Source organism: Shewanella sp. HL-SH4, from assembly GCF_051164845.1.
Lineage (GTDB): Bacteria > Pseudomonadota > Gammaproteobacteria > Enterobacterales > Shewanellaceae > Shewanella > Shewanella glacialimarina.
Genome location: NZ_CP195037.1, coordinates 2,207,916 through 2,669,288 on the forward strand (window position 1 = coordinate 2,207,916; position 461,373 = coordinate 2,669,288).

At 42.6% G+C, this 461,373-nt stretch carries 351 protein-coding genes, 9 tRNA genes, 7 rRNA genes, 1 other RNA gene, 28 pseudogenes and 1 riboswitch (2 of these 397 running past the window's edge); of the genes and pseudogenes, 229 read left to right on the forward strand and 167 right to left on the reverse strand.

The genetic code is table 11. The features are described 5' to 3' along the window. A protein-coding gene (locus tag ACRWQL_RS10675; protein ID WP_434949862.1) for a hypothetical protein crosses the window boundary here: on the reverse strand, positions 1-125 show its 5' portion. It extends 58 nt beyond the left edge of the window; only the first 125 of its 183 coding nucleotides appear in the window; its start codon is at positions 123-125; its stop codon lies off the left edge, out of view. A 451-nt stretch (positions 126-576) separates the two neighbouring features. Here ACRWQL_RS10675 and ACRWQL_RS10680 point away from each other — a divergent pair, with 451 nt between their 5' ends. The 4 genes from ACRWQL_RS10680 to ACRWQL_RS10695 are packed head-to-tail and all read left to right on the forward strand — an operon-like array spanning position 577 to position 4,850. Further along, the gene (locus tag ACRWQL_RS10680; RefSeq protein ID WP_434949864.1) at positions 577-1,257 is read left to right on the forward strand and encodes a methylamine utilization protein; all 681 of its coding nucleotides are present in this window, start codon (positions 577-579) and stop codon (positions 1,255-1,257) included. Then, complete coding sequence (locus tag ACRWQL_RS10685; RefSeq protein WP_434949866.1) at positions 1,247-3,544, forward strand: EAL domain-containing protein; 2,298 nt, start codon at positions 1,247-1,249, stop codon at positions 3,542-3,544. The genes ACRWQL_RS10680 and ACRWQL_RS10685 overlap by 11 nt, the downstream gene beginning before the upstream one ends. Positions 3,545-3,567: 23 nt before the next feature. Beyond that, positions 3,568-4,419, forward strand: coding sequence for a DUF3034 family protein (locus tag ACRWQL_RS10690; RefSeq protein ID WP_434949868.1), 852 nt, complete (start codon positions 3,568-3,570; stop codon positions 4,417-4,419). Continuing rightward, positions 4,416-4,850, forward strand: coding sequence for a group I truncated hemoglobin (locus ACRWQL_RS10695; protein ID WP_434949869.1), 435 nt, complete (start codon positions 4,416-4,418; stop codon positions 4,848-4,850). The genes ACRWQL_RS10690 and ACRWQL_RS10695 overlap by 4 nt, the downstream gene beginning before the upstream one ends. Positions 4,851-4,872: 22 nt before the next feature. Here the strand turns inward: ACRWQL_RS10695 and ACRWQL_RS10700 are convergent, their stop codons facing one another. After that, positions 4,873-6,066, reverse strand: a complete 1,194-nt coding sequence (locus ACRWQL_RS10700) for an HD-GYP domain-containing protein (protein ID WP_434939455.1) — start codon at positions 6,064-6,066, stop codon at positions 4,873-4,875. 268 nt (positions 6,067-6,334) lie between these two features. Here ACRWQL_RS10700 and ACRWQL_RS10705 point away from each other — a divergent pair, with 268 nt between their 5' ends. Continuing rightward, complete coding sequence (locus ACRWQL_RS10705; RefSeq protein WP_434949871.1) at positions 6,335-7,693, forward strand: isochorismate synthase; 1,359 nt, start codon at positions 6,335-6,337, stop codon at positions 7,691-7,693. A gap of 104 nt (positions 7,694-7,797) precedes the next feature. Here ACRWQL_RS10705 and ACRWQL_RS10710 read toward each other — a convergent pair whose 3' ends face one another. Then, the gene (locus tag ACRWQL_RS10710; protein ID WP_434939453.1) at positions 7,798-9,405 is read right to left on the reverse strand and encodes an AbgT family transporter; all 1,608 of its coding nucleotides are present in this window, start codon (positions 9,403-9,405) and stop codon (positions 7,798-7,800) included. A gap of 533 nt (positions 9,406-9,938) precedes the next feature. On the opposite strand from ACRWQL_RS10710, the gene ACRWQL_RS10715 reads away from it, so the two are divergent. From ACRWQL_RS10715 to ACRWQL_RS10730, 4 genes are all read left to right on the forward strand, one after another. Then, complete coding sequence (locus ACRWQL_RS10715) at positions 9,939-10,457, forward strand: hypothetical protein (protein WP_434949873.1); 519 nt, start codon at positions 9,939-9,941, stop codon at positions 10,455-10,457. 5 nt (positions 10,458-10,462) lie between these two features. Further along, entirely contained in the window at positions 10,463-11,395 is a 933-nt protein-coding gene (locus tag ACRWQL_RS10720) for a lytic transglycosylase domain-containing protein (RefSeq protein ID WP_434949875.1), read from the forward strand. A gap of 117 nt (positions 11,396-11,512) precedes the next feature. After that, a complete protein-coding gene (locus ACRWQL_RS10725; RefSeq protein WP_434949877.1) occupies positions 11,513-12,910 on the forward strand; it encodes a M28 family peptidase in 1,398 nt (465 codons plus the stop codon). Positions 12,911-12,938: 28 nt separating this feature from the next. Further along, complete coding sequence (locus tag ACRWQL_RS10730) at positions 12,939-13,199, forward strand: hypothetical protein (RefSeq protein ID WP_434949879.1); 261 nt, start codon at positions 12,939-12,941, stop codon at positions 13,197-13,199. A 90-nt stretch (positions 13,200-13,289) separates the two neighbouring features. On the opposite strand, the gene ACRWQL_RS10735 is transcribed toward ACRWQL_RS10730, so the two are convergent. Next, the gene (locus ACRWQL_RS10735) at positions 13,290-14,132 is read right to left on the reverse strand and encodes a 23S rRNA (adenine(2030)-N(6))-methyltransferase RlmJ (RefSeq protein ID WP_434953363.1); all 843 of its coding nucleotides are present in this window, start codon (positions 14,130-14,132) and stop codon (positions 13,290-13,292) included. Between the two features lie 155 nt (positions 14,133-14,287). Between ACRWQL_RS10735 and ACRWQL_RS10740 the strand changes: the two genes are divergently transcribed. Continuing rightward, a complete protein-coding gene (locus ACRWQL_RS10740) occupies positions 14,288-15,046 on the forward strand; it encodes a class I SAM-dependent methyltransferase (RefSeq protein WP_434939450.1) in 759 nt (252 codons plus the stop codon). Between the two features lie 128 nt (positions 15,047-15,174). Here ACRWQL_RS10740 and ACRWQL_RS10745 read toward each other — a convergent pair whose 3' ends face one another. The 4 genes from ACRWQL_RS10745 to ACRWQL_RS10760 form a co-directional block, all read right to left on the reverse strand. Then, positions 15,175-15,390: a TIGR02450 family Trp-rich protein gene (locus ACRWQL_RS10745; RefSeq protein WP_226412539.1), complete on the reverse strand. Its 216-nt coding sequence runs from the start codon at positions 15,388-15,390 to the stop codon at positions 15,175-15,177. Next, a complete protein-coding gene (locus ACRWQL_RS10750) occupies positions 15,387-15,884 on the reverse strand; it encodes a DUF3429 domain-containing protein (protein WP_434949881.1) in 498 nt (165 codons plus the stop codon). Before ACRWQL_RS10750 ends, ACRWQL_RS10745 begins: the two co-directional genes overlap by 4 nt. A 189-nt stretch (positions 15,885-16,073) precedes the next feature. Then, positions 16,074-17,093, reverse strand: a complete 1,020-nt coding sequence (locus ACRWQL_RS10755; RefSeq protein ID WP_434953364.1) for a DUF4382 domain-containing protein — start codon at positions 17,091-17,093, stop codon at positions 16,074-16,076. A 568-nt stretch (positions 17,094-17,661) separates the two neighbouring features. Next, positions 17,662-18,222 carry a TetR/AcrR family transcriptional regulator gene (locus tag ACRWQL_RS10760; protein ID WP_434949883.1) on the reverse strand — a complete coding sequence of 187 codons (561 nt, stop codon included), beginning with the start codon at positions 18,220-18,222 and terminating at the stop codon, positions 17,662-17,664. 107 nt (positions 18,223-18,329) lie between these two features. Here ACRWQL_RS10760 and ACRWQL_RS10765 point away from each other — a divergent pair, with 107 nt between their 5' ends. Both ACRWQL_RS10765 and ACRWQL_RS10770 read left to right on the forward strand, forming a co-directional pair. Beyond that, positions 18,330-19,523: a nitroreductase family protein gene (locus ACRWQL_RS10765; RefSeq protein ID WP_434949885.1), complete on the forward strand. Its 1,194-nt coding sequence runs from the start codon at positions 18,330-18,332 to the stop codon at positions 19,521-19,523. A 165-nt stretch (positions 19,524-19,688) separates the two neighbouring features. After that, the gene (locus ACRWQL_RS10770) at positions 19,689-20,201 is read left to right on the forward strand and encodes a DUF2937 family protein (RefSeq protein ID WP_434930924.1); all 513 of its coding nucleotides are present in this window, start codon (positions 19,689-19,691) and stop codon (positions 20,199-20,201) included. Positions 20,202-20,402: 201 nt separating this feature from the next. Here ACRWQL_RS10770 and ACRWQL_RS10775 read toward each other — a convergent pair whose 3' ends face one another. Together ACRWQL_RS10775 and ACRWQL_RS10780 are read right to left on the reverse strand one after the other, a co-directional pair. Then, complete coding sequence (locus ACRWQL_RS10775) at positions 20,403-20,909, reverse strand: ACT domain-containing protein (protein ID WP_434949887.1); 507 nt, start codon at positions 20,907-20,909, stop codon at positions 20,403-20,405. 101 nt (positions 20,910-21,010) lie between these two features. Further along, positions 21,011-21,622 carry a HutD/Ves family protein gene (locus ACRWQL_RS10780; protein ID WP_434949889.1) on the reverse strand — a complete coding sequence of 204 codons (612 nt, stop codon included), beginning with the start codon at positions 21,620-21,622 and terminating at the stop codon, positions 21,011-21,013. A gap of 131 nt (positions 21,623-21,753) precedes the next feature. Between ACRWQL_RS10780 and ACRWQL_RS10785 the strand changes: the two genes are divergently transcribed. Further along, positions 21,754-23,787: an EAL domain-containing protein gene (locus ACRWQL_RS10785; RefSeq protein WP_434949891.1), complete on the forward strand. Its 2,034-nt coding sequence runs from the start codon at positions 21,754-21,756 to the stop codon at positions 23,785-23,787. Positions 23,788-23,893: 106 nt separating this feature from the next. Next, complete coding sequence (locus tag ACRWQL_RS10790; RefSeq protein ID WP_434949893.1) at positions 23,894-24,784, forward strand: dienelactone hydrolase family protein; 891 nt, start codon at positions 23,894-23,896, stop codon at positions 24,782-24,784. A gap of 195 nt (positions 24,785-24,979) precedes the next feature. Here ACRWQL_RS10790 and ACRWQL_RS10795 read toward each other — a convergent pair whose 3' ends face one another. The 3 genes from ACRWQL_RS10795 to putP are packed head-to-tail and all read right to left on the reverse strand — an operon-like array spanning position 24,980 to position 28,832. Continuing rightward, positions 24,980-26,227 (reverse strand): glutamate-5-semialdehyde dehydrogenase, encoded by a 1,248-nt coding sequence (locus tag ACRWQL_RS10795; RefSeq protein ID WP_434949894.1) that lies wholly within the window; start codon positions 26,225-26,227, stop codon positions 24,980-24,982. Next, positions 26,224-27,327, reverse strand: a complete 1,104-nt coding sequence (proB, locus tag ACRWQL_RS10800) for a glutamate 5-kinase (RefSeq protein WP_434949895.1) — start codon at positions 27,325-27,327, stop codon at positions 26,224-26,226. The genes ACRWQL_RS10795 and proB overlap by 4 nt, the downstream gene beginning before the upstream one ends. Positions 27,328-27,335: 8 nt before the next feature. Next, positions 27,336-28,832: a sodium/proline symporter PutP gene (putP, locus tag ACRWQL_RS10805; RefSeq protein ID WP_434949897.1), complete on the reverse strand. Its 1,497-nt coding sequence runs from the start codon at positions 28,830-28,832 to the stop codon at positions 27,336-27,338. A 362-nt stretch (positions 28,833-29,194) separates the two neighbouring features. Between putP and ACRWQL_RS10810 the strand changes: the two genes are divergently transcribed. Next, the gene (locus ACRWQL_RS10810) at positions 29,195-29,674 is read left to right on the forward strand and encodes a MarR family winged helix-turn-helix transcriptional regulator (protein ID WP_434949899.1); all 480 of its coding nucleotides are present in this window, start codon (positions 29,195-29,197) and stop codon (positions 29,672-29,674) included. Positions 29,675-29,735: 61 nt separating this feature from the next. On the opposite strand, the gene iadA is transcribed toward ACRWQL_RS10810, so the two are convergent. The 3 genes from iadA to ACRWQL_RS10825 all read right to left on the reverse strand — a co-directional run bounded on the left by iadA (position 29,736) and on the right by ACRWQL_RS10825 (position 35,020). Next, positions 29,736-30,899 (reverse strand): beta-aspartyl-peptidase, encoded by a 1,164-nt coding sequence (iadA, locus tag ACRWQL_RS10815; RefSeq protein ID WP_434927524.1) that lies wholly within the window; start codon positions 30,897-30,899, stop codon positions 29,736-29,738. Between the two features lie 8 nt (positions 30,900-30,907). Then, positions 30,908-32,356, reverse strand: coding sequence for a putative basic amino acid antiporter YfcC (yfcC, locus tag ACRWQL_RS10820; protein WP_434949901.1), 1,449 nt, complete (start codon positions 32,354-32,356; stop codon positions 30,908-30,910). Between the two features lie 72 nt (positions 32,357-32,428). Then, positions 32,429-35,020: a TonB-dependent receptor gene (locus ACRWQL_RS10825; RefSeq protein ID WP_434949903.1), complete on the reverse strand. Its 2,592-nt coding sequence runs from the start codon at positions 35,018-35,020 to the stop codon at positions 32,429-32,431. A 347-nt stretch (positions 35,021-35,367) separates the two neighbouring features. Here ACRWQL_RS10825 and ACRWQL_RS10830 point away from each other — a divergent pair, with 347 nt between their 5' ends. The 6 genes from ACRWQL_RS10830 (at position 35,368) to ACRWQL_RS10855 (ending at position 43,979) form a co-directional block, all read left to right on the forward strand. Further along, a complete protein-coding gene (locus tag ACRWQL_RS10830) occupies positions 35,368-37,095 on the forward strand; it encodes a cyanophycinase (RefSeq protein WP_434949905.1) in 1,728 nt (575 codons plus the stop codon). A 67-nt stretch (positions 37,096-37,162) separates the two neighbouring features. Beyond that, positions 37,163-37,915, forward strand: coding sequence for a PepSY domain-containing protein (locus ACRWQL_RS10835; RefSeq protein WP_434949907.1), 753 nt, complete (start codon positions 37,163-37,165; stop codon positions 37,913-37,915). Beyond that, positions 37,902-38,654 (forward strand): PepSY domain-containing protein, encoded by a 753-nt coding sequence (locus tag ACRWQL_RS10840; RefSeq protein WP_434949909.1) that lies wholly within the window; start codon positions 37,902-37,904, stop codon positions 38,652-38,654. The genes ACRWQL_RS10835 and ACRWQL_RS10840 overlap by 14 nt, the downstream gene beginning before the upstream one ends. Before the next feature lie 257 nt (positions 38,655-38,911). Beyond that, positions 38,912-39,349, forward strand: coding sequence for a hypothetical protein (locus ACRWQL_RS10845; protein ID WP_434949911.1), 438 nt, complete (start codon positions 38,912-38,914; stop codon positions 39,347-39,349). A 130-nt stretch (positions 39,350-39,479) separates the two neighbouring features. Further along, positions 39,480-40,832 carry an efflux RND transporter periplasmic adaptor subunit gene (locus ACRWQL_RS10850; RefSeq protein ID WP_434949913.1) on the forward strand — a complete coding sequence of 451 codons (1,353 nt, stop codon included), beginning with the start codon at positions 39,480-39,482 and terminating at the stop codon, positions 40,830-40,832. 12 nt (positions 40,833-40,844) lie between these two features. Then, the gene (locus ACRWQL_RS10855; RefSeq protein ID WP_434949915.1) at positions 40,845-43,979 is read left to right on the forward strand and encodes an efflux RND transporter permease subunit; all 3,135 of its coding nucleotides are present in this window, start codon (positions 40,845-40,847) and stop codon (positions 43,977-43,979) included. Between the two features lie 89 nt (positions 43,980-44,068). Here ACRWQL_RS10855 and ACRWQL_RS10860 read toward each other — a convergent pair whose 3' ends face one another. Then, entirely contained in the window at positions 44,069-45,052 is a 984-nt protein-coding gene (locus tag ACRWQL_RS10860) for a TerC family protein (protein ID WP_434939430.1), read from the reverse strand. 430 nt (positions 45,053-45,482) lie between these two features. Between ACRWQL_RS10860 and ACRWQL_RS10865 the strand changes: the two genes are divergently transcribed. Beyond that, entirely contained in the window at positions 45,483-47,951 is a 2,469-nt protein-coding gene (locus tag ACRWQL_RS10865; RefSeq protein WP_434949917.1) for an alpha/beta hydrolase family protein, read from the forward strand. Positions 47,952-48,072: 121 nt separating this feature from the next. Here the strand turns inward: ACRWQL_RS10865 and ACRWQL_RS10870 are convergent, their stop codons facing one another. After that, the gene (locus ACRWQL_RS10870) at positions 48,073-48,990 is read right to left on the reverse strand and encodes a LysR family transcriptional regulator (RefSeq protein ID WP_434949919.1); all 918 of its coding nucleotides are present in this window, start codon (positions 48,988-48,990) and stop codon (positions 48,073-48,075) included. Between the two features lie 171 nt (positions 48,991-49,161). Here ACRWQL_RS10870 and ACRWQL_RS10875 point away from each other — a divergent pair, with 171 nt between their 5' ends. After that, complete coding sequence (locus tag ACRWQL_RS10875) at positions 49,162-51,258, forward strand: alkyl/aryl-sulfatase (RefSeq protein ID WP_434949921.1); 2,097 nt, start codon at positions 49,162-49,164, stop codon at positions 51,256-51,258. Between the two features lie 59 nt (positions 51,259-51,317). Here the strand turns inward: ACRWQL_RS10875 and ACRWQL_RS10880 are convergent, their stop codons facing one another. Further along, positions 51,318-52,214 (reverse strand): LysR substrate-binding domain-containing protein, encoded by an 897-nt coding sequence (locus tag ACRWQL_RS10880; protein ID WP_434953365.1) that lies wholly within the window; start codon positions 52,212-52,214, stop codon positions 51,318-51,320. Positions 52,215-52,421: 207 nt separating this feature from the next. Between ACRWQL_RS10880 and ACRWQL_RS10885 the strand changes: the two genes are divergently transcribed. Then, complete coding sequence (locus ACRWQL_RS10885) at positions 52,422-53,390, forward strand: TDT family transporter (protein ID WP_434949923.1); 969 nt, start codon at positions 52,422-52,424, stop codon at positions 53,388-53,390. Positions 53,391-53,958: 568 nt separating this feature from the next. Here the strand turns inward: ACRWQL_RS10885 and ppiC are convergent. Continuing rightward, positions 53,959-54,237, reverse strand: coding sequence for a peptidylprolyl isomerase PpiC (gene ppiC / locus ACRWQL_RS10890; protein ID WP_226412588.1), 279 nt, complete (start codon positions 54,235-54,237; stop codon positions 53,959-53,961). Positions 54,238-54,565: 328 nt separating this feature from the next. Between ppiC and ACRWQL_RS10895 the strand changes: the two genes are divergently transcribed. The 7 genes from ACRWQL_RS10895 (at position 54,566) to ACRWQL_RS10925 (ending at position 60,348) form a co-directional block, all read left to right on the forward strand. Further along, positions 54,566-55,009 (forward strand): TlpA family protein disulfide reductase, encoded by a 444-nt coding sequence (locus ACRWQL_RS10895; protein WP_226415796.1) that lies wholly within the window; start codon positions 54,566-54,568, stop codon positions 55,007-55,009. A gap of 3 nt (positions 55,010-55,012) precedes the next feature. Continuing rightward, the gene (locus ACRWQL_RS10900; protein ID WP_434949925.1) at positions 55,013-55,252 is read left to right on the forward strand and encodes a DUF4266 domain-containing protein; all 240 of its coding nucleotides are present in this window, start codon (positions 55,013-55,015) and stop codon (positions 55,250-55,252) included. Then, positions 55,243-56,547 carry a DUF3570 domain-containing protein gene (locus tag ACRWQL_RS10905; protein ID WP_434949927.1) on the forward strand — a complete coding sequence of 435 codons (1,305 nt, stop codon included), beginning with the start codon at positions 55,243-55,245 and terminating at the stop codon, positions 56,545-56,547. Before ACRWQL_RS10900 ends, ACRWQL_RS10905 begins: the two co-directional genes overlap by 10 nt. Before the next feature lie 139 nt (positions 56,548-56,686). Further along, complete coding sequence (locus tag ACRWQL_RS10910; RefSeq protein ID WP_434949929.1) at positions 56,687-57,517, forward strand: FAD:protein FMN transferase; 831 nt, start codon at positions 56,687-56,689, stop codon at positions 57,515-57,517. Between the two features lie 26 nt (positions 57,518-57,543). After that, positions 57,544-58,203, forward strand: coding sequence for a response regulator transcription factor (locus ACRWQL_RS10915; RefSeq protein ID WP_434927510.1), 660 nt, complete (start codon positions 57,544-57,546; stop codon positions 58,201-58,203). Then, positions 58,203-59,648, forward strand: coding sequence for an ATP-binding protein (locus ACRWQL_RS10920; protein ID WP_434949931.1), 1,446 nt, complete (start codon positions 58,203-58,205; stop codon positions 59,646-59,648). The genes ACRWQL_RS10915 and ACRWQL_RS10920 overlap by 1 nt, the downstream gene beginning before the upstream one ends. Positions 59,649-59,874: 226 nt before the next feature. Further along, positions 59,875-60,348, forward strand: a complete 474-nt coding sequence (locus ACRWQL_RS10925) for a peroxiredoxin (RefSeq protein WP_434949933.1) — start codon at positions 59,875-59,877, stop codon at positions 60,346-60,348. A 103-nt stretch (positions 60,349-60,451) separates the two neighbouring features. Here ACRWQL_RS10925 and ACRWQL_RS10930 read toward each other — a convergent pair whose 3' ends face one another. The 5 genes from ACRWQL_RS10930 to ACRWQL_RS10950 form a co-directional block, all read right to left on the reverse strand. Next, on the reverse strand, positions 60,452-61,306 hold the full coding sequence (locus ACRWQL_RS10930; RefSeq protein ID WP_434949935.1) for a hypothetical protein: 855 nt from the start codon (positions 61,304-61,306) through the stop codon (positions 60,452-60,454). Between the two features lie 114 nt (positions 61,307-61,420). After that, entirely contained in the window at positions 61,421-62,755 is a 1,335-nt protein-coding gene (gene envZ / locus ACRWQL_RS10935; protein WP_434949937.1) for a two-component system sensor histidine kinase EnvZ, read from the reverse strand. A gap of 3 nt (positions 62,756-62,758) precedes the next feature. Then, positions 62,759-63,484, reverse strand: coding sequence for an osmolarity response regulator transcription factor OmpR (ompR, locus tag ACRWQL_RS10940; protein ID WP_434927506.1), 726 nt, complete (start codon positions 63,482-63,484; stop codon positions 62,759-62,761). Positions 63,485-63,729: 245 nt separating this feature from the next. Further along, on the reverse strand, positions 63,730-64,470 hold the full coding sequence (locus tag ACRWQL_RS10945) for a hypothetical protein (protein ID WP_434949938.1): 741 nt from the start codon (positions 64,468-64,470) through the stop codon (positions 63,730-63,732). Positions 64,471-64,589: 119 nt separating this feature from the next. After that, complete coding sequence (locus ACRWQL_RS10950; protein WP_434949940.1) at positions 64,590-65,342, reverse strand: putative porin; 753 nt, start codon at positions 65,340-65,342, stop codon at positions 64,590-64,592. 358 nt (positions 65,343-65,700) lie between these two features. Here ACRWQL_RS10950 and greB point away from each other — a divergent pair, with 358 nt between their 5' ends. Next, positions 65,701-66,180: a transcription elongation factor GreB gene (gene greB, locus ACRWQL_RS10955; protein ID WP_434949942.1), complete on the forward strand. Its 480-nt coding sequence runs from the start codon at positions 65,701-65,703 to the stop codon at positions 66,178-66,180. A gap of 158 nt (positions 66,181-66,338) precedes the next feature. Next, positions 66,339-68,387, forward strand: a complete 2,049-nt coding sequence (locus ACRWQL_RS10960) for a TonB-dependent receptor plug domain-containing protein (protein ID WP_434949944.1) — start codon at positions 66,339-66,341, stop codon at positions 68,385-68,387. Positions 68,388-68,509: 122 nt separating this feature from the next. On the opposite strand, the gene ACRWQL_RS10965 is transcribed toward ACRWQL_RS10960, so the two are convergent. Continuing rightward, positions 68,510-69,040, reverse strand: a complete 531-nt coding sequence (locus tag ACRWQL_RS10965) for a response regulator transcription factor (RefSeq protein ID WP_434949946.1) — start codon at positions 69,038-69,040, stop codon at positions 68,510-68,512. Further along, positions 69,033-70,313: a sensor histidine kinase gene (locus tag ACRWQL_RS10970; protein ID WP_434949948.1), complete on the reverse strand. Its 1,281-nt coding sequence runs from the start codon at positions 70,311-70,313 to the stop codon at positions 69,033-69,035. The genes ACRWQL_RS10965 and ACRWQL_RS10970 overlap by 8 nt, the downstream gene beginning before the upstream one ends. Before the next feature lie 281 nt (positions 70,314-70,594). Here ACRWQL_RS10970 and ACRWQL_RS10975 point away from each other — a divergent pair, with 281 nt between their 5' ends. Beyond that, positions 70,595-71,167, forward strand: a complete 573-nt coding sequence (locus tag ACRWQL_RS10975; protein WP_434930947.1) for a cytochrome b/b6 domain-containing protein — start codon at positions 70,595-70,597, stop codon at positions 71,165-71,167. A gap of 53 nt (positions 71,168-71,220) precedes the next feature. Here ACRWQL_RS10975 and ACRWQL_RS10980 read toward each other — a convergent pair whose 3' ends face one another. Then, positions 71,221-74,241, reverse strand: coding sequence for a bacteriohemerythrin (locus ACRWQL_RS10980; RefSeq protein ID WP_434949950.1), 3,021 nt, complete (start codon positions 74,239-74,241; stop codon positions 71,221-71,223). A gap of 203 nt (positions 74,242-74,444) precedes the next feature. Here ACRWQL_RS10980 and ACRWQL_RS10985 point away from each other — a divergent pair, with 203 nt between their 5' ends. The 5 genes from ACRWQL_RS10985 (at position 74,445) to ACRWQL_RS11005 (ending at position 83,192) form a co-directional block, all read left to right on the forward strand. Next, positions 74,445-76,808 carry a Tex family protein gene (locus tag ACRWQL_RS10985; protein ID WP_434949952.1) on the forward strand — a complete coding sequence of 788 codons (2,364 nt, stop codon included), beginning with the start codon at positions 74,445-74,447 and terminating at the stop codon, positions 76,806-76,808. A gap of 181 nt (positions 76,809-76,989) precedes the next feature. Beyond that, complete coding sequence (locus tag ACRWQL_RS10990; protein ID WP_434949954.1) at positions 76,990-78,657, forward strand: phosphoethanolamine transferase; 1,668 nt, start codon at positions 76,990-76,992, stop codon at positions 78,655-78,657. 92 nt (positions 78,658-78,749) lie between these two features. Next, the gene (locus ACRWQL_RS10995) at positions 78,750-79,424 is read left to right on the forward strand and encodes a response regulator transcription factor (protein WP_226412625.1); all 675 of its coding nucleotides are present in this window, start codon (positions 78,750-78,752) and stop codon (positions 79,422-79,424) included. Beyond that, on the forward strand, positions 79,424-80,887 hold the full coding sequence (locus tag ACRWQL_RS11000; RefSeq protein WP_434949955.1) for a sensor histidine kinase: 1,464 nt from the start codon (positions 79,424-79,426) through the stop codon (positions 80,885-80,887). The genes ACRWQL_RS10995 and ACRWQL_RS11000 overlap by 1 nt, the downstream gene beginning before the upstream one ends. A gap of 292 nt (positions 80,888-81,179) precedes the next feature. Next, positions 81,180-83,192 carry an LTA synthase family protein gene (locus tag ACRWQL_RS11005; protein ID WP_434949957.1) on the forward strand — a complete coding sequence of 671 codons (2,013 nt, stop codon included), beginning with the start codon at positions 81,180-81,182 and terminating at the stop codon, positions 83,190-83,192. 124 nt (positions 83,193-83,316) lie between these two features. Here the strand turns inward: ACRWQL_RS11005 and ACRWQL_RS11010 are convergent, their stop codons facing one another. Beyond that, a complete protein-coding gene (locus ACRWQL_RS11010; protein WP_434939387.1) occupies positions 83,317-83,817 on the reverse strand; it encodes a hypothetical protein in 501 nt (166 codons plus the stop codon). A gap of 94 nt (positions 83,818-83,911) precedes the next feature. Further along, positions 83,912-84,697, reverse strand: a complete 786-nt coding sequence (gene bioH, locus ACRWQL_RS11015; RefSeq protein ID WP_434949959.1) for a pimeloyl-ACP methyl ester esterase BioH — start codon at positions 84,695-84,697, stop codon at positions 83,912-83,914. Positions 84,698-84,727: 30 nt separating this feature from the next. Between bioH and ACRWQL_RS11020 the strand changes: the two genes are divergently transcribed. Both ACRWQL_RS11020 and nfuA read left to right on the forward strand, forming a co-directional pair. Then, positions 84,728-85,633: a ComF family protein gene (locus ACRWQL_RS11020; protein ID WP_434949961.1), complete on the forward strand. Its 906-nt coding sequence runs from the start codon at positions 84,728-84,730 to the stop codon at positions 85,631-85,633. Positions 85,634-85,915: 282 nt separating this feature from the next. After that, the gene (gene nfuA, locus ACRWQL_RS11025) at positions 85,916-86,494 is read left to right on the forward strand and encodes a Fe-S biogenesis protein NfuA (protein WP_434949963.1); all 579 of its coding nucleotides are present in this window, start codon (positions 85,916-85,918) and stop codon (positions 86,492-86,494) included. A gap of 52 nt (positions 86,495-86,546) precedes the next feature. Here nfuA and ACRWQL_RS11030 read toward each other — a convergent pair whose 3' ends face one another. Beyond that, on the reverse strand, positions 86,547-87,605 hold the full coding sequence (locus ACRWQL_RS11030; protein ID WP_434949965.1) for a PepSY-associated TM helix domain-containing protein: 1,059 nt from the start codon (positions 87,603-87,605) through the stop codon (positions 86,547-86,549). 648 nt (positions 87,606-88,253) lie between these two features. Between ACRWQL_RS11030 and ACRWQL_RS11035 the strand changes: the two genes are divergently transcribed. Then, entirely contained in the window at positions 88,254-90,233 is a 1,980-nt protein-coding gene (locus ACRWQL_RS11035) for a methyl-accepting chemotaxis protein (protein ID WP_434949967.1), read from the forward strand. A gap of 153 nt (positions 90,234-90,386) precedes the next feature. Here the strand turns inward: ACRWQL_RS11035 and menE are convergent, their stop codons facing one another. Genes menE through menD form a run of 4 tightly spaced genes read right to left on the reverse strand, consistent with a single transcriptional unit; the run spans position 90,387 to position 95,505 of the window. Next, the gene (gene menE, locus ACRWQL_RS11040; protein ID WP_434949969.1) at positions 90,387-91,883 is read right to left on the reverse strand and encodes an o-succinylbenzoate--CoA ligase; all 1,497 of its coding nucleotides are present in this window, start codon (positions 91,881-91,883) and stop codon (positions 90,387-90,389) included. An 8-nt stretch (positions 91,884-91,891) separates the two neighbouring features. After that, positions 91,892-92,917, reverse strand: a complete 1,026-nt coding sequence (gene menC / locus ACRWQL_RS11045; RefSeq protein WP_434949971.1) for an o-succinylbenzoate synthase — start codon at positions 92,915-92,917, stop codon at positions 91,892-91,894. Between the two features lie 9 nt (positions 92,918-92,926). Continuing rightward, positions 92,927-93,766, reverse strand: a complete 840-nt coding sequence (gene menH, locus ACRWQL_RS11050; RefSeq protein WP_434949973.1) for a 2-succinyl-6-hydroxy-2,4-cyclohexadiene-1-carboxylate synthase — start codon at positions 93,764-93,766, stop codon at positions 92,927-92,929. Next, a complete protein-coding gene (gene menD, locus ACRWQL_RS11055) occupies positions 93,766-95,505 on the reverse strand; it encodes a 2-succinyl-5-enolpyruvyl-6-hydroxy-3-cyclohexene-1-carboxylic-acid synthase (RefSeq protein ID WP_434949975.1) in 1,740 nt (579 codons plus the stop codon). Before menD ends, menH begins: the two co-directional genes overlap by 1 nt. Positions 95,506-95,981: 476 nt before the next feature. Here menD and ACRWQL_RS11060 point away from each other — a divergent pair, with 476 nt between their 5' ends. Beyond that, positions 95,982-96,812, forward strand: a complete 831-nt coding sequence (locus tag ACRWQL_RS11060) for an HDOD domain-containing protein (RefSeq protein WP_434949977.1) — start codon at positions 95,982-95,984, stop codon at positions 96,810-96,812. 154 nt (positions 96,813-96,966) lie between these two features. Here the strand turns inward: ACRWQL_RS11060 and ACRWQL_RS11065 are convergent, their stop codons facing one another. Then, positions 96,967-97,401 carry an Lrp/AsnC family transcriptional regulator gene (locus ACRWQL_RS11065; RefSeq protein WP_226412653.1) on the reverse strand — a complete coding sequence of 145 codons (435 nt, stop codon included), beginning with the start codon at positions 97,399-97,401 and terminating at the stop codon, positions 96,967-96,969. 141 nt (positions 97,402-97,542) lie between these two features. On the opposite strand from ACRWQL_RS11065, the gene yjeH reads away from it, so the two are divergent. Further along, positions 97,543-98,832 carry an L-methionine/branched-chain amino acid transporter gene (yjeH, locus tag ACRWQL_RS11070; RefSeq protein ID WP_434949979.1) on the forward strand — a complete coding sequence of 430 codons (1,290 nt, stop codon included), beginning with the start codon at positions 97,543-97,545 and terminating at the stop codon, positions 98,830-98,832. A 6-nt stretch (positions 98,833-98,838) separates the two neighbouring features. Here the strand turns inward: yjeH and ACRWQL_RS11075 are convergent, their stop codons facing one another. Further along, a complete protein-coding gene (locus ACRWQL_RS11075; protein ID WP_434927482.1) occupies positions 98,839-99,288 on the reverse strand; it encodes a TerB family tellurite resistance protein in 450 nt (149 codons plus the stop codon). Between the two features lie 158 nt (positions 99,289-99,446). Continuing rightward, complete coding sequence (locus ACRWQL_RS11080; RefSeq protein WP_434927481.1) at positions 99,447-99,980, reverse strand: DUF2780 domain-containing protein; 534 nt, start codon at positions 99,978-99,980, stop codon at positions 99,447-99,449. Positions 99,981-100,138: 158 nt separating this feature from the next. Between ACRWQL_RS11080 and ACRWQL_RS11085 the strand changes: the two genes are divergently transcribed. Then, positions 100,139-100,891 (forward strand): hypothetical protein, encoded by a 753-nt coding sequence (locus ACRWQL_RS11085; RefSeq protein WP_434927480.1) that lies wholly within the window; start codon positions 100,139-100,141, stop codon positions 100,889-100,891. 39 nt (positions 100,892-100,930) lie between these two features. Beyond that, a complete protein-coding gene (locus ACRWQL_RS11090) occupies positions 100,931-102,418 on the forward strand; it encodes a DUF4145 domain-containing protein (RefSeq protein WP_434949981.1) in 1,488 nt (495 codons plus the stop codon). A gap of 340 nt (positions 102,419-102,758) precedes the next feature. On the opposite strand, the gene ACRWQL_RS11095 is transcribed toward ACRWQL_RS11090, so the two are convergent. From ACRWQL_RS11095 to ACRWQL_RS11105, 3 genes are all read right to left on the reverse strand, one after another. Further along, the gene (locus tag ACRWQL_RS11095; protein WP_434953366.1) at positions 102,759-104,714 is read right to left on the reverse strand and encodes a methyl-accepting chemotaxis protein; all 1,956 of its coding nucleotides are present in this window, start codon (positions 104,712-104,714) and stop codon (positions 102,759-102,761) included. A 192-nt stretch (positions 104,715-104,906) separates the two neighbouring features. Continuing rightward, complete coding sequence (locus tag ACRWQL_RS11100) at positions 104,907-105,269, reverse strand: hypothetical protein (RefSeq protein ID WP_434927478.1); 363 nt, start codon at positions 105,267-105,269, stop codon at positions 104,907-104,909. A gap of 174 nt (positions 105,270-105,443) precedes the next feature. Further along, complete coding sequence (locus ACRWQL_RS11105) at positions 105,444-106,418, reverse strand: LysR substrate-binding domain-containing protein (RefSeq protein WP_434949983.1); 975 nt, start codon at positions 106,416-106,418, stop codon at positions 105,444-105,446. 158 nt (positions 106,419-106,576) lie between these two features. Here ACRWQL_RS11105 and ACRWQL_RS11110 point away from each other — a divergent pair, with 158 nt between their 5' ends. Then, entirely contained in the window at positions 106,577-107,776 is a 1,200-nt protein-coding gene (locus ACRWQL_RS11110) for a multidrug effflux MFS transporter (protein ID WP_226412669.1), read from the forward strand. Positions 107,777-107,862: 86 nt separating this feature from the next. On the opposite strand, the gene ACRWQL_RS11115 is transcribed toward ACRWQL_RS11110, so the two are convergent. Further along, positions 107,863-108,834 (reverse strand): putative porin, encoded by a 972-nt coding sequence (locus ACRWQL_RS11115; protein ID WP_434949985.1) that lies wholly within the window; start codon positions 108,832-108,834, stop codon positions 107,863-107,865. Between the two features lie 84 nt (positions 108,835-108,918). Between ACRWQL_RS11115 and ACRWQL_RS11120 the strand changes: the two genes are divergently transcribed. The 7 genes from ACRWQL_RS11120 (at position 108,919) to ACRWQL_RS11150 (ending at position 115,661) form a co-directional block, all read left to right on the forward strand. Next, positions 108,919-109,533 (forward strand): tRNA-uridine aminocarboxypropyltransferase, encoded by a 615-nt coding sequence (locus ACRWQL_RS11120; RefSeq protein ID WP_434949987.1) that lies wholly within the window; start codon positions 108,919-108,921, stop codon positions 109,531-109,533. Then, complete coding sequence (locus tag ACRWQL_RS11125; RefSeq protein ID WP_434949989.1) at positions 109,530-109,901, forward strand: hypothetical protein; 372 nt, start codon at positions 109,530-109,532, stop codon at positions 109,899-109,901. Before ACRWQL_RS11120 ends, ACRWQL_RS11125 begins: the two co-directional genes overlap by 4 nt. A 30-nt stretch (positions 109,902-109,931) precedes the next feature. Next, complete coding sequence (locus ACRWQL_RS11130; protein ID WP_434949991.1) at positions 109,932-110,621, forward strand: methyltransferase domain-containing protein; 690 nt, start codon at positions 109,932-109,934, stop codon at positions 110,619-110,621. A 171-nt stretch (positions 110,622-110,792) separates the two neighbouring features. Continuing rightward, positions 110,793-112,073 (forward strand): amidohydrolase, encoded by a 1,281-nt coding sequence (locus tag ACRWQL_RS11135; RefSeq protein WP_434953367.1) that lies wholly within the window; start codon positions 110,793-110,795, stop codon positions 112,071-112,073. 45 nt (positions 112,074-112,118) lie between these two features. Continuing rightward, positions 112,119-113,447: a M16 family metallopeptidase gene (locus ACRWQL_RS11140; protein ID WP_434949993.1), complete on the forward strand. Its 1,329-nt coding sequence runs from the start codon at positions 112,119-112,121 to the stop codon at positions 113,445-113,447. A gap of 5 nt (positions 113,448-113,452) precedes the next feature. Next, entirely contained in the window at positions 113,453-114,889 is a 1,437-nt protein-coding gene (locus ACRWQL_RS11145; RefSeq protein ID WP_434949995.1) for a M16 family metallopeptidase, read from the forward strand. 220 nt (positions 114,890-115,109) lie between these two features. After that, the gene (locus ACRWQL_RS11150; protein ID WP_434949997.1) at positions 115,110-115,661 is read left to right on the forward strand and encodes a hypothetical protein; all 552 of its coding nucleotides are present in this window, start codon (positions 115,110-115,112) and stop codon (positions 115,659-115,661) included. Positions 115,662-115,833: 172 nt separating this feature from the next. Here the strand turns inward: ACRWQL_RS11150 and ACRWQL_RS11155 are convergent, their stop codons facing one another. From ACRWQL_RS11155 to ACRWQL_RS11180, 6 genes are all read right to left on the reverse strand, one after another. After that, the gene (locus ACRWQL_RS11155; protein ID WP_434949999.1) at positions 115,834-116,166 is read right to left on the reverse strand and encodes a DUF2956 domain-containing protein; all 333 of its coding nucleotides are present in this window, start codon (positions 116,164-116,166) and stop codon (positions 115,834-115,836) included. Beyond that, positions 116,163-116,627 carry a tRNA (uridine(34)/cytosine(34)/5-carboxymethylaminomethyluridine(34)-2'-O)-methyltransferase TrmL gene (trmL, locus tag ACRWQL_RS11160; RefSeq protein WP_434927467.1) on the reverse strand — a complete coding sequence of 155 codons (465 nt, stop codon included), beginning with the start codon at positions 116,625-116,627 and terminating at the stop codon, positions 116,163-116,165. Before trmL ends, ACRWQL_RS11155 begins: the two co-directional genes overlap by 4 nt. A gap of 109 nt (positions 116,628-116,736) precedes the next feature. Next, positions 116,737-117,384 (reverse strand): hypothetical protein, encoded by a 648-nt coding sequence (locus tag ACRWQL_RS11165; RefSeq protein WP_434950001.1) that lies wholly within the window; start codon positions 117,382-117,384, stop codon positions 116,737-116,739. Between the two features lie 166 nt (positions 117,385-117,550). After that, positions 117,551-118,915 carry an ATP-binding protein gene (locus ACRWQL_RS11170; RefSeq protein WP_434950003.1) on the reverse strand — a complete coding sequence of 455 codons (1,365 nt, stop codon included), beginning with the start codon at positions 118,913-118,915 and terminating at the stop codon, positions 117,551-117,553. Next, a complete protein-coding gene (locus tag ACRWQL_RS11175; RefSeq protein WP_434950005.1) occupies positions 118,915-119,601 on the reverse strand; it encodes a response regulator in 687 nt (228 codons plus the stop codon). Before ACRWQL_RS11175 ends, ACRWQL_RS11170 begins: the two co-directional genes overlap by 1 nt. A gap of 93 nt (positions 119,602-119,694) precedes the next feature. Further along, a complete protein-coding gene (locus ACRWQL_RS11180) occupies positions 119,695-121,140 on the reverse strand; it encodes a cytochrome C biosynthesis protein (protein WP_434950007.1) in 1,446 nt (481 codons plus the stop codon). Between the two features lie 277 nt (positions 121,141-121,417). On the opposite strand from ACRWQL_RS11180, the gene ACRWQL_RS11185 reads away from it, so the two are divergent. Both ACRWQL_RS11185 and fieF read left to right on the forward strand, forming a co-directional pair. Continuing rightward, positions 121,418-121,909: a Spy/CpxP family protein refolding chaperone gene (locus ACRWQL_RS11185; protein ID WP_434950009.1), complete on the forward strand. Its 492-nt coding sequence runs from the start codon at positions 121,418-121,420 to the stop codon at positions 121,907-121,909. Between the two features lie 211 nt (positions 121,910-122,120). Then, complete coding sequence (fieF, locus tag ACRWQL_RS11190; RefSeq protein WP_434950011.1) at positions 122,121-122,990, forward strand: cation efflux pump FieF; 870 nt, start codon at positions 122,121-122,123, stop codon at positions 122,988-122,990. Positions 122,991-123,068: 78 nt separating this feature from the next. Here fieF and glnG read toward each other — a convergent pair whose 3' ends face one another. The 5 genes from glnG to typA all read right to left on the reverse strand — a co-directional run bounded on the left by glnG (position 123,069) and on the right by typA (position 128,651). Continuing rightward, positions 123,069-124,484, reverse strand: a complete 1,416-nt coding sequence (gene glnG, locus ACRWQL_RS11195; protein WP_434950013.1) for a nitrogen regulation protein NR(I) — start codon at positions 124,482-124,484, stop codon at positions 123,069-123,071. Between the two features lie 25 nt (positions 124,485-124,509). Further along, on the reverse strand, positions 124,510-125,553 hold the full coding sequence (gene glnL / locus ACRWQL_RS11200; RefSeq protein WP_226412701.1) for a nitrogen regulation protein NR(II): 1,044 nt from the start codon (positions 125,551-125,553) through the stop codon (positions 124,510-124,512). Between the two features lie 127 nt (positions 125,554-125,680). Beyond that, positions 125,681-126,223, reverse strand: a complete 543-nt coding sequence (locus ACRWQL_RS11205; RefSeq protein ID WP_434950014.1) for a DUF4124 domain-containing protein — start codon at positions 126,221-126,223, stop codon at positions 125,681-125,683. A gap of 118 nt (positions 126,224-126,341) precedes the next feature. Beyond that, positions 126,342-126,647, reverse strand: coding sequence for a pyrimidine/purine nucleoside phosphorylase (locus tag ACRWQL_RS11210; protein ID WP_434927460.1), 306 nt, complete (start codon positions 126,645-126,647; stop codon positions 126,342-126,344). 192 nt (positions 126,648-126,839) lie between these two features. Next, positions 126,840-128,651 (reverse strand): translational GTPase TypA, encoded by a 1,812-nt coding sequence (typA, locus tag ACRWQL_RS11215; RefSeq protein WP_434927459.1) that lies wholly within the window; start codon positions 128,649-128,651, stop codon positions 126,840-126,842. Positions 128,652-129,216: 565 nt separating this feature from the next. On the opposite strand from typA, the gene glnA reads away from it, so the two are divergent. The 4 genes from glnA to glpK all read left to right on the forward strand — a co-directional run bounded on the left by glnA (position 129,217) and on the right by glpK (position 134,701). Then, on the forward strand, positions 129,217-130,626 hold the full coding sequence (gene glnA, locus ACRWQL_RS11220) for a glutamate--ammonia ligase (RefSeq protein ID WP_434927458.1): 1,410 nt from the start codon (positions 129,217-129,219) through the stop codon (positions 130,624-130,626). 654 nt (positions 130,627-131,280) lie between these two features. Beyond that, positions 131,281-132,633: an outer membrane protein transport protein gene (locus ACRWQL_RS11225; RefSeq protein WP_434950016.1), complete on the forward strand. Its 1,353-nt coding sequence runs from the start codon at positions 131,281-131,283 to the stop codon at positions 132,631-132,633. 70 nt (positions 132,634-132,703) lie between these two features. Further along, on the forward strand, positions 132,704-133,132 hold the full coding sequence (locus ACRWQL_RS11230) for a nuclear transport factor 2 family protein (protein ID WP_434930982.1): 429 nt from the start codon (positions 132,704-132,706) through the stop codon (positions 133,130-133,132). A gap of 75 nt (positions 133,133-133,207) precedes the next feature. Beyond that, a complete protein-coding gene (glpK, locus tag ACRWQL_RS11235; protein ID WP_434950018.1) occupies positions 133,208-134,701 on the forward strand; it encodes a glycerol kinase GlpK in 1,494 nt (497 codons plus the stop codon). A 112-nt stretch (positions 134,702-134,813) separates the two neighbouring features. On the opposite strand, the gene ACRWQL_RS11240 is transcribed toward glpK, so the two are convergent. Next, positions 134,814-135,116 (reverse strand): hypothetical protein, encoded by a 303-nt coding sequence (locus ACRWQL_RS11240; RefSeq protein ID WP_434930985.1) that lies wholly within the window; start codon positions 135,114-135,116, stop codon positions 134,814-134,816. A gap of 706 nt (positions 135,117-135,822) precedes the next feature. On the opposite strand from ACRWQL_RS11240, the gene mraZ reads away from it, so the two are divergent. From mraZ to lpxC, 15 genes are all read left to right on the forward strand, one after another. Beyond that, the gene (gene mraZ, locus ACRWQL_RS11245) at positions 135,823-136,281 is read left to right on the forward strand and encodes a division/cell wall cluster transcriptional repressor MraZ (protein WP_434927453.1); all 459 of its coding nucleotides are present in this window, start codon (positions 135,823-135,825) and stop codon (positions 136,279-136,281) included. A 21-nt stretch (positions 136,282-136,302) separates the two neighbouring features. After that, entirely contained in the window at positions 136,303-137,244 is a 942-nt protein-coding gene (rsmH, locus tag ACRWQL_RS11250; protein ID WP_434950020.1) for a 16S rRNA (cytosine(1402)-N(4))-methyltransferase RsmH, read from the forward strand. An 11-nt stretch (positions 137,245-137,255) separates the two neighbouring features. After that, entirely contained in the window at positions 137,256-137,570 is a 315-nt protein-coding gene (ftsL, locus tag ACRWQL_RS11255; RefSeq protein ID WP_434927451.1) for a cell division protein FtsL, read from the forward strand. Positions 137,571-137,581: 11 nt separating this feature from the next. After that, a complete protein-coding gene (locus ACRWQL_RS11260; protein WP_434927450.1) occupies positions 137,582-139,318 on the forward strand; it encodes a penicillin-binding transpeptidase domain-containing protein in 1,737 nt (578 codons plus the stop codon). Further along, positions 139,315-140,844, forward strand: coding sequence for a UDP-N-acetylmuramoyl-L-alanyl-D-glutamate--2,6-diaminopimelate ligase (gene murE, locus ACRWQL_RS11265; protein WP_434950022.1), 1,530 nt, complete (start codon positions 139,315-139,317; stop codon positions 140,842-140,844). The genes ACRWQL_RS11260 and murE overlap by 4 nt, the downstream gene beginning before the upstream one ends. After that, a complete protein-coding gene (locus ACRWQL_RS11270) occupies positions 140,841-142,214 on the forward strand; it encodes a UDP-N-acetylmuramoyl-tripeptide--D-alanyl-D-alanine ligase (protein WP_434950024.1) in 1,374 nt (457 codons plus the stop codon). The genes murE and ACRWQL_RS11270 overlap by 4 nt, the downstream gene beginning before the upstream one ends. Further along, positions 142,215-143,297 carry a phospho-N-acetylmuramoyl-pentapeptide-transferase gene (gene mraY / locus ACRWQL_RS11275; RefSeq protein WP_434950025.1) on the forward strand — a complete coding sequence of 361 codons (1,083 nt, stop codon included), beginning with the start codon at positions 142,215-142,217 and terminating at the stop codon, positions 143,295-143,297. A 6-nt stretch (positions 143,298-143,303) separates the two neighbouring features. Then, positions 143,304-144,623, forward strand: a complete 1,320-nt coding sequence (gene murD, locus ACRWQL_RS11280) for a UDP-N-acetylmuramoyl-L-alanine--D-glutamate ligase (RefSeq protein WP_434950027.1) — start codon at positions 143,304-143,306, stop codon at positions 144,621-144,623. After that, on the forward strand, positions 144,613-145,824 hold the full coding sequence (gene ftsW, locus ACRWQL_RS11285; RefSeq protein ID WP_434927446.1) for a cell division protein FtsW: 1,212 nt from the start codon (positions 144,613-144,615) through the stop codon (positions 145,822-145,824). Before murD ends, ftsW begins: the two co-directional genes overlap by 11 nt. Positions 145,825-145,886: 62 nt before the next feature. Next, complete coding sequence (gene murG, locus ACRWQL_RS11290; RefSeq protein WP_434953368.1) at positions 145,887-146,951, forward strand: undecaprenyldiphospho-muramoylpentapeptide beta-N-acetylglucosaminyltransferase; 1,065 nt, start codon at positions 145,887-145,889, stop codon at positions 146,949-146,951. Between the two features lies 1 nt (position 146,952). Then, on the forward strand, positions 146,953-148,398 hold the full coding sequence (murC, locus tag ACRWQL_RS11295; protein ID WP_434939345.1) for a UDP-N-acetylmuramate--L-alanine ligase: 1,446 nt from the start codon (positions 146,953-146,955) through the stop codon (positions 148,396-148,398). Between the two features lie 132 nt (positions 148,399-148,530). Then, positions 148,531-149,301, forward strand: a complete 771-nt coding sequence (locus ACRWQL_RS11300) for a cell division protein FtsQ/DivIB (RefSeq protein WP_434927444.1) — start codon at positions 148,531-148,533, stop codon at positions 149,299-149,301. Beyond that, positions 149,298-150,533, forward strand: coding sequence for a cell division protein FtsA (gene ftsA / locus ACRWQL_RS11305; RefSeq protein ID WP_226412745.1), 1,236 nt, complete (start codon positions 149,298-149,300; stop codon positions 150,531-150,533). The genes ACRWQL_RS11300 and ftsA overlap by 4 nt, the downstream gene beginning before the upstream one ends. Before the next feature lie 26 nt (positions 150,534-150,559). Continuing rightward, positions 150,560-151,726 (forward strand): cell division protein FtsZ, encoded by a 1,167-nt coding sequence (gene ftsZ, locus ACRWQL_RS11310; protein WP_434927443.1) that lies wholly within the window; start codon positions 150,560-150,562, stop codon positions 151,724-151,726. Between the two features lie 244 nt (positions 151,727-151,970). Continuing rightward, on the forward strand, positions 151,971-152,891 hold the full coding sequence (lpxC, locus tag ACRWQL_RS11315; protein ID WP_434927442.1) for a UDP-3-O-acyl-N-acetylglucosamine deacetylase: 921 nt from the start codon (positions 151,971-151,973) through the stop codon (positions 152,889-152,891). Between the two features lie 5 nt (positions 152,892-152,896). On the opposite strand, the gene ACRWQL_RS11320 is transcribed toward lpxC, so the two are convergent. After that, the gene (locus ACRWQL_RS11320) at positions 152,897-153,346 is read right to left on the reverse strand and encodes a DUF721 domain-containing protein (protein ID WP_434927441.1); all 450 of its coding nucleotides are present in this window, start codon (positions 153,344-153,346) and stop codon (positions 152,897-152,899) included. Between the two features lie 27 nt (positions 153,347-153,373). Here ACRWQL_RS11320 and ACRWQL_RS11325 point away from each other — a divergent pair, with 27 nt between their 5' ends. The 11 genes and pseudogenes from ACRWQL_RS11325 (at position 153,374) to ACRWQL_RS11375 (ending at position 167,490) form a co-directional block, all read left to right on the forward strand. Further along, positions 153,374-154,273, forward strand: coding sequence for a M23 family metallopeptidase (locus tag ACRWQL_RS11325; RefSeq protein ID WP_434927440.1), 900 nt, complete (start codon positions 153,374-153,376; stop codon positions 154,271-154,273). A gap of 58 nt (positions 154,274-154,331) precedes the next feature. Continuing rightward, a complete protein-coding gene (secA, locus tag ACRWQL_RS11330; protein WP_434953369.1) occupies positions 154,332-157,055 on the forward strand; it encodes a preprotein translocase subunit SecA in 2,724 nt (907 codons plus the stop codon). 666 nt (positions 157,056-157,721) lie between these two features. Then, positions 157,722-159,266 (forward strand): 16S ribosomal RNA (locus tag ACRWQL_RS11335). Positions 159,267-159,355: 89 nt separating this feature from the next. Then, positions 159,356-159,432 (forward strand) — tRNA-Ile (locus ACRWQL_RS11340). Between the two features lie 145 nt (positions 159,433-159,577). Next, a tRNA-Ala gene (locus ACRWQL_RS11345) sits at positions 159,578-159,653 on the forward strand. A 362-nt stretch (positions 159,654-160,015) separates the two neighbouring features. Continuing rightward, a 23S ribosomal RNA gene (locus tag ACRWQL_RS11350) occupies positions 160,016-162,918 on the forward strand. 142 nt (positions 162,919-163,060) lie between these two features. After that, positions 163,061-163,176 (forward strand): 5S ribosomal RNA (rrf, locus tag ACRWQL_RS11355). The 16S, 23S and 5S rRNA genes sit together here with 2 tRNA genes alongside, the layout of an rRNA operon. Positions 163,177-163,394: 218 nt before the next feature. Beyond that, the gene (locus tag ACRWQL_RS11360) at positions 163,395-163,559 is read left to right on the forward strand and encodes a helix-turn-helix domain-containing protein (protein ID WP_434950029.1); all 165 of its coding nucleotides are present in this window, start codon (positions 163,395-163,397) and stop codon (positions 163,557-163,559) included. 132 nt (positions 163,560-163,691) lie between these two features. Continuing rightward, positions 163,692-163,874 carry a helix-turn-helix domain-containing protein gene (locus tag ACRWQL_RS11365; RefSeq protein WP_434950031.1) on the forward strand — a complete coding sequence of 61 codons (183 nt, stop codon included), beginning with the start codon at positions 163,692-163,694 and terminating at the stop codon, positions 163,872-163,874. A gap of 105 nt (positions 163,875-163,979) precedes the next feature. After that, positions 163,980-164,384 (forward strand): annotated as a pseudogene (locus ACRWQL_RS11370) (IS630 family transposase); the annotation flags it as partial. Positions 164,385-165,021: 637 nt separating this feature from the next. After that, positions 165,022-167,490 (forward strand): putative bifunctional diguanylate cyclase/phosphodiesterase, encoded by a 2,469-nt coding sequence (locus ACRWQL_RS11375; protein ID WP_434950033.1) that lies wholly within the window; start codon positions 165,022-165,024, stop codon positions 167,488-167,490. Here ACRWQL_RS11375 and ACRWQL_RS11380 read toward each other — a convergent pair. Next, positions 167,459-168,439: an alpha/beta fold hydrolase gene (locus ACRWQL_RS11380; RefSeq protein WP_434950035.1), complete on the reverse strand. Its 981-nt coding sequence runs from the start codon at positions 168,437-168,439 to the stop codon at positions 167,459-167,461. The two genes, ACRWQL_RS11375 and ACRWQL_RS11380, sit on opposite strands and share 32 nt — an antisense overlap. 88 nt (positions 168,440-168,527) lie before the next feature. Continuing rightward, positions 168,528-170,348, reverse strand: a complete 1,821-nt coding sequence (locus tag ACRWQL_RS11385; RefSeq protein WP_434950037.1) for a DUF885 domain-containing protein — start codon at positions 170,346-170,348, stop codon at positions 168,528-168,530. A 224-nt stretch (positions 170,349-170,572) separates the two neighbouring features. On the opposite strand from ACRWQL_RS11385, the gene add reads away from it, so the two are divergent. Further along, positions 170,573-171,568, forward strand: coding sequence for an adenosine deaminase (gene add / locus ACRWQL_RS11390; RefSeq protein ID WP_434950039.1), 996 nt, complete (start codon positions 170,573-170,575; stop codon positions 171,566-171,568). Between the two features lie 49 nt (positions 171,569-171,617). Here add and ACRWQL_RS11395 read toward each other — a convergent pair whose 3' ends face one another. From ACRWQL_RS11395 to ACRWQL_RS11410, 4 genes are all read right to left on the reverse strand, one after another. Further along, complete coding sequence (locus ACRWQL_RS11395; RefSeq protein WP_434950041.1) at positions 171,618-172,943, reverse strand: IS4 family transposase; 1,326 nt, start codon at positions 172,941-172,943, stop codon at positions 171,618-171,620. 140 nt (positions 172,944-173,083) lie between these two features. After that, entirely contained in the window at positions 173,084-174,424 is a 1,341-nt protein-coding gene (gene hemN / locus ACRWQL_RS11400) for an oxygen-independent coproporphyrinogen III oxidase (protein ID WP_434950043.1), read from the reverse strand. 189 nt (positions 174,425-174,613) lie between these two features. Further along, on the reverse strand, positions 174,614-175,399 hold the full coding sequence (locus ACRWQL_RS11405) for an NRDE family protein (protein WP_434950045.1): 786 nt from the start codon (positions 175,397-175,399) through the stop codon (positions 174,614-174,616). Between the two features lie 51 nt (positions 175,400-175,450). Continuing rightward, positions 175,451-177,007, reverse strand: a complete 1,557-nt coding sequence (locus ACRWQL_RS11410) for a metal transporter (protein ID WP_434950047.1) — start codon at positions 177,005-177,007, stop codon at positions 175,451-175,453. Positions 177,008-177,279: 272 nt separating this feature from the next. Between ACRWQL_RS11410 and ACRWQL_RS11415 the strand changes: the two genes are divergently transcribed. The 3 genes from ACRWQL_RS11415 to ACRWQL_RS11425 all read left to right on the forward strand — a co-directional run bounded on the left by ACRWQL_RS11415 (position 177,280) and on the right by ACRWQL_RS11425 (position 181,302). Continuing rightward, positions 177,280-177,876, forward strand: a complete 597-nt coding sequence (locus ACRWQL_RS11415) for a YhgN family NAAT transporter (protein ID WP_226412348.1) — start codon at positions 177,280-177,282, stop codon at positions 177,874-177,876. A 261-nt stretch (positions 177,877-178,137) separates the two neighbouring features. Further along, on the forward strand, positions 178,138-178,449 hold the full coding sequence (locus ACRWQL_RS11420; protein ID WP_434950049.1) for a hypothetical protein: 312 nt from the start codon (positions 178,138-178,140) through the stop codon (positions 178,447-178,449). 12 nt (positions 178,450-178,461) lie between these two features. Continuing rightward, positions 178,462-181,302, forward strand: coding sequence for an immune inhibitor A domain-containing protein (locus ACRWQL_RS11425; protein WP_434950051.1), 2,841 nt, complete (start codon positions 178,462-178,464; stop codon positions 181,300-181,302). 38 nt (positions 181,303-181,340) lie between these two features. Here ACRWQL_RS11425 and ACRWQL_RS11430 read toward each other — a convergent pair whose 3' ends face one another. After that, a complete protein-coding gene (locus tag ACRWQL_RS11430) occupies positions 181,341-181,916 on the reverse strand; it encodes a chorismate--pyruvate lyase family protein (protein ID WP_434950053.1) in 576 nt (191 codons plus the stop codon). 110 nt (positions 181,917-182,026) lie between these two features. Between ACRWQL_RS11430 and ACRWQL_RS11435 the strand changes: the two genes are divergently transcribed. Together ACRWQL_RS11435 and rlmF are read left to right on the forward strand one after the other, a co-directional pair. Then, positions 182,027-182,425: a flagellar basal body-associated protein FliL gene (locus tag ACRWQL_RS11435; protein ID WP_434950055.1), complete on the forward strand. Its 399-nt coding sequence runs from the start codon at positions 182,027-182,029 to the stop codon at positions 182,423-182,425. Continuing rightward, entirely contained in the window at positions 182,425-183,447 is a 1,023-nt protein-coding gene (gene rlmF, locus ACRWQL_RS11440) for a 23S rRNA (adenine(1618)-N(6))-methyltransferase RlmF (protein ID WP_434950057.1), read from the forward strand. The genes ACRWQL_RS11435 and rlmF overlap by 1 nt, the downstream gene beginning before the upstream one ends. Before the next feature lie 98 nt (positions 183,448-183,545). Here the strand turns inward: rlmF and ACRWQL_RS11445 are convergent, their stop codons facing one another. Continuing rightward, a complete protein-coding gene (locus ACRWQL_RS11445; RefSeq protein WP_434950059.1) occupies positions 183,546-184,394 on the reverse strand; it encodes a formate dehydrogenase accessory sulfurtransferase FdhD in 849 nt (282 codons plus the stop codon). A 380-nt stretch (positions 184,395-184,774) separates the two neighbouring features. On the opposite strand from ACRWQL_RS11445, the gene ACRWQL_RS11450 reads away from it, so the two are divergent. The 9 genes from ACRWQL_RS11450 (at position 184,775) to ACRWQL_RS11490 (ending at position 194,248) form a co-directional block, all read left to right on the forward strand. Continuing rightward, complete coding sequence (locus ACRWQL_RS11450) at positions 184,775-185,242, forward strand: DUF3305 domain-containing protein (RefSeq protein WP_434950061.1); 468 nt, start codon at positions 184,775-184,777, stop codon at positions 185,240-185,242. Continuing rightward, a complete protein-coding gene (locus ACRWQL_RS11455) occupies positions 185,239-185,859 on the forward strand; it encodes a DUF3306 domain-containing protein (protein WP_434950063.1) in 621 nt (206 codons plus the stop codon). Before ACRWQL_RS11450 ends, ACRWQL_RS11455 begins: the two co-directional genes overlap by 4 nt. Positions 185,860-185,953: 94 nt before the next feature. After that, positions 185,954-187,636, forward strand: coding sequence for a 4Fe-4S binding protein (locus ACRWQL_RS11460; protein WP_434950065.1), 1,683 nt, complete (start codon positions 185,954-185,956; stop codon positions 187,634-187,636). Positions 187,637-187,646: 10 nt separating this feature from the next. Then, positions 187,647-188,312: a TorD/DmsD family molecular chaperone gene (locus ACRWQL_RS11465; RefSeq protein ID WP_434950067.1), complete on the forward strand. Its 666-nt coding sequence runs from the start codon at positions 187,647-187,649 to the stop codon at positions 188,310-188,312. A gap of 75 nt (positions 188,313-188,387) precedes the next feature. Further along, positions 188,388-188,582, forward strand: a complete 195-nt coding sequence (locus ACRWQL_RS11470; protein ID WP_434950069.1) for a formate dehydrogenase — start codon at positions 188,388-188,390, stop codon at positions 188,580-188,582. Positions 188,583-188,600: 18 nt separating this feature from the next. Further along, positions 188,601-191,450: a formate dehydrogenase subunit alpha gene (locus ACRWQL_RS11475; protein WP_434950071.1), complete on the forward strand. Its 2,850-nt coding sequence runs from the start codon at positions 188,601-188,603 to the stop codon at positions 191,448-191,450. Positions 191,451-191,472: 22 nt separating this feature from the next. Further along, positions 191,473-192,069, forward strand: a complete 597-nt coding sequence (fdh3B, locus tag ACRWQL_RS11480) for a formate dehydrogenase FDH3 subunit beta (RefSeq protein WP_434950073.1) — start codon at positions 191,473-191,475, stop codon at positions 192,067-192,069. A gap of 47 nt (positions 192,070-192,116) precedes the next feature. After that, positions 192,117-193,130 (forward strand): formate dehydrogenase subunit gamma, encoded by a 1,014-nt coding sequence (locus ACRWQL_RS11485; protein WP_434950075.1) that lies wholly within the window; start codon positions 192,117-192,119, stop codon positions 193,128-193,130. Positions 193,131-193,381: 251 nt separating this feature from the next. After that, positions 193,382-194,248 carry a hypothetical protein gene (locus ACRWQL_RS11490; protein ID WP_434950076.1) on the forward strand — a complete coding sequence of 289 codons (867 nt, stop codon included), beginning with the start codon at positions 193,382-193,384 and terminating at the stop codon, positions 194,246-194,248. Between the two features lie 103 nt (positions 194,249-194,351). On the opposite strand, the gene ACRWQL_RS11495 is transcribed toward ACRWQL_RS11490, so the two are convergent. Then, complete coding sequence (locus ACRWQL_RS11495) at positions 194,352-195,515, reverse strand: iron-containing alcohol dehydrogenase (protein ID WP_434950078.1); 1,164 nt, start codon at positions 195,513-195,515, stop codon at positions 194,352-194,354. 278 nt (positions 195,516-195,793) lie between these two features. On the opposite strand from ACRWQL_RS11495, the gene ACRWQL_RS11500 reads away from it, so the two are divergent. Beyond that, positions 195,794-196,663 (forward strand): AraC family transcriptional regulator, encoded by an 870-nt coding sequence (locus ACRWQL_RS11500; RefSeq protein ID WP_434950080.1) that lies wholly within the window; start codon positions 195,794-195,796, stop codon positions 196,661-196,663. A 33-nt stretch (positions 196,664-196,696) separates the two neighbouring features. Continuing rightward, positions 196,697-197,020, forward strand: a complete 324-nt coding sequence (yqfB, locus tag ACRWQL_RS11505) for a N(4)-acetylcytidine aminohydrolase (protein WP_434950082.1) — start codon at positions 196,697-196,699, stop codon at positions 197,018-197,020. A 387-nt stretch (positions 197,021-197,407) separates the two neighbouring features. Here yqfB and ACRWQL_RS11510 read toward each other — a convergent pair whose 3' ends face one another. Next, a complete protein-coding gene (locus ACRWQL_RS11510; protein WP_434950084.1) occupies positions 197,408-198,688 on the reverse strand; it encodes a hypothetical protein in 1,281 nt (426 codons plus the stop codon). Between the two features lie 315 nt (positions 198,689-199,003). On the opposite strand from ACRWQL_RS11510, the gene ACRWQL_RS11515 reads away from it, so the two are divergent. The 9 genes from ACRWQL_RS11515 to ACRWQL_RS11555 all read left to right on the forward strand — a co-directional run bounded on the left by ACRWQL_RS11515 (position 199,004) and on the right by ACRWQL_RS11555 (position 208,499). Then, positions 199,004-199,144, forward strand: coding sequence for a hypothetical protein (locus ACRWQL_RS11515; protein WP_434927612.1), 141 nt, complete (start codon positions 199,004-199,006; stop codon positions 199,142-199,144). A gap of 344 nt (positions 199,145-199,488) precedes the next feature. Beyond that, the gene (locus ACRWQL_RS11520) at positions 199,489-199,683 is read left to right on the forward strand and encodes a hypothetical protein (RefSeq protein ID WP_434950086.1); all 195 of its coding nucleotides are present in this window, start codon (positions 199,489-199,491) and stop codon (positions 199,681-199,683) included. 8 nt (positions 199,684-199,691) lie between these two features. Further along, positions 199,692-200,354: a substrate-binding periplasmic protein gene (locus ACRWQL_RS11525; protein WP_434950087.1), complete on the forward strand. Its 663-nt coding sequence runs from the start codon at positions 199,692-199,694 to the stop codon at positions 200,352-200,354. Between the two features lie 489 nt (positions 200,355-200,843). Next, on the forward strand, positions 200,844-202,379 hold the full coding sequence (locus tag ACRWQL_RS11530) for a PKD domain-containing protein (protein WP_434950089.1): 1,536 nt from the start codon (positions 200,844-200,846) through the stop codon (positions 202,377-202,379). 353 nt (positions 202,380-202,732) lie between these two features. Next, entirely contained in the window at positions 202,733-204,070 is a 1,338-nt protein-coding gene (locus tag ACRWQL_RS11535; RefSeq protein WP_434927609.1) for a coproporphyrinogen III oxidase family protein, read from the forward strand. 130 nt (positions 204,071-204,200) lie between these two features. Next, the gene (locus tag ACRWQL_RS11540; RefSeq protein ID WP_434950091.1) at positions 204,201-206,180 is read left to right on the forward strand and encodes a hypothetical protein; all 1,980 of its coding nucleotides are present in this window, start codon (positions 204,201-204,203) and stop codon (positions 206,178-206,180) included. Between the two features lie 107 nt (positions 206,181-206,287). Beyond that, positions 206,288-207,133, forward strand: a complete 846-nt coding sequence (locus tag ACRWQL_RS11545) for a PfkB family carbohydrate kinase (RefSeq protein ID WP_434950093.1) — start codon at positions 206,288-206,290, stop codon at positions 207,131-207,133. A 271-nt stretch (positions 207,134-207,404) separates the two neighbouring features. Next, entirely contained in the window at positions 207,405-208,097 is a 693-nt protein-coding gene (locus tag ACRWQL_RS11550) for an MOSC domain-containing protein (RefSeq protein WP_434950095.1), read from the forward strand. Positions 208,098-208,115: 18 nt separating this feature from the next. Then, the gene (locus ACRWQL_RS11555) at positions 208,116-208,499 is read left to right on the forward strand and encodes a DUF4870 domain-containing protein (protein ID WP_434939508.1); all 384 of its coding nucleotides are present in this window, start codon (positions 208,116-208,118) and stop codon (positions 208,497-208,499) included. 74 nt (positions 208,500-208,573) lie between these two features. Here the strand turns inward: ACRWQL_RS11555 and ACRWQL_RS11560 are convergent, their stop codons facing one another. Further along, positions 208,574-210,490 (reverse strand): methyl-accepting chemotaxis protein, encoded by a 1,917-nt coding sequence (locus tag ACRWQL_RS11560; protein ID WP_434950097.1) that lies wholly within the window; start codon positions 210,488-210,490, stop codon positions 208,574-208,576. A 136-nt stretch (positions 210,491-210,626) separates the two neighbouring features. After that, a complete protein-coding gene (locus ACRWQL_RS11565; RefSeq protein WP_434950099.1) occupies positions 210,627-212,276 on the reverse strand; it encodes an electron transfer flavoprotein-ubiquinone oxidoreductase in 1,650 nt (549 codons plus the stop codon). Positions 212,277-212,516: 240 nt separating this feature from the next. Next, positions 212,517-212,650, forward strand: a riboswitch (molybdenum cofactor riboswitch). Between ACRWQL_RS11565 and moaA the strand changes: the two genes are divergently transcribed. The 13 genes and pseudogenes from moaA to ACRWQL_RS11630 all read left to right on the forward strand — a co-directional run bounded on the left by moaA (position 212,638) and on the right by ACRWQL_RS11630 (position 221,740). Further along, a complete protein-coding gene (gene moaA / locus ACRWQL_RS11570; RefSeq protein ID WP_226412403.1) occupies positions 212,638-213,618 on the forward strand; it encodes a GTP 3',8-cyclase MoaA in 981 nt (326 codons plus the stop codon). (Overlaps the previous riboswitch by 13 nt.) A 53-nt stretch (positions 213,619-213,671) precedes the next feature. Then, positions 213,672-214,148, forward strand: a complete 477-nt coding sequence (moaC, locus tag ACRWQL_RS11575; protein WP_434950101.1) for a cyclic pyranopterin monophosphate synthase MoaC — start codon at positions 213,672-213,674, stop codon at positions 214,146-214,148. 131 nt (positions 214,149-214,279) lie between these two features. After that, on the forward strand, positions 214,280-214,528 hold the full coding sequence (moaD, locus tag ACRWQL_RS11580; RefSeq protein ID WP_434950103.1) for a molybdopterin synthase sulfur carrier subunit: 249 nt from the start codon (positions 214,280-214,282) through the stop codon (positions 214,526-214,528). 1 nt (position 214,529) lies between these two features. After that, complete coding sequence (gene moaE, locus ACRWQL_RS11585) at positions 214,530-214,997, forward strand: molybdopterin synthase catalytic subunit MoaE (RefSeq protein WP_434950105.1); 468 nt, start codon at positions 214,530-214,532, stop codon at positions 214,995-214,997. A gap of 114 nt (positions 214,998-215,111) precedes the next feature. Beyond that, positions 215,112-215,909: a molybdate ABC transporter substrate-binding protein gene (gene modA / locus ACRWQL_RS11590; protein WP_434950107.1), complete on the forward strand. Its 798-nt coding sequence runs from the start codon at positions 215,112-215,114 to the stop codon at positions 215,907-215,909. A 1-nt stretch (position 215,910) separates the two neighbouring features. Continuing rightward, positions 215,911-216,591, forward strand: a complete 681-nt coding sequence (gene modB / locus ACRWQL_RS11595) for a molybdate ABC transporter permease subunit (RefSeq protein ID WP_434950108.1) — start codon at positions 215,911-215,913, stop codon at positions 216,589-216,591. Continuing rightward, a complete protein-coding gene (locus tag ACRWQL_RS11600) occupies positions 216,572-217,678 on the forward strand; it encodes an ABC transporter ATP-binding protein (protein ID WP_434950109.1) in 1,107 nt (368 codons plus the stop codon). The genes modB and ACRWQL_RS11600 overlap by 20 nt, the downstream gene beginning before the upstream one ends. Positions 217,679-217,848: 170 nt before the next feature. Next, positions 217,849-218,370, forward strand: a complete 522-nt coding sequence (locus tag ACRWQL_RS11605; protein ID WP_434927598.1) for a hypothetical protein — start codon at positions 217,849-217,851, stop codon at positions 218,368-218,370. A 14-nt stretch (positions 218,371-218,384) separates the two neighbouring features. Next, positions 218,385-219,061: pseudogene (locus ACRWQL_RS11610) on the forward strand (response regulator transcription factor). Positions 219,062-219,128: 67 nt separating this feature from the next. After that, entirely contained in the window at positions 219,129-220,370 is a 1,242-nt protein-coding gene (locus tag ACRWQL_RS11615; RefSeq protein WP_434928894.1) for a sensor histidine kinase, read from the forward strand. Between the two features lie 21 nt (positions 220,371-220,391). Further along, entirely contained in the window at positions 220,392-221,069 is a 678-nt protein-coding gene (locus ACRWQL_RS11620; protein WP_434953370.1) for a TIGR01621 family pseudouridine synthase, read from the forward strand. A gap of 124 nt (positions 221,070-221,193) precedes the next feature. Continuing rightward, positions 221,194-221,361: a YqaE/Pmp3 family membrane protein gene (locus ACRWQL_RS11625; protein WP_226412420.1), complete on the forward strand. Its 168-nt coding sequence runs from the start codon at positions 221,194-221,196 to the stop codon at positions 221,359-221,361. Positions 221,362-221,554: 193 nt separating this feature from the next. After that, on the forward strand, positions 221,555-221,740 hold the full coding sequence (locus tag ACRWQL_RS11630) for a DUF2986 domain-containing protein (protein ID WP_226412422.1): 186 nt from the start codon (positions 221,555-221,557) through the stop codon (positions 221,738-221,740). A 4-nt stretch (positions 221,741-221,744) separates the two neighbouring features. Here the strand turns inward: ACRWQL_RS11630 and moeB are convergent, their stop codons facing one another. Further along, positions 221,745-222,557: a molybdopterin-synthase adenylyltransferase MoeB gene (moeB, locus tag ACRWQL_RS11635; protein WP_434950111.1), complete on the reverse strand. Its 813-nt coding sequence runs from the start codon at positions 222,555-222,557 to the stop codon at positions 221,745-221,747. Positions 222,558-222,565: 8 nt separating this feature from the next. After that, positions 222,566-223,819 (reverse strand): molybdopterin molybdotransferase MoeA, encoded by a 1,254-nt coding sequence (moeA, locus tag ACRWQL_RS11640; protein WP_434950113.1) that lies wholly within the window; start codon positions 223,817-223,819, stop codon positions 222,566-222,568. 116 nt (positions 223,820-223,935) lie between these two features. On the opposite strand from moeA, the gene ACRWQL_RS11645 reads away from it, so the two are divergent. Next, the gene (locus tag ACRWQL_RS11645) at positions 223,936-224,211 is read left to right on the forward strand and encodes a GIY-YIG nuclease family protein (protein ID WP_434950115.1); all 276 of its coding nucleotides are present in this window, start codon (positions 223,936-223,938) and stop codon (positions 224,209-224,211) included. A gap of 84 nt (positions 224,212-224,295) precedes the next feature. Continuing rightward, positions 224,296-225,192 carry a substrate-binding periplasmic protein gene (locus tag ACRWQL_RS11650; protein WP_434950117.1) on the forward strand — a complete coding sequence of 299 codons (897 nt, stop codon included), beginning with the start codon at positions 224,296-224,298 and terminating at the stop codon, positions 225,190-225,192. A gap of 69 nt (positions 225,193-225,261) precedes the next feature. Here ACRWQL_RS11650 and ACRWQL_RS11655 read toward each other — a convergent pair whose 3' ends face one another. The 4 genes from ACRWQL_RS11655 to hslR form a co-directional block, all read right to left on the reverse strand. Next, entirely contained in the window at positions 225,262-227,082 is a 1,821-nt protein-coding gene (locus ACRWQL_RS11655) for a M14 family metallopeptidase (RefSeq protein ID WP_434950119.1), read from the reverse strand. Positions 227,083-227,391: 309 nt separating this feature from the next. Beyond that, a complete protein-coding gene (locus ACRWQL_RS11660) occupies positions 227,392-228,954 on the reverse strand; it encodes a phosphoenolpyruvate carboxykinase (protein WP_434953371.1) in 1,563 nt (520 codons plus the stop codon). 234 nt (positions 228,955-229,188) lie between these two features. Then, complete coding sequence (gene hslO / locus ACRWQL_RS11665) at positions 229,189-230,049, reverse strand: Hsp33 family molecular chaperone HslO (RefSeq protein ID WP_434927591.1); 861 nt, start codon at positions 230,047-230,049, stop codon at positions 229,189-229,191. Positions 230,050-230,097: 48 nt separating this feature from the next. Then, on the reverse strand, positions 230,098-230,496 hold the full coding sequence (gene hslR / locus ACRWQL_RS11670; RefSeq protein WP_226412436.1) for a ribosome-associated heat shock protein Hsp15: 399 nt from the start codon (positions 230,494-230,496) through the stop codon (positions 230,098-230,100). 253 nt (positions 230,497-230,749) lie between these two features. On the opposite strand from hslR, the gene gspC reads away from it, so the two are divergent. The 12 genes from gspC to ACRWQL_RS11730 are packed head-to-tail and all read left to right on the forward strand — an operon-like array spanning position 230,750 to position 242,290. After that, positions 230,750-231,664 (forward strand): type II secretion system protein GspC, encoded by a 915-nt coding sequence (gspC, locus tag ACRWQL_RS11675; protein WP_434950120.1) that lies wholly within the window; start codon positions 230,750-230,752, stop codon positions 231,662-231,664. A 26-nt stretch (positions 231,665-231,690) separates the two neighbouring features. Beyond that, positions 231,691-233,826: a type II secretion system secretin GspD gene (gspD, locus tag ACRWQL_RS11680; RefSeq protein ID WP_434927589.1), complete on the forward strand. Its 2,136-nt coding sequence runs from the start codon at positions 231,691-231,693 to the stop codon at positions 233,824-233,826. After that, positions 233,816-235,372, forward strand: coding sequence for a type II secretion system ATPase GspE (gene gspE, locus ACRWQL_RS11685; RefSeq protein ID WP_404829989.1), 1,557 nt, complete (start codon positions 233,816-233,818; stop codon positions 235,370-235,372). Before gspD ends, gspE begins: the two co-directional genes overlap by 11 nt. Positions 235,373-235,375: 3 nt before the next feature. Next, the gene (gene gspF, locus ACRWQL_RS11690) at positions 235,376-236,608 is read left to right on the forward strand and encodes a type II secretion system inner membrane protein GspF (protein ID WP_434930873.1); all 1,233 of its coding nucleotides are present in this window, start codon (positions 235,376-235,378) and stop codon (positions 236,606-236,608) included. A gap of 55 nt (positions 236,609-236,663) precedes the next feature. After that, positions 236,664-237,098 carry a type II secretion system major pseudopilin GspG gene (gspG, locus tag ACRWQL_RS11695; RefSeq protein WP_434927587.1) on the forward strand — a complete coding sequence of 145 codons (435 nt, stop codon included), beginning with the start codon at positions 236,664-236,666 and terminating at the stop codon, positions 237,096-237,098. 3 nt (positions 237,099-237,101) lie between these two features. Then, positions 237,102-237,680 (forward strand): type II secretion system minor pseudopilin GspH, encoded by a 579-nt coding sequence (gene gspH, locus ACRWQL_RS11700; protein WP_434927586.1) that lies wholly within the window; start codon positions 237,102-237,104, stop codon positions 237,678-237,680. Continuing rightward, positions 237,667-238,035 (forward strand): type II secretion system minor pseudopilin GspI, encoded by a 369-nt coding sequence (gene gspI, locus ACRWQL_RS11705; protein WP_434927585.1) that lies wholly within the window; start codon positions 237,667-237,669, stop codon positions 238,033-238,035. The genes gspH and gspI overlap by 14 nt, the downstream gene beginning before the upstream one ends. Beyond that, positions 238,016-238,786 (forward strand): type II secretion system minor pseudopilin GspJ, encoded by a 771-nt coding sequence (gene gspJ, locus ACRWQL_RS11710; RefSeq protein WP_434950122.1) that lies wholly within the window; start codon positions 238,016-238,018, stop codon positions 238,784-238,786. The genes gspI and gspJ overlap by 20 nt, the downstream gene beginning before the upstream one ends. Continuing rightward, on the forward strand, positions 238,786-239,775 hold the full coding sequence (gene gspK / locus ACRWQL_RS11715; RefSeq protein ID WP_434930877.1) for a type II secretion system minor pseudopilin GspK: 990 nt from the start codon (positions 238,786-238,788) through the stop codon (positions 239,773-239,775). Before gspJ ends, gspK begins: the two co-directional genes overlap by 1 nt. A gap of 48 nt (positions 239,776-239,823) precedes the next feature. Then, positions 239,824-241,041, forward strand: a complete 1,218-nt coding sequence (gene gspL / locus ACRWQL_RS11720; RefSeq protein WP_434950124.1) for a type II secretion system protein GspL — start codon at positions 239,824-239,826, stop codon at positions 241,039-241,041. Between the two features lies 1 nt (position 241,042). Beyond that, positions 241,043-241,519, forward strand: a complete 477-nt coding sequence (locus ACRWQL_RS11725; RefSeq protein WP_434930879.1) for a type II secretion system protein M — start codon at positions 241,043-241,045, stop codon at positions 241,517-241,519. 9 nt (positions 241,520-241,528) lie between these two features. After that, positions 241,529-242,290, forward strand: coding sequence for a type II secretion system protein N (locus ACRWQL_RS11730; protein WP_434950126.1), 762 nt, complete (start codon positions 241,529-241,531; stop codon positions 242,288-242,290). A 109-nt stretch (positions 242,291-242,399) separates the two neighbouring features. On the opposite strand, the gene yrfG is transcribed toward ACRWQL_RS11730, so the two are convergent. Next, a complete protein-coding gene (gene yrfG / locus ACRWQL_RS11735) occupies positions 242,400-243,074 on the reverse strand; it encodes a GMP/IMP nucleotidase (RefSeq protein ID WP_434950128.1) in 675 nt (224 codons plus the stop codon). A gap of 333 nt (positions 243,075-243,407) precedes the next feature. Between yrfG and ACRWQL_RS11740 the strand changes: the two genes are divergently transcribed. The 5 genes from ACRWQL_RS11740 to cysQ all read left to right on the forward strand — a co-directional run bounded on the left by ACRWQL_RS11740 (position 243,408) and on the right by cysQ (position 254,325). Continuing rightward, positions 243,408-243,902, forward strand: coding sequence for a GNAT family N-acetyltransferase (locus ACRWQL_RS11740; protein ID WP_434950130.1), 495 nt, complete (start codon positions 243,408-243,410; stop codon positions 243,900-243,902). Positions 243,903-244,151: 249 nt separating this feature from the next. Next, positions 244,152-244,727 carry a phage tail protein gene (locus tag ACRWQL_RS11745; RefSeq protein WP_434950132.1) on the forward strand — a complete coding sequence of 192 codons (576 nt, stop codon included), beginning with the start codon at positions 244,152-244,154 and terminating at the stop codon, positions 244,725-244,727. Positions 244,728-244,993: 266 nt separating this feature from the next. Beyond that, on the forward strand, positions 244,994-252,607 hold the full coding sequence (locus ACRWQL_RS11750) for an Ig-like domain-containing protein (protein ID WP_434950134.1): 7,614 nt from the start codon (positions 244,994-244,996) through the stop codon (positions 252,605-252,607). A 196-nt stretch (positions 252,608-252,803) separates the two neighbouring features. Continuing rightward, positions 252,804-253,352, forward strand: a complete 549-nt coding sequence (gene nudE / locus ACRWQL_RS11755) for an ADP compounds hydrolase NudE (protein WP_434950136.1) — start codon at positions 252,804-252,806, stop codon at positions 253,350-253,352. Positions 253,353-253,509: 157 nt separating this feature from the next. Beyond that, positions 253,510-254,325 (forward strand): 3'(2'),5'-bisphosphate nucleotidase CysQ, encoded by an 816-nt coding sequence (gene cysQ, locus ACRWQL_RS11760; protein WP_434950138.1) that lies wholly within the window; start codon positions 253,510-253,512, stop codon positions 254,323-254,325. 228 nt (positions 254,326-254,553) lie between these two features. Here cysQ and mnmH read toward each other — a convergent pair whose 3' ends face one another. The 3 genes from mnmH to ACRWQL_RS11775 all read right to left on the reverse strand — a co-directional run bounded on the left by mnmH (position 254,554) and on the right by ACRWQL_RS11775 (position 258,047). Beyond that, positions 254,554-255,654 carry a tRNA 2-selenouridine(34) synthase MnmH gene (gene mnmH / locus ACRWQL_RS11765; protein ID WP_434950140.1) on the reverse strand — a complete coding sequence of 367 codons (1,101 nt, stop codon included), beginning with the start codon at positions 255,652-255,654 and terminating at the stop codon, positions 254,554-254,556. Beyond that, positions 255,647-256,708 carry a selenide, water dikinase SelD gene (gene selD, locus ACRWQL_RS11770; RefSeq protein WP_434930885.1) on the reverse strand — a complete coding sequence of 354 codons (1,062 nt, stop codon included), beginning with the start codon at positions 256,706-256,708 and terminating at the stop codon, positions 255,647-255,649. The genes mnmH and selD overlap by 8 nt, the downstream gene beginning before the upstream one ends. A gap of 232 nt (positions 256,709-256,940) precedes the next feature. Next, positions 256,941-258,047, reverse strand: coding sequence for an acyl-CoA desaturase (locus ACRWQL_RS11775; RefSeq protein WP_434927572.1), 1,107 nt, complete (start codon positions 258,045-258,047; stop codon positions 256,941-256,943). Positions 258,048-258,213: 166 nt separating this feature from the next. On the opposite strand from ACRWQL_RS11775, the gene fabR reads away from it, so the two are divergent. Next, a complete protein-coding gene (fabR, locus tag ACRWQL_RS11780; protein WP_226412478.1) occupies positions 258,214-258,831 on the forward strand; it encodes an HTH-type transcriptional repressor FabR in 618 nt (205 codons plus the stop codon). A gap of 73 nt (positions 258,832-258,904) precedes the next feature. On the opposite strand, the gene trmA is transcribed toward fabR, so the two are convergent. Then, positions 258,905-260,002: a tRNA (uridine(54)-C5)-methyltransferase TrmA gene (gene trmA / locus ACRWQL_RS11785; protein ID WP_434950142.1), complete on the reverse strand. Its 1,098-nt coding sequence runs from the start codon at positions 260,000-260,002 to the stop codon at positions 258,905-258,907. An 85-nt stretch (positions 260,003-260,087) separates the two neighbouring features. Here trmA and murI point away from each other — a divergent pair, with 85 nt between their 5' ends. Continuing rightward, complete coding sequence (gene murI, locus ACRWQL_RS11790) at positions 260,088-260,861, forward strand: glutamate racemase (protein WP_434927569.1); 774 nt, start codon at positions 260,088-260,090, stop codon at positions 260,859-260,861. 19 nt (positions 260,862-260,880) lie between these two features. On the opposite strand, the gene ACRWQL_RS11795 is transcribed toward murI, so the two are convergent. Continuing rightward, entirely contained in the window at positions 260,881-261,336 is a 456-nt protein-coding gene (locus ACRWQL_RS11795; RefSeq protein WP_434950143.1) for an RNA recognition motif domain-containing protein, read from the reverse strand. Positions 261,337-262,035: 699 nt separating this feature from the next. On the opposite strand from ACRWQL_RS11795, the gene ACRWQL_RS11800 reads away from it, so the two are divergent. The 7 genes from ACRWQL_RS11800 (at position 262,036) to rrf (ACRWQL_RS11830) (ending at position 267,768) form a co-directional block, all read left to right on the forward strand. After that, a 16S ribosomal RNA gene (locus ACRWQL_RS11800) occupies positions 262,036-263,580 on the forward strand. A gap of 89 nt (positions 263,581-263,669) precedes the next feature. After that, a tRNA-Ile gene (locus ACRWQL_RS11805) sits at positions 263,670-263,746 on the forward strand. A 145-nt stretch (positions 263,747-263,891) separates the two neighbouring features. Continuing rightward, positions 263,892-263,967: transfer RNA gene (locus ACRWQL_RS11810), tRNA-Ala, on the forward strand. Positions 263,968-264,329: 362 nt separating this feature from the next. Then, a 23S ribosomal RNA gene (locus tag ACRWQL_RS11815) occupies positions 264,330-267,232 on the forward strand. Between the two features lie 142 nt (positions 267,233-267,374). Next, a 5S ribosomal RNA gene (gene rrf / locus ACRWQL_RS11820) occupies positions 267,375-267,490 on the forward strand. Between the two features lie 52 nt (positions 267,491-267,542). Continuing rightward, positions 267,543-267,618, forward strand: a tRNA-Thr gene (locus tag ACRWQL_RS11825). A gap of 34 nt (positions 267,619-267,652) precedes the next feature. Beyond that, positions 267,653-267,768: ribosomal RNA gene (rrf, locus tag ACRWQL_RS11830) — 5S ribosomal RNA — on the forward strand. Positions 267,769-268,271: 503 nt separating this feature from the next. Here the strand turns inward: rrf (ACRWQL_RS11830) and mutT are convergent. From mutT to nadC, 9 genes are all read right to left on the reverse strand, one after another. Beyond that, on the reverse strand, positions 268,272-268,670 hold the full coding sequence (gene mutT / locus ACRWQL_RS11835) for an 8-oxo-dGTP diphosphatase MutT (RefSeq protein WP_226412755.1): 399 nt from the start codon (positions 268,668-268,670) through the stop codon (positions 268,272-268,274). Between the two features lie 30 nt (positions 268,671-268,700). After that, on the reverse strand, positions 268,701-268,928 hold the full coding sequence (gene yacG, locus ACRWQL_RS11840; RefSeq protein ID WP_226412757.1) for a DNA gyrase inhibitor YacG: 228 nt from the start codon (positions 268,926-268,928) through the stop codon (positions 268,701-268,703). A gap of 53 nt (positions 268,929-268,981) precedes the next feature. After that, a complete protein-coding gene (gene zapD / locus ACRWQL_RS11845) occupies positions 268,982-269,716 on the reverse strand; it encodes a cell division protein ZapD (protein ID WP_434950145.1) in 735 nt (244 codons plus the stop codon). Next, entirely contained in the window at positions 269,709-270,326 is a 618-nt protein-coding gene (gene coaE / locus ACRWQL_RS11850) for a dephospho-CoA kinase (RefSeq protein WP_434950147.1), read from the reverse strand. The genes zapD and coaE overlap by 8 nt, the downstream gene beginning before the upstream one ends. A 27-nt stretch (positions 270,327-270,353) precedes the next feature. Further along, the gene (locus ACRWQL_RS11855; protein ID WP_434950149.1) at positions 270,354-271,283 is read right to left on the reverse strand and encodes a prepilin peptidase; all 930 of its coding nucleotides are present in this window, start codon (positions 271,281-271,283) and stop codon (positions 270,354-270,356) included. A gap of 32 nt (positions 271,284-271,315) precedes the next feature. Then, positions 271,316-272,584, reverse strand: a complete 1,269-nt coding sequence (locus tag ACRWQL_RS11860; protein WP_434927435.1) for a type II secretion system F family protein — start codon at positions 272,582-272,584, stop codon at positions 271,316-271,318. Between the two features lie 98 nt (positions 272,585-272,682). Further along, the gene (pilB, locus tag ACRWQL_RS11865) at positions 272,683-274,392 is read right to left on the reverse strand and encodes a type IV-A pilus assembly ATPase PilB (protein WP_434950151.1); all 1,710 of its coding nucleotides are present in this window, start codon (positions 274,390-274,392) and stop codon (positions 272,683-272,685) included. A gap of 114 nt (positions 274,393-274,506) precedes the next feature. After that, positions 274,507-274,920: a prepilin-type N-terminal cleavage/methylation domain-containing protein gene (locus ACRWQL_RS11870; protein WP_434927433.1), complete on the reverse strand. Its 414-nt coding sequence runs from the start codon at positions 274,918-274,920 to the stop codon at positions 274,507-274,509. A gap of 870 nt (positions 274,921-275,790) precedes the next feature. After that, a complete protein-coding gene (gene nadC, locus ACRWQL_RS11875) occupies positions 275,791-276,669 on the reverse strand; it encodes a carboxylating nicotinate-nucleotide diphosphorylase (protein ID WP_434950152.1) in 879 nt (292 codons plus the stop codon). Between the two features lie 283 nt (positions 276,670-276,952). Between nadC and ampD the strand changes: the two genes are divergently transcribed. From ampD to lpdA, 6 genes are all read left to right on the forward strand, one after another. Beyond that, positions 276,953-277,534: a 1,6-anhydro-N-acetylmuramyl-L-alanine amidase AmpD gene (gene ampD / locus ACRWQL_RS11880; protein WP_434950154.1), complete on the forward strand. Its 582-nt coding sequence runs from the start codon at positions 276,953-276,955 to the stop codon at positions 277,532-277,534. Positions 277,535-277,622: 88 nt separating this feature from the next. Beyond that, complete coding sequence (gene ampE, locus ACRWQL_RS11885) at positions 277,623-278,474, forward strand: beta-lactamase regulator AmpE (RefSeq protein WP_434950156.1); 852 nt, start codon at positions 277,623-277,625, stop codon at positions 278,472-278,474. A 204-nt stretch (positions 278,475-278,678) separates the two neighbouring features. Next, positions 278,679-279,431: a pyruvate dehydrogenase complex transcriptional repressor PdhR gene (gene pdhR, locus ACRWQL_RS11890; protein WP_226412775.1), complete on the forward strand. Its 753-nt coding sequence runs from the start codon at positions 278,679-278,681 to the stop codon at positions 279,429-279,431. 107 nt (positions 279,432-279,538) lie between these two features. Beyond that, entirely contained in the window at positions 279,539-282,199 is a 2,661-nt protein-coding gene (gene aceE, locus ACRWQL_RS11895) for a pyruvate dehydrogenase (acetyl-transferring), homodimeric type (protein WP_434950158.1), read from the forward strand. An 11-nt stretch (positions 282,200-282,210) separates the two neighbouring features. Beyond that, positions 282,211-284,091, forward strand: a complete 1,881-nt coding sequence (gene aceF / locus ACRWQL_RS11900; RefSeq protein WP_434950160.1) for a pyruvate dehydrogenase complex dihydrolipoyllysine-residue acetyltransferase — start codon at positions 282,211-282,213, stop codon at positions 284,089-284,091. Between the two features lie 292 nt (positions 284,092-284,383). Continuing rightward, on the forward strand, positions 284,384-285,814 hold the full coding sequence (gene lpdA / locus ACRWQL_RS11905; RefSeq protein ID WP_434927427.1) for a dihydrolipoyl dehydrogenase: 1,431 nt from the start codon (positions 284,384-284,386) through the stop codon (positions 285,812-285,814). Positions 285,815-285,864: 50 nt separating this feature from the next. Here the strand turns inward: lpdA and ACRWQL_RS11910 are convergent, their stop codons facing one another. After that, positions 285,865-287,190 carry an IS4 family transposase gene (locus tag ACRWQL_RS11910; protein WP_434950041.1) on the reverse strand — a complete coding sequence of 442 codons (1,326 nt, stop codon included), beginning with the start codon at positions 287,188-287,190 and terminating at the stop codon, positions 285,865-285,867. A gap of 459 nt (positions 287,191-287,649) precedes the next feature. Between ACRWQL_RS11910 and ACRWQL_RS11915 the strand changes: the two genes are divergently transcribed. Further along, positions 287,650-292,077, forward strand: coding sequence for an EAL domain-containing protein (locus ACRWQL_RS11915; protein ID WP_434950162.1), 4,428 nt, complete (start codon positions 287,650-287,652; stop codon positions 292,075-292,077). Positions 292,078-292,200: 123 nt separating this feature from the next. After that, positions 292,201-294,405 (forward strand): patatin-like phospholipase family protein, encoded by a 2,205-nt coding sequence (locus ACRWQL_RS11920; protein WP_434953372.1) that lies wholly within the window; start codon positions 292,201-292,203, stop codon positions 294,403-294,405. A gap of 56 nt (positions 294,406-294,461) precedes the next feature. On the opposite strand, the gene hxpB is transcribed toward ACRWQL_RS11920, so the two are convergent. Continuing rightward, positions 294,462-295,130 (reverse strand): hexitol phosphatase HxpB, encoded by a 669-nt coding sequence (gene hxpB / locus ACRWQL_RS11925; protein ID WP_434950164.1) that lies wholly within the window; start codon positions 295,128-295,130, stop codon positions 294,462-294,464. 399 nt (positions 295,131-295,529) lie between these two features. Between hxpB and acnB the strand changes: the two genes are divergently transcribed. Continuing rightward, positions 295,530-298,127: a bifunctional aconitate hydratase 2/2-methylisocitrate dehydratase gene (acnB, locus tag ACRWQL_RS11930; RefSeq protein WP_434950166.1), complete on the forward strand. Its 2,598-nt coding sequence runs from the start codon at positions 295,530-295,532 to the stop codon at positions 298,125-298,127. Between the two features lie 63 nt (positions 298,128-298,190). Here the strand turns inward: acnB and ACRWQL_RS11935 are convergent, their stop codons facing one another. The 6 genes from ACRWQL_RS11935 to gmk form a co-directional block, all read right to left on the reverse strand. After that, positions 298,191-298,676: a hypothetical protein gene (locus ACRWQL_RS11935; RefSeq protein ID WP_434950168.1), complete on the reverse strand. Its 486-nt coding sequence runs from the start codon at positions 298,674-298,676 to the stop codon at positions 298,191-298,193. A 1,069-nt stretch (positions 298,677-299,745) separates the two neighbouring features. Beyond that, positions 299,746-300,450, reverse strand: a complete 705-nt coding sequence (trmH, locus tag ACRWQL_RS11940; RefSeq protein ID WP_434950169.1) for a tRNA (guanosine(18)-2'-O)-methyltransferase TrmH — start codon at positions 300,448-300,450, stop codon at positions 299,746-299,748. Positions 300,451-300,546: 96 nt separating this feature from the next. Continuing rightward, positions 300,547-300,930, reverse strand: a complete 384-nt coding sequence (locus tag ACRWQL_RS11945) for a RidA family protein (protein WP_226412795.1) — start codon at positions 300,928-300,930, stop codon at positions 300,547-300,549. Positions 300,931-300,972: 42 nt separating this feature from the next. Next, positions 300,973-303,078 carry a bifunctional GTP diphosphokinase/guanosine-3',5'-bis pyrophosphate 3'-pyrophosphohydrolase gene (spoT, locus tag ACRWQL_RS11950; RefSeq protein ID WP_434927420.1) on the reverse strand — a complete coding sequence of 702 codons (2,106 nt, stop codon included), beginning with the start codon at positions 303,076-303,078 and terminating at the stop codon, positions 300,973-300,975. A 13-nt stretch (positions 303,079-303,091) separates the two neighbouring features. After that, complete coding sequence (gene rpoZ, locus ACRWQL_RS11955; protein ID WP_188735731.1) at positions 303,092-303,370, reverse strand: DNA-directed RNA polymerase subunit omega; 279 nt, start codon at positions 303,368-303,370, stop codon at positions 303,092-303,094. A 61-nt stretch (positions 303,371-303,431) separates the two neighbouring features. Next, positions 303,432-304,055, reverse strand: coding sequence for a guanylate kinase (gmk, locus tag ACRWQL_RS11960; RefSeq protein WP_434950171.1), 624 nt, complete (start codon positions 304,053-304,055; stop codon positions 303,432-303,434). Positions 304,056-304,240: 185 nt separating this feature from the next. On the opposite strand from gmk, the gene ACRWQL_RS11965 reads away from it, so the two are divergent. Genes ACRWQL_RS11965 through yjjG form a run of 3 tightly spaced genes read left to right on the forward strand, consistent with a single transcriptional unit; the run spans position 304,241 to position 307,399 of the window. Then, positions 304,241-305,554 carry a DUF805 domain-containing protein gene (locus ACRWQL_RS11965; RefSeq protein ID WP_434950173.1) on the forward strand — a complete coding sequence of 438 codons (1,314 nt, stop codon included), beginning with the start codon at positions 304,241-304,243 and terminating at the stop codon, positions 305,552-305,554. A 49-nt stretch (positions 305,555-305,603) separates the two neighbouring features. After that, positions 305,604-306,671: an aminoglycoside phosphotransferase family protein gene (locus ACRWQL_RS11970; protein WP_434950174.1), complete on the forward strand. Its 1,068-nt coding sequence runs from the start codon at positions 305,604-305,606 to the stop codon at positions 306,669-306,671. 44 nt (positions 306,672-306,715) lie between these two features. Next, entirely contained in the window at positions 306,716-307,399 is a 684-nt protein-coding gene (gene yjjG, locus ACRWQL_RS11975) for a pyrimidine 5'-nucleotidase (protein ID WP_434950176.1), read from the forward strand. Between the two features lie 83 nt (positions 307,400-307,482). Here yjjG and ACRWQL_RS11980 read toward each other — a convergent pair whose 3' ends face one another. Beyond that, positions 307,483-310,032 carry a penicillin-binding protein 1A gene (locus ACRWQL_RS11980; RefSeq protein ID WP_434950178.1) on the reverse strand — a complete coding sequence of 850 codons (2,550 nt, stop codon included), beginning with the start codon at positions 310,030-310,032 and terminating at the stop codon, positions 307,483-307,485. A 186-nt stretch (positions 310,033-310,218) separates the two neighbouring features. Here ACRWQL_RS11980 and ACRWQL_RS11985 point away from each other — a divergent pair, with 186 nt between their 5' ends. The 9 genes from ACRWQL_RS11985 to ACRWQL_RS12025 all read left to right on the forward strand — a co-directional run bounded on the left by ACRWQL_RS11985 (position 310,219) and on the right by ACRWQL_RS12025 (position 319,226). Beyond that, positions 310,219-311,298, forward strand: a complete 1,080-nt coding sequence (locus ACRWQL_RS11985; RefSeq protein ID WP_434939325.1) for a pilus assembly protein PilM — start codon at positions 310,219-310,221, stop codon at positions 311,296-311,298. Further along, positions 311,286-311,870, forward strand: coding sequence for a PilN domain-containing protein (locus ACRWQL_RS11990; RefSeq protein ID WP_226412816.1), 585 nt, complete (start codon positions 311,286-311,288; stop codon positions 311,868-311,870). Before ACRWQL_RS11985 ends, ACRWQL_RS11990 begins: the two co-directional genes overlap by 13 nt. Continuing rightward, positions 311,867-312,484: a type 4a pilus biogenesis protein PilO gene (locus ACRWQL_RS11995; protein ID WP_226412818.1), complete on the forward strand. Its 618-nt coding sequence runs from the start codon at positions 311,867-311,869 to the stop codon at positions 312,482-312,484. The genes ACRWQL_RS11990 and ACRWQL_RS11995 overlap by 4 nt, the downstream gene beginning before the upstream one ends. Then, positions 312,485-313,003, forward strand: coding sequence for a pilus assembly protein PilP (locus tag ACRWQL_RS12000; protein ID WP_434927413.1), 519 nt, complete (start codon positions 312,485-312,487; stop codon positions 313,001-313,003). 22 nt (positions 313,004-313,025) lie between these two features. Continuing rightward, positions 313,026-315,074 carry a type IV pilus secretin PilQ gene (locus ACRWQL_RS12005; protein ID WP_434950180.1) on the forward strand — a complete coding sequence of 683 codons (2,049 nt, stop codon included), beginning with the start codon at positions 313,026-313,028 and terminating at the stop codon, positions 315,072-315,074. 224 nt (positions 315,075-315,298) lie between these two features. Continuing rightward, positions 315,299-315,814 carry a shikimate kinase AroK gene (aroK, locus tag ACRWQL_RS12010; RefSeq protein WP_188842299.1) on the forward strand — a complete coding sequence of 172 codons (516 nt, stop codon included), beginning with the start codon at positions 315,299-315,301 and terminating at the stop codon, positions 315,812-315,814. 8 nt (positions 315,815-315,822) lie between these two features. Then, on the forward strand, positions 315,823-316,899 hold the full coding sequence (gene aroB / locus ACRWQL_RS12015; protein ID WP_434950182.1) for a 3-dehydroquinate synthase: 1,077 nt from the start codon (positions 315,823-315,825) through the stop codon (positions 316,897-316,899). A gap of 19 nt (positions 316,900-316,918) precedes the next feature. After that, complete coding sequence (locus tag ACRWQL_RS12020; protein WP_434950184.1) at positions 316,919-318,322, forward strand: AAA family ATPase; 1,404 nt, start codon at positions 316,919-316,921, stop codon at positions 318,320-318,322. A 61-nt stretch (positions 318,323-318,383) separates the two neighbouring features. Further along, positions 318,384-319,226, forward strand: a complete 843-nt coding sequence (locus ACRWQL_RS12025; RefSeq protein WP_434950186.1) for a Dam family site-specific DNA-(adenine-N6)-methyltransferase — start codon at positions 318,384-318,386, stop codon at positions 319,224-319,226. A gap of 10 nt (positions 319,227-319,236) precedes the next feature. Here the strand turns inward: ACRWQL_RS12025 and ACRWQL_RS12030 are convergent, their stop codons facing one another. Next, positions 319,237-319,416 carry a DUF2970 domain-containing protein gene (locus ACRWQL_RS12030; protein ID WP_434927408.1) on the reverse strand — a complete coding sequence of 60 codons (180 nt, stop codon included), beginning with the start codon at positions 319,414-319,416 and terminating at the stop codon, positions 319,237-319,239. A gap of 2 nt (positions 319,417-319,418) precedes the next feature. Then, entirely contained in the window at positions 319,419-319,784 is a 366-nt protein-coding gene (locus ACRWQL_RS12035) for a hypothetical protein (protein ID WP_434950188.1), read from the reverse strand. A gap of 386 nt (positions 319,785-320,170) precedes the next feature. Between ACRWQL_RS12035 and rpe the strand changes: the two genes are divergently transcribed. The 3 genes and pseudogenes from rpe (at position 320,171) to trpS (ending at position 322,593) form a co-directional block, all read left to right on the forward strand. Further along, positions 320,171-320,839, forward strand: coding sequence for a ribulose-phosphate 3-epimerase (gene rpe, locus ACRWQL_RS12040; RefSeq protein WP_226412835.1), 669 nt, complete (start codon positions 320,171-320,173; stop codon positions 320,837-320,839). Positions 320,840-320,881: 42 nt separating this feature from the next. Continuing rightward, positions 320,882-321,561, forward strand: a pseudogene (locus ACRWQL_RS12045) (phosphoglycolate phosphatase). Positions 321,562-321,594: 33 nt separating this feature from the next. After that, a complete protein-coding gene (gene trpS / locus ACRWQL_RS12050) occupies positions 321,595-322,593 on the forward strand; it encodes a tryptophan--tRNA ligase (protein ID WP_434927405.1) in 999 nt (332 codons plus the stop codon). Positions 322,594-322,664: 71 nt separating this feature from the next. Here trpS and ACRWQL_RS12055 read toward each other — a convergent pair whose 3' ends face one another. From ACRWQL_RS12055 to ACRWQL_RS12070, 4 genes are all read right to left on the reverse strand, one after another. Beyond that, positions 322,665-323,246, reverse strand: a complete 582-nt coding sequence (locus ACRWQL_RS12055) for a BON domain-containing protein (RefSeq protein ID WP_226412841.1) — start codon at positions 323,244-323,246, stop codon at positions 322,665-322,667. After that, positions 323,243-323,836, reverse strand: a complete 594-nt coding sequence (locus ACRWQL_RS12060; protein ID WP_434950190.1) for a phosphoheptose isomerase — start codon at positions 323,834-323,836, stop codon at positions 323,243-323,245. Before ACRWQL_RS12060 ends, ACRWQL_RS12055 begins: the two co-directional genes overlap by 4 nt. A gap of 113 nt (positions 323,837-323,949) precedes the next feature. Continuing rightward, entirely contained in the window at positions 323,950-324,276 is a 327-nt protein-coding gene (locus ACRWQL_RS12065) for a YraN family protein (protein WP_434927404.1), read from the reverse strand. Then, on the reverse strand, positions 324,273-326,099 hold the full coding sequence (locus ACRWQL_RS12070; protein ID WP_434950191.1) for a penicillin-binding protein activator: 1,827 nt from the start codon (positions 326,097-326,099) through the stop codon (positions 324,273-324,275). Before ACRWQL_RS12070 ends, ACRWQL_RS12065 begins: the two co-directional genes overlap by 4 nt. A gap of 89 nt (positions 326,100-326,188) precedes the next feature. Here ACRWQL_RS12070 and rsmI point away from each other — a divergent pair, with 89 nt between their 5' ends. The 5 genes from rsmI (at position 326,189) to ACRWQL_RS12095 (ending at position 335,526) form a co-directional block, all read left to right on the forward strand. Beyond that, complete coding sequence (gene rsmI, locus ACRWQL_RS12075; RefSeq protein ID WP_434927402.1) at positions 326,189-327,031, forward strand: 16S rRNA (cytidine(1402)-2'-O)-methyltransferase; 843 nt, start codon at positions 326,189-326,191, stop codon at positions 327,029-327,031. Positions 327,032-327,097: 66 nt separating this feature from the next. Then, positions 327,098-327,463, forward strand: an RNA gene (gene rnpB, locus ACRWQL_RS12080) — RNase P RNA component class A. A 324-nt stretch (positions 327,464-327,787) separates the two neighbouring features. Further along, positions 327,788-332,704, forward strand: coding sequence for a PAS domain S-box protein (locus ACRWQL_RS12085; protein WP_434950193.1), 4,917 nt, complete (start codon positions 327,788-327,790; stop codon positions 332,702-332,704). Beyond that, entirely contained in the window at positions 332,704-333,639 is a 936-nt protein-coding gene (locus tag ACRWQL_RS12090) for a diguanylate cyclase domain-containing protein (RefSeq protein ID WP_434939317.1), read from the forward strand. Before ACRWQL_RS12085 ends, ACRWQL_RS12090 begins: the two co-directional genes overlap by 1 nt. Before the next feature lie 420 nt (positions 333,640-334,059). Continuing rightward, positions 334,060-335,526, forward strand: a complete 1,467-nt coding sequence (locus ACRWQL_RS12095) for a carbon starvation CstA family protein (protein ID WP_226412855.1) — start codon at positions 334,060-334,062, stop codon at positions 335,524-335,526. A 53-nt stretch (positions 335,527-335,579) separates the two neighbouring features. Here the strand turns inward: ACRWQL_RS12095 and ACRWQL_RS12100 are convergent, their stop codons facing one another. From ACRWQL_RS12100 to ACRWQL_RS12110, 3 genes are all read right to left on the reverse strand, one after another. After that, positions 335,580-337,724 carry a TonB-dependent receptor gene (locus tag ACRWQL_RS12100; protein WP_434950195.1) on the reverse strand — a complete coding sequence of 715 codons (2,145 nt, stop codon included), beginning with the start codon at positions 337,722-337,724 and terminating at the stop codon, positions 335,580-335,582. A 133-nt stretch (positions 337,725-337,857) separates the two neighbouring features. Next, positions 337,858-339,531, reverse strand: a complete 1,674-nt coding sequence (locus ACRWQL_RS12105; protein ID WP_434950197.1) for a hypothetical protein — start codon at positions 339,529-339,531, stop codon at positions 337,858-337,860. Between the two features lie 312 nt (positions 339,532-339,843). Continuing rightward, a complete protein-coding gene (locus tag ACRWQL_RS12110; RefSeq protein WP_434927396.1) occupies positions 339,844-341,064 on the reverse strand; it encodes a threonine/serine ThrE exporter family protein in 1,221 nt (406 codons plus the stop codon). A 187-nt stretch (positions 341,065-341,251) separates the two neighbouring features. On the opposite strand from ACRWQL_RS12110, the gene ACRWQL_RS12115 reads away from it, so the two are divergent. From ACRWQL_RS12115 to ACRWQL_RS12135, 5 genes are all read left to right on the forward strand, one after another. Continuing rightward, positions 341,252-341,647 carry an MAPEG family protein gene (locus ACRWQL_RS12115; protein ID WP_434927395.1) on the forward strand — a complete coding sequence of 132 codons (396 nt, stop codon included), beginning with the start codon at positions 341,252-341,254 and terminating at the stop codon, positions 341,645-341,647. A 208-nt stretch (positions 341,648-341,855) separates the two neighbouring features. After that, entirely contained in the window at positions 341,856-344,183 is a 2,328-nt protein-coding gene (locus ACRWQL_RS12120) for a YgiQ family radical SAM protein (protein WP_434950199.1), read from the forward strand. 205 nt (positions 344,184-344,388) lie between these two features. Then, positions 344,389-344,982, forward strand: a complete 594-nt coding sequence (locus tag ACRWQL_RS12125; protein ID WP_434950201.1) for a hypothetical protein — start codon at positions 344,389-344,391, stop codon at positions 344,980-344,982. A 569-nt stretch (positions 344,983-345,551) separates the two neighbouring features. Beyond that, positions 345,552-346,070 (forward strand): hypothetical protein, encoded by a 519-nt coding sequence (locus tag ACRWQL_RS12130; RefSeq protein WP_434950203.1) that lies wholly within the window; start codon positions 345,552-345,554, stop codon positions 346,068-346,070. Positions 346,071-346,144: 74 nt separating this feature from the next. Further along, positions 346,145-346,510 (forward strand): hypothetical protein, encoded by a 366-nt coding sequence (locus ACRWQL_RS12135; RefSeq protein WP_434950205.1) that lies wholly within the window; start codon positions 346,145-346,147, stop codon positions 346,508-346,510. Positions 346,511-347,110: 600 nt separating this feature from the next. Here ACRWQL_RS12135 and ACRWQL_RS12140 read toward each other — a convergent pair. The 4 genes from ACRWQL_RS12140 to ACRWQL_RS12155 form a co-directional block, all read right to left on the reverse strand. Beyond that, positions 347,111-347,689: a YSC84-related protein gene (locus ACRWQL_RS12140; RefSeq protein ID WP_434939310.1), complete on the reverse strand. Its 579-nt coding sequence runs from the start codon at positions 347,687-347,689 to the stop codon at positions 347,111-347,113. A 138-nt stretch (positions 347,690-347,827) separates the two neighbouring features. Further along, positions 347,828-349,891, reverse strand: a complete 2,064-nt coding sequence (locus ACRWQL_RS12145) for a prolyl oligopeptidase family serine peptidase (RefSeq protein ID WP_434950206.1) — start codon at positions 349,889-349,891, stop codon at positions 347,828-347,830. A gap of 9 nt (positions 349,892-349,900) precedes the next feature. Next, entirely contained in the window at positions 349,901-350,809 is a 909-nt protein-coding gene (locus ACRWQL_RS12150; RefSeq protein WP_434939308.1) for a hypothetical protein, read from the reverse strand. A 69-nt stretch (positions 350,810-350,878) separates the two neighbouring features. Continuing rightward, positions 350,879-351,265, reverse strand: coding sequence for a nitrous oxide-stimulated promoter family protein (locus ACRWQL_RS12155; protein ID WP_434939307.1), 387 nt, complete (start codon positions 351,263-351,265; stop codon positions 350,879-350,881). Between the two features lie 321 nt (positions 351,266-351,586). On the opposite strand from ACRWQL_RS12155, the gene ACRWQL_RS12160 reads away from it, so the two are divergent. The 7 genes from ACRWQL_RS12160 (at position 351,587) to ACRWQL_RS12190 (ending at position 357,467) form a co-directional block, all read left to right on the forward strand. Continuing rightward, positions 351,587-352,390, forward strand: a complete 804-nt coding sequence (locus ACRWQL_RS12160) for a hypothetical protein (RefSeq protein ID WP_434950208.1) — start codon at positions 351,587-351,589, stop codon at positions 352,388-352,390. Between the two features lie 221 nt (positions 352,391-352,611). Beyond that, a complete protein-coding gene (locus tag ACRWQL_RS12165) occupies positions 352,612-352,947 on the forward strand; it encodes a hypothetical protein (protein WP_434939305.1) in 336 nt (111 codons plus the stop codon). Positions 352,948-353,008: 61 nt separating this feature from the next. Beyond that, the gene (locus tag ACRWQL_RS12170; protein ID WP_434950210.1) at positions 353,009-354,487 is read left to right on the forward strand and encodes a protein adenylyltransferase SelO; all 1,479 of its coding nucleotides are present in this window, start codon (positions 353,009-353,011) and stop codon (positions 354,485-354,487) included. A 12-nt stretch (positions 354,488-354,499) separates the two neighbouring features. Continuing rightward, positions 354,500-354,799, forward strand: a complete 300-nt coding sequence (locus ACRWQL_RS12175; protein WP_434927355.1) for a DUF3630 family protein — start codon at positions 354,500-354,502, stop codon at positions 354,797-354,799. A 43-nt stretch (positions 354,800-354,842) separates the two neighbouring features. Next, the gene (locus tag ACRWQL_RS12180) at positions 354,843-355,832 is read left to right on the forward strand and encodes a serine/threonine protein kinase (RefSeq protein WP_434927354.1); all 990 of its coding nucleotides are present in this window, start codon (positions 354,843-354,845) and stop codon (positions 355,830-355,832) included. A gap of 176 nt (positions 355,833-356,008) precedes the next feature. Further along, on the forward strand, positions 356,009-356,626 hold the full coding sequence (locus ACRWQL_RS12185) for a thiol:disulfide interchange protein DsbA/DsbL (RefSeq protein WP_434927353.1): 618 nt from the start codon (positions 356,009-356,011) through the stop codon (positions 356,624-356,626). A gap of 634 nt (positions 356,627-357,260) precedes the next feature. Then, positions 357,261-357,467 (forward strand): DUF1107 domain-containing protein, encoded by a 207-nt coding sequence (locus ACRWQL_RS12190; protein WP_226412891.1) that lies wholly within the window; start codon positions 357,261-357,263, stop codon positions 357,465-357,467. A 14-nt stretch (positions 357,468-357,481) separates the two neighbouring features. Here the strand turns inward: ACRWQL_RS12190 and ACRWQL_RS12195 are convergent, their stop codons facing one another. Continuing rightward, positions 357,482-357,682 (reverse strand): cell division protein ZapB, encoded by a 201-nt coding sequence (locus ACRWQL_RS12195; protein WP_226412893.1) that lies wholly within the window; start codon positions 357,680-357,682, stop codon positions 357,482-357,484. Positions 357,683-357,935: 253 nt separating this feature from the next. Between ACRWQL_RS12195 and ACRWQL_RS12200 the strand changes: the two genes are divergently transcribed. The 3 genes from ACRWQL_RS12200 (at position 357,936) to ACRWQL_RS12210 (ending at position 360,588) form a co-directional block, all read left to right on the forward strand. Further along, positions 357,936-358,286 carry a RidA family protein gene (locus tag ACRWQL_RS12200; protein WP_226412895.1) on the forward strand — a complete coding sequence of 117 codons (351 nt, stop codon included), beginning with the start codon at positions 357,936-357,938 and terminating at the stop codon, positions 358,284-358,286. 234 nt (positions 358,287-358,520) lie between these two features. Then, on the forward strand, positions 358,521-359,612 hold the full coding sequence (locus tag ACRWQL_RS12205) for a branched-chain amino acid aminotransferase (RefSeq protein ID WP_434931045.1): 1,092 nt from the start codon (positions 358,521-358,523) through the stop codon (positions 359,610-359,612). Positions 359,613-359,910: 298 nt separating this feature from the next. Then, positions 359,911-360,588: an SDR family NAD(P)-dependent oxidoreductase gene (locus ACRWQL_RS12210; RefSeq protein WP_434939303.1), complete on the forward strand. Its 678-nt coding sequence runs from the start codon at positions 359,911-359,913 to the stop codon at positions 360,586-360,588. Between the two features lie 30 nt (positions 360,589-360,618). Here ACRWQL_RS12210 and ACRWQL_RS12215 read toward each other — a convergent pair whose 3' ends face one another. The 3 genes from ACRWQL_RS12215 to exaC all read right to left on the reverse strand — a co-directional run bounded on the left by ACRWQL_RS12215 (position 360,619) and on the right by exaC (position 363,359). After that, positions 360,619-360,936, reverse strand: a complete 318-nt coding sequence (locus ACRWQL_RS12215) for a ribbon-helix-helix domain-containing protein (protein WP_434939302.1) — start codon at positions 360,934-360,936, stop codon at positions 360,619-360,621. 91 nt (positions 360,937-361,027) lie between these two features. After that, positions 361,028-361,591 carry a DJ-1/PfpI family protein gene (locus ACRWQL_RS12220; RefSeq protein ID WP_434939301.1) on the reverse strand — a complete coding sequence of 188 codons (564 nt, stop codon included), beginning with the start codon at positions 361,589-361,591 and terminating at the stop codon, positions 361,028-361,030. Between the two features lie 247 nt (positions 361,592-361,838). Further along, on the reverse strand, positions 361,839-363,359 hold the full coding sequence (exaC, locus tag ACRWQL_RS12225) for an acetaldehyde dehydrogenase ExaC (RefSeq protein ID WP_434931050.1): 1,521 nt from the start codon (positions 363,357-363,359) through the stop codon (positions 361,839-361,841). Between the two features lie 228 nt (positions 363,360-363,587). On the opposite strand from exaC, the gene ACRWQL_RS12230 reads away from it, so the two are divergent. Beyond that, positions 363,588-364,496, forward strand: a complete 909-nt coding sequence (locus ACRWQL_RS12230) for an AraC family transcriptional regulator (RefSeq protein ID WP_434939299.1) — start codon at positions 363,588-363,590, stop codon at positions 364,494-364,496. A gap of 26 nt (positions 364,497-364,522) precedes the next feature. Here the strand turns inward: ACRWQL_RS12230 and ACRWQL_RS12235 are convergent, their stop codons facing one another. Together ACRWQL_RS12235 and ACRWQL_RS12240 are read right to left on the reverse strand one after the other, a co-directional pair. Continuing rightward, positions 364,523-365,530 (reverse strand): phosphotransferase, encoded by a 1,008-nt coding sequence (locus ACRWQL_RS12235; RefSeq protein ID WP_434939298.1) that lies wholly within the window; start codon positions 365,528-365,530, stop codon positions 364,523-364,525. Between the two features lies 1 nt (position 365,531). Then, positions 365,532-366,167, reverse strand: coding sequence for a flavin reductase family protein (locus ACRWQL_RS12240; RefSeq protein WP_226412907.1), 636 nt, complete (start codon positions 366,165-366,167; stop codon positions 365,532-365,534). A gap of 128 nt (positions 366,168-366,295) precedes the next feature. On the opposite strand from ACRWQL_RS12240, the gene ACRWQL_RS12245 reads away from it, so the two are divergent. The 7 genes from ACRWQL_RS12245 to ACRWQL_RS12275 all read left to right on the forward strand — a co-directional run bounded on the left by ACRWQL_RS12245 (position 366,296) and on the right by ACRWQL_RS12275 (position 376,391). Continuing rightward, positions 366,296-367,738 (forward strand): MBL fold metallo-hydrolase RNA specificity domain-containing protein, encoded by a 1,443-nt coding sequence (locus ACRWQL_RS12245; protein ID WP_434950212.1) that lies wholly within the window; start codon positions 366,296-366,298, stop codon positions 367,736-367,738. A gap of 124 nt (positions 367,739-367,862) precedes the next feature. After that, entirely contained in the window at positions 367,863-369,218 is a 1,356-nt protein-coding gene (locus ACRWQL_RS12250; RefSeq protein WP_434939296.1) for a M20 metallopeptidase family protein, read from the forward strand. A 98-nt stretch (positions 369,219-369,316) separates the two neighbouring features. Beyond that, positions 369,317-369,814, forward strand: coding sequence for a peptidylprolyl isomerase (locus ACRWQL_RS12255; protein WP_434939295.1), 498 nt, complete (start codon positions 369,317-369,319; stop codon positions 369,812-369,814). A gap of 296 nt (positions 369,815-370,110) precedes the next feature. Beyond that, positions 370,111-370,902, forward strand: coding sequence for an EcsC family protein (locus ACRWQL_RS12260; protein WP_434939294.1), 792 nt, complete (start codon positions 370,111-370,113; stop codon positions 370,900-370,902). 123 nt (positions 370,903-371,025) lie between these two features. Continuing rightward, the gene (locus tag ACRWQL_RS12265) at positions 371,026-372,603 is read left to right on the forward strand and encodes an FG-GAP repeat domain-containing protein (RefSeq protein WP_434927338.1); all 1,578 of its coding nucleotides are present in this window, start codon (positions 371,026-371,028) and stop codon (positions 372,601-372,603) included. A gap of 325 nt (positions 372,604-372,928) precedes the next feature. Continuing rightward, positions 372,929-374,548, forward strand: coding sequence for a methyl-accepting chemotaxis protein (locus ACRWQL_RS12270; protein WP_434950214.1), 1,620 nt, complete (start codon positions 372,929-372,931; stop codon positions 374,546-374,548). Positions 374,549-374,732: 184 nt separating this feature from the next. Further along, positions 374,733-376,391, forward strand: a complete 1,659-nt coding sequence (locus tag ACRWQL_RS12275) for an amidohydrolase (protein ID WP_434950216.1) — start codon at positions 374,733-374,735, stop codon at positions 376,389-376,391. 90 nt (positions 376,392-376,481) lie between these two features. On the opposite strand, the gene ubiK is transcribed toward ACRWQL_RS12275, so the two are convergent. Beyond that, positions 376,482-376,730, reverse strand: coding sequence for a ubiquinone biosynthesis accessory factor UbiK (gene ubiK / locus ACRWQL_RS12280; protein WP_226412923.1), 249 nt, complete (start codon positions 376,728-376,730; stop codon positions 376,482-376,484). A gap of 142 nt (positions 376,731-376,872) precedes the next feature. Between ubiK and rep the strand changes: the two genes are divergently transcribed. Next, positions 376,873-378,885 (forward strand): DNA helicase Rep, encoded by a 2,013-nt coding sequence (gene rep / locus ACRWQL_RS12285; RefSeq protein ID WP_226412925.1) that lies wholly within the window; start codon positions 376,873-376,875, stop codon positions 378,883-378,885. Between the two features lie 85 nt (positions 378,886-378,970). On the opposite strand, the gene ACRWQL_RS12290 is transcribed toward rep, so the two are convergent. Beyond that, positions 378,971-381,565: a diguanylate cyclase domain-containing protein gene (locus ACRWQL_RS12290; protein WP_434950219.1), complete on the reverse strand. Its 2,595-nt coding sequence runs from the start codon at positions 381,563-381,565 to the stop codon at positions 378,971-378,973. 219 nt (positions 381,566-381,784) lie between these two features. Here ACRWQL_RS12290 and ACRWQL_RS12295 point away from each other — a divergent pair. From ACRWQL_RS12295 to ACRWQL_RS12315, 5 genes and pseudogenes are all read left to right on the forward strand, one after another. Further along, positions 381,785-381,861 (forward strand) — tRNA-Arg (locus ACRWQL_RS12295). 49 nt (positions 381,862-381,910) lie between these two features. Continuing rightward, positions 381,911-381,986, forward strand: a tRNA-His gene (locus tag ACRWQL_RS12300). Positions 381,987-382,012: 26 nt separating this feature from the next. After that, positions 382,013-382,089 (forward strand) — tRNA-Pro (locus ACRWQL_RS12305). A 72-nt stretch (positions 382,090-382,161) separates the two neighbouring features. Continuing rightward, a tRNA-Pro gene (locus tag ACRWQL_RS12310) sits at positions 382,162-382,238 on the forward strand. Between the two features lie 85 nt (positions 382,239-382,323). Beyond that, positions 382,324-382,416, forward strand: a pseudogene (locus ACRWQL_RS12315) (hypothetical protein); the annotation flags it as partial. 30 nt (positions 382,417-382,446) lie between these two features. On the opposite strand, the gene rimO reads toward ACRWQL_RS12315, so the two are convergent. From rimO to ACRWQL_RS12355, 8 genes are all read right to left on the reverse strand, one after another. Next, positions 382,447-383,874 carry a 30S ribosomal protein S12 methylthiotransferase RimO gene (gene rimO, locus ACRWQL_RS12320; protein WP_434950221.1) on the reverse strand — a complete coding sequence of 476 codons (1,428 nt, stop codon included), beginning with the start codon at positions 383,872-383,874 and terminating at the stop codon, positions 382,447-382,449. Positions 383,875-384,061: 187 nt separating this feature from the next. Next, positions 384,062-385,177, reverse strand: coding sequence for a PepSY-associated TM helix domain-containing protein (locus tag ACRWQL_RS12325; RefSeq protein ID WP_434950223.1), 1,116 nt, complete (start codon positions 385,175-385,177; stop codon positions 384,062-384,064). Positions 385,178-385,288: 111 nt separating this feature from the next. After that, positions 385,289-387,445: a TonB-dependent siderophore receptor gene (locus tag ACRWQL_RS12330; RefSeq protein ID WP_434950225.1), complete on the reverse strand. Its 2,157-nt coding sequence runs from the start codon at positions 387,443-387,445 to the stop codon at positions 385,289-385,291. 399 nt (positions 387,446-387,844) lie between these two features. After that, positions 387,845-389,587, reverse strand: coding sequence for a bifunctional UDP-sugar hydrolase/5'-nucleotidase UshA (ushA, locus tag ACRWQL_RS12335; protein WP_434950227.1), 1,743 nt, complete (start codon positions 389,585-389,587; stop codon positions 387,845-387,847). Positions 389,588-389,741: 154 nt separating this feature from the next. Next, positions 389,742-392,390, reverse strand: a complete 2,649-nt coding sequence (locus tag ACRWQL_RS12340; RefSeq protein ID WP_434950229.1) for an endonuclease — start codon at positions 392,388-392,390, stop codon at positions 389,742-389,744. A 74-nt stretch (positions 392,391-392,464) separates the two neighbouring features. After that, entirely contained in the window at positions 392,465-395,713 is a 3,249-nt protein-coding gene (locus ACRWQL_RS12345; RefSeq protein WP_434950231.1) for an ExeM/NucH family extracellular endonuclease, read from the reverse strand. Between the two features lie 33 nt (positions 395,714-395,746). Next, the gene (locus ACRWQL_RS12350) at positions 395,747-396,799 is read right to left on the reverse strand and encodes a porin (RefSeq protein ID WP_434927327.1); all 1,053 of its coding nucleotides are present in this window, start codon (positions 396,797-396,799) and stop codon (positions 395,747-395,749) included. Positions 396,800-397,420: 621 nt separating this feature from the next. Continuing rightward, positions 397,421-398,524, reverse strand: coding sequence for a phosphoribosylaminoimidazolesuccinocarboxamide synthase (locus ACRWQL_RS12355; RefSeq protein WP_434950233.1), 1,104 nt, complete (start codon positions 398,522-398,524; stop codon positions 397,421-397,423). Between the two features lie 237 nt (positions 398,525-398,761). Here ACRWQL_RS12355 and ACRWQL_RS12360 point away from each other — a divergent pair, with 237 nt between their 5' ends. Beyond that, positions 398,762-399,724, forward strand: coding sequence for a DMT family transporter (locus tag ACRWQL_RS12360; RefSeq protein WP_434950235.1), 963 nt, complete (start codon positions 398,762-398,764; stop codon positions 399,722-399,724). Between the two features lie 100 nt (positions 399,725-399,824). Here the strand turns inward: ACRWQL_RS12360 and ACRWQL_RS12365 are convergent, their stop codons facing one another. The 5 genes from ACRWQL_RS12365 to uvrA all read right to left on the reverse strand — a co-directional run bounded on the left by ACRWQL_RS12365 (position 399,825) and on the right by uvrA (position 407,692). Beyond that, the gene (locus ACRWQL_RS12365) at positions 399,825-400,394 is read right to left on the reverse strand and encodes a LemA family protein (protein WP_434950237.1); all 570 of its coding nucleotides are present in this window, start codon (positions 400,392-400,394) and stop codon (positions 399,825-399,827) included. 9 nt (positions 400,395-400,403) lie between these two features. Next, a complete protein-coding gene (locus tag ACRWQL_RS12370) occupies positions 400,404-401,426 on the reverse strand; it encodes a hypothetical protein (protein ID WP_434950239.1) in 1,023 nt (340 codons plus the stop codon). A gap of 236 nt (positions 401,427-401,662) precedes the next feature. Beyond that, complete coding sequence (locus ACRWQL_RS12375) at positions 401,663-403,534, reverse strand: DEAD/DEAH box helicase (protein WP_434927320.1); 1,872 nt, start codon at positions 403,532-403,534, stop codon at positions 401,663-401,665. 195 nt (positions 403,535-403,729) lie between these two features. Beyond that, positions 403,730-404,770 carry a M20/M25/M40 family metallo-hydrolase gene (locus ACRWQL_RS12380; protein WP_434950240.1) on the reverse strand — a complete coding sequence of 347 codons (1,041 nt, stop codon included), beginning with the start codon at positions 404,768-404,770 and terminating at the stop codon, positions 403,730-403,732. Between the two features lie 36 nt (positions 404,771-404,806). After that, the gene (gene uvrA, locus ACRWQL_RS12385) at positions 404,807-407,692 is read right to left on the reverse strand and encodes an excinuclease ABC subunit UvrA (RefSeq protein WP_434950242.1); all 2,886 of its coding nucleotides are present in this window, start codon (positions 407,690-407,692) and stop codon (positions 404,807-404,809) included. 287 nt (positions 407,693-407,979) lie between these two features. On the opposite strand from uvrA, the gene ACRWQL_RS12390 reads away from it, so the two are divergent. The 15 genes from ACRWQL_RS12390 (at position 407,980) to ACRWQL_RS12460 (ending at position 425,746) form a co-directional block, all read left to right on the forward strand. Beyond that, positions 407,980-409,347, forward strand: coding sequence for an MFS transporter (locus ACRWQL_RS12390; RefSeq protein ID WP_434927316.1), 1,368 nt, complete (start codon positions 407,980-407,982; stop codon positions 409,345-409,347). A gap of 54 nt (positions 409,348-409,401) precedes the next feature. Beyond that, positions 409,402-410,106 (forward strand): single-stranded DNA-binding protein, encoded by a 705-nt coding sequence (ssb, locus tag ACRWQL_RS12395; RefSeq protein WP_434931078.1) that lies wholly within the window; start codon positions 409,402-409,404, stop codon positions 410,104-410,106. Positions 410,107-410,247: 141 nt separating this feature from the next. Beyond that, on the forward strand, positions 410,248-411,543 hold the full coding sequence (locus tag ACRWQL_RS12400; protein WP_434950244.1) for a tyrosine-type recombinase/integrase: 1,296 nt from the start codon (positions 410,248-410,250) through the stop codon (positions 411,541-411,543). A 1-nt stretch (position 411,544) separates the two neighbouring features. Beyond that, positions 411,545-413,074 carry a site-specific integrase gene (locus ACRWQL_RS12405; protein WP_434950246.1) on the forward strand — a complete coding sequence of 510 codons (1,530 nt, stop codon included), beginning with the start codon at positions 411,545-411,547 and terminating at the stop codon, positions 413,072-413,074. After that, positions 413,075-415,165, forward strand: coding sequence for a hypothetical protein (locus ACRWQL_RS12410; RefSeq protein ID WP_434950248.1), 2,091 nt, complete (start codon positions 413,075-413,077; stop codon positions 415,163-415,165). It begins immediately after the preceding gene. Further along, positions 415,158-415,574: a hypothetical protein gene (locus ACRWQL_RS12415; protein WP_220776953.1), complete on the forward strand. Its 417-nt coding sequence runs from the start codon at positions 415,158-415,160 to the stop codon at positions 415,572-415,574. Before ACRWQL_RS12410 ends, ACRWQL_RS12415 begins: the two co-directional genes overlap by 8 nt. Next, a complete protein-coding gene (locus tag ACRWQL_RS12420; protein WP_434950250.1) occupies positions 415,571-415,999 on the forward strand; it encodes a hypothetical protein in 429 nt (142 codons plus the stop codon). The genes ACRWQL_RS12415 and ACRWQL_RS12420 overlap by 4 nt, the downstream gene beginning before the upstream one ends. After that, positions 415,996-418,227 (forward strand): AAA family ATPase, encoded by a 2,232-nt coding sequence (locus ACRWQL_RS12425; RefSeq protein WP_434950252.1) that lies wholly within the window; start codon positions 415,996-415,998, stop codon positions 418,225-418,227. Before ACRWQL_RS12420 ends, ACRWQL_RS12425 begins: the two co-directional genes overlap by 4 nt. 318 nt (positions 418,228-418,545) lie before the next feature. Continuing rightward, positions 418,546-420,120, forward strand: a complete 1,575-nt coding sequence (locus tag ACRWQL_RS12430) for a S1C family serine protease (RefSeq protein ID WP_434950254.1) — start codon at positions 418,546-418,548, stop codon at positions 420,118-420,120. Between the two features lie 21 nt (positions 420,121-420,141). Then, positions 420,142-420,588: a hypothetical protein gene (locus ACRWQL_RS12435; RefSeq protein ID WP_434950257.1), complete on the forward strand. Its 447-nt coding sequence runs from the start codon at positions 420,142-420,144 to the stop codon at positions 420,586-420,588. Positions 420,589-420,882: 294 nt separating this feature from the next. Further along, positions 420,883-421,893: a glycosyltransferase family 9 protein gene (locus ACRWQL_RS12440; protein WP_434950260.1), complete on the forward strand. Its 1,011-nt coding sequence runs from the start codon at positions 420,883-420,885 to the stop codon at positions 421,891-421,893. 57 nt (positions 421,894-421,950) lie between these two features. Next, the gene (gene rfaD, locus ACRWQL_RS12445) at positions 421,951-422,904 is read left to right on the forward strand and encodes an ADP-glyceromanno-heptose 6-epimerase (protein ID WP_434950265.1); all 954 of its coding nucleotides are present in this window, start codon (positions 421,951-421,953) and stop codon (positions 422,902-422,904) included. Between the two features lie 37 nt (positions 422,905-422,941). Then, the gene (locus ACRWQL_RS12450; RefSeq protein ID WP_434950268.1) at positions 422,942-423,787 is read left to right on the forward strand and encodes a glycosyltransferase; all 846 of its coding nucleotides are present in this window, start codon (positions 422,942-422,944) and stop codon (positions 423,785-423,787) included. Between the two features lie 67 nt (positions 423,788-423,854). Next, a complete protein-coding gene (locus ACRWQL_RS12455) occupies positions 423,855-424,631 on the forward strand; it encodes a glycosyltransferase family 25 protein (protein ID WP_434950270.1) in 777 nt (258 codons plus the stop codon). Between the two features lie 8 nt (positions 424,632-424,639). Then, positions 424,640-425,746 carry a glycosyltransferase family 9 protein gene (locus ACRWQL_RS12460; RefSeq protein ID WP_434950273.1) on the forward strand — a complete coding sequence of 369 codons (1,107 nt, stop codon included), beginning with the start codon at positions 424,640-424,642 and terminating at the stop codon, positions 425,744-425,746. Positions 425,747-425,821: 75 nt separating this feature from the next. Here the strand turns inward: ACRWQL_RS12460 and ACRWQL_RS12465 are convergent, their stop codons facing one another. Next, positions 425,822-426,565, reverse strand: coding sequence for a substrate-binding periplasmic protein (locus ACRWQL_RS12465; RefSeq protein WP_434950275.1), 744 nt, complete (start codon positions 426,563-426,565; stop codon positions 425,822-425,824). Between the two features lie 210 nt (positions 426,566-426,775). Between ACRWQL_RS12465 and ACRWQL_RS12470 the strand changes: the two genes are divergently transcribed. After that, the gene (locus ACRWQL_RS12470) at positions 426,776-427,777 is read left to right on the forward strand and encodes an NAD(P)H-quinone oxidoreductase (RefSeq protein WP_434950277.1); all 1,002 of its coding nucleotides are present in this window, start codon (positions 426,776-426,778) and stop codon (positions 427,775-427,777) included. A 371-nt stretch (positions 427,778-428,148) separates the two neighbouring features. Further along, a complete protein-coding gene (locus ACRWQL_RS12475; protein ID WP_226412971.1) occupies positions 428,149-428,580 on the forward strand; it encodes a hypothetical protein in 432 nt (143 codons plus the stop codon). 102 nt (positions 428,581-428,682) lie between these two features. On the opposite strand, the gene ACRWQL_RS12480 is transcribed toward ACRWQL_RS12475, so the two are convergent. From ACRWQL_RS12480 to hemC, 35 genes and pseudogenes are all read right to left on the reverse strand, one after another. Beyond that, a complete protein-coding gene (locus ACRWQL_RS12480; RefSeq protein ID WP_434950279.1) occupies positions 428,683-430,608 on the reverse strand; it encodes a bifunctional diguanylate cyclase/phosphodiesterase in 1,926 nt (641 codons plus the stop codon). A gap of 7 nt (positions 430,609-430,615) precedes the next feature. Beyond that, complete coding sequence (locus ACRWQL_RS12485; protein ID WP_434929151.1) at positions 430,616-431,296, reverse strand: transglutaminase-like cysteine peptidase; 681 nt, start codon at positions 431,294-431,296, stop codon at positions 430,616-430,618. A 67-nt stretch (positions 431,297-431,363) separates the two neighbouring features. Then, positions 431,364-431,969 (reverse strand): OmpA family protein, encoded by a 606-nt coding sequence (locus tag ACRWQL_RS12490; protein WP_434950282.1) that lies wholly within the window; start codon positions 431,967-431,969, stop codon positions 431,364-431,366. After that, complete coding sequence (locus ACRWQL_RS12495; protein ID WP_434953373.1) at positions 431,969-433,330, reverse strand: TolC family outer membrane protein; 1,362 nt, start codon at positions 433,328-433,330, stop codon at positions 431,969-431,971. Before ACRWQL_RS12495 ends, ACRWQL_RS12490 begins: the two co-directional genes overlap by 1 nt. A 74-nt stretch (positions 433,331-433,404) precedes the next feature. Further along, a complete protein-coding gene (locus ACRWQL_RS12500; RefSeq protein ID WP_434950284.1) occupies positions 433,405-434,787 on the reverse strand; it encodes an HlyD family type I secretion periplasmic adaptor subunit in 1,383 nt (460 codons plus the stop codon). Beyond that, complete coding sequence (locus ACRWQL_RS12505) at positions 434,784-436,961, reverse strand: type I secretion system permease/ATPase (protein WP_434950287.1); 2,178 nt, start codon at positions 436,959-436,961, stop codon at positions 434,784-434,786. The genes ACRWQL_RS12500 and ACRWQL_RS12505 overlap by 4 nt, the downstream gene beginning before the upstream one ends. A gap of 106 nt (positions 436,962-437,067) precedes the next feature. Continuing rightward, a complete protein-coding gene (locus ACRWQL_RS12510; protein ID WP_434953374.1) occupies positions 437,068-437,580 on the reverse strand; it encodes a type I secretion C-terminal target domain-containing protein in 513 nt (170 codons plus the stop codon). Continuing rightward, positions 437,560-437,721, reverse strand: a pseudogene (locus ACRWQL_RS12515) (hypothetical protein); the annotation flags it as partial. The pseudogene ACRWQL_RS12515 and the gene ACRWQL_RS12510, both read right to left, overlap by 21 nt. Positions 437,722-438,084: 363 nt before the next feature. Next, positions 438,085-438,789 (reverse strand): annotated as a pseudogene (locus ACRWQL_RS12520) (choice-of-anchor K domain-containing protein); the annotation flags it as partial. 195 nt (positions 438,790-438,984) lie between these two features. Then, positions 438,985-439,308 (reverse strand): annotated as a pseudogene (locus ACRWQL_RS12525) (VCBS domain-containing protein); the annotation flags it as partial. Between the two features lie 105 nt (positions 439,309-439,413). Continuing rightward, positions 439,414-443,640: pseudogene (locus tag ACRWQL_RS12530) on the reverse strand (beta strand repeat-containing protein); the annotation flags it as partial. Positions 443,641-443,646: 6 nt separating this feature from the next. Continuing rightward, positions 443,647-446,892: pseudogene (locus ACRWQL_RS12535) on the reverse strand (beta strand repeat-containing protein); the annotation flags it as partial. Continuing rightward, a pseudogene (locus ACRWQL_RS12540) lies at positions 446,887-447,216 on the reverse strand (cadherin-like domain-containing protein); the annotation flags it as partial. The pseudogenes ACRWQL_RS12540 and ACRWQL_RS12535, both read right to left, overlap by 6 nt. Next, positions 447,211-448,500: pseudogene (locus ACRWQL_RS12545) on the reverse strand (tandem-95 repeat protein); the annotation flags it as partial. The pseudogenes ACRWQL_RS12540 and ACRWQL_RS12545, both read right to left, overlap by 6 nt. Before the next feature lie 6 nt (positions 448,501-448,506). Further along, positions 448,507-450,444: pseudogene (locus ACRWQL_RS12550) on the reverse strand (beta strand repeat-containing protein); the annotation flags it as partial. Positions 450,445-450,450: 6 nt separating this feature from the next. Next, positions 450,451-451,752 (reverse strand): annotated as a pseudogene (locus ACRWQL_RS12555) (tandem-95 repeat protein); the annotation flags it as partial. Continuing rightward, positions 451,747-452,061, reverse strand: a pseudogene (locus tag ACRWQL_RS12560) (Ig-like domain-containing protein); the annotation flags it as partial. The pseudogenes ACRWQL_RS12555 and ACRWQL_RS12560, both read right to left, overlap by 6 nt. Next, positions 452,056-452,370: pseudogene (locus tag ACRWQL_RS12565) on the reverse strand (Ig-like domain-containing protein); the annotation flags it as partial. The pseudogenes ACRWQL_RS12565 and ACRWQL_RS12560, both read right to left, overlap by 6 nt. Further along, positions 452,365-452,679: pseudogene (locus ACRWQL_RS12570) on the reverse strand (Ig-like domain-containing protein); the annotation flags it as partial. The pseudogenes ACRWQL_RS12565 and ACRWQL_RS12570, both read right to left, overlap by 6 nt. Further along, positions 452,674-452,988 (reverse strand): annotated as a pseudogene (locus ACRWQL_RS12575) (Ig-like domain-containing protein); the annotation flags it as partial. The pseudogenes ACRWQL_RS12570 and ACRWQL_RS12575, both read right to left, overlap by 6 nt. Then, positions 452,983-453,297: pseudogene (locus ACRWQL_RS12580) on the reverse strand (Ig-like domain-containing protein); the annotation flags it as partial. The pseudogenes ACRWQL_RS12580 and ACRWQL_RS12575, both read right to left, overlap by 6 nt. Next, positions 453,292-453,915 (reverse strand): annotated as a pseudogene (locus ACRWQL_RS12585) (Ig-like domain-containing protein); the annotation flags it as partial. The pseudogenes ACRWQL_RS12585 and ACRWQL_RS12580, both read right to left, overlap by 6 nt. Next, positions 453,910-454,533: pseudogene (locus ACRWQL_RS12590) on the reverse strand (Ig-like domain-containing protein); the annotation flags it as partial. The pseudogenes ACRWQL_RS12590 and ACRWQL_RS12585, both read right to left, overlap by 6 nt. Beyond that, positions 454,528-454,830, reverse strand: a pseudogene (locus ACRWQL_RS12595) (Ig-like domain-containing protein); the annotation flags it as partial. The pseudogenes ACRWQL_RS12595 and ACRWQL_RS12590, both read right to left, overlap by 6 nt. Then, a pseudogene (locus ACRWQL_RS12600) lies at positions 454,828-455,139 on the reverse strand (Ig-like domain-containing protein); the annotation flags it as partial. The pseudogenes ACRWQL_RS12595 and ACRWQL_RS12600, both read right to left, overlap by 3 nt. Further along, positions 455,140-456,017 (reverse strand): annotated as a pseudogene (locus ACRWQL_RS12605) (Ig-like domain-containing protein); the annotation flags it as partial. 3 nt (positions 456,018-456,020) lie between these two features. Further along, a pseudogene (locus ACRWQL_RS12610) lies at positions 456,021-456,320 on the reverse strand (Ig-like domain-containing protein); the annotation flags it as partial. Between the two features lie 12 nt (positions 456,321-456,332). Next, positions 456,333-456,623: pseudogene (locus ACRWQL_RS12615) on the reverse strand (Ig-like domain-containing protein); the annotation flags it as partial. 12 nt (positions 456,624-456,635) lie between these two features. Then, positions 456,636-456,926: pseudogene (locus ACRWQL_RS12620) on the reverse strand (Ig-like domain-containing protein); the annotation flags it as partial. 12 nt (positions 456,927-456,938) lie between these two features. Next, positions 456,939-457,196 (reverse strand): annotated as a pseudogene (locus ACRWQL_RS12625) (Ig-like domain-containing protein); the annotation flags it as partial. 126 nt (positions 457,197-457,322) lie between these two features. Then, positions 457,323-457,559: pseudogene (locus tag ACRWQL_RS12630) on the reverse strand (hypothetical protein); the annotation flags it as partial. Positions 457,560-458,138: 579 nt separating this feature from the next. Next, positions 458,139-459,311, reverse strand: coding sequence for a heme biosynthesis HemY N-terminal domain-containing protein (locus ACRWQL_RS12635; RefSeq protein WP_434950290.1), 1,173 nt, complete (start codon positions 459,309-459,311; stop codon positions 458,139-458,141). Further along, positions 459,308-460,516, reverse strand: coding sequence for a uroporphyrinogen-III C-methyltransferase (locus ACRWQL_RS12640; RefSeq protein ID WP_434950292.1), 1,209 nt, complete (start codon positions 460,514-460,516; stop codon positions 459,308-459,310). The genes ACRWQL_RS12635 and ACRWQL_RS12640 overlap by 4 nt, the downstream gene beginning before the upstream one ends. A 77-nt stretch (positions 460,517-460,593) precedes the next feature. Next, positions 460,594-461,316 (reverse strand): uroporphyrinogen-III synthase, encoded by a 723-nt coding sequence (locus tag ACRWQL_RS12645; RefSeq protein WP_434950294.1) that lies wholly within the window; start codon positions 461,314-461,316, stop codon positions 460,594-460,596. Positions 461,317-461,326: 10 nt separating this feature from the next. Next, positions 461,327-461,373, reverse strand: partial view of a hydroxymethylbilane synthase gene (gene hemC, locus ACRWQL_RS12650; RefSeq protein WP_434950296.1) — the final stretch only. The gene runs 883 nt beyond the window's last position; only the last 47 of its 930 coding nucleotides appear in the window; its start codon lies beyond the right edge, outside the window; its stop codon occupies positions 461,327-461,329.

The following is a 461,373-nucleotide window of genomic DNA, read 5'->3' on the forward strand; positions in this document are numbered from 1 at the left end:
AATGCAATTAATTCGATTAATGCTCGTGTAAGTCCTGTGGTTTGTATTGATGCAATAACGGCGATAATGCATAAGGTAATAATCACAGCTGATTTAAGCCGACGTGATAACCAGAATTGTGTCATTTCCCCTCCAATATAATGATAAAAGCGGATTATATTATCGAGGTAATGACTTTGTTGGTGCCAATATCAATTTTAACTATCTCATAACTGATTGGTTACCATTTTGTCGTGACTGGGTTAGCTGAGTTAAACATGCTACTAAATGATGGGTCAAATACCGAGCGTCACCTCGGGGTAATTGTGCCAGACGATAGCAAGCACCGTAGATGTGGCCAGTTTTACTCGCATAGGCTTTTTAATGAATGTTTAAGTGTAATGTTTACGCACTTAACACTTGTTTACGGGAATTGATAAACCCAAACAGCGTAAATTATGTTATTAGTTATATTGGTAAGAAGTTGGTTATATTGATCATACTTAGTTACATAGTGAGCTGAGTAATATTATGCATTTATGCAAAGGGTTAAGCTAAACTTACTGCAAATGTGTCATCAACCAAGAAGAGATGTAAATGCTGATTTTTCGATTACGGGTGCTGATATTGTTAACCTTTTTTACCTTATCTGTTGGCGCGTCAGCGACTATCTTAGATGTTGATGTGAGTGACCTTCAAGGTGCTTCAATCAGTGATGCTGTGGTGGAGTTGATCCCTGAACATAGTATGTCAGCATCAACCATTAACAATCATGAAATGAAGCAGCAGAATCGAATATTCCAGCCTTTTGTACTGGCCGTTCAACAAGGCGATAAAGTCAATTTTCCTAACTTTGATCGTACCCGGCACCATGTGTATTCATTTTCAGCCGCAAAACCGTTTGAATTAAAGTTATATGTCGGAAAAGCAGAAGAGCCAATCGAATTTGAACAGCCAGGTATTGTGGCGATAGGCTGTAATATTCATGATTATATGCAGGCCTTTATTTATGTCGCCCAAAGTCCACTTTACGGTGTCAGCGATAATAAAGGTCGTGTGAGCTTTAATGATTTAACCCCAGGAAAATATAACGTTAACGTATGGCACCCGTGGCAGAAAACTTCCGTGGCAGTAGCACTAATGGTATTAACCGGCGAACCCCAAAAAACGCTAGAGCTACATCTTGATATAGAACATCAGGACAAGCCAACATCCCCCCCAGCAGGGTTTGCTGCAACCCGTCAGTCAACTCAAATTGAGTTAGCCAATGCGCAATAGTTTTCGACATAGATTGATTTTGGTCTTTTTAGTGGTACTGACAGTGGTGCAACTGTTAACGGCAGTATTTGTGTTGAATGCGACTCAAAATGCCAGTCGGCAACAGCAAATACAGCGATTAAGTGTCGGTATTAACGTTTTTAGCGATATTTTGGCTAACCGCAGTGAACAGTTGAATCAGAGTTTGTCATTATTGAGTGCTGACTTTGGCTTTAAACGTGCTGTTGCAACTAAAGAGCAAGAGACCATTTCTTCGGTTTTATCGAATCACGGTAAACGTATTAATGCTAATGCGGCCATATTACTTTCACCGCAGGGGCAGTTGTTATCGTCTAGTTTGACAGGTTTATCAGCCAACGATGTTGCTAGCTTATTTACCAAGCATAAAAGTGAAGATAACGACTTTGTGATGTTAAATGTTAATCACGCTAACTATCAATTTGTGTTTCAGCCAGTAAAAGCGCCAACATTAATTGCCTGGGTTGGTATGGGCTTTTTACTCGATGAAAATGTGGCTCAACAAGCTAAGGCGATGACAGGTATCGATGTGAGTTTTATTAACTCAACATCAATACCTGTTGAAATTATTTCTACTTTAGCACCAGAATTGATTCAACACTTAAGTGATATCTCATTCAGTTTTGCCGATGCTACCCTTCACCCACAAGAGCACTATCCTGATAACTATTTGTCCCAGGCTATTCAGTTAGATCCGCAAAGTGATGCGCAATGGGTCGTATTGCATCAGTCTAATCAGCGCTGGCAACTCAATTATCAGCAACTGCGTAACAACATGCTGCTGATATTTGCATTCACTTCTTTATTGGCCTTTATTGTGGCCATGTGGGTCACCAATGGATTAACTAAACCGATAGATGCTTTGGTTAATTTCGCTAAAAAAGTGGGCCAGGGTGAAAATCCTACTAAAATTTACGGCGCCCCTGCAGAATTGCAGGCTCTTGCAGATACCTTGTCCACAATGCGCAGTAATATTGAGCAGCGTGAACAAGACTTTTTATATCAATCAGAACACGACCCCTTAACGGGTTTGTTTAATCGTTTTGCCGCCGAAAAACACATCAAACATAAAATTATTGGCTTAACTGGTACCTTGTTATTGATTGATATTAAGCATTTCAGGCAAGTGAATGACATTATTGGTTTTGCTAATGGTGATCAGCTGTTAGTCAGTTTTTCTGAACGGTTAAGCCGCTTGTCTATCGATGTATCCCTTGTTGCAAGGTTAGACGGCGATGCCTTTTTATTGTTGTTACAACAACCGGCAAATAAAGCTGAGATTAGCCAGTATTTACATGGTGTGGTTATGCCATTTGATGTTGCAGGGTCAAAAATAACGTTATCAATTAGAACTGGCATTGTGCAGTTGAATGGCTTGTATCAACATATAGACACTCTCTTTAGACACCTTGAGATAGCCTTGAACGATGCCTGTGTTCAAGCCGATGATTCGTATGTTTATCAAGAAGGTGATGATGATAAATATCAACGCGAGTTGTCATTGGTGCGGGATTTACCGCAAGCATTAATTCAAGGACAATTGCATTTGGTATATCAGCCTAAGGTGAATATTCAACTTAATACTTGTCATGCTGTTGAAGCATTAATTCGCTGGCAGCATCCAGATTTGGGCTTTGTTCCTCCAGACGAATTTATCCTACTTGCCGAGAACTCAGGTAACATTTCGATTATTAGTGAATGGGTTATGGCTGAAGCTATCCGTCAGGCGCACATTTGGCATCAACAAGGGTTAGCTATTTCTGTGGCGATTAATTTATCGGCACATGACTTAATGGATGAGTCATTGCCAGCTCGATTAGCGCAGCAGTTACATGATGTTAATTTACCTATTAACGCGATAGCTATTGAAGTTACTGAAGGTGCGGTAATGACAGACACAGAAACTACCATTAAGGTGCTTAACCAATTTAAACAACACGGCTTTCATATTGCGATTGATGATTTTGGGACAGGTCACTCGTCATTAGCTTATTTAAAAATGTTACCCGTTAATGAAGTGAAAATAGATCGCAGTTTTATCAAAGACATTCATCATAACGCGACTGACCATATGATAGTTGAAACCAGCATTAAATTGATTAAAGGCCTGGCTTTGTCTGTGGTCGCCGAAGGTGTTGAAACCCCATTAGGGATTGATATTTTAAAGCAAATGGACTGTGATATTATCCAAGGCTATGTGTTTTCTAAGCCCATCAAAGCTGCTGAGTTGCAGGTTTGGGTGAGTGAATTTAATCGCACGACAGCTTAACTCTAATAGCGTGGGAATTTAACATGCAACGTATTTTACAGGCCATATCTGCCGCAACTTTATCTATCTGTGTGATTTTCATCCCCAATAGTTATGCTGAATCGAGCAGAATTATTGCCACGGGTGGCGCCAGTGAAATTGAGGGATCAGCTGGTGGCGGTATTGTTCCCTGGGCAGTGATTAACGGTTATGGCAGTAGTGGTGAGTGGGCGGCAACCGCAATGGCTACTCAGGTTGCAGTTGATGACTTTACCCTTAATGTTGTGGGCGCATCCGTCAGTTATGATAATCAATTTGAACTTAGCATAGCCAAACAAACATTTAGTTTAGATTCATTAGGTGGTGAACTTGGACAAGATATTTTAGGGATAAAATATAAACTTGCAGGCGAGTTACTTTATAGTTCCATGCCACAAATCAGTGTGGGTATGCAGTATAAAAAAGTTGACGATTTTGGTTTGCCCAGCGCGGTAGGTGCGCAAGATGATTCAGGTTTAGATATTTATTTAGCCTCTAGCAAGGTGATTTTAGATGCGATAGCGGGTCGTAATTTATTACTTAATGCTACGGTGCGAGCCACTAAGGCGAATCAAATTGGTTTACTGGGTTTTGGTAGTGTGAATTCAAATGACTATCAGTTGATGTTAGAGGGCTCGGTAGCTGTTTTATTACGCGATGATCTTGCCCTAGGTTACGAGTATCGCCAGAAACCCAATCAGTTGGATTTTGCTAAAGAAGACGACTGGCAAGATATTTTTTTAGCATGGTTTGTGAATAAACATTTTTCAGTAACAGCCGCTTATGCCGATTTAGGTGATATTGCGGGTTTTGAGCAACAAAAAGGCTGGTATCTCTCAGTTGAGGGGGCGTTATGAGACACATTGGTATTATGCTGATTAGCAGTGTTTTGTTAGTGATATGTTTAGGCTGTTCTATTACTAAACCATCTACAAACCTGCTTTACCAACGCCTTGGCGGTTATCACGGTCTTGAGTTAATTGCCGATGATTTTTTAAAGCTTATTTCACAAGATGAACGCATAGTTGATCACTTTCGTGAAACGGATATTAGTGTTTTCAGGCAAAGATTAGTCGAACATTTATGTGTTGTGTCCGGGGGCGGGTGTGACTACCAAGGCGAGAGCATGTTTAATGCGCATCAGGGGTTGAACATTAGCCAGGCTGACTTTGACGCTGTTGTCGGCCATTTAACCAAAGCAATGCAGCAGAACGATATTCCGATACAAACCCGCAATGCTTTACTCGCTAAGCTTGCCCCCATGTATGGGGACATTACTTACCATTAATATGATGTATTGATATCAAGAATTAATAAAATGGTGCAGGGTCTACATCTAGTGCGCTTGGGGAGATACCGCGTTCAATGTTAATGTCAGCTTTTAGCAAATCCACCATAGTGACATCGGTATAGCGTTTGTGTTTTAACGAGTAGAAACATTTCACTATAGGGTGTAATGCATCACGGTTTTTAGCTTCCCAGACGATACCGACACGTTCATCTGACAGTTGTACCAGTGATCCCACAGGATAAATCCCAATACAGCGGATAAACTCGTAAACCAATGATTGATCTAAGTGGAAGGGCGTTAAGCTGATTAAGATTTTAAATGCAGCAGCCGGACTCATGGCTTCTTTGTAACAACGTGCTGCAGTTAGCGCGTCAAAAATATCGACAATACAACTCATTCGCCCATGTATTGGAAGTTCATCCCCTTTCAAACCTTTCGGGTAGCCCCGGCCATCTAGCTTTTCGTGATGCATTAAGCATACGTCTTTACTGATCTGCGACAAACCCTTGGTGTCTTCCATAATTTCAACCGCATACACTTGATGCAGTTTCATATGCTCAAACTCTTCCGGTGTCAGTTTTCCGGGTTTATGCAAAATTTTATTATCGACTTTTACCTTGCCAATATCATGCAAAATACCACCAACAGCCATATGGCGCAGGGTGTCGATATCTAGTTTGAGGTGTTTACCGAAAGTCACTAATAGAAATGCGACATTGATTGAGTGTTCCAGCAAATAAGCATCTTTGGTCCGCAGCGCTGAAATACATTTAAAGGCGTCAGCATCATCCATCACAGATTCAATCATTTTATCGGCAACGGCTTCAAAAGGACCAACCTCAACGGCTTTACCTTCAAAGGTTTCAGATAATACTTTTTTGATTAACCCTTTCGCTTCATTGAGAAGTTTTTTGGCGTGAACTTGTTGCGCATCACGGCTAATAGTGGCTTTTCTTGCCAGTGGTTTACCAGGCACTTGCTGTGGAGGCACTTTTTTTAGACCGCAACTGTCTGATGAGCGGTCAATATCTACCCATACAAATTTAATATTGCTGTTAGCTAATTTTGTAATAGCGTCACGGCTTTTTATTTGGCCGGCATTGGCAATTTCTACAGTGCTGTTGTTATGATCGATAGCCGTCACAAACATACCGAGGTTTAGTTTGGCGACTGGAATTTTTACAGTGTTTGAAGATTCTATTGAATCACTCATTTGACAAGCGCCCTCAAGGTCAAAAATGCACTTAACAATTTATATAATAGTTAAAGTGATATTGGCCTGCTTAATGTTGAGCCTTCCTTGGGGTCAATGTTAAAAACCTTAAAGATTTACGTTACAGCATGCGCAATAGTTTACACCATCATTCTGCAATATTAGCATATTAATTAATTATAGATCACAGCGTGCAGAGTTGACGATTGACACTGAATCTTTGGTTGATTAACTTTATCTAAATTATCAGCATAAATAGGAGTCGGTATTGTCTGGTCACTTTTTTAGTTCACAATTTAATGACTTAAAGCAAAAACTTGTCCAAGTTATGCAGGCGCCTAATATCGTGCCGATTGTACAACTATCTGTAGAAGCACCAGCAGTTCCGTTATTATCTTGGTTGAGTGCACAAACTCAGTATCCACGTATCTATTGGCATGGCCGTGACAAGGCAGAAGAAGTTGCCGCTATTGGGATGTGTAAACAATTCTATTATCAAGACCAAGTGGATGATCATCAACTATCCGCAGACTACCAGGCACAGCGGAGTAAGGGCGCAAGCCAAGACTTACGTTACTACGGTGGGGTAGCATTTGACCGTACGGTTGACTGCTGGGCTGACTTTGGACGGGTTCGGTTTGTTCTGCCTCGTATAGAATTAAGACGAAGTGGTCATAAAATAAAAATCTTACTTAATTTAAACTTCGATGGCCAAGATCGAGAGTTAGAGTGCCAAAAAGCGCTTGATTTAATCTCTAAAATAGAGCGGCCTAAACCGCTTTCACCGCCTAATAAAACACAACTAATGAGTCGCAGTGACTTACCGAATCAAGAGCGGTGGCGCGAGTTAGTTGAGCAAGTGACTCAAGATAATTTTAATCAAACTACCCCTAAAGTTGTGCTGTCGCGACAAACACAAATTGATATAGCTGAGTCACTTGACCCCTGGACTGTACTGGCTTGCTGGCAGGGGCGTAATCCTAATAGCTTCCAGTTTGGGTTTCAATTTAGTCCTGAAAGGACATTTATATCATGTTCACCAGAACGGTTATATTTGCGTCGCCAAAATGAGTTATTTACAGAAGCCCTAGCAGGCACAACGACCCGAGGTTTAAATCAGGAAGAAGATGACTTTTTAGCGCAGCAGTTATTAGACGATGCTAAAAACAGTCATGAAAACCAGCTGGTTAGGCAGCATATCGTGGGTGAATTAAAACCACTTAGTCAGTATGTTGGCGCTGACGAGCAAGCTAAAATATTTAAATTAACCCATATTCAGCATTTACACCGCGCAATTCGAGCAGAGTTAAAAGCTGGGGTGAATGATTTTGACCTATTACGCGCGCTGCACCCAACTCCTGCGGTAGGAGGGTTGCCTCGCCACAGTGCACTGAACTTTATTCGTCAGCGTGAAGGTTACACCCGCGGTTGGTATGCCGGAGCTTGTGGCTATTTTAATCATTATGAATCTGAGTTTTCAGTCGCTATTCGCAGTGCATTGATTGAGCCACGTCGAATTACCTTATTTGCTGGCGCGGGCATAGTCGCAGGGTCCGACCCAGATGCAGAATGGCAAGAATTAGAGAATAAACTGGAGACGGTTTTATCGATATTAATCGATTTTTAATGGCTGTTTGAACGCGAGCGGATCACCCATTGATTTGCTCGCATCCAATAAAAAACGCATCTTACACAGATGCGTTTTTTATTATTGTGCCATGCTGTTATTTATTACGGCGTGTAATAAGTGGCAGCATTGGGGCCGACTGGAATGCCTAATACAAATACCCACAGGAAGAAGAACATAGTCCAGCCAATAAAGAACACGATACTGTAGGGCAGCATAGTGGCAATTAAAGTGCCGATCCCCAAATCTTTCTTATAACGGCAAGCTACCGCCAAAATAAGTCCAAAGTAGCTCATCATCGGAGTGATAAGGTTAGTGACTGAATCACCAATTCGATATGCCGCTTGGATGGTTTCAGGAGCATAACCAACGAGCATTAGCATGGGTACAAAAATTGGCGCAGTAACAGCCCATTGTGCCGAAGCACTGCCTAGCATAAGGTTGATCACGCCACACAGCATAATAAATAACACAAATACTAATGGTCCTGTTAAGCCAATGGTATTTAATGCCTGCGCACCACCTACAGCCAATACCGCACCTAAGTTTGTCCAATTAAAAAACGCCACAAACTGAGCAGCAAAAAAGACTAATACTATGTACATGCCCATAGTACTCATACTGTGTGACATGGCATTGATGACATCGACATCCTTCTTCATGGTGCCAACGACTTTACCGTACACTAAACCTGGAATAGCAAAGCCGATAAAGATAAATGCCACAATTCCTTTCAAGAAAGGTGAGCCAGCCACGAGTCCCGTTTCAGGGTGACGTAATGGCCCATTTTCAGGAATAATAGTCAATGCTAATAAAGCAGAAAATGCGACAGCAGCAAAGGCTGCCATTTTTAAGCCACGCTTTTCAATATCACTAACGTTCTCCATGGGTTGGTCATCTAAGTCGCCAGCTTCACTTGGGTCATATTTACCTAATTTAGGTTCAACAATTTTTTCAGTTACCAGGCCACCTAGCAAGGTAATCAAAAACGTGGAGGCAAACATAAAGTACCAGTTAACCTCAGGGCCAACAGTGTATTCAGGGTCGATCATTTGCGCTGCGGCTTCAGTAATACCTGACAATAGAGGGTCAACAGTACCCAATAAAAGATTGGCACTATAGCCGCCAGATACACCAGCAAAGGCCGCTGCTAGCCCCGCCAGAGGATGGCGGCCCAATGAATGGAATATCATTGCAGCCATAGGAATGAGGACAACATAGCCTAGCTCAGCCGCTGTGTTAGATATAATGCCTGCAAATACAATAGTGTAAGTGACTAAGCGCTTTGATGATCCCATTACTAATAAGCGCATTGCCGCTGATAACAAACCAGAACGTTCGGCAATACCTACGCCCAGTAATGCCACCAGTACCGTACCCAATGGTGTAAAACCGGTAAAGTTAGTCACTAAGCCTGACACAATACGTTGTAAGCCTTCTGCGCTGAGTAAGCTCACTACGTGAATTAAACCATCAGGACTTCTGCCTGAGGTGCCTTCTGGTCTAGGGTCAACAACCGACAATTCAAAGTAACCCGCAATACCGCTTATCACTACCACAGCGACACAGAACATGGCGAATAAAGTGATTGGGTGGGGTAATAAGTTACCGAGTCTTTCTACTATGTTTAAAAATCGTACAAAGGCACCGGACGAGGCTATGTCAGAGGCTGTTTGAGGCGATTTAGTCTTTGGTTGGTTTGATTGACTCATGTGGTTCCTTGATTTATTTAGGCTTTTTCCTCATCGCCATTAATACATTTGTGTATTGATGTGAGCATGGTCGTCAGGATAGTTGATATAGCTTTGCCAACTTATTAGCTTACAGGGGCAGAGTTAATTGAAAATTAATTTATATTTATGAGTTAATTAGGTTTGAGTAAAAATGACTGCTTTAACGGGTAAAAGTAAGCGTTTTATAGTGGATTTGTTGTATGATAAGAGAGTATTTATTGTGATGTGGGTTAAAAATTACTCACCGTAATTTATGTTTAAGTGGCTGATTTTAATGTTTTTGTATTTTATTTTTAAACTTGTCATTTAGCGTGGCTGTTTAATGACTTAATTCGTCACGATATTGAGTTAGATGCAATAAAATTGTTTGTTTTGTCAACCAAATGTTACTGTTAGCCATTGTGATGTAATAAATATAGTTGTGACTTCGCTGAGATTTAAGTGAAATATAAAGTAAATTATGCTTATTATGCTAGATAAGAATTAGAAAAATCATCATTAAGGAAAATATCATGCAAGCATTGCTGCTGAGTGTAAGCTTGGCTGTTATTCTCTGCTACCTATGGTACGCCAGTCTAGTCAAAAAACGTCAATCAGCGATTGATTCTCTGATTGTTTTGAATCAAAAAATTGATGCTCGCTTAGTTTTATTAAGCCAGTTATCTGATGTTAGTTTACAACATCAACCTTTGGATGAAGCGCAAGCTGATCAGTGGCAGCAGTTGCGCGCCCTAGCTGATAATAGCTTGTGGTCGCAGGGCATTGATGATCATTTACCGACTACTTTAGCTGTCTGGTCTGAAATGGATATGCTGCAGAAAGGCTTGTTTTCAGCTTTGCATGGCGATGCTCTTGATGAGCAGCGGGTGAATGAATATCTACAATTAGAATTAGATTATCAAAACGTGGCTGATTTTTATAATCAAACCGTGACTGAATTGAATCAAGGCGTTGGTATGTTTCCGGGGTCTATTGTTGCCAAGTTAGCCAAGGTATCGGTTATGCCCCAGCTCATACCTGATGTAGGTTAATCGAGTTGAGTGGCATATTGCAGTTAAGCAGTATAGAAAACCGGTTACAGCTAAAACGGTTACTGCACAGCATTGTGCTGACAAGCTTGGTTTTTTGTCCCGGGTTACTGGCCAATCAAACTGCGGAAAACAATACAAAAAAACCAGTAATAAAAGCGGTATATCAACCCAACCTTCAATCTACACCCGCAGATAAAGCGCATCTTAGTTTGTTTCCCGACCTAAATGAGCTCGCTGTTATTCCGCAAGGGGCAGAGGGTGCGGATAAATCTATTACATCAGCTCTGGTGCTAGACAATAGTTATCCACTCGCTAAACCTGATTTAAGCAAGCCTGCTAAAAAACAGCTTAAAGCCAGTTATTCAGAACACGGTATTTTATCCGACTTAGGTGTTGAAAAACGTAAAGTCTATCAATATGAAAAAGATGGTATTACCGCATTCAGTGACACTGAGCCAGACCATACTAACTACCGTGTGTTACTGTTTGAATGCTATGCATGCCGTCCTGATTCAACCATTGATTGGTATAAAACCCCATTATTCACCCAAGATTATGCCAGTTTTGTCGCCGTAGCTGCATCACGATATAAACTAGAGCCTGCACTCATCAGAGCTGTTATTCATGCCGAGTCAGCTTTTAGAAGTAATGTGGTGTCTAAAGCTGGTGCTATGGGGTTAATGCAATTAATGCCAGGCACGGCCAAAGACATGCAAGTGTTAGATGCCTTTCAAGCAGAGCAAAATATAAACGGTGGCAGTCGTTATTTGGCACTGTTATTAGCACGATTTAATGGTGACATAGACCTGGCTTGTGCGGCCTATAATTCAGGTCCATCAACGGTTACCCAATACAATGGTGTACCGCCATATCCTGAAACCCAAGCATACGTGCAGCGGGTAAAAATTTTATACAGCCGTTATCGTAAGGCCAGCTGAGTTGATTGACAAAACATAAGTTCAGCTAAACAAATGGCCATCAACGGCATTAATACAACAGAAAATACCAATAAATAACCCTGCCTAATCATATGGCTAAAATTTAAAGGAATGTTTATGACTTTTTCACCCGTTATTACCTCTTTATCGGTTGCCATTGCTGCCCTGTGCTTATCTTCCTCAGGTTATGCAAACGCTGCCGTACAAGCTCCTGCAATAAATGCGGCACCATCCCAAGAAGATGTGCGCTTATATGACATAGCTACCGCGCCACAGGCCAGCCGGCTAGAGCAAGATGTGCGAAAATTGGTTGGTTTTGGTACCCGTCATACCCTGTCTGAAACTCAATCGGATACCCAAGGCATAGGCGCGGCAAGGCGTTGGATTGAAGCCGAGTTTAATCGTATTTCAAAAGACTGTGGTGGCTGCTTAGAAGTCATAACCGTCAGTGACACTGTGCAAGGCAAACGCATTGCTAACTCTACTGAAGTGGTTAATGTCATCGCTATTCAGCGCGGTAAAACTGACCCTAAGCGTGTGGTGATGATGAGCGGCGATATCGATTCTCGAGTCACCGACGTATTAGATGCTACCTCAGTTTCACCGGGTGCCAATGACAATGCCTCAGGCGTTGCAGGTGCAATTGAAGCGGCTAGGGTGTTATCGCAATATCAATTTAACGGCACTATCGTCTATGCCGCCTTGTCAGGTGAAGAGCAGGGCCTATATGGCGGAGATATTTTAGCTAATTACGCTAAAAGTCAGGGCTGGCAAGTACAAGCGGTATTGAATAATGACATGATCGGTAATATTGCCGGTATTAATGGCGTGGTGAATAACTCTACTGTACGGGTGTTTTCTGAAGGAGTGCGTTTTGTTGAAACCACTGATGAAGCCAAAGAGCGCTACTTCAGTGGCGGCGAGAATGACTCTGCGTCACGCAATTTGGCGCGCAAGATTAAAGCGTTAGTTGATCAGTACATGACCAATTTAGATGTCATGTTAGTGTATCGGCTTGACCGTTTTGGCCGTGGTGGACATCATTTACCGTTCAACAAAGCGGGTTTCCCTGCCGTGCGGGTGATGGAAACCAACGAGCATTATGATCGTCAGCATCAAGATATTCGCACTGAAAATGGCATAAACTATGGTGATGTTATTGAAGGCGTCGACTTTGATTTTACTGCAAAATTAACCGCACTTAATGCCATTAGCTTAGCGTCAATGGCGTGGGCACCCGCGCCGCCATCAGGTGTCAGTATTAAAGGGCAAGTGTCTCCTAGCACCACACTCAATTGGGCTAAAACAGCGGATAAAGATGTGGTTGGATACCGGGTCTATTGGCGGTTAACCACAGTGCCAGAATGGAGCCATAGTCGTTATGTAGGCAATGTGAATGAATTTATGCTGAAAAATATGGTCATAGATAATTATCTATTCGGTGTGGCAAGTGTCGCAGCGAATGGTAATGTTAGCCCTGTGGTGTTTCCCGGGTCGGCAGGTAGGTTTTTTTAAACTGAAATTTTACAATTAAGGATTAAACATGAAAAAATGGATTTTAATTGTGAGTGTATTGTTATCTAGCTTACTACTGACAGCGTGTACCTCCAATTCAGGAGTTAATGCGGCTTGTGATTTTGTAGATGGTGCAACAGCTAGCAAAAGTCAGACTCAGCATAAAACGCCAGGTGAGCCAGATTACGAGAAAGAGGTTCCACAGGAATTTAATCCCTTTATGGGTGGTGCGACGGCAATAGTAGGATTTATTTTTCGACCATTATTTGGCGATGATGAATGCGATTAAATGCGTAAATATTGAATGCTTAAATAAAAAGCCCATGTAATTTGAATTACATGGGCTTTTTAATAAAGTGCTAAATCATAATATAGCCAACTATTCTGGCACTTCTTGCTTCACCACGGTTTTACCACCGCTATGGCCTAAACGACGCTCTAAGTAGTTAAGGGTTTCTTTTGCGGTCACATCTAATTGCCAAGGCGGATTAATAATCCATAACCCTGCCGCAGTCATACCAAATTCATTACTGTCAGGTTTAATTGCTTGCTCTACTCGTAGTTGATTTCTAATGCCGCTGTTTTTAAGTAAATTGAGCATAGATTCCGTTTGTTCACGCTTAACCACCGGATACCACAACATATACACCCCAGTCGAAAATCGCTTATGGGCTTTAATGATAGATTCCGCAACATCAATATAATCAGATTTAATCTCGTAGCTCGGGTCGATTAATATCACCCCACGGCGCTCTGGCGGTGGCACTGCAGCGATTAAACCTTGTAAACCGTCACCTTTAAGTACTTTTACTTGCCTATCTTTAACAAAATATTCAGCTAATAAATCGTGATCAGTACTGTGTAACTCGTGTAATAGCATCCGGTCTTTTTCACGTAACTCGGCATCGACAAAACTGGGCGAGCCAGGGTAAACCGTTAGCTGATCATATTCAGCGTTAAATACTTTAACGGCTTCGACGTAATCTGCTAATGCAGCGGGCAGATTGCTGGCCTCCCACAGTTTGGCCACACCTTCTAAGTATTCACCGGTCTTTTGAGCAAACTCATCGGTTAATGAATAAGCACCCGCACCAGCATGGGTATCAATATAGGCAAAAGGTTTATCTTTTTTCTGCATTAATTTAAGCACTTGCAGTAACATTGAATGCTTTAGTACATCGGCATAATTGCCAGCGTGATAACCGTGACGGTAACTTAACATGAGATATTCCAAAAAAAGTAGCAGCGTGGACTGCAAGATAATCACATTATAAGTTTTATCTTGGCTAATACCAATCAGCTTAAGCACGGTATAGGTATTCACTGCGGTAGCCTTTTGGCATAATAGACTTATTCACCCTAAATGTAGGCAATACAGTGACCGCGATTTATTTCAATCAACAATACCCAAGCCTTGTCGATATTTGCCAACGATGGTCACTGCACTATGAACCAAGCGCACCCTTTGAGCTGCGTTTCGAGCAAAATCAATTAACCTTACACAAACGTGACGAGCCAAAACTCGACGGCATTCTGGTCGATTTTGTTACGGGTGCCGTCGCCCATAGGCGTAAGTTTGGCGGTGGCCGTGGTCAGTCAATTGCTAAAGCCGTCGGCCTTAAGCAAGGTGTCACCCCAACCGTGGTAGACGGTACAGCAGGCTTAGGCCGTGATGCATTTGTACTGGCCAGTTTAGGCTGTAAGGTGATTATGGTTGAGCGTCATCCAGTGGTCGCAGCATTATTAGAAGATGGTTTACGCCGCGCCTATGAAGATGCTGAAATAGGCGATTGGATGACGGAGCGCATGAGCTTGTTTCATGGCTCGAGTATTACCGCATTAGCAGATGCAGCCAAAGCTAGCGGCACAGAAATTGATGTTGTCTACCTTGACCCTATGTACCCGCACCGTGAAAAGTCTGCCCAAGTGAAAAAAGAAATGCGCGTATTTCAAACCCTAGTGGGCGCAGACTTAGATGCCGACAGCTTACTCAAACCAGCAATATCAATAGCCACTAAACGCGTGGTAGTCAAACGCCCTGATTACGCCGAAGACTTAGATGGTGTTAAGCCCTCAATGGCCATTGAGACTAAGAAAAATAGATTTGATGTATATGTGAGATCGGCAATGAAATAGCGACTATTTAAGTGACCGCTAGAGTATTGGTTTATAAAGACATTCCTGTAGTTCTAATAGGTAACTCTTTGAAGATCATTTGCAATAACGCAGAAGACACAGTCAATTCCATGATGCTAATGCCAGATTTAACACCAGCCTTGGCGCCACTGGGAAGGCTGCTTTAAATCACGCCAATTAATCTCATATTCATTATTGTTGTAAACCGCTTGAATGACGCAGCGAATGACTTTTTTATCGTCATCAAATTCAACGGCGGTCACGGCAAAATGTTTTTCTCGATTCACTGGCGACGTTGCCGTCCATTTGCTCAAAAGCAGTGCTTTTGGATTGATTTGATTCATGCAACCACTCCTAAATGGCTCAATTGCGCCCACATTAATAAATGACACACCAATACCACCGAGGTTATTTTGGCCCGCATTTGTTGGTACTCTTTGCTTAATAACGCCCAACTTGGTAACCGCTTTTGCAGCAATAATAGCCAAACAAAACTGCCGGCTAACCACAGTAAGCTAAATTCAACACTAACCCACACCCCAAGTGGTAAAGGTAAAGTCACCAGCACGACAAGCCACGCCTGAGTGAGCGACTGGCTTCGAGCTGTCGACTCTTCTAACTGGTCAACGTTATTTTGCTGATGTTTTGCGCCTTGTTTTGTTTGAATATTGAGTGGAGCTTGCCACAAACTGCCTGCCACAAAGCTTAAAATGCTGACACTATAAATAACAAAAGCCTGCAGTATCCACGGTGTCTCGCTAAAAAAATAGCCGCCGGTTAAAATCAAAAAAGGTAATAAGCCTAAATAGCTTAGAGTCACATGATGGGTTGAGTGCATAGTTGATTCTGCTCATAAAAATTTGATCATTCAATACGTGCATATTACATAAGTCGATCAGCTTAAATTCAGCCACAACTTAGGCAGTGGCTGGGCAATGACAGCAAAACTACCCTAACTCAAAGGCATCCATTATGGATGCCTTGTATGTGATTCAACTTTATCTGGCATCAAACCAGTTAATTAATATTATGGACTAGTCGCCACAACAAAATCGCCATCGGCTACAGTGCCATTGGTTACTGTCACTGCTTGTATATCGGCTTGGATAAAGAAAGGTAGCCCAACATCGTCTGGGTTGTTATTGGCATCAGGATCATCATTTTGAGCGACACAGGTGTAACCCACACTGTAGCTACCAGCAACGATGAAACCAAATTCATAGCCTTGGCCAATGACTTGGTTACTTTGATCCATAATATCGTTCACTCTTGCAGCTGCAATAGGCGCAATTTTTGGCGCCACAACGGCATCACTTCTAAAATCGCTCATATTATCAAGCGCAGTTGCAGCGGAATATAAATAGGCAGCATGGCTAAAGATACTGCCACCGGCAGCAGCTTCGCACTGTGTCACAAGTTCTGATGGGATATTGCCTTTAATTGCGCCGACTTCTGCATTGTTATATAGCTGCACTGATGCTGGCTTTAGGGTCCAGTAGTCTTTATTTCCTTTAGGGTCTTGTAAGCCGCTATTTAAGTCAAATTCAGCAACAAAGCTGTTGGTACCGGCTGCAATAGTAAATTTCTTATTAAAAAATAAACGCCCAGTATCAGTATCGTCTGCACCAACACCGCCACAAGAGCCATTACTGTTGGTTGTTAACCCATGGAGATTATCATCCATGGTTTTAACATAAGAGCTATCGGCATTGGGCGTTTCACTTCTTTGCATGTAAATACACATTTGGTATTCGCCAACAGGAATACTTTGGCCGCTCACTAAGGTTTCAACTGCAGTACCTTGAAATTCGAGTAGATTGACTTGTTTTAATGCCCCATCGTCAGACACGTTAAATGAAATACTGCCAGTACTGCCTTTCAGTACCACTTGATTAAAAGCGATAGTCACATCTTTAGCGTCACTTGGGTTATCTGACACGCCTAAGCTAAACACTCCCATTTGCTCCGCTGGGGTGTCGTCACCGCCGCCACAGGCGACAAGTAAGCTTGATAGGGAGAGCGCTATCAGGGTTTTCGCTGTTTTCATCATGGACCTTCTTATAATTAGGGGGTGAGGTTGTCGTGTGGAACAGTATAACTGATCATAAAAGTTAACTTACTGTATCGAGTATTATTCTATTTGCAAGTGTCAATATTTTGAAATATGTCAATAACTTAGCTATATATTGCGGCGTAAAGATAGATAGTTTTTTATTGTTATTAAACTCATGGGGATAGAATTGTGTTTACCGCGTCTCGTTGGAACATCTATACATCGGCCTGCGGCAGGCAATAAGCAACCCATGAAGTATTGGGCTAAGTTAATCGACCAAACGTGGACTAATATCTATATAGTTTGCTGGACATAATTAAAGTCCAGTCGTTGGTTCAAGGCCAATTTTCATAAAAATACACTTTCTAATCCCATTTTGTCCAAAATCCTGTTAGTGCTGGTAACACATGGGCAGTCTTTTTATGACGGTATGTATAGCATCTTATGCGAATTAACTAATGTGAAACAAAGTTGCTCTTGCAAAAGCTACTGACTGGCTACAGGTAGAAATAGTCACTGACAATGTGCTTCGAAATGATATTAGTGTGCCCCATAGGATTATTTAAACTCCTCTGCCTTCAAGAAATAATCTTAAATGAGCCTCAACATTAAATGCTGGAATATCATCTCTTAGTCCAGATTGTTTAAACATCAGATAAGTCGCGATAGGGCCAATGAATGATGTCAGTGTCAGCATTGGGTGTTCATCTTTTAGGTGGCCTTGTTGCTGATGAAAACCGACGAGTTGGATCATTTTTTGAATATTACTGAGTAAATTGGTCATCGCCTCTTTGACTTCTGGGTGGCGGGGGCTTTCCTGCAAGGTACGAAAAACCACATCTCCATGGGCCTCAAAAGTTGCAACATAAGCCGTCGCTAGCGAGGATAGATCAGCGAGTAGTACTCCGGTCATTTTAATGTTAGCCAAAGGTGTGTCAGCTAACTGATGATCGACAGCTCTTGCGAATAGTCCCGCTTTACTATCGTAACGGCGAAATAGTGTGGCCTCGTTTATACCTGCTATCTTGGCAATTGCTTTTGTTGTTGTACCCACGTAACCATGGGTCATCCAGTCATGGATTACGGTTTCAAATAGTTTTACTTCATCAATTTTTTTTGGCATGTGCCCTCCAGCAGATCGGTGGCAGTATAAATTATGCGAGTACGTACTTGCAAAAAAGAATACCCCTGCCATAATGCAAGCGATCACTTGCATATAGAGGCGTAATCATGACAGCAGTAACCAGACCTAGAAAATCAGACATTATTTATAAAAGTCTTGGTGCCAATGAGCAGGCGATCATCGACAAAGTCGCTATTCCTTGGTTACGCAGGCTGCTTATTCACGCGGTTGCGCAAAAGATGAAACTGCAATTTACCGGTTGGTTACAGTATTTGATGCTAGTGCCTGCAACGCTGGGGCTATTTATATTTGTTGGGTTATTATATTTATTGGGTTTGAATACCCTTGCCAATGTGCTGTTGGTGTTACCACTGTTGTTGTTAACCATTATTGTGTTTGATGTGATTACATCTCGATTTCACATTCGTTTTCCTGAAGCACTACCAAAGCCAAGAACTGAGGATGTGTTTACCTTAATAAAACAGCGACGTTCATGTCGCTCTTACCAGATTCGCAAGTTAACCTCTGAGCATGCTCAGGGGTTGGCACAGTCGGTTAGCACGCATTTGAATGCACCCAAATTAGGTAATGTGCCTATTCGTTTAGAATGGGTGGAAGCACCTATCACCGTGTGGCCAGTTGTGAATGCTCGTCACTTTTTAGTGGCTATTGCGCCAGCAGAATACGATAGAAGTGCGATTTTAGATATTGGCCGAAGCTTGCAAAAAATCGTTATTGATGCGACTAAAATGGGACTGGGTACTTGTTGGATTGGTCCTGGGGCCGATCATGTCAGTGTCAAATCGCATCTTGGAGATCGTTTTAATGCAGATAAGGATGCCATTATTTGCCTGTGTGCGGTGGGTTACCCAAGCGGGTATATTCCTTTATTTATTCGCATATTCAACGCACAGTTTCATAAGCGTTTACCTTGGTCAGCGTTATTTTTTGCCGATACAGAAATGTCACAACCGCTTGATATGAAAATACAACCTTGGTCTGACTTTGCTGCTTGTTTTGAAAGCTGCCAATGGGCACCATCCTCTTATAATGGCCAAACCACTCGATGTGTAGCAAAGCAGATACCTGAGGGTTTTCAGGTTGATTTTTATGCCGTGACTTCATCGCGCTATTACGCCGCCGTAGCCATTGGTATTTGGTGCGGCAATTGGGAGATGGGTATCGATGCCTTAGAAATGAAAGGTCACTTTATTCAGCAAACAGAGCTAAACGGCAAAAGTGATCACGGCCATGAAAAACTGCCACACTATGATATTAGTTGGGTTAGCGATATTAGTTAGGTCAGTCGACAAACTAGCATATTGGCTTATTTGAATGAGCCAATATAACGACATCAGTGATTTATAATGGCTTGCTAGGCAAAATATATATCCACTTATTCCAGGTGCTTAGTGAGATAATCAGTGATATTGTGATGCTTTGTATTTGGCGACATTTTAGGCATTATGATTAAATATTTAATGGACTACCTGCGGATCATTTTATTTGTGTGTGGGGTATTAATTGGTATTCAGGTTCCCGGTTTTGTTGATCAATATGGGCAACGTCTTGAGGCGCATCAATTAGAAGCTAAATTGAGTTTGGCTGAATTTCAGCGCGATGCTGATCGCTTTTTTGGTGGCGACTTCAATAAGCTAATTAGCCACTATCGGCAAAACAATGATCCGGTTGTTAATGCTGGTGGTGAAAGTATTGAGTCTATTTATCAACGTTATGTGTTGTTAACCGAGGCGCTTACTCAGTTCCGCCTACACAGTTACAGCCCCTATCAACAGCTTATTCTGGCACCGCAACATGACATTCAAGTTGAGGTATGGAAAAACTATTCCCATGTGATTTTATTAAAGCCCGAGGCGATTGCTATTGGCATGTTGCTAGGGCTGTTATTTGCCGTGCTATGTGAATCTATATTATCGATTTTGTACTTGGGTTGCCGTAAGGTATTTGTGTCAACTTAACCTTTTGTTCTGAACTTACTGTGTCAAGATGACATGGTTAACTTACCTAGGCCTGACTTGGCCCGAGTGTTATGACTGTTCAACCCATATGATGCACTTCGGGCCGATGTTATTCGCCTGAAAAGTTTCTATTACTGACACCCGATTTCATCTCATAATCGATGCAATCACTATAGGTAGCACAACGTGTAGTGGGCAGTGTTAGTCCTCTATATTAATTCTAATATTGTCGGCTATTGTTTCAAGTTGAGTGATTAACAATGCTTGGGTAACGTTTTCTGGCAGCCTTAAGTTGAGCTTGGCGCTGTATACGGTTTTACCAATAGACGTGACTTGTACTCGGTTACTTTCTTGGTGTTCAACACTGGCTTCAAGTTCAGACAATATTTGATTTATATCGTGGGTTAATCCTGCTCGGTCATTACAGTCTAAGGTTAAGGTAAACTCGGTGCAAAGTGGTAGGTTTTCATGCTCGAATTCGGCATAAACGAAGGTTAGCTGAGGAAATTTTTGTGCTAAATGTTGTTTAAAAATCAATTCTTGTTCTGTACTTATCATAACCCGCATCATAGCCGTGAATTGACCGTCGAGCTTGATGACTTTAGTGGTTTCCCAACTGGCACCCATTTCGCGGCTGACCTGAGCTAAAGACTGTAAAAGGTTGGGTTGTAAAGCCCCTAGTACTGTAGTGATAAATTTATGTTTCATGTAAGCTCCCCTGTTTGTTGCGTCTTACTTCAGGTTACCGATAGTGCACAAACTAATCTGTGGTTAACGACACATTTTCATCAAATAAGCGCACTTTTGGGTTAACCTGCACACTTTAATAGTCGGGTGATGATAACGGGAGTTGCGTGTTTAAAACGCCAATGGCTAATAATATCGCTTGAAACTATTAACAAATCATATTGAGCGATTGAATGACTCTGAGTGGCTTCATCTTGGTACTCAGTATCTTTTAAAAATAACAGGATTAATTCGCCTTCACGCTGAATTGTGGATAAACAGTCGGTGGTTAATTGGCATTGGGTTACCTTAGCCTGATACGACCCTCTACGAACCATGACATTAAAATCTAACACCTGTGAACCAATCAGTTCACTGTTAATAGACCATTCGCCTTTAAAAGCATAAGGCCTACTTGTTTGGGTTAAGTCTATTGCAGGACGGCTAGCTGAAGGCTTGTTAGTCGCAGAGTTATCAGTAAAAGTTAGCCTTAACCCGTTACCTTCAAGTAGTGATAAGTGACGATCGATACCCTTAAATATTGAAAAAGGTCCATTGGTTTGTACTCTTGCCATGCTGATCCGTACATCAAAGTTATCTAGATCAGCATCTAGGGGCCAAATATAGCGCTGAAATGTACTGCCTAAGCCATTTTTCCACGGTGTTGCCTGGCATTGACTGAATTTGAATAGCATTTTAGTCGGCTTATGTTGCTTGAGTAGAGCTTCAAAATAGGCGTAAATCTTTGTCTGTACAAGTTGCTATTGAAATATAAGTAATCTGCGTTATTATCAATAAATCGCCATGTTAAATTTAAGTATTCTTATTGTTAACATCTCTTTTCGAATCTCGCCGATTTCAACGTTTAGCGAGCTTGAATCAAACCGTGCTTATCCTGTCTATGCGCGAAGGCTTTATTGCACTTATTCCTTTTTTTGTAATTTCTTCGTTAGCTTTTATGCTGATCGGATTACAGCCTTTATTGCCCGATTTTGCGGGTAAAATAGCTGTTTTTTCTGCTTTGTACACAAGTCACAGCTTAATTATGGCCATCTCACCTTTAGCAATTGTGATTTCGCTAAGTTACCACCTTTCTAAAAATTTAAGAGTTAACACTATAGTGGGCAGTATTTTGGCTTGCTTATGTTTTATTACCCACAGTAATTATCTGATTAAAAGTGATTCTGGCTATATGCTAAGCTCTGTTTGGCCTAACTTTTACTCCATAGTGATTCCACTGTTGGTGCCGTATTTAGTGCGTTTTTTTCTTGGTTTTAATGGATTGAAGCTAGTTAGAGCATCAGTGGCAAGCTCATTTTTAATGAAGCACTTAAATCTTATTCTGCCTTTCTTTTTAGTGTACCTCACGCTGTACTTAGTTTTACCGATTATGGATTTGTTGATTGGTGATTTGACTGCCAATTTGGTGACCTTTGTGACTGGATTGTCATTAGAGGTGCAAGGCTTTATTCGGTTGTTAATCATACATAGCCTTTGGTTTATCGGGGTGCATGGTGATAACACTTACTTAAGTCTTTTTTCAAATGCGCTGATGTCAGAATCTTTTGTTGCGGGCTTATCTTTAAACAGTTTTTACAACAACTTTGTTATTGTGGGGGGCTCAGGCTGTTTATTGTCTTTGGTGATTGCAACCTTGTGGCGTGGTCGTTCGTTACAAGAGTTAACGCTGATGAAAGTGTCTTTGCCTTTTAACATGTTTAACTTCTGTGAGCTAATCGTGTACGCATTGCCGATTGTGTTTAATCCGGTTTACTTAATTCCCTTTATTTTGGCGCCAGCGGTTAATTTTATTATTTCATATTGGGTACTTGGTTTAGGTTTCATTGAATTTACCTCTCAAGAAATATCTTGGATGACCCCGGTGTTTTTGAACAGCTGGTTAATCAGTGGTGACATTAAGGCTGTGCTATATCAGGCCTGTTTAATTGTGTTGAATGTGTTTATTTATCTGCCATTTGTGTTGTTTTCCAGCAGATTTGCCAATAATGCCAACTTAATAGAAAAACTCAGTCATAAATTAAAATTTACTGATATCCATCAATTAGATGCAGAAGCGCGATACAGCACTGAGCAGCGAGATTCAATTATTCATATTACAGAATTGAATCAAGTATTACACCAGATTGACAATGGTAAGTTGATTTTATATTACCAACCTAAAGTGGATATAAATCAGCGTAAGGTAATCGGCTTTGAGGCGCTGCTGAGACTGGAAAATAACCTGGGTGAAATTTCTGGCCCCTGGTTTATGGATATTCTTGAACGCAATAATTTAGTGTCGATGATCGATTTTTGGGTGGTTAATAGAATTAAACATGACCTCAAAAAGCTGGCAGAAAATAGTATTAGGCCTTTTGTGTCGATTAATCTTCACCCTTTGTCGTTATTAGAAGCCTCAATTATACAGGGATTAGATGAACTCAATCGTTTGTATCCACATCAGATACAGTTAGAGGTTTTAGAGTCTGGTTTTAAAGATGACAGTCCCCAGGCTTGGGCGAATTTAGCGCAATTACAGCGCAAAGGTTTTAGTGTTGCCATTGATGACTTTGGCCGAGGGTTTTCTAACTTATCACGTTTAATTAAGTTATCCCCTAATGATATAAAACTTGATCGCTCGATGTTATTGGCGACAGATTCTGCCGACGGGTTACTGTTATATAAGCATATGGCGGCTTTATGTTCCGAATTAGGTTATCAATTAGTTGCTGAGGGCGTTGAAACCGAGGCTGAATTAGCGATTGTACGACAAGCAGGAGTGTATTGTGTACAAGGTTGGTTTTTTGCTAAAGCTATGCCAATAAATGAAGCTATGGCGTATCAATTTCCGCCAGAGTGAGTATAAAACTAAACATAGAAATAAGCATAAGAAGTGACTATTTATCGATTGTTGAATGCCGTTAATATTACAACGGTCACGTTATATATGATCTAAGGGAGTTCAGATGTCAGAAACGTTAAAAAATACTATTCCACAACAAGCATTTGATTGGTATGACGAATATGCCCATGGGGGCATGGATCGTCGCATGTTCATCAAAAAGCTCGGTTCGCTAGTCGCGTTGGGATATTCCATGAGCGTGCTGACGTCAGCTTTACTGCCCAATTATGCTTTAGCAGAGCAGGTATCTTTTAATGACGCTGCTATTAAAGCCACTTATGAGATCTTTGATTCGCCGTTAGGGTATGGCAAAGGGCGCGGTTATTTAGTGACGCCGACAGATAAAACGGGTTTATTACCCGTGGTGCTGGTGGTACATGAAAACCGTGGCCTTAATCCTTATGTTGAAGACGTGGCTAGACGTTTAGCCAAAGCGGGCTTTGTTGCATTTGCCCCAGATGCTTTGTTTTCGTTAGGCGGATACCCTGGGAATGATGATGAAGGGCGGGCGATGCAAGCAACATTAGATCGCGCTAAAATTGAACATGACTTTGTTGCTGCGGGCAAGTTTTTAAAAGCTCATCTAAACAGTAATGGCAAGTTAGGCGCTGTTGGTTTCTGCTTTGGTGGTTATATTGTGAATTATCTCGCCGCTGTTGATGCTGAGCTTATTCAGGCGGGGGTGCCTTTTTATGGTACTCCAGCGCCCAAAGAGCTGCGCAAAAATATTAAGGCACCTTTAATGATGCAATTAGCTGAGCTGGATGAAAGAGTGAATCAGTCTTGGCCTGAGTATGAGCAAGATTTAAAAACTTTTGATGTACCTTATCAAATGCACATGTACAAAAATGCTAATCATGGTTTTCATAATGATTCTACTAGCCGTTATGATGAAGCTAATGCTGAGTTAGCATGGCAAAGAACATTGGCATTTTTTACTCAGCATTTAGCATAAGTGATTAATCATGTTTTCAAACTACATGTGAATAGCTGTCGGGTGCGAATACCTTTATTGACTAAGCCTAGTTTGAGCTATCGCTTTAATGTATAAAAAAGAGGCTCACATAATGTGAGCCTCTTTTTATTTAGCTATCCTAAGCTGAAGTTAACCAGCTTACTTTAGTGGTTTTCATTTGCTCAAAGCTAATGACTAACCTCTAACATGACCGTTACCAGACACTAAAAACTTTTCAGCGGTTAATGCTTCTAATCCCATAGGACCATAGGCATGTAGCTTAGTGGTGGCAATACCAATTTCGGCACCTAAACCTAGCTGACTACCATCAGAAAAGCGAGATGAGGCATTGACCATTACAACCGAGGCATCAACACTACGCTGAAAACGTTGAGCACGCTCAGGGTTTTCAGTACAAATGACTTCAGTGTGATGGCTGCCATTTTGATGAATATGATCTAAGGCCTTATCCATATTATCGACCACTTTAATCGCGATTTCTAAATCAAGATACTCTTGACCAAAATCTTCATCAGCCAATAAATTAGCTTGCTTAAAGAATGGCAGGCTGGTGGCACAGGCGTTGATGGTAACCTTATGTTCAGCTAGGTGCTTTGCCACTAACGGCATAAAGTCGTTAACAATTTGCTGGTGAACCACTAAGCCTTCTAGTGCATTACACACCCCAGTACGCTGGGTCTTGCCATTCAGCAAAATATTGATGGCTTTGTCAAAATCAGCATCTTTGTCAACGTACAGATGGCAAACACCTTTAAAGTGCTGAATAACCGGTACTTTACTGTTGTCTGTGACAAAGTTAATTAACCCTTCGCCGCCACGGGGAATGATCACGTCAATCAGGCCGCGTTGATCCATCAAATCCATTAGCAGTTGTCTGTCAGCATTAGGTACCACACTGATTAATGCTTCAGGTAAGCCGAACGAAGCTAAGGCTTTTTGTAAAATAGTCGCGATAGCTTTACTTGAATGAATCGCTTCTTTACCGCCGCGTAAAATAATGGCATTACCTGACTTGAAGCACAGGGCACCAGCATCTGCGGTCACATTGGGTCTTGCTTCATAAATCATACACACAACGCCTAAAGGCATGCGCATTTTACTGATTTTAAGGCCGTTAGGTTGCTCGCCGATATCACGTATTTTACCTACTGGATCCTCAAGCTTTACAATGTCTTCTATACCTTTAGCCATCAGCTCAATGCGATCTTCATTTAGCAATAAACGGTCAAGCATTGCACTGGCGACATTATCTTGCTTAGCGCCATCCATATCTAACTTATTGGCTTCAAGTATGGCGGGTGAACCTTTACGCAGTTCGGCGGCCATGACTAACAAAACCTTATTCTTTGTAGCTGTATCTAAATTTGCTAACACGCGTGCTGCTTGTGACGCCTGCTGTGACATAGTTGTCATTAAATTCATGTGTTCTCCAAAACGGTTAAATGCTCTTTTGCGATAATAGAATTGTCTTGAGAAAAATAGCCGTCGGTTGTTTTTATATCGTCTTGCTCTTGGGCGATATAATTTAATAAGCAACTACTGTAATTCGTCATGGCTTTAGCCACTCTAGTGCCATCATCTGTGGTGACTAAAATGGTGTCTCCTGCTGAAAACTGACCTTTCACTTCAATAATATTTTCGCGGGTCAACATATCTTCATTGTCACCAAACGCTGTGGTGGTGTCATTAATGATCACTTCGCCACGTTCGCGAACTGTGTGAGTCATCCAATGCACTGCGGGTGATAATGGCTCGTTGCTAGGTAAAAAGTGAGTACCAGGATTTTTACCTTCAAGTAACTGGTTAAAAGAGTTAACGTCAAAACCATTAATAATGAAGGTATCAATACCATGTGCGGTGGCTTTTTCTGCAGCCTCAATCTTAGTTTGCATACCACCTGTGCCTGTTGAGCTTACTGCTCCACCTGCCATGGCATATATTTCCGGTGTGATGACATCCACTTGCTGTAATAATTTTGCATCACTGTGGCTGTGTGGGTTTTTATCATAAAGCCCATCAACATCAGTGCACATAATTAAAGTATCAGCATTAATGGCCGCGGCAGCCATTGCGGCGAGATTATCATTATCGCCCACTTTCAACTCTTCAGAGGTGACAGTGTCATTTTCATTAATCACTGGCAGTACGTTATATTCGAGTAATGACTCGATAGTTTCTTTTATACTGACATAGCGCTCGCGGTTACATAAGTCGCCTTGAGTCAGTAATATTTGTGCCAGTGGCATATCAAGCAACTTAGCCCATATTGCCATCATGTCGTTTTGACCCGCGGCGGCCATGGCTTTCTTCAATGCTTTTGAAGGGTTCTCAACATTAAACCATTGACGACCCGCAGCAACAGAGCCTGAAGATACTAATATGACTTGCAGGCCTTGCTTACGGCAAGATTTAATAAAGTCGGCAATGTTTTTCAGGTATTTAGGACTGCAACCGTCACTGCCTGGGGCAATTAATGCACTGCCCACCTTGATAACGATCCGTTTGTTATTACTTAAAGACATACTTCCTCTTATGATGTGCTTTCAATCAATACTTGATTAACTTCTTTAAATTGGTCAGTTATTTTCTTTGAAGGCTTTTCGCTCCAAAGACTAACAAGCCATATGCTGAGTGCACTAATTAAAAACCCAGGTAGCATTTCATACACTAAGCTACTGAGTGTTGCGCCGCCTTCTAACACAGGCGCATAAATCCAAAATAATACTGTTGCTGCACCAGTGATAATTCCGGCTAGTGCACCACTATAAGTGACGCGTTCCCACAGCAGGCAGAACAAAATTAACGGACCAAATGCGGCACCAAACCCTGCCCATGCATTACTGACAATGCCAAGAATATTGCTAGAAGGTTGCAATGCCATGACTGCCGCTATTAGTGCAACGACAAATACGCATCCTCTGCCCACATTCACTAAGTGTTTTTGCGACAGCTTTTTTTTACTGTAAACACGGTAAATGTCTTCGGTGAGTGAACTTGATGACACTAAAAGCTGTGATGATATTGTGCTCATTACCGCGGCTAAAATAGCGGCTAATAAGAAACCACTAATTAGTGGGTGAAATAAGACGTTTGAAAAGAAAATAAATATGGTTTCAGGATCTTTTAAATCAACATTATATTTATTCACATACGCCACCCCAGTTAGCCCTGTTGCTAGCGCACCCACAATGGTAACCGTCATCCAACTCATGCCAATGCGTCTTGCCGTTTTGATATTCTTAACTGTATCAATTGCCATAAACCTAACAATAATGTGTGGTTGACCAAAGTAGCCTAGGCCCCATGCTAAGCTGGATAATAATGACAATACGGTCAGGCTTTCAAGACTTTGACTGAACGAGGGGATCTCTTCTAGTGAGTAAGCCATCATGGTTTCTGTGCTTTCAAAATAAGTAAAAGCCACCACGGGCACCATAACTAGCGCGATGAACATAATCACGCCCTGCACAAAGTCAGTCAGACTTACCGCAAGAAAACCACCTAATAAGGTATAAGCTACCACCACAAACATGGTAATGAAAACGCCTAGCTGATAGTCGAGCCCGAATGCTGATTCAAATAGTTTGCCGCCGCCAACTAAGCCTGCAGAGGTATAAAGCGTAAAGAAGATAATGACGACAATCGCAGATACCAGCTTAATAATGCCATCTTTTTTGTGAAAACGTTGGCCAAAGAAATCTGGCAAGGTTAACGCATCATTAGCGACTTCGGTGTATACACGTAACTTAGGGGCGACTAACTTATAATTTGCCCAGGCACCTACAACTAAGCCCACAGCAACCCAGATGGTGCTAAAACCAGAGACAAAAATAGCGCCGGGTAAACCCATCAGCATCCAGCCGCTCATGTCTGAGGCTCCAGCGGAAAGTGCGGTTACTTGAGGGCTGACTTTTCTGCCGCCCAACATGTAATCAGATAAGTTAGAAGTGGATTTTTTAGCGGCATAAATTCCGATGCCTAGCATTAACATAAAATATAACGTTAATGTGAAATAGGTATAATTCATTACTTTCCTGCGTTATTGTTTGAGTTCGACTTATATATTGTATACAAAGGGCTAAAAACATAAGTCGCAAGAATTAACCAGAAACAAAGGAGTTCCATTGAGTTCTTAGCGATTCTCTTAGGCTTTACTTTTGATTTGAAGATTTTTCTCATAAAATTATTGCGTTTCATATGATTCACCACGAATGATTAGAGTACGAACCATTATGATACGTTGTTAACGGGGAAGATCAACCCATGTTGGTAACTTTATGACAACTATTTCGTTTTAAAATAAACAAAATAGTCTGTTTATGAGTTATTCAGATTTTGATAGAATTGTAATTATTAGCGTTGAACAGATAGTTGGGGTGAATAAGTCCGATGAAAAAGTATGAAGAGTTACTGGTCTCTTTGCGGCAGGTAATCCGCGCGATTGATTTGTATTCAAAGAAGTTATCTAAAGAGACTGGCTTAACAAGCCCACAACTATTGGTCTTGCTGTCTATTGCGGAACATGACGGTGCTATGGTTAAAGAAGTGGCTAAAACCATTAACTTAAGCTCAGCAACCATTACCAGTATTGTCGATCGTTTAGAAAAGCGAGGGTTGGTGACGCGTACGCGTTCAACCACAGATAAGCGCAAGGTGGGGATCAGTTTAACTGATCAAGGCAAAGAGATAATTAAAGACTCTCCTAAGCCTTTGCAAGATCACTTCATTGCCCGCTTTGAGTCAATGCAAGAGTGGGAACAGTCGCAGATGTTGGCGACCATGCAACGAATTTCAAGCATGATGGATGCAGAAAAGTTAGATGCATCACCTGTTTTAGAAGTTGGGCAAATATATCAGCATGAGCATTAATAAGATTATAGAGCTAACAATTCAATGTTAAGTTAGCTCTATATAGCCGTTTTAATCATGATTAGAACGGTATACTAAGACGCGATATTCCCTCAGAAAAAACTAACTTACCTTTACTGTACACCGCTTCAATAGACAGTGTCTGAGCATTCAATAAATTAATATCGCCGTCCATATCAATAGCTACTCTGCCTTTGTGTGTCAGCCTTAATATATTTGCCGGTGACTCAGTTATTGAGGCTAAAGCAAGTTCAATAGGCACGTCGAATAGATTAACAGCATCAACCATAGCTTGATGTAGGCTACTAACTTGGCCCATCTGTAAATCAACTAGGTTACCTTTAGTATCAAATACCGGCAGACTAGCATTACCATCTGAGCTCATAGTTAGCTGGCTAATTGGAGTCTGTTTGTCTAGTGCTAATGCTAATGCTTTTGCAGCGGGAACTTCCCCCTGTTGAATAATTTGTGCCGTGGTGCTGGTGGTGAAGTCAATAAACCCACCCTTAAGGGCAAACTCAATCCCTGCCTCTAACAGCGCTTTGCTGCGGTTAATATGGGTTGGGTAGTACTGGGTAATGGGGATATCAAACTGACTAATCACCTGTTCAAGTAAATCGAGTTTACTGGGCTCATCCCCCACATGAATACTAACAATCCCGACTTTACCAGCCAGCATGCCAGCTACTCTTGCTTCTGATGTGAGTCGGGCCATTTCGTGTGAGGTTATTTGCGAGCTGCGATGATCAGCAATAGCCACTTCACCGACACCAATAAATTTATCGATCAGCATAATGTCATGCTTAACTGATTGGGTAATGGTGACCATAGGCAAGTGGTAGGAGCCGGTATAACAAAATACTGATAAACCTTGCTCTTCTAACGCATATGCTTTGGCGAGAAGATTTTCTAAACTGCGGGTTTGAGCATCAGTCCCCAGTACGCCTATCACAGTAGTTACGCCGCCTTTAATGGCATCGTTTATATGCATTTCAGGGGTGCGAGTCGTGTATCCGCCTTCGCCACCCCCACCGGTAATGTGCACCAGTGAGTCTACAAATCCTGGGGTTAATAGTCGTCCTGTTGCATCAATGACTGTAATGAATGAATTGGCGGTGAGTTCAATATTATCTTCAATGGCAATAATTTTACCGCCGCCCAACAGAACATCTTTTTTACCCAGGTACATTGGGGCATAAACTTGTGCATTTTTAAATAATTGCATGAAAACCCTTAGCTAAAATTGATGCTGACGGCAACAATCATAAACGTGATCGAAATGCTGACCAGCAGCAACATAAATCGCCATATAAATTTGGCCCAAACAAACCAATCTACTTTAGCGACACCAAGACAGCCAATCAGCGCGGCAGATGTTGGGATGATGATATTGGTTAAGCCGTCACCTAATTGAAAGGCTAATACGGCAATTTGACGGGGTAAGCCTAAAATATCAGACAATGGCGCCATAATCGGCATAGTTAACGCAGCTTGGCCAGAACCCGATGCGATGAAAAAGTTAAATATGGATTGAAATAAGTACATAAAAACCGCTGAAACGGTTTCAGGTAATTGTCCTAAAAATAGACCAGTATAGTGCAGCAGGGTGTTTAATACAGATGGAGTGTCCGCTTGATCGCCGCCTAATATAATCACGATACCCTTGGCCATGCCGACAATCATTGCCGCCGGCAATAATTCTTGTGCGCCTTTTTTAAAGGCATTGGCAACATCATTAACTTTAAGGCGTTTACTGAGAATGGCGATTAAACCTATCGCACAACCTAAGGTAAAAAACTGACTTGCCAGTTCGGGAATATAATAACCTCTGGCAATAACACCCCAAATAACCCAAACAATACCCAGCATAAAAGTGGTGAGAATAAGGCCATCGGTTAAATTGAATTTAACTTTTACCTGCGGCTCAGTTGAAATAACGTCTTCGCTAAAGCAGGGTGATAATTGAGGATGTCGTTTTATTTTTTGGGCGTAGTGCATAGTAAATGCAACACCGACAGAGGTAAAAATAAACCACATTATCACTCTAAACTCTAAGCCTGACATTAACGGAAGGTCAGCAATACCCTGAGCTATTGCAACACTAAAAGGGTTCATCCAAGATGCGGCAAAACCAATTTGAGTCGCCACATAAGTGACTAAAATTGTCACAATACCGTCGTAGCCTATGGCGCGCATTAAGGGTAACAGCACAATACAAAAGGCAATGGCTTCTTCGCCCATGCCAAATATCGCACCGCCTGCAGAAAATAATACAAATAGAATAGGAATAAAAGCCAGTTCAAACTTTTGGGTTTTAGCGATTAACGCCAAAATACCATTATCAACCGCTTTGGTTTGCATGATGATGCCAAAGGCGCCGCCAGTAATAATGATAAACATCATTACTCCAATGGCTGAGCCCCATTTGTCACCTGAAACCATGCCTTCAAAGGCAAAATTGAGAAAGCCAATTTCACCCTGTTCGGCAAATAAAGGCACACCCTGATAGTCGCTGGCAAACTGAAAGCTACCGGCAATTAATGCTGATTTATTGGTATCAGGATTGATAGCCACTTCAAAAAAACCTGCTGGGACAAAGTGGGTGGTAATTGCGGCAAATAACACAACAAAAAACAAGATGATGAAGGCATCTGGCATTTCTCGAGCTGTCTGTAACTTCATATTGTTATACTTTTTATTTTGGTGATAGAAAATGTAGGCCGTGCTATGCACGACCTACATGGCTTAAGTTATTTAAAACTTAAAAGTATAACGTACATTCCAGCGGCGTCCGAGCCAATCATGTACCGAGCTGGCATAGCCATTAGTAGGTGAAGAAGCATAGGGTGGCTCTTCATCGGTTAGGTTGCGGACCGATAACAATACAGTGTGATTTTCGTTAAGTTCATAGCCAATACTGGCGCTAAAGGTTAACCAATCTTCAACGGTTTCATTATCAAACTTAAAGTCACCGTCACCCATGGAGCTAATGTAATGACCTGAAATGTTGGCATTCCAGTTATCAACTTCCCAGTCTGTGCCTAAATCAATAACACGTTCAGGGCGCGCGGTTTCAGATGCACCACTGAGCTTGCCTAATAAGTCTTCAACAGGACTAGTCGGTGTCACTTTGCGTTCAAACGAGAAGGTTTCGGTGCCAGCTACATAGAACTTAAACTCACCTATTGTTTTGGTGTCTAAGCGATAGTTAACGTTATAATCTAAGCCGTCAGTACTTTGATTGCCAACGTTAAAATAACCTGTGCGTAAGAAGCTAATATCACCTCGTCCATCAACGACACAGCCAAAATTATCGCCTAATTCAGCAATACTACCGACCACGTTAGCAGGATCTTTAATACAGGCATCCAAAGTGGTATTCGCGTCAATATCAACAATGTCGTCATGCTCATAGCGCCAATAATCGACAGTCAATTGCAATTCATCGGTCGCATTCCAGGACATGCCCACATTAATCGCTTGCGACTTTTCTGCTTCTAAGCCTTTATTGCCTATGGTTTCTTGGTCAAACTCTAATTCGCCTAAATCGGCACCAGCTGTGCCACATAATGCGTTATAAGCTTCATCTGCACCGCAATTAATATATTGGCTGCCTAATGAAGTACCTGCCCCAAGTTGCGATAACGATGGCGCTCTAAACCCTGTACTCCAAGATGCTCGTAATACCAGCTCATCGATTGGGTTATAACGTAACGAAACTTTAGGGTTTACATCACCACCAAAATCACTGTAATGGTCGTAACGTAAGGCTGCTATTAAGTCGAGTGATTCAGCTAATGGAAAGTTAAACTCACCATAAGCAGCGTATTGGGTGCGATCTGCGGCGGCGTCGCTGGCGCCCAAGCCAATGATTTCATTATTAACGGCATTCACTGAAGGTTTATCAAAAATATCTTCTTTTCTGAACTCGCCACCAAATACTGAACTGACCGTACCCGCAGGCAGCTCAAATAAGTCTCCAGCGAAGTTAAAATCGAGTGATAAAACTTCAGACTCACCCTGACGCACGCCAGGATCTCGTAATGCCGCTATTTGGGCTGCACTGCTATCTTGACCTAAATTAAATGGATTAAAGCTATCGTTTGCCACCGCTGCATCTAGACGATTGGCATTCATATAGCCAGATACGTTTTTAATTTCATTGGTCGATTTTCCGTAGCTCAGTGCCGACTCAACACTCCAATCGGCAATATCCCCTCGAATACCGGCTAGCATACGATAGCTTTGGGTGTCATATTCTTGAATTCGACGTTCAGGAAAACGCGTTCTTACAGTGATAAAATCACTCACGCTGCCATCTAGCATATCGATATCTTGAACGTATTGAGGAACATTTACCGAATCACCGGCCACATAAGCCGTGTAGCCAGCTGGAGCTTCATAGGATGAGCCGTTATTTTGTTGAAACATGCCTTCAGCAAAAAATTCTAAACCACTATCAAGTCGATAGATATGATTCAGTGTAGCGCCTATGTTTTCATAATCAGGTTGAATGGCGCGTTGGATCACGTAGTCATAGTTACAACGACTACCGCTTTTTTGAGTGTCGTCACCGCACCAGTTTTCTGCGTAGTCATCACCGTCAATTGACATACGCGTATTAGACTCATATGTCACGTTAACCGGTCTATCACTGTTAAAAATTGGATTGCGCGTAGCATAGTCAACCACAATGGTTGTATTACTATTAGTGGTTTCAAACCCGCCCGCATAGGTCAGATTGGTTTTACTGGCATCGTGGTCTGAAGTGTCATTACCATATTGTGCACTTAATTCATGGCCGACAAAATCTTTACGTAGGATAAAGTTAATTACCCCAGCTATAGCGTCAGAACCATAAATCGATGAGGCGCCATCGGTTAACACATCAATCCGTTCGATTGCAGTAAGCGGGATGGAGTTAACGTTCACAAATGAGTCAGAACCGTTTGAAAATGAATCCACTGCAACACGTCGACCATTGACTAATACTAGGGTAGAGCTTGAACCTAGCCCTCGTAAACTGACCCCTGAAGCGCCAGCAGGAGCGCCATCTGCTCCTGCTACGCCGCCAGACTCAGAGAATGTTCCAGCGCTCGATGCCTGGGGTAAATCACGTAAAAACTCACTGACAGATCCATAGCCTTTTTTGGCTATTTCATCCTGGCTAAAACTTTGTAAAGGGTTAGCCCCTTCCATATCGACGCCTTTAAGGCGTGATCCCGTCACTTCAACCCGTTCTACGGTCTGTTCTGGTTGTGATTTTTCTAATTCGTTGGCAACGGCTAAGGCAACAGGTGATAACGCCATGCCAAACACGGCGCATAAAAGTACTGAACTTCTCATGGTAAGCTCCCGATAAATCTCTAATTGTAATTTTTAGACGTAGCTACACTGCGCGTGAGTCAATACGCTTGGCATTAATAAATGTTTGCAGGCAGTACAACGTCAATCAAATGATTGAGAGGGGAGTAAGACGGCTAGACAAAACTCCACCAAACACTAACGTGTTCAGTAGGTTATTCGTCCCACCATTCAGACAGATACCAATTACGGAAGTGGTATCTTTGGAAAAGAGTTGCTGAAAATATCATGTTATAAAAAATAATCTTTTGTTGTTGATATGTTAAGAGGCTATCCGTAATATGATACTTGAGTCAATACGTGGCAGACACTTTTTTTTGAGTGCAACCATGAAAATTATTTCTAAAATTAAATTATTTATATTTTTTAGCACCTTAGCTTTTAGCTCATTACTGCAATTATTGTTTGTTGGTAATGTATGGGCAAATCAAGACGTTTCACCAAAGCTAGAAAAACCATTATCGCCTGGGTTTGATTTGATGTTAGTTGGGGGCGGCTTAAAAACCTGTAGCTCACTTTCACCTCATTCCTGCGTCGACAGCATCACTTTTTCACCTAATGCCAAATTATCAATTCAATATCACTTCAGTCTTGATTGGCTTGAGCGAGCACTTAATCATTTTAGCTTGCAAACATTATCTTTAAATCAAACGAACAATCTGCGCAAAGCCAGTCGAAAAGCAGCAAAAAGCAGCGTTAATTTAAACCAGTTAAAAGATGCTGTGTATCAGGTTGATAAGCATTTATTGGATGAGTTAACCGATCAGCAATACTATGCTTTACTCGATTTATTAGAACAAGAACAACACTCTATTGATGGCCGCCCCTTGCAAGAACAAGTCAGGATTGATGCCACAACCAAGCCTTATGGTCCGGCTATTTATCGACTATTTACCTTGCAGGCTTTACTAAAAAAACAGCTAAAAAATCCCGATGCGACACGCCCATTAATTGGTATTGTAACCGCTTCTGCCCGAGACCCGTTTGAGTCCATTTCTTTCTACACCAGTGCTTTTGAACAAGCTGGCGCTGATGTTATTTGGCTGCCCTTAGATGCGGCTTTGCAAGCTGGTATACATCATGATCAATGCGAGAAATTACCAATGTTGCGTCAGCAACTACAAGGCAATTTTGATAAAGCTCGGCTTTATCCTGAACACACGCAATTACAACAACGCCTGTGTGAATCACCTGAAAAATTGTATAAGTTACTGAAAAGTATTGATGGCTTATTTTTAAATGGTGGCGATCAAAGTTTAACCTTAACAGCATGGTTAACGCCGGATAAAAAGCCGTCTAAAGCGTTAACTGTGATTAAAAATCGCTTGGCCAATAAACAAATCGTGATTGGCGGGACGAGTGCGGGCACTGCTGTAATGACAGCTAATAATATGATCACTGGCGGCACTAGTGACGGCGCAATTCAGCATGGTGTATTGAGTGCCACACCACCGAGTGAGCGATGCGAAATGAATCAGTGTGATGGGGATATCCCCGCAACGGCAGTGACCTATCGTGCAGAGGGTGGCTTGGGGTTATTTCCTTTTGGGATAATGGATACGCATTTTTCTGAGCGGGATCGCCAAATAAGATTGTTAATGCTAACCGCCTCCACTGATAGTGAAATGGGATTTGGTGTGGATGAAAATACCGCACTGTTAGTCAATATTGCTGATAAACATCTGTCGGTTATTGGTGAGCATGGTGTGTGGGTTATCGAACAAACTCAAGCCCGTAAAGATGATAATGGCAAATCGATATTTAAAGGGGTGTCTCATTATTTAACTTCAGGCAGCCAAGCCGATATTGATAACAAACAGCGTCTGGCTAATATTGAATTCGCCAATCGGGTGGTTTCAGTTAATATGGCTGCCAATTATCCAGCTTACCAACAGTGGGTTGTGCAAGCTTGCCGTGAGGGACGCTTATCGCGCAAACTTATCGATGATGTTGAACTTATCCTCCTCCCAAGCTCAACAACTGGGTGCCAATCAGTGCTAAACAATCAGCAAAGCTATCAAGGTATTAAGCTATTATTGCAGCAACAAGATGATTAATGATCACCTAGCTAAAACTGTTAAGGTAATAATATAAAAGTGTTTTAGCTCAAATACAGAGAAAGTCATGCATAAAACCGCAAGAACGCTTCATCAATGGTTGATGTTATTTTTAGGGCTGCAATTTGCGATATGGTCGGTCACGGGCGCTTATATGGTCTATATGGATATCGATTTTATCCATGGCGATGATTTGGTTATCACCCCGCAATCTAAAGTGCAGCCCGCCCAGATGAATTATTCACTGCAACAGCTCATTCAAGCTTATCCCCATATTGACAAGATCAGTGTCGATACCTTGTTAGGTGAAACTGTTTATAGGCTGACCTTAGCGGATGGCGAGCCCACTAAAAAATTAGTCATTAGCGCTAATAGCGGCCAAGTGTTATCACCATTATCAGAGTTAACGGCCGTATCAGTTGCGCAATACTTTTACACGGGCAAGGGCGATGTTGCCGAGGTGACGCTGATTACCGACAATCCCCCTTTTGAGTTAAGCCCACGCCATTTGCCAGCATGGCGAGTCAACTTTAATGATTTTGGTGCCCCGTCGCTTTATGTTTCGGCACAAACTGGCATCTTGGTGGGCAAGCGCCATGAGTTTTGGCGTTGGTTTGATTGGATGTTTAGGTTTCATATTATGGACTACAGCAGCGGTGAAGATATAGATAATATGCTGCTGTTTTGGGTCGCCTTGCTAGCCAGTGGTGGGGCACTGACTGGCATGGTGTTAGTGTATTCAGGGTGTTCAAAGGCCAGTTTACACGCCGTAAAAAAAGCCGCGTTCAACGCGTGGGAGTTGCCTAATGCGTTGGATTAGAAAATTGCACAAATGGGCGTCGGTCATTGTCGGGATTCAGTTTGTGCTGTGGTTAGCCAGTGGCCTGTATTTCAATTTGATGGATCACACCAAAGCGGCAGGGCTAAGCTATTTTAGTCAGGATATGGTTCAACATCAGCTTGATATGACTCAGTTGATTGAGCCTAAAGCTGTACTTGAACAACATAGTGATAGCATGGCGTTAGATACGGTATTTTTATTGGCTAAGCCCTATTATTTACTTAGCCATCAGCAAGGCTTGTATGCGCATTCTTATCATGAATACACCTTGGTCGATGCCTATAGCGGTGAGGTGGTCACTCTTGATGAAGAGCTGGTAACAAGGTTAGCGCAAGCGTCATATACAGGTGAGGGCAAGGTAGCCGAACTCAAATTACTCACCCCACCGATTAGCGATTTTCCAAAACAACAAAACCCCACATGGCAGGTCAACTTTACTGACGACATCGATACTCAAGTGTATGTTGAGGCGCAATCTGGGCGAATAGTCGGCCACAGTGATCAGCATAAAAAGTTAGCCGATATCTTTTTTATGCTGCATTTTATGGATTATTTTAATGAAGGTAGTTTTAATAATCTGCCTATGATGTTGATGGCCTTTTTCAGTTTGTGGTTAACCGTTACCGGGTGTTATTGGTGCATTGATTTACTTCGAAAAGGAAAATACCGCCGCAAGCGTGGTACTCGGTCAAAGCCCGCTGCGATAAAATTGTTATAGTTATTGCTAAATTAGGCATTTGTCACACAATGACAACAATAAAAAAGTTATCATCAGCATGAATTTAGCGTTATGCTATTGCCTTTATCGACTTGTTTGTTAGCTGAGCTAACGACCAAAGTTGTTTTAGATTGAAAGCATTTTATGGTTTACACGGTCAACTCTATTAGTTGATATTTTATGAGCCTATATTGAATAATCGCCATCGTAAGATGCTGTAAGATTTATTCAGTCCGGCATATTGGATTTTGAGTGCGATGCAAAAAACACTGAAAAACTACTGGCTAATTACTTTCACTTTGTTCGCACTTGTCGGACAAGGTTTGTTAGCTAATGGTAGTTCTATGGTGCCGATGGATCATCAACAATCCCATATGGTGAGTCAAACATTGAGTGATGGTTCAGATAATAATGTGCCTCTGACCTCAATGCAGCATGCCTCCGCTATGACAGATTGTCATGGCAATATGCTGCCTGATCAGAAATCGCAGCAAGCAGATAACAACAGCTGTTGTAATGGTGTAGGCGGTTGCAGTATCGATTGTAATCATTGCTTAACCATTACCTTTACCGCTGACTTAAGTGATATTCAGTTAGCTATTGCTAATGCTCCTGCTAATCCAGCCCCTATCGCGGTGGCTGTAAACAGTTTCTCTATCGACTTCCCGCCAGCTTTTAGACCTCCTATCGTCTAACGTAAACATCTTAGCTGCGCATTTATGGTATATCGCCCATGTTAGCAGCAAATTTTACTGTTTCTTTTTAAACGAGTTTTAACACTTACGAGTTTTAACACTTACGAGTGTTAAATAGTTCGAGGTCTATATGAAAATATCCCCCTGTAAAAGCGTATTTACGTTTGTTTTAATGCTAACCACAAGCTTGCTGATGCCATCAGTGACATTTGCTTCCGAGGATGAACATGCGGGGCATGATCATACTGCACAGCCAATGGATGCTGTAAATAGCACCACCACTGCTGACAAGGTTTTTAATCAACCACAGCCGGCACTACTACCGACTAAAAACAGCGCTAATGACGCGAACATCAAATATGTTTGTCCCATGCACCCGCATGTGGTGTCTGATGCTCCTGGTACCTGTCCAATTTGTGGCATGAACTTAGAAAAAGTCACCCTAGGTGAAGTGGGCGAGGAAGTGGTTGTTGGCGTTTCTGGGGGCATGCAGCAGGCGTTAGGCATGCGCAGTGAAACCGTTACCGAGGGCACCCTGTGGAAGCTAGTTAAAACCATAGGTACGGTAGAATACAATGAAAATATGATTGGTCATGTACATACCCGAGTGACTGGCTGGATAGAAACCCTTAAGGTGCATACGGTTGGCCAGCAAGTAAAAAAAGGCCAATTATTGTATGAGCTGTATTCACCTGAGCTGATAAATGCTCAAGATGATTACATGCAAGCCAGAGATTACCTTAAGCAGGATAAAAACCGTGGTGCGTTATTGTTGAAAAAAGCTCGCCTACGCCTTGAGTTATTAGGGGTAAGTTCGGCGTCGATTCAGCAATTAGAGCGCACCGGTGACACCCTTTATCGCGTGCCATTTTATGCCGAGCAAGATGGATTAATTAGCCGGCTTACAGTGCGTCATGGCATGTACGTGCAACCGGGTGATACCTTGTTTGAAATCGTTGATTTAAGCAGTGTGTGGGTGATTGCCGATGTATTTGAGAATGAACAAAGCTGGTTAAAACAAGGTCGCCCAGTTGAGGTGACGTCTGCGGCGCAAGGCCTGTTTGATATTGAATCCAGCATAGATTACATCTACCCAGAGTTAGACCCAGTGACACGGGCAATGCGGGTAAGAATTCGCTTAGATAACCCGAATCAGCAATTAAAACCAGGCACCTTAGTGGATGTAAAACTGTTTGGTGGTCCAAACCGCGGGGTTTTAGCCATTCCAACCGAGGCGTTAATTCTTACCGGGCGTGAAAACCGTGTTGTGGTGCAACGCAGTGATAACCAATTTGCTTCTGTACCCGTTAAAGTTGGCATGATTGCCCAGGGTAAAGCTGAAATCACCGAAGGCTTAAAGGCTGGCGATAAAGTGATTGTGTCGGGGCAATTCTTGCTTGATTCTGAAGCCAGTATTCAAGGTAGTTTGCAGCGATTAAGTGGCAGCAATAGTGCTGCGCTTGATCCACACGCAAATCATTAATCGGAGCTCACTATGTTAGAAAAAATAATTAGTGCGTCGATTAAGCAGCGCGCCATGGTGTTGTTAATGACCGTGGTTATCGCATTAATTGGCTATCAAGCCATGCGGATGACGCCTTTAGACGCTTTACCTGATTTATCTGATGTGCAGGTGATTGTAAAAACCTCATATCCAGGCCAAACACCGCAGTTAGTTGAAGACCAAATTACCTACCCATTGTCGACGGCGATGCTAGCCGTGCCTGGCGCGAAAACCGTGCGTGGCTTTTCGATGTTTGGCGATTCCTATGTGTACATTATTTTTGAGGATGGCACAGACATCTATTGGGCTAGATCACGGGTTTTAGAATATTTATCGCAAACACAAGGTCAATTACCGCCTAACGTCACCCCTTCATTAGGGCCTGACGCATCTGGCGTGGGCTGGGTATTTCAATACGCCCTTGTTGACCGTAAAGGTAAGCATGATTTAGCTCAGCTTCGATCACTGCAGGACTGGTTTTTAAAATTAGAATTGCAAAGCGTTGAAGGTGTTTCAGAGATCGCCACTATTGGCGGCATGGAGCAGGCGTATCAAATTATTGTCGACCCACACAAACTGGCGTTGTATCAAATTGACTTGATGACGGTCAGGAATGCGCTGGATAACTCGAACAGTTCTACCGGTGGCTCGGTGATTGAAATGGCCGAAGCTGAGTACATGATCAGCTCGTCGGGTTATCGCCAAACTCTAGAAGACTTTGCCGAAATCCCTTTAGGTATTGTGGCAGAGTCGGGCACGCCAGTATTGATGAAAGATGTGGCGCAACTGCGTACTGGCCCTGCGGCTCGAAGAGGTATTGCCGAGCTTGATGGTCAAGGCGAAGTCGTTGGTGGCATTGTGGTGATGCGTTACGGTGAAAATGCCCTAGCAACCATCAACAACGTTAAAACAAAATTAGCCGAAATTGAGAATGGTTTACCCGATGGTGTTGAGCTAGTGATTACCTATGATCGCTCGGAACTCATTTTAAACTCGGTTGATAACCTCAAGCGTAAAGTACTAGAAGAAATGCTGGTGGTCGGCTTTATTTGCCTTATTTTCTTACTGCATGCTCGCTCAACCTTAGTGGCGATCATTTCATTACCGATTTCAATTTTAGTCAGTTTTATTGTGATGAACATGATCGGTGTCAATGCCAACATTATGAGTTTAGGCGGGATTGCAATTGCGATTGGTGCAGTGGTGGACGCCGCCATTGTGATGGTCGAAAACCTCCATAAACACCTTGAGCATTATCGCGACCAACATGATGGCGAAGCGCCAACGGGTGAAGCCCATTGGGAGTTAGTGCGACAATCGTCGGTTGAAGTCGGGCCGGCACTGTTTTTTAGCTTATTGATTATTACCTTAAGCTTTGTGCCTGTGTTTGCACTTGAAGCGCAGGAAGGGCGATTATTTCATCCGTTAGCCTTTACTAAAACCTTTGCTATGGCAGCATCGGCTATTTTGGCCATTACCCTAATTCCGGTATTAATGGGTTATCTTGTGCGGGGCAAAATTCCCGCAGAAAAGAAAAACCCGCTAAGTCGCATATTAATTGCCATGTATGAACCGCTGTTACGCGTGGTACTGCGCTTTCCTAAAATGACTATATTAGTCGCTATTATGGCACTTGGCAGTGCGATATACCCTATGACTAAAATGGGCAGCGAGTTTATGCCGTCACTCGAAGAAGGCGATTTATTGTATATGCCTACCACCTTACCGAGTGTCAGTTCAGGCAAGGCGGCGGAAATATTGCAGCAAACCGATCGCCTGATTAAAACCATTCCTGAAGTGAAAAGGGTATTTGGTAAGGTTGGCCGCGCAATTACAGCGACCGATCCCGCACCGCTAACCATGCTTGAAACCACAATTATGTTGAATCCTCGTGATACCTGGCGTGAAGGTATGACACTGGAAGGCATTATTAGTGAACTGCAAAAAACCGTAAAAGTGCCCGGTATTACCAATGCATGGGTGCAGCCGATTAAAACCCGTATTGATATGTTATCCACTGGGGTAAGAACCCCCGTGGGAATAAAAATATCCGGGGCAGACATTAATGAGCTACAACGGATAGGTGCTGAAATTGAAGCTGTAGTGAGCAAGTTGCCAGGTACCACTTCTGCTTTTGCGCAGCGCACTAGTGGTGGCCGTTATATTGATATCGAACCCGATCTTAAAAATGCAGCCCGTTACGGTATGACCTTAAAAGATATTCAAGATGTGGTGCAAATGGCCATTGGTGGCATGCAAGTTGGCCAGTCGATACAAGGGCAAGAGCGCTATCCTATTATCATTCGCTACCCACGTGAGCTACGTGACAACATAGAAAAACTCAAAGACTTACCTGTACTTACCAAAACGGGTAAATATGTGCCTTTGGGTAATTTAGCCAGCATTACCATCAGTGATGGCGCGCCTATGTTAGCCAGTGAAAATGGCCGTTTAATCAGTTGGGTGTTTGTTGATTTGCAAGACATCTCCATTGGCGAATACATCAAAATGGCACGTATTGCGCTGGATGAACAAATCACTTTGCCGCCTCGTTACAGTTACAGCTTTGCTGGCCAATATGAGTACATGCAGCGGGTTGAGGCTAAAATGAAGTTAGTTATTCCATTGATGTTAATGGTGATTTTTATCCTGTTGATGATGACATTTAGCTCATTTATTCAAGCGTCGGTGATCATGTTAAGTCTACCATTCTCATTAGTGGGCAGTGCATGGCTATTGTATTTGCTCGACTTTAACTTCTCGGTTGCTGTGTCGGTCGGGATGATAGCCCTTGCAGGTGTTGCCGCTGAGTTTGGGGTAGTGATGCAGGTGTATTTGAATAACAGTATTAAAGATCGCCAAGCCGCAGGGCAATACAATCATCGCTCTGACTTAACCGAAGCGTTAATTCATGGTGCGGTAATGCGTATTCGCCCTAAAGCCATGACGGTAGCAACTATCTTCTTTGGTTTGCTGCCCATTATGTGGGGTAGCGGTACAGGTAATGAAGTGATGCAGAAAATCGCCGCGCCTATGGTCGGTGGTATGGTGACCGCACCGTTACTGTCATTGTTTGTTATTCCGGCGATATATTTACTGATATACGGTCGTAAGATGGCCAAGTAACGTCAGCTTGAGCTAAGAGATGAATAAAAAAGCCCTCAATATGATTGAGGGCTTTTTACTGTCACAGTAGAAAGGTTAAAACTGAACACCTAGGTTGGCGATTGATCTCGGGTTTTCCACAATGAATACAACACGCCTGCCAAAAGTAAACCAAAGGTCACACCTAAAGACAGCGCGGTCGGAATTTTAAAGTCGATTAAGCCGGTTTGGTTAAAATAAACCAGCCCGACTTTAACGCCGATAAATACCAATACCACAGATAAAGCGTATTTTAAGTAGTGGAATCGATGCACCATTGCCGCCAAGGCAAAATACAACGCACGTAGCCCTAAAATGGCGAAAATATTTGAGGTATAAATAATAAAGGGATCTTGCGTTATCGCAAAAATAGCCGGAATACTGTCTACCGCAAAGACCAAATCTGCTGTTTCAACTAAAATTAGCGCTAGAAACAATGGCGTAGCCCACCACCCTTTACTGAGTTGATGGTCTTCACCGCGCACCCAAAATTTTTGTTGGTGTAGCCCAGGTGTAAAGCGCATCTTGCTTCTCAGCCACTTGTAAAACTTATTATCTTCAAGACTGCTGTGTTCATCATCAGAGAACAGCATTTTGATACCGGTGAAAATAAGGAACAAGCCAAACAGCACCAATATGCCCTGGTATTTAGCCACTAGCACAGCGCCAAGACCAATCATGATAGCGCGCAGCACAATTACGCCTAATATGCCCCAGAATAACACTCGATGTTGGTATATCCGCGGAATGCCTAAGCTGCTAAAAATAAGCGCAATAACAAAAACGTTGTCCATTGAAAGCGACTTTTCAATTAAATAGCCCGTCAGGTATTCCATACCTGCGGTAGAACCTTTGTACCACCATAACCACGCACCAAACAGCAAGCCCATCGTAATGTAGAATGCCGACAGCTTAAGGCTTTCTGCGACAGATATTTCGTGCTGTTCTTTATGTAATACACCTAAATCAAAGGCTAATAAGCCAACGACAAAAGTAAAAAACATTGCCCATACCCAAACGGGGTACCCAATAAACAACGTTGTAAGCAATTCCATAAATTTCCTTAGTTATCGATAATCAGCGTGACAAAACACACTAATAAGAAGCCGATATAGTCACTCAATAAGCACTTTATCTATAAGCTAGTTATACCGGCTCGTTATTTTAAATCATCATTTTTAAAATTGGCTTAAGGTGAGCGGTTTAAAAAATGGTTTTTGTCGTTTAAACAGTGTTTTATACTGAAATTGACGTGATGATGTTGTCTTAAATGGCCAATGGCACCTTATGTTTGTCGCTTAGACAAGATGATTTAGGGCGGCATTAGGGTGGATTTACATCAACTTGCAAATCTATGTTTGGCTTATGCCCGAAAACAGATGCATTTTTAAGCCACTTTTGTCAAAATGTAACAATTACATGACTTAGTACACCTTATTTTTTCAACATTTCAGTTTATAAAAATAACCTAAAAAAGGACTTTCTATGAAAGCTTTTACACTGGTTTTGACCAGTTTAGCCTTAGCAGTTGCGGGCATGGCGCATGGCGTCGAAATCGATCTTAATCATATTCATCGCCTAGGCCCCGTTAACCAAAAAAGCGCTGCGCCATTGTCGAAAAGTGCTCATGCGGATGCGTTACGTGCCAATCTTGTGGCAAAATTAACCCAGCCCGATGCCACTAAACCCGTGTCAGTTTTTAATCAGCCATTAACTTGGCAGTCAGCGGTAGAAAAAGCGGAAGGCGAGGGCTGGTTAGCTTACCAACTCCCACTATCAACCCAGCGATTTACCCAGGGTACACTAAAGATAAAAGGGCTTGAAAACCCACAAGTGTATTTAAATGGGCAGCTCGTAAAATCCGCAGATGAAGTGCCGCTGGTGTTAGCCAATGGTGATTATCAACTCATTGTGTTAGCTGATGGCCAGCAAGCTGATGTGCCTTTCAGTTTAGATTGGCAGGGTAACAGTGATGTTGATGTTCTGAGTTTTGTAAAACAAGACACCCAGCGCGTGTCTGCGCAGCAGTTGTTTGATGCCAAAACGATTAGCAGCATGCAGTTATCGCCTAATGGTAAATACCTACTGCAATCAACGGTTGAATATTCCCCTAGTGAGGGCGACAAAGCCATTTCGGTTACCGAGCTACGTGATGTTGCTAGCAACCAAGTGCTTTACCGATGGCAAGACAGCTCGCCGCAAAGCAGCGCATTTTCATCAGATAGCAAGCAGTTAGCTTATGTGACTGGGCAGCAAATCGTGCTGTTAGATATCGCCGATTTATCTCTAAAAATGGTAGCGGATAAAATTGAAGATGTCTCTGGTTTACAGTGGTATGGCGATACCTTGTTATTTAGCTGGCAAAAAACCTTTAAAGCCGACGAAAAAGCCACCTCAAAGCGCTATCAAGCACTGGAAGATCGCTGGAGCTATTGGCGTAATAACAGCCAGATTTACCAGTTAGATCTGGCATCTGGCGCAATGAGACAACTTACTGACTCTAAACAAAGCAGCGACTTGTTAGACAGTGATGTCAGCTTAGGTAAGCTGTTATTGACACGTTCAGTGGTCGACTATGCCCAACCTGCTCATGGCCTGACGCAATTAGTTGAGTTGGATATTGCTAGCTTAACGGAAGTCATAATTGGCGAATACCGCACCTTTGGTAGTGCTTTGTACGGCGAGAATGGCATGTTTATTTTGGCCGGTCCTAATTTTATGGATGGCCTAGGCAAGCAAGACCCTGCTATGGAAGTTAATGACTATGACGGTCAATTATATTGGCGTGAAACTAAAAACGAACAAATCACAGCCCTAAGCAAAGAGTTTGATCCTGCTATTACTAGCATGACAGCGGTTGCGGGTAGAGACTTGATTTTATCCGTGATAGAGGGTGATTTTGCCCCATTGTATTTCTTTGATAAAAGCCAAAATAAGTTCAGTAAAATCGATACGGGCGTCGAAATGGTTAACAGCTTTGGTATTGCTACCGATCAAGCTTTACCTACCATTGTTTATGCCGGAACATCGGCAACTGTGCCGCAACAAGCATACGTGATGAATATAAAGTCAAACCGCAAAGTGATGCTGTTTGATAGCAAAGTCACTAGTTATGCCACCACACGTTTAGGCCAAATTGAAGATTTTGACTTTACCAATAAACAAGGTCAATTGATTGATGGCCGAGTGTATTTACCGGTCGATTATGATGCCACTAAAAAGTATCCGGCATTGGTTTATTACTACGGCGGCACCTCACCTGTTGGGCGTCACTTTACTGGACGCTGGCCATTTAATTTATGGGCGGCGCAAGGCTATGTGGTGTATGTATTACAGCCTAATGGCACAACGGGTTATGGGCAAGCATTCAGTGGCCGTCATGTTAATGCCTGGGGTAAACACAGTGCGGACGACATAATTGAGGGAACTCAAGCGTTCTTGCAGGCTTATACCGCCGTTGACCCTAAAAAAGTAGGTAATATGGGCGCGTCCTATGGCGGCTTTATGACCATGTATTTAGCGACTCAAACAGATATTTTTACAGCATCTATGTCTCACGCTGGGATCAGTAACCTATCTTCATACTGGGGACATGGCTGGTGGGGTTATGGTTACTCTGGTGTGGCGAGTCGAGGTAGTTTTCCATGGAATAACCGTGAGTTATATGTAGATCAAAGCCCGCTGTATCATGCTGATAAAATTACCACGCCATTATTACTAATCCACGGTGATGCCGACACCAATGTGCCAGTTGGCGAAAGTCATTACATGTATACCGCGCTTAAGTTATTAAACAAAGACGTAGAATTAGTCGAGTTTGCCGGTCAAGACCACCATATTAATGCGCGTAAGATACGTTTTGATTGGTGGGACACCACAATCGCATGGTTTGACTTACAGCTTAAAGGTGAACCAGAGTGGTGGAACACCCTTTATCCTGAAACCAAAAAATAGTCTGACTAAATAACCTCACCGTCACTTTTAACTCGAGTTAAGGTGAAATAAATTAGCCTCGCAATGCGAGGCTTTTTTTTGTTATTCAACAGTGAGCTGTTTATCGCTCATTGATTAAACATCATTGCGTTAGACCAATATGATGCCGGTATATTTCAGTGATGGTGTCCCGCAACCATTTATGCGCAGGATTATTACGCTGTCGTCTATGCCAAATTAACGATAATTGTATCGGTTTAATGTTAACCGGCATGTCAATAATTTGAATATTAAAAGCCTGCTGGTATTTATGGGCTAATGATTTGCTACAGGCGCCAATACAATCACTTTGAGCCACCAAAGAAATTAACGAGAGTAACGAGTTGCACTCAGCCACCACTTTTCGGGTAGACAGATTATTCTCCGCATAAAAATCAACAATCGAGGTATTTGCGCGGGTGAGATTGAGCTTAATGTGTTGCTCAGAAAAAAATTGTTCAGCACTAACACTACCATTAATGCGTGGATGATTATGGCGGCAAATTAATACAATTTCATCCGTGGCTAGGGGTTGGTAAATTAAGGTGTTATCGCGGCTATCAGTAATATCAATGGCGAGATCGGCTTGTTGGGAAAATAGTGCCTCATTGATTTGTGTTTCATTGGTATTTTGATCTTTAAAGGTGATTAACGGATTGCCTAGCTTTTGCAAATGCAAAGTATGCGGTAGCAATTGATCTGTGATGGATTCGAAGGCTAGAACAGTGAATTGCTGACGAGAACTTTTGCTATCAAATACCTTAGTATCTTCAACTAATCCTTCTAACACTTCAAGTGAAGGCAGTAGTTGCTCCATCAGTTGATGTGCGTATAGGGTGGCGATAATACCGCGCCCATTACGAATAAATAAGTCTTGGCCGCATAACTTTGATAACCGCTTAATCGAGCCACTGACCGCCGCTTGAGTCACGCCAAGCTGTTCAGCCGCAAGGGTGATCGACTGGTGATGGTATACCTGCGAAAACACTCTATAGAGATTCAAATCAATCTTGTTTGACATAAGTTTTCACCATGGCTGCGGGCGTTAATTCATAAGTATAACTTAATAATCAACCATAGTTACCTTTGTTTATCTAAATTGTTAACAGTTTATGATGAACGCAATTAAGTCAGCGAGCGCTTTGATTATTCGCTTGGCATCAAGTAGCAACCTCAATATGGGTGATTAATTATGAACAAGTCAGTTATTGCTTCAATCGTTATTTCAAGCTTGTCTTTTAGCTATTCAGCTGTGGCACATGACCACGCTGCTGGCCAGGATGAACATGCATTAACAACCTCATTTATGTATCAAGGTAAGCCCGCCACTCAGGCGACCAAAGCATACAATACTGAGTTTGCCAAGGGGTTAAAGTTTGACGATACTAAATCGTTTCAAGAAGGCCGTGCCAACTTGATTGCCCCGCTTGATGCAGCAACCGCAGCACTATTAGCCGATGCCTATGAATTTATCGGTGATAAAACACCAGATACCATTAATCCATCGCTTTATCGTCAGGCGCAGATGAATAATGAAGCCTATGGCTTGTATCAGGTGAACGATAACATTTTCCAAATTCGTGGTACTGACTTAGCCAACATGAGCTTAGTGCGTACCGATAATGGTTGGATTGTATTTGACCCGCTAACCACACGCGAATCAGCCAAAGCCTCGTTAGCCTTCGCCCTTAAAAACTTGCCTTTTGGTAATAATGATCCTGTTGTCGCTATGGTTTATTCGCACTCACATGCGGATCACTTTGGGGGTTCTCGTGGAATACAAGATATGTTTCCTAACGTAAAAGTGTACGGTTCAGCCAATATCACCAAAGAGATGGTTGATGAAAACGTACTAGCGGGTAATGCCATGTCTCGCCGCACGTCTTATCAATACGGTGCGACTATGGTGCCATCAGAAACCACTATTGTTGATGCCGCCTTATCAAACGGTATTGCTAAAGGCGAGATCACCTATGTGCTGCCACACCACGAAACAAACTTAAAGGGTAAATTCGAAACGGTAGTGATTGACGGCTTAGAAGTGGTGTTTATGGATGCATCAGGCACTGAAGCCGTATCAGAAGCCGTCGCTTATATCCCCAGCATGAAGACGATTTGGGCAGCGGAAGTGACCTACAAAGGCATGCACAATGTGTATACCTTACGCGGCGCTAAAGTTCGTGATGCGCTTAAGTGGTCGAAAGAAATCAATAACATGATCCAAGAATGGGGCGGTGAAGCAGACTTCTTATTCTCAGCGCACAGCTCACCAGTGTGGAGCAACAATGATATTAATGATTTCTTAAAACTTCAGCGTGACAACTATGGTTTTGTTCATAACCAGTCATTACGTTTGGCTAATAATGGCGTGGTATTGCAAGATATTGGTTGGGAAATCCAAAAAGTATTACCGCAATCAATTAAAGATGCATGGCACACCAATGGTTACCACGGGACTTACTCGCACAATGCACGCGCCGTATATAACATGTACTTGGGTTACTTTGACATGAACCCTGCTAACCTAAATCCATTACCAACAAAAGCGGAAGCGGCTAAGTTTGTTGAATACATGGGAGGTGAAAAAGCCGTGCTGAAGCATGCTAAAGCCGATTTTGCCAAGGGTGAATATAACTTTGTGGCAACAGCATTAAACAAAGTGGTTGTCAGTAACCCAAGTAACAACGATGCGCGTTCGCTACTGGCTGATACTTATGAACAGTTAGGTTATCAATCGGAAGGCGCAGGTTGGAGAAACGTGTACCTTTCAGGGGCACAGGAGCTGCGTATTGGTCGTCAAGCGGGTGCGCTTAAATCAGCATCAGCAGATATTATTGCTGAAATGCCAGTCGGGTCGTTACTGGATTACTTAGCGATTAAAGTGGATTCAATTAAAGCGCAAGAATATGCCTTTGAAGTTAACTTAGTCCTTCCAGACACCAAAGAAATCTTCGTGGTTGAGCTTTCGAACGGTAACTTAAGCAACGCTAAAATTGATAAAGTAAAAGACACAGCAACAGCGACTTTGACTATTAATCAATCTGACATCGTTAAGCTGAACCTTAAGCAAACAACGGTTAAAGACTTGCTTGCAAGTAAAGCGGCTAACATTAAAGGTGATGCATCTTTCTTAGAAACCTTAGCGAAAGTGATGACAGAGTTTGACCCCGCATTCGAGATTGTGCCATTACCGTCAGATAAAGTGATTGAAGCTAATCGTGCTATCTACATGCAAGATGTCGCCAAGCCAGCACACAATGACCGTCACCATGGTCATGATAGTAAGTAAATACTGATTAACTTACTCCGTAATAACAAACCGCTCATTGAGCGGTTTTTTTATGGGGTTCAGTTTGGTCCTGTAGCTTGCCATTGCTGACAAAAAGCCATAAAGCTTTTAAGCAGTGGGTTTTGATATTTGTCTTTATGGATTAAAAACCAAAAGCGGCGTGGCATGCTAATAGGCGGAGTCAGTTGGCTAACTCGACCACTTTTTATGGCATATTGTGCCGCCAAAGTGGATAAACAGCCTAATCCCAGCCCTGCTGAAACACTGCTAATCAATGCCTCAGTGGTGTTGATTTCGAAGGCGAGCTGCCAATGGTTAAGTTTCGGTGCCAGAGTATTAATAAAAACCTCGCGTGAGCCTGAGCCGGGCTCCCTTAACACCCAATCGCTATGTTCTAAGTCTGTTATTGTCAGCGTTTTTTGCTTAGCTAGTGGGTGATCGATGGCGCTAATAATGCACATTTCATCGTGACTGAAAGGGATTGAAATCAAATCTGGATGATGGGTTTGACTTTCGATAAGGGCAATATCTAGCTCAAAATCAACTAACTTTTGGCAAATAGTGGCAGAGTTTGAAATAAATAAGCTTTGCGATAAATGCTGATGTTGTTGCCGAAATTGGCTCAGTAAATACGGGCTAATATGATTGCCTATGGTATCGCTACTGCCCAGCCTGAGCTTGCCGTACAAGGCTGGATTATCGCTAAAAAGATGCGTGATCTGCAGGGCGCGATTAAGTAATTCATCTGCCAAGGGTAACAGCTGTTGCCCTTCTTGATTAAGAATAAGCCGATTGTTTACCCGATCAAATAATGGATGAGACAGTTGTTTTTCAAGTTCTGCCAACGCCATGCTGATAGCGGCTTTAGATAAGCAAAGCTGTTCTGCTGCAGCCGTTAAGGTTTTGTGTTGCGTAATTGCATGAAATACATTGAGCTGCTTCAAAGATATGTGCATGGCCATAGTGATACCATCCTCGCGTTTATCGTTATCATCAACGCCGCCATTGATGAACCTAGTGTTAATTTATTTTTATACTCTAGTATATCGTTCAGTATTTCTTAACGCACGTCATTAATAATTGGATATATATAAACAATTAGCAAGGGTAATATCTCATTAAGAAACACATTCGCGCGTTAATTGAAACAGTGAGAGGTCAGCATGATAAACATGGCTAAAGGTAAATTAATTACAGCGCCAACGCCTATGGCCGGCTTAGCTTTGGGGATTGCCAGTCTAGGCTGGTGTTGGGAAAACTTCGCCAATTTAGATGGTTATGGTCAACTGATAGGCGCGGCCATTGCCAGCGTGTTACTTCTGCTGTTAGCGATGAAGTTTGTCGTCTTGTCCGATACCTTAAAAGAGGATTTAGCCCATCCCGTGATTGGTAGTGTGGTCCCCACATTTGCCATGGCGACTATGGTAGTGTCTAACTCGGTAGGGCAGTTTTATTTACTCGCAGGCGATGCGTTATGGTTATTTGCCGTTGGCTTACATATCGTATTTTTAATAAGCTTTTTATATCACAGAGCGAAAGCATTCGAACTCCATCACATGGTGCCCAGTTGGTTTATACCGCCCGTAGGGATTATCGTTGCCGACGTGTCATTTTCGGGTACGCCACAATTAGCCTTAATTGCCCATATCGCCTTAATCTTTGGCATGGCGACGTATGCTGTGATGTTACCGCTGATGATCTATCGTTTGATGTTTAGCCATGAAGTGCCCGATGCGGCCAAACCAACTTTGGCTGTGTTAGCCGCCCCCGCCAGTTTGTCATTAGCAGGATATTTAACCGTATCGGCTACGCCATCACCTACCATTATCGCCTTACTATTTGGCATTGCAGTGTTGATGACCAGCGTTATCTATCTGGCATTTATTAAATTACTTACCCTGCCATTTAGCCCCGGCTACGCAGCGTTTACTTTCCCTATGGTGATAGGCTCTACTGCATTATTCAAAATGGTCACCTGGATGGAAACGACCAATATAGCAGTGGATTATATTGATCAAGTACGCCGATTAGCGCAGTTAGAACTAGTCATCGCAACCGTGGTAGTGGCCTATGTGGCAATACGATATCTGTATTTTTATCAGCCGTTTAGGGTGAAAACGATGGTTAGTTAATCAGTGTTTTTGGGATAGGTTTTCGATGAGCCATAGGGCTTAAAATATTTTTAGACAAAAGTGGCTTAGAAGGTTTTTTTGAAAAGGTTTACCAGCCCCACTAAAATAATGCCTCTAGTGAATAGGAATGTTTACCTGACCCCACTAAATTCGGTGTTTAAGACAGCCAACTCTGGTTCATTACTTTCAGTAATTTAGCCCACTTTATTACCAATGAAGTCAAATGGAAGAAATAGAATATTAGGTGTAAGCGCGGCTGTGACCGTCGATGGCAGGGATGCCATCGTTGAGCTTACAGGGACGTACTTGCAGCGTGTCACGGAAGTGCTTGCACATAAGGTGGCTATCTCACATCCATGTGATCGCGTCATTCGTATATCCAAACGGAGTTTGTAAATACGAAAAGGAACCTGCGGTCTGAATCTGCTGTGGGCGAAGCACTACTCGGTTGATTTGTTTAACATGGCCGACAAGCTTTAGCGCAACACTTAGTTAGCCCTGATCTGTTTTAGCGCAGCAATCAGTAAATCATGGTCGCTTACTCATACGCGAACTCTTATGTTCACTCTTAGGTCCGGTAAAGCACTTTTACCACATGCCAACCAAACTTTGTTTTAACTAAATGCGGCGTGATGAGCTCGCCACTAAAACAGACCTTATCAAATGGTGGTACCATTTGGCCTTGTTTAAATTCACCTAAACTGCCGCCTTTTTTACCCGATGGACAGCTAGAGTGTTGCTTTGCAAGCACATCAAATTTAGCGCCTTTTTTAAGTTTAGCCATAATGTCATCGGCCAACTCTTTGTGTTTGACCAAAATGTGTAATGCGCTAGCAGTGCGTGCCATGATGTGAACCTTTTATAAAATGTCGCTAATGACGGCATTATATCATTGCTTATGCCTGTTGCTAACCTTGCAAACTGAATGATATTTATCTGCTTAATTCGCCCGAATTAAGCATAATGATGCTGGCATATCACTTTATGCTACTGACTGATTTTACAAAATAAACACTTATCATTTTTCCTTAAGAAAGCCTTAAGATTGGCCCGATAGATTGCCAATATAGGGTTTATAAGGATTAATCATGCCAGCCATCCATAATCAAATTTCGTTACTGTCTTTTCGAAAAACCATCAATGCATTGTGCTTATGCTGTAGCGCTTTGTGGGTGATGACGTTTGCACATTCAAGCATTGCTGCGCCCGCATTAAATTATGCTGTGCAAAATGTTAAGGGTGAAACCGTTAACTTGTCGGAGTTTGCGGGCAAAGTGGTGTATGTCGACTTTTGGTCGTCCTGGTGTGGACCTTGCCGCAAATCTTTCCCTTGGATGAACGAGATGCACGCCAAATATGCTGCCAAAGGTTTAGCTGTGGTGGCGATTAATTTAGATGTTGAACCTGAGCTTGCTGCGCAGTTTTTAACAAAGTTACCCGCGAGTTTTCCTGTGCGTTATAACCCCGAAGGCGATGTGGCGAGATCATTTGATTTACAAGGCATGCCGAGCAGCTTTTTGTTCAATCGCCAGGGCGAATTAGTGCAAAAGCATGTGGGTTTTTATGATGATAAAAAAGCCCTGTATGAGCAAGAAATTCAACAGTTGTTGGTGGAGTAGTTTATGAAAAAAAATTTGATTAGATTCAATATTAAAGCTGGACTCGCTATTGTTATTTTAACCGGTTTATCGGCTTGCTCAACCTTAGGTGTTGAGCCCTGGGAAAAAGATCAACTTGCAAGAGCTGATATGGCTCTAGACAGTGAAAAGCTTGATATGGCCTTAGATGATCATATTTATTTTAGTAAAGAAGGCACCAGTGGTGGTCGCTCATTAGCGGGCGGAGGTTGCGGATGCAATTAACTCAAAAACGCAATATAGCTGGCGCCATAGCTATGGCGAGTTGCAGCTTAATTAACCCTAGTGCTCAAGCGACAGACCTTAATGACACCGTAAAATCAGACGATTGGAAAGTGGATGCCGCCATTATGTATTACGGCGAGCAAGATAGAGTGCAAGCCGCTGAAGTGATCGGCAATGTGCAGAAATCGTTTGGCGATAACTCATTATTAGACATGAAGCTGGTGGTGGACAGTTTAACGGGGGCATCGGCGTCAGGTGCGGTGGCGCAGGACAGTAGCCAAACCTTTACTCGCCCTTCTGGTAATGGTGAATATACCGTTACCCCTGGTGAAACGCCGCTTGATGACACTTTCCACGATACGCGCGTGCAATTAAGCGCGAACTGGATGGAAGTACTTAATCCAGATTGGACCTTAAACGTGGGCTTAAACGGCTCAACCGAATTTGACTATTTATCGTTAGGTTTAAATGCGGGCCTTGAGCGTAGCTTTAATAAAAACAACACAATCGTGGCGTTATCAGGGGCGTTTACCCAAGATACCATTGATGCCGTAGGTGGCAGACCTGTGGCGTTATCTGAAATGGCACTGAGATCTAAATATGATACTGAAGCCGCGTTTCAAGCTGCATTTGATGACACGCGTCAATCGGGTACCGATGACAAGCAAACGATTGACCTAATGCTTGGGGTAACCCAAAACATTAATCGCTTTTGGTTAATGCAAGCTAACTATGGTATTTCGAATGTGTCGGGTTACATGAGCGACCCATACAAGGTGTTATCTCAAGTGGATAACAGCGGTACCACACAGGCGTACCTATATGAGAATCGCCCTGAAGATCGCTTAAAACACAGTGTGTTTTTAATGACCAAAGGCGCGTTAGATTCTGGTGTAGTTGATTTTTCTTATCGCTACAGTACCGATGATTGGGATATTTCATCACATACCTTGGAAACCCATTATCGTTATTATTTGAGCCCGAGTATTTATGCTCAGATACACTTACGTTACTACCAACAACAAGCAGCAAACTTTTATCAGCCATTTTTGTTGGCGGATGAGCCGTTACCTGAATTTGCCAGCGCAGATTATCGTATTGGTGATATGACCGCGTATACGGTGGGATTAAAGTTTGGTCAACGGTTATCTGGCGGACATGAATTAAGCTACCGTTTAGAGTACTACCAGCAAAACCCAGAAAATAATGGCACTGAGTTGATTGGGCAGTTGAATCAATTTGAACAATTCCCTGCGGTGAAAGCGATTGTGGCACAAGTGAGTTATTCGTTTTAAGATGAACACATAATGTGTTTGTGGACTATGCGCTAATGAGCGGTGCCAATTTGAGTGCTAATCAGACTTATGATGCTAATCAAACCCTTCAGCGACTTTACAGAGTCGCAGTTGGGGCTTTTTAGGGTGTTTTCGCGCTATGGCAAGCCCTTGTGAGCTATTAATGGCAACAGATAACGCCGATATAGCCCAAGCTATGTTGGATATTGCCCATAAGGAAGCCATTCGCATTGAGCAAAAATATAGCCGTTTTTTAAGTCATAACCCCCTATGGCAGATAAATAATGCCCATGGTGCTGCTACCCCTATCGATACAGAAACCCTACAATTGCTAACGTTTGCCCAGCGATGCTACCAATTAAGTGATGGTGATTTTGACATCAGTGCAGGGCCATTAATGCGCTTATGGCGCTTTGATGGGCAGTCTTCGATACCGGATGACGCGACTATTACTCAGGCTAAAACAAATGTTAATTTTGCTAAGGTCTATTTTGATCAAGCTAATATTCAGATGCCGGCGGCAATGAACCTTGATTTTGGCGGTATTGGTAAAGAATATGCGGTTGATAAAGTGGCTCATTTATTAGCGGCTCAGTGGCCAGATATTTCGGTATTAGTGAATTTTGGCGGCGATATTCATTGTTTAGTTGAGAAATCACACTCCCCTTGGCAAGTTGGTATCGAAAACCCTAACGCCTTAGATAATGCCGCAGCGGTGCTTAGTATTAACCAGGGAGCGCTTGCCACCAGTGGTGACACGCGCCGTTTTATTGAAGTGAATGGCAAACGTTATGGGCATATTATTAGCCCAACAACGGGCTATCCAGTCGTTAATGCGCCCCGCTCTGTCACTGTACTAGGGCCTAATTGTGTCACCGCCGGAATGTTAGCCACCATGGCGATGTTACAGGGCGCGAATGCTGAGTTATTTTTAGAACAACAGTCAGTGAAATTTACAGTATTTAGATAATTGAGTGAATCAAAAAGGACAAGGTCATGCGGGTGCTACTGGTTGAAGACAATGCATTATTAGCGCAGGGAGTGTGCTTAAGTTTATCTAAGCTTGGTATGCAAGTGGATCATCTCTCAACATATCAACAAGCCTTAACGGCAGTGGATTATGAAGACTTTAGCGTGATTATTCTTGATTTAGGCTTACCAGACGGTGATGGCGCTGATTTACTTAAGCGTTGGCGCAAAAACGGGGTGTCTATTCCGACTATTGTGCTGACCGCGAATACCGATTTTGATATGCGCCTGGCTTGTTTAGATATGGGGGCCGATGATTACCTAAGTAAACCTTTTGACGTGAGAGAGTTAGCGGCAAGGTTGCGCGCTATTGTGAGGCGACAGCATGGCCTAGACCATAATCAATTTGAGTATGGTGCATTAAGTATCGACTTTTCTAAATGTGAAGTGCATTTTCGTGGTGAACTCGTTCATCTTTCACGACGAGAATATCAATTATTACTTGAGTTTGCTCAGTCCGCAGGGCGAGTGTTAACGCGCTCTCAACTTGAACAATTAACCTATGGCTGGGATGAGGTTGGCAGTAACTCTATCGAAGTGCATATTCATCATTTACGTAAGAAAATGGCTAACGAACTCATCAAAACAGTGCGCGGTATTGGTTATACCTTAGTTGAGGTTGTTTAATGTCGGTAAAATCGAATCGGGGTTTAAGCTCGCTGTACTCGCTGCGCATGCTAATGGGCGTTGCTATGGTAACGGCCATTATCATTACCGTGGCTATCACTAATTTACTCAGCCGAGATGATGCTAGTAGACAAATAGAAGAGTTATTTGATGCGCAAATGCTGCAAACAGCCAAAGTGCTGGAATTGTTTTATGTGAGTGAGTTTACCGACGTAAAAATTAAACAACTTATTCAACAGCCTATAAAACTGCATGTGCAACAAACCGATATTGAAACCTTTGCAGAGCAGTCGACCACAGCCAACTTGATGTATGAAAACAAAATGTCTTTTCAACTGTTGAGCGAGTCAGGGGAATTATTAGTTTATTCAGATAGCTCCGGTGAAAAATCACTAAGTCGTTTGGTTCAGGGGTATGAGTTACGCAACATTGATAATGCCTTGTGGCACGTGTTTAGCTATTTTTCCAAAACACATAGGATATGGATTGTTACTGCACAAAGTGAGGATGTTCGCGAAGAGTTGTTAGCTAAGATGATGTCGAATACCTGGACCGTGCCGTTCCTTGTGATGCCAGTCGTGTTGTTGGTGTTTCTATTGATTACTTATTACTTATTTAAACCAGTCAAAACCCTCGAAGCTAATTTACTGACGCGCGCGCCACAGGATTTATCGCCCATCAATATTGCTTTGCCTACTGAATTAATTCCGGTGCAGCGGGCTTTAAACGATTATATCCACCGTATATCACAGGCAATGCAGCGGGAAAGGCGTTTTAGTGCTGATGCCGCCCACGAGCTCAAAACCCCATTAGCTATTGTGAAGCTGCACCACAATGGTTTAAGGGATTTATATGGTGACACTGTTGAACAATTAGTCACTGAACCACAACAGGCGCAACTTCACTTAAGTGCGATTGAGCAAGGTGTGGATCGTATGAGCCATATGGTTGAACAGTTATTGCTCTTGTCCAGAGTCGATGCTATTGAGGCGCTTAATTTGCAACAGTGTAGAGTGAGTGACATCATTGAGGCATCGATAAACCAGCTTATTACTATTATCGCCGACTACGAATGGCAGATTGATATTTCTCCTTCTATTATTGCCACGGTTGATGAGTTTTATATGGAGTTAGTGTGTAAAAATTTGATAGAAAATTCCTGTAAGTATAGTCCTAAAGAGTCGATTATTAGTATTCAAGCCATTGAGCAAGATAACAAGATTATCTTAAAGTTTGCTGATTCAGGTAAGGGAATGAGTGAGACGCAAATCGCACGAGCAAAAGAGCGATTTTATCGGGTGGATGAAAATGACTCCCAAGGTGCTGGTTTGGGATTATCGATTTGCCAGCACATTATTAGTCTACATGGCGGTGAACTTCATTTGGCAGCCAACCAACCTAAAGGCTTGGTCGTCAGTATGTCATGGCCAAACGCAACACAATAGACAGCGCGGATAACCTAGTAGCCGAATAAATTAGTTTGGACTAATTTATCTCTACAGACGTACAATGAGGTTATTTGTTAGACTGCATGGCTGATCAAAATACGCGTTTGCAATGAGTTATTGCAATAAACTGTCATAATGTTCAGTCACAATCATCGAACCTTATTTTTATACAGCGGCTTTCTATCATGCCGCTGCAACTTCACTTCATCGTTAAGGAACAAACATGATCACTCAAGGACAAACTTTACCAGCGGGTACATTAGGTCAATTAACTAAAGACGGCATGGTAAACCATAACGTTACTGAGCTATTCGCGGATAAAAAAGTGGTTTTATTTGCCGTACCAGGTGCATTTACGCCAACGTGTTCAGAAGCACATTTACCGGGTTTTGTGGTATTAGCTGATCAGCTTAAAGCCAAGGGCGTTGATTTTATTGCCTGCGTGTCGGTTAACGATGCATTTGTGATGAAAGCCTGGGGCGAAGCGCAAAATGCATCAGAATTAATTATGCTTGCAGACGGTGATGCTAGCTTTACTAAAGCATTAGGTTTAGACATGGATACCGCAGGTTTTGGTGGTGTTCGTTCACAGCGCTATGCCATGGTTGTCGATAATGGTGTGGTGACAGTATTAAATGTTGAAGCGCCAAAAGCATTTGAAGTCAGTACTGCAGAAGCGGTATTAGCTGCCCTATAAGGTTTTCTTTCATCACTTTGACGTGATGATGAACTAAAAAAGCACACCATCATTACTTTGATTGGCGTGCTTTTTTTATGGTTACAAACAGTACGATGCAGGCTTAGAAGTAGTGAATATATTCCGCACCGACACGATACAACACATCATCAAAACCTATTAAATCTAACTCATAATCACGGCTGACATATTCGGTTGCGAAATGCAGTAAATTATTCTGGTTGCCTAACGGCACTATGACGCCAAATTTTAAGTGATCTACTTTATAAAATTGATTGTCGTCATAAGCCCACTCACCAGAGAAATGGCTGTAGGACGCAGTTATTTGTACGCCACTGTTGGTAAAGGCATACGCGTTATTCCATTCAACAAAGTAACCTAGACCAGAGCGACCAAGTACATCAACACCGTGGCCAAGTTCTTGGCGCGGCCAATCATCATCTTTTTCTTCTTCGCTGTAACCTGCGCCGAGTACAAAGCCAAGATCGTAATGGTTAACGTCAGTAAAACGACTATTTAAGCCTAAACCAGCAATGGCTAATATTTCCAATTCTTCTAGTTGCTGGCTATTGTAATGGCCTTCAACACGAGCGTGGGCACTGACGATATATTGCTGCTGATCACCAAAACTGGTAGAAGGACGATAATAATGGAACTGAGCATCCATAGAGTTACGATAGCGGTCGTCATCGTACTTTTCAGAGTCTTTTTCGTAGTAATAGGTTGCCCGTGCGCGAATGTAGTTTTCATCTAGCTTGAACCCATTATTGTAAAGGCGATCATCCCAAATGATTGAAAATCCAGCACCACGCGACATTGAGCTATATTCTGAGTCTGGATATGATTCAAGACCGACAATAACCGACGCAGCTAATGGCAAGGCCTTCTCTTTTGCCATAACGGATATACTGATATTGGCCAATAATAAACTACTGAGTACTGACACCATCAATTTCATAATCTGGATAACCTTTTTAATGTAAACCTAATGTGCTGCCTAAGATTAACATCTTGAGGGCACATATCCTTATAAAAAGGAGGGATTAAGCAGTACTTAAGTGTTAGCTTTTGATCATGTTTTGGGTAATAAAACCCGGGCAATTAATCCACCATTAGCACGATTTGCTAAGCTCACTTTACCGTTATGGCGGTCGATAATACGCTTAATGATTGCCAGGCCTAAGCCTGAACCTACGCTACCACGGGCACTGTCACCTTGGGTGAAAGGCTGGAAAAGTGTTTCTGCTGTAGCTTCATCAATACCTGGGCCGTCATCTTCTACTGAAAACCCGACAAACCGACCTTGTTGGAAGGATGATATTTTTACCCAGCCATTACCGTATCTAAAGGCATTTTCTACCAGGTTACTCAGTACCCGCTTAATCGCTACGGGGTGAATAAGAATTTCTGGACATTCGCTTAAGCTGGTTTCTAGTACACCGTTTCGATGACTTTCCTGTTGGCTTATCTCTTGAATTAGCTGATTAACTTGAAACAATTCACGAGCAACATCTTCATCATTGCGGATATAAGCAATAAATTGGGTGATGATGGCGTCCATGTCTTCTATATCACCGACAATGCCGTCTTTTAAATATTGGTCATCTTCCACCATCATTTCTGATGCAAGGCGAATCCTGGTTAAAGGAGTGCGTAAATCGTGAGATATTCCGGCCATCAGTAGGGCGCGGTCTTGTTCTAGTTGTTTCATGCTGTGCGCCATTTGATTAAACGCATGGGTCACTTCAACGATTTCCGTTGAACCACTTAAGGGTAAAGGGTCGGGGAATTGGCCTTTTGATACCGCAAAAGCGGCCTTTTGTAATCGTTTTAAGGGTTTGTTTTGTTTGCGAGCAAACAGCCAACCGCCAGCGACACTGAGTGCTCCGATAACCAGCAAATATAATGTCAGTGGCGATAAGTCAGATTCGTTAATGCTAGTCAGCGGCACTTTTATCCACAATTTAGGCGCTTGCGGTGGGCGGATCCAAACATTTAACGTCTCGCCTTGAGAAAAGCGCACTTCTGCTTCACCGCCTAAATAGCCTGACATTTGCTCAGATAAAAAACCATAGTAAGCGGCATTGTCTAAACCTGCTTTACGGGCTTGTTTTAGGTTGTAGACTGTCATGCCATCGTGACGAACTTTAGCATTAAGCGCGTCAACCATAGACAGGTGTTCACGACCAACGTCAACACCATCAACAAATAGAATATTGATTTGCCTAGCAATAAGCTGGTTAATTTGCTCATAACTGGGTTTAATAAAGTACACAGCAACTGACCAGTAAGACACCAGTTGATTGATCAGCAGCAAGCTACCAATCAATACCACGGTTTGACTAAAGGCGTTACGAGGTAAGAGGCGTTGCCACCACTTTAAGACTAATTTGGCAGGTTCTGGCACGGTTTACTTACGCGCCGAACCGTCAGGCACAAACACATAGCCTAAACCCCATACCGTTTGAATATAACGTGGGTTGGCAGCATCTTTCTCTATTAATCGGCGTAAACGCGATACTTGCACATCAATTGAACGCTCTAGGGCAGAATAATCCCGTCCACGGGCTAAATTCATGAGTTTGTCGCGCGATAGTGGCTCACGAGGGTGGGAAACCAATACTTTTAATACCGCAAATTCGCCACTAGTGAGCGCAATGCTTTCATCACCATGGAACATTTCGCGGGTGGCTAAATTCAGTGAAAACTCACCAAACTCAATCATTTCTTCTTGCTGTGCAGGGGCGCCGGGTACATCAGTAATTTGTCGGCGCATTACCGCTTTAATGCGGGCAAGTAATTCACGGGGATTAAATGGTTTAGGTAAGTAATCATCGGCGCCTAGTTCTAGGCCAATAATGCGATCGACTTCATCGCCTTTTGCGGTAAGCATCACAATCGGGATCGGGTTTTCTTGCTGACGCAAGCGGCGACAAATAGATAAGCCATCTTCACCAGGTAACATTAAATCTAATACGAGTAAGTGAAAGTTTTCACGCTCAAGTAGTCTATTCATTTGCTCTGCATTGGCAGCGCTGCGTACCTGGTAGCCTTGCTCCATTAAATAACGCTCTAACAACGAACGCAGTCGCATATCGTCATCAACAACGAGAATTTTAGATGTTTCTTGGCCCATGAAAATGTCCCTTTACCTTTAGCATTTTTAGTTAATATAACCAGTTTACCGTCTGGCTAATAGTGTCTTAAAAGTAACTTTAGCTTGAAGTCGCATTTTTATAACTATTTGTTATTAAATGCTATTGATTTTATTGGTTTTTAATTAATATCAATAAAAGTGTTAAAATTGTAACAAATCCCATTTTGTAGATGATTAACAAGGCTTTGTAAGCTAGGTATGCAAATTGTATTAAATGCTTATGTTTAAAATAATCTTCCCCACACAAACTCAGCGCTAATAGCTTGATCTGAACTGCTGTAAACTTGGGCGTAATAGCCGTTAGCAAAAATTACACAATAGCTGATATCAACCGCCAATTTATCAGGCCAATATCCAAAGGTGTGATGGCGCTCAAGTGCTTGGTATTGCTGACCGAGAATATCCACATCACCATACTCAGAGGATAACGTGAGTAGGGCATTTGCTGCGGACAGTGAGTAATGTATCGGTTGGGTTACAAGGTCGTGAGTGATCAAGTCGGTTTTGGTTATTTCTGGTAATTCTGCAGGCTGCGTGACTAAAGATTGTGCCGCTACAAACTGAGCTTGTAACGATTGTTGTCGGTAAAATACCAGCTCACTGGGAATAAACTGCAGTGCATCAGTCTGTTGCTTGATACGTCCCCAGTGGTGAAAGCTGCTATTTGGTTCATCAAGGTTAATAAAAATGTGGCTATAACTGGTATCAGGATTAATGTGCAGCAATGCCATTTGGTTTGCTGATTGATAAAGCCAGTCGCCTGTTATTGGCAGGTCATTATTGGGTAGAATACTACTTGGTAGGGCGCTGTTAGGTAGATCTCTGTTCGTTAGAGCGCTCGTTAGTAGGTTATTACTGTAGGCGAAACCGACAGTAAAACACATTGATATAGGCAACATAATGACAAGTGTAAATAGCGGTTTAGGTCGATATTTATCAAATAAGTCTTTTAGCATTGAGTACATATAATTCCCTTTATGTGTACAAATAGAAGGTTAAGTATAGTTGATAAAATGGCACATAAAAAAAGAGCCTCATAAAGAGACTCAATTTTAGGTATTCATAAAGTATGATTTAAGGTGAGTTAGAAGCGGCCTACAACACCCACACCTACATTATAACCATCAGCATCAGAATCAAGATCTTTTGATAAATCAAATGTAGCAGAGAATGCATCTGACATGCGTAACCAGTATGCGGTTTTAACCATAAAAGCATCATCAGAGCCAACATCCGCATAACCTAAACCCACAGACCAGGCTTTAGTCACATACCAATCTGCATTGATATTGATTAAGTCATCAGCATCTGTGTGAGTCCAAGATGCACCTAGGTCGATACCGGTTGTTGTTTCAAAATCAATAAAGCTACGCACTTCAGCACCGAACTGTGATTCAAAGTCATCACTGCCATCAATATAAAAAGCGGCTACTTTTGAGCTATCATTGAAAAAATAACCCCCATCCAGTTTGTAAACACTGCCACTATTATTGCCAAATTCTACACGTTGGAATTGACCACCAACGAACCATTTTGAATCAAACACATAAGTACCATCAAAACCTAAAGTGTCCACATCCGCAGCGTCAAATATAGAATAGTTAGCGCCAACGTTAGATTTTTGCGCTAAAAAGCCGTTAAGTGCATAAGGGCCGTTTGCTTGGTCAACAGGGCTAACATAGTAGCGATATTTTGCATTCCAAATACCGTCGCCAAATTCTTCAGAGTTAGCGTTATAGCTTAAGCCCGCTTCGTGTTGAAACGCAGCATCTTGTGCAGCTACAGCAGGTAAGCCTACAAAACCTAATAATAACGCTAGAGCAGTAACATTTTTCATCAATCATTCCTTTATTTGATTATTTTTCGCTAGGTAATTCAAGCAAGGTCGGGGGGAGATAGACTGAACATACAAGATGTTTAATCCACTATATTTTTCTTCCAAAACATCATGTTTGTGAAGTGTGCTTTCCTAGCGGCGCAAACCATAAAGCAAATGAGGTTAAAAATAAAATGAAACTTATAAATCAATAAAAAACTTAGACTTTTTATAAATGTCAATCCACTAAATAGAATGGGTTTTACTGTTGGCATTCTACTTTGTAATTAGTTTTATGTGCTATTCCGCTGCATTGAGCTAATCGTGATATATTGCGCTATTGAATTTTTTATCCTCTAACTGTGATTATAAAATTATTATGAGAACGGCGATTGTGACCCGTGAAGGGTTTGACAAACTAAAGCAAGAACTGCATTTTTTGTGGCGTGAAGAGCGACCAGAAATTACCAAAAAAGTGGCTTGGGCCGCTAGCTTGGGCGATAGAAGTGAAAATGCGGATTATCAGTACAACAAAAAGCGGCTACGTGAAATTGATTGGCGAGTAAGATATTTACGTAAAGCGATTGAAAACCTTAAAGTTGTCGACTATTCCCCTGAGCAAGAAGGCAAGGTGTTTTTTGGTGCTTGGGTAGAGATTGAAAACGATGATGGCCAACAACTGACACTGCGGGTGGTCGGTTATGATGAAATTTTTGGCCGCAAAAATTATATCTCAATAGATTCGCCTATGGCACGCGCCTTGTTAAAAAAAGAAGTTGATGATGAAGCGATAGTCAGCACACCTGATGGTGATAAGTGCTGGTATATTAATAAGATATTTTATCGACAAGCTGAATAAGCTCATTTGAAAAACATTATTTTCTCGCCTTCTTATCGTAAAGTTTGATAAATAGAACTCTAGACTGCGACACCTTGTCGCAGTTTCCGCTTTAGCTTTTGTCTCCCCCTATTGTCGCAGGCACAATTGCACTACAACTTATCTACAAAAACAACAACATGAATGTAAAGTTTTCAATATTAACCGCTGCAGTTTTGTCTGGGCTCTTTAACGGTCAATCTTTTGCTGATCAAATGGAAATTATCACCATTGAGCATATTGATAATTACGCTGTTGCTTCTGCTTCAGACAAGGCATTAGCCGCCAAAATTGATGTAAGCGATTTATTTAAGGTGTTACCCGGGGCATCTATTAATGGTAATGGCCCGTTAACGGGAATTGTGCAATACCGGGGTTTGTCTGGGGACAGAGTTAATACTCAAATTAATGGCGCTAAGCTGGCAGGAGCAGGTCCTAATGCTATGGATACGCCTTTAAGTTATGCCAGCTTGATTATGACTGAACGGGTAGATCTATATCGAGGTATCGCGCCTGTTGCTAGCGGTATTGATACCTTGGGCGGCACAGTTAACGTTGTAGAGTCTAGCGCCGAGTTTGATGTGGTGAATGGTAAAGCTGCCGGCCAGTATCAAGATAATGGGCAACGTGGTTACTTAGGGGCAAAAGCTAATTTGGCGAATAAAGACCATGCTTTATTGGTTTATGCTGATGCATTAAATGGCAATGAAGATGTTAAAACAGCTAGCGGCAAGCGTATTCACCCCACTGATTATAAAAAACAAATGTTGGGTGGCCAATACAAGTTTAATTTAAGTGACTCTGCCAGCCAGGACGCGTTTATTGGTGTGGGTTATCAACATCTTGAAACAACCGATGCGGGCACGCCAGCATTACCCATGGATATTGATTTTATTCGCACAGATCGTGTTAATGTTGAAGGTTTACAGCAATTAGCCGACTGGCAACTTGATTGGCACTTAGCCTATTCCGATGCGCGCCATGGGATGGACAATTTTAGTCAACGTAAGTTAATGCCAACCATGGGCGCGCGTTATAACAATGCTGATTCGACAAGTTTTGATGGTGCAGTAGCATTAAGTAAAGATAATTGGCAGCTAGGTGTGGATGTACAAATGGCCAACCATGACTCTGTGATTACTAATCCTACCCAGGCTATGTTCAGTGTCGATAACTTTAATGATGTAGAAGATAATCGCTACAGTGCTTTTGCCCAGTGGGACCAGAAAATCAACCATTGGCAAGTTAGCCTTGGTGCGCGTGTTAAACAATATCAAGCGAATGCGGGTGACGTACATCATTCAATGGCAGCCAATATGCCCGCTATTAATATGCTGATGACGCAGTTTAATCAAGCCGATAAAAGCCAATCGCAAACCGGCTTTGATGCTGTGGTGGATGCAAGATATGAAGTCAATAATGAGCTGTCTTGGATTGTAGGGCTGGCTCGCAAGCAATCTAGCGCCTCTTATCAGCAACGGTATTTGTGGGTACCTATGCAGTCTACCGGTGGTTTAGCTGATGGTAAAACCTACGTAGGACAAATCGATTTAGACCTTGAAACCGCTTATCAAATTGAACTGGGTAGTGAGTATCGCTGTGAAGGTTTATCTATTCTTCCGCGTATTTTTTACCATAGTATTGATGATTATATACAAGGTGTAAGCGCAACCAGTTCTACAGTGATAATGGCAGGAGCTATGGTGGGTGATAATCAGCCTATGCAGTTTGCCAATGTCGATGCAGATTTAATGGGAATGGATATCAACGCTGCGTATGCGTTTAACTCACTTTTTTCAATCGATATGGTAGCCAGTTATGTTGCGGGTGAACGTCGCGATATTGACGATAATTTATATCGTATTGCCCCAGCCAATATTAATGTCGGATTAAACTACGAATCACATTCCTGGTTTGCAAGATTAGAAACCTTAGCGGTAGCGGCACAAAATAAAGTGTCCCAAAGCCAATTAGAACAGCGCACGTCAGGTTATGCGGTGGTGAATATGCTAATGGGATATGAAGCTCAGTCTTGGTTAATAAAAGCCGGCGTCAATAATGTTTTTGATATTGAATATCAAGACCATTTGGCGGGATATAACCGGGTTATGGCAAGTGAAATTTCACCGGGTGAGCGTATGCCTGGGCTGGGTATGCAAGCATGGTTAGCGGGGGAATATCGCTTTTAATACTTAATCATTTCACTCGTTTGGTTGAGTACCACACTTTGTCGATGACGACCCACTTTCGCATCTCTGCCAAGAATGAAAGTGGGTATTTTTTTACTGCTTTTATTGGGCTTTAACCTAACTTACTGAGTTACAGGTTTTTTTAACAGTTTTCGCTGTAATGTGCGCCTATGCATGCCTAATTGTCTTGCTGTTTGCGACACATTACCATTATTAGCGTTCAGCACTTGTTGAATGTGTTCCCACTCTAAACGTTTGGGGTTAATGGGTTGGTCCACTATGGGATTTTGGTCAATTTCATACTGTTGTTTAGCAAGGGCTTTTAATAATGTTTGGGTGTCTACCGGTTTAGATAAATAGTTGTCAGCGCCTAAACGGATCGCTTCTACTGCGGTGGCAATACTGGCATACCCGGTAAGAAACACGATCGTCGATTTAGGTAATAACTGGCGTAAAGGATTGACTAAGTTAAGGCTATTGCTGTGCTCAAGTTTCATGTCGAGCAGAATATGGCTAGGTAAATGTAGCCTCGCCAATAACAAGCCTTGGCTAGCGTCATGGGCTACGACGCATTCAAAGCCGTGCTGTGTCATACGCCGATGAAGAATGTTAGCCAGCGTTGTGTCATCTTCAATAATCAGCAATTTATGCATAGGTTTCTGCCTGCAACAAATCTGGCGTTATCGCTAAACTTGGTGCTATGGGTAAGCGTACCTGTGCCAATGTGCCGCCCTGTGGATGATGGTGCAAGGTTAAACTTCCGCCCAGTTTTTCTAAGCTTGCGTGACTGAGTAATAAAGCCACCCCCATTCCTTTTGCGTCGCGAATGATGTTTTGCCCTATTTGGGCTATCAAGTCGGCGGAAATTCCTGCGCCGAAATCGCGAATGTTTAAGTGACACTGTTGGTTGTCGATTAACACTGATAGCTCGACTTGGTAATCAGCGTTATTTTCTTTGCTGGCTCTGGCTGCATTATCAATTAATGACATTAAAGCGGGTAACAGGCTGGTATCCATATTGATTATCGCATTTGTGTCGATATTCACTTTAGTGGTTAAGGTCACTTCAGGCATTAATAACAATACTTGTTGGGTTAATATTTCTAATAGTGAAGTTAGGGCAATATGGGATTGTTGATTGTCTCGTATTGACTGAGTTGCGGTGCGTAAATCCGTTAAGGTTAATTCACAGCGGCCTAAAGCATGTTCAATATCGGGCAGAATATGGAACATGGACTCACCTTCGTGCAGTTCATCGACTAATAAGCGCAAACTGGCTAATGGTGTGGCAAGTTGGTGAGCCATTTGTGCCGACGCAGTACCTAGTGCTAATAACTTTTCTTGGCGTAATTGAGCCTCTCGTAAAATGCCCAGTTCTGCTTCTTTTTGTCGAATTTTACGGGCGATAAAGGCAATGCTGGTGGTCACAATTAATGCTGATATTAAAAAGTTAAACCACATGCCCAAAAAGTGTGAACGCATATCCATTGTATGATCGCCCATATCGTGTTCTGGCATAACAAAAATCATCAAGCTGTAACTGGCGGTAGAGAGTAATGTTAATACCCAGGGCGCCCATTGAGGTAATGCCACAGCAGCTACGGCAATGGGTAATAATAACAATGAGATAAAGGCGTTGGTTGCGCCGCCAGTAAGGTATAACCAGGCGGCCAGTAATAGTGAGTCTATTATGAGTGATGCAAATATCAATAAGGTATTATGCAGGTAATATTTTTTGAAAAAGAAGCTTAAACCAACATAAATAGCTTCCACTGTGATCAACAGATAAATCATGCTCGGCGGCGACGATAAGCCAAACAAATCAGCGGCAAAAAAGGTTAACCCTATTTTGAGCAGTAAGTATACTAATCTGAGGTGGGTGTGATGGCTATTGCTCAGCCAGCTTTGTCGTTGAGGTGTTGGCAAAAATACAATCCTTTTAAGCCTAGTGATAAAAATGCACTCACTTATTGGGCAGATAAAAACGTTTTTAACTCGAACAAAATTCAACCAGCAAAGATCAACAGACCTAATAGATAAATATGCTGGGTGCGTCTCACATCATAATATTATTTTACGGTTTAATGAACTTATACCAATTTCATAAGCGTTACTTAAGTTTCGGTTATCACAATAATTAAAAATTATCGCTCACTGATATTTAATCATCAGTTTTTAGGCTTATTTATATTACTTCGAGGTTAATTATGAAAACATCACATGAGTTTCCGCTGGTTCACCGATTAATCCATTGGGGCTTAGCTTTTGCTATGCTGGTGATGTTGCTGACAATATTTTTGCGCTTGGGTTGGATGGAAAAAAATCATATGGCGGCGATTATTCAGCAGGGCTTAGCCAAAATTTCAGTGACTATTGATAGTAAGCAAGCGGTGAGTATTGCCAAGATGATCCGCGGTGAAATGTTCCAGTGGCATATTTACTTTGGGTATGCCGTTGGGGTGTTCTTATCGGCACGCTTTATTTATATGGCAAAATGTGGCTTGCATTATTTATCGCCCTTTAATCCGTTGGCAAGCATGCAACAAAAAATGCAAGCATGGGTTTATTGGTTATTTTATCTTGGGGTGAGCGCTTCGATGATAACGGGTTTATTACTTAAATTTGGCCCTGAGTCGATTGAAGAATTAGCCGAAACTGTGCATAAATTAGCCTTGTGGTACTTCATCCCGTTTATTGTGCTTCACTTAGCCGGTATTGTGTTTGCTGAAGCTGGACATGACAAAGGCATAGTATCGAAAATGATTGGGGGTAAGTCTTAAGTTTATTATTAGCCTAGCCTAACGGTTTACTTTAATGGTTAGGCTAAGCGAATTTATGACAAGACTAAATCACATTCCTGTATATTACTGATTAGTTGTTCAATTTCGCGAATGGGCATAGGTTTACTGAACAGATAACCTTGAAAATGAGAGCATCCTATATCGAGCAAATAGCGTTTTTGTTCGATGGTTTCAACCCCTTCTGCAATGACTGAAAATCCTAAGCTGTCAGCCATGGAGATGATGGTTTTCACAATTGATTGGTCGCTTTGATCGGTTAATAAGTCATCAACAAATGACCTATCAATTTTTAATTGTGACAAGGGTAGCTTCTTTAAATACTGTAAAGATGAGTAACCTGTACCGAAGTCGTCTAATGAAAACAGGATCCCCAGTCTGCCTAAGGCATTCATTTGAATGATGGTATTGTCGATATCATCGAGTAATAGTGACTCGGTTAATTCCATCTTTAGTTTAGTCACATCAATGTCGTAATGGTTAATCATTTTAATTACAGTATCGACAAAGTTTTTTTGACGGAATTGCTTGGAACTGACATTCACGGCAATGGTTAAATGCTTAGTATCACATTGTTGTTGCCATTGTTTTAGCTGTGCACAAGCGGTTTCTAATACCCATTGGCCTATTGGTAAAATTAATCCAGATTCTTCGGCGTAGGGAATAAATTCTACGGGGCCAACAATGCCTTTAGTTGGATGTTGCCAGCGTATTAATGCTTCTACACCCACAGGTTGCTGATTTTGGTTTACTTGTAGTTGATAGAAAAGTTTGAATTGGTGTTGTGTTACCGCCTGGTGCAGTTCAGCTTCTAATGCTGCACGCTTACTAATTGCTTCTTGCATTTTGGGGTCAAAAAAACGCACTGTATTTCTACCCGCTAGCTTAGCTTGGTACATGGCAATGTCAGCTTGCTTCATCACTTCTGAAGTGGTGGTTAAGTGATCCTTAAACAACACCACACCAATGCTGGTAGTGCAATTATAGTGAATGTCGTTGAGCTGAAATACGTCATTCATTCTGGTCAAAATAGTGGTGCAAATAGTGGTTGTTTTTGATGCCGCAATAATATCTTCTTCATCAAGCCCTTCTAATATAATGACAAATTCATCACCGCCTATTCTGGCCAGGGTATCTTCTTTTCGTATGCAGTCACTTAATCTGGTAGCAATTAATGTGAGCAATAGATCACCTACATCATGACCGTGGGTGTCATTAAGCATTTTAAAATGGTCGATGTCTAAAAACAGTACTGCATTATTTTTATGGAGTCGTTTATTGGAAATAATCACTCGATTTAATCTATCCAGTAATAGGCGCCGATTGGGTAGTTCAGTCAGTGGGTCGTAAAAGGCTAACTGTTGAATTTTTTGTTCATTATTTTTACGTATAGTCATGTCATTGATAGTGATAACGTAATTTGTAATACATTGATTCTCATTGCGGACTGCATCGATAAATAAATAAGCTGGAAAGGTAGAGCCATTTTTATGGTTATGCCATATCTCACCCTCCCAATTATCGGTTTCAACAACCTTATTCCAAATCTCATTATGAAAATTGTCATCGTACAGCGCAGCATTAAATAAGTTAGGTTGCTTGCCTATTAGCTCTTCTTCTGGATAGCCAGTAATCGTGCTAAAGGCCTTGTTTACTTGTAAAATTGCTCGATTAGTATCGGTAATGAAAATTCCTTCATTCGACTCGAATACCTTGGCCGCTAAACGAAGTTTTTGTTCCAACTGTTTACGCTCAGTAATATCAGATATGCCTGTGATGTAACCGACCACTTGCTGTTGTTGATCAAACTCGGGGACGTACTGAACTAATAATTCCTGTGTAAACAAGCATAAGTCATAGGTCACAGAAACTCCTGACAGCACCTTATCAATATGTTGACTAATTTCTTGGTAAATTATTTCCCCAAAGATGCTTTTCACCGGCTGACCCACAATGTCATCAGGCTTTAGGCCAAACAAGGCTGCATAAGATTGTGTCGCATAAATAAACTCTTGCTGTTTGTTGCATCTGGCAATATAAAAAGGCGAATTGTCATTAATAAATTGCAATTGTTGCTGCTGCTCGATCAGCTTTATCTCTGCGTTTTTAAATGCGGTAATGTCTTGGGAAAACCCCGATATTGTATGTGATTTACCATCAGGACTTGCGATACGTTTACCACGGCATTCTATCCATCGAGTTGTTCCATCACAGGGGCGAGTAATAGGGTATTGAATGTGATGTTCGATGCCCGTGTTATAACAGGACGTTATTGACTCAATTAAAGTGTGATGATATTTAACGGGGATCAACTGACAAAGCATTGCTAAACAAGGTTGTTGATCTTTTGATAACCCAAATAAGCTATACATTTGATCAGACCACTGCAACGGTGATTGTAAATCGACTAAATCCCAGTAGCCAACCTGAGCATAGTACATTGCTTCTTCAAAGCGTTTTTCGCTATTAACCAACTGTTGCTGAATGTCATGGTTCAGTCTTGTTTTACGCATCAGGTGCAAGGTGTTAGTTGATAAATTAGCATAGCTGGACAAAATCACATTGATAAGGCGTCGAGTTGACCCCTGCATTTGCTGTTGTGAATGGGCTTTAGCCTCTTTTAAAGGTACTCCCTGTTGCAGCATCATGACTAGGATTGCCATGTAGCGATCACTTTCTAAAATATGGGATGCTAACCATTGGGTGAGGAAAGATATCATTTGCTCGAGTAAAGCATCAGATGGCGTTGTAGTGAGTTGAGTTTGCAGGGTAATGACCTGCTGAACAAAATCATCATGGCCTAATTTGTGGTTTGTACTGAGTTGATGATTGGGCAAGTATTGATGCCAGATATCTTCTTCAGTTTTAAAGTGGTAAACAGTGTAATTAATTAGCTCTTGGAATACGGCATTCATATCTATCACTGAGGTACCAAATACCGCCTGATTCGCCAGGCGATTTAAAATGATGACTAATTTTTTATGCTGTTCATCGATTTTTGCTAATCCTGTGCAAAAATTTTCATTCCATGGAAAAATATCTATCGATTCAGTCACTATGCCACCAATTAAATTCTGGTATCTCTAAGTAATCAGTATAGTTGTACATTTTACACTTGTGGATGAATTTTAATTTTCCTGACAATTGTTGTGATCAATTTCTACGGTTTCGTAAAGTAAAAATCATGTTCAATATCTAATTTTATGCGGTTTGTGGTATGGTGAGGCAATTTTAAAATTTAAGCCTATAAACATCTGCTATGCATAATATTGCCCAAATAATTGCCCAAGAATTGAATGTTCGCCAACAACAGGTCGACGCCACTATTGCCTTGCTTAATGATGGTGCAACAGTGCCCTTTATTGCTCGTTACCGTAAAGAAGCTACCGGCGGATTAGATGATACTCAGTTACGGCAGCTTTACTCCCGTTTAGGGTATCTAACCGAGATGAGCGATCGACGTCAGGTGATTTTGTCTAGCATCAACGCACAGGGTAAGTTAACCCCAGCGTTAAAGTACGCAATCGATGAAGCCGACAGTAAGACCCGTCTTGAAGATTTATATTTGCCGTACAAACCTAAGCGCCGCACTAAAGGGCAAATAGCCATTGAAGCTGGCATAGAGCCGTTGGTCGATATATTGCTTGCCGATCGCAGCGCAGATGCTGACGCTAAAGCCGTCGAATTTATTAACTCTGAAGCCGGTTTTGCAGATGCGAAAGCCGTGTTGGATGGCGCACGTTTTATTTTGATGGAACGCTTTGCCGAAGATGCTGATCTGGTCCTTAAAATTCGTAACCATTTAGCCCAACAGGCTGTGTTTGAAAGCAAAGTGGTTAAAGGCAAAGAAAAAGAAGGCGCTAAGTTCCGCGATTACTTTGAACAAAGTGAAAGAATCACTAAAGTGCCATCACATCGCGCCTTAGCTATGCTTCGTGGCCGCAATGAAGGTATTTTAAGTTTAAGCATGAATGCCGACCCTGATACTGAAGCCAAACAAGGCAGTTACTGTGAAGTAATTATTGCCGACCATTTCAAGCTTAAACTCACCGATTCAAGTGTCGATCAATGGTTAAAAACCGTTGTTACCTCGACGTGGCGCATTAAAATTGCGTTACAAATGGAAACTGAATTTATTACTAAAATGCGTGAAAGCGCCGAAGAAGAAGCGATTAAAGTCTTTGCCCGCAACTTGGGTGATTTGCTTATGGCTTCGCCTGCGGGCGCAAAAGCGACTATGGGGCTAGACCCTGGTATTCGTACCGGTGTGAAGGTTGCTATTGTTGATAACACCGGCAAGTTAGTTGCCCATACAACGGTTTTCCCGCATGCGCCACAAAATCTGTGGGACAAATCAATAAAGACATTATCCAATCTGGTTGGTATGCATAAAGTGGACATTATCGCGATAGGTAATGGCACTGGCTCGCGTGAAACCGACAAGCTGGCAGGTGAGTTAATTGCGGCGGTAAAAGAAAGCCGTCCTACTCTAACTAAAGTTATGGTCAGTGAAGCGGGTGCTTCTATTTACTCGGCTTCCGAATTCGCCGCCAATGAATTTCCAGATTTAGATGTGTCTATTCGGGGCGCAGTGTCAATTGCGCGTCGTTTACAAGACCCATTAGCCGAGCTAGTTAAAATTGAACCTAAAGCCATTGGTGTAGGGCAATATCAACATGATGTTAGCCAAAGTCAGTTATCGCAATCGCTTGAAGCTGTGGTTGAAGACTGTGTGAACAGTGTGGGTGTTGATTTAAACATGGCCTCTGCGCCGTTATTGGCACAAGTGGCTGGGCTGAATAAAACCTTAGCGAAAAACGTGGTTGATTACCGTGATGAGCATGGCCAATTCACTAACCGTAAGCAATTATTGAAAGTGGCGCGTTTGGGGCCGAAAGCTTATGAGCAAGCCGCAGGATTTTTACGCATTCGCAATGGTGATAATCCACTTGATGGTTCAGCTGTGCATCCTGAAGCGTATTCAATTGTTGAGTCTATTGCCGCCGCGTCGAAGCATGATGTTGCCCAATTGATTGGTAATGGCGAGTTATTAAAAGGCGTGAAAGCTGAGCTGTTTGTCACTGAATCATTTGGTTTACCGACCATTACCGATATTTTGGCTGAGTTAGATAAACCCGGGCGAGATCCGCGTGGTGAGTTTAAAACCGCTAATTTTAAAGATGGCGTAGAAGAGCTTAAAGATCTTAAGGTTGAGATGATCCTTGAAGGCGTGGTGACCAATGTGACTAACTTTGGTGCCTTTGTTGATGTGGGTGTTCATCAGGATGGCTTAGTGCATATTTCTTCATTAACTGACAAGTTTGTTAGCGATCCGCATACCATAGTGAAAGCGGGTGACGTGGTTAAAGTTAAAGTGATGGAAGTGGATATTGAGCGTCGCCGAGTCAGCTTAAGCATGCGCCTTGATGAAATACCGCAACCGGCTAATACAGACGGCAAGCCACAATTTACGGGTCAGCCTGGCAAGGGTAAACCTGCTCATAATAAAGGCCAAAAACCTGCGCATGCTGGTAGAAATGTTACACCGCCAAAAGCTAAAGCGCCGGCTAATGCCGCTATGGGTAATGCGTTTGCGGATGCATTGGCTAAAATGAAAAAGTAATTTTACTGCAATATTTTACCTAAAAAGCGCTTATTTTTAAGCGCTTTTTTGTTTTTGTGCCTGTTATAAACTGAAGTTTCACTGGGCAAGTGAACATTCAGTATCTCTTAAGCGCTTCTTAAGTTTGGTTGTGGATGATGTATTTAGGTAATTAAGAATATTAAATAATAATAGGTAAAGCATGTCGACACTTTCTAAACTATTTTTACGTATTGGCTCTCCTCAATTACATGTCACTAGCGTTATTATTCTATTGTCAGTTTATTTTGCTGTTGTGTTAAATTACCCAATTAATCAACGTATTTATGAATTATCAACAGAAGGCCATCTGCTGTTTAAGCTGTCTCCTGCTGTGCTGTTAACCGGGCTATTCCTAATTATTTTCAGCATGCTTTCTATTTCCATTAAGTATGTTTTTAAGCCTTTTGTGACATTGTTATTAGTGTCGTCAGCCACGACCATGTTCGCTATGTTGTTTTATAACGTCATGTTTGACTATGGCATGATTGAAAATATTTTTGAGACTAATACTGGTGAGGCTTGGTCTTATGTGAGTTTACCCTCGGTGTTATTTGTCAGCACTTTGGGTATTTTTCCATCATTATTATTGTTACGAACTCGGGTTATTCGGGCCGACAGTATCTTAAAAGGTGTCTTGCAACGTATTGGATTAGTTGTTATTGGCTTAGCACTTGTTGGTGTTGTAGCGTTATTTTTTTACAAAGATTACGCTTCTGTAGGGCGTAATAATCATTACTTAAATAAAATGATTAACCCAGCACATATTTTTAATACCGTTAAGTACATCAATAATACCTATTTAACAGAGCCATTAGTTTACAAGGCGCGTGGCACAGATGCCCACTTAGATGCCAAGAAAAACCAAAAGCCAACCCTATTTGTCCTGGTAGTAGGCGAAACAGCTAGGGCGGAAAATATGGCTTATTATGGCTACTCTCGAAACACAAATCCTTTTACTCAGTCGCTGGATATGATCAGTGTTGCTAATGTATCTTCATGTGGCACGGCAACCGCGCATTCATTACCTTGTATGATGTCTGATATGAATCGGGATAATTTTAAGCGAAATCAGGCTAATGCCCAAGATAATGTGTTAGAGGTATTACAGCAAGCGGGCATTGAAGTGACTTGGTTTGAAAGTGATGGTGGTGACAAAGAGGTTGCTAGTCGCATTACTAAGAAAGAGGTCGCCATAAGTGATAATAATCCGCTTTGCGATGGTCTAACCTGTTTTGATGCGGTTTTAGTTGAACAACTGTCAGCTCATATCAAAGCAAGCGCGGTAAATGACCTAGGGTCTACTTTGCAAAATCAATTTATTGCTTTGCACACTATTGGTAGCCATGGCCCGACATATTGGAAGCGTTACCCGAAAGAGATGGAGGTGTTTACGCCCGCTTGTAATCGCAGTGATATTGAAAACTGTACCGATGAAGAAATCGTTAATGTGTATGACAATACGATACATTACACCGATTATATTTTGTCTCAGGTTGTTAGTGTATTAAAGCAGTATGAGTCTGAATATCAGGTTGCCATGTTGTATGTCTCTGATCACGGTGAGTCATTAGGTGAAAATGGTCTTTATCTGCATGGTACACCTTACGCGATAGCCCCAAGCCAACAAACTCATGTGCCTTGGCTGATGTGGTTGCCTGAAAGCTATACAGAAGCAAAAATGCTTGACCGGAAATGCATTGTTGAACAGGCCAGTAAAGGTGAACACTCACATGCCAATCTTTTTCATACCTTGTTGGGTTTATATGGCGTAGAGACCCATTTAAAAAATAGCCAACTTGATATTAGCCATGGCTGTAAAGTGATTTAAGCAATGTAGATATATGAATCGACAGAATGCTGGCGCTTGAGATGTCCAGTGGTATACCTATAAATGCGTTAATGGAATAAGCAGGAAGATAGATGAAAGTGTTGCTAATTGAAGATTCTGAAGCGCTTCGTCGGGGGATCAGAGTAGGACTGGATCATTTGGGTTATACGGTTGATGAAACTGGTGATGGTTCTGAAGGCCTCAGTATGGCGCTGACAAATCATTATGACTTTATTATTTTAGACTTAATGTTGCCCAATGTGGATGGTATTAGTTTACTTAAAAGTATTCGTAAACTGGGCAACCAAGCCAAGGTGATTATCTTATCGGCAAAATCATTAACTGAAGATCGCGTCGCCGGTTTACTCGCTGGGGCTGATGATTACCTCACCAAACCTTTTTCATTTGACGAACTTCAGGCTCGTTTGGTTACCTTGGGCCGCCGCGGTGATCTAACCTCACATTCGAAAAATATACGATTGGGTGAGTTACTGCTTGATGATAATCAAAAGGTATTAATTTATAAGCAGACAATCATAGAGTTAACTAAAAATGAATACAAAATTATCGAGTATTTATTTAACAACCCTAATCAAGTGCTTAATCCTGAACAAATAAGTGAAGCCGTTGTCGGCTCATTTAACCATTTATCTAAAAATACTATCGAAGCCCATTTGTCGGCCGTGCGTAAAAAAGCAAATCTAGTGGGAGCGACGTTACCGATAAAAAACAAACGCGGTTTTGGTTATTTTGTGGGTGAAGATTAATGACATCATTAGCTAATAACCTAGTTAATAGGATGACATGGGCGGTATTAATTATTGTGGTATTGGTATTTTTAGCCGTTGATATCATTATTGATAACTGGATTGATACCGAATTTGATAATGCATTAATCACCAAGTCGAACTACCTTAAAACCTTAATTAAAGTGTCGCCGGCAGGAGTCGAGTTTGATTTTGCGGGGGAGTTTATGCCTGAGTTTACTTTACCTGCCAAAGGGGAGTATTTTCAGCTGTGGCAAAATGGCGTTGTGTTCGAACGGTCTGAATCTTTAGCGCATTTTGCTCAAGCAAATCTAATAAAAGCCGATTTGGCTATCAATGGTCGTCAGTTTTTCGATGTGACCTTGCCAGATGGGCGTTCAGGAAGAGCAATGGTGTCTGTTTTTGAACCACAGGTGCCTGATAAATATCAAAGTGTCATCACTGAAAATATCGCTCCCATGGTATTAACTGTGGCGCTGTCAGAAGAAGAGTTAAATCATATTCTGATTATTATCGACTCCAGTCTAGCTGTGGGTTTATTGCTGGTGATTTTATTTATGCGTTGGGCCGTGGTGAAGTTAATTCATCGGGGGTTACAGCCATTGAATGATCTAAACCAGGCACTCAAAGATATCGACTTCCAACAAGCTGAATTAAAACTTCCTGCCCATTTTAAAGCGTTTATCGAAATTGAACCGATAAAAAATGAACTCAATAAATTTCTAAGAATCAATCACAAACATCTGCAGAATGAAAAACGGATCACCGCCGATATTGCCCACGAGCTTAAAACCCCGATCAGTGAGCTAATTAGTTTAAGTGAAATCTATATACGTTATCCCGACGACGAACGAATAGGCGTGAGCTACAAGCAAGATGTACTCAGCATAAGCTTAAAAATGAAAGATATAGTCAATAATTTATTATTACTGCAAAAGGCGTCTTCCGAAGGGTTGCAATTAAGCCAAACTTTGATTGATGTTGAAGCTTTTATTCAAAAAATCGTCGCTGAGTTAAATTCTTTGCGAAGCGGTTCGTTAGCCAGAGTGAACGTCATCAGTGAGTTAAATGGAGTCATGTGCCAAACAGATGCGTTTTCGCTTCATACTGTACTGTATAACTTGATTGATAATGCACTGTTTTACAGCCCGCAGCAGTCAAAGGTTGATATTCGTCTTACTAAGCAAAAACAACCTGTTCAGGGCAACAAATCAGCGATGATAGTGATCACCATTGAAAATGAGTTACTTAATAGTATCAGTGATGATGATTTAGACCGTTTGACGCTCCCTTTGTTTCAAACCGAAAAGTCACGTCAACACCAAAATAGGCATGGGCTGGGTTTAGCTATTGTGGATAATATAGCCCAGGTAAACCAATACGCTTTTTCGTTTGGCCTCGTTGACACAAATCGAATCGCATTTACCTTTGCATTGCCAGTGATGGGCGATATTAGTGGCTGACAAGAGACAATGGGTTAAGTAAATGTGAATTTTATTAGTTTACAGTGAACTAATATTTATATTGAGCGTCAAATTTGAATCGAAATAATCATAAACAATGAGTTTTATTTTATAAGCTGACTGTAATCATTGAACAATATCGCATTAATCATTATTTGACACATGTTAGTATTCTGTTAACGTGCACGTCGCTGATTGCCGGTGTTAAAACCGATTGCTGTTATGACACAAAGTATCGTGCCATAGACATAAAGTATCCTAAAAATAACAGAATAATATATTGGAGTCATTAATGGGGTTATTTTCCCTCAAGTCGAATGTCGACTACATCAGATCGTCTCGTTACCCCAAGCCACATAATATCTATAGCGCTATTTTGGTGTTTGCGCTGATCATTTTAGCTGTGACTACATTGAGCCGTATTGGCTTATCACTGTGGCAACTTGAACGAGTCAATGACGCTCAAGGATGGTCAGATATTATATTTCAGGGCATAAGGGTTGATTTTGCAACATTGTGCTGGTTGTTCGGTATTGCAGCGCTTGGTACTGCATTATTTGCAGGAAATCATGCAATAGGGCGCTTGTGGGCACTGATTTTAAAAGTCTGGCTAACTCTTGGCTTGTGGTTAATCGTGTTCTTAGAAATATCGACGCCGTCATTTATTCAAGAATACGGCTTCAGACCGAATCGTTTATATGTTGAATACCTTATTTACCCTAAAGAAGTGCTGTCGATGTTGTGGGCCGGTCGAAAGGCTGAACTGATATTCGCTTTTGTAGTGTCTACAGCAACATTATATGCAGGCTGGCGCTTGTCTGACTATTTTACCCGAAATGTACGTTCACCGCGGTGGTATTGGCGCCCTGTGATGGCCATTTTAGTTATTTGTGTCACTATTTTAGGAGCGCGTTCTTCTTTAGGTCATCGTCCATTAAACCCTTCTTTAGTCGCGTTTTCAGATGATCCTTTAGTTAACTCATTAGTATTGAACTCGGGTTACTCACTCACTTTCGCCATTAAACAAATGAGTAATGAAGAAGAGGCCTCAAAGGTATACGGCAAGTTAGATGATCAAAAGGTTATCGATATTATTCGCCGTCAAAGTGGTCGTTCAGCACAAGCATTTACGTCAACTGACTTGCCAAGTTTGACCTTTAACCAGGCAACTTATCAGGGTAAGCCTAAAAACCTAGTGATTATTTTGCAAGAAAGTTTAGGCGCTCGATTTGTTGGCAGTTTAGGCGGGTTACCGCTGACACCTAATATTGATGAGTTATCCTCACAAGGGTGGTTTTTTGAAAACCTTTACGCCACAGGAACCCGCTCAGTACGAGGAATTGAAGCTATTACCACAGGTTTTACTCCAACGCCCGCTCGTGCGGTAGTTAAGTTGGGTAAAAGCCAAACTAACTTTTTTACCATTGCAGAATTATTAAAGCGTAACGGTTATTCAACCCAATTTATTTATGGTGGCGAAAGTCATTTTGATAATATGCGCAGCTTTTTCCTGGGCAATGGCTTTAGTCAAATAATCGATCAAAATGACTACAAAAAACCTGCATTTGTCGCATCTTGGGGCGTGTCAGATGAGGACTTGTTGTTTAGAGCCCATGACGAGTTTACCGCTATGCATGAGCAAGGTAAGCCATTCTTTAGTTTAGTGTTTAGTTCTAGTAATCATGACCCATATGAGTTCCCTGATAACCGGATTGAACTGTATGAACAACCGCAATATACCATGCACAATGCCGTGAAGTATGCGGATTACGCAGTGGGCGAGTTTTTCAAAAAAGCCCAAAAAGCAGACTATTGGAAAGACACTTTATTTCTTGTGGTAGCTGATCACGATAGTCGTGTCGGCGGCGCTAACTTAGTGCCTATTTCACGTTTTCGTATCCCGGGACTGATTTTAGGGGGTGGGATTGAAGCCATGCGTGACCCTAGAGTGGTTAGCCAAATTGACATGGCGCCGACGTTATTGTCTATGATGGGGATTTCAGACAGTTACCCTATGTTAGGACGTGATTTAACCCAACAAGCGGCAGATTGGCCGGGTCGAGCCATGATGCAATATGATAAAAACTTTGCCTTAATGGAAGGCAATCAAGTGACTATATTACAGCCAGAACAAGCTGCTAAAAGCTTTGTATATGATTTTGGTGCAGAAACACTAACGTCACGTGAACTAGATACCGAACAAGCTGAAAATGCACTCGGAATTGCATTGTGGGGTAGCGCTGCCTATAACAATCATTGGTTTACTTTGCCGAAACAAACTCAAACAGAGCAGCAGTCGCGCTAGTTATTCAGTCGCGCTAGTTATTCAGTCGCGCTAGTTATTCAGTCGAGTTAGTTGCCATGCCGTGAAAGTGTCTAGGCGTGAGATAGGTTAAGACGATAGTAGGTATAAGACGTCAGAGGGCGTCTTATACCGTATCAGGGATACTCGCAAGATTGGTCGGCATGTTGTTTTGGCCATAATATTGGCTAACATGTTGCCTTACTTGCTGATAATACGCTGAGCTTTGCTTGGGCATTTCATCATTACGTACCGAAGACTTACTGCTTTGCGTTGTGCTTTGTTCAGCTTGGAGCGATTGTTTAATACGAATATCTTTACGCTGTATGGTTGGCGTGTTGTTTGCCACTATATTTAGCGGTTGTCCCTGTAAGCTTTTAGGTGCAACTAATTGTTGAACAATGGCTTCTCTTTGGTTTGCTGAACGCTGCTGTTGCTGTTTTTGTTCAACAATATTGTGCGCTTGAGTGCGTTCATTTTGTTGATTGTAAGCACGCTCAGGATGATTCTTTGTCGGTTGCTGCGGTGGGATAATGGGCGGCTTTTGTTGATTATCCACCCGTGCAGAATCCGTCGCAACATTAGAGGTTACTATCGAAACTTGCGGGTAATGGGAATTAATCAACATACTCAATAACCTCCGCTCGGGATAATCTATATCTGAAGTTAATTTGTTTTTATGGCGGTTAAATTATAGCCAATATTTAAGCGATGTTAAAGTACTAGCTGTTAATACCTTTAATCCAGTCACAAAGGTGTTCAATAAATAGGCTTGAATGTGAGATAAAAGGCGCATGGGATGCTTTGGCTAGGATAATGTCATCGATATTTTTAGCTTTTACTAGCATTTTAAGCCCACTTTTCGGCACTAAACTATCTGATTTGCCCCATATCCTCAACCAAGGTTGTTTGATAGCGTTTAATTGAGGGCGCAAGTCGACCTCTGCCAGCATAGTTAACCCCTGCAGCAAACTGTCCTCACAGGGTAAGGGCTTAGCCAGCACCAGATGTTTTATCATTTGAATATCTGCTTTTGCTGTTTCACTGCCCATGGCTTGAATAGCTAAAAAGCGCTCAATGGTTTTAGGCAGGTTTTTATGTAACTGCTGTGAAAACTGAGATAATACCTGCGGCGCAATGCCTGGCCAGGGTTGCGGCTTTTCATCGGGCTGCGCCATAAAACAAGGGGACGATGCGACTGTAATTAAGGCTTTTATTTTAGTTGGAAATGTTAATGCTACTTGAGTGGCAACTAACCCGCCTAATGACCAGCCTAACCAAATTGCATTATCGGGTAATTGTGTTGCTAGCGCTGCAACCCAGTCATCAATATCGCCCTCAATAGGGTCACTGTCACCAAAACCGGGCAAGTCGACATAATGCACTCTATACTCAGACAGGGCCTGTTTTAAGGGTTCAAACACCGCACTATTGACGCCCCAACCGTGAAGTAACACGATATCTTGGCCATTACCTAGGGTATTGATATACAGTTTGGGTTTTGGCAATTTTTTAACCTCTATTTAAAGGAATGAATAGTGAACTCACTTAATAAGCAAGGATGCACGCAGCTATACAATCATCAACCTAAGATTAAACTCCAAAGTCAGTCTGCTGTTGTCCCATTAGCCGCCTTACATGCTAAAGGCGTTAGGTTATTAACCCATTTTAGTCGTTATATTCGTCGCAGTTTACCTAACCGCTGTTTACTGTGCCAGCAAAGGATTGAGCAGCAAGGCTATGCGAAGTTATTTGACGGTCAAGTACTCACTGGGGTATGTCAGCATTGTTTAGTGAGTGGTTTATATCAAACCGAAGTGTGTTTGGGGTGTGCTAAACCGTTAGTGCAGTTACAAGAGTATTGCGGTCAGTGTATGGCTAGCTTGCCGATTAAAGTGATTGCGCCTTGCAGTTATCATCAAGGTTTAGGCCAACTGGTGAGTGCGATAAAATACCAGCGCCAAATAGCCGCTTTACAGGTACTGGCACAACAGCTGGCATACCGCATTCAACAACTTGTTAAACAAGGTTTAATTGAGTTACCCCAAGTGATTATTCCTGTGCCATTACACTCAAATCGTTTACGTCAACGGGGCTTTAACCAGGCGTGGTTAATTGCCAAACAACTTAGTGCGATGCTTGACCTGCCGTTAGATGATCAGTTTATTTTTCGACTTCAAGATACGCAGCCACAAGCGGGACTGAACGGAAAACAAAGACGTGACAACTGTCACCAAGCCTTTGCTTTGATGACATCACTGGAACCTGACTTAGCATCAGAATTAGTACCGAAGCAATCTTGCTACCAACATGTGGCGCTGGTTGATGACGTGGTCACAACCGGCACGACGATTAATGAGATAGCTGCATTACTAAAACAACACCACATAGCTAGTCAAGCATGGAGTTTAGCGCGTGCCGAGGCGCCTGAGTTACGCGGCTAAATTGATCAATATATTCGCTTGAATGCTAGGCATAACACCTTGCGTTGCAGGCTAATATAAAGAACAAAACAGTTTAACTCGAACAAACTTTGACTACGAAAACTCAACAACTCCTAGTGTCACTTTGATACTAGACTTCTATTATTACCCATTAATGCAGGTGATTTATTGTATTTTTTAATCATCAAACGATGAAGAGGGCTACAAAGAGAATGCAACACAGAGTATCATGGTGCTAATTCTCACTAATTTACTCAGGTATTACCTGACGGAGTAAGTTTTATGATCTCCATTTCCGAAGCAGCTCAGGCTCATTTTGTAAAATTATTAGCAGATCAAACCGAAGGTACGCATATTCGTGTATTCGTTATCAGCCCTGGTACCGCGCAAGCAGAATGTGGTGTGTCATATTGCCCACCAGATGCGGTAGAAGATGATGATATGGAATTACCGTTCAACGGATTTAAGGCTATGGTTGATGAGAAAAGTGTGCCTTTTCTTCAAGAGGCCACCATTGATTATATTACTGATCAAATGGGTTCGCAGTTAACCTTAAAAGCACCAAATGCCAAAATGCGTAAAGTGTCTGACGACGCGCCATTAAAAGAACGTATTGAATATGTTATTCAGTCGGAAATAAACCCACAGCTTGCTAGCCATGGCGGCAACATTATGTTGGTTGAAATTTCTGCTGAAGATGTCGCCGTATTACAATTTGGCGGTGGTTGTAATGGTTGCTCTCAAGTTGATATCACCTTAAAAGATGGTGTCGAGAAGCAATTACTTGACCTATTCCCAGGTGAACTTAAGGGTGTGCGTGATGTGACTGATCATCAACATGGTGATCACTCTTACGCTTAATCTTTGATTATTTTGATTTAAAACGCGCCTATAGGGCGCGTTTTTTGTTATATCAGGCTTTAGATTTAAATGTCCGTCGATAAAACGTTACTACACTAAACAATAAAATAAATGTACCAATTACAGATACGAAAGTAATGAATAGTACATAGCTAAAAGGCATATTCAGTGCATCATGGAGCGGTCTGACAAAGCTGGCTATTTGACCTGCAATCGGTCGGTCACTGTGCTTTAATGCGGACTGAATTTCACCTCGTTGGTAATTCATCGTAATGTTATCTGCTTGTCTTAACCACACACTATTGTGGCTATCAAAACGTATACTGTATTCTAAATCTTGTTCTGTAGCGTCTTGCGCCTCTGGTTGCCTTGGTTTACTTACCGCGACTAACAGTGATTCTGGCCAAAGCTTCTGAGCGGTATCTAGTTGGCTGTACCAGTCGTTTTTCTGGCTTTGCGGATAAGACACATTGGGTGCTTGCTGGTGTTGTAAATAATCCGTCCATAAGCCTTTGTAAGTGATCAAAAATCCACTTATACACAAAATAAATAACGGTAGTGAAATAAATAATCCTAGTTGAATATGGCTTTTCACTAAGCTGCTTGAACGGGTGTCTTTTGGCACACTGTGTTTAAACCTAAATCCACTGCGTACCCGCCACCATAAGTAAATCCCAATTAAGGTAATCACACCGCCAATGATTGCAGCCCATGCGTTGATATATTTGCCCACATCATCGAGTAAAAAATTTCTGTGTAACCAAAAAATTGTACTATAAAAAGGCACATTTTTAGATTCATGGATGGAGATTTCATTTAGATTATTATCTAACGCAATACTTTTTCCACGGGTCGCGGCTTCAATAAAAGGTGAGTGTTCGGTTGGAAAACGTACTGTACTCATTTCAGGATAACGCTCAAACACAGTTTGGGTTACCTGTGCTTTTTCTGCTGTGTTTAGCGGCACAAATTGCTGGCCTTTATTGTCTAGGCGATTAAGCATATCCATGCTGCCAAGATAGACCCCTGTGGTTAAGACTATGAGCATAGTAATGCTAATAAAAAATCCTACCCAGTTATGAAACCATTTTAAAGCTGATACCACTCTCATAAATAACGTTCTCAGTTTTGATCGTGAAAAAGTCACGACTATTTAGTATTGTGTTTAATTTATGCGAATGATAATTAATATCGTTTAATTCATCAATTAAAGAAGTGTAAAGATGCCAACTATACTCCTTGTGAATATCAATCAAAATCTGTTAAATTTGTATTTTATTTTACTTAAAATACTGTATTTAAAGGTCTTTAACCTATTGTGGTAGGTTTTTTAAAATGAGTAATGTATTTACCCTCACCTCGGGTTAAAGAGGTGAATATCACGCTAGGGTGGATATCGTTTGCTGTAAGAGAAGACTGCCCATGGTGTTGTCACGATAAATTAAGTATTGGTTAATAATTAATTGCTAATGTTTGTTGAAAAATGGTCTATCTAATCCGCGCTTTTTGTCATTTGTAAGGTATTTCTGCTAATTAACTCTATCTCATTCACTTTTGATATTTGCGCGTAATTCTTTTCACATCTATTGTTATAGTGTTTAAAACAGCGTTTAAAAAAGATTTTAAAACAGTGTATTAGTATTTTTTGTTTGTTTTATGCCATTTTGATGGTGAAAAAACTCCAATTAATATCGCAGTTTAATATTGAAGGGATACTCTACCTCACGCAATCATCACGGATGAACTTAAAGGTTATTAAATGAAACTTAAGCAAAAGCTATTGCTGGCTTTCTTGTCGATAGGCCTGATCCCAGCATGTATTATCAGTATTACCGTGCTCTACATCAGCAGCCAAACATTAACCCAACAAGCATTCAATCAGCTTGATTCGATTAAATACATCAAAAAAGAACAAATTGAGTCTTACTTTGCTGAACGGCAGGGAGATTTAAACTTACTGCAATATACCCTTTCTAAAAACTTAAACTTCAATGATGAAGCGCAATTATCCCGTAGTGCTGATGTGCAGCACGACTACCTGACGCAGTTTGTCAGCGCGTATCAGTATTATGATCTGTTTGTGATTAGCCCTTCGGGTAACATTTTATATACGGTTGCTAAAGAGTCAGATTACCAAACGAATTTAAATAACGGCAATTATAGAGACTCAAATTTGGGTGAGTTATTTCGCCAAACCATGAGTCGACAGAGTTACCAGATCACCGATTTTGCTCCCTATGCACCGAGTAATGGTGAGCCAGCGGCCTTTATCGCTCAGCCGATTATTGAAAATAATCAGGTGAAAGCCGTGATTGCTTTACAGCTGTCACTTGAGTCGATAAATGAAATCATGCAGCTACGGGCTGGTATGGGTGAGACAGGCGAAAGTTATCTTGTAGGGCCAGATTTGCGGATGCGTTCAGACTCTTTTCTTGATCCCACAGGACATTCAGTAAAAGCCAGTTTTAGTGGTAATGTCAAAAATAATGGCGTTGATACTGTTGCTGCTCATGCTGCATTAAAAGGGACGTCAGACACGCAAATAATCACTGATTACAATGGTAATCCGGTACTGTCCTCATATGCACAAATTAAAATTAATGATTTGTACTGGGCCTTGCTAGTTGAAATTGATGAAGCCGAAGCCATGGCTGCTGTGCATCATTTGCGCTGGGTTATTTTGCTTATTACCGTGCTTGCGGTGATAGGTATTTTGATGATTACCTATGTGATCACGCAATCAATTTTGCGTCCTTTGGGCGGAGAACCCAAAACAATGCAAGTGATTACCGAGCGCATAGCCAGTGGTGATCTTACCGTTAACTTTGAATCTAACGTTAAGTTGATTGGTGTATATGGTGCCATGCGTACTATGTCGACATATTTAAGACAAATCATCGGCAGCATTGTTGATGCCACATCGCAATTATCCGCCACAGCAGAGCAAACTAGCTCAACAAGCCATCAATCAAATATCAGTTTACAAGAACAACAGGCCAATATTCATAATGTGTCCGTAGCAATGCAAGAAATGGCGACTACGATTGCAGATGTTGCTATGAACGCTAGAAACGTAGCAGATTCAACCAGCCATGTATCTAATATTTCTGAGGCTGCTACTGACAGCATTGAACAGACTATTATCGTTATTTTATCCTTAAGTGACGAAGTCTCCAAGGCTACAAATGTGGTGCAAGAAATTGCTAAGCAGAGCCAAAGCATTGGGTCAGTGCTTGAGGTTATTCGATCGATAGCTGAGCAAACAAATTTACTGGCGTTGAATGCCGCGATTGAGGCCGCTAGAGCAGGGGAGCAGGGACGTGGTTTTGCCGTTGTTGCCGATGAAGTTAGACAATTAGCGTCGAAAACCCAGAACTCAACGGCAGATATTGAATTGATGATCCAAACTCTGCAAACCAAAACTAATCACGCAGTTACAGTAATGAAATACAGCGCAGAGCATGCTTTAGACACTGTAGAGAAGGCTCGTGATACCCAAAACTCGTTTAAAGAAACTACCGTAGAAATTGATCGAATCGCATTAAATGCGCAGCAAATTGCTGCTGCAGCTGTGCAGCAAGCCGATGCCGCTGAAGAAATTAATCAGTGTTTAGTGACGATTAATGATGTTGGCAGACAAAATGCTGAAGGAGCACAGCAAATTTCAGAGGCCAGCGCTGATTTAAGTCATTTAGTGAGGCAGTTAAATGGCATTACGCTGAAGTTTAAACTGCAATAGTCAATACCATAAGCATCCCCCGCATAGGGGGATGCGGAACCTTTATGGTTAATTGCTCTTTAGGATTCATCTAGGTATTCGTTATAGCGTACCTTAATTATACGGGTTGATACGACATCACCTAGTCAGGTTTTCATTTATGTACTTTTTCACCTAGCTATTTTTTAAGTTATGGACTGTGCTGATGACTGTGGCAATGATTTGCTTTCGATTAATTTTAAGGCCATTAATTGCGATATCTGGCCAGGCATAAAAGTGTCTGGGGCGCTTAAAACTAGCAAGCTGTCGCGTTACCATTTGAGCTAATTGTTGTTCTACTTTCGTTGGTACTTCAGCTTGCTTGTATTCAATAATCGCCGCGGGTAGTAAACCAAATTTGTCATCAGCAAGGCCAAAGACTATAGCGTTAACCACTAAAGGATGTTGCAGTAACACTGATTCAATTTCTTCTGGTTGGATATTCTCGCCACCACAGATAAACATGTTATCGACTCGACCTAATAATATCAGTTGGCCTTTTTCATTTAATTGGCCGCGATCCTGTGTGCAAAACCAGCCCTGTTGATCGACAGGTAAATGCAGCTGGTATTGTTGCTGTTGATTTATCTCTAGATAGCCTTGAAACAAACACTCACCCTTTACCCAAATAACCCCATCAACCAATTTTAACTGTCTATTAGGTAATGCACGGCCATGATGTTGCTGTAAATTAGCTTTGGCAGTGGTGATTTGCGAACTCATTTCTGTCATGCCATAGCTGGTATAAGTGTTCACTTTTTTCTGTGCTAATGATGCTATCAATGTAGCTTCGATAACCCCACCACCAAGTAATAAGGCTTTTAATCCGCTTAACGCCTGTGGCGCTTGCTGCAGAATTTGCAGCGCTTGTGTTGACACCATAGATACGTGGGTAACTGCTTCATCTTCAAGTTGCTGCGCCAATGTGATGTAGTTTGATTTAATCACAATACATGCACCAGCGAGGGCACAGCGATTAACTATTGCCAGACCACCAATGTGAAACAAGGGCAATGACAGTAACCAACGGTCGTTATTATGCAGCGGAATATAACGGCTTGAGCCCTGAGCACTGGCAATGTGATTGATTAACCCATGTACAGCCGCTTTGGGCGTGCCGCTAGAGCCCGATGTCAAAATGATATTAACCGGCTTGTGCGGGTTTACTTTTTGCACAGCATAAACGGGCTGACTATTGTCGAGTTGATGATCAGTCGTTACGTTTTGAGCTAAATCAATTAACGCTGGATGGCGCTCAAGCGATATTATTTCGCTTTGTTGCCAAATAAAATGGATCTGAAAACGGCCAAGTAGTTGCTCGATTTGGTTAACAGAAAAGTGGCCGTTGATGGGAAAAAATATGGCGCCAATTTCAACACATGCCCAATAAAGTGTCATGATGGCAAAGGTTTGCTGAGCTAAGTCGTGATTTGAGATTTTATTGGCGTTAACTGGTGTTGGGATAATGGTCGCAATAATAGTACCAGGCATTACCCCCTGTTGTAGCAAGTTAGCTGACAGCACAGAAATTTGTGCTGCCCAGTTTGCGTAAGTTATCGATGCTCCCTCAAGTAACACTGCAGTATTATCAGCGGACTGCCGCGCGGCTTGTTGAACTGGAGATAACATCATATCGCTGACTAGCCTTTAATCAGTTTGAGCTTATTAAGCTTTAATTGGCCATTTTCATCTAACAAACGCTGGCTAAATGCACTTAAGGTGTCAAGCCCTGGTGGATTATCAGGGGTGAGTGCCTGGCTAATAAGGGCTAAATCAGCAATACCGACATCAGACTCAAGGCTTGAGCTTAAAATACAACGCACACCTTGGTGTTCGGCCAGGCTGACAATCTCTTGCATCTTACTGAGTGAGCCCAGTAACATAGGTTTTAAAATAAACGCCCCTATGCCTGGTTGCTGTTGCAATAATTTATCGAAGTCTAAATCTGTGGTTAGCAAAAACTCATCTAATGCGTATTTAATGCCGAGTTGCTGATACATTTTCAAGTTGTCACTGGGTTGCTGGCAAGGCTCTTCAACGTATTCGATTTGTTTTTTAGGTAAACAGGCTAAAAAGTCGACCGCCTGATTGAGGGTAAAACCGCGATTAGCATCAAGACGTAGCGTTAAACTGGGTTTACGTGCTAACACCTGATGAACAAAAGCAATTTCACTGTCCATGTCGGTTTGTGCCACTTTGATTTTTACACTGTGTATATGGCTTAAATCAGCCAGCTTTTGATCAATTACCGTTATGGATAAACCTTGGTACAGCAAAGGGATATTTGCTTGATTAATGACTCTAACGGGGAACTGTTGCAGGCATTTGGCCGCTAATACACTTAAACCAAATTGCACAGAAGGCAATAAACTACGCTCTGCAGCCAGGGCGAGTTCAGTGATCTCTTGCCCTATTAACTGAGATTGAAGCTGGATCAGTTCAGCGCTAACTTGCGCGAGGGTTTCATGGCTAAATCCAGTCAATGGTAAACCTTCAATATCAATACCTGCAAGGGGAGATATTTCGGCAAAATATTGTTGGTTATCGTCCAGTGTCACGTTAACAATAATACCAATTCGATGATCAATGCGTTGTTTAGCAACAGGTAAAGGTACGGTTAAATCAATTTGAAATTGATACAATTCAAACGATGCGATCTTAGTCATAGGGCACTCTTATTTTTGTGGATCATCGCGAAGTAACAATAATAACCTGTCAGCGAACATTTGCGGTTGTATTGAATGAATATTGTGACCCACTCCTGCAATTATGCTCACATGAGGCTGTGATATAAATGTTTGTTCTACGCTAGAGGTTGGTATGTTTGCTTGGGCACTTTGTTGCAGTTGTTCTAGCCAATTACTGGTTATTTGCAGAAATTTTTTATCCTGCTCGCCAGTAATAAAGTAGCTAGGACACTTGAGTTGTTGCAACACGTCTCGACAGTCTTGCTGCCAACCTAATGAGGTTGCTTGGTAGCATGCATGAAGATGATGTGGATTGTTCGATTGGCGCTTACTGATTAGCCATTGGCGCTGCTCTAAGGTTAAGCCTGAGAATACCGCTTGTTGATACCATAAACTCAGAAATTGTTTCAAAGGAAGGGCGATAAGCCTATCTGACCAGCGTTTATCGCTTAGTATTCTTTGTTGTTTATCTAGTTCATTTTGCAAACCGGGATGGGCAGACTCTAGCACTAAACTCAGTAATGCTTGTGGCCTCTGTTTGGCGATATGCAAAGCTATGCGCCCACCTAGCGAATAACCGACTAAGTGAAAATTTTGATAGCCTAATTGAGTTACCGCCTCGAAAATATGTTCAGCAGCCTCTAATAATCCTGGGGTCGGTAAACGATATTGATTGCCGCCATGGCCAGGTAAATCGATACAAATGCAATGGTAATACTGGCTCATCTTGGCCATCAAAGGTTGCCAGTCTTCTTTTGCTCCCATAAAGCCATGTAGAAACACCATGGCAGCTAATTTAGGGTTGCCGTATCGATTAATCCAAGTCATTAATGCTGTTTAACCCATTGGCTAATTTGAGCGATTTGATTACTCGCTTGATCATGGCTGACATTCACTTCAATTACGCTGGCGCAATTAAAGTCCATAGCTTCGGTATAGGCTTGGGTAAACGACTCTAAATCATCGGCTTGACGGTAAGCTAAGCCAAACATTGCTGCGCCATAACCAAACTCTAATCCATGTGATAAACGATAAAATTCATCTCTGAGTTGTTCGGTTGGAACAGGTAATAAATTAAAAATATTACCACCGTCATTATTTAATACCACTAACACATACGCTGAGGTGATTTGCTTCAATAACGCCAAAGAATTTAAATCATGTAAGCAAGAAATGTCGCCTATTATCATAACCATAGGGAGTTTGTGACCGATAGCAACCCCTGCGCTGGTGGCTATCAGCCCATCAATACCAGAGGCGCCGCGATTAGTGTATATCTTAGGCAAAGCTGGGCCTATTGGGGCATACATATCATATAAACGGATCGGTAGGCTATTGCCAATAAATAAAATATTATCGGCAGTTTGTTGTTGGGCAATCCAGCGAATAACTTGTGCCTCACCAAATTGAGTTTGGTCAATGTGTTGGATAAATAATTCAGCTAGGGCTTCATTATGGTTAATGAGTTCTAGCGCCCAGTTGGCACTTGATGATCGTGGCCAGGCTAATTTACAAAATGCACTGATACTGGTTTGCCAAATCTGTTTGCTTTGATGGCTAGGGTCTAAACGATTTGAGCGAGGTAAAACTTGCCAATAACTATGCCAAAGTTGATTTGCCAAGTAGCTGATTAAGCGCTTGGAAATAAAGCGTCCACCAAACACCAAGACACGATCAGCTTGTTCTAATAGCTTGCTGGTTCTAGGGCAAAGCAGCAGTTGATCGACATTACCAATAACCCCTGAATGCTGTCTTAGCTGAGATTGGGCATCGGTTACTATCGGCCAGGCCAGTTTTTGAGCTATTTCGACAATTTGTTGCGGATTATCTTCAGGTGACAAGGTGCCCACCACGATAACGCCCTTACCATGGGCAAAGCGTTTTAAGCCATCTTCGCTGGGCAGCTTTGCGCCCATTGTTGGATGATAATAACTATATGGATGTTGATGGCTTAACCACTGACAAAGAGGTTTTAGATATTGTTGAATAACAATCGGCGCATTTTTAGCTTGCTTGGTTAGGGGGCTAAGTTCATTAGGGTAAAACGGCTCACGGTACATACAATTAATGTGTACTGGTTGGCTAGTTTGGCTAATCGCTTGATTTATAGTGGTTAACAGTGCACTTGCTGGTAAAGCTAAATCTGGCGTAGGTAGATTCACCTGAACTGCATAATGGCCAAAAATACCCGGCTGAGTAATCGCTTGATTGGCGCCACAGTCAATTAATTCTGGCGGGCGATCGCCTGATAATATAATTAATGGTACATGGGTTAACCATGCTTCTATTATTGCAGGGTATAAATTGGCAACGGCTGTACCAGAGGTGGTAATGATCGCCACTGCAGCGCAGCTTGCTTTGGCTAACCCCAGTGCCATAAAGCCTAGTCCGCGTTCGTCAAAATGAATATGGCGACTAATGCTGGTTTGTGATGCTGCGGCTAATGTTAAAGGTGTAGAGCGTGAACCTGGCGCCATGCATACGTGCTTAACCCCTAAGCGGCTAAGTTCTTCAAAAATTAATTGGCCCCACAAAATATTTAAATCGGCACTGGCCTGAGATTGCATATTAACAAACACCTGCAAAAAAGAGTCTATTTTAAGTGTAACCGTTCGTCATAGGGATATCTAAGATTTAGTTTTCATTTTTAACATGGCATTGAAAAATATCAGTGAAAATATTTACTAAAACCCCACAAGTAAATTTTTTGTTGTGCTAATGTTAGATATATGATTTATATAAAGCCAGATACTTAAACAATGTCAAACTGTTAAACAAGAAAAATCAAACATCAACAGGATAGCTTGATGTTAGCGATAGACTGATTCTTAAATTGCTTAGGCGATTGATAATGCAATTGCTTATGCAATCGGAGTCACACTAGCTCTTGCTTATGACGGTTACAACTTGGTTATAACAGGATAAAAACACAATAATCTCGCCTACCATAGTGAGTCGGTTAATTGGCTAAATATTACTGACCAATTAAGTGAACTCATCCCTTATCAAAAGAGGATATAGGTGAATCATCAGGAGAACATATATGCAGACTGCGGCGCTATTAAAAAGAGTTGATGAACTTCCTCGTTTACCTAAAGCGATCAGTGAATTACTCGAAGCGGTTAATAATGAAAATAGTTCAGTAAAAAGTATTTCATCAAAAGTAGCTCAAGATACATTGATCAGCGCGCGGGTACTTCGTTTAGCTAATTCTGCCCATTTTGGCCGCAGTCGAGAAGTGGGTTCGATTGATGAAGCTGTGATCCGCCTCGGAATGCAAACTTTACGAACCTTAGTCATTGCCTCTGCAGTGGTTGGTGCAATTCCTAAGGTAGACGGTATTGATTTAGCTGACTTTTGGGGCCAGACCTTTGAGGTTGCACTTTACAGCCAAGAATTAGCCAAACGCTGTAATGTACCGGCAGATGAAGCATTTACCTGTGGTATTTTACATCGTATTGGTGAGTTATTGGTGGCAACCATTGAACCTAGCTTAGCGGCACAAGTGCGTGCGGCGGTTGAGCAAGGTGGTAATGCGCAAGAGCTTGAAACCACATTGTTAGGTTTTGACTCTCCTTCAGTTGGCGCTCTGTTGGCTAAAAACTGGAAATTCACCCCTAGTTTAGTGGCTGGAATCGAGTTTCAACGTAATCCTATCGCGGCAGAACCTGCGTCAAAACTAGCGATTTTAATGTATTTGTCTCAAAATATTTATATGCATTGGGATGATGAACGTGAGGAAGAAATCTTTACTGCCTGGCTTGCTGCCCTAGTGAATAAAGCCGGTATTATTAAAATGGATATGTCAGGTTTAGCTGAGAAATTAGAAGAGTTACGCGGTAAAGGCTTAGAGATTGGTAAGCAATTAGTGTAAATCGATTTGTAGAGTCAAATTTTTCATATATTTAGCATCAAATCTTGCCATAAGACAGTACCAGCAACTTTTACTCGGTTGCTGGTTTTTTTATTTATAAATTAGTGCCTACACCTTGCTTGATTGAACCCGATTATGAGAACGCTTATTTAGCTTAATCCGAATTGAGATTATTTATCCATTCACTCATTACCACGTGGGTTTTGATTTTAATAATGTCAGTTTGTGCATCAATAAATTCACGAATTTCATGTAAGCGCTTCATTGAGTCTGCATGTACATAGACTAATAAGTCCATGTCACCGGTAATGCCCTGGCAGGTAATGACCTCAGGGATACTGTGAAAAACGTGAACCACATCTGCGCACCGCGGGCATTTATGCTGGATTTCAAAGTAAGCTGATACCCCTTGTTTTTGCGATTCGCTTAAAAGCACCTGGTAGCCGCGGATCACGCCGGTGTTTTCCAGTTTTTTAATCCTTTCGGTCACAGCACTTCGAGATAAATTGACTCTATCTGCAATAGTCGAAATACTTTGACGCGCATCTTGGCGTAACTCATTTATAATGGCTTTATCAAATTTGTCCACAGCTGATCCGTCATTTTGTTGGTTTTTTTGCTTTTCACCGTCATTTTGTGGGTTTAATCGAGCAGTTTGCGTTATATCGCCGACAGAATGAAAACCGATGTGACACTATAATAACCTAAAATAAGCCCAGTAGAATAACAAATGAATCAAATCACAGGAACCATAGGACGTTGGCAAGGCGCAGGCTTAATGGCCACCACTTTGCTGGGTACAGGGGTGTTTATATTACCGCAAATGACGATAGCAGTGGCGGACTCAGGAGCTTTATTAGGCTGGTTAATTCTGACTTTAGCCATTATTCCGGTAGCGTTAGTCTTTGGATTATTGGCGAGCCGTTTCCCCCACGCAGCTGGGCCAGCTTATTTTGTTGAGAAAGCATTTGGCCGAACTGCAGGCAGAACCATTGGGCTTATTTTTCTACTCGTTATTCCTATTGGTGCGCCTGCGGCAATTTTAATGACCTTTCAATTTATGAACGCATTAGTGCCACTGCACAATGGCTGGCAATTAGTCGCCGAACTATTTGTTGTGTTGATGTTGTTAGGCCTAAACATTCGCGGTATTCAGGTGTCAGCCAAGTTGCAGTTTGGATTAACTTTGGCGATTGTGGCTGTAGTGGCAATATTATTTGGCGCAAGTGGTCTCAACTCAGAGCAACTTGAGTCTTTTAACCAAACTAGCCATCCACAGGTGAGTACAGTCATGTTGGCAATGGGCATAGGTTTTTGGAGCTTTTTAGGTATTGAAGCTATGACCCATCTTGCTAGCGACTTTCGTCGCCCAGATAAGGACATGTTACCTGCCATTTTAATGGGTACAGTGTTAGTGGGTGTTATTTACTTAGCCTGTACATTTTTATTGTTAATGGTGCCGTCGGATAAAAGTGGCGTAGCGATGATAAGCGCGTTTGACTACCTACTGAGTGACAGCTTTTTACACGGTTATGGTGCTCAAATAATCGGTGTTTTAGGTATAGCCAGTGGTTTGGCAACGGTAAATGTTTATGCTGGAAGCGCTGCAAGATTACTGTGGAGCTTTAGCAAAGAAGGTATTTTACCTAAATACTTTGTGGTGCTAAATCGCCATGGTGTTCCGTTTAGGGCCTTGTTTGCCATTCTGGGCACTATGGCATTAGTGATTGTGCTGACCTTTTATTCTAATCAGGATTTAGAAAAACTGATTGCCTGGAGCAATGGAGTATTTGTGATTATCTATTTATTGGCGATGCTCTCAGCGGTTAAACTATTGAGTAAGCGTTATCTGCCTTTAGTGGCTGCTAGCTGCCTATTTTGTGTCGGCATTGGAATCGCCCTTGCTGACAACATGCTGTATGCAGTTTTGTTGGTCGTTGTTATAGCCCCATTCATGTGGTGGCAAAAAACACACTTACAAAGCAAGTCCATACAGGCTCCGGCTCACTTGCCGGAATAAGCTGAGCTAGCTTTGGGATATAGCGATATTACGCATTTGGATCAGTTCGCTGTGCTTGAGATGAAGTAAATCAGCACAGCGGCGAATAATTTGGTCTTCATGTTGCGATAGTTCACCATCGGCATAAGCTAATTGCCACATTGCCAGCAGTAATTGCTGCTTTTCATCAAGGCTGAACGCTTGATTCACTTCAGCGGTAAATTCAAATAACGAGGTTGCGTTACCTCTGATTAAGCTCGCTTCTTCAATTAGCTCTTTTGTTTGCTCGGCAGTGATATTCAATGCGTTAGCAAGCATGCTAGGTAACAGTGCTGCTTCATTGTCATCCAAGGTTTCATCTGCATAGACCACTTCGAGTAACAGTGTGGCTGCCGCCAGGTGCAATTGACGGGTTTTATCTTCAGGGCTGTCTGCCTGGGAGCGAGCTTGAATAAATTGTTTGAGTTTGGCAATCATCGTTGTTCCTCTTTATTTGGCCTCTTTCTAACAAAGACGCATCTTAATCAACATACATCCTAGCAAAGACAACAATGCCGAGCACAGTGCTCGGCATTAATTTATGTTTATATTTGTAAATGAGCAGATCAATTAGCTGACAAGGTTTGGCTAATGTTTTATAGCAGCGACCCTAAACCTTTCATAAGCAAATCAACTGTGCCTTCACCTGATTGTTGCTGTAAATATTGCTTAGCAATGTCGACCATAGGCGCAATATATTCTTTTGAAATACCCAGTTTTTCAAAAGAGTCATAAACAACTGCAGCGCCCTGGAATGATGAACCTAGGTTACCTGCTTTTGACAATAAGCCTGACATACCTGAATCACCACCCATGGCCGGTACTGCACCTAATAATGAGTCTATGCCGGGAATGCTGTTACTTAAGGTGCTGAAATCGTTATTGCCTAGGTTTGACTGGGCTAAATTCAGTATCGAGCCTAAGCCGCCAGCAGCTTGTTGCTCAGTTAAGCCAAGTTGGGACATAACATTGCCCACTAAGGCGTTATCCGCTAACCCAGTTACTGCAGCAGCTTGGGTTGCTACGGGGACAACTTCTTTTTTGGTGACATTGTCTAACCAACCAGCATTTACTGGAGCAGAGAGTAATACGGCTGATAATACTGAACAGGCAATAATAGAACGGTTCATAAAGTTGATCCTTTGGTAAAAATAGTGCTGATATTGGCATTATGTTAACTTTTTTTGCCTCTATACGACATATGAAGATTTTGTTTTGTGCAAACTCGATCAATTTTGGGTATCCTTAGCGCCATAATCATCTTAAGCCGATTTTTGGGATCTCACTTATGTCACTTTCAGCGATTTTGACTGAAGCCTATAATTTTTTTCGTAATCATATTAGCCAACTTGCCGCAATAACCTTTCCGTTATTACTGATACAAGTGATGATCCAGCTTTGGCTGGGTAATGAGATGTTGATGCAAGCCCAGGCTGAAACGCCAGAGTTTGGTAGTATTCACGCCGCAGCCATGATGGTGTTGCTGTTACTGTTTTCTATATTGATAGCAGCAATTACGGTATACCTAGAGGTGCGCTCACGTGGCCACGATGTTTCAACCGCTATGGTATTTAAACAAAGCATTCAATTTGTGCCGCCTTTATTACTTGCGGGAGTGTTTTCTGGTTTAGCTATTTTAACACCCGTGATGCTATTTGCTGCCTTTGGTCCATTTGGCATAGTGGGCTTTGGGATTAGTTTTTATTTATTTTCGCGCTTAGCTTATGTGAACTTTATGGTTATTGTTGAGCGTTTAACGCCTTTGGAAGCCATTAAAGCTAGCTTTATATTTACCGGGCCGATTACGGTTAAAACCATTGCGATATTAATGTTGTATCTGCCACTCATATTAATCAGTGGTACGCTTTCACAAATGGCTGCACAAGTTGGTTTTCCACTGCAATTAATTACCGACACTGTGTTCGCTTTTTTTGGGTTATTTATTAACGTGGCATTGTTCCGTCTCTATATGGTTAATCGTAAAATTGATGCTCCTATAGATGACGCCTCAACAGATGATGATAACCACACAGAAGTGTAATTTATTAGACCTAATTTACTGAGTTGATAGGAGAGTCTATTGATAACTGATACTGAGTTAGTTAGCCAATTCTCCATTGAACTTGGTGAAGATTATGCCAGCGCAAAGAGTTATGTTCGTGACATTCCCACTCAAGCGCTGGTTTATATCCGCAGCTTTACTCACAAACTTGCCAGCCTAGTTGCTAAACAGCATCAGCTAGAGTTTATTGGGCCTAATCTATACGATCGCATTGAGCAATTAAACCAAGCTCGCCTTATTGACGTTACTGCTATTCGTACCATGCATAAATTGCGTGCTGACGGTAATCGTGGTGCTCATCCAGAAAAATATCATCTTACCCAACATCAGTTAGTGTCCTTGGCTGAAAAATCAATTAAGCACATTATTGACGTGATCAAGCAGCTTTATCCGTTAGTGCACCAAGCGTCAGCGCCTGCTTATCAATTTGTGCCTTTTGATTCATTGGCGGGCAGAGATGTATGCTATCGCGCCATGATGCACAATGACCATCATGCTCAGTATTTAGTGGCAATGTCGCTAAAAGCTCAAGCACTAATGGCTCAAGATCAAACTGGCACTCAAGCTGTTGCTCCCGATGAAACACATAATTCACAGTCTAATCAGGATGAGATGCAGCGACTTTTTGCTCAGGCGGCTTATTGGTTTGCCCAGGCAGCACCTTTTGAGCATGCGGCATTATATGAGCACGGTGTCAGCTTGCTACATGGTTATGCTGATTTTGACCCAGCAAAAAAAGTCCAGCACACAAAACAAGGCGAGTTACTTATTGCTCAAGCCGCTAGGCATGGCATTGCCGATGCTCAAGCATTACTGGGTTACTTCTATTTAGTGGGCAGTGAGGCTTTTGGTGCAGATGTTGAGCAGGCTAAATTATTGCTAACCCAAGCGGCTGAAGCTGATAATGTTGAAGCTATGTCTAATCTTGGGGTATTGTTTTATGAAGCTGGTGAATACCAAAAGGCATATGTTTGGATGAGCAAAGCGGCAGAGTCTGGCTATCCTCAGGCGCAGTATCATTTAGCGTTACTATTAACCGAAAAGTTGGCTTTAAATGTTGGCGATAATATCGATGTGCAGCTTGAGCAAAGTCAAATATGGATGCAAGAAGCGGCCAGCCAAGGCCAGTTAGATGCCATGTTACATTGCGCTACGACTATTCTTCACCATGAACACGCCACTAAAGCCGAACTAGAACAAGCCGAGCACTACTTACATGATGTGATTAAGTATGGCCATAATGTTACCGCAATGATTGAGCTCAGCGTTGCTTTGGCTGACGGTATGTTAGGTCGAGTCGATGTGGTGCAATCAGCTTACTTATTACAACAGGCAAAATTGCATGGCAATGATATTCAGCGGCAAGTAGTAGCGCCTTTGTGGCAGTCGCTATTAATGCAAATTGACAGTGTTATTGACAACCACTGCGTGACCGCGCTTCAGCCTAGTGAAGGTGAGTTGGCTGCCCTACAACAAGCAAAACATATGCTTAATCTAAGCTCGTGATAGCAAACACTTAACAAATAGCCCTTTTTCTTGCTAATAGCGTGACATTAACGTGCGATAGGCAGGCTGTTGACGTGTTAATGCGCCTTGTTTTCAAAACAAATGGCAAGTAGGTTAAACGTGTTTAATTTAGCTAATTGAATGCATCTCTACCCGAGTTGAGGTTAAATTAACGCTTTCAATGTATAACGTTTGGCGCATGTGCTTTGTAAAGAGGTATCACATAACACGAGAGCTCTTTATATTATCGACGTATTTTCAATGTTTAACGATGCCAATCGCTAATCCTGTTATATCAGTAACAGGATTAGATCAGTCTGATGATTCTTGCCCCTTAACTCTAACTAGTAATTCCAAGGCTTTGCTCAATATTATCGACACTATTATTCACTTGTGATGCAATGGTTTCACTTTGTTCAAATGCATGCTTGGCACGTTGCATTAAGTTTTCCATGGCAATAACAAACTCATCAAGATGATGCACCTGCTGTTTGGCAAACTCGCTGCCTTGGCTGGCACTGTTGAGCATAACATTGGCCTGTTGTTGAACTTGCTGGGCAACGGCAAGTAAGCTTTGTGCGCGGGTTTTCTGTTGCGCTGATGCTGTGCTTATATCACTGACACTGCTACTGAGTGCACTATTTGACTGGGTAAGTTGGGTGAGAATTGCCATTATTTCCTTTAGCGATACCTGAGTGCGTTGTGACAGGTTACGCACCTCATCAGCGACAACCGCAAATCCTCGTCCCTGCTCGCCAGCCCTTGCTGCCTCAATAGCTGCATTTAATGCCAATAAGTTGGTTTGTTCGGCAATGTTACCAATCACATCAACAATTTTAGCAGCATCACTCACAGAGGTACTGAGTTGTGATAATGAATGGTTACATTGAGTGACCGTGTGTAATGTATGGTTAGTGGCGGTCAGGACTTCTTGGGCTTCTAATTGACTGGCTTGCATGTCGTTCATGGTTTGCTGGGCATTGACCGTTAATGCGCTAGACGATTGGTTGACTTGATTGGCTAGTTCAATTAAATCCGCGGTTTGACCTTGTGCTTGTTGTACCACAGTTTGAGTTTGTTGGGTGCTGTTTGATAATGAGCCAATTCTTGCCACTAAATCACTTAATGATTGCGACACCTTAGCCATATTGTGTTTTTGTTTATTATCTTCTTGCTCAAAACGTTGTAATAGTTGGTTAAAGTGCGCGGCGATTTGCCCGGTTTCACACTGGCTATTCACCGCAAGCGGTTCCCTTTGATTCGATTCACTTAATAATGAGAAAGCACGGTTCAATTGTTTTAATGGCGCAACAACGCGGCGCTGCTGCAAGATGAAATAACCGATTGAAAAGAGTGCCAGCAAGGTTACCATGCTATAAAGCAGCCATTGTAAATTAACTTTTAATTGCTGGTCAGTTGCCTGCTGGGTGCTTGCTAATGCGACAAGCTGATACTCTACCTGGTTGGTAGCTTTGATTAATGCGCCTTGTACTCGCTGATTTTCTGTCAACATCTGCTCAGTATTCGCCACCTCCTTACCGTAGCGCTGTGTCAGACTGAGTAACTCTGCCCGTGGCGTTTCGCCTGTTTCAATTTGGGTAGGCTCATCATCACCTAAGGCAAATTCATCCGCTTCTTCGGTCTGGTAAATGCCCAACAAAGGCAGCTTATCTAATTTATCGTGCCACAGGTTTAGGGCATTGATAGAAAAATTTAGGTTGTTAGCCACGCCGCTATCTTTGTCGATTAATATCGCCTGGGTTTGCTGAGACAATGTATACACTAAGCTGGGTAACTCAACACTAAGCGCGAGATATTGCTGTGCGATATTGAGGTCGTGAATGTCTTGCGAAGCTGATTGGGCGTAGCGGCTTAAGTTACGACTGTAGTCGAGCATTTCTGATTCAGAGAATGCCAATAATTGTCTTGGGTTACCTGCTAGCTTACCCGCTGCGCGATACTTAGTGTCTAAATCACTAATTAATTGCGTCATCAATGTGGTTAAAGAAGCACTGTTTAGGTAAGGATGAACTTGGTGTAACTGAGTAATGTCTGCATTAATTTTAGTAATGTCATTACGCGCTTGTTCAAGGTAATTCGTTTGACCTGTTTGTAAGTATTTATCGATATTGCGACTGATGCCATATTGGAAACTATGCTGGATTTTTTGTAAGTCTTGATTCAGTTGTTCACTGACTAGTCGCTGTTGATTGCTCCATAAAACGGTTGTTGCTAGCAACGCTGCCAGCAGCAGTAATAGCGCTGATGCGCCTAAAGATAGAGTGGATATTTTCAAGGGGCTAATACTCACATAAATGGCATGAATAAAAGCAGCATATGGCATTAATATTACAGTTCTGTGTTCGCTGTAAATATAGTCTTGATTGCGGTGTAGCTTAATGATGTGTTAACTCCCCTATGTCACTAAAAGGGGGGGGGAGTGACATCGGGGGAGGATTATTACATCCTCATTTGATTCAATATTAGATTAGTCTGCTTGATGCTCAAACGTACGTCCACCTTGGTTTGGCTTGTTTTGATGTTTCCCCGCGGGCGAAAACATATCAGCATAAGGTGCAGTAGGTTCGCGTTGAATATCAGCATCGCTTCCGTATGTGTGACCTTGTTGGCGCTGAGATTGTTCAAAAGCACGCTTCATTTTTGGGATAATAACTTTACGACCTAGTAGCTGAAAAGTAATGAAGCTCAGCAATAAAAATAACAAAATAAATGGCAGCAATACCATGGCAATTAATGATAGACCAATAAAGGCCACTAATGCCAAAAGTGGGTTCATTGCGGTTAAGTTGTTTTTCAAATTAGTTGCGCGAAATGATTGATTAAATTGCATGATGGCTCCTGAATATGATTAGTCCATATAAATAATAATGAAGACTGAAAGGCTAGTGTGCCGCTTTACGACATAATATGTCACGTTAAAGTGAGTTAATGTTTCCGTTTAACGTGACATGGTTGCTTGCTGCGGATGTTTATAACTGCAGGTCTTTGTGTATTTGGTTTTTGTTTATTCAGTATGGGCTGATGCTTTGAGATCTTTGGGGATGCTATTAACAATCATTTGTCTCACCCATTCATGTCCAGGGTCTTGATTATTACGTTCGTGCCAAAGCAAAACATAGGTCATCGGCATAAACTCAAAGGGTAGAGGAATTTGCACTAATGGATATAGGTTTTGTGCATGGTGCGCAAAACTGGATGGTAAAGTGAAAATCAAATCGGTATGGGCGCAAATACTGGCCGCACCATAAAAGTCGGGTACAGTTGTGGATATTCGGCGATGATAATTACTATTTGCGAGAAAGTAATCTAATGCCCACCAGTCGTTACCTTCACAGCGAACTTGTACATGACTCATGGCAAGGTACGCCTCTTGATGCCAGTGACCTTGTTGTAATACAGATAAAATAGGGTGATCTTTACGCACTAAGCAGACTTGCCTATCGCTAAACAAGGTTTGGTATTCAAGACCGTCAGCAAGATCATCCACTTTAAACTGTGATTGGGGATGTAAATCTCTACCCGCAATACCGAAATCTATTTGGCCGTGTTGTAAGTCGTAAATTGATTTCTCTGTCCAGCCATAGGTGTCTAGCTTTAATTGGGGAGCTTGCTGTAGCAGTGAACCGATAAAGTAGGGAATTAATGTTTCATAAGCACTTTCAACCATAGAAAAAGCAAAGTGGCGCGGGCTGGTGGCGGGCTCGAAACTAGGTGGTAAAGTTAACTGATACAAGTTTTGCAAAGCTTGTGGTAACACTTTGCCTAATGCCAGTGCATGGGCAGTTGGTTTTAAACCGTGGGCTGTGCGTTGAAATAATGGGTCGTCTAAGGTGTCACGCAATCGGTTTAAGCTTTTACTTAATGCAGACTGGCTTAAATGCAGCCGATTAGCTGCACGGGTCACGCTTTGTTCTTCTAATAATACTTGTAAAGTAACCAGCAGGTTTAAATCAATGCGGGCAAGGTTGTCTAAATTCACAGCAGTTATTCCTTTTTGGAAATTCATTATGGATTTTATATCATTTCTTGTCATACCACTAATGCGCTAATATTACTAATTAACCTCAATAAGAAATAACGATTGAGGTGAGACACATTGAAGTCTGTGGTTAATCTATAAATCGAGTGAGAAATTTGATGCAACGTAATCTATTACCGTTATTAATGTTGATGGTGCTGCTAAGCCCTTTAGCGATTGATATTTATTTGCCTTCTATGCCAACCATGGCATTAGAGTACGGTGTGTCAGACAGCCAGGTGCAATCCACGTTAGTGTTGTTTTTATTTGCGATGGGTGTTGGACAAATTCTGATTGGCCCACTTGCTGATCGTTTTGGCCGCAGACCGATTGCGATTTTTGGTATTGTGCTTTATGGCGTCAGTAGCTTTCTGGGGGCTTATGCGGTTGAGTTTGAGTTATTGCAACTTGCAAGGGTATTTCAGGGGCTAGCCGCGTGTTCAACGTCTATTGTAGTGTTTAGTGCGGTGCGTGATTGCTACAGCAATAAAGAAAGTGGCTCGATTTACAGTTACCTTAATGGCGCTATTTGTGTGGTGCCCGCACTTGCGCCTACATTAGGTGGATTATTGGCGCTGCAGTTTGGTTGGCGTTCGACCTTTATTTTTATGGCGTTATACGCCATTATCGTGTTGTTTATTGTTGGCTTTAAATTTCCTGAAACTCGACCGCTTAACACTGATACCTCAGGTAAATTATACCGTTGGGGACGCTATAAGCCGGTGTTAAGTGATGGTCATTTCATGTTTTATGCCTCGGCTTGTATGGTCGCAATGGCTTCTATTCTTTGTTATGTGTCTTATGCCCCAGTGTGGTTAATTGGTCGTTTAGGTATTTCTGAGCTAACGTTCAGTGCCTTATTTGGTCTTAATGCCGTAGTGAATGTTGCGGCTTGTTTTGCTGCGCCGATATTAGTGAAGCGCATCGGTAATCGTGCTGGTGTGGTTGTAGCACTTAATTTTATGGTTGCAGCCGCGGCGATTGAAGTGGTGATGCAGTTAGTGGGCCCACAAACTGGCTTAGCGGCAGGTTTTGGGTTTATGTTACCCATGATGTTGTTATGTGTAGGCTTTGCGGCGTTACTTGGCCCAGCGACTAGCATGGCATTGGCAGGCTTTGGTGAGCGTGCGGGTACAGCAACGGCCATGCTAGGTTGTATTCAAATGAGCGGCGCAGCGATATTAACCGCACTTATTCAATTAACTGATATTCCAGCGCCCTATGCAATAGCCTTATTAATGGGGGGATTGTGCAGTGTGTTGTTGCTGATGATGGGCATGAAACGTTTTAATCATTGGCACCAAGAGCAGCATGCTTAATTGAATAGGCATATGCACTGATTGCTTATGAAGCAAAAAAGCCCATTAGTAAAGTAATGGGCTTTTTGGATCTAGGTCATTAGGTTTTAGAATCGAGCGTTAATGGCGATACCAAATGAGGTCTGAGAATCAGAATCTACAAAAGTCTGCTCAAGAGATGCTTTAGCAGAGAAAATATTTGAGAAACGCCAGAAATAGCGGGTGTTTATCGAATATGTATCATTTGAGTTTGAGTCACTGAAACTATAATTATCATTAACTACAGTATCAGGTGTCGTAATAATATTTATGCCATCCATATCATAATCACTATTGAAATGAGTATACAGTCCGCCCACTGACCAAGAGTCCGTTATATACCAATCAGCGTTAACACCGAGTACCGTTACTGAGTTTTCGCTGTGAGAGGTGCGTGATGAGATGTGGTCATCTGGCTCTAAAACGAAAGTGTAATCGCTGTTATTTTTAAATGATGAATGCAGTATAAAGCCATTCAACATCAGCCCTGAGGTCGACTCAAAAGGTAGATAATGCTGGTAATCAAGCTTGATAAGGCCGTATTTATTCTCATCGCTATAGTATCTACCGTCATACTGTTCAGCTACATCATCAGAGTTCCATAAGTATGCCAAGGTTAATTTTGACTGTTTCGTAAAGTAGTAGCCTAGATTAACACCGTAAAAATTTGAGCTATCATCAGAGTTAAATAGCGTAATGCCTTCAGTGGTATTTCTAGTATAGTCCCCACCAATGAAAAACTTAGAGTCAAAGACGTATTCACCCGCAATATTATATAAATCTTGGTAATCGGTTACGGCATAGCGAGCTGAAATGGTAGAATATTGATTGAGAAAAGGCGCCAGTGCGTAAGGAACGTCAGCTTGATTAACGGGCTCAAAATAATAACTATAATTGAGATTGAGTAAGCCATCAGAGTTTTCACTAGAGTCTAGAAAGCCTAACTCGGCTTCATGTTGAAAAGCGTCAGCGGTTTCTGCGAACGAGTTCGAACTGATCAATGCCAGCATTAGTGCTAAAGACAAACTTGTCTTAGTCATTTATTCATCCTTGATATGGTAAAAGTATTGTAAAAATATGATGTTATATGGTTTCCTGTATTCAAGCAACAGGTTTGATTTAAGATGAAAAGAACTTATTGTACCGTCTGTGATTACCCACAAACAGCATGTGTGTGCCATGCCATTAGTCCGTTACAGGCGCGCACAAATGTCATTGTGATGCAGCATGAAAGTGAAGTTAATCATGCTAAAAATACCGTTCGGCTAATGCGTTTAGTTATGCCAAATATACAGGTGTTTGTAGGTGAAACCGCAGAAGATTTTATTGAGTTACAAGCTTACCTAGCCCAAGCCTCCAAGCCGATATATGTGGTGTATCCAAGTGGCAGAAGCCAAACTGTGTCGCAATCGGGTGCTCAGGCCGATTGCATCATTATTTTACTGGATGGCACTTGGCGTAAAGCTTATAAAATACTCCAGTCTAATCCATGGCTGCAAAACTACCCCTCTATTCATTTAAATGTTGAACACGCATCAAATTATATTATTCGCAAAGCAAAACGGCCTGATAGTTTATCTACCTTAGAGGCTACGGCTTTATTATTGTCGGCGCTAGATAAAACCTTAAACACAGAGCCTTTGTTTGCCGTTTTTGATGCTATGGTGCAACATAGATTGAGCGCCATGCCTGAAAACATCAAAGCCCGTTATCAATTAAATGACAAGGAAGTAAAATGAAGTATTTATTATTAGGATTGTGTTTGGTATTTATCTTGACCTCTAGCGCGTTTGCAAATGATGTCATTAAGCCAATCGATCCTGAAAAACCGCGCAAAAAAATGTCATTAGAAAAACAAGCTGAACAAGGCCGCATTGATTCTGAAAAGTTAGCGCAATCGCAATTAGACAAGGCGCGTGTTGCAGCGCAAGCTACCGCTGAACGCGAACAAGATGTGTTGTCGCGCCAAGAGTCTGGGGAGTGGCAGAATGAGCAACGTGAAAAGGCTAAAATACAGTTTGATGATCGTGCTGAGCGCGAAAATAAATATTTAAAGCAAGCACAAGAAGCCGCCGCTAAAGAAAAACAAATTAGTGAAGAAAAGTAGTCTAAGTGTTGAGCCAATAGAGTGTCTTTCATGTCAGTAGATTTAGCTGTTAATACTGTTGTTGCGCCAGAACGCTGCCCATTATGTCACCACACTGAAGTGGTGTTTTTTCACCAAGATAAAGACCGTAGCTACTTTCAATGCAAGCGATGTGAATTGGTTACTGTACCTGCGTCATTTTATTTAGATAAAGCCGCAGAAAAAGCCCACTATGATTGTCACCACAATGACTTTGCCGATGCGGGTTATCAACGCTTTCTATCTCGTACCTTAACGCCATTACTCGCTCGGGTTAACCCCAACGCCAAGGGCTTAGACTTTGGCTGTGGGGAAGGTGCTGTGCTTAGCCAAATGGCAGCGCAGCAAGGTGTTGAGGTGAGTAATTATGATTTATTTTATTTCCCTAACCATGACCTACTACAGCAGCAATATGACTTTGTCACCATGACCGAAGTGCTGGAGCATATTGCTAATCCCCAAGCAATATTTAAGCAACTACAAGGCCTGCTAAATCCTTCAGGCAAGCTGGCTATTATGACTAAGCGAGTAAAGGGTATTGCAGGTTTTATAGACTGGCATTACAAGTTTGATCCTACTCATATTAATTTTTATAGCCTATCGACCTTTGAATGGATTGCGAAACAGTATCAATGGCAACTCGAAGTGATCGAGAATGACGTGGTAATGTTTCATTTGCCAGAATCCGCTGACTCTAACTAATTTGTTTAGGGTGCGACTCATTACTGCAAACAAATAGATACAATTGTTCTGAGTCGGCCACCCTCAAAAAATTTAACAATTTAGCAAAATAAAGGTAAGTTAATTGTCCAATTATAATAATTAAACGGATTAATCATGCGCCTTACATCAATTGCTAAGTTCATTACCACTATGACGGTAAGTTTAACTACAGGTTTATTAGTAGTACCAGCCTTTGCCGGCCAACCCAATGCTGCTCAGCTTGCTGCAGATGTAGAAGCAAAAGTTATTGAGTGGCGCCGCGACTTACACCAACATCCTGAATTATCTAATCGTGAATTTCGTACCAGTAAAGTCATTGAAAAACATCTAAAGTCTTTAGGGCTAGAGGTCCAAACGGGTATTGCACATACTGGCGTAGTTGCCATCTTAAAAGGGGGTAAGCCAGGGCCGTTAATCGGTTTACGTGCCGATATGGATGCGCTACCGGTTACTGAGGTAGTTGATTTACCTTTTGCATCCAAAGTTACCGATACTTATCGAGATCAAAAGGTTGGTGTAATGCATGCGTGTGGTCATGATACCCATGTGGCTATGTTAATGGGTGTCGCCGAAAGTCTGGTAAAAGTAAAAGATAGCCTAGCGGGAGATGTAATGTTTATCTTTCAGCCCGCGGAAGAAGGCGCACCTGAGGGTGAAGAGGGCGGAGCTGAGTTGATGTTAAAGCAAGGCTTATTTGCTAAACGTAAACCTGATCAAGTATTCGGTATGCACGTGACCTCAAGTTTACCTACGGGTGTGATTGGATTACGTTCAGGGCCAGCCATGGCCAGCGAAGATTCATTCACCATTAATGTCACAGGCAAGCAAACCCACGGCTCACGTCCTTGGGGCGGGGTTGATCCTATTGTGGCATCCGCGCAAATTATCACTAGCGTACAAACTATTATTAGTCGCCAGGTTGATATCACTAAAGCGCCAGCCGTGGTGAGTTTTGGGGCCATAAATGGCGGGATCCGCTCTAATATTATTCCTGATAACGTTGAGTTAATTGGCACCATCCGCACCTTTGATCAAGACATGCGAGCTGCCATTAAGGTCAAGCTAGCTGATATAGCCTCCAATGCTGCTAAAACAGTGGGCGCAAGTGCTGAAACCATTATTGATGCAGGTTATCCAGTAACGGTGAATAATCCTGAGTTAGTCAGTAAAATGCGTCCTATAATTGCATCTGTTGTCGGCGAAGAAATGCTTATCGAACCCGGTTTAATTACCGGTGCAGAAGACTTCTCTTATTACGCATTAGAAACCCCAGGGTTATTTTTCTTCTTAGGTGTAACTCCACATGACCAAGACTTAAGCCAAGTCGCCAGTAACCATTCACCTGCATTTTATGTGGATGAAAGCGCTTTGAAAGTCGGTGTACAAACTATGACACAAATTGCGCTTACAGCATTAGGTGCAGCAGAGTAAAATTTATTCAACATTGATAGTTAAAATAGCTCAAAGGAGCGAAATATGAAACGGACGTTAACCGCGTTAATGTTATTGGCAGGCATTTTAGGCACATCAAGTGCTGATGCCACTACCGCCAAAGATATTGACAGTTTTACCTTAGATAACGGTATGAAAATTATGGTATTAGAGGATAGCTCTATACCTAATGCCAATATGTACTTATTTTGGAAAGTTGGCTCGCGCAATGAGGTACCTGGTATTACCGGTATTTCGCACTTTTTTGAACACATGATGTTTAATGGTTCAAAAAAGTTTGGTCCGAAAATGTTTGACCGCACTATGGAAGCTGCTGGTGGGGCAAATAATGCTTACACCACTGAAGACATGACAGTGTATACCGACTGGTTCCCCGCCAATGCCATTGAAACCATGTTTGATTTAGAAGCCGACCGTATCGCTAATTTAGATATCAACCCTGAAATGGTTGAGAGTGAGCGTGGCGTGGTGCAGTCAGAGCGCACAACAGGGCTTGAAAACTCTAACTGGCGCACCATACAAGAAGCGTTAAAAGGTGTGGCATTTTCAGCCCATCCTTATAGCTGGTCGGTTATTGGTTATGAGTCTGACATTGCCGCATGGACGTTAGAAGACTTGCAGCAATACCATAAAACCTATTACGCGCCAAACAACGCCGTGGTGGTTATTGCCGGTGATGTAAAGCTGGCTGAAGTTAAGCGATTAGCAAATAAGTATTTTGCACCTATTCCGGCACAAGCACCGCCTAAAGCCGTTCGCACAGTCGAGCCATTACAGCAAGGTGAGCGTCGCGTTTTTGTTAAGAAAGAGTCGGTAAGTACTCCAAATGTGATGTTGGCTTACCATATTCCTGCCACCAGTCATGCTGACTATTATGCGCTTGATTTACTCAGCTCAATCTTAAGTCAAGGTAATAGCTCGCGTTTTTACCAAGGCTTGGTAGACAAGCAACTGGCGACATCGGCAGACACGTACATGCCAATGTCGTTCGACCCTAACTTGTTTTACATCTTAGGTGTTGCTAACACAGGCGTTGAAGCCAGTACCCTGGAGCTTGCCTTACTAGAGCAAATTAACTTAGTCGCTACCCAAGGTGTCACCGCTGGAGAGTTAGAAAAAGTTAAAAACATTAAGTTAATCAATTTTTATCGTGACATGGAAACCATAAACGGCAAAGCCAACACGCTAGGGACTTATGAGATGTACTTTGGCAGTTTTGATAAATTATTCGATGCGCCAGAGCGTTATAACACAGTGACCCCAGAAGATATCAAGCGTGTGGCGCAAACCTATTTAATTCGCGCTAATCGTACCGTCGGTGTGTTGGCGGCTACAGAGGAGAGCGACAAATGAGACCTATGAAACAAACAATTAAAATGTCGTTGTCGGCCCTGGCTATTGTCAGTGCATTATCATTAGCGGGTTGCGCTACTACAAGTAACAGTACTGTGGCCAATGTAGTCGAAACAGGCAGCTTTAGCTTACCTCAGTATCAAACGGTGAGTTTATCTAACGGCCTTAAAGTGAATTTAATGGTGCAAAAAGAAGTGCCATTAATCACAATCAATGCCGTGGTGCGAGCCGGTGCAGTGAATGACACCACCTCTGGTTTAGCCAGCATGACAGCCCAAGGTTTAATGCTAGGTGCGGCGGGTCAGTCAAAAGCCGATATTGAACAAATACTCGATTTTATGGGTGCCAGTTTGAATACCGGTGCAGATCAAGAGGGCAGCTATATTGATGCCAGCTTTATGAGTAAAGATCTGGATAAGGTACTGCCTATTTTTAGCAATGTATTGTTATCTCCTGACTTTGATACAGCAGAATTTGCTAAATTACAGCAACGTGAAATTGTGGGTTTGTCGCAACAAAAGGAAAGTCCGCGTGCTGTGATTGGCCGTTACTTTAATAAGCTAGTTTTTGGTGACCATCCTTATGCTAACCCAAGTTCAGGTAGCAGCGAGTCTATTGCTGAATTATCTATTGAGCAGCTACGAGCGTTTCATCAGGGTTTCTATCAACCTAATAACGTAGCAATCAGTGTTGTCGGTGATTTTGACCCACAGCAGATGCAAGCTAAGTTAGAGCAAGCTTTGGGGCAATGGCAAAATACTGAAGTCGCAGTGCAAGCCGATTTAGCTCAAGCTGTACCTGTAATGGGTGCTAGCCGCGTGTTGCTGGTGGATAAGCCTGATGCAATTGAAACCACTTTTGTGTTTGGTGGCATGGGCATAAATTACGATAACCCTGATTACGTTGGCTTAACGGTAGTGAATACCATTTTAGGCGGTCGTTTTACCTCATGGTTAAATGATGAGCTTAGAGTTAATGCTGGCTTAACCTACGGTGCGCGCTCTGGTTTTGTGCCGTTCTCAAAGGCTGGAGTATTTCAAATTAGTACCTTTACTAAAGCTGAAACCACCAAAGAAGCCATTGATTTAGCCTTAAAAACCTATGCAAGATTGTGGGAAAAAGGTATCGATCAAGCGACATTAGATTCAGCTAAAGCTTATGTTAAAGGGCAGTTTCCGCCTAAGTTTGAAACCGCCAGTCAGCTAGCGGGCTTAATGTCAGAGATGTATTTATATGGCTTTAATGATGATTTTATTAATCAATTTCAAGCTAAAGTTGATGGGTTAACCATTGCTGAAACCCAGCGTTTAGTTAAGCAGTATTTCCCTCAACAGAACTTACAATATGTGTTGATTGGTAATGCTGAAAAAATTGCCGATATTGCCGCTCAGTATGGCGACGTGACCAAGGTTGATATAAAAGACAGTGGTTTTGGTCAGTAATTTGGGGTGGTGAATTGAGCTGTAATTAATAGCCAAACTAAAAAAGACCCACGATTGAGTGGGTCTTTTGTTTTATCAGGTGTATATTTTGAGTTGATTATCTTGGGGGCGATTAAATAAGTGTATCCCAAGCCTTAGGCGCTAAAAACGGGTCAAATATGGCAATCAGTGAAATATACACTCGCGCTTTACTTTCAACAATCAACCGACTTTAAACAAGATGATATTGAACTGCTTTAAATCGATAACCTGTATTCTATTTGGCATTATTACGCTGCATTGTGCGCCTGCTTTGGCCAATAAAGTGCAGCTTGGGCAACTTTGCCCGTTAATAAGTGGTCAGTGGCAAGGCAGCGCAGCAAATCCAAACGGCCTATCAAAACAGGTGACTACCTCAGTGCTGTGTTCTGCCGATAACAATAATATGTATATTAGTATTAGCCAAGGTGCACGGTTCAGTAATAGTGAGACCTGGTGGTTTCGTGTGCGAGGCAATGAGATAGAGCTGATTTATTCTGATGGTATTAATGCAGACATTAGCCAACTATTTACCTTATACCAGCAAGGTGATGGGTTTACTTTTCTAGGTAAGGGTGAAATTAAACAGCGTCCAGCGTTAATACGGCTTTCCTTTGATGAGCAGCAAACTAACAACAAGACACACTGGTTATGGCAGCAAAGCGCCCATTTTCTAGATGATGATAGTGACAGTTATCAAGTCGTAAGAGGGATAAGCTTGATGGCAGTGGACAGGCACAAATCTGCGCAATAAACGATATAAAACCGATGCAAGTTTGGTATGCCATATCCCCACGATCTAGCTATGCTAGTCAATAAGTTAGTCACTTAGTCAGTTAGTTTTAGTCGGTGAACCCTACCCAGTAAAACTTAGTCGCTAGTAAAATTTGGTAGTCCGTAAAACTGAGTAGGTCGTAAAGCTGAGCCTAGCTAAAAAAGTACAACGCAAAACCTAACCAACTTAAGCCCAATGCGCAAACTAACGCCCATACTATAGGCGTCATTTGGGTTGATTCAGTAAACTCTAATTCAAACTCAGGCTCATCGTGTTGTATTTTTTGCTTAGATTTAACTTGCTGCTTGCGTGCTTTATCACTCTGTCTTGCTTTGGCTTTATGCTGTTTTTTATATTCAGTAATGCCTTTTTCAATACCGCTAGCAATAAGCTTAGTTTGTGCTTTAGTTTGACCTTCTTTCTGGGTCGACTTGGCAATGGTTAATGCTTGTTCTTGAGTTTCGTTTGAGCTGGATTGCTTCATTCTGCGCCTGCAAAATCGAGCTGTCGCCAGGCTTCATAGCTAATAATCGCTACTGAATTAGAAAGATTTAAGCTGCGACTATTGGCAGTCATAGGAATGCGCAAACGCTGCTCTAATGGCGTCGCATTAATAATGTCCATGGGTAAGCCGCGAGTTTCTGGGCCAAATAATAAAACATCATCTTCGGCAAAAGCAATTTGAGTGTGTGGGCGACTGCCTTTAGTGGTGCACGCCATAATACGTTTACCTGCCATAGCGACTAAAAAGTCTGGGTAATTTTTATGGCGGGTGACTCGGGTTAGGTCGGAGTAATCTAAACCTGCGCGACGTAGCTTTTTCTCTTCTAAGTCGAAACCGAGAGGCTCAATGAGATGAAGTTGCGTACCATTATTGGCACATAAACGAATAATATTGCCCGTGTTTGGGGCGATTTCTGGCTCATAAAGTGCGATATGGAACATGGTGACCTACCTGAAAAAAATAACGGTGCATTATAGCGTTAGCGAAGCGACAAATCAGCTAAATTACTCAGTTTGATATTATTTGATTTTGATTCTGCAGGGCAGTTGACTATATCGCTTTAAATCCTTTGGAGCCTAAATGATTGAGTACTTTCTGACTTATAGGGCATTGAGTGTTAATCCATACTCCTATTGGAAATTTTCTAAACACTGTGGTCGAACTTTGAATTTGCTCTATAGGAATACCAAGCTGGTTTGCTGCGAATGTAATAGCACGTAAGTCGGCATAGACATAATCGACTCGATTTTTTATCAGTAAATGCGTACCTTGTTGAATAGACTCAATATCAAATAATACCGCACCAGCATCAGAGAATTGTTTGATAACGCCTTTAGGTTGCATCATCCGAAGTTGTGCAATACGCATCCCTTCAATCTTATCACCTGTAAATTGGCTCGATTGCACTAATCGATGTAATTTCAGTTCTAAAATGTCATCGTATAATGGAACAAGTTTATGATTTTTCTTTGTTTTAAATGGCGGAATAAAACTGGCACACCAATCCTGATTAACTAATTTTTTATGTACTCTGGCGGAAGATAAAAAGTTTGCCATCACCTCGAAACCCGATGATGTCATGGCTTGAGATAGCTTGGCGAATGCTTCGCCCTTATCAGTTTGCTGCTGTATTAAATAGGGAGGGTATTCAATGGCATCAACGTAAAATGGTTCAGCATGAGTTATGCTCACTCTCATAGATAAAACCAACGTAAAGCAAAATAATATTACTTTATAACATGTTGTTATTTCCAGGCGCATTCCTTTCCCTTGTTAACTTATTCTCCTAAGTTTTAAGCATAGCAGAACCGCATATTAAAGTAGGGGGAAGTTTATTCTTTAGAATACATAAAGTATGTGTCGTTTAAATGGGAATGTTTAATTTGATATGCAGTCCATTAGGCTTGTTATTCAACGCTTTAATATCCCCATTATGGGCTTGAATTGCCGCTTGAGTAATTGCCAGACCTAACCCCCAGCCACCACTGATTCTATCTCGTGCGTTATCTGGACGATAAAATGGTCTAAAAATCGCTTCTAATTCATGCTCATCAATCCCTGGCCCATCATCAATAATAGAGATAACAATTGAGTGGCTTTGCTGGGTTGCTTCGATTGAAATTTGGCAGGTTGCATAACGAATGGCATTACGTAACACGTTTTCAATTGCGCGGCACAAATGCTTTGGATAATGCTCAAACGCAAGGCTGTCATCTATATGAATATGTAGCTTTTTGTTTTGTTGCTCTGCCTCAAACTCTGCATCATCAAGGACTTGGCTCAAGGTTTCGCTTAATTCGGCATGAATTTTTATTTCGCTGGCATTTAGTGTTACTCGGGATAACGTCAGTAACTCACCGATTAAGTCATCTAATTGGTTAGCTTCATATTCAATGCGGGTTAACTCTGTGCTGTCTTGGCCTTTTTTACGTGCCAGCGCCAAGGACAGTTTTAAGCGTGTTAGCGGTGTGCGAAGTTCGTGGGAAATATCTCCCATTAACCGTTGCTGGTTAGTCACCATAGCTTCAATTGAGTCGGCCATACTGTTGAACGTCATTGCAAGCTGGCCCATTTCATCACTTCTGCTGACGGTGGTTTTGTCGACTCTATGCGATAAATCGCCTTTCGCGATTGCATTGGCGCTGCGTTTTAGACTATTCAGGGGTTTACCAAGATGCCAAGCGAGTAAACCACATAATAAGCCTGAGAATAGAATGGCAATAGAGGCTGTGAGTAGTTTGTTCTCTGAAAAGTAAAAGAACCAGGGTCTAGGATGGTTAGCGGGAACTCGACCATAAACTTGAAAGGTTTGCTGGTTAACGCTGAAAGTTAAAGGGCCAAAAATAAGCTCATTTCTAAACTGATTACTAATTGGCTGCTTAGCGTCTTCTGCCATTAATAGAAACTGTCGTAATGAGCGGGGGACTTTACGGCTATTAATAACTTGACCGTCGTCGTTTACAAGATACACACGTAGCGGTTTGTCGTGTCTTGAATGTTGGCGTTGTAATTTATATAGCTTATCTGTAGTGAGAATATCGGGGGATTGTTGAATGTCTTTAGCGACCGTTTGTAGCACTTGCTGTAAATGCTTTTCAATCGGTGCGCGGTCCTGACTTTGCATAATAATTGGCAGAATTAACACTAATGCAATGGTTAAAGAGCTGCATAGCCAAAAGCCAATCAACAATTTAAAGAATAAGCGATTTAATGGGTTAGTTGAACTCATTAGGGGATCCAAATATAGCCCTTGCCTCGCAGGGTTTTTACCCTCGCTCGGCCATCTTTGCGCTCGGGTAACTTCTTACGCAAATTGGATAAGTGCATGTCTAAACTGCGATCAAAGGGCATCAGTTTTTTACCCAATACACTTTCACTTAACGAGTCTTTGGTAACTAACTCACCTGAATTGGCAACTAAGTTAAGCAGTAAGCTAAATTCGGTTGATGTCAGAATCATTAATTGTTCATTGCAATAAACTTCTTGGCGCTTAGGATCTAGGCGCAAGTCACCAATTTTCAAAGCATCACTAGTTGACTGCTCTTGTTCAGCATTGGTCGCACGACGCAATATGGCCCGAATACGGGCGATTAATTCTCGGTCGTTAAACGGTTTTGGCAGGTAATCATCGGCGCCAATCTCTAGGCCAATCACACGATCGATTTCATCGCCACGGGCGGTTAACATCAATACTGGAGTTTGCTTACGTTTGCGGATGCCTTTTAATACTTCAAAGCCCCCAAGTTTCGGTAGCATCACATCCAATAGAATCAGATCAAAATCAGTTTGTAATGCTTTAGTTAACCCTTCTTGACCATCATAAGCCTGGTTGACAGCAAAGCCTTCCATTTCTAATAACTGAGTTAATAATTCTGATAATCCGACATCATCATCAACAAGTAAAATTCGATTCATTTCAGCCCTCAATATGCATTCAAACACTTTAGCCTATGGCGAGCTGAGATGAAATCATCATTGCACAGTTTTACATTCGTTGGTGCTTTACTGCTAGCCAGCAGACTTATCTTTTTTTGCTGGGGTCAGTTTGACGATAATGAAGGTCAATATGATTGACCCCACAATCAGCCCAATTGATAGTACTGGATTTTGCAATGACATGGGATTAATCACTAGCATACTACCCAAGCCTAGCATCATAACCCCAGACATTAGCTTTAACTTTTCGCCTTCTTTTTCAGTCAGTTTTCGCTTGCCCAGTGTCATTGAAAATACAATTACTATGGTGGCTAAAGGGATGACGTAAACCACGTTGTAAGCGATCAAATAAAGATAACGCTCCATGACATCCAGGTTAGAAATGGACAGCACTGAAGTGTAAATCATTGGAAAACCTGCAGTACACAATAACTCGTAAGCATTCGCCAAAATAGCCAATACTGATGAGCCGATAATCATGGTCGGTAATGAACTGGTTTTAGACAATTTACCCATACGCTTAATAAGCGTCCCTCTATTTTCTACTGACATCGATAGACTGACATCGCCACGGCCGTAGAAGTAGTCTTTGATATTGACCCCAGCAGCAATCAAAGCCAATACTCCCGCACAGGTAATAATAATGCCGCCATCACCGCCGCCAAGTAGTTGGAATAAATTTAACCAGGCACTCATAAAGATGAAATAAATAAACCCAGAGAAAAATACAAATATACCGCCCACTAGTAACATGCGTTTTTTGCTGCCAGCATTGACCATGATGCTGAGTAAGAATAACAACACGAAAAATGCGCACGGATTAAAGGCATCAACACCTGCCAATACTACTGTTAGCAGGGGTAATGACATTTTTTCAGGATGCACTGCACCAATTAAGGGAATATCCACGGGTTGAACATGTGGCTTTGAGGTGTTGGTGCTGACTGAAGTGTCTTCGGTTGCTATGCTACTGTCCATGCCACAAGTGCTAGCGTTATCTTCAACATTACTGGTATCTCCACATGTAGCAAATAAGGGCTCGGATTGTGTGTTATCTAAGGTTAGAAAGTCATCAAGTTTGTCGCCAATAGTAGCTTTGCCACCTTGTTTTTGGTAACAGTCGACTAAACGCTCAATAATATATTGGCCAGTGACCTGATGGCTGTTGTAGCCAACAATGGCTTCACCACATACCGCGAAGTAGGGCACAGATTTAGGTTCAACTCCTGTCCGCTTGCCCATTGCCATAAGTTTATCGACATTGCCAGTTTCACTGATTAAGTAATCTTCAACCGTTATCCAATCAAATCGCTCGCCTAATGCGTCAATTAAAGGGTGAGCCTTGCGACAGTGCGGGCAGGTTTCTGACCAAAAGAAATGCAACTTAACAATTGGCTGCTCATTTTTTTGGCTATACCATATTGAGTTATCTATCGACGAAGGGGTACTGGCTATTGAACTTGGTGCCAATATCAGTAAACAAAGAAGTAAAAAAAACTGGCCAATCAAACGGTTCATAATCTATTCCACAAAAACGCTAATAGTTAGATTTTATGCCCTTATCGAATGACTGTAAAAATCAAGTCTAAATTACGTTAACTAGCTCGCATTACAATGATTTTTATCATTCAATATGCCAACTTGATCATGAATTACTGGCGTTAAAGTGTTATGAAAATAATCTTTACATAGGTTTACGCAGTCTTAACCCTGATTGACATTGCATTCGGTAAACTGAGTATCAAATCTGCTGAAGCAGAACATAAACCCCCCATTCATACCGAGGAACTTAACAATGAAAACATCATCAATCATCAAAACGAGTTTAGTTGCCTTAGTGGCAAGTTCAGCATTATTAGCTGGTCAGTTATACGCAGTAGATAATACTGACAGCACTGTAAAAACTGAGCAAGTTGCCGCCAAAGGTGACAAACATCATGGCCACAAAGGTGGCATGCATAAAATGTTACGCAAACTTGATTTAACCGATGCACAAAAAGTGCAAGTTAAAGCGATATACGAGAAATATCAAGCTAACCGTCCAGAGCGCCCAACCAAAGAGCAACGTGCTGCGCACAAGGCAGATATGTTAGCGTTAATCACTACCGCTGGTTTTGATGACGTTAAAGCCACTGAAATGGTTGAAGCAAAACAACAAATGCATTTACAAAAAACGCTAACGCATATGAAAATGCAAAACGAGATTTATCAATTATTAACACCTGAACAGCAACAAAAGTTTCAAGATAAATTTAACTCAGGCAAAGGCCACAAATCACGCTATTAATCTAGTTTATCTAGGCTGACATAGATAAAAGCCATTACTTCAGGGTAATGGTTTTTTTGTTTAGTTAAGCTTGTGACTTTTACAAGATTGAGAAAGGTCACACTTTGCATAAGGTGAGTCGATTGTTTAGTAAACTTTATCCTAATTAAGTAATCAACTTGCTATAGTAAGGGTTGTTAGATTATCAGTATAAAGAGTCGATAGATCTTTTATGAGTGAAACTTCAGAATATGATTTTTGGGTAAAACTGGCTAGCCGTGCAGCGGTAGCAACAGCCCTTTGCTTGATAGTCATTAAGCTTGTAGCGTGGTTGTATTCCGGTTCGGCAAGTATGTTGGCATCGTTAACCGACTCTTTTGCCGATGCTTTAGCGTCAATAGTCAATTTTATTGCCGTGCGTTATGCGATTGTGCCTGCGGATAAAGATCACCGTTATGGTCATGGTAAAGCTGAGCCGTTAGCTTCACTAGCACAAGCGGGGTTTATTTTAGGCTCGGCTTGTGTGTTGTTGCTCTACGGCGGTGAAAAGTTGATTAACCCTGTAACGGTTACCCACGCCACTTTAGGGGTTATTGTGTCTATCATTGCCATTATTATGACCTTGGCCTTGGTATTGTTGCAAAAAAGAGCGCTGGAAAAAACCAACAGCACAGTAGTTGAAGCAGATGCTTTGCACTATAAGTCTGATTTGTTTTTAAACTCAGCCGTGCTATTAGCGCTAGTTTTAGCACATTATGGTTGGTGGTGGGCGGATGGATTATTTGCAATATTTATTGCTATCTTTATTGGTCAACAAGCCATCGATTTAGGCTATCGCTCAATACAAAGTTTGTTAGACAGAGAGCTAGATTCAGATACTCGTGAACAGATTAAAGCTTTGGCTTTAGAAGATAAAAGAGTCAAGGGACTGCATGATCTACGTACCCGTCAATCAGGGAAAACCAGGTTTATTCAATTGCATTTAGAATTAGATGGTAACCAGCCATTGTTTGAAGCACATTCAATAGCTGATGCGACCGGACTGCGTATCAAAAATGCATTTGAAGATGCTGAAGTGATTATTCACCAGGATCCCGTTTAGCATCCTCGTTTGTTATGCCTAAGCTTTGCCTCTTAGGCATAGCAACTTAGGCATAGCAACTTAGGCATAGCAAAGTACCTATTCCATTGATAATTCTTTTAATTTACGGGTTAACGTATTGCGCCCCCAGCCTAAACGTTTAGCGGCATCTTGTTTATGACCTTGGGTATGTTTTAAGGCGGTTTCAAGTAATATCCGCTCAAATTCAGGTTGTATCTCGGTGAGTAAATCGTTATCACCGGCACTGAGTCGTTCATTTATCCAGTCTTTAAGCGCCGATTGCCAGTCTGAATGTGCCGCATTTGGCTGGCTAGTTGCCACAGGATCCTTGAGTAATTCAGGAGGTAAATCTTGAGGCAGAATTTCTTGTCCCGATGCCATTACGGTTAACCATCGGCAAGTGTTTTCAAGTTGACGCACGTTCCCTGGCCAGGGTAATTGCGATAGTTTAGCGGCGGTTTCTTTGGTGAGTATTTTGGGTTCTACGCCCATTTCTTTGGCTGCTGTACTGAGAAAGTGAGTGGCGAGTTGAGAGATGTCCTCACGACGTTGTGACAGAGGAGGTAAATGCACTCTAATGACATTCAAGCGGTGAAATAAATCTTCGCGGAAAGAGCCTTTTTGCACCAACAATTCAAGATTCTGATGCGTTGCTGCAATAATACGGACATCAACCTGCACTGATTGATGACCACCAACGCGATAGAATTGGCCATCTGATAGCACCCGCAGTAACCGTGTTTGGACATCGAGTGGCATATCGCCAATTTCATCTAAGAATAGTGTGCCACCATTGGCTTGTTCAAAGCGCCCTTGACGCACATTAGCTGCCCCAGTAAATGCGCCTTTTTCATGGCCAAATAGCTCTGACTCAATCAGGTCTTTGGGTATTGCGGCCATATTAAGGGCAATAAAAGGTTTATCTTTGCGTGGGCTGTGTTTATGAAGCGCACCCGCGACTAACTCTTTACCTGTACCTGATTGGCCATTAATTAACACGCTGATAGAGGACCGAGATAAACGGCCAATAGCACGAAACACCTCTTGCATAGCGGGCGCTTCACCGATAATTTCAGGTGTCTTTACCTGTGTATCAACTGCTGGAGTAGCGGGTGTTTGTTCGGTTGCATGGGTTAATGCCCGTTCAACTAGCGCAATGGCCTCGTCAATATCAAACGGTTTAGGCAAATACTCAAACGCGCCTGCTTGATAGGCGCTAACGGCACTGTCTAGGTCAGAGTGAGCTGTCATGATAATTACGGGAATATGCGGGTAATGAAGCTGTAAACGGTCTAGCAGGGTTAAGCCGTCGGTACCTGGCATACGTATGTCAGACACAATCACTTGAGGTTGAGCTAGTTCTAATGCTTGCCATAGTGACTCGGCAGCAGCAAAACTGGCGCAGGTTAATTTTGCGCCTGAGAAGGCTTTTTCTAGCACCCAACGAATGGAGCTATCATCATCTAAAATCCAGACTTGTTCGCTTATTGTCATCTTGTTACCTCGTGCTGCCTAAGGTCTAGAATTTTTGTAATGGCAGGGTAATTATAAATTCGGTATGGCCTGGAGCTGATACGCAGTCAATACGTCCGCCATGTAATCTTGCTATATTGTGTGCAATGGATAAACCTAGGCCTGAGCCATCTTCACGCCCTGTCACCATAGGGTAAAACAAGGTGTCTATAAGATCAGAGGGTATGCCGGGGCCGTTGTCGATAATCGACAGGACTAACACTAACTTATACCTTTGTGTACCAAGGGTGACTTGATGTTGAGTTCGGGTCTTTATCAAGATTTCACCGCCAGCATGTTCTAATGCTTGAATGGCATTTTGGACAATATTAAGCACAGCCTGCTGAAGTTGGTCGGGATCCATCTGAAAATCAGGAATAGATGGGTCGTAGTCACGCTTTAGATTTATGTTTGCGGGTAAAGCCATTTCAACCAGCTTTAAAACCTTTTGCACCACTTGATGAATATTGTGTTCGGTATGCTGTGTTGGTCGCTGCGGGCCTAATAACCTATCGACTAGGTTGCGCAGACGATCGGCTTGTTCGATGATTAAAGTGGTAAATTCTTTTAATTCCGGTGAGTGCAGTTCTCTTGATAACAGTTGAGCTGCACCGCGTAATCCCCCTAATGGATTTTTAATTTCATGGGCAAGATTACGCACAAGATATTGCGCTGCTTGTTGCTGCGCGTCCATATTTAGCTGCTGGTGTATACGACGTTGTTGATCAACTTGTCGTAGCTCTAAAATACTGAGATTTTGTTCATTCTCGATAGGAATTAAGGTCAAGTCTACAGTGTGGTGCTGACCGTCTAAGGTAATTAATGCCGCAGTGTTAACTGTGATCCCCTGATTTGATGATACAGCATCTCGCAAAATATGTTCATCAACGCCTAAAAACTGATATAAATCAGGTAAGCTTAATTCGAGTAGTTTATGGTTGGCGACAGCCAATAGCTGCTCGGCAGCAGCATTGGCAAAACAAGGCTTTAATTTGGTGTCGATCACTAGTACTGCGGTAACTAGATGATTAAGTAAATTATTAGTGTCCATTCGCCGTCCTGATTATTGGGTTGCAGCTTGCACCAATATGTTGCACCAATATGGTGCGATCTGCAACTCAGTTCACGCAGGCAAATAGGGAAATAAACTCAAACAGTTTTTGTTGTAAAACACTGTTTTAATTGCCTTTTTTAGCATAGTAAGGCGTTGGTTTCGCCAATCCGCTCACACTTGCCTGGTGAAGAAATATCTTTCTTGGAGAACTAGATGCAAGGACTTTGCCGTTTTGATCCAATGCTTTCACCACAATGATATGTTCCCCTCGGTAAATGCCCATTAAGCTAAAAGTGGATGAAGATTGTGGTTGAGCTTTAACTTCGCCATCAATAAAAAGTGCCAGTAAGATACCTCGGGGGAGTGTTGGGGTAACACTGACAATGACATCAAATTTTCCCTCATTACTGCGAATGGTTTCATCATGTGTGGGCGATACTATACTTAAGACGAGCTCAATAGCATCATTTTGCGAGGTTGAATCTATAATGATTGGGGTATCATTCAGCACGATAGTATTTTGAGTATTTTCTTTTACTTCTACAAGCTCTGCATTAGGCTTAGCTTCGTCGCTATAGTGAACTTTCCCGTTTTCATCGACCCAGCGATAAACCGCTGCTGTGCTACTGATACTGATTAGTAGCAAGGTAAATAATAAAATGCGCATAAATAGAATCCTTTTGCGTGTGCATTTTACTAGACTAGCTGTTTTTTGATAAAAAAACAGCCAAAACTGTTTGGTTCTGGCTAAGTTTATTTGTAACTAAACTGCAGAGTAAGACGACTTAAAGGTAGCTACAACAGTATTCAGCAATACCGCTGGTTTTAATACTAAAGCTCACTCCAGCAGCTAATTCAAACTGAGTGTCAGCCGAATAATTGATCCATTCGGTCGTACCAGGCAATAACACTTCAAAGTTACCTGATGTGACTTGCATTATTTCACCTTGAGAGGTTGAAAAGGTATATTCGCCAGGTAAGACAACACCTAGCGTTTGTCTGCTTCCATCGGCTAAAAATACTGTGCGGCTAATGACTTTTCCATCAAAATAAACATTTGCCTTTAGGGCTACATCGACTTGTTTTAACATATTTCCTGATACTCCATAAATGTTTTAAGTGAATTTATATCTATTTTAAATGTATATCTAGTTATTTTTGTGCTCTGGTTATGAATTATTTATGTGTAAGTTTTTAGATTAGCAGGCACAAAAAAGCCCAGAACAATCTGGGCTTTTTAGATACTAATAAGTGGTAAATATAGCGCCACTCATTAATTTTAATTAACTGCGGTTATGACGCTTACGCTCGTTCTCAGTTAAGAATCTCTTACGAACACGGATGTTCTTAGGAGTTACTTCAACTAATTCGTCATCATCGATGAACTCAAGTGCTTGTTCAAGCGTTAAGTTAATCGGTGTCGTTAACACTTGTGCTTCATCAGTACCTGATGCACGCATGTTGGTTAGCTGCTTACCTTTAAGACAGTTAACCGTCAAATCGTTAGAGCGAGCATGGATACCAACAACTTGGCCTTCATACACTTCAGCAGCGTGGCTAATAAACAGACGACCACGGTCTTGTAAACCGAATAGTGCGAATGTTAATGCTTTACCAGTTGCGTTAGAAATCAATACGCCGTTAGCACGTTGACCAATATCGCCACCTTTGTGCGGAGCGTAGTGATCAAATGAATGATAAATTAGACCAGTACCTGAAGTTGCAGTTAAGAACTCAGTTTGGAAACCAATTAAGCCACGGCTTGGGATGATGAAGTCGATACGTACACGACCTTTACCATCAAGCTGCATATCTTTCATTTCAGCTTTACGTACACCTAACTTTTCAATTACGGTACCTTGATGTTCTTCTTGAACGTCAACAGTCACAGTTTCGAATGGTTCGTGTAGCTCGCCATCAACAGTTTTAAGAATTACTTCTGGACGTGATACCGCTAATTCGTAGCCTTCACGACGCATGTTTTCAATCAAGATTGATAAATGTAATTCACCACGACCTGATACGCGGAAACGATCTGGACTGTCAGTTTCTTCAACACGTAGTGCTACGTTGTGAACAAGTTCTGTTTGTAAACGCTCAAGAATGTTACGAGAAGTAACATACTTACCTTCTTTACCCGCGAACGGAGAAGTGTTTACCTGGAACGTCATCGTTAGTGTTGGTTCATCAACTGTTAACGGCGGTAACGCTTCAACTTCAGTTACTGCACAAATAGTGTCAGAAATCTTAAGCTCACCTAAACCTGTAATTGCCACGATGTCACCAGCGTTAGCAATTTCAACTTCAGTACGGTCTAGACCCATGTAACCTAATACCTGGCCCATTTTTCCGTTACGTTTCTTACCATCAGCACCAATAATAGTCACTTGTTGGTTAGTTTTTACGTTACCACGCTTAATACGACCAATACCGATAACACCCACGTATGAGTTGTAATCGATTTGAGAAATTTGCATTTGGAATGCACCTTCCGAATCAGCGTCTGGGAAAGAAACTTTCTCAACGATGGTTTGGAAAAGTGGTGTCATGTCTTCGCTAACTACGTCTGGATCTAAGGTCGCGAAACCATTCAATGCTGAAGCATAAACAATAGGGAAGTCTAACTGTTCGTCAGTTGCACCTAAGTTGTCGAATAAATCGAATACTTGATCAATAACCCAATCAGGACGAGCACCAGGACGGTCAATCTTGTTAATAACAACGATTGGCTTTAGGCCTTGAGCAAACGCTTTCTTAGTCACAAAGCGAGTTTGTGGCATTGGACCATCAACTGCGTCAACTAACAATAATACTGAATCAACCATAGATAGAACACGTTCTACTTCACCACCGAAATCGGCGTGACCAGGTGTGTCTACGATGTTAATGCGGTAGTCGTTCCATTTGATGGCAGTGTTTTTTGCCAGAATGGTGATCCCACGTTCTTTTTCAAGATCGTTAGAATCCATCACACGCTCAGTCGCTTCTCCACGTGAAGCAAGGGTACCAGACTGCGCAAGCAATTTGTCTACCAGGGTCGTTTTGCCATGGTCGACGTGTGCAATAATGGCGATGTTACGTAAATTCTCTAGCACGGATAAAACCTCTATACCATCAAACAAAAAAAGGGATTATTTACAGCAACTATTTAATGATAGCCACCATAAAAAAGCGTGCCATTCTACTCCAGCAAGGTCTCAGTAGATAGGATTTTTTTTGAACACCCCATATTTTCGTCTTATTATGCTATAAATTTGCCGTTAATTTAGTGATATAAACTTTATCATCGCCTTAACGTAGGCTAGGTTACAAAAGATGTAAAACACAGTTTTCGCTATTTTGTTCAGTAAATTGTTATCTGTACGCACTTTTTGGGTTTCAGTCTCTATATAATCAAACTGGCGTGCACCACTCTGGTGTTGTGCACTGTTATGGTGCGTAGAATGGATCTATTTGGTGCAGACTTTGTTTTTTGAGAAAATCTAAAAATATCAAATTTATATAAATCAGATGCTTATATATCTGGCATGATAATAGCTAAGTAAACGTCATCATGTGGACATCATTGTTTTACATTAGTTTGCTGAGTCAATAAAACTTGGTGAACAGTAATATTAAATATTAGAAGGGAATACCCTTGACCCTACCGGAGGCTTGAGAATGTCAGTTGAATCAGTATTAAAGCAACTTAAAGAGTTAGAAGTTAAGTTTGTTGACTTACGCTTTACCGATACTAAAGGTAAAGAACAGCACGTTTCTATTCCATCTCATCAAGTAAATGAAGAGTTTTTTGAAGACGGTAAAATGTTTGACGGTTCTTCAATCGCAGGCTGGAAAGGCATCAATGAATCAGACATGGTATTAATGCCTGATCCAACTACTTTTGTTTTAGACCCTTTCACCGAAGAAACAACAGCACTTATCCGTTGTGACATTTTAGAACCTGGTACTATGACTGGTTACGACCGTGACCCACGCTCTATCGCTAAAAAAGCAGAAGCGTATCTAATTTCTACCGGTATTGCTGATACAGTATTGATTGGTCCTGAGCCTGAGTTCTTCTTATTTGATGACGTTCGTTTTGGTACTGATATGTCAGGTTGTTTCGTGAAGATTGATGCGAAAGAAGCTGCATGGAACTCTGGTAAAGAATACGCTGATGGCAACACAGGTCACCGTCCAATGGTGAAAGGTGGTTATTTTCCAGTTGCGCCAGTTGATTCTTCACAAGACTTACGTTCTGCAATGTGTTTAGTACTTGAAGAAATGGGTCAAGTTGTAGAAGCACATCACCATGAAGTGGCGACAGCGGGCCAAAACGAAATTGCAACACGTTTCAACACTTTGACTAAGAAAGCGGATGAAATCCAAATTCTTAAGTATGTTGTTCATAACATGGCGCATGCTTATGGCAAAACAGCGACCTTTATGCCTAAGCCTATCGTAGGTGACAATGGCAGCGGTATGCACGTACACCAATCTTTAGCTAAAGACGGTGTCAACTTATTTGCTGGCGATAAGTATGCTGGTTTAAGTGAATTAGCGCTTTACTACATTGGTGGTATTATCAAGCACGCTCGTGCATTGAACGCATTCACTAACCCAAGCACTAACTCTTATAAGCGTTTAGTACCACATTTCGAAGCGCCTGTTATGTTAGCTTACTCTGCGCGTAACCGTAGTGCATCTATTCGTATTCCAGTAGTGCCAAGCCCTAAGGGTCGTCGTATCGAAGCACGTTTCCCTGATCCACATGCAAACCCATATTTAGGTTTTGCGGCATTATTAATGGCAGGTCTTGATGGGATACAAAACAAGATCCACCCTGGCGATGCCATGGACAAAGACCTGTATGACTTACCGCCTGAAGAAGCTGCTGAGATCCCACAAGTTGCAACTTCTTTAGAAAACGCGCTTGAAAACTTGAAAGCTGACCATGAGTTTTTAACTAAAGGTGGCGTATTCAGTGAAGATTTCATCCAGTCTTATATCACTTTGAAGACTGCAGAAGCTGAGCGTGTAGCCCGTACTACTCATCCATTAGAGTTTGAAATGTACTACAGCCTATAATATTAACGCGCTAACTTTGTTAGCGGTTAAGTGATAAAAAAAGCCTCGCATAGATTGCGGGGCTTTTTATTAAGTTATTTTTACAATTATTTACAACCTTTCTCATTCTGTTTTAACTCATGCTTTGCGAATTTCTGTTTTAAATTCAGCTAACTCGTGTGCGTTAGAATTAACCAATTTTTTTATCATTAGTTATTGATATATATAAATAATTAAATTACATGTTATTTGGCTATAACTATTCAGCCAACACTTCGTTGATATCCTTTTGTTTATTGAATAACTTGTGAGCAAGTTATCAGTAATATCAATCATTTTGTGATCCAGCATTTGTACGCTTGCGGTTGCAATGGCGTTTTAGATCCGTAAACTTGCGCCGTATAAATGCCGAGCAATTACTCTAAAAGTGATTTTGGGTTAAAGGCAGATATAAATAACCTCAACTTGGGTTAAGGAATGAATAAGCGGGATTTAAATATTTAAATTCAGATGTTTACTCTCAAACTTGAGCTTTGCGCTGGTAATAAGGCGAACTAACGCGTCAACAGCTAGCCTATTGCAAGTAAATTAAACACAGTTAGCGGTGCAAAGAGCTGTTTGATATGCATTTGTTATCCTGAGCTGAGGTTAAATACAATAACTAAGAGAATGATAATGAAAAAAACAATAATCACTTTGGCAATATCAGCTATTGTCTTTGGCACGACTTCACAAGCTCAAGCTGCAGGTTTTCAGTTAGCAGAATATTCATCAACCGGCTTAGGTCGTGCATTTGCAGGTGAAGCGGCAATGGCCGATAACGCGTCTGCGCAATCACGTAATCCGGCAATGTTAACGTATCTGACCGGGCGTCAACTGTCAGCAGGTGGCATTTATGTCATGCCTAATATTGATGTGACGGGTGACATTGCGATTACCTCTCCTTTATTGGGCGCTCAAGCTATGCATGTGCCAGCCAGTGCACATGATGTAGCCGGTGACGCACTAGTGCCTAATTTTTATTATTCTAACCAGTTAACTGACGAATGGACCTGGGGATTAACGGTAAACTCAAACTATGGCCTAGCCACTGAAATTGATACTACACATGCTGCGGCAATTTTTGGTAATAAAACCGCGATTACAACGGTAGAGTTTAATCCTAACATTGCTTATAAAATCAATGAGCAATTTTCAGTAGGTGGCGGTCTACGTGTGGTTTATGGTGAAGGTAGTATCAGCGCAACTACGCCTGCTTGGGTTGGGGCGATTAAATCTAATCCAGCATTGCCCGCAGCCGTTGCAGCACGTTTACCAGATTCTGGTATTACGTTAAAAGCAATGGAAGGTGATGATATAGCCTTGGGGTGGAAACTGGGTGCTAGCTGGCAGATAAACGCTGATCATCGTTTAGGTTTGGCTTATCACAGCGGCGTTGAACTTGAGTTAGATGGTCACGCGTCTGGCTTGCTTTATGATGGTGGTCAAGATTTATCAATTGAAGGTTATCTTCCGATCGAGACGCCTGCATTTGCTGAATTAGCTTCTTATAACCAGCTTACTGAGAAATTTGCGATGCATGCAAGTGTCAATTGGACTCAATGGAGTGTATTTGATCAATTAGTGGCATATTTCCCTGGTGAGCAAAAGCCAGTGAGTGGCGTTGAATCTGACTTAGTAAAAGACGAAAATTTCAAGGATAATTGGCGTTATGCCCTTGGTGGTACTTATCAGCTTAATAATGATTGGTTAGTGCGTGCAGGCTTGGCATTAGATAAAACGGCTGTTGAAGATCAATATCGTACTACAACTATTCCAGATACTGACCGTTTATGGTTTAGTATGGGAGCAGGTTATCAAGCTAGCAAAAATCTTACCGTTGATTTTGCGGTAACCTATATTCGTATGTATGGTGACGCGCCGATTAATGAACAGCAAAATCTGGCTGGATTGGCTTTAGTGAATTTTGATGGCGAAGCTAACGGTGACGTGTGGCTTGCGGGAGTTCAATTAAGCTACAAAATGTAATCCGCATTTTTGAGCCGCTTTTTAATAGCCTCGCATAGCGGGGCTTTTTTGTGTGAATAAGGAAACAAGAATGATTAAATTTATGATGGTCGCAATAGCCTTAGTCGCAAGCTTTTCTGTTCAAGCTAACGATAAAAGCCAACTAGTGAGCCAATTTGTTGAGGCATTTAATTTACGTGATCCAGAATTAATGGGCAAAATGGTGACCAAAGAGGCGCTGTGGTTTGATGTAACACGTGCAGGAATTAATAATCAAACAACCACAAGAGACGAATTAGTTAAATCAATGAAAGATTATTTCTCAGACTCTAGCCGGGCGCACTCTCGAGTAATTAAGTCGATTGACACAGGTGATTTTGTTAGTACGGTTGAACAGGTTTCCTGGCAAAAAGAAGGTAAGTGGGTATCTAAATGCAGTATCGGCGTATATCTATTTGAAGAACAAAGAATTGCAGCGGTTTGGTATTACAAGGCACATCAGTGTGATGATCCTCAGTAAGTCGTGGTCAGCGTTTATCATCCTGAGCTGAGATTAATAACTCATTAGTAATGTAAATGAATAAGAGAGCGTCACATGAAAGCTAAAAAATACATTATTGCTTTAGATCAAGGAACCACCAGTTCTAGAGCGATTGTGTTTAATCATCAAGCCGACATTGTGGCTATTTCGCAGCGAGAATTTAGTCAGCATTATCCACAGGCAGGCTGGGTGGAACATGATCCAATGGAGATTTGGTCGTCACAAAGCTCTTCATTAGTGGAAGTGTTAACGCGTGCAGGTATTAGTCGTCATGAGGTTGCCGCTATCGGCATTACCAATCAACGTGAAACCACTATTATATGGAATAAGCACACCGGAAAACCTATTTATAATGCAATTGTGTGGCAGTGTCGGCGCAGCCAAAGTATTTGCCAGCAATTAAAAGCGCAAGGCGCAGAAAAGCTTATTCGGCAAAAAACCGGTTTAGTATTAGACCCTTATTTTTCAGCTTCAAAAATTAAGTGGATTTTAGATAATGTTGAGGGCGCGCGTGCGCAAGCTGAAGCAGGCGATTTACTATTTGGTACTGTTGATACCTGGTTGGTATGGAAATTAACCCAAGGCGAAGTTCATGTCACCGAACCGACTAATGCGTCCAGAACTATGCTGTATAATATTCATACTCAGCAATGGGATGAAGAGCTATTAAGTCTATTTCAAATACCGCGCGCTTTATTACCTGAAGTAAAATCCTCCTGTGAAGTTTATGGCCACACTGAGTTAGCCGGTGGCCAGGGCATTCCTGTCGCAGGGATGGCGGGCGATCAACAGTCGGCTTTGTTTGGCCAACTTTGCTTAGAGCCGGGCATGGTGAAAAATACCTATGGTACAGGTTGCTTTTTATTGATGAACACTGGTGATAAAGCCGTTGAATCTACCCATGGGTTATTGACCACTGTGGCTATTGGCGATAAAGGTCAGGCCTGTTTTGCGTTAGAGGGGTCGGTTTTTATGGGCGGAGCGATTATTCAATGGCTACGTGATGAGTTAGGCCTGATTCAAGATGCCTGCGATACACAATATTATGCCGATAAGGTGAGTGATACCAACGGGGTTTATGTGGTGCCAGCATTTGTTGGTTTAGGTGCACCTTACTGGGACGCTGATGCTCGTGGGGCAATAGTGGGATTAACCCGTGGTGCTAATCGTAGTCATATTATTCGTGCTGCACTAGAGTCAATTGCTTATCAGTCGCGAGATTTGCTCGATGCCATGAGTAAAGATTCTGGTGTGCCACTCACCCAAATTCGAGTAGATGGTGGCGCAGTCGCCAATGACTTTTTAATGCAGTTTCAAGCAGATATAACTGATGTGAATGTATTAAGACCTAAGGTGACTGAAACCACCGCGATGGGAGCAGCATTTTTAGCCGGGCTTGCTGTGGGGGTATGGAAATCGACGCAAGAATTACAGTCTATATTGGCAACCGATCGTATTTTTAGTGCGCAAATGGATAACGCTACCCGTGAAACCTTATATCAAGGTTGGCTTAAAGCGGTCAAGCAAGTCAGTACGCAAGAGGTATAAATTAATCCAGTAACAGATTTGGATATTGAATATAAGGTTGAGACAGCTTTTTAGTGTCTGCAGTAAACCTTTTTAGTGTCTGCAGTAAACCTTTTTGGTGTCAATGACGCCGCTATACTTCAAGATCTATATGCTTGGTCTTATGTTTACTTTTAGGCTCACTTAAAGGCGCGTCATCATCAGTAATATAGTCGCCAGTGCCTAGTTCATATTCTACTTTCGATTTCTGCTTAGCTTGGGTATTGTGTACACGTTCGTTATGGGATGAGGGAAGCTCAGCCTGTGGCTCCTCATAACTATCAGGTGCGACCTCACTCGAGGGAGTCGACGCACTTACACGATCGACAATGCGTCTTCGCTGGGTAATAAATTGTACGGGTTTGCTAAGCATGGCATATATGCTGTCTAAACTCATGTTTGCCTCCTTGTCGTGTATGATCACTGACATCCCATGTGAGTAATAATAGGGCTATTGACTTCATTTATTTCAATGCCATCTTTTAGGCGCTGTTACCGTAAGATTGCATTATTATTTACCTTATATCGGCCTGTGTGGGCGATATTTTAATCAAATATTCATTTATTCTATCAAATGATCTAAAAAATGCTTTAGCAATGCTGTAGTACAAATCATCCAGCCTGCATTACATTCTACTAACCAAATGTCTGCTAAGTTCTCTTGTCATCAATTATCAGCAACATAAATTGTATGCTTTTTATGCTTGATGGCGATTTATTTACACCAGATGGATTAAGTTTAATTAAAAATGATATTTAATATGGCGTGTTGTTAAGGGTAAATCATAGCGTTTACAGGTGATTTGTCCTATTAATCGTACGATATAGTTTGATTTGTTAACATTAGGTAAGATAAAAGTTGCTGAAATAACCGCCGATATGTATCTGGTTTTATTCATTAACTCATATTTTTCGTGGTTATTATTCGCTTTATCTATTGTTTTTATTCCCCAGCTAAAAATTCCCTGCTAACCCGCTTGGCGTCTGGATTTAATATATGTTCACATCCCTTGACAACACTTGTGTTGTATCCCTAAACTTAGCATTTGTGGGAAGAAGTGGATCATTGTGGATCAAATTAAAACAACAAGGACTTTCTAAAGGTGTTTCGAGGTGCAAGTGCAATCAATATGGACGCAAAAGGACGGATCGCTATGCCAGCGAGATTCCGCGATGCGTTACGTAATGCGCACGATGGCATGCTTGTATTGACCGTTGATATTAACTCTCCTTGCTTGCTGATTTATCCCTTACATGAGTGGGAACTCATGGAAACTAAATTGTTACTACTTTCTGACATTGACCCCACAGAGCGCTCGTTGAAACGCAAATTATTGGGATATGCCCAAGAATGTGAACTAGACAGCCATGGCCGCATTGTTGTGCCGCCAATACTCAGAAGCTTTGCTAATTTGGATAAAAAAACCATGTTAGTTGGCTTATTAAATAAATTTGAATTATGGGAAGAAGGGGCTTGGCAGCTGCAAATGGAGCAAAACCATGAGCTGATCAGCAACCAGAATTTGGCCAGCCATCCAAGGTTGAGTCAATTTACCCTGTAATGTGATGAAAAGAAGACCCAAATGAGTCAAGAGTTTGCTCACTTAAGCGTGTTATTAAAAGAGACTGTAGAGGGTCTTAATATTGAGCCTAATGGCATCTATATCGATGGCACATTTGGACGTGGCGGACACTCACGACATGTACTGAGTCACTTAGGTCCTAATGGACGTTTAATTGCCATTGACCGAGACCCGCAAGCAATTGAAGCTGCTAAAGCGTTTGCTGACGATCCTCGCTTTCAAATTGTCCACGGTGGATTTGGTCAGATGGCCGATTACATTGAAGACTTAGGGCTAGTTGGCAAGATTAATGGTGTACTACTGGATTTAGGCGTGTCATCGCCACAACTTGATGATGCTGATCGTGGCTTTAGTTTTTTACGCGACGGTCCATTAGATATGCGCATGGACAATAGCCAGGGCGAAACGGCAGCGCAATGGATTGCCCGTGCTGAAATTGAAGATATGGCGTGGGTATTTAAAACCTATGGCGAAGAAAAAAATTCTCGTCACATTGCCCGTTGCATTGCTGCTGACAGGGACGAAAAACCCTTTTTACGTACTAAAGATTTAGCTGAATTGATTGCACGTATCACTAAAAATAAAGAACGCAACAAGCATCCTGCGACACGTGTGTTTCAAGCAATTCGTATTTATATCAATAGTGAGTTAGAGCAAATTGACCAGGCACTTGAAGGTTCTTTAAAAGTGTTAGCGCCTGAAGGACGCTTATCAGTCATTAGCTTTCATTCATTAGAAGATCGCATGGTGAAACGTTTTATTCGTCGTCACAGTCAAGGTGAAAGTGTGCCGTATGGTCTACCTATCACTGAAGATCAAATAAATAAGTCGCGCAAATTGAAGCCAATGAGTAAAGCATTAAAACCATCGGATGAAGAGATTGAACAAAACCCTCGCTCGCGTAGCTCAGTGCTTCGTGTGGCCGAGCGTTTGCCTTACTAAGGTAGAAGATTTTGAGCCAGCCTCCACTCAATCTTCCCCGTATCGTTTTACAAGATATATGGCACCATAAATGGGTGGTGCTGGCGACGATTATCGTGATGATAAATGCCGTAGCCGTGGTGTATACCAGCCATGTGAGTCGCAAGCTGACATCGCAATGGGACGAATTATTACAAGAACAAGATCGTCTTGATATTGAGTGGCGAAATTTATTGTTAGAAGAGCAGTCGCAGTCGGAACACAGCCGTGTTACCCGCATTGCAACAAAAGACTTAAACATGTCTAGACCACTTCCCAAAGAAGAAGTGGTGATACGGGCACAGTGAGCATAGGGAATATGTCCAGACAAGCAAAGCGTAAACAAAATCCTGAATTGATCCCATGGCGTCTATACGTTGTGGTGGGATTTGTCATGCTGTTATTTGTCAGTTTGATTGCCCGTGCAGCCTACATTCAAATTATTGAACCGGATAAACTGCGTCACGAAAGTGATATGCGTACCCTACGAACGACCAGTAACCAGGTACAAAGAGGCTTAATTACCGACCGACATGGTGACATGCTTGCCGTCAGCGTACCTGTCAGAGCGGTATGGGCCGACCCTAAACACGCATACGATCAAAAAGCCTTTGTTGATATGCGCCGTTGGCAAGCATTAGCCGATGTACTGCAAGAGCCTGTGGATAAATTGGTTGAGAAAGTAAAGCGCGATCCAAAAAAACGGTTTGTCTATCTAAAGCGTCAAGTTACCCCTGCGGTTGCTGATTATATTGAGCAATTAAAAATTGGCGGTATCTACCTGAAATCAGAATCACGTCGCTACTATCCCGCCGGAGAAATTGCTGCTCAGTTAATTGGTATCACCAATATTGATGATGTTGGCATTGAGGGTATTGAAAATACCTATAACACCTGGTTAACAGGGACACCGTCAAAGCAAAAAGTACGTAAATCTCGTGACGGTAGCGTAGTTGAACGTCTTGATATGGTGCAAGAGGGTGAAAACTCTAACGACATCGTCTTGAGTATTGATCAACGCATTCAACAATTGGCATATCGAGAATTAAAGCGGGCTACTGAAACCTATCAAGCAACTTCAGGTTCTGTGGTGGTGATTGATGTGCTTACTGGCGAAGTGCTAGCTATGGTCAATACGCCATCATATAACCCCAATGCTCGCGATAATTTGCAAGCACACCGAATGCGTAATCGCGCATTAACAGATACTTTTGAACCTGGATCTACCGTTAAACCCTTTGTTGTGGCGGCGGCTTTAGAGGCTGGAACCGTAAAGTCTGATGATCTGATTTCAACATCGCCAGGTTGGATGCGGATTGGTGGTCGTCAGGTACGTGATTCAAACAACTATGGTGATATGTCGCTGGCAAAAATACTGGTCAAATCATCTAACGTAGGTATCAGTAAACTCGCCTTATCTATGCCAGTTCAACAATTGCTTGGTACTTATCAATCTATGGGACTTGGCAATTATTCAGGTATTAACTTAACGGGTGAAAGTGCAGGATTAATTCATGATCGCCGCCGTTGGTCTGATTTTGAACGCGCGACATTATCATTTGGTTATGGTTTTACCGCCACGCCGCTTCAACTTGCCCGCATGTATGCCACCCTAGGTAGTGGAGGCGTATTGTTTCCGGTATCTATTTTAAAGTTGAAAGAGCCACCTAAAGGCCAGCAAGTATTATCTGAGCAAGTTGCTAAAGATGTCATGCAAATGTTGGTCGGCGTGACTGAAACCGGTGGTACAGCGACTAAGGCCCATATTGATGGTTATCCTATAGCGGGTAAAACAGGCACCAGTCGTAAGGCGGTAGCTGGAGGCTATGGTGATGATTATGTAGCAATATTTGCCGGTGTAGCGCCTGTGCATACCCCAAGACTGGCTATATCTGTGGTCATAAATGAACCCAAAGGTGATAAGTATTATGGCGGCGATGTGGCCGGCCCTGCTTTTGCCAAGATAATGTCCGGTGCCCTGCAAATGCTCAATGTCGAACCTATTTCTGAACGCGATGCGATAAAGCTTGCGGCTGCGCCAAGGAGCGCGGGATGATGTTACTCAAAGATTTACTCGCGCCCTGGTTTCATTATGCCGGGGCTGAAACTTTTTATAGCTTAACCCTAGATAGTCGTCAGATAGATGAGGGTAAAGTGTTTGTTGCCTTGCCTGGTTATCAAGTTGATGGGCGAAAGTATATTAACGCTGCGATTGAAAACGGCGCAGTAGCGGTACTTGCGCACACAGACGATCCCGCTCGACATGAACACGTCGAGTTGATTAATAGCGTGCCTATTATTCATTTCTGCCAATTGACAAGACAGCTGTCAGCTGTAGCAGCTCAATACTATAGTGTCTCAAATAAGCTTAAAGTAATAGGCATTACTGGCACGAATGGTAAAACCTCAGTCAGCCAGATTATTGCGCAAATAGTGAGTTTATTAGGTCAAAAAGCGGCTGTAATGGGGACTCTTGGCAATGGATTATGGGGCGAGCTCGTTGACAGTGGCAATACCACAGCTGATGCGATTACCGTGATGCAGCAATTAGCTCAATTTGAACAGCAGGGCGCGAACGTGTGTGCCATGGAAGTATCAAGCCACGGTTTAGTGCAAGGGCGGATTGAAGCGGTGCCATTCAATACCGCAGTATTTACCAATTTAAGTCGCGATCATCTTGATTATCATGGTGATATGGATGCCTATGCCGCAGCAAAAAAACGCTTATTTCAATTTGCATCATTATCCAATGGGGTGATTAATTTAGATGATGCCGTGGGTAAGCAATGGTTAAGTGAATTACAAAAAGATGGATTATCCACAGCTGACTTACTTAACGGCAATGCTAGCAAGCTGCAGTTATACTCCTTTAGCTTAACGAGTAGCAAAGCAGACTTTTACTGCCAAGACACGGTATTTAATGATCAGGGTGTTAATGCAACATTGATTTATCCTTCAGCCGATGGCAAGGATAAATTGAGCGCAAAATTAATCTCACCGCTACTTGGACATTTTAACCTTGCAAATGTATTAGCCGCTATTTCAGCTTTATCGTTACAGGGTATTGAAATGGCCGACATACTTAATGTGTTACCACAAATTAAACCAGTTGCAGGCCGAATGGAGCGTTTTGCATGCGATGGTAAAGCAACATTAGTGGTTGATTATGCCCATACTCCAGATGCTATCGAGCAGGCATTAAAAGCGCTTCGCGTTCATTGTGCAGGTCAGTTGTGGTGTGTTTTTGGCTGTGGTGGCGACCGTGATAAAGGCAAGCGTCCTTTAATGGCGCAGGCCGCAGAACAATTTGCTGATCGCGTTATGGTCACCAGCGACAATGCGCGTAGTGAAAATCCGCAAAATATTATTGATGATGTATTAGCGGGGTTAGCTTCACCCGCACAAGCACTGTCTAATATCGATCGGATCAGCGCAATCAAGCAAGTTGTGGCGCAAGCGAAGCCGGATGACATTATTTTATTGGCGGGCAAAGGTCATGAAACTTATCAAGAAGTGGCAGGAAAACGATTGAATTATGATGAACGCGCATTGGCCATGCAGTTAATGGAGGCTTCAATATGATTTCGCTTTCATTAAGTCAAATAGCACAGACTTTAAATGGTCAGTTGATTGGTGAGAATATCACTATCAAGGCCGTCAGTACTGACAGCCGTGAATTTGATCATGACAGTCTATTTATCGCGCTCAAAGGTGAACGATTTGATGCTCATGAATTTGCAGCTAAGGCTTTAGAAAATGGCGCTACAGCGTTATTAGTTGAACGAGAGTTGCCGCTGAATATCCCTCAAGTTGTCGTCAGTAATACTCACAAAGCTTTAGGCCAATTAGGTCAGTTAGTGCGACAGCAAGTGGCACCGATAGCCGTGGCGTTAACCGGCTCAAACGGTAAAACCAGCGTTAAAGAAATGGTCGCAACCATTTTATCTCAGCAATTTCAGGTGTTATTCACCGCAGGTAATTTTAACAACGATATTGGTGTCCCACTTACCCTGTTGCGATTATCACCAGGTGATCAGTATGGTGTATTTGAATTAGGTGCGAACCATAAAGGTGAGATTAACTACACCAGTAGCCTAGTTGAGCCGCAAGTTGCCTTAGTCAACAATATCGGCAGTGCACACCTTGAGGGTTTTGGCTCGATAGAAGGCATTGCACAGGCTAAATCTGAAATATTTAATCATTTGTTACCAGACGGTACTGCCGTGATTAATGCCGATGATCAGTTTGCTGATTTTATGGCAATTAAAACGGCGGCGTTTAAGCAGCTGCGCTTTTCTCGGGAGTTAGATGTTACCGCTGATGTGCGAGCTACTAAATTAGTTGCCAGTGCCCAAGGTTGTTATCATTTTTCACTCGAATATGCCTCGCAAGCGGTTGAGGTGCAATTGCCGTTGGCGGGTATCCATCAGGTCAGTAATGCACTGGCTTCTGCGTCTATATGTTTAGCTCTAGGGCTAGATTTATCGATGGTGGCCTCAGGGTTGAGTTTATTGCAACCAGTAAAAGGGCGCATGATGCCGAAAGCATTGGGGCGTTTTTTAGTGGTAGATGATAGTTATAATGCCAACCCTAGTTCAGTCAGTGCTGCGATTAACTGGTTGCAACAACGTCAACATCACCGTTGTTTAGTGCTGGGAGATTTGGGCGAATTAGGCGACAATGCTGCCCCTTTGCACGAACAGCTCGGCCAGCAGGCTAAAATGGCTAATATTGACGCGCTGTATTGTTGTGGCAGTTTATCTGCACACGCAAGTCGTGCTTTTGGTAGTCAACATTTTCTAGATGTCAGTGAATTAGGTCAGATGTTAATAGCACAATTAAATCAGTTGCCAGGTGAGGCGACAATATTAGTTAAAGGTTCTCGAAGCGCAGCGATGGAACGTGTGGTCGATATATTAGTAGATGCCTTTGGGCGCGGGGAGTTAGTGTAGATGCTGGTTTATCTGGCCGAGTATTTAACCCAGTTTTACAGTGGGTTTAACGTTTTTTCTTATGTGACTTTTAGAGCTATTTTAGGGCTGTTGACCGCATTAGTGTTTAGTTTGTGGTGGGGACCAAAATTGATTGAGCGTTTGCAGTTATTGCAAATTGGTCAAGTTGTGCGTAATGACGGCCCTGAATCACACTTTAGTAAACGCGGCACCCCAACCATGGGCGGATTACTGATCCTAGCGGGTATTTTTATTAGCGTATTACTCTGGGGTGACTTATCCAGTCGATACGTGTTGGTAATGTTGTTTGTGTTAGGTGCTTTTGGCGCGATAGGCTTTCTTGATGACTACTTAAAAGTGGTTAAGAAAAACTCTAAAGGACTTATCGCTCGCTGGAAATATGCTTCGCAGTCTATAGCGGCGTTAATTGTCGCTTTTTACTTATATAGTTCAGCGTCAATACCCGGAGAGACTCAGTTAGTCGTGCCCTTTTTTAAAGATGTCATGCCACAGCTTGGCATCCTGTTTATCTTTTTAACTTACTTCACCATAGTGGGTGCCAGTAATGCGGTTAATTTAACCGATGGTTTAGATGGTTTAGCGATTATGCCTACGGTAATGGTAGCAGGCGCATTTGCGCTGGTTGCTTATCTGTCAGGTCATGCCCAGTTTGCTAGCTATTTGCATATCCCTCATTTGCCAGAGGCCGGTGAGTTAGTGATTGTATGTACCGCAATTGTTGGCGCTGGTTTAGGTTTTTTGTGGTTTAACACCTATCCTGCACAAGTTTTCATGGGCGATGTGGGCTCACTCGCACTCGGTGCTGCTTTAGGCACTATTGCAGTATTGGTTCGCCAAGAGATTTTATTGGTCATTATGGGCGGCGTATTTGTGATGGAAACCGTTTCAGTGATTTTACAGGTGGGCTCTTACAAGCTTCGCGGGCAGCGTATTTTCCGTATGGCGCCTATACACCACCACTATGAATTAAAGGGCTGGCCAGAGCCGCGCGTAATTGTCCGTTTTTGGATTATTTCACTGTTCCTTGTGTTACTGGGTCTTGCGACCTTGAAGTTAAGGTAAATTATTATGCAATCCAATTATACGCACATAGTGTTAGGGCTTGGAGCCACAGGGCTTTCGGTCGTGCGTTATTTAGTTTCGCAGGGAATTAAACCTTTGGTAATGGATAGCCGTCGTCACCCACCAGGCGAAGATGTGCTAGCAAAAGAGTTTACTGATGTTGAATTGATGGCAGGTGGTTTTGATTGCCGATATTTAGTTCAAGCAAGTCAATTAATTATCAGTCCAGGTATCTCAATTGATACACCTGAGATTAGAGCTGCGCGTGACATGGGTATTGAGGTTATTGGTGATGTAGAACTATTTGCCCGAGCCATTGCCGATAGAAAACCTTGCGTGATCGGTATTACAGGATCTAATGGTAAGTCTACCGTAACAACCCTGGTGAACGACATCTTGGTTGCAGCAGGAAAAAAAGTCGCCATGGGCGGTAATATTGGTATTCCAGCATTAGATTTATTGGCTCTGGATGTTGAATACTATGTATTGGAGTTATCTAGCTTTCAGCTTGAAACAACCTTTTCGTTAAACTGTATTGCAGCGACTTGCTTAAATATTAGCGAAGATCATATGGATCGTTATTGCAGCATTGCCAGCTACCGGGAAGCTAAGTTGAATCTGTACCCACAAAGTAAGTTTGTGATGTACAACCGTGATGATGAGCTGACTTTTCCCTTTGAACCCATGAATCAAAATACATTCGGTTTAGGGGTGCCTGAAGGGGACGAATGGGGATTAAGCGACGGTAAAATCTTCCACGGTGACAGTGAGATCATGAATTTGAATGATGTCACCTTAATTGGGTCGCATAACCACGCAAATTTACTGGCAGCAATGGCATTGGTTGATGCCTGCTCAGTCGATAAAGCTTTTGCTATTCAAGTTGCTAGTCGCTTTAAGGGCCTAAGCCATCGTTGTGAGCTTGTGGCGGTTGTAGACGGTGTGACGTATATCAATGATTCTAAAGCCACCAATGTTGGTGCAACGGTTGCAGCGTTGCAAGGATTAAATACCCATTTAGGTGAGGTGTTTTTAATTGCAGGTGGTGATGGTAAAGGGGCTGATTTTAACCCCTTAATTCCAGCATTAGAGCATGTGGCAAAGGTCATTACTCTTGGTAAAGACGGCGCGAAAATCGCTAAGCTCAAAAGTAATAGTATTAGCGTAAACACCATGAAAGAAGCGGTTGATACCGCTGCAAAAATAGCTTTTTCAGGTGATATTGTATTACTGTCACCTGCGTGCGCCAGTTTAGATATGTATCGCAACTTTATGGCGCGTGGCGACGATTTTAAGCAATGTGTGGAACAACTAGATGGCCAGTAATGAGCAGCGATTAAGCTTGTTCAAACAAGGGCTGAAAGGAATTTGGCCTTCATTGCTTGATGATAATAGCGCTGGCGTGGAGCTTTATGATCGCACATTTTTAGCGGCTATTATTGGTCTGATGTGTTTTGGTTTTGTCATGGTAATGTCAGCTTCTATGCCAGAGGCAGAGAAGTTAACGGGGAATCCGTTTCACTTTATATATCGGCATATTTTTTATCTTGTTGGCTGCATTGTCATTGCGTTTGCGGTGTTGAAAGTTGAGGTGAGTCACTGGGAAAAAAATAGCGGCATGCTAATGATAGGCGTGTTAGTTATGCTATTTGCCGTATTGGTGGTGGGAACATCGGTTAATGGTGCAAGGCGTTGGTTAGCCATTGGACCTGTGCGTATTCAAGTCGCTGAACTGGCAAAGTTTGTTTTTATTGTTTATATGGCGGGTTACCTAGTTCGTCGACATGGTGAATTAAGGGAAAACCGCAAAGGCTTTTATAAGCCTATTGGTGTTTATGTGTTGTTTGCGGTGTTAATTCTACTGCAACCCGACCTAGGCACAGTAGTGGTATTATTCGTTTGTACCGTCAGTTTATTATTTTTAGCTGGAGCCCGAATAACTGACTTTATGGTGTTGATATTACTCGGAATCGCCACCTTTGTGTTACTGGTATTATTTGAGCCATACCGAATGCGACGGGTGACGTCGTTTATGGACCCGTGGGAAGACCCATTTGGCAGCGGTTATCAGTTAACTCAATCGTTAATGGCTTATGGTCGGGGGGATTGGTTTGGCCAAGGCTTAGGTAATAGTATTCAAAAGTTAGCTTACTTACCTGAGGCGCACACCGACTTTATTTTTGCGGTCATTGGTGAAGAACTAGGCTTTATGGGCATTATTGCAGTGCTAATAGTAATGTTTTTTATTGCACTGCGCGCTATTAGATTGGGTAACCTGTGTTTGCAAATGCAACGACCGTTTGAAAGCTATGTAGCGTATGGCGTGGGTATTTGGATTTGCTTTCAAACTGTTGTTAATGTCGGTGCAAGTATTGGCATGTTGCCAACAAAAGGGCTGACATTACCCTTTATTAGTTATGGTGGTAGTAGCTTGTGGGTAATGACCGCTGCGGTAATGTTGTTAGTCAGGATTGATCATGAAAGGCGTGTCAGTTTGATTCAAGCAGTACAAGGGAGGGCTAAATAGTGACAGATACAAATAACAATAATAGTGCAGTTGCTTATAGCCACTCTCCAAGATTATTAGTGATGGCAGGTGGTACCGGCGGTCATGTTTTTCCCGCGTTAGCCGTGGCTAAGCATTTAGCCGCCAGCGGCTGGCAGGTTCGATGGTTAGGCACTGCAGACCGTATGGAAGCACGCTTAGTGCCACAACATGGTTTTGATATTGAGTTTATCGATATTAAAGGCGTGCGCGGTAATGGCTTGCTGCGTAAATTAGCTGCACCGTTTAAAGTGATACGCTCTATTATTCAAGCCAAAGCAGTGATAGACGATTTTAAGCCCAATGTGGTGTTAGGTATGGGCGGTTTTGCCAGTGGACCTGGTGGCATAGCAGCTAAGTTGGCTGGCGTTCCGGTAGTGCTGCATGAGCAAAATGCCATTCCAGGTTTGACGAACAAATTACTGTCAAAAATTGCCACCAAAGTATTGTGCGCTTTTAACAACACGTTTTCGAGCGATGTTAAAAATGTTGAAGTGGTGGGTAACCCCATCAGACAAGAGTTGGTGTTACTCGGTGGGCTAGAGAAACCCCTTAATGAAGACGCATTAAAAGTGCTTGTTGTAGGGGGAAGCTTAGGTGCTAAGGCGCTTAATGAAACCTTACCTGATGCGGTTGCTCAGTTAGCGACACAGCATTCGATAACTGTTTGGCATCAAGTGGGTAAAAATAACCTAGATTCAGTTAAAGCCGCTTATCAGCAACTAAACCAGCTTGATAAAGTGAATGTGGCTGAGTTTATTGATGATATGGAAGCGGCATACCGATGGGCTGATGTGGTTGTGTGTCGATCTGGTGCATTAACGGTATCAGAGCTAGCCGCTGTAGGTTTACCGAGTATATTAGTGCCTTATCCACATGCTGTAGATGACCATCAAACTAAAAACGCAGCAGTGTTAGTGGATGCAAAGGCGGGTTTTTTATTACCGCAAACAGAATTGAATGCAAAATTGCTTGCTGAAAAATTGCAGCTATTTGCCAGTAATAGACAAGTATTGCTCCAAATGGGGCTAAAAGCACGGGGCGTAGCCGTGTTAGATGCCACTCAAAGAGTTGCAGCTATATGCGCCGCGGTAGCGAAAAAGGGTTGAAATGACAAAGACAGAAAAGTACGCACAGCTTCGTAGCATGATCCCAGAAATGAGACGGATCAAGCGAATTCATTTTGTTGGCATAGGTGGTGCTGGCATGGGTGGTATTGCGGAAGTGTTAGTCAATGAAGGCTATCAAATCAGTGGCTCGGACATTGCGGTAAATAATGTCACCGAACGCTTAGCGCGTTTAGGAGCAAAAATTATTATTGGCCATCAGGCTAACAATGTTGTTGATGTGGATGTTGTGGTCGTCTCAACGGCTATTGATAAGCAGAATCCTGAAATTCTAGCCGCACAGGAAAATCGTACGCCAATCGTGCGTCGAGCAGAAATGTTAGCTGAACTGATGCGTTATCGTCATGGTGTAGCCATTGCTGGTACACATGGTAAAACCACCACAACCAGTTTAATTGCCAGTGTTTATGGTGAAGCTAAGCGCGATCCCACTTTTGTTATTGGCGGACTATTAAACAGTGCAGGTACCAATGCACGTTTAGGTACAAGCCGATATTTGATTGCTGAAGCAGATGAAAGTGATGCCAGCTTCTTGCATTTACAGCCAATGGTCAGTGTCGTAACCAATATTGAAGCTGATCATATGGACACTTATGGCGGCGACTTTGAAGTACTTAAAACCACATTTGTGGATTTTTTACATAATTTGCCATTTTACGGTGTCGCGGTAATGTGTATTGATGACCCGGTTATTCAAGAGATTTTACCGCGAGTGGGTCGTCAAGTAGTCACCTATGGCTTTAGTGAAGATGCCGACGTCAGGGCAAGTAATTTTGTTCAGCAAGGGCATCAATCTCGTTTTACTGCGCACAGAAAAGACAGACCCGATTTAGATATCGTGTTGAACTTACCCGGAGCACACAACGTGCTTAACTCTTTAGCGGCTATTGCAGTGGCCAGTGAAGATGAGATTGATGATGCTTCTATCGTCAAAGCATTAGCAGAGTTTGAAGGTATTGGCCGTAGATTCCAGCATTTAGGTGAGTTTGAGACCCCAAATGGCAAGGTCATGTTAGTGGATGATTATGGGCATCACCCAAGCGAAGTACTTGCAACCATTAAAGCGGCACGTGCAGGTTGGCCTGATAAACGATTAGTGATGGCTTACCAGCCACATCGTTATAGCCGTACTCGCGATCTATACGAAGACTTTGTCGAGGTACTATCGCAAGTCGATTGTTTACTGTTACTTGATGTTTATGCCGCTGGCGAAAATCCGATACCGGGTGCTGATGGCCGAGCATTGTGTCGTTCAATTCGCGTGCGCGGGCAGGTTGACCCGATATTTATCTCTGGGCCTGATCAACTCGCAAGTGTATTACCTGATGTATTACAAGACGGAGACTTATTACTAACTCAAGGTGCGGGTAATATTGGTGCGTTATCACGTGAGTTAGCAAGCAGTGAACTGGGTTTTAAGCCAGCATGATGTTAAAATAAAACTGAACGGTTTTTGTACAGCTATGCAGTTGAAAAATCGTGCTTTTATACAGCCATTAAGCACTATATAATGGCCGGTTTGTTGCAGGATCGTATCAGCAGTTTTCGGGAGTGATTATCGGTGTCATGGAGCAAGAAAGGACGCCAGTTAAAACAAAAACTAAAACACGTTAATTGGTATTTGTATTTTGGTTTGATGTTTTTGCTCAGTGTGTTGGCAACAATTACATGGAGTGGCATGAAGCTTCATGAGTTACTTAATGATGCTGATGCCCTTCCGATAGAAGCAATTGCCATTAAAGGCGAGCGCCATTATACCTCGGACGAAGAAATCCAGGTGGCGTTGCAATCAATGATGAAAAGTAGTTTTTTTAACGCAGACGTATTAGATATACAGAGGGCATTAGAAAGCCTACCGTGGGTTTATCATGCGTCTGTTAGGCGCGAGTGGCCTGCAAAATTTAAGGTTAATTTGCAAGAGCAACAAGCCGTGGCGCACTGGAACGGTGATGCTTGGCTAAATGTTAACGGTGAAGTGTTTAATGCTTTGGCAGAATTGGACCTAGTTGATTTACCTAAGTTGTCAGGTCCTGATGATATGGCCGAAGAAGTACTTATAAGCTTTAGGCAATTAGATGACTTACTTCAGATTAATGGATTTAAATTAGCCAGTCTGCGATTAAGCCCACGCCATGCATGGCAAGCTGAATTGGCTAACGGCATACAAATAGAGCTAGGGCGTGAGGATAAAATGTCTCGAATACAGCGTTTTATTAATGTCTACCCGACACTAGTGCAAAGTGAAAGACCCGTCGCCAGAGTTGATTTACGTTATGACACAGGTTTTGCTGTGGGCTGGGATGAGACCAATAAGAGAACTGAGAATAAATGACCAAAAATCAGGAAAGAAACCTTATCGTAGGGTTAGATATCGGAACATCAAAGGTCGCTGTCATAATAGGTGAAGTACTGCCGGATGGCGAAATTAGTGTTATTGGTTTAGGTAATCATCCTTCTCGTGGCATGGACAAAGGCGGTGTGAATGATCTCGACTCAATCGTACGCAGTGTTCAAAGGGCATTAGATCAAGCTGAATTAATGGCTGACTGCCAGGTGTCTTCTGTTTATTTAAGCATTTCAGGTAAACATATCGCGTGTCAGAATGAAAACGGCATGGTGTCGATTAACGACGAAGAAGTGACCCAAGAAGATGTCGACAACGTCATTCATACCGCACGTTCGGTTAAAATTCCCACCGAGCGTCGTATTTTGCATGTGTTGCCACAAGAATATTCAATTGACGTGCAAGACGGTATAAAAAGCCCAATAGGTATGTCTGGCATGCGGATGGAAGCGAAAGCTCATATTGTGACATGTGCAAATGACATGGCTAAAAACATCACAAAAAGTGTTGAACGTTGCGGTTTAAAAGTGGATGACTTGGTTTTCTCAGGTATTGCATCCGCAGACTCTGTATTGACCAATGATGAAAAAGATTTAGGTGTGTGTATTGTCGATATCGGTGGCGGAACAACCGATATTGCGGTTTATACCAATGGCGCATTACGCCATTGCGCGGTTGTGCCAGTAGCAGGTAATCAAGTAACCAGTGATATTGCTAAAATATTTCGCACACCGTTAACCCACGCTGAACAAATTAAAGTGCAGTTTGCCAGCGCAAGAAGCTCAATGGTAAGCCGTGAAGACAGTATTGAGGTGCCATCTGTCGGTGGAAGACCTTCGCGCAGCATGTCACGTCATACTCTGGCAGAAGTTGTTGAGCCAAGGTACCAAGAATTATTCGAGTTAGTACTTAAGCAATTACAAGATAGCGGCTTAGAAGATCAAATTGCCGCAGGTATAGTACTAACTGGTGGAACATCTTCCATAACAGGCGTGGTAGACATTGCCGAAGCGACTTTCGGTATGCCAGTGCGAGTTGCATCGCCATTGCCTGTTAAAGGATTATATGAATACGTGGACCAACCAATTTACTCAACAGGGATAGGGTTGCTTCACTATGGGGCAAGAAGGCTTATAGAACGTCAGTTCGAACGTCCTGAACGCCAAGGGGTAACTAGCTTTTTAAATCGGGTAAAAAGCTGGTTTAAGGGTGAATTTTAAATAACGCAGACAAACGGGATCAGACAATGTTTGAGATCATGGATTCACATTCAGACGAAGCGGTGATTAAAGTCATCGGTGTCGGTGGTGGTGGCGGAAACGCTGTCGAACATATGGTAAAGCACAGCATTGAAGGTGTTGAGTTTATCGTAACAAACACAGATGCACAGGCATTACGTAAATCAAGTGCGGGTTCAACTATCCAACTTGGACGTGATGTTACAAAAGGTCTAGGTGCTGGGGCAAACCCAGACGTAGGTCGTCAAGCGGCAGAAGAAGATCGTGAAAATATTCGTGCGGCAATTAAAGGATCTGACATGATCTTTATCGCAGCCGGCATGGGCGGAGGTACCGGTACCGGTGCTGCACCAGTCGTTGCTGAAATCGCACGCGAAGAAGGCATCTTAACGGTTGCCGTTGTGACTAAGCCGTTCCCATTTGAAGGCAAAAAGCGTATGGCATACGCTGAAATAGGGATCGCTGAGTTAGCTAAACATGTGGATTCATTAATTACCATTCCAAATGAAAAGCTACTTAAAGTGCTTGGTCGTGGTACATCATTACTCGATGCATTCGCTGCAGCTAATAATGTGCTACTTGGTGCGGTGCAGGGTATTGCTGAGCTAATTACTCGTCCAGGTTTAATTAACGTGGATTTCGCCGACGTGAAAACCGTTATGTCTGAAATGGGTAATGCCATGATGGGTACGGGTGTCGCTACTGGTGATGACCGCGCAGAAGAAGCAGCAGAAGCAGCGGTTGCAAGTCCATTATTAGAAGATATTGATCTAGCTGGCGCCCGTGGCGTATTAGTTAACATTACTGCTGGTATGGACATCACAATTGAAGAGCTAGAAACAGTGGGTAACCACGTTAAAGCTTATGCATCTGAAAATGCTACAGTAGTAGTCGGTGCGGTGATTGATCCTGAAATGAGTGATGAGCTACGTGTAACGGTAGTGGCTACGGGTATTGGCATTGAAAAGAAGCCTGATATTCAGTTAGTGCAAAAAACAGCACCACGCCCAGAGCCAGTAGTTATTGAGCCACGCCCAGAGCCAGTTGACGAACCTATTGTTGCGCAAACATATTCTTCGCCGAAGAGTAATGCTGTACCACAATCAGTTCCTGCTCCACGTGCAGATGCAGATTATTTAGATATTCCAGCATTTTTACGTAAGCAAGCTGATTAACTAGCATAACTATCAACCCGTTTAAAAGCGGTTTTGATAGGCTGATATTAATATTGTTTACAATATTAATATCAATAAAGGTGTGATGATTACGTAGTTGATAACGAAATGACGTTGTTCTGGGGTCATTTGCATTTTTTTTGTGAATTGCGCAAGATATGGTAGCATGTCGTACCAGCTATACATGATAGCTTTAGGTATTTATTTTAAGCTTTTGTTTTTATTGTTATTTACGGGTAAATGAATGATTTTTCAAAGAACTGTTCAAAAAATGGTGAAGAGTACAGGTGTCGGATTACATTCTGGCAACAAGGTCACTCTGTGCATTATGCCCGCACCAGTAAATACAGGGATTGTACTAACACGTACCGATCTTACGCCTCCAGTGTCTATACCTGCTAAGGCTGAATTAGTGCGTGAAACGACAATGTGTACAGCGCTTGTAAATGATACTGGTGTTCGTATATCTACAATTGAACATCTATTTGCAGCACTTGCTGGTTTAGGCATTGATAATGCGATTATCGAAGTTGATGCCCCTGAAATCCCAATTATGGATGGCAGTGCCAGTCCGTTTGTATTTTTGCTGCAAAGCGCAGGCATTAAAGAACAAGCGGCACCGAAAAAATACCTAAAAATTACCAAACCTATTCGAGTGGAAGACGGTGATAAATGGGCTGAGTTAAGACCTTTTAAAGGGTTTAGAGTTGATTTTAAAATTGACTTTACTCATCCAGAAATTGCTCGAAGCCAACAACATATGGTAATGGACTTTTCTACATCCGCTTTTGTAAAAGATATCAGCCGTGCTAGAACCTTCGGCTTTATGCGTGACATTGAATATTTGCGTGCGAATAACCTAGCTTTAGGTGGCAGCATGGAAAATGCTGTAGTGCTTGACGAATACCGCGTCCTCAACCCTGATGGTCTGCGTTATGAAGACGAGTTCGTTAAGCATAAAATTCTCGACGCTTTTGGTGATTTGTATGTAGCAGGTCATGCCATTGTCGGTGAATTTAAAGCATACAAAACAGGTCATGCATTAAATAATCAACTCGTTAGAGCGCTACTTGCCCAGCAGGATGCATGGGAATTAGTCAGCTTTGACAAAGAAGCCGATGTGCCTGTCAGCTTCATTGTGCCAGGTTCAGCGGCACTAGCTTAATCGTTTTATCGCCTATTACGGCTGGCCAATGCAGCCAGCCGTTTTAGTTTTTCACCCAGTGATCCTTCAACATGATCAGCCAATGCAGTGATGTGTTGCGCAGCTTCATTACTGATATAAGTGTGATTCACCTGGGAGTTTACATTTCCTATTGCTAATCCTGGGTTGACTTTAACCTCAATAGCAGTGAGCATGGGTAATGTTTCAGCCTGAAGTTGTCGTAGTAGTTTAGGCTTTTGAAAATTAATTCTCGCGGCCCAGGCAGCGGATGACGTTTCAACAACAAGAACACCCTGGCGGAGATTGGCTACTTTTAGCTGCTCTGCCGCAGGACCATCGATAATCTGTTTTAAATAATTATTCAGATTATTTAATAGTTCTGCTTTCTCAGCGAGTTCAGGAAGTTTTCCTGACAAATGTAATAAATTGCTGAGGTCTTGAGGGGGCTTTTTCATATGATAATAAGATGGCTGAGTTAGGCTATGAGTGTAACAGTATTTGTTCAAGGTCGAAATGGGGTCACGCGCTGGCAACCCAGTAAGCGATGGTTTCTTCTACCGATAATGATAATGGTCACCGGAACTGCTATTTATCAATACAGTACCGATCGCTTTGCTAATCAACAAGCTAAAGTGGACGAAAACCAACAATTGCGTGAGCAACAAAAACAGCAAGTTATTGAGCTCAAACACGCAACCGAAATTCAACTGTCTACGTTAGTAACTCATGTTGCTAAAATGCAGGCCAAAATTACCCGACTTGAGGCATTAGGCCAGCAAGTTGCCCAAAATAATTTACTCGACGATCAATTCGATTTCCATGTAGAAGTTGGTATCGGCGGTTACAGTGAATTAGGGACAGGAATCGAATTAAGTCAGCTTATTAATGATATGAATACGCTGGCATCAAGAATTGATAGTAATAATCTTCAGTTGTCACTACTTGAAACAGTGTCAACAAATCTCCATATAGATGAAGAGCGTTATATATCAGGGCGGCCAATCGATAAAGGTTGGTTATCTTCGCCCTATGGTTTACGCAATGACCCTTTTAATGGCCGTAGAACAATGCATAAAGGTATTGATTTTGCTGGGCGAGAAGGGGCCGATGTTGTTGCAACTGCCGCAGGTGTAATAACGTGGTCAGGAAGTATGTTTGGATATGGTGAGCTTATCGAAATAGATCATGGTAATGGTCTTCGAACTCGCTATGGACACAATAAATCTCTGTCAGTAAACGTAGGTGACGTCGTTGCCAAAGGCGATACAATCGCCAGTATGGGAAGCACAGGCCGTTCAACCGGCCCTCATGTGCATTACGAAGTGCTTCGCGGTGGACAACAAATAGATCCACAAAAGTATGTCTATCGCAAAGCAAGTTGATCATATTAACGGTTAATCCGCTCTGAAGAGCCAAACCTACAAGAGATAAGTGACTAAGATGTTAGGTAAATTACTGACAAAAGTATTTGGAAGCAAAAACGATCGTACCCTAAAGAACTTGGGTAAAGTGGTCACTAAAATTAACGCATTGGAAGCAGATTATGAAAAACTCTCCGATGAAGAACTAAAAGCAAAAACCGCAGAGTTTCGCCAGCGTCTAGAATCAGGTGAAAGCTTAGAAAGTCTGATGGCAGAAGCATTTGCCGTTGTGCGTGAAGCGTCAAAACGTGTATTTAATATGCGTCCTTTTGATGTCCAATTACTTGGCGGTATGGTTTTAGACAGCAATCGTATTGCTGAAATGCGTACCGGTGAAGGTAAGACATTAACCGCAACATTACCTGCATATTTGAATGGTCTCAGTGGCAAAGGTGTTCACGTTATTACTGTGAATGATTACTTAGCCCGTCGTGATGCTGAATTCAATCGTCCGTTATTTGAGTTTTTAGGCTTAACGGTTGGCGTTAACGTTGCTGGTATTGGTCAAATAGAAAAGAAACAGGCGTATAACGCAGATATAACTTATGGCACCAATAACGAATTTGGTTTCGATTATCTGCGCGACAATATGGCCTTTTCTCCACAAGAGCGTGTACAACGCCCACTAAACTACGCATTGATCGATGAAGTCGATTCAATCTTAATTGATGAAGCGCGTACGCCACTGATCATTTCAGGTGCAGCTGAAAACAGCTCAGATCTGTACATTAAAGTGAATCAGTTAATTCCTAGTCTTGTACGTCAAGATAAAGAAGATACCGAAGACTATATCGGTGAAGGTGACTTCACAATCGATGAAAAAGGTAAACAAGTTCATTTAACAGAACGTGGTCAAGAGAAAGTTGAACTACTGTTAACTGAACAAGGTATGTTAGCTGAAGGTGATTCACTTTATTCAGCCGCAAATATTTCATTACTGCATCACGTGTATGCAGCACTTCGTGCACATACTCTATTTGAACGCGATGTTGATTATATTATCCAAGACGATGATGTTGTTATTGTAGATGAACATACTGGCCGTACAATGCCAGGACGTCGTTGGTCAGAAGGTTTGCATCAAGCGGTTGAAGCCAAAGAAGGGGTTCATATTCAAAATGAAAACCAAACATTGGCTTCAATTACCTTTCAAAACTACTTCCGTCAGTATGATAAATTAGCCGGTATGACGGGTACTGCCGACACTGAAGCATTCGAGTTTCAGCATATCTATGGCCTAGATACCGTTGTAGTACCGACTAACCGTCCAATGGTTCGTAACGACATGGCTGATTTAGTTTATCTAACTGCCACAGAAAAATACGATGCTATTGTTGCAGATATTAAAAGTTGCCGTGAACGCGGTCAGCCAGTATTAGTGGGTACAGTGTCTATTGAGCAATCAGAGCTGCTTAATACATTATTGAAAAAAGCCAAAATCCCACACAGTGTACTAAATGCTAAATTCCATGAAAAAGAAGCTGAAATTGTTGCCCAAGCCGGTAGTTTAGGCGCAGTAACTATTGCAACAAACATGGCTGGCCGTGGTACGGATATCGTATTAGGCGGTAACTGGAACATGGAGATTGACGCGTTAGATAATCCAACAGCAGAACAGAAAGCTAAAATTAAAGCAGATTGGCAAATACGCCATGATGAAGTGCTTGCGGCTGGCGGTTTACACATTCTTGGTACCGAGCGTCATGAATCGCGTCGTATCGATAATCAGCTACGTGGTCGTGCTGGTCGTCAAGGTGATGCGGGTTCTTCACGCTTCTATCTATCGATGGAAGATAGCTTAATGCGTATCTTCGCTTCAGATCGTGTTTCAGGCATGATGAAAAAACTGGGTATGGAAGAAGGCGAAGCTATCGAACATCCATGGGTATCTCGTGCCATCGAAAATGCACAGCGCAAAGTAGAAGCGCGTAACTTCGATATTCGTAAGCAATTGCTTGAATATGATGACGTGGCAAATGATCAACGCCAAGTTGTTTATTCGCAACGTAATGAGTTAATGGATGCTGAAAGCATTGAAGACACCATCAAGAATATCGAACAAGATGTTGTTTCTGGCGTTATTGATTCTTATATTCCACAGAATTCTTTGGAAGAGTTATGGGACGTACCAGGCTTAGAGCAACGTTTACATAATGAGTTCGCATTAAAGCTTCCGATACAAGAATGGTTAGATAAAGAAGACGATCTACATGAAGAGACATTACGTGAGCGTATTGTGACATCATGGACTGAAGCTTTTAAAGCTAAAGAGCAGATGGTTGGCCCGCAAGTATTACGTCAATTTGAAAAAGCTGTAATGCTACAAACCTTAGATGGTTTATGGAAAGAGCATTTGGCTGCGATGGATCATCTACGTCAAGGTATCCATTTACGTGGGTATGCACAAAAAAATCCTAAGCAAGAATATAAGCGTGAATCATTTGAGTTGTTTCAACAGATGCTTGAAACATTAAAGCACGATGTCATCAGTGTATTATCGAAAGTGCAAGTACAAGCACAATCTGATGTAGACGACATGGAACAACGCCGTCGCGATGAAGAAGCTAAGATTAAACGTGATTACCAACATGCAACGGCACAAGCATTGGACGAAGGTGAAACGACAGCTACAGCGGAAAAACCTAAGACGGTTATACGCGATGGTGAGAAAGTGGGGCGTAATGACCCATGTCCCTGCGGATCAGGTCAGAAATTTAAACAATGCCATGGCAAATTAAGTTAATAAGCCAGTTAGCTTAGCTAAACCAGCATAGTGATTATAAAAAGCAGCTTATATAGCTGCTTTTTTATATCTGATTGGCAAGGGTCTAAGGTTATAAAGCACCTATTGTGGATAACTTTGGGGGTAAATGGTGCAAAACATGTATGTAAGTGGGTAACTATCAAAAAGATCGTAAAAAAACGATCTTTTTACACAAAAGCCCTTGCACTGCCTCAGAATCTCCCTATAATGCGCAACCACTGACACGGCACAGCGCGAAAGCAAAGTGGCATCTGAAGTTAATCACTTAGGAAGTCAGGTTGATTTGAAAGGATAAAAACTTCGGTTTCATCATCAAATCAACAGCGAAAAGAAAGTTTGAAAAAACACTTGACGCTGACAACAGGGTCTGTAGAATACGCAGCCCAAGCCAACGACCTAGCGTCCAACGGCGATGTTTGAAAAATCAACATCAACGCTCTTTAACAATTTATCAAGTAATCTGTGTGGACATTCACAGGTATTGAGTTATTCGAAATTGCTTCTTCTTAGGAAGAGCAATCAAAAAATTTAAACTCAATGCAACGATGAATGTTCATAGCAATATGTACAAAAAGACTTTGTTAACTTCGGTTGATAAAGCAATCAGAATTCATTGAGCCGAAACCTTCGGGTTTCAAAAAACTTTAATTGAAGAGTTTGATCATGGCTCAGATTGAACGCTGGCGGCAGGCCTAACACATGCAAGTCGAGCGGCAGCGGGAAGATAGCTTGCTATCTTTGCCGGCGAGCGGCGGACGGGTGAGTAATGCCTAGGGATCTGCCCAGTCGAGGGGGATAACAGTTGGAAACGACTGCTAATACCGCATACGCCCTACGGGGGAAAGGAGGGGACCTTCGGGCCTTTCGCGATTGGATGAACCTAGGTGGGATTAGCTAGTTGGTGAGGTAATGGCTCACCAAGGCGACGATCCCTAGCTGTTCTGAGAGGATGATCAGCCACACTGGGACTGAGACACGGCCCAGACTCCTACGGGAGGCAGCAGTGGGGAATATTGCACAATGGGCGAAAGCCTGATGCAGCCATGCCGCGTGTGTGAAGAAGGCCTTCGGGTTGTAAAGCACTTTCAGTAGGGAGGAAAGGCAATAGTTTAATAAACTGTTGCTGTGACGTTACCTACAGAAGAAGGACCGGCTAACTCCGTGCCAGCAGCCGCGGTAATACGGAGGGTCCGAGCGTTAATCGGAATTACTGGGCGTAAAGCGTGCGCAGGCGGTTTTTTAAGCCAGATGTGAAAGCCCTGGGCTCAACCTAGGAATTGCATTTGGAACTGGGGAACTAGAGTCTTGTAGAGGGAGGTAGAATTTCAGGTGTAGCGGTGAAATGCGTAGATATCTGAAGGAATACCGGTGGCGAAGGCGGCCTCCTGGACAAAGACTGACGCTCATGCACGAAAGCGTGGGGAGCAAACAGGATTAGATACCCTGGTAGTCCACGCCGTAAACGATGTCTACTCGGAGTTTGGTGACTTAGTCACTGGGCTCCCAAGCTAACGCATTAAGTAGACCGCCTGGGGAGTACGGCCGCAAGGTTAAAACTCAAATGAATTGACGGGGGCCCGCACAAGCGGTGGAGCATGTGGTTTAATTCGATGCAACGCGAAGAACCTTACCTACTCTTGACATCCAGAGAATTCGCTAGAGATAGCTTAGTGCCTTCGGGAGCTCTGAGACAGGTGCTGCATGGCTGTCGTCAGCTCGTGTTGTGAAATGTTGGGTTAAGTCCCGCAACGAGCGCAACCCCTATCCTTATTTGCCAGCGAGTCATGTCGGGAACTTTAGGGAGACTGCCGGTGATAAACCGGAGGAAGGTGGGGACGACGTCAAGTCATCATGGCCCTTACGAGTAGGGCTACACACGTGCTACAATGGCGTATACAGAGGGTTGCAAAGCCGCGAGGTGGAGCTAATCTCACAAAGTACGTCGTAGTCCGGATTGGAGTCTGCAACTCGACTCCATGAAGTCGGAATCGCTAGTAATCGTGAATCAGAATGTCACGGTGAATACGTTCCCGGGCCTTGTACACACCGCCCGTCACACCATGGGAGTGGGCTGCAAAAGAAGTGGGTAGTTTAACCTTCGGGAGAACGCTCACCACTTTGTGGTTCATGACTGGGGTGAAGTCGTAACAAGGTAGCCCTAGGGGAACCTGGGGCTGGATCACCTCCTTACCTATACGACTAACTCAATACCTAAAAGTGCAGAGATGCATGTGAGTGTTCACACAGATTACTTGATAGAAAGAAAGAGAAATTACGTTGGGTCTGTAGCTCAGCTGGTTAGAGCGCACCCCTGATAAGGGTGAGGTCGGTGGTTCAAGTCCACTCTGACCCACCAATTCTTCATTTCTCCTGTGTTAATTTACCGCTCGTTTAGTGAACTAAACGTCGCAATAAATTGCCTTGGATAAATTCGAATTGGCAAGCCAAATAAATTGGCTGACCTTCTTAGAAGGTAAACGTAAATTCTCACTGTATGTAAAGGGGTTATAGCTCAGCTGGGAGAGCGCCTGCCTTGCACGCAGGAGGTCTGCGGTTCGATCCCGCATAGCTCCACCATTCATCTTCGATGAAATACATACATATTGGTCCGAGATGCCAAAGATAAACGAAATTTTATCTTTGGCTTTTTTAAGCCCGCTCTTTAACAATTTGGAAAGCTGATAGTACTAACTAAAGGCGCATGAATGATGATTCGTTGTCGTTTGTGTGATTAGGTTAGTGCGAAAATAATATTGATGCGAAAGCATCAGTATCTTGAGTTCTCAAAACACTGTTTAAGTGTCTTGAATATTCTAAAAACTAAGGCGAGTCACACTTCCTGGTCGGGAGTGAGACAAGTAAAAACCAGCTAGTTGCAATACAGTCCGATTAGTTCATTCTCTTGTTTACAAGGGCAGTGAAACTCATTTGGGTTGTATGGTTAAGTGACTAAGCGTATACGGTGGATGCCTTGGCAGTCAGAGGCGATGAAGGACGTAATAACTTGCGAAAAGCGTTGGCGAGCTAGTAATAAGCATTTGAGCTAACGATATCCGAATGGGGAAACCCGGCCACATAAGTGGTCATCATACAGTGAATACATAGCTGTATGAGGCGAACCTGGGGAACTGAAACATCTAAGTACCCAGAGGAAAAGAAATCAACCGAGATTCCCCTAGTAGCGGCGAGCGAACGGGGATTAGCCCTTAAGTCTATGGGGTGTTAGTGGAATGAGTTGGAAAGCTCAGCGGCACAGGGTGATAGCCCCGTACATGAAAACTAACCATAGATGAAAACGAGTAAGGCGGGACACGTGACATCCTGTTTGAATATGGGGGGACCATCCTCCAAGGCTAAATACTCCTGACTGACCGATAGTGAACCAGTACCGTGAGGGAAAGGCGAAAAGAACCCCTGTGAGGGGAGTGAAATAGAACCTGAAACCGTATACGTACAAGCAGTGGGAGCGGTTCTTGAGACCGTGACTGCGTACCTTTTGTATAATGGGTCAGCGACTTACGTTTTGTAGCGAGGTTAAGCGAATAGCGGAGCCGTAGGGAAACCGAGTGTTAACTGCGCGTTTAGTTGCAAGGCGTAGACCCGAAACCGAGTGATCTAGCCATGGGCAGGTTGAAGGTTGAGTAACATCAACTGGAGGACCGAACCGACTTATGTTGAAAAATGAGCGGATGACTTGTGGCTGGGGGTGAAAGGCCAATCAAACTCGGAGATATCTGGTTCTCCTCGAAAGCTATTTAGGTAGCGCCTCGAGCGAATACCATTGGGGGTAGAGCACTGTTAAGGCTAGGGGGTCATCCCGACTTACCAACCCTTTGCAAACTCCGAATACCAATGAGTACTACTCGGGAGACAGACAGCGGGTGCTAACGTCCGTTGTCAAAAGGGAAACAACCCAGACCGTCAGCTAAGGTCCCAAAGTGTATGTTAAGTGGGAAACGATGTGGGAAGGCTTAGACAGCTAGGATGTTGGCTTAGAAGCAGCCATCATTTAAAGAAAGCGTAATAGCTCACTAGTCGAGTCGGCCTGCGCGGAAGATTTAACGGGGCTAAACATACCACCGAAGCTACGGGTTTGCAGTTTACTGCAAGCGGTAGAGGAGCGTTCTGTAAGCGGTTGAAGGTGAAGGGGTAACCCACACTGGACGTATCAGAAGTGCGAATGCTGACATGAGTAACGATAAAGGGAGTGAAAAACTCCCTCGCCGAAAGACCAAGGGTTCCTGTCCAACGTTAATCGGGGCAGGGTGAGTCGAACCCTAAGGTGAGGCCGAAAGGCGTAATCGATGGAAAACAGATTAATATTTCTGTACCTCTGCTAACTGCGATGGAGAGACGGAGAAGGCTAGGCTAGCGCGGCGTTGGTAGTCCGCGTTTAAGGTAGTAGGCGGTGTTCTTAGGCAAATCCGGGAACACGTACTTAAATGTACACGTTGAGAGCTGATGACGAGTCACTAAGGTGATGAAGTAGTTGATGCCATGCTTCCAGGAAAATCTTCTAAGCTTCAGGTTAGTAGGGATCGTACCCCAAACCGACACAGGTGGTCGGGTAGAGAATACCAAGGCGCTTGAGAGAACTCGGCTGAAGGAACTAGGCAAAATGGTACCGTAACTTCGGGAGAAGGTACGCTGCTGTTGGTGATGGGACTTGCTCCCTAAGCTGACGGCAGTCGCAGATACCAGGTGGCTGCAACTGTTTATCAAAAACACAGCACTGTGCAAAATCGCAAGATGACGTATACGGTGTGACGCCTGCCCGGTGCCGGAAGGTTAATTGATTGGGTTATCGCAAGAGAAGCTCATGATCGAAGCCCCGGTAAACGGCGGCCGTAACTATAACGGTCCTAAGGTAGCGAAATTCCTTGTCGGGTAAGTTCCGACCTGCACGAATGGCGTAATGATGGCCACGCTGTCTCCAGCCGAGACTCAGTGAAGTTGAAATTGCGGTGAAGATGCCGTATACCCGCGGCTAGACGGAAAGACCCCGTGAACCTTTACTATAGCTTGGCACTGAACATTGAACCTACATGTGTAGGATAGGTGGGAGACTTTGAAGCTTCGTCGCTAGATGGAGTGGAGTCAATCTTGAAATACCACCCTTGTAGTTTTGATGTTCTAACTCTGGCCCCTTATCGGGGTTGAGGACAGTGCCTGGTGGGTAGTTTGACTGGGGCGGTCTCCTCCCAAAGAGTAACGGAGGAGCACGAAGGTTGGCTAAGTACGGTCGGACATCGTACGGTTAGTGCAATGGCATAAGCCAGCTTAACTGCGAGACATACACGTCGAGCAGGTACGAAAGTAGGTCATAGTGATCCGGTGGTTCTGAATGGAAGGGCCATCGCTCAACGGATAAAAGGTACTCCGGGGATAACAGGCTGATACCGCCCAAGAGTTCATATCGACGGCGGTGTTTGGCACCTCGATGTCGGCTCATCACATCCTGGGGCTGAAGTCGGTCCCAAGGGTATGGCTGTTCGCCATTTAAAGTGGTACGCGAGCTGGGTTCAGAACGTCGTGAGACAGTTCGGTCCCTATCTGCCGTGGGCGTTGGATGATTGAGGGGAGCTGCTCCTAGTACGAGAGGACCGGAGTGGACGAACCGCTGGTGTTCGGGTTGTCATGCCAATGGCATTGCCCGGTAGCTACGTTCGGAATCGATAACCGCTGAAAGCATCTAAGCGGGAAGCGAGCCCCAAGATGAGTCATCCCTAGAGCTTTAAGCTCTCTAAAGGGCCGTAGGAGACTACTACGTTGATAGGCAAGGTGTGTAAGCGTTGTGAGGCGTTGAGCTAACTTGTACTAATGACCCGTGAGGCTTAACCATACAACCCAGATGGGTTTTACTGACCTTAGTGGTTAGAATGGGACGCTTAAATAGTGTGACGAGACTCAAACTCAGATAAAGCAATCAGCTTTCCGAATTATTATTTAATGCTAGTTAAATGGCGTTAGATAAACCAAATTTGTCTGGAAACCATAGAGCTGTGGCACCACCTGATCCCATTCCGAACTCAGAAGTGAAACACAGTATCGCCGATGGTAGTGTGGGGTCTCCCCATGTGAGAGTAGGTCATTTCCAGGCGCCCAATTCACTCGCAAGAGTAGTGATAAGCCCGTTACTAACGTAGCGGGCTTTTTTACGTTTGAGATTTGAGCATGTCATTTGAGCATGTCATTTGAGCATAGTATTAGTGTGGCCCATATTCCCATGTGAGAGTAGATCATTTCTAGGCGCCTAATTTATACCATCTACATTAAATATGTGATCTAATTAGTCGTCATTTCCTTATTTCAGTATCGATGAATAATCTCAATCTTGCAGTATTAGTTAAATCTGAGAAAAGCGCACGTAAACGTATGCGTTATCTCGCCTTACTTCATTTTACCGAAGGTCATTCTCGTACTGCTATAGCCAACATGTTGAAGGTCAGTAGAACCAGTGTAAATGCATGGGTTACTCATTAATTAACTCATGGCATTAGCGGCCTAGATGATAAACATAATCCAGGTCGACCCGCTCAATTATCGGCGAAACAACTGGTAAATCTGAAAGAATTTGTACAACGTCAAAGCTTGTCTGAGAGTGGCGGAAGATTGATGGCAAGAGATGTCAGTCTTTTTATTCAGTCAGAATTTGGCGTGACCTTTAAACAGGTAAATATCTACAGATTACTGCATCAATTAGGATTGTCATGGATAACGACCCGCTCACGTCACCCAAAACAATCTCAAGATATTCAGGACGCTTTTAAAAAACTTCCAGCTGTCAACGATCCTTAACCCCCCTGGTCATGTGGCGTTAGATCGCATTGATGTTTGGTTTCAAGATGAAGCCAGATTTGGTCAGCAAAATACCACGAGCGGTAAGGCAACAACAGTTCGAATCAGCGTATTTATATGGCGCGGTGTGTCCGGCAACGGGCGCGAGAGGCTATTATTGCCCCGCATGCCAATAGTGAATATATGTGGGAGCATTTAAAATTAATTTCAGAGGCTACCGAATCGAGTCGCCATGCTTTGGTCATCATGGATGGCGCAGGTTGGCATCAACAGGTGATGACAGAGGACTTTGATAACCTTAGTATCCTTAAGCTTCCGCCCTATTCGCCAGAACTCAACCCTATAGAACAAGTGTGGCAATGGCTTCGTCAGAATGAACTCGCCAATCGTTGCTTTAGTGGATATGACGATATTGTTGAGCAGTGTTCCATTGCATGGAATCGATTTATTGCAGAGCCGGAAAGGGTGATTCAACAATGTTCTAGACGGTGGGCAAAACTGACCAATTAATTAATGTAAATGGTATTACTCGAAACATTTCATTGAGAAGAGATTGATAAGCCCGTTACTAGCGTAACGGGCTTTTTTACGTTTGAGAGTTGAGCATGTCATTTGAGCATAGTATTAGTGTGGACGATATGCTCATGTGAGAGCAGGTCATTTCCAGGCGCCTAATTTACTCGTAAGTGTAATGATAAGCCCGTTACTAATGTAACGGGCTTTTTTACATCTATGATTTCTGGTCAACATCAATCAATGATATTAGAGAGTGTCAGTTATGTGGTGAATATAAGGATATACGCTTATTTAGAAAAATTTATGCTTATCGTTTGTATTTTGTGTATTTATTCTATCAATATTGAATGTTATTCAACTGAAATAGACATAGGCTTTAAACTAAAAATCTATAATGTCTCTAATTAAGTTCAAATTTGATAGCTATTATAGTTAAATTCCGGTTATTAATTTTTATTATTATTTGCGTTATAATAAATTATTATCGGTGTCGAAAGCTTTTAATAAACAATAACTTTATGACTTATATTTACAATAAAAACCCTAACTATTTCTTTACTTGTTATAAGCTTTGCCGCTAGCATGTGGAATGCTTTACTGATTTGGATATCATTTGTTTAACATACGGAATTTGTCGCTCACATTTATTATTCCATTTTGTATCTTGTCTATGCACCTAGCCATGGTATTTGGAGGATATTACTATGAGTATTCTGATCTCAAGCAGCAGCTTGCTGAAGAGCAGACTGAGCAGTTAAAAAAAGATCTATTTCGTATGCGGCATGTCATCGAGTCATCAGTACAAGCGCAAGATTTTAGCCGTATCGATCAAGAGGTAGCTCTGATTTCTACTGATATGAGTATGATGGTCTATGTTATCTTGGATCCTAGCCGCACTATTCATTTTGCAAATCATATTATTTGGCGTGAGAGTGATGCGAGTAATGTGCTCGAAGGTTACTCTAACGCAATCCATAAAAGCGTGATTCAATCCAATAAACCCTATTTTCAAGTCAATTTCGACCGTTTATCGATCCAGGGCTATTATCCCATAACCGATAACAATCGATTTAGCTACGCGCAATCTGTTGAATTGATATATCTCGAGTATGATATTTCTGGGATGATCTCCCAAATATCGGATTCCCTTTTTAATAGGACGGTTCAAATATGGGGAGTTGGTTCATTATTTCTTATTGCTTTTTGTGCCTTACTCTACTGGTTTTGGATTCATCCCTTAAGCCGCTTAAGTCTTAGAGCGAAAAATATTGATACCTCTGATTTTCAGCGCGGAATTATTTGTTCTTCGCTTGAGGTTGCATCACTCAGAGATTACTTGGTGCAAGTAAGTGGTAAGCTCAAGCGTAACCAAAAACGATTAAACGATGCTGAGCAGAGGTGGCTATTTTCTGTTGAAGGTGTGCGTAATGGTATATGGGATTGGAATATTACTACTGGCAGTGTTTATGTTTCAGACCGCTGGAAAGATATGCTGGGCTATCAGTCTTATGAGTTGGATAGTGATTATTCTGTTTGGGAGTCTCGACTTCACCGTGAAGAAAAAGCAGATGTATTAAATGCGTTACAAAAATATATTGATGGCAAAACTACTGAATATGAGAGCGTTCATAGATTAAGGCATAAAGATGGTAAACATATTTGGGTGTTGGATAGAGGGAAAATAGTCGAATGGGATCAACAGGGTAAACCGGTTCGAATTATTGGTACCATCACCGATGTATCAGGCGATGTGAAAGTTCAAAAAACGGAGTCTGATAAGGATAAACAAGCTCATACAGGCTTAATTGATTTAGTTAATCGTGAAGCATTGGCTGATTCCTTATACGATTTGCAAGTTCATAGTCGGAAGGTTAACCAGTTTTCTGTTATTTTATTGATAAATCTAGATAATTTTGCTGTTTTAAATGATGCCTTAGGTGCTGAGTTAGGTGATCGATTATTGATGAAAATTGCCGCTAGGTTATCAAGCGCTTTTTCATCAGCAGATTTTGTTGCCCGTTTAGGGGCTGATGAGTTTATTTTACTGGCTAAAAACTTTGGTAATGAAGTCGGCCACGCTAATAAACGAGCCTTGGCTTTGGCTAGCGAGGTCAGGCAGTTAATTGGGAGAAGCTTTTCTGTTGCCGAACAAGAGCTTTCTATTTCAGCCCGTGTCGGAGTTGTAGTATGTGATGGTGTTGAGTCACTTGAGCCTCAAACTCTACTCGGTAGGGCTGATAATGCTCTTGAACATGCCAAAGAGCCAAGATCAAATGGCTGTTCTATTTATCATCCACAACTTGATCATAGTCAAATACAACCTTTTAAATTAAGTCACGAGTTGAAAGTTGCACTAGCGCAAGAGCAGCTAAATTTAGTGTATCAGCCTGTTGTTGATGATGATGGTCATGTAATGAGTGTTGAAGTTTTACCACGTTGGTATCACCAACAGCATGGTTTTATTAGTCCGCGTAAATTTATAGAGGCTGCAGAATTATCGGATTTCATATTTGAATTAGAGCTTTGGATCCTTGAGAAGACATGTCAAGTGTTGCATCAGTTGCAATCATTAGGTGTGCCGACACCTATCATGTCTTTAAATATATCCTCGCGTCACTTCCATCAAGAACATTTTGTAAGTGTGGTATTAAACCGCATTCAAAGCAGCAAGGTGAATCCGAGTAAATTGCAGTTTGAGTTAAATGAGGATGTTTTCTCTGTTAATGCCGAATTGGTTAAAGAAAAAATTATTACGCTTCAAAATATGGGTATTAATGTTGCTTTAGATAATTTTGGTTCGGGCTTATGTTCGCTGAATCAACTGCAAGGTGTGAGTTTTTCACAGGTTAAATTAGCGGCTTGTTATGTTGTAGAGGATAAGCAAGATCCTAGTTCACAAATATTGTTATGTGCGTTAGTTGAATTAGCCTCTCGCTTGGATTATCAGGTTATTGCTAAGCAAGTTGAAACTAAATCACAGCTTAATAATTTAATTCACGCTAAATGTAATGGCTTCCAGGGATACATTTTCAGCCGTCCTTTAAGTGAGGTCGATATTATTCAATTAGTTAAGTCTCAGCTGTCTTTGAGTGTTGTTTAATAAAGTTGATAGCATAGCTTAATGCTTTATTCCTTAGTTTATCGCTTTCGATAAAGACCTCATGATAAGCACCTTGGATGACGACCTTATGACATTGTGCACTCAGTGCGTTGTCCTGTGATTGATTCGTGACAATGGTATCTTCACTTGCCTGTAAAATGAGGATTGGTGTTGGTGAACTTTTGGCTAATTCTGCACAACTCTCTGCTGCATTAATGGCTTCAATCAACCAATGGTTGGTCGGTGAGCCAAGTTGTAATTGAGGATGTTTTTTATAACATTCTCTATAGTGTTCATACCTGTGCTTACTGTGTGTTAAATAGTTACTGATAAAGGGAGCTGGATTATAGTCTGTGCCACCAAGAACATAGTTACTAGTGACTTTACCTTCAACCGTTATTGCCGATGTCTTATCAAGACGTTTGGCTAACCATAACACCATCTTGGTATTAAACGGTAAGGCTATACCAAACATAGGTGCTGACAATACCGCACTATCAAAAATAGTTGGATGTTTATGCAAATAATGGGTGGCGATTGCGCCGCCCATTGAGTGTGCCATGATTGACAGAGAATGATGATTTGTTGGTTGGACAATATGTTCGATAAAATGCGAGAAGTCATCGACATAATCCTCAAACTTTCCTACGTACCCTTGATGCGGCTGCTGTGTCAGTCTATCAGAAAGCCCTTGACCACGGTGATCGAGGGCAAAGATGCTGTAGCCTTGCTGAAATAAATCAAAAATCAATTCTTGGTATTTTATATATGATTCTACTCTACCATTACTAATAACAATGGCCTGTTTGGTGTCTGGTTGCAGCACCTGACAGTAGGCAATATTAACGCCGTCTTTACGACTAAAATGGCTTTGCTCAACACTTTGCCAAAAACGTTGTTGTTCTGGTGTATTGAGTTTTTTTTCAGACGAGAATTTTTTATAAATCATAAGGTCGCAGAGTTGTTTTCCTGGTGAGTCGATAGTATTTCATCATAGCGTATTTACCCCGCTATAACAGCGGGGTAAACAGTAAAGGTTAGCTTAATTTTTGAGCAATATAGGCATCTATCATTTGCTCTAGAATAGGCATCGGCACTGAACCATTTTCTAAGATGGCATCATGAAACTCTCTGATATTGAATTTTTCACCTAAAGTGTTTTCAGCTTTTGCGCGTAAACGTTTAATGGTTAGCTCACCAATTTTATACGAGAGCGCTTGCCCTGGCCAAGAGATGTAGCGATCAATTTCGGTGTTAACGTTATGCATAGATAAAGCAGTATTACCGGCCATAAAATCCACAGCTTGTTGGCGGCTCCACCCTTTAGCATGCATACCAGTATCAACCACTAGTCTTGCTGCACGCCACATTTCATAGGTTAATCGGCCAAAGTTACTGTAAGGGTCTTGATAAAAACCAGCTTCAAGGCCTAAGTATTCTGAATACAAACCCCAACCTTCACCAAAAGCCGAAATATAGCTATAGCGCCTAAAATTAGGCAAATCAGTCAGCTCTTTATTTAATGAGATTTGTAGGTGATGTCCCGGAACCGCTTCATGTAAGGTTAACGCTTCCATTTCATATAGAGGACGTTTATCTAACGCATATGTGTTTACCCAGTAATATCCTGGTTGGTCATCTCTATCTGAACCCGCGTATCTTCCCGTTGTGTACTTAGGTGCAATTTCAGCTGGTACAGGCGCAATCCCATAGGGCGTTCTAGGGAGTTTACCAAAATATTTAGGTAACATTGCATCGGCTTTTTTAGCAATATATGCCGCTTCTTTTAATAATTCTTCTGCGGTTTTAGGATAAAACTGTGGGTCAGTACGTAGAAAATGTAAAAACTCTGCAAATGTGCCTTTATAGCCAACGTTCGTAATCACTTGTTCCATTTCAGTTTTTATTCTGGCGACTTCAGCTAACCCAAGTTGATGTACTTCCTCTGCCGTCATTGGCAGCGTAGTGTAGTATTCCACTCGGTTTTGATAAAATGCAGGCCCATCAGGTAAGGCTGAGGCAGCGATTTGTTGCCTTGCATTGGGAATGTACTCTTGGGTCATGAAGTCGTAGAAATCTTGATAAACTGGCAACACTTTTTCTGAAATTGCTATTTTACCTTGTTGAGTGAGCTGGTTCTTCTGTGTTTCAGTAAAATGGCTCGGGAAGGTAGTAAACGGTTTGAAGTAACCACTTTGCTCAACGGGAACGATAAAGGCGCTAATGCTATCTTCAAAGCCGGTAAGCGTCACTTTTGCTGGGGTAATACCTGCCGCTAAACCTTGTTTTAACCAAAATGTTTGTTGTGCGAAATAGGTTGGCAGTGCGGCCAGTTTATCTAAGTAATACTGATAATCATCTGCAGTGTTGAAAGGTGATGTTGCCATACTGGCAATGTAAGCATGGAAGCCGCTTTCTGCCGTGATAGGCAGATAATGATCTTTGAATGCATACATATCAACTTGGTTTTGTAGTTGGTCTTGCAAAATTTTAGCGTTGATGATTTCATCTTTTGATAACTTGCTTTTATCAAGCGACTTTAACGTATTCAGAATTTGCTGTGTTTGTTTATTTTGTTCTGATAGTGACTCGGGTGATAAATCAGGCAGTTGTCCGGCAGTACGTTTGTTACCTAAGCTAGCAGCAAGTTCTGGTGAGTATGCTAAATTTAATTGCCATGCATTAGTAATTATTGAGTCTAAAGTAGCGTTGTGAGTGGGTGCTTTGATATTTTTTTTATTGTCTGTTGTTTGTTTTTGAGTGGTGTCGCCTAGATAATAATAGGCTTTTGAACCTGTGGTTGTTTTACATCCAGTGATAGAAAGTAATATCAATACAGGTAGAATGAGCTTACGCATATGAATCCCTTTAATAGACAATAAATTACAAATATCATTATTGCATCACAACATAACAATTCAACTTCAATCATGCTAGTTGATTCAACACAATTATTTGTTACCGATTGTGCATCTTTGGTGATTTCTTGCGTCACTTTTTATTCATGCATGTTAAACTTCGGTCACTGGGTGTTCTAAAAATAGAAAACACATTTAGCCTAGAAAATTAATAGGGGTTACGAATGATAGATAAATCGATTCCGCTGGTTGATTTGCATCGCCATTTGGATGGAAATGTTCGTGTTCAAACCATATGGGAGCTCGGCCACAAACATGGCATAGTTCTGCCTGCTGATTCATTAGAAACCTTAGCGCCATTTGTGCAAATTCAAGGTAAAGAGAATAGCCTAGTCGCCTTTTTAAAGAAGCTCGATTGGATGGTTGCTGTGCTAGCTGATTTAGATGCGGTAAAGCGTGTCGCCTACGAAAACGTAGTAGATGCTAAAGTATCCGGCTTAGATTATGCCGAACTACGTTTTAGTCCGTATTACATGGCGATGAACCACAATCTACCTATCGAGGCCGTAGTTGAAGCTGTGATTGATGGCGTTGCTGCGGGCACTAAAGAGCACGACGTCAAAATCAACTTGATTGGCATTATGTCGCGCTCATTCGGCCAAGAAAAATGCCGTTTGGAGCTAGAAGGTTTACTGGCCCATAAAGATAAAATCGTCGCGATTGATTTAGCCGGCGATGAGCTAGGATTTCCGGGGGATTTATTCACAGAACACTTCAAGCGTGTTCGTGATGCTGATTTACAGATCACTGCTCATGCTGGTGAAGCGGCAGGTCCTGAAAGTATGTGGCAAGCTATTGAAGTGTTAGGTGCGACTCGTATTGGCCATGGTGTTAATGCGATTCGTGATCCTAAATTGATGGAGTATCTGGCTAAGCATCGTATCGGTATTGAGTCATGCCCAACCAGTAACCTGCATACTTCGACTATTGCTGATTATGATTCTCATCCCTTTATGCAGTTCTTCAATTCTGGTGTGTTAATTGGTTTGAATACGGATGATCCAGGGGTAAGTAACATTGATATCAATCATGAATATCGTGTTGCTAAATCTGAAATGGGTTTGACGGACGAGCAATTATCGCAAGTTCAACGCAATGGCGTTGAAATGGCGTTTATGTCAGATAGTGAACGCAAAGCATTATATGCATCAAAAGCCTAATGCTTTTGATGTTGATTAAAAAAGCCAGCAGATGCTTAACACCATTCAGTTAAGGGTTTCTTCTCTTAACTGGATAGCGGGTTTTGTTAATTCGAACGGTCCTACTTTTGGGCCGTTTTCGTTTTTTGGGCAAGATAAATTGCTTAACGTTTTCCCTCATTGCTTTGAGCTTTTTAGGGATTGTTCCTGGCGAAGCAATTGCGCACCACATCAACTCATCCTGTATATAGCGCATCGCCATTACAAAGCTAATCCGTAATGGTGACACTTCTGCCTCTTTAGCGATTTGGCTTATTTCAACTCGGATCAAGTTGTACGCTATCAGTAATCCCCAAATCTCCTGATAAATACCTTCAACTGTCTGACTTCTTAATAAAATACTCTCATCAAGTTGATATTGCTTGATTTCTCCATAGCCATTTTCTATCTCCCAGCGTTCGAAATAGACATCTAATATATCTTGAGAGGAGTATTGGCTTCTATTGGTTAATGAACTCAGCACACCTGTAATATGATTGCCCTGGGATTTTTCTTGATAGGTCACTAGTCTTGCATGCCACTTTTCAGGTAGCTCTGGGTTCTTTTTTCTCGCTTGTGGTGATACTGGCATCTCAACTAGATAATCGTTGTCAGCGTATTGCTCGATGACTTCAAAGCGTGTATTACTTTTGAGTGGTGTAAGCCAATGACTATTCTGGTTGGCTCCCCACCAACTTGTCATAAGATCTGCACTAAAGTAACAACTATCAAAAATAGTGAGAGAATTAGCTGGAACTGATCCAATTAGCTCTCGAGCATAACTAATTTCCCCTTTACTACACGGACCAAATTTTACATTTCTTATCATACGACTTCGTAATGACATGAGTGCGCATAAGCGGGCTACTGGGTATACGGACTGCTTCCTATGCTGATTACTGATATAGCCAAAATGCTCTGAATTCTCGGTATTTTCTGCACATCGAAATGTCGTTCCATCAACAGAAAATAACTGAAGACCATGCCATGTATCTTGGCTGTCTTCCCTATGACACCAGTGTTTAGAAGTGATATCAAAAAGGGCTTTAAGGGGAGCGGCTGTTAGTCGCTGTCTGGCTTGCGGGATAGCACTTGGTGCAACGGTTTCTCCCAACTTATCAACTAACGTTAAGTCGAGCTTGGAGACGACTTCAGCGATGGAACGATTTCGGTAGAGGCCAATTCCAACGATGAGCCAAACGACTAATTCTGCTGGAAGTTTTCTGCGCCTAATACTTGCTTTGTTGGTTAGCTCCAAAGCTTGTTCAATCCATTCCAACGGCAATTCTTTTTGAAAGATAGATAGTTCTTCGGGGGCGACAAGTAATTCAGTATCAATAAGCCAGTTAGACAACATAAAAAATGACTCCGTTCAAAAGAAGGAGCCATTTTCGTAGGATCATTTTTGCTGTCAACCGATCAGTTTCTTAACTGATCGGTGTTAAGCAGATGCTGGCTTTTTTGTTGTGACTCTTGCACATTTTTAAGCGTAAAGAATTAAATCACCCGAGAGAACTGTTGTTGACGTGCTTTTTGGCGATAATAAACGTCGAAGCACATACAGATGTTACGAATAAGCAAATGACCTGTTGGACTGACGGTTAAACGGCGATCTGTAATATCGACTAGCTTGTCGTCTAAAAATGTCTGTAGCAACTTTAAATCTTCAGCGAAATAATCTTCAAACACGATATCAAATTTTTGCTCAATTTTTGCCATATCTAGGTCAAAGTGACAGATGATTTGCTTGATCACCGCACGACGAATTTCATCATCACGATTTAAGCTACAGCCTTTCCATAAAGCATGACCTTGTTGATCAATCGCTTCGTAGTAAGGGCGGATATCTTTTTGATTTTGGGCATAACAATCACCAATTTGGCTGATTGAAGATACACCTAAGCCAAGTAAGTCACACTCTTCCTGAGTGGTATAACCCTGGAAGTTGCGGTGTAATTTACCGGCATTTTGCAGTTTAGCTAATTCATCATCGGGTTTAGCAAAATGATCCATTCCGATAAATTGATAACCTGCGCCAGTTAATGATTCAATGGTTTGTTGCAGCATGTTCAATTTTTGCTGTGGAGACGGCATATCAACATCTTTAATTTTACGCTGCGCGGCAAAGCGCGACGGTAAATGCGCATAATTAAATACTGATAAACGGTCTGGTGATAGCTCAATTATGCGTGCAATGGTTTGTGCAAATGTTTCAGGCGTTTGTAATGGTAAGCCGTAAATTAAATCCACGTTTGTAGAAACAAAACCTAACTCTTTTGCTCTGGCAATAAAGTCGAAAATAAATTGCTCGTCCTGTTCACGATTCACCGCAACTTGAACGTCTTTATTGAAATCCTGTACACCAATCGAAACCCGGTTAAAACCAGCTTCTTTTAAGGTATCCAGCATGCTGAGTTCAATTTCACGCGGATCAACTTCAATTGAATACTCACCAACCTCAGCAAAGGTAAAGTGTTGTTTAATTAATGTGGTTAAATGCAATATTTGTTCTGGTTTCAAGAAGGTTGGTGTACCACCGCCCCAATGCATTTGGGTGACAGTGTAATGTTTAAATAACGGTGCGCGTTTAATAATTTCAGCTGCTAAATATTCAATATATTGATCGGCTTTGTGCGAATGACGAGTAATGACTTTATTACAACCGCAGTAATAACAAAGCTTGGCACAGAATGGAATATGAACATATAAAGATAGCTTATCGCTTTTACTGCCCTTAATCGCCGACAGTAAATTTTGTTCAGTAAAGCTGTCATCAAATTCTAATGCTGTCGGGTAAGACGTATAACGTGGACCGCTGTAGTTATATTTCTCGATCATTGACTGATCCCAACCAGTTTGTGTGGGCTGCTCCAAGACGTGTACTCCGATAGTAAATTAGCAATAGGCGAATTATGCAGGTTTACCCGGGCAATAACTTTGATCTAGGTTGTAAATTTGATGTTTGAGTGTGATAGGCGCTGCAATAACGTATTTTTTACAGCGGTAAATACTGGTAATTCATTTCATTTAACGAGTATTGCTTGATGCTATTTTAAAGTGTTGTTGACCTAAATTTCGCCCTTTGCCGTCAAATCGTGTTTCATAAAAATCGATATGGCCGTGTTTATCTTTGAGGATAATAGTGGTTGAACGGGTACCATATTGTGGGTGTTGAATAAAGATAGAAGATAAATGGCGCTCCCACTCTAAGTCTAGGCCTGTGTTAGGGAGTAAGTTGTCAGCAGGTTGTGTGGTATCTTGCATAAAGCGCTGTAATTCATTAATACTAATGTTATCGGTTTGCGCAATATACGACTGCAAAGCTTGTTGACCTAACGCCATTTTGGGCCACACATCATCCATATCACCATTACAAACAGCATGAAAGCCTTGAGTTAACTTTGTGGTAGCAGCGCTACGACTATTGAAGCAATAAAGGGTATTTTCATGTTCAAAAACTAGGTTGAATGGATTGTAATTTTGGCTATGTGCTTGCAACCATTGTGAGGTTATAGGCCAGTGGGGAGACTGTGAGTGAGAAGATGTTAGTGCGTTGATAACCAGTTCGCCCCTTGAGCGCACTCCATCCCGAAGGTCTTGAGTGCGTAAATTTGTCAGGCCAGCAAATTGCCCAGCTTGATTTACACCAAGCCAGGTTCCACCGGCTTGTAAATCTTTACCCGCCAGTATGTTTTGATCTGGAGGCCAAAAATGTGCCGGTTGAGTTGCGCGATGATGAAACTCATCTCTATTAGCACAAATGATTAAAGGATATTGAGGATGGCTTTCGATAGCGAAAAATAAAATACACATAAATTTCTCCTGTCATTTTTGCTGTTGCTAGCCGTTAGCCGACTCTAATCATTAGTGATGGTGATGAGAATGTCCACCGCTGTGTTTATGGCTATGCTGATGATCGGGTTTAAGATTTGCGATCATGCGGCTTAAAAATTTTCTTGGACCTAAACGCAGTAAGCTTGCGCCAAATAGTAAACTGATTACCACTAAGCTTAATATATTGATTGATTCAGGCAGTTGCAGCACATAACTAGAGGTTAACGCGATTTGGTCCGCCACAATAAAGGCGCTCAGTAACACTCCGCCCAGCATTAACCCTTGTTTCCAGGTCATTAATTTCAGCTGTGCTATATTGATAACCGGTGCCGCAAGTAAGCTAAATGCTACCGCGACCTGATTCCATCCGCTATAAAATAACGCTAATGCTAAAATAGCCGCTCCTAGATTACAAAAACGCATCGGAATAAAGACGAGTAGCAGAATAAACACCTGCAATGCAGGGTTTTCTAGGGGGACCGATGGGTGACCAATTAAATTGGCTAATATTAAGCTTAATATGATCCAGGGTGCACTGCGGTCGACTAAATGAGCGAAGCCAAATCGCAATGCAGAGTTGGGTAATTGTAAATGTGGATCGGTTAATGGGATTTTACTTAACGTCAGTAAACCACCAATAACGGCTAAACCGATAATTTGATATAGCGCAAACCAGGGGCCTAATAACGCCAGAGTAATAATTAAGGACTCAGGACCAGCTAGTCGTTGTAACCATCGTAACGCGAGATTTTTATGTTGAGGTTGTAGTCCTAATTTGAATCTTAGCGCTGCAAATAAATAACTTAATAGTAATACAGGTGAAATCGTTAATAGCCAGCTAACAAACTGCTCTACACCGTGAGCGTGGTTATGGTCTGAATGTGCCTGGCTGCCAGTATCCAGTAACAGCAAAAGCGCTAATAAGCCTAAACCGAGCAAACTGCCGATGCCCGCCTGGTATTGGTATTTGCCTTGTTTATCTGTGGAGTGTTCACCATGGGGCTGATGCAGCACCACATGCAAAATTGAACCTGTCACAAAAGCTTGTAAATAAACGGTATTTTCAATACTTAGTTGATGAAGTAGTTGTTCGCCAGCAAAATAACCTACCGCGGTTAATGCCATCATGGCAATCAAAACGACACTTGCCCAGCGAGTGCCAACCTGTGGTTTGAGTAACCACCAAATCGCTAATCCTACCGGTAGTCGATGTAATATCACCCCTAAAGCCAGCAGCGGAGAATTACCTTGCTGTTGCGACAACACCATAGCGCCACCGTCGGTGATGGTATGCAGCAGCAAACCCGCAATACCCAGAGTTAGCGTTATGTTGTGGGTGATCTCTGAATAGCGATGGAAAATACGTTCACTTGCGGTGGGCCCCCACAAGCCTAATACCACGAAAAGCAAGGTAATAAATCCACCGTGCTCCAACAGCTCTGGCAAAATATGGATGAGCACCAGCCCGCCTAAAGAGACGAATATAAAACCATCTAGACCTTTTTGTAATCCGCTGCCAGAAGAAAAGTAGCGGTAAAATAAAGGGCCAAATAATAAAGCGATACAACTAGCGGCTAAATAGAGCATGGGTTCCAAGCATAAATTGACAAAAAACGCAGCAGTATAGCATTTTTGTACTCTTATGTAGCTAGCGTGCAGGCATAGATGTGTAAATTACAATGGCCTGAGATAAAGGAGTTAGGCTGTAGGGTTAGTGAATCAATAAATTTGTGCTGCTTCAGGTGAGAAAAACTAATTCATTGGCTAAAAAATAATAGCGCATTTTCTCGCATCCATAAGTGACGGATTAGGTATACAATATGAGCTATTGTATTGGCTAACTAAATAGATTGTGACTTATGGATATTTTTTCTGCTGCGGTGATGTTGTTTTTAATTATGGATCCTTTAGGTAACCTGCCTATTTTTGCATCGATTTTACGCCATATTGATCCCAAGAAACGTCGCCGGGTATTAATTCGTGAATTGCTTATTGCGTTAGTGATCATGTTGCTGTTTTTGTATGCCGGTGAAGCCATTCTTAACTTCTTAAATCTGCGTTCAGAGTCGGTCAGCATTGCGGGTGGGATAATTTTATTTCTGATTGCGATAAAAATGATTTTTCCTCAGCCTGGCGGTGTTGTCGGCTTAGCTGCAGGGGAAGAACCCTTTATTGTGCCTATGGCTATTCCGCTTATGGCCGGACCGTCTATTTTGGCAGCATTGATATTATTGGCTCATACAGATAGTAGTAGAATGACTGATTGGACTATCGCCCTTGTTTCAGCTTGGGGATTAAGCGCATTTATTCTGATGTTTTATAAAGTGTTCACCCGTGTGTTGGGCGAAAAAGGCTTAACGGCTGTAGAGCGTTTAATGGGGATGGTGCTGGTGATGATTTCAGTGCAAATGTTCTTAGATGGTATTTCAAGCTACATGAACACACTGGCGCAATAACCTATCGTTTTTAGTCACTTTCTTATTTAATCTTTTTCGTTTTAGAGTTTCTACGGCAGCGGAAATTGGCTGCCGTTTTTGTTCTTTCTGCCAATATTTAAATCGTTAACAATGCGGTATACCAAAGGTTACAGCAAAATCGGTGATGTTTTACACGCTCAAACTTATTTGAACATTAATTCGTAAAAATGAGGGGCTTTTTGTTTGTACGCTAGCGGTAACAACTGTTAATCTTACGTGAATACTCTAGGGGTAAACCGAATGGAATTCACTAAAATTGCATTATTGCTAAGCATCGCATTGATGTTTGGTTGCCAAGCTAATGAAGCAAATCAACAAGCAGAGAATATTACCTCAGCAGAAGTAAGCCAACCAACAAGTGTGGGATGTGGTGCTATGCCACCTATTCGAGATAAATCAAAAATTGCCGATAATTTACGTAAACAAGGTTTGATAACCACGTCCATGAACCAACAAGAAATTGACCAAGTGGTTGCAGATTACATCAGCAAACGCCAAAAGCCGTTTGCTAAATGCCCCAAGCCGCTGACACATAAGCCTAGCGATAACTAAGGAAAGATATCGATGAACAATACTACAAAATTACCGTTAGCCGCAGCGTTAGGCCTATTGCTGACGGTAGGTGCTTCAGGCTCTATTGCTGCGCCAATAAAAGGCTCTCCGGCAGATGGCGGCGTGATTAATAAAGAACAAGTACTTTACTGGTTAATCAAACGCGGCGAAGTCGCAGACGATGCCACTGAAGAGGCTAAAAACTCAGCTGTTGAGGCATTTATTGCCCGTGGATTAAAGTCTTCATTTACGCCGTCTAAATTTGAGCTTAAGACTGAAGCTTCAATAAAAGCAAGCAAAGTTAAGCAGGCTAGAATGGAGATGCAGTCAGCTGTTATGTTGGCGGATGAAGATATCACTAAAACTGTTAAGGTATTAGGCGTGCTGGTGGACTTCCCAGACCTTCGCCATAATGATAATCGTCTAGCGAGTGCTGATACAGATATGTTCTATAGCAGCTATCCAGTATCACATTATCAAAACCTCCTTTTTTCAACTTCAGGCTTTACTGGCCCAGATGCTAATCCGGCAACGTTACAATCAGCATATCAATATTTTAAAGCGGCATCAGGCCAGTCATTTACCTTCAGTGGCAATGTGATTAATTGGGTTACCGCAGACAACAATGCCGCTTACTATGGCGGTAATGATGCTGATAACGATGATAATGATAGCGCCGTGCCTGAACTGGTAAAAGAAGCGGTCGTTAAAGCGATTGCCGGTATGTCGGATGCAGAGTTAGCGACTTATGACATTGAAGATCCATATGATTTAGACGGTGACGGTAATATCGATGAGGCTGATGGAATAATCGATCACATCATGCTATTTCACTCTAGCGTGGGTGAGGAAGCGGGTGGTGGTGTGCTAGGTACCGACGCTATTTGGTCGCATCGTTTCTTTGTTAACACCGATACCGAGGGATACAAAATCCCTGGCCGGGACATGAAGATTTACGGTTATACGGTACAACCTATTGATGCTGCTACGGGCGTATGTACGCACGAGTTTGGCCACGACTTAGGGCTACCAGATGAATATGATACCAGTAATATAGGCGATGGTTCACCTGTGGGGTCTTGGTCTTTAATGTCTGGTGGTAGCTGGACCGGCAATATTGCAGGGAGTGAACCGACAGGTTTTAGCCCTTATGCTCGCTCATATTTACAACAAAAATATAAGGGTAAATGGGTTAAAGAGCAGGAAGTGGCTTTATCAAGTATCGATGAATCAGGCTTAAGTGTTAATTTAGCCCATGCGGTAGATGCCAATAATGTAAACCAAATTTCAATACCTTTACCTATTAGCCCCGTGGAGTTTACCGCGCCTTATGCGGGAGAGTACCAATATTACTCTGGCCAAGGTGATGATATTAATCAACAAATGTCATTTAATCTCACCCTGCCTAGTGCAACACCTTTATCGTTAGCTTTCCAAGCGCATTGGAGTATAGAAGACGATTATGATTATATGCAGCTTAAAGTGAACGGTGTTGCTATTGCGGGTAATTACACTAAAGCCAGTAACCCACTTTACGGCTCGGTTAAGCATTATATTAGTGGTAAGTCGAGTGATATAGGCGCAGCTACTGGTGCAAACTCATGGATAAAGTTGAGCTATGATCTGGCAGATTTTGCCGGAAAAAATGTGACTATTTCGATGCATTATGTAACCGATACCGCAGAAGGTGATTATGGTTTTGTTGTTGATGAACTCGAGCTTACTAACAATATCAGCGTGATATATAACGATGATGCTGAAACAGCTTCTAAAATGATATTGAATGGCTTTAGTCGAGTAGATGATACACGTCCAGGCAAGGCAAGCCGCTATATCGTTCAACTAAGAAGTCATCAAGGCATTGATAAAGGTTTAGTCAGCCATGGCTATATTCCGGGAGTATTAGTGTGGTTAGAAAACTTTAATCAGGCTGATAACAATGTTTCAAATCATCCAGGTGAAGGATTAATTGGTGTAATCGATGCCGATCAAAACTTGATTGGGCAGAGTGCGACAGATACACAAATCCGTGATGCCGCGTTTAGCCAATTTGTTCAGTCAAGCTATCCAGGTGACAATCATTTATCTGCCAATAGCATGTTTGATGACAGTAACGATTACAGTGCCCCCCTTAAGCCTCAGGCGGGGATCCAGTTAACCGAACTTGGCTTAACAATGGAAGTGACGGCGCAATCAGCCAATAGCACTTCAGCTACGGTAGAATTTAAGCGTTCAAGCACGATTGTATTACCTCCCAGCCCATTGAGCGGTGATATTGTTACTAGCTTAAATGGTGCTACTGTAAGTTTTAATGCCGACATAAATGGAGGTGATGGTAATTACCAATACACTTGGACCTTTGGTGATAATCTTGGTTCCAGCAGTGTCGTTGCACCTAGCTATACTTATGCCTTATCGGGTGATTATGTTGTGAAGTTAACGGTTACAGATGGTGAAGGGAATAAGCTTGAGGTTGCTAAAACCGTTAGGGTCGTGATTTTACCTACAGCAGCTTTCAGTGCTTCAGCGACAAACTTGGTGCTTAGCATAACCAATAATTCGAGTAATGGTTTTGGTGGTTTGACTTATGTGTGGCAATTTGGTGATGGTAATAACAGCACTGCAACTAGCCCAACCCATACCTATGCTCAAGCAGGAACCTACACGATTACGTTAGTGGCGACAGATACACTTGGCAATACTCAAACGGTGACTAAGGCGATAACAGTCTCGTCACCAGTGGTGATCACCCCGCCAGTGGTTACTCCTCCGGCCGATTCTGGTGGCGGTGGTAGCTTAGGGTGGCTAAGTTTATTGGCGTTAGCTCTATGTGGAGTGCGCCGCAGAATTTAATCTGAGTTTAACCCTAATCACATGACAAAAAATACCGCCTAATCTAGGCGGTATTTTTTTATGTTTTCCGCTGCAGCAGGTAAAAATATTTCACTTACAATAAGCTCAGATGTGCCAATATGGAAGTATCGACGACGGCCCCAAAGCGTGTCGTCAACAGGTTGAGATAAGCTGGTGGCAAGTTGCGCTAAACGGCCACAGGTTTCAAACGCTGCAACTTCAATTTTTCCCGGTATGATCTCGTTATGGGTAAATAACAGTTCGCCTAATGGTCTGTTGCCCAGGTGAATAAAGTCGTACAAGGTATTATCTAATAATGCTTGTGGAATTAAGGTGCGGGCGAAAACCCAAGGAATATCGTCTAGACTGAGTAATACTTCACGCACCCAAACGGGTTCTGACTGGCTTGGAAGCTCATTTGGTAAAGGAGACAATAAATGTTCACCTAAAACCGTAACGGAGAAGTTGTTACAATGTTTTTTTAATTTTTCGGTTAAACTGCCTGTGGCTAATAACCAGTTTTTAAGCGGTGTGTGGGGAAGTGAGGCGGCTTTTTCAGGTGAATACCATAAAATTGATTCACCATAAGGAAAGCTATTACTGGTCACATTCATCAAAAACTCGTTACAATATACCTAGACCCGAGCAGTTTACCATGCTCAACAAGATGAAATACACAAAAGCGGCTATCTGCTTATTAATCACTCAAGGAGAGCATCACACTATGCAAAAATTTGTTTCAGCATGCATGCTACTGCTGTTAGTTGCATTTAACGTCCAAAGTGCTGATGAAATCAGTGAAGAATATGCTTACTATGGCTTTGAGCCTGAAATCGTCACCAATTATATTTCTAACCGTAAGAAACTCGGTTTTGTTCGTATTAATGTTGAGCTAATGGTGAAAGATCCGGCTGACCTGGTAAGTATTGAGCGCCATGATCCATTATTGCGTGCTGCCATTGTAGAAATATTAGGTAATCAGGCCGAAGATAAAGTTAAATCATTATCAGGCCGTGATGAAATTCGCCGAGAATGCTATGAGATGGTCAATCGTCTATTAGAGCAAGAAACCGGCCGCTCGCTGGTGGTTAACTTATTGTTTACGAAATATCTGTACGATTAATGCCAGTAAAATCATCTATGCAGGGCAAAACGTGCCCTGCTAAATCTTCGACTAGCAAATCCGGTGATAGTAAGTCTCTTCACCCCCGTAATCTGCATAATCAGGGCTATGATTTTACCTCTTTGGTTGCTGTATTACCCAAATTGTCCCAGTTTGTCCGCCCCAACCCCTACGGTAATATCTCAATCGATTTTGCCAATCCCGAAGCAGTAAAAACCTTAAATACCGCACTGCTAAAGCTACATTATCATATAGATAAATGGGATATTCCTGCTGGTTTCCTGTGTCCCCCTATTCCTGGGCGGGTAGATTATTTGCATTATATTGCTGATTTATTGGCGCTAAAGGGCAAAGTGCCAAAAGGGGCAAAAATACACGCTCTTGATATTGGTACTGGAGCAAATGGCATTTATCCTTTGCTTGGTATTCAATGTTATGGCTGGCAATTTACCGCATCAGATATCGATGCAAAATCATTAAGTAATGTCGCAGCAATTTGCAGCCATAACCCTGCGTTCACCTCAAAGCTTAAATTGGTACAACAAACCGATGCTAAGACGATATTTAAAGGGGTGATTAACGCAAGTGATCGTATTGATATCACTTTATGTAATCCACCATTCCATCAATCTTTAGATGATGCCATGGCTGGAAGCCAACGCAAGCTGTCGAATTTAGCCGCAAATCGCGCTAAAAAGCATTCAGTTGTTAATGCTCAAGCGGACAAGTTAGCATTAAATTTTGGTGGCCAAAAAGCCGAGTTATGGTGTGAAGGTGGCGAGATCCAGTTTTTGCGCAACATGATTACCGAAAGCTGCCAGTTTAAACATCAAGTGTTATGGTTCAGTTCACTCGTGTCTAAGTCTGATAACCTTAAACCATGTTATAAACTGCTTGAAGAATGCGGCGCAGAGACAATCAATACCATTGATATGCGTCAAGGTAATAAACAAACCCGTATTCTAGTGTGGAGTTATTTAAGCCCATCATTAAGAGAGCAATGGGCTAAGTTTCGTTTATAACAGTTCTATTCGAAAGCATAATTGATCAGCCGGTTTATATGTTCTAACGCCTGTGCCGGTTCAACGTTGGGCTAATGTATTACTGTTGTTCGCTATGGCTACGTCATATCAAACACAATATTCTCTACCCCATGGTAAACCAAAAAGTGACGGCCTTTGGCGCGGGCGATAAGGGTTATTCCTAGTTGCTGTGCCAGCTCTAATCCCATCTGTGTGACACCGCTACGAGATAACAAAATGGGAATGCCCATTTTGGCCACTTTGATGATCATCTCTGAGGTTAACCTGCCTGTGGTGTAGAAAATTTTATCATCACCGTTTTGCTGATCCATCCACATGTCCCCAGCCAATGTATCAACGGCATTATGGCGGCCAACATCTTCGACAAACGCAAGAATTTTATCATCTTGGCAAATACCGCAGCCATGTACCGCACCAGCATTTTTGTAAGTTTCGTTATAGGCGTTGATGTTGTTCAATAAGCTGTAAATGATCGACTGCTTTAGTAATGGTGCAGATAAATGAATTTCATCTAAACCTTGTAAAAAACTGCCATAAACCGTGCCTTGCCCGCAGCCCGATGTGACCGTTTTTTCAGATAGTTTAGCCGCTAAGTCATCGATGTTTTCCGTAGTGATCACCGCAGCAGAACTGACGTCCCAATCGACAATAACAGATTCTAATAAACTGATATTGCTAATAAAACCTTGGTTTTTTAAATAGCCCAAGGTTAATGATTCAGGCTTGGCGCCTAGCGTCATTAGCGTCACTATGGGTTGCCAATTCAAGTAGACCGTAAGCGGTCGCTCACAAGCAACAAATTTATCTAATGCTTCACCCCGTTCGTTATATGCCACAACGGGCAAGGTGAGGGGGACTTCAGTTTGGGTTTTGATAAATTTGATAGCTGATTTACGGGCAGATAAGTGCTCAGTCGATTGGGTCATAAGCAAGGTTTACCTTATAGGTTATTGGCTTAAATCATCTATCAAATACCGCAACCATAAATATATTGTTAGCAGCAATAATAAAAATCTATTGTTTAAGAATATCAATTTTTCTCATTTCGGCATGCAGATGTTTAGCGTTGCGTGATCCAGCGCATGTTTTGCTCAATCGAGCTATCAAAGCGTGTACTTATGTCCTACTTTTTAAATGCAGCTAGGACAATTTGTCTACCTGTTAGTGGACTTTTGAGACCCACTTCAAATTTATCCCTATAAAACATATTGGCATTGTTATTGCTGTATACAGGGTAACTATAGAGTATTTATCGCGCGCTACTGGCATTAATTAAGTGTTAAGCAACACAAAGGTGAAGCACCGTATGCAACATACCGAAAGCGTTTGGCCAATGTATGTCTCGTTAAAAAAAGTGACTAAGCAAGTCGGTCGCTGGACAACTACATGCTGGCAAATGGACCAAATGGTGCCTGCTACTCAGCCCGCCCCTGAAGGCGCGACATTAATCTTACTTGAGTTGCATCGTGATCAGCGTGGCAGTTATCGAATAAATCTTGATATGGACAATGCCATGATCTACATCGTTTGTGATGAACTTTCTGATGGAACTTGGGTGCCGGCAATGATTTCTGCTGACCAAAATGTCGGCGCAGCGTGTTTAGAGTCCGATACGCCAGTATTTAACGTGTTGATGCCTAAAGCCATCGCATGTTGGATTGAAGCCTTTATTACCCGCCATGGTGAAGTTGAAATTAGTGCCCATCGTCGCAAACATGTTAATCGTCGCAACAACGACGGCCCAAGTGCAAATCGCCCAGGAAAAATGCAATGAGTGATTTGTTAAGCCGTTGGAATCAGCGCCGCGAACAAGTTGCCAAAGAGGCTGAACAGCCAGATATTGCTCAAAATGTCGAAACAAGGTTGGAGGCAGAAGAAGACTTAAATCAAGCAGACTCAAATCTTAATGTAGAAGACGCTAATGCACTTTCAGTGCAAGAGTTACCCGATCCTGATTCGATTGAAGTGGGTGGTAGTTTTGCTAGTTTTATGGCCAAAAATGTTGATCCAGCAACTAAAGCCGCCGCATTAAAAGCACTTTGGAAGCAGCCACAATATGGTCACATTGACGGTTTGCTGGAATACGCACTTGATTATACCAATCAACCCAAATTATCGGCTGAAGTGTCAGCAGAGCTTGCAAAGAAAATATTTAAACACGTTATTGAAAAAGAAGAGTCACCCGAGGATGAACTGCTTGAAACAGCTCAGTCTGATGAGCTGAATGATTCAAGTGACCAAAAAACAGATAGGGCTAGTTCAGAAACTCAAGATACAAGCAGTGCCGATTTGGAAAATGTCGATGCTAACCAAGCATTAGTTTTAATGGAAGTGCAGTCTGATGAACAGCAATTCCATTCTTTTACTGGTGATGCGGTAAAAGTTAGCTAATTGGGGGTCGCTAATAATTAACGATTAGCAATCAATATCGCCAGATATTGCTAGTGAGAAAATAGCTCACTTAATAATAAAAATTAGGAACGCAATGAGTATGAGACAATCCCAGTTCGAGCTTAAGCAAGCTCGGCAACAAGTGATGGCGAATACCCAAATTCTGCAGAATTTGATCCCGCCTACGGTAAGTTACTCCACCCAAGGCCATGTGTTGTTCATCGGCCCTGAAGATATAGCTCGTCTTGCCGCAGACACACTTCCCATGATGGCCAGTAGAGTCATTTTGGCTAATGAATCTATTACCAGTCAAGATGAAAACTACCTTGAAAAGGTTATTAATGCCGCCGAAGGTGTTGAGAGCTTTTACAATAAACTCAAAAGTATTAAAGGTTTTTTAGGGCAGTTTCAAGTCAGTGTAGAAGCCGATGCCGGTGGTGTTGCAGAGTTAAGTGCTGTGGCGATTCGTCAGGCACATTTTGACATTATTGTAGATTTAAGTTCAGCGCCTTGTATTAACCTTGAATTACTTCCCGCAGGTTACTTCTATGTCGGTGCAGACGCCCAAAAATTAGCTGAGGCCATTGAACAAATTCCAGATTTAGTTGGTGAGTTTGATAAGCCCCGTTACGTTAAGGTGAATGCCGATATTTGCGCGCACAATCGTAATGGGATTAATGGTTGTAACCGCTGTTTAAACTTTTGTCCTGCCGATGCTATAAGCAGTATTGAACAAAAAATCGAAATCGACCCCTACCTTTGTCATGGTGCGGGCAGTTGTACAAATTTATGCCCAACAGGGGCCATAAGCTATGACTTACCCACACCTAAATCGCTACATACCTACCTTGAAAAGTTAATCAGCCGTTATCGGGCTGAAGTTCAAGTCGCGCCAGTGATTTTATTCCATGACAATATTGCGGGTAGCGACCTGATCACCGATACCTTATCGGGAGATGTACTGCCCATCGCAATGGAAGAAATTTCCGTAGCCAGTATTGACCACTGGCTCGCTGCTTTGGCTCATGGGGCACGTGAAGTATTGATTTTACATACCGATGCTACTGCGCCGACATTAACTCAAATGATGCAGGGCGAACTTAGTTTAGCCAACCGTATATTAGATGAGATGGGCCAACCACAGCGCTTACGCCTTATTTCTGCAACTGACCTTACTGAGCTTGAGCAATCGTTGGCTACGAGTATGACCTGGCCGATTATTGTGCCTATGGTCCTAGCGGTCAATGCTGATAGTCACAATACCAAACGGGATATTTTGTACCAAGCCATTGATCATCTCAACAGCCAAGCGGGTGCGATTCAAACTCAACTAACCTTAGCTAATGTGCCTTATGGTCAAGTAAAGGTGAATGTTGATAAGTGCACTTTATGTATGTCGTGTGTGTCTATCTGCCCAACACAGGCATTAAAAGATGGCGGTAACACACCGGCATTACGTTTTGTCGAGCAAGATTGTGTCCAGTGCGGACTATGTGAAAGTGCCTGTCCTGAAAGCGTGATTAGTTTAGCGTCACAAGTTAACTTTGATAGAGACAGCCGCCAAGGGCTGACAACATTAAAAGAAGAAGCCCCTTTTGAATGTATTACTTGTGGTAGCGCTTTTGCTACTCAATCAATGGTACGCAAAATGGTTGAAATGGTCGGTGCGCACAGTGCATTTAGTGCCAATATTGAACGTTTAAAAATGTGTGGCGACTGCCGCGTAAAAGACATGTTTGAAGACATTCTTCAAGATCCAGAAAAGCAATTGCGATAAGAGATCTGCTATGACCCAAATACAAAGAGAAATCAGCGAAAACGATCAATTAAGAGCCGATATTTATCAGCTATTAGCCGCATTGTTGCGTCGTCATCCTAATGCAGAGTTATTACAGTTTTTAGCTGATTTAGACGTAGATGCCGAAGAAGGTAATGCGATGAATCAAGCATGGATCGCCTTAAAAACGGTAGCGAAAAGTAGTGATGTAGAAACACTAGAAAATGAATATTTTAGTATTTTCTTGGGCGTAGGTAGCGGTGAAATTATCCCCTATGGCAGTTGGTTTATGACTGGCTCATTAATGGATAAGCCATTGGCATTATTGCGTACCGATTTGATGCAAATGGGTTTTGAGCGCGAAGAAAATGTCAAAGAGCCGGAAGATCATGTAGCCGCATTGTGCGAAGTGATGGGGGTATTGATTTTAGAAGCGCCAGGCTATCGCCAATTGGCATTTTATCAACGTCATATTGGTTCATGGATTAATCGCTTCTGTGAAGCATTAGCAAGAACGCCTAGCGCAAAGTTCTACATACCTGTAGCGCAATTAGCCAAAGCGTTTTTTGAAGCTGAAGTAAACGAATTTGACCAACTGAGTTTAGATATACCGGTGAACTGCCCAGGTAGTAAAGAGCTTGAGCCGGTTACTGATGAAGTCGTGCAAGTAAACTAATGACTTGATGGCACTCGCCATGATGTAAGTCATTTATGCTCTAAGTAATTAGGGTGATTTAAACAAGGAGAAACTATGAAGAAGCAAGCTTCCGACATGGGACGCCGTCAAATGCTAAAAGCTATAGCGTTAGGTAGCGTAGCAGGCGCGGTTGCCAGTGTGAGTACGCCAGCATTAGCGGCCTCACCCAAAGCAACAGACGAGCCATCAAGTAACAACTACAGAGAAACAGAGCATATTCGTAACTACTATGCCTCGTTAAGTAAATAACTAATAGGAGAGGGTGAAATGCGATTAACCCGTAAATCTGACACGGTCGCAAAAGCTGAAAAGCCAGGCCTAGGTCTTAACAGACGTCAGTTTCTCAAGTCGGCCAGTTTGGCGACTGGTGGAATTGCAGCAGCGTCGATGTTAGGTGCCGGCATGATGCGTAAAGCTGAAGCCAAAGATGTACCACATAACGCGCCAACTGAGGTCGTACGTACCATTTGTTCTCACTGTTCAGTGGGTTGTGGTGTCTATGCCGAAGTTCAAAATGGGGTGTGGACTGGTCAAGAACCCGCATTTGATCATCCATTTAATCAAGGTGGTCACTGTGCTAAAGGTGCTGCATTACGTGAGCACGGACACGGTGAGAAACGACTTAAATATCCAATGAAGCTGGAAGGTGGAAAATGGAAGCGGTTATCTTGGGAGCAAGCCATTGAAGAAGTTGGCCAGAAAGCACTCGATATACGTGCTGAATCAGGTCCAGATTCTATTTACTTCATGGGTAGCGCGAAATTTTCGAACGAGCAAGCTTATTTATACCGCAAATTCGCGGCAATGTGGGGCACTAACAACGTCGATCACTCTGCTCGTATTTGTCACTCTACCACGGTAGCCGGTGTTGCAAACACTTGGGGCTACGGTGCGCAAACAAACTCGTTTAACGATATCCGTAACTCAAAATGCATGATGTTTATCGGCTCAAACCCATGTGAAGCGCATCCAGTTGCGATGCAGCACATATTAATTGGTAAAGAGCGCGGTGCAAAAATCATTGTTGTTGATCCACGCTTTACCCGCACTGCGGCTAAATCTGATGAATTTGTTCATATTCGTCCAGGTACTGACATTCCATTTATATATGGTTTGCTATGGCACATCTTCGAAAACGGTTGGCAAGATGAAAGCTTCATCTCTCAACGTGTATACGGTATGGAACGTATCAAAGAAGAAGTGAAAAAGTACCCGCCTGAAGAAGTTGAGCATGTTGTTGGTGTGCCCAAATCACAAATGTACCGGGTGGCTAAAATGATGGCTGAAACCAAGCCTGGTACTATTGTTTGGTGTATGGGTGGTACTCAGCATCATATTGGTAATGCTAACACTCGCGCATATTGTATTCTTCAATTAGCCCTAGGTAATATGGGTGTTGAAGGCGGCGGAACTAACATTTTCCGTGGTCACGATAATGTACAGGGTGCCACTGATTTTGGTTTGTTATTTGATAACTTACCGGGATATTACGGCTTAACCTCTGGCGCATGGGATCACTGGGCAGGTGTATGGGATCTTGAGCCAACTTGGATCAAAGACCGTTTTGACCAAGGTGAGTACTTAGGTCAATCGCCACAAACATCAGCAGGTATTCCTTGTTCGCGTTGGCACGATGGTGTGTTAGAAGATAAAACCAAAATTGCCCAAAAAGACAATATACGTCTGGCATTTTTCTGGGGACAGTCTGTTAATACAGAAACTCGCGGCCGTGAAGTGCGTGAAGCATTAAACAAGATGGATACCGTGGTTGTTGTCGATCCATTCCCAACAATGGCCGGTGTCATGCACCAACGTCAAGATGGGGTATATCTATTACCCGCGTCTACTCAGTTTGAAACCTACGGTTCAGTATCTGCTTCAAACCGTTCATTACAGTGGCGAGACAAAGTGATTGAGCCATTATTTGAGTCATTACCTGATCATGTGATCATGTATAAATTGGCCAAAAAATGGGGCGTTGCTGAGCAGTTCTGTAAGCACATTGAAGTGAAAAATGATGAGCCTGTGATTGAAGACGTGACTCGCGAATTTAACAAAGGTATGTGGACCATTGGTTATACTGGCCAAAGCCCAGAGCGTTTGAAAATGCACCAGAAAAACTGGGGTACATTTGATGTTGATACACTAGAAGCACCTGGTGGTCCTGCGCGCGGTGAAACCTACGGCCTGCCTTGGCCTTGCTGGGGAACACCTGAACAGAAACATCCAGGTACGCAAATTTTGTACCGCACAGGACGTGAAGTGAAAGACGGTGGTGGTAACTTCCGTGCCCGTTATGGTGTTGAACATGAAGGCAATAATATTCTTGCTGAAGGTTCATTCTCTAAAGGTGCTGAAATTGAAGACGGTTACCCAGAGTTTACTGCCGACATGCTTAAACAGCTTGGTTGGTGGGATGACTTAACCGCAGAAGAGAAAAAGCTTGCTGAAGGAAAAAACTGGAAAACAGATCTTTCTGGTGGTATCCAACGTGTAGCAATCAAACATGGTTGTATCCCTTATGGTAATGCGAAAGCTCGTTGTATTGTGTGGAATTTTCCAGACGATATTCCGTTACATCGTGAACCCTTATATACCCCTCGTCGTGATTTAGTGGCTAAGTACCCCACCTATGATGATCGTATGGTTGCACGCCTGCCAACCCTTTATAAAACCATTCAAGACAAAGACTTTGCTAAAGACTATCCATTAGCTCTGACCTCTGGTCGTTTGGTTGAATATGAGGGTGGCGGTGAAGAAACCCGTTCAAACCCATGGCTTGCTGAATTACAGCAAGAAATGTTCATCGAAATCAGCCCTGCTGATGCAGCCGATCGCGGTATTCGTGATGGTGATGATGTGTTTGTTCACGGACCAGAAGGCGCGAAAATCACCGTTAAAGCAATGGTGACTCCTCGTGTGATTGAAGGCGAATGTTTCATGCCTTATCACTTTGCTGGTGTGTTTGAAGGCGAAAGCCTAGAGAAAAACTATCCAGAAGGCACAGTGCCTTACGTGATAGGTGAATCAGCAAACACTATTTTAACTTATGGCTATGACGTTGTGACTCAGATGCAAGAAACTAAGTCCAGTTTATGTCAGATAAGCAAAGCCTAACTTGATGAGGAGATAAGCCATTATGGCAGTCATGAAATTTTTGTGTGACACCAAGCGCTGCATCGAGTGTAACGGTTGCGTCACAGCATGTAAAAACGAGAACGACTCTGCTTTAGAGTGGGGTATTCAACGTCGCCGCGTGGTGACAATTAACGATGGTCTACCTGGTGAAGCGTCAATTTCAGTGGCATGTATGCACTGTACCGATGCGCCTTGTATGGCTGTTTGTCCGGCAGATTGTTTCTACCGTACTGAAGATGGCATTGTGCTTCACGACAAAGATACCTGTATCGGTTGTGGCTATTGCTTCTACGCTTGCCCATTTGGTGCGCCGCAGTTCCCTAAAAAGAGCGCATTTGGCAGCCGCGGTAAAATGGACAAATGTACTTTCTGTGCGGGTGGCCCAGAAGAAACACATTCAGATGCTGAGCGTCAAAAGTACGGTGCAAACCGTATTGCTGAAGGCAAGCTACCAATGTGTGCTGAGCTATGTTCAACAAAAGCACTGCTTGCGGGTGATGCTGGTGTGGTATCTGACATTTATCGTCAGCGTATGGCATCGCGAGGTAATCCAAATGTGATTTGGGGTTACAACCCAAAAACAGGCGAGATGATCTAAACCCACTGGATGGGCTGCACATTATTGCGGCCCAATGAGGAGTGACAATGTTAAACACATCGTTAAACAAATCACTGCAGATATTGTTTGCGTTGCTAGTGTTGGTGATAGGTATCAGTTTGGTTATGCCAAATGCTTATGCTGCTGATGATCAATCATCTAAGCAACAGGCGGCAAAAACCAGCGATGCAGATCTCTGGCGTGCAGTGAAAGCAGGTGAACCGGGATACACTACCGATACTGGCTTAGAAGCTAATGTGTTAATTAACAAAGCTGGTAATGAAGGCAAAGAGCTACGCAATACTTACCTCAAACCCGCAATTGTTTTAGCTGTGTTAGGTGTATTTTCTGCGTTCTTAGTGTTTTACTTGGTAAATGGTCCATCAAAATTATCCCATGGTTTTTCAGGAAAATTGCTAGAAAGATGGACAAAAGCTGATATTTTGCGGCATTGGATTATGGCAATTACTTGCTTAACCCTTATGCTAACAGGCATTTTTATTATGCTTGGTCGCCACTTTATCGCGCCATATGTGGGTGAAGGTTTATGGGCAGGAATTATTGCCACCAGTAAATTTATCCATGACTGGTCAGGACCGATTTTTATCGTGTCTTGGTTGATGTGTGTTATCAAGTGGATGCCATTACAAACCTTTAAATTATATGATTTAAAATGGTTTTTAGTGGTCGGTGGTTACATTAATTTTGGTCCGTTTAAAGGCAAACATCCAGACAGTGGATTTGCTAATGCGGGTGAGAAAATGTGGTTTTGGACCTTAGTTATCTTTGGTTTATTGCTCAGCATTAGCGGATTAATGCTAGTACTGCCTAATCTTGATTTACCACGTGAAGCCTCTATCGTTGCGTTACTAGTACATGGTGTCAGCGCCGCCGTTCTCATCGCTTTTACCATAGTACATATATGGATGGCGACAGTACTTAGTGAAGGTGGCATGGAGTCTATGGTGTCAGGCTACTGTGATGAAAACTGGGCAATCCAGCACCACAACTTGTGGTATGACGAAATCAAAGCAAATGGGTCATTGAAGTACAAAAAATAAGGTTAACAGGCACTGTTTAGATGCTGCTGTGTTAATGTTATTTGCCAAAAACACCTTACTGGGCAACCAGTAAGGTGTTTTTTTATGTATATGTAGTCTAATCTTGTTATGTAATGGAGCTAGCATTTACCATTATCTGAGCTCGGTATTATTTAAAATAAATATCCTGTTTTGAAAATGAGAGAATTTAAATGGACTTTAATTTACAGTGTATTGGGAAATTATTATTTTTTTGCAGCCTGTGTGGCTTTATGTTTGCCCCATTGGCCGTTGCTGCAGATAAATTCATCATCAATCATTCGGATTCAGCACGCGATCATCGCTATCAATACCCCTATGAACTATTAGCGTTAATTATTAAAGAGACCCAAGATGATTTTGGCGATGCCTCTATTGATGTGACTAATATTGTGATGAGTCGCAATCGGATATTGAGGTCATTAAAAGAGGGCGAAACCATCAATGTTATGGCTGAGGCACCAAATCATAAATGGGATACAGAGTTAATTGTAATTCCAATCCCTATCCGTAAGGGAGTTCAAGGATTAAGAGTGTTTATTATCAAACATGAAAATAAGCATCTGCTGGCTAATATTGATTCACTCGCACAATTGATGACGCTGCAAACTGGCTCGGGTAGTCAGTGGTCAACAAGAGTCGCAATGAAACAGGCGGGATTTGATGTGGTTGAAAGCCCTCAATATGATAGTTTGTTCAATATGCTGTCAAAAAATCGTTTTGTCACCTTTGGGCGAGGCGTTAATGAGGCATATAAAGAAGTAGAAATTTTTCACAATCTTTATCCGGAGCTTATTGTTGACGAACACATACTGCTAAATATTCCGCTAGCAACTTACTTTTATGTATCACCAGCAACACCCAGGTTGGCAGAAAGAATTAAGGTAGGTTTACTGAGACTTATTGAAAATGGTCAGTTTGATCAACTGTTTTATCAATGGCACTGTCAATCTTTAATGCAGGGCCAATTGCACAAGCGGCGGGTGTTTAAAATTACTAACCCTTTGGTTACGGAATCACAAATGACATCGATTACGGGGGAGGATTTTTTATTTAACCCTAGTGTAGACGTACAATCAATCTGCCAAAAATATCTTTAGACATCTTTCTCAATAATAAAACAGAGAGTCAGGTTTAAGTGACTCTCTGGAGTATTTTTATGTGTTTATTATCAGTGAGCTAATAAATTGTTAACTTAGACAGTTACCAAGCCATGTCTAGAATTTGACGGCTCACGGCTAAGTCCACTTTGCCTGATTCAGATAAGGCAGTCATACCGTGTGCTTCTAGTGCATTAATAACCGTATCGATTTGTGCCTTTTCAACACCATGATCACGTAAACGAGTTTTTAAACCAACCTGTTGGAAGAAGGCTTCTGTTTTGACAATCGCTTGTTCAACGCGGCTATCTTCATCACCTTCGGTAATGTCCCACACACGTTCTGCATACTGTAATAACTTAGCCTGTTTTTGCGTTTTCAATACACGCCAAACTGACGGTAATACCACGGCTAAGGTTTGCGCATGGTCAATGTTAAATATCGCCGTAAGCTCATGGCCTATCATGTGGGTAGTCCAATCAAATGGCACACCCACACCAATCATACCGTTCAAGGCTGACGTGGCACTCCACATTAAGTTAGCGCGCGCTTCATAATTGGTAGGCTCTGCCACTGTAATAGGGCCAATTTCAATTAAGGTACGCATAATGCCTTCAGCGGTGCGATCTTGCACTCGGGCATCAACAGGGTAAGTCGCATATTGCTCAAGTACATGCACAAAGGCATCTACCACACCATTAGCCACTTGAATTTTAGGTAAGCTAAAGGTTAACTCAGGGTCTAGCATCGCAAATGTTGGATAAACACTTGGGTGATTTACCGGGAATTTGCCGCCTTTATAGCTTACAACTGCAAAGGCATTCATTTCTGAACCTGTCGCAGGCAAAGTCGCAATCACGCCTAATGGAATCACTTTATCTTCAGCAACAGGCACTGGGGCAAAACCATGATGAAGTAGGCTAGCAGTGTCACCTTCAAACTGGATAGCTAGGGCAATAAACTTAGTGCCGTCCATCACTGAACCGCCGCCAACAGCCAATAAAAAGTCGATGTTTTCTTTACGCGCCACTTCAACCGCTTGCATTAATGTGTCGTACTTAGGGTTGGCTTCAATACCACCAAATTCAATAACAGTGCGATTACCTAGTGCCGCTTTTACTTTGTCTAGCGTCCCGAAACGGACAACGCTGCCACCGCCATAGGTGATAAGCACTTTGGCATTAGCGGGTACCAGTTGGTCTAATTCTGCAATACGGTCTTTACCGAAAACAACATGGGTAGGATTACGATAATTAAAATTCAGCATATGATGTTACCTTAATTTTTCGAACCAATAAAAAGGGTGCAGGTTCGTGAGTTCAATAAATTGCCCGCGTTAATCAAAATCATTAACGGCTTATTGGCGCGATAAAGTTGATGGGGTAATGATAGGCTTCTGGCCTAAAATAAACAGACACATAACTATCAGCTTTATGCCTATTCCTACCTTATTTACTGTTAAAGTATGTTCTGGTGGTTTTTTTAATGCATTTTTCTGCTTTATTGGTAAAGTGCTTCAATAAGGTAAACGGCAGGGCAATCGATATGACAGACACCGCAATATTAATGGCACAACTCGCACCTAAAGAAGGTGTTAATAAAACCCATTTAGCAGGCGTGCATGTATTTAGGGGCTCACAGTATGGCGCGCGCGGCCCTATGTGTTATTCGCAAGGCATGTTGTTTGTAGGTCAAGGTAAGAAACGGCTTTATTTAGATAATCAAACCTTTGACTATGACAGCGAGAATGCGTTAGTCATGACGGTGCCGTTACCGGTTGAATGTGAAACCTTTGCCAGTCCAGAAGAACCGGTTTTGGTATTAATGGTCGATATTGATTTGGTGCAACTGAATCACATTATTCGCTTAATGGATGAGCATAATCAAATACCCAAAAATTTGAATGAGTCGCGTCAATCGGGATATTTTGTGGCACCGACCACAGAAGAGATGGACTGTAGTGTGTTTAGACTATTACAGGCATTACAATCACCACTAGAAGCCAAGGTGATGGGTGAAGCATTAGTGCTTGAGCTGTTATATCGCTTACTTGAAAGCCCAAATGCCGCACCGTTATATGCATTATCGCTTAGCCACACCCGCTTAGCGCGAGTAGAGAAGGCGTTAAGCTATATTCACCGACATTATGGCGAGTCAGTTGAGGTAGATACCTTAGCGGGATTGGTGAACATGAGTCCGTCGGCATTTCACCGTTGTTTTAAAGAGGTGACCGCATCGTCGCCTATTCAGTATTTAAAGAAAATTAGACTCACCCGAGCCAAAGAGTTATTACAAGCACAAAAACTGAAAGTAAAAGATGTGGCAACCCAGGTGGGCTATGAAAGTAGTACACAATTTAGCCGCGAGTTTAAGCGTTACTTTGCCCAAAGCCCTGGTGAGTGTGCAAGGCTGTAACTCAATTCTAATCGCGCAATTAAGGCAATAACTATGTCGAAAATCATGGCACCAACAAGCATCACTTTTTTTGAGTATTTAACCCCGCTGGTGGCCTCGGGTAAAAAAACCATTACCATACGGGATGAATCTGAAAGTCATTATGTACCCGGTACGCAAGTGGAAGTATTCACCTTAGAAACCCATCAAAAGGTGTGCGACATCACCATACTATCGGTTGAACCGTTAGCCTTTGATGACATAAATGAGTTTCATGCGCAGCAAGAAAGCCTGCCTTTAGACGAGTTAAAGCAGATTATTCAAAAGGTTTACCCAAACCAACAGTCATTGTTTATGATTTCATTTGAGCTGGTTTAGGTGAGTTGATTGGTGAGCCAATCTGAGCCAAATGTTGTGCGGTCATATTCATATTTACCTTGAACCCACAAAATGCTGAACTGCAATCACTCTGATTAGTGTAACTAGCCCAATACTTCATCGGTACTTATTGCCTGCCACTGCGATGTTCAGGATGAACGGAATGTCGCGATCACATGGATGTGAAAGAGCGACCTTACGTGCAGATTATCCAGCGAGACGCCACAAGCACGTCCATGTGGGCTTAACCAAAACATCCTTGTTTTGGATACTCGCTGGCTCATCTGCACCTGAATTTTTGTCTCTTCGATTTAGCTTCATTGATGATTGTGGGAAAAAGCGATACAAAACAAGATCAAAGCTGAACGGTTAACTGATCTCATTGCTTTATTTCTTACTAATAGCTGATTTTAATAAATCAAAAATAGCCACACTTGAGATTGAATCTTCTACTTTTATTTCCTGAGAATTTAAACCAAAAAACTTTTTAGTAAGCTCTTCTTTTACTTTATTTCTTGTATCTTCAGGTAATTTTTCTAAATATGGGTCTAAAGAGGCGAGTTCTAGTTCCGAACGTCTATTATGATTTTCGAGTAACCTATGTTTTGCAGATTCTTTAGCAGCGTATGCAGCTGGAATTGCTAGCGCTAGAGCTGCACCAATCCTAAATAAAGCAAGTTTCCAATCAAAACCATTTGTAGCAGAAATAAATATAGTAAAGCCAATAACTGCAACCATTGAAATCATTAACCACAGTGCAATATTACGCCATTTATCTGCTGCTGCTTTTTCAATATTTGCAATATTTTGATAGTTACCAGTGATTCCAATATTTCCAATGATTTGCAGTAAATTAGATGCTTCTGATTTTTTCTTTTCTAGTTCGTCAAGTATTGCTTGAGCATCTGATTTTTGTGACTCTAACTGCGTAGTAAAAGTATTTTTTTGCTCGTCTAGATTTTTTTGGAATAGATTTTCTGTATTCTCAATTTTTTCATCAAGTTGAGAATTGAACTCTTGAGTATAATTCTTATATTTCTCCTCGATCTCGTCAACAGTTGAGTCAAACTTATTTGTGAAGTCGCTTTCTGTATTTTCAAATTTTTCTACAAAGTGATTTAATGAAGTTTCAATACTTTTGCTATGTTCTTGAATTTCTAAGACCAAATTATCTAAACTTGTTTTTTGATCGGCTGCATCTTTAGATATTGTAACTATAGATGCTTGTAAAGTGTCTTTTGACTCTTTTATTTCTGATAAGGACTTTTCAGCTAATGACTTAAATTGAAGCAGTGATTTGGTAAATGATTGTTCAGAGATAGGAAAACTCTGCATTGGAAGTGAAATAAGTTGAGCCATTGCATTATCAATATGAGATGCGGTGTTATTTAAATGTGCAACGTTTTTATTTGCAATGAAATTATTAAGCTCAGCGATTAAACTTTGGATATAACTATTTGTATTATTTAGATTGCCATGATTCACTAAAGCTGGAATCAAGCTCTCAAGGCAGGTTTCTGCATACGATTTAAGCTGAGCAATTCTATCAATATGTTCAATTACCGATAAGTCATCAGTTTTAAGGCTTTCGTCACCTAAACGATCCTCTAAATTATCTAATGTGGCATGTATCGGATGACTTTTAAACTTTTTATCCCATTGTGACATTTGAGCACCATTCTATGATTGCAATGTAATTAGTAGAGGAAGGGCAAACATTAAAAAGGGAGCTGATAGGCACATATTATTGAATGGCTTCTTCTTCCCTAAATGGCGTGCTCGATGATTGTGTTCGAGATTGGCCAACTCTGTCCTTAAGTTTTCATAATTTAACCTGGTTTGTATTTTAAATTCAATATATTACTTATTTTTTGTTGGTTAAATCACAGTAGGACATAACGGTCATCCAACCAATTACCTGCCTTAGGCTTACCAGTACCTGACATTTTCGTATCAGCCAAAGATCTAAAGGCGTTATTACCAATGCAGCCTAATCGAAGAGATAAATTATTAGGTGTAAGCGCGGCTGTGACCGTCGATGGCATGGCGAAGTTTCATCTTATGAAACGCTATGAGCGAGAGGCATGGATGCCAAACTGGCAGTTAAACATGGATGTTGTTTAAAATCGTTGAGCTTACAGGGACGTACTTGCAGCGTGTCACAGAAGTGCTTACGCATAAGGTTGCTCTTTCACATGGTCAGTGATGTTCCTGACATCACAATGACATTTCCTATATCCCTATGGATCGACGTGAAAGAGCCACCCATTTCAAACTTAATACTCAAGCATTCAGGCGCTTAGCCAATACCGCAGTTCTCTGAGCTTAACGTTAACAAAATTAAAGTATGCTAATCTAATAAGACCTCTTATAGTTAGGTGTAATCATGATTGGATAAGTTAGGTGACGGCAGAAAAAATCGCTGAAGCAGGGCTAGTGTTTACCATCATTTAGAGGTCAATAATAAAATGAATAATGAGAGCAATCGGCTCTTCCCACAATCTAATATGTTAACATTAGCGGATCTAAAGGCTAAGTGTTTAAATGCTATTGGCATGATTTTACTTTATTTATTTTCTGGCAGCATACAAGCCAAAGATCTTGAAATCGGTGTCAGCTTTTCAATTCCCCCTATGTCATTCAAGAATCTAACAGTGGTTTAGAACTCGAATTGCTCAAAAGTGCCCTTGCCGTTAAAGGCCATAGCGTCAACATTCAATACCTGCCCCTAGCGCGTACCTTTCATGCACTTAAAGAAGGCAAACTCGATGGCATCATTAATACTAAACAAAACATGCTCGAAGGCGTGTTTTATTCAGATGTGGTCATTCGTTTTCAAAATTGTGCCATTAGTCTTAAAGATAAGCATTTCAAAATAGATAAAGTCGCCGATTTGCAAGACAAGAGTATTGTTGCCTTTCAGCGAGCCTCTATGATTTTAGGCAAAGACTTCACTAATATGGCCGCACTAAACAGCCAATATCGCGAACAGGCGAAGCAAATACTACAAGTGAAAATGCTGATGAAACAGAGAATGGATGTTGCCGTGATGGATAAGAATATCTTTATTTATTACCTAAGGCAGTCCTATCTCACAGGCAAGCTCACTAAAGAAGAAGTACAACAAGAGGTGATTTGCCATAAAGTATTTGCCCCTACGTCCTACCGATTTGCATTTTTACACGCCGATATTCGCGATGACTTTAATTTTGGCCTAGCGCAAATAAAACAAGACGGCACTCGACTTGCCATTGAGAACAAATTCCAGCAAATGTTATCGCTCACCTTAGATGACAATGTCACTATACGCTTAGCTGCTTCACCCACCCACTAGCTGTAAAAAGCTAAGTCTAATGGTTATTCAATAATTAGTGGTCTGAGTAAACTTTATCGCTAAGTTGATCGGCACGTGTTATTGAATGGTTTTTTCTTCCCCTAAACGGCGTGCTTGATGATTGTGTTCGAGATTGGCCAATTCTGTTGTTACTTTTTTGTTGGCTAAGTCACAGCAGATCATAACTGCAATCTGAGTTGTTGCTTCTTCGATTGAGCTGCATTGATGATTGTTGCAAAGAGCAATACAAAACAAGGTAAAAGCAGATCGGTTACCTGATTTTTTATAAAGTTTATCCCGCCCCCGCTAAATTTTCTTATCAATACTGATAGCAAACAAGCCACTAGGCCTGTGCGAGAGTTGAATTAATATTTGAACTTGAATAGGTTAACTTATTTAATAAAATGTAACATTTTACGTTTTGTTATAGGAAAGGAATGACATAGGATGGATGTGAGGATGAAAATTAAACAATAACAAGGATGTGTAATGAAAATGAAATCTTACCTAGTATTCCCTTTTATGGCATTTACCATGGTTGCTTGTGGTGGCGGCTCTGGTGATAGTAGTTCAACAACGCCTATAGAAAACAATAGTGCACCAACAGCTATAGCCTCAATAGATAGTACCTCAATAGATAGTACCTCAATGAGTATTGGCGACACGGTATTAATTCGAGGAGATCAAAGTAGCGACCCGGATAGTGATAATTTAAGTTACCAGTGGCAGGTTATTGATCCACAAGGTGTTGTCTTGGCTTTAAATGATGCTAAGAGTAAGCAACTGAGCTTTAATCTGACGATGGCTGGAGAATACCAAATCAGCTTGACTGTAAGCGATGGGAAAGGCGCAATTGATAAGGCTAGCTTAGTATTACAAGTTGGAGGGGATAAAGCGATTACAGCCATTATTACTTCTGCAAGTACGGTAAAGCAGGGTAATAAAGTGACGCTTTCAGGTGAAAGCAGTCAGCTAAAAACTGACACTCGCTTTAGTTGGAGTTTATTAGAGAAGCCTACTGCTAGCGTAGCGACACTGACCAGCACAGACGCAGTAGAAACATATTTTACCGCCGACAAGTTGGGTGAGTATAAAGTGCAGTTGCGCTTGAAAGATCAAGATAATAATACCGATGTAGTCCAGCGTGTTATCACAGCTACAGGGGTTACCAGTAACACGGCTCCCGTGGCATCTATTACAGCTGCGAGTACTGTACTGAAAGTGAATGAGGAGCTGGCGCTTTCTGCTGCTCAAAGTACGGATGCTGATGGCGATAGTTTACGTTTTAGCTGGCAAATTACTCAAAAGCCGGACAATGCCAACGTAAAACTTGATCAGGCAGCAACGCAGCTAGCGAAGTTTACCGCGAGTACTTTAGGTGAATACCATGTCGAGCTGACTGTCAGTGATGGCAAACTACAAGATAAAAAGACACTGGTATTGCAGGTAACGGCGGTCAATCGAGCCCCAGTTGTGAGCATTAATCTCAATTCTAGCTCACCTAAACAAGGTGAAACCATTAACTTGCAAGGTGTGGGAGTTGACCCTGACAATGATAGCTTAAGTTATAGCTGGAGCTTAGTTTCTAAACCTAGCGATAGCAGCGCCGAATTTACCAGTACTAATCAGCAGAATACTCAACTATACCTAGATGCCAAAGGGGATTATCTTGTGTCTTTGACTGCTACTGATAATAAACTAACCTCAGAGCCAGCAACCCAAATGATCCGCGCTGCTGTTAACCATCCGCCGGTCATTACTGAGGTTATATACAATACTCACGTTGTTGCAGGCTACCCTACTCAGCTAGAAGTGCTGGCGACGGATCCCGAAGGTCAACCTCTGACTTTTGAATGGCGCTTGGTGGAAAAAGATCCTGGTACAGAAGGCACATTTAGCGCGCCAACTCAGTCAGTGACCGATTTTACGCCGGATTTACCTGGTTGGTATACCCTAGAAGTCAGCGTCAGTGATGGTATTCAAACATCTCTACTGCCGAGTACATTTCTGATCATTGCTCAGTAGTATTGCTCGTATAAATGTTGGTTTTAACATTTACACAATGCTGGTTTATATAACCAGCATTGTGGATGTTTCACATCATCTAATATCTGCACATAAGCCTGCCGTAAGCTATTAATTGCTGACAAACACACTTTGGGTGTTCAATACATTAATCAAATCTAAAACATGACCTGCTTAACAAATCGTCTCTGAAAATCCTGCTAGTTTACTTTTTAGTTTACATAGCATCGTCTACCTCACATTTTATCTATACCTAAAGTGGTATTTTTAGACTCCGCTTGCAGGATGTATCTTTTATCGCTTTGTAATCATTGATTTTGCTCGCAAAAAATAGCACTCATTTAGGATTATTTATGTCTCCAATTATTCAACCAGCATCTAATGGGTTGATTCAGCCTTATCAGTCGAATATTACCATTCCGAACTGGATGGTGAGCTCGATGGAAAAGGTGATGCAGTTTTATGTCGATAAAAATTTGCGCCTAGATACCATTTCAACCGACCGCATGCCTAAACCTGTGGAAGGGCGCAAGTACATGCTGTACGCCCATATCCCGTTTTGTCATACCCTGTGTTCTTTTTGTACTTTTCATCGTTTTTTATTCCGCGAAGATAAGGCGCGGGAATACTTTGTAGCGCTGCGCAAAGAAATGCAGATGGCCAAAGACTTAGGTTATCAATTTAGCTCTATGTATATTGGCGGCGGTACCACTACGGTATTGGAAGATGAATTAGCCCGTACCATTGAACATGCTAAAACCTTGTTTCCTGATATTAAAGAGGTGTCGTGTGAGTCAGACCCACAGCATTTGGCTAACCCTGAATTTAGGCAATTGAAAGGCTTAGTCGACCGTATGTCGATTGGGGTACAAAGCTTTGATGACGGTATTTTAAAAATGACTGACCGCTTAGATAAGTTTGGTTCAGGCCAGCAAACTTTTGACCGTATTATGGCGGCAAAAGAATTATTCCCCATCATTAATGTCGATTTGATTTTTGGTTTTCGCGGCCAAACCGATGAGGTTATTCAGTCAGATTTAGAGATGGCCTCTCGATTAGACCCAAGACAAATTACCACTTACCCATTAATGATCACCCATCAAACCCGTAAAAGTGTTAAAGGCACGCTGGCAGCGCCACAGGGTGAAATGATTAATCAATACCGTCAGATCCTTAACAAATTAACCGGCCAATATACCCAATTATCAGCCTGGGCGTTTGGCAAAGCCAATGATGAAGGGTTTGATGAGTATGTAATTGATCATGATGAGTATTTAGGTGTGGGGTCTGGGTCATTTAGTTTTTTAAACGATACTTTATATGTCAATACTTTCTCATTGAAAAAATACCAAGAGCGTATTGCCCAGGGGCGCATGGCTGTAGAGCAACAAAAGCATTACCAAAAGAAAGAGGTGATGCAATATCGCTTCTTACTAGGCATGTTTTCTGGTCGTTTATCACGTAAGTATTTCCGCGATGAATTTGGGGTGAATTTAGACACCGCATTATTCAAAGAAATGAGTTCAATGAAAGCAATGGGCGCGATTAAGAATGACCCAGTAAACCCAGATAAACTGATTGTGACTGATAACGGCAAAATGATGGGATTATTGATGATGAAAGAGTTTTATTCGGGTATGGATAATGTCAGGGCGCAACTGCGCAAGCCATTAACCGACTTAGATATGTAGTTTTCTTTAAGATTGAAGCATTTAGCGTAAATATTTCATTAACACGGCTATGTCACTATTCTTTAACAAATAGAACTCAGTTATGATGCTCGCTTCTGCTACTTAGGTTTTATTTGTTCAAAGGATAGTTATGAGCCAGTTTTCAAAGGGATTTGCATTAGGTGCATTGGTACTTTCATTAGCGGGTTGCGGCGGTGGGTCTGATTCTTCGCCTGCAATTACGCCACCACCAGTCACTCCACTTCCAACCTTTAAAGTTCAAGATGATCCCGTAAACACATCGACTATGGCCCTGAGTGTGGCAGAAAGCTTTATTCAGGTTGGCACATTTGCCAATAGCATTATCAAACAAGCCAGTTTTAACGATTTAGGTATCGATAAAAGTTGTACTAACGGCGGTATTTCCACAAGAACAATCAATGATATTGATGGCAGCAACACAATTTCAGCTGCTGATGTTATTTCTATAGATTATCGTGATTGCTACATCCCTTCCCTAGATAGCACGATTTCAGGCGTGGTTGCCGTTAAAATCGTTAGCCTTAATTCTGACGACGGTAAAACACTCGCAGAAGTTAATTTATCGGATGTTGAGTTTGACGGAGAAACCCTTCTTCAGTTCAAAGGGATTTTGGGTACCGAAATTCAAAAGTTTGCTGTCAGTCAAAAAACCACAGTTAAAAATATAGGCAATGTATCGCTTATAGTTGATCGTAATGCTGACCTGAAAATGAACTTTGTTAATACGGCTATTACCCGTTCTGAGCAGTTTTCAGATGCTACTTATAGCATTAGCGGTGCGGGGAAAATTGAATTACCTGTGGCGGCAGTGAGTTTTTCCTTTGCATTTAAAGAACCTTTAGTTGGGCACTTTTCTGAGTATCCCCATAAGGGCTTGATGCATGTTTTTACTTCAAATACCGATATTGTTGAGACTAGCAGTAACTTTGTGACCAACTCTGAATCTATGAATGTTAAATCGGGTTCTGACATTTACAGTATTTCTTGGAGCTATGCTGTTGAAGGTTCCCTGTGGTGGTTTTCGGGTGGCGCAAATAACTACGTAAACGCCTACCGTTCAGACAACTTTGATTTTGTTGGCGTGTTAAATAGCGATTTGCTGACCGAGTTTCCTGCCAGTGGTGGAAGTGTTCAGTTTCTTATGTCTAGACCGGTGAAGTCTGGGACGTATACCACAACATTCAATACGACTAACTGGCCTTATCATCGCGTGGATGCAACCGTGTCTGTTGCAGGGGCAATTGTTAGTATTACACCTAAGACGCCATTAGCTGCAGGTAGAGAATATGAAATTGATTCATTTGAATTAATTAGCACTCAAGATGTTGCTCGATACGTATACCGAGTCACTGGCATTAATGTTAATGATGCAATCTTGATCAACTTGGACAAAGGGACAGGCTTGTATCAGGCGGACGACTTCCCCACTTTAGATGCATCTAAATCGGTGATGAATAAAGGCAAAAAACTTAATTTCAAATGGATTGATGTCAATAATGTAGGTCTTGTATTTGCCGATAAATCAGCGAGTAAGACGACATTTTCTGCTCCCGCAGGGCATGCTAATGATATTTCAGTGCGTCTTGAAATTGATAACGGTCAGGGCTATGTTATTTCGTCTGATTTCACCATAAAGTACTTTACGCCGAGCAGCACAGTACTTCATTTTGTGAGTTCAATGGGTGATTATATTGGTGGCGGACAAACTCAGACTTTCGATACCTCAGATTCATCATTCACAGTGTTCAGTAATGGCGCCGAACAACGGGACTATATTTCTGTCGGTATTAACTCTAATACATGGTGGAACTTAGATCTTGCCGCCCCTAAAGGCGAAAGTTTAGCGGTAAAAAAATATGAAAACGCAACACGCTATCCATTCCAATCACCTGTTACCGCGGGGTTAAGTTTTACCGGCGACGGTAGGGGTTGTAACAATAGTCTAGGCAGTTTTGAAATATTAGAATTGGTATATGATGCCAATAATAATGTGGAGAAATTAGCGGTGAATTTTCAACAAAGCTGTGAAAACACCAATCCACTATTAATTGGGTTATTGCGCGTTAATTCTTCTGCTAAGTTGAATTAATTTCTAACATTGTTTTAGCTCAATCAATTATTACGGCAACTTAGGTTGCCGTTTTTTTTATAACGGGTACTCTTAAACGACCTCAATTATATGATTGTGCATTCATCATGGCTAATATTTTATTACTGGCAAACATCAACTGTGACCGAATTCTTCGGCTTGATAAACCGCTGCAAACCGGTGGCCGTTTTCATTATCAAGATGGTGGGCTCCGGCTCGGTGGCGGCGGGGCTAATACGGGTTTAGGGTTAGTTTGGGCGCAGCATAATGTGTCTTTAGTGAGCCAAGTGGGCACGGATGATATTGGCGATTGGATTGTGGCACAAGCCAGCACCCAGGGGTTAGATTGTAGAATGGTGCAACGTTTTGCCGGTAACACCTGTGAAATGCTATTGGTGATGACCCCCGATGGTGAACGTACCATTATCAGGCCGCAGCGACCAACGTTTGAACTAGCTAAGCAGCCTAATTGGGCAAAGTGGGATGCGTTTTACATTAATACGTCTGCAATTGGTGCTGATGCATGGGCATTAGCTGCTATGAGGCAATCTAAAGTGCTGGTGGTGGCGCAACTAGCCAAAGATCAACGACCAAGGCCTTGTCACGTATTAATTGCTTCTATTACCGATATGCAAGGACGTTGTGGTCAGGATTTGTGGGCGTTTGCTAAATCGATAAGTGGCGAGCATGTGCAGTCTTTTATTGTCACCGACGGTGAAAAGGGCGCGACGGTTTATACGCAAAACGCTCAGCAACATGTTCCAGCTGTGCAAACTGATGTCGTCGATACCACGGGTGCAGGTGATAATTATGCAGCCGGTGTTATTCATGGTTTATGTAATGGTCATAGTATGACCGCTGCAATGGCCGAAGGTGCTAGATGGGCTGCCTTTGCCGTTGCGACTCCGAGTTCTGTGCCCGGGGATAAGCTAAAAAACTATCTGTTTAGTTAATACCTGTTTAGTTAATATCTGCTTAGTTAATACCTACTAAGTTAATTACTGTCATTTGTTTGTCATCAAAGCAGGGTAAAGTTATTCATGTTGAAGAGCTAGTTTACTCTTTAATGTCTTAAGCGTTTTTTTGTTCTGACTCTATCTCATAGAGCCTGAACTCCCCACTTGATATATTCAGCCTTACCCGTTTCATTGGTGAGGCTTTTTTTTTGCATTTTATTTAGGTATGTTGATGTTTCAAAGCAGATCTTGTTCAAGGATGTACTGAGTGAAAAATCGCATAGTGAATCAAATATCGGCACTTTATTTAGGTGACGAAGTGCAAATGCACAACGGTGTAGCCAGTTGTATTAACCAGAAGTACGCTGTTAATAAACTGACGGTTCAGTTTGACCGGGTTCTCGGTAATGGTGAAGCAGACCCTAAACATCATGGCGGTTTAGATCGAGTCTTACATCATTTTCCCCGTGAACATTATGGCCAATATCGTCGCTGGGACATGATGTCATCGTTTAAAGATGCGCCAGCAATGGGAGAAAATATCAGTACTGTTGGCTTGAATGAATCCCAGGTGAATATCGGCGATATTATTCAAATTGGTGATGTCACTTTGCAAGTCACTCAACCGCGCTCACCTTGTTTTAAGCTTAATCTTCAATTTGGTCATGCCGAGTTTGCCCTTGCGATGCAAAAAAGCAAAATGTGTGGCTGGTTTTATAGGGTACTATCGGAGGGGGATATTGCCAGTGATGACGCTATCTATCTGGTCGATCGTTTATCTGATATCAGTATTGTCCATGCGATGAAAATTTACTTTTTGCCAGAGTTTGATGCCAAACAATATCAACAACTTTTACAATGCCCTGGATTAGCGCAATCCTGGGTGGACTCACTAACTCGTCGTATCAGTAATCAATCGATTGAAGATTGGCAGATGCGCTTGTATGGTAAGGCGGAATAATTATTTTAAGGAAATATCATGGAAGATTTACAACCCAGCAACCAATCTAGCCACCAGTCAAGTAATGATAAGCAAGCTCGTGATATGGGCGTATTGGTACATGCCTCAAGTTTTGCCGGTTATGTGATACCAATGGGCAGTATTTTAGGGCCATTAATTGTTTGGTTAATGAAGCGGGATGAGTTTGAGTTTGCCAATCAGTGTGGCAAAAATTGCTTAAACTTTAAAATCAGTTTGTTTATTTATGTCTGTATTTCAGTGGTGTTAATGTTTGTCGGCATAGGATTTCTTTTGCTAGGAGCGTTGGCCCTGTTAGATATCATTTGCACCATTATCGCTATTATGAAAGCGACCGAAGGTGTGGCGTATCAATACCCGTTAACGATTAAATTTTTAAAATAAGCTTTGTCACGCAATAAAAAATGCCGCGAGCTCAGAAGAGTCATCGCGGCATTTTTATCAGTACGATTAACGTTTTACACTTTAAAGCGTGCTACTAAAGTATCTAGGCGGGTGGCAAGTTGATTAAGTGATTGACTCGCCTGTGCTGCAGCTTGTGCTGTTTGTGCAGTACGTTGAGTAATATCGTTAATTTCGGTCACGTTGCGATTAATATCTTCAACCACAGTTGATTGCTCTTCGGTGGCCGCTGCAACTTGAATATTCATGTCGCTAATTGAGGCAATTTGCTGGCTAATACCGCTAAGTGAGTTACTGGCATCATCAACGGCTTGCACCCCTTCGCGTGAGCGATTTCGTGACTGCTCCATCGCACTAACAGCTCGGCTTGCTTCAGACTGTAACTTATCAATCATGGTTTGTACTTCGTTAGTCGATGCCGCTGTGCGTGACGCAAGGTTTCTAACCTCATCGGCAACAACCGCAAAACCTCGACCCGCTTCACCTGCGCGCGCAGCTTCAATCGCGGCATTTAACGCAAGTAAGTTGGTTTGTTCTGAAATGGCGCGAATAACATCTAAAATACCGCCAATCGACTTGGTATGAGTCGCCAGTGACTCGATCACTTCACCTACTTGACCTACATCTTTAGACAATTGATTAATGGTATTACGGGCACGGGTAACAACTTGTTGCCCTTCAGCTGATTCCGTATCGGCTTCTCTTGCGGTAACCGCTGCTTGGGCTGCGTTACTGGCAATTTCATTAACCGTGGCACCCATTTCATTTATAGCTGTCACTACCATAATGGTGCGGTCTTTCTGAAGCTGGCTGTCTGCTAATGTTTGATGCGCTTGATTTGATACATCAATAGCTGATTTACCCAGCTGTTCGCTGGTTTGAGCGACTTCGATAACAGAATCTTGAATTTTACTGATAAAGCTATTAAAACCGCGGGCAAGTTGAGCTATTTCATCTTCACCATTAACAGGTAAACGTTGGCGTAAATCGCCTTCGCCTTCACCAATGTTGCGAAATAACTCGGCAACTTGAGTGATCGGACGGCTTACTGAACCGGCTACAGCAATCGCGATAGCGATAAATAGTGCCGCAATAATAATAGTCGAAATCAAAATGTGATATGACGACTCTTCGATTAATGCAAAAACCTCAGCTTCAGGTACCTGAGCGACTAAATACCAGCCCATAGAAGAAATATAGCTACTGGCAATTAACATGTCTTGATTGTCGACCGCCGCTTTAACAAGGTTAAAGTCGTTTTTATTGAGTAGCTTTTGGATGTCGGCATTGGGGTATAACTGATTTAAGGTTCTACCTTTTTGATTTTTATCATTATATAGCTTCACCTGACCTTCAGCATCGACTAAATAAACAAAGCCTGTGTCTTCAATTTTGAATGAGGCTAACAGATTAACCATGTCATCAAGTGATTTTGCTAAACCGACTAGGCCGCGGCCATTCGGCTGTTGGTAGTTAATAAACAGTTTGACATCACCATTGTCCTCGGTAAAAACATTGAGCATCCGCTCCTGACCACTGTTTTTATAGTCAAAAAACCAGCCGTCCTGTTGTTGGTTCAATACTCGTAAAAAGCCGTCTTGGGTGTAGTACGCTGCAGTTTCTCTGTCCGCAAAAGAGGCTTGGGCAAGATCATATTGTTGGGTAATGCCTTTGAGCTGTGCAACGACATCACCTTCTTCACTTGCAGGGCGGCCTCGCTCTAACCACTTGAGTAACATCTTGCTACTGGCCAGTTGTTCAGCGGCATTCATTAAGGTGCTGATATCCAACTCAACCTTGTTACGCATTTGCATTAATATGCTGGGCATTTCTGAACTAAGCATACGCTCTTCAACCACATTTTTGGCACTGCGTTGGCTTATTACGCCCACTAGAATGGTTGAAAGCAGAACCGCAAGTGTCACGGTAAGTAATATTTTTTGTTTGATGGTCAATTGGCTAAAGAAATTCATGTCATACGCCTTGTTACAGTTGTCACTCTATATCGGACTGAAGCGGGAAAACTTAAACAAGCTTAGCCCAATAGATAAAAAAAACGCACCAATTATAGTGCGTTTATTAAAATTAAAGGCAATAAGTAAACATCAATCACATATTTGGATAGTTTGGACCACCGCCGCCCTCGGGCGTTACCCAGGTAATGTTTTGGCTTGGGTCTTTAATGTCGCAGGTTTTACAATGGATACAGTTTTGGCCATTGATAACAAATTTTTTGTCCCCCGCTTCCTCAACAACTTCATATACACCTGCGGGACAATAACGCTGCGCCGGTTCATCAAACTTGACTAAATTAACCGAAATAGGAATGCTTTGGTCTTTTAAGCGCAAATGGCAAGGTTGATCTTCCTCATGATAAGTATTGGACAAATAAACTGACGACAGTTTATCAAAACTCAACTTGCCATCAGGTTTTGGATAATCGATTTTATTGTAATCGCTTGCAAGTCCCATAGTGGCATAATCAGGTGTAGTATCTCTAAATGTCATCGGGAACTTGCCACCAAACCAATTCTGGTCGATGAAGTTAAATGCACCACCAATAAGAGTGCCAAACTTATGTAGAGCAGGGCCAAAGTTACGTGATTGATGTAACTCCTCGTGCAGCCAGCTTTTTTCAAAGCGAGTTTGGAAACAGTCTAAATCTTTGCCACCGATTAATCCCGCAAGTAAGCCTTCACCTAAGGTTTCAGCCGCTAAAATACCACTTTTAATGGCGGTATGAGTGCCTTTGATTTTGGAAAAATTTAACGTACCGGCATTACATCCAATGATAAGTCCGCCTGGGAAGCTCATTTTAGGTAACGAATTTAAGCCGCCTTTGGCAATGGCACGTGCACCATAGGTGAGTCGCTCACCACCAGCTAAATATTGCGAGATAACCGGGTGTGTTTTATAACGCTGAAATTCATCAAATGGACTGAGGTGCGGGTTTTTGTAGTTTAGGTCAACAATCAAACCAACCGCCACTTGATTATCTTCCATGTGATACAAGAAACCACCACCTGATGAGCCATTGTTTAGCGGCCAGCCACCTGTGTGAACAACTTTACCTTGCTGATGTTGTTCAGCTGGAATTTTCCAAATCTCTTTAAATCCTAAGCCATAATGTTGTGGTGTTTTACCATTATCTAAATGGAACTTTTCGATCAGTTGTTTACCTAAATGACCACGACAACCTTCAGAAAAAACAGTGTATTTGGCGTGTAACTCCATACCTGGCATAAAGCTATCTTTGGGTTGGCCATTTTCGCCAACGCCCATGTCGCCAATTAAAATACCTTTTACGCTGTTATCTTCGTTAAACAGTAATTCGCTTGCGGCGAAGCCGGGGAAAATTTCGACGCCCATAGATTCAGCACGCTCAGCTAACCAGCGAGCTAAATTACCGACACTAATAATATAGTTACCGGAATTATGCATCGTTTTTGGCACTAAACTATTTGGGATAAGACGAGACTGGGTCTCGGAACTAAGAAGGTAAATATCGTCATCAGTGACTTTGGTCTTCATCGGTGAGTCTGTATCACGCCAGTCATTAAACAACTCGTCTAACACTTCGGGTTGAAAAACCGCGCCAGATAAAATGTGGGCACCGACTTCTGAGCCCTTTTCGACCACACAAACGGTGATCTCTTTTTCAGCATCTTTAGATATTTGCATTAGACGACATGCGGTTGCTAAACCTGCAGGACCCGCTCCGACGATTACTACGTCGAATTCCATTGATTCGCGTTCCATCTTCTCACCTTTAAAATTGCCCGCTGTATAACGGGTTTATAGTTATTATTGTGTATGATTACGATAACTAAACGATCGTTTATTCTATTGCTTACCTTACCGCAATTTTATCTTGCAGCCCAGTATTTCAATCTATTTGATCATAGTGAGCAGAGTCACAAATCGCTAATGCAATTATCACTATTATCGACAAATACAGCAAAAGGGGTATTTGTGGCCAGTATTTTAGGCCTATAATCAATAACGACGGTTCTCCGAGCTTTTTATCCTACGTCTATCGATATGGATATTTAGCCGTGGTAATAATGCCACCGGGGTGGGCAAAGAAATGCACTCACCTCCCACACTTGGAAAGGTTAACATGTCCCAACTACAAGACAGTTTTGGTCGAAAATTTCACTATTTGCGCATGTCAGTCACTGATGTGTGCAATTTTAAATGCACCTATTGTTTACCAGATGGCTATCGCCCCGATGGTAAACCAAGCTTTTTGACGTTATCAGAGATAGAGAATCTGGTGGCGGCCTTTGGCGAAGTCGGTACGCAAAAAATTCGTATCACTGGCGGCGAGCCTACCCTACGTAAAGACTTTACCGACATTGTGCGCATTGTTGCTGATAATCCAAACATTCACACTGTAGCAACCACCACCAATGGCTATCGCTTAGAAAAAAATGCTAAGCAATGGTATGACGCAGGTTTAAGGCGCATTAATGTGTCGGTGGATAGTTTAGACCCGCGAATGTTTTATCAAATCACCGGTGAAAACAAGTTTGATGAAGTGATGCGCGGTATTGATGCTGCGCTGGAAGCCGGATTTGAGCGAGTTAAAGTCAACGCTGTATTACTGAAAGATTTAAACAGCAAAGATTTACCGCGCTTTTTACACTGGATTAAAAGCACTCCGATTGATTTACGTTTTATTGAGTTAATGGAAACCGGTTTAGGCCATGACTATTTTAAAGCGCATCATTTAGCGGGTAGTGATATTAAGGCGCGCTTGATGGCTGAAGGCTGGCTACATGATCGCTCCGCCGTTGACGATGGCCCTGCGCAAAACTTCAGCCGTCCAGATTACCAAGGCCGAATTGGTTTGATCATGCCTTATGCAAAGGATTTTTGTGCAAGCTGTAATCGTCTTCGGGTATCGGCGAAAGGTAAACTACATTTATGCTTATTCACCGAAAGCGGCCTTGATTTACGTGATCTACTACAACATGCCGATCAACGATCTGAGCTTATCGAACGTCTTCATGGCCAACTTGCCCAAAAAGAACAAACCCATTATTTGCACCAAGGGATCACCGGCGTTACCCAGCACTTAGCATCTATTGGTGGCTAGTGAATATTAGTGCTAGCTGAATTTTTCTATTCTCTAATTTAAAGGCTGTATACATGAGCAACGCATTTACCCATATTAATGCTGACGGCAATGCGCACATGGTCGATGTGACCGAGAAAGCAGTGACTGAACGTGAAGCCCGCGCTGAAGCATTTATTGAAATGGCCCCGGCAACCCTTGAAATGATCATGAGCGGCAGCCACCATAAAGGTGACGTGTTTGCTACAGCACGTATTGCCGGTATTCAAGCGGCTAAAAAAACCGCTGACTTAATTCCTTTGTGTCACCCATTAATGCTAACCAAAGTGGAAGTTGAGCTAGTCGCGGAACCTGAGTTTAATCGGGTGCGCATTAATAGTTTATGTAAGTTGTCCGGTAAAACCGGCGTTGAAATGGAAGCATTAACTGCGGCATCAGTGGCGGCATTAACCATTTACGATATGTGCAAAGCTGTGCAAAAAGATATGGTGATTTCACAGGTTAGATTACTGGAAAAGCGTGGTGGAAAATCAGGCCACTTTAAAGCCTAAATCTTGTTGGTATCACATGATGAGTTAACCCCAGGATTGTTGTAACCCCCTATATTGTTGCTAAATTCGCTCTTGTTATTAAAACCAGTATTATCCTACGTTAATCGATATTGATAAGTGAAGATAAGATTATGATCCAAATATTATTTTTTGCTCAGGTACGTGAATTATTAGGTACCGCCAAATTAGTTTTTCCTGCTAACGGTATCACCACCGCAGAATCTTTGAGACTTGCTTTAGCCGCACAAGATGACAAGTGGGCTAAAGTGATGGCGTCAGATAAATTACTGGTTGCGGTTAATCAAACCATTAGTCATTGGGATACCTTAGTTGCTGACGGTGATGAAGTGGCCTTCTTTCCGCCTGTTACAGGGGGTTAATATGACTCAGCCAGCTAAAGTGCAAGTGCAAACAGCAGACTTTAATGTAGCAGAAGAATATAACCTACTGGCCAGTGATAATAGCGACGGCGCCGTAGTGACTTTTGTGGGAAAAGTGCGAGATTTTAATGACGGTAATCCAGTGACCGATCTCACGTTAGAGCATTACCCTGGTATGACAGAAGCCGTGCTAATGCAAATTGCGCAGCAAGCAAAAGAGCGTTGGCCGCTTAATTATGTCACCATCATTCACCGCGTTGGCACTATGTCATTAGGTGAGCAGATTGTATTTATCGGTGTGACCAGCGCCCATCGTAAAGCCGCTTTTGCAGCGTGCGAGTTTTTGATTGATTTTTTAAAGACTAAAGCGCCTTTTTGGAAGCTTGAGGCTGGCAGTAATGGCAGTAATTGGGTAGATGCCCGTGACAGTGATGAGCAAGCCGCCAAAATGTGGCAAAAAGACGAGTAGATAAAAGTGAGCACTATGGGGCAACTCAAGCAGAAAAATATATTCAGTTGCGCTAGTTTGACTAATGTATCGACTTGGCTAAATAAAAAATGGCTGCTGTCTTGCTGCCTGTTGATGGCGTTCAACAGTATAACAATATTGACGGTTAATGCTGCCGATGCTCCCGCGATTGCAGTGGCTGCCAACGTTAAATTTGCGATGGATGATATTGCCAAGCAGTTTAGTCAAGATACGGGTCTTTCGGTGAGATTAAGTTATGGCTCGTCAGGTAATTTTGTATCGCAAATTTTGCATGGTGCTCCATTTGAGTTGTTGCTCAGTGCCGATGAGCTGTATCCAAACAAGTTAGTTGAAGCAGGTATCACTCAAGATGCTGGCCACATTTATGCTATGGGTCGCTTAGCCTTAGCTGCCCCTAAAAACTCCCCGCTAAAGCTTGATGGACAACTGCTTGGTTTAGTTTCCTTAATCGAGTCTGGTCAATTACAGCGGTTTGCTATTGCTAATCCGGTGCATGCCCCTTATGGCGAAAGCGCTAAACAAGTGCTAATAAAAAAAGGCTTATGGCAAGCCATTGAGCCGCATATCATTCTAGGTGAAAACGCTTCTCAAGCGGCGCAATTTGCCGTTAGCGGCTCAACTCAGGGCGGTATAGTGCCATTGTCATTAGTATTAACTCCTAATTTTGAACGTATAGGTCAATATGTTGCCATTGCTGATGAGCTTTATCAGCCAATTAATCAACGTATGGTATTAATGAAAACCGCCTCTAATACAGCGCAGCAATTTTATACCTATATGTTATCAAGTTCTGCACAGCAAATTTTATTACAATATGGTTTTAAAGTCCCTGAGGCATCATCCTTGCAAAGCATTATAATCTCACCATCAAATACGATGGAGCCAAATTAATATGGATTGGCAAGCGCTGTGGTTGTCGGTCAAACTCAGCAGTGTAACTGTGTTATTTCTTATTCCATTGGCATTGTTTGTTGGACGGGCTTTGGCTTATCGCCAGTTTCGTGGCAAGTCATGGGTTGAAGCCTTGATCATGGTGCCCTTAGTGTTACCGCCAACCGTGGTGGGGTATTATTTGTTAGTGGGCATGGGTAATCAAAGTGTAATAGGCCAATGGATTGAACAGCTGTTTGGTCAGCAATTGGTGTTCCATTTTTCAGGCTTGGTGATTGCTTCTATATTGGTCAATATTCCCTTCGCTGTACAACCGATTCAACGTGCGTTTGAAACTATTCCCACAGATGTTCGAGATGCGGCGGACTGTTGTGGAATGAGTCGACTAACCTTATTTTTTAAAGTGGAGCTGCCTATGGTATGGCCTGGGGTATTAACCGCTTTAGTGCTGTGTTTTTCCCACGTATTAGGTGAGTTTGGTGTGGTGTTGATGCTGGGTGGCAACATAGCCGGTGAAACAAAAACTATTTCTATTGCCATATATGATAGCGTGCAAGCTTTTGACTTTGATGGTGCAGGTACCATGTCTTTAGTGCTGTTATTATTTGCAATTAGCGCCTTAGCATTAACCACCAGTTTATCAAGGCGATTAGGAGGTCATCTTGGCAGTTCCGGTCGCTGATTTACATTGTGATTTATCGCAACTGCTACCCATTCCCTTAGAAGCCCATTTTTGCTGTAAAGCGGGAGAGGTCTTAGCGGTTGTTGGCCCTTCTGGCGGCGGAAAAACAACGTTATTACGCATGATTGCTGGCTTGAGTAAGCCAGAGTCGGGCAAGATAACTTATGGCGAGCAAGTGTGGTTTGACAGCCAACAAAAGGTTTATAAAACCCCACAACAGCGGCATATTGGTTATGTTCCCCAGCACTTTGGCTTATTTCCGCACCTTAGTGCCATTCAAAATGTAATGGCGGGATTAGATCATGTTCCTAAAGCAAAGCGCAAGCAGCGGGCATTAGATTGGTTGGAGCGAGTTAATCTTGAGGGATTGCCCGACCGATTACCCGCAAATTTGTCTGGTGGCCAGCGTCAGCGTGTTGCGTTAGCAAGAGCCTTAGCCCGTGAGCCTGCGGTATTATTATTAGACGAGCCTTTTTCTGCAGTCGATAGGGAAACCCGCGAAAGGTTGTATATCGAACTGGCCAGATTAAAATCCCAATTAGCGATTCCAGTGATCATGGTGACCCATGATATCCATGAAGCGCAGTTACTGGCTGACCGAATGATTTTGATTAGCCAGGGACAAATGTTACAGCAGGGCAAGCCTTTTGAGGTGCTATCTCATCCGCGTAATGAAGCCGTTGCCAGGCAAATGGGATTACGTAATATTTTTGATGCAAAAGTCATCGCCCAAGAGCCGGGGCGTAATATGACCTGGCTAGCTTTTGGCGAGCATCAAATAGCGATCGAAAACGCGCCTAAAATGACTATTGGCCAGAAAGTGCGCTGGGTGATCCCTAATCAGGGTATTCGATTTAATGCCATTACCAGCGGTCGCTTATGTAAAAGTATTAATAAATTAGATGTTGAAATAGAATCTTTACTGGTGATGGGCGAATCTGTTCGGGTTATTGCCCGTATTGCTGGCGTTGAGCAAGTCATTAATGCGGATATCCCAACGCATTTATGCGATAAACTCGCATTAGTTCAAGGTCAGAAAACCACAGTGGCATTGAAGTCTGATCAAATCCAAATTTTACAAACTTAAACTTAGAGCCTGTGGATTGCCATTTTATGCTATTTGAATGGCCCCAAAAGCCTTGGAAGCTAAAGTTTCGCTTGCTTGCATGATCAATTATTAATCTTACATTTCTTGGGTCTTTAGTAGGACTTAGGTAAAGTATCACGGTACGCATTCTTTTATATTCGAGGCTTAAAATGGTTCGGCTGCTTTTTGCACTGTACTTGTTCCCTTTTGTGTCGATGGCCACACCATCAATACAATCATTACTTTCCCAAGAAGGCTTGTTAACGCCAATTTCTGTGATGGAACATTGGGAGCAACAGGACAAGGGAACCTTGTGTGGCTTTGGCCTCAATATTGAAGATGACCAGCTAGTTTATCAGCTGTCTGCAATTAATACTGAATCGAAACGGCTTTATCAATTTGAATTTAGTGCCCAAAATGGAGCGCTGCTTGAAGAAGCCAGCGAGCCCTATGAGGGGCGCGACATTGAACTACTTCATGCAGTTAGTTTGATGCGTGAAAAAAATATTTCTTTCTCTTCTTTAGTGAGCTTAGCTACGCTTAATCAAAGCGGTTTTTTATTGCAGGCTGATTTAGACCACGACCTATCAATTAGTTATCTTGAATTACAAATGCTCAATAACGAAGCCAAAAAAATCATCGCTTTCGATATTGAGAATCTCCGTCCATTACCACTACTTAAATGGGATTAATTGCGACTATGACTATGCGTATTTTGATCGTTGAAGATGATGCCACAACATTGAAATATGTGGCAGAAGGGTTTACCGCGCAACAGTATAGTGTTGATAGTGCTACAGATGGCCAAGAAGGGCTAACACTGGCTAAACATAATCAATATGATCTAATTGTGCTAGATAGAATGTTACCCAAACTTGATGGCTTGACCTTGTTGTCAGCGCTGCGTACTAGCGGTAATAAAACACCGGTGTTAATTTTATCTGCCTTAAGCCACGTTGATGAGCGAATTAAAGGCTTACGAGCGGGGGGGATGATTACATGACCAAACCCTTTGCATTTGCTGAGCTATTGGTGCGCGCAGAAAAGCTAGCCCAACGAAATGTAGTAGCGCCAACGACCACAGATCTCGAGGTCGGCGGTCTTAAAATGGAGTTGTTGACTCGAAATGTTACCTTAGATGACAAAGAGTTAATGCTACAACCTAAAGAGTTTCAATTACTTAAATATTTGATGGAACATCCTAATCAGGTAATTAGCCGTACTTTATTGTTTGAAGCAGTTTGGGACTATCATTTTGATCCCCGCACCAATGTGATTGATGTGCATATTGCTAAGCTGCGTCGTAAGTTTGAAGAACTGGGACACGGTGAGTTAATTGAAACCATAAGAGGTGCTGGATATCGTCTTTGCAAAGGGCATTAAGCCTTACCAAAGTAGCGCTTGGCGCATCACATTAATTTTCTCTACTTTAGTGACAATTTTAATTGTGATGCTGATTTCTAGCTTATACAGACAACTGATTATCGAGCAAGAAAATCAAGTCGATAATCATCTAGCTGCTGAGATGCAACGTTATCAGCAATTAGCTTTGACCGTTAATCGGCGTAGCTTTGCAGCTCAAATTCAAGCATCTGATCCCAAAACCGCTTTAATTGCCTGGAAAAATAGCGTCGATATGGTCGGCGCATTAACTTTTTTACCTGACAACATGCCTCTGTTACCCGAAACGCGCCAGTTTCCGATTTTTACCGGCGGGCCAGATAAGCTGCACATTTTGACCGGCGGCTTGGCCATGACCAATTACGGCCCGGTATTAATTGCGACTCGAACGGATCAATTAGCGATGTTAATTGAAAAGTTTGTGAATGCGGCATTTTGGGCGGTAGCTTTTACACTAGGCTTAACGTTGGCACTAGGCTATATCTTTTCTAAGGCCATTTTGCGCCGACTAGTGCAATACAATCAGCTTAGTGAACAAATTGAAGCGGGGCATTATGACACGCGATTACCTGTCTCACGCCAGCAAGACGAGTTTGATATGTTGGCACAGCAGTTTAACCGGGTGTTAGATACCTTAGAGCAAAACTTACGTGCCGTCCGGGGCGTAACCGACAATATTGCCCATGACCTGCGTACGCCGCTGTCTCATTTACGCATAGGTATTGAGCAGCTTGCTGACAAACCTCAATCTGAGCTTGCCGATGCTCGCGCAGAGTTGCTAGAAGAGCTAGATGACTGCTTGGCCACCTTTGATGCCATGTTGTCATTAACACGAATTGAAGAAGGTCAGCAGTTACTTGATTTACAGCCGGTGCATTTACAAGAAATTTGCCAGGATTTATATGAAATGGCAGATGTGTTAGCTGAAGCCAAAGAACAACAGTTCACCATTGATTTGCGTCAAGACGTGGTGATACAAGGGGATAAACACTTGCTGTTTCAGGCATTGTTTAATTTGGTCGATAATGCGATAAAATATTCACCAGAAGGCGCTAAAATTCATATAGAACAGCATGGTAAGTGGATTAGAATTGCCGACAATGGCCCAGGTATCGCTGATGAAGATAAAGAACGCGTCTTTGAAAGACTCGTCAGACTTGACCCTAGCCGTCATTTTAAAGGCACTGGTTTAGGTTTATCTATGGTTAAAGCCATTTTATCGCGTCATCAAGCCAGTATTGAAATGTCGGATAATCACCCTGGATTATTAGTTAGTATCCATTTTAAATAAGCGAACTGTTGCGGTATGAGCATGTATCAAGTTATTAGCCAACAAGATGACTTTATTATTATCAATAAAGCCCCTAATGTGCATTTTCATAGCCAAGACGGCTCGGCCGGTGTTGTTGCCCAAGCTGAGATTGATCTCGGTATAAAACTGTTTGCGGTGCACCGTTTAGATACCCCAACATCAGGGCTACTCATCCTAGCTAAAAATCCCGAAGCCGCTAACCGTTTTACGCAGATGTTTACCGCTCATCAAATTCAAAAATACTACTTAGCAATCGCCAATGGAAAACCTAAAAAGAAGCAAGGTTGGGTGATTGGTGATATGGCTAAAGCGCGCCGCAGTATGTATAAACTGTTACGCAGTAAAGATAATCCGGCGATTACTCAGTTTTATTCAACTTCAATTGGGGCGGGTATACGGGCTTATTTGCTTAAGCCTCACAGTGGTAAAACCCATCAACTCAGAGTGGCGTTAGCCAGTATTGGTGTACCCATATTAGGTGATAGCCTTTATGGTGAAGCTATTGATGATCGTTGTTACTTGCATGCTTACCAGTTAAATTTTTGCTATTTGGGACAAGAATATCAATTTACACAAGTGCCACATCAAGGTCAGCAGTTCCTCGCACCAGCGATGCAAACTTGCCTGCTAAATGAGTGGTTATTGCCAGCGGAACTTGACTGGCCGCAAAAGCCTTAGGCTTTAGCTATGCCTTGTTAGTGCGATATCGCTAGGGGTGTTGTTTTTTGATGTAGTAAACCCGTTGCCACATGTGTAAGCTAATACGGTAAATTAATTTATCAAAATCAGGACATAACACTTTATGGATACCAACAAATTATTACTGGTAATTATTGCTATATTGTTGCCGCCAGTTGGCGTTTTTTTGAAAAAAGGCGCAGGTAAGGATTTATTGATTAATATCTTGCTGTGTATTTTCTTCTTTGTACCAGGCTTAATTCATGCGTTATGGGTTGTGTTACAAGATTAATAACAGCGTTGTAATAGCCTAACCATATCGAGTCTAGCCGTATTTTTGAGCTAACTTAACGCGTTAAGTTTACTTGATTTAAGATGTTGCGGCTTTAATGGTTAATACTCGCTAGCAGTATACTCAGCAAGTGCCTTTTGACTTGAGTGAGTTTCAAGTTATTGTTTGAAAACTATTTAAAAGTTAAATCACCATGAACCGAAAAAAGAAAATCAACCAAACTCTTAAAGCTAAAGCTAAAAAAGCCAATCAAAAGTTACATACTGCGAATAAACCACAGTATGTGTCTAAAGCTGAACGGGCTTTGTTAGACCAACAATCTAATCTGACCAATACAGATGCGACTTTACCTATAACTGACAGTGATATTACAGTTTAAACCGCTATTTAAGTTTGTTGGTTGGTGAACCGCACACCTCACAGTGGGGCTGTTTAGTCAGTTTCATGGTGCGAAACTCCATCGTCATCGCATCGATCATCAATATTCTACCCACTAAGTGTTGCCCCATTGCAGTAATCACTTTTATTGCTTCGGTTGCTTGAATACACCCTACCAAACCGACTACTGGAGCTAGAATGCCTGACTCTACGCAGGTTAGGTGTTGCTCGCCAAAAAGTTGGCTGTAGCAATGATAGCAAGGTGTATTGGGTTGATAGTCAAATACTGTCACCGTGCCTTCCATTCTAATCGCCGCCGCAGAAACAAGCGGTATTTGGTGCTGTAAGCAACTGTGGTTAAGTTGTTCGCGTACCGAAACATTATCGGTGCAATCTAATACTAGGCTATGGGTAGAAACGAGCGTGTTGATTTGCTCATCATCGAGTAAAGCGTTAATCGCATTAACGGTAATCAGTGGGTTGAGTTGAGTTAACGTTTGTTTGGCAGAGTGAACTTTAGCCTGACCAATATTGGCATCCTGGTGCAAAACCTGGCGTTGTAAGTTAGACAGTTCAACTGTATCAAAGTCGACCAGTGTAATCTCACCAATACCTGCAACAGCAAGATACTGGCTTGCGGCACAACCTAATCCGCCAGCGCCTATAATCAGTACCTTAGCTAATTTAAGTTTTTCTTGGCCATCAATATCCATTGCTTTAATCGATATTTGGCGGCTGTAACGCAGCATTTCGTTGTCTGACAATATCTCGTCGTGACACACATTATCACTGATAGCGTTATCTTCGGATTGGCTCATATCAACTCCTAAGTTAACACATGACTAAAGGGTTCTACTGTGACCATAGATCCTGCTTCTGTATCACCTTGGAATTGAGCTAGGTTGATAAAGCAGTTAGCAATACTCATTGACGTTAACATACCAGAGCCTTGCCCACCGGTAGTAGATACTTCTAGTTCACCTTGGGTGTTTTGAGTTAATACACCACGTTGATATTCAACACGCCCCGGGTGTTTGCGAATATGGGTGAGTAATTTTGCCTGATAAGTTAGCGGTGTTTTATGGGGTAAACCCTGCATTTTATTTAAGATAGGCCACACCAATTTATAGAAAGTGACCATAGATGAAACCGGATTGCCGGGTAAGCCACAAAACACAGCCTTACCTAACTTACCAAAAGCAAAAGGTTTACCGGGTTTTATCGCCAGTCTCCAGAAGGTGATTTGACCTTCTTCGGATAGAATTTGTTTAGTGTAATCCGCATCACCCACCGACACCCCACCAGAGGTTATTACCATGTCGGCACATTCGGCAGCATCTCTAAATGCAGCGCGAATCGCTTCTTTATCATCTTCAATTACGCCTAAGTCTATCCATTCGACATTCGCTTTGGCCATGAGTCCCTGAATCGAATAGCGATTTGAATCATAAATTTGTCCTGGAGCAAGCTCTGTACCAACCGGACGAAGTTCATCGCCAGTAGAAAAGAAGGCGACTTTTATAACGCGTTTCACTCTTACTTTACTGATGCCTATTGTTGCCAACACGCCCATTTCGGCGGCTCTAATTTGTGTGCCGCTAAATAATACTTTGGTGCCAGCGGTAAGCTCTTCACCGCGATATCGTATATTTGCCCCTTGCTTGCCTGGGTGGGTAATCGTAATTTCTTCACCATTAGTCACCGCCTTTTCCTGCATTTGCACGGTATCGTAACCCTGTGGCACAGGTGCACCTGTCATGATCCGAATACAGGTATTTGCGGTAACTTTACCGCTATAAGGATGGCCTGCAAATGAGCTGCCAACTAAAGTGAGTGTGGTTTCTGACTGATTGGGTATTAAGTCCGCAAATCGCATTGCGTAACCGTCCATCGCAGAATTATTAAAGGGAGGTAAATCTAAACCTGACGCAAGATCTTCTGCTAATACTCGTCCGATAGAGTGTGATAACTCAACTACTTCAGAGTCTTCAGTGGTTTCAACTTGTTCAAGTAGCTGTACCATAGCGTCATCTGGGTGTAATAACGTAGGTTGAGCACAAGGGTCTTGAGTTGCTATCATCAGATATTCCTTTAAAGCAGGGTTGTCATCACCAAGTGGTGAGAAGATAAAATTGTCGGTTAGTATGCCATGATAATCGTAGTGTTTTATGATCCAACTTAAGGTTTTTAGCAAATATGCAGCAAAAAAAATCAGCAAAAGATTGGTTTTTATACATAATTAAGTGTGCCAATGGGCATTTATACACAGGGATAACCACTGATGTCGCCCGACGTTTCTCTGAGCATCAATCATCAGGCCCTTTGGCTGCAAAGTACCTTAAAGGTAAAGGTCCACTAACATTGGTGTATCAAGAGTCATTGAGCTGCCGCAGCAGTGCGACCAAGCGTGAAATTGCAGTAAAAAAATTGCCAAGACATAAAAAATTAGACTTAATTAAAAGCAGTGCATAATAATATACGCGTGAACCAGTAAGATGGTTCGCTAGTTTTAGGCGAACTCAATGTTTATTAATACTTATTTCGAGTGATTTGCTTATGATTTTTTATCGGCTAGCGACAGCATTTTTTTTACTAACAAGTCCGCTTTATGCGCTGGCACAAGACACTATTCGAACAGAATCTGCACAATCAGCAGATAACCTAAGCCATATTTATTACCAAGATTTATTACTTAAGGTGTTGCAAAGCACTGAAGCTGATTTTGGCAAGGTTGATGTGGTTACCGTAGACATTAACGTGTCACAGTCGAGGGGCTTTCAATTACTTGATCGCGATATGTTAGATGTGTTTTGGGCAGGGACTAATGTTGAGCGAGAGCAACAATACGGCGCAATAGCTATTCCCCTTATCGGTGGGCTGTTAGGTATTCGAGTCCCTGTTATCGATAAGGCTAATCTCACGTTATTTGAATCAATTAAGACAGCAGAGCAATTAAAAAAGCTCAAAGCTTGTCAGGGGTCTCAGTGGCCTGATTCAGATATATTAGAGTTTAATGGCTATAATGTTGAACGTATTATTAGTTTTAATTTAATGTATTCAATGTTAAAGCAGGGGCGCTGTGATTATTTTCCCCGAGGACTCAATGAGGTCTATGCTGAATTGAGTGCCCCTACTAATCAAGGATTAGTGGCATATGAGCCTCTTTTACTACGCTATCCATTACCTATGTATTTCTTCGTTAGTAAGCAAAATGAACAATTAAAGCAGCGGCTTAGTTTGGGGTTAAATCGTCTTATTGATAGTGGTGAGTTGGCTACTTTTATTAAGCAACACCCGACTACAGCGGATATTTTCCCACTAAGTCGTTTTAGTCACTCACATATTCTTGAATTAACTAACCCTCATTTACCTGAAACAACGCCTTTAGATGACAACAGATTATGGTGGCGCATTCCTGTGTCAACTGGAGGTGACATTGAGCGTGGACACTAAATCATCTAGTCTCATATAACATTGATAAAAATATCGCCATCGATGTTTTCGATGGCGATATTTTCGTGTTTATTGGACTTCTCTTAAGACTGGATACACTTGATATTGTTGATCGTAATAAGGGCTGCGCTCATAAAACCAACGCAATCTTGCATCACTGTCACTGGCAAAGCTTTCATCTTGTAATGCCTGCTCAAATTCAGCTTTTAACTGTGGATTTTGTGCGAGCATTTTTACCGCTAAAGGCTCAACAGCATAATCTTCAATGTATTCAGTACGAGTAAAAATAGTGTTGAAAAATCCCCAGAAAAATAATGAATCCTCAGCCTGTGGCTCAAGCAACAATATGGCTAAGTTGCCAAGCGGTTGTGCGGTATCAATTTTAATTGTACCAGCATCGAGTGTGACTTTGACTGTGTCACTGATGGTATCGGCCGTTACTGTTTGACGGCTTTCATAATCCTGTTGGCTAAATTTAGGGTGCTCAAAGCGATACTGCTCGGCGGTGATCGTTATCGGCTTAGCCAAGCTGGTCATTTCTATACCGTGTAATACTAATTTTTCAATCACGGCTGTCCATTGTGACGGAATATAATAGGCGTTGGGTCGAGTCACCTGGATGTCAGCTTTCGTATTTCCTATAACAGGCAGGTCTTTATAAAGCTTGGGTTCTGCGGTCCAGCGCACCACATTTGCGCCGCTGATAGCACTTTTTTCAAGCTTGTAATCAATACCTTTAAAGTCCCATGTTGCTTGGGGCTCATCTTTCCAGGTTAACACTATATTACTAGCAAGCCGTTGTTGATCCTGACGAATAGCCGCCGATAAGGTTTTACTGTGTTCTCCTAACGTTTTTAAGGTTTGCTCTAACATTACATAGGTGCCTAAAACGCGTTGTTTAAACGGTTTTAAGCTGTGATTTTCAATTAAGATTGTCGGTAAATGTCGTGCATCACCATAACCATTTGAAAAACGGGGGCTTGGGTTCCAGTAAGACACACCTTTGTACATGTCGGTATTGTCATTGGCAAATATCAGTTTACCTGGAATATGATCATTGGCTGACAAAGCTGATTCAATTTCTGGTCTATAAGTGCTATCCAGCCATGCAAATATCTGTGGGCTAGCACCTTGCTTAACGTTATAGCCAAAGGTGACATCATATTGATAGTCAATGCCGTCGGTGACATGCACATCAATATACAGGTCAGGTTGCCATTGGTTAATGACGCTTAACACATGCTGCATTTCAGGCGCATCTGCTTTGACGTAATCTCGGTTTAAATTAAGATTTGTCGCTGTTGTGCGCCAGCCCATATTAATGGGGCCGCGTTGATTTACGCGACTATATTGGCTGCTTCGCTCATGGGCATCAACCGACAGAATAGGAATAAAAAGCAGGTTTGTATTGTCTAATAAGGCTTTTTTGTTGCCATGTGCTATGTCGCGCAGCAACATCATGCCGGCATCTTTACCGTCTATTTCACCAGAGTGAATACCTGCTTGTACCAGCACAGTGGGTTTATTGTTTTCGCTTAATTGATCAGAGGTTGCTGCACCGTTTTGAGAGGCGATAATCATCCAAATATCTCGCCCTTGCGGACTTTTGCCTATACTGACTTTTTTAAGCATTGGGCTACTTTGCACCAGTTTATCAAACCAACTTACCGTGTCGGCATAGCTAGGGCTGCTAAGATAATTTTGCTGTTCAAATGGCGTTACCCATGGGTGATCATTTGCCACCAATAATGACTCACTCTTACCTTGCCAGGCATGCATTGGCGGCAAAATAGCATCATTAATAAATTGCGCATTTGAGTGTGTATCGGCAAAACATGCTGTCGACAGTAACATCGCGGCAATACTGGTTGATAAAGCTAATCTGTGCATCGTGGCTCGCTTAATATTATTCTTATGAGTTTGAACAGTTTAAAATATTACTTATCATAGCAACGTTTTGTGTGAAATAACCTAGATGTTAAAGCTTGTTACAAAGTTATTAACTTGGCTAATCAGGTACACCTATAGCGGTCGGTGAGAATTGACCCAATAGCCTATTTAATAGGGTAAGTCAGATGATGTTAATCAGAATAGGTTGTTGGTGAGACAGGTTTAAACGGGTAGTGAAAGGGTAAAAAATAAGCCCTAACTAGGTTAGGGCTTATCAGCGGTTAAAATAGTAACCTAAAGCAAGGGGAGTTAAGCTTTAGGTCCAGCATTTTTAATCGCATCTGACACATCGTATTTAACAAAGTTTGCCGCAAACTCTTGGGCAATTTGTTGGGCATACTTATCGTATTCAGCTTTATCAGCCCAAGTGTTAACTGGGTTAAGTAACTTACTATCAACACCTGTAATTGCAACGGGTACCGCTAAATTCAATTTGTCGATATGAACTGTTTCAACATCTTTTAGTTCACCACTAACAATAGCATCAACAATAGCGCGAGTTGTTGGTATGTCAAAACGCTTACCAACACCATGTGGACCACCTGTCCAACCGGTATTAACGAGGTACACTCGGCTACCAAATGATTCAATACGCTTCATTAATAATTCAGCGTACACGCCCGCTGGGCGAGGGAAGAAAGGCGCACCAAAACAGGTTGAAAACGTTGATTGAATCGCAGCAGTAGAGCCCATTTCAGTTGAACCCACTTTAGCCGTGTAACCAGACAAGAAGTGATAGGCAGCTTGCTCTTTAGTCAGTATTGAAACTGGCGGTAATACACCAGAGACATCACAGGTTAAAAACACCACTGAGTTTGGTTCTGCGCCACAGTTTTCTTCTTTACGTTGGGCAATATGCTCAAGTGGATAAGCTGCGCGGCTATTTTCGGTTAAGCTGGTATCTGAATAGTCAGGCACGCGGTTAGCATCTAATACGACGTTTTCAAGCACGGTACCAAAACGAATAGCATCCCAAATAACAGGTTCATTCTTTTGGCTTAAATCGATACATTTGGCGTAACAGCCGCCTTCAATGTTAAACACGCCACCCGGTGCCCAACCATGTTCGTCATCACCAATTAAGAAACGTTTTGGATCGGCTGACAAGGTGGTTTTACCTGTGCCTGATAAACCAAAAAACAGGGTAGTATCGCCATCATGGCCTACGTTTGCCGAGCAGTGCATTGGTAGCACGCCTTTAGCTGGTAGTAGGAAGTTTTGCACCGAGAACATCGACTTCTTCATTTCACCGGCGTATTTAAGACCCGCTAACAGCACTTTACGCTCAGCAAAGTTAAGAATAACTGTTGCTTCAGAGTTGGTACCATCACGCTCTGGCACACAAACAAAGCCTGGCGCATTGATTATTTGCCAAACGTCTTTGTTGCCACGGTTAAAGGTTTCTGGCGTGATAAATAAATTACGTGCGAATATCTGGTGCCATGCATATTCGGTAGTGACTTTTATCGGTAAATAATGGTCATCATCTGCGCCTACCTCAAGTTCAGACATAAACAATTCTTTATCTGCAAGGTAAGCTTCTACACGGCCCCATAACGCATCAAATTTTCCTGCATCAAATGGGCGGTTAACTTTGCCCCACTCAATTTCACTTTCTGAGCCTGATTCTTTAACAATAAAACGATCGTTAGGTGAACGTCCTGTTCTTTCGCCCGTTTTTGCCACTAATGCACCGTTTGCGGTAAGTTGACCTTCGCCACGAAGAAGCGCTATTTCAACAAGTTGCGCAGTTGTCGGATTAAGGTGAACGCGGTTTGATACATCCGCCATAGTGTAAATCTCCAATTTTATAGGTCGTTTTCGCTCTAAAGCATAAGAAAGAGGTTTTCTGAAAGACTATTATTATATGTCTATGCCGTTCAGATGCTTGATTGTAACGTATGTTGTAAGCGGGGTAACGAACAGTTTGGTAATTTTTTTGAAAGTTTTTCAGGTTTGTCTATTTTTTGCTGAGAACAAAGACCAAAAAAGGCGCATTTAGCGCCTTTTTTGTGAAACCCTTTCAGCTTTTTTTACGTGGTGAGGTTACTGTGCAGTGTCGTTGCTTGGGCTTATGGCATAAATGGAGGCGATGTCGATGCGGTCAAAGGTGTACATTATTGAGCAGTATTCGCAGTTCATATCAATTTTACCTTCTTCAGCTAAAATCTGCTCCACTTCAGTCTGTGGAATAGTACGAATAGCTGCTGAGGTACGTTCGCGTGAACAACTGCATTTAAATGTCACATTTACAGGATCAAATAAACGCACTTCTTCTTGATGATATAAGCGATGTAGCACTTGTTCAGCGTCAAGGGTGAACAATTCATCAGCTTTAATTGTGGCAGTAATTGCTGATAAGTGCTCATAGTCTTCATTTTCAGCTGATTTAGAAGGTAATACCTGTAACAACATTCCCGCCGCTTGTTGACCGTTGGCAAAAAGCTGAATTTGAGTCGGTAGCTGCTCTGACTGGTTAAAGTATTCTTCTAAACAGGCCGCCATATTCGAGTGGTCTAATGACACAATACCTTGATAACGCTCACCTTCATCCGGTGTTAGGGTTATCACCATATAGCCTTTGCCCATCATATCTTGCAGGCTAGCATCAGCGGCAATATCACCTTTCCAGCGTGAAACGCCGCGTAATACTTGCTTGTTATTGCCATTAATGACCGCTAATGATACTGGGCCGTCACCTTGTAACTGGACGCTGATATCACCAGAAAATTTAATTGTGGCTGTCAGTAAAGAGGTTGCTGCCATCAATTGACCTAATAAATGCTGAACCGCTACAGGATAATCATGGGCGGATAGTACTTGTTGGTAACAATCTTGTAATTGAACAATTTCACCACGGACATCAGCATTATCAAACAGGTAGCGGTGTAATATATCGTTAGTCATCACGTATCTCTTCTGTAATAAGTCGATTAATTGATTAATCGTCTAATTCTATAATTCTTTGAAGCGCATAAGCTGTCTGCGCTGTTTTTTATCCGGTTTATGGTCTGGAACCGGATTGTTTAGCATGTTCAATCGTCTTGCTTCGGCGTTAAACTCACGTTTAATAATGCTTTGTTCGGTTTCTTGATAAAGTGTTTGGGCAATTTCAGCACCTTGTCGTTGCTCCGATAACTTTACAATAACAACCTCTCTGTCGTCGTGACCTTGGCGAATGCGTATTTTACAACCCAGCTCAGCATTCTTACTGGATTTAGTACGTTGTCCATTGTAATGTACTTTGCCGCCATTAATCATGTCTTTGGCTAATGCGCGGGTTTTGTAAAAACGAGCTGCCCAAAGCCATTTGTCGAGCCTAATAGTGGATTTATCGGACTTATTGTCTTTCAAAGCGCCTCCATAAACTGGACTGAGTTCACAAGCTGATTCATTTTACCGTCATATCGATAAAGTATCATCGTAAAAAGCGGCAGGCCTCACACCCTTTTCAGGCGCGTAAAGTTAGCATATTTGGGCGTATTTCGCCAATTGATCTGCTGTGGGCTTGTTGCTTATTGCTGTGTGAGTTAGCATGAGAAGCTATAACTAAATTACAACATAAAACAGAGGCCTGTACTGTAAAAGTATAGAGGGTCCAAAACCTATGGATTTATTAGATAAACTGATCACCAAAGCGGCCGTTATTCCTCACAAGCAAGTGAGTAATATCGTTTTTGGCTTAGGTCTTATACTTGTGTTGCTGCTTGCTGCACAAATTACATGGAAGTTAATGCCCGTGTCTGATAATCAGGCAAATTGGCAACCCTCTCCTGTGTCGGCCTCTTCCGCCAAGCGTGTGGAGCTTGATGCTGTGCGCAATTTATTATTGTTTGGTCAAGTTGATAACAATAATAGTCGGCCCAAGGCAGAGGTTGTTGAGCAAATCACTGATGCACCTAAAACCAATTTATCCATTTTATTAACGGGTGTGGTTGCATCAACATCAGAGCGACATGGCCTGGCTGTTATTGAATCTAGCGGCAACCAAGAGACCTACAGCCTTGGCGATAAAATTAAAGGGACGTCTGCTTCACTTAAAGAAGTCTACGCCGACCGCATCATTATTACTAACTCGGGGCGCTATGAAACCTTGATGTTAGATGGCTTGGCATACACCACGCAAAGTAATGTTAATCAGCAGCTCCAGCAGGCTAAAATTAACTCGCGTGATGTTAGGCAAGTGGACATGCGCAACAGTGAGCTTTCTGCTGAATTGGCTCATTCACGTGATGAGTTGCTGTCTGACCCAAGTAAAATTACCGATTATATTGCCATTTCCCCCGTTCAAAGAGACGGAGAAATAGCCGGGTATCGTTTAAATCCAGGTAAAGATGCGGAACTGTTTAAACAGGCAGGGTTCCAACCGAGTGATTTAGCTAAATCAATTAACGGATTTGATCTGACCGAAATGAGTCAGGCATTAGAAGTGATGGCGCAGTTGTCTGAACTGACAGAAATGTCGGTGATGGTCGAACGCGAAGGACAATTGGTCGAAATCATGTTTAGCTTGCCACAATAAGTAGTGGCATTAGGGGAATAAGAATAATGAATAACAAAGGACTTCGACACAAGATTATTGCAGGCATGATTGCTGGTGCTGCGATGCTCGCTTCCCATGGCGCTTGGTCGGAACAATATGCTGCCAACTTCAAAGGAACTGACATACAAGAGTTTATTAATATTGTCGGTAAAAACCTGAATAAAACTATTATTGTCGATCCTACCGTGCGCGGTAAAATTAATGTGCGTAGTTATGATCTGTTAAATGACGATCAGTATTACCAGTTTTTCCTCAATGTGCTGCAAGTATATGGTTATGCCGTGGTTGAAATGGAAAACCATGTCATTAAAGTCATTAAAGATAAAGACGCTAAAACTGCTGCAATTCGTGTTGCTGATGACTCTACTCCTGGTTTAGGTGACGAAATGGTGACGCGTATTGTGGCGCTATACAATACCGAAGCTAAGCAGCTTGCACCGCTATTGCGCCAATTAAATGATAACGCGGGTGGCGGTAACGTTGTTAACTATGACCCATCAAACGTATTAATGATTTCGGGGCGAGCCGCTGTTGTTAACAAGTTGGTGGATATTGTTCGCCGCGTTGACAAACAAGGTGATACCGCAGTTCAAGTGGTGTCATTAGAGTTTGCTTCGGCGGGTGAAATTGTTCGCATCATTGACACACTTTACCGTTCAAGTGCTAATCAATCACAACTACCTGGCCAAGCACCTAAAGTGGTTGCCGACGAGCGCACCAATGCTGTGATTGTCAGCGGTGATGAAAAAAGCCGTCAACGCGTAGTTGAGTTAATTAAACGTTTAGATGCAGAACAAGCGAATACTGGTAATACCAAAGTACGTTATTTACGTTATGCCAATGCCGAAGATTTAGTCGAAGTATTAACCGGTTTTGCGCAAAATTTACAAAGTGACAAAGACGGTGCTCAACAAGCTGGTGGCAGTAAGCGCCGTAGCGAAATTAATATTATGGCCCACGCTGACACCAATGCCTTGGTGATCAGTGCTGAACCCGATCAAATGCGCACTATCGAAAGCGTGATAAACCAACTCGATATTCGCCGAGCACAGGTATTGGTTGAAGCCATTATCGTTGAAGTTGCCGAAGGCGATGATGTTGGTTTTGGCATTCAATGGGTTACCGAAGCCGGTGGCGGTACTCAGTTTAATAACCTAGGCCCAACGATTGGTGAGATTGGTGCAGGTATATGGAATGCACGCGAACAAGAAGGTACTTTTATTACTAATCCAAGTACAGGTGAGGTAATTGGTCAAAACCCAAGTTCTCAGGGCGATATTACTTTACTTGCACAAGCTTTAGGCAAAGTAAATGGTATGGCCTGGGGCGTTGCTATGGGTGACTTTGGAGCACTTATTCAAGCGGTATCAAGCGATACAAATTCAAACGTATTGGCAACGCCGTCAATCACCACCCTTGATAACCAAGAAGCCTCGTTTATTGTTGGTGATGAAGTACCTATTTTAACCGGCAGCCAAAATTCCAGTAATGGTAACAGTAACCCTTTTCAAACCGTTGAACGTAAAGAAGTGGGCGTTAAATTAAAAGTCGTACCGCAAATTAACGAAGGGACTTCGGTTAAGCTAACGATTGAGCAAGAGGTGTCAGGCATTAACGGTAAAACCGGTGTTGATGTGACCTTTGCGACTCGCCGTTTAACTACGACTGTTATGGCTGATTCTGGTCAAATTGTGGTACTGGGTGGCTTAATCAGTGAAGAAGTTCAAGAAAGCGTGCAAAAAGTGCCGTTTTTAGGTGATCTACCTATTATTGGTCATCTCTTTAAATCGTCTTCAAGCGGTAAGAAAAAGAAAAATCTAATGGTGTTTATCAAGCCAACCATTATCCGTGACGGTATCACCATGGAAGGCATAGCCGGTCGTAAGTATAACTATTTCCGTGCACTGCAACTTGAACAGCAACGTGGCGGTATTAACTTAATGCCTGACTCTAATGTGCCAATTTTGGACGAGTGGGATCAAGACACTTATGTTCCGGATGACGTTAACCAGGTACTTGAACGTTATAAAAATGGTAAAGGGTTAGAAACCCAAATGCGTGAAACTGACCCGGCATTAAGAAGCATTAATGAAAGCAAGCAAACAAATGATCTAAATGATAGTGAGCAAAATGATGACTGATATCGCAGCGGATCCGTTGGCGCAGGCATCTCAAGAGTTAGCGCTAGAAGTGGAAGGCGATGAGGTCTTCCACTCTAATAGCAAAGAGCGACTACCGTTCACGTTTGCCCACCGTTTTCAATTGGTGCTGGCTAAACAAGATGAGCTGTTGTCGTTGTTTTACACTGAGGCGACCCCTATTGAAGCCATGCTTGAGGCGCGTCGTTATACAGGACAAGATTTACCCTTATTCAAATTGGAAAAAACCACTTTTGAAGCTAAGTTAACCCAAGCTTATCAGGCCAATTCGTCAGAAGCACAACAGCTTATGGAAGATATTGGTAACGAGATGGACTTGTTTACCTTAGCTGAAGAGTTGCCTCAAACAGAGGATTTGCTCGAAGGTGATGATGATGCGCCAATCATTAAGTTGATTAACGCTTTGTTATCCGAAGCCATTAAAGAAGAAGCCTCTGATATCCATATTGAAACCTATGAGAAACAACTTATTGTCCGTTTCCGTATTGACGGTGTGTTGAAGGAAGTTTTAAAACCAAACCGCAAGTTATCTTCTTTGCTAGTGTCACGTATTAAAGTGATGGCACGATTAGATATTGCCGAAAAACGTGTACCACAAGATGGACGCATTTCGCTGCGTATTGCTGGGCGTGCGGTCGATGTGCGTGTTTCGACCATGCCGTCGAGTCATGGCGAACGTGTGGTGATGCGTCTGTTAGATAAAAATACCGGTAACCTTGATTTACAGCAATTGGGCATGACACCCGGTATTCGCGAGCAATTCGATCAACTTATTCGTAAGCCCCATGGCATTATTTTGGTGACCGGTCCCACAGGTTCAGGTAAAAGTACTACCTTGTATGCTGGCTTGACTGAAATCAACTCCAAAGACACCAATATCTTAACCGTTGAAGATCCTATCGAATATGAATTAGAAGGTGTAGGCCAAACTCAGGTTAACAATAAAGTCGACATGACGTTTGCCCGAGGTTTACGCGCCATATTACGTCAAGACCCCGATGTGGTAATGATAGGCGAAATCCGCGACTTAGAAACCGCACAAATTGCCATACAAGCATCACTTACGGGTCACTTAGTGATTTCAACCTTACATACCAATACCGCTTCTGGTGCGATTACGCGTCTGCAAGATATGGGCGTAGAACCTTTTCTGGTTTCATCTAGTTTACTGGGCGTATTAGCGCAGCGACTTATTCGTACCTTATGCCCTAAATGTAAAGAATCGCATGTGCCAGATGAACGTGAACGTGAATTATTAGGCATAACCGCCAATGACACACGGGTTATATTCCGCGCCAAAGGTTGTAAAGCCTGTGGCGAAAATGGTTATCGTGGCCGTACCGGCATTCATGAACTGCTGGTGGTTGATGATAACGTGCGTGAACTTATTCACGGTGGCCGTGGTGAGTTAGCCATTGAAAAATATGTCCGTAAAACCATCCCAAGTATTCGTCATGACGGCATGAGTAAAGTGCTGGCAGGCTTAACTACATTAGAAGAAGTACTACGCGTCACTCGCGAGGAATAATCAATGGCAGCGTTTGAATACAAAGCCCTTGATAAAAAAGGCAAGCAACAAAAAGGGGTGATAGAAGCCGACTCGGCGCGTCATGCCCGTAGTCAATTACGTGAACAACGCCTAATGCCGGTAGAAATACAGCAAGTGGCAGACAAAGAGGCTCGTTCACAAAGTGGCGGTTTTAGTTTTGGTAACTTATTTAAGAAACGTATTTCTGTCGCGGAATTGGCGTTAATTACCCGACAAATTGCCACCTTAGTTGCCGCGGGTTTACCTATTGAAGAAGCCTTAAAAGCTGTGGGGCAACAATCTGAAAAAGCCCGTTTAGGTAATATGATTATGGCGGTTCGCTCACGGGTGGTCGAAGGTTATAGCCTTGCTGACTCAATGGCGGAATTCCCCCATGTATTTGATGACTTATATCGCGCTATGGTGGCGTCGGGTGAAAAATCGGGCCATTTAGAAGTAGTGTTAAATCGTTTAGCCGATTACACCGAGCGCCGCCAACAATTGAAATCAAAACTGACTCAGGCGATGATTTATCCTGCGGTACTGACCACGGTTGCCATTGGCGTCATTGCGGTATTATTGGCCGCAGTCGTACCTAAAGTGGTTGGTCAATTTGAACATATGGGACAAGAGTTACCTGGCACAACCCAGTTTTTAATTCTTGCCTCTGACTTTGTGCAAAACTACGGTTTTATTCTTGTTGGCGTGATTGTCGCCTTGTTTGTTGTACTTAAACGCTTATTAACTCAGCCAGCAATGCGGATGAAGTTTGATTCATTACTATTGAAACTTCCTGTGATTGGTAAGGTCAGTAAGAGTATCAATACCGCACGATTTGCTCGAACCTTAAGTATTTTATCCGCTAGTGCGGTGCCATTATTAGATGGTATGCGTATTGCCAGTGAAGTACTGCAAAATGTGAAAGTGCGTGCTGCCGTTGATGATGCCGGTGCTAGAGTGCGCGAAGGTACCAGTTTAGGCGCAGCATTAACCAACACTAAGCTTTTTCCCGCTATGATGCTGTATATGATCGCTTCGGGTGAAAAAAGTGGCCAGCTAGAAAATATGTTAGAACGTGCGGCAGATAACCAAGACCGTGAATTTGAATCTAACGTTAATATTGCTATCGGCGTATTTGAGCCGCTGCTTGTTGTTAGCATGGCAGGTGTAGTGTTATTTATTGTAATGGCAATTTTACAACCTATTTTAGAACTCAACAATTTAATCAGCGGTTAATGCTAAAGCCTTAATCCACATAATATTAACAACACTGTTTTAGAGGAAGTATTCAATGCAAAAGCACACCAAACAACGTGGTTTTACCTTACTTGAGGTCATGGTTGTTATCGTTATTCTAGGGATTTTAGCCTCAATGGTTGTTCCCAACTTAATGGGTAACAAGGATAAAGCTGATCAGCAAAAAGCGGTATCTGACATCGTTGCACTCGAAAACGCATTAGACATGTATAAGCTAGATAACAGTGTTTATCCAACCACAGATCAAGGTTTAGATGCATTGGTTCAAAAACCGTCATCATCGCCAGAACCACGTAACTACCGTGATGATGGCTATGTAAAACGTTTGCCACAGGACCCATGGCGCAACGAATATTTATTATTAAGCCCAGGTGAAAACGGCAAGTTAGATATTTTTAGCGCAGGCCCAGATGGTCAACCAGGTACTGAAGATGATATCGGTAACTGGAATTTACAAGATTTCCAATAAACCATGCAAAAATATCGTCAATCTGGTTTTACGCTACTAGAAGTCTTGCTTGTTGCATTATTGATGGGGCTAGCCGCTGCGGCTGTCACCCTATCAATGGGCAGTGCTGGGCCTGAACAAGAGTTAAAAAAGCAAGCTCAACGCTTTATGGCTGCAGTAGAATTAGTACTCGATGAAACCGTGTTAAGTGGCCAATTCATTGGCATAGTGGTTGACGAAAGCGCATACCAATTTGTGTATTATAAAGATGCTAAATGGGAACCCATAGAGCAAGATAAGCTGTTATCTGTTCATGATTTAGCGCCAGGAATGACGCTTAATTTAGTGTTAGATGGTATGCCTCTTGACCAAGAGGATGAGCAACAAGACTCCTGGTTTGATGAGCCTTTTATTGACGAGCCCAGTGCTGAAGATAAAAAGAAAAATCCTGAACCTCAAATTCTGTTGTTTCCAAGCGGTGAGATGACCCCATTTGAGCTGAACTTTTCAATAAACGATGAAAACCGACAACCTATTGATGTATTAGTTGTGGGTGATGCATTAGGGCGATTATCGATAGGGCGTTTTGATGAACAACTCTAAAGGCATGACCTTACTAGAAGTGATTGTCGCCTTAGCAGTATTTTCTATTGCAGCTGTGTCAGTCACAAAAAGTTTAGGCGAGCAAATGGCTAATATGCCCATTTTAGAAGAGCGAACCTTAGGGCAATGGGTTGCCAGTAATCAAATGGTTGAGGCGCGTTTGCCAGACAAGTTTCCCGACATTGGTTCAAAAGATGGCCAAGTAGAGCTGGCAGGTGAAGAGTGGTATTGGCGTCAAGAAGTGATAAAAACCACCGATGATAATTTCAGAATGATCCGAGTCAGTGTGAGTAAAGATCAACGTTATACCCGCATAGTGGCACAAGTGAGTAGTTATGTTCACAACCGCGGTTAAAGGCCATAAAGGTTTTACCTTACTTGAGATGCTTATTGCTATCGCTATTTTTGCGATGATCGGCCTTGCAGCAAACTCAGTGTTATCGACCGTAATGAAAAACGACGAAGTGACCAAGGCTTTCTCCGTTCGTTTAAAAGCATTACAACAAGGTTTTGGCGCAATTGAGCGAGATTTGGGTCAAATAGTTGCGCGTACATTTCGCGGCTTAGATGGTGAACGCAGTAACAGTTATTTTCAAAGTGGTGACAACCTACTAGGGTCAGAAACTGAAGCATTGGTGTTTTATCGGTTAGGTTGGTTAAACCCTGATGGTATTTTACCCCGAGGCAGTATCCAGTCGGTTGCCTATGTTGTTCAAGGTGGTCGCTTAGAGCGTTGGTATTATCCTTACCCAGAGCCTGAAAGTGGTGCAGAGCCATTAAAAACACTTATTATTGAAAATGTATTATCAATAGAATATTCATTTTATATTAATGATAAATGGGAGCGAAAAACCGATGGCACCACCATGCCAAAAGGAATTGCAATTAACCTGGAAATTGAGGGTTTAGGAAAAATTCAACGCCAGTTTTTATTACCCAAAGGCGCATCAGCACCCAAACCTAGCGACAAAAATGATTCTAATAATGGATCAAACGGTAATAATGAGTCAGACAAAGATAAAGTTGACGATGGTACGAATAATGGTGACGGGACTGATGATAATGGCCGTAATGTCGGCAATGGTAATGATGGTGGACGAGGTTGATGGGGCGTCATAAGCAGCAGGGCGTAGCCATGATAGTGGTGATTTTAATTGTTGCTGTGGTAGTCACAATTGCCACTAACATTACCAGTCGCAACCAGCTTTCCATGCGTCGTACACTTAATTTAGCGCAATATGATCAGGCTTATTGGTATGCCCTGTCCGGCGAAGAGTTGGCAATGAAAGTGCTCAAACAAGACTTTGAAGATGCCGACGGTAATATCGTTCATCGCCAGCAATATTGGGCATTAGCCGACGTGATTTTTCCTGTTGAAGACGGCCAAATTGCCGGTGAAATACAAGATATGCGTGCCTGTTTCAACTTGAATGCCGTAGGGCTTGAGTCAAAAGAAGTTGAAAATGGGCAGCCAAAATTAACCTTGGCGGCTAAGCAGTTTCAAGGGTTATTAATTGCCCTAGGCATGGATGAGTTTGGTGCAGAGCGCTTAACGCATACCCTAAAAGATTATATTGATGAAGATACTTTATCGGGTCCATTTGGTGCAGAAGATGCCGAATATGAGTCTCGAAAAGTACCGTATCGTGCAGCGAATACATTAATGCAGCATCGTAGTGAGCTTCGTGCAGTACTGGGTTTTACCCAAGATATATATGTAACACTATTACCCTATATTTGTGCGATACCCGGTGATGATCGCCAATTGCTCAATGTAAATACTATTGAAGTTGAACAAGCGGCGTTAATGGTAGGCATGTTGGATAATCAGATTTCTATTGCCGATGCCGAAAATATTATTAACCAGCGGCCTGCAGATGGTTTTGAAAAAATAGAAGATTTTTGGGATAACTCCTCTGTAAGAGGGATAAAGTCTGAAGCGACTCTTCGTTCAAGTTTTGTGATTACGAGTGATTATTTTTTACTGCACTCAGGTGCCAAAGTAGATAATGCAATATTCAGAATGGACAGTGTATTGAAGCGCAGTGGCAATAATTTAGATGTCATCACTCGCCAGTACGGTGGCCAACAATAATAACAAACTCAACCGCATGATGCGGTAAGAGATTGGTGGAGAATAACAGTGTCTGAAAGGCTATTTATCCGATTAGGTAAAACAGCAGATCACCCATGTTCATGGTTAGTGTGGTCTGAGCAGGAGCAAGAAATCATTGCTTCAGGCGAATTACCCGATGCGCTCAGTCTTAACAGCTTAACAGCTCGTGTGGGTAATCGACCTGTTGATGTGTTAGTGCCAGCAGCAAGTATGACGTTAACTAAAATAGCGGTACCTGAAAAAGGCCAACGTCAAGCGCTTAAGGCGTTGCCATTTATGCTGGAAGAGTCCATTGCCAGTGATGTAGATAACATGCATTTTGTGGTAGGAACCCGCCATGGTGACAATGTTAATGTGGTCGCGGTTGAGCATCAACAAATGCAATTATGGCTAACATGGTTAATGGATGCAGGTTTAAAAGCAAAACGCATTGTGCCAGATTGCTTAGCCTTACCCCTTGAGCAATGTCGTTGGGCTATTATGAGCTTTGGTGATGAGTATTTATTGCGAACAGGCGAAGGTGCTGGTGTCAGTTTGCCTAAGGCCTGGACTGACTTAGCATTGCCAAAGTTAGTCGCAGAGGCGCAAAAAAGTGCCGCTATCGAGCAGAGCATTGATGTTGCTTGTTATAGTGAAGGAATAACCTTTAACGATAACCATATAACGCTGTCACCTAAGCCGCTTGAGCTCCCTATGATGGTATTGGCCAAAGGTATTTTGAATGCCCCGGTTAACTTATTATCAGGTGCATATAAACCAAAACGAGAATACAGCAAACACCTTATGTTATGGCGTAATGCTGCGATTATGATGGTAGCTGTTTTGGTATTGGCGCTCGTTAATAAAGGTTTGGCGATTTCTCAATTAAATCATCAGACAGCGGCAATGAAAATTCAAAGTGAGGCGATATTTAAGTCTGTAGCGCCAAGCATTAATCGTATTGTGGATATTCGCTCCCAAATCAATAGCCAGTTGCGCAGCATGCAAGGTCAAGGTGGTGGAGTAGCATTTTTTGAAATGTTAGATGGGTTGAAGCCCGCATTTTCCAGTGTACCTCAACTTAAACCCACCTCATTGCGTTTTGATGCAAACCGTAATGAATTAAGGATGCAGGTTGTTGCTGACAATTATGCCCAATTAGATAAATTTAAAGACATTGTCAGTAAAGACTTCCAGCTCGATGGCGGTGCAATGAACAGTAATGAAGACAGTGTTACCAGCACACTAACCTTGAGGAGCAAATAAGATGGATAATTTGCGTATTTGGTGGCAAGGCTTAGTGCATCGAGAGCAACAATTAGTCGGTTTTTGTAGTGTGTTTGTGGTGATTGGTATTTTGTATTGGGGAGTATGGTCGCCTATTTCAAATGCTCAACAAACAGCCGAGCGTAATTATAATGCTGAGTTGCAAAACTTAAATTATGTGAAGCAAACAGCCAATAAGATAGCTGGCCTTGAAAAAGCCGGAGCGAAAGTTCAAGCTAGCGGCAGTTTAAGCTCGATTGTGAACCAAACTGCCAGCCAATATAATTTAGAGATAACTCGAATGCAGCCACAGGATAATAAAATTCAACTGTGGATGGACGAAGTGCCATTTGACTCGCTGTTAGACTATTTACATAATTTGGTTGATCAAAAAGGTTTAACGTTAGATAGCGTCGATTTATCAGATTCAGATACGGCGGGTTTTGTTAATGTCAGACGTATTCAGTTGTCTCAGTAAGGAATGTTTGTGAAATTATTTGTCAAAATTGGCATTGCTGTAGTGGTGTATTTGATTTTTTTGATTGTATATTTACCTGCCAGTCTGTTAGTGAGCGTAGCGCCATTACCGAATAATATTCAGTTTGCGGGTGTGGACGGCACACTATGGGATGGTAAAGCCGATCTGGTGCGTATTGATCAACGCCAATTAGAACAGGTGAGTTGGCAGTTGAGTCCGTGGGCATTGTTTATTGGCCGTGCAGATATTGATTTTAAAATCGGTACGCGGGCAACGGCTGTCAGCAGTAAAGGCAGTATCAGTTACTCTTTTTCTGGTTTACAGGTTGAAAACTTACGCTTTGATGCGCCCAATAGTTTTATTGTTGCGGGAGCACGTTTGCCGTTTAGAGCGCAATTAAATGGTGACATTAGTTTAATGGTAGAGAAGCTAGAGCAGGGGCTGCCCTGGTGTGAGCAGCTTGCGGGTAAGTTGTTTTTAAACAGTACTCACCTGACCAATCAATTTGGCGAGTATCCATTGGGTAATATTGCTTTAGGTCTTAGCTGTATTGATGGCCAAGTGCAATTGAATACCGACGAACAACTTAATCAATTAGGTTTAGTCGGCACGATTACGTTGGCGGAAAATAACTTGGTTAAAGTCAGCGCTAAAATAAAGCCTACAGCAGCTCAGCCAAAAGATTTAACCGAAGCGTTAGCATTTTTGGGCAGGCAAGATAGCCAAGGATATTATCCGATTAACTATCAAGGTGCTATTCCGGGTTTATAAGTTTCAGCGAGTGCTGAGAGTTCGAGTATTGATTATAAAAGGGCGCATTCGCGCCCTTTTTTCATCAGTGAGGTTATGGACAATTTCGCCAATACTACCTTGGCTAGCGTTATAGATGTTGGCCTGCAAGTAAGTCATCTAATAAATGATGGTAATCATCAATTGCCGGAAAATCATTAAATAGCTTATGGCCTTTTTGGCTGTCAGGATTTTTTATACCCAGCTGAAACCCTATGCCCGCTTTTTTAGACGCCGCTAAAATAGGCTCGCTGTCATCAATAAATAAACATCTGGCGGGATCAAGCTGATATTTTTCAATCGCCGTTAGCCAAAACTGCGGATGCTCTTTAGGGTAACCCGTTTCGTGGCTTGATAACATTGCATCTAAACCATTCGCCAGTTCAGTATGCTCAAGTTTCAGCGCTAAACTTTTAGGGTGAGCATTGGTGAATAAAATACGTTTTTTATTCACACGTCCTAATGCCATAAGAAAAGGCATGCTGTCTTGACGCATTTGAATCCGTTCAACAAGTGAATAATGCAGGGTGAGAATATCCAGCTCAAGCTGTTGCTGCCAATAATCTAAACAATACCAATCTAATGTGCCAGCCACTTTGTGGTAAGCGTTTTCGACTAATTGCTTGGCCGCATCAAGGCTAATTTGTCTTTGTTGGCTTAATTGCTGCGGCACTAAAGTAAGCCAAAAATGGTTATCAAAGTGTAAATCCAGCAAGGTGCCATCCATGTCTAATAGCACTGTATCTATGTTATTCCAGTTAAACATCAATAAATCCTTTGCAGACAAAAAGTTTAGCCATCACTTGTCATTCTTCCTTTATATACTAGCCTCAATAAGCGTGCTGAATGTTTAAGCGTCACTTTGATAAGGGTATAAATTCATTATCTTAGCCAATGTGATTCAACGCAATTTAACAAATTTAACAGCATATAGTGACAATAGTTCGGAGTTAAATTCGGACCTTACTTAAAAATGCAGGGTGACCTTATGTGAATAAACACTATTTTCAAGGTGTTTTTTGACGTTGTGCGCCAGAGCATTATGTTAAGTATGTTAGCTACCTTCAATTGCTAACTATGTCTTATTTTTGGAGTACTAATGTTAAGTCAGCTAAATCCACTATTGAATATCTGTGTGCGCCCAGCCAGTGATGATGACGTATTTATTATGGCGCAGCTATTTTATTCTACCCGTAGCGATTTCTATCAACTTGGATTACCCCAAGTTACAGTTGATATGCTACTGCAGCAGCAATATCAACTTCAACAAATGTCCTACAAAAATCAATTCCCCAACGTAATGGATTATATCCTGTGCCGCCAAGCTCAGGTAATTGGCAAGCTGACCTTAGAGGTTAAGCCAGAATATTTGTGGCTTGTCGATTTGGTGATAGCGCCTGACAGCCGCAGCAAAGGTGTTGGCACCGCAGTTTTAGACGCGCTTAAGCAAGATGCCAAGGGGCGGCAAGTACCCATTTACTTGTCTGTAGCAATAGATAATCCAAGATCGAAAGCACTTTATTATCAGCAAGGTTTTACTATACAAGGTGTTACGGATACTCATGAAAGCATGCAGTGGCAATACCGAACATAAATGACATTATTTAAATATAGTACCAATGTATCTTTTTTATGCCTATACCCTTGCAGTGTCGTTTTGTTTACTACACTTGTATCGTTTGGATCATTGTAATTGTTTTTAGGTGATACGCAGTAAAGCGCAAAGGGCTTATTAGCGATAAATTTAGGTAACGCGTTTTGTGCTTAAAATATCACAAGTCCTGACGTTTAAAACAAGCAAGATTAAATAGACTTAATCGTAAATAATCTAAGGAGAGAAAACATGTCAGAACCATTTCTTGGCGAAATCCGCATGGTGGGTTTCAACTTCGTGCCACGTGGCTGGGCCTTATGTGACGGTCAGTTGTTGTCTGTGGCACAAAATAGTTCTCTGTTTGCACTGTTAGGCACAACCTATGGCGGTGATGGTAGAAACACATTTGCGTTACCAGATTTACGTGCGCGTGTAGCTGTAGGCGAGGGGGCTGGTCCAGGCTTATCAACTGTTCGATGGGGTGAGAAAGGTGGTAGTGAACAAGTTACTCTTACACAAGCACAGCTCCCCAACCATACCCATAATACAATGCCAGCATCAGTAAACCTTACTGTGGCGGGTACGCCAACTAATCCTCTAACCGCGCCATCGGCAACCAATAATGTATTGGGAGCATCGCCTGGCGGTCCTGCTAGTGCTGCTATTTGGTCTACGGCGGCAGCTGATCCTATCACTATTGCTGCAGGTACTGTGACGGCGGTTGTTGAACATACTGGCGGAAGCCAATCTTTTCCAATTCGCAATCCATATTTAGGTATGAATTACATTATTGCTTTACAAGGTATTTACCCTTCAAGAAGTTAATGAAGAGTAAGTGCATGTGATTAAACAGAAGTACAGGGATGTACTTTAATCGCGCCAGGTTTAAATAGTGCTTTAATCACCCTTACAGAGGGTTGAATTAAGTAAGACCTATATATTTGTTCTTTACTCGGCTTGTTTAACATTTTATTTCTTAAATACTGGCTCGCTTAGGGGCTTTGATGGAGTTTTTTATGTCCTTTATATATCGCGATAGACATCCCAAGTCATATCTTGTCTTTTTCCCAAAGTTGTTTACGCGATGTTTTATGGCATTGCTCCTGTTCTCAGGCCTGGCATTAAATGCGCCGACAGCACACGCCGCAAATGGAACGCTCACGTTCACTTCCAACACTGGTATTGTAGGAGGTGTAGCTCAAGATGGCCAAGGCGGGTCGACTGATTTAGCCGGTGTTACCATTCAGATCCACAATATAATAGACACCGCTGGCACCACTGGTGGCAACATAACTTGGCAAAATACTAGCTTTTACGGGAGTGGAGCCTATACCGCCTTAACGGATGCTGATTTTGAAAGGAAAGGCATGTCGATTAAATCAAGCGATGGCAGTGAATTTCAAATTAACTCATTTCAGTATTTAAACTGGGGAGAGTCGTCCACTACTACCATTACCGTTAAAGGCTATAGAGATGGATCTGAAGTTGCCACTGTAGACTTTGAGGGATATGACGTAGGCTATAATCCTACAACGGTTTCGCTAAATAGCACCTTTGACAATGTCGATCAGGTTAGGCTGTATATTTCTGCCGGTGGTTATAAAGGTGATCAGTCTGCTACTGCTCACAGTATCAATAATATAGTTATTGCAGATGCTGTACTTCCCGCCCCTACCATCACCAGCTCTACTTACAATGCCGCGACGGGCGCATTAGTAGTAACCGGCACTAATTTCACGGCAACGGCCGGCGCGACCAATGATGTTGTTGCAAATAAATTTACCCTAACGGGTGAAGGCGGCGCTACTTATACATTGACCAATACCGCCGATGTCGAGATTTCCTCCGCGACCAGTTTCACCTTAACCCTGAGTGCAATTGATCGCGCCAGTGTTAATGTTCTGACCAATAAAAATAATGCCACTTCTACGAGCGGAACTAGCTATAACCTTGCCGGTGCGGCAGGTTTTATCGCCGATGCACCAGCCACGGCAGACTTGACCGGCAATGCTATTACGGTTTCAAGTGTACCTTTGCCAACAATTTCTACGGCAGCTTACAACGCCAATACCGGTGTGCTCACGGTGTCAGGAACTGGATTTAGTAGGTTTGCAGGCGCTACCAATGATATAGTGGCAAATAAATTTACGCTCCACGGTGAAGCGGGTGCGAGTTATACCCTAACCGATACCAGTGACGTCGAAATAACCTCCAATATCAGCTTTTTGTTAACCTTTAGTGCAACAGATAAGGCCGCCTACAATCTCATCGCCAATAAAAATGGGGGATTATCGACAGATATATCCACCTATTACTTAGAGGCGGCAGATGATTGGGCTGCAGGTGCGGATTCAACCCTCGATGTTGAGGATTCTTCGGGCAATAACATTACGGTGACTAATGTCCCTCTGCCGACCATTAGCAGCGCACTTTATAGCGCCTCTACGGGTGTATTAGCTGTTACCGGGGCTGGCTTCACCAGCTCAGGCCCTGGTGGTAGCGATGATATTATCGCGAATAAATTTACCCTTAGGGGAGAAGCGGGTACCACCTATACCTTAACGGATACCGCCAATGTTGAGGTCACCTCGGGCACCAGCTTTACATTCACGTTGAGCGCCACGGATAAGTCAGGTACTAATGCCCTCCTGAATAAAAATGGAACCAGCTCCGTTGATGCCACTACTTACAATCTCGCAGCGGCGGAAGATTGGGCGCCAGGCGCAGACTCAGCCCTGACCATTGCTGATCTGGCTGGCAATGGAATTACCGTTAGTAATGTGTTTGCTGCGCCGGGTGCACCCACAATAGGCACGGCTACAGCTGGAGATACTCAAGTGTCGGTTACCTTTAGCGCTCCGGGCTCTGATGGTGGCTCAGCTATTACCAGTTATACAGTAACGTCGAGTCCGGGTGGTGCAAGCGCATCTGGGGGAAGTTCGCCCTTAGTTGTGACGGGTTTGACGAATGGCCAGGCTTATACTTTTACGGTAACGGCTACCAATGGCATTGGCACTGGATCTGCCTCGGCAGCCTCAAACAGTGCAGCTCCTAAGGCGCCACAAACCATCACTTTCGGCAATCCGGGCACGCAAAATTTTGGCACTACGCCAACACTCAGCGCGACGGCAACATCTGGTTTAACGCCAACCTTTAGCTCTACAACGACGGGTGTTTGTACCATTACCAGTGGCGGCGCATTGACGTTTGTGACAGCGGGTACTTGTAGTGTTGATGCCGACGAAGTGGGTAGTAGCAGCTATCTGGCCGCCGCGACTGTTACGCGCTCATTCAACGTAAATGCGGTAGTGGCAGGCGCGCCTACAGCGGCGACAGCAACAGCTGGTGATGCTCAAGCGACTGTTAGTTTTACTGCTCCGGCATTTACTGGTGGCGCTGCAATAACGGGTTATACCGTTACCTCTAGCCCCGGAGCCTTAACGGGTACAGGTGCAGGCTCACCCATTGCGGTGACTGGGCTAACCAATGGTGTTGCTTATACCTTTACCGTTACGGCGACTAACTCTGCGGGTGTTGGTGCAGCCTCTGGAGCCTCTAGTACTATTACGCCTAAAGCGGCGCAGACTATTACTTTTAGTAACCCAGGCGCTCAAAACTTCGGTACTACACCAACCTTAAGTGCTTCTGCTACGTCAAGCTTAACCCCGACATTTACCTCATCCACAACGGGTGTGTGTACTATCACTAGTGGTGGTGTCTTGAGCTTTGTCACCACAGGTAGCTGTATCATTAATGCCGATGAGGTAGGTAACAGTGTCTATTTACCAGCAGCTCAAGTGAGCCAGAGTTTCTCTGTCACTGCCGTGGTTGCAGGTGCGCCTACTATAGGCACTGCCACAGCCGGTGATGCTCAAGCGAGCGTGAGTTTCAGCGCTCCGGCTAGCAATGGTGGTGCTGCAATTACTAGTTATACCGTTACCTCTAGCCCCGGTGGTTTGACTGCCAGCGGCGCAAGCTCACCATTAACAGTTGCAGGTTTGACGAACGGCATAGCTTATACCTTTACCGTTACGGCGACTAACTCTGCGGGTGTTGGTGCAGCCTCTAGTGCCTCTGGTGCTATTACGCCTAAAGCGGCGCAAACCATTACTTTTAGTAACCCAGGCGCGCAAAACTTCGGCACCACTCCAACGTTAAGTGCTACTGCAACGTCAAGCTTAACGCCAACTTTTAGCTCAACGACGACGGGTGTTTGTACTGTTACCAGTGTTGGCAACTTGAGCTTTATTAGTGCAGGCACGTGTACCATAAATGCAAATGAAGCGGGTAATGGTAGTTATTTAGCAGCAGCGCAGGTGAGCCAGAGCTTTTCTGTTAATGCTGCGGTAGCAGGTGCGCCAACAATAGGTACTGCGACAGCCGGTGATGCTCAAGCTAGTGTGAGTTTTACTGCGCCTACTAGTACTGGTGGTGCAGCCATTACCGGTTATATCGTGACGTCTAGCCCTGGTGGTTTAACTGCTAATGGAGCGGCTTCACCTTTAACCGTCACGGGTCTCACTAACGGCATAGCTTATACCTTTGCGGTACAGACTATTAACAGTGTTGGGGCGGGTAATACTTCTGTTGCAAGTAACTCTGTTATTCCAAACGGCGCACCTGTCATTACTGGCACGCCAATATTGACTATTGATCAAGATACACAGTACTCATTTACGCCAAATGCAGTGGATACCGCGACAGATACTTTAACGTTTAGTATTGTCAATAAGCCGTTATGGGCAACATTTAATACGAGTACGGGTACATTGTCAGGTACTCCATCAATTCAAGATGTAGGGGTTACCAATGGCATTGTGATCAGCGTGTCCGATGGTACTTTGTCTGCAAGTTTAACGGCATTTAATTTAACCGTTATTAATACTAACAAGGCACCAACCATTACTTCTACTCCTATCACTAGCATTGCAGAGGGTTCTGTATACAGTTATACCTTTTCAGCTACGGATGTCGACCCTGGTGATACGCTCACGTTAAGTGCGCTCACCTTACCGAGTTGGCTAAGCTTTAATGTTACTACTGGTGTACTAAATGGTACTGCGACTAATGAAGAGGTTGGTACACATGCAGTGACACTTCGCGTAGCTGATACTGCAGGGTTAACAGCTGATCAAAGCTTTAGTATTACAGTCACTAATGTCAACGATGCGCCAATTATTGGCTCAACGCCTATCACCAGCATTGCAGAGGGATCAGTATATAGTTATACATTCTTAGCTACGGATGCAGATTCAGGTGACACACTAACGTTAAATGCAGTCGTGCTTCCAAGTTGGCTAAGCTTTAATGTTACTACGGGAGTATTAAGTGGCACCCCTACTAGTGCAGAAGTTGGCACGCATGAGGTTACGCTTCGTGCTATAGATGTCGCAGGGTTAACTGCTGATCAAAGCTTTAGTATTACAGTCACTAATGTCAACGATGCGCCTATAGCGAACAGTGCCAGTGTGACATTGAGTGAGGATAGTTCAGTAATGATTATTCTTACGGCGGAAGATCTAGATAATGATCAATTAACCTATGATGTAGTTAACATGCCTGTGTCAGGTACGTTAGAGCAACATGGTACGGCATGGCTTTATACCCCAGAAAAAGACTTTAATGGTAAAGACAGCATTAGCTTTACCGCGAAAGATGCAGAATTAACTTCTGAAGCCGCGAGTATCACCATCAATGTTACAGCTATAAATGATGAGCCATTAGCCGTGGATGATAGTTATAGTCAAAGTCTATCAACGGACAATAGCTATACCTTAGCTGTGTTGGACAACGACAGTGACGTTGATGGTGATACCTTGACTATTGATGGCGCAGCTGCCGATGTCGGTAGCGTGCAAATTGTAGCGTCACAGCTTAAATACCTAGCGCCTACCGATTTTGTTGGCCCGGTGACATTGCGTTATAGCATTTCCGACGGTAATAAAGGTCGCAGTAATGCCAAAGTTCAATTGCTTGTGACCGGTGAGAATTCTGCTGATTTGCCTGTTATTACCGTCCCTGCCGACATTACCGCTAACGCAACAGGTTTGTTTACTAAACTTAAGCTAGGCGTTGCAACTGCGGTGGACAAAGCGGGTAATAAGCTTGCTGTGTCGCTTGTTAATACTCAACAACTGTTTGCTCCTGGTGAGCACTTAGCTTACTGGAAAGCCACTGATAGCCAAGGTCGCAGTGCGATTAAACCACAAAAAGTGACGGTTAAACCATTGATTTCCATTAGCCGTAATCAAGCTGTTGCTGAAGGCAGTGAAGCACATTTCAGCGTATTCTTAAATGGGCCATCGCCGCAGTATCCTGTCAGTATTCCTTATACAGTGTCTGGCAGTAGTGATGGCAATGATCATGATTTAGTCGATGGGGTGTTTGAGATAACCTTTGGTTTAAGTGCAAGCTTTAGCGTTAACGTGTTTGATGATGGGATAACGGAAGCGGACGAAGAACTGATCATCGGCTTAGACCCAAGCCTGAATCTCAGCGGACAGCGTGAAACCCGCTTATTGATTACTGAAGCAAACATTGCGCCGACGGCTAGTATCGAGGTTACTCAGTCAAATGAGCCACGCACTCAATTGAGCAAGCAAGATGGAAAGGTGTACATTAAGGCGAAAAGCCAAGATGTGAATTTGCAAAATAGCCTTACAGAGGTCTGGTCAACAGGTGTGTTGGTGTTAGAGAGTGATGCTGATGGCAGTTACTTTGACCCAAGTGCGCTGGATGCAGGCATTTACCCTATTAGCTTGGTAGTGACCGATGATGGTACGCCGCAATTATCGACTGAGGTGCAATTAACCTTATTGGTGAAAGACAGCTTGCCCGAACTAACAGGAAATGACAGTGATGGTGATTTAATCCCAGATAATCAAGAGGGCTTTGCTGATACCGATGGCGATGGTATTGCCGATTACCTGGATGGGATTAATGAGTGTAACGTGCTGCAAGAGCAGGTTAGTTCGCAACAGACCTTCCTTGCAGAAAGTGAGCCGGGTGTGTGTTTGCACTTAGGGAATGCGGCGCTAAGTAATGGTGCTCAAGGTCTTCAGATACCAGACGATAACTTCATCCCTGATCCAATAGCATTTATTCCAGCAGGTGGCTTGTTTGATTTTGTAATCGGCGATCTCCCCAAACCAGGTATGACTGTTAGTATCGTTATTCCGCAAATACAACCCATACCGGCAAACGGTGTGTATCGTAAGTTTATGAGTGGAAGATGGGTGACCTTTGTGGAAAATGCCAACAATTCAATCCACTCTAGTCAGGGCTCTGTCGGTTATTGTCAGCCACCAGGCGCTGCAGAATGGCAGCCCGGCTTAATTGAAGGCTACCATTGTGTGCAGTTAACCATAGAAGACGGCGGCCCTAACGATGATGATGGCCTGGTCAACAGCACGGTTTCAGACCCAGGCGGCGTTGCTGCGATGCTTAACAATAATCACTTACCAGTGGCAAACGCAGACAGTGCGTCTTTATCATTGAACCAAAGTATTGATATAGATGTGCTGGCAAATGATACCGATATCGATGGTGATACCTTGAGCGTGCAGAATGTGACCAGTGATTTTGGTGATGCGGTGATTTTAGCCAATCAACAAATTAGTTACACCCCTGATGCTGATTTTATCGGCATAGACGTACTGTCCTACAGTATTTCAGATGGACAAGGTGGTACATCGACTAGCAAGCTGACGGTAACCGTTATCGCTAACAGTGCACCTACTACGGTAGATGACATTGCTAATACGGATGATAGAACCAGTTTGCTGTTAAACGTATTAAGCAACGACAGTGATATTGATGGCGACAACTTAACATTAGTCAGTGGTGCTGCACTACAAGGTGCGGTATCGATTGAATCTAACCAGCTTCGTTATACACCAAAACAGGGTTTTGAAGGGGTTGATACAGTGAGCTATTTGATAAGTGATGGTGCTGGCGGCGAAGCCTCAGGGCAAGTGTTAGTGACCATTAAAGCTTATCAAGAAGTTGTTATCGATAATCAATCCGGTGGTGGTAGCTTATCCTTGTACGGATTGGTGCTACTTGCTTTTGGTGGTTTAGTGCGTAGAGGTAAATGGCTGGCGGTAGCAATCAGCAGCGTGTTATTGACGGGTGTGACAGCGCAAGCTAATGCAGCAGAAGCCAACAGCTGGTATCTAGATGGGTTTGTTGGACAAGCGTATGCTGATAGCAAGATACAAAATTGGCAATATCCAAACGATACTGAAGTCACTGATGTTGATGATAGCGATACTGCATTGGGTTTGAGTGCGGGTTATCAATGGAACAATTTTCTTGCTGTTGAGTTAGGTTATTCTGACTTTGGTAGCGGCACTGCACAACTTAAAGGCAGCACCTTAAGCCCTGAGGCATATCAACAGGCATTGAAATCGGTTACGCCGATACTGGCTGATGGTATAACTCTAGGACTGCGTTTTACTTTAGTTGAGCATCAGGATTGGCGATTTGAGATACCGGTCGGTTTATTTAGATGGAATGCCGATATTGCCAGCCAGATGAATAATAACCATATAATGACCGAGCTTAGTGGTACTGATTGGTATATTGGAATGCAATTTCATTACCAAATGACCAAATCCTGGTCTTTAGGGCTGGGGTACCAATATGTTGATATTGAGCCAAATGATATTTTAACTGGCCAGCTCCGTTTACGTTATCATTTTTAAAGGGTTGTAGAAGTGAAAAAGGAGCTAATTAGCTCCTTTTTTATTGAGTCTGAATCCCAAAAGTAGTGCTATGAATCATCTTTAATGACCAAAACATAGAAACTTGTTTTAAGAAGACTGTAAATTCCGGTTGTAGATTACGCTTAGGGTAGTAATATTGTCGCTTGTCTTATTTCATTCGTCACACGGGGTTGCAATGACACAGCGGCATAGTAAGCCGGAAATCTTGCACACAGAAATTGTCGCTAAAAGTCGGCTATTTCAAATTGAGCAAGTTCATCTTAAGTTTTCAAATGGTGTTGAGCGCCAGTATGAGCGAATGAAGGGCGGAAGCCGTGGCGCTGTAATGGTGGTGCCTATTCATCAAGGCCAGCTACTACTTGCCAAAGAGTATGCGGCTGGAACTGACAATTACGAATTAGGTTTTCCTAAAGGGCTTATTGATCCTGGTGAAGAGGCTATTGAGGCTGCTAATCGTGAGTTACAAGAAGAAATAGGTTTTGCCAGTAAAAAATTAACCCATCTAAAAACGCTGTCACTGGCACCGGGGTACTTCTCTAGCAAGATGCATATTTTTGTTGCTGAACAATTGTATGCCAGTGAACTTGAAGGTGATGAACCTGAACCGATTATTGTAGTGCCTTGGGCACTAGATGATTGGCAAACATTGTTAGATAACCCCGATTTTTCTGAATCTCGAAGTGTAAGCGCACTTTTTTTAGCCAAACAGTTTTTAGCTAAGTAATTTCTAGCTAAATAACTGCTTGTTTCGCCGTATGAGTCATACAGAGGTAAGTGCCATTCACTTACCCAGTAAAGTATTATCCTCGCACTTTGGCTAAAGTTAGCTAAAGTTAGTTTTAATCAGTAATACATGCTTATTTCCAGCAACTGGAGTTGTAATGAAGCCTGAAGCCATCATCGAACAAGCAATTGAAATTGCTATCGAAGCAGGGAATGCTATTCGTAAAATCTACCAATCAGGTGATTTTAAACGAGAGATAAAATCTGATAATACCCCTGTAACGTCTGCCGATTTGGCCGCCCATGACATCATTTGTTCACGTCTTGCTAAGCTGACACCAGACATCCCTATTCTCAGTGAAGAAGATGCTGATATCCCTTTGTCTGTCAGACAAAACTGGTCAACATATTGGTTAGTCGATCCGCTTGATGGTACCGGTGAATTTATTGCTGGTAGTGGTGATTTCTCGGTAATTATTGCCCTTGTTGAGCATAATCGCCCGATAATGGGAATTGTTTATGCGCCAATGACCGATGTATGTTATTACGCTATTGCAGGGTTAGGTGCCTATAAACGTAGTCCCGAAGGTGAAGTACGTATTACTAGCACTCAATTAGCGCTATCAGAGCAAAATCATCTGCGAATAGCGGTTAGCCGCCGACAAGATCCCAAAAAGGTACTTAAATTATTTAACCACCCTAAAGACTGCGAGTTAGTGGTGTTAGGTGGTGCGGCATTAAAGAGTTGCTTAGTTGCCGAAGGCCAGGCCGATTGTTATATCCGTTTGGGCCCAACAGGTGAGTGGGACACAGGTGCAGCACAAATTATTGTCGAAGAAGCGGGTGGAGCCTTGGTTGATATCAACTTACATCCAATGACTTACAATGAACGTGATACCTTAGAGAACCCTAACTTTATTGTTGTTGGGACAGAAAACCTCCCATGGAATGTTATGTTACTTAATGACGAGTAATTAATTTCTACTTGAGTTCAGAAATGTATTCAATCAGCTAAATTCAATCCGTTTAGCCTATATTAGCCACATCATAAGTGCATATACCTGAATAATGTTGCTGACACCTTAGGGGGAACATTATTTAGGGAGTGATAGAGTTAAATAAAACACTGTGTAAAGAGTTAAAATTGCCGTTGGCATTAATGACGACGCGATATAAGTTAACCCTCCGGTAAAACAAGGTGTTTATATTTGCTCATTCAGCCATTGGTGCACTTCAGTGGCATTACCTTTAAAAATCACCTTAGTAAGTTTTTTATCAAGTTGATATAGGTACATGGGGTCATAGTATTTACTGAGTAATTGGCTTATCCAGGCGTAATGACCATCCAGATTATGCTGATTTTGCTGCTGCTTTAATGCTTGTTGAATAAGTCCTTGTAACTCGTCATGTTGTTTGCCGCCTAAGCGTTTACGGATTTTGCTAATACTGTCGACTAAATACGCAGCAAAAGCGTTAAACCCCTCAACCTCTCCGAGTAGAGTGCAATATTGTTGGTGCATATTACTGACATACTCACCATGAAGCCTATCGACTCTGGCATTAAATGCTTCTTCAAGTAATACAACTGGCGCTTGTTGCATGGCTTTAAAAAATGGCTGCGGAATAGCGGTACGGCCAATTAAGAAACTCTCATCTTCTAACAGCAATTTGGATGATGGCTTGACCTGTTGATATTTAAGTAACGCGACCCCTAGATTATTTTCAAAATTAATTTGGCTAGGCTGTGAGGTTATTTGTTTACCAAAACTTGATCCGCGATGATTAGCCAGGCCTTCTAGGTCGATGGTTTCTTTACGCTGATGAATAAACTCAGTTTTACCACTACCTGTACTGCCGCTTAAAATCAAAAAATGGTGATTTGATTCAGCTTGTTCAATAGTACTAATCAAAAAGCTACGCAGTGCCTTGTATCCCCCATAAATATAGGGAATATCAATACCCGCATGTTGTAGCCATTGTTGACTAAGTTGAGAGCGAAGGCCGCCTCGAAAACAATATAAATAACTATGATTATGTTGGTGTACTTGTTCGCACCAGGCATCAATTCGGCTTTGCTTAATATCACCGCTGACCAATTGATGGCCTAGGGTAATGGCGGCTTGTTGCCCCTCCTGTTTATAACAGGTACCCACTAGTTGACGCTCTCTATCATTCATCAAAGGTAAATTAACTGACTCGGGAAAAGCACCTTTATTGAATTCAATTGGCGCGCGAACGTCAATCAGAGGTCGCTTTTCTAGTAACAATCGACCGTATTCACTGGCGGCAATGGTATTACTCATTGAGTAAAGCCACTAGTTGTTCAGGTGTGTTCAATGCATTGCTACTCAATGTCCCAATACAATGTAGGGCAATTTGATGCTCAGCTAATACTTTGTGTAACTCTGCCAGCGCCGATTCATTTACTGCTATCAATAAACCACCACTGGTTTGAGGATCACATAATATTGCCTGCTGGTAATCGGTCAATGATGGTAAGTGCGGTGCATAACTTTGATAGTTACGACTTGTTCCTCCTGGAATACAACCTTGGGCAATATAGTTATCGACTTCTGCTAATCTAGGAATGGCATTAAAGTTAAGTGTCGCAGTGAGATTAGCCCCTTGGCAGAGTTCGATTAAATGACCTGCTAAACCAAACCCAGTCACATCTGTTAAGGCATTGACGCCTTTTATTTTAGCGATATCTTGGCCAACTTTATTCAGCTGACACATAGCATCAATCGCAATATGATTATGCTCGGGTTTAAGCTTTTTTTGTTTTTGAGCCGTTGTCAGTACACCAATACCAATAGGTTTGGTCAGATACAGCTTGTCATCAGATTTAGCCGTGCTGTTTTGCTTTAAATCATTGAGTTGTACCTGGCCTGTCACTGCTAAACCAAAAATAGGTTCTGGTGCATCAATACTGTGCCCTCCCGCTAACATAATGCCGGCATCTTTACAGGCCTGGCGTCCGCCATCTATGACTTGTTGAGCCACTTCTGCAGGCAGTTTGTTTACTGGCCAGCCTAAAATAGCTATCGCCATTATAGGGGTTCCGCCCATGGCATAAATATCACTTATTGCATTCGTCGCTGCAATACGACCAAAGGTAAAAGGGTCGTCGACGATAGGCATAAAGAAGTCAGTAGTACTAATAATCCCAATATCATCATTGAGTTTGTATACCGCAGCATCATCACGCGTGTCATTACCGACCAGGATATTAGGGTCAGTGAATAGCGGTAATTGTGATGACAGTATAGTACTGAGTACTTGGGGGGATATTTTACAGCCGCACCCGGCTCCGTGGCTGTATTCGGTTAAGCGAATGTCTTGATAATTGGACTTCATAATGAATAACTTAATCTAAGGAAGTGAAGGTCTGTTATAGATTCATTGTGAAAGATAATCTGGTACTTGGGTAGCATTAAATAGAAAAAGCGCATTTGAATTAGTTTTTGAAATGGCTATAACGTCTTTAGACACAGTCAACAGGCTAATAAAAATGCCGCGCCCTTAAAGGGCGCGGCATTAATGTCACTGTAAAGCGGCTGTTAATTGGCCGCTAGAATTCAGACTAAAACTACGCATAAGCAGCCGTCAGGCTTTTCCATTGTCGCTGCTGCTCAAGAAAGCGTTCGCGAAGTTCTTGAACCTGTTCTTTTAAGTGGGTATCAACTAATTGCTTTCGCTTAGCTTCAATCAACGCTTTTTTGGCTTGATAGTATTCCATCAAATGCTGCTTCATAAGTTCATATTCAGCTTGGAAGGTATCAATTATTTCATCACAATTAGGTAAATGGGCCACCTTGTACTGCACACGTTGCAGTTGCATTTTCAGTTTGGCCGCTTCAATACGCTCTTGTGGTACTTTACGTAAGTCGGAGGCTAGTCCAACCCAGTCCATCGTTTTTATTAACCACTTGGTTGGATCGTAATCCCACCATTTAATACCATTACGGTAATCATTTTCAAAAATATGGTGGAAGTTATGGTAACCCTCACCGTATGTCAGCAAGGCTAAAAAAGCATTGTCGCGAGCGGTGTTTTTGTTTGTGTACGGCTGTTTACCCCAAATATGGGCAAGTGAGTTAATGAAGAAAGTACAATGATGCACTACCACCAATCGTAGCAAGCCAGCCATTAATACCATTGACACTATGTCACCATTTAACCAGCCCAATAAAGCGGGTAAGCCGATATTCATTAAAATAACCAATGCTAAATAGTGTTTGTGTTGCCACACAAGAATCGGATCATTTTGCAAATCGCGGACGTTATTGTAATCACTATAACGACTCGCTTGATATTCACGTAACATCCAACCTATATGGCTGTACCAAAAGCCCAGCTTAGCTGAATAGGGGTCTTTGTCGTTATTATCGACATGTTTATGATGTACACGGTGATCACTACACCAGTGTATAGCACTATTTTGTAATGCTAATGCACCACCTAATGCAAATAATACTCGCATTGCCGGATGCGCTTTGTAGGCTTTATGGGACCAAAGACGATGATAACCAGCGGTGATAGACAAGCCACTGGCATAGGCTAAAACAATGAAGGCAAGCCATTCTACACCATCAAAACCGTGCGCTATACCGCGCCAAGGCACTAATACCACAGCACCAATAAAGGTAATAGCGAACAACAAGGTGTTAAGCCAAATAATAGGAGGTTTTTTCATCTAATCGCTTTCCTGCTAACTTTTAAATATGAGTCTAAACTAATTGAGCGTACATATGTAAGCTAATTTATCCTGTGATCTGTTTTGGGTCAAGCTCAATAGGGCTGTGTTTATACGATAAAAGGGGTATTATCTGTTAATTAATCTTGACTGAGCGATTTTTTAAATGGGTGTAAGAGCACAACAAAAAGAGAAAACCCGCCGTGCATTAGTGGATGCAGCGTTTAATCAATTAAGTGCTGAGCGCAGTTTTTCTAGTTTAAGCTTACGTGAAGTTGCTCGAGAAGCCGGCATCGCACCGACATCTTTTTATCGTCATTTTAAAGATATGAATGAGCTTGGCCTGACTATGGTTGATGAGGGCGGATTAACGCTCAGACAAATGATGCGTAAAGGTCGTCAACGTGCTGAAGCGGGTGGAAGTGTTATTCGTATTTCAGTTGACACTTTTATGGAAGTCATGGAATCAAACCCCAATGTGTTCCGAATCCTATTACATGAACGTTCAGGAACATCAGCGGCTTTTCGCGCAGCAGTTGAGCGTGAGGTCGAACACTTTATTTCTGAACTAGCCCATTACACCGAAGCACACGCAAATAGACACCCAACACTTGCACGAGCTCAAGCCGAGGCTTTGGTGACTTTAGTGTTCAATGCGGGTGCTAGCGCATTAGACCTAAAGCGAAGTGAGCGAAAATCGCTGGCTGATCAATTGGTGTTGCATTTACGAATGGTGGCGACAGGGGCTGAAGCATTACAACAGAAAATGGACAGCCGCAGCTGAGAATTGATTTATATTTTAATAAAAAAGGGCAGATAATTAATCTGCCCTTTTTATTCATATTGATAAAGTTGTCTTACTTGCGCTCAAGTAACACACCCGATTCCATATGGTCGGTATATGGGAACTGATCAAATAATGCAAAGCGGGTAATTTTATGGGTAACGCCTAGTACCGTTAAGTTATCTTTTAACGTACTTGGGTTACACGATATATATAAAATTCGCTCATAGCCTTGAACCAACTTTAATGTTTCGTCATCAATACCGGCTCTTGGTGGGTCTACAAATATAGTATTGCAATCATAGCTGTCCAAATCGATACCTTCTAAGCGTCTAAAGCTACGTTTTTTGGCCATCGCATCACTAAAGTCTTCTGCAGACATGCGAATAATCTGCACGTTATCGACTTTATTAATTTCAATATTATATTGCGCAGCATCAACTGATGGTTTAGCTAGCTCAGTAGCCAGTACGCGTGAAAAATTTTGCGCCAATGCAATTGTGAAATTACCATTGCCGCAATAGAGTTCAAGTAAATCACCCTGGCTATTTTGGGTAGCGTTTATTGCCCACTCAAGCATTTTAACTGACACGTTAGCATTAGGCTGGGTAAAGCTATTTTCAATCTGCTTATACTGAAGCATCTTACCGTTCACATTCAGTTTTTCAGTGACAAAATCTTTATCTAAATCGATTTTTTGCTTCCTAGCTCGGCCAATTAAATTAACATTAAATTGTTTGGCGAGTTTAGCCTTCAGTGCCTTAGCATCTTCAAGCCATTGATCATCTAATTGACGGTGATATAACAAAGATACTAAAATCTCACCGCTTAAAGTAGACAGGAAGTCGATCTGAAATAAACGATATCGCAAAGAAGGGCTTGGTTTTAGTTCTTCAATTAAGGCGGCCATCATTTGATTGATCAAAGTACCCGCTGGTAAATATTGATCACAGCGCACTTTAGCATTCAGCGCTTTGTCAAACATGTAGTAATATAAGTCTTCGCCTTCATGCCACATTCTAAATTCGGCGCGCATCCGATAATGAGCAGGTTCAGAAGCGAACACTTCTAATGCTGGTGGGGTAAAATCAGCAAAGGCTTGTTCAAGCTTGTTACGCTTCTGTTCAAGTTGCGTAGCATAGTTATTTGGGTCCATGGCTGCTAAATTCATTTTCTCCACCAAAGGCAATAAAAAAGGGCGCAAATTTTATAACAAATAGCGTCGATATCCAATGTATATAAAATAGGAGACCACTTTGTCAGAGCCAATTTTAGTATTCGACTCAGGAATAGGTGGTTTATCAGTACTATCAGAAATCCGCAAGTTACTGCCAAATAGGGATTATCATTATTTATTTGATAATGCCCGCTTGCCCTATGGCAACTTATCAGAAGAGGATTTAATTGAAGGGTGTGTTGAGTTAATTCTACAACAGGTGCATCAAATCAATGCTGCTATTGTGGTTGTTGCATGTAATACCGCTAGCACTTTAGTATTACCAAGGTTAAGGGCGAGTTTATCTATTCCTGTTGTTGGTGTTGTACCAGCCATTAAACCCGCCGCCGCATTATCTGCTAAAAAGCATATTGGATTACTTGCCACACCAGGCACAGTAAAGCGCGACTATACCCAAGAACTGATCAATGAATTTGCCGATGACTGCAAAGTAGAATTATTCGGGTCATCAGAATTGGTGATGATGGCAGAGAAATATGTCGCAGGTGAAATCATAGACCTAGTAGAATTGGCGTTAATACTGCAACCTATTAAAGATGCCGATATTGATGTGCTGGTATTAGGCTGTACACATTTTCCTATTATCGCAGCGAAAATTAACCAGATACTGGGTAATCATGTCAAATTATTAGATTCTGGATTGGCAATAGCGAATAGAGTAAAAACATTAGTGCCTATAAGTAATAAGCAGGGAAGTGAATTAACGGTCAGTTATACAAAGCAGATTTCAACAGGACTCTATAAAGCATTAGTCGGTTATGGGTTCACCAGTGTGAAACAAATAACCGACTAAACCACCTAACTAAGTTAGATTAAACATCAGAAGAATCGGAAGAATCAGATTCTTGAGATTTAGCTTCTCTTACCTTTAAAGTACGCTCTTGGAAAGTATAGTCGTTCAACTTACCCATTGCTTTTTGAGCTCCCGCTTCAGACATTTCAACAAAACCAAAGCCTTTACGGCGACCTGTTTTGCGATCACGTACTAAACGGACTGAATTAACCGGGCCATATTCACCAAATAACTCTTTAACTTCACCTTCATGAACACGGTAAGGTAAGTTACCAACATATAACGTCATTGTTGGACCTACATAAGGTTCATCAGATGCGCGAGCTTGGCTAGCTGGAACAAAGGTAAAGATAAGTGTTGCTACTACTATCCCTGCAATAAACGCTACAGAGGAAGCTACACTACCTTGAACTTGGAAAAAAACAAAAGCACCAACAAGTGCTGCAATAAGAACAATCACGAATGATTTCTGCATAAAATAATCTCTAATAATAATGAAATGAAAAATAACTGTTAAAAAACCGCTATATATTAATGAATAATCCGCACATTAACCAGTCCGTTGTAGAAAAAATGAGCTTAAAACTAACTTAAATATGATAAATACTGCTTTGGGCATCAAACTTGTTGCATTTATAGGCTGGAAAAGCGAAAAAAACAGCGATCTGGGTAAAAGATCATCGGTCAGCAAAAAAGATCGCGATCCCCCCTTGCGCCGAATCAGAATCTCCCTATAATGCGCAACCACTGACACGGCACAGCGCGAAAGCAAAGTGGCATCTGAAGTTAATCACTTAGGAAGTCAGGTTGATTTGAAAGGATAAAAACTTCGGTTTCATCATCAAATCAACAGCGAAAAGAAAGTTTGAAAAAACACTTGACGCTGACAACAGGGTCTGTAGAATACGCAGCCCAAGCCAACGACCTAGCGTCCAACGGCGATGTTTGAAAAATCAACATCAACGCTCTTTAACAATTTATCAAGTAATCTGTGTGGACATTCACAGGTATTGAGTTATTCGAAATTGCTTCTTCTTAGGAAGAGCAATCAAAAAATTTAAACTCAATGCAACGATGAATGTTCATAGCAATATGTACAAAAAGACTTTGTTAACTTCGGTTGATAAAGCAATCAGAATTCATTGAGCCGAAACCTTCGGGTTTCAAAAAACTTTAATTGAAGAGTTTGATCATGGCTCAGATTGAACGCTGGCGGCAGGCCTAACACATGCAAGTCGAGCGGCAGCGGGAAGATAGCTTGCTATCTTTGCCGGCGAGCGGCGGACGGGTGAGTAATGCCTAGGGATCTGCCCAGTCGAGGGGGATAACAGTTGGAAACGACTGCTAATACCGCATACGCCCTACGGGGGAAAGGAGGGGACCTTCGGGCCTTTCGCGATTGGATGAACCTAGGTGGGATTAGCTAGTTGGTGAGGTAATGGCTCACCAAGGCGACGATCCCTAGCTGTTCTGAGAGGATGATCAGCCACACTGGGACTGAGACACGGCCCAGACTCCTACGGGAGGCAGCAGTGGGGAATATTGCACAATGGGCGAAAGCCTGATGCAGCCATGCCGCGTGTGTGAAGAAGGCCTTCGGGTTGTAAAGCACTTTCAGTAGGGAGGAAAGGCAGTAGTTTAATAAACTATTGCTGTGACGTTACCTACAGAAGAAGGACCGGCTAACTCCGTGCCAGCAGCCGCGGTAATACGGAGGGTCCGAGCGTTAATCGGAATTACTGGGCGTAAAGCGTGCGCAGGCGGTTTTTTAAGCCAGATGTGAAAGCCCTGGGCTCAACCTAGGAATTGCATTTGGAACTGGGGAACTAGAGTCTTGTAGAGGGAGGTAGAATTTCAGGTGTAGCGGTGAAATGCGTAGATATCTGAAGGAATACCGGTGGCGAAGGCGGCCTCCTGGACAAAGACTGACGCTCATGCACGAAAGCGTGGGGAGCAAACAGGATTAGATACCCTGGTAGTCCACGCCGTAAACGATGTCTACTCGGAGTTTGGTGACTTAGTCACTGGGCTCCCAAGCTAACGCATTAAGTAGACCGCCTGGGGAGTACGGCCGCAAGGTTAAAACTCAAATGAATTGACGGGGGCCCGCACAAGCGGTGGAGCATGTGGTTTAATTCGATGCAACGCGAAGAACCTTACCTACTCTTGACATCCAGAGAATTCGCTAGAGATAGCTTAGTGCCTTCGGGAGCTCTGAGACAGGTGCTGCATGGCTGTCGTCAGCTCGTGTTGTGAAATGTTGGGTTAAGTCCCGCAACGAGCGCAACCCCTATCCTTATTTGCCAGCGAGTCATGTCGGGAACTTTAGGGAGACTGCCGGTGATAAACCGGAGGAAGGTGGGGACGACGTCAAGTCATCATGGCCCTTACGAGTAGGGCTACACACGTGCTACAATGGCGTATACAGAGGGTTGCAAAGCCGCGAGGTGGAGCTAATCTCACAAAGTACGTCGTAGTCCGGATTGGAGTCTGCAACTCGACTCCATGAAGTCGGAATCGCTAGTAATCGTGAATCAGAATGTCACGGTGAATACGTTCCCGGGCCTTGTACACACCGCCCGTCACACCATGGGAGTGGGCTGCAAAAGAAGTGGGTAGTTTAACCTTCGGGAGAACGCTCACCACTTTGTGGTTCATGACTGGGGTGAAGTCGTAACAAGGTAGCCCTAGGGGAACCTGGGGCTGGATCACCTCCTTACCTATACGACTAACTCAATACCTAAAAGTGCAGAGATGCATGTGAGTGTTCACACAGATTACTTGATAGAAAGAAAGAGAAATTACGTTGGGTCTGTAGCTCAGCTGGTTAGAGCGCACCCCTGATAAGGGTGAGGTCGGTGGTTCAAGTCCACTCTGACCCACCAATTCTTCATTTCTCCTGTGTTAATTTACCGCTCGTTTAGTGAACTAAACGTCGCAATAAATTGCCTTGGATAAATTCGAATTGGCAAGCCAAATAAATTGGCTGACCTTCTTAGAAGGTAAACGTAAATTCTCACTGTATGTAAAGGGGTTATAGCTCAGCTGGGAGAGCGCCTGCCTTGCACGCAGGAGGTCTGCGGTTCGATCCCGCATAGCTCCACCATTCATCTTCGATGAAATACATACATATTGGTCCGAGATGCCAAAGATAAACGAAATTTTATCTTTGGCTTTTTTAAGCCCGCTCTTTAACAATTTGGAAAGCTGATAGTACTAACTAAAGGCGCATGAATGATGATTCGTTGTCGTTTGTGTGATTAGGTTAGTGCGAAAATAATATTGATGCGAAAGCATCAGTATCTTGAGTTCTCAAAACACTGTTTAAGTGTCTTGAATATTCTAAAAACTAAGGCGAGTCACACTTCCTGGTCGGGAGTGAGACAAGTAAAAACCAGCTAGTTGCAATACAGTCCGATTAGTTCATTCTCTTGTTTACAAGGGCAGTGAAACTCATTTGGGTTGTATGGTTAAGTGACTAAGCGTATACGGTGGATGCCTTGGCAGTCAGAGGCGATGAAGGACGTAATAACTTGCGAAAAGCGTTGGCGAGCTAGTAATAAGCATTTGAGCTAACGATATCCGAATGGGGAAACCCGGCCACATAAGTGGTCATCATACAGTGAATACATAGCTGTATGAGGCGAACCTGGGGAACTGAAACATCTAAGTACCCAGAGGAAAAGAAATCAACCGAGATTCCCCTAGTAGCGGCGAGCGAACGGGGATTAGCCCTTAAGTCTATGGGGTGTTAGTGGAATGAGTTGGAAAGCTCAGCGGCACAGGGTGATAGCCCCGTACATGAAAACTAACCATAGATGAAAACGAGTAAGGCGGGACACGTGACATCCTGTTTGAATATGGGGGGACCATCCTCCAAGGCTAAATACTCCTGACTGACCGATAGTGAACCAGTACCGTGAGGGAAAGGCGAAAAGAACCCCTGTGAGGGGAGTGAAATAGAACCTGAAACCGTATACGTACAAGCAGTGGGAGCGGTTCTTGAGACCGTGACTGCGTACCTTTTGTATAATGGGTCAGCGACTTACGTTTTGTAGCGAGGTTAAGCGAATAGCGGAGCCGTAGGGAAACCGAGTGTTAACTGCGCGTTTAGTTGCAAGGCGTAGACCCGAAACCGAGTGATCTAGCCATGGGCAGGTTGAAGGTTGAGTAACATCAACTGGAGGACCGAACCGACTTATGTTGAAAAATGAGCGGATGACTTGTGGCTGGGGGTGAAAGGCCAATCAAACTCGGAGATATCTGGTTCTCCTCGAAAGCTATTTAGGTAGCGCCTCGAGCGAATACCATTGGGGGTAGAGCACTGTTAAGGCTAGGGGGTCATCCCGACTTACCAACCCTTTGCAAACTCCGAATACCAATGAGTACTACTCGGGAGACAGACAGCGGGTGCTAACGTCCGTTGTCAAAAGGGAAACAACCCAGACCGTCAGCTAAGGTCCCAAAGTGTATGTTAAGTGGGAAACGATGTGGGAAGGCTTAGACAGCTAGGATGTTGGCTTAGAAGCAGCCATCATTTAAAGAAAGCGTAATAGCTCACTAGTCGAGTCGGCCTGCGCGGAAGATTTAACGGGGCTAAACATACCACCGAAGCTACGGGTTTGCAGTTTACTGCAAGCGGTAGAGGAGCGTTCTGTAAGCGGTTGAAGGTGAAGGGGTAACCCACACTGGACGTATCAGAAGTGCGAATGCTGACATGAGTAACGATAAAGGGAGTGAAAAACTCCCTCGCCGAAAGACCAAGGGTTCCTGTCCAACGTTAATCGGGGCAGGGTGAGTCGACCCCTAAGGTGAGGCCGAAAGGCGTAATCGATGGAAAACAGATTAATATTTCTGTACCTCTGCTAACTGCGATGGAGAGACGGAGAAGGCTAGGCTAGCGCGGCGTTGGTAGTCCGCGTTTAAGGTAGTAGGCGGTGTTCTTAGGCAAATCCGGGAACACGTACTTAAATGTACACGTTGAGAGCTGATGACGAGTCACTAAGGTGATGAAGTAGTTGATGCCATGCTTCCAGGAAAATCTTCTAAGCTTCAGGTTAGTAGGGATCGTACCCCAAACCGACACAGGTGGTCGGGTAGAGAATACCAAGGCGCTTGAGAGAACTCGGCTGAAGGAACTAGGCAAAATGGTACCGTAACTTCGGGAGAAGGTACGCTGCTGTTGGTGATGGGACTTGCTCCCTAAGCTGACGGCAGTCGCAGATACCAGGTGGCTGCAACTGTTTATCAAAAACACAGCACTGTGCAAAATCGCAAGATGACGTATACGGTGTGACGCCTGCCCGGTGCCGGAAGGTTAATTGATTGGGTTATCGCAAGAGAAGCTCATGATCGAAGCCCCGGTAAACGGCGGCCGTAACTATAACGGTCCTAAGGTAGCGAAATTCCTTGTCGGGTAAGTTCCGACCTGCACGAATGGCGTAATGATGGCCACGCTGTCTCCAGCCGAGACTCAGTGAAGTTGAAATTGCGGTGAAGATGCCGTATACCCGCGGCTAGACGGAAAGACCCCGTGAACCTTTACTATAGCTTGGCACTGAACATTGAACCTACATGTGTAGGATAGGTGGGAGACTTTGAAGCTTCGTCGCTAGATGGAGTGGAGTCAATCTTGAAATACCACCCTTGTAGTTTTGATGTTCTAACTCTGGCCCCTTATCGGGGTTGAGGACAGTGCCTGGTGGGTAGTTTGACTGGGGCGGTCTCCTCCCAAAGAGTAACGGAGGAGCACGAAGGTTGGCTAAGTACGGTCGGACATCGTACGGTTAGTGCAATGGCATAAGCCAGCTTAACTGCGAGACATACACGTCGAGCAGGTACGAAAGTAGGTCATAGTGATCCGGTGGTTCTGAATGGAAGGGCCATCGCTCAACGGATAAAAGGTACTCCGGGGATAACAGGCTGATACCGCCCAAGAGTTCATATCGACGGCGGTGTTTGGCACCTCGATGTCGGCTCATCACATCCTGGGGCTGAAGTCGGTCCCAAGGGTATGGCTGTTCGCCATTTAAAGTGGTACGCGAGCTGGGTTCAGAACGTCGTGAGACAGTTCGGTCCCTATCTGCCGTGGGCGTTGGATGATTGAGGGGAGCTGCTCCTAGTACGAGAGGACCGGAGTGGACGAACCGCTGGTGTTCGGGTTGTCATGCCAATGGCATTGCCCGGTAGCTACGTTCGGAATCGATAACCGCTGAAAGCATCTAAGCGGGAAGCGAGCCCCAAGATGAGTCATCCCTAGAGCTTTAAGCTCTCTAAAGGGCCGTAGGAGACTACTACGTTGATAGGCAAGGTGTGTAAGCGTTGTGAGGCGTTGAGCTAACTTGTACTAATGACCCGTGAGGCTTAACCATACAACCCAGATGGGTTTTACTGACCTTAGTGGTTAGAATGGGACGCTTAAATAGTGTGACGAGACTCAAACTCAGATAAAGCAATCAGCTTTCCGAATTATTATTTAATGCTAGTTAAATGGCGTTAGATAAACCAAATTTGTCTGGAAACCATAGAGCTGTGGCACCACCTGATCCCATTCCGAACTCAGAAGTGAAACACAGTATCGCCGATGGTAGTGTGGGGTCTCCCCATGTGAGAGTAGGTCATTTCCAGGCGCCAATTAAAATTACTGATCATAATGATGAGTAATAATATAAAGCAAGTTTTGCTGATATGGCTCAGTCGGTAGAGCGCATCCTTGGTAAGGATGAGGTCCCCAGTTCGATTCTGGGTATCAGCACCACGAATATTCTAGTGTATTGTCCTAGTAGAATTTGTCTGGAAACCATAGAGCTGTGGCACCACCTGATCCCATTCCGAACTCAGAAGTGAAACACAGTATCGCCGATGGTAGTGTGGGGTCTCCCCATGTGAGAGTAGGTCATTTCCAGGCGCTAAATAAAACAGCAAGGCCACTCTAAATGAGTGGCCTTTTTGTTTTGTGTCGAAGTACTATTCTTGAGCATGAAAGTCGTGTGGCCGATATGCCCATCTGAGAGTAGGTCATTTCCAGGCGCTAAATAAAACAGCAAGGCCACTCTAATTGAGTGGCCTTTTTGTTTTGTATGGAATCACTATTCTTAAGCATAAGTCATACAATTTACATTAAACACAGTGTGGCCGATATGCCCATGTGAGAGTAGGTCATTTCCAGGCGCCTAATTTACTCGCAAGAGTAGTGATAAGCGCATTACTAAAGTAACGGGCTTTTTACGTCTATGATTTGTGGCGAACTGATCTTTGATATTAGGGAATGATATTAGATAATGGTTGTAGTGTAGCCGATATGCCCATGTGAAAATATTGATCAAATGTAGTGAGGTTTTTTTAGTGATGAATACAAAAAAGCCCGCACAAATATGTTGGGGCTATTTACACTATTACTGCAGAATAGAGCTAGGCTAATTCAGCTAAAATTTTATCAACTATTGCTTGATTCGCTTCTGGAAAGTCAAATTGCTGAAGCTGATTGATTGGCACCCATTGTATCTGCTGTCCTTCTAAACCCTTTGCTTGATTTGAAAACTCAGTAACTAAATGAATATCTAATCTGACATGTTTATCTGGATAATCATGAATAATATCCATGAACGGTATAGAGGTGGTTACATCTAAGTTTACTTCTTCTTTTAGCTCTCTAATTAATGCTTCAGTGACTGTTTCACTGACTTCCACCTTACCACCTGGGAATTCCCATTTACCGCCTTGGTGAAGATGTCCGTGCCTTTTAGCCAATAGAATATGATTATCTTGGTTAATGATGACACCTACGGCTACATGAATTCGCTTTTGCATAATGTGTATTCCAATATCGCTTAGGTAGAGTTAGTCTTCTTTAAAGAAAGAGGATTCGTTTAATCCCAGTTCGTCATAACCTAAGTCATCATACATATCAGGGTCTAGTGGTGCAGTAACGGGAATAACATGTTTTTCATCAGCCCAGTCACCTAGGTCGATCAATTTACAGCGCTCACTGCAAAACGGTTTAAATTTAGATTCAGCTACCCATTCAACTTGAGTTTTACAGATGGGGCAATTAACAGTCAATGGCATAATTTATATACTTGAATAATGAAGAAGTAAGATTCTGCAAGATCTTAAAAGGTTTAGCTGCAAGTAGCCAGCAAGAATTGAATTGTTTTGTCGGTATGGCGAAGTTGGTCAAAATCAACAAAGTGAATGGCGTAACGGTTACGGTGGCCACTAATTGTTGGGTAGCATCCTTGAGATACGTCCACTTTAACGCGAATTAACGCAAGAGGTTGTCCGCTATCACCCTGATAAAAACCTGCTTTTGCTTCTGTAGGGCAAAACTCTGCAGTACTGCGGATAAGTTCAAGCAATAAGTTTATTGGGGTAAGCAGTGGTTGAAATTGATCAACCCAGCATTGAAGATCAATTTGACGTTCTTTCCAGGGTTTAGCTAACCAAAAGTGTAATTGGGGCAAATCGAAGTTACAACAAGCTCCGGGCATTCCAAAACGCTGTCGCAATGCAGAAATAAATTTATCTTTCTTAAGATGGACGCCAATTCTATCTGAGGTTTGTAACTGCGCTTTCGATTGTATTAAACGGTTAATTAATTCGTTAATTTGTACTTTATCAACATGGGGTAATTCGAGCCACTTTGACAACATTATTATATGGCGCTCGATATCTTTTAATACATCGGAACGATAGTCACAACGGTCGGTTAATTCACAAAGCGAAAATAGCGGATAAAAGCAGCGATGTTGATGATCTTGGGTCAAATTAGATTGTATTTGTGTCGACAGATATTCTAACCGTAAATAACTACGAATTTTTTCATTCAGTGGTTGTTCGTATATTAGTTCAGTCATCGGAGTTAAGTATTTTCGCCAATTTCAAATATTTGTGATGTAACAAAGCTACTTTGTCCCGTAGCACGTTTAACTCTCCTTGATTATCAACAATATCATCGGCTTTAGATAATCGTTGTTGACGTGATATTTGGCTTTGAATAATTTGTTCAACTTGCGTTGAAGCCACGTTATCACGTTTACTCGTCCTTGAAATTTGCAACTCAGGTGAAATGTCCACTACTAAAGTTGTATTGACTAACTTATCTAACCCATTCTCAAATAGCAAGGGAACAACCAAAATGACATAGTCAGATGCAGCATTTTTTACCTGCTGTAACATAGTATTACGGATCATTGGATGTAATAAGTTATTTAACCAGTCGCGCTGTTCTGGTTGGTTAAAGATAATATCTCTCAGCTTGCTGCGATTTAACGAACCATCGGCCAGACATAAGTCCGCGCCGAAATGTTGGATAATCTGTTGTAAACCGCTTGAGTTTGGCTCTACTACTTGTCTGGCGACAATGTCGGCATCAACTAAGGTGATGCCTAAATCAGCAAATAAATTAGCAACTGTAGTTTTGCCGCTGCCGATGCCGCCAGTAAGACCGACAATAAAGTTAGACATGTGATTGTTTAGATGAGTTAGTTAGCATTAAATAAGCGTGCTCAAATACCAGTTAATGATATCTTGGCCCCAAATAAGGGCTATCCAGCCGGCTAGCGCAATATATGGGCCAAATGGAATAGGTTTACCTGCATGCAGTTTTTTGGTCACTATCATAGTGATGCCCACAATAGCGCCCACTAACGATGATAATAAAATGATCAGTGGTAGCATTTGCCAACCTAGCCATGCCCCGAATACCGCCATTAATTTAAAATCACCATAACCCATACCTTCTTTGCCTGTGACTAGCTTAAATAGCCAAAATACCGACCAAAGACTTAAGTATCCGGCAGCTGCGCCAATTAATGCATCGCTTGAACTGGTAAACACCCCTTGCAGGTTGATTAGTAGCCCTAACCAGAGTAAGGGTAAGGTGAGTTGATCGGGTAATAACATTTCATCTAAATCAATGCCGGTTAACGCTACCAAAAAGAACGTCAGTATTGCGGCAAACAGAAATTGAGTCGTAGGGCCAAAATAAAATGCCAAGGTGGCCACCATTACACCAGTGATAAATTCCATCACAGGATAACGAGCTGAGATAGCGGTCTTACAGCTGGCGCACTGGCCTTTTAAGATTAACCAGCCCAATACGGGTAAATTATGCCAAGGCTTGATATTAGCCTTACATTTCGGACAAGCGGAGCCTGGCACTATAAGGTTATACTTTACTGGGAACTCATCTATCGGTTTGGCTAAGCGTTTTTCACCGACTTGCTGGACGATATCAGGATGATATTCAGTTAAATAAAAGTTACATTCACTTTGCCATTCACGCTTCATCATAACCGGTAAACGGTGGATAACCACATTAAGAAAGCTGCCAATGGTGGCGGCAAAGATAAAGCTTATACAAACAAAGAGCCAAGGATACTGGCTCATTGTGGTAACGAAAATTGAAATAAATTCAGTCATTAATTATTCTTATTTTTTATATTTGATAAGAGTTAGCTAACTATTTTACCCATTTGGAAGATTGGCAGATACATAGCGACAATTAAACCACCAACAAGGGTACCAATCACTACCATCATTATTGGCTCAATTAAGCTCGATAATGCATCGACAGCATCATCCACTTGCATCTCATAGATATTAGCAACTTTATTTAGCATGTTATCTAATGAGCCTGATTCTTCGCCAATCATCACCATTTGAATAAGCATATCGGGGAAAAGTTCTGTAGTACGCATAGCCACGTTCATTTGCATACCAGACATCACTTCTTGACGCACTTTTAGCAATGCAATGCGATATACCGCATTACCTGAAGCGCCAGCTGCTGATTCTAAACCATCAATTAGTGGTACACCTGCGGTAAACGTTGTCGCTAGTGTGCGGGCAAAACGTGCCATTGCCCCTTTATGTAAAATGTCACCTATTGCCGGTATTTTCAGAATAAGTGTATCGACTTGGTCTCTGACAATTTGTGAATTTCGATGGGCCCTTACAAATAAAAAAACAGCTGCTACGACTAGCCCTAAAATAACGTACCATGATGATTGTAGGGCTCTCGAAATACCTAATACAAATTGAGTAAATGCAGGCAACTCTGCACCGAACCCTCTGAAGATTTCTTCAAATTGTGGTACGACGAATAATAACAACATTGTTGTGACTAAAATGGCGACTACCACAACAGCGGCAGGATAGAACATGGCTTTTTTAATTTTAGATTTTAGTTGCTCTGACTTTTCACGGTAAGTTGCGATACGGTCAAATACGATATCTAAAGCACCAGAATGCTCACCTGCAGCGACTAAATCTACATAGAGCTCATCAAAATATCTGCGGTGGGGACGAAGTGCATCTGATAGCGGAATGCCCGATTGAACATCGGATAAAATTCCGCCCAGTAATTCACGCATTTTAGCTTTTTCATGGCCTCGACCCAGTAGTTCTATAGTGGTGACTAAAGGTACTCCGGCAGCCAACATGGTGGCTATTTGACGGGTAATCATCGCCATATCCATAGCTGTGATTTTAGGGTCACCTAGTTTGAACAGTGGGGCTGATTTTTTTCTAACAGTCTTGGGAGATACTCCCTGTGCTTTTAAAATTCCTCTAATCTCAGCAATGGTTGAACCACGTAGTTCGCCTGAGGTTTTTTGTCCATCGCGATTGACACCTTTCCATTCGAAGGTAAATACTTTTGGCTGGTGCTTTACATTCCTTTTTTTGTTAGAGGTTTTTCTTTTCGCTGCAGCAGTGGCCATAAAGCGATTCCTTGAAATTAGGCTTACATATTGATTATTTATTTTAATTGTAAGCGAATAGTGAACAAATATCTAAAATGATATTTTTATCTAAGTCTCTAATTAAAGCTAGTCACTCGATTAACTTCGGCGATACTGGTGACACCATGAACTACCTTTAGTAATCCTGACTGGCGCAAATCGCGCATGCCTTCGGTTTTTGCCTGTTGGGCAATCTGCAAAGAATTACCACTTTCCATAATCGTCCGCGCAATGGCGTCAGATATTTTCATTACTTCATAAATGCCGACACGACCTTTGTAGCCGCCGGAACATAAATCACAGCCGCAGGGTTTATAGACGGTAAACCCTTCATCGATGTTTTGTTGGTTAAAACCAAGGCGCAATAATTCTTCAGCGGGTACATCTTCAGGCTGTTTGCATTCTGGGCATAAACGTCTGGCTAAACGCTGGGCAATAATTAAATTCACTGAGCTGGCGATATTATAGCCTGGGACCCCCATATTGATTAAACGGGTAAGGGTTTCCGCTGCCGAGTTAGTGTGTAGCGTCGATAATACTAAATGACCGGTTTGCGCGGCCTTAATGGCAATTTCAGCGGTTTCTAAATCACGTATTTCACCTACCATCACCACGTCAGGGTCTTGACGCAGGAATGAGCGTAGCGCTGAAGCGAAGGTTAAACCTGCTTTAAGGTTAATATGAACCTGGTTAACCCCTTCTAAGTTAATTTCTACCGGATCTTCCGCGGTAGAAATATTGCGCTCTTCGGTATTTAATATATTAAGACCAGTATACAAGGATACGGTTTTACCCGAACCCGTCGGGCCAGTAACTAAAATCATCCCCTGGGGTTTGGCAAGCATCTCTTCGTACAGCAAACGTTGGTCATCTTCATAACCGAGCTTTTCAATGCCCAGCTGCGCAGAAGATGAATCCAAAATACGCATTACAATTTTTTCGCCCCAAATAGTGGGCAAGCTGCTGACACGAAAATCGATAGATTTAGTTCGCGACAGTTTCATTTTAATCCGGCCATCTTGCGGCACGCGGCGCTCGGCAATATCAAGCTTTGACATGACCTTTAAACGGGCTGATATACGCGCAGATAGATTAACTGGCGGTTGCGACACCTCATGTAAGATGCCGTCAATTCTAAAACGAATCCGGTAGCGTTTTTCATAGGGTTCAAAATGTAAGTCAGATGCTCCTTTACGAATCGCATCTGTGAGTATTTTATTAATGTAAATTACAATAGGGGCATCGTCACTACTTTCAGCTTGTTGTTCATCTTGTTGATTGGTATCTGAGACATCAATATTAGCTAAGGCTTCTTCATCTAAACCTGTAAGGTCAAGGCTGCTTAAGTCATCCTCAGCAAGTTTTTCTAAAATAATATGTAACTTGTCATCTTCAACTAAAATGGCTTCTGCATGCAGGCCTAAACTAAATTGAAAGTCTTCTAAAGCGGCTATGTTCGTTGGGTCTGAGGTCGCTATATATAAACGGTTGCCTCGTTTAAATAGTGGCAGGCAGCGGTGTTTATCAATAAGCTTTTTATTGAGCAACTCTTCAGGTATTGCAGCGATATCATATTCATTTAAATCAAGAAGTGGCGTGCCATATTCTTCGTAACACAGTTCTGCAATTTCTCTGGCTGAAAGGAGTTTTAATTTGATGATGGTGGTAACTAAGGAGTTTTTAGACTTTCTCGACTCAGCAATCGCAGATGAAGTTTGCTCTTCGCTAAGTAAACCTTTGCGAATAAAAAGAGTGGATAAACCAAGATGCAAACCGTTATTAGGCATAACTTTCCTAGTGAAGGAATTAATTGATAATGTTTAGATACTCTAACTAAAAACGCCAAGAATAAAAAGGTATCATTCTTGGCGTCTAAATAAAATAACAGGCTTATTAAGGTATTAGATACCCGCACCAGCTTGACATTGGGCTAAAGTAGCACCTGCACCAGCAGAGACAATGCCGTAAGTCACTCTGCCGTCACCTGTTATAGTAGCGGTTAAGGTACAAGAACCTTCAGCAAAAACTAAAGTTCCTTCTATCCCTTCTCCTGTCAAACCTGTTATTGACATTCCTGGTGCTGCAGCAGCGTCAGCCACTAGTGTGTTACAAGAAATGCCTGATTGAACGCAAGTAACAGCTTTCGTTGTATATGATGCAACAGCTTTCATTGCTGCGCCTCCGTGAGCGGAACCAACATAGTCACGGTAAGCCGGCAATGCGATTGCTGCTAAAATACCGATGATCGCGACTACGATCATTAATTCAATAAGGGTAAAACCCTTAGCGTTTTTAATTTGATTAATGCTTTTCATTTTTTCTCTCCGTAAATGTGCTTGGGCCTATCCAATCCTAGGTACTGAACTGTATATCGGGCGGCTATACATGAAATCGTATTGCCGTTTGTTACAGTATTCAGTGGCATCCATCGTTGCCGAAGCCTTACGGGCACATATTATTTGCTAGTGTTGAAGTCATTGAATAACAATGAATTCAGTTTTTGTTGTAATCAACTTTGGTTTAGTCAACGTTTAATCAGTTTAGCTAGGCTTTAAATATTTTGTAGGGCTTTTTAAGCCTATGTCACTTTTTAACAAAGTGCCAACAAGTATTTATAACTAACTACACATGACTTTTCGGCTGATTTGCTTATTTCTAGAGCAAGTATTTCATAAAAACACAATTTTGTAACATCATTTATCAGTAAACTTTGTCAAAAATAGGCTGTTGTTTGAAAAACACACTCTTAATAAATCAAGTTCTGGCCGAAAGGCCACTCGCCTAATGCAAACGTTAGTATAAAGTGACCTAAAATGGAATACTTTTATCCGGTAAAAGTAAAATTAATGTTTAAATATTCTGTACTTGGCAGTTTTTAGGATGAAATATTGCAACTGTTTTTTGACTATTGACTTATAAGGGCTAATTTTTGACAGTCGAAAGTGTTAGGTCATAAAACTGACGCTTCAACTTGCTGCCGACTGTAGGTGTATTAGCACATTTAGGCATCAACGTTTTAACGCGAGTAAAGGGTTTGTTACGCATAAGCTGTTAATGTTAGCTCAGCGCTTCTTATTACAACTCGCCACTTTTAGTACAACTCACCGTTTCTCAGTTTAGGGCATCACTTCTCAGCACAGCTTACCGCTTCTCACTTAAGTGAAGCGGTAAGCTATCGTAGTAGTTTATCCTTTTAGTCGTAACGACAAGTCTAACGCTTTTACATGTTTGGTCAGTGCGCCTACAGAGATGTAATCGACGCCTGTTTTAGCAAAGTCGGCTAAGGTGTCAATGGTAACATTGCCAGACACTTCTAATTTTGCGCCTTTGCCTGCATCTTTGTAAGTTTGATTTAAGGCGACAGCTTCAAACATCATGGTGATATCAAAGTTGTCTAGCATGATGATGTCGCTACCGCCGTCTAATGCTTGAGTGAGCTCGGCAATAGATTCCACTTCCACTTCTACGGGTTTGTCACTGTGTAGTTCCCGGGCAGCTTGAATTGCTTGGGTAATACCACCACAGGCCATGATGTGATTTTCTTTAATTAAGAAGGCGTCAAACAAGCCTATGCGATGATTTTTACCCCCACCACAGGTTACGGCATATTTTTGTGCGGTGCGCAGGCCTGGAATGGTTTTACGGGTGTCGAGTAAACTAGTATGGGTGCCGGCGAGTTTATTAACATACAGTTTAGTTAAACTTGCGACACCTGATAGGGTTTGAATAAAGTTCATTGCGGTGCGCTCGCCGGTTAAAATGACGCGGGCTGGACCGGATAAGTCACATAACACTTGGTTGGGTACGACTAAGTCGCCATCGTCTACGTGCCAATGCAAGGCAACTTCACCGCCGAGCTGATTAAACACTTGTTCTGCCCAAGCTTTGCCGCAAAATACGCCTTCTTCACGGGTGATTAAGCTGCCTTCTACGTGTTTGTCAGCGGGAATAAGCTGGGCGGTAATATCGGCTTTGAGCATTTGTTCAACATTTTGATGTTCGCTATACCCTAGGTCTTCATTTAATGCGGTTTTCACTGCATGGCGGATATCATTTTCAAACATAAGCTAAATCCTTGCGAATATTGGGTGACGAGGTTTTGAATAAAAGGTCACACAAAACACTGTGTAAGCTAATAGATTAACATAACTTTGAATGGGTTGTGAGTGCTGTGACCGTGGTATTAAGGCTATTTTACTGTTAATTTATTCGCTTACCACATTGCTGGAACCTGTATGGGGTATTGCACAATTCATTATCTGTTAAAACGCTATAGTAGTAGCTTGTTTAGAATGAAACTGAACCCAGATAGGATGCAACAGGCCTTAACATTGACAAGAATATAATATGAAATCACACACAAGTATGTCTTTAGGTTGGTTGCCCCAGGCGCGCCGCTGTATTTCGCCGCATTTTAATGCACGACCTAATAATGAAGTGAGTTTATTGGTTATCCACAATATTAGCCTGCCTGCAGGCCGTTTTGGTTTACCTTATATTGATGCATTATTTCAGGGCTGCTTAGAGACTGATGCAGCAAGCGCTGCCGACGATTCTTTTGTCGATTTAGCGGGTTTACAAGTGTCGGCGCATTTTTTAATTCGCCGCGACGGTGAAATTGTTCAATATGTCAGTTGTGATGATAGGGCGTGGCATGCTGGGGTATCTGAGTTTGAGGGTAGAACCAATTGTAATGATTTTGCCATTGGTATTGAGCTAGAAGGCACGGATGATATTGCCTATACAGATACGCAATACCTTAACCTTGCACAACTAACACTGGAGATTATGGCGCAATACCCTATGATTAACCCAGTACGGATAGTTGGCCATTGTGATATTGCCCCTGGCCGTAAAACCGACCCTGGCAATAGTTTTGACTGGCTAAGGTATCGACAAGCGCTTGGTTTAGGCAATGGGTTAACCTAATTAGCGCTAAAATAATGGTAAAGGCTTACCGTTAAACTTATTTTACATGATTGAGCGTAATGCTTTTATTACATCCTAAGGATACAAGATGGCTTTATTTGCACTACTGGTCGCTATTTTAGTCGAGCGACTAAAATTACTCCCGGTCAGTCTACAATTTGACACCTTGATGCTGCGTTATCACAAACAGTTTTGGGATAAAAAGTCGTTATCAACCGATTTTGGTGTAGCGATAGCGGTAGTATTACCGTCTTTTTTGGTGTTTGCTATTGGGTTGTTAGTGAATGGCTTAGTGTTCGATTTACCGAGTTTATTGCTGTGGGTTGTGGTGACTTTAGTGTGTTTTAGCCATCAGGACTTACGTGACATTTTTAAAAAATACGTGCAAGCGGCATGTCGAGGTGATGTGCAAGCGTGTTATCGCTACGCCGCAGAGCTTGATTGCAGCGAATGTATTGATGCGGTAGATGAGCGTGATTTAGGCATTAAAGTGGGCCAAAGTGTTGCGTGGATTAATTATCGTTACTATGGTGCTGTAGCCTTGTTTCTGGTGTGTTTTGGCCCAGTAGGGGCGGTGTTGTATTGCAGCATTCGATTTTATTATGATTTAAACATTAAACAAGATTTGTCTTTACCCTTAATCGATCACCTACAGCGACTGTTTGATTGGTTGCCTAGCAGAATATTCAGTTTCGGATATGTGTTAAGTGGGCAATTTTCACAAGGGCTAGCAGCCTGGCGAAAACGGGCGTTCGATACCCGCAGTAGCGCTAAATTAGTGGTCACTGAAACCGCGTTAGCGGCTGAGTCTTTGCCTGAGGCTGGGCCTGCTCCTGTTAGCGTGCAACCAACATTAGCCCTATTGGCGCTGACCAAACGCAACTTTACTTTGCTGCTTACTTTTGTGTCTGTTTTGACCATATTTGGGATCATTAGTTAGCCTAGATATTGTGTTTTTCGGGCTTTTGTCAAATGGTCTGACCCCTTAACGATTTTTTTCGTTTATGCTGCTTTATCTGAGAGTGCAATTGGTGACTATGCTAGAAACTAGACATCAATAGGATGATTTGATAAAGTGCGCGCTCTCACATAAATTGGTAAGACCAATTTACAATAAGGCTTTCAAGGGAGTTTGAGCGCAATTATGGCTTACAGCAAGATTAACCAGCCAAAAATTTCTGATGTGATCATGGAGCAACTTGAGCGCATGATCCTTGAGGGCAGTTTACAGCCTGGCCAGAAATTACCTCCTGAACGTGAACTTGCAGTCCAGTTTGAAGTGTCGCGCCCTTCATTGCGCGAAGCCATTCAAAAGCTTGAAGCAAAGGGTTTATTAATGCGCCGTCAAGGCGGTGGCACTTATGTTAAAGAACAACTCTGGCAAAGCCTTGCTGATCCTATTGTTGAGTTGATGCATAACGATTCTGAAAGCCAATACGATTTACTTGAATTTCGTCATGCCACCGAAGGCATGATGGCGTATTTTGCTGCACTACGCGGCACTGACGCCGACATGAAAAATATTCAAAATAGTATTTTAGATGTGGAAAATGCCCCCAGTATTGAAGAGCAAGCGGATGCGATTGTGCGTTTTTATCGCGCCGTAGCCGAGGCGTCACACAATGTGGCAATGCTTCATTTAGTATTAAGTTTAACCCCTGTGCTGCATAAAAACGTGGCGCAAAATTTGGAGCTTCTTAGTCGTCGTGAAGAAGCTTCCACCATGGCAAATGATCACCGCCGCGCGTTATTGGCGGCGATTGTACGTCGAGACCCTGATGCGGCACGTGAAGCGTCGAATGAGCATTTAAGCTATATCGAAGAAGTCATGTTGTCAGTAAGAGAAGAAGATAGTCGGTTGCAGCGTAGCTTGCGCCGTTTAAAGAGCGGCGTATAGGTGAGTTAAACAAGACCAAAGCCTGTCGCTAACAAGATTTTTTATTATTAACATACACTAAACACTCTCAATGGTGTCTTAGGTATAACGTATAGGAAAAGACTGCAATGTCTGAACATATGCTAAATGATATTGACCCGCTAGAAACGAATGAGTGGTTGTCTGCTTTAGAATCAGTGGTTCGTGAAGAGGGTCTAGAGCGCGCTCAGTATTTACTCGAAAAAGTGCTAGATAAAGCCCGTTTAGACGGTGTCGCTATGGCAACGGGTATCAATACTAACTATATCAACACTATCCCTACGACCCAAGAGCCGGCGTATCCTGGTGATACCACAATTGAACGTCGAATTCGTTCGGTTATTCGTTGGAACGCCATTATGATCGTGTTGCGTGCATCGAAAAAAGATTTAGACCTTGGTGGCCACATGGCCTCTTTCCAGTCGGCTGCATCATTTTACGAAGTGTGTTTTAACCACTTTTTCCGTGCCCCGAACGAAGTCGATGGTGGAGATTTAGTTTATTACCAAGGTCATATCTCTCCTGGTATCTATTCTCGTGCGTTTGTTGAAGGCCGATTAACTGAAGAGCAGCTGGATAACTTCCGTCAAGAAGTCGGTGGTAAAGGTTTACCGTCATATCCGCATCCAAAGTTAATGCCTGAATTTTGGCAATTCCCGACTGTTTCAATGGGTTTAGGGCCAATGTCGGCGATTTATCAAGCACGCTTTTTGAAGTATCTTGATGGTCGTGGTTTAAAGAATACTTCAGCTCAGCGTGTTTATGCCTTTTTAGGTGACGGTGAGATGGACGAGCCTGAATCTCGTGGTGCTATCTCCTTTGCCTCGCGTGAAAAACTCGATAATTTATGTTTCTTAATTAACTGTAACTTACAACGTCTAGACGGCCCTGTAATGGGTAACGGCAGTATTATTCAAGAGCTAGAAGGCTTGTTTAGAGGCGCTGGCTGGAATGTGGTTAAAGTGATTTGGGGCAACAACTGGGATTCGCTAATCGCGAAAGACACCAGTGGTAAACTACTTCAGTTGATGAACGAAACTGTTGATGGTGATTATCAGACCTTTAAGTCAAAAGATGGTGCTTATGTGCGTGAACATTTCTTTGGTAAGTATCCTGAAACAGCAGCCTTAGTATCTGATATGACAGATGCGCAAGTCTTTGCCCTTAAACGTGGTGGTCATGACTCTTCTAAGCTATATGCCGCGTTCAAAAATGCACAAGACACCAAAGGCAAGCCTACGGTTATTTTAGCTAAAACCGTAAAAGGTTATGGCATGGGTGAAGCTGCAGAAGGTAAGAACATTGCACACGGCGTGAAAAAGATGGACATGACTCACGTATTGCAATTGCGTAATCGTTTAGGTCTGGAAGATCTATTGAGCGATGAGCAAGTGTCTGAGCTGCCATATTTGAAGCTTGAGCCGGGCTCGGCAGAATATGAATATTTGCATGCACGTCGTAAAGCATTACATGGTTATACGCCGCAACGTTTGCCTAATTTCACCGAGAAATTATCGTTACCGACTGTTGAAGAGTTTGGCGCACTGCTTGTTGAGCAAAAGCGTGAAATTTCTACCACAATGTCGTTTGTTCGTGCTTTAAATACTTTACTTAAGCATGAAGGCATTGGTAAAAATATTGTGCCAATTATTGCTGATGAGGCACGTACTTTTGGTATGGAAGGTTTATTCCGTCAAGTCGGTATTTATAACCCTCAAGGTCAAGGTTATACCCCTGAAGATCGCAGTGTAGTGTCTTATTATAAAGAAGCGACATCAGGCCAGGTATTGCAAGAAGGTATTAATGAGTTAGGTGCTATGTCTTCATGGGTTGCTGCGGCAACGTCATACAGTACTAACGATTTACCTATGATCCCATTTTATATCTACTATTCAATGTTTGGATTCCAACGCGTTGGTGACATGGCATGGATGGCGGGCGATCAACAAGCACGTGGTTTCCTATTAGGTGCTACAGCGGGTCGTACTACATTAAATGGTGAAGGTTTGCAGCATGAAGATGGCCACAGCCATGTTCAAGCCAGCACTATTCCAAACTGTATTTCTTATGACCCTACGTTTGCATACGAACTTGCGGTAATTTTGCAAGACGGTATTCGCCGTATGTATGGTGATCAAGAAAACGTGTTCTACTATTTAACCTTAATGAATGAAAACTATGCCATGCCAGCCATGCCAGCAGGCAGTGAGGAAGGTATTCGTAAAGGTATTTACAAACTTGAGTCGCATAAAGGTAGCAAAAAAGTTCAATTAATGAGCTCTGGCACCATTATGAATGAAGTGCGTAAAGCTGCGCAAATATTGAGTGAAGAATACGATGTTGGATCAGACGTGTTCTCAGTGACGTCGTTTAACGAATTAACGCGTCAAGGCCAAGATGCAGAACGTTATAACATGCTGCATCCTGACGCTGAGCCAAAACAAGCGTATATCACCACCATACTGGGCACTGAGCCTGCAATTGCAGCAACAGACTATATGAAAAACTACGCAGAACAAGTGCGTGCATTTATGCCTTCTGTATCATACAAAGTATTAGGTACTGATGGTTTTGGTCGCTCTGATAGCCGCGAAAACTTACGTCGTCACTTTGAGGTCAATGCTGGCTATGTGGTTGTGGCGGCATTAAGTGAATTGGTAAAACGTGGAGATATTGACAAGTCTGTAGTGGTTAAAGCCATTGCAAAGTTCAATATTGACGCTGACAAGACAAATCCGCTATACGCGTAAGAGGCAATAACATGACAATCGAAATTAGTGTACCTGACATAGGTGCAGATGAGGTTGAAGTAACTGAGATTCTTGTTAGCGTTGGCGACAAGGTTGAGTTAGAACAGTCACTGATCTCTGTTGAAGGCGATAAAGCTGCAATGGAAGTACCGGCATCTGCTGCGGGTGTGGTAAAAGAAATTAAAGTCAAAGTCGGTGATAAAGTCGCGACAGGCTCAGCCATTATGATATTCGAGTCGGACTCAGTTGCTGAAGTAAAATCTGCTCCAGCTGCTGTGCCTGCTCCTGCTGCGGAAGCTCCTTCAGCCGCAGCATTGAAAGAAGTGCATGTGCCTGATATTGGTGACGATGAAGTCGAAGTGACCGCTATTTTAGTTAAGCTTGGCGACAGTGTTGCTGAAGATCAATCTCTGCTGAGTGTGGAAGGCGATAAAGCGGCGATGGAAGTGCCTGCACCTTTTGCGGGTGTGCTTAAAGAAATTAAAGTGGCTGTGGGTGACAAGGTTTCTACCGGATCGTTTGTAATGGTATTTGAGGTTACAGGTTCTGCTGCACCATCTGCCACTACAGCCGCTCCTGCCCAAGTTGCCGCTCCTGCGGTTTCTTCTGCGCCATCGGTACAAGATATCCACGTACCTGATATTGGCGGTGACGAAGTTGAAGTCACAGAAATCATGGTAAAAGTGGGTGACACTGTTACTGAAGAGCAAGCACTTATTAGTGTTGAGGGTGATAAAGCCGCAATGGAAGTGCCTGCACCCTTTGCAGGTAAAGTGACTGCCATTACGATTAAGCAAGGTGATAAGGTATCAACGGGTTCGTTGATTATGACCTTTGAAGTTGCTGGCAGTGCACCTGCTACATCAGCACCTTTGGCGGCTCCAGTCGCCACCGCAGCACCTGCTGTTACTCAAGCGACCCCTGCTGCAGCGGCGAAAGAAGACTTTGTTGAAAACAATGCTTATGCCCATGCATCACCTGTGATACGCCGTATGGCTCGTGAACTGGGTGTTAACCTAGCAAATGTTAAAGGCACTGGCCGTAAAAATCGCGTAATGAAGGACGATGTTCAAAATTACGTGAAAGCGGCGGTTAAGCAAGTTGAGTCCGGCAGTGTGAAATCTGCTGCTGGTGGCGCAGGAGGTGAGTTAAACTTACTCGCATGGCCAAAAGTTGATTTTAGTAAGTTTGGCGAAACAGAAGTTAAGCCATTATCGCGGATTCAAAAAATATCTGGTGCAAACTTACATCGTAACTGGGTGAAAATTCCACATGTTACTCAGTGGGATGATGCCGATATTACTGAACTTGAAGATTTCCGTAAGGCACAAAATGCCTTGGAAGCGAAAAAAGACTCAGGCATGAAGATCACGCCATTAGTGTTTATCATGAAAGCGGTTGCTAAAGCACTCGAAGCATTCCCTACCTTTAACTCTTCATTATCAGAAGATGGCGAAAGCTTAATTTTGAAGAAGTTTGTTAACATCGGTATTGCGGTTGATACGCCTAATGGACTCGTTGTGCCAGTGTTCAAAGATGTGAACAAAAAAGGTATCCATGAATTATCTGACGAGCTTAAAGAAGTGTCTAAAAAAGCCCGTGGCGGTAAGCTAACAGCTGCAGATATGCAAGGTGGTTGTTTTACTATCTCAAGTTTAGGTGGTATTGGTGGTACGGCGTTTACGCCTATTGTTAATGCGCCAGAGGTTGCCATTCTGGGTGTGTCTAAGTCAGACTTTAAGCCTGTTTGGAATGGCAAAGAGTTCGTGCCACGGTTAATGTTACCGTTATCATTGTCGTATGATCATCGAGTTATCGATGGTGCAGATGGTGCGCGATTTATTACTTATCTGAATAGCTGTTTATCAGATATTCGTACTTTAGTGTTGTAACTAATAGGCTGCTTGATGATTCAAGCAGCCTATTTTGTTAGTGAAATGTGTTGTCTTTAATGGTTGAATCAGTAAAGACATGATTACACAACGATGGGCACTTAGCCTAAGCCACTAAATTGAAGTAAAGATCGGATTAAACGATACTCTGTCATAGAACACAGAATTACTAAAACCTAGGATTGTGATTGTCATCCAAGAAAGTGTAAACTGCGGCCAGTTAACATGATGTGATCACAATGATTGTAAAGACGGTGTTGCCGCCAACTCAAGCAAAAGAATAGAGGAAAACATGAGTAACGAAATTAAAACTCAGGTAGTTGTATTAGGTGCTGGTCCTGCAGGTTATTCTGCGGCTTTTCGCGCAGCAGATTTAGGTTTAGATACTATTATCGTTGAACGCTTCAACACCTTAGGTGGTGTGTGCTTAAACGTGGGCTGTATTCCATCTAAAGCATTATTACACGTAGCAAAAGTGATTGAAGAAGCCAAAATGGTTGCTGACCACGGTGTTGTTTTTGGTGAGCCAAAAATCGACTTAGACAAATTACGTAGCTTTAAAGAGAAAGTGATTGGCCAATTAACAGGCGGTTTAGGCGGAATGTCTAAGATGCGTAAAGTTGATGTGGTTAATGGCTTTGGTACGTTTACCGGCCCAAACACTTTAGAAGTTAAAGCTGAAGATGGTAGCGTTAAAGTGGTTCAGTTTGAACACGCCATTATTGCTGCGGGTTCGCGCCCAATTAAATTGCCTTTCATTCCTCATGACGACCCACGTATTTGGGATTCGACTGATGCATTAGAATTGAAAGAAGTACCAGGTAAACTGCTTGTTATGGGCGGCGGTATTATTGGCCTAGAAATGGGTACGGTTTACGAGGCACTAGGCAGTGAAATTGACGTGGTTGAAATGTTCGACCAAGTCATTCCTGCTGCTGATAAAGACATTATTCGCGTGTTCACTAAGCAAATTAAGAAGAAGGTTAATCTAATTCTTGAAACCAAAGTGACTGCTGTTGAAGCAAAAGATGATGGTATCTATGTGACAATGGAAGGCAAAAAAGCCCCTACAGAACCAGTGCGTTATGATGCTGTGTTAGTGGCTATTGGCCGTGCACCAAATGGTAAATCACTGGCTGCAGAAAAAGCCGGTGTTAATGTTGATGAGCGTGGCTTTATCAATGTTGATAAACAACTGCGCACCAACGTGCCACACATCTTTGCTATTGGTGATATTGTTGGTCAACCAATGTTAGCGCATAAAGGTGTGCATGAAGGTCATGTTGCTGCTGAAGTTATTTCTGGTCTTAAGCACTTCTTCGACCCGAAAGTTATTCCTTCAATAGCGTATACCAATCCGGAAGTCGCTTGGGTTGGTTTAACTGAGAAAGAAGCAAAAGAGCAAGGTATTGCTTATGAAACTGCGACTTTCCCTTGGGCTGCAAGTGGCCGTGCAATCGCTTCAGATTGCAGTGAAGGTATGACTAAGTTAATTTTCGACAAAGAGACTCATCGTGTTATCGGTGGTGCTATTGTGGGTGTTAACGGCGGTGAGTTATTAGGTGAAATTGGCCTAGCAATTGAAATGGGTTGTGATGCTGAAGATTTAGCATTAACGATTCATGCTCATCCAACCTTACATGAATCAGTGGGTCTTGCTGCTGAAATCTATGAAGGTTCAATTACTGACTTACCTAACCCAAAAGCGGTTAAAAAGAAGTAATTCATTTAGTCGGATTTACATAAGGCACCCAGTTGGGTAACACCATTCAGTTAAGGGTTTCTTCTCTTAACTGGATAGCGGGTTTTGTTAATTCGAACGGTCCTACTTTTGGGCCGTTTTCGTTTTTTGGGCAAGATAAATTGCTTAACGTTTTCCCTCATTGCTTTGAGCTTTTTAGGGATTGTTCCTGGCGAAGCAATTGCGCACCACATCAACTCATCCTGTATATAGCGCATCGCCATTACAAAGCTAATCCGTAATGGTGACACTTCTGCCTCTTTAGCGATTTGGCTTATTTCAACTCGGATCAAGTTGTACGCTATCAGTAATCCCCAAATCTCCTGATAAATACCTTCAACTGTCTGACTTCTTAATAAAATACTCTCATCAAGTTGATATTGCTTGATTTCTCCATAGCCATTTTCTATCTCCCAGCGTTCGAAATAGACATCTAATATATCTTGAGAGGAGTATTGGCTTCTATTGGTTAATGAACTCAGCACACCTGTAATATGATTGCCCTGGGATTTTTCTTGATAGGTCACTAGTCTTGCATGCCACTTTTCAGGTAGCTCTGGGTTCTTTTTTCTCGCTTGTGGTGATACTGGCATCTCAACTAGATAATCGTTGTCAGCGTATTGCTCGATGACTTCAAAGCGTGTATTACTTTTGAGTGGTGTAAGCCAATGACTATTCTGGTTGGCTCCCCACCAACTTGTCATAAGATCTGCACTAAAGTAACAACTATCAAAAATAGTGAGAGAATTAGCTGGAACTGATCCAATTAGCTCTCGAGCATAACTAATTTCCCCTTTACTACACGGACCAAATTTTACATTTCTTATCATACGACTTCGTAATGACATGAGTGCGCATAAGCGGGCTACTGGGTATACGGACTGCTTCCTATGCTGATTACTGATATAGCCAAAATGCTCTGAATTCTCGGTATTTTCTGCACATCGAAATGTCGTTCCATCAACAGAAAATAACTGAAGACCATGCCATGTATCTTGGCTGTCTTCCCTATGACACCAGTGTTTAGAAGTGATATCAAAAAGGGCTTTAAGGGGAGCGGCTGTTAGTCGCTGTCTGGCTTGCGGGATAGCACTTGGTGCAACGGTTTCTCCCAACTTATCAACTAACGTTAAGTCGAGCTTGGAGACGACTTCAGCGATGGAACGATTTCGGTAGAGGCCAATTCCAACGATGAGCCAAACGACTAATTCTGCTGGAAGTTTTCTGCGCCTAATACTTGCTTTGTTGGTTAGCTCCAAAGCTTGTTCAATCCATTCCAACGGCAATTCTTTTTGAAAGATAGATAGTTCTTCGGGGGCGACAAGTAATTCAGTATCAATAAGCCAGTTAGACAACATAAAAAATGACTCCGTTCAAAAGAAGGAGCCATTTTCGTAGGATCATTTTTGCTGTCAACCGATCAGTTTCTTAACTGATCGGTGTTACCCAGTTGGGTGCTTTTTTTTAGTCTACACTCAGGTAATACTGTTATGTTTATTTAAGTGTATTGGTCAATAACCTCCCTCAGTTCACAATATAAAAGCTAACAAAATAGTCTTTTTCTTTGATTTAAACACAAATGATAAATTTCTATACAATAGTTAAATTGCTTTTTTTTGCTGTTTTTTTGCTGTTTTTACAGTATTTTCTGTATGTGGTGTTATTTTATATAAATGGTTTTGGTATCGGAATGGATTTCTAAACCAAATAGATATGAAAGTCAGTTCGTTGTCTGTCATTAGCAACGAGATTAGATTGGTTTGGAGCTCTCACCTTAAATGTATAGTCTTTACACTCTTCTAATAACTATCGCAGTTATGCTGGTATCAGTTACACCTGTTAAGGGAGATGACTTTGTTCAGCGTGTATTTAATACTAAAGATGGTTTAGCGAATAGTAGTGTTCGTGACATTAGTTTTGATCGTTATGGATATACATGGCTTGCTACTGATCAGGGATTGTACCGTGTTAGTAGTAACTCCATCAGGCGCATGGATATGGTAGGCAATGACTCTGTATTGAATGATGTGATGTTATTTCAGGTAGAGTCTGTTGCGGATGAATACGTACTACTTGCTTCGCGCAGTGAACTCTATTTATATCATGCCAGTGAAAATCGGTTTACCCAACTATATCAACCCTCTGCTCCCGGTGAGTCACAAAGTAAAACTAACCTCAGCATTGCTTCTATTGTAAAAAATCAACGTAATCAGTTTGAAATACTTGCCTTTGACGGTCAGCGCTATCTATTTGATGTAGCGACTATGGCTTTGTTACTTGATCCAAAAGGGTCTTTAGCCCCTAATGTTAATTGGCATCATCAACTGGTGTTGAATAGCCAAGAGAGTATTTATACCACATCCCATAAGGCTGAATGGCATCTTGCAAATGGTGAGGTGTTTGACTTGGGGTGGAGCCGGAAGCGTGGATCGATAAAGGGATTAATTCAAGACACTCAGCAACGCATATGGCTTGTGAGTTCTAAGGGATTGTTTAATATTGATTTAGTACAAAAATCGATTCTACCTGTTGATGGAAAATCTTTTTTTATTGAAAAAATTGTGCAAGACAATAAAGGTTTACTCTGGCTTGGTAGCCGTTCTGGATTAATATCGTGGAATGCTGATACGGATGAAACTATTCATTATGACCAATCATTAAAAAAACTTGCCAATATTGATTATATCCAAGTGCTGGCAATTGATAACAATAATCTTATCTGGATTGGTGGTGCAGGGGATGGCCTTGCATTAGCTGCTACTCCTCCTGCTTTTATTATTGACGAGTTTAATGCGAAGTCAAAATACCAACTTAAAAATGACATGGTATGGTCAATATATCAACAGGATAATACTGTTTGGTTAGGGACTGATGGTGGGGTAGAGGTAGTTGATACTGTTACTAAAAACGCTATTCGTGTGCAACCAGATAATATTGAACTAAATGACAGTATTTATCAAATATCGAACCTTGATACTGATCATGTGTTGTTATCAACTACAAATGGTCTGTTTGTTGTTGATAAGCAGACTTATATAGCCCAAGAGTTTCATCAATGGAGTGGCGGGATAGAGTCTTTAAGGCAGAGTGTTATTTACATGAGTTACTTTGACCCTTTAATGCTCGGACGTATATGGTTTGCGACTAATCAAGGACTTTATGTTTGGCAAGAGGGTTCTATAGATATTCAAGCCGTGCCAGTTGAGGATTTACAAGCACCTAAGGCTCAGGTTCTATTTCGAACTATGATCCGGGATGCTAGTAATAGGTTATGGCTAGGGGGCAGGGATATATTTGGTTATTTAGATGAAAACCTCACGTTTACCGCAATTAAAGATGCATTTTTACCCTTGGATATGCAACCTAATATTACTCATTTGATGGAGGTGAGTCCTAATATATTATGGATTGGCACCGCGCAAAATGGCGTATTTGAATATAATATTGCAACAGCGCAGATGACTAACTTTAATGATAAATGGAATATTGAATGTAACGTAGTGATGTTTCTGAATCAAACCATAGACGACTTCTTAATTGGTTGTTCAAGGGCAATTATTAAAGTTAACAAACAGACACAATTTCCAGTTTCATTTACGCAACATGATGGTTTTATTTCGGATGAGCTAAATGAGGGAGCTGTGCTTTTTCAGCCTAACGTTGGTTTATATGTAGGTACTCCTGATGGCGCTATGCTAATAGCGCCTGAATTATTAGTTAATCGCATTGTAAATAAAGACGTTTTTCTTGAATCGGTTTCAATTTATTACGATGATAGAACGGACTTGTTATTATTACCTGAAATGCTCAAAACCGTCGAGCCAGGAGCAAGTTTAGTTAGTTTTCAAATATCAAATTTGGACTATCTTGATGAAAGTCCAATCAGCTTAAAATATAGACTGCTAGAGCGTGGAGAAAAACCCTCCAGCTTTGTTGTGTTAGAAGGTCAATATCAAATCAATGTAAGCGGGTTAAATGCCGGAGAGTATACTCTTGAGCTGCATTATAAAAAGAACAATATATGGTCATCTCATCCATTTCAATTTAGTTTTAAAGTAGAAGAGTATTGGTGGCAATCTAAGATTTTTAGAGGCGTGTTGCTTTTTATTATTCTATTTTTAGCCTTTATTTTATCTTTTTATCGTCATCGTCAGGTGATGCGTTTTCAAAAAGTGAACCAAGCATTAATTGAAAGTGATGATCGATTGTCTCAAGCACTTCGTGGCAGTGACTCCGATTTGTGGGATTGGTGCGACAGTAGCAAAATGTTTTCCTTAGAGAATCGGGGTGGTTTGCTCGGTAATAAGCCGAAGATTTTTTCCAAACTTGTCGATATTCCTATCCATCCAGATGATGTTGACCATGTAACTGAGGCATGGCTTGAGTTGATTAAGTCCAGAGCAGAGATGATAGATGTGGATTTTCGTTATCGTCATGAGTCGAAGGGGTGGCGGTGGTTAAGGGTTAAAGGTCGCGCTATAGCCTGGTTAACTAACGGGAGGTTAAGTCGTGCTGCAGGTATTTATTCAGATATTACCTTGCAGCGTGAATTAGAAAGTGAAGTGAACCTATTAGCTGAAGCCTTTGAGAATACATCAGAAGGTATGCTTATTCTTGATGCCGATAAATGCGTTAAAATTAGTAATCTTGCGGCAAATCAAATGTTGGGTATCAAGGAGCCAGACTTAGTCGGTAAGCCATTTTCTAGCTTAATATTGTCCAACCCAGTAACTTTAAATATTGATAAGCTGTTTAGAAAAGATAATTTTTGGAGTGGTGAGCGCGAGCTATTGTGTGCAGATAACCGAACTTGTCCAGTGTGGTTAAATATCTCCAAAATGCTTAATTCTACTGGAGCTATCCAGCATTATGTGGTCGTTTTCTCTGACATGAGCGAGCGAAAACAAAATGAACTTAAATTACAGCACTTAGCCAACAATGATCCGCTGACGGGTCTTGCAAATCGCAGTCAATTTGTTTCCTTACTCAATCATGTAATTGAGAATGCAGGAAGTAGTGATGAAAAGTTAGCATTAATGTTTTTAGACTTAGATCGCTTTAAATCGGTTAATGATTCCTTTGGCCATAGTATGGGTGATGCACTATTGGTTGAGGCTGCAAACCGCCTGCAATCTTGTTTGCACGCAGATCATTTGTTATGTCGTTTTGGCGGTGATGAGTTTGTTATTTTACTGCGCAATGCTGATGATATTGATCAAATTAATCATCTTGCTAGCCAGTTGTTAATAGAAATTCAAAAGCCGTTTAAATTATACGGACGTGAATTTTTTATTTCTACCAGTATAGGCATAAGTTGCTGGCCTGAGGATTGCCAAGATTCAGAGGCGTTGATTAAAAATGCTGACTTAGCCATGTATCACGCTAAAGATGAAGGTAGGGGAAATTTTCAATATTATTCAGCTGAGAGAAATTCTGAAGCCCTATATCATTTACGTTTAGAGTCTGATTTACGTAAAGCCATTGAACGAGATGAGTTTGAGTTACATTATCAACCTCAGATTGACATTCTGCACGATGACCGCTGTATCGGTATGGAGGCATTAATTCGTTGGAAGCACCCTATTGATGGTTATATTCGCCCAGATATTTTTATTCATGTTGCTGAGTCTTGTGGCTTAATTATTGATATTGACACATGGGTGCTCAAACAAGCCTGCCTTGATGGAGCCCGTTGGTATCAACATTATGGTCAAGAATTTAAACTATCAGTCAATGTTTCAGCGGTGCAGTTTAGACAAATTGGTTTTATTGAGTCTGTTAAATGCGCACTAGCGGAAACCGGTTTTCCGCCAACAAGCTTATGTCTTGAAATTACTGAGGGAGTATTAATGAAAGAGATACATGTTGCCATTCAACATTTATCTCAATTAAAAGCTTTGGGCATACAAGTGGCGATTGATGACTTTGGTACCGGTTATTCCTCATTGGCCTATTTAAGATCATTTGAGGTTAATACACTCAAAATTGACCGCTCTTTCTTAATTCAAATTGCTGAAAATCAAGCAGATCAAGCGATTGTATCCAGTATTATTGAGTTAGCACGTAATCTTAAATTACAAGTTGTTGCCGAAGGAATTGAAACTAAGGAGCAATTAGAGCAAGTATTTAGCCGTGGATGCTACATTATCCAGGGTTATTATTTTGCTAAGCCGATGCCAAGATCTGATTTGGATACTTTTCTGGGTATTGACACCAAAGAAAAACCCATCACTTTTCATAATTGAGTTAGGGGGAGTTGACCATTCTTTGCTAGAATATGATCGATTTTAATTGTATTTGGGATAACTAAGTTGGTCATTTTTAGGTCAATACTACATGTTAGATTGTTTAGCGCTGTCATTATAACGCTGTTTTTTTTCGGCTATGCACATGCTGCAGCAGATAAACTGCCAACATTTAAAGAACGACCAACCATTGGCCTAGTGCTCAGTGGTGGCGGCGCCAAAGGCGCAGCTCACATTGGCGTACTGCAAGTGCTGGAAGCGAACAATATTCCTGTTGATTATATCGCTGGTACCAGTATTGGTGCGTATATTGCGGGCATGTACGCGTTAGGTTTTAGTGCTAATGAAATTGAATCTATTATGTTGGAAGGTGCCTGGGATACAGGCTATTCAGACACTATTCCTAGAGAAAACTTATCTTATCGCAATAAACAATTACGAGATAAATATAATATCCCACTTAGTGTAGGATTTAACAACGGCGAGATCACCTCACCTTCAGGACTATTGCAAGGCCAAACTATGTCGCAGTTGTTACGACACTCAACTGATTTAGTTGAGCAATTTGGTGACTTTGATGACCTGGCTATTCCTTTTCGTGCGGTAGCGACCAATTTAGCCACCAGTGAAGCTGTTGTGATAGATCGCGGTAGTATTTCTAAAGCTATGCAAGCATCTGCGACTGTGCCAGGTGCACTGCAGCCGGCCAATATTGATGGCATGCTATTAGTCGACGGTGGTATTGCGAATAATATGCCTATTGATGTAGTTCAAGGCATGGGGGCTGACATCATTATTGCGGTGGATATAGGCTCACCTTTAACTCAACAAAGTCAGCTAAACAGTACTATTGCAGTGCTTGAGCAATTATCAACCATCTTGACCCAAGCCAGTACCGCGCGTCAGAAGCAACTGCTTAAAGAAAACGATATTCTAATCAGACCTTGGATTGATAATCTCAGCACCACAGACTTTTCGATTATGCCCCAAGCATTAGTGATAGGTGAGCAGGCTGCACAGCTGAAATATGACCAACTGATTAAGCTCTCTATTTCTGACGAAGAGTACCAAGCTTATGCTGATGCTAAACAACAAAAGCGGTTACGCTGGAATAACCCAATTAAACAACCGATTTATCAAATTGTGTTAAATAATGAATCTAAAGTGAATGATAAATTAATCCACGATAGTCTGCAGATAAAGCCGGGGCAGGTTATTACCAAAGAAGAATTAGAAGCAGCGGTTAAACGTGTTTACTCATTAAACCGATTTGAAAGTGTAGATATCGAATTTAATGATACTGAGCTGGGACGTATTCTGACGGTGAAATCTAAAGCGAAATCTTGGGGACCTAATTATTTTGATGCTGGTTTTAATTGGGAAGACGATTTCACATTAGACTCGGCAGTGACTTTAAACTTAGCTTTTGCGATGACTGACTTAACTGACAATGGTGGTGAGTGGCGCAATGAATTAGAACTTGGTTTTCAAAAGCGTGTAGCGACTGAGTTTTATCAGCCACTTAATAGAGATCAAGATACCTATGCTATCGCTCGATACCAATATGAGATGAAAAGCTGGGATCTTTATGATGAAAATCAGCTAATTTATAAATTAGACAACAACGTGTCGACCCTGACAACGGGCCTTGGCTATAACTATTCTTCCTCGGGTATCATCGAGTTAGGTTTAATTGGTGAATTAGGCAATATTACTAATAACGCTGTGCTCTCGGGGAAATTTGATTATGACACCTATGGTGCTTATCTGAAAATAGCCTATGACACGTTAAACAGTATTAGCTTCCCTACAGAGGGTAATCGTTTTACGTTAGCGAGCTACTATCGCAATGAAAGCTATTCGTCGCGAAGTTTTGCGGATGCCAGTGATAGAACTTGGCAAGTTGAAGCTGATTGGAAAGGCGCACTTAATTTAGGCCACCATGCGGTTGTGGGCAAGATGGCTTTATCTACGGTTGAAAGTGACGGCGACTTTTCTATTCACTTAAGTAACTTAGGCGGTTTTTTAAATTTATCAGGCTTTCATAAAAGTGCGCTTGCCGGTGCGCATAAAGTTTTTGGTGCCGTCATTTACCAGTATGATTTAGGCCGAGATGTATTAATTACCGATATCCCCTTATATTTAGGCACCAGTTTTGAGGCAGGTAACGTCTGGTATTTACGTGAGGATGTTGATATTAAAGACCTTATTTTTTCAGGCAGTCTGTACTTAGGGACAGATACTTCCTGGGGACCTGCTGCATTAGGTTTTGGTTACAGTGATACAGGCGACAGAGCGTTTTACTTATTCATTGGTAAGAACTTCTAAACTCATTATTCAATCAAGGCAGCATCCGCTGCCTTGATTTTTTTGGTGAGATACACCTATCGATAGTGTTGTTTAAGTATGTCTATGATAGCGTGAGCATTAGCTACTTGATGATGACCAACAAGCCATTTAGCTTGTGTTGCCAACTGTGGCGCAGGAATAGCAATCGTTTGCATCGACGCGGCTCTTGCAGCAACTAAGCCATTAAATGAATCCTCTATTGCTAGGCAGTTTTCTGCATCAATGTTCAGCGCTGTAGCACAATTCAAATATACTTCAGGATGGGGTTTTCCTCTGGCTAAAAACTCCGCTGAGGTGATGGCTTCAAAATAATGCCCAATACCAAGCTTATCAAGCACAGCATCAATGATAAGGCTTGGGGAAGAGGTTGCTAGGCCTATTTTTAGCCCTTGCTGCTGACAAAAGCTAAGAGTGTCAATAATGCCGTCCATAACTTGACCCTGTTGGCGGATAATATTGACCACTTCTTCTACGATAGCATTAGCCGTTTTAGCATTATCATAGTTGTCCCAAGGGTAGCGTTGGTACCAATAACGCACCACTTGATCGATGCGGAACCCGGTGGTACTTTCGACATCTTCTAAGGTTAACGATAATCCGAGCGCGTTCAAAATAGCCATTTCAGCTTGTTGCCATGCGGGTTCGGAATCGATAAGCACACCATCCATGTCAAAAATGATCGCTTTGATATCCACATTTGCCATAAAAAACTCAATATTGGTCAGAAAGGACCATTAGCGTAACGTTTTCCCTAAATGAGTTCATTAAAAATACAAATTATTAAAAATATTTATTTTTAAAGTGTGAGATTGTTTACAGATGATTTTAATCAATAGATATATTTTAAGGTATTGAATTTTATGTTTTTTATTGTTATTTCAAACTATTGTCTAATTTTATTTGTTTAAATCAGGCTTTACATTATCTGTAGTACCAAAAAATCCCGTAGATTTCATCTTAGTAACAGTGTGAGCAGATTCATACTTTTTTAAAGCTGTAGTATACTGGGGATCGGATTTCAAGCCCGAACCTGTGGAATTTCAGCGTGACTAAAACTGACGTTGAGTTTCGCCGTAAGGCGTCAAACAAAGAGGAATGTTGCCGTGCTAGAAGCATATCGTAAACACGTCGCAGAGCGTGCCGCAGAGGGTATTGTCCCTAAGCCATTAGATGCACAACAAGTGGCTGAATTAGTAAAATTAGTTGAGACTCCGCCAGCTGGTGAAGAGGCTGTCATTCTCGATTTATTAGAAAACCGTATTCCACCAGGTGTTGATGAAGCTGCCTATGTGAAAGCGGCATTCTTAGATGCTGTGGCAAAAGGCACTGTAAAGTCACCTATATTATCTGCTGAACGTGCCGTAGAGTTACTTGGTACTATGCAAGGTGGTTACAACATTGAGCCGCTAATTGCTCAATTAGATAACCCAGCATTAGCGCCATTATCAGTTAAAGCATTATCAAACACCTTATTAATGTTTGATTCTTACCACGACGTGGTAGAAAAAATGCAAGCAGGTAATGCATCAGCTAAACAAGTTGTAGAAGCTTGGGCAAATGCCGATTGGTTCTTGAACCGTCCTAAACTTGCTGACAAAGTGACCTTGACGGTATTTAAAGTGGCGGGTGAAACCAACACTGATGACTTGTCACCAGCACCCGATGCATGGTCACGTCCTGACATCCCATTACATGCATTAGCCATGTTGAAAAACGCCCGTGACGGTATTGTACCTGATGTGTCTGGCGAAGTGGGTCCAATTAAAGAAATCGAAGCGCTTAAAACCAAAGGTCATCCACTTGTTTATGTGGGCGACGTTGTTGGTACCGGCTCTTCGCGTAAATCAGCAACTAACTCAGTGTTATGGTTCATGGGCGATGATATCCCTTATGTACCAAACAAGCGTGCGGGTGGTTTCTGTTTAGGTAACAAAATCGCACCAATTTTCTTCAACACTATGGAAGATGCAGGCGCGTTACCGATTGAACTAAACGTTGATAAAATGGAAATGGGCGATGTTATCGACATTTATCCATACACTGGCGAAGTTAAGCGTGGTGGTACTGACGAAGTTATCTCTACGTTCGAACTAAAAACAGACGTATTATTAGACGAAGTTCGTGCTGGTGGCCGTATTCCATTAATTATTGGCCGTGGCTTAACAGACCGTGCTCGTGAAACCTTAGGGTTACCAGCGTCAGACGTATTCGTGCGTCCGCAAGATGTTGTTGTGACTAACAAGGGCTTTACCCTTGCACAAAAAATGGTCGGTAAAGCATGTGGTGTTAAAGGTATTCGCCCAGGCCAATACTGTGAACCTAAAATGACTTCAGTAGGGTCGCAAGACACTACAGGCCCAATGACCCGTGATGAACTAAAAGATTTAGCTTGTTTAGGTTTCAGTGCTGATTTAACCATGCAGTCATTCTGTCATACAGCGGCTTATCCAAAGCCTGTTGACGTTGACACACACCACACGCTACCTGATTTCATCATGAACCGTGGCGGTGTAGCTTTACGTCCAGGTGACGGGGTTATTCACTCGTGGTTAAACCGTATGCTACTTCCAGATACCGTAGGTACTGGTGGTGATTCACATACACGTTTCCCAATTGGTATTTCATTCCCAGCAGGTTCTGGTCTAGTAGCATTTGCTGCAGCAACCGGTGTTATGCCTCTTGATATGCCAGAGTCAATTTTGGTCCGCTTTAAAGGTGAAATGCAACCAGGCATCACATTACGTGATCTTGTACATGCCATTCCGCTTAAAGCGATTGAACTTGGCTTATTGACCGTAGAGAAAAAAGGCAAAATTAATGCTTTCTCTGGTCGTGTATTAGAAATCGAAGGTCTTGAACACTTAAAAGTTGAGCAAGCATTTGAACTATCTGATGCATCAGCTGAGCGAAGTGCTGCTGGTTGTACTATCAAGCTAGATAAAGAGCCTATCATTGAGTATCTTAACTCTAACATCATCATGTTAAAGTGGATGATCAGCGAAGGTTATGGCGATCGTCGTACTATTGAACGCCGTATTACTGCTATGCAAGAGTGGGTTGCTAACCCAGAGTTAATGGAAGCTGATAAAGACGCAGAATATGCTGAAATTATCGAAATTGACTTAAACGACATCAAAGAGCCAATCCTTTGTGCACCAAACGATCCTGATGATGCAGTATTATTATCAAGCGTGGCACAAACTAAGATTGACGAAGTGTTTGTGGGTTCTTGTATGACTAACATCGGTCACTTCCGTGCTACCGGTAAGATGTTAGACAAGTTTGCTAAAACACTGCCAACACGTTTATGGATTGCACCACCAACTAAGATGGACCGCGATCAATTAACCGAAGAAGGTTATTATTCAATCTTCGGTCGTGTTGGTGCTCGCATCGAGATCCCTGGTTGTTCTCTATGTATGGGTAACCAAGCACGTGTTGCTGAAGGTGCTACAGTAGTATCAACTTCTACTCGTAACTTCCCTAACCGTTTAGGTACTGGCGCAAACGTATACTTAGCATCAGCTGAGTTAGCAGCAGTAGCCGCGTTATTGGGTCGCCTACCTTCAGTTGAAGAGTATCAAACTTACGCTAAAGAATTAGATGCAACAGCAGCTGATACTTACCGTTATTTGAACTTCGATCAAATCGACTCTTATACTAAGAAAGCCGGCAGCGTGATTATCCAATCGGCAGTTTAAGCTTGAACTAGTTAATCGTTGAACTAAAAATGCCAGCAGAAATGCTGGCATTTTTGTTTGGTTCTATTTTTCATAGTTGAGATTCGGAAAAGTATAAATATCAACAGCATCAATTTTATTTTGAATTTTAGTGATATTCTCGACTAGGCTTCCTTTGTGGAAGTTAAGATTTTGATACCTAAAAATATGCCCAGTTTGTTGTCCATCAAGCACTAAACTAAGTATGCCATTTTCTTCACAGCTGACCCCGAAACCATTAACGACCACACTTTCCTTTATATTAGTTCTATTATAAAAGCTCAAACTGATCCCTGAGTTATTCGTGGATAATTTTGTTGACTCACCGAACCATACTTTTCCATATAATGTCGACGCAGATAAGCTGGAAGTCCCATCTTTGTTAAACTTGAGAATATAAAGGGCATTTTTATCCATATCAAAAGCTTGCCATAAACCAGTTATATTAGAAGCCGTTGCAATCGGACATCGATCTACATTTGCCTGGATGGAAATAGAAATGAAAATGGTTAAAAAAGCTAAGTATTTCATGAGTGTTTCCTGAGGTCATTATTATTAATTACTTTGCCATTCATTGTTAATTAATACCAGTTTTAGAAGTGGTAGCTCTTTATATTATTAGTTTTAAAATTAACCAATTGCCTGCCGCAGGGATGTTCAGGATGAACTGAATGCCACGATCATATTGATATGAAAGAGTGACCTTAAGTGCAGATTATCCAGCGAGACGCCGGCTCTTGATTTATAAATCAGCTTCCATGTGGGCTTAACCAAAACCAATAACATCCTTGTTAAACTGCCAGTTCGGCATCCATGCCTCTCGCTCAAAACGTTTCACGCAGTGAAACTTCGCCTTGTTTTGGATACTCGCTGGCTCATCTGCACTGAAATTTTTGTTTCTTCGATTTGGCTTTGTTGGTAGCGACACTCAAAAGCAAAAGCTGGATCCCCGATAAAAGATCTCGGGAATGACGGTTTGAACATTACTTCAAGTGAGGGTAAATCGAAGAGATAGAATATCAGGCGCAAGCGCGGCTGTGGCCGTCGATGGCAGGGATGCCATCGTTGAGCTTACAGGGACGTACTTGCAGCGTGTCACAGAAGTGCTTGCGCAAAAGCCTGCGGCAGGCAATTGATTGCAGTAATGGTAATGTATAAATTTAACGATCAAATAACTAAACTGCCATGGCATGAATTATTTCTGTTTTAGATAATAGCTGACTCATCTGCACCTGAATTTTTTGTTTCTTCGATTTAGCTTTGTTGGTTGCTACATTTAAAAGCAAAAGCTGGATCCCCGATAAAAGATCCCGGGAATGACGGTTTGAACATTACTTCAAGTGAGGGTAAAGCGAAGAGATAGAATATCAGGCGCAAGCGCAGCTGTGACCGTCGATGGCAGGGCGAATTTTCATGGTATGAAACGCTATGGGCGAGAGTCATGGATGCCGAACTGGCAGTTACACAAGGATGTTGTTTAACATCATTGAGCTTACAGGGACTTATTCTATATAAAGAGTGCAGCGTGACACAGAAGTGCTTGCGCCAAAGCCTGTGGCAGGCAATTGATAGCAGCAATGGTACTTTATAAATTTAACCATTAAATAACTAAATCAGCATTCGGATCAGGTTCTCGCATTCTTTGCCACCAGGTTGCATTAGCCTCTATTTGTCCTTGCTGATCAATTTTCGGATAAGGGATATTTTTACGTCGACAGGCTTTTGCATAAACTGGATGGCCTTGCTCGAACAACATTTTCTGGCAATAAGCTTCATCTAAATGACGAGTGCCATACATGCCTGCTTGTTCACGTTGGCGTTGTGCTTCATACATGATCAATGCAGAAGCGACCGATACATTGAGCGATTGCACCATACCAAGCATAGGGATAATGATATGTTGGTTAGCAATCGCTAGCCCTTCATCACTGACACCGTCACGCTCGTTGCCCATGATGATCACCGTTGGTTTGGTGTAGTCTATTTCGCGAAAGTCGACGGCGGTGTCAGAAAAGTTGGTCGCCAGCACTTGCATGCTCTGAGCTGTAAACTGAGAAGCCGCTTGGCTCATGTTGTCATGCACTATGGTTTTTACCCATTGCTGACTCCCAGAGGCTGTATTGCCTGATACTCGCATTTGAACGTCAGGCCATACCGCATGAACTTGATGTATACCCACGGCATCTGCGGTGCGAATAACCGCAGCAATGTTTTGGGTTTTATGGACGGTATCTAAACATAAAGTAAGATCAACCTGGCGATTATCTAGCATTTGATTAATACGGGTGAAACGTTCAGGGCTCATAATAAATATTCGGTAAAATTTTAGCTAACAACAAGTAAACAAAAGGGCGCATAAGCGCCCTCTATACTGAGTAATATTGGACGTTGATGACGGAGCTTATAGCTCCATAATGCCGTCCATTTCAACCAATGAGCCTTTTGGTAGCTCTTTTACCCCAATAGCAGCACGCGCTGGGTAAGGCTGTTGGAAGTAACGGCTCATGATGTCATTAACCGTAGCAAAGTGTGACAAGTCAGTTAAGAAGATATTTAACTTCACTATGTCTGACATTTTTCCGCCAGCAGCGTCACACACCGCGGTTAAGTTTTCAAATACTTGCACAACCTGTGCAGAAAACTCATCGCTTACCATGGTCATGGTTTTAGGGTCTAACGGAATTTGACCAGATAGATAAACAGTAGTGCCGACCTTTACTGCCTGAGAATAAGTGCCAATCGCCTGCGGGGCTTTGTCAGTAGCAATGATAATTTTTTCAGCCATCTTGTGCTCTCTTGTTGTTTATTATAATGATTTATATAAGGGTTATCTGTTGCGTGAGGTACGCAGTACTTCTGGAAGCACTCTGATACGGCGCATCACATTGGCTAAATGTACCCGATCATTGACCGAAATACGCAAATTAATTAAGTACACTCGGCCATCGCGCTCTTCGGTACTCAAGTTATGAATATTTGATCCTGCTGAAGCAATAATCGAGGTGATTTTTGCCAATGCACCTTGATGATTGACAATTTCAACGCGTAAATTAGCATGATATTCAACCCCTTCAGTATTATCCCAATGGACAGAGATATACTTGTCTGGTTCGCCTTGATAACCACGAATATTGGCACAGCTTTCCATATGCACCACTAAGCCTTTACCTGGACTAACATGGGCAATAACCGCATCACCAGGTATTGGTCGACAACAATTTGCATAGGTAACTAACATGCCCTCAGCACCGCGAATTGGCATGGCATGGCCATCTTTATTGTTGTGTGACTCTAGCTTTTGGCCGAGTAAGCGCTGTGCTATCACTATGCTCATCGCATTGCCCAAACCAATATCGGCTAACAATGAATCTAAGTTAGTATGTTTGGTTTCTTTGATAACTTTTTCGATCAAATCTGCAGGAATACTGTCAAACTTGGTTTCGCCCAATGCATGATTCAATAAGCGGCGTCCAAGTGTGATGGCATTGTCACCCTTTAAACTTTTCAATACTTGACGAATTTTACCGCGAGCTTTACCGGTTACCACAAAGTTAAGCCATGCAGCATTAGGGCGTGCACCTTTTGCAGTAATAATTTCAACCGTTTGGCCAGAAATTAGCGGTTGGCTTAGTGGGTAAGCTTGGCGATTCACTTTTGCGCCCACACAGGTATTACCCACATCGGTATGCACTTCATAGGCGAAGTCGACAGCGGTGGAATTAACCGGCAACTCTAAAATACGGCCTTCAGGAGTGAATACATAAATTTCGTCAGGGAAGAGTTCGGTTTTAACGTTTTCAACAAATTCGAATGAGCTAGACGCACTTTGCTGTAATTCAAGCAAGCTTTGCATCCATTTTCGGGCTCTGACCTGGGTGGTATTTTGCTGGCTAGCATCGGTTTTGTTTTTATACATCCAATGAGCGGCAACCCCTTTATCAGCCATTTGGTCCATTTCTTCGGTGCGTATTTGCACTTCAACTGGCACTGCATGGGGTCCAAATAACGAGGTGTGTAATGATTGATAACCATTGGCTTTAGGTATGGCGATATAATCTTTAAAGCGGCCTGGATGGGGTTTGTATAATCCATGCATGGCGCCGAGAACTCTATAACAGGTGTCAATGCTGTCAACGATGACTCTGAAGGCGTAAATGTCCATTACTTCTTCAAATTGCAGCTCTTTGTTGCACATTTTACGGTAAATGGAGTAAAGATTTTTTTCTCGGCCTTTGACCTTGCCTGCTATACCAGCATCTTCTAATCGCGTTTCAATGGCACCTTCGATACCAATGATTAATTCCTTACGATTTCCTCGTGCAGATTTAACCACTTCTTTGATCACTCGATATCGCATGGGGTAATAGGCTTGAAAGCCTAAATCCTCTAACTCTATTTTGATATTATGAATACCAAGACGGTTGGCGATAGGTGCGTATATTTCAAGGGTTTCGCGGGCAATGCGACGACGTTTATCAGGACGAAGCGCGCCTAATGTGCGCATGTTATGGGTTCGGTCAGCCAGTTTGATAAGAATAACCCGAATATCTTGTGTCATGGCCATCATCATTTTACGAAAGTTTTCCGCCTGCGCTTCTTTCTTATCGCGAAATTTGATCTTATCTAGCTTTGATACACCTTCGACTAATTCCGCCACATCAACACCAAATAACTCAGCAAGTTCTTCTTTGGTGACGGGGGTGTCTTCGATGGTGTCATGAAGCAGGGCAGCCATTAACGTCTCATAATCAAGACGCATGTCTGCCAGGATGCGAGCAACCGCAACCGGATGGGTAATGTAAGGTTCGCCACTTGTGCGCATTTGCCCTTCATGGGCATCGCGCGCGACCAAATAGGCCTGCTTGAGTAATTCTACTTGCTCCGGCTCTAAATAAGCGGAAGCTGATTCTTTGAGACCTTCAAACAGATACAAGTGGCGCTACTCCTTAAATTACACGACCTTCCGCAATGGCGGCAACAGCAGCTATTTCAGCAGCTTCGCGTTCACGGACAGTTTGACGCTCATCAGCATCTAAAGTATTAGAGGTGACTAAACCTAATTCGATTTCGCGTAAAGCGATAACCGTTGGCTTATCATTCATCTCTTCAACCATTGGATCTTTACCTTGCACAGCGATTTGGCGTGCACGACGCGCTGCAACCAGGATCATATCAAAACGGTTGCCGATTTTATTTACAGCGTCTTCTACAGTTACGCGAGCCATGTGTGGAAACTCCAGTGTTATCTATGGGGAAAAAATGACGCAAAATTGTACACTAAGACAATTAGTTTGCCAATAGATCGACAAGCATATCATTGTGAGTGTGTCTCTGACTAGCACAGGTTAATCTTTGACTGCTAATGATGGCTTTTAAATTGTCCAATGCAGTGTCGAAATTATCATTAATGATCACAAAATCATATTGAGTATAGTGTGACATTTCTGAGACAGCTTGAGCCATACGACTATCAATAACCTCTTGACTATCCTGGCCTCGACCAGTTAAACGGCGTGCAAGCTCGGTTTTTGATGGCGGTAAAATAAATACCCCAACGGCTTCAGGCATGAGCTTTTTAGCTTGCTCGCCACCTTGCCAGTCTATATCTAAAAAAACATCTACACCTTTGGCTAAGGTTTGTTCGATAACAGTGCGTGACGTGCCGTAGTAATTACCAAATACTTCAGCCCACTCAAAAAAGGCATTTTCAGCGATTAACGCTTTAAATTGTTCAACTGTGACAAAATGATAGTGTTGACCGTTAACTTCACCTGGTCGTGGTTGGCGAGTGGTATGAGATACAGATACTTGCATATCACTGGGATTATCTTTTAAAAGTGCGGAGATAAGAGACGATTTTCCTGCACCGCTAGGGGCTGACACAATAAAAAGATTTCCAAGAGTACTCATAGTTTTGCTGTTCTCACAATACGGTTAAGAAAGTTTAATATTATAACTCAACAAAAACTGCCTACATAGCCATAAAATCTCTGCCGATTGAGATTGAAATTCAGTACTCTCTTTTTACACAGATTCATACTAAAATACCCCCGCGACCCAAACGGGTTGCCTTGCTTACGATTCAAGGATTTTTCATGCAGTTAAACACGCTTTGGTGTTATCAAGGCCGCGACAATGCCTTCCGCTTTTTGGCCATCATTTTAGCCAGTTTTAGTTTTTTGTTTTTAGTCGGGATAGTTTTCCCGCAAAGCATGATTATTTTATTTGCAGCACTGCTAACAACGACAGTGATTAGCTTGTCTGCGCTCAGACGTTTACATGATGCAGGTAGACCCATTTTTTGGGTGTTACTTGCAGTCTTGCCACACTTATTATTTGTATTGAGTTGTTATTTGTTTTGGCCTTTTGCTGCTATTGCAGGAGTAGGTTTATTAGGTATTGCTTGTAGTGTTTTTATTAGCTTCTTTCCCGCCATTAGTCAAAAAGTGCCTTATGTTGAAGGTTATTATGGCCCTAAAGCACAGGTTAAGTCGGAATTAGGTGGCGTAAGAAAACGCCGTGAGCCACAGGTTTTTGGCCAGGCTGCTCGTGCGGATGTTAAACCGATGGCTGCTGAAGTGCATCATGTTGCTGATGATGAGCGGGGGCAAAATGAAGTCTCAGATATAGGTGCGCATCATGCCTCATTTGATCATGCAGAAGTTGAGGTTAATGAAACCGAACATACAAACAGCAAACATATCGACATTGATACTACCGACGAACCTTTAGTCGCATCAATGCGTTTTTCTGCAATTGATCAAGCACCCGAGTCAATGTCAGCTTTTAAGCAATCTTGGCAGGCATCTCATCGTTTTGATGTTGATCGTGATGCGCTTGATACCGGCTCGGTGACTGAGTTAATCAAATCTTGGTTAAATCGCTTAAAGGAGCATCATATTCCAGTGATTCTGGGCGCTAAGGTGTTAGGTGTATTACTGGTATCGGGTTTAATCGTATGGTTGCTAGTCAGTCTTACTAATAGCGGTGACAGTGATGAAAAAGCTATTGCCAAGGTTAACGTTACCCAATCAGGAAAAATCGACAGAGTCAGCGCTAAGTTGCCTGATGGTTTTTGGATAGTCATGCAAGACAGCATATTTATTGTGCGCTGGCTCGGTGATACAGATACGGCAAAAAACCTCTGGCGACTCGATACCGCCCAAGGCGATAAAACCTGTAGTGAGCTCGTTTTTAACGATGGTAGTGAATATAGGCCTATTAGTGTTGATTTAATGAGCGATGAGGCCACAGAAGCGCGTTTTTCACCTTTAGATAACAAATCTATTATTAATCATATTGCAATGCGTGGTAGTTTTAAGCTTTGTGGCTATGACTTTAGCTTAAAGGGCAGTCAAGCTACGTTAATGCAGCATCAAGAGTTTGCTGATTATCTACCGACAGATTAACTGAATATAATTAATACGATATAACTTAAAAAGAATATGGAGCGTATGAGTGAGTGATTTTATTAGGCAGCAAGTGCTGCCTCATTTTGGTATTGGTTTAGATAAAGTCACCATCTCAACGCTTGGAAATGGACACATTAATCAGACATATTTAGTACGTTGGCCCAAGGGCGAATTTGTTTTACAAAGAATAAATACCGATGTATTTACTCAGCCAAATTTACTGATTGAAAATGCATTACATGTCAGTGAACATCTTCAACAGCAAGTTGAACAAGGCCATTATCAATTACAAGTTGTTAAGCCTGTTAGCGCGCAAGATAAACAATATGCTATTAATCTTGGCGATGACGGCTATTGGCGGGCGATAACTTACTTGCCCAATAGCCATACTATTGAAGTGGTTACTAACACCGAACAAGCAAAAATGGCTGCCGGAGCCTTTGGTCATTTTGTCGCGGCATTGAGTTCACTCAACCCAGATTGCATTAATGATGTTATTAAAGATTTTTTGAATTTTCCTTTTAGACTACAACAGCTACAGCAAGCGGTCAGTGATGATAAATGCCAGCGCTTGTCAGAATGCCAATATTGGGTTGATTTGGTTTTTAGTCAACATGCGTTATTTGATGAGCTTGAGCAGGTTGAATTGCTATTACCTTTGCGTGTTTGCCATAATGACACCAAAATCAACAACATGCTGTTTGATGAGCGTGATATGTCAAGTATGGCCATTATTGATTTGGATACCTGCATGAAAGGGTATTTGATGTATGACTTTGGTGACATGGTGCGTGCTTTTTGTTCGCCAGAGGAAGAAGATTCCACCGCATTAGATAAGGTAATTGCACGACCAGAGATTATAGCTGCGGCCAGTGAAAGCTACATCAAAGCATTAGAAGGGATCATTACTCCAATAGAAAAACGGAGTTTATGGCTAGGTATAAAAGTTATGGCATTGATGTTGGGCAGTCGTTTTTTAGCCGATCATATCAATGGCGATGCTTATTTTAGTATTCACAGACCTAATCATAATTTAGATCGTGCGGCTAACCAGTTAACGATTTTTAAAAGTTTGCTGGGGCAAGAAGCCAAATTAAAACCACTTTTCGAGTAATTATCAGTTAACTCAACATATCAATTAATGGGTGAATGTAATTAATGCATATTTCAAAATATCAGTGGATTTTATTTGATGCCGATGACACCTTGTTTCACTTTGATGCTTTTGCTGGACTGAAGTTATTATTTTCAAAATATGGTGTTGAATTTAGTCATGCAGATTTTGACCATTATCAAAAGGTAAATAAACCTCTTTGGGTTGAATACCAAAATGGGGTCATTGATGCCAAAACGTTACAGACGCAACGATTTGTTGAGTGGGGAATAAAGCTAACCGTTCAGCCTGAGCAGTTAAATCATGGTTTTTTGACGGCAATGGCCGATATTTGCGAACCTTTACCTGGTGCTAGGGCGCTTATTGATGCTTTAGTGGGTAAAGTTAATCTAGGTATTATTACCAATGGCTTTACTCAGCTTCAGCAAATTCGCCTGCAAAAAACCGGTATGGAAACGGCATTTTCTCAAGTGATTATTTCTGAGCAAGTGGGAAAAGCGAAACCCGATAAAGCGATATTTGATCATGCTTTTGAACGAATGGGCCATCCTGAAAAGCATCAAGTGTTAATGGTTGGGGACACATTACAGTCAGATATTTTGGGCGGTATTAATGCCGGAATTGACACTTGCTGGTTAAACTCTGCGGGTGTAATGGCTGATAGTAATATTACACCTCACTACCAAGTTGGCTCATTAACCGAATTACATCAACGACTATTGCCATAATTAATCGATTCTCATATTCAAACGAACATAAAAAAGCCGTATTAAGTTTTAACTGAATACGGCTTTATCATTTTCATAATTAGCTATTGGAATAAATCTTCCGCAACGCTATCAATAAATGTCTCACCAGAGCTTTGAGTTTCTATTGCATATTCTTTGGGCTCAGTGCCGGCAACAAAATATTCAAATGCGGTTGTGTGATCAGTCTTTCTTGTGAGCTTACCTGTTTCTAAATCAATACGAACAGAGACAATGCCTTTTGGTGGTTCAGCCGATACTTCGGTTGTGCCTTTTAATGCTTTATTCATAAAGTCATTCCAGCCAGGGCCAGCGGTTTTTGCGCCGGCTTCTCCGCCTGATATTTGATCAGGAGCACCGCTAGCCATCCAACTGGCACGCCCTAGTTGACGGCCGTGGTCATCAAATCCTACCCAAAATGTCGACGTTAACGTAGGGTTAAATCCACTAAACCAAGTGTCACGAGATTCGTTGGTTGTTCCTGTTTTACCTGCAATGTCATGGCGTTTAAGTAACTTAGATGCACGCCACGCAGTACCATTCCAACCAGTACCTTTACTCCAATCTCCGCCACCCCATATAACACTTTTAAGCGATTCGGTGATCAAAAAGGCAGTTTGCTCTGAAATAACTTGCTTAGCATAGCGGCCATTTTGACGATTACAGACTAATTCAGTATCTGAATTAGCGGCTGATAAATCTTGATTCATTGCAGCAAAAAAATCGTTGCTAGCCTCATCGTCAGATGGCTCGCTAATCGTTTGCTCATCTAAACCGGATGAACAAGCAAGAGTAGGTGAGGCTTGCTCAATGACATTATCGTATGAATCTGTTACATGGTCGATAAAGTAAGGTTCAACTAAGTAACCGCCATTGGCGAACACGTTAAACGCAGTGGCTACCTGTAAAGGTGTTACCGAAGGTGAGCCTAAAGCCAAAGATTCATTACGGGGTAAATCTTTAGCATCAAAGCCAAATTTTACCAGTTCATCAGTGGCATTTTGTAAACCCACATGACGAAGTGCGCGTACCGCCATAACGTTAATCGATTGAGCTAAACCTACTCTTAGTCGAGTTGGCCCGCCATAGATATCTGGCGAATTTTTAGGACGCCATGCAGTGCCTTGGCGAGTATCAGGCTTATTAATAGGCGCATTATTAATTAAGGTCGCAAGAGTCCAGTCTTTCTCAAGGGCCGAAGCATAAATAAATGGTTTAATATTTGAGCCGAGTTGACGCTTAGCTTGGGTCACCCGGTTAAACTGGCTTTTGCTAAAACTAAATCCACCAACCAGTGTGCGAATAGCCCCATCAAATGGGTCTAAACTTACCGTGGCACTGGCAACCTCAGGAATTTGCGATAATTGCCAGAAGCTGCCGTTATTACGCACATAGACTTGCTGTCCCTGCGATAAAATATCAGTAGCAAGCTTAGGCGGTAAACCTTGACGTTTATCAGTAATAAATTTACGTGCCCATTTTAATCCTGACCATTCAATGGTTATTTCAGAACCATCAGCAAGCATCATTTTTGCTTGTTGATCTGTAACAGACATTACTGCTGCAGGTAAAATACCTTGCATTGGTGGCGTTTGGGCTAACTGTTCAATAATCTCAGTACGACCAAGTGGCGTTCCTGTCCAGAGTTGCGAAATTGGACCGCGATACCCATGACGTTGATCGTATGCGAATACGTTATCTCGTAATGCATCCTGAGCCATTAATTGTAAATCAGATGAAATAGTGGTGTAAACATTATAGCCATTGGTATAAGCCGCTTCTTCACCGTATTTCTGGATCATGTAATCGCGGGCCATTTCAGAAATATATGGGGCATATAAGTCAATTTCTGCACCGTGATATCTTGCCGTAAGCGGGGCGTCAATCGCTTCTTGATATTCTGCCTCAGTAATGTTGTTTTTCTCTAACATTCTGCTTAATACCCAGTTACGACGTGCTTGAGCTCTAGCGGGGTTACGTATTGGATTGGCCGCTGATGGTGCTTGAGGCAAGCCTGCAATCATTGCCATTTCTGGTAATGACAACTCATTTAAGTTCTTACCATAATAAACTTGCGCCGCTGCCCCAACACCGTATGCGCGGTTTCCTAAAAATGAGCGATTTAAATATAAGGTTAAAATTTCATGTTTAGTGAGGGCTTTTTCAATTTTTAACGCGAGAAAAATTTCTTTTACTTTACGAATATATGTTTTTTCGTTTGATAAGAAAAAGCCTCGAGCAACTTGCTGGGTTATAGTACTCGCACCTTGGCTTTTTTTGCCTGTCGTAATTAAAATTGTTGCAGCACGAATAATACCGATTGGATCAATACCTTTATGTTCAAAAAATCTCGCATCTTCGGTATCAAGTACAGCATTGATAAGCTGTTGTGGCACGTCTTCAAACTCAACAGGCACTCGACGTTTCTCACCAAATTGAGAAATGAGTTTGCCGTCACTACTATATATACGCAGTGGTGTTTGTAATTGAACTGTTTTTAGTGAGTTAACATCAGGTAAGTCAGGTAAAACATAAAAATATGCTGCAGCAATAGCACCTACACCAAGTAAAGAAAGACTAAAAAAAGCAATTATTAATCGTTTAAACCACTTCACGCATGTATTCCAAAAAAACTTAAATAGGGCGATAGTATATAAGCCGCAACCATTTTGGTGAAGTAAAAACGTATAAACAAAAAAATAGTGTTTGTACAATATAGAAACATTTTGTACAAATAAGTGTAACGAGATGATTTTGTGCTACTATATTTTAAAACAATAAAAGAATTGTGATGACGGAATATGCTTTCTAAATTATGGAAGCGTCAAGCTCCGCAAATGGTGGGGGTCGATATTGGCTCCCATGAAGTAAAAGCCATATTGCTAAGCAAGACTGCTGATGGATATAAAATTCAAAATTATGCAACTGTACCAATTAAAAAAGGTGCCGTTGCCGATCATGATATTCGCGATTCTGAAGCCGTATTAGAATCGTTAAGACAAGTAAAACGTTCTTTGCCTAAAGGGGTGAAGTTCGCGTCTGTTGCTGTTTCAGGGTCCGCGGTTATGACCAAAGTGATTTACATGGATGCTTCATTGAATGAAGAAGAGATGGAAGCACAAATTGAAATCGAAGCAGATAACTTGATCCCCTATTCACTCGATGAAGTCAGTATCGATTTCGAAACTCTGAGTCAAAACAGCACCGACCCGACAAAGGTGGATGTTTTGCTGAGTGCTTGTCGTACAGAAAATATTGACTCACGTGTTGATGCTTTAGATGCTGTCGAATTAGATGTGAAAGTGGTTGATGTTGAAGGGTATGCGTTAGGTCGCTCAGCTGAGTTGATTTACGCACAACTTCCAGAAGGCGCTAAAGATAAAACCATTGCGATGGTAGATGTCGGTGCTAATATCACTACATTTGCCGTTGTCGAACGCGGTGAAACGACTTTTATTCGTGAGCAAGCATTTGGTGGGGAGCTATTCACTCAGTCAATTTTATCATTTTATGGTATGTCCCATGCCGAAGCTGAATTAGCTAAAGTGAGTGGTAACTTACCTAGAAACTATATGTTTGAAGTGTTATCCCCATTTCAAACTCAACTGCTGCAACAAATCAAGCGTACTCTACAGATATACTGCACAGCCAGTGGGCGTGAAAAAGTGGATTACGTGGTGTTATGTGGCGGAACAGGTAGATTAGAAGGTATGGCAACCGTATTAACTAATGAACTTGGCGTTTATGCCATTGTCGCGGATCCCTTTCAAGGCTGTTTGTATGCCGATGAAGCAATTAAATCCCAATTACAGCCATCAATTAATAAGTTCATGGTAGCAAGTGGCTTGGCGCTGAGGAGTTACGCTCAATGGCGAACATAAATTTACTCCCGTGGCGCGAAGAGGCACGGGAAAAACAAAAGCGTGACTTTATTGGTATCCTCGCGCTAGTCTTTCTAGTGACATCTTTATTGGTCTATTTGTTTATTAGTTACATTGAATTAGTGACCGATGATCAACGTCAGCGTAATAGTTATTTAATGTCTGAAATTTCCTTATTAGATACTCAGATTGCAGAAATAAGCGAAATAACCAAACGTAAAAAAGATATTGAACGTCGAACTGAAATTATTTTAGCACTTCAGCAATCTCGTAACTTACCCACTCATGTATTAGATGAGTTGGTTAGGATAGTTCCACCAGGCATTTATTTATCGAGTATTGAGAAAAAAGGCAGCACCCTTTGGATTGAAGGTCGCAGCGAGTCAAATAATAACGTTGCGAATATGATGAGGAAAGTAACAACTTCTGAGTATTTATCGGATCCAAGCATGCAGTCTATTATTTCTCAAAATGAAGAATTACGCCAATTGCAGCGGTTCAAGCTAAAAGTGTCTATTACTAATCAGTTCGGTAATCAAGCCCTTGATATGCAACAAGGAGCGAAAAAATGAATTTAGATTTAGACCAATTTAATGATATTGATTTTGAAAATATTGGTGGCTGGCCTAAGTTAGTCAAACTCGTTTTTGCAGCGTTCTTATCTATATGCGTTATTGGTGCCAGTTATTATCTGTTTATTGCCGATACCATTTCAGTAATGGAGTCAGAACAAAATAAAGAAATCGAATTAAAAGCTGATTTTGAAACTAAATATCGATTAGCTGCTAATCTAAAGTTATACCGCGAACAACTTGTTATCATGGAAATGCAATTTGCCGAGTTATTAAAAATGCTGCCTTCTGAAAATGAAATGCCAGGATTACTTGATGATATAACTTTTGCAGCAACCGATGCGGGTTTAAGAATAAACAGTTTAGACTGGGATAATGAAATTGAACGTGATTTCTATATCGAATTTCCTATTAGGTTAAATGTTGAGGGTGATTATCATGAAATAGGCAATATGGTTAGTGGTGTTGCAAAGCTCCCACGTATTGTTAGTTTGCATGATTTTACTATTACCTACAAAGAGGGCGGTGGTTTGTCTATGGCTATTTTAGCTAAAACCTATCGCTTTAAAGAAGGTGCAGAGTTACCTAAAGAAATTGCTAAGGGGAAGAATTAAATGAAACTCTTACCCGTTTTTATTGGTGTTAGCTTGTTATTAACAGGCTGTATTGGTGACCGCAGTGATTTAGAGTTGTTTGTTACGACCACTAAAGCACAGCATGTTGCCCGTATTCCACCACTAACAGAAACACCAAAGTTTGAGCATTTTTCATATCAAGCTGAATTAATGCGCAGCCCTTTTGTTCCGCCTTCAAGAGAGTTAACCGAAGAGGTTATTGATACCTCAAAAGACTGTTTACAACCCGACTTGGCAAGACGTAAAGGCAGATTGGAAACCTACGCGCTAGATAATTTAAGAATGCGTGGTACGTTAAGTGAAGACGATAGTATTTGGGCATTAATCGAATCAGCCGATGCTAATGTTTATCGTATGGGTGTGGGCGAGTATTTAGGGCTTTATCATGGTCGCATTTCAAATGTAACGCCCCAATATATCGAAATTATAGAATTAATTCCTGATGGTTCAGGTTGTTGGGCTGAACGTCCTAGCAACTTAGAATTATCTGGCAAATAACCATGCGAAGGATGAGAGAATAATGAAATCTTCTGCCGCGATGAGAAAATCAATGACGAATTCATCAATAATAAAAACCCTCCTAGGGTCAGTGCTATTAATTTTTGCCTTGCCGAGTGCTTTTGCGGCTAATCGCCTATTGGATGTGAAATATCATTCAATTGTCGATCATCAATTAGAATTAGAGCTGGTATTCGAGTCTGAAATCACTTCCCCTACAGTGGACCTTTCAGCCAATCCGGCCGAAATTATTTTAAACTTTGATGACACCATCTCTAGCTTAGCGAAAGATAAATTAGCGATCGATAGTGTGGGTGTGAAATATCTAACAGCACAGCAACAAGCCAGTGATCTTTCAGTTATTGTTGCGCTCAAAAGTGTTAAGCCTTATCAGGGTAAAATTGAGGGTAATACTTATCGATTAACGATTAACGATGCGGTGTCAGGGCCTTCTAGTGCTGATAATCCATTTGTGAATTCGATACAAAGTATTGATTTTAGAAGAAATGCAAAAGGTGGCGGAGAATTATTATTTAATCTCAGCAATCGCTCTGTGGCTGCCAATGTCGAGCAGGTTGGTGCCAAGCTCGAAATTAAATTATATAACACTAATATTGGTGATGACTTATTGTATGTCATGGATGTTCAGGACTTTGCAACTCCAGTCAGTAGTTTTGAAACATTTAAAGAAGACTTAACCTCACGAGTGTTAGTCGATGTAGGTGGCAACTATGAATACAATTACAAGCAAGATGGTAATGTATTTACTGTTAGTATCGATAAAATAGAAAGAGTATCTGTTGCTAAAGAGGCTAAGAAATATAATGGCCGCTCTTTATCATTAAATTTTCAAAATATTTCAGTCAGAACTGTCCTACAAATTATTGCCGATTATAATAATTTTAACCTAGTGACGAGTGATACCGTCGAAGGAAATATTACCCTACGTTTAGATGATGTACCTTGGGATCAGGCATTAGACTTAATTTTGCAAACCAAAGGACTTGATAAACGTATTGAAGGTAATATTTTGATGGTTGCGCCGAGTGAAGAATTGGCTATCCGTGAAAGTAACGACCTCAAGAATAAGCAGGAAGTAAAAGAGTTAGCACCATTATACTCTGAGTACTTACAGATTAATTATGCTAAAGCGGTCGATATTGCTGAGCTATTAAAAAGTACAGACTCCAGCTTATTATCTACCCGTGGCAGTGTGGCTGTTGATGAACGTACTAACACTTTATTGGTGAAAGATACTGCAGAGATTTTAGAAAGTATTCATCGTTTAATAGAAGTGCTCGATATCCCTATAAAACAAGTGCTAATCGAAGCACGTATGGTTACTGTTAAAGATGATGTTTCTGAAGACTTAGGTATTCGCTGGGGCATCACAGATCAGCAGGGTACTAAAGGCTCTTCTGGTTCACTTGAAGGTGCGGGAAGCATCGCTGGTGGGCTTGTTCCAAGCTTAGATGATCGCTTAAACGTTAATTTGCCTGCGGCGATTTCGAACCCAACAAGTATTGCCTTTCATGTGGCAAAGTTAGCCGATGGTACCGTGCTTGACCTAGAGTTAAGTGCATTAGAGCAAGAAAACAAAGGCGAAATTATTGCAAGCCCACGTATTACAACCTCAAACCAAAAGGCTGCTTATATTGAGCAAGGTGTTGAGATCCCTTATGTGGAGTCAGCGTCAAGTGGTGCAACATCGGTTACCTTTAAGAAAGCTGTGTTGTCGTTACGTGTTACTCCACAAATTACCCCTGATAACCGTGTGATTTTAGATCTAGAAATCACCCAAGATTCACAGGGTAAAACGGTTCAAACCCCTACAGGTGAGGCTGTGTCTATCGATACGCAGCGCATTGGTACCCAAGTGCTTGTGGATAACGGTGAGACGATTGTATTGGGTGGTATTTACCAACAGAACTTAATTAGCCGAGTGAGCAAGGTGCCAGTTTTAGGCGATATACCTTTAGTTGGCTTCTTATTCAGAAACACATCTGATAAAAACGAACGCCAAGAGCTATTGATTTTCGTGACCCCTAAGATTATTTCTGAAAAGTTATAACATACAATAAAATGATAAAGGCCAGCTAACTCTTAGCTGGCCTTTGCTTTTGGCTACATTATGGACTTTTATTGAATATAATTGCCACCATCACTTGCCAGCAGTAGCCTTAAGCTGAGATAATCCTCCGTCAAGTCTCAGTAGAGCAAGGTAATATTTTAAGCGGTCGGCTGTATCTTTAGTCGATCAGGCATTCTTTTATATAAGATTCAGACGTATACGAAATGGCTGAAAAACGTAATATTTTTCTAGTAGGCCCTATGGGCGCAGGTAAAAGCACAATTGGCCGTCATTTGGCTCAAATGCTGCATTTAGAATTCCACGATTCTGACCACGAGATTGAACAACGTACAGGCGCTGATATCGCTTGGGTGTTCGATGTTGAAGGTGAAGAAGGTTTCCGTCGTCGTGAAGCACAAGTTATTGCCGATCTTTCAGAGAGGCAAGGTATTGTGTTAGCAACTGGTGGTGGCTCAGTTCAGAGTAAAGATATTCGCAATTATCTTTCTGCTCGCGGAATTGTGGTGTATTTAGAGACGACTATCGATAAACAAGTTGCTCGTACGCAACGTGATAAACGTCGTCCATTACTGCAAGTTGATGACCCACGCGAAGTTCTTGAGAACTTAGCAGAATCGCGTAATCCTTTGTACGAAGAGATTGCCGATGTCATCGTAAAGACAGACGAACAAAGTGCGAAAATTGTCGCAAATCAAATAATTGAGCAACTCGGTTTTTAGGTAAAGCAATGCAACAAATTCAGGTCGATTTAGGTGATAGAAGTTATCCTATTTATATAGGCCAGAATTTGATGCATGATAGCGCGCTTTTTAGCCGTTACCTTGCAAACAAGAATATACTCATCGTTAGCAATGACACTATTGCCCCTTTGTACTTATCTACATTGGAACAGGCAATGGTGTATTGTGCGTCAGTTGAAAAAATTATTCTGCCTGATGGCGAGCAATTCAAAAATCTTGAGCATCTGGATCTTATTTTTTCAGCTTTGCTAGAGGGTAATTTTGCTCGTGATTCAGTTCTCGTTGCTTTGGGTGGTGGGGTTATCGGCGATATGACCGGTTTTGCGGCTGCATGTTATCAGCGTGGAATCGATTTTGTTCAAGTGCCGACGACATTATTGTCTCAAGTTGATTCTTCTGTTGGCGGCAAAACGGCTGTAAATCACCCCCTTGGCAAGAATATGATAGGCGCATTTTACCAACCTAAAAGCGTTATCATTGATACCGATTGCTTAAAAACCCTTCCTGCTAATGAATTTTCTGCTGGTATGGCAGAAGTCATCAAATATGGCATTATTTGGGATGGAGAGTTTTTTTCTTGGTTAGAGCAAAATGTCGCCGCGTTAAAAGCGTTAGATACACAGGCGTTGGAATATACCATAGCCAAATGCTGCCAGATTAAAGCTGATGTCGTCACACAAGACGAAACGGAACGCGGAGTCAGGGCGTTACTTAATCTTGGCCATACCTTCGGTCATGCTATAGAAGCTGAAATGGGCTATGGTACCTGGCTGCATGGTGACGCTGTAGCAGCAGGCACAATTCTTGCTGCATTGACTGCGCAGGAACTCGATTTGATAGATGAGTCAATAGTTTGTCGTATTAGAAATCTATTTGTTGCATTTGACCTACCCGTTAATGCTCCTAAGTCGATGGATTTTGATAGTTTTATTAAGCATATGCGCCGTGACAAGAAAGTATTAGCTGGTAAGATTCGATTAATTTTGCCAACTGCTTTAGGTCAGGCAGACGTTTTCAGTGATGTTAGTGAAGACTTACTTGAGCGGGTGATCAACCGCGCATAATTGACGTGTGGTGGATTTTTTGACTTCAGCATTATTATTACTGCCAACCCAAGAAGAGCTCGTTGAGCGACTTCAGCATACCGCCAGCTATAGTGGACAGTTACTGTTATTATGTGGCCAAAACGGATCGGGTAAATCTACCTTAAGTGCAGCACTAGCCAGTGAACTTGATGATTATAATTCGGCGCTTGTCCTTTGCCCTCAGCATGCTGCTTCAGCAGAGATCCGACGTAAAATTCTGGTTCAATTAATTTCTTCGCCTATTTTCGACGATGAAATCCCCCTGATGGATACCATTATGCGTATTCAAGCAACGTTGACTAAACCCTTACATATCATTATTGATGATGCCCATTTATTGCCAAAAACCTTATGGGCAGAATGCATTCTGCTATCAAAAATTCAATGTGGCGGCTCAAATGTTTCAGTGACTATGGCAATGGATTCCTCTTATCTTTCAAAATTAATGGCTGAGCTATCCAATGACATGCGTCAGTTATTATTGCCTATTACCATTGAACCATTGCCGATAGCAGAGCGGGATGGTTTATATCAAAGCTTACTAATGAGATCCGGTAGTACCTCTTTTATCGCGAGAGATATTATTCATCGTCAGCTCGAAAATCAATCAGGTACGCCTTTTGAAGTTGTTGAATTATTGCAATTAGCGATAACTGAGCCGAAACAAAATAGCCCTGCTTGGGGGATGAAAATCAAATTAGCCTCGTTGTTAATGCTTGTGACTGTATTGGTAATAATGGGCTACTTTGTTAAAAATGAGCCAAGGTTTAATCAAGTAGAATTAACCGAGCCACAGAAGCAATTGACCGCACTTCAGCAACAACAACGAGACAGCGCTGAAGCCTTTATCGTATTCTATGGTAAGACATTGATATCATCTATTAAGTCAGCGACAAAAAATAATCAAACTCATCCTCCTTTTGCGATACAGAGCATTAAACTACCTGGGATAGAAAAGGTGAGTCACAGTAGGGATACTGCGCTTGTAAAAGACTCGACAGCGCTTAATAACACCGAATCTATCGCTGATGCTGAAAGCTCTGCAGCTGAACCGAAAGCCGCTAGTTCGGATATGCCAAGTGTTGTGAAAGATGTTCGCAAGCCAGTGCTCACAAAGATAAATGATAACAATGGTCTACTTAATAAGGGCTATACGCTTCAGTTGGCCAGCGTAATAGATAAGAAATCATTAGAATCGATAATAACTAAAATCGGTAATAAAGAGTCTGTTTATATCGCTAAACATAAGCAGCGTTATGTGTTGTTGTTTGGTCAGTATTTTTCTCCACAGGAGGCTCAACAACAGGCTAAGCGGTTACAAGCTGAGCATGGCATAAGTGCTCCTTGGGTGAGAAAGTGGACCGATTTAAGCGAATATAGAATTGAACTGGAAAGTCGATGATAAATAAGTGTAAACAGAGTACAATCTCCAGCTTTAATTTTGGCAGCAAGCAACTTACTTTATGACAAAAAAGCATAGAGCCTTTCTAAAATGGGCGGGTGGAAAATTTAAACTCGTCGATGAATTGTCGAAACATCTACCAAAAGGTCAGCGATTAGTTGAGCCTTTTGTTGGTGCTGGCTCAGTGTTTTTAAATACCCACTTTGACGACTACTTGTTATGCGATATTAATCAAGATTTGATTAATCTTTATGAAATAGTAAAGCAAAAGCCGGATGCTTATATCAAGGCGACTAAAGCATTATTTGTTGCTGAAATGAATAACAAAGAAGCTTATTATCAGATACGTACCGATTTTAATTTGAGCCGTGATCCGTTTACCCGCTCGGTATATTTTTTATACTTAAATCGTTTCGGATTCAATGGCTTGTGTCGGTATAACCGCAAAGGTGGCTTTAACGTACCTTTTGGTTCATACAAAAAACCCTATTTCCCTGAAGCCGAAATTCGCCATTTTTCAGCTAAAGCCAAAAATGCCACATTTAAATGTATTGGTTATGAAGGTGCATTCGCTTTAGCAAAAGAAGGCGATGTTATTTATTGTGATCCTCCTTATGCTCCATTATCGACCACCGCAAGTTTTACTACCTACGCAGGTCCAGGCTTTAGTTTAGATGATCAGGCATTACTTGCCAGACATTCACGTCATACAGCCCATAAACGCAATATTCCAGTGCTGATCAGTAATCATGACATTGCGCTGACCAGAGAGCTTTATCGTGGTGCAAAGCTTGCCACAATATCTGTGCAAAGAAATATTAGCCAGAAAGGTGCTTCGCGAATTAAAGTAGATGAAATTATGGCGCTATATGACCATCACTATTGTGACGATGAAGAAAACTAGGCTTGAGAGATTAGCTAAGGACTTGTTGCACAATAAAAATTAACGTTAAAACCATCACGACAGCTAGAGCAATGCCCATTAGAATAAAAGGCACAGGTGAAGTTGTTTTAAAATCTCGCTGACGATTACTATCGGTTTGTACCCCAAAAAATGCGGCAATCGTGCTGCTAAATACTCGCCAAAAAGACATTGTTAAATCTGCTCTGGCTTATTTGATGCAGGTATATCTGCAAGTGGTTTATCTTTATGACCATATAATAATTCAATTAAGTCGATAAAATGAAATTGACTTGAACGACTATTGCCAGAGATCCAATTTTTCCAACTTACATCATGTTCTTTGGTGGCACAGCGGTTGACTGGGTGGCTAGAGGGTAAACTCGCATTATAATTTACATCCGTATCACAGGCGCATGCCTGATCAATATTTTGTTTGGCTAACGATGAAAATGCAAAACTAATTAGCACGACCAAGGTTGAAGTCGTCACCATAGCAGCGATCGATTTTACTGACTTAGTGCTAAGGTACGAAAATAAACGATGTGGACGTAATTCCATAAGGGGATCCTTTCCATTAATTAACGCCAGTATATTGCTGGCATTGTTCGCTTTCACTTTCAACAAACTTGAACTTAATATAAATTGTTTTCTAAAAAATTTAATACTTAATTAACAATGTGTTAGTTTGCTTGATTTGCATTTAGCTTCTATAGAATTGATAGCTAGTTAGTCATACTAGTGCATTGGTACCATCTAGCTGTACCTGAAATACTGCCAAAATCTTATTCATTATACCAAATCCGTATAGTTTATGAACATTTACAGCATATTTATTTTAAAAATCAAACTTGTTGCATACCTAGGGCTTTTTTTTGTCGTTTAACTAGAGGCTTTTCGCCTCAAAGGGTAAACTATTACTTCATTTATTTTGCTGCGAGACCAAGATGCAACCTTATTTAATTGCTCCATCAATCTTATCTGCTGACTTTGCCCGTTTGGGTGACGATGTTAAAGCTGTACTCGATGCGGGTGCAGATGTGGTGCATTTTGATGTAATGGACAATCATTATGTCCCTAATCTTACTATAGGCCCTATGGTTTGTACGGCATTACGTCAATATGGGATCACTGCGGATATTGATGTTCATTTAATGGTTAAACCTGTAGATAGAATAGTACCTGACTTTGCTAAAGCAGGTGCATCAATTATTACCTTCCATCCAGAAGCGTCTGAGCATGTTGATCGTACCTTACAGTTGATTAAAGAGTCAGGATGTAAAGCAGGTTTAGTGTTTAATCCTGGCACACCATTGCATTACTTAGACCATGTAATGGATAAGCTGGATGTTATTTTATTAATGTCGGTTAACCCCGGTTTTGGTGGTCAGTCATTCATTCCGTCAACATTAGATAAATTACGCCAAGTACGCCAACGTATTGATGCCAGTGGTTTTGATATTCGTTTACAAGTAGATGGCGGTGTTAAGGTTGATAACATTGCTGAAATCGCGGCAGCAGGTGCGGATATGTTTGTAGCGGGGTCGGCTATTTTTAGTCAACCTGATTATAAAACGGTCATCGATGAAATGCGCAGCGAGTTAGCAAAAGTATAATCTATAACGTCAACTTCATTAGCAGTAAATAGTAGCCTAACCATGACAAATTTTGATCAAATACGTGCCATAGCCTTTGATTTGGATGGCACCTTAATAGACAGTGTGCCAGATTTGGCTGCCGCAACCAATGCAACATTACTTGAATTGGCTTTGCCACAAGCAAGCGAAGATCAAGTTAGGGGCTGGGTAGGCAATGGCGCTAAAATGCTGATGCACCGAGCGCTAAGCTTTGCACTGGCTAAAGAGGTTGATGAATCGCTATTAACAGACACTATGCCTAAGTTTATGCATCATTATGGTGTGTTTCTGGAGAAATATAGCCGATTATATCCTAACGTATTGTCGACGCTAATGGCTTTAAAACAGGCTGGCTATCGTTTGGCTGTGGTGACGAACAAACCCTATCGTTTCACTATTCCGCTATTAGAAGCGTTTGGTTTACGTGATTTCTTTGATCATGTGTTAGGGGGGATTCATTGGCAAAAATGAAGCCTGATCCATTACCCCTTAATCACCTTTTGCAGCAATGGCAAATTGAACCACAACAGTTGTTGATGATAGGCGACTCTAAGAATGATATCTTAGCAGCTAAATCGGCCAAGGTTGCAGTCATAGGGTTAACTTATGGTTATAACTATGGTGAACATATTCGTTTAAGCGAACCGAATGAAGTGTGTGATGACTTTGGCCAAATCGGTCAGTTTTTACTTTCTAAATAATTTTACAACACAGTAATTGGAGCAACAAAACCCATGACTAAACCCATAGTTTTCAGCGGAGCACAGCCATCAGGCGAGCTCACCATAGGTAATTATATGGGCGCGCTACGCCAGTGGGTGGCAATGCAAGACACACATGATTGTATTTATTGTGTCGTTGACTTGCATGCAATTACTGTTCGTCAAGACCCTGAGAAATTACGTGATGCGTGCTTAGATACATTAGCGCTGTATCTAGCCTGTGGTGTTGACCCTGATAAAAGTACCGTGTTTGTCCAGTCACATGTGCCGCAGCATACTCAGTTAAGTTGGGCGTTGAACTGTTACACCCAAATGGGTGAGCTAAATCGCATGACCCAGTTTAAAGACAAGTCACAAAAGCATGCTAACAATATTAATGTCGGTTTATTTGGTTACCCTGTATTGATGGCGGCAGATATTTTATTGTATCAAGCGCAATCAGTGCCTGTAGGGCAAGATCAAATGCAGCATCTTGAACTGACGCGTGATATTGCCACTCGCTTCAATAATGCCTATGGCGATACTTTTACCGTGCCTCAGGCATATATTCCAGAACACGGCGCTAAGGTAATGTCATTACAAGAGCCGCTGAAGAAAATGTCTAAGTCTGATGATAACCGCAATAATGTGATTGGTCTGCTAGAAGAGCCAAAGGCAATTCTGAAGAAAGTTAAAAAAGCCATGACAGACAGCGACGAGCCACCAGTGGTGCGTTTTGATGTTGAAAATAAACCCGGTGTATCGAACCTATTGAGCCTGATGTCAGGTGTAACGGGTAAGTCTATTGCGACTTTAGAAGCTGAGTTTGAAGGCAAAATGTACGGCCATTTAAAAGTTGAAGCAGGTGAAGCGGTTGTCGCTATGCTTGAACCGTTACAGGAACGTTTTAAGCAGTATCGTGCAGATGAAGCTTATCTTGAGCAGGTGATGAAGCAAGGGGCTGAAAAAGCCAAAGCGCGCGCCCAAGCAACTATAGACTTGGTGTATAAGAAAATCGGCATGATTGTATAGGGTTTCTTATGCATAAAAAAGCACCTTTTTAGGTGCTTTTTTGATTTATACAATTAGGTTTTAAAGTTCGACTAATCTTCTTCTTTGGGCTCGACATATTCGAACACTTTAACGACTTTACGAACTCCGGCGGTATTGCGGGCTACGTCAACGGCCAGATCAGCTTGGCTACGTTCAATCAAACCGAGTAAAAATACCTCGCCATTTTCAGTAATCACTTTAATGCGCGTCACATCTAATGATTTCTCATTCAACATACGGCCTTTTACTTTAGTGGTTACCCAAGTGTCATTGCTACGGGTGGTAAACGAAGTGGGATTACCAATACGTATTTGATTATGAATTTTACCGCCAATATTTAACTCTTGTACTGCTTTAATTGCTTTATCGCGCAACATAGAGTTAGGCGCTTGCCCATACATTAATACGTTACCGTTCATCACCACGCCAGTTATATTGGTTTGATTATTTAAGTCTTCGTATTTTGAAAGGGCGCCAGTAATATCAAAGCCAGCATTGGTATCACTGATTTGAGTAGACATACTGCGCTCATCATTAGCCATCTTGGCGCCACCAACAGCGCCAACCATAACTGCCCCAGCACATCCTTGCAGCAAGGCTATAACCGAGATGATGGCAACAAGCTTTATCATGCTTGTTCATCCTGAGGGAACAACGTACGGTCAATATTGTCACATAAGCAGTGAATGACTAATAAATGTACCTCTTGAATACGCGCGGTAACATTTGATGGCACACGAATTTCAACATCGCCAGCACTCATCAAGCCTGCCATAGCGCCGCCATCTTTACCTGTCATTGCGACAATAGTCATGTCACGGCTTAAAGCAGCTTCCATGGCTTTAATAATGTTGCCAGAGTTACCACTGGTAGAAATAGCCAATAAAATATCACCTGGTTGGCCTAAGGCTAAAATCTGCTTAGAGAAAACTTCATCGTAACTGTAGTCATTCGCAATGGCTGTAATAGTTGATGTGTCGCAGCTTAATGCAATAGCCGGTAAAGGTGGGCGCTCAATTTCATAACGGTTAAGTAGCTCAGCCGAAAAATGCTGCGCGTCACCGGCACTGCCGCCATTACCACATGAAAGAATTTTATTACCGCCGAGTAAACATTGCACCATCATTTCAGCAGCTTTTTCAATTGATTCAGGTAAGGCTTCCGCCGCATCAATTTTAGTTTGAATCGATTCTGTGAAACTGTCTTTAATACGTTCTAACATGCAACAATCCTTACGATATAGAATTTTTACTGGCGGCTAACTACCGGGGTGTATTGTCGCCAAGTCTGTGTCGATATAATGCCATAAATCAATGCTGTGGTAACTATTGATGCTTAAAAACATCCCTTAATCCAACTTATTTGTGTGTTATTTATGGCAATAACATCAAATCGGCAAGGTGGATTAATACCTTGTTGTTGCAAATAAGCGTTGGCACTGAGGCGAATGCGATTAATTTGCTTAGCGCTCAGTGCATTTATCGCGCCGCCAAAGGCTTGCGATTGGCGATATTTCACCTCAACAAACACTAAAGTCTGTTGCTGCTTCATAATGAGATCAATCTCGCCGAACTTGTAGCGCACATTTGCAGTAACAAAGGTTAATCCTTGTTGCTGTAAATATTCTCTAGCCTGTTGTTCAGCGAGTTCGCCTGATGTCATAGTGGCGTGAGTTTACCTTTTTCGTATTTGCCCCAGGTTAATTGACGGTCAATTAACCCATTAGGTTTTAGCGACAATGCACCGCTTCGGCCATTAAATTGGTATCCTGGAAATGCACGCATTTGGGCTAACCGGTTCACTAACTCGAGCGCGTCATACCCCATAACATATAAACGTTTTTGGCTGTTATTCCAGGTAGACCATAAAGATTCAACCATACGAGTTTCGTTACTTGGCTGCATTAACCAAGGTATGTCGCTGATCATCACTTTATTTAACTCTTGTGCCGACTGGGTTGATTCGTTTTCTAAGCGGCCGCGACTCGAAGTATAAAGTGCAACAGGTTCTGCAAATACACTGAAGTTAACGTCTAAAAAGGCTTTTAATAACGATAAATCTTGGTAAGCCGCAACCATATAGATAGCATCTATATCTTGGCGAGAGCGAAAATCAGCTTCAAGTTTGCTGCCCAGTATCTCTTTCATACGAGTAATTCTTGCCTGACTGTCTTTAACCCCTAAGGCTTCCTGCACCGTGAGTTTCATTTGGTCGCCGCTATCAAAATAATGAATTTCAGCGTTATTTTCTGTTAACGATAACCAGGTTTGATTAAAGCTTTCAGCCATACGTTTACCAATGGCGTCATTACTGGTTAGCAGTAAAGGTATCTTAACCCCATCGGCGTACAATTTACGCGCGGCATCACTGGCTTCTTGCGCGGGTGATAACGAGAAATAAAATTGATTAGACTGTGGCTCAAACTGCTCTAGTTGATTTAAATACAGTTGCGGAATAAGTTGCTCTTTACTTTGGTTTAAGCGTTGCAATTCCTCCACTTCATTAGGCAATAATGGCCCGATAATAAAGTCTGCACCGGTATCAGTTGCTTGCTGATAAGCTGCTTTGATGCCTATTTGGCTATCAATAAAATGCAGAGTGACATTGCTATCAAATTCGGCCATATAGCTGGCCATAATGCCCATTTTTATAGGTTCAGCAACAGCCGCTCTTGGGCCTGAAAGCGGTAATAGCACCGCAATGTTTTGCGGGCGATAAGGTTTAGCATTGAGCGCTTTTTCTAAATCAGACGGTAATTTTACCGCACCTGGATGATACGGGTTATTGCGTTGCCATTCGCCTAAATAACGAACCAGCTGAGTGGGTTCAACTGCATAGTGTTTAGCAATATAAGCGAGTTGTAGCCAGCCTGAAAATATTGGGTTTGCCGGTTCACGCATGAAGCTTTTAATGGTTTCTTCATGTAAGGGCTGTAACACTTTCCAAATAACGTCATTAACCTGAGTCGATTCAGATTTAGGCAAATAGTTACTTAACAAACTTAATTGTCTAATTTGATCGATAGGTTGTTGGATAGCCTTATAAAGGCGGGCTTTATACTGATGATATGTCGCCATTTGCCAACGGGGCAGTTGCCAATGGGGTGGATATTGTAATGTGTTTAATGCTGCCTGCGCATTTTGAGTCTTTTCATCAATACGCGCATTTAAGTAAATGTGCTCAGCCTGAATGGTAGACACTTTCACCATATTTTTTAGCATCGATGACAAAATGCTACGAGCAGAACTGTAATTACCATCATTAATATACGCATGGGCTGCTAATAACAGGTTGCGATCACGTTTTTCAGGCAAGCTGCTTTTGCTGGCTTCGGATAAATAAACACTTGCTGGTTGCTCTACAGACACTAATGACGTATTGACTACTTGATCAATACTTTCGGTTTTAGTGGCTGAACAACCAATCAATAATGCTGGTAGTGTCAGTGCCAATAGAAATTTAATTGAAATCAGTCTTTTTAACACAGGGCTTCACTCTGGTAAGATATTGGCTTTAGTTTAACCTGCTCTTACGCTGGGCGAAAGACTTGTGCAAAGAGATTATTGAGGTAGTTATGGATCAAGCCGCAGCACTTTATATTGTGCCCACCCCCATTGGCAATTTCGCGGACATGAGTAGCCGTGCAATTGAAGTGTTAAATCAAGTTAGCTTGATAGCATGTGAAGATACTCGGCACAGTGGCAGATTGTTAAGTCATTACGGTATTGAAACCCGTAAAACAGCCTTACATGACCACAACGAGCGTGATCGTGCCCAGTGGATTGTTGAGCAATTACAATCAGGTCAATCGGTTGCGCTTATTTCAGATGCTGGCACACCGCTAATATCTGATCCAGGCTATCACCTAGTTAAACATGTTAGAGATGCAGGTCATAAAGTCATTCCACTGCCGGGACCTTGCGCGGCAATTACTGCACTAAGTGCCTCTGGACTTCCATCAGACAGATTCAGTTTTGAAGGTTTTTTACCGGCGAAAGAAAAAGGTCGCATTGATAAATTAACAGCGCTTAAAGAAGACCCGCGTACGTTAATTTTTTATGAATCACCGCATCGCATTGTTCACAGCCTGACTTCAATAGTTACCGCGCTGGGCGCCGATCGCCAAATTGTTATGGCCAGAGAAGTCACTAAAACCTTTGAAACCTTCTTATCAGGCACTGCTGAAGAAGTACTGGCGATGGTTATCGCAGATGAGAACCAGCAAAAAGGTGAAATAGTTATTATGTGTCATGGCTTTGCCCAGACCGATGACGAGGCGATTCCCAAGGTCGCTATTGATACATTAACCCTGTTAGCTGCTGAATTACCACTTAAAAAAGCTGCCGCAATAGCTGCGCAAATACATGGTTTTAAAAAGAACGCATTGTATAAAATCGGGCTTGAACTCGGTTTATAATTTAAGTCATATCGATAAAGTAAACTATGGATTGGTTTGTTGGCAGGCTTACGCTATAATCCGCGCCGAGTTGGCCAGACAGTTGCCGCGTACTTAGGTACGGGGAGGAAAGTCCGGGCTTCAAAGAGCAGGGTACCAGGTAACGCCTGGGCGGTGTGAACCGACGACAAGTGCAACAGAGAGGAGACCGCCATTTTAGCTTGCTAAAATGGTAAGGGTGAAAGGGTGCGGTAAGAGCGCACCGTGCGGTTAGCAATAGTCCGTAGCAAGGTAAACTCTACCCGAAGCAAGACCAAATAGGGTTCCATTACTTTAAATAGTATGTGCGCTGCTCGCGTAGGAACCGGGTAGGTTGCTTGAGCCTGTGAGCGATTGCAGGCCTAGATGAATAACTGTCCACGACAGGACCCGGCTTATCGGCCAACTCACCTCTTTATAATAAAAGGCCTCACAGCGATGTGAGGCCTTTTGTTTTTCGCTTATGCCTATATACGCAGTAGCAGTTATAACTCGCATGTTACTAAGGTTGGTATTATTTACGGCATAAGCTAATTTTATCAAAGATATCATCAGCCTTGTTGTCTAGTGGCTAAATCTAACTAATTTATCAAAGTGCTCATAAACGGTTTGTGAGTGAAATTAACGCTTTAGAAAAGATTTTTTTAACCATTAGTGATTCCACTGGCGAAATCTTTCTGAGTAGTCCAATATCATAACTCTATAATTTTAATATCTTAGGTGATTATGGATTTGTCTTTGGAGTACAAAACTGCCGTTAAGCGCGGCTTCGCAGTGCTATTTTTGGGCTTAATCATCAGTGCCGCTTTGGCCTGGGTAGTTAATGAGCGTAACTCCGCTGAAATCAATAAGTCACTTCAAACTGCTTCAGAACAAATTAGTTATCAAGTATTGAGCCGTATCACTCTTTATCAATATGGTCTTCGCGGTGCTCGTGGAATGATTGTTACCGCTGGCGAAAATGAAGTATCTCGTGAGGCATTTGTTCGCTACAGTGCAACGCGAGAGGTTGATAAGGAGTTTCCCGGCGCGCGTGGGTTTGGTTTTATTCGTATTGTTTCCCCTGAGCAGCAAGCGTCTTTTATTACCCAAGCTCAACAAGATAGTTGGCCTAATTTTGCTATTCGTCAGCTTGCTCCCCACGATAATGACCGTTATGTGATTCAATATATTGAACCGGTTGAACGTAATATTGCTGCTGTTGGTCTTGATATTGGCTCAGAGCTGCAACGCCGAGAGGCAGCCGATGCCGCAATGCTATCTGGTGAAGTGCGTTTGTCTGGGCCAATTACCTTAGTGCAGGCGACAGGCAAATCGTTACAATCTTTTTTAATTTTGATGCCATTATACCGCAGTGTAGTAACTCCTTTAACACCAGAAGCTCGCAAAATTGAAGCATATGGTTGGAGCTATGCGCCTTTGGTGGCCGATGATGTATTGAGCGGATTAGCTTTATACCAGCAAACAGCTCAGTTAACCCTGACGGATGTAACTTCGCAAGATAACCCCATTACTTTTTATGAAACTCAGGCAACAGAAGCGGCTACTGTTACCCACTATCAATATACGGTGAACAAGAATATTTTTGGCCGTACATGGCAATTTAAGATAAGCGCCTACCCTGAATTTATCAATAACTTAAAGCTTAATCATGCCAGTGTTGTATTTATGTATAGCGTGCTTGTCAGTATTTTATTGGCGGGATTGGTTGTGCTGTGGTCTATTGGTTTACAACGTAAACAACAAGTGTTAACTGAACAGGCAAGGTTAGCCAATATGCTAGCGCATTCGCTTGACGGCATCATTAGTTATGATCTCGAGGGTTATATCACCAGCTGGAATCGAGGTGCTGAGTTACTGTTTGGCTACAACGAGGCACAGGTGTATGGGTCACTTAGTACTGAGCTGATTGTACCGCCTGAAAAAGCTGAACTTGAAAAATGTTGGTTTGCGAAAGTGTTAGCTGGAGAGGTTATTTTGAATCAAGTTTCATCTCATCAATGCCAAGATGGTAAAACTTTAGCGACGTCTATGACCGCTATGGCGATAGTGGATGAACAGGGTGATATTGTCGGCGTTAGTCAAACCATTCGCGATGTTACGGCGCAGCAAGATGCAGAGCTGCGGATTTTAAAGTTAAATGAAAGCTTGGAATTTAAGGTTGCCAACAGAACGCAAGAGCTGCAACAAGCTCTATCTGAAAATAGAGCCCTGCTTAAATCAATTAATGATCAACTACTTTCTGTAGTTACTGATATTAACGGTGTTATTTTAGAGGTCAACGACTACTTTTGTCGAATGAGTGGCTATTCTCGCGAGCAGCTCATAGGGAAAAACCATTCAATATTACGCTCTGGTGAACATGATGCCGTATTTTGGCAAGGCATGTGGGCACAGATTAATTCGGGGCAATCCTGGCACGGTGAAATTTGTAATTTAGACCAACAAGGTAGCAGACATTGGTTTGATACCATTATTGGCTCAGTAGCCGATGACAATGGCAATATCGAACGCTTTATTGCACTCAGCACCGATATTACTGAGCGTAAATTTGCCCAGATTGAGAAAAATAAACTGGGATCACTATTAACCAGTGTATTAGATGCGGCTTCTGAAATGTCGATAATTGCCACAGATGAAAAGGGTATTATTACGATATTTAATCGCGGGGCAGAACGTCTATTGGGCTATGACGCCAAAGTGTTAGTCGGTGTATGCAGTCCTGCTTTAATGCACTTACGTGAAGAGATAGAGTCACGTTCGATTGAGTTATCGCAGCATTATGGTATTCCGATTGAAGGTTTTGATGTATTTGTTTATAAGGCCAGAACAGAAGGCTCGGAAACGCGCAATTGGACTTATATCAAAAAAGATGGAACCCATTGCCAGGTATCCTTATCAGTTACTGCTATGCGCGATGATGACGGTCTCTTAGTGGGTTATTTAGGTATTGCGGTGGATGTTACCCAGGTATTACAACAACAAGATGCTTTAGTGACGGCAAGTAATCATCTGAGTAAGGCTTCTGAAGTGGCCAAAATGGGTATTTGGACTTTCAACGTACTAGACAATAGTTTGCAGTGGAATGACCGTATGCTTAGGATTTACGGTTATCCATTGAGCATGCGAGAAGAGGAGATAACCTACGATCATTGGCTTAGTCGAGTTCATCCTGATGATTTAGCAATGGTAGAGCAGAAACTGACAGGGGCGATAGCGGGCACTGAGGTATATGATCCAGTATTTAGAATCATCAAGACTGATGGTGAAATTCGTTATATTCAAGCGGCTGCCGAGGTTGAAAAAGACAAGCATGACAATGTTGTGAGAGTGATTGGTATTAATATTGATATTACCGAACAACGTGAAATAGAAGAAACGCTTCGCACAGCCAAAGAACAAGCTGATGCAGCTAATGCCGCAAAGTCGGTATTTTTAGCCAATATGAGTCACGAAATTCGTACTCCAATGAATGCGGTGCTGGGCATGTTGCAGCTAATGGAGCATACCGCCATGTCCACTCAGCAAGAGGATTATATTGCTAAGACGCAAACTGCGGCTAAATCTCTGTTGGGTTTATTAAATGACATTTTGGACTTTTCTAAAATTGAAGCCGGTAAGTTACAACTTGACCCGCAGCCCTGCGAAATAGAAATGTTAATGCGCGACCTTGCCGTGGTGTTATCAGGTTATTTTGGCAATCGTGATGTTGAAGTGATGTTTAATCTTGACCCCGCTATCCCATCTTGGCTGCTTCTCGATAAGCTAAGATTACAGCAAGTGCTAATCAATTTAGCCGGCAATGCGCTGAAGTTTACCCAACAAGGGCAAGTCGTGATTGGCATTGAGTGCCTTGAATCAACAGCGGAAAATAACAAGCTGCGATTCTCGATTACCGACACAGGGATAGGCATCAGTGAAGAGCAACTTAGTCGCATTTTTACCGGATTTGAACAAGCGGAATCTTCTACAACTAGGCGTTTTGGAGGCACAGGTTTGGGGTTAGCCATTAGTAAACGTTTGGTAGAGCTGATGGACGGTGAGTTGTTAGTCACCAGCCAAGTCGGCAAAGGAAGTTGCTTCTGGTTTGATGTCACTTTACCGCTAATACCTATGACCGCAGAAGCTTCAATCGATATTCAGGGATGTCGAATTTTAGTGGTAGATGACAATCATACCACTACGGAGATTTTACAAAGTATCTTGGTTAATTTTGGTTGTGTTGTCGAGTGCGCTTATAGTGGTGCTGAAGCGATAACTAAATGTAAACAGGCAAATAATGCTCGACTGCCGTTTGATGTTGTTTTAATGGATTGGAATATGCCTGAACTTAATGGCATAAATGCCGCGAGGTTATTGCGTGCGTCGGTGCAAGGCCAGCAGGGCCAGCAAGGTATTGCACCGGCGGTAATAATGTTGACGGCTTACAGTAAAGAAGCTTGCCGTCAAGATTATAAAGATTCAAGTGCGCCATTTGTGCACTTTTTAACTAAGCCTGTAACGTCTAAGCTTTTGGCTGAGTCCATTAGCCAAGTGATCCGCGGTGAGCTGATGGCTTTACCGGTACCGGTAAAACTGAACAAGCAAAAGCGCTTGTCGGGATTAACCATTTTAGTGGTAGAAGATAATCAATTAAATAGGCAAGTGGCCGATGAACTACTTACCCTAGAAGGCGCTAAGGTGGTATTGGCCGAAGGTGGTATTAAGGGCGTGTCTTTGGTTACCCAAGCAAAACAGGCATTCGATATCGTTATTATGGATATGCAGATGCCTGATATAGATGGCCTGGAGGCAACTCGACGCATTCGACAAGATGCCCGTTTTGATCTGTTGCCTATTCTTGCTATGACGGCTAATGCCTCACAGTCAGACAGAATCAATTGTATCAATGCCGGCATGAATGATCATATAGGTAAACCTATCGATATGCAGAAGTTAGTGCCGAGTATTTTGGCCCTTGTCGGGCGTGAATTTACCTCAGTTGCAATCGATAATACTGTAGGCAAGCAAGAGACATCTGTAGTGCTTGAGCCTAAACTTCCTGCTGAGGGCGAGCACTTATTAGATAGCCTTGAACAAATACTGAGCCGATTTGGAGACAATGAAGTGTTTTTCAAAAAAATGGCCAAAGGATTTGAGGCTGAAATAGATAAACAGTTATTGCTGTTTACAGCTGCAATTGGGCAAGCCGATCCACTAATTAGCGCCGCAGTTAGCCATGGAATTAAGGGCGTTGCCAGTAATTTTGGCGCAAAAACCTTAGCTGATTTTGCGGCTTATTTAGAACAGCAGTTTAAACACGGTAACCCTCAAGTGCGACAAGTTGAACGCTGGACGGAGAAGTTAACTTTATTAGCTCAACTCAGCGTTAAGCAGCTGTCTGAGTATATATCTGAGACGCCATCAAATGAAGCACCAGCAGTTGACCCACAAGTGCAAGGTTTACCTGAAGATGTTGAACTTATAAACAATAAAATCATGTTGTTGAAGCAATATTTACAACAAAACAACTTGGATGCTATTTACCTAGTGGACGACATGGCCGCTTCATTGTCTTATCATAGGTGTTGGACCGAGTTATATTCCCAAGTTCAAGCGCTTGATTTTGAAAATGCTTTGGCATTACTCGCGGTTATCGAGACGGAGGTAGGTTAATGTTAGATTCTGAAGTATTGAGTTTGGCTGACGATAATAAAGGTAAGATCTTGATTGTTGATGATCAGCCGTTAAATATCAAAATATTGCATCAGCTATTTCATCAAGAGTTTGATGTCTATATGGCCACTAGTGGTAAACAGGCCATTGAAGTGTGCGAAAAAGTGAAGCCTGACGTGATATTGTTAGATATTGAAATGCCCGGAATGACAGGACTACAGGTTTGTGAAGAGGTAAAAAACAATCCTATAACCGCTCATACTGCAGTGGTTTTTGTGACAGCGCACTTTGATGAAGAGTTGGAAGTTAAAGGGTTTCAATTAGGTGCTGTTGATTTTATTCACAAACCAATAAACAGCATTATTACCACCACAAGGGTTAAAAACCAATTTTTACTCAAGCGCCAGTCAGATATTTTACGAGCGATTGCCCTGCTCGATAGCTTAACTGGATTAGCTAATCGCCGTCAATTTGAGCGGAGCTTACCTGAATCGTGGCGCCATTGTATTCGCCATAGTAAGCCTTTGTCATTAGTTATGCTGGATGTCGACTTTTTCAAACGCTACAACGACACCTATGGCCATCAACAGGGTGATGACTGCCTTCGCGCAGTCGCACAAGCTATTTATGGCATAGCACTTCGTCCCTATGATCTGGTCGCCCGATACGGTGGTGAAGAGTTTGTTTGTATTCTACCCGACACTGACAGTGAAGGCGCAGTCTCTATTGCTCAGAAGATGGTACAGGCAGTGCAGGCATTAGCTATTGAGCATACTGACTCTAGTATTTCATCTACTGTGACTATTAGCGCGGGCGTCGCCACCATTTTGCCGACGCTAGACGAGACATGGGAACAGGTACTCAAAGAGGCTGATATGCAGCTATATCAGGCGAAAGAGTCAGGGCGTAATCAGGTTAAAGGGATAATGTTGTAACTGACATTATCATCGCGACTAGACGAACCATTCTCGATAAGTTTACCTTGTGTCTTCTTCGACACCTTGTTCCTATCAACGGCTTTTATTTCACCTCGCTCATTTAAGGTGGGCGTCTTTGATATCGATCCATTTATTAAATCAGCAAGCAAGCTCTAAAGTCTAGGCTTGTAAGCCGTTTGCTAAAGAAATAACAGCGCGATTAAATACATTAAGTCAGTCGGTGAAATGGTGTAATGTTTATTATGCTGTGTGACGTTATCTAGGTACAGCTCGCTACATTGATGTTGTAAAAGCTAAAAATGTGAAGCTAATAGGGGGTTGTTAGACCTTAGTCTAGCAGCTAGAGCCTTGACCTCACACGGTAAGTCGTTGACACTTCTAAGCTACAATAATGCCTCCCCCTACTGGACAAATATTATGCTTATATTTTTCATATGTATTGCGTTGCTGGTCCTAGCTTATAAATTTTACAGCCCATTTGTAGAACGACAAGCTGGAATCGACCCCACCGCAAAAACGCCGCAAGCTCGATTTAATGATGGTGTGGACTATGTTGAAGTTCACCCTGTAAAAGCTTATTTAATTCAATTTTTAAACGTTGCAGGCGTAGGACCAATATTCGGTCCTATTCTTGGCGCTTTATATGGTCCCGTTGCCTTAGTATGGATTGTCATCGGTAATATCTTAGGTGGCGCGGTACATGACTATTTTTCGGGTGTATTGAGTATTAAAGAGGATGGTAAAAGTTTACCTGAAATTGCAGGTCACTATTTTAATATATTCTTTAAAGGTTTAATGCTGGTTTTTACTGCTATGTTACTGTTTTTTGTGGGCGTGGTATTTATTATGAGCCCAGCAGGACTATTAAGTAATTTAAGCTATTTTGAAGGCACATTCTTAAGCGGAAATACCTTTTGGGTATTGGTTATTTTAGTTTATTACTTTTTAGCGACTTTATTACCTATTGATAAAATCATCACTAAGTTATATCCGGTATTTGGGCTGTTAATGATTGTGATGACCCTGTCTTTAGCTGTGGCATTATTAATCAATGCGCCGCATTTACCCATGGCCGGAGACTTTCTAGCCTACTTTGACCATAGCCATTATAACAATGATTTATTAGAGCCTAATCCTGACGGATTACCCACATGGCCATTATTATTTGTCACTATTACCTGTGGTGCTATTAGTGGTTTTCACTCGACTCAAGCACCTATTATGGCGCGCTGTTTAACCAATGAAAAATATGTCCGCCCAGTGTATTTTGGCGCCATGATGTCAGAGGGTATTGTGGCGTGTGTATGGGCTACTGCAGGTATTGCAGCATTCCCAGGTGGTTATGTTGAGCTTAAAGAGATTTTGGCTCAGGGCGGCCCTGGGTTAGTGGTTAATCAGGTTGCAACCACTTATTTAGGTGTAGCGGGTGGCATTATGGCGATTATTGCTGTGGCAATTTTCCCTATCACCTCTGGTGATACCGCGTTCCGTTCATTGCGCTTAACCATTACCGATGCGTTTAATATTCCGCAAAGTATGCGTAACCGTTTACTGTTAGCTGTGCCAATTTTAGTGATTGCTTATTTCATGACTAAGATTGACTTCACATTGATCTGGCGTTATTTCGCCTTCTCAAACATGCTGTTATCTACCAGTGTATTGTGGCTAGCGACTAAGTATTTGTTTGATCGCGGCACTTTCCATTGGATTGTGAGTTTACCGGCGATTATTGGTACCAGTATTACGGTATCTTATATTATGACCGCAGGTATTGGTTTTGGCCTACCGATGGAATTAAGTAAGCCAGTCGGTATTGCGGTTGGTGTGGTGTCATTGATTGCACTTGTACTCGCACATCAAAAGCGTAAAACTGCAGTGGTATAAAATACAGTTTTTGTTATTAAAAAGACCTTGCGCTTGCAAGGTCTTTTTTTGGATTAAAAATTGGCTTTAACCCCTAGGTTAACAGTCGTGCCCAGAGATTTAGTATTATAGCCATTGTAAGTATATGCCTGCGAACGGGCTGAGAAATAATCTTCATTTAATAGATTTTCAACCCCAAGCGATAATTGCCAGCTGTCAAGTTGATAGCTGCTGCTTAGGTTCACTACATTGTAATGCTCAATTGGCCCCTGTGCTCCAACGTACGCACCATTGACCTGTTCAAAGCGTTTACGATCGCCTACATACATATAATTTAAGCCGATGCTGGCCTGCTGAATCGGCTGCCAGTTAAGGTAAGCGGTAAATTTAGGTGCGGCAATAATGCCGCCATCTAGGTAAACGTCAGCATCGGTATCTTTACCTTCAACCCAGCTGTAGGAAATTCCGGAACTTAGGTTGTCGAGTATTTGGTAGTCAAGTTGTGCCTCATATCCCCATATTTTTTGAGGTGCACGCACTGGCATATAAACACCTGTAACCGGGTCAAATTTGTTACTGGTACCAAGTTCAGATTCACTCTTGTAAGCCGCAAGCTCATAGCTTAGGTCGTTTAATTGACCAGAAAGGCCTATTTCATAATTATCAACAACCGAGGCTTGTGTTTGTACTAGGTTGATATCATTAACGGTAGCGGCTCGTAGTAATCTGCCTAAATCTGAAATATCAGCACCTTGAGAGAAACTAACAAATGGGCTGAATTGAGGAGTTAAGTTATACCTTAACCCCAAATTGTAGGTAGTAGAGTCATAGGTTAAGTCACCACCTTTTACGTCAAATGGGACTGAACAAGTACTAGGAGTGCTGCATAACTTGAGCGTTTGATAATTATCAACGGCCAAGTCGACACTGTCTTGTCTTACGCCTGCTTTTATAATCCAGTCATCGGCAATAATAAATTTGGTTTGTAAGTAGGCCGCTAAATTATACATGTCCATTTCTGGCACCCAAATACGGCCATCTTCTAGCGGTTGTGAGCTCACATCTTGTAGCGCATCGATACCATAAATGAAGGTTGCTGCAACGTGTTCCCAGTCGGCAGCGGTGGCCAAATTAACGCGAAAGCCTGTTTTTTCAGATTTAATCAGTGATTGTCCACCATCGTAACCTTCGCTAGGGTTAGCTAAGCTAGCTGAATAGAAAAACATGTTCTCTATTGTTTGAAGGTATCCATCTAATGTGAGTTGGGTGTTATAAAAAATGTCCTGGTCGACGTATTTCAACATTAAATTGTGATTGCCTCTAGGGCCTTGTGGCACCCCAGGTTTTGCTATGCCTTGAGTGTTATGAATAGCATAGGTTTTTACGCCACTATTAACACTGCCAAGCACATCAATTAAATCAGCATCTTGCTGGGCTTCATAATAGTTGTAAGTGAGTTGTACAGACTTATCATCGTCTAGCTGATAAGCGAGCTTGGTGAAAAGGTTATTTGATTGGGTTTCAGACAAACCATAGATCAAGCCAATAATATCGCCTTCAGCATCTCGCTCTAAACCTGTTTTTTCACTTATTGCACTCAATACATAACTAAAATCATCTAGTGTGCCGTCTATCGAGGTATCAAGCCTTACACCTGCGCTGTCATCTAGCTTTACCGCGCTAAATTTTGTTGAAGCGCCCAGATTAATATTTGCTTTATCAGTGCCCGCACCTTTGGTGATGTAGTTGATAATGCCACCAGAGGCGCCATTACCATAAATTGAGGTAGCCCCTTTAATCACTTCAATACGTTCTATTGCACCTGGGTCGATAGAGCTTACCCCCAGTTGACCATTACGCAGAGGGGTAGATTGCGGGACACCGTCAATCATAACCAATGCGGCGCGACCACGCAGTGTTTGGCCTGAATTACTTGAGGTTCCGGTGCTAGGTGCAAGGCCTGGCACACGAAAGGCGAGTAGGTTTTGTAGCTCACTGGTCACTTGCATATCTTGTGCTAGGGTTTGTTGGTTTATTAACGTCACCGATGATGGGACTTCGTCTATGCGCTCAACAGCGCGACTGCCAGTTATGATCATCCGTTCCATTGATTTGTTGCTAGTCTGAGCCTCATCGGCGATAGCGCTAGCTGATGATAAAGACATTAAGCATAATGCCCAGCGCGTCGCAGTCGCTAATTTACTAGGGGTAAATAACATATGTGTACCTATTGTGAATAATTTTTGCAAATGATATTAGTTATCATTTACGTTTTCAGATTATTTTCACAATATTTACATTCGCGAGACATTTGTGCTCGATGCTAGGCTTAGCATCAAACGTGTTATCGAGTTAAAAGTGGTCTTTAATTTGGAATCGAAACTCCCAGCTGTTCACGTCTTGTCCATTCGTAAACGGCTTGGCAATATCAATGTGGGCAATATTACCGTAACTTGATTTAGATGAATAAATTCGAGCGCCAATACCAATACTGCCTATAGGATCATTTACTTCATTAAATGCATCTGTGCCACCAAATGCCTGACCAACATCGGTAAATAAAGCCCAGCCCAAATCGGCAAGTTGATATAAATTGATATTAGGATAATTTCTTAATTCAGCGGTCAACACCCACTGATTATCACCGTGTTGATAATCATTAGGGTAGCCTCTAATACCGGTCTCATCCCCTAAGGCGAATGTTCGGTCAAGGTAGTTATTTTTTGATGTTGCAACGACTGCTTTGGTGTAAGCGGTCCATTTATCTGTAATGTTATAAAAATATTCAGACGCTAACGAAACATTATAAAAATCATCCTGGCTGGTGGCTAAATCAGCCTCGCCCTGCAGTTTGATTAAAAATAAATGGTTATCTGACTGCCATCCTCTGCTGCTGAGAATATTTAAGTGATATCCTAAATTAGCGTTATCGGCAAGATCATTGGTTTCAAAGCCAAGCTTAGCCGAATGGTGCCAACCTAAATTAAAGTCTTCGTTATTGCCGATAAGGTGAATATTATTAAGAACAGTAAAATCATCCTGTAGGTATTCATAGCCTATCCAGGGGTAGATAAAGTCACGATCAACGGGTAGTTCGCTTAGCGGATACGTTTCAAGATTTTCAAATTTATTGCTATCTTGAGTTAAACCAAAAGTCACCCGGCTAAGTTGATCCTGATCACGGGTTAACAACCAACCATAGGTTAGGTTAGCAAACTCGACATTATGTTTAAATTCGTTCACGTCGACACCATTTTGTCTAATGATGTCTGTTCGCTCATCTTGTACCCAAGATGTGCCATACATGTGCTTAGTATCTAAAGCATAAAAGGGTTTGTAAAAAGCCAATGCTGTGGCTTGACCATCACTATTATCATAAAAATCTGCGGCAACAATGGCATGTTTGATTGCTTTTACCGGTGCGCTAAAGGCAAATTTATAGCCGGTTCTGTCATCGCTAGCTTGATATTTCACCCGGGTATTAATACCTAAACCGAGTAAGTTATCCTCTTTAATACCAAAAGAGTACTTAGTGCCGCCGCCATTTTTGCTTAAACTCACAGTCGGTAATAAGGACCAGTTATCCCATGTTTCAACCAGCATGGTTTGGTCGGTCGTATTATCGGCGTCTGGCGCCTTTTGGGTAACGGTAATTTTAGCGTCACGAATATAAGATTCAGATCGCAAAAGACGTTGTGCTTCTTCAATATCTTTTTGGCTAATATCATCACCCACTTCAAAACTTAAATTATCTATGATGGTTGAGTCAGTCGTATTGATATGCAGATAGTTAGCCCAGCGGTGGATAAAGAATGATTCGGGGTCAGATTCATCAAAAATTGGATTACTTTGAACCACTATTTTACTGACTTTAACGGTGGAATTTGGGGTTTCTTTTTCAGCTAGGGAGGCCGTTTCAGGTGGCGGGGTTAAGGGTGTATTATTTGTATTAATATCTGCTGTAAAAGCTGAAAATGGCAAGGTTGCACACGCGATACTCAGTAACACTAAACAGGTTTTTGGCATCGAGATGTCCTTTAATTATTATCTTTAGACTAATTGTTACTAAAATGATCGTTAACATTTTGCTGGTGTTTTGTTTTTGTTGTCAGCATGTTTAATAACACACCTGAATTGGTATAGAGTCAAGTGTTTACCGTATTTGATTGGTATTGTTTTTGATATTGGTTATTAAAAAAACTAAACAGACAGAATTAGCTATAAATGGGTCGCTAGAATGGTTAATGAGTCAGTAGGTAAAATACTATTATGTAGCGAAAAAAATTAAGCAGGCCGAAAAATAGCAGCCTGCAGTATTTATCTGAGTATGACGACAGCCTATAAAGATCGTCTAGGCGGCACTATCACGTTAGCAAAAATAAGCCCTGCAATAAGCGACATAAAGATTAAAAATATTTGCGACCCCAGGTGTGCCTGATTCAACATTGTTTCACCAGAAATCAACGCATTAAGGCCGATATACGTTTTACTGCCGGGCACCAAAATAACGATGCCTTGCAACAGCGCGATAGAGGCAGGCGCTTTCATCCAACGTGCATACAAATTGGAGTAAATACCTACCGCCAGAGCGCCTACAAAAATACCGATGGATTCGCCTAAATAAATGCCGCCTAACATGGCTGAGAAAAAGGCCACAATACCGGCAAAAACACCCCATGGTGAATCTTTTAGGCGGGCTTTAAATATAATCACCAGTGACATAGATAGCATGGGTACCGCGGACCAAATGGCCCAACGAGGCAGTGGTTCAGGATCAATGTAAATCGCTTCGCCAAAAATGGCTTTACCGATTGTCATCCCAAGTACGGCGCCAAAATACAGTTTAAACAACTGCATAACGGCATCCATTATGCGTGCCGTGCCTGATATTAAATCGCGCGCCGCTAACTCAGCTAACCCTAAAGTCAGTGCTAAACCGGGGACAAAGATGATGATCCCCGATAAAATAGTCACAGGTAAATTAATGCTGGCATCAAATTGCGCAATACCGCAGGCCAGGATAGCCACAACAACGGCGGCCAAAGGTTCTAGCATTTCGGCAACACGTTTAGAGCGCTCAGCCCAAAACACTAAACTGTATACAATTAGCCCCAGCAGGGCAGACCAAAACACATCATGCCAACCCGTACCCATTAACATGGCAAAAGCACCCGCACTTGAACCAAAGGCTAATAAAGTAAGCTTGTGGCCATAAGGGTTGGGTTTGTTGGCAATTTCTTCTAAGCGGTCAAGCGCTTCTTGCAATGTGCGTTGGCCAGAACTTAATTCTTCAACTAATTCAAAGGTACGCGCCAGTGAGCCTAAATCTAAATCACCAGGTTTTACGCGGGCAACATGGTTGTATTCTTGTTCTGTATCATGTTGTAAAACAAACGTCATAGACGTGGGAGATATAAGAAAATAACCTTCAATACCAAGGGTGTGGGATACCGTCTGCAAATGGGATTCAAGGCGATAAGCTGGCGTACCAAACTTGTGTAATGCTTTACCTAATTTAATGATAAATCTACGTTTTTCGATAAAGTCTTGATTATCCACTGGCCGTCAGTCACTCTTAATTAATCTTGGGTTAATAATGCAGCGAATAGTAACCGATCCGTCGTTATTAATCGATAAACTATTTGCCTTCAATACCAGCCGTTAAAATTTTAGCTGGTTTTTATCAAGGTGATAGTTTACTCATTTATGGTTATGATAGTGTTACAAAAATAGACAGGAGCAAAAAATGGCTTTATTGGTAACAGGTTTATATGCGAGTTTGACCGGATTATTGGTGCTCGCACTTGCTTATCGCATTGTTAAATTACGACGTTTACATGCTATTGGTATTGGTGATGGCGGTAATAAAGACTTATCGTTAGCAATGCGAGTGCATGGCAATTTATTAGAAAATGCGCCACTGGTATTAATTTTACTTGGGGTGGCAGAAGCAAATGGCATGCCTGTTTATTTGCTTCACTGTTTTGGTACCGCTTGGATTGTGGCGCGTTTACTACACGCCATAGGATTAACCCAAGGAAAAGGCGGTTATCATTTTGGCCGCTTCTGGGGAGTATTAACCACTTGGATAATCACCTTAGGTTTAGTGATAGCTAATATTGGTTTCTTTATCGGTTTTTAATAAACCAGCCACTTTTCAAGTTATCAGTAATAACATACAGAAATAAGTGGAATTTTTCTATTTCCACTTATTTTATAGGGTTCTAAGCTCTGGTGAAAACATAAAATTATTTCACCTTTGCTGTTTTTTTAGTCACACTTCCCCCTTGCCAACTGCTATACTCCGCGTCCGCTTCTTTGGCGTATTTTTCCAATTTTAGGTCATACACATGCAAGTTGAGTCTACATTATTTAGTTATCCCAAATTTTGGGCCGAAAGCTTTGGTGCGGCGCCATTTTTACCTATGTCCCGCAAAGAAATGAATAAGCTGGGTTGGGATAGCTGTGACATTATCATTGTGACTGGTGACGCCTACGTCGACCATCCTAGCTTCGGCATGGCCGTTATTGGCCGCATGTTAGAGGCTCAAGGTTATCGGGTGGGGATCATTTCTCAACCCGACTGGTCAAGCAAAGAAGACTTTATGCAGCTGGGTCGACCAAACTTATTTTTTGGTGTCACCGCTGGCAACATGGATTCGATGATCAACCGGTACACCGCTGACCGTAAATTACGTCACGATGATGCTTACACCGCCGGAGATATTGGTGGTAAACGCCCTGATCGCGCCGTGACGGTTTATGCCCAGCGTTGTAAAGAAGCATTTAAAGAAATACCTGTAGTAATAGGCGGTATCGAAGCGAGTTTACGCCGTATTGCTCATTATGATTATTGGTCAGACAAAGTCCGTCGCAGCGTGATTTTTGATGCTAAAGCTGACATTTTAATTTACGGCAATGCCGAGCGTCCTTTAATGGAAGTTGCCCGTCGTATTGCCAGTGGTGAAGCTATTGGCGATATTGATGATGTGCGTGGCACAGCAGTCATGCGCAAAGAAGCTATGCCTGGCTGGCGCGGCATGGATTCACGCAAAATTGATCAACTGCATAAAATTGAACCTATACCCAATCCCTATGGAGCTGATGACGTTGGCTGCGCCAAACTATCTGGGCCAACCGATAACAAAATTTTTGACAACGATGCGCCTAAAGCGATCAGCGTACAACCGCCTAAACCGAAACCTTGGGATAAAACTTACGTATTACTGCCAGCCTATGACAAGGTAGCAAGTGATAAGTATTTATACGCCCACGCATCACGTATTTTACACCAGGAGCAAAATCCAGGTTGTGCCCGTGCGTTATTCCAGCCACACGATGCCAATCGTGGTGTGTGGGTTAACCCACCAGCTTGGCCGTTAAATACCGATGAAATGGATGCGGTATTTGATTTACCATACCAGCGCATTCCGCACCCTGTGTACGGCAAGGAAAAAATCCCTGCTTATGACATGATTAAAACCTCAATTAATATCATGCGTGGTTGTTTTGGTGGTTGTTCATTCTGTTCGATTACCGAGCATGAAGGGCGAATTATTCAAAGTCGCTCGCAAGAGTCGATCATTAAAGAAATTAAAGATATTCAAGAAAAAGTGCCGGGCTTTACCGGGGTTATTTCTGACTTAGGCGGCCCAACAGCTAACATGTATCGCTTAGGTTGTACTAGCGAGAAAGCCGAAAAAACCTGTCGCCGTTTATCCTGTGTTTACCCATCAATATGTGGCCATTTAGGCACAGATCATAAACACACCATCGACTTGTATAAAGCGGCGCGTGAAGTGCCGGGTATTAAAAAGGTATTGATTGCATCTGGGGTTCGTTACGATTTAGCGATTGAAAACCCTGATTATATTAGAGAGTTAGCTAAGCATCATGTGGGCGGCTATTTAAAAATTGCCCCTGAACATACCGAAGATGGCCCATTAAGCAAAATGATGAAGCCGGGTATGGGCACCTATGATAAGTTTAAAGAATTGTTCGACAAGTTCTCTAAAGAGGCAGGTAAAGAACAGTTTTTAATCCCTTACTTTATTTCTGCGCACCCAGGCACTACCGATGAAGACATGGTCAACTTGGCGTTATGGCTTAAAGGTCAAAAATTTAAGTTAGATCAGGTGCAAAATTTTTATCCTTCACCTATGGCCAATGCGACCACAATTTATCACACTGAGTTAAACTCACTTAAAAATGTGAAGCACACCAGTGAGATAGTGACAGTACCTAAAAAAGGTCGTCAGCGTAAATTACATAAATTCTTATTACGTTATCATGACCCTGCAGGCTGGCCGATGATCCGTGAAGCCTTGATAGCCATGGGTAAAGAATCGCTTATTGGCAATAGCCCAAGCTGTTTAGTGCCACCGGAAACCCGCAATGAGCAAACAAAACTTAAGTGGGGCCAAAAGCCTGCTAAGTCGTCTGCCAAAGCCGATGGTAAGCAAGATGGCCAAAAAGCCATGACCCGTTTTTCATCAAATCAATTTGATGATCGCAAGGGCGACACCAAAGCAGATAAAAAGCCCAAAGCGGCAGGCGGGCAAGCTAAAGCTGGTGCAAATAAAGCGGGTTCAGGCAAAGCTAATGCTAGTAAACCTAATGCCAGCAAAGCGGGTGGCAAAAGTAATGGTTGGGCAACACCGTCAAAGCATACACGCTAAGATGCATTTATTATCCCGAGCTGAGGTTAGTTAGGTTTGTTTGATTCATCAAAGCCGTACAGTTAAACTGTACGGCTTTTTTATTAGCTAAATTGGGGGCTCGGCTCAATTATTCAAACGACTTCCTTTTGGTGCATTTATTCAGGTTCAATTCAAAAAAAACTGCTATGGTTGCCAATCTTACCCATACCTATTAGGCATAATAATGACAACAACTCCTATCAAATCAGCCTTATCTTTATCATTACTTGCGACAGCACTTTTTTCCGTTGCAAGCCTTGCGGCAGATGACATTCAAAATCAATATTTTGATGCCTTATCCGCCCACTGTGGCAAAGCATTTGAAGGTGTAGTGACCGCAGGTAGCAGTGCTGATGATGGCTTTAGCGGTAAAAAACTGGTGATGCATGTACGCGAATGTAGCGACACAGAATTAAAAGTGCCATTTCATGTTGGTGATGACCATTCTCGTACTTGGGTGATCACTAAAACTGAAACCGGTTTACGCTTAAAGCATGATCACCGCCACAAGGATGGCACAGAAGATAAAGTCACTATGTACGGTGGCGATACCGCAGATTCTGGCACGGTTACCCAACAATCTTTTCCGGTTGATGCTGAGTCCATTGCCAACTTTAAACAAAACGGCCTAGATCAGTCAGTGACCAATGTATGGCACATGTACATAGAGCCAAACACCTTTACTTACCGCCTAACTCGCGAAGAACGTAACTTTAGAGTCGACTTTGACTTGACCAAACCCGTCGGATTACCGCCAACGCCATGGGGGCATAAGTAAGTTTTTGCTGAAAGCATACGCAAGGCTTAACGTATAAATGCTTCTGCGGCAAGGTAGTCAATTGCTAGCCGCAGAAGCCTATGTGCAGATACTTCTTCGGGACGCTGTACGCCATCCATGGCCGCTTAACGAAAACATCCCTGTTTTCGATACCCTCAGCGGCATCTACACTTCGCCATTTTCTCTCTTCGATTTAGCCTAATAGGTTTATATCTATACAAGTATCTATTTTTAATAATAAATTTAAGTTGTAAGTGTGACAAAAATCTTGAATTAAACCCACAAATCAGATTAAAGTATAGCCACTTAAGGACAGGGTAGGCTTAGCTCGAAACAATCATCGAGCACGCCATTTAGGGAAGAAGAAGCCATTCAATAATGATGCGCCAATCAACTTAACATTAGCTTTAAACCTGAGCCAGCAGCTGATTGGACAAAACCTTAAGTCATCCGGCCCAGTTTAAGTGAGCATTGCTGTTACTAAGCTGGGCCTAAGTTAGTCGCCACAAATAAGTGTAATAAAAGTAGATGCAATAAAATGAGTTGCAATAAATTCGTGGAGCTAAGTCATGGAATATGAAATTAATCGAGTCACTACCACCTTGTTGGCAGCCTGCGAGGCGGCGCGTCTGCCAGAACGTTACCAAGCGCTAGTCGACAAGTACCCTCAAGATCCCGATGACAACGCGCCTATGGTGTCTTTGCCGGGAAAGATAGCCATAGTGGACAGCTTTGGTCTGCCTATACGCTATGTTAAATCTGAAGGTGGCTACTTTCGCCTCAACCATAAAAAATTCGCTCATCCGCATATGAGTGTGACCATAATTATGCTGCAATGGGTAAGGTTTACAATTGGCACCTATTTAGATGGGAATTGGCGTGGAACTTATATGCCAGAGCTGGCCCATATGGTGCGTTATCTTCGGGGGGAAACCACAGAGAATTATCAGCATTCACCTAATAATTCAGTCTGGTGCTATAACGAGACCCAGCTAACTCAAGCATTAACCGAGTTATTTGCCATCTTTAACGATGTTTGCCAGGCAATGCCACCTTTGCCTCCCGGCACTAAAGTGACCTGGAACTAGTAGGTTGTGAACACATAAATGATTACTGCTGCCTAATTAATAATGCAGCGGCTCTGATGAAATAAGGAGGCAAAATGTCTGTCGCATTAAGGTTCAGCGCTGAGTTAACTCTCAGTGAAACTCAACGAGTAGCCTTACAAGAGTTAACGCTAAAATATAATAATAACAAAGAATATCAAGGTCTTGTTTTTGATAGTGCTGCGGAATCAATCTGTTTTCAACTTGAAAATACCGCGTTCTCAGGTTACATCAAGTACCCAATCGCTAGTAACTCGGATGATTGGATATTTGATGCCATCAGTTTTGAAGGCATAGTGCTGGCCTGGCTTAGCGAAGTACGGCGCACCTTTGGTGGCGATGATTGGCAAGTTTATCGACAAGATATTGAGCCGGTAGCCTGGATTGAAGCGTCGCAAACCTACTACCACGATCCTTTGTAACTCATAAGCTGAAACTACTGATGCCAAAGAGTATGACCTTCAATAGGGATCATAGGTTTGCGACCTGACTACCCAGCGGTTTGTAATTTAGTCGAATTTAGTCGGGTCAGGAATTTAGTCGGGTCAGTGTAAAAGATAAGTTAACCCATTATCTTTTATCTTGTTTGGTATAGCTTTCCCATAGCCATCAATGAAACTAAATCGAAGAAACAAAAATTCAGGTGCAGATGAGCCAGCGAGTATCAAAAACAGGGACGTTTTTGTTAAGCCCACATGGAGGTGCTTGCGGCGTCTCGCTGGATTATCTGCACTAAGGCCTGCGGCAGGCAATAAGTACCAATGAAGTATTGGGCTAAGTGAATCAACCAAACGTGAATTAAGGTATTGTCGAGTCAGGGTAAACATTTATCGCAGATAATTTAGTGCCATTCTGCTTCTAGTTATTTCCCGCAGGTTACGGTGTTATTTTTAACTCATTCATTGGATTATAGCTGTACATAAAATTGGTAAATAAACAAACAAAAAATGGCTACCTCAGGTAGCCATTTTTATTGGGTAAAACTCACTGGATGAAACTAAATCATCGCAGTTTAACTTGAGTTACTTAGCGTCAAAAGTGAACGACTGCCCCGCTAATGCGGCTTCGTACATTAAGCCACCTTTTGCTGCGGTGAAGATAGCCATATTATTAATGTAAACCGCATTTGCTGCATGGTTACTGCCAGCTTGTCCTGCGCCTGCTGAATTACCTGTAGTACCGACTTGAGCGCTGGCACCGACGTTAATTGCTACCGCAGAGGCTTGGGCGCTAAACTCAAAACTGCCACTGGTGAAGTCATTATAGGCTTGGGCATTTTTGAAGAAGATGATTTCGCTATAGGCTTGGCCACCTAGCTGAAAACCAATCGATATTTGCGTTAAACTTGAGTCGCCAGTGTGCATGCCACCTTTATAAACGCGGCCTTTACCATAGGCAGCGCCGATACCAATGCCACCTTTTCCTACCGTGGGGAAAAGCGCGTAACCATATGCGGTATTAAAAAATGCTTGGGTTTCAGTCGCTTTTTTGAAATTAGTAATCGCATCGGTATAACTTGATTCATCAGCATAACTTACAGGGCTTAATAACAAAGATAAGCTAACCATAGTTGCACTGAACAGGGTGAGTAAACGTGTCATAAATACCTCAATAGGGTGCATTTGTGTCGTAATAATATGAGTAAGCTATCATACTGAGCATACTCAATACCGTGAAAAATGAATATTAATTAAGCCAAGCTACTCTTATTTTAACCATTTACCCGCTTTATCGACTTATTATTTATCCAGCACATAATATTCAAACCACTTTTTGTCCCACTCCATTTTGGCTTTGCGGTGCTGATAAAGGTTAAGTCCGTGCCCCTCGCCAGGATAAACAATCATCTCTACCGGGACATTTAAGTAGTGTTTTAAACTGCGATAAAGCCCTTGTGCATGGCCAACCGGAACACGTTGGTCATGTTCGCCGATATGAATAAGTGTAGGGGTGTTAATGTTATTGGCATAGGTTAAAGATGAGGCTTTATCATAAGCGTCTGGCTGCGCCCAAGGCAGTCCTTGCATAAAGTTAATCACATGACCTGGAGTGTCTTCTTGCATCCATTGCAAGCGCTGGTCGAACACACCAGCACCTGAACTAGCTGCTTTAAAGCGATTAGTGGTACTGATTAACGCATTAGTCAGGTAGCCGCCATTACTCCAGCCCATTACCGCCATTTTCTCGCCATCGACAATGCCATCAATAATTAACTTATCGACACCGGCCATAATATCAGCCACCTCGATTTGATGCTCTTTACCGACAAGATCGGTTAAAAACTTATCGCCATAGCCTGTAGAGCCGCGATAGTTAGGCGATAGCAGTGCCCAACCGCTAGCTGGAAATGTTGCACGCCCATATGAGCGATGCTGCAATGAATAAGATGTGGCAGCGGTAGGGCCGCCATGAATTTGCACCACTAAAGGTAATTTACCCTGGGATTTTTTATAACCGTAGGGCAGTTCTAAAATACCTTCAACAGTTGCCCCATCGGGGGCTTTCCAGGTGACTACTGATATTTGCGGTAACTGCCAGCTATCGACTTGCGGATTGATATTGGTTAAGCGTTTAAATTGGCTGCGTTTATAGTCGGCGTCGGCGATAAATAAGTCATGAAAATGGGTCAAGCTATTATGGCTAAATACCACTTGTTTACCTGATGCGCCAAAACTGTAGCTGCCTACTACAGTATCACCAGCTAACACGCTACGTGTATCGCCTACTTTTCCTTGGTTTATTTGGCTGCAGAATAATTGCGTGCGGGCCGATTGTGCGCCGAGATAACATAACTCATTACTTTTGGGGCGCCATTGAATATCGCCACCTTGAAAGGTAGTTTTGCCTATTGGCTTAAGCTCAATGGTTGGCGTATTTGCTTGGGTATTGACCACAAATAATTTGCCAGGATAACCATCAAAATCGATTCTAAAAGCCAGTTGCTGGTTATCTTGATGCCAATCTAAACCCAATAACCAACCATAAGGCGAAGGTGCTTGTTGGCGCCATTGTTTATCATCTATGACTTTATTACTGGCTGTTTTAACATCAAAAATTTCAATGTTAGACCAACCTTCATAATAAACCAGTTCTTTGTCGCTGGTGGTAATACGGGCGATTTTACTGCCGCTGTCATTAACATTGAACTGCCAAACCACTTTGTCATCATCTAGCACTGTTTTCTGTTTGAAGTTAGTGAGATCAAGCACCTTCAATGGATTAGTGTCGCGTTTACCATGGGCATACTTAGGCGCAGAATAATTGGCGCGCATCTCTGCCCATTGATCAGTATCTGTAGATTCTTTATTGGCTAAAAAATAAAGAGATTTACTGTCAGCACTTAATTGGAATGCGTTGACCCCCAATTCTTCTTTGGTCATAGGCTGAATAGCTAGGTTAGCTAATGTGATGCGAAAAACTTGGTTTTTGCCGTTAAACGGGGCTTTTGCATTGTCTTTTTTATCGGCAGAGATAAAGTAAATAAACTCGCCATCATGGCTCCATACTGGGCTTGATTCATTGTCATGGGTAAAGGTTAGGCGTTGGCTTTTTTTATCTTGGGTGTTAATCAGCCATAGATCAGATTGGGCTTTATCTAACGCTTCGTCCCAACGGCTTTCCAACCAAACGGCTTGTTTGGCATTAGGGCTAATCGCCACATCTTGCATTTGACCAATGTCGAAAAAATCATCAATGGTAATGGCGTGAGTACGAGGAGTGGTTGCGGGTGCAGCCTGTGCATCAATAGCCAAAGGGCTTGAAAGCATTATTGCCATCATGCTGATGTAAGAATAAATACGCATGGTATTCCTTTAAGTTGTCGAGTCTTTGTGTTTATCGGTACCATCGTCAGCGATGACATCTTGCAGATAACTGAGTTCATCAGCATCTAAAACTTGTTGGTTATTCACTGTATTGTTTGAATCTGATTGTATCGCGCGGCGGCTGAAGTAGGCGGTGCGAGTGACTTGATGCAAGCCATAAAAGGCCAGAATATACATAGTTACTAATAAACTTAATCGGGTTATGGCTTGGGGTAAAATAGAAACCATACTGCCTGAGTAAAAAGGTAAATAGACAATAGTTAACCGCACTAACCAATTTATTAGCATGCCAAGAGCCAATATAGTAATCCAACGAAGGCGTATGTCATTGAGTAATGGGTCGCCGTTGTTGCTGTTGTGGTTTTGTTGGTTTGTTTGCCGCAACAGGCGATAAATCATTGTAAAATAAAAAGCAGTTTGAATTATCATCAAACCCGGCAGAATAAGCACAAAAGCATTGATATGGCTTAATTCTGCTAGCGAATGTATTGCCGTATTACTGGCTTGTAGATTAATGCCTAAGCCAAAAAATATCGCCGAGCAGGTTAGTAACGCCGCTAACATTGCAGCCATAAAATGTTTGAAAAAATTAGCCTGGTAATTATCGCCATGTAAACTTTGTTTACTGTAAATATACAGCAAAGGCATCAATAGAAAATAAATCGGGTAACACAGTGTCAGCAATAGGTGGATGGGTATTGGGCTGGACTCTTGAGTGAATAATCCGGTAAGAAAATAGAACCCAATTAACCCTAAGATACCCGCAAGTGATTGGTTATCCGTTGTTTGACCTTGATAACTATAACGAATAAACAACGCTACCCCTAAGCAATGAACACCGCCTAGTAAAGATAGCCACCAATAGGCCTGGATAAAAAAAGTTTGATAGTCTGTCATTATCACTCTCAGAGTTGAAAGTGAATGTTACCCCAAAACATCCCATAGGGGGAAATAAACCTCAGTTGATTAACCCAATTTTCGTTGATGGCGATTACTAACACCTTCAGGTGGTTTGCCTGGCACAGGCTTGCGTTCAGCCAGTAAATGTTTGATTGCCATTATTGGATGTGGGATTAACATTCTAGGGCCGGCAAATATCATTATTTCACGTGCTTTTTGTTTCATATGAGGCTTGTAACAATGCACCGGGCATTTATTGCAGGTGGGCTTAGCTTGACCATATGGGCAGCGGTCAAGGCGGATTTCTGCATACGCTAAAAAGTCGCTACAAGACTGGCAGACCCCTTCGCTTGGTTTTAAAGGGTGATGTGCTTTACAGTATATCTCGACCATCGCGGCCATGGTGCGAAATTCATACAGTAACTTGCCTAACAGTAACTCAGAAACGGCCATCGCTATACCTTAGTGTTTTGCTCAACTATTGACAGTGTAGGGCGCTCAATAAGGTGACACAAGTCTACAAGTGCAAGCCGTGACATGTGGCAAATAAATGGCAAAATTGCCTGGCTAATCACAAAAAGTGCGTTGTTCAGCACAAACTCAACGCTTTGTTACAGTTAAATCGCTTAAATACTTGATTTGTTGGTAGTGATTAGATTATTAATAACACTGTGTGCTCAAAAAAACAGCGTTGTTTTTCGGTAGGCATCAGCCATATTGTAGCGAGCACAACAACTACACGCGGTTAAGCGCGTTTAAACAGGGTGATATTGAATGAAAGTGATCATAGTCATTATTCTTGTGGCGATTGGGGTGTATTTATTTAATCGTGCCAAGGCGACAGCGCAACAAGAAACATCTGAGAATGAATCATCAAAGCCGTTGAACCGTACTGAAGCTGAAATTAGTGCGCTTGATGAGGCCGACATAGTCGAATCGAAAGCAGTTGACCTTACAGTGGTGGAGGTGGTTGATTCGCTGCCAGAGCCAGAGCCAGAGCCAGAGCCAGAGCCAGAGCCAGAGCCAGAGCCAGAGCCAGAGCCAGAGCCAGAGCCAGAGCCAGAGCCAGAGCCAGAGCCAGAGCCAGAGCCAGAGCCAGAGCCAGAGCCAGAGCCAGAGCCAGAGCCAGAGCCAGAGCCAGAGCCAGAGCCAGAGCCAGAACCAGTTAAAGGGCTTTTGTTGCCTAAAACTGGAGCCTGGGCAAGTGATACATTTAAACAGTTAGTTGACCTAGCTAATAATACCGAGGGTAAACAGGGGCAATTTGACGCAATAACCAATGTCATAGGGCATAGTTATAAAATGCGTAAACAAGCCGATTACTGTCAGTATGGTGCTAAGTTGCAACAGGACTATTTGGGGTTATTTGATAAACTATATCAGCAGAATAAGTCACAATTTGTTGATGAGAAAGCCGCAGGCCATTTGCATTTAGCAACATTGCTTAATGATGTAGGTCAGTTTGACCAAGCCATATCAATTTGTCAGCATGCACTTACGCATCAATTATCAGATGGCACCATAACGGGTTTTGAAGGGCGACTAGTGCGCATTGAGAAAGCCAAATTAAAAACTTAGCCGCAATAAAACCGCTGTGGTTAAAGTGGTGCACAAAGTTGGCTTGAGCTTTTGCGGCCAGTTCGCAAAAGGCAAACAGACTCTGGTAATTTCGAGTATCATGTTGCTCACTGAAGTAAAAAGCGGACATCAGTCCGCTTTTTTTATGCATTTTCATTATCATTATGGATTCAATCACTTCACTGATTAATTTACTCCATAAAGTGACCCTAGGGATTTATATGACCGTCAATCTACTGAATAAACTTATCGCGTTAACGCTTATGCTCAGTATGTTTTTACTTAGTGGCTGTATTCGAACCCCTGAATGGACGTTATTTTATTTTGCGGATGCCACCGATAAAACCGATCTTACCTTAAAGCATGATGTTATTAATGGTTATTACGACACGCTTGAGCAATGCCAAGCGAAAGGTTCAGGTCTGCTGCGTATTCAAGGCATATCGATGACAGAAAATGTTGATTTTATTTGTGGTCAACAATGCCAAACGTTAGATGATAATCAAGTAGATTGTCAGCAATCTGTTAGTGACAAAGACTTTTTGAAGCAGTTGTAGTTAGGCACCATTGTCATGTGCAGCAATTGTTGTTAACAGAGATTGTAATAAGGGTTTCATCATGCGCTTTAAGCAGGATTTTTTTGAACAATTAGAAGGTTTTTATAGTCAGGTATATCCGCAAGCGATTTCTAACCCGCATTGGTTAGGGTGGAGCGATGACGCCGCCGCATTAATTGGTTTAGATAAACCCAATGATGAATTATTGATGCAACTTTCGGCAAATCATGCAGCAGAAGGCGCCACTTATTATGCTCAAGTGTATAGTGGCCATCAATTTGGTGGTTACACGTCGCAACTCGGTGACGGGCGCTCGATTATTTTAGGTGAAGCTATTGGCCCTGATCATGCCTGGGACGTGGCATTAAAAGGCGGCGGGCCAACACCTTATTCACGCATGGGTGATGGCCGTGCGGTAATGCGATCAGCGGTGCGAGAGTTTCTTGTGTCTGAATCTTTAGCGGCATTGAATGTGCCGACATCACGTGCTTTAGCTGTTATTGGCTCTGATTTACCAGTGTGGCGCGAAGGGCAAGAAACCGCTGCAATCACAGTGCGACTGGCTAAAACCCATATTCGCTTTGGACATTTTGAGTATTTCAGTTATACCGGAAAAGGCGATAACACCAAGCTAACACAGCTGGTGGACTTTACCATTAAGCAGCATTTCCCCCACTTATCGACAGACAACGCCGGCTATGTGCAGTGGTTTAGTGAGGTGGTTGCCGCGACCGCTAAAATGGTTGCCCATTGGCAAAGTGTTGGTTTTGCCCATGGTGTTCTCAACACCGACAATATGTCGATTTTAGGCGACAGTTTCGATTTTGGCCCCTTTTCATTTTTAGATACCTTCAAAGAAGATTTTGTCTGTAATCATTCTGACCATGAAGGTCGTTATGCATTTGGTCAACAACCAGGTGTGTGTTTCTGGAATTTACAACGGCTTGCCCAGGCACTGACACCGCTGATAGCGTCTGATGATTTAGTCCAGGCATTGAATCAATACCAGCGCCATTTAATCGATCATTATTTATTACTGATGGGCAATAAATTAGGCTTACCTATATTTGAGTTCACTCAGGAGTCAAGTGATTCCGACAAAACTGAGCAGCAACAACAAGACTTACAGCTAGTGGATAAGTTCACCTCTTTACTTGAAGCCAATCAATTAGATTACACTAACAGTTTACGTCGCTTTGGTGAGTTAGACTTAAACAGTCAACATGCAAGTTTACGTGATGATATGGTTGATTTAGCTAAGTTTGATCAATGGTTTGCAGCTTACCAACAACGTGTTGGTAAAGTGGATGATGTGGCCAATTGGCAGCAGGCGAGAAACGCCGCTAATCCAAAGTATATTTTGCGTAACTACCTAGCCCAAGAAGCCATTATTGCCATTGAAGAAAATGGTGATAACACTAAGCTAGCGCAATTACATCAGTTATTACGTCAGCCCTTTGCCGAGCAACCAGAAATGGCAGACTTTGCTAAACGTCCACCCGAATGGGGACAGGGCTTAATTATGTCGTGCAGTAGTTAATTGAGAAGTGAAATGAACATAGAGTCAGCCACGTTAGACCACGAAAATTTAAGTTTATTAATTAGTGCTAACATTAATTTTGAGCAATTTGCCGATTTTGCCGAACCATTAGCAGCGGCATTAGATTGCCAGATCCGTGAGCGTCAGTGGGGCGCTGATCGTCATCAATGGCTATTGGATTTTGAAGGCAGTCAGTTATGGCTGCATTATGAGTTTTATGGTGACATTTGCTGGCTAAGCACCGAGCGCCAGGATGAGTTCGACGTGCTAGTGTATTTACATCGCTTACTACAGCCCTATATTCAGTCTTAATGACTAACCTAATGCGATCAGAAAACAACAATAAGCGAATAATATGAGTGAACAAGCTACAGAATTTCATTACCAAGCGTTAACACCTGATTTAATTCTTGATGCCATTGAAAGTATCGGCATTTATCCTGAAACAGGCTTACTAGCATTAAACAGTTATGAAAATAGGGTCTACCAGTTCCGTTGCGATGACGCCAAGCGCTATGTGGTGAAGTTTTATCGCCCTAATCGTTGGACCGATGAACAAATTCAAGAAGAACATGACTACTCACTCGAACTGGCTGAAAACGAAGTGCCTGTTGCTGCGCCACTGATCATAAATGGCCAGTCGCTACACCATTATAAAGGCTTTCGCATGGCGTTATTTGACTCCATTGGTGGGCGTGCATTTGAGGTCGATAATCTTGAACAGTTAGAGGCTGTAGGGCGCTTTATTGGCCGCATTCATCAATATGCTACTAGGCAGCCATTTGTGCACCGTGAAGTGCTAAATCCGCAAATTTTAGGGGTTGAGCCGTTAAATTATTTACGTGAAAGCGGTATGGTAGCCCCTTCGATGGCCAACGCATTTTTTACTGTAGTAGAGCAAGTGCTGGACAAGACGATGACTATTTGGCAACGTCAGTCGTTTAGCCATATGCGTTTACACGGCGATTTACACCCAAGTAATATTCTATGGACACCCAGTGGCCCAGGATTTGTTGATTTAGATGATGCAAAACAAGGCCCCGCGGTGCAAGATATTTGGATGATGTTAACCGGTGATCGCCAACAACAAACATTGCAGCTGGATATTTTACTTGAGGGATACCAAGAGTTTGCTGATTTTGATACACGCCAGTTAAGTTTAATTGAGCCTTTACGGGCACTGAGAATGATCAATTACAACGCTTGGCTGGCTAAACGTTGGAAAGATCCGGCATTTCCAATGAACTTTCCATGGTTTGGGGATCTCAAATACTGGGAGCAACAAACACTGGCCTTTAAAGAGCAATTGGCCGCATTAGATGAAGCGCCATTGAGCTTATTTTAAACACCCTACAGTGGTGAAGGTTAAATAAACTTCATTATTACTGGTTGGTGTAAATTGTTACAAATACAATCGAGCTATGATTATGAATTTAATCAATACTGAAGGTAAGATGTCAGCATTGATTTATGGTTAACCCAATACATTACCAATATATGCGCTACGCAAAAGGAACTAAAATGAAAAAAGCATTATTAATGGCTGCAGCATTACTGTTTACACCATTGGCTGCAACAGCAGCAGATTACCAAGAAGGTGTGCATTACACTGTGATTAATGAAGGTCCTGGTTCTGCTAAGCCAGAAATTACCGAGTTTTTCTCATTTTTCTGTGGTCATTGTTATAACTTCTCTAAAACCGTTATTCCAAACATTAAAAAGACGTTACCTGAAGGGGTTGCGTTTAATCAGTCCCATGTCGAATTTATTGGCAGTGAAATGGGCGTAGAAATGTCGCGAGCTTTTGCGGTAGCTCACCAATTAAAAGTAGAAGACAAAGTTGAGCCTGCTTTGTTTGCCGCTATCCATGAAAAGAAGCAAAGCTTCGCCAGCTTAAATGATATTCGTTTATTGTTTATTGCCAATGGTGTTGAAGGTAAAGATTTTGATGCAGCAGCCAATTCATTTATGGTGAATGCGCAAATGTCTAAAATGAAACGTGATGCGACTAATGCCAAAATATCTGGTGTACCGTCATTAGTGGTTAACGGTAAATACCGTGTTGAGACTGGTTCAATCAAATCTTACGATGAGCTGTTAGATATTGCTTATTACTTAGCGCAAATGAATAAAAAATAGCTATTCATTATCCTAGAACAAAAAAGGGAGCTTAGGCTCCTTTTTTGTTGGGTCATGTAAAACATAAATAACAGGCAAAAAAAAACCGTACGCTTTAAAAGCTGTACGGTGCAGAGCTAAATAGCTCTGTATACCCTGAGTAACGGGAAAGATAATACCAGTACGTCAAAATATTGGCAAGTGACATTTTTTTGTCACTTTGTGTTTTTCTGTTATGTGAATAAAGTTTCATCAAAAAAGTGTGTTCGGATGCAACTTTGCAGATGTATTGCGGTCAAATAACATGCTTATAGGATTTATAAGCATGTTAAGTCATCTCTAGGCTTGTTTAAGATGTTTAGTGAGTCAAGCATCAGAGAATTAAAACATCTTTAATGAAAGTATCTGGTTTGACAGTTATTGATGGTGTTAAGTGGCTTTAACCTAATTTAAGCATCAATTAAGGGTGCATTATTTATACTGGTTATGGTTTGGAGCGTATCTAGATAAGGCGTTAATCTTTATAAACGATAGGCTTCGATAAGCGGTTAACTTCAATAAAGAGTAATCCAGAGTAACTAGCTGATAACCAATTGCTATATAACTATTGGTTAACTATAGAGTTACTCGTTAATAGTACCGACAAGGAGGCGATATGAGAATGTTTCCAGTTTATGCTCCTAAACTTATTGTTAAACACGCAAGAATTTTTTTCAGTGGCGTGATTTGGGTGAAGGATCTAGGTCGTTTAGAATTTAGCTACGGAAGGTTTTTATTGCCGAAAAAAAGCCTACCACAGGTTAGGCAGGCTATTTTAGAATTAAATGCACTAATTGAGTCACAACATGATCAACCAGCGTAAAATTTAATATTTGACTAGATTTCGCTATTCAATAAACCAACAAGACCGTTGACCTTATCGCTCCATGAGTTTAGGTCTTGTTCTAGTTGTTGGTTTTTTTCTGTTAGCGTGACATTCTTTTGCTTCTCTTCTTCAAGCTCCATTTTTAGTAGCTCAATGTTTTCAAGAGTGGCCTGGATTTTGGTTTCCAGTTGGGACAATAATTCAAGGCTCATGGGGAGTCCTAATGGTTTCTGGATGTAAACCTCATTCTAGCAGTGACAGCCCCCTGTGGAATAGTCTTAATCGCTAAGTGGGCAAAAAATAAACTAAATTTAATACTATTTTTACGTTTAAGCCTATCTTAGGTCAAACCTGTTCATATCACTCGATAAATTCAACTTAGATAGACCCATTGTTGCTAGCAAAAAAGCCAATGTTCATGATACTTTTTATGTTCAATTAAATCATGATGGCGACAACAGCACGATGATCAACCGAATCGATGTCAATCAACGTATGAGCAGTATTGTTATACACAATAAAACCGTTTATTTATGTGGCCAAGTTGCAACCGATAAATTTGCTGATATCACCACTCAAACTCAAACTATGTTAGCTGAGGTTGATGCCTTGCTTATTCAAGCCGGCAGTCAACGTGATCATATTCTGTCAGCCACAATCTACCTTAAAGATATGCAAGATTATGACGCCATGAATCATGTTTGGGACAATTGGCTACCCGAGGGGCATGCACCGGCAAGAGCCTGCGTTCAAGCGGCAATAGCTGAGCCCGAATACTTAGTGGAAGTGTCTATTATTGCCGCTGTGATGGTATAAAAACACTTATGTAAGTGAATGGTAAGTGGTTGGTTTTGTCTATGTTGGTTTTAAAGGTTCAATGTGTGACTTCAAAACCTCATTCTGTTTTAGCTGTAAAAAAGCGAGTTTGAAAAAAAATACTGATGCTTGTTACGTTGAATTGACGTAATCTGCGCAACAAAAGAGACGGTAAACTTGACTTTATTTACCGCTCTCAATAGTCTTCAAGCTCAGTTTTTAAGGTGGTATGCAATGGATATAAAATATAATTTAAAACCCGCGTCAGAGCGCCGCACTGAGCAGTTTACTCCCGAAGGTAATGTTGGCTTTGGTAAGCTACGTACCGACCATATGTTTATGATGGATTATCGTGATGGCCAGTGGTGTGATCCTCGCATTGTACCTTATGGTCCTTTTGAAATGGCGCCAGGTGCGATGACCTTGCATTATGGGCAGTCTATTTTTGAGGGCGCTAAAGCCTTTATGCATCAAGATGGTGAAATTTACACTTTCCGTTTAAACAAAAATGCCGAGCGAATGAATCGTTCAGCGGACATAGTGTGTATTCCTAATATTGATGAGCAAACTCAGTTAAATGCCATTAATAGCTTAATTGATGTTGATAGAAAGTGGTTTCCGATGCAAGACGGCGCATGCTTATACATTCGTCCGTTTATTTTTGCTACAGAAGACCGTTTATCAGTTAGCCCGAGTCAGCAATACACCTTCTGCGTTATTTTAAGTCCATCAGGTGCTTATTATGCCTCAGGTGTAAATGAAGGTATTCGCTTACTTATTACCACTAAGTTTCACCGTGCGGTATCTGGTGGTACTGGGGCGTCAAAAGCTTCTGGTAACTACGCTGCATCATTACGTGCTGGTAAAGCGGCAGCAGAATATGGTGCAGCACAAGTGCTGTATCTGGATGCGAGTAATAAGCAAATCGAAGAAGTGGGTGCAATGAACCACTTCCATATTTTAAAAGATGGCACCGTGATTATTCCTCAGTTTACTGACACCATTTTAAAATCGATTACCTCGCAATCGATTCTTGAATTGGGTGAGTTACTGGGTTGTGAAGTACGTCAGGAAACCGTGATGTTAGATAAATTCATTGCCGATATAGAGTCGGGTGAAATTGTTGAAGCCGGTGGTTTTGGCACGGCTGCTGTAGTGTCGCCAGTGACCTCATATATTTTTGAAGATCACCGAATTGTGACGGTTGGTGATGGCAAAGTGGGCCCGAATATTAAAAAGATTTATCAAGTCTTTACCGATATTCAAAAAGGTAATATACAAGGCCCACAAGGCTGGGTTAAGCGTGTTGAAAAGGTTGCGCCTTAGGGCTTGATGCCCTCGTAAAACCAACGTTAGCAACTAAAATCCGATATCAGTGATGATGTCGGATTTTTTATTTATTCACGTTTCACTGCGTCAATACCGCTTTGGCCAAAGTTGCAAAATCGACGAGCTAACAATCGCATTTGTGAATTAGCATCACGATAGTGATGCTTTTTATAAGGCATAGTGGCACTCTATTTATTCTCCCCGTTTTCGGTTTAGTCAGAGTCTGTTAGGCTTGTTTTTTGGGACTTACCATAGAATGAATTAGGCTTATTTTAGTGTGATTTAAGAGGCAATTATGATTTTGATTACCGGTGCAAGCAGTGGGTTAGGGGCGGCATTAGCTAAATGTTACCTTGATGATAACGAACAGGTGATTATTTCTGGTCGTAATAAAACGCGCTTGAATGCCGTAGCACAAGGGACAAACATGTCCGTTATCAGTGCCGATTTAACCTCTGATACCAGTGTTTCAGCCCTTTTTGATCAGCTTGATCAGGCTCAACAAACTCAATCTAGATTAAACACGGTTATTCATTGTGCTGGCAGCGGCTACTTTGGCAACATTGATACCCAAGACGCGGATTCGATATTTAGCCTTATTCAAAACAATGTTACATCGGCCATTTTACTGGTGCGTGAATTAGTTAAACGCTACCGTCATCAAGCCGTCAATGTGGTGATAGTGATGTCTACAGCAGCATTAGCTGCTAAGGCTGGCGAATCCACTTATTGTGCAGCTAAATGGGCCGTACGCGGTTTTATTGAGTCAGTTAGATTAGAGCTAAAGGGTTACCCAATGAAAATTATTGCGGTATATCCTGGGGGAATGGATACCGGCTTTTGGCCGACAAGTGGAAAAACCCTAGATACCTCTAGCTTTATGAGTGCGGATGAAGCCGCCAGTATGCTTAAACACGCCTTAGTGACTACTCAGCATGGTTATGTTGCCGATATTACCATTAACCGAGGTTAGCCGGAGATAATAATTTGTTTAGAGTAATCGTTAGTTTTTCGGCGACCAAAAATCGTTTTCAGTACGCGAAGGCGTTAACGTGATTCTAGTGCCTTTATTCAAATAAGTGGTACAGGCAACGCGTAAAAGAGAGCTAAAATTATTGATTTCGCCGCGTTTAATAATGACTTCACGATAAATGCGGGTGAGAAATTCGGCGATAGACAAATCGGCTTCTTCAGCGATTTGCTGCACAATCTGCCAAAATACCGCTTCAAGTCGAATACTGGTCACCACACCGTCAATGCGAATAGAGCGGGTTTGTGATTCAAAGAGTTCAGGTTCTGCTCCAGAGTAGATTTCACACATATGATGATCCGTCACGTTGGCTTATTAGTGCCCATCGTGACGGATTATATTTGCTGGTGCAATCCAAACTTCACACTTTTAGCGCTGATTATTAGCGAGTTAACAATAGATTAAATTGTGCTAACCAATCTGGATGTGCCGGCCAAGCTGGCGCGGTGACAAAGTTACCATCAGTAATGGCTTCGGTAACGGCTAACTCACAGTATTCACCACCGGCCTGTGTCACTTCAGGGGCGCAAGCTGGGTAAGCTGATATCTTTTTACCTTGAACCACATTGGCGGCCGTTAATAGCTGGGCACCATGACACACAGCCGCAATCGGTTTATGACTTGCTGCAAAAGCTTGTACTAACGCAATGACTTTTTTATCAAGACGAAGGTATTCCGGCGCGCGGCCACCTGGGATAAGCAAGGCATCGAATTGAGGTTCGAAAATATCATTGAAATCGCCATTTAATGCGAATAAATGCCCAGGTTTTTCGGTGTAGGTTTGATCGCCTTCAAAATCATGGATAGCGGTTTTAATGGTGTCACCTGCAGATTTATTTGGGCACACAACCGTGACTTGATGACCCACCATTTGTAATGCTTGAAACGGTACCATTAGCTCGTAATCTTCAACAAAATCGCCTGCAATAATAAGTACTTTAGCCATAATAAACCTCCTGTTAAATTGATATTCCTTTGCAACTTTACTCTCTTAAAAATCAGGGTGGTAGTAACCCAATACTACAAGGTGAGAGGGAAGGTTTGCAGAGTGGATATTGTTTAATTCAGCAGTCTTTTTGCCGACAAGAATAAAAAAAGTAGCACTGAGCTATGTCAGTGCTACTTTTCTCTCAACATTATTTTTAACCAGCAGCATATTTAATCAATATTAGTTACAGTGACATCGACGCGCGTTAGAAAAACCCTAACGGATTAATATCGTAACTGACCAATAAATTCTTAGTTTGTTGATAGTGATTTAACGCCACTTTATGGGTTTCTCGACCGACACCCGATTTTTTGTAACCCCCAAATGCAGCGTGGGCAGGGTACATATGATAACAATTGGTCCATACTCGGCCTGCTTCAATCTTACGTCCCATGCGATACGCTAAATTCATATCACGGGTCCACACGCCTGCGCCTAAACCGTATTCAGAGTTATTCGCCAGTGCCAATGCTTCAGCTTCATCTTTAAACGTGGTTACCGAAATCACCGGGCCAAAAATTTCTTCTTGGAACACCCGCATATTATTAGTGCCTTTTAGCAAGGTTGGCTGAATATAAAACCCTTTTTGGTAGTCGCCATCAATCGCTTCTATGTCACCGCCCAGCAAGACTTCCGCACCTTCATCTTTGCCAATAGCAATATAGCTCATAATCTTATCGAACTGTTCTTGGGAAGCTTGCGCGCCAACCATGGTTTCAGTATCGAGTGGATTACCGCGTTTAATCGCTTTGGAACGTTCAATGATTTTGGCAATAAATTGCGGGTAAATATCTTCTTGGATCAACAATCTTGACGGGCAAGTACACACTTCACCTTGATTGAAAAATGCCAGTACCGCGCCTTCAATACATTTGCTTAGGTACGCATCTTCAAAATCAAATACATCTTTAAAGAAGACATTGGGGGATTTACCGCCTAGCTCAACGGTTGAGGGGATAATATTTTCTGCGGCGCACTTCATAATATGTGAGCCAATAGGCGTTGAGCCGGTAAAGGCTATCTTAGCAATACGTTTGCTGGTGGCCAGCGCTTGGCCTGCCTCAGCGCCATAACCATTGACAATATTGAGTACACCGGCAGGTAATAAGTCACCCACCAGTTCCATTAACACTAAAATAGACGCTGGGGTTTGCTCCGCGGGTTTTAACACCACGCAATTTCCTGCTGCTAATGCGGGAGCTAATTTCCAGGCGGCCATTAATATCGGGAAATTCCACGGAATAATTTGGCCCACAACCCCTAAAGGTTCATGAATATGATAAGACACAGTATTGGCGTCAATTTCAGCCGCACTGCCTTCTTGTGCTCTTAAACAACCTGCAAAGTAGCGAAAATGGTCAACCGCGAGGGGAATATCTGCATTTAATGTTTCACGCACAGCTTTGCCGTTGTCCCAGGTTTCAGCAACAGATAATAAGGTTAAGTTAGCTTCCATGCGGTCAGCTATTTTGAGTAATATATTCGAACGCTCAGCGGCTGAAGTAGCTCCCCACGACGCTTTTGCTCTGTGAGCAGCATCTAAAGCCAAATCGATATCGTGTTGATCAGAGCGCGGAATTTGGCAGAAAACTTGGCCATTAACTGGGCTGATGTTATCAAAGTATTTGCCATTGACCGGTTCGACCCATTGGCCACCAATATAGTTTTGATAAATCGATTTGAAGGTCATCACTGAGCCTGTTTCACCGGGTGCTGCGTAGATCATAATACTTTCCTCTAATTGTATTTGTTGGATTACTAATTAACCTAGAACAGTTATAGGAAAGTTTACTATTCTGAAAATCCATAGCTGTTGACTCACAGTACAAATAATTATCTGACCTGTGTTTTATGCGTTGCGCCAATAGTAAGGATTGTTGTACGGAATTATGTATGGGGTTGATAAGCGGGATTGTTATATCGAATAGATGTAACCCTGCAATAGGTGGCAGACATGATAAATGGATTTTTACAGCAAAAGCGCGCAGCGCCTCAAGTGCTGGTTGAGAATAAAATTAGCTTTGCTGGGCCCGAGGTAGAGCTCAGTATTTATGATACGTTTGAGCAAGCGTCCCGCGTAGCGTTGAAGTCAGATCAATTATTGTTTTGCGGCATGGTAACTGGCAAAAAAGTGATGCATTCGGTTGATGATTATGAGGCGGCTTTTTATCCCCATGAGTCTTTTATTATGGCGCCAAATCAGGCGGTAGAAATAGACTTTCCTGAGGCTAAAATTCATCAACCGACAACCTGTTTAGCAATAGAAATTTCGACTGACCGTGTGCAAACAATTGCCAATCAACTGCAAATGCGTACACCTATTAATAAAAGTTATGGTGATTGGCAATATCAGCAATCCTTAGTACACACCCATCATAACGAGCAAACCCAAGCTTTGCTTGAGCGCATGGTGCATATTTTTACTGAAAACGAAGTCGACAGAAATTGTTTAATTGATTTAGCCATTTCAGAATTGGTGATTCGTTTGTTACGTTTTCAAACTCGGGATTTTTTGTTGTGCCACAGTGAGAAAGACCCTGAGTTTAATGGGCTTAACTCGGCGTTGCAGTATATTAAAAGTCACTTAAATGAAGCACTTAATATCGATGCCTTATGTCGCCAGGCTTGTATGAGCCGGAGCAAATTTTTTCATCAATTTAAAATCCATTTTGGCTGCACGCCAATGGCGTTTCAGCAACAGATACGCATGAAACAGGCGGCAAAATTAATTGCCCAGGGGCAGCAAATTACTCAGGTGTGTTTTTCGCTGGGGTATCACAGTGCAAGTCATTTCAGCCGCTTGTTTAAACAGTGTTATGGCATAAGCCCCACTGACTACAAGCTGCGTCACTTAAACAGTTAACCAAATCATCTCTTGTGTATGGTTGCTTAGCTGTTGTAATCGTTTTCAGCGGCTAACAGCGCCAGTGCTTTTAAGGTTAAGGTTTCAGAGTAGGCATTTATTTTAGGATGCTCTGGGCTCCAGCCTTTGATAAAACGATGAAAATCAGCCCAGGCAATGGCATATAGCGGACTCCATGCACTTTCGAGTTCTGCTGAATTGATAGCGGGGTGGTAATGCGCAACGCTGATGGTTAATTGCTTGAAATAAAAATCAAGATTCTGATCTACGGCTTGTTCTATGCTCGCTGTGGGTTGATTAAATACCATCACACTACTGAGAAAATAGGCCACATCTTTCATGCCGCAGCCTTTGCCAATGTATTGAAAATCGACCGCAGCCGCCTTAGTTGAGTCAGGGGTAAAACAAAAGTTGGCTAGCTTTGCATCACCGTGTACTAAGGTTTTAAACGGGCAATTATTAAGGATGCTATCTAACGAAGCCGCCGCATTTTTGAGTTTATCATCTTGTAATACCTCAAGTTCATCAGGCCTTGTCGCTAAGTGCCAGTATGTGCCAATCGGCCATAATCCCTCGCCAGTATGCTGCATAAATCGGCCATGAAAATGAGCCAGCCAGGTTAAACAGGCCTGAATAACCGCTTGTGTTGGTTGGGGGTTAACACGATTGAAACCGAGTACGGCTAAATCTTCTAAAATGAGCAGTGTCTCGTGGTCAGTTGTTTCAATCCATAGACATTTTGGCACACAAGAATCAGCCGTACAGAGATTGGCGTAATGCTGATACCAATAACTTTCTACTTGATACGATTGGAGTTTCCGCTGGTGTGATAAATCAGTCGCCCAGCCTCTAGGATGAGTTTTGGGTTGTGGGAATTGAATATGTTTAACAATGACCGATGCACAGTGATAACCCGTTAGATGAACTCTGACAAGCTCACCATAACCGCCCCAAAGTGATTGAATCGCGTCAACATGGGAGACGCTTTGCGCGCCAAGGGTGTTAACGATTTTTGCTAACTGTTGTGATTGCATATTACTTTGGCATTACCGGGCGAGATAAATCAAACCGATTGTCTTCGGTAACTGTGTAATAAGCGGTTGGGCCGCCTGCTCTCATAACGGGTTCAGCGAGTGTGGTTTGATAAATACCATTGTCATCAATCAGGTGATTGGCGATATGCACCGCAATGACTTCACCAAGCACTAGCCAGGTATCAATATCTTGGCCATTGGCATCTTTTAATTGAATGCATTGGGTTAACTTGCATTCAAAGTTCACCGGACTTTCCGCCACTCTGTCTACCCCAATCAATTTACTCGGTGCAGGGGTTAAGCCCGCAAAGGCAAACTCATCTTCACCGTGGGGTAAAGCCGCAGATGTTTGATTCATTTTTTCAGCTAATTCACGGGTGGTTAAGTTCCACACAAATTCGCCGGTTTCTACAATATTGGCCACACTGTCTTTCCAAGCTGTGCTGGCAAAACCGATAATGGGCGGGGTGTAATTGAAACAGTTAAAAAAGCTATAGGGCGCAAGATTGCGTTGGCCTTTGCCATTGCGTGATGAAATCCAGCCTATTGGGCGTGGACTGATAATGGCATTAAGCGGATCGTGGGCTAACCCATGGCCTTCACTCGGTTGATAAAAATAGCGATCGTCTTGAGCCATTAGTCAGTTCCTTATTGTGATGAATGTTTGTTTTTTGAACATTTATGATCCAGCTCCCGCCTTTTTGTTGCGAACAGCCTAATATTAAATCATCAGAGTGATATCTAGCATACAAATTGGAGATTAGCATGCAAATGACATTGCGATTTTTAGGCGCGACACAAGAGGTTACTGGATCTTGTCATCTAATCACAGTTAACCAGCAATCTATATTACTTGATTGTGGATTAATTCAAGGTGGCAAGGCGGATGAGCTGCGTAACCGTGATCCATTTGATTTTCGGCCTGATCTTATTAGTGCCGTGGTATTAAGTCATGCCCATATTGATCATTCAGGTCGCTTACCGCTATTAGCAAAGCAAGGGTTTACTGGCCCAATTTATACCCATAAAGCCTCGGCAGAGCTGTGCGCTATTATGTTAAAAGATGCCGCTATGCTGCAAGAGCGAGACACCGAGCGGCAAAATAAAAAACGTGCTAAAAATGACTTAACACCGCTTGAGCCTTTGTTCACCCAGGATGATGTTGATCAGGTCTTAACCCAGTTTGTTGCCCTAGAATACGGCCAACGTTTTGCGGTAACAGACGATATCGAAGCGACGCTATCCGATGCAGGTCATATTTTAGGTTCTGCGGTAGTCGAGCTTTGGCTGGGGCAGCAACCTAAGCAAAAAAAGCTGGTGTTCAGCGGGGATCTTGGCCGTGAAGGCATGCCAATTCTGTCAGACCCCACCATGATAGAACATGCAGACTTAGTGATGATGGAAAGCACCTACGGCAACCGTCAGCATCGAAGCTGGCAAGATACCCTGACTGAGCTTAAAGGCATCTTTGCCAATACCATTCATAAAAGCCGTGGCAATATTTTACTGCCAGCTTTTTCAGTGGGACGGGCGCAAGAATTACTGTACTTATTCCATATTTATGCCAAAGAATGGGATTTATCGCGCTGGCGAATTTGTCTTGATAGTCCGATGGCAATTAAAGCAACTCAGGTTTATGTCAATAACTATCCATTGATGGATGAAGACTTTAAGCGTTTTACTCGCTTATCGCCTGGGCAACATCCCTTATTATCTACCGCCGAATTTACTAGCAGCACAGAAGAGTCAATCGAGCTTAATGATATACATGAAGGGCTAATTATTATTGCCGGTAGTGGCATGTGTAATGGCGGTCGCATTCGTAACCATCTAGCCCACAACCTTGCGCGCAAGGGCACTGATATTATTATCTGCGGTTATCAAGCTTTAGGGACTCCAGGGCGTCTGCTCGTCGATGGGGCTAAAGAGCTAACTATTCACGGTCAAAGTATAAAAGTGGATGCCAAAATTCATACTATTGGTGGGCTTTCTGCCCATGCTGATCAAGCGGAACTCTTAAGTTGGTATCGTCATTTTGTTGGCAATCCTCCTGTGGTCTTAGTTCACGGAGAGCCTGATTCACAAAAAACATTGCTTGAGATGTTAAGTCAGGACCCGCAATTAGCTCCCAAAAAAGGGATAATTGTTGAAAAGGGCAACTGTTTAGACTTAAATGCCTTACCTGAATTAGTGTGGGTACCCAGTTAATGAGGTCAGTTATGTCCAGATAGCCTTAGGCCTTTACACTTAAAAAGCGGAGATTTTATGACTCTGTAAATGGATTTTAATGTGTTAGCTTGTTAAATAACCTTTACTGACATGTTGAAATCAAATGCTGATATATAAATTATTACCGTCCTCTGCAATGGCTTGTTTGCAGGGGTCATTGCTTGCGTTACCTATTATTCTTAATCCTGCGTTTGCTAACGCAAATGTGCCATTATCTAGCAGCGTTAACAAAGCCTTACCACAATTAGAATCGCTTTATATTCACTTACACCAGAACCCTGAGTTGTCGTACCATGAAAAAAATTCTAGCGCTCGAATGGCGCAGGAACTAACTCGTCTAGGATTTACCGTGACCGAAAATTTTGGCGGTTACGGCGTGGTTGGGATACTCAAAAATGGTAAAGGACCGACTATTATGATCCGCGCTGATACCGATGGTTTACCCATTATTGAACAAACGGGAAAATCCTATGCCTCTAAGGTAACCACACTTGATGCCAGCAATAATAAAGTGGGTGTAATGCATGGCTGTGGCCATGATATTCACATGACTAGCTTAATTGGTACGGCGCAGCAGTTAATGCAACATAAAGCCGATTGGAAAGGCACGCTTATGATGGTCGCTCAACCTGCTGAGGAAGTGGGCGGTGGTGCTAAAGCCATGTTAAAGCAAGGCTTGTTTAGCCAGTTTTCAACCCCAGATGCCGTATTAGGTCTGCATGTTAGTGCGACAATTCCCGCAGGTAAAGTCGGTGCAATTAGTGGTTATGCCCTGGCCAATGTCGATTCTGTTGATATCAAAATCAAAGGTAAAGGTGGCCATGGTGCATACCCACACACCACAATAGACCCTATTGTCTTAGCCGCGCGCACTGTGATGGCACTGCAAACCATTCCGAGTCGTGAGATATCTCCACTTGAGCCTAATGTGGTTACAGTGGGGTCTATTCACGGCGGATCAAAGCATAATATTATTTCTAATGAAGTGATGTTGCAGCTAACGTTACGCTCATATAATCCTGATGTCCGTGAGCAACAAATCGCGGCGATAAAAAGGATAACTAAAGGCATAGCCATTAGCGCGGGTTTACCAGAAGAACTGATGCCTGAAGTGAATGTGCATGATGATGAAACCATCCCCTCTACCTATAACGACCCAATGTTAGCGGCAAAAGTGAAAGCCAGTATTGAAGCTGAAATTGGTGCCGATAATGTGTTAGTTGCGCCACAAGTTATGGCAGGTGAAGATTTTGGTTTATACGGCAGGACTGCCGAAAAAGTACCTATCACTTTATTCTGGTTAGGCGCAGTTGAGCCTCAAATATATGCCGATAGCGTGTCTAAAGGAGACACTTTACCGTCACTGCATTCAAGCCAATTTGCCCCAGATTATCGGTTAACTATCAGCACAGGGGTGAGATCAATGACCCGAGCTGCGATAGATTTGTTTAATCAGTAAATCTAACAATGCCTGCTATGTAGGCATTTTTATTTCAGCTATTTTTTATAATAAGTGGTTATAATGCCACGAAATCACTCATTCATTATCGAGCTCCCATGACCATTATTTTCACCACCAATGTCGGCGATATTCACATCGAACTCGATATGGAAAAAGCCCCTGTCAGCGCGAAAAACTTCATCAGATACTGCCAGGAAGGATTTTATGAGCAGACTATTTTTCACCGTGTTATTAAAGGATTTATGATCCAAGGGGGCGGTTTTACCACCGACATGACCGAAAAACCGACTCATGCACCGATAGCCAATGAAGCTAATCGCGGTTTAAGCAATGTATTGGGCACCATTGCTATGGCACGTACAGATGCGCCGCATTCAGCTACTGGACAGTTTTTTATCAATACCGCAAATAATAGCTTTCTCGATCATACCGCCACCACTAACAATGGTTGGGGTTATGCTGTGTTTGGCAAGGTCAGTGCAGGTATTGAGGTGGTGAAACAGATTGAAAAGGTTAAAACGGCAACGATTGCTGGCCATGAAGATGTACCCAAAGAGCCAATTATTATTGAGTCGGTGACGATAACCACCTAAGCATAACGAGTCAGCATCACAGCGGCCAAATAAAATTCATTACCGATTGAGGGGACTCGATTCGGTAGTGGATTTGCGTTACTGAGATAGACCATCATTACCTAATATAGACAGAATGTTACGACAGATTGTTACAGGCTGTTACCAAAAACCTTGTCACTATTACCACTAACTTTTACTCACACCTTCATTCCGTTATCTATTGATGATAAAACTAATGCATCATGCTAATTTAGGTATATATAAGTATGTGCTAGTAGCCGGTTTATCGAGAAAGAAGGTTTATCGAGAATGTTATGCAGCTTACGGATATAGAATTTAAATCTTTACAGCAAGCTAAACAGTTGCTTGAAAACCCTGGGCTGGCGGCTAAGTTGACCGATTACATCGGCGCGCCTATTGAAAAAGGCTTTGCCTTGCTGCCAAAAAGTATTAGTTCAACGGTGACTAAAGTCACTCAAGCAGCCTTGATGAAGGCAAGTCAAGCTGCCTTGTATACCTTAAAAAATCAGCCAGGGACGCACTCATCTAATAAGTTACATAAACTGGGCGTAGCAATAAGTGGTGGCGCAGGTGGTTTTTTTGGCTTGAGCGCGATAGCTATTGAACTGCCTATTTCAACCACCATTATGTTACGTTCAATTGCCGATATTGCTAGAAGTGAAGGTGAAATCATCACTGAACCCGAAACACAACTTGCCTGCTTATCTGTATTTGCTTTAGGTGGAAACACAGTTGACGATGATCAATCTGAGCAAGGCTACTTTGCGGTGCGCACCGTATTAGCGAACTCTATTGCTGAAGCCGCCGAGTATGTTGCCAGTAAAGGGGTTTCAAAGGAAGCGGCTCCTATGTTAGTTAAATTAGTTGCCATGATTGCGGAACGTTTTGGCATACAAGTGACTCAAAAGATGGCAGCTCAGGCTGTGCCTGCTATTGGCGCTGCCGGTGGGGCAGTCATTAACACTCTGTTTATTAGTCATTTTCAAGACATGGCTCGAGGGCACTTTGTTGTTAGGCGTTTAGAGCGCAAATATGGCGTAGCACTTGTGCGTAAATGGTATGACGACATTGAACTAAAGCTCTAAAAGATTATGGCTAGGCAGGTGCTATAACAATACAACTAGCAGTAAGCAGCATTACTTTAGTCAATAACCTAATAATCAAGATCAAAGCGGTACGCTTTGTTTCAACCAAGGATAGCCATAATAATGAGATTGAACTCAGCCATAAAAGGGATAGTGTACAGTGCGTTAGCTTTAGTCGGTTTACATGCAAATGTAACCGTCGCGAAAGATAAATTAAGCTTTTTAGAATACACAATTGATGCCGATATAGAACTGGTTCAGCCTGCTATATCAGCCAATATTATGGACAATGAAGGCAATGAACTTATTGTCATTGGTGTCGATGATAATGCCCAACGTTGGCTATATATTTATGGTTTTAAGCAAGAAAAATTAAGCTTATTAGACAAACAACCATTAAGCCAAGCACTGTTTCGCTACGATGTTTATCAGCCTGAAGATGACAGTCAGCAATTACAATTACAAAAACTGTACTTTTTAAGTGCCGACACTTTGTGGCAATACCAAGTTGGTCATCCTGCGTTAGCGTCAATATCTGAGCAGGCTACGCAAAGCCAAATCAGTAAAGCTGCCAGTATTAGTTCAATAACCTTAACTCCCCAAGCTGATTTCATCTCCCGTGGAGAATTTGTCAAAGACATCAATAATGATGGCATTGCCGATATTGTGTTAAGTGACTTTAAAGCCATGCATATACTGCTAGCTAATAATGATCCCGCCACTGAAATACAGACCTTTATCACACAATCTTTACCTTTATTACCCAATATTGAATTAACCGATAATGGCGCACAATATAGTCAACCAACCTTGTATTTTTCCGACGCTAATTTTGATAACCGAGACGATATTATTAAAGTGGGTGAGGGATTATTAGAAGTCTATTTTCAGCAAGATAACGGTCAGTTTTTGTTATCGGCGACATTTATTCCTGTGAGTCAGCCTATCAGCGGAGTGAACTGGTGGAATAAGCGTGACATTTATGGCGGACAATTAGATCAAAGTAATTTGATGCACCGTAAAGTTGAAAAACTCGACGATATTAACGGTGATGGAATAACAGATTTAGTGGTGCGCTATACCAAAAGCAGCGGTGTATTTGATAAAAGTAATGATTACGAGGTGTATCTTGGCCGTAACAAGGACAATACCCTCAGTTTTGGCCGTAAACCTACCAGTGTTATTCGGGCTGAAGGCACATTATCTGGACTCAGTTTTGTTGATTTAGACAAAGACAACATAGATGAAGTATTGGTGTCGGGTTTTGATATTGGCGTGTCACAAATTGTTGGCGCATTGTTATCTGGTAGCATTGACCAAGATGTGTATGTGTTCAAAATGAACAGTGAGTTTCAATTTCCCAAACAGGCTAATGTGGCTAAAGAAGTTGAATTAAGTTTTAGTTTAACCTCAGGCCAAACCGGTGAGCCTGTTATTACCCTAGGCGACTTAAATGGTGATGGTTTTCAAGAGTTACTATTATCGGATACCGAAAAACGCTTAAAAATATTTCAAGGCCAAAGTGGTGAGTCACCTTTTTCTAGCCGCAGTGATGAGTTGGAATTTACCTTGCCTCAAAAAGGCTCGCTCGTTTCTGTGACCGACATTAATCATGATGGTAAAGATGATCTATTGGTTCATTATGGCCGCCAGGATGATAAGGCCTTACAGCGCAAAATATTGGTCTTTATCGCCGAGTAATATTTAGCAAAAATGTGTTAAATGTTAGTTGTAGGCTGATTAAATCATCTCCAAAAGATTGAATCTAATTAGCCTATTTTTGTATCTACAGTCCAAAATCTGAAATTTATTGATCTTGTTTCCCGTGTCACCAAATCAAAACTGAGTCTGTTCACAGGTTCACAATATTAAGCAGTTTTACTGGTTTGTTAACTATTTCGCTGTCATTTTAATATGTTGTACTTTAGTTAAATAAATAATGACATCGCTGTCATTTTTATGGTGTAGTAGTGCAATAAATTTACAAAATACGACTCTAGTATTACGATAGACATGAGGTTTCCCTATGACATTGAAAACAAAAATAATCTTGTTTGCTACCTTGCTATTTGTGTCTAATCTAGGGATTGCTCTAGGCGGTTTACGTGCATTATCAGACTCTAGTCACAATGATAATATTGCCCGTATTAATCAATTAATGAAAAGTACTGCAAATATTGTGGCTCAATTTGAGCAATTTCAACTATCGGGTGAACTCAGCGAAACGCAAGCTAAGGCATTAGCCATCCAAGTGCTGCGTGAGAACAAATATCACGACTCTGAATATGTTTATGTGGTTGATAATAATATGGACTTTGTTGCCACACCGCATGATCCGCAATTGCATGGAACTAGCTTTAATGACTTTGTTGATGCAGATGGCAAAAGCATTGGTCAAATGGTACAACAACTCGTGGGCAACCAAACTAGCAAGATTTTGACCTATGAATGGACGTCAGAGAGAGAAGGTGAAGTCGTTGCGTTAACCTCTGTTGTGCAACAGTCTGAGTTATGGCATTGGTATGTGGGTACAGGAATAAGTTACGCTGAGGCGGATGCAAGGTATTGGTCTGTTGCCAGTGGCTTGTTAACTTTTGCTATCGTTGTGGCAATTATTTTGTCGCTTAGTTTGGCTCGATTTGGTTTTAAGTTACGTCACTCGCTAGGGGCAGAAATTGAGCAAGTACATCAATTTGTGTTAAGTGTATCTCGGGGTAATTTACGCCAGCACCAAGCCTTCTCTGCCGCACAGCGTGACAGTGTGGTTGGCGCAATGAATTATATGCAAGTTGGCTTGCAGGGTGTGGTGAAAGGAATTAAAAGCGTTACTGACACGCTTCATCAGCAGGCAGATGGCTCAGCTAAACGCTCTAATGAGCTAGATCAACTGACGCGGGCAATGCATGATGAAACGCAAATGGTGGCTTCAGCGATTACTGAATTAACCGCATCGTCTGCCAATGTTGTTGAACATGCTAAACAGGCCGCACAGTCGGTTAATGCCGCAGAGCAGCAAGGTATTAATGCCCATAGACTTACCCAAGAATCAGCTAAAACAATTTCGCTATTAGAAAACCAGATTGAAAGCGCGGGTAAAAACATTCAAGTGTTAGACGATGAAGTGAATAACATCGCCAGCGTATTATTAGTGATTCAAGGCATTGCTGAGCAAACCAATTTATTAGCATTGAATGCCGCGATTGAAGCGGCAAGAGCTGGTGAGCAAGGGCGTGGGTTTGCCGTGGTAGCAGATGAAGTTAGGCAGTTAGCACAACGCACCCAAACCAGTACTGAACAGATTAAGCAAATGATTGATAAGCTGCAAAAGGCGACCCAAGACGCCAAGGCTTCTGTGGTAGAAAGTATTGCGACCAGTGAAGAAACTGTCACCAAGTCAGCACGGGTCACCGACGAGCTTAAAAATATTGCCCAGTCATTATCTGATATTGCCCACATGAGCCAGCAAATATCTCAAGCGGCTACCGAGCAGTTAGCTGCCGGCGAAGACTCTGCCCAGCGCATTGTAGTTATTGCAGACATGGCTTCTAAAACTAATACGGTTTCTGAACAGGCTCACAGTGTCAGTGAAGATGTCAAACAGCTCACCTACAGTTTAGAGGCTGAGATTGAGAAATTCGAAATATAAACAATTATCTTTGTGATAAAAAGGCTGCTGATTAGCGGCCTTTTTATTTGTGCCTATTGTAAAAGTGGCTCACAGTAAAGTACTCAGTTTATGGTGACTCTTTAGTTGAGTTAATCGACTTGCTTATAACGAATTATTAACATTTAATAGGGAGCTGATTTTAATATTCTGATAGGGACGAAACATGAAAAGACTGGCAATAGGTTTGATTGCATTATGTTGTACGCCAAGTTGGGCGGAAACCGCACTAATTCATAATATACAAGGCTACAGCGTTAATAATGGCCAATTACAAACATTTTCAGCAGTTAAGTTTACTGACGATAAAATCGAGCAAGTTTATATAGATAAACCTGATTTAGCGCTTGAAAAAGGCGTGACCATTATTGATGGCAAAGGTAAAACATTATTACCGGGTTTAATTGATGCCCATGGTCATGTGCTGGGTTATGGTCAAAGTCTTCAGCGGGTTGACTTAGTGGCCACCCAAAGTGAACTTGATGCCATTAGCCGTGCACAATCTTTTGTAAAACAGACACCTTCACAGGGTTGGTTACTCGGCAGAGGTTGGAACCAAGAGCTATGGGACAGTAAAAAATTTCCCACAAAAACTAGCTTAGATAAAGTCTTTGCCGATACTCCAGTCGCATTTGGTCGAGTAGACGGTCATGCATTGTGGGTTAACAGTAAAACTCTCCAGCTCGCCGGTATTACCGCAGCCACTAAATCACCAGAAGGTGGTGAAATTATTCTAGATAGCCAAGGCCAACCTACGGGCGTGTTAATCGATAACGCGATGAACTTGGTATATGAGGTTATTCCTGGCATGACAGCGGCGCAGCTTGAGTCGACTTTAGTCACGGCAATGAAGTCGCTAGCCTCTTACGGCTTAACCAGTGTGCACGATGCCGGTGTGAGTATTGATAATATTAATGCCTATCAAGCATTGGCCAAAGTTAATGCTATGCCTATTCGTATTAACGCCATGTTGTCGGTTGAAGATCCTCAGTATGCTACTTATCTTGCCAAAGGGCCGTTCAAAACCGCTGACGATATGTTCAAAATGGATAGCGTTAAAATATCGGCAGACGGAGCTTTGGGCAGTCGCGGTGCCTCTTTATTGGCAGATTATAGTGATCAACATGGCCATAAAGGCTTAATGCTGTATTCCAATGATAAGTTAGCTGAGTTAATTCTGGAGTCGATGACAGCAGGGTTTCAGGTTAACACCCATGCCATTGGCGATAACGCCAATAAAGTAGTGCTAGATAACTATCAAACCGCGATAGCAAAAACCAAATCGCCCACCTTAAGGCACAGAGTTGAGCACGCACAAATACTAGAGGTGAGTGATATTAATCGTTTTGCCGAATTAGGAGTAATAGCGTCTATTCAAGCAACCCATGCTACTAGTGATAAGAATATGGCTGAAAATCGTTTAGGTAAAGCACGCTTAGCCGGAGCTTATGCATGGCGCAAGTTATTGAATGCCAATGCCCGTATTGCTAACGGCTCTGATTTTCCGGTGGAATCACCTAACCCTTACTTTGGTTTACATGCTTCGGTCACCCGTCAAGACCGAGATAATCAACCTTTAGACGGTTGGCTCTCGGCAGAAAAGCTTACCCGTATAGAAGCGCTTGATAGTTTCACATTATCTGCCGCCTATGCTGGTCATCAAGACACTATAATAGGCTCAATTGAAGTGGGTAAAAAAGCTGATTTCATTTTAGTCAGTGATGACTACTTTGAGGTTGAGCCTGAAGATATTTGGCGCAGTAAAGTGATAAGTACCTGGGTTAATGGTCGTTTAGTGTATCAAAATAGTCAATTTGATATGTGATGCACAAGTTCAAATAGCCATAATAATTACCAATAAAAAAGCCTCAAAAAGAGGCTTTTATTGGTGTTTATAATGCATTGAGTTGAGATATCACTCAGCTAAGCGTTTTTCTAGCTCAGTGACTTGGGCTTGTAAAGCTTCTAACTTTTCACGGGTTTTTAATAGCACATGTTGTTGTACTTCAAATTCTTCGCGCGACACCACATCTAATTTCATCAGTTGGTTCTGTAACACCTGTTTACTGCGCTCTTCAAACTCTGCTGCAAATTGCTTAACACCGCTGGGTAAGTTTTCGCTGAGCTGTTTGGCCACTTCTTCTATTTTCTTTGGATTAATCATGATTTGCCTTCCTACGCCAATATTGCAGCCATTGTAGCTTAGGCAGGTGCTGGCAGCAAAATATGACGTCAAAATTGTTAACTCTACCAAGTTACCATCTGCTATGATCCGCCTTCGTGTTTAATAGTGGGAAAGTTATTTAATGAAACTCAATCCAGGACAGAATGAAGCAGTACATTATGTCTCAGGCCCTTGTCTGGTCTTAGCTGGCGCTGGCAGTGGTAAAACGCGAGTTATCATTAATAAAATAGCTTACCTAGTCGAAAAGTGTGGCTATAAAGCGCGCAATATCGCTGCGGTAACCTTTACCAATAAAGCCGCTCGTGAGATGAAAGAACGTGTGGCTCAGTCTATGGGCCGTAAAGAAGCGCGTGGGTTATGGATTTCTACTTTTCACACCCTGGGGCTAGAAATCATTAAGCGTGAACACAAAGTGTTAGGCTTAAAAGCGGGCTTTTCACTGTTTGATGATCAAGACACATTTGCACTATTAAAAGAGCTAACCCAAGACGAGTTAGATGAAGATAAAGATTTAATTAAATCTTTGGCGTCAGCCATTTCTAATTGGAAGGGTGGGTTGGTCATTCCACAGCAAGCGCGCAAGCTCGCTAAAGATGAGCAAGGGCAGTTATTTGCCATGTTGTATCAGCGTTATGCGCAGCATATGAAAGCGTATAATGCATTAGACTTTGATGATTTAATTCTTATTCCTACATTATTACTGCGCATGAATGAAGAAGTGCGCACCCGTTGGCAAACTCGCATTCAATACTTGCTGGTGGATGAGTATCAAGACACCAATACCAGCCAATATGAATTAGTGAAGTTGTTGGTGGGAGAGCGTTCAAGATTTACCGTTGTGGGCGATGACGATCAATCTATTTACTCATGGCGCGGGGCTAAACCGCAAAATTTAGTCCTATTAGGCACTGATTTTCCTCGGCTTAAATTGATTAAACTGGAACAAAATTACCGCTCTAGCCAGCGTATTTTACGTGCGGCTAATATCTTGATTGCTAATAACCCCCATGTGTATGAAAAGGCTCTATTCAGTGAATTAGCCTATGGCGAACCATTACGGGTATTGATTGCCGCGAACGAAGAACAAGAAGCTGAGCGAGTGATTGCGGAAATTATTCGGCATAAGTTTGTTGGCCGTACCCAATTTGGTCAATACGCCATTTTATACCGTGGCAACCATCAATCGCGCTTACTTGAGCGGGCGTTGATGACCAACCGTATTCCTTACAAACTCAGTGGCGGCACGTCGTTTTTTTCCCGCGCTGAAATTAAAGACATTATGGCTTACCTGCGTTTAGTGGTGAATCCCGATGATGATAATGCATTTCTGCGTGTAGTGAATTTACCTAAGCGTGGTATTGGTCCAGCAACCTTAGAGCGCTTAGGTAACTTTGCTAATCAAAAACATATTTCAATGTTTGAAGCTATTTTTGATGCGGGCTTAAACCATGAACTGGCACCTGCCGCGATAAAATCTTTATATCAGTTTGGCCAGTTTATTGTTGATACCGCAGAGATAGCCAAGCGGGGCGAATCTGTGGATGCGATTAAAAAGTTGATCCGCAGTATTAACTATGAAGATTACTTGTACGAGACCAGTACAAGCGCCAAAGCGGCTGAAATGCGGATGAAGAATATTTCAGAACTGTATCGCTGGGTCACCGAAATGCTCGAGGGTGATGAGTTAGATGAGCCGATGACTTTACCCGAGGTGGTAACACGACTCACTTTACGCGACATGATGGAGCGTAATAGTGAAGATGAGGGCGGCGATCAAGTACAGTTAATGACATTACATGCTTCAAAAGGATTGGAGTTCCCATTTGTGTTTATGGTGGGCGTAGAAGAGCGTATTTTGCCGCACCAATCGAGTATTGATGAAGATAACGTTGATGAAGAGCGGCGCTTAGCTTATGTAGGTATTACGCGGGCGCAACGTGAGCTGTGGTTTGTTATTTGCCGCGAACGTCGTCAGTTTGGTGAGACTATGCGCTGTGAGCCAAGTCGTTTCTTGATGGAGTTACCACAGGATGATTTAATTTGGGAAAATCGCAAACCACAACAAACAGAGCAGCAAAGAGTAGAGTCGGGTAAAAGTAACATTGCCAATTTAAGGGATATGTTTAAAAAGTAATACGCCTGGGTGAGGTTTAAAACGTCTGCTGCGTGAGTTAAAGGGCGAAGGCGATTGTTAAATGAGTAAGCAAGGCTAAAATTAATCAGTGTGCGTGCTTTAACGCTCGTCCTTGACCTATTCGGTAGCCCAATTCTAAAAATTGTTGCCGTTGCTGTAAGGTATCGATACCTGTTGCGACAATCTTTAAATCTAATGCATCAGCCGATAAGCGGTACGCCTTAACTAATTTCAATTGGTTTTCATTGAGTAAATGTTTGCTGATTTCGTTATCTAACATCAAAGTTGATATTGGTAAAAAGCTCAAGCTACTGAGTGAGCTATAACCCGTCCCAAAGTGATCAACGCCAATATTCCCCCCAAGTTGCTTAATAATATCAAATGCGTTGAGATGATTCTCAGTGTCCTTAACTAGGGACTTTTCATTGAAGAATAGGGTTAATTTAGATAAATCTATTTCGCTACTTTTGACGGTTTTTTTCAAATTTCGCAGCGCGTATTTGTGCTTAACATGCTGGCTTGAAATAGACATATATAGTTGTATGTCTTGACCAAATTGTTGCTTCAGTTGAGGATAATCTTGGTTTAATCGTTTGAAAATATAATCATCCAGTACGAGTTCGAGTTGTGAGCTATTGGCCAGCTGCAGTAATTTAGCATGGTCCCATTTTCCATGTTTATCATGGTGCCAGTGTGTTTTAGGCTCAATCGCCAGCACGGTTGTTTGATCGATGTCGTATATTGGATGGTAATCTATTTTAATTTGTTGTTGATTGATAGCCTGCTTTAACTGCTGGTCTAAATCATATTGTAGTTCGGACTGGTAGCTTAGTTTACTGTCGAAAATGATATAGCAGCCTTTACCATTTGATTTAGCTTTATACATGGCTTTGTCAGCATCACGTAATATGGACTCGCTGGTTTCTAATTGGCTGGTACTACTGAACGCAATCCCAATACTGGCTCCCGAAACAAAGTCTTGATTGGCTAACAAATATGGCTGACTGATTTGATGCAAAATCCGTTCACTTACCTCTACAGCATCTTGAGTACCATGAATAGTATCAAGTAATACCACGAACTCATCTCCACCCATTCTGGCTAAGGTATCATTTTCACGGATACAACTTTTTAAACGCTTAGCGGTTTCAATTAAAAATCGATCGCCTTCCAAATGACCAAAAGTATCATTTATCACTTTAAAGCGGTCTAAGTCGATGAACAGTAACGCAAACTGGTCTAAGCCATGGCGTCTAACATGTTTCAATGCTTGTGATAATCGCTCCATAAGATAATTGCGGTTAGGCAGACCGGTTAAATTATCATGCTGGGCATCGTGAACAAGCTGCGCTTCAATTTTACGGCGCTGATTAACTTCTTCCTGTAGATCGATATTCATTTGTGCCAGGGCTTGGGTTCGCGTAGTCACCTTTTCTTCGAGCAATTCATGGCTGCGCTTTAATGAATCAACCGCATCTTTGCGTTCAATCGCATTAGCAATATGTTGTGAAACGAAAGTCAGCAGTTCAAGATCTTTGATTTGATAATTTTGTTTTGTATCTAAACTGTAAATGGTTAGCGCACCGACAACTTCGCCATTAATCACTAATGGTATGCCTATCCATTGATGCATCAGTTCAGTTCTATTGAGTGCCGGTGATTGGGCATAAATGTCACCATGCTTAATCAAGGTTTTAATATCCTCACCACTGAGTAGCCTTGGCTGTTTGTGTTGCAAAATATATTCGGTTAAACCATCTTGCATTGGGCGGCTGGCTGGATATTCACTGTCCATCTCCGATACATAAAATGGAAATGACAAAGTATTATTTTTATCAATGAAAGAGATAAAACAGTTTTGTGCGGGTAAAAGTTGGCTAATAATTTGATGAATACGATTATAAAAATCATGCTGTGCAACATTTGACGCAGATAAGTCAGCTATTTCGAATAACGATTTTTGCAGGTTTTCAGCTTTTACCCGCTCTTTCACTTCTGATTTAAGGCTGTTATAAGCTTGGCTTAATTCTCGAGTGCGTTCTTCAATCGCTAATTCAAGTTGTTCATGATGCCGCAGACGCTCCATCACCCCTGAAATATGATGGCTAATAAAACCCATGAGTTCGAGTTCAAGTTCACCGTAATTAATTTGGTCATTGTAACTTTGAACCACCAGTACACCGCTGACAATATCTTGGTTTTTAATGGGTACCCCAAGCCATTGATGGCATGGTGAGCCCAAGCCTTCAATTTCTCCCTGCTCAATGAGTTGATTAAAGCCAGCGTCGTCACAGAGTAAAGGTTGGCCTTTTCGAAACACATAGCCCGTTATACCGCGGGTTAAAATGGCAGAGATTTCTTCATCAGGGTATAGCTCTGTTGGGTGGGGATCTTTCTCATCGGCAAAAAAAGGTAAACTCATCATGCCGGTTTTGGGATTTTGCGATGCGATAAAAAAGTTGTCAGCAGGAATTAAGCGTTGTAAATGTTGATGCACTCCAATATAGAAATCATCTAAAGATGCCGCTTTAGTTGCAATGTTAGAGATACCTAATAAAGCATTTTGAATGATTTCCGCCCGTTTATATTTAGCGGCCAAACGCTTTAAACGCATAACACGACGTTGAAGTGATTCAACGTTATTGGTTAGCTTTGGATAATTAACGTCCTTATCTATCATTAGCAGTTGCTTTATCCCATTAAATACAAAAAAGAAATCCGTTATTTCAACACCTATAATTAGCATAGTTTGATACGTGATCCAAGTAATATTATGTCACGTACAATGGTGGTAATTGCAGCTAATGAGTCAAAAGTTAATCAGTCAGTTAAAAAAAGTAAATCAGGGCTAGACGTGGAGGCAATTTATCCTTAGTATATGCGTCGCTAACCAAGGCGAGCGCCCATAGCTCAGCTGGATAGAGCGTACCCCTCCGGAGGGTAAGGCCGAAGGTTCGAATCCTTCTGGGCGCACCATTCGGTAGTATGTTTTGTCGGATTTGGTTAGTAAGATTGAAAGTCAGTGGTGATTGTAGCTCAGTTGGTAGAGTCCCGGATTGTGATTCCGGTTGTCGTGGGTTCGAACCCCATCAGTCACCCCATTCAATTTGTTGTTTTATGTATATTTCGGTGATTAGCGCAGCCCGGTAGCGCATCTCGTTTGGGACGAGAGGGTCAGAGGTTCGAATCCTCTATCACCGACCACATTTCCGCTTTCTTATAGCGAATTTAGCCTCAAAGTTAAATAAATATCAGACTTGTTTTCAAGTAAAATCTCGGTGATTAGCGCAGCCCGGTAGCGCATCTCGTTTGGGACGAGAGGGTCAGAGGTTCGAATCCTCTATCACCGACCACATAAAGCAAAAAGCCACTCTTATGAGTGGCTTTTTGCTATCTGAAATAAAATATTTTTAATAAGATTAATAAACTACTTTAACTGATTGTGATTTAACCGGCAGTTGCTTAACGGATAGTTGCTTAACTAATTGCAGCTTAACTGACTGTGCTGGGTATAAAAATGCCAGCGATTAAGCTGGCATAGTGATCTTGATTAATGACCGATTAGTCTTCTACGCGTACGCCCCACACATCGTGCTCGTCGGCATGAATAATTTGCACCCAAATTTTATCGCCAGGTTGTACGTCAAACTCGTCGGTTAAATACACTTTACCGTCAATTTCTGGTGCGTCCATGTATGAGCGGCCAATAGCGCCTTCGGTGTTCACTTCATCAATTAAGATTAAATACTCTTGACCAATACGGGCTTGCAGCTTGTCTGCGCTTATTTGCGCCTGTAAAGCCATAAAGCGTTGTAACCTGTCTTCCATAACATCGTCAGGCACATGGTCTGGTAAGTCGTTGGCTTTAGCGCCTTTTACTGGCGAGTATTTAAAACAACCTACGCGATCTAATTGTGCTTCTTCTAAAAAGTCTAATAACTCTTCAAACTCTTCTTCGGTTTCACCTGGGAAACCAACAATAAAGGTTGAACGGATCACCAATTCTGGGCAAATTTCGCGCCATTTAGCAATGCGTTCTAACACTTTGTCTGAGCTACCTGGGCGTTTCATCAATTTAAGGATGCGTTTATTGGCATGCTGAAACGGAATGTCCAAATACGGTAAAATGCTGCCCTGCGCCATTAATGGAATAATGTCATCCACATGCGGATAAGGGTAAACATAATGTAAACGCACCCAAACACCTTGTTTTGCTAACTCTTCACAAAGCTGCTGCATGTGAGTTTTGATTGGCATGCCGTCCCAAAATGCCGTTTTATGTTTTACATCGACACCATAGGCTGAGGTGTCTTGTGAAATAATCAATAATTCTTTAACGCCAGCTTTGACTAAACGCTGCGCTTCACCTAACACATCACCAATGGGACGAGAGTCTAAATCACCGCGCATAGAAGGAATAATGCAGAAAGTACAACGGTGGTTACAACCCTCTGATATTTTTAAATAGGCGTAATGTTTAGGGGTCAGTTTAATACCGTGATCTGGCACTAAATCGATTAATGGATTGTGTTTTGGTTTTTCAACATGCTGATGAACCTGTTTAAGTACTTCGTCATAGGCATGTGGGCCGGTTACGCCTAGTACGTTAGGGTGTAGCTCAATAATTTCATCTTTCTTAACACCTAAGCAACCTGTTACCAGTACTTTACCATTAGCTGCTAATGCTTCGCCGATAGTGTCTAAAGATTCTTGTACCGCACTGTCAATAAAGCCACAGGTATTAACGATAACCATGTCAGCATCGGCATAAGTAGAGACTACGTCATAGCCTTCTGTACGCAGCTGGGTAAGAATACGTTCTGAATCGACAAGGTTTTTTGGACAGCCAAGACTAACAAAACCAATTTTAGCCGCGCTAGTTTGTATTGGGCTATTTAGGCTTAATGCTGATTTTGCTTGTTCCTCTATGACCTTCTTGGGTGTCGCTAGGGTAGTGGTTTGTTTAGGGTCATAGTGATTAACAGTCATAGTGCCTCTATAAATAGGTATAAAAAAACGAGTAGATAACAGCCAAAATTGGAGTGGCGGAATTATACAGCAGTCTTTTTGCTATTACAGCTAATGAAAGCAACGCGGGGAAGTTTTTATTGTGTGGCAATAGAGGTTCGATTGAACCTCTATGTGAGTGAGTGTGCTAAAACCATCTTATTGTTAACTAAATAGCCTCGTTTAAGACTTGTTGGCGTTTTTGTTTTGACTGCACTTTAGATTGGCGTCGTTGCCAATATAAATAAAATCCGGTGAAAGCTAAAAATACTGGCATCAAGCCTAAAAAACACCAAATGATACGTGTGATTAAGCCACCAAAATAACCAAAGTGTAATTTACGAAAACTGTCGATAAACACCATTAAAAAATCTGCTTGGCGAATATCTTGTTTTGACAGCAATTTACCGCTCATTTTATCAAAACTGACCATACTGCTGTATTCGCTATTCAGTGGGTTTGTGGTGTCGACTTGACCGTAAAAATCGATATTCCGCTCAGGTTCGTGCGGCATGGCAAGGTAACCTGCTTGGAAACTGTCTATTTCTGTGGATGACTGTTGACGTAATTGCTCGAAGGAAATATCTAAGCTGTGCAAAGGTTTAGTGATATAAACATGCTCGCCGTCGCCGTGTTCCGTGACTTCATGAATAATGCCGCTGATATTCCAGTAAGCTCCGGTAAACGCCAATATAATCATTACTGGCGAGCTAATGATACCGATCATTTTATGAATGTCGCTGTACAAAATACGCTTTACGGCACCTAAACGTAGGGTGAATAATTTTGTCCAAAATCGACGGTAAATAATCATGCCGCTGATCCCTAAAAATAACATGATGAGTGCTGCAATGAAGGCTATTGAAGCCCCTTTTACATGGAGTAAAAATGAGTAATGTAGTTCGAGTAGCCAGTCGGTGATGTAGTGATCCATAGGTTGAGGTTGTGACAAAAGCTGCGCTGTATATTGATTAATATAGACTTTATTCCAATCTTCTGTGCCGCGTTTAATCAAGTAGGCAGCATCTGAGCGTGACTTATCATCAAATAACTCCCATCCACCTAACTCATAATCAGGATTAGCCCCTAATGTGGTTTGCATTAAGGTGTCTAAATTAACTCTTGGCGTTGTGGGCAGTGCGTCGACAAGCATGTGTGCTGGTCGCAGTAGACTATCTATTTCCACCTTGAAAACCAGTATGCTGCCGGTTATCGACATAATTAAGATAGGCAACATGGCAATTAGTGCACCATAGGAGTGCCATTTAAAGAGGGTTTTTCTCATGCTTACCTCTGTGTAGGTTGTCTGTGCTTTAGATTCGGTTTGACACTTATCATGGCAAAGTAATAGCGCAGAATTTTCTACGCTATTGTTTGTGCATAGTTTGATTAGTGATTACAAACGCCAGCTCATTGTGGCGCTGTAATTAGCCGGTGCACCGTAAAATCCCTGTGCCCAATAAAGACTGGTAAGGTATTTTTCATCGGTAACATTGTTGGCATTAACAGTGAGGTCAAGGCTGTCGGTAAAGTGATATTTAGCCATTAAATCAATAATGGCATAGGCCTTTTGATGAGTAGTGATCTCTTGTCCTGCATTAATGAAGTCAGCACCAACCAAGCCTTGTGAGCGCTGTATATCATCTTGCCAACGCATATTAAGCCCAAATGTGAGTCCTTCAATTAAGGCTAAGTCATAGGTGGCGGCAAATTTAAATAACTGACTTGGAGTGTAAGCTGCAACTTGGTCATTACCTTTAATGTCAAAGTCGGTATAACCAATACTGGCGTTTAGACCTGGGTAAATTTCGCCTGCAATATCCAGTTCAAAACCATTACTGCTAATGCCGTCTGAACCGATATAGCGGCGCTCTGTTGGGGGCAGTTGGCTTGTGCGTGGATCTACCATAGCAAGGTTAGTTTGTAGAATATCAAAATAGGCCAGTGTGGTGATCAGGTTGCCATTAAACAGTTCACTTTTAAGGCCTACCTCTTGGCTTTCGCCGGTCACAGGGGCTAATGTGTTGTCGTTTATATCTAGCTCGCGCTGTGCGGTGAATGTTTCGGTATAGCTGGCGTAGGCCAATAGTTCTGGAATGAAACGATAAGTCATACCAACATAAGGGATAAATTGCGCATCTTCTACATCTTGAATGTTGTCGTATGACTCGCCTTCAGCTTGCCAGTCGTTATAACGACCTCCCGCAATTAAATAAAAATCCTCAAACAGATTAAATCGGCCGGTAAAGTAAGCTGCTTTTTGGGTTGCGCTAACATCGCTGCCTTTAGGTGCGTCTGCAAAGGTCGGTTTTGGGGTGTTGCCGTCCCAGGTATTTAAATCTGGCATTGCAGGGAAGCCATTTCCCGTGCTGTAGTCGTATAGTGAGGTGTCTGTGTAGTCCATTTGGGCATAATTGATACCTGCAACAACTTGATGCTCTCGGCCAAATAGCGTGACATCACCATTGATATAGATATCTGCTAGGTTATGATTTTCGTCTAAATCATATTCACTACCATAACCAGTTAACCCAAGTTCGGTTGTTTTGTCCGGTGTACCAAAGACATAAAATAGCTCGGTATCTTCATCGGTAACTTTGTGCGAATAAGTCGCGCGTAATCGCCAGTTATCAGAAAAGTAATGGCTTAATTCAACTACAGTATTTTGCTTTTCAACTTGCCAGTTAGACCAATCGGCTGAAGTGTTGGTTGAACGGTCATAGTTTGTTGCACTGCCATCGGTATAGGACAGTGGTAATGCGCCCCAGTTATTGCCTTTAGCGTCATTATCAATATAGCTGTGGCTGATAGACAGGCTGGTATCATCGGTGAATTTGGCGTCAATAAAGGCATAAAGTACCGTTTTATCAGTTTTATAGCGGTCTAAATAGGAGTCTTTAGTTTGCTTTACGGCAACCACTCTGGCGGCAACAGTATCATTTAATTGAGCAGTGCCATCCACTTCTAAACGTAGATTGTCCCAGCTGCCATAACTGGCCAGCATATTAAGTTGGTTATCATCTGTTGGGCGTTTACGAATAAAGTTAACCGTGGCAGAGGGATTACCCACACCTGTCATTAAACCGTTTGCGCCACGTATCACTTCAACACGATCGTATATTGCGGTGTCTTCATCGGCATGGTTATTACCTGAGGTAAGCGGCAAGCCAACACCGTCGATTTGAAAATTAGTGACATCAAAGCCACGAGCCGTGTAATAGGTGCGGTCGGTTTCAATACGTTCTACGTTAATGCCTGTTGCAGTATCGAGCGCAGAGTTAATGTCATTTAATTGAAAATCGCGCAGCTGTGCATCTGTTATCACCGATACTGATTGCGGTATGTCGCTGATGGCTAAATCAAGGCGTGATGCTCCACTGGCAGAATGGGCATTGTAGCCTTGAATATATCTTCCCTTCACCTCAATGGTTTCAACGCTTGGGTCAAGTTGATCTACCGCATCATTTGAGGTTTCATTTGGGGTTTCAGCATGCAGTGTGCTGATAGGGCTTAGTGCGACAAGTATGGCATATGACAATGTTAATCGTTTCATTTTTGATCATCTTTATAGCGAGCGAAGAAAACGCGGTTAATGCGCAGCGGTAATTTGCAGGCATAGTCTATATAAATAATACACCAACCTAAATAGAAATGATTACCATTTACATTGGTGGTGAATTGTAAAGAAAACCGAAGAGCGTTCGTTATTAGAAAACTGAAAATGTCCTGATGCAGAGTAGAATCTAGTAAAAATAAGCAGAATTTTTTGGACTTATTGAGCGGTATAAAAAGCATTTTTATGTGGTAGGTTTTTTGAATGTGATGTTATTTTTGTAGGGTGTTATCTTGGTTTTTCGGACACATCCCTTAAAATAAACAGCGCCAAACCGAAAGGCCGGGCGCTGTTTAGGGTGTTAATAGAGCAGCCAATTAACCTTATTAGGTAGTAAGTTTAGCTGCTGCAGCCATCAGAATTTCTAGAGTTGATATAGCGAACATCTTTCGCTGTGTCATAGTCGACAGGATCGAGCGTTTCATGCTTTTTGATGAATTGATAAAGCATATCTGCATCAACAAAGCCTGTGTCTCTGGCCTGTTCCTTCAATTTGGGATATTTGTTACCGCCCGCAGCATTATAGCTAGGGAGGGTAAATCGATAGTTATCCTCTAGCTTGAAAGGCTTATTACCAACAGCGCTGATATCAACATCTTTAGCTTTACAGTCAACGGTCATCTTGATGCCGCTGAAGTGGGCAAAGCCTCCAGAGCCTTGAGTCATAAGTGCAACCTTAGACAAATACGCTTTCAGTTCGGCACCCTTCATCTCTGTCACAGTGACACTGTTAGAAAAAGGCAGCACCTCAAGCACATCACGATAACGAATAGGCCCTTTCTTTATGGTGGTACGAATACCGCCGGAGTTCATGATGCCAAAATCTGCAGGTACAGAGAGCTGGGTCTGAGCATGGGCTATCATAATCCCTAGAGGTGTCGCTTGGTAACGAACAACCTTTCGATCTCCAATGAAATTCGCCTTCGCAACACCAATCTCCTCTCGCAGTTTTACCTGACCATTGCGCTGATATGGACGCAGTAACTCGAGGGTTTCCGGATCTTTGGGGGTTAGCATAGAAGAATGCTGCATGAAACCATACTTGGTTTCAGTGTTCACTGGAACGAGCTCGTAGCTAGCCAAATGAAGCTGGCCACCGTAGTATTCAAAGTCAGCACGGCCAACATATTTGCCCCATTCGTAGGCTTGCATGATCCAAGTGCCATTTTGACGATCAGGCTTACAAGGCTCATCACGAGCATATTTTTTTACGTACTCACCTGTGTCTCCTTCCATACAGACAGGCAACTGTGAGTGACCGCCAATGATGGCTTGAATCTGCCCAGGTTCAAGACTGCGAGCTAGAGCTACATCACCCGGAGCATTACTGCCATGTCTACCATTTTCATAGTGACCCATGTGGGTGAGACCAAAGACCAGATCTGGTTGATGCTGCTCTTTAAGCTCTGCCAAAACTGCTTTTGCCTCAGCTTGAGCAGAAGTGAATTTTAGATTTTCAACATACTCTGGATTACCTATCTCTGCTGTCTGCTCGGTAGTTAAACCAACAACGGCTAACTTTAAGCCCTGAACTTCGAATAGCTTGTAGGGCTCAAAGTAGCGTTGCCATTCACCATCGACTTGGCGATAGATGTTGGCCGATAACCAAGGGAATTTTGACCAGCTCCTCTGCTTATCCATCACTGTTGATGGATTATCAAACTCATGGTTACCGACGGCCATAGCGTCATAACCGAGGTGGTTCATGCCGATAAAATCTGGCTCGGCGTCTTGAAGATCAGACTCAGGAACGCCAGTATTGATGTCGCCACCGGAGAGCAGTAAAACCTGGCCTCCTTGTTCAATCACCTCTTTGCGGATCTGATCAAGAATGGTTTTGCGTGCTGCCATACCATACCCACCGTTTTCACTATGCCAAAAACGGCCATGGTGGTCATTGGTATGCAGCAGGGTGAAGCGCTTGCAGTCATCGCCTGCAGCAATACAGGCGACAGATGCCGTCACCTTAGGCGCTTTAGGAGCCTCTTCTAGCTTTTTCTTACCGCAGCCACTCAATGTAAACGCAAGTGCGATTGCTGAGCAGGTAAGAAGTAGGCTAGAAGGAAGGAGTGAAGTATTCATAATAATCCTTCAATATTAAACAGATACACATTGCCACTAGCTTTATCATCGTGAGAGAAATGCGCCAATATGAGATATAAGACAACGGCAGTACAGTTAAAAAAAAGCAGCAGCCAGAACGATACCGGTGCTGCTTTATAGGCTTAACTGATGATTAGCCTTGGCGGCGACGCAACCACATTAGCGGCAGTAGCAGAGTCATAAAACCACCTAAGCTACCCGCACCCTCTGGCTTAGTCCAACCAGTATCTTCGGTGTTTATTACCTCAATACTAACAGACTTACTGAAGCTTTCTTCGTCAACAGTTGCCGTAAGCTCGAACACAAGAACTTGATCGATATTGACGCTAGGAGATGTGACATCAAGTGTCAGACCTGCAGCAGTAAACACTGCCGTGTCTCCAGATACCTGCTTCCAGCTGTATTGAGTCCCTTCTGGCGCATCCGTAACTGTCGCTGTGATAGTCGTTTTATCACCTTCGGTCACTTTAGTCGTTCCAGCAAACTCTACATTTAGAGTCAAAGGCACGTTCATCACGCTCAAGCTAACATCTTTGATTGTTTCTAAACTACCGTCGCTGATGGTCAAGGTGAAGTTCAATGTCTCATCGGCTTTAACCATTGGTGCAGTCAGAGACAAGATAGCCTCACTGCCAACAACAGTCTTCTCTTCACCAGCAATCTGTTCCCACTTGTAAGTAAGGACAACACCTTCGCCAGCTTTGATTGCAGAGGCGTCTATGGTGTAAGCAGCGCCTTCATTGACACTATCAGGAGTAACGATATCGCCTTCGACTTCCAAAACAGGGTTTGGATCGTCACCACAGACTGCACCATACACTTCTTTTACTAACTCAGGACGGTCAATGAAAGGGTTACGGTTACCTTGGTATTTGTATACCTGGTTGTTACGATTCTGCTCGTAGGTATCTATAGCATCTAACTGGTTCCATGCATACAGAGTACAAAGTGTACCGATCAGCGGAGCGCTATCCTCGTCTGCAGTTGTTAAACGATCGACTGCGACTAGATCTGGCATTTGAGTCGTAGCAGTATCCGTGCCTTGATAACGAGTATCCATGTACATGAGCATTCGGGCAACGTCGCCTTTCACCTCATCACGAGGCTCCCAGCAGTCTGTCGTTTTGTCTAGGTAGTTACCCGTACCTACACCGTTGAATAGTACCTCTTCGCCTGTATCCTTACATGCACCAAAGTCATTGTTGCTTCGTGCAGAGTTAATACCAGGATCTGATGGACGTAGGTGATGTGCATCGGTATAACCCCATTGAGACTCGCTTGGGAAGCCATGACTCTTAGCCCAAACGTGCTCACGGTTCCATTTACCCACACCGCTACCACTACCCAGATTGTCGTACTTTGATATAGAGCTACCTGTGTAGATCTCAATAACATTTTTATCGTTGGCAGGATCTTGATCTGCATAGGTCAGCGTGCTCCAAACCTGCTTGTAGGTCAGATACTTGTGATCTTTTGCTATGATGGCCGACAATGCATTCTTAAGCTCTTCTGCAGAGGAAAAATTACCACTTAGTACATCTGAGTAATAGATCTCAGCATTGAACGTCGTAGGATCGGCAACCGGAGTCAGCGTCTCGCAACCGGTGCAAGGACCTGTTTCTGGCTCTGGTACTGGAGGTGTTACTGAACCATCGCAGGTATTTTCACCAGCACAACCTAGGCCATCAGCGGTATCAACATCGAATACTGCCCACTGATTGTTGGCACCTGGGAAATCTGCTTCGGCCACAGTATCACCAGCTGTTACACTGGCTTTACGACGTAAGGTCTTATTCGCACTAGAGAAATTAGCATCGTTTGGATCGGTCCAAGCAGAACCAGGGTCTTCGCCGCGTTTACCGAAGCGATCGATAACCACGTCATCTTTGGTTAATACTAGGGCATCATCACCGTTGAAAAAAGTGACGGTAGAAGCATTGCCGATTTTAAACGCATCAGCGGCCCCTGAGTTATGGAATACCAGACTTTTTCCTGGCGCTAAAGTGCCTGTTAAAGTCTCTGTATTACCTGGATCCGTACTACCATTACCGAACAGAGTTAGCTTGTAAACATTAGCATCTAGATCGATGGCGGTGCCACCAACGTTTGAAATCTCAATCGCTTTGTTGTTGCTGCTGCCTTCGATGTATTCGGTTAGCAACAGTAAGCCTGGAGTTGCTTCAGAGCCACAAGCGCTTTCACCTGAGCAGCCAAGGCCATCAGAAGTGTCTGTATCAAACACTACCCACTGATTGACTGCACCAGGGAAATCAGCCTCGGCCACTGTGTCACCGGAGGTAACGCTGGCTTTACGACGCAGTGTCTTATTTGCGGTGGAGAAATTTGCGTCGTTTGGATCAGTCCAAGCAGAGCCAGGGTCTTCGCCACGCTTACCGAAGCGATCGATAACCGCGTCGTCTTTGGTTAATACTAGTGCATCATCACCGTTGAAAAATGTTACGGTTGAAGCGTTGCCCACTTTAAAGGCATCAGCAGCACCAGAATTGTGGAAAACTAGGCTCTTTCCTGGCTGCAGAGTGCCTGTCAGCGTTTCAGTGTTACCTGGTGCTGATGCGTCAGCACCATTGCCAAATAGAGTCAGCTTATAAACGTTAGCATCCAAATCGATAGTACTGCTACCTAGATTGGATATTTCAATGGCTTTGTTGTTGCTGCTGCCTTCAATGTACTCAGTAATCAGTAAGTCAGCACTCGCCGCAGAAGAAAAAGCGCCCAGAACTATGGCAGTTGCGGTGGCAACTGCACTCATTTTAATTCTCATAATGTTATCTCTTTTGAATCTGTGATGGGAAGCGCACTGCTCGAAAGCAGGCGCTTCATTATCTAGTTGATCGCTTATTTGCGCAGACGACGGCGAATCGCTGCCAATCCGAACAGGGATAACAAGCTGATAAAGCCGGCGCTACCAGCTTTACCATCACCACCAGTGTTATCGGTTACTTCTTCGACAATGTCAGCAATCAAGGAGTCGCGACTAGATACCTTCGCTAGGAATGTTTGCTGAGACCCTTCTACAAGTTGGCCATTACGCATTAACTTTACAGTCACGTTGTAGATAGCTGATGGCGCACCGAAGACCTCGAAATTCACCAAAGCTGTTGCGTCATTAGAAAGGACCACATTAGGCAGCAGCAGTTGGGTCAAATCTAAACGCTGTTCATCATCATAAGGACTCATACTGATAGTTGCGATATCGCCCACTTGAGCAGAAATATCGGTAGGGATCTGGTAAGGGACCTTGATCAGCTTATTCAGTTTTGTCAGGTTCAGAGGCACGTCAGCATCCGCATCACCAGGCTTATAGCTAAGGCTAATGAGTGCAGGGTCGTGATCCGACGCGCGATACATGTCCGCTTTGTAAAACTTATGCGCGCCAGTACCGTCGATACTACCTTTAAAGCTGTTTTGGTAGTCATACAGGCCGGTCTCTGCAGCGTTAACATGCCAGTCAGTGGCATCAATCACGCGATCCTTCAGCGAAGGCGAGATCAAAATGTGATCAAGCGATCCTATTTCGTCACTGAAAGAGTAACTCCAAGGCGTTTTGCCCTTCTCTTTAAACTTTTCACCGACAATATCGATATAGCCGTAAGTCTTAGTGATAGTGACTGGAGAGCCATCTTCGTTAAACTGAGGCTTAGGCCCAAGGAAAGTGTGGCTAGCAGTGACGATCGTCTTATTACGTGGGTTCTCGGTAAGAACCAGTACAGGATCTTCTTTACCATAGGCGTTCAAATCACCAAGGATGATCTTATCCCCAACCACATCTAGCATCTCTTCACCTAAGTGCACGGCACCGGCTACGCGGAACTCAGCACAAGACCCCTGGTAATCTAGATCGGGTGCTTCACGATTGTTCCAAGTTGTAGCATTGCCAAACTCAAGACCTTGCCATTCTTCCCAACAAGTAGAGCCTTTTGACTTAAGGTGATTTACAGCTAGCGTCAAGCGCTTGCCTGTTTGGTTAACGATAAAGGTTACCACCAAGGCATCGCGGTGGTAGTTTTGACCGTCTTCTAATATCTCTTGATTTTGATCTTTGATCACCTCACCTAAGTCGTTGACGATAGTAGGCGCTCTTTGCTGAGGCATTGGGATAACGCGAGTGCGCTCAATGCTCATCTTGCTTGGGCGATAGATGATACCTGTAGCAATGGCGTCAGAACCAATGGCGTCTAGATTATCCAGCATTTGATTGCCGTTGTTGTCAAAACCAACAAACACATAACGGTTTTCAGTAGAGGTAGGGCCATTGTAATCCTGGGCGCGCTCATCCACATACTGGATATTGACCTGGTTCACAATCTCAGCAATGGCACTGTCATTGCCAAAACCATTGTTTTCAATCTCCATCAGGGCCATCACATCGGCATCCTGAGCACGAATAATTTCTACCAGCTTAGTTCTCTGGTGAATGTATTCATCGTAGGTATCAGCGCCTCGGCTCTGACCAAAGTTGTTGTTGTCGCCACCGAAAGGAGAGTTAAAGAAGTTAAACAGGTTCTGACTGGCAACACGGATGGCAAACTCATCTTCTGCCACAGTGTCATTCAGATCAGGCTTATTAGTACGCGGTAGGTTGTGAATAAAGTTATCACTCGTCAACTGATTGGTTATGGTCAGGCTGTAGTCCTGGTCATACTTATCAGTGCCAGGGATCAGCTCAGTTTCATATTGACTGATCACACCCTGCGCATTAACGAGACTATCGTCAATACGAATATAGTTAGTGTGTGGGTCACTGTTAAAGCCTGCGTAATAAGGCAACTCGGTGCCGTTGGATTTAGGCGAACTTTCAATCACTAAACGATAGTCATTGTTCTGCTCATAAGCCGCTTTAGACTCTGGGCTTCCAGCAACATGCAAGTGGTTAGGCTGTAAATTAGGACGCTTATAAGCCGCCACCATGTTGTTACGACCGTTAGGAGTTGACAGGTAGTTGTAGCTGAAGCTGCGAGCAATACGCATATCTTGGTCGCCATCAGTCTGAGGATCCAGATCTGTAGGCAAGTTAACCAACATACCTTCATAGCGTTCTAGGGTCTTATCGAAAGAGCCGTTATCAGCGCTAATAACCTCAATATCTGTAGGCAGCGTTAGAATGTTAGTATCAGTAACGTTCCAGCTAAATGCCGTATCAGCTGACAGTTGCGTCTGGCCTTGGTATTCAGCTACTTTACTACCAACACAAACAGTTTGACCTACTTTTAGATCACCAGCAGCGCTAGAGCTAACAAAGATACCATCGGAAGTCTCAGAGTCGTTATCAGAAACAAGATTGCGAAGATAGAAGCCTTCGTTAGGGATAGAAACCTTAACTGAGATGATCCCCTCTACGGCAACTTTTTCATCTGATTCAGTCTTACCTTCAGCAATTAAAGGCGAGGTAAAGCCTGTCCCCTGAACTTCGCTAGGAGACATGATTTCACTCTTATCCGTTGGACAAGTGAAAATATCCATGATGTCGGCAGCATCAGCAGCGGGCAGCTCTGATTTACCTAAATCATCAAATCTCATTGGTAATATGTTCTGCCACTTAGTCGCATCGAAGGTGCTTGATTGAGCGGGATTGTTGCCATCAGCGGCTTGTTTACGACGTAAAGTGGTATTCGGTGCCCACTTGCTACCGTCATTCACTGCTCCAACACGATCAATAACGGTATCACCATTTTTCAGGAAAAAGCCGTCATTGCTGGTCATGAACAGGTTGTTATACCTATTGCTGCTGTCATATGTAGAGACAACAACTGTGCCACCTTGAGTCGCAATAGCATTACGAAACTCTTCAGTCGATCGACTATTAACAATAACCATAGACGCGCCGGAGGCAAGCGTCTGACCACTCAACAGCGGCTTAGCATCAGCGTTGAGTAACTCGTTGTCATACTTACCGTCAGAGCGTTGGAAAGCTGTAATATCATCAGTAAAAGTGAAGGCATCAGAGCCTGTATTAGTGATCTCAACCGCGCCAACATTAGCATCGGCACTTTGGGTCATTTCGGTGATCAGCAGGTCTTGAACGCCAGCGAAGGCGCCCATGCTGATGGTGCTGGCTATGGCCAGCGATAGGAAACTTTTTTTCATAGTAAACTCTATAAAAGTTGAATTCAATTCGGACTAGAAGTACATACGCGCATAAGCGTAGGCTGCTTCAGGGGCTTCGCCAACTCGGCCTTCTAGGGACAGCACGATGTCGCGGGCAGGACGATAGTTGAAACCTAAACTGGCCCACTGACGCTCTTTTCCGTACTCAGGTGGCAGTTCGGAGTAGTCGTAGTTAGGACCAATAAGATCCCAGCCCTCGTACTCTTCGTGGTTTACCGAGCTGATGATTTCCCAGTGTTGGTTCAGGTCGTACTTAGCACTTACCGTTACTCCCTGATTACGGAAGGTCTGATAATCTAGGTATACGTCACCGCTCTTACGTGTTGATAAGTCTTCATCTTCTACAAAACCATTTAAACCAATAGATAAATCTGGCATCAGTTTCAGGCGTGCACCGAAACCTATCTGTTGCTGCTCACCATATTTACTGATCCCGTTAGAGCCGCCGCGCGTTTCTAGGCCAACCACAACAGATAGCAGATCAGACATCCACCCCATGTATCCGTTAATTATGTCACCTTGTAGCGCACCACTCTTGTGTTCACCATCGTATGAGTAAGAAGTTCCGAAAATTAGATTTTCAAATTCAGCTTGATACTTAACTGTGTTCTCTTGGTCACCCGCTTCACCGGTTTCAACGGACTTGTTGAAGGTAAAATCACCGAAGTGGTCGTAATCGTCGAATGCTGTATCGGTCAAGCCGAGCTCGATCCACTGTTGTTCGGTGAAGGCATAGCCTACGTACATTTTGTCGATGGCCAATTCGAACTCACCGTCTCCGCCTAGCCAGTTACGGCGTTGGTAATCGAGCTCAAGACGATAGGTAAATTGTTGACGTTGCCCGGTTACGCCCATGGTCGCGAAGCTATCATCTACATAACCCTTGGTATCGTAGAACTCATTGTGGTTGTAATCTGCGTGAGTATCAAAATGCCCACCGACACCCACTTCGCCATATAAGCGAACATTGTCGCCTTGACTGTCACCTTCTAGCATTACAGCGCTTACTGAACCTGCACTAAACATAGTGACAATAGCGATTGCAATTATTGATTTGTTTAACATTGCTGTTACTTCCGATTAGTAATTTGTCAGCCTATATTTGAAGGCTAAACTCAAAATTAAAAATATTTATTTATTAATTCGTAAACTGCTAACGGCTCAGAGAGGTGGAGCATTCGATGGTGAAATCACCAATATCTTTGTTACATATTTCATATATCAACCCCGTTTTTATAATACTATGGTTAATTTTTATTAACCTGGGTTGCGATTGTTACAGAGTTTGATTACAAAAAAAAGAAGTTCCAGTCACATTTTTAAAACATAAGTATATGTCAAATATAGAAAATTTTAAGACGCTTGACCGCTGTAGAGAACAGTGGTCTGACTTGTGTTATTTGGTTTCTAGAAAATCAGCCACTTAAGTGAGAACGTTGTGGTATGTGTTTTGTATAAAATGGTGTGAGAATAAAGGATGCTGTTTTTATAAGTAACGAAATGTAGATCATTAATCTGTTACTAGGTACTAAAAATAGCCAGTAAACCTCACTTAATAGCTTTAAAAGACTTTTATAAAGCTGAAAGCGGGTGTGAATGGCAAGTTAACAAAAAGGATGACATTACGTCATCCTTTTTTATGATCTGAAACCTAAAAGCGAGTACTTAAGGACTGGCACTTAAAAGCTAGTCGATAAGATCGTACTGGTTTTTTAGAATTTCAATAATGTCAGCTTTCGGGTTAGATGATAAAGTGATTTTTTTACCGGTCACTTTTTCAGCTACACCAGTATAGGTTTCTGACACCAACATCATCGCCGCTAACGGTAAATCATTATCGCGAGCTAATGCTTCGCGCTCAGGCATTCTGTCTTTATTTAATAAAATGTCGGCATCGTCAAAATGGTTTAATAAAAACTGGCGAAAACCTTCTTTTGAGTTTTCGACGATCTTGCCGTCACGATAAGCAGGACCGTCCCAAATGCGTGAAGAGTCAGGTGTACCGACTTCATCCATATAAATCAGTTTCGAGTGACCATCTTTATCAGTGACGTAACCAAATTCAAACTTGGTATCAACAAAGACTTGATCTAATTTGGCTAGCGCATCTGAAATAACATTGAAGCCTTGCTTGAGTAGTTTTTCATATAAATCGATATCGGAAGCTTGTTCAAAACCAAACGCTTGATAATTGGCTTCAATATCACTGCGGCTAATGTTGACATCATCTTGCGCAGGCACGCCTGGAATACCGGTTAAAATGCCTTTGGTCGACGGCGTGATTAATAGCTCAGGTAATTTTTGATCTTTGCTTAATCCCTCGGGTAAGGTGATACCACAGAATTCACGCTCGCCTTTAGCGTAAGCACGCCACATAGAACCGGTAATGTACTGACGACAAATAGCTTCAACTTTAATCGGACGGGCTTTTTGCACAATCCATACAAATGGATGCGGGATATCCAGAATATGGCTGTCTGCTAAGCCATTTGCAGCAAATAACTTAAACCAGTTATTTGAAATGGCGTTCAGTGCCGCACCTTTACCTGGAATGCCTTGTAAATTGCCTTCACCGTGAAAAATACAATCAAAAGCGGAAATTCGGTCACTGATCACCATGATAGCAAGCGGGGTATTTTCAGGTACGTTATAGCCTTTGTCTTTAATTAAACGACGACTATCAGCTTCAGTTAGCCAGTAAACACTGCGTACTTTACCGCTATGCACGGGTTTGTCTGTGCGGATAGGTAAATCGTTATTAACGGCTAAAACGGAATCGGCAAGACTCATAACGAGTATTCCTCTAGTTGAAGGTGTAAGGGCTATTTTTGATGGCGGCTATTTTACCCGTATTCCTCAGTTTTGCCACGTAAAAAGGCTAGGGTTAAATAGGCTTTTTTGATAACAGAACAATCATGGATATAATTTTGGCCGTAATAAGCAATATCGCCAGCAGACCGTAATATTAGCTGACAGGTATTCGCATATCAGGCAGTATTCAATTTTGTAAAATAAAGAGTCAATAACGTGACCAATACCCAAGTAGATAACACCGCCAAGTTAGGTCTGATTTTTGTTTCCATTGCGGTCTTTTTTTGGGGAATTTTACCCATAGCGTTGAAATTGTCAGGGCAGTTTATTGACCCCGTAACCTTGACCTGGTTTCGATTTGTCATGGCGTTTGTGGTGACATTTTTACTGCAATGGCGCTTTGGTAAGTTGAAACAATTTAGTGTCTTAGTGAGTAGCGACTGGCTCAAATTAAGTCTGGCCGGCATTTTGTTGATGTTCAATTACGTCTCGTTTGTTTACTCGCTCGACTATCTTGCCCCTGGCACTGCGCAACTAAACTTTCAAACCGCTCCCTTCTTTCTCGCTTTTGGTGGCGTGTTGTTGTTTAAAGAACGCTTAAATGCGATGCAGCTAAGTTGTTTTGCGACGTTAGCTATTGGTATGTTGATGTTTTTTCATCCGAACTTAAATTTGGGCAATACTGACAATCATCAAATAGTCATCGGGGTGATGATTGTGCAATTTTCGGTATTGTCTTGGACCAGCTATGCCTTATTGCAAAAATCATTAGGCGGTAAATTATCACCCAGTAATGTGTTGCTTTTTATCTATGGGCTGGGCATTTTTGCTATGGCGCCGTTTAGTGACTTTAGTCGTTTTGCATTAATGGATTCATCTAACTGGATGGTAGTTATTTTTTGCGGCGCCAATACCTTAATTGCCTACGGCTGTTTTGGTCAGGCGATGAAGTATTGGCCCACGGCTCAGGTTAGCGCCATGCTAGCCTTAACCCCGGTGCTAAGTTTCAGTTCAACGGCGTTAGTGGTGAGTTTTGGCTGGTGGAATGGGGTATTTAGCGCAGATAACCTAGATGCACTATCGCTAATGGGCATAGTGTTGATTATTTGTTCAGTGTTTGCGGTGCAAATATGGCCGCTATATTTGAAGCGTAAAGCAGCTAAACGGCTTGTGAGCTAAGTTTGCTATTCTATTATGCATGCATCAGCCTGAGTCCAGATAATAGTGACAGGGTATGATGCAGGTTTCTCATGCTCGCGCGAATGTCGTTCGATACAATTTAAAACTTAGGTTTGTACTCAAACTCAGCTTGGGCTTTGCTGTCGGTAAAAATTTCAATAGTCTGTTTTTTATTAAAAAAGCGATTAACAAGGTTATTCGGAAATGACTGAATATAGGCGTTAAAGTTAGCCACGTTTTGATTGAAAATTCTTACCGCCGCGCCTACATTGTCTTCTTGTTCGGTCACTTCATACATAAATTTAGCGAATGACTCCGACGCTCTCAATTCTGGATAAGCTTCAACAGCCACATGAATGCCTTTGATTAATGCTTGCGATGCCTGATCGACCTTGCTTTGTAATTGGGTATCAATATTATTGTCTTGTAGCGCATTAATCCCTTGGCGCAGAGCAGTGATTTTAGGTAATAACTCTTTTTCATAATCTTGGTGTTGCTGCAGCACGCGATCCAATTCTGGCATGATGCGACCCCGTTGTCTTTCCTGGGTTAACACGTCAGCCCACCCCCGCTGTACCGCGTTGTGCTCTTTAATAATGCCATTATAAATACTGAAAACAGCAATGGCGACGACAACCAGAATAGCGATGATAATGAAAGACGATTGCATAATTTATCCTTAATATAATGGGTTAGCACTGTGTTTGATGATTTGATTCACAAAGCCAAAAATACGGTTTACGGTGAACAATGAGGTCTCATTGAGCAGTTCTTGTTTAAATTTTGTCGGTGAACTAATGTCATAATCGATGGGCGGATTAAGTAAATGAGTATTTTTTTGATTGATCAACACACTGCCATCATAGGCGAATTCAATGGTGAGATCATCGAGCTTATGGGCTAATTGTTCGCACGCAACTACCACAGCCGGTTCTAAAAACTTCGCTGCATTAAATTCAGAGTTTGTTTGCAGGTAAAACTTTTTCTCGAATTCCCGCGAGGCAGGCATAAAGTGTTGTTGCCAATGCTTAGGCAACTTGCTTTTGCTCATCACTAAATGACTCGTGTTATTGATTGCGGGTAAAATCACTCCTTGGCGATAGTAGTGATCATAAACGGTGCGAGTGCGCGTTCTGCTTCCGCCTTTACCATCAGACTCTTGATAGGTTTCTGTTCTTCTATCGACATAGTGATGGTAAACCACAGAGGCACGAATTAATCCTAGTTCAGAGTTAAAATCGATTTCTTTTCCCCACTCAACATTTTGAGAATAATTACCTCGTTTAAAGTCGACAAATTTATGTTCAGCATTATTTAAAAATGTCGCTCCACAATCTGTCATATTGTAAAGATGCTTTAGGGCTTCATCTCTGAGTAAATTAGAGAGATCCTTTAGGCTTTTTTGACGCTTAAATACAGTAAAAATACTTGCTATGAGTGACAGTAAGCACAGAGCAAAGATAACAAAGTCACTGTGAGTATAACGATACAACTGACCTTGAGTCTCAAGGTGGAACCAATATCCTATGCTGGCGATAATGGCGGCTAGTATGCCGAGATATAAGTGAGCGTTGCGGTATTTAAGTTGGTGTGGATACGCGATAGCTTTGTCTAAACATTCTGTGACAACCGCAATAGATTCTGAGTCAGACACTTTCGCCTGCAGTTTTTTAATAAACTGAGTCAGGGCTTTATTATTCATTCTTTTTTTATCTGATAGAGACTTAACTTCAGGGCTGAATGCTGACATCGGTGGAGTAGGTTGTTCTTGTTAAGATAGTGTAGGTATATTACAAGGCAGAATTAATCTGTAAAGCGTTAACATTATGCGGGCAGTTACCTTTATATTTTATGAGATTGGCATAACCGAGAGTAAAAACAAAAATGGAGCCGTTAGGCTCCATTTTTTATTCAGATAACTGAATGATTTACAGGTAATTAACCATTGTCACGTGGTTTACGTGGACGACGTTCTGCACTAGCAGGACGGTCACCAGCTGGGCGGTCAGTACGTGGACGACGGTCGCCTGATGGGCGGTCACCACGTGGACGACGAGGTGCAGCTGCACCACGGCCAGAATCAACGAAAACTTCATCACCGGCTTCGCGAATGTTAAGTGGACGACCACAAACACGCACTTTTCTTAAGTGAGTTAACACGTCTTTTGGCATGCCATCTGGTAAATCAACGGTAGTCACTTGATCATATAACTGGATTTGACCAATATAGCGGCTGTCGATGTTAGCTTCGTTAGCAATTGCGCCAACAATGTTACCCACACCTACACCATTTTCACGACCCACATCAATTACATAGCGGTTCATTTTCACGTCTGGATTATCTTTTAATCCTTCAGGTTGACCAAATGTAGTTGGTGTTGATGGACGGTTGCTGCGCTCACTGCGTTCACGACGAGGGCGATCGCCACCATCACGAGAACCACGGTCATTACGGTCACTACGCTCATCACGTGAATCACGTTGACGCTCTTGGATCGGCGGTAACTGAAGTGGACGCTCTTGCTGCACTTGCTGTAATAACGCCGCGGCTAATAAATCGGTATCGATTTCTAGCTGAGTACATAATTCTGCAACGGCATTTTTCATGAAATCTAAGTCACCGTTTAAGGTTTCTTGAATTTGCTCACCTAAACGAGATAAACGGCGTTCTGCAACCGATTCTGGTGTAGGAATTTTCATTGGTGCAATACGGCTGTTTGTTGCACGTTCAATTGTGCGAAGCATACGCATTTCACGGCTTGTCACAAACAAAATTGCCATACCTGTACGACCCGCACGGCCAGTACGGCCAATACGGTGAACATAAGCTTCTGTATCATATGGGATATCGTAGTTAACTACGTGTCCAATACGTTCAACGTCAAGACCACGGGCCGCAACGTCAGTCGCAATTAGAATATCTAACTTGCCACTTTTTAACTGTTCGACAGCACGTTCACGTGCTTGTTGGTTCATATCACCATGTAATGGTGATGAAGCATAACCACGTGCTTCTAATTTTTCTGCTAACTCAACACAGCTATTACGGGTACGGACGAAAATGATCACACCTTCAGTGTTTTCAACTTCTAATACGCGTACTAATGCTTCTAGTTTATTGTGTTGTGATACTTGAACATAGCTTTGCTCAATTGACTCAACCGTTGCTTGGCTAGACGCGATGCTGATATTAACTGGGTTAGTTAAGTGCTTGCTTGCAACACGCTTAATTTGCTCAGGCATAGTGGCTGAGAATAATGCAAGTTGGCTGTTAGCTGGCTTATGCTCTAATACCCATTCGATATCATCGATAAAGCCCATTTTTAACATTTCATCAGCTTCATCAAGCACTAATGCTTTTAATGAATCTAACTTTAATGTGCCACGACGCATGTGATCCATTACACGACCAGGTGTACCTACAATCACTTGTGGTCCACGCTTAAGGGCGCTTAATTGCTGATGCATACTTTGACCGCCGTAAATAGGCAGTACGTGGAAGCCTTTCATATGTTTAGCATAACTACCAAATGCTTCTGCTACCTGAACGGCTAGCTCACGAGTCGGTGCTAATACTAATATTTGAGGGGCGTTTAGATTGATATCTACTTTGTTAAGCAGTGGTAATGCAAAAGCACCTGTTTTACCAGTACCAGTTTGCGCTTGACCGATAATATCTTGTCCTGCCATAAGCGGGTCGATACTAGCTGCTTGAATGGGTGTTGGGTTCTCATAGCCTAATTCGTCTAGAGCACGCAACAAGTTCTCAGACAGGCCGAGTTCGCGGAAAGTTCTTTCATTGGATGACATTGGGTTGTAGCCTTGTGGATGTGCACGAAATTCGGATGCTCGTGCTGAGTTTCACAGACAGAAAATCAACCCCGTGTCGATTTCCCGCGCCGAAAGGGCGATATTATAGCAACCATTTTGCGGTTTGACTATATAAAATATAATAAATAATTCAATGTGGCCTGATTATTGCCTTATTTAAACTTAATTTTTGGGTTATTTTTCTTTTAACTGCATGTTAGTTTGTGTAATAAAGCTAAAGGCCACTTCCGTTACGCTGGTTAGGAAGTCGATATTTAGCGTGTCTATGGTGTCATCAACCGTATGGTATTTGCTGTGCGGTGGTACGCCAAAATATATCCAGGGAATACCCGCTTTATGAAAAGGGTAGTGGTCGGAAGCTTTTAGCCAGTTCATGCGCTTTATACCCGCGGTGTTAAATTTTGAATAACTTAGTCGGATACACATTTGATGCTGTTGACTTAGCCAAGCTTGTGTCTGGCTAAAGTGGCTGAAGTTTTGCTCGCCTTCTATATAGATTGCCCGCGGTCTTGAGGGGTGGCCAATCATGTCTAAGTTCATTGCAAGTTCAACCTCCATATCAGGGGTTGCTATAATCTGCTCTACTAATCCATAGCTACCATATAATCCTTGCTCTTCAGCGTCCGTGGCAACCAACATGAGATTAATATCTTTTAAGCCGGTTAATTGCCATTGTTTTGCCATAGCCAGCAAGCCTGCTACACCAGAAGCGTTGTCGTCAGCACCATGAAAAATACGCTTACCCTGTTGGCCTAAATGATCATAGTGGGCGGTAATCACTCGCCAGCGGTTTGATGGCACGCGGCTTGGAATTATGCCTATCATATTAACCCCTTGCAGTTGGCTAAATTGGTATTGATAGTTAAAAGTGACTTTAAAGGATTGCTGCCAAGGGATTAAACCAATGTCAGTAAAACGTTGAGCCAGGTAGTTTTGTGACAAAACAGCCCCTTGGGTACCGGTTTTACGGCCGCTAAATTCTATGGCGGTAAGCGTGCGGATATCTTCAATAATTTGGGACTGGTTGGCCCATTGATGTTGCGGCGGCAAATTACAATTTATTGAAGCGATATTGGCGCAGCCTGTTAGCATGATTAACAATGCGATACACATTAAGTGAGGGATTAACTTAGGGCGTGTGAGGATGCTGATATTTATTGGTAAAAGGCGGGTATTTCCCTTTAGCGGAAAGGCAGATTGAAGCGTGCTTGTCATCTGGTGCTCTCCGTAAAGGGAATGAATCGACTGTGATTATTTTTTAGTGCTTTTTTTAGTTTTGCTAACTTTATTATGTGCTGCACGCTGCTTATGTAATGCCAGCATCGGCTTTAAAAACCGTGCCGTGTGGGATGTTGGGTGCTCGGCCACATCTTCAGGGCTGCCTGCGACTAAAATCGTCCCGCCTCCGGAGCCGCCTTCTGGGCCTAAATCGATAATCCAATCCGCTGTTTGAATCACATCTAAGTTATGTTCAATCACCACAATAGTATTGCCGTGGGATTTAAGGCGGTGTAATACATCTAATAGTAGTTGAATATCAGCAAAATGAAGCCCAGTTGTTGGCTCGTCCAAAATGTATAAGGTTTTGCCTGTGTCGCGTTTTGACAGTTCTTTAGCCAGTTTGACACGCTGCGCTTCACCGCCAGATAGCGTTGTCGCACTTTGCCCTAAGCAAATATACGACAAACCGACATCCATCAGTGTTTGTAATTTGCGGGCAATTGCAGGAATCGCATCAAAAAACACGCGTGCTTCTTCAATCGTCATTTGCAGGACTTCGTGAATGTTTTTGCCTTTGTATTTTACTTCTAAGGTTTCACGGTTATAACGCTTGGCTTTACAGGCATCACAAGGCACATATACATCGGGTAAAAAGTGCATTTCGACTTTAATTAAGCCATCACCCTGGCACGCTTCACAGCGACCGCCTTTGACGTTAAACGAGAAACGACCCACTAGATAACCCCGGGTGCGGGACTCTTGAGTCGCAGCAAATATCTCCCGTATTGGCGTAAAAATACCGGTATAGGTAGCAGGGTTTGATCGGGGCGTTCGGCCAATTGGGCTTTGATCAATATCGACGACTTTATCGCAATGCTCCATGCCTTTAATTTCTTTATAAGGCGCGGGTTCATCTACCGTAGCGCCATTGAGCATGCGATGGGCAATCTTGAAGAAAGTATCATTAATCAGGGTCGATTTACCCGAACCCGACACACCGGTTACGCAGGTTAATAGGCCGACTGGAATAGTTAAGTCGACATTTTGCAGGTTATTGCCTGTTGCGCCAAAGAGTTCGATGACTTTACTTGGGTCGATAGGAGTGCGCTGATCACTAATGTGAATTTGTTTTTTGCCTGACAGGTATTGACCCGTAACAGATTCAGCACAATTAAGAATATCGTTTAAGGTACCCTCTGCAATAATCTCCCCGCCATGAACCCCTGCGCCAGGGCCAATATCAATGACATGGTCAGCCATACGAATGGCGTCTTCATCGTGCTCTACCACAATGACGGTATTACCTAGATCACGCAGGTGCATTAAGGTATGCAATAGACGTTCATTGTCACGTTGATGCAGACCGATTGAAGGTTCATCGAGCACATACATTACTCCGACTAAGCCGGCACCAATTTGGCTAGCAAGACGAATACGCTGCGCTTCACCGCCTGATAAGGTGTCGGCTGATCGGGATAAACTTAAATAATTAAGACCGACATTAACCAAGAAGCCTAAACGTTCACCAATTTCTTTTAAAATTTTGTCAGCAATTTGTGCCCGCTGGCCATCAAAAGTTAATTCAGCAAAATAGCTTTTAGCTTCGCCAATTGACCAGGTGGTCAGCTGTGGCAAGTTGAGATCGCCAATAAACACATTGCGGGCTTCTTCACGTAAGCGTGAGCCACCACAGCTATTACAAGGCTGCATATTGATGAATTTAGATAATTCTTCACGTACCGAGTTACTTTCAGTTTCGCGGTAACGGCGATCCATATTATTGAGAATGCCTTCAAAGGGGTGATTACGTACCACTACATCGCCACGATCGTTTATGTATTTAAAGGCAATGCTTTGTTTACCTGAACCGTATAGCACCAGCTTTTTGATCTTGTCATTGAGCTGTTCAAAAGGGGCTTCAACATCAAATTTGTAGTGTTCAGCTAATGAACTAAGCATTTGAAAGTAATAAAAGTTACGACGATCCCAACCGCGAATTGCGCCGCCTGCTAAAGATAATTCACTATTGGTGATCACTCTTTCTGGGTCAAAAAACTGTTGTACCCCTAAACCATCACAGGTTTGACAAGCACCCGCTGGGTTATTGAATGAAAAAATACGCGGCTCAAGTTCGGTCATCGAATAGCCACAATGGGTACAGGCAAAGTTGGCTGAAAAAATCAGTTCTTCAGTCTTGTCATCTTCCATTGAAACAATTTTAGCAATACCACCGGACAGCTCTAATGTGGTTTCAAATGATTCAGCTAAACGTTGTTTTAAGTCTGGACGCACTTTAAAGCGGTCGACGACCACTTCAATGGTATGTTTTACGTGTAAATCAAGCGTTGGTGGGTCGGTTAAATCGCAAACTTCACCGTCAATTCGGGCGCGGATATAACCTTGGGCAGCTAAGCTTTCTAATAATTTTACGTGCTCACCTTTGCGATCATTAATCACAGGAGCCAGAAGCATTTGACGGCTGTCTTCTGGTAATGCGAGTACCTTATCGACCATTTGGCTGACAGTTTGAGCCGCTAAAGGTTGTGCATGTGTGGGGCAGCGCGGCTCACCAACACGGGCAAATAATAGTCGCAAGTAATCGTAAATCTCGGTCACTGTGCCAACCGTTGAACGTGGGTTATGCGAGGTCGATTTTTGCTCAATCGAAATTGCTGGGCTTAATCCTTCGATATGATCAACATCAGGTTTTTCCATTAAACTTAAAAATTGGCGCGCATAGGAGGATAAAGACTCGACATAGCGGCGCTGGCCTTCTGCATACAAAGTATCGAAGGCTAATGACGATTTTCCTGAACCAGATAATCCTGTGATAACAATTAGCTTATCTCTCGGGATGGTTAAATTGATGTTTTTAAGGTTGTGGGTTCGGGCACCGCGGATTTCAATATTGTCCATTTACTCGCTCTATGTTCGCTATGGGGCAAAATGGGTTTTAGTATCGCACATTAAGCACAAGCTGTAAGGGGCTGTTAATCTTTCTAGGTGATTTACCTTAAAAGTTCAACAAACACAGATTATTTATCATAGTGATATGTCGTCTTGGCTAGTACGAATAGAACCCAAAAATAGATTAGTGATATTTTAAATTCAGCTTTAACTCTCAAACTGTGATTTCCTTTTGAGCATGTGATTCAGGCTATGGTAATATGCGCGATTCGTAGAATTGCTAAAAAGGTATTTGAATGGCCAGTAATGGGCTGTCGGGCATGGAAAAAAAGGTCGCGTTTTCGTTAGCCAGTGTATTTGGTTTACGGATGATGGGGCTATTTATGATCATGCCGGTATTTGCGTTATATGGGCAACACCTTGAAGGATTCTCTCCACTTTGGGTGGGTATTGCCATAGGTGCCTATGGACTTACCCAGGCTATGTTACAAATTCCGATGGGTATACTGTCTGATAAGTATGGCCGCAAACCGATCATTATGGCTGGGTTAGTGGTATTTGCCATTGGCAGTTTAATTGCCGCCTCATCTGATCATATTTATGGCGTAGTATTTGGCCGCGCTGTTCAGGGGATGGGCGCAATTGCGGCAGCTGTTTTAGCACTAGCGGCTGACTTAACCCGTGATGAGCAACGTACCAAAGTGATGGCCGTTATTGGTATGTGTATTGGTTTTTCATTCGCGCTTTCTCTTTTGCTTGGCCCTTTAGTGGCACAACATCTTGGCTTAACTGGTATATTTCTACTGACGGCAGTGTTAGCTGTTGTTGGTATTGTGATAGTGCAATTTTTGGTACCAAACCCTATCAGTCAAGCTCCTAAAGGCGATACTTTAGCCGCACCCGCCAAACTCAAAAAAATGTTGCTAGACCCGCAGTTGTTTCGCCTAGATGCAGGTATTTTTATTTTGCATTTAGTATTAACTGCGGTGTTTGTTGCATTACCATTAGATTTGGTCGATGCCGGTTTAGTTAAAGAAAAACATTGGATGTTATATTTCCCCGCGTTTATTGGCGCATTCTTTTTGATGGTGCCATTGATCATTATCGGGGTGAAAAAGAATAACACCAAAACCATGTTTCAAATTTCGCTGTTATTGATGATGGCATCCTTAGGTGCTATGGGGATTTTTGCTGATAATTTATGGGTGCTAAGTGGGGCGGTAGTATTATTTTTTACCGGTTTTAATTATCTTGAAGCTTCATTGCCTAGCTTGATCGCCAAGTTTTGCCCTGTGGGTGATAAAGGTTCTGCAATGGGAGTGTATTCTACCAGTCAGTTTCTTGGGGCGTTTTGTGGTGGTATGTTAGGTGGCGGAGCCTATCAGTTGGTTGGTGCCTCTGGGGTGTTTTTTGTTGCGCTTGGGCTAATGACACTGTGGCTATTTTTGACTTTTGGTATGGCTAAACCCGTACTGCTAAAAAGTTATACCCTTGAAGCTAATATAAAAGATCGGCCCCATGCACAAACAATGGCCGCACAGTTATCAAATTTGACCGGTGTAGCCGAAGCAATAGTGGTACTTGAGGACAAAGTCGCCTATTTAAAGGTGAATGACGATTTCAATTTAAGCGAAGCCAGAGCTGTGTTAGGCTCTGTCAATTAGATCATTTTGATCAACCGAATAAGTATATAGAAAAGATAATCGCAGGAGATTTCGATGGCCAGTCGTGGTGTGAATAAAGTCATTTTAGTGGGTAACTTAGGTAAGGATCCTGAGGTACGTTACATGCCAAATGGTAATGCCGTTGCCAATTTTACTGTCGCGACAAGTGAGTCGTGGAAAGACCAACAAGGTCAGCTACAAGAGCGTACTGAATGGCATAACATTGTTATGTACCGTCGTTTAGCTGAAGTGGCCGGCGAGTACCTTAAAAAAGGCTCAAAGGTTTACCTTGAAGGCAAATTGCAAACCAGTAAGTGGCAAGATCAAACTACCGGTCAAGACCGTTATAAAACTGAAATCAATGCGATGGAAATGCAAATGCTTGACAGCCGCAATAGCGGTGCAGGTCAAGATAATAACCAATATGATCAAACTCCGCAGCAACGCGCTCCACAAGCGCCACGCCCAGCAGCCCAGCCTCAGTACAATCAAGCGGGTGCTAACCAAGGTTCAAACCAGGATAGTCATCAAAACTCAGCGGGTGGCTACCAACAAGCGCCTGCTCAAGGCGGTTATGCTCAGCAAAATAAGCCAGCACCACAACAACCTGCTTATGCACCAAAGCCACAAGCTCCACAAGGTAATTATCAACCACAAGCTCAACAAAATGCAGCACCAGCACAGCGCCCAGCACCTCAGCCTGCTCAAAACTTCACTCCTGATTTGGATGAAGGTTGGGATGATGATATTCCGTTCTGAGGAATACATAAATAGTAAATGTTGATTAAAACTAGAAGAGGTCTGTTTATACAGGCCTTTTTTGTTTTTGTCATTAAAATGTGTTGACAAAAATTAGCCTAGGAATTATACATAAATATGTGTAGATAATAGGTGCGTCATATGTCGAAAATTAGAGATCTTATTTTTAGTAATGGTGAGCGTTATCCAATCCTGATTGAAGAGGGTGGAGTGCCTAATTATTGGGTAACTTTGTACGTTACTGAAAAGTTAAGAACGACGCATACTCAATCTGCAATTTCAAACTCTCTTGCCCACTTGGTTCATTTACAATTGTGGGAAAGTATTAATAATCGAGATCTAGTAGGTGAATTTCATCAAGGCAAGTTGTTAACGGATGAAGATATCTATTCAATACGTGATCACTGCATTTTAGATACAAGAAGCTTAAAGAAGTGGCTTAAGTCATCAGAAAAAAATGTTGTTAAGTTTGCTTCTGCTTCAACGGCAAGCGTTACACCAATTCAAAGAGTTTCTAATAATCATGCAGCAAACCGATTAACTCAGATTGCTGCCTTTCTATGCTTTACTGCTCGAACCATTCTTAAAACTCAGCTGATCGAAGAAAAAGTTTCAAATGATATTGAAGCTATGAGTAAATCATTACTAGCCAATAAACCCAAAGGTAGTAAAGGGAAGGGGCTCGCTGCTGATCCAAACACAAAAGCACCGCCACCAAAAGCGTTTGAAAGGATATTAAGTATTACAAGAGAATCTTCACCAGATAATCCATTTAAAGGTGAAGATGTTAAATTCCGTAATGCAATAATTTTTGAGGTCATGGAAGCAACCGGGATGCGAGCCGGTGAAATACTAGCATTGCAGATTCGAGATATAGATTTCCAAAAAGGGACTATATCAGTTGTTCGCAGACATGATGCGATTGAAGATCCACGTAAGAAACAACCTGTAGCAAAAACAAATGAGCGCGTAATTCCGGTAAATAAAGTCATAACAAACAGGCTACGTGAATACATAATGGATAAGCGATCCAACATACCATCAGCTAGAAAACATCCTTATTTGTTTGTAACACACAAATATGGTGAACATCATGGTAAACCAATTTCCAACAGCACTTTTGTCAACCGAGTGTTAAAGCCTGCAATAGCTATTTATCCCGAACTACTTGAAGATATTACAAGGCATGGTTTTCGTCACAATTTTAATTACAAGCTCTCAAAAAAAATTGATGCTGTTAACAAGGCTGCTAAAGAAAATCCTGATATTCAACCAATTAATGAAAAAAAGGAAATTCAAATCCGTAAGGAGTTAAATGGTTGGAGTTCCGATAAAACGGCTGAAACATACAACTTGAGGCATATTAGAGAGGAAGCCGACAGAGTTATGAAAGAAGATATGGATCATTGGGCTAAGCGAGCAAAGAAGGATAAGTAGTATGCAATTAAAACACAGTGCCAGCTTAGGAAGATTGCACACAACTAAAAGTGGCTACCCATTTGATTTCTTCGGTTCTGAGTGGAGGCTGGATGGCTCAACAGTGATTAACTTCAAGTATTTAGCTGATATAGATAAAGATACAGCATTGAGTTTTAGAAGAGCCTTGTGTCGATATGCAGAAGAATTATCAGCTATGCATACTTATAATATGTTTCACCGTTTTAATGCTTATATAAAAGCAACAAACGATGGCAAAGTTACATTGCAGAGTTTAACCAATTATCGAGCATCGTTCGATTCTGAAACAGAATACAAGTTAGGGGCACTTAAAGGTTTCTTGCTTGCTTGGTACGAGTGGGGCTTCAAAGGAATTACCAGTGAGGTTGCAGATTACTTAGAAGAACTTATATTAAAAGGCAATCCCAAAGGCAATGCTGTTAAGGGGGCTTGTCCATACTCTGGCCCTTTGACTCACAACGAGCTTGGCGCGTTAATAGACTGGGCCTCTAATGCATTCACGCAAAGCTTGTTAAATTTAAAAGAGTACAGTTGCTTTATGTCATTAGCTTTGACAGGACGAAGATACGTACAAATTCGCGCATTGCGTTCAGTTGATTTGGTCGTTCGGGAAGATGAAAACGGCAATGATTATGTTATTAACTGCCCCAGAGCTAAACAGCATGATACAGAATTCCGTGGGCAATTTACTCCATTACCAATTAATGAAGATCTGTATCTTCTTCTCCATAATCAGCGTAACAAATCAATTCACTATGTAGAGTCCCAATTAGGTAGAACACTACCATCGACATTGCGTGAGCAGATTCCAATATTTTTGGAGGAACCTAGAGTCGATGAGTTAACTGGTCTTGAGGCATTAAAGTCAATACTGACTAAAACTCCTGATTATTTACATATGACTACTAAATCAGCTCAAGAAATATTACGTGGGGTATCGGTTAAAAATACAGCCTACTCTGAGCGAACAGGTGATTACATTAACTTTACAGCCTCTCGTTTTAGATATACCAAAGCGACAAATTTGGCACGAAGAGGCATAAGAGGGGTATCTTTAGCTGCTGCGCTCGATCAATCAGATACACAGCAAGTTGGCATTTACTGCGAAAATACAGAAGAAACGGCTAAGCAAATTGATGAAATCATGGCTCCAATGTTGGCTACACTCGCTCAAGCTTTTGCTGGAAAGCTCATTGCATCAGAGCGTGATGCTGTTAGAGCAAATGATCCTAATAGTCGAGTTAAAAATGGCAAGTCTGATAATGTTGGTAACTGCGGAACTTACGCTTTTTGTGCCTCTGGATATCGAGCTTGTTATACCTGTTCTAGTTTTCAACCATGGTTAGAGGCACCTCACGAAGAAGTGCTTAATGAAATCCTTGCGGAAAGAAAAAAACAGCAAGAACTTAGCGTCTCAAAAAACGTTATCCAATCTACAGATCGACTTTTATTGGCAGTCCAACAAGTTATTATAATGTGCAAGCAGGCTTCATCTGAGGGGGATTTGTAAATGGCTGATATTATTCATTTTCAACCAAAAAATGAGATAGCTGCACAGAAAAATTTAGAAAATTTTATTGAGCACTGTAGAGATAATCTAACTCTCTATGAAGATCAAGGTGGCTGGCAAAATAATAATTGGCAACATAAACAAAAAAACCGTTATATTGCCATGACTTTCTCAAAGTATAGAGAAAAGTCTAACCCTGCCAACTTTGATCCGTTAAACGAGCCTTATTTATCTTTCGCTAAAGCCTATATTCGATACAACCAGAGTATAAAAGCCGTATCAAGTGTAACGAATAAAATGGTGGCACTTCGGATGTTACATGATGCCTTAAGTGAGGTTCATGGTGTTACCAATGTCCTACAAACTGATGGCTTAGTTATTGGTGAATTAGAAGCATTAATTAAGAAACGAGTTACCAACAAAGACCGAAGAAATAAAGTAGGTTATCAAGTTGAAATATTGCTCAACTTTATCAGAGATAAGCGATTTGTTCCCGCTCTTCAATCATGGACAAACCCGTGGCCTAAGGTTGCTGCAAAAGCTGAGCGAACCGATAAGGAATCTCGTAAATGGCAAGATACTCGTTGCCCAAGTATGCATCAGATGCTTGCACTTGCCGATTTTTTTGCAAATGCAGAAACCGTAGAGGATAAGTATTGGTCTAGTGTTATTACTTTATTGATGTTTGCACCTGGTAGAGCGGGTGAGCTGACAGAGCTAACAGTTGACTGTTTGCACCGAGGCGAAAATGGAGCACTTGGTGTGAGATGGTATGGCGAAAAAGGCTTTGGTTTCACTGTTAAATGGGTACCAAAAGTATTAGAGGAAACAGTAATTGAAGCCCATAAAGTTTTGATTAAAATAGGAAAGCCTGCAAGAGAAGCCGCAAAGTTTTCTTACGATAATCCGGATGTTTTTATGCGACATAATAGTTGTTGTACTTCACATTATTTCGGGGAGAACAAACCATTAAATGCACATCAATTTGCACATGCTATGAGTTTTAGTGACGATACAATATCGAGAATGGAGAACAAAACGATTAATTTTAGCAATGCGTCAGCTTGGCACATTGTTGGCGCGCACGAAAGCAAGTGGGTGCAATCATTACTAGCAAATGGTGAGCCGACATATAGAGATCTAGCGGGATTTGTAGCTTCAGAGTATCAAAACAGTGATTGGCCTAATCTTACATCCATCAAGCGTCCTATTTGGGAATCTTTAGTCATAATACGTGATCGTGAATTTCACAAAGAATTTAAAGTCAGAGAATTTTCATGGCGGCTGCCAAGTGTAAATGAATTAAATGCTCAATTAGCCGTCAGGGATAAACTTAAAAATCCACCCGAAACCTTGTTTCAACGTATGGGTTATAAGGATGAAGATGGTTCAGATATTCGTCTAACGTCTCACCAAATTCGAGTTTGGTTATCAACTAATGCCGAACGGGGAGGAATGGATGCATGGCAGCTTGCCAGATGGGCTGGTCGGGCTCGAATCAATGATAATCGCCACTATGATTTACGTACAAAGGATGAACGTGAACAGCAAGTGAGGAGTATTGTTGAGTTTAATGAAAGGCCTACAGCATTAGAGGCCATAAAGTTGAATTTGCCAGTCAGTTACAAAGACTTAGGTGTAAATCGAATCGGTATAGCAGATGTGACAGAATATGGAATGTGTGTTCATGATTATGCCATGTCCCCTTGCACAAAAGGTGGTGAGTGTATGACATGTAAAGAGCATGCTTGCATTAAGGGTATGCCTGAAACACTTGAACGAATTATTAGGCTTGAAAAGCATGTGGAGTCTCAATTCATCAAGGCTACAGAAGATAAATCTGACAGTGTTTTTGGTGCTGACATATGGGTTTCACATTTGGGCTGGAAGCTAGCACATATTCGTACACAACGTGAGCGACTTGAATCAGAAGATACACCAGAAGGTGCAATCTTATGGATCCCGCCTGAGCATGATCCAAGCCCAGTAAAACGAGCGCTAGAACAAAAAGATTTTGACATAAAGGTTAGCAGTCAAGATCTTGTTGAAGAGTCAACGGTAGCAATGTTGCTGGGGATCGAAAATGCCTAAAAAGATAATCACAGAAAAAACACTGCCTGTAGCATTGCATGAACTTGATAAATGGTCAGGAAAGTTAACGTGGAATAGTTTTGCGGCACAGCTTGCAAAAGTCCTAGGAGAAGAGAGTGTCAGTCGACATACGCTGCTCTCATATCCTGCTCTAGTAGAAGCCTTTAATAATAGGAAAGATAGCTTAAAGGAGCAGTTAAATAGTACCGAAAAGGATGTCACTCTTGAGTTTGCAAAGGAGCAGATTTCTATTCTTGAAGCTAAAGTTGAACGTCTAGAGAAGCAAAACGAAAGTTTATTAGAGCAATTTGTGCGCTGGCAACATAATGCTTACATGATGCCAAATGTCGATATGAAAGTGCTTAATCAACGGTTGGACAAGCCTCTTCCAGAGGTTGATAGACGATGATCAAAGGCAAGAGTGGGCAACAAATTGCTCAAGAAAATCTCAAGTTAGTACAAGCGTGGATTAATGAACGAAACGCCGCTCGAGATTGGGATGAGTATGAATATAGCGGTAAGGTTAATCGTAGAGTTTTGGCTGAGGAACTTGGCTTTGCTAAGTCAGTATGCACCCAAAATAAAGCCGTCAGAACACTTATTGAAGAAGCTGACGGCTATTGGTTTCGGAAAATTGATGAAGATAAAAAGTCTCATGAAGCCGCACGAGAAAGAGCTGAAAAGCAAACTAATATGGTGTCAATGAGCAATAATGCTCTGACACAGCGAATAGTTGAATTAGAAGCTGAGAATCGACAGCTTCAGCGTGAACTGACCAAATTTAAAAAACAGCAGAACCTGGTCCAATCTGGAGCGGCAGGATTCAAGATATGAATGAAGTTATCCATCTACGCCAAATCATTCAAGTCAAAAAACAACGATCAAACTCATACGCAACAGTTGATTTGATCAACGTTGACGGTTCAATAAAAAAACGTGATAAAACAACGGTCGTTAAGTTCCCCGAGCATGCTAAAGATACCGCTACAATAGGCAGCTTGTGGGAGGTATCAGGTAAAGAGCGACTTAATCATTTCGTAGTAAATGACTTTTCGTTGAGTGAATACACAATAGATGCTGCCAATATTAAGTTCCTGAAACCATCAGGTAGGATTTTATCTCGTTGGATAAGCAGTAATATCAAAGGAATTGGCAGTGTCATCGCTAATCGACTAGTAAGAAATAAACAGCTTACTCAGCTAATTATTCAACAAGATAAACAAGCACTGCTAAACATTGCGGGTATGACAGAATCTCGTGTAAGAGATTTATTGGACAACTGGCCTAGCTCGGCTCTTTATAACACGATTAACTGGCTTGAAGAGCAGTGTTTACCTTTAGGGTTCGGTGAAAAGTTAGTCGCAATTTTTGGCGAGTACGCGATAGATAAAGTCAAAGAGCACCCGTTTTTATTAGTAGCAATGGGAGCTTCATTTGATCAGGTCTCAAAATTAGCAAATAAGCTTGGCTTCACCTTGGAAGATGAAGTTGTTGTGGCTGGAATTACTCAGCATGCAGCTATTAATTATGCAAATAAAACAGGTTCCACTGTAATTACTCAAGTAGAGCTGATTAAAGAATACAGCAAGCTAATGAAATCTAATCCACCTGAAAATATTGGTGACATTGCCTGTGAACAAGGATTTTTAGTTCAGGTGAGTAGTGGCTACCAGGTTTATGGTAAAGCGTTGATGGAGGCGTCTGTCGCTCAGTTTTTTGTTGATGCACATCAACGAAAAAAGGGCGACGGTTCATTATTAGCGTCCTGGGAGACTGGCTTATCAAACGATCTGGTGTTATCTGCAATGGCAGATTACGAAACCACGTTGAATTTTGAACTAACAGTTGATCAACGAAATGCTATTGTTGGGGCCGTTTTATCACCTATTTGCGGTATATCTGGTGGGGCAGGCACAGGAAAAACGACAATACTTAAAGCCATTTTAGGAGTATATGATCGAGTGTCTGAGGGCTTGCAGTGCTATCAGGTTGCGCTAGCAGGGCGCGCCGCTCAGCGTATGGCGGAAAGTACACAAAGGCCTGCCTCAACCATTGCCAAGTTTGTTGGAGAGCATGTAGGCGATAACAAGCCCAAGCTACCTGAACAAATATTGCTAATTATTGATGAGTCATCAATGGTTGATTTGTTGTCGATGTATCGTCTAATCGGGATATTGCCCGATGCTACAAGGCTAATTTTTGTGGGTGATACGTCTCAACTACCGCCTGTGGGTAATGGATTAGTATTCCAGGCATTAACAGATACACAAATTCCATTCTTCAATTTGTCCCAAGTAAAACGCCAAAGTGCTGATGGCTGCATACACAGTTTTGCTACTTCAGTTAGAAATCGAGCATTGCTGAACCCTCAGGATACGAAAAATACACTGAGTGAAAGTAGCGATTGCTCTATTGAAAGAAATCCCTCAGTGAGCAGGTTGATAACACTTTGGCGAGAGTCAGGTGGTATTGAACAAAGCATTGTTTTATCACCAGTTAGAAAAGGTGAGTTTGGCGTCGATAATCTAAATATTGAGCTTCAAGCATCTGTTGGCCATGCCAGAAAAGCAATCTATTTCCAAGATGCTTCAAGAGGTTGGATTCCTTGGGTTACATCGACAGGAACCAAAATTTTGTTAGGTGATCCAATTCTGGTTATCGCCAATAATTACGATGATGCCGCAGATCTGCGAAATGGTGACTTAGGTATTGTAACTGAAGTGTTTGAGCAACAAGATGAAAATGGTGCAGTCGGCGTTATTGAAGTAAATCACGTATCGATAAACCTCACCGTTGATGTGCTTGCAAAACTTCAGCTAGGTTATGCCATCACTATTCATAAATCACAAGGTTCACAATGGCCTAACTGTTTTGTAATGTTGCCTAACGAGGCTGAGCGAATGATTGATCAGACTTTGCTTTATACAGCATCTACACGACCTAGTGAAAGGCTAGTATTGATGGGCGATGAAAGGATAATTGAAAAAGCCATTATGGTTGGTTCAAAGGCATTAAGCAGAAAGACTTTCCTTAAGGAAAGAATCAACTCTGCAAGTGAATAAAACCAGCCTAGTTTAGCCAGGGCTACCATATGAACGTTTATCACTCAAAAACTGTTCGATAAACACTCATGATCTATACGAATGTTAAGCTGACAACAGATATTAATGAGTGCAATTGAGTGTACTTTTATTGTTAGGTCAATTATTAAACACTTATGCGCTCACCCTGCTAGTTTAGCGTAAATTAACTAGAATTTTGAGCACTATAATTAAGTTGTATGAATTTCAAATTAGCTATACCAGATCAATGACATACTTTCGTTATTACATTATATTGATATATATAAAAGTATGCTTAACATGTTAAAAGGGACATTTATGAAAAATATTTTTCTATTAGCTATAGGGATTATCATTGCATTAACAGGCTGTAAATCTACACCCAATAATCGACAAGTTTCTGATGTTGAAGTTTCCAATTATATGTCAAAAGTCAGTGATATTACTGATGGGACTTATAGTTCATACTGGATTCAACCTAGAAATAAAACAGAAAAGTGCCAATTTCTAATGGAAGGGTATAATTTTGAGGGATACCCACAATCAAAAATCAATCCAGAAGATATACATTGGGACGGCGGGTGTAAAAATGGAAAAACACATGGTCTAGGTAAGATGACTGTGAACGCAGGAAGCTTGGATTGGTATGAGATCGCATACCATAATGAAGGTATAACTGATAGACATTATTATCGAGCTATTACTGGAAATAACAATGTTAATTACGGGATGTATTGGAGAGAGGGAAACAGATCGACAAAATCATATGAAGTTCAGGGCACCACTAAACCAGACGGCAGCATAGATTTAAATTACGCATTTCTTGAGATTGACTCTAAACGAGGATTGTCTAAAGGTGTCGTTCTCCGAAAATATGGAAATGGTGGCGAGGCTAAATATACTGGAGTTTTTGGTAATAAACTATTTTTTGGTACAGGAGAGTTTTTTAACTCAAGTAACAGCTCCATAGCTACATTTTGGGGGTTTGTGAATATGGCAAACGAAAAACCAGAGTCATATGTTATATTAAAAAATCAGCAAGGTTTGTGGCACCAATATTATGAGTTTGGTAATTTAGTCGAGTATGTGCAACTTCCTCAGAGTTATACAAGTCAAATAATGTCTGTAGCATCAGATTCTGGGACAGCAGGTAATATGGCAAGTAACGCTGGACAATTAGCACTAGCAATGAAGAAAAAATACGATGCTAGCAAGCAGACTTCTGCAACTGTGAAATCTGAACCCAATAAGCCTAAACCAGAGTATTCAAAAAGCGTTGCTACCGGCACAGGCTTCTTTATTTCTAACGATGGGTATTTGCTTACCAATAGTCATGTAATAGAAGGTTCATCAAGCATTTCAATTATTCTAAATGGTAAATCTGTACCAGCTTCATTAGTTGATCACGACAGTAGTAACGATATAGCTTTACTTAAAGTAGATAAATCAGTCGAAGGTCTTTCAATTGAATTGAAGAAGAAGACTAAACAAGGCACAGAAATAGCGGTTCTAGGCTATCCTAATATCGGATTACAAGGTAATGAACAAAAGGCAACCTTCGGTTTTATTAATGCTAATTCAGGTATTCAAGGAGATACACGATACTTCCAAATAAGCTCACCTATTCAACCTGGTAACTCAGGTAGCCCTATGGTTAATGAAATGGGAACTGTCATCGGTATAGCGTCTGCGTCTTTAAACCAAAATGCTGCTATAAAATCTACTGGAACATTAGCACAAAACGTCAATTACGCTGTAAAAATTGCTTATGCACTTCCTATGCTGATAAATCACGGTGTTGAATACACTGAACCTGTTGGACAAAAAACTTTAGAAAAAACGGATCTGATCGAGAGTATCTCTAACAGTGTTGTACTTGTGGTTGCAGAATAAATGTCTGAAGGAAGTAGTATAATGGAAGTTGTATCAGGCATAAGTGCTATTGCAGCACTGTTTTCCGCAGTGGCTGCTTTCTTTGCATGGAAAGTTGCTGATAAAGCATACCGCTTTAATAGGAGCTTGGTTCTAAACAAGTCTGAGCTGAAGGTGTTAGACGAGCTTGTAGAGAGTCTGATAAAATTAAAAGCCATCAGGCAATTGAGTCCTTTAGAAATGCCTGATGATGACTTCTTAAATGCCGAGTTGTTATTGGATAACGTAAAAGTTCAACTGGATTCGCTATGTAACTCCAATAAACAAATAGAAACTACTGTCAAAAGTTGGTTAAATCAACCAGAAGGAAAGATATTGGAACTGATTAAGTCTAAAATTGTATGGAAGGAAATTACAGCGTCTGAGTCTGACTTTTTAGATAAAATCATAGATTACTTTAAAGCAGTGAAAAATGATATTCTTTCATGAAAATGTAGATTAAAGCTATGAAAAGACCATTAATAGTGCTTTAATCTACAAAACTGGCAGTAAGTGTATTAATAAAAAACATTAATCCCTCTAATATATTGTATTTAAAGGTATGTAGTTATCACTCACTCACCCTAGTTATATTTTATGTGTTCATTACCGTTCTAAGCTTTATGCTGTTAATGCTTAACGCAAGTTAACTGAACTTTAAGGCCTGCTTGCAGGTCTTTCTCTTTTATATGTTTGGTCTGTAAACTCTGTTTAGATGACTTAGACAATCTGAGAAAGAAGATAATGATGGAAAAAATTCTGTTCATTCGTCATGACAAGATTGGAGATTTTATTCTCACATGGCCTGCTTTTTATATTTTGAAAAAAGCACTACCCAATACGCGTATTGAGGTCTTTGTGGCGCCTGTGATGAAAAGTTTTGCGCTGACTTGTCCTTATATTGACGATGTGGTGGTTGATAGCGGCGATGATACCCAGTTAGTCGAGCAAATTAAGGCGAATAATTATGATGCTGTTATCGTGTCGCATTCTGACTTACGCATTTATCGTTTAGTTACCAAAGCGGCTATTCCATATAAAATTGCGCCTAATCATGGCTGGTTTCAATATCTGTACCCCCACCGCGCTAACACTCAGTATAAAAAAGGTGAGCCCTGTTGGCGTGGTAGTTACATGTTGGCGGAACAATTTCTAAATAATCACCAAATATCGATCCCGGCGTTACCGACCCAATTATGGGATGTTAATTCTGAACGTGAGCAATGGCGCAAGTATTATCAGCAACAAAATGATGAAAAGTTAATATTTATTCACCCCGGTACTGGTGGTTCATCTGGCAGCTTGCCGGTTGATCATTTTGGCCAACTTATCAAAAAAATTGATAAGCTTACAAGTTTAGAGTGTCGATTTGTTCTAACTTATAACGGTGACGAGAAAGCACTGGCGCTTAACATTCAATCTATGCTGAAGAAGACCAAGATTAAAGTTGAATTAGCGACGCCGCTGAAAAGTTTGGCTGATTTTGCTCGTTCAATTGTCGCTGCAGACATGTTTATTGCGGGCTCCACAGGACCGCTGCATATTGCTGGGCTGCATAATATTCCAACGGTAGGCTTTTATGCTGGGCGGCGATCTCAACCTAAAGTGAAATGGCAAACATTGACAGAGCCAGCCAAAAGGCTCGCATTTACGCCACCTATTGGTCGCCGTACAGGCCGAAATATGGCCTTGGTTGATGTTGATCAAGCGGCTGAAGATATCAGTGAATTTTTAAATCGACATTATGCTAAATAAGCCAAATTTGAATAGTTTGTTTAAACAAAATTAATCCAACTCAGTGGAAGCAAAAATATGATCATAATTACTGGAGCCGCAGGCTTTATTGGCAGTAACTTAGTTAAGACATTAAATCAATTAGGCAGAACCGATATTATTGCGGTAGATGATTTAACTGATGGCACTCAAATGTTCAATTTAGCTGATTGCGAAATTGCTGACTATTTAGATAAAGATGCCTTTCTCGCTCAAGTAAAATCAGGCCAGTTAGATTATGACGTTGAGGTTATTTTTCACCAAGGTGCTTGTTCATCCACCACCGAGTGGAACGGCAAGTTTATGATGGAAAATAACTTCGAATACTCGAAAACTTTATTGCATTTTTGCCAGGCTAACAATGTTCAGTTTATCTATGCGTCATCCGCATCGGTATACGGTGGCAGCGAGAGTTTTGTTGAACAACGTGAAGTGGAGAAGCCACTTAATGTGTATGCATATTCGAAATTTTTATTCGATCAATATGTCCGTCAGCAAAAGTTAACCACGCAGGTTGCTGGATTACGTTATTTCAATGTTTATGGCCCGCGTGAACAACACAAAGGCGGCATGGCAAGCGTAGCATTCCACTTTAATAACCAAATAAAAGCCAATGGCGTGTGCCGTTTATTCGCTGGGGTTGATGGTTACGGCGACGGTCTGCAATTACGTGATTTTGTGTTTGTTGAAGATGTGGTTCAAGTCAATTTGTGGTTATGGCAAAACGCCAAAGTATCGGGGATTTTCAATTGTGGTACCGGTAAAGCACAAAGTTTTAATGACGTTGCAAATGCGGTAATTGACTATCATGGCAAAGGTCATATTGAGTACATTCCGTTTCCAGATAAGCTAAAAGGTGCATACCAGAGTTACACTCAAGCTGATTTAACTCAGCTTCGTGCGGTAGGTTGCCAGCACCAATTTAAGACAGTAGAGCAGGCTGTGCCTGAGTACTTAGATTGGTTAAAAACGCAGCACTTTATTGGACAGTAAATTGTTTTTAATTGTTTGATGTTATCTGGAAAATTAAATGAAAAAGGCTATTTTTACGCTGGCGATTGGTGATACCAATCCAATGTACAACGCAGCGTTACTTGGATTTAAGCTTTATGCTGAAAAAGTGGGTGCAGACTTAATTGTGTCTGACCAATTTCATTATCCAATCAACATACAAAACCCTCAGCATACCGCAAGTCCAGCTTGGACCGAAAAGCTATACATCAAAGAGTTGCTAAAAGAATACGATCGAGTCCTATATGTCGATGCTGATATTATTATCACTCCACACGCAAAGGATATTTTTGAACAATACGATGACCTAGAAACCATTTATATGTTCAATGAAGGCGCTTTGTTAGAGCGCCAACCTGTACTCGATAAAATATTTGCCATAAAAGAGCCTGTAGTTGATTGGCCGCAAGTCAATGGTCGCCCAGTGTATTTTAATCTAGGCTGTATGCTGATCTCGAATCAAAGCAAATTATTCGACATCGCGACTTTAGAAGACTTGCAACAGGTTTGTAATCACATTAAATATTATGAGCAAACCTACATCAATTATCTGATCCAGCGAGATGGGTTAAAATATCAAAGTATTGATGCAGAATTTAATCGTATGGATGTGCTAGGACAAGACGGCTATCGTAATGCCAGCTTTATTCATTATGCAGGTCGTGGATACACTAATTCTTCTTTGAAGCGTGAAGTACGGTTTGTGAATGATTTTTGCGAATTGAATCAGCATTTGATTGCCAGTGAAACATTGGTGGAAATTAAGCAAAGCGGCTGGGATCTTTTTATCAATAAAGCCCATAAACGTTATAAGCTACCTAAATTTATGTTGAACTATCTTGCTAAGAAATTTGTCACTATTTAGTGTTTTGGTTGTGGCGAGTCGCGCGATAGGCAATATCGGTAGCGCAATTTATCTGGAGTGATCAATTTTGCTTAAATATAAAGTCTTTGTCATTAACCTTAACCGCTCTCCAAAGCGGTTAGAGGCTATTTCTGCACAGTTACAACAGCAAGACATTCCTTTTGAACGTATTGAAGGGGTGGATGGTGCGACACTAACTGCTGAACAAATTGAAGCCGTTTCGCCACGCTTATTAGCGCAAAAAAGCTACCATAGAGATTTGGGTAAGGGCGAAATTGGTTGCTCCCTAAGTCATAAACGCGCTTGGCAGAAAATCATCGACGATGATCTTGATTTCGCCTTTGTGCTTGAAGATGACATTGGTTTAGAAGACAACTTCGCTGACGTAGTTAATTTAATGGCAAGCTTACCCCACGCAAATTGGGACTTTATTAAGTTGTATCCGCTACGTCGTGGTGGTGGGAGTAACATTAGAGATTCATTTGATTATCAAGGCCACCAATTTGTCAGTTACCATAAGTTTCCGATAAGTGCGGTCGCGCAAGTGATCAGTAAGCAAGGTGCTAAGTCGCTATTAAAAAATATGCCTTATATTGTTGAGCCAGTGGATGGACATATTAAATCTTGGTGGTCATTGGGTATTTATCCATTTGGGCTAATTCCTTATTGTGTATCAGTCGACCTAGCAGGGCTTTCAGATATCAATCCTGTGGGGAGTTTAGAGAAAATGCCGCAACGCAAGCTCACAAAACTGCGTTTGAATTGGTCTAGAGCCTTTAAGCGTATGTTAGTGACACCATCATTAGACAAGCATTTTAACCAGTTTAAAGACAGTTTGAAGTAAGGGATAACGTGAGCGGATTAATCAGCCATCAGCAGCTACTTAATGCTAAAAAAGTACTTTATATGACCCACTTGGCCATTGGGGACTTTGTCTACCAAGGTGTCTGGTTATCTGCGTTAAAAGCGAAATATCCCCATTTGACCATTGATATTTGGTTTGACGATTGTCGACGTAGTCCGCATGAATGGGCTGGTGGACGCAATCAAATTTTAACCGAGTGGATTAATGCCATTGGTGATTTTGGTGATATATATCCTATTGTGTCCAATATCGCTGAGCGTGAGCAATACATTACCAAGGCCCAGCAACAATATTACGATGTTATTGTGTTTGTGGGTAAAAACCGTTCAACTCAATATGCAAAGTTAGCACGCACTATTTCTAAACAAGCGCTCAGTGTTGCGACCACAAGTGGGGCGAATTTTTTCAGTAATTGGCTTTATTTTAATAAACTAGATGGGGTGATTAGTTACGATGATATTGCTGACTCGACCCAGCATATTACTGAGTTATATGCTGAGTGTTTTAAGCAGCTTTTAGGGTTAACCACATCTGATTTGGTGTCTGGCTATACCCAATTAATGATCCAGCCTGAAGATAAATACACCCAGCAAGCTCTGCAAATTATTGATGATTTAACCGGTAAAGATAATACCAAGCTAATTTGTTTTATGAATCATTTATCGACTGCGGATAAGAAAGATTATCCTTGGGCACAGTTAAAGACGGTTATGTTGACGTTAGCTCAGCTTTATCCGCAAGTGGTATTTATCATCAATACTCCACCGAATAAATTGATGTCAGTACAGCAGGATGTAGAGGCTGATGCAGAGTTGTCAGCGTTAAAAATTCAGGTTTTTACTGCGCTAGAAAACTTTTTTCAGTTGCCAGCCTTAATGGCAAAATGTGATTTTTGTTTGAGTGTCGATACTGCAACAGCACATTTGGCAGTCAGTATGAAGGTACCTCAAGTGACCATTATGGCAAGTGACTTTAAATTGTGGCAGCCTTTGGGTGACAGCCTTATTTTAGAGGGCACAGGCAAAGCCAGTTCAGTTGCCACTTACACTGTGATTGATGCCTGTAAGATCCAATTGAGTAAGTGTATTAAATAGTTATTTTTGATATAGAAAGGGCTTATAAAATGTTCAAAGAAATAGTGAGCATTTTATAAGTCAATTCGGTCTACTTTAATATGATGGGATCTGATACTTATCGAGAATTTTTTGGTATTCCCCCGTAGATTTTAGTGTCTTTACACCTAGATCAAACTGTTGTGCTTTGATCAGTTTATTAAGATTAAAGCCAACGTATAGACTGATTTTATCTGGCATGGAACCAGCATATTTTATTTTTTCAGACAATTTTAGTTGTCTAGCAGTGTATTGAATAACATATCTATTACCAATAATAATTTGGTGCCTCCCTCTGATCATTCTTATAATATTCATCGACAGTGGTTTATCGCCAACAGCCCAATATATTTGCTGATTATTGGACAAGTAAGACTCTAATGCTTCGCCGTAATCGTATCCCTTAATAACTGCAATAGATTTTGATGAAAGATCGCTCAGTTTTTCATATCTCCAGGGATTATTGTTAACAGTAAAAAAATCATTACTTACCTCACCGACAACAGTCTCCCCAGTAAGTAAACCTTGTTCAACAGCCACACTTTTTGATATGGCTAAAACTGCGTCAATATTGCCAACCTGAGTTTCTTTTAATGCACGGTTAAATGGCATGGGTACAAAAGTTACCTGTACCCCCTGGATTTCAAATGCTCGTTGTACTATTTCAACTAGATAACCTGGTCGGTCGTCACAAATGTAAGGGCACCACACATCAGAGGCTATATGGATAGTCTTTGCGGAAACTGGAAAACAACATATTATCAAAGTAACAATAGTGCTTAATACGGACTTTTTTGACATAGTGGCTCGTAACATAGGTGCCTTTAGTGCTTCTGGGGGCGCTATTTTAGCTATTCATATTATTTGATCAATATTTTTCGATTATAAATTAAACAATTTTTTCTTTAGGTAACCAAAGATAAATAAGTTGTCGTTTGTGTTGGTATTTTTTTACCATATTGTTGCGATCTCTTGGTTAGTGGTTTTTATTTAAATTATAGGACTAAAAGTATGCTTCAGAATAAAATGATACAGCAGGTGGTGTTTGATCAACCTGGAGATGCTAATGTCATGCGGCTAGGTAGCGGTAGTCTTGCACCTTTACAATCAGGTCAGGTTTGCATAAAAGTACACGCTGCAGGCGTCAACGGCCCTGATATTAAACAACGTATGGGAGCCTATCCCGCTCCTGAGGGCGCAAGTCCTATTCTTGGTTTAGAAGTGGCAGGCGTTATCATTGCGATAGCGGATGATGTTACCCAGTGGGATATTGGGGATAGAGTTTGCGCTCTGGTCCCCGGTGGTGGCTATGCAGAACAAGTTAATACCTTTGCTGCACACTGTTTACCCATTCCTGCAGCTTGGAGTTTTATTCAAGCAGCGGCGCTGCCTGAGACCTTTTTTACGGTTTGGGGCAATGTGTTTATGCGGGCAGGATTAAAAGCGGGTGAAACAGTGTTAGTGCATGGAGGGTCAGGCGGCATTGGTAGCACGGCGATTAAGCTTGCCAGCCAGCTTGGTGCAAACGTTTTTGCCACATCAGGCACCGATGATAAATGCCAGTTCTGCCTTAGCCAAGGTGCCACGCATGCGATTAACTATAATAACCAATCCTTTGCAGAGTCTATTCTGTCGCTAACTCATCATCAAGGTGTTGATGTGGTCGTCGATATTGCGGGTGGCGATTTTATTAATGAAAATTTAAAAGTGCTCGCAATGGATGGACGAATGGTATCAATTGCGATGCAAAGAGGGCCTAAAGCAACGGTTGATATTTTCAGGTTAATGGCAAAACGTATTATATGGACTGGTTCGACGTTACGACCACAAAGTGTAGTAGCAAAAGCCCAGATTGCCGCAGAGCTTAAGCTGTATGTTTGGCCGTTACTTGAAAGCGGACAATTTACTCCACCCATTGATAAAGTGTTTGCGTTTAATGAGGTGGTTCAAGCTCATCAATATATGGAGTCAGGTATGCATAAAGGCAAAATAATTTTAAACTTGTGTGACTAAAACTCAGAAAGATCTGATAAAAACTTGAAGCATGAAAAATTTAAGCTAATCTGCAGTTATCAAATATAAATTGGATGATTTTAAAGCAAGACAGTGTCGGTTTATGCTTGTGTAAAGTGAAATTTTTTAATGTCGTATCATGATACATACATAAATATTGTGCGTTTTTTAAGGTCATTACGCTATTGGTAAATTATTTTTAAATATTTTTACCAAAATTTGAAAATTAACTAAATTAGGCATTGATTCTCTGTATTATTCTGTTTAAATACCCACATTATTGAAGCTTAATAATATTGAGCCGAGGTTATTAATAAGTTCATCGAGCATATCTTTTTGGTATATGTGTTGATTTAAGGGCGTTAGCATATATGTATAACACAGTAAAAAAACAATTATGGGTTGGTGAGTTAAGAACGGCTAGAGGGAATACAATTGTTATTCACGACGGCCAATTACCTGAAGCATCCAAAGGGCGTATCTATTTATTTAATACAGTACGCAATGTCATCATTGAGTATGTAGAAGATATCGTTAAAGTAAATTTGCATGATCTTGATGAGGCACAAACTAAAGCTGCGTTGGCTGAGTTTGGTGATGCTTGGCAAGTCGCCCGTGCCGAGTTTATGGCTAAACAGCAAACTCGCATTGATTTGTCTAAGGTGCCTGATACCGCGCCTCCAAAGAAAGCTAAGCCAGCACCTGAGCCAGATGAGATTGCAGATGGTGACGATATTGATGTCTTTGATGACGCTGATGATTCAGATGATGATTTTGACATGGATGATGGTGTCGACGATTAAGTTGTTTGAGTCAAATAGCTAATAAAGTTGAATAAGCCAATAAAAAACCAGTAGCATGCATACTACTGGTTTTTTTGTGGGTGATAGATACCCTAATGATGATTAGGTGAGTTTGATATCAACAGGCGGGGCTATGTAGCCTTGGTGTGCATCTAAACGTAAGTCGTTAAAGCGGCTTAGCTGCTTATTCTCTTGAATTCCCGTCACAATAACTTGAATATCTAGTCCTTTTGCCACGTTAACCAACGCGCGACATAGCTCACTGTTGTGTTGATTCTCTTCGATAAAAGCAAAAGATTGATCCAGTTTTACATAGCTGGGTCTTAGGTTTTGTAAATAGGCCATGGAGCCGAATTGACGACCGAAATGGTCAATACCGAAGTGGGCACCACAATCACGAATAATATTGCACAAGTGTTCACATGAGCTTAAATCGCTATAGACACTTGCTTCAGGGATCTCAAAACAAATGCGTTCAGGCGTTTTATGATTTCTAAGGAATTTCTTAATCCAAAGATGAAACTCATGATCGCCAATACTTTGATAAGTTAGGTTGATGGCCACAGGTTCAAAATTACGGTCAAATAAATGATGGCTATTAACGGTTTCAATTAAGCAGCGATCTAACACGGTACCCAATGATAAAATTTCCACAAAAGGCATAAACTGACCTGCATGTAACACTTCATTATCTAATGTGAGTTGACAGTACAGTTCACGTTGACACACTTCATTGTTTTCATTTAATAATATGGGTTGCCAACGAAATTGAAATTGATTGTTATTGATTGCGTGGGTGAGCTTTTGTCGCCACTCATCACGGCTGAATAATTGCTGCTGAGTATTTTCATACCAATGAAAGATTTTATTATCTTTAATCGATTTTTGTAACGCATTGTCAGCTTGAGCAAGTATGTCCGATACACTCATTTGACCTAAACGTTCAGCGATACCAATATTGAATTGCTCATTGGGTTTACAACCTGCTTTCGATATTTCTTTATTGATTGTGCGGATCATGCCCTGTAAGTATTTACTGAGTTGTTCGTGTTCACTTTCTTCAATTAAGAAGGCGAATTCATATGCAGCTATTCGTGCAATAACAGAAGGGCTAATGTCATCTAAATGGTGATGTAATTTATTGCCAAGTAACTTGATGGTTTCATCTCTTACTTGATAGCCATACTGGCTATGCACATCTTCAAGCCAGTCCATTTTAACTAAAAATAATGCACCAGAACTAGGCTCACTAAGCCAACCATTAATCCGGCTTACCATGTATTGACGGTTAGGAAGATTGGAAACTTGATCAACTAAGTTTTTCTTACGTAAAGCTGATACTTCTTCATCTAGCGAATTAAACACCTGTTTAAGTTGGCTCGACATGCTATTAAATGCTTGAACCAATTCCTTTAACTCTGTTGTTTTAGGGGTTGGCATATCTGGGCCAAATTGACGATTAGCAATTTTTTTAGCGTGCTCTGATAGCGAATTCAATGGTTTTAAGATGATGCTTAAACCAACTCGAGCAAAGATGATGGCGATTAAGAATAAAATTGAAAATACTATGATGATATTGGTTATAATCCGCCACATCTCCTGGTAACCAAACCCTGGGTGAGCGGTTATTTCAATTTTAGCTAGCTGTAACCAACCTGATGTGATGATACTTTCTTTAGCAATAGGCTTAAAAATTTCAAGGTCAATAAACCATTGGGGGACATTTTGTACTCGAATGGCATTATTCCAGACTTGCTGTTTACCATCTACTAACCAGGTAAGCTTAATTTGTTGGTAATATCCACCTTCAAACAAGACATTGACTAAGGTCTCTGTTGCAGCATCATCACCGGCTTCTAAAGCTGGTACAAGCATCAGTCCTAATGAGTGACTGGCATTATTAAGGTCTGACTCCATTTGCTTTGCGAGAAAGCTCTGAGTCTCGTTAAATTGCACGTAAGCTAAGCTTGCTATCGTTAGCAAGAATAGTACGAAAAGTAACGCATAAATCTGTCGAAACAGGGTCATGTGGTCACTACTCCATTTTAAGTTTGGGTTGACGTAAACGGTCAACACCTAAGCGATGTGTTAAATCATTCCATTTTTCTAGTCGTGATGATGAGCCTGCTAACACCCCTCGACCTTTTTCTTTATTTAACCATAACTGCTTACCGTTAAAGCTATACACAGGGAGTAAATCGCGTCGCTGTGTGGCAAGTTTAATTTTCTTGTCTAAATTATCTAAAACTAACGGGACCGAACTCGGTGTTTCATAGTAGGCGAGCACCATGTGGTATTGATTCACAGAAGTCGCTTTTACCATGGTGATACGCAGTTTATCCTCTGATACACCTAATTGGAGTAAGGTAAAGTATTTGGCAATAGAGAAGTCTTCACAATCGCCGCCATTTACACCGATAAACTCCATTGGTGTGGCCCAATAGTTAGAGTCACCCCAAAGTACTTTGTCATCAACAAATCTGAATAAATTGAAAAATTGATTCACTTTCTCTAGTTGTTGTTTTTCCGGTAAAGCTTGTGCTTCGTCAACCACTTTAAACCAGGCTTTGGCCCTTAAGCCTGCGCGCTGGCCATAATTCTGGCTAAGAGTCGAAATAATTTTGTCAGCATTTAGTGTTTGCGTAGGCGCCGCAAAAAGTGTTGAAATAGACAAAATGGCTGCCACAATTAAAACGTGACAGCCTCTTTTTGTTATGGACTTATTGCATCTCGATAGAGTCAAACGCTGCTAGCCCTTATGTTTATGACAACTTTACTTATCGCTATTCTGTTTGTTGATCAACAGTGTAAATATGCCATTTTAAATTTGGAATAGTCTCTTCACTTTGTACTTCAGCGATAACGCGACGATTCACTTTTTCAGCTTCTGGAGTACCACTAGTGTCGATAAGGCGATCAAAACTATAGCCTACAGAGTTCAAACGTGACGCTTCAATACCAAATGTATCTTGGAGTATTGTGGTAACAGCTTTAGCTCTGTTTTGTGATAAAGCTAAGTTCAGCTCATAGCTGCCACGATTACTACAATGTCCTTCAATGGTCACAACCGTTGAAGGATAAAGTGTCATCAGACTCGCAACCTTTTCTATTTGTGAGTAATACTGTGGATCGATATAATCAGAGTTGTTTTCAAATAAAATTTCAAGTTCTTGGCGTTCGTTAATCTTTTTAACTGTGCCGCAACCATAATTATCAACCTCAGATCCGATGATTGTGCCCATGCAGCGTTCTCTTGCAGCAATAACACCATCACGATCTTGATCGTTTAGATCAAATTGCTGTTGAGTGGGTTGGTCCATAGAAATAGTATCATTCATAGAACAAGCACTGGTTAAGCTGACCATTAATAATAAAATGAAGTAACGCATTAGTTTGCTCCTCCTTCGTAATTACGTTCACCAGACCATACATCAGGGCGAGTTACTCGTAATGATTCTAATAACCTACCGGTCGAGTTTAATACACGATATTGAGCAATAATTTCATCATATTCAGTTTGTAAATAATCTTTACGCGCTTCAAATAGCTCGTTTTCGGTGTCGAGTAAATCGAGTAAGGTACGTTGACCTAGGTTAAACTGCTGCTCGTAAGCAACTTGAGTTTGTTTTGAGGCAACAACATGTTCACGAATATACATTTTTTGTGGCGATAACATTTCAAAGGCGTTCCATGCAAGCGAAGCACCTTCAACGACTTGGCGATTTGCGCGTTGTTGAATTTCCTTCGCTTCACTGATTTTGTAGGCAGATTCTCTATCGCGGGCGATATCTTTACCGCCAGCAAATAGGTTGTAACGCATTCTTACCATACCGACTAAGTCATTGCTGTATCCATTGACATTTTGATTGGCAATTTGGCTGTAGCCATCTTCGCCATCAACATCATTGTTCCAGTTACCACTCAATTCAAGATTGAATTTAGGGTAATAATTCGACTTAACCGAGCTGCGCTCTTGTTTAGCTGCGTTGATGTCATTTTCTGAAGATTTCAAAATAGGGTGGCTAGAAGAAGCCAGTTTTATGCTTTCACTTAAGCTTTTAGGTAGCATGTCGGCATCGGGCACAGGTAAAATTAAATCCTCCGGTGCGATTTCCACAATACGCATATATTGTGCTTTAGCGTCATGGAGATTATTTTTAGCCGAAACCACATTAGCGTTTGCGCGAGCTAAACGACCGGTGATTTGCGATAAATCAGCAATCGACCCTAAACCTGAATCTGTTCGCTGTTTTATTTGATCATATATTGCTTCATGGCTTTCTAAGTTTCTTTGTGCAAGAGTGAGAACTTGTTCAGCACGAATAAAGTATAAATACACTTTAGCTACATCTAAAGCCATGTCTTCAGCGGCAGCAAATAATGCCCATTGCTCTGCACTGGCTTCAAATGAGTAACGATCAACTTCACTACTGGTGTAGAAACCATCAAATAGCATCTGCTTGATACTGAAACCAGCTTCTCCACGCTCAAGTTCCATCACCCCTTCATCTAAATTATCATTTAGAGGTTGTACTTTTCGGCGTGATGATGGGCTATCGGTTTGCTCCCAACCATAGCCTGCCGTGATATCGACTGTTGGCATATACCCAGACTTAGCCTGATTAACCTGTTCTTCTCGCGCTTTGAAGCGGTTGAACACAATACGCAGTTCTGGGTTAGTATCTAATGTATGTGCAACTGCTTGTTCTAGTGTTTGGCTAGTCGCTACAGGTGACATTAATACCGACATGGCCAATGCAAGCGCACTAAACCTTAGTTGTCGATTTGTTGTATTGATCATTTGTAAAAAACCCTCCCGGTTCTTTAGCGCTCTCTCAGCGCAGTATCTTTTGCTCTTAAAATTGGATTTAATATGTACTCAAGTATGGATCTTTTCCCCGTAATAACGTCCACCGAGGTGAGCATACCGGGAATAATTGGCATCTGTGTGCCATCGTCTTTCATTAAATTAGATTCTTCAGTTCTTACTTTTATAGTATAAAAACTGTTGCCTTCTTCATCTTGCGAAGTGTCAGCGCTAATGTGCTCAACGGTGCCTTTTAAGCCACCATAACGGGTAAAATCGTAGGCGGTGACTTTAATAATCGCTGGTAAGCCTGGATGTAAAAATGCGATGTCTTTTGGGGTGATTTTAGTTTCAATTAATAAGCGATCTTCCGATGGCACAATTTCAATTATTTCTTGCCCTGGCTGAATAACGCCGCCCAATGTATTAATATGAATTGATTTTATCGTACCTGCAACTGGCGAGGTTATAACCGCTTTACTGACTTTATCAAACGCGCCAATTTGTGCTTGGTTCATTCTTGATAGCTTGGTTTGTATCTCATTGAGCTGAGCACGTAAATCTGCCGCATAAATCAATACGGCTTCGCGGCGTTTTAAAATGGCTTCGTCCATCGAAGATTTCACTTTGGGGCGTAATAATCGTACAGATTGAAGTTCACCCTGGATATCGTTAACGACACGTTCTAATTTTAACAGCTCAACTTCAGGGACAATACCTTTTCGTGCTAATGGTTTAGTGAGTTCTAGCTCTCTAGAAATGAGTTGATAGCTTGTGGTTAAAGTCGATATTTTAGACGATAGTTCTTCCGTTTCTTGCTGACGCTGTTGTATTTGGCGGACTAATATCTCAAGTTGGTTACTAAGGTTATCTAAACGACCTGAATACTCTTCCTGTTGACGTTTAACCAGTGCAGGTTCCTGTTCAATGAGTTCTGCTGGAAAGATTAAAGACTGTTTGGTTATTTTAACCTGTTGGCGCCAGTCAGCAGACATATCTGAAATAACAATACTGTCTAATTCCGCTCGCATACGAATAACATTGGTTTGTAGTCCATATACTTCTTGCTCCTGTTGAGCAAAGTCAGAGCGGAAGCGAGTATCATCGATACGTGCTAATGGCTGATCTTTTTCGACGAGCATGCCTTCCTGGACAAAGACCTCTTGTAAAATACCACCATCCAAACTTTGGATAAGCTGTACTTGGGAAGATGGAATAACTTTACCCATACCGGTCGTCACTTGATCTAGTTCAGAAAAATACGCCCATATAAAAAAGCACAGCATCATGGCTGCCATTGACCAAATAATCAATCGATGACCCGATGGGGCATCGGTCATCATGGCGCCGTAAACATCATCGACCATTTCTAAGTCTGCAGTGGTTAAGTGTTTACTCATGTATTTTGACCTCCAGCAAGCAGGCCATTATTAAGTTTCTGTAGTACTTCTTTTTTTGGACCATCAGCAATAATGTGGCCACGATCTAAGATGACAATGCGATCGACTAAGTTAAGTAAATGCATTTTATGGGTAATTAGCAGTAAAGTTCGATTTTTACTGACCAGTGCCATTGAATTGACAAATTGTTTCTCTGCACGCGCATCTAAGCTGGCTGTTGGCTCATCCATTAGCAAGATTGGAGGGTCATTAAGCGTTGCTCTGGCTAGAGCCACACTTTGACGTTGTCCTCTGCTTAATGATAACCCACCTTCACCCACTTGTTGATCAAGGCCTTCAGACTCTAGGTGAGTAAACAGACTTACACCTGATAATTGTACCGCTCTAATCAGTTGATGTTCGCTCACTTGGCGAGTGCCAAATAGAATATTGTCTCTAATGCTGCCATGAAAAAGGGTAACATCTTGGGGTAAGTAACCAAAGTTACGGCGTAAATCACTGGGATGTATTTGACCAGCATCGATACCATCATATCGAAGGCTACCATTGGTTGGCTTATACAGACCCAACAACAATTTAGCTAAGGTACTTTTACCCGATCCGTTTCGGCCAATAATCGCCACTTTCTCACCGGGTTCAATGTTGATAGACATAGGGTACAGAATTGGCTTTTCTGCTTCAGGAAAAGTAAAACTCACATTATCAGCGGTTATTCTGCCATTGATACGTTCTTTACTCACAAGCTGACCTTTGTTTTCAAATTCGTCTTCTTGATCCATTATTTGGTTAAGTTGACGTAATGAGCTCATGGTGTAATTGCCCCGAGTAATCAAGGAGGCTAATTGTGCCATGGGGATGACAGCTCGGCTGGATAGCATAACCGCGGCAATTATGCCTCCCATAGAAAGTTCGTTGTCAGCTAAGCGATATACCCCAAAAATAACCACGCAAATTACGCTAAATTGCACAGAGAAATTGGCAAAGTTGGCTAAATAATTAGCCAGTTTTTTAGTTTTTAATTCCCAGTTGGCAGTGTGGCCAATCATTTGTTGCCAGCTCTTTTGAACAATACCTTCAGCGCCATTGGCTTTAATCGATTCGATTGCCGTTAAACTCTCGACTAAATGGCCATGCTTTAAACTGGCAAAGCGGTTACTTTCTTCAATTGCGGCTTTAAGTTTAGGTTGTACATATAAGGTGACAGCAATTATCAACAAGCTGGCGATAACAGGGATTACTGCCAAATCACCAGCAACGATATAAATAATAATGACAAATAGGATTGCAAAAGGTAAATCAACTAGTGAGGTGATAGTTGCAGAGGCTAAAAACTCTCGAATACTTTCAAACTCACCTAGCTGGCGAGCCATGCCACCAACACTAGGAGAACGCAGAGATAATGGGATGCCAATGACTTTAGCAAAAAGTTTAGAGGAGACAATGATGTCAACTTTTTTTCCAGCTATATCAATTAAGTAACTTCTTAGTTGTCGCATGATGAAGTCAAAAACATAAGCAATGCCCGCACCAATAGCAAGTACCCAAAGTGACTCAAAAGCAAGATTTGGAACAACTTTATCATAAACATTCATGATAAATAATGGTGACACTAAGGCAAATAAATTGACAAGTACCGACGCAATTAACGCATCTCGATAAATTGGAGCTGAGTCAACAATGCTTTGTTTTAACCAATGCACGCTACTGTCATGAATGTGAACATCAACTGCAGCATCACCACGGTAATGTTGTTTTACTAAAAACAGGTAACCCACATAGAGGGTTTCTAACTCCTCTAAGGTAAGCGTTTCTTCCCCACCCGTTTCAGGAAGTTGGATAACAGCCTTGTCTTGTTCAATATTGATTTCACGTAAAATACAGGCTTTTTTATCTTTGAGTAATAATATGCAAGGTAATAAAATTGGTGTTACTTGATTAAGATCTTTTCGTGACAGCTTTGCTGATAGGCCTGCGCGTCCAGCCGCCTGTGGCAGTAAGTCAGGGGTTAGCACTGCACCGGTTAACGGAAGTCCTGCCGCAAGTGATTCACTTGAACATGGGCTGCCGAAATGCTCGGTTAATAAGACAAGGCAATCAAGAAGTGGATCGACTGTCACTCTTTGTGAGGCCGAAATGGTCCACTGTTCCTGAATCTTGGAAGCAGTTGCTGGCACTGTGGTGATATCCTTAATATTCTTTTATGAACTTATTATTCTTATTGATGCTATGAACATCTTTTATCGCCCCCATATTACTATGGGGGGATTTGTTTGCCTAAAATTAAGGGATCATTTGCCCATCAGGCTTATCAATAAACGGGTCAATACCTTGTCCATTCGGTGCTGGTGTTGGATTTGTATCAACAATTAGCGCACCATCCTTGAGTAGCCCGTTAATTATAACCCCTTCAGCAGAACTGCCATAAATACCCGCTAAGTCAACGCCATCAAGGGTAATCGTTTGCTCGAAAGTACCATCACCATCAGCATCGATTTCTATAATACTAGAGCCTTTGGCGTTGTAGCTAAAGTTAAGTAGATTTTCAAGATTGTTATATTCCTCATTAATGAGTAAATCTCTTAGATCAATCTTATCTTCCAGGCGGTTAAAGTCAGAGATGATATCATTACCAAACTCACCTTTTTGCCATACGAAAGTATCAATGCCGCTATCGCCGCGTAATACGTCATCGCCTAAGCCACCAATGAGAGTGTCATTACCTGCACCACCACGTAGACCATCGTTATGGGTACCGCCATCGATAAAGTCATTGCCAGTATGACCAAAAAGAATATCTGAACCAGATTGTCCATAGATACGATCGTTACCGCTACCACCATTAACTACATCAGCTTTTTGTGATGCCACATCATTGGCAAGCAATAAGCCATCAAGGTCTATCATGGTATCAGCACCCGATAAAGTACCTGTCATAATATGATGATTAGCAATAGTGTTTAGATCGAGTTCTAACTCATCATCAGATTTATAACCAAACGCACCTGTTTCTCCTGCGTAAATAATATCGCCGCCGCGACCTGTTTCAATATGGTCATTACCTGAACCGCTGCTAATAACTTGTGAACTATCTTTACTATAACTCGTTAAATTAGCACCTGAAGCGGATATGGCGTTATTATTTGCATCTGTAATCTGACCCGTTAGTCCGCCACCAAAATTGACGTTAACTTGTTTCTGATTTAAGCCATTTTCACCATTAAGTACCACAAAATCATCATTCAGGCTGGCACCAGTAGTCGTAACCTTAGCTGCATCTTCAACCGGTACGTTTTGAGCATTCACTAGATTTACATCTATGGTCAATGTTGCACTTGAAGTATCACCATCAGCATCTCTAATCGTGTAGGTAAATAAGTCTACGGCTCCAGTTGGTATGTTGTCTGTGGTACTCGTTAGCTCATAGGTATAACTTCCATCATTATTAATGATTAAGGTGCCGTACTGGCCAGTGATTATTGCGCTGACATTACCGGTCACGCCAGTGCTAGTTTGATCGCCAGCAGCAACGCCAATGACTAAACTGATATCAGCACCACTAATATCATTGTCCATAACGTTTCCTTCTACTGAAGGTAAGTCATAGCCAGTACCTGCTACCATGCGAATAACTAATTCGTAGCTGGTTGAAGCATTTTCATCGGTGTAAATAGAGGTAACAATATTGCCGTTATTATCTCTAAAGCCAATGACTTGAATGGTATATAAGTCGCCTTCATAGTTGAAGGTGACGTTGGTTTGACCAATTGTGACAATATCGCGAGGATCTGGTCCATTGTTAGGCGTCTCGTTGTGGCTAAAGTTTAGCTTCAAGGTGACGCCAGTAACATTACCAAATGAGTCAATCACATTGAACACTACATCCATAGTGGCCGCTGTAATAGATGAACCACTGTTAATTGGATAGTTATAGTGAGTAAATGTACCTAATACAATATCTTGGTTTAATGTTACTTCGCCGTTAAGTGCTGCATCATTATCCATAAACCCATAGCCAGATTGAGCACCATTGGTGGTACCCCAACGAACTTGATCTAATGCTAAATCATTATCTTCACCACCGCGGCCTACATCGCCATCGAATCGGTTAACGCCAGTACCACCTGTAACCGTTTTCCATTCTGCTTGGACACCACCAATAATAGCGAAAGAGTCTTGAATAACGGTTAATGAGGCAGTGTCATTGGTTGCAATAGATGCATCATCATATACCGTTGCATTAAGCGTAGCTGTAGCTTGATCACCATCAATATCAAATGCAGTGATTTGGAACTCATCAGTTAGTGAGTCTGAATTTGTTCCACTATGAGTTTGAGCATTAGTTAACGTGTAAGTGTATTCCAATACGCCATCGTTATATCCGGTAATAGTAAGCTGCCCAAACTCTCCAGCAATTATGAGAGGTGAAGTCGCTGATGCCGCAATTAAAGCCGCTAAGGTCAGAGTATTAAGTGTGCCACCAACTTGAATTTCCAGTCTGTCTAAACCATCTTTTGCCCCGATGGTCATGCTGCCAGAACTTTGAGTTACAGCTGTACTGTTTGATCCGTTTGTTAACCCTGCTTCATATACAGAAAGAATATCAGGAGTGCTTATAGTGACGTCATCGTTCACTGGGGTCACTGTGATGGTCAAGGTTGAAGTATCAGTGCTTGAGCCGTCGGTTAACACATAAGTGATCAGCGGTACTGGGCCGTTGTAGTTGGCGACCGGGGTGAAGCTGTAGCTGCCGTTGGCGCTTAAGGTAAAGCTGCCGACACCGGTAATGGTGACCGCTTGGCCTAAGGTCAAGGGGCCGGTCACGCCAGCAATGCTGAAGCTTTGCACTGTCACGTCGCCATCAACCGAGCTGGTGCCGGTTAATACGCTGCCAGTGGTGGCGCTGCTGTCTTCTGCCACTGAAATCACTTCGTTTGCGTCAGTGAAGTCATCGTTCACAGGGGTCACTGTGATGGTCAAGGTGGAAGTATCAGTGCTTGAGCCGTCGGTTAACACATAAGTGATCAGCGGCACTGGGCCGTTGTAGTTGGCGACCGGGGTAAAGCTGTAGTTACCGTTGGCGCTTAAGGTAAAGCTGCCGACACCGGTAATGGTGACCGCTTGGCCTAAGGTCAAGGGGCCGGTCACGCCAGCAATGCTGAAGCTTTGCACTGTCACGTCGCCATCAACCGAGCTGGTGCCGGTTAATACGCTGCCAGTGGTGGCGCTGCTGTCTTCTGCCACTGAAATCACTTCGTTTGCGTCAGTGAAGTCATCGTTCACAGGGGTCACTGTGATGGTCAAGGTGGAAGTATCAGTGCTTGAGCCGTCGGTTAACACATAAGTGATCAGCGGCACTGGGCCGTTGTAGTTGGCGACCGGGGTGAAGCTGTAGCTGCCGTTGGCGCTTAAGGTAAAGCTGCCGACACCGGTAATGGTGACCGCTTGGCCTAAGGTCAAGGGGCCGGTCACGCCAGCAATGCTGAAGCTTTGCACTGTCACGTCGCCATCAACCGAGCTGGTGCCGGTTAATACGCTGCCAGTGGTGGCGCTGCTGTCTTCTGCCACTGAAATCACTTCGTTTGCGTCAGTGAAGTCATCGTTCACAGGGGTCACTGTGATGGTCAAGGTGGAAGTATCAGTGCTTGAGCCGTCGGTTAACACATAAGTGATCAGCGGCACTGGGCCGTTGTAGTTGGCGACCGGGGTGAAGCTGTAGTTACCGTTGGCGCTTAAGGTAAAGCTGCCGACACCGGTAATGGTGACCGCTTGGCCTAAGGTCAAGGGGCCGGTCACGCCAGCAATGCTGAAGCTTTGCACTGTCACGTCGCCATCAACCGAGCTGGTGCCGGTTAATACGCTGCCAGTGGTGGCGCTGCTGTCTTCTGCCACTGAAATCACTTCGTTTGCGTCAGTGAAGTCATCGTTCACAGGGGTCACTGTGATGGTCAAGGTGGAAGTATCAGTGCTTGAGCCGTCGGTTAACACATAAGTGATCAGCGGCACTGGGCCGTTGTAGTTGGCGACCGGGGTAAAGCTGTAGTTACCGTTGGCGCTTAAGGTAAAGCTGCCGACACCGGTAATGGTGACCGCTTGGCCTAAGGTCAAGGGGCCGGTCACGCCAGCAATGCTGAAGCTTTGCACTGTCACGTCGCCATCCACCGAGCTGGTGCCGGTTAATACGCTGCCAGTGGTGGCGCTGCTGTCTTCTGCCACTGAAATCACTTCGTTTGCGTCAGTGAAGTCATCGTTCACAGGGGTCACTGTGATGGTCAAGGTGGAAGTATCAGTGCTTGAGCCGTCGGTTAACACATAAGTGATCAGCGGCACTGGGCCGTTGTAGTTGGCGACCGGGGTAAAGCTGTAGTTACCGTTGGCGCTTAAGGTAAAGCTGCCGACACCGGTAATGGTGACCGCTTGGCCTAAGGTCAAGGGGCCGGTCACGCCAGCAATGCTGAAGCTTTGCACTGTCACGTCGCCATCCACCGAGCTGGTGCCGGTTAATACGCTGCCAGTGGTGGCGCTGCTGTCTTCTGCCACTGAAATCACTTCGTTTGCGTCAGTGAAGTCATCGTTCACAGGGGTCACTGTGATGGTCAAGGTGGAAGTATCAGTGCTTGAGCCGTCGGTTAACACATAAGTGATCAGCGGCACTGGGCCGTTGTAGTTGGCGACCGGGGTAAAGCTGTAGCTGCCGTTGGCGCTTAAGGTAAAGCTGCCGACACCGGTAATGGTGACCGCTTGGCCTAAGGTCAAGGGGCCGGTCACGCCAGCAATGCTGAAGCTTTGCACTGTCACGTCGCCATCAACCGAGCTGGTGCCGGTTAATACGCTGCCAGTGGTGGCGCTGCTGTCTTCTGCCACTGAAATCACTTCGCTTGCGTCAGTGAAGTCATCGTTCACTGGGGTCACTGTGATGGTCAAGGTGGAAGTATCAGTGCTTGAGCCGTCGGTTAACACATAAGTGATCAGCGGCACTGGGCCGTTGTAGTTGGCGACCGGGGTGAAGCTGTAGTTACCGTTGGCGCTTAAGGTAAAGCTGCCGACACCGGTAATGGTGACCGCTTGGCCTAAGGTCAAGGGGCCGGTCACGCCAGCAATGCTGAAGCTTTGCACTGTCACGTCGCCATCAACCGAGCTGGTGCCGGTTAATACGCTGCCAGTGGTGGCGCTGCTGTCTTCTGCCACTGAAATCACTTCGCTTGCGTCAGTGAAGTCATCGTTCACTGGGGTCACTGTGATGGTCAAGGTGGAAGTATCAGTGCTTGAGCCGTCGGTTAACACATAAGTGATCAGCGGCACTGGGCCGTTGTAGTTGGCGACCGGGGTGAAGCTGTAGTTACCGTTGGCGCTTAAGGTAAAGCTGCCGACACCGGTAATGGTGACCGCTTGGCCTAAGGTCAAGGGGCCGGTCACGCCAGCAATGCTGAAGCTTTGCACTGTCACGTCGCCATCCACCGAGCTGGTGCCGGTTAATACGCTGCCAGTGGTGGCGCTGCTGTCTTCTGCCACTGAAATCACTTCGTTTGCGTCAGTGAAGTCATCGTTCACAGGGGTCACTGTGATGGTCAAGGTGGAAGTATCAGTGCTTGAGCCGTCGGTTAACACATAAGTGATCAGCGGCACTGGGCCGTTGTAGTTGGCGACCGGGGTAAAGCTGTAGTTACCGTTGGCGCTTAAGGTAAAGCTGCCGACACCGGTAATGGTGACCGCTTGGCCTAAGGTCAAGGGGCCGGTCACGCCAGCAATGCTGAAGCTTTGCACTGTCACGTCGCCATCCACCGAGCTGGTGCCGGTTAATACGCTGCCAGTGGTGGCGCTGCTGTCTTCTGCCACTGAAATCACTTCGTTTGCGTCAGTGAAGTCATCGTTCACAGGGGTCACTGTGATGGTCAAGGTGGAAGTATCAGTGCTTGAGCCGTCGGTTAACACATAAGTGATCAGCGGCACTGGGCCGTTGTAGTTGGCGACCGGGGTAAAGCTGTAGCTGCCGTTGGCGCTTAAGGTAAAGCTGCCGACACCGGTAATGGTGACCGCTTGGCCTAAGGTCAAGGGGCCGGTCACGCCAGCAATGCTGAAGCTTTGCACTGTCACGTCGCCATCCACCGAGCTGGTGCCGGTTAATACGCTGCCAGTGGTGGCGCTGCTGTCTTCTGCCACTGAAATCACTTCGTTTGCGTCAGTGAAGTCATCGTTCACAGGGGTCACTGTGATGGTCAAGGTGGAAGTATCAGTGCTTGAGCCGTCGGTTAACACATAAGTGATCAGCGGCACTGGGCCGTTGTAGTTGGCGACCGGGGTAAAGCTGTAGTTACCGTTGGCGCTTAAGGTAAAGCTGCCGACACCGGTAATGGTGACCGCTTGGCCTAAGGTCAAGGGGCCGGTCACGCCAGCAATGCTGAAGCTTTGCACTGTCACGTCGCCATCCACCGAGCTGGTGCCGGTTAATACGCTGCCAGTGGTGGCGCTGCTGTCTTCTGCCACTGAAATCACTTCGTTTGCGTCAGTGAAGTCATCGTTCACAGGGGTCACTGTGATGGTCAAGGTGGAAGTATCAGTGCTTGAGCCGTCGGTTAACACATAAGTGATCAGCGGCACTGGGCCGTTGTAGTTGGCGACCGGGGTAAAGCTGTAGTTACCGTTGGCGCTTAAGGTAAAGCTGCCGACACCGGTAATGGTGACCGCTTGGCCTAAGGTCAAGGGGCCGGTCACGCCAGCAATGCTGAAGCTTTGCACTGTCACGTCGCCATCCACCGAGCTGGTGCCGGTTAATACGCTGCCAGTGGTGGCGCTGCTGTCTTCTGCCACTGAAATCACTTCGTTTGCGTCAGTGAAGTTATCGCTCTCTGGGGTCACTGTGATGGTCAAGGTGGAAGTATCAGTGCTTGAGCCGTCGGTTAACACATAAGTGATCAGCGGCACTGGGCCGTTGTAGTTGGCGACCGGGGTAAAGCTGTAGCTGCCGTTGGCGCTTAAGGTAAAGCTGCCGACACCGGTAATGGTGACCGCTTGGCCTAAGGTCAAGGGGCCGGTCACGCCAGCAATGCTGAAGCTTTGCACTGTCACGTCGCCATCCACCGAGCTGGTGCCGGTTAATACGCTGCCAGTGGTGGCGCTGCTGTCTTCTGCCACTGAAATCACTTCGTTTGCGTCAGTGAAGTCATCGTTCACAGGGGTCACTGTGATGGTCAAGGTGGAAGTATCAGTGCTTGAGCCGTCGGTTAACACATAAGTGATCAGCGGCACTGGGCCGTTGTAGTTGGCGACCGGGGTAAAGCTGTAGCTGCCGTTGGCGCTTAAGGTAAAGCTGCCGACACCGGTAATGGTGACCGCTTGGCCTAAGGTCAAGGGGCCGGTCACGCCAGCAATGCTGAAGCTTTGCACTGTCACGTCGCCATCAACCGAGCTGGTGCCGGTTAATACGCTGCCAGTGGTGGCGCTGCTGTCTTCTGCCACTGAAATCACTTCGCTTGCGTCAGTGAAGTCATCGTTCACTGGGGTCACTGTGATGGTCAAGGTGGAAGTATCAGTGCTTGAGCCGTCGGTTAACACATAAGTGATCAGCGGCACTGGGCCGTTGTAGTTGGCGACCGGGGTGAAGCTGTAGTTACCGTTGGCGCTTAAGGTAAAGCTGCCGACACCGGTAATGGTGACCGCTTGGCCTAAGGTCAAGGGGCCGGTCACGCCAGCAATGCTGAAGCTTTGCACTGTCACGTCGCCATCCACCGAGCTGGTGCCGGTTAATACGCTGCCAGTGGTGGCGCTGCTGTCTTCTGCCACTGAAATCACTTCGTTTGCGTCAGTGAAGTCATCGTTCACAGGGGTCACTGTGATGGTCAAGGTGGAAGTATCAGTGCTTGAGCCGTCGGTTAACACATAAGTGATCAGCGGCACTGGGCCGTTGTAGTTGGCGACCGGGGTAAAGCTGTAGTTACCGTTGGCGCTTAAGGTAAAGCTGCCGACACCGGTAATGGTGACCGCTTGGCCTAAGGTCAAGGGGCCGGTCACGCCAGCAATGCTGAAGCTTTGCACTGTCACGTCGCCATCCACCGAGCTGGTGCCGGTTAATACGCTGCCAGTGGTGGCGCTGCTGTCTTCTGCCACTGAAATCACTTCGTTTGCGTCAGTGAAGTCATCGTTCACAGGGGTCACTGTGATGGTCAAGGTGGAAGTATCAGTGCTTGAGCCGTCGGTTAACACATAAGTGATCAGCGGCACTGGGCCGTTGTAGTTGGCGACCGGGGTAAAGCTGTAGCTGCCGTTGGCGCTTAAGGTAAAGCTGCCGACACCGGTAATGGTGACCGCTTGGCCTAAGGTCAAGGGGCCGGTCACGCCAGCAATGCTGAAGCTTTGCACTGTCACGTCGCCATCAACCGAGCTGGTGCCGGTTAATACGCTGCCAGTGGTGGCGCTGCTGTCTTCTGCCACTGAAATCACTTCGCTTGCGTCAGTGAAGTCATCGTTCACTGGGGTCACTGTGATGGTCAAGGTGGAAGTATCAGTGCTTGAGCCGTCGGTTAACACATAAGTGATCAGCGGCACTGGGCCGTTGTAGTTGGCGACCGGGGTGAAGCTGTAGTTACCGTTGGCGCTTAAGGTAAAGCTGCCGACACCGGTAATGGTGACCGCTTGGCCTAAGGTCAAGGGGCCGGTCACGCCAGCAATGCTGAAGCTTTGCACTGTCACGTCGCCATCAACCGAGCTGGTGCCGGTTAATACGCTGCCAGTGGTGGCGCTGCTGTCTTCTGCCACTGAAATCACTTCGTTTGCGTCAGTGAAGTCATCGTTCACAGGGGTCACTGTGATGGTCAAGGTGGAAGTATCAGTGCTTGAGCCGTCGGTTAACACATAAGTGATCAGCGGCACTGGGCCGTTGTAGTTGGCGACCGGGGTAAAGCTGTAGTTACCGTTGGCGCTTAAGGTAAAGCTGCCGACACCGGTAATGGTGACCGCTTGGCCTAAGGTCAAGGGGCCGGTCACGCCAGCAATGCTGAAGCTTTGCACTGTCACGTCGCCATCAACCGAGCTGGTGCCGGTTAATACGCTGCCAGTGGTGGCGCTGCTGTCTTCTGCCACTGAAATCACTTCGCTTGCGTCAGTGAAGTCATCGTTCACTGGGGTCACTGTGATGGTCAAGGTGGAAGTATCAGTGCTTGAGCCGTCGGTTAACACATAAGTGATCAGCGGCACTGGGCCGTTGTAGTTGGCGACCGGGGTGAAGCTGTAGTTACCGTTGGCGCTTAAGGTAAAGCTGCCGACACCGGTAATGGTGACCGCTTGGCCTAAGGTCAAGGGGCCGGTCACGCCAGCAATGCTGAAGCTTTGCACTGTCACGTCGCCATCAACCGAGCTGGTGCCGGTTAATACGCTGCCAGTGGTGGCGCTGCTGTCTTCTGCCACTGAAATCACTTCGTTTGCGTCAGTGAAGTCATCGTTCACAGGGGTCACTGTGATGGTCAAGGTGGAAGTATCAGTGCTTGAGCCGTCGGTTAACACATAAGTGATCAGCGGCACTGGGCCGTTGTAGTTGGCGACCGGGGTGAAGCTGTAGTTACCGTTGGCGCTTAAGGTAAAGCTGCCGACACCGGTAATGGTGACCGCTTGGCCTAAGGTCAAGGGGCCGGTCACGCCAGCAATGCTGAAGCTTTGCACTGTCACGTCGCCATCAACCGAGCTGGTGCCGGTTAATACGCTGCCAGTGGTGGCGCTGCTGTCTTCTGCCACTGAAATCACTTCGTTTGCGTCAGTGAAGTCATCGTTCACAGGGGTCACTGTGATGGTCAAGGTGGAAGTATCAGTGCTTGAGCCGTCGGTTAACACATAAGTGATCAGCGGCACTGGGCCGTTGTAGTTGGCGACCGGGGTAAAGCTGTAGCTGCCGTTGGCGCTTAAGGTAAAGCTGCCGACACCGGTAATGGTGACCGCTTGGCCTAAGGTCAAGGGGCCGGTCACGCCAGCAATGCTGAAGCTTTGCACTGTCACGTCGCCATCCACCGAGCTGGTGCCGGTTAATACGCTGCCAGTGGTGGCGCTGCTGTCTTCTGCCACTGAAATCACTTCGTTTGCGTCAGTGAAGTTATCGCTCTCTGGGGTCACTGTGATGGTCAAGGTGGAAGTATCAGTGCTTGAGCCGTCGGTTAACACATAAGTGATCAGCGGCACTGGGCCGTTGTAGTTGGCGACCGGGGTAAAGCTGTAGCTGCCGTTGGCGCTTAAGGTAAAGCTGCCGACACCGGTAATGGTGACCGCTTGGCCTAAGGTCAAGGGGCCGGTCACGCCAGCAATGCTGAAGCTTTGCACTGTCACGTCGCCATCAACCGAGCTGGTGCCGGTTAATACGCTGCCAGTGGTGGCGCTGCTGTCTTCTGCCACTGAAATCACTTCGTTTGCGTCAGTGAAGTCATCGCTCTCTGGGGTCACTGTGATGGTCAAGGTGGAAGTATCAGTGCTTGAGCCGTCGGTTAACACATAAGTGATCAGCGGCACTGGGCCGTTGTAGTTGGCGACCGGGGTAAAGCTGTAGCTGCCGTTGGCGCTTAAGGTAAAGCTGCCGACACCGGTAATGGTGACCGCTTGGCCTAAGGTCAAGGGGCCGGTCACGCCAGCAATGCTGAAGCTTTGCACTGTCACGTCGCCATCAACCGAGCTGGTGCCGGTTAATACGCTGCCAGTGGTGGCGCTGCTGTCTTCTGCCACTGAAATCACTTCGTTTGCGTCAGTGAAGTCATCGTTCACAGGGGTCACTGTGATGGTCAAGGTGGAAGTATCAGTGCTTGAGCCGTCGGTTAACACATAAGTGATCAGCGGCACTGGGCCGTTGTAGTTGGCGACCGGGGTAAAGCTGTAGTTACCGTTGGCGCTTAAGGTAAAGCTGCCGACACCGGTAATGGTGACCGCTTGGCCTAAGGTCAAGGGGCCGGTCACGCCAGCAATGCTGAAGCTTTGCACTGTCACGTCGCCATCAACCGAGCTGGTGCCGGTTAATACGCTGCCAGTGGTGGCGCTGCTGTCTTCTGCCACTGAAATCACTTCGTTTGCGTCAGTGAAGTCATCGTTCACAGGGGTCACTGTGATGGTCAAGGTGGAAGTATCAGTGCTTGAGCCGTCGGTTAACACATAAGTGATCAGCGGCACTGGGCCGTTGTAGTTGGCGACCGGGGTGAAGCTGTAGCTGCCGTTGGCGCTTAAGGTAAAGCTGCCGACACCGGTAATGGTGACCGCTTGGCCTAAGGTCAAGGGGCCGGTCACGCCAGCAATGCTGAAGCTTTGCACTGTCACGTCGCCATCAACCGAGCTGGTGCCGGTTAATACGCTGCCAGTGGTGGCGCTGCTGTCTTCTGCCACTGAAATCACTTCGTTTGCGTCAGTGAAGTCATCGTTCACTGGGGTCACTGTGATGGTCAAGGTGGAAGTATCAGTGCTTGAGCCGTCGGTTAACACATAAGTGATCAGCGGCACTGGGCCGTTGTAGTTGGCGACCGGGGTGAAGCTGTAGTTACCGTTGGCGCTTAAGGTAAAGCTGCCGACACCGGTAATGGTGACCGCTTGGCCTAAGGTCAAGGGGCCGGTCACGCCAGCAATGCTGAAGCTTTGCACTGTCACGTCGCCATCAACCGAGCTGGTGCCGGTTAATACGCTGCCAGTGGTGGCGCTGCTGTCTTCTGCCACTGAAATCACTTCGTTTGCGTCAGTGAAGTCATCGCTCTCTGGGGTCACTGTGATGGTCAAGGTGGAAGTATCAGTGCTTGAGCCGTCGGTTAACACATAAGTGATCAGCGGCACTGGGCCGTTGTAGTTGGCGACCGGGGTAAAGCTGTAGCTGCCGTTGGCGCTTAAGGTAAAGCTGCCGACACCGGTAATGGTGACCGCTTGGCCTAAGGTCAAGGGGCCGGTCACGCCAGCAATGCTGAAGCTTTGCACTGTCACGTCGCCATCAACCGAGCTGGTGCCGGTTAATACGCTGCCAGTGGTGGCGCTGCTGTCTTCTGCCACTGAAATCACTTCGTTTGCGTCAGTGAAGTCATCGTTCACAGGGGTCACTGTGATGGTCAAGGTGGAAGTATCAGTGCTTGAGCCGTCGGTTAACACATAAGTGATCAGCGGCACTGGGCCGTTGTAGTTGGCGACCGGGGTGAAGCTGTAGCTGCCGTTGGCGCTTAAGGTAAAGCTGCCGACACCGGTAATGGTGACCGCTTGGCCTAAGGTCAAGGGGCCGGTCACGCCAGCAATGCTGAAGCTTTGCACTGTCACGTCGCCATCAACCGAGCTGGTGCCGGTTAATACGCTGCCAGTGGTGGCGCTGCTGTCTTCTGCCACTGAAATCACTTCGTTTGCGTCAGTGAAGTCATCGTTCACTGGGGTCACTGTGATGGTCAAGGTGGAAGTATCAGTGCTTGAGCCGTCGGTTAACACATAAGTGATCAGCGGCACTGGGCCGTTGTAGTTGGCGACCGGGGTGAAGCTGTAGTTACCGTTGGCGCTTAAGGTAAAGCTGCCGACACCGGTAATGGTGACCGCTTGGCCTAAGGTCAAGGGGCCGGTCACGCCAGCAATGCTGAAGCTTTGCACTGTCACGTCGCCATCAACCGAGCTGGTGCCGGTTAATACGCTGCCAGTGGTGGCGCTGCTGTCTTCTGCCACTGAAATCACTTCGTTTGCGTCAGTGAAGTCATCGTTCACAGGGGTCACTGTGATGGTCAAGGTGGAAGTATCAGTGCTTGAGCCGTCGGTTAACACATAAGTGATCAGCGGCACTGGGCCGTTGTAGTTGGCGACCGGGGTGAAGCTGTAGTTACCGTTGGCGCTTAAGGTAAAGCTGCCGACACCGGTAATGGTGACCGCTTGGCCTAAGGTCAAGGGGCCGGTCACGCCAGCAATGCTGAAGCTTTGCACTGTCACGTCGCCATCAACCGAGCTGGTGCCGGTTAATACGCTGCCAGTGGTGGCGCTGCTGTCTTCTGCCACTGAAATCACTTCGCTTGCGTCAGTGAAGTCATCGTTCACTGGGGTCACTGTGATGGTCAAGGTGGAAGTATCAGTGCTTGAGCCGTCGGTTAACACATAAGTGATCAGCGGCACTGGGCCGTTGTAGTTGGCGACCGGGGTGAAGCTGTAGTTACCGTTGGCGCTTAAGGTAAAGCTGCCGACACCGGTAATGGTGACCGCTTGGCCTAAGGTCAAGGGGCCGGTCACGCCAGCAATGCTGAAGCTTTGCACTGTCACGTCGCCATCAACCGAGCTGGTGCCGGTTAATACGCTGCCAGTGGTGGCGCTGCTGTCTTCTGCCACTGAAATCACTTCGTTTGCGTCAGTGAAGTCATCGTTCACAGGGGTCACTGTGATGGTCAAGGTGGAAGTATCAGTGCTTGAGCCGTCGGTTAACACATAAGTGATCAGCGGCACTGGGCCGTTGTAGTTGGCGACCGGGGTGAAGCTGTAGTTACCGTTGGCGCTTAAGGTAAAGCTGCCGACACCGGTAATGGTGACCGCTTGGCCTAAGGTCAAGGGGCCGGTCACGCCAGCAATGCTGAAGCTTTGCACTGTCACGTCGCCATCAACCGAGCTGGTGCCGGTTAATACGCTGCCAGTGGTGGCGCTGCTGTCTTCTGCCACTGAAATCACTTCGTTTGCGTCAGTGAAGTTATCGCTCTCTGGGGTCACTGTGATGGTCAAGGTGGAAGTATCAGTGCTTGAGCCGTCGGTTAACACATAAGTGATCAGCGGCACTGGGCCGTTGTAGTTGGCGACCGGGGTGAAGCTGTAGCTGCCGTTGGCGCTTAAGGTAAAGCTGCCGACACCGGTAATGGTGACCGCTTGGCCTAAGGTCAAGGGGCCGGTCACGCCAGCAATGCTGAAGCTTTGCACTGTCACGTCGCCATCAACCGAGCTGGTGCCGGTTAATACGCTGCCAGTGGTGGCGCTGCTGTCTTCTGCCACTGAAATCACTTCGTTTGCGTCAGTGAAGTCATCGTTCACAGGGGTCACTGTGATGGTCAAGGTGGAAGTATCAGTGCTTGAGCCGTCGGTTAACACATAAGTGATCAGCGGCACTGGGCCGTTGTAGTTGGCGACCGGGGTAAAGCTGTAGCTGCCGTTGGCGCTTAAGGTAAAGCTGCCGACACCGGTAATGGTGACCGCTTGGCCTAAGGTCAAGGGGCCGGTCACGCCAGCAATGCTGAAGCTTTGCACTGTCACGTCGCCATCAACCGAGCTGGTGCCGGTTAATACGCTGCCAGTGGTGGCGCTGCTGTCTTCTGCCACTGAAATCACTTCGCTTGCGTCAGTGAAGTCATCGTTCACTGGGGTCACTGTGATGGTCAAGGTGGAAGTATCAGTGCTTGAGCCGTCGGTTAACACATAAGTGATCAGCGGCACTGGGCCGTTGTAGTTGGCGACCGGGGTGAAGCTGTAGTTACCGTTGGCGCTTAAGGTAAAGCTGCCGACACCGGTAATGGTGACCGCTTGGCCTAAGGTCAAGGGGCCGGTCACGCCAGCAATGCTGAAGCTTTGCACTGTCACGTCGCCATCAACCGAGCTGGTGCCGGTTAATACGCTGCCAGTGGTGGCGCTGCTGTCTTCTGCCACTGAAATCACTTCGTTTGCGTCAGTGAAGTCATCGTTCACTGGGGTCACTGTGATGGTCAAGGTGGAAGTATCAGTGCTTGAGCCGTCGGTTAACACATAAGTGATCAGCGGCACTGGGCCGTTGTAGTTGGCGACCGGGGTGAAGCTGTAGTTACCGTTGGCGCTTAAGGTAAAGCTGCCGACACCGGTAATGGTGACCGCTTGGCCTAAGGTCAAGGGGCCGGTCACGCCAGCAATGCTGAAGCTTTGCACTGTCACGTCGCCATCAACCGAGCTGGTGCCGGTTAATACGCTGCCAGTGGTGGCGCTGCTGTCTTCTGCCACTGAAATCACTTCGCTTGCGTCAGTGAAGTCATCGTTCACAGGGGTCACTGTGATGGTCAAGGTGGAGGTTTCACCTGTGTTGGTGGTGTAAGTCACCACAGGCACGCTGCCGTTCCAATCTGCATTTGGGGTAAAGCTGTATGAGCCATTGGCGTTAAGCACTAACACGCCGCCCACTAAGGTGACGCTGTCACCGGCGCTGAAGCTTTCCTGGCTACCATCTGCATCAGTGTCCACCGTGAAGCTGACCACGCTGGTGTTGCTCGATTCATCGTTGCTCAGCACGTTGCCACTGGCGACAGTGTCTTCGCTAACGGTGATCGCATCGCTGGTCACATCACTATTTTGAGGCGTGACTGTGATGGTCAAGGTGGCGGTTTCACCTGTGTTGGTGGTGTACGTCACCACAGGCACGCTGCCGTTCCAATCTGCATTTGGGGTAAAGCTGTAAGAGCCATTGGCGTTAAGCACTAAGACGCCGCCCACTAAGGTGACGCTGTCACCGGCGCTGAAGCTTTCCTGGCTGCCATTTGCATCAGTGTCCACCGTGAAGCTGACCACGCTGGTGTTGCTCGATTCATCGTTGCTGAGCACATTACCACTGGCGACAGTGTCTTCGCTAACGGTGATCGCATCGTTGGTCACATCACTATTTTGAGGCGTGACTGTGATGGTCAAGGTGGCGGTTTCACCTGTGTTGGTGGTGTACGTCACCACTGGCACGCTGCCGTTCCAATCTGCATTTGGGGTAAAGCTGTAAGAGCCATTGGCGTTAAGCACTAAGACGCCGCCCACTAAGGTGACGCTGTCACCGGCGCTGAAGCTTTCCTGGCTGCCATTTGCATCAGTGTCCACCGTGAAGCTGACCACGCTGGTGTTGCTCGATTCATCGTTGCTGAGCACATTACCACTGGCGACAGTGTCTTCGCTAACGGTGATCGCATCGTTGGTCACATCACTATTTTGAGGCGTGACTGTGATGGTCAAGGTGGCGGTTTCACCTGTGTTGGTGGTGTACGTCACCACTGGCACGCTGCCGTTCCAATCTGCATTGGGGGTAAAGCTGTATGAGCCGTTGGCGTTAAGCACTAACACGCCGCCCACTAAGGTGACGCTGTCACCGGCGCTGAAGCTTTCCTGGCTGCCATTTGCATCAGTGTCCACCGTGAAGCTGACCACGCTGGTGTTGCTCGATTCATCGTTGCTGAGCACATTACCACTGGCGACAGTGTCTTCGCTAACGGTGATCGCATCGTTGGTCACATCACTATTTTGAGGCGTGACTGTGATGGTCAAGGTGGCGGTTTCACCTGTGTTGGTGGTGTACGTCACCACTGGCACGCTGCCGTTCCAATCTGCATTGGGGGTAAAGCTGTATGAGCCGTTGGCGTTAAGCACTAACACGCCGCCCACTAAGGTGACGCTGTCACCGGCGCTGAAGCTTTCCTGGCTGCCATTTGCATCAGTGTCCACCGTGAAGCTGACCACGCTGGTGTTGCTCGATTCATCGTTGCTGAGCACATTACCACTGGCGACAGTGTCTTCGCTAACGGTGATCGCATCGTTGGTCACATCACTATTTTGAGGCGTGACTGTGATGGTCAAGGTGGCGGTTTCACCTGTGTTGGTGGTGTACGTCACCACTGGCACGCTGCCGTTCCAATCAGCATTGGGGGTAAAGCTGTATGAGCCGTTGGCGTTAAGCACTAACACGCCGCCCGTTAAGGTGACGCTGTCACCGGCGCTGAAGCTTTCCTGGCTGCCATCTGCATCAGTGTCTACCGTGAAGCTGACCACGCTGGTGTTGCTCGATTCATCGTTGCTCAGCACGTTGCCACTGGCGACAGTGTCTTCGCTAACGGTGATCGCATCGTTACTTGTATCTGCGTTGTCTTCAGTGACCGTGATGGTCAAGGTGGCGGTTTCACCTGTGTTGGTGGTGTAAGTCACCACTGGCACGCTGCCGTTCCAATCTGCATTTGGGGTAAAGCTGTATGAGCCGTTGGCGTTAAGCACTAACACGCCGCCCACTAAGGTGACGCTGTCACCGGCGCTGAAGCTTTCCTGGCTGCCATTTGCATCAGTGTCCACCGTGAAGCTGACCACGCTGGTGTTGCTCGATTCATCGTTACTCAGCACGTTGCCACTGGCGACAGTGTCTTCGCTAACGGTGATCGCATCGTTGGTCACATCACTATTTTGAGGCGTGACTGTGATGGTCAAGGTGGCGGTTTCACCTGTGTTGGTGGTGTAAGTCACCACTGGCACGCTGCCGTTCCAATCTGCATTTGGGGTAAAGCTGTATGAGCCGTTGGCGTTAAGCACTAACACGCCGCCCACTAAGGTGACGCTGTCACCGGCGCTGAAGCTTTCCTGGCTGCCATTTGCATCAGTGTCCACCGTGAAGCTGACCAAGCTGGTGTTGCTTGATTCATCGTTGCTGAGCACATTACCACTGGCGACAGTGTCTTCGCTAACGGTGATCGCATCGTTACTTGTATCTGCGTTGTCTTCAGTGACTGTGATGGTCAAGGTGGCGGTTTCACCTGTGTTGGTGGTGTAAGTCACCACTGGCACGCTGCCGTTCCAATCTGCATTTGGGGTAAAGCTGTATGAGCCATTGGCGTTAAGCACTAAGACGCCGCCCACTAAGGTGACGCTGTCACCGGCGCTGAAGCTTTCCTGACTACCATTTGCATCAGTGTCCACCGTGAAGCTGACCACGCTGGTGTTGCTCGATTCATCGTTGCTCAGCACGTTACCACTGGCGACAGTGTCTTCGCTAACGGTGATCGCATCGTTGGTCACATCACTATTTTGAGGCGTGACTGTGATGGTCAAGGTGGCGGTTTCACCTGTGTTGGTGGTGTAAGTCACCACTGGCACGCTGCCGTTCCAATCTGCATTTGGGGTAAAGCTGTATGAGCCATTGGCGTTAAGCACTAAGACGCCGCCCACTAAGGTGACGCTGTCACCGGCGCTGAAGCTTTCCTGGCTGCCATTTGCATCAGTGTCCACCGTGAAGCTGACTACGCTGGTGTTGCTCGATTCATCGTTGCTCAGCACGTTGCCACTGGCGACAGTGTCTTCGCTAACGGTGATCGCATCGTTACTTGTATCTGTGTTGTCTGCACCCACATTGATGGTCAGGGTACCGATGTCAGTTAATGTGCCGTCGGTAACCGTGTAATCCACTGTGTCGACGCCATTGAAATTCAGCGGTGGGGTGTAGGTGTAACTGCCATCAGCGGCAATAGCGATCGTACCGCCCTGAGTGGTGGTAAAGGTGCCCGCAACCACAGATAAGCTATCGCCGTCTAAATCAGTGTCGTTGGCATCTAAGTCGATGCTTGAGTTGAAGACTGTATCTTCTTGAATAGTAATTACATCATCAACAGCCACAGGTGCATCGTTTACTGCACCCACATTGATGGTCAGGGTACCGATGTCAGTTAATGTGCCGTCGGTAACCGTGTAATCCACTGTGTCGACGCCATTAAAATTCAACGGGGGGTGTAGGTGTAACTGCCATCAGCGGCAATAACGATCGTACCGCCTTGAGTGGTAGTAAAGGTGCCCGGTACAACCGTTAGGCTATCGCCGTCTAAATCAGTGTCGTTGGCATCTAAATCTACTGTTGAGGTAAATGTGGTGTCTTCCTGGACATTAATTACATCATCAACAGCCACAGGTGCATCGTTTTCAGGTGTAATTTCAATAGTTAACGTTGCTGTTGCACCAGTATTAGTGGTGTAAGTGATAATCGGAACTTGACCATTCCAATTTTCATTAGGCGTAAAAGTATAAGACCCATCTTCATTGATGATTAATATGCCACCGTCGAGAGTCACTTCAGAATCGGCAAGGTAAGTCACACCACCGATGTCAAAACTGATGACAGTCAGATCAGAATCTGGATCGCTGTCATTATCTAATACATTACCTGACACAGGGGTATCTTCAGCAGCCACAACTGAATCATTTTCGGTAACAGTAGGGTCGTCAACCGGTGTAATTTCAATAGTTAACGTTGCTGTTGCACCAGTATTAGTGGTGTAAGTGATAATCGGAACTTGACCATTCCAATTTTCATTAGGCGTAAAAGTATAAGACCCATCTTCATCGATGATTAATATGCCGCCGTCGAGAGTCACTTCAGTGCCAGCAGGATAGATTTCACCATTAATGTCAAAACTTACCACAGTAAGATCAGAATCTGGATCGCTGTCATTATCTAATACATTACCTGACACAGGGGTATCTTCAGCAGCCACAACTGAATCATTTTCGGTAACAGTAGGGTCGTCAACCGGTGTGATTTCAATAGTTAACGTTGCTGATGCACCAGTATTAGTGGTGTAAGTGATAATCGGAACTTGACCATTCCAATTTTCATTAGGCGTAAAAGTATAAGACCCATCTTCATCGATGATTAATATGCCGCCATCGAGAGTCACTCCAGTGCCAGCAGGATAGGTTTCACCATTAATGTCAAAACTGACCACAGTAAGATCAGAATCTGGATCGCTGTCATTATCTAATACATTACCTGACACAGGGGTATCTTCAGCAGCCACAACTGAATCATTTTCGGTAACAGTAGGGTCGTCAACCGGTGTGATTTCAATATTTAACGTTGCTGTTGCACCAGTATTAGTGGTGTAAGTGATAATCGGAACTTGACCATTCCAATTTTCATTAGGCGTAAAAGTATAAGAGCCATCTTCATTGATGATTAATATGCCGCCGTCGAGAGTCACTTCAGTGCCAGCAGGATAGATTTCACCATTAATGTCAAAACTGACCACAGTAAGATCAGAATCTGGATCGCTGTCATTATCTAATACATTACCTGACACAGGGGTATCTTCAGCAGCCACAACTGAATCATTTTCGGTAACAGTAGGGTCGTCAACCGGTGTAATTTCAATAGTTAACGTTGCTGTTGCACCAGTATTAGTGGTGTAAGTGATAATCGGAACTTGACCATTCCAATTTTCATTAGGCGTAAAAGTATAAGACCCATCTTCATCGATGATTAATATGCCACCGTCGAGAGTCACTTCAGTGCCAGCAGGATAGGTTTCACCATTAATGTCAAAACTGACCACGGTAAGATCAGAATCTGGATCGCTGTCGTTATCTAGTACATTACCTGACACAGGGGTATCTTCAGCCGCTGTTACTGAATCATTTTCAGTAACTGTTGGGTCGTCAACCGGTGTAATTTCAATGGTTAACGTCGCTGTTGCGCCAGTATTGGTGGTGTAAGTGATAACCGGAACTTGACCGTTCCAATTTTCATTAGGTGTGAAAGTATAAGAACCATCTTCATTGATGATTAATACGCCGCCGTCAAGAGTCACTTCTGTGCCAGCTGGATATGTCTCGCCATTAATTTCAAACGTAACAATTGATAACTCAGAATCAGGGTCGACGTCATTTGCAAGCAAATTGCCTGCAATAACTTCATCTTCAGCAACGATTTGGGTGTCGTTTGCCAATACAGACGGTACATCTTCGGGAGTAATGGTATTTTCTTCGACAGTTAGAGGGCTAACAGCGGGTTGGGCCGCAGTGTTAAAGCCAGCATTCGCAATGGTTTCATTACCAGAACGATCTAATGTGATAAAACTACCACCTTCGTTACCGGTTGTTGGTGTACCTGCAGCGGTTTCAGGAAGGTCAACAGTTGGATCCTCACCTGACGCAATAAGGGCTTGTAATGCTTCTATTTCATCAAGCGCTTCAAGGTTAGTTAAATCGTCATTTAACTCTGGTTGCGTAACAGAGATATCATCTTGAGAAAAAATGGTGCCATCATCAAAGGTGATAACAAAACGTGCGCTGTCATCAAAAATTAACAAACTACCCTCGGGGATTATTTGCCCTGGCTGTAAAATTGTTAATTGATTACCAGCAGATATACTGATTTGGCTTTGTGCCTCAGTTAATACGCCTGCTTTTGTTGTTATCGTACCCATTAATTAGCTCCCAACAGCTATTCCTGACTCGGAAATATTCAATACATTATAGACTTAGCATAACGATGTAAGATGTCTGTGCTTTACAACGCCATACACTAACCCAGATTTAACAATTTTACTTCAAAGACACTAGAAATGTCAATTTTTTGACGTGTTTTTGACTAGTCTTAACCATATGACTTTTTTAAAAAAGCCGATTTATCTGCGCATATATTATTCAACATACTCATTTTAAAACGATGCCAATTGAAGAATAAAGATTGATGCTTTTTAAGTCGTGTTAGCTACATGAGCGATTCAGCTATGTAAATATGTTATTAAATGAACATAAATTTACCCAGAATCGTTATCGGTTATCGGTAGAAAAAGTTTAGTTAATTCGATTCTTACTGGGTCTAAAAATGCAAAAAAGCCTGCAATTTTATGCAGGCTTTATGGGGAATAAAATAATGTATATAGCTAGCTACTAGCGTTAGCTGCATGACGATAGCTTTGCATCGCCATCGTATTATCACCCAGTTGCTCTTGTACTTGCGCTAAAGCTAACCATCTAGTGCGACTTGGTGCAATTTGACAGGCATTGTACCAATGTATTTTGGCTTGCTTAAAATCACGAGTTTGTAAGGCTAACTTAGCCAAACATTCTTGGTAATTGACAACATTTTCATGTGTTTGCTCAAATTTGCTGAGCAGCTTTCGAATATCATTATCATGTGCGCTAGCTATTTCAGCTACCGCATCGAATAAACTCTCAACAGGGTTAGTTTTCAACTGTTTATAAAGCAGTTTTAATGCTTCATCTTTACGTTGTAGCTTACATAATCCATAAAGATAGGCAATTAGGGTTTGAACTTGATTACGTTCAGATTTACTTAGCCAGCCCCAACATTTGTCGAGTTCACCCGCCGTTGCTTCAGCAGCTTGATTGATTAAATGGATATTAGCTTTGGTCGTTATTTCGATGATATCCTCATCGGAATAAATATGTCGCTTAGCTAAAGCCGGCATAATTAATTTAAGCGCTGCCCAGTCTTGTTGAGCTAGATATAAATCGGCTGCCAGCTTGATTACTGAGTCTTTACTTTTGCTGGTTGGATCAAGTTCATTCAACAGGATGCGGGCTTGAGTTAATTCGCCTTGTTTCAATAAATAGCGCGTGTGAGTAGTCAGTACAGCCTTTTTGGCTAAAGGATCCAATTGTGCTTTAGCAAGGTACTTATCACGTTCAGTGGTTTTATGTTGATGTTGTGCGGCTCTTGCTGCAGCAAAATAATTAAGCGCCGGCAGCTCGCCATTTTCAGCACCTTTTACCATGGCTTTCTCAGCGGTAGGCCAATCCTCTTCTGCTAGGGCTAATGCACCAATTAAAGTTTGTTTTTTGGCTTTTTTAATACGCCAACGCTCAGGTAAATAGCGACTACTTAACACTAAAGTCAATAGCAATACTAAGACCCTTTTAGTCAATGCTAAGCCAATATAAAAGACTATTAATGCAAATAAGCCAAAAGCTAAACTGGTTTCAATTTGATAGTCCCATATTGCTATATAAATATAGCCTTTGGTTTCTAAAAGGTACGGTGTGACACACAAACCTAACAGAATGATAATCACATAAGCCAACATTTTTATCATAGTGCTGGCTCCTCTTCAGGCATCATTTTCCCGTAAGTCATTAACTGTTGTAACAGTGGGGTAGATTTAAACTGATAAGCATTAACTGACTCAATAGACAGCTGTGATAACACTTTAAGCTGAGCAAGTGTATTTTGGGTGCGACGATCACTAGTATCAAAATACTGGTTTACCCAACGATGAGCATAATTAATCGCACTTTGATAACCCTGTTGATCATAGTTATGTAGTGAAAACTGAGCTTGTAATAATTTTAGGCGCACATTTTCCACTAAATACCATTGTTGTTCTAACGGCAGTAGCGGTTCTAAATCAGTGGTGCGCTCGCGGATAGTGATAAAACCTTCAATAAATTGCTTAAATGACTTAGATAAATTCGTTTGCCAGTCATCAATAGAATCAGATAGAGGTTCAGCTAATTCATCCACGGCTAAATCTGTATCAGCTTGATTTAAGGGAAGGTTAGCTACTTGGTCTATTACCGCATCAATGGCATACACAGAGCCTGCGACATCTGTCGTTTTAATCGAACGCGTTGCGGCAATATCCTGTGCGATGGCTTTACGCAGTTGATGTAAGGCGGGATCTTTCATTGCTTCAATGCGGTTATCGGCCGACTGCAACAAGCTTGCTGCAGTTTGAGGGTCTTTTTCAAGCCACAGTTTTCTACTTGCCATACGCACTAGATAGTCGGCTTCAGACGCCATCCAATGGTTCGGACTGCGTTGAGCGACTACTGCGACTCGTTCTTGTAGTTGTTTTTGCGCCTGTTGCAGCATAGCCAACTGCTGATAAGCTTTTACATCATTGGTTTGTTGCTGTTCTAATTGGGCAATACGTTGGTTTGGCTCGGATAGTGACTGCTGTAATTCTTGTTTTAGCTTTTGATTGTTTGTTTCAAGCGTAGTTAATTCAGCGGCTAACTCTTGCTGTTGATTTTGCTGACTTTCTTGTTGTGAATTGAGTTGTAAATAAAGCCAATAACAACCAGCAATAGCCGTGCCAGCAGCAATCCAGCTAATAAAAATACTTAATCGAACCCACCATGAACTGCGTAACTTACGAAGCCGACTTGAAGGACCTGGTTGACGTTTTGGCGTAGGAGAGGCAGCTTTTGCAGCTTGAGGTGAGTCGCCCTTTGCCTGAGGTTTAGACACTACATCATGAGTATCAACTTCAGTGGATTCGAGTTTGTTATTTTCCATGAACAGTCCTTGAAAGCAAAATACGACAAATTGATAGTGAAAGGCTCACTATCATTGAACAGTGTTAAATAGTGAAATTACGCTGTTAAGCCCAATGCGACAAGTATTGCCTGAGTATTTGCTCCATTTGCATTGGTTACTTTATGTAAACCTAATGCATTTGCCTGTAATTTCACACGATTACTTGGCACTATGATATGACATGAATCTAACCATGCAAATAACTCTTTTGGAATTAACGCAATTAAATTGGTTAATATCTCACCACTAGTGACCACAATTGTGTCGATACCGAAATCTAGCCATTGTGGAACAACCTGTTGATTATCGAGTGTTGGCCGCGAGCGTTGGTATACATCCCAATAGCTGACATTAGCCCCCCGCAGTTCGAGTTGTTCAGCTATTGTTTCGCGTCCACCTGAGCCGCGGCAGATAATAAAGGATTGTTTATTAATATGTTGCAGCTGTGGTAATGATAAAAGCCCTTCACTGTCTTGGCTATTTTCTGGGGCAGAAAATACAGTCAAGTTGTATTGTTTTAATGCATCAGCCGTGGCTTGACCTACAGCAAAGTAGCGACATTGAGAGGGGAATAATTTATGACGTTTTTCTGCGGTAAATGTCACTGCATTAGTGCTAATAAAAATGAGATTATCAACGTCATCAAAAAAAACAGGGGCTGGTAGGTTAGTCGCTTCTACACCTAGAAGTGGAGTGACTATATGAGCAACTTGATACTTATCAAGTTGCTCAATCATATCTTGATTACGACCTTCTGGACGTGTCAGCAAGACTTTCATATTTTAGCCGTTACTGGGCGTAAACCGCATCAAGAATGGTTTTAGCACCACGACTTA

Coding starts and splice junctions, on each gene's coding strand:
- ACRWQL_RS10680 (WP_434949864.1), top strand. CDS start 577: ATGCTGATTTTTCGATTACGGGTGCTGATATTGTTAACCTTTTTTACC.
- ACRWQL_RS10685 (WP_434949866.1), top strand. CDS start 1,247: ATGCGCAATAGTTTTCGACATAGATTGATTTTGGTCTTTTTAGTGGTA.
- ACRWQL_RS10690 (WP_434949868.1), top strand. CDS start 3,568: ATGCAACGTATTTTACAGGCCATATCTGCCGCAACTTTATCTATCTGT.
- ACRWQL_RS10695 (WP_434949869.1), top strand. CDS start 4,416: ATGAGACACATTGGTATTATGCTGATTAGCAGTGTTTTGTTAGTGATA.
- ACRWQL_RS10700 (WP_434939455.1), bottom strand. CDS start 6,066: ATGAGTGATTCAATAGAATCTTCAAACACTGTAAAAATTCCAGTCGCC.
- ACRWQL_RS10710 (WP_434939453.1), bottom strand. CDS start 9,405: ATGAGTCAATCAAACCAACCAAAGACTAAATCGCCTCAAACAGCCTCT.
- ACRWQL_RS10715 (WP_434949873.1), top strand. CDS start 9,939: ATGCAAGCATTGCTGCTGAGTGTAAGCTTGGCTGTTATTCTCTGCTAC.
- ACRWQL_RS10725 (WP_434949877.1), top strand. CDS start 11,513: ATGACTTTTTCACCCGTTATTACCTCTTTATCGGTTGCCATTGCTGCC.
- ACRWQL_RS10730 (WP_434949879.1), top strand. CDS start 12,939: ATGAAAAAATGGATTTTAATTGTGAGTGTATTGTTATCTAGCTTACTA.
- ACRWQL_RS10735 (WP_434953363.1), bottom strand. CDS start 14,132: ATGTTAAGTTACCGTCACGGTTATCACGCTGGCAATTATGCCGATGTA.
- ACRWQL_RS10745 (WP_226412539.1), bottom strand. CDS start 15,390: ATGAATCAAATCAATCCAAAAGCACTGCTTTTGAGCAAATGGACGGCA.
- ACRWQL_RS10750 (WP_434949881.1), bottom strand. CDS start 15,884: ATGCACTCAACCCATCATGTGACTCTAAGCTATTTAGGCTTATTACCT.
- ACRWQL_RS10755 (WP_434953364.1), bottom strand. CDS start 17,093: ATGAAAACAGCGAAAACCCTGATAGCGCTCTCCCTATCAAGCTTACTT.
- ACRWQL_RS10760 (WP_434949883.1), bottom strand. CDS start 18,222: ATGCCAAAAAAAATTGATGAAGTAAAACTATTTGAAACCGTAATCCAT.
- ACRWQL_RS10765 (WP_434949885.1), top strand. CDS start 18,330: ATGACAGCAGTAACCAGACCTAGAAAATCAGACATTATTTATAAAAGT.
- ACRWQL_RS10770 (WP_434930924.1), top strand. CDS start 19,689: ATGATTAAATATTTAATGGACTACCTGCGGATCATTTTATTTGTGTGT.
- ACRWQL_RS10775 (WP_434949887.1), bottom strand. CDS start 20,909: ATGAAACATAAATTTATCACTACAGTACTAGGGGCTTTACAACCCAAC.
- ACRWQL_RS10780 (WP_434949889.1), bottom strand. CDS start 21,622: ATGCTATTCAAATTCAGTCAATGCCAGGCAACACCGTGGAAAAATGGC.
- ACRWQL_RS10790 (WP_434949893.1), top strand. CDS start 23,894: ATGTCAGAAACGTTAAAAAATACTATTCCACAACAAGCATTTGATTGG.
- ACRWQL_RS10795 (WP_434949894.1), bottom strand. CDS start 26,227: ATGAATTTAATGACAACTATGTCACAGCAGGCGTCACAAGCAGCACGC.
- proB (WP_434949895.1), bottom strand. CDS start 27,327: ATGTCTTTAAGTAATAACAAACGGATCGTTATCAAGGTGGGCAGTGCA.
- putP (WP_434949897.1), bottom strand. CDS start 28,832: ATGAATTATACCTATTTCACATTAACGTTATATTTTATGTTAATGCTA.
- ACRWQL_RS10810 (WP_434949899.1), top strand. CDS start 29,195: ATGAAAAAGTATGAAGAGTTACTGGTCTCTTTGCGGCAGGTAATCCGC.
- iadA (WP_434927524.1), bottom strand. CDS start 30,899: ATGCAATTATTTAAAAATGCACAAGTTTATGCCCCAATGTACCTGGGT.
- yfcC (WP_434949901.1), bottom strand. CDS start 32,356: ATGAAGTTACAGACAGCTCGAGAAATGCCAGATGCCTTCATCATCTTG.
- ACRWQL_RS10825 (WP_434949903.1), bottom strand. CDS start 35,020: ATGAGAAGTTCAGTACTTTTATGCGCCGTGTTTGGCATGGCGTTATCA.
- ACRWQL_RS10830 (WP_434949905.1), top strand. CDS start 35,368: ATGAAAATTATTTCTAAAATTAAATTATTTATATTTTTTAGCACCTTA.
- ACRWQL_RS10835 (WP_434949907.1), top strand. CDS start 37,163: ATGCATAAAACCGCAAGAACGCTTCATCAATGGTTGATGTTATTTTTA.
- ACRWQL_RS10840 (WP_434949909.1), top strand. CDS start 37,902: ATGCGTTGGATTAGAAAATTGCACAAATGGGCGTCGGTCATTGTCGGG.
- ACRWQL_RS10845 (WP_434949911.1), top strand. CDS start 38,912: ATGCAAAAAACACTGAAAAACTACTGGCTAATTACTTTCACTTTGTTC.
- ACRWQL_RS10850 (WP_434949913.1), top strand. CDS start 39,480: ATGAAAATATCCCCCTGTAAAAGCGTATTTACGTTTGTTTTAATGCTA.
- ACRWQL_RS10855 (WP_434949915.1), top strand. CDS start 40,845: ATGTTAGAAAAAATAATTAGTGCGTCGATTAAGCAGCGCGCCATGGTG.
- ACRWQL_RS10860 (WP_434939430.1), bottom strand. CDS start 45,052: ATGGAATTGCTTACAACGTTGTTTATTGGGTACCCCGTTTGGGTATGG.
- ACRWQL_RS10865 (WP_434949917.1), top strand. CDS start 45,483: ATGAAAGCTTTTACACTGGTTTTGACCAGTTTAGCCTTAGCAGTTGCG.
- ACRWQL_RS10870 (WP_434949919.1), bottom strand. CDS start 48,990: ATGTCAAACAAGATTGATTTGAATCTCTATAGAGTGTTTTCGCAGGTA.
- ACRWQL_RS10875 (WP_434949921.1), top strand. CDS start 49,162: ATGAACAAGTCAGTTATTGCTTCAATCGTTATTTCAAGCTTGTCTTTT.
- ACRWQL_RS10880 (WP_434953365.1), bottom strand. CDS start 52,214: ATGCACATATCTTTGAAGCAGCTCAATGTATTTCATGCAATTACGCAA.
- ACRWQL_RS10885 (WP_434949923.1), top strand. CDS start 52,422: ATGATAAACATGGCTAAAGGTAAATTAATTACAGCGCCAACGCCTATG.
- ppiC (WP_226412588.1), bottom strand. CDS start 54,237: ATGGCACGCACTGCTAGCGCATTACACATTTTGGTCAAACACAAAGAG.
- ACRWQL_RS10895 (WP_226415796.1), top strand. CDS start 54,566: ATGACGTTTGCACATTCAAGCATTGCTGCGCCCGCATTAAATTATGCT.
- ACRWQL_RS10900 (WP_434949925.1), top strand. CDS start 55,013: ATGAAAAAAAATTTGATTAGATTCAATATTAAAGCTGGACTCGCTATT.
- ACRWQL_RS10905 (WP_434949927.1), top strand. CDS start 55,243: ATGCAATTAACTCAAAAACGCAATATAGCTGGCGCCATAGCTATGGCG.
- ACRWQL_RS10910 (WP_434949929.1), top strand. CDS start 56,687: ATGGCAAGCCCTTGTGAGCTATTAATGGCAACAGATAACGCCGATATA.
- ACRWQL_RS10915 (WP_434927510.1), top strand. CDS start 57,544: ATGCGGGTGCTACTGGTTGAAGACAATGCATTATTAGCGCAGGGAGTG.
- ACRWQL_RS10920 (WP_434949931.1), top strand. CDS start 58,203: ATGTCGGTAAAATCGAATCGGGGTTTAAGCTCGCTGTACTCGCTGCGC.
- ACRWQL_RS10925 (WP_434949933.1), top strand. CDS start 59,875: ATGATCACTCAAGGACAAACTTTACCAGCGGGTACATTAGGTCAATTA.
- ACRWQL_RS10930 (WP_434949935.1), bottom strand. CDS start 61,306: ATGAAATTGATGGTGTCAGTACTCAGTAGTTTATTATTGGCCAATATC.
- ompR (WP_434927506.1), bottom strand. CDS start 63,484: ATGGGCCAAGAAACATCTAAAATTCTCGTTGTTGATGACGATATGCGA.
- ACRWQL_RS10945 (WP_434949938.1), bottom strand. CDS start 64,470: ATGTACTCAATGCTAAAAGACTTATTTGATAAATATCGACCTAAACCG.
- ACRWQL_RS10950 (WP_434949940.1), bottom strand. CDS start 65,342: ATGAAAAATGTTACTGCTCTAGCGTTATTATTAGGTTTTGTAGGCTTA.
- greB (WP_434949942.1), top strand. CDS start 65,701: ATGAGAACGGCGATTGTGACCCGTGAAGGGTTTGACAAACTAAAGCAA.
- ACRWQL_RS10960 (WP_434949944.1), top strand. CDS start 66,339: ATGAATGTAAAGTTTTCAATATTAACCGCTGCAGTTTTGTCTGGGCTC.
- ACRWQL_RS10965 (WP_434949946.1), bottom strand. CDS start 69,040: ATGCATAAATTGCTGATTATTGAAGATGACACAACGCTGGCTAACATT.
- ACRWQL_RS10975 (WP_434930947.1), top strand. CDS start 70,595: ATGAAAACATCACATGAGTTTCCGCTGGTTCACCGATTAATCCATTGG.
- ACRWQL_RS10985 (WP_434949952.1), top strand. CDS start 74,445: ATGCATAATATTGCCCAAATAATTGCCCAAGAATTGAATGTTCGCCAA.
- ACRWQL_RS10990 (WP_434949954.1), top strand. CDS start 76,990: ATGTCGACACTTTCTAAACTATTTTTACGTATTGGCTCTCCTCAATTA.
- ACRWQL_RS10995 (WP_226412625.1), top strand. CDS start 78,750: ATGAAAGTGTTGCTAATTGAAGATTCTGAAGCGCTTCGTCGGGGGATC.
- ACRWQL_RS11000 (WP_434949955.1), top strand. CDS start 79,424: ATGACATCATTAGCTAATAACCTAGTTAATAGGATGACATGGGCGGTA.
- ACRWQL_RS11005 (WP_434949957.1), top strand. CDS start 81,180: ATGGGGTTATTTTCCCTCAAGTCGAATGTCGACTACATCAGATCGTCT.
- ACRWQL_RS11010 (WP_434939387.1), bottom strand. CDS start 83,817: ATGTTGATTAATTCCCATTACCCGCAAGTTTCGATAGTAACCTCTAAT.
- nfuA (WP_434949963.1), top strand. CDS start 85,916: ATGATCTCCATTTCCGAAGCAGCTCAGGCTCATTTTGTAAAATTATTA.
- ACRWQL_RS11030 (WP_434949965.1), bottom strand. CDS start 87,605: ATGAGAGTGGTATCAGCTTTAAAATGGTTTCATAACTGGGTAGGATTT.
- ACRWQL_RS11035 (WP_434949967.1), top strand. CDS start 88,254: ATGAAACTTAAGCAAAAGCTATTGCTGGCTTTCTTGTCGATAGGCCTG.
- menE (WP_434949969.1), bottom strand. CDS start 91,883: ATGATGTTATCTCCAGTTCAACAAGCCGCGCGGCAGTCCGCTGATAAT.
- menC (WP_434949971.1), bottom strand. CDS start 92,917: ATGACTAAGATCGCATCGTTTGAATTGTATCAATTTCAAATTGATTTA.
- menH (WP_434949973.1), bottom strand. CDS start 93,766: ATGACTTGGATTAATCGATACGGCAACCCTAAATTAGCTGCCATGGTG.
- menD (WP_434949975.1), bottom strand. CDS start 95,505: ATGCAATCTCAGGCCAGTGCCGATTTAAATATTTTGTGGGGCCAATTA.
- ACRWQL_RS11060 (WP_434949977.1), top strand. CDS start 95,982: ATGCAGACTGCGGCGCTATTAAAAAGAGTTGATGAACTTCCTCGTTTA.
- yjeH (WP_434949979.1), top strand. CDS start 97,543: ATGAATCAAATCACAGGAACCATAGGACGTTGGCAAGGCGCAGGCTTA.
- ACRWQL_RS11075 (WP_434927482.1), bottom strand. CDS start 99,288: ATGATTGCCAAACTCAAACAATTTATTCAAGCTCGCTCCCAGGCAGAC.
- ACRWQL_RS11080 (WP_434927481.1), bottom strand. CDS start 99,980: ATGAACCGTTCTATTATTGCCTGTTCAGTATTATCAGCCGTATTACTC.
- ACRWQL_RS11085 (WP_434927480.1), top strand. CDS start 100,139: ATGTCACTTTCAGCGATTTTGACTGAAGCCTATAATTTTTTTCGTAAT.
- ACRWQL_RS11100 (WP_434927478.1), bottom strand. CDS start 105,269: ATGCAATTTAATCAATCATTTCGCGCAACTAATTTGAAAAACAACTTA.
- ACRWQL_RS11110 (WP_226412669.1), top strand. CDS start 106,577: ATGCAACGTAATCTATTACCGTTATTAATGTTGATGGTGCTGCTAAGC.
- ACRWQL_RS11115 (WP_434949985.1), bottom strand. CDS start 108,834: ATGACTAAGACAAGTTTGTCTTTAGCACTAATGCTGGCATTGATCAGT.
- ACRWQL_RS11120 (WP_434949987.1), top strand. CDS start 108,919: ATGAAAAGAACTTATTGTACCGTCTGTGATTACCCACAAACAGCATGT.
- ACRWQL_RS11125 (WP_434949989.1), top strand. CDS start 109,530: ATGAAGTATTTATTATTAGGATTGTGTTTGGTATTTATCTTGACCTCT.
- ACRWQL_RS11130 (WP_434949991.1), top strand. CDS start 109,932: ATGTCAGTAGATTTAGCTGTTAATACTGTTGTTGCGCCAGAACGCTGC.
- ACRWQL_RS11135 (WP_434953367.1), top strand. CDS start 110,793: ATGACGGTAAGTTTAACTACAGGTTTATTAGTAGTACCAGCCTTTGCC.
- ACRWQL_RS11140 (WP_434949993.1), top strand. CDS start 112,119: ATGAAACGGACGTTAACCGCGTTAATGTTATTGGCAGGCATTTTAGGC.
- ACRWQL_RS11145 (WP_434949995.1), top strand. CDS start 113,453: ATGAAACAAACAATTAAAATGTCGTTGTCGGCCCTGGCTATTGTCAGT.
- ACRWQL_RS11150 (WP_434949997.1), top strand. CDS start 115,110: ATGATATTGAACTGCTTTAAATCGATAACCTGTATTCTATTTGGCATT.
- ACRWQL_RS11155 (WP_434949999.1), bottom strand. CDS start 116,166: ATGAAGCAATCCAGCTCAAACGAAACTCAAGAACAAGCATTAACCATT.
- trmL (WP_434927467.1), bottom strand. CDS start 116,627: ATGTTCCATATCGCACTTTATGAGCCAGAAATCGCCCCAAACACGGGC.
- ACRWQL_RS11165 (WP_434950001.1), bottom strand. CDS start 117,384: ATGAGAGTGAGCATAACTCATGCTGAACCATTTTACGTTGATGCCATT.
- ACRWQL_RS11170 (WP_434950003.1), bottom strand. CDS start 118,915: ATGAGTTCAACTAACCCATTAAATCGCTTATTCTTTAAATTGTTGATT.
- ACRWQL_RS11175 (WP_434950005.1), bottom strand. CDS start 119,601: ATGAATCGAATTTTACTTGTTGATGATGATGTCGGATTATCAGAATTA.
- ACRWQL_RS11180 (WP_434950007.1), bottom strand. CDS start 121,140: ATGAACCGTTTGATTGGCCAGTTTTTTTTACTTCTTTGTTTACTGATA.
- ACRWQL_RS11185 (WP_434950009.1), top strand. CDS start 121,418: ATGAAAACATCATCAATCATCAAAACGAGTTTAGTTGCCTTAGTGGCA.
- fieF (WP_434950011.1), top strand. CDS start 122,121: ATGAGTGAAACTTCAGAATATGATTTTTGGGTAAAACTGGCTAGCCGT.
- glnG (WP_434950013.1), bottom strand. CDS start 124,484: ATGACAATAAGCGAACAAGTCTGGATTTTAGATGATGATAGCTCCATT.
- glnL (WP_226412701.1), bottom strand. CDS start 125,553: ATGGACACTAATAATTTACTTAATCATCTAGTTACCGCAGTACTAGTG.
- ACRWQL_RS11205 (WP_434950014.1), bottom strand. CDS start 126,223: ATGCGCATTTTATTATTTACCTTGCTACTAATCAGTATCAGTAGCACA.
- ACRWQL_RS11210 (WP_434927460.1), bottom strand. CDS start 126,647: ATGTTAAAACAAGTCGATGTAGCCCTAAAGGCAAATGTTTATTTTGAT.
- glnA (WP_434927458.1), top strand. CDS start 129,217: ATGTCAGTTGAATCAGTATTAAAGCAACTTAAAGAGTTAGAAGTTAAG.
- ACRWQL_RS11225 (WP_434950016.1), top strand. CDS start 131,281: ATGAAAAAAACAATAATCACTTTGGCAATATCAGCTATTGTCTTTGGC.
- ACRWQL_RS11230 (WP_434930982.1), top strand. CDS start 132,704: ATGATTAAATTTATGATGGTCGCAATAGCCTTAGTCGCAAGCTTTTCT.
- glpK (WP_434950018.1), top strand. CDS start 133,208: ATGAAAGCTAAAAAATACATTATTGCTTTAGATCAAGGAACCACCAGT.
- ACRWQL_RS11240 (WP_434930985.1), bottom strand. CDS start 135,116: ATGAGTTTAGACAGCATATATGCCATGCTTAGCAAACCCGTACAATTT.
- rsmH (WP_434950020.1), top strand. CDS start 136,303: ATGAGTCAAGAGTTTGCTCACTTAAGCGTGTTATTAAAAGAGACTGTA.
- ACRWQL_RS11260 (WP_434927450.1), top strand. CDS start 137,582: ATGTCCAGACAAGCAAAGCGTAAACAAAATCCTGAATTGATCCCATGG.
- murE (WP_434950022.1), top strand. CDS start 139,315: ATGATGTTACTCAAAGATTTACTCGCGCCCTGGTTTCATTATGCCGGG.
- ACRWQL_RS11270 (WP_434950024.1), top strand. CDS start 140,841: ATGATTTCGCTTTCATTAAGTCAAATAGCACAGACTTTAAATGGTCAG.
- mraY (WP_434950025.1), top strand. CDS start 142,215: ATGCTGGTTTATCTGGCCGAGTATTTAACCCAGTTTTACAGTGGGTTT.
- murD (WP_434950027.1), top strand. CDS start 143,304: ATGCAATCCAATTATACGCACATAGTGTTAGGGCTTGGAGCCACAGGG.
- ftsW (WP_434927446.1), top strand. CDS start 144,613: ATGGCCAGTAATGAGCAGCGATTAAGCTTGTTCAAACAAGGGCTGAAA.
- murG (WP_434953368.1), top strand. CDS start 145,887: ATGGCAGGTGGTACCGGCGGTCATGTTTTTCCCGCGTTAGCCGTGGCT.
- murC (WP_434939345.1), top strand. CDS start 146,953: ATGACAAAGACAGAAAAGTACGCACAGCTTCGTAGCATGATCCCAGAA.
- ftsA (WP_226412745.1), top strand. CDS start 149,298: ATGACCAAAAATCAGGAAAGAAACCTTATCGTAGGGTTAGATATCGGA.
- ftsZ (WP_434927443.1), top strand. CDS start 150,560: ATGTTTGAGATCATGGATTCACATTCAGACGAAGCGGTGATTAAAGTC.
- lpxC (WP_434927442.1), top strand. CDS start 151,971: ATGATTTTTCAAAGAACTGTTCAAAAAATGGTGAAGAGTACAGGTGTC.
- ACRWQL_RS11320 (WP_434927441.1), bottom strand. CDS start 153,346: ATGAAAAAGCCCCCTCAAGACCTCAGCAATTTATTACATTTGTCAGGA.
- ACRWQL_RS11325 (WP_434927440.1), top strand. CDS start 153,374: ATGAGTGTAACAGTATTTGTTCAAGGTCGAAATGGGGTCACGCGCTGG.
- secA (WP_434953369.1), top strand. CDS start 154,332: ATGTTAGGTAAATTACTGACAAAAGTATTTGGAAGCAAAAACGATCGT.
- ACRWQL_RS11360 (WP_434950029.1), top strand. CDS start 163,395: ATGAATAATCTCAATCTTGCAGTATTAGTTAAATCTGAGAAAAGCGCA.
- ACRWQL_RS11365 (WP_434950031.1), top strand. CDS start 163,692: ATGGCAAGAGATGTCAGTCTTTTTATTCAGTCAGAATTTGGCGTGACC.
- ACRWQL_RS11380 (WP_434950035.1), bottom strand. CDS start 168,439: ATGATTTATAAAAAATTCTCGTCTGAAAAAAAACTCAATACACCAGAA.
- ACRWQL_RS11385 (WP_434950037.1), bottom strand. CDS start 170,348: ATGCGTAAGCTCATTCTACCTGTATTGATATTACTTTCTATCACTGGA.
- add (WP_434950039.1), top strand. CDS start 170,573: ATGATAGATAAATCGATTCCGCTGGTTGATTTGCATCGCCATTTGGAT.
- ACRWQL_RS11395 (WP_434950041.1), bottom strand. CDS start 172,943: ATGTTGTCTAACTGGCTTATTGATACTGAATTACTTGTCGCCCCCGAA.
- hemN (WP_434950043.1), bottom strand. CDS start 174,424: ATGATCGAGAAATATAACTACAGCGGTCCACGTTATACGTCTTACCCG.
- ACRWQL_RS11405 (WP_434950045.1), bottom strand. CDS start 175,399: ATGTGTATTTTATTTTTCGCTATCGAAAGCCATCCTCAATATCCTTTA.
- ACRWQL_RS11410 (WP_434950047.1), bottom strand. CDS start 177,007: ATGCTCTATTTAGCCGCTAGTTGTATCGCTTTATTATTTGGCCCTTTA.
- ACRWQL_RS11415 (WP_226412348.1), top strand. CDS start 177,280: ATGGATATTTTTTCTGCTGCGGTGATGTTGTTTTTAATTATGGATCCT.
- ACRWQL_RS11420 (WP_434950049.1), top strand. CDS start 178,138: ATGGAATTCACTAAAATTGCATTATTGCTAAGCATCGCATTGATGTTT.
- ACRWQL_RS11425 (WP_434950051.1), top strand. CDS start 178,462: ATGAACAATACTACAAAATTACCGTTAGCCGCAGCGTTAGGCCTATTG.
- ACRWQL_RS11430 (WP_434950053.1), bottom strand. CDS start 181,916: ATGAATGTGACCAGTAATAGCTTTCCTTATGGTGAATCAATTTTATGG.
- ACRWQL_RS11435 (WP_434950055.1), top strand. CDS start 182,027: ATGCAAAAATTTGTTTCAGCATGCATGCTACTGCTGTTAGTTGCATTT.
- rlmF (WP_434950057.1), top strand. CDS start 182,425: ATGCCAGTAAAATCATCTATGCAGGGCAAAACGTGCCCTGCTAAATCT.
- ACRWQL_RS11445 (WP_434950059.1), bottom strand. CDS start 184,394: ATGACCCAATCGACTGAGCACTTATCTGCCCGTAAATCAGCTATCAAA.
- ACRWQL_RS11450 (WP_434950061.1), top strand. CDS start 184,775: ATGCAACATACCGAAAGCGTTTGGCCAATGTATGTCTCGTTAAAAAAA.
- ACRWQL_RS11455 (WP_434950063.1), top strand. CDS start 185,239: ATGAGTGATTTGTTAAGCCGTTGGAATCAGCGCCGCGAACAAGTTGCC.
- ACRWQL_RS11460 (WP_434950065.1), top strand. CDS start 185,954: ATGAGTATGAGACAATCCCAGTTCGAGCTTAAGCAAGCTCGGCAACAA.
- ACRWQL_RS11465 (WP_434950067.1), top strand. CDS start 187,647: ATGACCCAAATACAAAGAGAAATCAGCGAAAACGATCAATTAAGAGCC.
- ACRWQL_RS11470 (WP_434950069.1), top strand. CDS start 188,388: ATGAAGAAGCAAGCTTCCGACATGGGACGCCGTCAAATGCTAAAAGCT.
- ACRWQL_RS11475 (WP_434950071.1), top strand. CDS start 188,601: ATGCGATTAACCCGTAAATCTGACACGGTCGCAAAAGCTGAAAAGCCA.
- fdh3B (WP_434950073.1), top strand. CDS start 191,473: ATGGCAGTCATGAAATTTTTGTGTGACACCAAGCGCTGCATCGAGTGT.
- ACRWQL_RS11485 (WP_434950075.1), top strand. CDS start 192,117: ATGTTAAACACATCGTTAAACAAATCACTGCAGATATTGTTTGCGTTG.
- ACRWQL_RS11490 (WP_434950076.1), top strand. CDS start 193,382: ATGTTTGCCCCATTGGCCGTTGCTGCAGATAAATTCATCATCAATCAT.
- ACRWQL_RS11495 (WP_434950078.1), bottom strand. CDS start 195,515: ATGCTGAATTTTAATTATCGTAATCCTACCCATGTTGTTTTCGGTAAA.
- ACRWQL_RS11500 (WP_434950080.1), top strand. CDS start 195,794: ATGACAGACACCGCAATATTAATGGCACAACTCGCACCTAAAGAAGGT.
- yqfB (WP_434950082.1), top strand. CDS start 196,697: ATGTCGAAAATCATGGCACCAACAAGCATCACTTTTTTTGAGTATTTA.
- ACRWQL_RS11510 (WP_434950084.1), bottom strand. CDS start 198,688: ATGTCACAATGGGATAAAAAGTTTAAAAGTCATCCGATACATGCCACA.
- ACRWQL_RS11515 (WP_434927612.1), top strand. CDS start 199,004: ATGCAGCCTAATCGAAGAGATAAATTATTAGGTGTAAGCGCGGCTGTG.
- ACRWQL_RS11520 (WP_434950086.1), top strand. CDS start 199,489: ATGAATAATGAGAGCAATCGGCTCTTCCCACAATCTAATATGTTAACA.
- ACRWQL_RS11530 (WP_434950089.1), top strand. CDS start 200,844: ATGAAAATGAAATCTTACCTAGTATTCCCTTTTATGGCATTTACCATG.
- ACRWQL_RS11535 (WP_434927609.1), top strand. CDS start 202,733: ATGTCTCCAATTATTCAACCAGCATCTAATGGGTTGATTCAGCCTTAT.
- ACRWQL_RS11540 (WP_434950091.1), top strand. CDS start 204,201: ATGAGCCAGTTTTCAAAGGGATTTGCATTAGGTGCATTGGTACTTTCA.
- ACRWQL_RS11545 (WP_434950093.1), top strand. CDS start 206,288: ATGGCTAATATTTTATTACTGGCAAACATCAACTGTGACCGAATTCTT.
- ACRWQL_RS11555 (WP_434939508.1), top strand. CDS start 208,116: ATGGAAGATTTACAACCCAGCAACCAATCTAGCCACCAGTCAAGTAAT.
- ACRWQL_RS11560 (WP_434950097.1), bottom strand. CDS start 210,490: ATGAATTTCTTTAGCCAATTGACCATCAAACAAAAAATATTACTTACC.
- ACRWQL_RS11565 (WP_434950099.1), bottom strand. CDS start 212,276: ATGGAACGCGAATCAATGGAATTCGACGTAGTAATCGTCGGAGCGGGT.
- moaA (WP_226412403.1), top strand. CDS start 212,638: ATGTCCCAACTACAAGACAGTTTTGGTCGAAAATTTCACTATTTGCGC.
- moaC (WP_434950101.1), top strand. CDS start 213,672: ATGAGCAACGCATTTACCCATATTAATGCTGACGGCAATGCGCACATG.
- moaD (WP_434950103.1), top strand. CDS start 214,280: ATGATCCAAATATTATTTTTTGCTCAGGTACGTGAATTATTAGGTACC.
- moaE (WP_434950105.1), top strand. CDS start 214,530: ATGACTCAGCCAGCTAAAGTGCAAGTGCAAACAGCAGACTTTAATGTA.
- modA (WP_434950107.1), top strand. CDS start 215,112: ATGGCGTTCAACAGTATAACAATATTGACGGTTAATGCTGCCGATGCT.
- modB (WP_434950108.1), top strand. CDS start 215,911: ATGGATTGGCAAGCGCTGTGGTTGTCGGTCAAACTCAGCAGTGTAACT.
- ACRWQL_RS11605 (WP_434927598.1), top strand. CDS start 217,849: ATGGTTCGGCTGCTTTTTGCACTGTACTTGTTCCCTTTTGTGTCGATG.
- ACRWQL_RS11615 (WP_434928894.1), top strand. CDS start 219,129: ATGCTGATTTCTAGCTTATACAGACAACTGATTATCGAGCAAGAAAAT.
- ACRWQL_RS11620 (WP_434953370.1), top strand. CDS start 220,392: ATGTATCAAGTTATTAGCCAACAAGATGACTTTATTATTATCAATAAA.
- ACRWQL_RS11625 (WP_226412420.1), top strand. CDS start 221,194: ATGGATACCAACAAATTATTACTGGTAATTATTGCTATATTGTTGCCG.
- ACRWQL_RS11630 (WP_226412422.1), top strand. CDS start 221,555: ATGAACCGAAAAAAGAAAATCAACCAAACTCTTAAAGCTAAAGCTAAA.
- moeB (WP_434950111.1), bottom strand. CDS start 222,557: ATGAGCCAATCCGAAGATAACGCTATCAGTGATAATGTGTGTCACGAC.
- moeA (WP_434950113.1), bottom strand. CDS start 223,819: ATGATAGCAACTCAAGACCCTTGTGCTCAACCTACGTTATTACACCCA.
- ACRWQL_RS11645 (WP_434950115.1), top strand. CDS start 223,936: ATGCAGCAAAAAAAATCAGCAAAAGATTGGTTTTTATACATAATTAAG.
- ACRWQL_RS11650 (WP_434950117.1), top strand. CDS start 224,296: ATGATTTTTTATCGGCTAGCGACAGCATTTTTTTTACTAACAAGTCCG.
- ACRWQL_RS11655 (WP_434950119.1), bottom strand. CDS start 227,082: ATGCACAGATTAGCTTTATCAACCAGTATTGCCGCGATGTTACTGTCG.
- hslO (WP_434927591.1), bottom strand. CDS start 230,049: ATGACTAACGATATATTACACCGCTACCTGTTTGATAATGCTGATGTC.
- gspC (WP_434950120.1), top strand. CDS start 230,750: ATGGATTTATTAGATAAACTGATCACCAAAGCGGCCGTTATTCCTCAC.
- gspD (WP_434927589.1), top strand. CDS start 231,691: ATGAATAACAAAGGACTTCGACACAAGATTATTGCAGGCATGATTGCT.
- gspE (WP_404829989.1), top strand. CDS start 233,816: ATGATGACTGATATCGCAGCGGATCCGTTGGCGCAGGCATCTCAAGAG.
- gspF (WP_434930873.1), top strand. CDS start 235,376: ATGGCAGCGTTTGAATACAAAGCCCTTGATAAAAAAGGCAAGCAACAA.
- gspG (WP_434927587.1), top strand. CDS start 236,664: ATGCAAAAGCACACCAAACAACGTGGTTTTACCTTACTTGAGGTCATG.
- gspH (WP_434927586.1), top strand. CDS start 237,102: ATGCAAAAATATCGTCAATCTGGTTTTACGCTACTAGAAGTCTTGCTT.
- gspI (WP_434927585.1), top strand. CDS start 237,667: ATGAACAACTCTAAAGGCATGACCTTACTAGAAGTGATTGTCGCCTTA.
- gspJ (WP_434950122.1), top strand. CDS start 238,016: ATGTTCACAACCGCGGTTAAAGGCCATAAAGGTTTTACCTTACTTGAG.
- gspK (WP_434930877.1), top strand. CDS start 238,786: ATGGGGCGTCATAAGCAGCAGGGCGTAGCCATGATAGTGGTGATTTTA.
- ACRWQL_RS11725 (WP_434930879.1), top strand. CDS start 241,043: ATGGATAATTTGCGTATTTGGTGGCAAGGCTTAGTGCATCGAGAGCAA.
- yrfG (WP_434950128.1), bottom strand. CDS start 243,074: ATGTTTAACTGGAATAACATAGATACAGTGCTATTAGACATGGATGGC.
- ACRWQL_RS11740 (WP_434950130.1), top strand. CDS start 243,408: ATGTTAAGTCAGCTAAATCCACTATTGAATATCTGTGTGCGCCCAGCC.
- ACRWQL_RS11745 (WP_434950132.1), top strand. CDS start 244,152: ATGTCAGAACCATTTCTTGGCGAAATCCGCATGGTGGGTTTCAACTTC.
- ACRWQL_RS11750 (WP_434950134.1), top strand. CDS start 244,994: ATGGCATTGCTCCTGTTCTCAGGCCTGGCATTAAATGCGCCGACAGCA.
- nudE (WP_434950136.1), top strand. CDS start 252,804: ATGACACAGCGGCATAGTAAGCCGGAAATCTTGCACACAGAAATTGTC.
- cysQ (WP_434950138.1), top strand. CDS start 253,510: ATGAAGCCTGAAGCCATCATCGAACAAGCAATTGAAATTGCTATCGAA.
- mnmH (WP_434950140.1), bottom strand. CDS start 255,654: ATGAGTAATACCATTGCCGCCAGTGAATACGGTCGATTGTTACTAGAA.
- selD (WP_434930885.1), bottom strand. CDS start 256,708: ATGAAGTCCAATTATCAAGACATTCGCTTAACCGAATACAGCCACGGA.
- ACRWQL_RS11775 (WP_434927572.1), bottom strand. CDS start 258,047: ATGAAAAAACCTCCTATTATTTGGCTTAACACCTTGTTGTTCGCTATT.
- fabR (WP_226412478.1), top strand. CDS start 258,214: ATGGGTGTAAGAGCACAACAAAAAGAGAAAACCCGCCGTGCATTAGTG.
- trmA (WP_434950142.1), bottom strand. CDS start 260,002: ATGAATTTAGCAGCCATGGACCCAAATAACTATGCTACGCAACTTGAA.
- ACRWQL_RS11795 (WP_434950143.1), bottom strand. CDS start 261,336: ATGCAGAAATCATTCGTGATTGTTCTTATTGCAGCACTTGTTGGTGCT.
- mutT (WP_226412755.1), bottom strand. CDS start 268,670: ATGCAAAAGCGAATTCATGTAGCCGTAGGTGTCATCATTAACCAAGAT.
- yacG (WP_226412757.1), bottom strand. CDS start 268,928: ATGCCATTGACTGTTAATTGCCCCATCTGTAAAACTCAAGTTGAATGG.
- zapD (WP_434950145.1), bottom strand. CDS start 269,716: ATGACTGAACTAATATACGAACAACCACTGAATGAAAAAATTCGTAGT.
- coaE (WP_434950147.1), bottom strand. CDS start 270,326: ATGTCTAACTTTATTGTCGGTCTTACTGGCGGCATCGGCAGCGGCAAA.
- ACRWQL_RS11855 (WP_434950149.1), bottom strand. CDS start 271,283: ATGACTGAATTTATTTCAATTTTCGTTACCACAATGAGCCAGTATCCT.
- ACRWQL_RS11860 (WP_434927435.1), bottom strand. CDS start 272,584: ATGGCCACTGCTGCAGCGAAAAGAAAAACCTCTAACAAAAAAAGGAAT.
- pilB (WP_434950151.1), bottom strand. CDS start 274,392: ATGCCTAATAACGGTTTGCATCTTGGTTTATCCACTCTTTTTATTCGC.
- ACRWQL_RS11870 (WP_434927433.1), bottom strand. CDS start 274,920: ATGAAAAGCATTAATCAAATTAAAAACGCTAAGGGTTTTACCCTTATT.
- nadC (WP_434950152.1), bottom strand. CDS start 276,669: ATGTTTGAAAATGATATCCGCCATGCAGTGAAAACCGCATTAAATGAA.
- ampD (WP_434950154.1), top strand. CDS start 276,953: ATGAAATCACACACAAGTATGTCTTTAGGTTGGTTGCCCCAGGCGCGC.
- ampE (WP_434950156.1), top strand. CDS start 277,623: ATGGCTTTATTTGCACTACTGGTCGCTATTTTAGTCGAGCGACTAAAA.
- pdhR (WP_226412775.1), top strand. CDS start 278,679: ATGGCTTACAGCAAGATTAACCAGCCAAAAATTTCTGATGTGATCATG.
- aceE (WP_434950158.1), top strand. CDS start 279,539: ATGTCTGAACATATGCTAAATGATATTGACCCGCTAGAAACGAATGAG.
- aceF (WP_434950160.1), top strand. CDS start 282,211: ATGACAATCGAAATTAGTGTACCTGACATAGGTGCAGATGAGGTTGAA.
- lpdA (WP_434927427.1), top strand. CDS start 284,384: ATGAGTAACGAAATTAAAACTCAGGTAGTTGTATTAGGTGCTGGTCCT.
- ACRWQL_RS11910 (WP_434950041.1), bottom strand. CDS start 287,190: ATGTTGTCTAACTGGCTTATTGATACTGAATTACTTGTCGCCCCCGAA.
- ACRWQL_RS11915 (WP_434950162.1), top strand. CDS start 287,650: ATGCTGGTATCAGTTACACCTGTTAAGGGAGATGACTTTGTTCAGCGT.
- hxpB (WP_434950164.1), bottom strand. CDS start 295,130: ATGGCAAATGTGGATATCAAAGCGATCATTTTTGACATGGATGGTGTG.
- ACRWQL_RS11935 (WP_434950168.1), bottom strand. CDS start 298,676: ATGAAATACTTAGCTTTTTTAACCATTTTCATTTCTATTTCCATCCAG.
- trmH (WP_434950169.1), bottom strand. CDS start 300,450: ATGAGCCCTGAACGTTTCACCCGTATTAATCAAATGCTAGATAATCGC.
- ACRWQL_RS11945 (WP_226412795.1), bottom strand. CDS start 300,930: ATGGCTGAAAAAATTATCATTGCTACTGACAAAGCCCCGCAGGCGATT.
- rpoZ (WP_188735731.1), bottom strand. CDS start 303,370: ATGGCTCGCGTAACTGTAGAAGACGCTGTAAATAAAATCGGCAACCGT.
- gmk (WP_434950171.1), bottom strand. CDS start 304,055: ATGAGTACTCTTGGAAATCTTTTTATTGTGTCAGCCCCTAGCGGTGCA.
- ACRWQL_RS11965 (WP_434950173.1), top strand. CDS start 304,241: ATGCAGTTAAACACGCTTTGGTGTTATCAAGGCCGCGACAATGCCTTC.
- yjjG (WP_434950176.1), top strand. CDS start 306,716: ATGCATATTTCAAAATATCAGTGGATTTTATTTGATGCCGATGACACC.
- ACRWQL_RS11985 (WP_434939325.1), top strand. CDS start 310,219: ATGCTTTCTAAATTATGGAAGCGTCAAGCTCCGCAAATGGTGGGGGTC.
- ACRWQL_RS11990 (WP_226412816.1), top strand. CDS start 311,286: ATGGCGAACATAAATTTACTCCCGTGGCGCGAAGAGGCACGGGAAAAA.
- ACRWQL_RS11995 (WP_226412818.1), top strand. CDS start 311,867: ATGAATTTAGATTTAGACCAATTTAATGATATTGATTTTGAAAATATT.
- ACRWQL_RS12000 (WP_434927413.1), top strand. CDS start 312,485: ATGAAACTCTTACCCGTTTTTATTGGTGTTAGCTTGTTATTAACAGGC.
- ACRWQL_RS12005 (WP_434950180.1), top strand. CDS start 313,026: ATGAAATCTTCTGCCGCGATGAGAAAATCAATGACGAATTCATCAATA.
- aroK (WP_188842299.1), top strand. CDS start 315,299: ATGGCTGAAAAACGTAATATTTTTCTAGTAGGCCCTATGGGCGCAGGT.
- aroB (WP_434950182.1), top strand. CDS start 315,823: ATGCAACAAATTCAGGTCGATTTAGGTGATAGAAGTTATCCTATTTAT.
- ACRWQL_RS12025 (WP_434950186.1), top strand. CDS start 318,384: ATGACAAAAAAGCATAGAGCCTTTCTAAAATGGGCGGGTGGAAAATTT.
- ACRWQL_RS12030 (WP_434927408.1), bottom strand. CDS start 319,416: ATGTCTTTTTGGCGAGTATTTAGCAGCACGATTGCCGCATTTTTTGGG.
- ACRWQL_RS12035 (WP_434950188.1), bottom strand. CDS start 319,784: ATGGAATTACGTCCACATCGTTTATTTTCGTACCTTAGCACTAAGTCA.
- rpe (WP_226412835.1), top strand. CDS start 320,171: ATGCAACCTTATTTAATTGCTCCATCAATCTTATCTGCTGACTTTGCC.
- trpS (WP_434927405.1), top strand. CDS start 321,595: ATGACTAAACCCATAGTTTTCAGCGGAGCACAGCCATCAGGCGAGCTC.
- ACRWQL_RS12055 (WP_226412841.1), bottom strand. CDS start 323,246: ATGATAAAGCTTGTTGCCATCATCTCGGTTATAGCCTTGCTGCAAGGA.
- ACRWQL_RS12060 (WP_434950190.1), bottom strand. CDS start 323,836: ATGTTAGAACGTATTAAAGACAGTTTCACAGAATCGATTCAAACTAAA.
- ACRWQL_RS12065 (WP_434927404.1), bottom strand. CDS start 324,276: ATGACATCAGGCGAACTCGCTGAACAACAGGCTAGAGAATATTTACAG.
- rsmI (WP_434927402.1), top strand. CDS start 326,189: ATGGATCAAGCCGCAGCACTTTATATTGTGCCCACCCCCATTGGCAAT.
- ACRWQL_RS12090 (WP_434939317.1), top strand. CDS start 332,704: ATGTTAGATTCTGAAGTATTGAGTTTGGCTGACGATAATAAAGGTAAG.
- ACRWQL_RS12095 (WP_226412855.1), top strand. CDS start 334,060: ATGCTTATATTTTTCATATGTATTGCGTTGCTGGTCCTAGCTTATAAA.
- ACRWQL_RS12100 (WP_434950195.1), bottom strand. CDS start 337,724: ATGTTATTTACCCCTAGTAAATTAGCGACTGCGACGCGCTGGGCATTA.
- ACRWQL_RS12105 (WP_434950197.1), bottom strand. CDS start 339,531: ATGCCAAAAACCTGTTTAGTGTTACTGAGTATCGCGTGTGCAACCTTG.
- ACRWQL_RS12115 (WP_434927395.1), top strand. CDS start 341,252: ATGGCTTTATTGGTAACAGGTTTATATGCGAGTTTGACCGGATTATTG.
- ACRWQL_RS12120 (WP_434950199.1), top strand. CDS start 341,856: ATGCAAGTTGAGTCTACATTATTTAGTTATCCCAAATTTTGGGCCGAA.
- ACRWQL_RS12125 (WP_434950201.1), top strand. CDS start 344,389: ATGACAACAACTCCTATCAAATCAGCCTTATCTTTATCATTACTTGCG.
- ACRWQL_RS12130 (WP_434950203.1), top strand. CDS start 345,552: ATGGAATATGAAATTAATCGAGTCACTACCACCTTGTTGGCAGCCTGC.
- ACRWQL_RS12135 (WP_434950205.1), top strand. CDS start 346,145: ATGTCTGTCGCATTAAGGTTCAGCGCTGAGTTAACTCTCAGTGAAACT.
- ACRWQL_RS12140 (WP_434939310.1), bottom strand. CDS start 347,689: ATGACACGTTTACTCACCCTGTTCAGTGCAACTATGGTTAGCTTATCT.
- ACRWQL_RS12145 (WP_434950206.1), bottom strand. CDS start 349,891: ATGCGTATTTATTCTTACATCAGCATGATGGCAATAATGCTTTCAAGC.
- ACRWQL_RS12150 (WP_434939308.1), bottom strand. CDS start 350,809: ATGACAGACTATCAAACTTTTTTTATCCAGGCCTATTGGTGGCTATCT.
- ACRWQL_RS12155 (WP_434939307.1), bottom strand. CDS start 351,265: ATGGCCGTTTCTGAGTTACTGTTAGGCAAGTTACTGTATGAATTTCGC.
- ACRWQL_RS12160 (WP_434950208.1), top strand. CDS start 351,587: ATGAAAGTGATCATAGTCATTATTCTTGTGGCGATTGGGGTGTATTTA.
- ACRWQL_RS12165 (WP_434939305.1), top strand. CDS start 352,612: ATGACCGTCAATCTACTGAATAAACTTATCGCGTTAACGCTTATGCTC.
- ACRWQL_RS12170 (WP_434950210.1), top strand. CDS start 353,009: ATGCGCTTTAAGCAGGATTTTTTTGAACAATTAGAAGGTTTTTATAGT.
- ACRWQL_RS12175 (WP_434927355.1), top strand. CDS start 354,500: ATGAACATAGAGTCAGCCACGTTAGACCACGAAAATTTAAGTTTATTA.
- ACRWQL_RS12180 (WP_434927354.1), top strand. CDS start 354,843: ATGAGTGAACAAGCTACAGAATTTCATTACCAAGCGTTAACACCTGAT.
- ACRWQL_RS12185 (WP_434927353.1), top strand. CDS start 356,009: ATGAAAAAAGCATTATTAATGGCTGCAGCATTACTGTTTACACCATTG.
- ACRWQL_RS12190 (WP_226412891.1), top strand. CDS start 357,261: ATGAGAATGTTTCCAGTTTATGCTCCTAAACTTATTGTTAAACACGCA.
- ACRWQL_RS12195 (WP_226412893.1), bottom strand. CDS start 357,682: ATGAGCCTTGAATTATTGTCCCAACTGGAAACCAAAATCCAGGCCACT.
- ACRWQL_RS12200 (WP_226412895.1), top strand. CDS start 357,936: ATGATCAACCGAATCGATGTCAATCAACGTATGAGCAGTATTGTTATA.
- ACRWQL_RS12205 (WP_434931045.1), top strand. CDS start 358,521: ATGGATATAAAATATAATTTAAAACCCGCGTCAGAGCGCCGCACTGAG.
- ACRWQL_RS12210 (WP_434939303.1), top strand. CDS start 359,911: ATGATTTTGATTACCGGTGCAAGCAGTGGGTTAGGGGCGGCATTAGCT.
- ACRWQL_RS12215 (WP_434939302.1), bottom strand. CDS start 360,936: ATGTGTGAAATCTACTCTGGAGCAGAACCTGAACTCTTTGAATCACAA.
- ACRWQL_RS12220 (WP_434939301.1), bottom strand. CDS start 361,591: ATGGCTAAAGTACTTATTATTGCAGGCGATTTTGTTGAAGATTACGAG.
- exaC (WP_434931050.1), bottom strand. CDS start 363,359: ATGATCTACGCAGCACCCGGTGAAACAGGCTCAGTGATGACCTTCAAA.
- ACRWQL_RS12230 (WP_434939299.1), top strand. CDS start 363,588: ATGATAAATGGATTTTTACAGCAAAAGCGCGCAGCGCCTCAAGTGCTG.
- ACRWQL_RS12235 (WP_434939298.1), bottom strand. CDS start 365,530: ATGCAATCACAACAGTTAGCAAAAATCGTTAACACCCTTGGCGCGCAA.
- ACRWQL_RS12240 (WP_226412907.1), bottom strand. CDS start 366,167: ATGGCTCAAGACGATCGCTATTTTTATCAACCGAGTGAAGGCCATGGG.
- ACRWQL_RS12245 (WP_434950212.1), top strand. CDS start 366,296: ATGCAAATGACATTGCGATTTTTAGGCGCGACACAAGAGGTTACTGGA.
- ACRWQL_RS12250 (WP_434939296.1), top strand. CDS start 367,863: ATGCTGATATATAAATTATTACCGTCCTCTGCAATGGCTTGTTTGCAG.
- ACRWQL_RS12255 (WP_434939295.1), top strand. CDS start 369,317: ATGACCATTATTTTCACCACCAATGTCGGCGATATTCACATCGAACTC.
- ACRWQL_RS12260 (WP_434939294.1), top strand. CDS start 370,111: ATGCAGCTTACGGATATAGAATTTAAATCTTTACAGCAAGCTAAACAG.
- ACRWQL_RS12265 (WP_434927338.1), top strand. CDS start 371,026: ATGAGATTGAACTCAGCCATAAAAGGGATAGTGTACAGTGCGTTAGCT.
- ACRWQL_RS12270 (WP_434950214.1), top strand. CDS start 372,929: ATGACATTGAAAACAAAAATAATCTTGTTTGCTACCTTGCTATTTGTG.
- ACRWQL_RS12275 (WP_434950216.1), top strand. CDS start 374,733: ATGAAAAGACTGGCAATAGGTTTGATTGCATTATGTTGTACGCCAAGT.
- ubiK (WP_226412923.1), bottom strand. CDS start 376,730: ATGATTAATCCAAAGAAAATAGAAGAAGTGGCCAAACAGCTCAGCGAA.
- rep (WP_226412925.1), top strand. CDS start 376,873: ATGAAACTCAATCCAGGACAGAATGAAGCAGTACATTATGTCTCAGGC.
- ACRWQL_RS12290 (WP_434950219.1), bottom strand. CDS start 381,565: ATGATAGATAAGGACGTTAATTATCCAAAGCTAACCAATAACGTTGAA.
- rimO (WP_434950221.1), bottom strand. CDS start 383,874: ATGACTGTTAATCACTATGACCCTAAACAAACCACTACCCTAGCGACA.
- ACRWQL_RS12325 (WP_434950223.1), bottom strand. CDS start 385,177: ATGAGAAAAACCCTCTTTAAATGGCACTCCTATGGTGCACTAATTGCC.
- ACRWQL_RS12330 (WP_434950225.1), bottom strand. CDS start 387,445: ATGAAACGATTAACATTGTCATATGCCATACTTGTCGCACTAAGCCCT.
- ushA (WP_434950227.1), bottom strand. CDS start 389,587: ATGAATACTTCACTCCTTCCTTCTAGCCTACTTCTTACCTGCTCAGCA.
- ACRWQL_RS12340 (WP_434950229.1), bottom strand. CDS start 392,390: ATGAGAATTAAAATGAGTGCAGTTGCCACCGCAACTGCCATAGTTCTG.
- ACRWQL_RS12345 (WP_434950231.1), bottom strand. CDS start 395,713: ATGAAAAAAAGTTTCCTATCGCTGGCCATAGCCAGCACCATCAGCATG.
- ACRWQL_RS12350 (WP_434927327.1), bottom strand. CDS start 396,799: ATGTTAAACAAATCAATAATTGCAATCGCTATTGTCACTATGTTTAGT.
- ACRWQL_RS12355 (WP_434950233.1), bottom strand. CDS start 398,524: ATGAGTCTTGCCGATTCCGTTTTAGCCGTTAATAACGATTTACCTATC.
- ACRWQL_RS12365 (WP_434950237.1), bottom strand. CDS start 400,394: ATGCAATCGTCTTTCATTATCATCGCTATTCTGGTTGTCGTCGCCATT.
- ACRWQL_RS12370 (WP_434950239.1), bottom strand. CDS start 401,426: ATGAATAATAAAGCCCTGACTCAGTTTATTAAAAAACTGCAGGCGAAA.
- ACRWQL_RS12375 (WP_434927320.1), bottom strand. CDS start 403,534: ATGTCATCCAATGAAAGAACTTTCCGCGAACTCGGCCTGTCTGAGAAC.
- ACRWQL_RS12380 (WP_434950240.1), bottom strand. CDS start 404,770: ATGACAAGCACGCTTCAATCTGCCTTTCCGCTAAAGGGAAATACCCGC.
- uvrA (WP_434950242.1), bottom strand. CDS start 407,692: ATGGACAATATTGAAATCCGCGGTGCCCGAACCCACAACCTTAAAAAC.
- ACRWQL_RS12390 (WP_434927316.1), top strand. CDS start 407,980: ATGGCCAGTAATGGGCTGTCGGGCATGGAAAAAAAGGTCGCGTTTTCG.
- ssb (WP_434931078.1), top strand. CDS start 409,402: ATGGCCAGTCGTGGTGTGAATAAAGTCATTTTAGTGGGTAACTTAGGT.
- ACRWQL_RS12400 (WP_434950244.1), top strand. CDS start 410,248: ATGTCGAAAATTAGAGATCTTATTTTTAGTAATGGTGAGCGTTATCCA.
- ACRWQL_RS12405 (WP_434950246.1), top strand. CDS start 411,545: ATGCAATTAAAACACAGTGCCAGCTTAGGAAGATTGCACACAACTAAA.
- ACRWQL_RS12410 (WP_434950248.1), top strand. CDS start 413,075: ATGGCTGATATTATTCATTTTCAACCAAAAAATGAGATAGCTGCACAG.
- ACRWQL_RS12415 (WP_220776953.1), top strand. CDS start 415,158: ATGCCTAAAAAGATAATCACAGAAAAAACACTGCCTGTAGCATTGCAT.
- ACRWQL_RS12420 (WP_434950250.1), top strand. CDS start 415,571: ATGATCAAAGGCAAGAGTGGGCAACAAATTGCTCAAGAAAATCTCAAG.
- ACRWQL_RS12425 (WP_434950252.1), top strand. CDS start 415,996: ATGAATGAAGTTATCCATCTACGCCAAATCATTCAAGTCAAAAAACAA.
- ACRWQL_RS12430 (WP_434950254.1), top strand. CDS start 418,546: ATGAAAAATATTTTTCTATTAGCTATAGGGATTATCATTGCATTAACA.
- ACRWQL_RS12435 (WP_434950257.1), top strand. CDS start 420,142: ATGGAAGTTGTATCAGGCATAAGTGCTATTGCAGCACTGTTTTCCGCA.
- ACRWQL_RS12440 (WP_434950260.1), top strand. CDS start 420,883: ATGATGGAAAAAATTCTGTTCATTCGTCATGACAAGATTGGAGATTTT.
- rfaD (WP_434950265.1), top strand. CDS start 421,951: ATGATCATAATTACTGGAGCCGCAGGCTTTATTGGCAGTAACTTAGTT.
- ACRWQL_RS12450 (WP_434950268.1), top strand. CDS start 422,942: ATGAAAAAGGCTATTTTTACGCTGGCGATTGGTGATACCAATCCAATG.
- ACRWQL_RS12465 (WP_434950275.1), bottom strand. CDS start 426,565: ATGTCAAAAAAGTCCGTATTAAGCACTATTGTTACTTTGATAATATGT.
- ACRWQL_RS12470 (WP_434950277.1), top strand. CDS start 426,776: ATGCTTCAGAATAAAATGATACAGCAGGTGGTGTTTGATCAACCTGGA.
- ACRWQL_RS12475 (WP_226412971.1), top strand. CDS start 428,149: ATGTATAACACAGTAAAAAAACAATTATGGGTTGGTGAGTTAAGAACG.
- ACRWQL_RS12480 (WP_434950279.1), bottom strand. CDS start 430,608: ATGACCCTGTTTCGACAGATTTATGCGTTACTTTTCGTACTATTCTTG.
- ACRWQL_RS12490 (WP_434950282.1), bottom strand. CDS start 431,969: ATGCGTTACTTCATTTTATTATTAATGGTCAGCTTAACCAGTGCTTGT.
- ACRWQL_RS12495 (WP_434953373.1), bottom strand. CDS start 433,330: ATGTCGGTATTAATGTCACCTGTAGCGACTAGCCAAACACTAGAACAA.
- ACRWQL_RS12500 (WP_434950284.1), bottom strand. CDS start 434,787: ATGAGTAAACACTTAACCACTGCAGACTTAGAAATGGTCGATGATGTT.
- ACRWQL_RS12635 (WP_434950290.1), bottom strand. CDS start 459,311: ATGATAAAAATGTTGGCTTATGTGATTATCATTCTGTTAGGTTTGTGT.
- ACRWQL_RS12640 (WP_434950292.1), bottom strand. CDS start 460,516: ATGGAAAATAACAAACTCGAATCCACTGAAGTTGATACTCATGATGTA.
- ACRWQL_RS12645 (WP_434950294.1), bottom strand. CDS start 461,316: ATGAAAGTCTTGCTGACACGTCCAGAAGGTCGTAATCAAGATATGATT.